Source organism: Lactococcus sp. SK2-659, from assembly GCF_020218185.2.
Classification (GTDB): Bacteria; Bacillota; Bacilli; order Lactobacillales; family Streptococcaceae; genus Lactococcus; species Lactococcus lactis.
Genome location: NZ_JAIWQZ020000001.1, coordinates 1 through 461,373, shown reverse-complemented (window position 1 = coordinate 461,373; position 461,373 = coordinate 1). Strand labels below are relative to the sequence as shown.

The following is a 461,373-nucleotide window of genomic DNA, read 5'->3' as shown; positions in this document are numbered from 1 at the left end:
TCAGTAATTTCTTGACATTGTTTGCTTGTTCTCACATCATTCCAAAGAATTGCTGGATAAACTGGTTTATTATTGTCATCTAAAACAACTAATGAATGCATTTGCCCCGAAAAACTAATGCCTGCAAGTTGCTGACCAAAATCTGAAATTTCTACTGACAAACCGGTCAGTACTGATTCAAGTGCCACAATCCAATATTCTGGACGTTGTTCAGAATAGCCTTGTTTGGGCGTATCAATTTGGTATTCAGCAGATTTTGTTGTAATTAAATTACCAACTTCATCCATCAAAATTCCTTTAAGACTTGATGTTCCTAAGTCAATTCCTAACACGTAAGTCATTATTATTCCTCATAATAAAAGAGAAGGACGAGGAGGAATTCCTCGCCCTCTTTTAAGTTCTAAATTTTAAACAAGATAGTCATTCAATACTGATTTGATGTATTCCAAGTGATTAGAATCAAGTTCAATATCGTCACCATGTTCAAGTGCAAATGCGGCAAGACTTTCAAAAGTTGCTGTTCCATTTTCAATAGATTGTCCAACTTCTGTATTTTTGTATGAACTATAACGTTCGTCAACAATATCAGACAAGAATTTATCTTCAATGATTGCTGCTGCACCTTTCAAAGCACGCGCATAAGTATCCATCCCTGCAATATGAGCAAGAATTAAATCTTCTGCTTTGAAACTTGTACGACGTACTTTCGCATCAAAGTTAATTCCACCTTTGCCAAGTCCACCGTTCAAAAGAATTTGGTGCATCGCAAGTGTGATATCAATAACAAGTGTTGGGAATTCATCTGTATCCCAACCAAGCAAGTAATTTCCTTGATTGGCATCAATAGAACCCAAAGCATTGAAAGTACGAGCAGTATTTAATTCGTGTTCAAAAGTGTGTCCAGCCAACCAAGCATGATTTGTTTCAAGATTGAGTTTGAAATATTTGTCCAAATCATATTTTTGCAAGAAAGCAAGAGCTGTTGCTGAGTCAAAATCATATTGGTGAGTCATTGGTTCTTTTGGTTTTGGTTCAATCAAGAAAATGGGCAAGTGGTTGATTGATTTTGCATAATCAATTGCCAAATGGAAGAATTTTGCCATATGATCCATTTCAAGACCCATATCTGTATTCAAAAGTGATTCATAACCTTCACGACCACCCCAGAAGACGTAATTTTCACCACCGAGTTTTTTAGAAAGTTCAAGACCTTTTTTAACTTGTGCAGCACCATAAGCAAAGACTTCAGCACGATTAGAAGTTGAAACACCATTCATATAGCGGGGATTTGAAAACATGTTTGCTGTATTCCAAAGTAATTTAATCCCTGTTGCTTTTTGTTTTTCAAGAAGGTGGTCAGTAATTTCGTCCAAATTAGCATAAAATTCTTTCAAAGAATTTCCAGTAGGTGCAATATCAATATCATGGAAACAATAATATTTAACACCTAATTTTTCAGCAATTTCAAAGAAAGCATCTACTCGACGGTGAGCACGGTCAAGTTCAGAACCACCTTCCAAATCCCAAGGGCGTTCCATTGTTGCTCCCCCAAAGGGATCTGACCCATCCATTGTAATTGTATGCCAAAATGCAAGGGCAAAATGAAGTTGTTCTTCCATTGTTTTACCAGCAACTACTTCTTCTGGATTATAATGGCGAAAGGCAAACATATTTTTAGTTTTTGTACCTTCGTATTTGATAGGTGCGATGTCGTTAAAGTAAGCCATTTTTATAGCTCCTCCTCTTTATGATATTAATATTATTTTCAAACTCGTAATTACTACTATACATTTCTTGTAATATATGTCATAATAATAGTGATTAGGAGAGAATGAACATGAAAAACGAATTAGAGAATATTTATCATTCAAAAATAAATAATCTTAATTTTTTACTTGTCGATATTACTTACAGAAAACCTCACCTTCATTTTGACATTGAATTAGCTTTTGTCTTAGAAGGGGCTGGTCAGGTAATAACGCAAGAGCAATGCTTTGAAATCAAAGCTGGACAGGCAATTATCTTTAATAGTTGCCAAGTTCACGAACTATCTTCAAGCGACTCTATGAAACTTTTGATTCTACAGTTTTCATCAGAAATTTTTAAAATTATCTTCCCTCAGCTGGATAAAATTTATTTTGAAAATCATCCTTTCAATCTAAAAAATCAACCTGAAACTTTAAAATTACTCTTACAAGCGGCTTTAAGTTATTTTGCTGATGATAAGAATAATTCCTTGCGTACTCACGGATATACTTCCCTTTTATTAGATCGCTTATTAAGTATTTCTGAATACAGTATTTTAAGCAGTTCTGAACAAAATAAATTAATGGATCTCCAAGAGCGAATGGAGAGAATTTCTTCTTACATTCATGAAAACTACGACCATAAAATTTCTTTAGAAATGATTGCTTCGCATGAAGGACTTTCCAGAACGTATTTTTCCCATTTCTTTAAAAGTAATTTTGGGATTAATTTCAACGAGTATTTAAATAAGATTCGTTCTGAAAAAGCAAGAACATTACTTTCTTCTTCTAAAGATAATTTATTAAATATTGCTTACATGTGTGGTTTCTCAGATATCAGAACGCTCAACACCGCTTTTCTTAAATCTTATGGTGTTCTACCGAAGGAATTTAGAAAAAATAGTGTACTCTTCCCAAATCTCAACTATATGACTTTCAATCAAGATAAAATTGATAATCAAGTTTTTTATTCTGATAGAGGCTCTTTTGATATTTTGCAATATTATTTAGAAAAAAACTTTGAAAAAACAAGTAGTCATTTTTAGACTCTTTATTTTTAACAAGTTAATGATATCGCTTTCTAAGAATCTTATCTTACTGTTTTGTTCTATTTTTCAGGGGAAATGTTGTCATTTTATCATACCTAAATCAAATAAAAAAAATACTTGGCTTTTACCAAGTATTTTTTATTAATCCCAAATTTTAGTTGCTTTAATTTCATTAATCGTTTGGTCAAAATCATTTGTTAAGATTGTCACATGTCCCATTTTTCGATTATGTTTAGCATCTGCTTTTCCATAATCATGTTGATGCCAATCGGCATGCTCATGATTAAGATTCTTAACTGCCTCAACGTGTTGCCCTAAAACGTTCAACATAATGGCAGGTTTCAAAAGTTTAGGTTCTGGTAGGTCTTCTCCTAAAATCCCTTTAATATGTAAATCAAATTGATTGAAATCACAAGCTTCAATGGTAAAGTGGCCACTATTATGTGGTCTTGGTGCTAGTTCATTGACATAGATTTGACCATCTGCTGTTAAAAACATTTCCACACATAAGGTGCCAGATAGCTCTAATTTTTCCGCAATTGAGGTCGCAATTTTATAAGCATTCTCTGTAATTTCAGCAGATATACGAGCCGGAGAAATCGTCTGATGTAAGATGTTTTCTCTATGTTCGTTTTCAGCTAGAGGAAAAACCACATATTCGTGACCATTTCCACTAATAATAACAGAAATTTCACGTTCAAAAGAAATAAAATCTTCTAAAACACATTCTGAAAGTTCTGTCAGTGATTTAGCTGCTGACAAGTCTTTATCAGCATTTAAAACCACTTGTCCATGACCGTCATAGCCTCCAGTTGTTGTTTTTAAAACTTGTTTTCTAGTTACTGTTTCTGGGAGTTTTTCCGCTGAATCTACGAGTTGCCAAGGTGCAACATTAACTTTAGCTTCGTTGGTCAAAAATTCTTTTTCAAAGCGACGATTTTGCGTAATCTCTAACAGACGTATTCCTTGAGGAATCCTTACACAGTCTTCAATTTCGTGCAAAGCTTTTGCTGATACATTTTCAAACTCATAAGTAATGACGTCACAAGCATAGGCGAGTCTTAATAAGTTTTCAACGTCATCATAAGGTGCAACAATCAGTTCATCAGATACTTTTGCCGCAGAACAGTTTGGATTTGGGTCAAGTGTAATGACTTTATGTCCCATGTATTGAGCAGCAATTGCCATCATCTGTCCAAGCTGACCTCCACCAATAATACCAATTGTTTGCTTTGTATTCTTTATCACAAGTCTTCCTACCCTTCATTATTTGAAATCCTACAACTTTTGAACTCTTATTAAAGTAATGCTTTGTTTGATTCCTCAACCATTTCTTGTGCAGCAGCCCGATAGACCAACAATTTTTGGTATAAATTCTCGTCTGTATTCGCCAAAAGTTGCAAAGCAAATAAAGCAGCATTTTTTGCTCCAGCCTCTCCAATTGCCATTGTCGCTACAGGAACCCCTGCCGGCATTTGAACAATCGAATAAAGTGAATCCAAACCAGACAAAGCTCGCGATTTTATTGGAACGCCAATGACTGGGACGAGGGTCTGAGCAGCTACCATTCCTGGCAAATGAGCGGCTCCACCAGCACCCGCGATGATAACTTTATAACCTGCCTCACGAGCTTGGCTCGAAAATTCAGCCATTAAAGCTGGTGTTCGGTGTGCGGATACGACCTTTTTTTCATAAGCTAAACCAAAGTCATCTAAAATTTTTGCTGTTTCTTTCATTGTCGCCCAATCTGAGCTCGAACCCATGATAATTGCTACTTCTGCCATTTTATTTTCTCCAAATATCCTAAAATTTCTTTTTCGTCTAAATGAACATCAGCAAAATCTAATGTTCGATTATTCCCAATAGCAATGGAAAGTTCCGCATGAGCTAATAATTGGATATCATTTGCATCATTTCCAAAAGCAATATATTTTTCTTCGGGAAAATATTTACGAAAACTTGTATATTTATTAACAGCTTTTGCCGTTAAATCAATATTTTCACTTTCCTCGTGACTGACAATTTCAAGCTCTAATTTTGTCAATTCATTTAAAATATTCTCCTCTTGATGATTGAGTAAACAACATTTGATAGCTTTATCAATTTCGGAAAGCCCAATATTTTGTGCTAAATGAAGTTGGTCAAGCTTGTCATTAATTTTAGCTTTTGTATCATCTCTATTCAAAAGAGCATAATTCCAATCTGAATCAACTAAATAATCCAAATCATTGTCAGCAATTATTTTTTTTATTACCAAAAAATCTGACTCTAAGATTGGTTGAACAATCTCAATTTCTTGATTATTTCGCACAATAGAACCATTTCCACCAATTAAAAAATGCTCTGGAAATGCTGACAGTAATGGCAACATATCCCGAATAGGACGGGCGGATGCAAAAACCAGTTGATTTTTTACTGACAGTTCTGTCAGTAATTTTATAAGTTCTGACGAAATCATTTTTCCGTCAAAACAAATCGTCCCATCAAGGTCAAAAACGAAAATCATCTTTCCCCATTTCTAAACAAATTTCTCCAGCCGAAAAATTTATGTCAGTAACTTTGAACCCTTACTATTCAAATTATTTTACGGCTTTTGAACCAATATCATGACGATAAAAGAAACCATCATTTTCCAATTTATCAAGTTTTTCATAAAGCAATTTCTGTGTACTTTTTACATCTTCTCCCGTTTCAGAAACAAGATAAACTCGGCCTCCACTAGAGATTAATTGATTATTTTCATTTTTGGAAACTCCTGCATAATAAACATTTAAACCTTCAGGAATTTCTGGAAGAATAAGTCCCAGTTTTGCTTGACTAGGATAGCCTTCTGCAGCAACAACCACACCCAAAGTCACACCAGACTCAAGCCATTCTAATGTTGGCTCATTTCCAGCTAAAATATCAATAATTACTTGAGCTAAGTCACTTTTTAAACGGGGGAGAACAACTTGGGTTTCAGGATCCCCAAAGCGTGCATTAAATTCAATTGTTTTGACTCCGTCTTCTGTCAAAATTAAACCTGCATAAAGAACACCTGTAAATGATTTTCCTTCTTTTATCATTCCAGCTACTGTTGGTTTAACAACTTTTTCCAGAGCCTCATTTACAACCTCCTTAGAAATATGTAGGACCGGTGAGTAAGCCCCCATTCCCCCTGTGTTAGGGCCTTTATCTCCATCAAAAGCTCGTTTGTGGTCTTGAGCAATCGGCATCGGATATATTTTCCCGTCATGGACAAAACTAAATAAAGAAAATTCTTCACCATCAAGAAATTCCTCAATCACAACTTTTCCTTGACTACCAGAAAAAATATCGACCAGAGCTGACTTAGCGGTCTCAATATCAAAGGCAACCGTCACACCCTTTCCAGCAGCAAGCCCATCAGCTTTAATAACAAGAGGAACTCCTTTTTCATCTAGATATGCAAGAGCAGGCTCTAAGCTATCAAAAGTAGCATAATCAGCCGTTGGAACCCCATATTTTTTCATAATTGATTTTGCAAAATCTTTAGAACCTTCTAGCTCTGCGGCCATTTTATTTGGCCCAAAAATTGGTAATTCTGCTTTTATAAAAGCATCGACGACGCCATTCATCAAAGCAGTTTCTGGGCCAACAAACGTTAGTCCAATGTTTTGATTTTGAGCAAATTCAACTAATTTATCATTAGATAGTTCGGAAATATCAACTATTTGAATTCCATCTTTTTCCATTCCTGAATTGCCTGGAGCTACAAAGACTTCTTCAACTTGAGGACTTTCCATAAATTTTTTTGCTAAGGCATGTTCGCGGCCGCCAGAACCAATTACCAAAATTTTCATCATTTCTCCGATATTCCCAAACGCTTTTTATATACACAAACTTGTGTATTCAGCTATTTTATTTATTATTCAACAAATCTTGAACGAATAATAAAAGTCAAAGTGACGATAGCTCATCTATCTTTTCTTGCTTTATAAATCTTATAATTCTATCTTAAAAGATTTGTGATAAAAGAAAAAGCCTGAACAAAAGTTTCAACAAATAAGAAGAGAGATTGTTCGGTATTTACTCAATTCTAGCCAGAGTTTTCCTCTTGAAATTTTTAAATGACAAATTTGTTTATCAGCTTTTCTATCGCAATTTTCATTAAAAACATGTAAAATAAATCTAAGTAGAAAAAGAAAGCGAAAACTTATGGCGACTCAACCAACCAAAGATAAAATTATTAGTAGCAGCTGGGAACTTTTAGAAGAACTTCCTCTCACAGAATTTTCAATGCGTAAATTAGCTAGTCGGCTAGGAATGACAGTGTCTTCTCTTTACTACCATTTTTCAAGTAAAGAAGCACTTTTTGCAGAACTTATTGATAAAGCAAGCCTTGAAATTATTTTTCCAGCAAATGAGAAAACGTGGCAAGACCGCCTTTTCGTCTATGGTAAAAATATTTATGCTGTTTTAGAATCTTATCCAAACCTCGCACAATTGATGATGGATTATCCACCAGAATCTGAGAACTATCTTCGGCTCTTTGATAAACTTTTAATGATTGTAGATGATCTCAAGCTTTCTGATGATCATAAATTTTACACCATTAACCTTTTTCTAAATTTTATTTACACCAGTAAAATAGATAGTGATCGTTTAGTAGAGCAACCCGAAAAACCTCTTTCTACTGTCAAAATTCCTCTGGTACAACTGGCTCCTTTTCTCGATAAATATTGGCGAACTGAAAGCCTCACCAGTCTTAGCTCTTCTGAAAGTTTTGAGTTTGGTTTACAGCTTATTATTTCAGGAATTGAAAAAATGCTTAAAATTAATTAATTTATAAAAAACTTCCTGAGGAAGTTTTTTTCTTGACTTTATTTCAGAACAATGGTATCATTTTTACCGAACGGTGTTCTAAAAATATAAAAGAAGGTTCTTTATGAATAATACTAATGATTTTAATTTAAAAAAAGTCTTACCTGCGGTTCTAACAATTGCAATTGGAATGCTTTTAGTAATGATGGATACAACCATTATGAATGTCACTCTTCCGCATATCCAGTCTGCTTTCCATCAAAATCTCTCAAATAGTCAGTGGGTCATTACTTCTTATACTTTAGCTATGGCCACAGTTATTCCATTTGCTGGATTTTTGGGAGACCGCTTTTCAGATAAAAAAGTTTTTGCTTTAGCAATCATTTTTTTCACTATCGCTTCATTTCTTGCAGCTAACGCTCACTCACTGCAAAGTCTTATTATTTGGCGAATTGCTCAAGGCTTAACTGGTGGCGTTGTTGCTCCAATCGGAATTGGGATGTCTTTTAAAATTATCCCAATGGAAAAACGAGGTTCAATGATGGGCCTTCTAGGGTTACCAATGTTGCTCGCTCCAACAATAGGACCTGCACTTTCAGGTTTCTTAGTTAAACACTTCAATTGGTCAACTGTCTTTTTGATTAATCTTCCGGTTGGAGTTCTAGCTCTAATCTTTGTTCTCCTCTTTCTCCCAAATTTTCCGGCAAATAAAGCAAGTAAAATTGATTTAAAAGGGGCTCTTCTTTCTCCATTTGCCTTTCCAATTTTAATTTATGGTGTACACGTTGGGACAGATAAAGGCTGGTCAAATCCTACTGTCTTCTCTTTTGTAGGCCTTGGTATAATCATGTTGCTTTTATTCATTATTGTTGAACTACGTGTTGAGAATCCTCTTTTACACCTTCGAGTTTTTGCAATTCCTGAATTTACAAAAGGAATTTCGCTCATGTGGCTCAATCAAATCGTTGTTTTCGGGGCCATGCTTCTTGTCCCACTTTACTTACAAAATGTCGTTGGACTTTCTTCTGAAAATACAGGGCTAATCATGGTTCCGCAGGCAATTGCTAGTTTTTTAGGAATGACAATCGGTGGGCGTATTTTTGATAAATTTGGGACAAAAGCTGCAGTTCTGCCGGGTTTTACTCTGGGAGCTATAAGTCTTAGTCTTTTTAGTCAAATTAAACCTAGTTCTTCTTTACCTTTCACACTTTGTGCTATTATTTTACTTGGTTTAAGTCAAGGTCTGGTCAATATGCAAGTTAATAACCACGCCCTTCAATCTGTTCCAATGAAAAATATCAGTCGAGTTACTCCACTAACAAATGAAATGATGCAAGTAGTCAACTCATTTGCCATTGCCTTTTTGACAGCATTTTTAAGTGGTCAAATCAAAAAACAGACTGGACTTTCTCCTTTACAAGCAAATCTAACTGCCTTCCACCATACTTTCTGGTTACTCCTCCTTTTCGTTATTGTAGGTTTCATTTTAACGCTATTCTTACGAAAAAAAGCAAAAGCATAATTAAAAAACACTGTTTATCAAAACAGTGTTTTTTAAATCTGATTTAAGATTTCATTGACTTCATATTTTTCAGCAAAAAGTAATCGTAAGGCTAAAACCATGCGAGCTGCAAGAATCTCAGATGATAATAAAGAAAAAGTGTTTTCCTCATTAAGAAATTTGGTCAACTCTTGTTCGTAAGTATGCCACATCTCAAGTAGACGGCGTCTTAAAATATCACTTTCTTCAATAATCGCTGGCAGATTTAAAAAAACTTCTTTTTCATTATTCGCCGAAGTATTCAAGAGCCAATTTTTGTAAGTTTCCCAGATTTTATCAGCTGGAATTTCTTTTAAAACTTTAATAATCAATTCTAAAAGTTCACCCTCATTATCAAAAACAAGCTCTTCTTTAGATGAAATGTATTGAAAAAGTGTTTTTTTGGCGATTCCACATTCATTAGCAATCTCCTGCACAGTTACGTTATCAAAGCCTTTTTCTTCAAAAAGATGCATTGATTTTGTGAGAATTTCCAATCTTTTAGCCATCTTTTTATCTTCTCTTTTACTCATAATTCTAGTATAACACATTTTTAGTAACTCGGTAACTTTTTCTCTTGACAAGCAAAAAGTAACCGAGTATAATCATTTTCATAAAGATAAAAAGTAACTCAGTTACTTAATTTCTTGGAAAGGAACTGTGTTCGTCTTCTCTAAAGCTAGATGAATCACATCTTAATATGAAAAATAAAAAACTTTGGATTCTTATGATTCCGCTCATGCTCGTTTTATTTATTGCTACCCTTGACCAAACGATTGTGGCTGCAAGCCTTCCGACCATTGCTCGGGCGATTGGAAATAGCGACCAAATCACCTGGGTGACGACTGCTTATCTCTTGACTTCGGCAGTAACTACCTTAATTTTTGGAAAACTCGGCGATTTATTTGGTCGTAAAGCCATATTGCAAATCGCACTCGGCATTTTTCTTATCGGTTCACTTTTTTCGGGAATTTCTGATAATATCTGGTTTCTCATCATTGCTCGCGCCTTTCAAGGAATTGGCGGAGGTGGTTTAAATACACTTTGTATGGTGGTCATTGCTGATTTAGTTCCTGCTCGCGAACGTTCTCGTTATTTAGGAATTGCTGGGCTTGTTCCTGCTGTGGCTCTGATTGCTGGACCATTTCTTGGGGGATTTATCACGGATATCTTTAGTTGGCACTGGATTTTCTTTATCAACTTGCCTATTGGTATTCTTTCTTTAATTCTAATCGCAAGTTATTTGAAATTAGCTAATCCTAACCATGATTCAGGAGTAAAAATTGATATTTCAGGAAGTCTTTTGATTACAGTTGGGACTACAACGCTTTTGCTCACCTTATCGCTTGCTGGTTCTACTTTTGCTTGGGCTTCTTTGCAAATCATCTCCTTATTCCTTGTTGCTTTATTATCTCTTATTGCCTTTGTTTTTGTTGAAAATCATACTAAAGAACCAATCACACCCATTTCTTTCTTCAAATCTAGTATATTTTCTATCTCAAGTCTGCAATTTTTCTTGGCAACAGCAGCACTCTTTGTGGGCATGGTTTTTACGCCCATGTATTTTTCCGAAATTCGTGGCTATTCAGCAACGGCGGCTGGTTCTAGTATCATTCCCATGCTGAATGGTTTAATGATTGCTTCCAGTCTTTTTGGAGAAGTCATTGCTCGCACGGGACATTACAAATATTTAGCTGTACTCGGTAGTTTATTGATTGGTCTAGCAAGTCTTTTATTAATTGGACTAGCTGCTCATACAGCGCTCTGGCTGATTTTGTTGGCTTTATTTATCATGGGCTTTGGGCAAGGTGCTATGATTCAAGTAGCTCTTGTGGCTGGACAAAATGCAGTTCCTTATCAACAAATTGGTGCAGCAACTGGCGCCCTCAATTTTTTCAAGAGTCTTGGTGGGTCTTTTGCTTCGGCAATCTTTGCCATTATCCTGACCAATAGCCATTCTTTTGGGAGAACTTTTTTCTGGATTGTTCCCTTAATGATTCTTTCATTGATTCTCGGTCTATTTATGCCCGAAAAACCACTTTCTAAAGAAATGATTGATGTTGCTGCTGGCAAGGAAGAAGTTCCTGAATATTGAAGAATTTGCTTTAATTATCCTAATTGAAAATGCAAAAAAAACTGTCAATATTTTGACAGTTTTTTGTATTAATTACCAGCTTTTATTAATGTTGGAATTTCTAGCAAATCTTGGATTTGCACATCTGGTTGTGCTTCTCCACTAACTTCCAATTGTTTTGGATTATACCAAATTGTCTTTATTCCAGCTCTATTCCCTCCTAAAATATCAGTTGCTAGGGAGTCGCCAACGATTGTAAATTCTTTTTGATTGGCCGCTTCAATGTGGTCAAAGACGTAATCGAAGAAAGCAAGAGAAGGCTTATGATGACCCACTTCTTCACTAATAAAGATTTCTCTAAAGTGGTCAGAGATTCCAGACTCAAAAATTCGTGGGCGAGAAACACGTGATGTTCCATTACTAACCACATACATTTCTGCTCCTTTTGCTGACAGCTCTATCAGTAATTCTTTGGCATGTTTAATCAGCTCATGACCTTGTGATAAGTAAAGTTGATATTCATCATCAACAGCAACTGGATTATAATTTACTGACACATTTAAAGCTCTAAAAGCATGGTCAAATCGAGTAGATAGAAGTTCTTCTCGTGAAAGTTTTTCTGATTCGTGTAAACGCCAAAGCGCTTTGTTTTCACGAGAGTAAGTCGCACGATTTTCCTGATTATCTTCAATTTGATAGTGGGTAAAAATTTTTCCCAAAGCATCATATTCTGCTTTATCAAAATCAAGTAAGGTGTTATCAATATCAAAAAGTAGTACAGTCATTTCTTTTCCTTTGCTTAATGTATTCTTTGCATTCCCTACATTATATCAGAAAAGGAGATAAAGATGAATGTTCTGAAACTTTAAAATTTTTTCAATGACAATAGACAGATGATTTACAATAGAAATTTTAATATTAAATTAGAGAAAAAAATCTACCCTAAAGGTAGACTTTTTATTAATGTCTAAAATGACGAAGTCCTGTGAAGACCATCGCAATTCCATATTTATCACAGGCATCAATCACTTCTTGGTCGCGTACAGAGCCACCTGGTTGAACGATTGCTTTAATTCCTGCCTTAGCAATTTCATCGATATTGTCAGCAAATGGGAAAAAGGCATCCGAACCAAGAACCGCATTTTCTTGAAGTTCTACTGATTTATCTGCGGTTGCCTCTAAGGCAATTTTTACAGAGCCCACACGGTTAGTTTGGCCAGGACCAACACCAAGCGTCTGGTGGTCATTGGTCACAATAATCCCATTTGATTTGACAAACTTAACTGCTTTCCAAGCAAACTTCATGGCCTCCATTTGTCTATCAGTTGGTTGAACTTTAGTCGCCACTGTCCATTCTTTTGGATTTTCAACAATGACATCTTGATTTTGAACAAGTAGTCCTCCAAGAACCCCTGTTACAAGCGCTTCTTTTTCTGAGGCTTCTTTTTTAGAAAAATCAACGGTTAAAAGTCGAATATTTTTCTTTTTACTTAATACCTCCAAGGCTTCTTTGCTATAAGTGGGTGCGATAATAATTTCAAGGAAAATCTTACTCATTTTTTGCGCAGTTGCCAAAGTTACTTCTCGATTTAAAACAATAATTCCACCGAAAATTGAAACTGGGTCTGCTTCATAGGCATAATCCCAAGCTTTTTCGATATCCGTTGCTGTTCCAATCCCACATGGATTCATATGTTTGAGGGCTACAACTGTGGGTTCTTCAAAATCTCTTGCAATTTGTAAAGCAGCATCTGCATCACGAACATTGTTATAGCTTAGTTCTTTACCATGAATTTGCTTACTTTGGGCAATTGAATAAGTCGTAGGTATTCCTGACTCATAAAAATCTGCATTTTGTTGCGGATTTTCACCATAACGCATTCCTTGTTTAAGGTCGTAAGTCAAGGTTAATTTTTCTGGTTTTACATTTTCTACTGGAAATTCTTCTGTCAAATATTGTGCAATTAAAGCATCATAACTTGCAGTGTGGCGAAATACTTTTGCTGCAAGTTGCTGACGAAAACTTAAACTTGTTTCACCTTTTACTGACAGCTCTGTCAGTACTTTTTCATAATCATTTGGGTCACAAACGACTGTGACTGACGCATGGTTTTTAGCTGCTGAACGCAACATTGAAGGGCCACCAATATCAATCTTCTCAATCATTTCTGCTTGACTGCCCCCAGCAAGCAAAGTTTCTTTGAAGGGATATAAGTTCACAACAACCAAATCAATTGGAGAAATATGATGTTCTGTCATTGATTTCATGTGACTTTCCAAGTCTCTACGTCCAAGAAGGGCTCCATGAATTAGTGGATGCAATGTTTTAAGGCGCCCATCCATCATTTCTGGAAATCCTGTTACTTCATCGATTGCAATATTCGGAATTTCTTCTTGGTCCAAAACGGCTTTCGTTCCACCCGTTGAGATAATTTCCCAACCTAATTCTCGAATTTCCTTAGCAAATTCTACAATACCTTCTTTGTCTGAAACACTGATAAGTGCACGTTTTGACATGATTTCCTCCAAGTTTTCTGCTGACAATTCTGTCAGTAATATTTTTTCTTATAAAATAACTGACAGAACTGTCAGTAAATATTTATCATGTCTTTATTTTACATTTATCGTTTGGAAATAAAAAGCACCAGTTTTAAAACTGGGCTTTTTTTATTATAATTGTTCGGAAATTACTTTTAGTCTTTAATTAAAAACTCTTCATTGAAAATTCCAATATATGGCAACTGACGGTAACGTTCGGCATAATCAATTCCATAGCCCACAATAAAGGCATCCGGTACTTCAAAGCCAACATAATCAGCGTCAATATCAACTTTACGACCACTTGGTTTATCTAATAAAGAGATAATTTTTACTGAATGTGCTTGACGTCCTGTCAGCAATTTTTTAAGATAGAGCAAAGTATTTCCAGTGTCAATGATATCTTCAACAATCAAAATATCACGTCCATGAGCCACGGTTGATAAATCTTTCAAAATTCTAACTTCTCCAGAAGATGAAATCCCATAACCATAACTGGTAACATCCATAAAATCAACTTCAGCATCAATTGATAATTCTTTAAGCAAATCAACCGTAAACATGATTGACCCTTTTAATATTCCAACAACAAGTGGATTTTTTCCTTCATAATCGCGTGAAACAACTTCCGCAAGCTCTTTGACACGTTCGGCAATTTGTTCTCTGGTAAATAAAACTTCTTTTAAATGTGGATGCATTTTTCTCTCCAATTTTTTTCACAATATGTTTCTATTTTAGACTTTTTTAGAGAGAAGAAAAAGACCAGAAGTCTGACTTTGGTCTTTTTTAGCTTACAACGTTCGGAAATAGAAAATTTTCAAAACCATAATTTTCTTAATCAACTTTAATAACTCCCAAATCCAACATCGTTTGTGCCGTTTGAATAATCGCTGCTTCACCTGAACGTGGTTTCCAGCCTAAAAGTTTAACTGATTTTTCATTTGAACAAGCTGTGTTTTGCCCCAAAAATGTAGCTGGCATCGCCAAACTTTTATCAAATCGAGCTAAAATTTTAACTAAAAAGTCGGGAATTACCTGAGTGGATACTTTTTTAGCTTTTGTACCAAATTCCTTTTTCAAAAACTCGGCTTGCTTTTTGTAAGTAATATTTTGGCCTGAAGTTGCAATGAAACGCTGACCAATCGCTTCATCTTTTTCAAGAGCTAGCAAATGTAAATCAGCAACATCACGAACGTCAACATAATCAAATGCTAAATTTAAAAGTCTGGACATTTTACCTTCAAACATATTTTTTATAGCCGCACTAGAATGTGAAAAATCATTTCCAAGAATTGGACCCATAACAGCTGTAGGTAAAACCGATGCTCCTTCAATACCATAAGCTTCTGCAAGTTTCCAAAACTCCATTTCCGCCATCGTTTTAGAACGTTGATATGCATTAATTGGAGCATCAAGATTTGTCCAATCTTTCTCTGTGAAGATTTCTGGATGATGCTTATGCCCCGCTAAAACTGCTCCCGATGCTGAGGTCAAGACCACTCGTTTAACTCCTGCTTGCTTGGCTGCTTTCATCACAAACTTCACTCCATCTACCGCCATTTTCACCATTAAATCATCAGCGTCAGGACGTTGCAAAGGTGTTGGTGAAGCCACATGAATCACAGAATCAACACCAGTCATGGCCTGACTCCATCCTTCTTCTTTTGTCAAATCAGTTTGGACAAAACCTAAATCTGTAAAATCTGATATTCCGCCTTGTGCCATCATTTTTTTCACTTCTTCTTGTCGAGACATCGTCCGCAATGTCGCCCGTACTCGATAGCCTTTTTTCAATAAAGCAATCATGATAAACATAGCAATATATCCAGAACCACCTGTTACAAGAATTGTTTTTTTATTTGTATTTGTCATTTAATTTTTTCCTCTATTTTTCTTAATTCACATCCGTTACACTTGAAACTTATGTAAAATTATTGTACGATAGAAGTGTAAAAAATACAAGTCTTTGAAAAGCTTGTGTGACACAATCAGGAGAAGTGTAATGGCAGCGACAAACTATTCCCAAACTATCAAAAACGATACAAAAGATTTTATTACTACAGCTACTTTGCAACTATTAGGAATTCAAAAAACATCCGAAAAACCGAAAAATCTTGCTCAACTCACCGTTTCAAACGTTTGTAAAAGAGCCGGAGTTAGCAGAATGGCTTTTTATCGTAACTTTGAGTCCATTGACCAGGTCATTTATCAATACTATCAGCCTCAAATTTCTCAAAGTTTTGAAATCATTCGTCAGAATGTTTCTGCCAGTTCAAAAATTGAAAACCAATTAAAATTCTTTGAAGAATTCAAAAATGACCTCTTTCTTTCTGAAAGTCAAGGTTACGAACCAATTATTCGTCAGATTTATATTGAAGAAATTGAGAAATTTTATGAAAAAACAAATGACGAATATTTCATTACTTTTGTCGCAAATGGAGTTTATGCTCTTTGGCGTAAATGGTTAATGAACGGTCAAGATAAGCCAATTGAAGAAATACATGAACTCATTAGAAAAATTGTTACAATTTAAGTGAAAATAAAAAGACACTTGCACGTGTCTTTTTAATATCCATTTATCTTTTAAGCAATTTCCTGTCCTAAATGAATCACCTCATCCAAATAACTTTGAGTTTCATCATATAGATGGTGTGTAATCATAATCACCGTCAAATCAGGATTTTCTAAAATATTTTTTTCTACAGCTAGAGCTGTTTTTTTGTCAACACTCGCCGTACTTTCATCCATCACTAAAATTGGCTTACTGCCCATTAATTCTCTAGCAACAGATAATCTTTCTTGCTGACCTCCTGATAAATTTTTATCATAAACCGTATCAAGTTTATTAAATACAAAGTCATCAGCACAAGCAATTCTAATCGACTTATCAAAGATATCTGGCGAAATTTTACGCCCTAAAGTCAAATTTTCTTCTACTGTTTCCTTAAAAAGATAGGGAAATTGCATAATCACACTCATCACATGAGGTAAAGATTTTCGATTAATTCCTTTGTAATCTTTCCCGTCTAATAAAATTTCTCCCTCATAGTCTTGCTTATTCCCAACCAACAAATTAATCAAGGTTGATTTTCCACTTCCACTATCGCCAATAATCGCGTATTTTTTTCCTCTTTCAATGACAATTTCTGGATACTCAATTTTTTGCCCATCAGGAAATGCAACAGCCAGATTTTTTAATTCTAATTTACTTTCAAAAGCTGTCACTTCTTCTCCGTCAGTAACTTTTGATTCGTCAGTAATTTTTCCATATTTCTCTAACAGCTTTCCCGTTGCATTGAGCAATATTAAACTATTCGCTACACTTTTTGAGTAATTAGTTACTGTTCCTGACAAATTTCCGACACTCATGACAACACCAATGTCAATTTGCCCATTCATGATAAGAAAACCGGCGACAGCTAAAATCAAAAACTGCCCTAACATACTAGTTCCTAATAAAGAATACTGCATCCAAGCACGGGTAAAAATTAATTTCACATTCGCCGTAGCTAATTGATTAAATTTTCCCATGGTTCGCTCTTGCATAAGACCCAATTGTTTATTATGATAAAGCACTTCATAACCACGCAAGTAATCCGTAGATGTTGCTAAGGCATCATTTGCAAGTTCCGACACTTGTTCCGTATCTCGTTCCACTGATTGTTTAAACATTTTTGGAAAATAGAACAAAAGTGCTCCAACCAAAAGGGTTGTCAAAAGCAATATCCAGTGGAAAAAGATAATAGCAATTCCTGAGAATAGCATCGCAACAATTCCCGTATAAACAAAATAAATCTGGTGGAAACCATTATCATAAAGTAGTTTTGTATCATTATTTAACCACGAATTATAATCTTCCTTACTATTTTTTTCAAAATCAGAATAAGAAATTTCCGTCAGAGGCTCAATGATATCCCGGCGTACAGCATTAAGCTGTTTTTGTATGGCAATTTCTTTCCAAACATCACGCGCTCCTTGAACAAAACTATCGACTATCCAAAGGATAATATCAATAGCTAACCATAAGAAAAATTGATTCATCTCTTTTGCAATCAAAGAATTGAGCACATTTGCTAAAAAGACCGAACTCAAGACCGCGAGAGCAATATCAATCGTGATAAGTAAGAAAACCATAAAATTTTCAAATTTGAATTCTTTAAGATACTTTACCATTTTTCCTTCTCTTATTTTACTTAAGATTATGTTACCACTACATTTTAGCATTTAAATTCCAAAAGTAAATAGCGCTTACAAAAGTATTTTAGATGTTTTATTTTCTTAAAAGAACTGAAAATTTTCTCTTATTTTTATTAAGCTAAAACGTAAGAAAAAAACTTCATCATTGCTGATGAAGTATAATTTGGCGAACGACTTCTGCATAGAGCTTGTGCTCTGCTTCATGAACAGAACGCTCATAAACTTCTAAATCTTCGTGATAAGCGAGCGAGATTTGAGCAATCAATTCCCCAGTATCAACACCCTCATCAACATAATGAATACTGATTCCCAACCCCTTTTTTGCCTCATGTGATTCTTCAATCGCATGAGGTGAACCGGCAAAATCTGGAAGATAAGAAGGGTGAACATTGATTATCTTTCCTTTATATTTTGATAACACCGTCGCACCAATAATTTTCATGTAGCCCGCCAAGAGAATTAAATCAATTTCTTGATCTTTTAAAATTTCCACCAAAGCCTTTTCATAATCCACTTTTGAAGAAAATTCTTTTAATTCCAAACTTGCCTTTGCCACCCCTAATTGCTTAGCACGTTCAAGTACATAAGCATCATGATGATCTGAAAAAACAAATTTCACTTGGTCTGGAAATTGTTCAGCTAGTGTTTGAAAGTTTGAGCCATTTCCTGATGCAAATACTGCAATTTTCATGCTATCCCCTATTCTCAATGAAAAAAGATTATTTTTTAATCACTACTGCTGCATCTTGTCTTTTGACCATTTTACCAATTTCAAATACATTCAACTCTTTTTTGAGAGCTTCAGCATTTTCAGGAGCAACAGCGATTACCATTCCAATTCCCATATTGAAAATTTCATACATTTCTTCATGTTTGATATTCCCATATTTTTCAAGAGCTTTGAAAATTGGTAAAATATTCCAAGAACCTTCAACAATTTCAGCTGACAAGCTATTTCCGAACATTCTTGGTAAATTCTCATGGAATCCTCCGCCTGTAATATGAGCAATCCCTTTTATTTTATTTTGTTTAATCAAGGGTAAAAGCTCTTTGACATAGATTTTTGTCGGAGTTAAAAGAGTATCAATCAAAGATTGGTCAAGTTCAGGCAACGATTCATTCAAATCAAAGTCAGCAAAAACTTTCCGAACCAAAGAGTATCCGTTAGAATGAATCCCAGATGAGGCAAGACCAAGCAAAACATCGCCCACTTCCACATCTTTTTCACCATCAATTAATTGTGATTTTTCAGCCACACCCACAGAAAAACCAGCTAAATCGTAATCTTCTTCATCATACATTCCGGGCATTTCAGCTGTTTCTCCACCAATCAGCGCTGCTCCTGCTTGCAAGCAACCTTCAGCCACACCAGCCACAACTTGCTCCAATTTTTCAGGAATATTTTTTCCTGTGGCAATATAATCCAAAAAATACAGTGGTTCAGCCCCAGCAGCAATAATATCATTGACGCACATGGCCACGCAATCAATCCCAATCGTGTCATGTTTGTCTGCTTGAATGGCTAACATCAATTTAGTTCCCACACCATCTGTCCCCGAAATCAATACAGGCTCTTTCACATCAAGCACAGATAAATCAAAACTTCCACCAAAACCACCCAGTGCCCCAAGCACACCTAAACGTTCGGTTTTAGCAACATACTTCTTAATACGAGAAACCACCTCATATCCTGCTTCTACATCTACCCCAGATTTTGCATACGCATTCTCAGACACTGTCATTCTCCATTTTCTGATTTATTTTATTCTACTTCCATGTTAAATGATTTTCAAACATAAAAAAAGTTCCAGCGGGTAGTACTGAAACTTTTTGATTGGATTGTTCGGAAATAGAATTTATATGTTACCGCCAATTCCTTTAAATTTTTCAACAAAAGCACTTATCTTTTCAAAAACTGTTTGTTTTTTCGTATGATATGCTGGATTGAGTGGACTCATTTTAGGGAGGCTTTCATTAAGAGCATTGCCATTTTCACTCGCATATTCTTGTTTAAGAGATGCACGAATATACCTTTTAGCACTCTCAGGATTTAACCCCTCCTCTTGAATCAAATCATGTACTTCTTTTTGTTGCTCTTTTTGCGCAAAAGTATAAAACTTCTCAAGAATCTCCGGACGATTTTTGATTGCATTGATATTCGTATTCCTGATGAAATCTACAATTAAGCTTTCTTTCGCTCGATTTCCAACGCTTGCGCGGATCGTTCGAATAATTTCATCAATCAGTTGATCTTTATCCGAAACTTTCTTATTTGTTTCAAAAATCAATTCTAAAATATAATCTAAATTGATTTCTTGCGATTTCAAAAGTTCCACTTCAAAAGTAACAGAATCCCAATCTACAGTTGATTCCTCTTGTTTTTGGTTTCGTCGTTCATTCGTGAACCATTCTCGAATATCGTTATAGGTCGAGCGATAGTCCTGAATCTCTCGAACATTTGGAATTTCTAACTGTTCAAGTTCCTGAATCTTTTCATCATCTAAATAAAATTTTGTTTTGAGCTCCTCAACCGCCTGCTCATCTGATAAATCAATTTCTTGTAAAGCTTGCAATCCTGCAAATTCATCATAGTTTTGCAAGATATTATCCAGTTTTAAAAATTCGCCAAAGAGTTTAACAAATTGCTTTTTATCTGCTTCCTTAACAATTTTATCCGGCTCTGGAAATTTCTCTTTTAATTCCTGAACAACCTCTAAATAGCCCCGCCTAGCTTCATCTGTCTCATCATCTTTAAAGCCATTCATATATTCGTTATATGGACGTTCAAGGAGCACTTCTGCTGTTTGAGATTTTCCAAATAAAGTAATTGCTGCTTTGGTTTTACTTTCCAAATCACGGAAGGTCACAATATTTCCAAAAGATTTTGTCGCATCATAAATTCGGTTAGTCCGTGAAAATGCTTGAATCAAACCATGATATTGCAAATTTTTGTCCACAAATAAGGTATTTAATGTCGGCGCATCAAAGCCTGTCAAAAACATCCCGACGACAAGAAGCAAATCCACTTCTTTATTTTTAACACGTTTGGCTAAATCCTTATAATAATTTTGGAAACTCTTCCCCTCCACAGAAAAAGAACCATTAAATTTTTTATTATAGTCGTTAATTGCATGAGTTAAAAACTCCTTAGCGCTATAATCTAAGGCTGTTGGTTCAAAAGTTTCATCTTCAATATCACCAATCGCATTTTGATTTTCATTCGCGGCAAAAGAAAAAATAGTAGCAATTGTCAGTTTCTTCTCAGATTGTTCTTGCAATTTTTGGAGTTCTTCATAGTAAAGTTTTGCCGCTTCAACACTTGACACAGCAAACATCGCATTAAAACCTTTTCCTGCTGTTCGGTGCGTTTTCTGCGCAAAATGATTTAAGATATAGTCTGAAATTTCATGGATCCGTGTGGGATGAAGTAAGGCTTGCCGATTTTCCGCCGCTGATAATTTTTGTTCATCTGTTTCAGCTTCTAGCCTTGCAAACTGTGGCCGAACATCATTATAATCCACCATAAATTTGAGGACTTTTTGGTCGCGAATGGCATCCGTAATCACATATGAATGTAATTCTCGTCCAAAGACAGAAGCTGTTGTTTCACTCCCCAAAGCATTCTCAGGAAAAATTGGTGTCCCTGTGAAGCCAAATTGGTAATAATGCTTAAACTTCTTTTTCAGATTCTTTTGTGCTTCACCAAATTGACTACGGTGGCATTCATCAAAGATAAAGACCACTTGCTTATCATAAATCTCATGTGTCTCTGTCGTTTTCATAAGATTATTGAGTTTTTGAATGGTTGTGACAATGATTTTATTGTCTTCTTTTTCAATATTTCGCTTCAAACCAGCTGTACTATCGGAACCATTCACACTGTCCGGTGAAAAACGCTGATATTCTTTCATGGTCTGATAGTCGAGGTCTTTACGATCCACCACAAAGAAGACTTTATCAATAAAGTCAAGTTCTGTTGCAAGGCGGGCAGCTTTAAACGAGGTCAACGTTTTACCAGAACCTGTGGTGTGCCAGATGTACCCCCCTGTTTCAATCCCTGCTTTTAATTTTGAATCATGAGCGGACTTGATTTTCCAAAGAATACGCTCCGTCGCTGCAATCTGATAAGGACGCATGATTAAAAGCGTATTACTTGAATCAAATACCGAATAATTCATTAAAACATTGAGCAGCGTCCGTTTACTTAAAAAAGTCGCCGTAAAATCTTTCAAATCTCTAATCGGCTCATTATCTTTACGTGCCCAATTCATGGTAAAATCAAAGGAATTTTTATCCCGTTTGGTGGTATTGGCAAAATAACGGGTGTCTGTTCCGTTTGAAATCACAAAAATTTGGAGGTACTTGAAAAGGGAATTTTCACCGTTAAAACTCTCTTTACTGTAACGATGAATCTGATTAAAGGCTTCCCGAATGGACACCCCACGCTTTTTTAACTCAATCTGTACCAAAGGTAAGCCATTCACTAAAATCGTCACATCATAACGATTGGCATGACTACCTTTTTGCTTCATCTGATTGATGACTTGCACTTTATTACGCACAATATTTCTCTTATCCAAGAGATAAATATTTTGAATGTGACCATCATCAAAAATAAAGTCATAGACATGGTCATCATGAATTTTACGCGTACATTCGATAATGCCATCACTTGATTTATTGAGATACTCTGATAAAAGGCGCTCCCACTCATTATCAGAAAAGTGAACCGCATTCAAGTCTTCCAATTGAAGTCGCAAATTTCCTAATAATGCTTCTGGTGTCGTTAGATAATTAGCATAATCATAGCCTTGCTGCTGTAAATCTGAAATCATCTCACGTTCAAGGTCTGACTCAGATTGGAAGTTTCCTTTTTGTTCTAGTTTTGTCCATTTGTCTAGGACGATGAAATTGTTGGATTCGATGATAGGGGAATTTTGGTTGATTTGATTCATGATTGCTCCTTATGAAACTTGTAATCTGTCTCAAAATGTTCTACCAAGTATTGTAACATTTGTTTTTCTGGTTCATTTGGCTCGGACATTTCATCTGCTGAATACTTTGAATGACTTGAAATATTAATCATTCTAGCCTCATAGGCTTTTCTATTATCCTCTGGTAATAAGTCAGACCACGTTTTATAACCCAAAAAAGTAGATGTTTTTTCAAGTAAATTTCTCAAAAAATTGAAATGATACTTGTGTACATCTCCTACTTTTATCGCACGATGGAGTTCCTCCAGTAAAGTAAGATGATAAGAAAAAGGAGAATCATCTTGCTGGTTCTTTAATTCATAGCTCCCATCTTCACTTTTTTTCAAAAAGTATTTCTTTGCTGACTTTAATTCATTATGAATTACATTATAAAATAAAGGATTATGTGTCGTAATAATAAACTTTATATTTGATTCACTTGATTTGATTAGTCTTCCTAAATCTACTGCAAGTTCTATCAGATGGTTTTCATCAAGTGAAGACACTGGATCATCAATAAAGATGTATTTCAAATCATCAAAATCATCAGTCTCCCTGTCTTCAACAATATTTAAGATACCAATAACATTCTCTATCAGGGAATAGAATACGCTCCAAATAAAATTACTTTCTTCCCCTTTAGAAATTTTAATCTTCTCAGGAACTTCATCATTCCCTCTCTGGTAAGAGAAATTTACTGCTTTTACATGGTTCCTTTTTTGCTCTATGCCATTTTTGCCTACGAAATGATATTCTTCAAGTTCAAAAGTAGGAATTAATTTTTCATTTGTATAATATTGAAAATGGGAAATAATATTTTGGTCTTGTCCTTGTTCATCAACAATCCATTCAATAAAACTATTCGGTTGAATAACTAATTTCCTATCACTATCATTTTCTAAATCATTATTCCAATAAAATAAATCTTCGGTAAAAGCATTATAGTAGAGAATTGTATCACGTGATAATCTATCACTTTCTTCTTCATAATCAGCAGGTTGAACCACGTCTTTAAATTCTCTAGAAAGTCTTGTTTTCCCCGTGCCATTGAAAGCATAAATAATTTGAGCTTTCTTATCACAATCCTTCAATTCTTGAGCAATTTCATTTAGTGTCTTTCCCATATTTCCTTATTCCTTATTTTTCAATTAAAATTTAGCAACTGCTCCCGCCAATACTCATATTGCTTTTGACGAAGTTCGATTTCGCGTGGTAGGCCTTCTGACAAATCTGACATGAGTTTATCAAACTTATCAAGGATTTCAACAATACGCCTTTGCTCTATCAAATTTGGCACAGGGATTTTTACTTTGTCAAGAATTGCTTGTGTCAAACTTGGGCGTGTAGGATTTATTGACAAAGCTTCCAGATTTATCATTTTAAGATAATAATAGAAAAATTTGGGAACAATTTTCTCTTCGTCAATTTTTGTGTAATAAATGGTATCAACATTCCAAAATGGTGTTGTCAGATAAAATAAATTTGAAATTGAACCTTTCCTAGGTATCAGAACTGTCGGCTTGTCGTATGCAGCCTTGCCAACTGTTACTCCCATTTCACCACCAGAACCATAAACCGGTACACTACCACCCGTCAGATTTTTCCAGTCTGAGCCATTTTTTAGCCGAGCAACCTCGCCCAGCGTCATCCACTCAACACTCAGAGAGTTCTCCTCTACACCAAAGCTCAGGAGCTGGTCGCGATAGTAAGCATATTGCTTTTGACGTAACGTCAGCTCCGTCGTCAGCTCCGTCGTCAGCTCTGTAACATAATCTGTCATTTTGTCAAGTATTTCAACCACTTTTTGCTGGATTTCGAGTGGAATAATCGGAACTTCAATTCGCTTAAACCGTTCTTTTGAAATATTAAAACGCGTCACCCCACTTGCTGTTTTAGAGATTTCTTTTCTCATAAAGTTAGAACGGAAAAGATACTTTGAAAACTCTGGGTTCATCTTAATATGTTCTTTAAATCTAACCCCAAAACTAAAGCTGTTGAGATATATTTTTTCATCTGTTTTCAAAGTTAGTACAGAGGACATTCCAGCTTCGTTTGCTGTTTCAGATGAGCCAGTGAAAAGAACATCTCCATACTTAACTTCGTGCTGATTTTCATCTTTACCGACTTTTACATTCTCAAGAATCTCATAATTTATCGAGATATTATCAAAAATATTTTTATAACTGATAAATTTAGCATTGCCGTCAGAAAAATCATCTTTTGTTTTTCCTTTCAACCCCCCGTAGATTGAGGAAATTTCACTTAGGGATTTCCATTTCACATCTACACCTTGAATCAGGTCTAAAAGACTTCCGTCAAATTCGACAGACTTTTTGTCAGTGCTGACAGAACTATCAACTGTTTTATTTTCTTGATTTTCAGTCATTTACCATCCCTCTATTTTTACCATGGCACTTTTTATACTTTAGTCCGCTTCCGCAAGGGCACGGTTTATTGCGACCTATTTTCTTATTCTTAGCTGGTTCATTTTTTAAAATAGCTTGAGTACTTTTTACATTCACATTTTCTTCACTTAAAATTATTCCTTCTGATTTATATGAAATCTTCCTCAAATTATAAATTAGTTCCAGAATATAGATAACAAAGTAAAAATTTTCGAGACAAAGCGAAGCAAAATCAATTAAAAATATTCTTTCTGTACTTTCTTTACCACGGTGGCTATCTATGAAAGTAATTTTTTGAGTTGAATAATCTATTTCTCTACTAAAATGTTGAATTGCGTTACGAATCCTATTTTTCAGATTTTCAGCGGGTTTACTGAAAGCTTCTTCTGATTTTAGATAGTCTAGTTTATTATATTTCGTTGATAATAATTTAAGATCATCAAGACTTTTTTTATTGAAACAAAGTTGAGAATCACCTCTCTCTACAGCATTGTTCAATCCAATTACTATGTCAATATTATCTAATATCCATTCGTAGCTTTGCGCATAAAAACTAGAGAGTTCTTCAAAATTTGTAGTCATAATACCAAACTCATCTTTATCAATCGTATCTAATACAGAAGAGTTTTTTAGAGCAACTACAGGAATTAATTGATTATATATCTTAGAAAAAGAACTAACTACATCAAGGGCGTTCTTCTCGATATTATTGAAATCATTTTTCAGGAAATTGGAATATTCAAGAATTGATGAATCTGGTATTTGTGTGTCTTTACCAATGACTTTTGCAATTTCCATATACTCCGTAAGAGAACTTTCTGGTAAGACAGAGCCCAGTCCCGTAGCAGTCACCAATATTTGATGGAGAGACATAGCTGCATCCATTTTATTATTTACTTTGTTAATAGGAGAAGTTTCTATCTTACTAATTAATTTTTCTAACTTTGGAAACAGAATATCATACTTTTCATTCCAAAAAAGATTAAAATATGCATAAAGAAAGTCCCAGTCTTCTTTAAAGAAATCAGCAAATCTCATTGAATTTTGTACAGATTTTGTAGCCAATTCATGACTTGGGTAGAATGTTAAGTTTCTTAGAAAGGGAGTAAAACCAGATGCTTCAAGCATTTTACCAGGACTACTTAAGTCCCTGTAAAACATTTTCTTAGTCGGGAACTCCGCCGACAATTCAACGCAATAACCTTTAAAACTCTCTCCAATTTCTTCGACTTTATGAGCGTTTGTCAAAAATAATCTCTCAGAGGAGTCATTTTCCAAATTATACATTCCTTTAATTTTTGTAGAGCAATTAGGGCAAACAATATTAAAGGGTATATTATAGTTTCCCATCTGTATTCTTAGGTTAAAAATTTCGTTACATATATCACACGAAATAAATTCATTGTTTGTCATTTTTTCTTCTCCTAGTAATATAATCACTGTCCAACATTGATGACTCAACACCTTCATTCAAAATATTATCTTTCAACTTTTCAGAGGTCTGGCTTTCAAAATAAAGAAAGTCAAATTGATATATGGTCGGTAATCCTTCTAAACTCCCACCTCAATCTCTGGATAAAAATACCTTACCCACTCTTTATAAACATCTTGCGCAGCCAAGCAGGTTTCAAGCAAATAACCCGGCTGAGTCGCAAACTCACGCAACCCACGATAATAAAATAACTTTTTCTCATTATCAATCACAAAAGGTACAAAGTCCTGCTTCAAACACTCCCGAAAAAGAATCAGCCGTCCAACACGACCATTCCCGTCTTGGAAAGGATGGATTCGCTCGAAATGCTCATGAAAAGCAATCAAATCATTGAAAGTAACTGCTGATTTTGCCAGATAATCCTCAAGAAGGTTTGAAATAACTTTATCAACATTTTCTGGCAGACTAGTTTTAATATCGCCAACTTCATTAGGAATTTTCTTCCAATCGCCAACATTAAAATACGATTTGTGACTGTCGCTCGTGCCCTCTTTTAGGATTTTATGAAAAGCCTTGATGATTTCCTTGCTCAAATCTTCGCCAATCGTGTCGAGCAGATAATCAAAAGCTCGAAAATGATTGCTGGTTTCGATAATATCATCAACTGGCAGACCGTCCGCATCAAAACCAACCGTCTTTGTCTCAAAGACATAACGCGTCTGCTCTTCGGTCAGCTTACTGCCTTCAATTCGGTTGGAATTGTAAGTCAAGCTGACTTGCGTTTTGTGATAGAGTCCACCTTTAAGCCCGTTTTTTCGTTCTTCTAGTAATTTCTCTAAAATCTGATTTCTCATATTTTCACAATTCCTCTATCCGATACTCATTATAGCCTTCATAATAATAGCTGGCATCAATCCCTTTGAAGAAGGCTTCTTTGCTCAAGTCATCTGTGAGAGCACTTTTCAATAAAACTTTGATTTCCAAATCTTTGATAGGTGAACGTCGCATCGCAGACAGATATTCTTCCTTATCTACTGCATTCCAGTCTATTGTCGTCTTAAGTTTATTGCGTAAAATTAGGTCTAGCCAAATTCGTGTGGCTCTGCCATTGCCTTCACGAAAAGGATGAGCAATATTCATCTCTACGTATTTCTCAATGATTTCATCAAATGTTTCTTGCGGCATTTTTGAAATATTTTCAAGCGCTACTTCTAAAAATGCGACTGCAGCAAAACGAAAATCATTTTTTGAAATATTCACTTCTCGAACTTTGCCCGCAAATGCATAAATTTCTTCAAACAAATAGTGATGAATCTCAACTAAGCCTTTGAAAGTTCCAATTTCAATTTCATCAATCTTGCCGCTTTCAAAAAGTGCTTTTGCTTTAAGCTTTGAGAGACGCTCTTCTTCACGGTTGAGTGTTGCTTGCTCGGTAATGCCTAATTTATTGTCTAAAACCATCAATTTCCTCCTTTTGTAGTTAGCTCAGCTACAATCTCATCAATCTCAGCTCGCAATTTATCAATTTTCTCAACGGTTGTCTTGATATCTTTATTAAGCACGTCAATATCAATCTTCTCCGTCAAATCCTCTGCTTCCACATAGCTAGAAACAGAGAGGTTATAGTTATTTTCAACAATCGCATCAAATTTAACAGCTTTTGAAAAATAGTCTAACTCTTCTTTTTTATCAAAATGAGAAAGAATTTTATTGATATTATCAGTCGTTAAAATGTTATTATTGGTTTCTTTTTTGAACTCTTTGCTGGCATCAATAAAAAATGTATCAGTGTTAGGCTTATTTTTTGCCAAAATCAAGATACAAGTGGCGATACTTGTCCCAAAGAAAAGATTAGCGGGCAATTGGATAACAGCTTCCACAAAGTTATTATCAATCAGATATTTACGAATCTTTTGCTCAGCACCCCCACGATAAAAAATCCCTGGGAAAGTAACAATAGCCGCACGTCCTTTGGCCGACAAATAACTTAAAGCGTGCAAGATAAATGCGAAATCTGCTTTTGATTTCGGTGCCAAAACACCTGCTGGACTAAAGCGGTCATCATTAATTAAAGTTGGATCATCTGAACCAATCCATTTGATAGAATAAGGCGGATTAGAGACAATGGCATCAAAGGGCTTATCGTCATTGTGTAATGGATTGATAAGTGTATCCCCACGTTTAATATCAAATTTATCATAGTTGATATTATGTAAAAACATATTCATACGGGCAAGGTTATAGGTGGTCATATTGATTTCTTGCCCGAAGAAACCTTCTTCAATGATATGTTCTGAAAATTGCTTTCTCGCTTGGAGCAAAAGAGAGCCTGAACCACAGGCAGGGTCATAGATTTTGTTGATTTTATTATGCTCATCTTTACCAAGCATGACAATTTTAGCTAGTAGCGCTGAGACAGATTGAGGTGTGAAAAATTCACCACCTGATTTACCTGCATTTGAGGCATAGTTTGAAATCAAGAATTCATAAGCATCACCAAAAAGATCGATTTGATTATCTTCAAAACGACCAAAGTTCAGTTGATTGATTCCTTCAAGGACATCGGCTAAGCGTTTATTCTTTTCTGCAACCGTGTTCCCTAAGCGATTACTGGTTGTATCAAGGTCATCAAACAAACCTTTGATGTCATTTTCCGAAGCATAGCCAATCGCACTTGATTCGATGGCGGTAAAAATTGCTTTGAGGTCTGTATTCAAATCAGCATTTTCACGCGCAGTCTTCACAACATTTGAGAAAAGTTGACTGGGTGCAATGTAGTAACCCTTCGTTTTTACTGCGTCATCAATAATCTCAGAGCTAATCGCTTCATCTGGGTAATTCGCATAGTAAACTTCTGGGTCACCTGCTTCTATATAATTTTGAAAGTTTTCACTGATAAAACGGTAAAACAAAATCCCTAGAATGTACTGTTTAAAGTCCCACCCGTCCACAGCACCACGAACTTGGTCAGCAATAGACCAGATATTTCGTTGTAGTTCTTGTCTTTGATTTTGTGCGGTCATATTTTTCTCCAGATTTCTTATATTACCTTTTATTTTACCATTTTATCAAATAATAATCAGCTTGAAAACGAACCCAAAAAACCGCCAGCATCAGCTAACGGCTTTTTTCTATTTATTCAGCAATTTTTTGAATATCAAAGTCAATCTTGTTATCTATAAGCCTTACAATAACTTTTGATTTTGGCGGAATTTTTCCTCCGATAATCAGCTTAGCTAATGGATTTTCGATGACTTTTGTCAAATAACGTTTGAGTGGACGTGCACCATAAGCTGGTTCGTAAGCATTTTCGGCAATCCAAACTTTTACTTCTTCACTCAACTCAAGTTGAACGTCCATTTCTTCAAGACGATGTGAAAGTTGGCTAGTCATTTTAACGATAATATTCTTAATATCCTCAAGTGCCAATGGTTTGAAAAGAATGGTATCATCAATCCGATTTAGAAATTCTGGTTTGAAATGTGCCCGAAGTTGAGCCATCACGTTTTCAGTTGTTTCTTCCGAAATTTCACCATTTTCTCCAACATTATCAAGCAAATATTGAGAACCGACATTTGAAGTCATAATCAACACTGTGTTCTTAAAGTCAACGAGAACACCTTTAGAATCAGTCAAACGGCCGTCATCCAAAACTTGCAACAAGATATTGAAGACATCTGGATGTGCTTTTTCGATTTCATCAAGCAAGATGATTGTATAAGGATTACGACGAACGGATTCAGTCAATTGGCCTCCTTCATCGTAGCCGACATATCCTGGAGGGGCTCCGACTAACCGAGAAACTGAGTGTTTTTCCATATATTCACTCATGTCAATCCGAACCATATGTTCTTCTGAATCAAAGAGATTTTCAGCCAAAGCTTTCGCAAGCTCCGTCTTACCTACCCCAGTTGGTCCAAGGAAGAGGAATGAGCCAAGTGGACGGTTAGGGTCTTGAATTCCTGCACGCGCACGGATAATGGCATCAGATACGGCTTCAACAGCTTCATCTTGTCCGACAACCCTTTGATGCAGTGTTTCTGGTAAGTGAAGCAATTTTTCACGTTCACCTTCAACCAATTTGGTAATTGGAATACCTGTCATGCGTCCAACCACTTCAGCGATTTGTTCTTCAGTGACTGATTCTTGAACTAAGGATAAATCATCTGATTTTGCTTTTTCTTCAATAGCTTTGAGTTCTTTTTCAATTTCAGGAATTTTACCATAACGAAGGGCTGCTGCTTTTTCTAAGTTTCCTTCATTTTGAGCTTCTTCCAATTCGTGGCGAGCATGTTCTAATTCATTTCGTTTTTCAGAAATATTGCCCACTTCTTTTTTCTCAGCTTCCCATTGAGCTTTGAGTTGATTATTTTCTTCTCGAAGTTCAGCAATTTCACCACGTATAATTTCAAGACGTTTCTTAGAAGCATCATCTCGTTCTTTTTTGAGGGCCGCTTCTTCAATTTCTAATTGCATCAAGCGACGATTGGCTTGGTCAAGTTCAGTTGGGAGTGAATTCATTTCTACACGAATTGTTGCACTGGCTTCATCAACCAAGTCAATGGCTTTATCTGGTAAAAATCGGTCAGTAATATAACGATTTGAAAGGGTTGCTGCTGCGACTAAAGCATTATCATGAATGGTCACTCCATGGTGAATTTCAAAACGTTCTTTTAGACCACGCAAGATTGAAATTGTATCTTCAACAGTAGGTTCAGTAACCAATACCTTTTGGAAACGACGTTCAAGTGCTTTATCTGTTTCCATGTATTTACGATATTCATCCAAGGTAGTTGCCCCAATCAAATGGAGTTCACCACGTGCAAGCATTGGTTTTAAAAGGTTCCCAGCGTCCATTGAACCTTCTGTTTTACCTGCACCAACAATCGTATGAAGTTCATCAATAAAGAGGATAATTTGTCCATCTGATTTTTTCACTTCATTAAGGACTGCTTTCAAACGTTCTTCAAATTCACCACGATATTTCGCGCCTGCAATCAGGGCACCCATATCCAGTGAAAAGATGGTTTTATCTTTCAGATTTTCAGGAACGTCTTTTCTGACAATCCTTTGTGCCAATCCTTCAACAATGGCTGTTTTACCAACCCCAGGTTCACCAATAAGAACGGGGTTATTTTTTGTTTTACGAGAAAGCACTCGAATGACATCACGAATTTCTTCATCACGTCCAATGACAGGATCTTGTTTACCTGATTTAACTTGAGCAACGAGATCTACCCCATATTTTTCAAGTGCTTTGTATGTTTCTTCTGCATTTTGACTGGTCACTTTATCACCTCCGCGTAATTTTTCAATCGCAGCTTGCACTTTTGCTTTTGTTAGTCCATGGCTGACCAAATAACTGGTCAATGGATTTTGTTTTAATTCAAAGAGGGCAAGGAGAATAATCTCAGTTGATAGGTACTCATCGCCCATTTTTTGCGCAATTTTGTCTGCTTCAGTAAATACTTGGAACAAATCTGGACTTAGGTTTTGACCATAAGTAATATTTGAACCTTCTACTGAATTAATTTTGTCAATTTCTTTTTCAATTAAATTTGTAAAGTCATCTAGGTCAATCCCTAAATCTTTATAAAAGTTCGCCCCAAAACTATTAGGTTGAACAAAAATTCGCCATAAATGTGGAACTTCAATCACTTGGTGATGACGAACTTGCGCAATTTGTTGCGCTGAACCAAGTGCTTCTTGCATCGTTGTTGTCATTTTTTCGATGTCCATAAAAACACCTCATTTCGATTTCATAGTTAGTAGTGATTATTATCTTTTTCTCACTACATTCTAATTATAATACTTTGGTCAGTAATGGTCAAACTTTTTGATTCGTTTTTTTGACTTTTATTATAGACAAAAACTACTGACAGATTTTTTGTCAGTAGTTTTAATATTTATAAGTAAAATCAATTATTTCATGGATAAGCAATACTTGCTGCTAAGCTTCCGTCAGGATTTTTAAAATTATATCTAACTGAAAGGTTGGCAATACCTATACTTTTAAAAATAGATTCGTTTTCATTAAATAGGGATGTTAAATTATTTTTCAATTCTGCTATTTTATCAGAACTGACCACTCCCATATTTTGAGAAAGTGTAAAAGTAATAACGAGTGTATTATCACTGACAGTAACGTTTGCCTTAGTAAAAATTCCTCCACTTTCAGAAATAATATTTGAACTTTCTGCATTCATCCCATCAGCGAGTTCTTGCAAAGAATTATTCGAAGGATTTACTGACAGACTGACAGCATTCCAAGCGACTGCTTTATATTTCCAACCAATATTAATCAAGTTATTTTCTTCATTTGAATTACCGGTGTAGTTATGGGCACCAGATTGGGCATTGGGATTATAAGCAACGTATATCGGCAAATTTCCGCCTGAATAAAAAACTGCTTTTCCTTGATTATCCCACTTCCAGCCTTTATTTACCAAAGACTGCGCTTCATACTTACTTTTTGTGTAATAATGATCTCCACCCACAGCATTGGGAATATAAAGCCGATAAACCGTTGTCCCTTTATCTGGTGCTACCCAACCTAATCCTTCATCAGTCCAACCAACCTTAATATCAAAATCTCGTTCAGTTGCACTTGTAGTATAAAAATGCTCTCCGGTATTATGATTATAGAGACGATAAACCAGGCTATCGGCACTCACTCGAAATCCCACAGCAATGGTGGTTCCAACTATTAATAAAGCCAATAATATTTTTTTCATAATTTACTTCCTCCTTTGAAAGCGTTATTATTATGTTGCTAATATTATATTCTTTTGTTAATTTTTTGTCAATTTAATATTTTGGTTTTACAAAAAAAACGGAAGAAGTCTCTTATTAGATTTTTATCAAAAAAAGTGAAGCTGTCTTTTTAATACACTTTGCCTTATAATGGATTTAGATGTCAAAATAAAAAGATAGGAGAAAAATGACTCAACAACTAAATTCTTTGGGAAAGTCTGCCCTCTTAATATTAAGTAATACAATTATTGTCCTTCCATTCATGATTTTCATTCAAATTGCAAAAGGAACCTCGCTTCTTGCCCTCCTTCCTTTTTTGCTCTTTTATACTTTCAGAATGACTGGCGTATTCTTTATAAGAGGAATAAAAACAAGAATCAACAGCTATAGTCTTTTAAAAATTTCATTGTATGCCGGTTTACTTGGTTGCTTGCTTGGATTTATGGGTTCTTTCTACTTTCCTTTCTATACTTTATCCGGAATTCTTTTAGGAGTGAGTGCAGCTTGGTTGCCGATGTCAAACACTTCGGTAAATTATTATCTAAAAAATACTAACCAGCTTATCAAAGGAAAAACCTTAGTTAGCTTACTTTTATTTTTAGCCCTTGGCTTTTCTTTTGTCTTATCCCCTTCTCTAAAATATCCCCTGTTCTTTGTCTTCTATGGAATAGTTTATCTTCTCTCCTTCCAATTAGTTGGAAATTTGGACAATTACAAAGTTGATCCAAATGATTTAGAAAAAGCTTCATATAAATATCTTATTTTATTTGCTTTATTTTTTGTTTGCCTCTTTCTATTACGCTCAAGTCGACTACTTGCCAATAGTTTAGAATTTGATTATTTCATTTTCGGATTTTTCTTTTTGGTCACCCTCTATATTGTCGCTACGAATTTTTTCAAAAATAAAATTCAAAGAAATATCCCTCGTAAATTATCATATTTGACAGCTATTAATGGGGCAGTGGGAAATTATTTATTTCTTTTTTGTTCTTTGTATGTCGCTGGCTTTTATGGTCATCAGCATTTATTTTTACAGTTTTATCTTCCTTATGTTTTAGGAATTGTCTTTGCCTCTAAGGTCAAAAATTTACTTGGAAAAAATGTCAAAACCTATTCTTTAATCGGAATTTTTCTAGGTTTACTTTTGATTGTTTTTAGTCCTCTATTTGCTCTAGGTTTATTCCTTACTAGTTTATTTAAAGGAAGTTTAAATTCAAGCTTAACTCAAGACTATGAAAATACTGTTAATATCGTTGAAGATAAACGGATCTGGGTAAAATATACCATTCAAAATATCGGAAGTATTCTTCACCAATTTTTGTTGATGCTTTTAGGTTCACTCATCATCATAAAAAACGGCTTATCTATCAAGACCCTGTTCGTTATTACTTCAACTCCTATTCCTACAGCTCGAAGTATTGAACTAATGAAATCATGGAATCTTATTGCTACGTCATTGATTATCTTAATTATCATCGCCTATCTTATTTATCCAAAAATAGTTCCACTTCTTAAAAAAATCAAAGTAAATTAGAAAAACTCATGTCTAAACATGAGTTTTTTATTTAATACGAGTGGTCAGTGAACTTTCTTTCCCTTCGATAATTTTATGAATCTCCTTAGCAAATTGGCTTCGTTTAATTGGACGATAACTTTTTAAGAAAGAAAAAATCGGAATTTTTATGAGTGGCTCCAATAGGCGTGCTGGAAAATAACTGCTTTTTCGTGAAGCATCATAGACAATTCCTGGAAAAACAGAAACAAATCTTGATTTCAAACGTTTTTGACCATAAGCCTCCACTTCTTTTTTAGCTTTCATATAGTCATTCATAAAAAAAGGACCATCATTTGCCGAAATAAAAAGACATTGATTTTTTGAGTTAACTATTGTATCAATAATTATTTTTGCTGGTTGAATACTATTTTTTTCATAAGTTGTTCCCTTTGATTTACTTGGAAATAGAATTCCTACCGCATCAATCACCCAATCTGATTTTTGTAAAAGTTCTTGCCAATCCCCAGCTTCATTTAGATTGGCAGCATGATAAATGACTGGCTCAACTAGATTATCTTTAGATTTACCATTTCTTGATAAACTGTGTAATTCATAATCCGCAACTTGAGCAAGTTCTTTGAAAATTCCTTGGCCAACTAGTCCTGTTCCTCCAACTATTGTAATAATCATTTGCTCACCTCACTTGCTTTTATTCTTATCCTAACATATTAAAAGGAGTAATCTAAAATAATCGCTTTATGAATTTAGCTAAAAAAACTAGAGTGAGTACTCTAGTTTTTCATTTCACGCTATTTTTCGCTAAAGTTTCCAAATAGTCAGCTTCATAATCATAAAGCGGTGTTGGATATTCACCATCAAAATATGATAAGCAAAGTTTATCATGACCAATCGCCTCGACAAGTCCTGTCTGGCTAAGATAGGTCAGACTATCCGCTCCGATAGCTTCTCTGATTTCATCAGTCGTATGTGTGGCTGCGATGAGTTCGTCACGGTCTTGAATGTCAATACCATAAAAACAAGGATATTTGAGAGCGGGACTGGCGATTGCCACATGAACTTCAGCGGCGCCTGCGTCTTTGAGGAGTTTGACGATGCGACGGCTGGTTGTCCCACGCACAATACTATCATCAACCATAATGACGCGTTTTCCTTCTACAACACCTCGAACAGCACTCAATTTCATGCGAACGCCTTGTTCACGAAGTTCTTGAGTCGGTTGAATAAATGTTCTTGCCACGTATTGATTTTTAATCAGCCCCATTTCGTAAGGCAAACCAGATTCTTCAGCGTAGCCTGAAGCAGCACTGAGTGATGAATTAGGCACACCGATGACAATGTCAGCATCAATTTGGGCTTCTTGGGCTAAAATTTTTCCTGAACGTTTTCTGGCAGTATGAACATTAACTCCAGCGATATTACTGTCAGGACGGGCAAAATAGATGTATTCCATTGAACAAATGGTCATGTTGGTGCTGTCAGTAAATTGGTCCACATGAATGCCGTCATCATTAATTTCAATGATTTCACCGGGTTGAACATCTTGAATCCAAGTGGCACCAACGACATCAAAAGCACAAGTTTCTGAGGCCACAACAAGTGCACCGTTGCTCATTTTACCGATTGAGAGTGGTCGAAATCCATTAGGATCAAGGGCTGCGACAATTGAATTTTCAGTCATAATGAGATAGGCAAAGCCACCTTTGACCGTATTGAGCGCTTCTTTGACTCTGCCCATAAATTCTGGATGATGACTACGGCGAATCAAGTGCATGAGGATTTCTGTGTCTGAATTACTGGAGAAGATTGCCCCAGATTTTTCAAGTTCACAGCGCAATGATTGGGCGTTGGTTAAATTTCCATTGTGGGCAAGTCCAAGTGATCCGTCATGAAATTCAAACTGGAAAGGCTGAATATTATTGATATTTGCTGAACCAGCCGTGGCATAACGGACGTGTCCAATGGCTGCTGAGCCTGTCAGCTCTTCCAAATCTTTTTCGTCACGGAAAACTTCTGTGACCAGACCCAGACCACGATGACGATTGAGTTTGCCATTATTATTGACCAAAATCCCTGCACCTTCTTGCCCGCGATGTTGGAGAGCATGAAGTCCAAAATAGGTCAGGCGAGCGGCATCAGGATGCCCCCAAACACCGAAAAGTCCACACTCTTCATTTAATGTCTTCGCTTCAAAGTGCGACCACTCTTGCTCAGTAAATGTTGCGCTTGTCATTTCATCAGACATGGGAGGGCTCCTTCATAAATGCTGACAGCTTCGTCAGTAGAAATAGAAAGTTCATTCATTTCCAAAATTCCGCTGTCAGTAACTTTTCCGATTATTTCGCCACTGACCGAACGTTCTGTCAGTAATTTTTCAAAAGCAACTTGATTTTCTGGTGAAATTGAGAGTACAAAGCGACCTTGCGTTTCTGAGAATAATTGGGCATTGGTTAAGTCAACTTTCACATCAACGCCTAAGCCATTTGCAAAAGCAGATTCAGCTAGAGCAATCGCCAATCCTCCTTCTGCCAAGTCATGTGCTGAGCTGACCAATCCGTCAGTAATTGCTTTTAAAACAAAGTCTTGATTGGATTTTTCAGTTTCTAAATCAAAATCAATTCTTCCAGAAATTTCGCCTGTCAGCATTTTTTGAAGTTCAGAACCTGAAAAATCATCAAAGGTTTGACCGACTAGTACAATCAAATCACCCGCTTTTTTAAATTCTTGAGTCGTAATATTTTTTACATCCTCAATCAAACCAACCATTCCAATCATCGGCGTAGGTAAAATAGCTGAACCGTTTGTTTCATTGTAAAGACTAACATTTCCTGAAATAACTGGTGTATCAAGGGCCAAACAAGAACGTGAAATTCCATCAGCCGCTGTTGTTAATTCCCAAAATTGTTCTGGTTTTTCCGGATTTCCAAAGTTCAAACAGTCAGTAATCGCGAGAGGTTTTCCACCAGAGGCCACGATATTACGAGCCGCTTCAGCAACTGCGATTGCTCCTCCTTTTTCTGGATCAAGATAGAGATAGCGAGCGTTACAGTCCGTTGTCATCGCAAGTGCCTTGTTAGTGCCACGCACTCGTAAAACTGCGCTATCTGAGCCTGGTGCAACAACAGTGTTGGTCATCACGCGCGAATCATAAGTTTCATAAATTGATTTCTTGCTAGCAATTGTCGGTTGAGCCAAAAGTTTTTTGAAAATTTCACTGACAGAGCTGTCAGTAATTTCTGGAAGGTATTTTTTGCTGTCAGTAAATTTTTGAATTCGCTCAGGGACTTGTGCCTCACGGTAATAAGTTGGAGCATCTTCCGCCAATGAATCAACTGGAACATGAGCAACCATTTGCCCTTTATGATAAAGCGTATAAAAGCCATCATCAGTCACTTGCCCAATATTGACCGCATCAAGGTCGTATTTTTTAAATAAATCAATAATTTCTTGTTCATGTCCTTTTTTGACACAAAGCACCATACGCTCTTGAGACTCAGACAACATCATTTCATAAGGAATCATTTCTGTTTCACGCTGAGGCACATTATCCAAGTTAAGACGCAGGCCTGACCCAGCTTTTGAAGCCATTTCTGATGTAGATGAAACCAATCCAGCTGCTCCCATATCTTGAATTCCGACTAAAATATCGCCATGATTTTGGATGACTTCAATACAAGCTTCAAGCAATAATTTTTCCATAAATGGATCACCGACTTGAACCGCTGAACGTTGTGTTTCTGAACCAGAACCAAATTCTTTAGAAGCAAAAGACGCCCCATGAATGCCGTCACGTCCTGTTTTCGCTCCGACATAAAAAATAGAATTCCCCACACCTTTAGCTTGTCCTTTTTGAATATGTTTATGTTCAATCAAGCCCACACACATGACATTCACCAAAGGATTTCCAGCGTATGATTCATCAAAGGCTACTTCGCCACCAACCGTCGGAATTCCAATACAGTTTCCATATCCCGCAATCCCAGCGGTTACTTGGTCCACAATATGACGAGTTTTACCATTGTCAATTGGCCCAAAACGCAAACTATCCAAAATTGCAATTGGACGAGCTCCCATTGAAAAAATATCACGAATAATCCCACCAGAACCAGTTGCTGCACCTTCATAAGGTTCAACGTAAGATGGATGATTATGAGATTCAGCTTTGAAAACAACCGCCAAATCATCACCAATATCCACAACCCCAGCTCCTTCACCAGGCCCCATCAAGACCTGTGGCCCAGTCGTCGGAAATTTTTTTAAGACAGGTTTTGAATTTTTGTAGCAGCAATGTTCTGACCACATCACGGCATACATCCCCGTTTCCGTAAAGTTTGGCAAACGGCCCTCAAGAATCTCATCCTTGATTTTCAAATATTCTTCATCCGTCAGTCCCCACTCACGGTAAATTTTGCTTTCTTGAATCTGTTCTGGTGACATCTCCAAAGTCATGTTATTCTCCTATAAGATATGAGAAACGCTTGCTTAAAAACGTAGAAAACTACAGCCCAATTTACTGCATTAGTAGTCTAAAGAATATACGTTCCAATAGAAATGCAACTTGTATATTCTCTACTTTAAAAGCTTTCAGCGCTCTGAATTCAATTATTTCAAATTACAAATTTACTGACAGATTCGTTTTTTAAAATCTAAATTCTGTCAGTAATTTTTTTATTTTCCAACAAAGTTTTTCAAGACAGAAGCAAACAAATGTACTCCATCAGCGCCACCAAGCAGTTCTTCCATGGCCCGCTCAGGGTGAGGCATCATCCCAAGCACATTTCCTTCTTTATTGACAATTCCAGCAATATTTTCAACTGACCCATTAGGATTTTCGTCAGCATAAGTGAAAATAATTTGCCCATTTGCTTTAAGTTCAGCAAGCTGAGCTTCGTCAGCAACATATTGCCCCTCACCGTGAGCAATTGGTAAATTAATCAAAGCGTCCTTGGCATATTCAGTCGTAAAATTACTTTGATTATTTTCAACTTTAAGAGCTTGCCATTTGGAAACAAATTTCAAACCCTCATTGCGAATCAATACACCCGGTAAAAGCCCAGATTCAACCAAAATTTGAAATCCATTGCAAGTGCCAAAAACAGGTTTCCCTTCTTTAGCCAAACGTTTGATTTCCGGCATAATATTGGCAAATGACGCAATCGCACCACAGCGTAAATAATCACCATAAGAAAAACCCCCTGGAATCAACACTCCGTCAAAACCTGCAAGCGACTTCTCATCATGCCAGACAAATTCTACCTCAGCTCCCATAACATCACGAATTGCCCAAAGTAAATCAAAATCACAATTTGACCCTGGAAATTGAATGACTGCAAATTTCATTAATTAGCTCCTTCGCTTTGTTCATTCAAAATTTCAACTTTATAAGTTTCCATATTTGGATTTGCCAACAATTCATTGGCAATTTCAATTGCTTTTGCGCGAGCAATCTCAGCTTCTGCATCAAATTCAAAATCGAAAAATTTTCCAACATTTAATTCTGTAACTTCTTGATAACCCATTTTATGAGTTGCCGCTTTAATCGCTTGGGCTTGAGGGTCGAGAATTGAGGCTTTGTAAGCCACGTAAACACGTACTTTAGTCATTTTAAAATTCTTTCTATATAAGATGTGAGGAACTGTCCTAAAAACTAGAACTCATTTATTTCGCATTTTCTAACAAATTCAAAACTTCAGTATAAGTTTCAACTAAATCGCCAATATTACGTCTGAAAACATCTTTATCCATATGCTGACCATTCGCATCCCAGAGACGTGAAGTATCAGGTGAAATTTCATCAGCAAGAATAATTCTTCCGTCAGCAAGACGGCCAAATTCAAGTTTGAAATCAACCAAAGTTAAGCCGATTTCAGCCCAGATTTTTTTCAGAATCTCGTTGATTTTACGCGTTTCACTCTTTAAAAATTCAATCTCTGAATAAGTTGCAATGTTCAGGAATCTAACATGTTCATCATTAATAAATGGGTCATCTAAAGCATCATCCTTATAGTAAAACTCAACAATTGGTTCTTGTAAAACAATTCCTTCTTCAAGACCAAATCGTTTGGCAAAAGAACCAGCAACAACATTTCTTAAAACAACTTCTAAAGGAATTATTGAAACCTTTCTATTCAATTGTTCGGTTTTTGATATCTTTTCTATGAAATGTGTTTCTAAACCTTCAGCATTTAATTTTTCAAAAATTAATGACGTAATTTGATTATTTAGAGCACCTTTTCCCGTAATCTGTTCTTTACGAGCACCATTTAATGCAGTCGCTTGATCACAATATTCCACCCAGAGCACCTCTGAATCATCAGTAAAATACAGTTTCTTAGCTTTTCCTTCATAGAGCAACTTTTCTTTTCCCACAATATCCTCCATCCATTTAAGGAATTCTTTATGCTTCTTATTCTATTCTAATGAGCCAAATAAAAAAAGCTCTAGCGGATAAAACTAGAACTTTTTCAATTTATTGTTCGGTTTTGCTGAATGTTCGGAAATACTCTTTTATTTTATAAGTTTTCATATTGTTCATCAGAAACTTCTTCTAACCAAACTGCTTCTCCCGCGGTAATGGCCACATGACTGAACCAGCTATCTTTTGTCGCTCCATGCCAATGTTTAACTCCTGCATGAGTAACAATCGTATCACCCGCATGTAAAAGTTGGGCCTCCTTCCCCTCTTCTTGATACCATCCCTCACCGGCTGTAACCAATAAAACTTGATAACCCTCTTTATGAATATGCCAATGATTACGACAGCCAGGCTCAAAAGTCACATTTCCAACACCAAAGGGCAAGTCCTTATCTGCAATCATTCCTTCTAAATAAGATTGACCAGTAAAATAAGCACCATAAGGATTTTTTTCTCCCTGAGGAAAAATAAGTGCATTGTCTAATTCTTTTTTATCCATTTCGTTCTCTCTTTTCTAATCAATCTGCTGATAACAAGTTACCTTTAGGCGCAGTTGATATTTTTCTCTCAATTCAGCAATTTTTGCCATCATCGGACTTTTATGATGAAAATCAATTGCTTCTTGGTTTTCCCATTCATCAATCAATAGAATTGCGTGTTGATTATCCAAAGGGACAAAATATTCATAACGTAAATTTCCACTTTGTTGACGGATTTTATCGACGAGTCCAGAACTGACCATTTCGTCAGCAAAAAGACGGGCATTCTCACCCTTACCTTGGTACAAAATGTTGACCGTAATTCTCATAGCTTTCCCCTCTTATCCCCAAATTTTTTTAGCCATATTAAAAGCCGACCAAGCCTTTGGCCACCCCACATAAAAGCTCAGATGCGTAATTATTTCTGAAATTTCTTCCTGACTTATTCCATTTTCTTTTCCTTTTGCCATATGAAAATTTAATTGTTCAAAATTTCCACCAGCAATCAAAGCTGTAATCGTAATGACACTACGTTCATGTGCTGAAAGTTCTTTTTCACGACTCCAGACTTCTCCAAAAAGAATATCGTCATTTAATTCAGCAAATTTTGGGGCAAATTCTCCAAGTTGTTCATGTCCTGCGGTTTGTTTTTCCATTTTAACCTCCAATTTTCTTCAATTATTAAGACATTTTATCTTGTGCTTTTTCCAAGTTCCTTCAAAAATTTTAGGCGCATCACTGTCGGTCTAAAATTTTTCTCCCAAGCAGGGTCCCAGCTATGACCCGCACGTTGTCGATAAGAAGCAATAAACTTATCAATATTTTCTTTATCTGTTACAGGTTCAAATTCCACTTGATAGACTTTCCCGTCAATGTGAATTTGCCCCTTACGTGAAAGCATTGCCGAATGCCACCAACTTGATGCCGTTCCACGACCTGCTGCTACCGCTAAATCATCATCAATATAAGCAAACCAAATCCAAGCAGGACGATGTTCTTGCGGGTCTGGGCTAATATAAATATCTTGTATCTTAGAAAACTTTTTGACATCAATTTTCATTTTTTCTCCTTTTCTTACCAAGGTTGTGTTGTAGGTCCAACAGTAAACTCGCTGACGTTAACGTCTTCAGGTTGTTCAAGAGCAAAAGCAACAATGCGAGCAATTGCCTCTGGACTAATCCCATATTGTTCATAAAGAGCTGTCATTCCTTCTGCTGCTTCTTTGTCAGTGATTGTATTCAGTAACTCAGTATTTATAGCAGCCGGATAAATAGTAGCTGTCCGAATATGAGTTCCTTCTTGAGCAGATTCCATTCGGAGTACCTCCATTAATTCACGAACCGCCCATTTTGTTGCCCCATAAACACCACCATTGGGATATGCTTTTAGGCCAGCAACTGAACTCGTTGTGATCACATGTCCTGATTTTTGAGCTGTAAATTCAGGCAGTACAGCAGCGAGCCCATTAAGTACACCTTTTAAATTAATATCAACCATATTTTCCCATTCTTCAACATGAAGAGCTGATAAAGGGGAACTTGGCATGATTCCTGCATTCAAAAAAATCGCATCAATTTTGCCAAAATTTTCTTTCGCATATTGTACCAACTTTTTACTATCTTCTGGATTAGTTACATCTGTCACTTGATAGATTGCTTGTCCACCAGCCTTTTTAATTTTATCAGCCAGCTCCTGCAAACGATTTTCACGCCTTGCTGCTAGTACAATTTTGGCTCCTTTTTTAGCAAGTAATTCAGCAGTTGCTTGGCCAATACCGCTTGAGGCTCCTGTGATTAAGACGACTTTGTTTTCAATATTGTTTGACATTTTTTCTCCATTCATTTTTAACTTCTGTTTTCATTATATTCCTTGAAGTTCACTTCAAGTCAACTCAAAAGCTTCACATTGCTTTATCTTTTTGATGATTTTATTATAAAATATTTTTTAGCTGACGTGAAATGCTTTTTATATCAATAATTATGCTTTTTAAGCATACTGTATTAAATTATAAAAAAAGCTTCGTATCATTACGAAACTTTTTTAATCAGATTTATTTTATCTTCTTGTTCAAAATCAAAGTATAGAAGACAAAATTAAGCAAAGCAAGACAAAGGAAAAACATAAATACATGTTGAGTTCCTGTTGTTAAATTACTTGATTTTGTTGCAATAAGACTAGCTGTAGCCGTTCCTGCTGACGCTGCAAATTGAGAAGTTGTAGTAAACCAAGCATTACCAGAGGCAGCTTTATCATGAGGAAGTTGAGCTAAACTATTGGTCATGGTTGTTGCAAAACTTGAAGAACGACCGATTGTGAATACAACATAAAGTCCCATCACACCCAGTAAAGTCAGATTCTTAGTAAAAATCGTTAATAAAACAAGAGCGATAAAGAATACAGTATTTCCACTATATAAAATTCCCTTGGCCCCTTTGCGGTCATAGAGCGCACCAATTGGACCTTGAGCTGCTGAACCAATTAATGAACCAGGCAATAAAGCAAAACCTGCTAATGTACTTGTAGCTCCTAACGATACTTGTAAGAAATTAGGAATGATAAAGTTAATTCCCAAATTGACAAATTGTAAAATACAATAAACTAGGACAGACAAAGTAAAAGTTGGGCTCTTGAAAACATTGATATCAATAAAATTCAATGTACTTGTTTTTGAACGCCAAATAAAAGCAATCAACCCCAAGATAAAGACCACTAACCAGATCCATGAAAAATGAGCACTTGAAAGTGAATCTAAAGCTAAAAGAGCGCTGGTCATTACTAATGACAAAAATATAAAAGCAATAAAATCAAATTTGCCTGGACGTATTTTTTCACTTTTCTCAATAGCCCAAGCTCCTAAAGGAAAGAGACAGATTGGGATAATCAAAATAATTGCAAAAATCATTCGCCAACCTAAAGTCCCTGTTAAAAGTCCACCATAAGTTGGTCCAAGTGCTGGGGCAATACTCAAAATCATCCCAGCAAATCCCATCCAAAGTCCTACTCTCTCACGCGGAATTTTAGTTAAGACAAGATTAAACATCAATGGAATGGCAATACCAGTCCCGATTCCTTGAATTAAGCGTCCCGCCATTAAAATAGTAAAATTCGGAGAAATTAAACTCAGTAAATCCCCAAGGGTAAAAAAGATTAATCCTGAAAAAAATAATGTCCTATTTTGAAAACGTTGACTAATATATGAACTTGTTGGCATTACAATCGTAACAACTAATAAATAAGCAGTTGTTACCCACTGAACCGTACTCAGTGGAAGTCCGAAGGTATTTTCAAGCGTTGGAAACGTGACATTCAAACTTGTTTCCGCTAATATCCCCATAAAAGCCACAAGGGCCACGGCGACAATTGAAAAGCGCGTTTTCGCGCTAATTTTATGATTGGCTGTATTTGTTTCTAATTCTGTGTTCATTCTTTTCCTTTCTGCATGCTAAAATTATTAAGAAATTTTTCAACTGCAGCAATCTCCTCTGCTGACAAACCCGCCAAAGCTTTTTGATTATGTCCTTGGATATATGTTCTAATTTCGGGTAAATATTGTTTGCCTTCTTCAGTCAATTCAACTGATTTTTGACGAGCATCTGTTGGACTCGCTTTTCTCTTAATCAACTGCCGTTTTTCCATACGTTGCAAAATTTCCGTTGTTGTAGAACGTCGGATATTAAATTCTAATTCAATCATCGTCTGACTGATTTCTTTTTCTGAGTCTTCTTCACTCTGGTTTCCAAGAAAATCTAATATTGACATTTGCTGACCCGTCAAATCAAGCTGAGCTGCAAAATTATCAAACTCTCGTGACATTTGATTACTGGCAACTTTTAAAAGTCGTCCAATTGCTTCTTTTTTAGTTCGCATACGAATCATTATAACACAATCTTTTTTGTTCGTCAACGAACAATATTTAAATTTTATCAATAAAAAAGTTACTGACAGAGTTCTGTCAGTAACTTTTTAGTTAATCTAAATTGCCAAATCAAATTTTAATTGAGGTTTTACCGGTTCATAGTCCACAAGCTCAAAATCTTCTGGTTTAATATCGAAAAAGTTTGTTCCGTCAGGAACATTAAGCACCAAACGGGGCTCCTTGTCAGAAGCTGTTCGCTTAACTAACTCATTTGCTTGTTCAAACTGATTATCATAAATATGCAAATTATTTACGAAATAGAAAAATTTTCCAACTTTCCAAGAAAAATGTTTTGCAATCATCATTTGTAAAGCGACATATTGCATGGCATTAATATGATGCGCAACAAGCATATCATTTGAACGTTGAATAAGAGTCGCATCCAAGTAAATCTGACCATCTTGTTCACGGCGAACATCAAACATTGTTTGGAAAGCACAAGGCAAAAGTCCTTCAGTTTCCTCAAAATCTTCATATTGCCAAAGATTAATGATATTACGGCGATTCCAAGGATTTTTAGCTAAACCATCCAATAATTTTCCGATAATATTATATTTTTTAACTGTTGCCCCATAGCGTTGTCCAATCGTACCGTCGCCAATTCCCCATTCGCCCCAGTATTTGACTCCATATTTTTCTTCAAGAACAGCAAGTTCACTTGTCTGATCTTGATAAATCCACATCAATTCTTTAATTGCCGATTTAATTGGAATTGGACGCAAAGTGGTAATTGGAAACTCACCTTTTTGCAAATCATAAGTAACGAAAGAACCTGTTACATACTTACTATTTGCGGTTTGACCATCCTTATACTTGGGACGTGCATTTTCTGAAAAAACACCATTATCAAGGATATTTTGGATATTTTGTTTAAAAATCTTGTCTGCGTAAGTCATGAATTTTTCCTTTATCTAGATATATTCATTATATTATAACATAACAAATCTTGGAAAGAAATTAGCTATTTATCGTATTTCTACAAAAAGCTCTACCAGCTTTGGTAGAGCTTTTATTTTCCTTATTTATCCCTCTGAAATTCTCAAAAGAGATTTAATTGCTGTACGTTGATCCATTGCTTCGTATGCTTCTTGAATTTCATCTAAGATAAATTCTGCTGTAAAGACACGGCCTGGATTAATCTCTCCACTTAAAACTGCTTCGAGTAAGATTTCCTTATCCCAGCGTGCGACAGAGGCTACTCCACCTCCAAGTTGAATATTTTTCCAAAAGAGAGAATCAATCCATTCATTATAATTAACATCATGAGGAACTCCCACACGACCTACTCGCCCGCCTGCTCTTACCGCTTGAAAAGCAGATTCAATTGCTTGTTTTGTTCCGACACATTCTAAGGCAGCGTCAGCACCATAACCATCGGTTAAGTCCATAATTTTTTGAATCGCTACTTCACCACGTTCAGCAATAATATCTGTTGCACCAAAGTCACGCGCAAGTGCTGCACGGTCTTCATGGCGACTCATTGCAATAATCCGTTTTGCTCCTAAAAGTTTAGCTGAAATCACTGCACAAAGTCCAACTGCTCCATCACCAAAGACAACCACTGTATCACCTTCATGAACATCTGCTGCTTTAGCTGCATGAAAACCTGTAGGCATGACATCAGCTAAAGCCGTCAATGAAGCCAACTGGTCATCAGAATAATCACTTGGTTGGCCCGGGATTTTGACAAGTGCACCATCAGCATTAATCGCCCGATAGAATTCTCCTTGATAGCCGCCATTCACACCGTCTTTTGCATTTGGACAATTGGCTTCAAAGCCAGCCAAACAAATTGGACAGTGTCCACAACCGTGCGTAAAGGGAACAATGACAAAATCTCCTACTTTAAAATTTTTAACTCCGGTGCCTACTTCTTCAATCAGGCCAATAGCTTCATGACCTACTGGTCCAGGTTGACGTTCAGAAATCCCACGAAACCACCATAAATCGGAACCACATACGCAGGCACGAACAATTTTTATGATAGCATCTGTTTCTTTTACAAGTTGCGCTTTGGGAAATTCTCTAACTTCCATTTTATTTTTTTCGACAAAATAAGCTGATTTCATTTTTTTACTTCCTTTTCTTTTATTGAATTCATTATAAAATGAATTTTACTTTTTTAAAAATACTTTTTTAAAAACTCCTTATGCTTTTAAAGCATAAGGAGAACTAAGGGCTTATATAATGCCACCAACTCCTCGACCAAAGAGTTTGCTGTTGGAAATTTTTTGATAAAATCCAGCGACCTTTGGTGTAAGATTATAGCGTAATGCCAACGGTCTTAAGGTCACTTCTAATTTTGCTAATTCATCCACAAGTTGGCCTTGATTCTCTAATTGAACTTTCGTATGAAGTAAACACTGGCGTTCCCAGTCACGAATATTTCGGTCTAGTATAAGATTATAGAGTTCATTTAAAATTTCTTCTTTTTCAAATGTTTTATTCATGACCTCATTATGCCACGAATTTATTTCTAAGGCTACTAAAAACGCTTACGATTTTTAAATTATCGTTTTTTGGTCAAATTCATATTTGGATAGTTTTTGAGAATTCTGCGCAAATTATAATGTTTTAATTTTAGAGGTTTATTTTTAAGTAATTCTAATACTTTTATCCGATTTGCTGCTGTTTCATGGTTTGTAAAGAGATGTTTAAGACGAAATTCTTTGATTGCTGCATTTTCTTTGTCAGAATCATCAATCATAGCCAAGACTTCTTTTTTGGTTGAAATCGTAAAAATAAATGTTGAAACAAGGTCAGCCAGAAAGATAATTAATATCAAAATCACACCCCAACTGTGGGTTAATTCATTAAAATCATGAATCCAATTTTGAACAGGTGGATTAACTAATTTAATTAAGATAATACAACCTACACCCCAAAATAATGAAACGGGAACAGCTACTCTTCCTTCAATATTGAAAGGGAGGGTTGAGTAGTCCCATAACTTCATATTAAAGAATTTCTCTAAAATCCAACTTCCAATGAATTCAACGACTGTCACAATCACAATCGTATTAAGATAAAGACTGAATAAATTTCCGGTATCTGGAACTAAAAGTAAGACGGCAGAGACGCCAAAACCATAAACAGGGCAATAAGGGCCTAATAAAAAACCTCTAAAAACAAAATGCCGGTCTTTAAATGAGCAATAAAAGGTCTCCCATATCCAACCAATAAAAGAATAAACGATAAAAGTCATAAAAATTTCCATATATTTCTCCTTGTTTGTTTAATCTTTTACATTATATCATCTCTTTTAGTAATTTTTAAATTTCATTTATAAGATAAGAAAAAAGCTGTTTAAATTCAGCTTTTTATGATAATTTTTTATAATGATTTTAATTTTCCATGGAAATCAGCAATTGATTGATAGCCTTTTTTATCCATAATTTCTTCTAATTCTTTAATAATTCTATCAAAGATTGCAGGGCCTTCTTTGTGTAAAGCTGTACCAATTTGAAGCATTGTAGCTCCACATAAGAGGTGTTCAAAGGCATCTTGTCCTGTTTCAATACCACCTGTTCCAATGATTTGAATTTCAGGTTTGAGTCGAGTATAGAAAGCACGAACATTTGCAAGCGCTGTTGGTTTGATGTATGCTCCACCAATTCCACCAAAACCGTCTTTAGGCTTAATAACTACGCTTTCTGCTTCTGAATCAATAAAAAGTCCATTCCCAATACTATTGACTGAGTTAACATAAGTCAACGGAAATTGATTGAGGATTTCTGCCATGATATCAAAATGAACGAGGTCAAAATAAGGAGGAAGTTTTACACCTAAAGGCTTTGTGAAGAAGGTAAAAACTTCTTTTAGGAGTTTTTCAGTGGCTTCAAAATCATAAGCAAGCTGTGGTTTCCCAGGGACATTTGGACAAGAAAGGTTCAATTCTGTAATTCCTGAAAAATTACTTTCTTGAATTTTCTTAAGCATAGCGATATTTTCGGCTGCGCTCATACCAGCAATGGAAAAGAAGATTGGCGCTTCTTGAACCTTTTCTTTTTGATTTTTTAAAACATAATCTAAGTAGTAATCAAAACCTAGGTTAGGCAGACCCATAGAATTAATTGAGCCTAATTCTAAGTCAACATAACGTGGGAGTGGATTACCTTCTCTTTTTTCTAATGTAGAACTTTTGGTGATATAGGCCCCTGCTTGAGAGGCTTTTAATTCTTCTAAATCCTCAGTTGTCATACAATGGACTCCTGAAGCGTTCATGAATGGATTAGCGAATTCCGCATTTGCAAAAGTTGTTTTTAGCATTAAAAAATCGTTCCCCTTTTCTATTTTTAACTATTCTATCACAAAAAAGGCAAATTCAAAATTTTTAAAGTTCGAGTCAAATGATGAGGTGGCATTTTTTTCACATGATATAATTAAATTAGAGCAAATGGAGGTGTAAAATGAGTACAGAACGAGCTATTTTTGCTGGTGGTTGTTTTTGGTGTATGGTTGAACCTTTTGAAGAACGTCCAGGTATTTTGGCTGTAACTAGTGGTTATACTGGTGGACATATCGAATACCCTACTTATGACCAAGTCCTCTCAAAAGCTTCTGGCCATACGGAAGCAGTTGAAATTTTATTTGATAATGATTTGATTTCTTATGATGAACTATTAGATATTTATTGGTCATTGATTGACCCCACTGATGCTGACGGACAAATTTATGACCGAGGTGCAAATTATCGTCCAGTGATTTTTGTTGAAAGTGAAGAACAAAAAATTGCTGCTCAAAAAAGTAAAATTGCCTTAGAGAAATCTGGAATTTGGGATAAACCAATTGTTGTTCCGATTGAAGAGGCAAAAACTTTTTGGCCAGCCGAAGAATATCATCAACAATATTATAAAAAAGATCCTAAACGTTACCAAGCGATGCACAAAGCACGTGAACGTTATTTAGCCTTACAACGTTTTAAAGGGAAATTTAAATTTTTAAGAAAAAACACTAGATAACTAGTGTTTTTATTTTATATTTGGCCAATCTTTACCAAACCATTCTTGGTATAGGTCTTCCACAATTTCGACTGTCGTCATCGTCATTTCTGGGGAAAGTTTTTCACTTTTTTTCTTGCCCTTATTGATTAGTTCAGCAATTTCATCAATCTCATAGCTGAATTCACTTGGCATTGGATGAGAAAATTCTTCAACCGTTCCATCATTTTTAATAAGACTGGCTTGGTTTGATTTCCAATAATTTGGAACTGAAATTTCTCCTTTTTCACCGTAAATGATAAATGTATTTGGTTTATCTAAGCGCGTGCTAAGTGAAATATTAATCATAATTTCTGCTTTTTTTAAGAGAATTTCGTAATCTAAATCTGCTTTATTTTCTTCAGAAGACCAATAAATTCCTTTTGCTGCATCAAAACCTGTTCCAAATAAGAATTGTAAGACAGAGAGTGGATAGCTGGCATGCATGATAAAAGCGCCGCCGCCTTCTTTTAAGTCTAAGGCCCAGCTCTCCCGGTTGGTATGGGGTCTGAAATCATTTATTGCAAGACGAGATATTTTACCAATTTCATTGTTATCAAGCCATTTTTTGATTTGGGCCATCACAGGTAGGAAAACAGATTTTTGAGCTTCCATCAAAAAAAGATTTTTTTCATTTGCTATCTTGAATAATTCCTGACTTTCTTCAAGAGTCAAGGTAAATGGTTTTTCAAGAAGTACATTTTTACCTGCTTCTAAAGCCATTTTTGCTTGAGGATAATGTTGTTTATTGATGAGTGGAATATAGATTAAATCAATTTCTGCTGCATTTACTAAGCTTGCATAATCATCATAAACTTGTGGAATTTCTAATTCCAAAGCGGCTTTTTGTGCTTTTTCTTTATCTCTGGCGGCAATCCCAATAACTTCAGCTTGACCACTCTCTTTTACACCTGCTACAAATCTTGGAACAATTTTAGCGGCACCCATAATTCCGATTTTTAACATTTGACTTCCTCTTTCGTCTCTGGGTTTAAATACCAATAATCACGGTATCTACGGTTTCAACTCCTTCAGTGGTAACACGGACTCTGGCCAGATTTTCTACTGTATTAACATCAAAAAAGCGGTCACCACTGATATCGTTTTGAATGATTTTTACAGTTGCTTCTGCCGGAAATTTTTGTAAGGTTTCAATAAGTTCTTGCGTTGTCATAATGTTTTAGTCGGCCCTTTCTGATAGATATTCCCAACGTTCATATTTTTCTTCAAGTTCTTTTGTTTTGTTGTCTAATTCTTTTTGTAAGTTCAGTAGGAGTTCTGTATTTGAACCATTTTCATTCATTTCTGTGTCAATCTCAGAAATTCGCTCTTCGATTTCAGCAATTTGACTTTCAATGGTTTCCCATTCTTTCTTTTCCATATAGGTCAGTTTCGTTTTGTCAGTATTTTCAGTTTTGTCAGTACTTATTGGACTTTCAATTTTACTGACAGCTTTGTCAGCAGATTTTTCTTCCGTTTTGACAGCTAAATAGTCACTGTAAGCACCAAAATAATGATTAATTTGCCCATCTTCAAATGCAAGTAATTCGTTGCTCACTTTATCTTGGAAATAGCGGTCATGAGAAACTGTCAAAACAGCACCCGGAAAAGAGCCTAGGAAATTTTCAAGTACAGTTAAGGTTGCAATATCCAAGTCATTGGTTGGTTCGTCAAGCAAAAGCACATTGGGTTGTAATAATAAAATTTTAAGTAAATAGAGTCGTTTTTTCTCACCACCTGAAAGTTTAGAAATCAGCGTTCCATGACTACTTCTTGGGAATAGAAACTGCTCTAATAAATTAACAATTGAGATATTTTCACCACTGCTGTTATGTGCAGCAGATGCAACTTCTTCAAGAAAGTTAATCATGCGTTTATTTTCATCAAGTCCTCGAATTTCTTGACTGAAATAACCAATTTTTACTGTTTCACCAATTTCCAAAATCCCGTCAGTTAATGCTAGCTCACCATCAATGATATTGAGTAAGGTCGATTTTCCGACACCATTATCACCAACAATCCCCAAGCGCGAATGCCCTTGAACGATTAATTCAAAATCTTTAAAAATTGGTCGGTCAGGATAAGAAAAAGCGGCATTTTTAAAATTAATTACTTTTTTCCCTAAGCGACTGCTCGCAATGTTGAGTTCTAAATCTCCTAGATTTTTACTAGTTTTCATAGAATCTTTAAGGTCTTCAAAGCGGTCAATCCGTGCTTGTTGTTTTGTAGCACGCGCTTGAGGTGATTTACGAATCCAAGTTAATTCAGATTGATAAAGTTGTTTTGCCTTGTGACTTGCTGCGGCTTCTCTTTCTTCATCTTCAGCTTTTTTTGCAAGATAATCTTGATAATTTCCTTGGTATTCTTTAAGACCCGCATCTTCAAGTTCAAAAATTCGTGTTGCAACACTATCTAAGAAATAGCGGTCGTGCGTGACAAAAAGAACGGTTCTTCGAGAATTTTTTAGATAATTTTGCAACCAAGCGATGGTTTCAACATCGAGGTGGTTGGTTGGTTCATCAAGTAATAATAAATCGGAATCATTGACTAAAGCTTGAGCCAATTGAACCCGTCTTTTTTGTCCACCTGAAAGGCTTTCGATTAGAGTGGCGGGGTCAGGAAGTTGAAGTTTAGTCAAAATTGTTTTGACATCTGCTTCTACTTGCCAAGCATTCAGAGCATCCATTTCTGATTGGGCACGTTCTAACTTAGCTAAATTTTCATAATCTAAAAGGGCTGCTTCGTAATTTTTAATTGCTCGCATTTGCGGAAGCGAATCATCTAAGACGGTGTCTAAAATTGTAGCTTTTGGATTAAAATCAGGTTCCTGAGTAAGGTATGTAATTTTATAATTTTGTGGATGATCAAAGGGCGTGCGGTCTCCATCAAATCCTGAAAGTCCTGAAATAACATTTAGGAGCGTTGTTTTACCCGTACCATTAACTCCCAAAAGACCAATTCGGTCAAGATCATGAATGATAAAATTGATTTTGTTGAAAACCGTTTTTTCTCCAACTGATTTACTTAAATTTTGTGCGATGAAGTCTGCCATTTTTCGTCCTAATTTCTCTTATATTACCTTTGATTATACCACAAAAAAGCCTGTCAGTAATGACGGCTTTAATTTTTTACTGATAAAAAAGCTGGATAGTAAACTACTTATTTCTGTCAGTATTTTTTTTACCTTCACGAACATCAAAAGGATGTACAATTTTTTCCAATTCTTTTAAATAAAGTTCAGCCTGATTGGTCAATTGAAGTTCACTTAGTGAGATCCAACCAATCTCAATATTATCTTCCACTGCTAAGGGAATGGCTACAATATTGTCACCATTCAAGTCTTGACTGACAATTCCAGTTGAAATTGTATATCCATTTAATCCAATCATCAAATTGAAAATGGTGGCTCGGTCTCCTACTTTAATGTCTTTTTTAGCATAAACCGTAGATAAAATTTCTTCTGAAAAATAGAAAGAATTGTGTTCTCCTTGTTCATAGGATAGGCGGGGAAATTCTTCTAAATCTTCTAATGTTACAAATTTTTTATGAGCTAAAGGATTTGTTGAACTGACAAAGATATGCGGCTCCGCCAAGAAAAGCGGATGAAAAGTTAATCGATTTTCTTTTAAAATCTTATCCATAACATTTGCATTGTATGAATTTTTATAAAGAATTCCTAACTCACTGCGCAGTGACTTTACATCTTCAATAATTTCATAAGTTCTAGCTTCTCGCAGAGTATATTCGTATTCTCCAATCCCCTGACTTTCTGTTTTTTTGACCATATTGACAAAGGCATTCACCGCAAAAGCATAATGCTGGGTCGAAATCGCACAAAGTTTTCGAGAGGGCTTTCGGTCCAACCACCGTGTTTCCAATAAATCAGATTGTTCTACAACTTGTCGTGCATATCCCAAAAACTCTGCACCATCTGCTGTCAGCGAAATTCCTTTACTTGACCGTTGAAAAAGCGACAAATCAACTTCCGCTTCAATATCTTTAATCGCCTTCGACAAAGAAGGTTGTGTAATAAAAAGAATTTCAGCAGCTTGATTAATTGAACCCACTCTGGCTACTTCAATAAAATATTTGAGTTGTTGTAAACTTATCGTCATTCCTTTTTCCTTATTTCATTTTTGACCTTGAAACTTTGATTCTATTTTTCAAAATTTCTGTCAGTAACTTTTAGATTCAATGACAGAATGTCAAACCTTATTTTTTGCTGACAAGAGCTTCTAAGGCTTTGATGGCACTTATGATTTTTTCGTCAGTAACTTTTGAATCAATCAAACGATAAGATTCTACAGGACTGGCTGCAAATTTTGCTACTGCTTGCAATTTTTCCAAATCAAATGGCAAATTAATTTCTGCTAGAGAAGCAGGTAAATGATTTTCCTTATAAAATGGCAAGAGTTTTTCAATTTCTGAAGTGTCTCCCGTATAAGCCAATTGTACCAAGACTCCATAAGCGACTTTTGAGCCATGTAAAATAGGATGTGTCTCTGAGCAAAGTGATAGACCATTATGAAGCGCATGAGCTCCTGACATCCGTCCATAAGTCCCAGCAAAACCTCCAACTGTTCCTGAAAGTTCAATGATTGTATCAACAATTCGCCCAAAAGCTGGCGTCACTTTCTGTTCAGCCAAATCATTAAGTGCTGCTTTAGAATCAGCAAATAATATTTTAAAAATTTCCTTTGCACTCGCAAATCCCAAACGAACTGAGGCTGAAAGTTCTTCCTGTGAAACCTGACGAACGATTCCTTCCATTTCATACCATTTGGCGAGTGTATCTCCGATTCCAGCAACAAAATAATCATGAGGTGTTGCCAATAAAAAATCATAATCAACTAAAGTTAAATAGCTCACTTTATTTAAATAACCCACTTTATCAAAAGTATGGTCAGGGTGGTAAAGAGCTGCAACCGGTGTGTAAGGAGCACAATTAGAAACCAAGGTCGGAATAATAATTAACTCACAGTTTAGCTCCTGGGCTACAACTTTACAAGTATCAATTAAACGCCCTCCGCCAATTGCAAGAAGGCCATCGGATTGACCAATTTCTTTGGCCAGTTTTTTCCCATTTTCGACAGAGGCCGAGCCATCATAATGAAAAACAGGATAACTTAAGTCTTTAGGATAAAAATCTTGAAAAACCTGAAAAGATTTTTCCCCAGTAATTATCGCAAGTTTATTAAAAGGCGCAAGATAGCTTTCTAAATCTTGCAAAATTCCTTGACCACTCACATATCTATTGGCTCCGGGACGTACTTCTTCTGAGATATTCATAATTTTCCTCCTAATTAAGTAATTATTAGAATATTCTATCACTTAAGATTCAAAAAAACAACATTTAACTGAATAAATGTTGTTTTTATTGTAAAATCCAATTTTAAGCACTATAATTCAACGTTTTGATGACATTCCCCTTATCATCAGTCAAATCAACTTGCAATTTAGGTTGAGCAACCCCAGCTTTTTTCATTGAATCTAACACCTTATCCGCTACTTCTTCAACTTGGTCACCACTTGCTAATAAAAGGGCGCCAACGGTTGCTTTATTGAGTTTAGAGGATTCCAAGGTGTAAGTCACTTTAGAGCCAGTGCTCGTTGCTTTTGCTGAACTTATCATTCCTTGCGATTGACTCTTAATTACATCTGCATTTTCATTTAATTTTGTGGCAATAGCTGATGGTGTTGCCGATCCCATTTGACTCACTGCATCAGTCACACTATCTGAGCCTTCTGAGCTTCCTGAGCTTGGTAAAAATTTAGCAGCAATATTATCCGTTTGACTTGAAATGACTTGCCGACCAATCATGACTACTCCAAAAATAATTAAAGCAAAAAATATAACAATGGATAATAAAATCACAAAAATTTTACCTCCTCGGTCTTTTCTCACTTTTTTACTTTTTCTAGAATTCATTTCTTTCCCTTTTCTATTTTTGAGACTTATTTAGTATTATACCATTTTGTACTTTAAAGAAAACTAAAAAAAGTAGCTTTTCAACTACTTTTTTACAATTATTTTTAAACTAAATTAGTCATTAAAATCAAAACGCAATTTCATATTAGCTGAACCAAGAACGACCATACGTCCCAAAAGTTCCGTTTGTGCTTTAAACGCCGCCTCTGCTAATTTTTCATTTGCCTGAGTCAAATAAGCAATTTTATCTTCAGCTGTTTCAAAATTCTTATCTGTTTCATTTTGAATTTCATGGAATTTTGCCATGGTATTTAATTCAAAAGTATTTCGTAAATCAACAAATAAATCATAATTAGAATCACCAAGAACAGCTGTTGTTGCGCTCAACCAGTACATATTTGTTGGGTCATATTCTCCCTTAGCATCACGATAAGAAGCTGGCGTATCATTAATTGCAGTGTAGAATGGTACAACATGATTGAAAGTGTTTGCTCCAAAAGCAAGCCATTGAACTCCTGCTAATTCATCAGGAACATTATTTCTAACTTGCAAAATATGAACACTATGATTACGATTTATTCCGATTGGACGGAAAAGTTTTCTTTCTTCTGGACTATTTGTGCTACCGTAAGGATCATATTTTGTATTTTCAAAATGACTTGATAAAACAAATTTAACATCTTCAACAGTAATTTTTCGACTAGCTTCACAAATGAATGGAAGTTCTTGATTTTGTGGATCTTCAGATGGATTTCCTAAGAAGTTTTGACCATACCAAGTTCGTGGATTATTATAAACAGAATCTTTGATTGAAGATGAACCAAAGATATGACGCAAATTATAATGACTTTCATAGCCTTCAAAATCAGGATTTAAATGATTTGCATCAATTAATTGTTTCAAATCACTTGAACACATATAATCATCATTATCAAATTTGAATTCATCAATATTCATTCGATTTGGCGCTACAACATAAGAATCATCAGGAATACGAACTGCTGCCCAATGATGACCACCGATTGTTTCTAACCACCAAACTTCTTCTTTGTCAGCAAAAGCAATCCCGTTTGGCTCATAAGTTCCATAAGTCTTAAGTAATTGACCCAGACGCTCAACTCCCTCGCGAGCACTTTTAATGTATGGCAAAACAAGTGTTACAAGGTCTTCTTCACCCATCCCATTTTCCACATAAGGGTCAAGACCCAAGATTCTTGGATTAGTAGTAATTGTTTCTGTTGCAGACATCGCAACATTAGCACTATTAATCCCAGCCGCTGGCCAAATCCCTTCTTTTAAAACTGCATTTGGCGTTGAAGTATAACGTAATGGGTTTTCAGGTAAATCTAATTCTAAATCAGATAAAACAGCTTTATAATGACGAGGTTGTTCTTCAGGTTGAATCACAATAAAGCGTTGTGGATCCAAAGCTTCGTGTCCATCATCATTACGAGCAATCATGGTTGAACCATCAATTGATGCTTTTCTTCCCACAAGAACTGTTGTACATGAGCCTTTACGGCGATTTTCAATTTTCATTTATTTCTCCTTTATAATCTATAGAATACATTACTTAGAAACCAAGAAATTGTATTTATAATAAATACTAAATTTCAATTGGTTATTTGCCAAAATTTCTGTCAGTAAAATTTAATCAGAGCATTTTTTTAACTTCTGCAAAAATAGCAGCCTGCTCATTTTTCAATTCATTTTTGACAATTTTTTCTTCAATAATTTTTAAAATTTTACCAAGTTCTGGACCAGGTTCAAGCGAAAATTCTTCCATTAAATCTTTTCCAGCAATGACAATCTCTGATTTATCATGAATTTGAAGTTGGTTATTAATAGTGACAGCTTGTTCTCTATCAATCTTCAAACCATAAGCCACTTTCAATTCATCAACCAAAAGCACTTTTTCTAAACCAAAATGATAAAGACTCATCAAATCCCAAGAGTCAAGTTCATAAGCTGATACAAGGTCTGCTACAAATTTTGCAAATTCATTGGACACTTTCCATTTTCGCAAAAATGTTTTCACATCAACATTGGAAAATCTAGTCAGTAAAGCTGCCCATGCTTGCTCAGAATTCTGAAAATGGAAATCTACTGACAAGTCTGTCAGTACTTTTTTCAAGGCCGAATCTTGCAAATCTGGTAAATATTTATAAGCCCCTGATTTAAGCAGTAAGGTCAAACCATTTCGCCAATCCTGACCTAACAACAACTTATCAAATTCAATAAAAATTCGTTCAACTGAGATTTTTTCCAGTAAGTGAGCCGACTCACACATGGCTAAGAAAGTATTATTTTCAATTTGAAAGTCTAAAGTTGCTGCGAATCGCATGGCCCGCATAATCCGTAAAGCATCTTCATTAAAACGTTCCAAAGCGCTACCAACCGCTGTTAGCCTGCGTTCCTTCAAATCCGTCAGTCCAGCAAACAAATCAATAATTTGCCCGTTAACATCACAAGCAAAAGCATTGACCGTGAAGTCACGACGTTTTAAATCCTCTCGTAAATCTCTGACAAAATCCACATGATCTGGCCGTCTGTAATCTGTATATTTTGATTCTGTCCGAAAAGTAGTAATTTCATAATGTTCAGCTTCTGATTTTCCCGCTAAAACAAGTACTGTTCCATGTTCGATTCCCACATCAATGGTATAAGGAAAAATATCTTTAATTTCCTCTGGATATGCACTTGTTGCAATATCCACATCGTGAATCTCTCGCCCAAGCAATATATCACGTACAGAACCTCCCACAAAATAAGCTTCAAACCCATGCTCGATTATTTTTTCTAAAACCGGCTTGGCCTGTACAAACTCCTCGGGTAATTTTTCTAATTTCATATCTATTATTTTATCATTTTTTAAACAAAAACGGGGCATAGCCCCATTGTACACCTTAAAATTTTACTGACAGAAAGTTTATACAGACCTGTCAGCACTTTTAGCTCTCATCAATTTCTGTTTCTTAAGCTTTGCCCTGTATCATTCACCTGTGAATTTGTCTTGACGCTCTGCCAGATTAACCCTAGCAATCCATCAGTAATTTTATCCTATTGTTCTTCTAAATTAATCCAGTAACGACAAATTTCATCACCATCAATATCTACAATATTTTCCAAAATACCCGCATTTGCTTCAATACTTTTACGACTCGCCAAATTCTCTTTGTCAGCAGAAATCATTACCTGAGAAATCTTACGTTTCCGATATTTAGGAAGAACAAATCTAACCATTTCTTCAGCAAAATGATGCCCTCTAAAATCAGGAGCCACACCATAACCAATATGACCACCCCATTCTAACAAAATTCCTTTTTCGATTTGCCAACGACAAGAAATTTCACCAACGATTTGCCCATTAATAAAAGCAAAATATTTAGTTGCTGTTGACCAATCGGGATTTTCAGCAAAAGTTTCTTCTCTATGAGTTTTTTCCACATAGTCCGAAAAATTTTCCAAAGAAAGCTCGGCATAAGCTTTAACAGCATCGATTTTAAAAGGACTTGTATCTGTTGCCCAATTGGCAATATAAACCATAAAAGCTTCTGCATCACTTAATTCTAATCTACGAATCTCTAATTCACTCATAAAATCCCCCTCTAATCATCCGGTCACAGTCTATTTCGTCAGTAAATATTATAAATCCAAAAAATGTTCCAAACCATATTTTAACTCAGACACCGTCATTACCTTACGAATTCCCAAAGCAATACCAGTCATGAAACTTGAACGATCATAAGAATCATGACGTAAAGTCAGCCCTTCACCTTTTGAACCAAAAATAACCTCTTGATGAGCCACCAAACCAGGTAAACGAACCGAATGGATTCTCATTCCTTCAAGATCGGCACCACGAGCACCAGCTAAAGTTTCCTTTTCATCCACTGCCCCTTGATGATGAGCCAGACGTTCCTCAGACATCAATTCTGCTGTCTTCACAGCAGTTCCAGAAGGAGCATCTTTTTTCCCATCATGGTGCAATTCAATAATTTCTACATCTGGGAAATATTTGACAGCCTGCTTAGAAAATTGCATCAATAAAACCGCACCCAAGGCAAAATTTGGTGCAATAAGACCACCCAATTCTTTTTCTCTAGAAACCTTAATTAAATCTGCCACTTCATCATCGGTAAAACCAGTCGTTCCAACCACTGGTCTAAAGCCATTTTCTAAAGCAAAACGAGTGTTCTCATAAGCCGCTTCAGGAGCCGTTAAATCTAGCCAAGTATCAGCATCAAATCCAATCAAATCCTCTTTTCGACCAAAAACAGGAACTCCAAACGCTTCTGAGACTTCTTCTTTCTTTCCTAATAAAGCCACAAGTTCAAAATTTTGAGCATTAAGAATCATTTGTACCGCAGTAGCTCCCATTTTCCCACGAAATCCAGCAACAATCACTTTAATTTTATTCAATTTCATCCCCCATTCATTTATAAAGAAATTAGTATTTTATAGAAGTAGCTATTATTTTTATTATTCAGAATATTTATTTTTAGATAAAAACACGTAAAAACGTGCTTTATTTTTTTGGTGAAATACCGTAAGCCACTGTATTCAAGCCCAAATGAGTTGCGATAACAGGCCCAAAAGTGACGATTTCCACATCATCAAAACCTTGAGATAATGCATAATCATATAATTCTTGTGCCCGATCTTCAGCTCTAGTATGAATAACATAAACTTTGTATGCCAAAGGATCTTTGGCATCTTTTAACAAAAGTTCCTTCATCCGGCTCATCGTTTTTTTCACAGTCCGAACTTTTTCAAAAACTTCAACCTTACCTTCAGTACTAAAAGTTAGCACAGGCTTAATATTCAATAAAGTCCCAAGCACAGCCGCACCATTAGACAGACGTCCACCTTTTGCTAACCAATGCAAATCATCGACAAGCATATAGGCACGGTCACCGTCTCTTTGTTCTTCAAACTTTGCGATAATTTCTTCAAATTCGACATCAGCTTCTGCCAAATCCAATACTGTTTCCACCATATAGCCCAACGGACTTGAGGTAATAAAAGTTTCAGGAAATACTACTTTCATTTGCTCATATTCACTTTGTAAGTAAAAAATATTTTGGTAAAATCCAGAAATTGCTGCTGGCAAAAACAGACCTAAAACATGAGTATACCCTTGTTTTTCTAAGTCTTTTAAAAGTCTATCAAGTTCAGCAACTCTAGGTTGCGAAGTTTTAGGTACTTCTTGGGCCTCCGCCATAAGATCGTACCATTCTTCATGAGAAATTTTTTGCAAATCATAATCCACTCCATCAATGGAAATTGGAATATCTAAGACAAAAAGATTTTCGTAAGTTTTATATTTTTCAGCAAAATCTGCCGAAGAGTCAGTAATAACAGCTAATTTCATAAATTCTATTCTATTAATTAAAATTCCAAGTTTATTCCAGGCTGGTCTAAGGCAACCTCTGTTGTTTCATAGACCAAGCGTTTAAGAAGTTCAAACAAAGGCGCCGCAAGTTGGGCTAATTCCTCTTGTTCAAGTTCTTCTTGTTCCTTAATAATTTGTCCACGTACATAGTTCAATTGACTCACAAAACCAGAAAGTACAATATTATCTAGTACAATCAAGTAAGTCAAAACAGCGTGAATACCAGTGTCACCTTCACCAAGTTTTTCAAGTTGTTCTTTGGGAACAAGTTGAAATTGAACATTTAGATTAGTCTCAGGTGTTCCATTTTCTTTTTCCCATTCATAATTACGAGCATCATAATGAAATTGGTTAACAAATTCTTGTTCTCGTTCGATCGTTAAAGCCATTTTAAAATCCCCTATTTTTTTATTATAAATTTAGTTATATCCAGATATGAACAATAAGAACAAAGATTTCATCATCCAAATTTAAAGGATATTCCCCAATATTCAACTAAAATCTTAACACTACTTCATTCTACCACATCTTGAACATTTTCACGCAATAATTGTAGCATTTTTAACTCTTCTTCATTAGCTTGATATTTATCCAATAAATCTGGACGGCGTTCTAAGGTTTTTCTCAAAGATTCTTTTAACCGCCATTTACGAATATTTTCATGATGACCACTCATTAATACCTCAGGAACCTTCATCCCTCTAAAATCTTCTGGGCGAGTATATTGCGGATATTCTAAAAGTCCACTAGAAAAAGAATCATCTTCATGGCTAGCCACTTTTCCTAAAACACCCGGAATTAAACGCACAACCGCATCAACCATCACCGTTGCTGCAACTTCTCCACCAGTTAAAACAAAATCTCCCAATGAAATTTCATCCGTCACCAATGTTTTAATACGTTCGTCGTAGCCTTCATAATGTCCACAAATAAAAATTAATTGCTCTTCTTGAGATAATTCTTCGGCCATTTTTTGGTCAAATTTTTTCCCAGCTGGGTCTAAAAGAATAACACGCGCAGGTTTTTCAGACTTCTGAGGTATTTTATCCATTGTGTCAAAGATTGGCTGTGGCATTAATAACATCCCTTGACCACCACCATAAGGCATATCATCAACATGACGTTGTTTATTCGTTGCATTTTCTCGAAAATCATGTGTATGTAGCTCCAAAATACCTTTATCTTGAGCTTTACCTACGATTGACTGATTAAGTGGGCCAAACATTTCCGGAAAGATACTTAAAATATCAATTCTCATATTTCTAGTCATCCAATCCTTCCATAATAGATACGTCCACTCGGTGTTGACTCACATCTACATTTAAGATAACTGGCGGAATATAAGGCAATAATAAATCACGTTTTCCTTTACGTTTAACAACCCAAACATCATTAGCCCCTGGTTGAAGTATTTCAGAAATTTGACCAATTAGGACATCATTTTCATAAACATCACTGCCAATGATTTCATGATAGTAAAATTCGCCATCATCTAAATCCTCTTGGTTTTCTTCTGCAATTTTGACAATATATCCTTTATACTTTTCAACGTCATTAATATGATAAAATCCTTCAAATTTAACGACATAAAAATTCTTTTGTGGGCGACCAGACTTCACCTTTAAATCTTGAATATAATTATCCTTATCATCGAAAAGTGCCAAAACTGAACCTTTTGAGAAGCGTTCTTGAGCAAAATCTGTCGATGGCATCACGCGAACCTCTCCTTGAAGTCCTTGTGTGTTAACAATTGTTCCTACCTTGTAAAATTTTTCCATTCTACAATTATACCATACCTAATAAGTCCTGATTTAAATAAAACTATTTTTTAAGTCTATTATTCAAGGAAAGCTATCTTTTCCTTGAATGAAAAAAATTCCCCCTTAGTTTAATTAATAAAAGAGCCAATCAAATTGAATGACTCTTTTTTTATATTTATTTTGATACTAATTAAAAATTTTCTTTTAGAAAAAAATCTTTAGTTCTTTCAATAAAATTCTCTGCCTCTGTATCTAAATGGAGTGCATGGTAACCATCTGCAATCTCTATTAATTCTAAGTTTTTCCCAGCATTGTTTGCAAATGAACGAATGGCCACGGGCGAACAAATCTGATCTGACTCACCACAGAATAATAAAGTTGGTATTTTCAAATTTCCAGCCTGACTTTGTGCAAAACGCCCCGCTTCCATAATCTGTGAAAAGAGTCGCAAAGAAAGAAGTTCGTGGTAGATTCCATCTTTAGTTACTAAATCTACTAAATCATTTCGGTGAGAAATTGCTTCAACTTTTAAACCTGTACGAACTCGAATTTTTGGACTTATTTTTCCTAAAAAACCTGCCAGTCTTTGAAGCGGCACGGCTGGTGGATTTGTCAGCGCTAGCCAAGGAGATTCAATTACTGCTTTTTGGTAAAGTTTTTGATTTTCAATATTTCTCAGAAGAACATTGAGTGAAATATTTCCACCCATGCTATGTCCAAACAGATAAACCGGAAGTTTTGGATACTTTTTACCAATTATCTTCCTCACTTCTAAGGCATCACTAATTAGGCTCTCGTAAGCTCTAGCTCGTCCTTGAAGTTTTGGGTTAGCAGCTGCTAAAACGCCATGTCCTCTCTGATCGTGCATTAGGCAAATAAAACCAGCATTGACTAATTCATTAATTAAATAGAGATAATGACCAGTATATTCACCAAATCCATGAACTAATTGTACTACCGCTTTTGCTTTTTGGTCTGGCTCAAAAATTCCAAGGCGAATTCGGTAATGGTCTTTCATTGAAACAATTTCATACTGTTTTTTCATTGGATTTCCTTACTATTTTTAGCATATTATGAACCATTATAACAAATACTATTTCTCTTTAGTAATGTTATAAAATTTAAAGGCCAAAACTAATAAAATAATGATTATATTTCTCAGATTCTATTTTGGTCAACTACTTCACTTAATACTCTAGTAAAGTCTAAAGAGTCATTAAAAGGATGAACAAAATCAAATGTTTCTCCGCCATTTTCAACAAATACTTCTTTATTTTCAATTTCTAATTCAAATAAAGTTTCTAAACAATCTGCAACGAATGCTGGTGAACAGATCAATACTTTTTTAGCATTTTCTTTAGGAAGTTCAGCAACTCTATCAATAGTCGCAGGTTCTAACCATTTTTCAGGACCAAATTTTGATTGATAAGTATGCTCGTATTCTTCTTCCCTCAAGCCAAGTTTACTTACTACCAAACGTGTTGTTTCTTTACATTGCTCTTCATAAGCATCTTTTTTCTTGGTCACGTAGGACAAGGGAATTCCATGATAGCTAAGGACCAGTTTATCATAGTCATTTGCTTGCCACTTTTCTCTAATAGACTCTGCCAGTAAATCGCTATAAGATTCTACTTTGTGGAAATCTCTAATTACTTTTATCTTATCATCAATTTTTTTAACTTGTTGAATTACAGGTTCAACTGTTGTTAAAGAATATTGAGGGTAAAGTGGAAGAACAGTAATTTCGTCAACACCAGATTCTTTCATCTCAGCGATTACTTTATCAATGCGTGGCTCTCCGTAAGTCATGGCAAAACGAACATCAAAATCTTCGCGCATATCCTGTAGTTGTTTTGCTTGCGCTACTGTGTAAATCATCAAAGGGGAACCTTCATCTGTCCAGATTTGTTTATACATCTCTGCTGATTTTTGCGGTCTAACTTTTAAAATAATTCCATTTAAAATTGGCAACCAAAGCCATCTTGGTTTTTGTATAACAAGAGGGTCACCCAAAAATTCTTTTAAATAATCCCTCACATCATCTGCTTCACATGAGCGCGGAGTTCCCAAAGCTACTAATAAGATTCCTTTTTTCTTATCCATTATTCCACCTATATAAAAAATCAGTTTATTTATATTTATAACCGATTGTATCTACAATTGTTAATCAATATTTTTCATTCTAACATAATTTTTCATACAATTAAAGTGAATCTTAAAGAAGTCTTTGATTATTATTAGAAATATTCGTTTAATCTAAAAAACCTCACTCTTCCAACTCTTTTAATATTTAATTTACTTTAAAATAATTAAAAGCCGAATCAGTAACAAAAATAAAAGACCCACTAAGTGAGCCTCTAATTCTTATTGATCAACAAGAAGTCGAACTTTTTTCCCTTCTACAGGAACAAAGTAAACCACTGTGCGAATTGCTTGAATAATCCGACCTTGACGTCCGATAATTCGACCGATATCACCCTCTGCAACCTTAAGGTGATATTCCATAAATTCCTCACCCTCAATGAGTTCCAAAGAGACTTCATCTGGTTGAGTAACCAATGGTTTAACAATTGTTAAAACTAATTCTTTCACATCTTTTTGCATTTCTTACCTCTACTCTAACTTGAAAAATCTTCAAGTTCAATATATGTGATTTCTTTATTCACGAAAAGCTGCTAAAAAGCAGCTTATCTCAAAAATTATTTAGAAAGTTTTGATTCGTGGAATTTTTTCATAACGCCAGCTTTTGAAAGAAGGTTACGAACTGTATCTGAAGGTTGTGCTCCTTTGCTCAACCATTCCAATACGCGTTCTTCTTTAAGAGTTACTTGTTCTTCAGTTACAAGTGGGTTATAAGTCCCAACTGTTTCGATGAATTTACCATCACGTGGAGCACGTGAATCAGCAACATTGATACGGTAGAAAGGTTTTTTCTTAGAACCCATACGAGTCAAACGAATTTTTACAGACATTTTATATTTCCTATTTCTATTTTTATTATATTTAATATTATAGCAGACTAATTTCGGCCTGTCAAGAAAAAATCTTGACAGTTCTTTTTTAGTTTCTGAGACTATTTAATAAACGGCGAGCTACTTCTTGATTCATCACTTTTTCCTGCCGAAGTTGCTGACTTATGACTGCTATCTCATCTGCTTTTGCACCCACGGATAATGCCAAAGAGCGAGCCTGTAAGCTCATATGTCCTTTTTGAATTCCTTCTGAAACAAGTGCGCGCAAAGCTGCTAAATTTTGTGCTAAACCAACTGCGGCGATAACTTTGGCCAGTTCTCTAGCATCTGTGATTCCTAAAATTTCCATTGCCGCTTGTGCTTTAGGTAAGACTTTCACCCCACCACCAACGGTCGCCACAGGTAAAGGAATTTCTAACTCTCCAAATAACTTTTCGGCATGAACTTCCCATTTAGCCAAACCTTGATATGTCCCTTCTTCTGCTGCATAAGCATGAATTGCTGCTGAAATAGCTCGCGTATCATTTCCTGTCGCAAGAATTACAGCATTAATCCCATTCATAATTCCTTTATTGTGTGTGCTAGCACGGTAAGGGTCAATTTTTGAGTATTGTGAAGCAACTGCAATTTTTTGAGCAATTTCTAAACCATTTGATTTTTTTGAAAGAGCATCAACTGGAATTTCACAGCTCACCTTTACTAAAGATTCAGTTGCATAGTTTGAAAGGATGCTAAACAGAATTTTTTCCTCAGAAAACCAGCCACGAAAAAGTGCTGCTACACCTTCCAATATAGAATTAATAATATTGGCACCCATTGCATCTTTGACATCCACTTTGAAATCAACTGAAATAAATTTCTCACTTGAAAAAAGTCTGCTCGAAATTTCTCTCAAACCGCCCCCACGCTTAATAATTGAAGGATACGCAAGCTTAGCTTGTTCAAATATTTCATTTTTGCATTCAGATATTTTCTTAATAATTTCTTCTGGTTTCTTTACGTCATAAAATACAATTTGCCCACGCATTAACCGTTCATCTATTTTAGCCGTAAAACTTTCCGCTATTTTTGCTCCATTACTCGCAGCAGCTATAACTGATGGTTCTTCTGTAACCATCGGAACGATGTATTCTTTTCCATTAATGACAAAATTTTGAGCAAGTCCCATTGGCAATTCAAATTCGGAAATTTGATTTTCAATTAGATTGTTTAAAATATTTGTATCTAAAGCCATTTCACTCAAAACTTCCTGAGTATCTTCTGACAGATTCAATGAATCTAATCGCTCTTTGGGCGACATTTGATAAAATTTTTTTCTCATATTTTCCAAAAATGCCCAGATAAGCTGGGCAATTCCTCCATTAATTTCTTAAAAATTACTTGTTTAAACCACAATAATTTTTAAAGGTTAGGATTTTTTAAAAGAACAGCCAAACCTAGGCCTCCACCGATACAAAGACTAGCAATTCCATAGCGTTTTTGCTCACGTTTTAAGGCATAAGACAAAGTCGTGAGAATTTTAGAACCACTTGAACCGATAGCATGACCTAGTGCAATTGCACCACCATAAATGTTAACTTGTGATTCATTTAAACCAAGTTCACGATTGACAGCAAGGCTTGATGCTGCAAATGCTTCATTAATTTCAAACAGGTCAATATCTGAAAGTTCAAGCTCTGAACGATTAATTAATTTTTTGATAGCTTCAATTGGTGAAACTCCCATAATAGCAGGGTCAATTCCAACTTCTGTACTATCAACTAATTCTGCTAGGTACGGAATCCCATGTTTTTCAGCATAGTCTTTTGTTGCAAGAATGACAGCTGAAGCTCCATCATTAACAGGAGAAGAATTACCTGCTGTCACAGTTCCATTTTCTTTGAAAGCTGTCCTTAAAGTGGCTAATTTTTCTAAACTAGAAGAAGGACGTGGTGTTTCGTCGACTCCGACTTCTCCAATCGCAACAATCTCTTCTTTAAAAATTCCAGCTTGACTTGCAGCGACCGCTTTTTCTTGAGAGTTTTGTGCAAAAGCGTCTTGGTCTGCTCGACTTATATCAAATTGCTCAGCAATAGTTTCACCAATAATTCCCATAGAAATTCCTGAGAAGGCATCAACTAAGCCATCATTTAACATACTTAATGTTTCTTCTTGAGTTTTTCGATTCTTTATAATTGGGGCATTAGACATAGATTCTGTCCCACCAGCGATTACAACTTCTGCTTCACCAAGCTGTAAAAGTTGTTTGGCTAAAATCACTGCTTTCATTCCTGAACCACAAACTTCGTTGATTGTTGAAGCCGGCACTGTATTAGATAAACCACTATGAATCGCAATTTGACGTGCTATATTTTGACCATTACCAGCTTGAAGAACATTTCCAAAAATAACTTGTTCAACATCTGATTTTATATTTTCATGTTTTGACAATAAGTTTGAAACAACATGTGTTCCAAGTTCTGCTGCTGAATATTCAGCAAGAGCACCGTCGTATCTTCCAACTGGTGTTCTTAAGGCGTCAATGATTACAATTTCTTTCACGAATGAACCTCCGAAAGCCATTATAGCATATTTTAAACTACTTTTGTCAAAGTCTCTTTACATTAAATTAATAAACAATATCTAATCAATGACTCTATTCAAGCATTTTTTGTACTATTTAAAATACATACCATTTACTTAATTCCTTTTTTTATTAATTAAACAAAAAATTAAATGTGTGTATTTTATAGAAAGAAAACATCTTAGCAAAGAATTTAACGTATTTTTATGATAAAATTAAAGCATTCCAAAGACATTGAAAGGAGTTCCTTTCTTTTATAATAATAAGTGAGGAAATTTTTAAAATATGAGAGTCGGTATAGATAAACTTGGATTTTTTGTCCCAAATACTTTTGTTGATATGAGGGATTTAGCAAATGCTCGTAATGTTGACCCTGCAAAATTCCAAATTGGTATTGGGCAAGATGAAATGGCAGTCAATCCTGCTACTCAAGATATTATTACTTTTGCTGCTAACGCGGCAGCAAGTATTTTGACTGAGGAAGATAAAAAAGCCATTGACATGGTCATCGTTGGTACTGAATCAAGTCTTGATGAATCAAAGGCCTCAGCCGTTGTTGTTCACGATTTGCTTGGCATTCAACCTTTTGCTCGAAGCATTGAAATGAAAGAGGCTTGTTATGCAACTACTGCTGGCCTTGCTCTTGCTCGCGACCATGTTCTTTTGAATCCTGATACTAAAGTTTTAGTTATTGCTTCTGATATTGCCAAATATGGGCTAAATACTGGTGGAGAACCTACTCAGGGAGCTGGAAGTGTTGCAATGCTTATCACGGCCAATCCTAAAATTTTGGCCTTAAATAATGATAACGTTGCTTTAACTCAAGACATCTATGATTTTTGGCGTCCTTTTGGTCAGGCTTATCCTTCTGTTGATGGTAAGTTTTCAAACGAAACATATATCGATGCTTTTGCTAAAATCTGGAAAGAGTATAGCCATAGAACAAATTTAAAGTTTGAAGACTTTACAGCTATCGCTTTTCATACCCCTTATACTAAAATGGGTAAAAAAGCCTTATTGCCAATGCTTGAATCAGAAAAGCCAGCCAATGCTGAAGAATTAATGGAACAATTTGAACATGGTATCGTTTATAATCGTCGTGTGGGTAATCTATATACCGGTTCTCTCTATTTGAGTTTGATTTCACTTTTGGAAAACTCTGATAAATTGAGTGCTGGTCAGCGTATTGGACTTTTTAGTTATGGTTCTGGTACTGTTGCTGAATTTTTCTCTGGTGAACTTATTGAAGGTTACGAAAATCATTTACTTAAAATCGAGCATCAATCAATGTTGGATGCAAGAACACGTCTATCAATTCCTGAATACGAAAACATGTTCAATCAATATTTAGATTTGAATCATAATATTTCTTTCAATGATGAGACGGATTACTCCGTTTCAGAAGTCGTTGATAATCACCGTAAGTATAAAAAAAGATAAAAAAATACTGACAGAATTTCTGTCAGTAAATAAAAAGTCCTGTCAGGACTTTTTTTATTTTATTTGCTCAACAATGAAACAGCTGCTTCATCAGCAATAACAGTAACATTATCGTGGTTTTGAAGAATTGATGCTGGAAGCTCTGTTGTCACTTCTCCTTCAACCATTCCTTTGATTGCTTCAGCTTTTTCTTTACCATAAGCCATCAAAACAATATTTTTTGATTTCATAATTGAAGCAAGTCCCATTGAAATTGCTTTACGTGGTACATCTGCTTCTGATTCAAAGAAACGTGCGTTGGCTTTGATTGTGCTTTCTTGAAGGTCAACAACATGAGTTGTAATTTCAGCAGGTGTTCCTGGTTCATTGAAACCAATGTGTCCATTTTGACCAATTCCAAGAATTTGCCAGTCAATTGGATTTTCTTCAATAATTTGGTCATAATGCTTTGCTTCAGCTTCGAGATCAGCTGCTTTACCATTTGGTAAGAAGTTTTCTTTAAATGGTTTTTCTCCAAACAAATGTTTAGTCATAAAGTAACGGTAAGATTGATCATTTGAACCGTCAAGTCCAACATATTCATCCAAGTTTACTGAAACCATGTCTGTAAAATCAAGGTCTGAGTTAACAATTTGGTTGTAAAATTCTACTGGTGTTGAGCCTGTTGCAAGTCCCAATGTTTTAGCGCCATTAGCCATTGATTCTTTAAGAAGGTCAAGTCCGATTTTTGCACCTTCAAGTTGATTTTTTACTACGATAACTTTCATTTTATATGCTCCATTTCTAAATTGGTATATATCAATTTTTCTACACTTTCATTATATCATAAATTATCTCCATGTCAACTAAAAATTGTCTTCAAAAAATACATTAACAAAAATAAAAAGTCCTTTTAAAAAAGGACTTTCTTGTAATCAATTAAGACATATATTTTCCAACAAAATTCCAAACATGGCTCCAATATAAGTCTGGATTAACTTTTTCTGATTCTCCATGACCCGCTCCATGAACAATCAGCTTTTCTTTCTCAACTTTTGCTGCATCATAGAGAGGATTTAACATTTTAAATGGAACGAAAGTATCTTTATCACCATGAATGAACAAAATTGGCATTTTGCTTTTGGCTACTTGTTTAATTGCCGAAGATTTAAAGATATCATAACCAGCTCTCATTTTGACAACGGTATTTGCCGCATAAAGAACTGGAAATTTTGGTAATCCATATAATTGTTTTAATTGATAGGCAAAAACATCGCCTGTTGATGTGAAACCACAATCTTCCACAATTGCTTTGACATTAGAGGGAAGTTTTTCGCCTGAAGTGTTCATCACCGTTGCTCCTCCCATAGAAACGCCCAATAGGACAATTTCTGCCTGTGGATCTTTTTGAATAATTTTGGCAATCCAAAGCAACATATCTTTACGGTCATCCCATCCCAGCCCATACCGATATAATCCCCTTGACTTTTACCATGCCCTCTTAAATCTGGTGTAACAACATTATAACCCTTATTGTAAAAATGACGTGTCCAACTTGCCATATCGGTCGATTGTCCACCATACCCATGAACAACAATAGCCCATTTATTTGTTTTAGTTGGTTGCTTATAATCTGCAGCATAGAGTTTCAACTTCAACTTATCAGAGGAGGTAACATACCAAGCGTCGGATTTTACATCCGCTAAAAATATTTTATTTTCCTTTTTTCTTTCTTCTTCTTTTTTAGAAAGAGGTTTCTGTTTGCTCCCGGCAGTTAAAAAAGATTTATTGGTACGCGCGTTAACAGCTAAGTCATAAAAATAGTTTCCTATTGCAAAATAGCCACCGACCAAAACAACGGATAAAACTACTAAAATCCAAGCAATCATTTTTTTCCTTTTTTTCATAGAATTCCTTTTAATTTTTATTTTACCATTGTAATATTAAAATTTCTTTTTGCAACTTCTTATATTATTTAGTAATAATCTTACAAAAACGGTGTTTTGGGCATACAATAAATCTCGTTCTTCCTAAAGCTAGTCTATCCAAAAAATGATATAATAAAACAATATGCATTGCTTTTTTTATCAACCAATTGATTTAGTGATTTGAGAGAAAAATTACCTATAAATCAACTAAACTAATTTGAAATAAATGTATTTTAGAATCCTTTTACGGAATGGAGTAAAATAAAAACAACTTATGAATATAAATGATTTTGATTTTGATTTGCCAGAAGAATTGATCGCCCAAACGCCTTTGGAAAAACGTTCTGAATCACGTTTGTTGATTCTTGATCCTAAAACTGAAGAGCTTGAAGATAGACATTTCTATAATATTATTGATGAACTTGAAGCTGGCGATGCTCTTGTCCTAAATAACACAAGGGTACTCCCAGCCCGTCTCCACGGTGAACGCGCTGAAACAGGTGGACATATTGAACTCCTCTTGCTTAAAGATATGGGGCAAAATCGTTGGGAAACATTGGCAAAACCAGCTCGCAAAATGAAAGTTGGTGAGGAAGTCGTTTTTGGTGATGGTCGTTTGAAAGCTGTCGTTGTAGAAGTTCTTGATCATGGTGGACGAATTGTCGAATTCAAATACGATGGAATTTTCCTTGAAATCTTGGAAAGCTTAGGCGAAATGCCACTTCCTCCTTATATCCACGAACAACTCGAGGATCAAGAACGTTATCAAACAGTTTTTGCAAAAGAGAATGGTTCTGCTGCTGCTCCAACTGCTGGCCTACATTATACACCTGAATTGTTAGAAAAAATTGCTGACAAAGGAGTCAAAATTGTTGAATTAACACTTCATGTTGGTTTGGGAACATTTCGTCCTGTAAGTGTGGATAATGTTGATGAGCATCAAATGCACAGCGAATTTTATCGTCTAACTGAAGAGGCGGCGGCTCAATTGAGAGCTGTTAAGGCTAGTGGACACAAAATTGTTGCTTCTGGAACAACATCAATCCGTACTTTGGAAACCATCGGTAGTAAATTTGATGGGGATATCCAAGCCGATTCTGGCTGGACTGACATTTTCATTAAACCTGGCTATGAATGGAAAGTTGTTGATGCTTTTAACACCAATTTCCATTTACCAAAATCAACTTTGGTCATGTTAGTCGCTGCTTTTGCTGGCCGTGATTTTGTTCTTGACGCTTACCAACATGCGATTGATGAAAAATATCGTTTCTTCAGTTTTGGGGATGCAATGTTCGTTCGCCCCAAAAAATAATTAAATTCTAATTAATTTTTATAAATAAAAAAGCCTTATAAGGCTTTTTTTATTTATAGTTTATACTTTCTTTACTCTATTTTGAAGACAACAACCATTCTTGACAAATAATGCATAAATCTTTTTTCTGATAATCATTAAGACTTTCAAAAATAATTCTGGTTCCGTTATTTTTTGGGTCATTGTTTATTCCTAGCAAATACTCAGGTGTTACTCCGAAATAATGTGCCAATTCAATCAATCGAATTCCCGAAGGTTCCACACCGTTTTTATAATTATGAAGCGCATTTCTAGGATATCCTAGATCTCTTTCAACTTGATTAAAAGATTTTTTTGATATTCTTATTAATTCTTCTAACCGTGGGTAGAATAGCTGATTCTCGGCCATAAAAAACCTCCTGCAATTTGTTTTACTTTTACTTAACTTTAATAAATGTAAATAATCATGATTCAAAAATCTAAGTAGAACCTAAACGTCTATCTCATCAGAATTATCTTCTTTACTTATTTGCTCTCTCATTTCTTCAAGTTGAGCTTTTAATTTTTCTTTTTCTAAATCTTGCTCCTCTTCTTCTTTTTTACGTCTCTTCCATAAAATAAAGAACAAGAAGAAAAGAGCTAAAAGAATTAATAATAAACCTAACCAGATAAGCCAATTTTCATACCAAGGAGTCTTTTTAACAGTTACATCTTTTGAATTTAATTTACTTGCTGTTTTACCTAATATTGTAAAGTCTTTTGTAAATTTCCATTGATAATCAAATTTTTGTTCTTTTCCTTTTGAATCAACATAAGTGAACTTTCCGTCATTATTTTTTTGTCCATATACTGTCATCGATAGACGATACTTACCCGCTTCAAGCTTATTTCCATCACCAATAGAAACAGGATAATCAAAATTACTATTTGGTGCCATTTGCAGCATCTCTTTGTTTGCCTTATAAGATAATTTAGAATTACTTAAACCTTTGACCTCTGCTTGAACATACATTTGATTTAGATATCCAGCCATTGGATTTTGTAAATTGGCATTGATTACATTTCTATAATTAACCTAACTAGGCTCTACACTATTTAATTTCAAGTCAGGCGCAACAGTATTTTTATTCTGTTGCATCAGTAAAGCAACAACGTAAGCATATTTATTTTGAATACTTAATCCCTTAGAATTTGAATTTGTTTTCTCCGAGTCCTTCGCTTTAAAAGTAATTCCACCAGCAATTACACCATTAAAATTTTCCTTTGGCATAGTAACACTCACTTTTACTTGCTGTGAAGAGTTTGGTTGTAGTGATACTTCTTTTGGAATTGAGGCATAGTCTACTAGATTATACTTTAGTGTTGAATCTGCTTTAATTTTATTTGGTGAGTATTCAACCACACCGTTAATATTTGTTGTCGCACTAGCTATTTCTTCTTCAACCACTACTGTTTTGTCAGTAGTATTTTTTAGACTAATCGTCAAAGTTTGCGATTGTCCTGGACTCATTTGTAAATTAAAGTATCCGCTCTCGCCAATTTGGTTTTCTGGAAGAACCGGGTTCACAGAAAAATTAAATTCATTTGCATGAACTTCTTTACTGACAGTCCCTAAAGTAAATATAGTGGCAATGATCAGTAAAACTTTTTGATAAATTTTCATTATGTTCTCTTTCTAGAACTACATCTCTGTAGTATTTTGATTAAAATCTTATAATAAAATTAAAATAAGTCCGTTATACAAAGTAGGACTAATCCTACTTTGTATATAATTGCTATACGCAACTAATTAGAAGGTACATTATTTAAAGACCAAGTTAATTGTCCCTCATAGGTTCCCTTCTCTTGATGATCAACCGGAATATTCAATTGGATTCCTTCACCAGAGGTTGAATTCCAGTTTTGATTTAACTTAAAAATACCAGTAGTTGGTGAAGTATTGGCATAAATCTGTAAGGCATCACTTGTAATTACTTTACTTCCTGTACTATCTTTGAAGAAAAGATATGAAGCCAAATTATTATTATTTGTCAAACCTTTTAAATCTTGAGTTTGTGCGACACTCACATACCATGGCTTTAAGGCAGAACCTGTCCGTGTGTCCGTAACAACCACATCACTGGCAGGACTTGTGGCCCATGAAATTAATGGTTTGGGACTTACGTCTAATGTACCAAAGTCGTAAGAATTTGGTGTAGAAAGACTTATAGAGCCAAAAGTTAAATTAAGTGTAATATCTTTTGATAATCCATTATAAGTATAAGTAACAGGACGAATATTACCATCTCCATCAATGATTGGATTATTGGCTTGTATAGTTTGCAAGGTTGTAACCAAATTTGACGGACTGCTAATCACTGGTTCTTCTATCGTTCCATCCGCTTTAAAAGCTAAAGCATAGGTCCAATTAACATCCAGATCTTTTTGATCTTTTAAATCGTGTGCATCATCACTTGTCATACTTGCATCATAAACATTAAGAGCTGTCTGACTATCTGATGAAATAACTGCTGCCTGTGGTACAACAACAATGTTACTATTAGTAGAACTTTTTCCCAAAGTCCAGCTCACAGGTATTTCTGCATATGATTTATCTTTTACATTAGTATCACTAGTTGTAGGATCTTGAATCGTATTACCTGCATTATTTATTGAACTTAATGGATCACCACTCGTCGTAATATCTGTCATTACACCCACTCCTTTTAAACCAACAATTTTTTGGAGTTGTGCTTGAGTCAATTATGATGCATTTATTGCCGAACCTTTATTCGGTAGGATATAGTTTCCAGCACTTAGACTAGTGGTGTTATCAGTAACCACATTTTGTACAATATAACTTCCATATATTGCTTGATCGTTTGTGCCATCTTGTTGATTTCCTACAAAATAGTCTCTCGTACCAAAGTTACGTGTAGCACCAGTAGTTCCAGCATAGACATCAAAATTAGGATTAGTTGATGGATAATTATTTAAAATCTTTCCATCAAATGCCGTGGCTGTTCTAGATTTTATGTAATATGGTGCTTTAGCGGTGAAGCTAAAGGGAGCTGTTGTGCTATCACTATATCCCATCACATACATTACTTTGATCGAACTTGCATCAGTATCAGATGCTACCGAGGCCCATGCTTGCATCGTTTGACCAGCAACGGGATTCCCTGTTGTAACATTAGATTTTAAATGATGTTGCCAATTTCCTGAATCTGCTTCACCAGTTGTATTATATACACGTACCTGCCCTGGAACAACATAACCAATCCAAGTTGGATTACTTGGGGTGGAGAGGGAAGACATTGTATAATCCCCTAAAAATGCATAATTTTTGGCTGAATCTACACCAGAAAAATTATTAGGACTAATATTTACTGCACCAGATTTTGTAGAAGTATCTCCACCATTAAACGTCAAAATTGGGAATGCCGCTTGTGTTCCCCAATAGGCTCCATTATAGGTATTACTAATACTTGTTGGTGGATTACCGATCGGCTTCCAAAATAGATTACCCTTATTGGTTGAAAGATCTAAATCGGATAAATTAATCAATCCAGATGTTTGGACATAGGGTGTAGAAAGTATTGCATTTGGATAGGCAACTAATTGGCTTGCTGATACAACGGATGATGTTGAAGTAATTCCAAGAGTAGAATCAGTATCCATTTGAATCGAACCATGTTTGGAGTAAGTTGCAGCGTGGTTTGCTGCTGTAGCTCCACCTCCATTTTTAAAAGAACCTGCTACATTCACTACTGCTTTTTCAGTAATTTCTGCACTGTTAAAATTGATAAGTGAACCATTTATGGTAATTGGGTTATGTGAAGTACTATTTCCTAATGTAATAGCCGATTTATTGTTATTAGCTGCGGCAATCGCATCAGTTAGATTATCACTACTTCCTCCGGATGTTATCGTACCGGAAATGGTAGTACCATCCCCAATTTTTATATTCGTATTGTATCTTTGACCTGAAGCTGGCATGGCTACATAATTAGTTGCATAAACCGAACCTACAGTGTTGCCATCTGCGTTAATGGTCATGTTGATTGTACCAACATTTGTATATGTACTATTTGAACCAGTTGACTGCCCGTCGCCGTAAATAACAGCACCATTTAAGACATTTCCGGATGCAGCATTTGCTGATATATTGACACTAATACTGTTATTTACTCCAGAACCAACGTGAGTCACAGTATTGTTATAACCTGCTCCTCCTGATAAATATGTACCAGAAGGAAGTTGGAAGCTTGAGCCAGTTGAACCTGTCAAATCAACATTTAAAGCTGTATTTCCTAAAATCGAGGATGCCCCATTAAAGAACGGACCTCCGCAAAGTTGTTTTGTTCCTGTTCTTGGCGAACCTGAGAAATCACCTCCATAAACATTGACTGTAGAATCACCAGCAATTGTCTCTACTCCAGCTTGGCCATAGTTTCCACCGGTAATAGCGTTGATATATCCGTTGTAAACATTTACTGTTGCACTTCCAGTATTATACAAATCTCCCCAAGAACCGCCTGACAAGAACCAATTAACTTGCCCTTGATTGACTTGTGCTGTAGTATTTCCCCATTTTGTAGTTGCGGTATAACCACCACCTTCAAGAGTATCAACAATAGCCCCATTCAAAATATTGTATGAATTTCCGACCTGACTACCATTAGATTGACCTCCATAGGTCCAACGGGCAATATCATTATTGTGAATAAGATAGGAATTACCGTTTTGTAAAAAGGCTTGACGATAGGTCCATACCGTTCCTCCGCCTCCCCATAAATCCCAGCCGGAATTAATGGCAGAACTTGTATCAGTTTTACCATAAGCAACTGTTCCTTGGGCTGCAAGAGTTGTTTCTGCGGTACCTCCCATTGCACTACAATATACTACTCCGGCACCTCCAACAGAATTATCAGCATTTGCCGTTCCAGCTTCTAAAACTGATTGTCCTTGTAGATACCCATTTGAACTTGCACCATATGAATAACCTGTCCAATCGTTTGCTCCACCACCCGATGTTGTTGACATAACACCTGATTGTAACCAAGTATAAACATCGCCATAAATTGCATTACTAGTAATTTTTTGGGCATTTGAAACTACAGTAGTAGATGGAATCTGTCCATAAGCTTTAGCATCTGTTACACCAACTGCACTATCAAGACCAGTCTGACTTCCAAGTCCCCATTGTGATGGAGAAATTTTTAGAGAATCATGACCATTACCACCAACTATTCCATAAACTGCCCCAGCTGTTCCAGTTGTAAAAGCAGATTTAATATAGTTAGTAATATTAGCATATAATATCCCTTGAGCCGCGGTAGTGGCGTTGGTTGCCTGAGCATATGAAGCGCCTGTTCCAGCATTACCACCTGTAAATAAAGCTTGACCTGTTGTGAAGGATGATGTATTGTAACTATTTGAGATAACATTTCCGGCACCAGATGTCCCTATATTCCCTTGGAATGAACCTCCGTTAAAAGTTGATGCTGGACCACCAGCACCATTTATATTACTAGTTGCGCCAGTCCATCCTCCTGCCCCACTTAAAGTATTATAGATTGAACCACTTATATTTCCATAAACTGTTCCACCTTGATAAAGTTGGTATCTTGCACTTCCATTTGTTGAGTTAACATAAGTTGTAACATTCCCATTCACATTAACAGGAGAATTAGAAGTACCAATTCCAGCACCGTAGATATTTGTTATCTGAGAAGCAATAGCTCCACTTATATCAAGGTTTGTATTTCCTGAAATTGTTGCTCCTGATGCACTTCCACCAGTTACACTATTTATAGTAGATGATGACTGGGCAATCGTAACATGGGTATTACCAGATATTGTTCCAGCCGATGCATTACCACCATAGATATTCCAGCCCGCAGTACTTCCTGTTGCTCCAATATATAGGTTTGTATTTCCAGATATATCACTATTGTCCGTTCCACCATAAATGTTAGGAGCACCAGTTATCCATGAGCCATTTGTCGTTGCAAATGCGTTCCCTTGGGCATAAATATTATCCCCACTTGCAGCCACAGTTACATTGCGAAAAATAGTTGGAACTCCAAAATAGACATTTGAAGGTAAGGTTACAGTATAATTTGTTCCTGAGGGCTGAGAACTATTTGAGCTCGTAAGTAGATCGGCTGGATTTGAAATCCAGGTTAAACTTTTAGCATGCCCTTTTAGTGTGCTAAATGTCATATTAGTCGCACTTGGATTAGAAACTACTGCTTTTAGGACTGAATTACTGAGTGTTGTATTAGCTCCATAGTATAAGACAAAATCCGAAGTGCTAGCATTAGTTGCACTATACATTGCATAAAGCGCTTGTTGAACACCAGCATCTGTAGTTGGATAACTTCCTATAATTGTTCCATTTTGTACAGCAGTAACTTGATTGGTTGGTAACGTTAGATTAGCGATAGTTTGTTGCCATCCAAAGCTATTAGGCATTATTGCATCTTCAACTGAATTTTGTGGAAGTGGAGTACGACTTGGTTGTGAAACTGAATTTCCATTGAAAGTAGTGCCACTGGGACTCACGCTTTGACGATTTATAAGTGTCTGAGTTGCTGCTGACACCCCTTGAGAAGAAAGTATCTTTTCAAGAGAATTAATCTTAACATTTTCTTTATTACTCTCTGAAGAAAATCCATTAAAATTTATAGTCGGTAACAGTGATAGCAACATTATAAAAGTCACAAGTTTAAATTTATATTTTCTTTGCATGAAATCTCCCTTGCTTGTTTCTCACCACTAAAAATATTAATTAGATGGTGTATCGTCAAGTGTCCAGGTTAAATCTGCTGTATACTTGGCTGCACCTGCCACACCTGCTGGAACAGAAAGTTTGATGGCTGTGTCCTTTGTAGCTCCATCTTTCCCCCCAAAGTCAAGCAAACTATTACCAGAGCCGTGACCAGCCGTTGCTCCCAATATTGTTGCCGATTGTACTCCAGGCGTCAAAACTGTAGTAGCTGAAGAAATATCTGCTGGGTTTGCTGTACCAGCTCCTTGAATCTCAGCATCACCTAGAGTCACTGTTGCTCCTGTTAATGTACCATGACCATTCGCTACTAAATTGCTATCTGCTGTTGTGAAGTCGGTCATTTGAACTTTTAAATTCCAACCTGAGAAAGTCCCACGATTATCTGCAACTTGAACATAGTTGGTACGTGTCGTATTATCGTCTAATTTTTGTGCAGCAGCGTTGTAAACTTCTGCTTTATTGCTTACAGGATGATTTCCAAAATCAAAACTTGAAGCATAGACAATAGTTAAACCACTATCTGGCATTGTCGGTCCTACTGGATTAACGCCATCTGGCTCCGTTGGTTTTACTGGAACAGTTGGGTCTTGCGGGTCAACTGGACCTGTGGTATCTGTTCCGGCGGTAAAAGTTACCTCTCCTTGCGTGCCATATGATTGTGTTGTAGCTGCACTGGCAAGTTGTGGAGTTACTGATGTTGCTAATATCCCTAAAGTTGCTAGAGAGAGATATTTTGTTACTGATTTAGACATATAATGTCCTCTTTTCTATAATAATGTGTGTTACAAATTAATTTGGCACGTTTGTCGGTAAATCAGACAATATCCAATTTAAAGTTGTAGTGTAAGCAGTCGCATCCTTGGGGGTATCTCCAGGAACAAATAATGAAACTGCTGTTGTTAAGCCATCTTCAGTGACCTTTGAATCGTTTCCCCAGCGAATTACCCAAGTTCCAGCTCCTTCGCCAGTTGATGCAAGAGCTACTTGAGTTTCAACACCGGGAATAAGTCCCGAAATTGTTTGTGTTTTGGGAGATTTTTCATTAGTAAAAGAAGCTGTTTCTGAACTTTTTAAATTAATCGTTGCTCCTTTAAGTACTTTGTACTTCTGAGGGCCTGAGTCAATTTGAGTAAATTGTGTTTTCTCGACTACTTTTAAGTTCCAACCGGCAAATGTTCCTCGACGATCGGTTACTTGAACATAATTCGGTGTTAAAACTTCAGAATCAAAATACTTTTGGGCTTTAGCTAGATATGTTTGATCTTTATTAGAAATTTTATGATTTCCAAAGTCAAAACTTGAAGCAAAATCAATTGTCAGTGAGCCATTTCCCCCTGGATTAGGCTTTGAACCATCTGGATTTTGTGGAAATACAGGTAAAGTTGGATCAGGTTTGTTAGGATTAACAGGGGGTTGAACTCCGCTTCCTGGACCAAAACCAACTATTCCTTGCGAATTATAGCTTTGAACTTCTGCTGCATTAACTCGAATTTCCAATCCTAATGTCATTAAGATGAGAGGTATACTTAACCATCTTATTTTTTTCACAGTACCCTCCTTTTCATAGTTTAGAAATTATAAACATTTAATTTCCTGGGGTATTCGTTAAGGACCAAATTAATTGTGTCGTATATGACGTCGCTTTATTTGTACCAGCAATAACTTTAAGACTGATTGGTGATGCTGTAGAAACTGCTTCATTACCCAGATGCGCTCCACCATTTTCTTGGTAATCTGCATTAGCTCCTAGACCATATACCCAAGTTCCCATCCCTTGATTTGGACCTGCTCCTAAAATTTTGCTAGCAGCTGTACTAACAACAAAATTAGTGTTATTGATATAACCGGGTTTTGCAGCAGTGGTTCCATCGGTATAACCTTTACTAAAAGATAGTTCTGCTCCGGTTAGCTTTTCTCCTGAAGTATTTTGAAATTGATCGGATTCTGCAACAGTCAAGGTCCATCCATCCCAGGTTCCGCGTGTATCAGTAACTTGAACATAATTAGGACGTGTCATATCAACTGCACTTCCATCTTTATCTTTGCTAATCCACTGTGCATGAGCAAAGTATGTGGCATCCTTTGAAGAAATTTTTTGTGTTCCAAAACTTAGACTTGAAGCAAAATCGATTGAAAGTGCTCCTCCTGTTCCGGGTGTTGGGTCGGTACCATCAGGATTTGTTGGTCCTACAGGGACAGAGGGGTCTAAAGGATCAACGGGGTTAATTCCAGTATTATCCCCTTCAGCAAAGTTAACATAACCATTTGATGTATAATCTCCACCGGTGCTTGCGGCATCAGCTTCACTGGCAATTATTGGTCCCACGATTAATGCAGCAGTTAGTAGTACCGTTGATTTTAATAAAATTTTATTCATTTATTCTCTCCTTTTATCAAAATCAGACTTATGGTGCTGGTGTAACCGCAGATGTATTTCCATCCCAATCATTTCCTGGAACGGCTTGCAAGCTCCAATACAAATCTGTAGTATATGGTGCCGCTTTCTCAATCAAACCTGCAGGAACAGCCAAACTAATTGCTGATTTTGTCGCCACTTTAGTATGATCTGTGGTATTGGCTGTATCAACTGAACTTGCATCATAGGCATCTACATCACCAAAATTATATAACCAAGTTCCTGCTCCTTCATTTTTTGCAGCTGAAACTAGTTTTGTTGCTACTCCTGGTGTGAGCGTTCCTGAAGCGACAACATCACTTGGCTTCCCAGCGGTAATACCATTTCCCCCAAGGAGAGTGCCTCCGGTAAAGCTAATTTGTGCACCACTAAGTGCATATCCAGGATCTGTTGATGTTCCAGTAGTCATATGAAGATCTGAAGCTTGTGTTAAACTTAATGTCCAACCTGATAGCTCACCTGATTGGTCTGTTACTTGAGCATAGTTAGGCACTACTTTTACAACGTTAGATTGATCTTTTACCATATCAGGATGTGCATAATAAGTTTTAGATTGAGTGGAAATTGATTGGGTTCCGAAGTAAAGTGTTGATCCATAATCGACAGTAAGATTTCCAGAAGCACCTGGAGTACCTGGGTCTACTGGTGTTACAGGATTAGTTGGGTCTGTTGGATCAAGAGGGTCGACTGGACCAGTTCCTGCTTGTAAAGTCAAATTTGCACTTGAAGTGTAATCCCCTCCTGTAGTCGCCGCACTAGCGGTTGTGATTATCATAGGGGCAGAAATCAATATGCCGGCAAGAAGTGTTGTTGATTTTAAAATTAGTTTATCCATTAAGTTTCTCCATTTGTTTTATCCTTAAAAAAGGTGCAGTAATCGACTATTATTTATTTTCTATAAAGTTAACCTCCCTCTTTCTTTTTTATAAACTATTATGCTTGCCAAAATTAATAAGCCAACATAACTAGTTACCATTGATGAGAATTCCATATCTCCTGTTTTTGGGAGTATGGTCTGAGTAATTGGAAGGTCTTTTTTAGGATTTTCTTTACTACTTGAACTTGATTCTGGTCTTACCCAATTTCCCGTAAATCCTACTTGACCTTTTGTATCATAACTTGTTGTATCTGCTGAACCCATGGTCGTCAATAAATTTGACGATGAGAATAGCAATAAAATAATTAATACTAATTTTTTCAATATTCTTTCCTTTCTTAATCTTTACATTTACAAATTTTTATCTTTGTAATCAATAAAAGACCTCTCTTTCTCTATAAATTCTAATGTAATTTTCAGAAAAACTTCAATTTTTCGGAAATTTTTTCATTATATTGCAATGTTTTTGCTCAATTTTAGGTCTTGATTTGTTTAGGTAATTGAGTAATGTGTAATTTTACAGATATATTTATTAATAATTGTGTAGTTAATCTTGTACAAAATAATTTATTATTATATAATATAGTTGTATGTATCTAATTTTTTTAGTGACAAAGTAATTCTACAGTGAAAATTTGATTAGTTAAGCGGTGTTCTTTCCATAAATCTTTATGTTTACTAAAAAAACAATTTATTACTTTATAAATTGTTTTTTTAGTATGAGAAAATATAGTACAAAATTTACCAAAAGTGATACAATGATAAGAAACATTTGAAAATCAAGACCTCTTCTGTCAGTAAAATTTACTGAACACTTTGCTGACAGAATTTTTTAAGGATTTTATGCCATGAGTTTTATAAATATTGTTATGTTGCCTGATTTCATCAGTATTATCTCAGATGGACAAATTACAACCAATGAAGTTCTTACCCAAAGTCATTTTAAAAAATTTGAAAGTAATCCAAATGGGTTCGTTGTTGGAATTACCGGATTTGAATTGATTACCAATAATATTCGCAAGAAATTTTATTATCAACCTAATTTAAATTTTGAGGAAGCTGAACTTTTGCTTAGGACTGAGCTTGAAAAATATAAAAGTAAGCAAGTTAATTTTGGTCAACATATTTCTTTTAATGCTGTCATTGCGGGATTTCCTATTGAAACCCCCAAAGTCCCTAAAGCTTTAAGTTTTCATGTTGCAAATCAAAACATTTCGGAACGCTACTATGAAAAATCGGCAATTCTTTCTTTGATTCCCGATGATATTTCTTTTAACCCCAATCAAATTATTACTGATAATCTGAATAAATCTTTGAATATCACTCCAACTTTTCAAGTTCAAACCCTTCAACGTAATGCACTTTATAAAGTTGCTGACCAATCCAAAACGGTCAATAAAGTTATTTTTCAAGAAATAATTGAACCTAAAATTACTGACAGAAGTCACTATTCTAGCTGTCAGTAAAAAAAGACTGAATTAATCAGTCTTTTTTTCATCGTTTTTCTTTTGATTAGCCTTTGATAAAGTCAATTTACCATGAGGATTGTATTTCTTTAACAAGTCATCAATCCGTTCATCGGTCCAATAATCGGCTGAGGCAATAAAATTTCCGTCTTTGTCACGGTCACCAATAATTTTAAATCCCATTTTTAATCTCCGAAAATATTGAAATTTTTAATCTACAAATTCAAATTCAAATTTTTGAATTCTAACATAGTCGCCATCCTTGGCTCCCATTGAACGCAGTGTTTCGTCAACACCCATCGCGCGCATTTGGCGAGCAAATTTCATAACTGATTCATCATGATCAAAATTAGTCATAATAAAGAGTCTTTCAATCTTATCACCAGATAAGCGCCATCCACCATCATCATCACGAGAAACTTTAAATGGTTTTTCTTCTTCTTCAAAGCCGTAATAAGCTGTTTCATCCGCTAATTCAGCTTCATCATAAAGTAAGAATTCTGGTGTTTGTGCAAGTAATTCACTTGTGCGTGCAAGCAAACCTTGAAGTCCTGTTTTAGTCAGGCCAGAAACTTCAAAAATTTCAGGCATTTCTTTATCAGGACCTAAATCAGCAGCTAATTTTTCTTTAAATTCAGCTAAACGTTCGGCAGCTTCTGGCATATCCATTTTGTTGGCAACAATAATTTGTGGACGTTCCATCAAACGTAAATTGTAAGATTCTAATTCATCATTGATTGTTTTGTAATCTTCGTATGGATCTCGTCCTTCAAGTTCTGACATATCGAGAACATGAAGAAGGACACGTGTACGTTCAATATGACGCAAGAATTGAATTCCCAGTCCTGCACCAGAGTGCGCTCCTTCAATCAATCCTGGCATATCTGCCATAACAAAACTATCTCCATAACCTACTTGAACCATTCCAATATTAGGAGTGATTGTTGTGAAATGGTAAGCGCCAATTTTAGGACGCGCATTTGAAACAACTGACAATAATGTTGATTTACCAACAGATGGAAAACCAACTAAACCAACATCTGCTAAAACACGAAGTTCCAAAAGTAGAATTTTATCTTCTCCTGGTTCTCCATTTTCTGCTACCTCAGGTGCTGGATTACGTGGTGTGGCAAAACGAATATTTCCACGACCGCCGCGACCGCCTTTAGCAACCGCAAATTCTTGGTCTTTTTCGATTAAGTCAACTAAAACATCACCAGTTTCGTTATCTTTAACAGTCGTTCCTTGAGGAACATGAACAATCAAATCTTCGGCTCCACGACCGTGCATTCCTTTGTTCATCCCTTTTTCACCTGGTTTACCACGGAAAATACGGTTATAACGGAAATCCATTAAAGTTGACATTCCTTCATCAACTTTAAAGATTACAGAACCGCCTTTTCCCCCGTCACCACCGGCAGGTCCACCATCTGGAACATATTTTTCACGGCGAAAAGCAACTGCACCATCGCCACCTTTACCAGCTTTTACTTCAATTCGTGCTGTATCTAAAAACAAAGACATACAGTTTCTCCTCTAAATTTTCTTTATATAGTTTATTTATTATTTTTCCACAAAAATGCGTGCTATCTATTATAGCATTTTATCAGCTTTTTTTATAGCTTACTCTGTGCTAAAAAAGTGACAATCCTAAATTATCACTTTTTTTATTTTTAATTTGAACTTGTTGTTGTACTTTGAGCAGTATTTTCACTACTTGCATCAGTCTTTTTCGCATTTTGAGCAGAAATAGATGCTGATTTTGAGGTAGATAATTGTGAAAGATAAGCATCATAAGCAGCTTTTGGCTTCGTATAAATACCAGCTTCCATATCTACAACTTGTGGTGCTTGAACTTGCTTAGCAACACTTGGATAATATGGCAGACGATCAGCTAATTGACTCAATGAAACTCGAACCTGATTCCCGTCACTCATATCAATGGCAATGAAATCTTTCGTCGCATCTGTAGGAGTTTTAGTAACATTAGTCATCAGTGATTTTATTGCTGGTTTAAGCGTTTCATAAGCATTTACAAAAGTTTTAACTTCTTCATCATTAAAATTTTGTAAAACTGGCAATTTCTCAAGCTTAGTTGCATCAACTGGTGTTGTAATCACGTAACCGTTATTTAAGACAAGGTAAGTTTGATCATTACGTTTGACATAGACACTGTTTGTATGTTCTTTTACAATGGCCTCAAAGCGATTAGGAAAATGGTAATTGATTGTAACGGCAGAAATTCTAGGGAATTTTTGTTCAATTGTCGCTTCAATTTTTTCCTTATTATTTAGGATATTAAAAATACTATCACTTGTTTGAATTCCAGAAGCTAATGCAACTTGTTCGCTACTTTCATTCGCATTTCCAGAAACACTAAAAGTTGATATTTTACTTAAAGGTGAAATCAAATAAAGAGAGCCAACGAATACCAGAACAACAATTGCTAAGGCTGGCCACATTTTCTTTAAAAGTGGAGCTGAACCTTTAAATAAAGAAGAAAATCTCGAAGGTCTTTTGATTTGCTCTTCTTCATACTCATATTCATTCTCTTGAGAAAGTTGTTCTAACTGAGCAATAATTTTTTCATTTTCAATCGGAGCTTCGCTTGATTGAGTTTCTTCGTTATTAGTCTCAAAGCCTTCTTCTAACAACTCAGCTGACTCAGCTTCGTCTCTAGTGTCATCAAAGTTTTTTTCAGTTTTTGGGAGACTTTTAAGAAAAGGTGAAGAAAAATGAACCTTTTTAGGTTGATTTGCTTTCTTTTCTTTTTTGGCTTCTTCTGCTTTTCTTTTCTGATATTCAAGATGTTTTTGCTGCCAAGGGGTTAAGTTAATATCTTTTTCACTCATTTATTTACTAATTTCTTTCACTAGATTGTAAAGGCGTTGGCTAGCATCTGGAACGCCCGCTTTTAGACTAGCTGCTTGCATTTCTTGATACTTCTCATTATTTTCGAGTATATTTGAAATAGCTTCAACCAAAGTTTGACCCGTTAGGTCTTCGTCTTTGATGATAATAGCTGCACCTTGGTCAACGTATTCTTGAGCATTTTTAGTCTGTTGGTCAGCTGTCACATTTGGACTTGGGACATAAACGGCTGGTAAGCCTAAAGCGGTAACTTCAGCAATAGTTGTTGAACCAGACCGTCCTAAAAAGAGCTGACTTTTTGCCAAAAGTTCTGTCATATTATTAATATAAGGACGAATATCTAAATTAGAATTTTCTTTATATTGATTAAAAGTTTCCTTGTAATCATCATAATAAATCTCTCCTGAAGCATAAACGGTTTTAAATGAACGTTGTGCTAATTCAGGAAGGGCTTCAATAAAAGCATTGTTAAGTTTTAAAGCGCCACGTGAGCCACCAAAAATGACAACCGTTGGCTCTTCAAATTTTTCTACTTGAGCCGCTGCATCTGCAACTTCTTGTGCCCTTGGATTTCCAGTAAAAGTCGTTTTGCTCGCTGGAAAATATTGTTCTGCTGCGTGAAAACCTACTGCAATTCGGTCAACTTTTTTAGCAAGAAAACGATTAGTTATTCCTGGGAAAGAATTTCCTTCATGTATAATTGTTGGAATTTTTAATTGCGCAGCAGCATAAACAACTGGCCCTGCCACATATCCACCAGTTCCCAAAACAACATCCGGTTTAAATTCTTTCATAATTTTTTTAGCATCTGAGACAGATTTAAAAAACTTATAAGCTGTTTTTAAATTTTGCGGACTTAGTGAACGACGTAATCCTTGGATATCAACTGTTTTTAATTTAATTCCTGCTTGAGGGACAATTTTTGCCTCCAAGCCTTTTTTCGTTCCAATATAAAGCACTTCTGTATCTGGTTCTACTTTTTCCAAATACTTAAGGAAAGCTAGCGCTGGATAAATATGACCGCCTGTGCCGCCACCTGTAATGATAATTCGCATGTTTGTTTTTCTCCAATAGTTTGGGGATTCTCTGACAAATATTTTTGTACCCAAGTTTCATTAAATCCTGTTCTCTAATAAACAAGAAAATAATGATAGAAATAAAGTACAAATTAAATCTGATAGCTGTCAGCAAGATGAATCGTAATTATTCTTTCTGTCAGTAAAATTAATTTTAACATAAATTAATTCAATAATTGTCAGTACTTTTATTTTTTCAAATTTTCAAAGGCTTTGATGAATAAATCACCGCGTTCTTCAAAAGTTTTATATTGGTCCCAACTTGCACAAGCTGGACTAAGTAAAATTGTATCTCCTGCTTGCGTTTGAGGTAGAATTTCTTCGAGGGCTTTTGCAACATTTTCACTATCAAAAACGGGAATATTCAATTTTTCTGCAGTCAAACGTAATTTATTTGCTGTTTGACCAAAAACAACCATTCCTTTCAAATCTTGCAAATCTTTTTCTAACTCTTCAAAACCATTTCCACGATCAAGTCCGCCAGCTAAAAGCCAAAGTTTACTATTATCAAAACCAGAAAGTGCTTTTTGAGTAGCCAAAATATTGGTTGCCTTGCTGTCGTTATAGATTTTACGACCATCAATTTCACCAAGATATTGCAGACGATGTTTTACACCAGCAAAACTTGTCAGCACTTCTACAATCGCTTCATTTTTTGTCCCTTGTAATTTTGAAGCTACAATGGCTGCTAAAGCATTTTCTAGATTGTGCTCACCAGGAAGTGAAAGTTCAGAAACTTCCATGATATATTCATCATTAAAATAAATTTTTCCATCTTTAGAATAAGCACCATTAACTTTTTCTTTTGTTGAAAAAGCAAGAACAGTCGCTTTCGTTTTGTCAGCCAAATTACGACATTTTTCTTGATTAAAATTGAGAATCAAGAAATCATCTGAGGTCATATTTTCTTGAATTCGCCATTTTGCAGATTCATATGCCTTTTGCGAACCATGATAGTCTAAGTGAGCTGAAAATAAATTTGTAATTAAGGCAATTTTAGGGCGGAAGCTATCAATGCCCATCAATTGAAAACTTGAAAGTTCCATCACTAATGTATCAGAAGCACTCGCTTTTTCGGCTACTTCTGACGCTGGAAAACCAATATTTCCTGACAATTTTGCTGACTGGCCATCGGCATTTAAAATATCAGCAATCAATGTTGTCGTCGTTGTTTTCCCATTGGTTCCGGTAATTCCAATAATTGGAGCTTCACTGATAAGATAAGCAAGTTCAACCTCAGTAATTACAGGAATCTTCAATGCTTCAGCTCGTTCAACCATTGGGTTATCATAACGAATTCCTGGATTTTTAACCATTAGTGCAAAATCTTCATCCAATAAATCAATAGGATGACTCCCTGTGATGACTTTAATTCCTTCTTCTAAAAGTAGTTGCGTTTCTTTATTTTCTTCAAAAGGTTTGCCATCATTGACCGTAACAATCGCACCCAACTCATTGAGCACAAGGGCAGCAGCCATTCCAGAACGGGCAAGTCCAAGAACTAAGATTTTTTGATCTTTAAATTTCGTTATTTTTTTCATTTTCTATTCCTTTTTAAGTTGTCAGTAAAATATTTCACTGACGACTTTATCTAATCTATTTTACCCCTAATCGGGCTTTTTTTCAACAGTCTTATTTACTGACAAGTCTGTCAGTAATTTTTTCAAAAAAACACAAAAAGCTGACCTATTTGTCAGCTTAATTTTTAATAATATAGAACTCATCAAGAAGAATCATTTCCAACCTAGAAAAGTCATTGTTAGCTTTGCTGACTTACAAATATACTATTTGTTACACCGAGAGTCAGCAGTAGTGAATCTGGAAAGGTAGTCTCCAAGCATCTACACTTTATCCTGTTATAAAGTATGAGACTTAGAGCGCTTGAGCATCTTCTTCTGAGGTTCTAATTCGAATTACACGCTCAACTGGTTGAATGAAGATTTTACCATCTCCCACTTCGCCCGTTTGAACTGCTTTAATAATCACATTAACAATATCATCAACTTTTTCATCGATTGATACAATTTCTATCTTTAACTTTGAAAGTAAAGTAGTTTCAATTCGTTGACCACGAACATATTCTGTAAATCCTTTTTGTTCACCATAACCCAAAACTTGAGAAACTGTCATCCCATGCACCAAGCCATTATCTGATAGGGCTGCTTTCAAATCTTCTAATTTATCTGTCCGAATAATCGCTTCAATTTTTTTCATATTTTTTCTCTCTTTGTATCTTACATTTTTACTGACAGACTTGTCAGCATACTTCAAAGACATCATTCAAAATTGATTTTACTGACAAACTCACAATTTTATATAAGAAATATCTGTCAGTAAAATTAAACTTAAGAATCCAAACCTAAGAAGGTTGGATAAGCAGTTTCTTCGTGCTCACTGTCGTCAAGTCCAATAGCTTCAGCACGGTCAGATACACGAATTGGCATAAACAAGGCAATCACTTTAATAATGATCCAACTCACAAGAGCAGTGAAAATAACTGTGAAGACAACCGCAGATACATTAGCCAAAAGTAATTTCCCAGAGCCATAGATTAAACCAGCGTATCCTTTTTCTGGTGCCAAAGCCGGTGTTGCAAAAATTCCTGTCATAATTCCGCCAAACATCCCGCCAATACCGTGACAACCAAAAGCATCTAAAGCATCATCATATCCCAATTTCTTTTTAACTACAGAAATCATAAAGTATGACAAAGGACTGACCAAAAGACCAATAATCAATGACGACCATAAAGAAACAAAACCAGCGCCTGGAGTGATAGCCACCAAGCCAACTACCGCACCAGAACAAGCACCAACAATTGAAGGTTTACCAATCAATATTTTTTCAACAATCATCCACGAAAACATTGCTGCTGCAGCTGCTGTATTAGTCGTCATAAAAGCATTAATTGCCACACCATTGGCAGCAAGTGCTGACCCAGCATTAAAGCCAAACCAACCAAACCATAGGAGACCAGCGCCCAAAACAACAAAAGGAATATTATGTGGACGATAATCTAAACGCTCATAATCTCGACGCTTTCCAAGCACTAACGCAAGTACAAGTCCTGTCACCCCACTTGAAATGTGAACAACATCTCCACCTGCAAAGTCAATCGCATGAATTTGAGCCAAAAATCCACCGCCCCAAACCATATGAGCCAAAGGATAATAAACTAAAATTAACCAAGCAGTCATAAAAATCAAAATTGGTGTAAATCTCATTCTTCCAACAACAGATCCCGTAATTAGAGCTACTGTGATAATCGAGAACATCATTTGAAAACCAGAAAAAAGTCCATCTGGAATATGATTAGCAGGGAAAAGTGAATTTTTAGCCATATCCACACCATTCATAAACAAATGGTTGAAATCACCAATCCAACTATTGCTTCCTGAAAATGAAAATGAGAAGCCAATAATTATCCATAAAATAGAAGCCAGAGCCATTGGTGCGAGAGACATCATCATTGTGTTTAACACATTTTTTCGGCGTCCAAGTCCCCCATAAAAAAATGCTAATGCAGGCGTCATCAAAAATACCAATGCCGCACAAATTAAAATAAATGCAATTGAGCCTGTGTCCATAAAATTTCTCCTTTAAAAGTTCGAGATTAAAACAGAATATTTATCAATATTTTCTGATAATTTAATCATGTAATAAAATATAACACAACTTTCTAAACAAGTCAATTATTTTTATATTTGATGTTATAAAATATAACATATGCCACAAAAAAAGAACTGCCTTTTAGCAATTCTCTTATTCTTTATTTTATTTTCGGGAATTTTAGTGTAAAAGTTGAACCAAGACCCAGTTCTGAATTTACCTCAATTTCCCCTTGATAATTTTCTGCCAATCGAGCTAAAATTGGTAAACCTAAACCAGTTCCACCAATTTCTCGATTGCGAGCCTTGTCCGCTCTAAAGAAACGTTCAAAAAGATGATCAATATCTTCTTCTGAAATTCCAATTCCTTTGTCAGATACACTCGTAATCACAAACTGTTCATCCTCATAAACAGTAATCACGATTTCTTTACGATCATCAGGAGAGTATTTAGCAGCATTATCTAACAGAATTCTCAAGCCTTGTTCAAAATGATTTTCTGAAATTCGCGCATGAGTGGGATAAATAAGCCGGTTATCAAGCACTATTTCAAAATCATCATGCAAAAGCTGAAAATTCTTAAGGGCCTGATTACAAACTTTTCCAACATCACAATCCAGTTCTTCACTTGATAAATCAACATTTTCAAGACGAGCAAGAGCCAACATCTCCTCAAACATTTTCTTCATTCGATCAACTTCATCTAAACTTGCCTGCAAAGATTCATCTAATACTTCTGGATCATTTTTCCCCCATCGATTCAGCAAGTTAATATGTCCATCCAAGACAGCTAAGGGTGTTCTTAACTCGTGAGAAACATCAGAAACAAACCGATTTTGCTGTTCAAGATATGCCTTCATCTTCAACATCATATCATTGTAAACGTGAGCCAACTCTTCGATTTCATCTCCGCTTTGAATTTCAATCGGTTCAAAATCATTTGTTGGATCATTTGCCATTTCTTGCATGCCCTGATAAAGTTTTTCCAATGGTTTCATAAAGTAATTAGCCATGAAATAACCAATCAACTGAGCGATAATCAAGGCAACAATTTCTAAAATTAACAAGACAATCAAAAGAAGATTAGAAATTCGATGATAAGTCGTCGTATCATAAAAAGCCTGTAAGTATCCTACAACTTGTCCTGTTGACTTAGAAATAATTTTTCTCTGAACTAAATAACCTGGATTCTCTCCCCGAATCTCTTTCATTTCATTATTAGCCTGATTCTGAAAACCAAAAGTATGTCGATTCGTTGAATACAATAATTTATGATTTAAATCATAAATATAAAATGCTTTCCGTGTGCCAATGATACTACCCAAACTCATTCCTTCAGACTCCCCATTTTGAATCTTTGATGTCGCTTCAATATATGTGTTCAAATTCGATGAATTCAAAGGAGCATCTGCTTTTTCTAAGACTTCCTCAACACTATCCATAGAGCGAGTTAATAATTGTTGTTCTTCTTTAATAAAAGAACTGATTGTCAATTGATAAGTCAAAGTAGCAAACAAAGTAAAAGTAATAAAACAAAAAACGGTGTTAGCAAAAGCCCACCTAAGCATGATAGACCGCTTAGCCGAACTTTCCTCTACCGTCTCTTTTTTCTTATTGAAAGTAAATAATTTTTTCATCTTATTTTTTATTTGCGTTCACGCATTACATAACCTAAGCCACGAACAGTTTGAATATAGCTATCTTGACCTTCAACATCAATTTTATTTCTAAGATAACGAATATAAACATCCACAACATTTGTTTCTGTTCCTTCTTCATATCCCCAAACTTGTGAAACTAAATGTTCACGAGTCACAACATCGCCAACATTTTGCATCAATGTCAAAAGTAGGTCATACTCACGACGTGTTAAATCAATTACTTTTTTACCACGATGAACTGTGCGATTCGTTTTATCAATCACAAGATCACGGAAAGAAGTATTTTCAGCACGTTCAACGGCATGACCATGCTCTTCACGACGGAAGAAAGCACGAACACGCGCCAAAAGTTCCTCAATCGCAAAAGGTTTAGTGATATAATCATCAGCCCCAATATCAAGACCAGCAACACGGTCCATCGTTGAATCACGTGCCGTCATCATAATGATTGGTGTATCTTTTTCTTTTCGTAAACGACGGGCTACCTCAAAACCGTCAAGTTCAGGAAGCATCAAATCAAGCAAGATTAAATCATAATCTTTTGAAGTTGCTTCTTCAAGACCGGAACGACCATTATCTTTAATCTCAGTCGCATAGCCTTCATGTTCTAATTCTAATGAGACGAATCGCGCTAAATTCTTTTCATCCTCAATAATCAAAATTTTCTTTGAAGTCATATCATTCTCCTTTGTTAAAAAAACTGTATAATTCGATTTCTTATAATACTATTATAAGATAAATTTAATTTATGTACAAACTATTTGACGCTTTTTTTAAATTGTTTTCGCTTTCTTATGCTTTAAGGCTGAAATCCTTTGAAAATGAGAGCTGTCTAATCAAATAATCCATTCAAACCATCAAAAGGGGATTTCTTTTCTTCCAATTTTTCTTCTTGTTGTTTGGCATAATCTTCTTCACTCAAAACAGACCAGAATTTACCAGCCGGCAACTCTTCTGCCTCTTCATCTTCAGCAAAAATTTGCAAAGGAATTTCCAATAAAAGATTATCAGTGATTGATTCATCTAAACTGATTAAATCTTTATCCAAAACAATAATCAAATCATTGTCTAATAATTCTTGATTCCCTCTCAAACTCTCTTCAGTCGCAAAAATTTCATTGACAAGAAGATCAATTGGATACTCGACTGGTTTTAAACTTCTTGACGAAGGCAATGTCAATACTGTTTTAATTTGATAATCTAAATAGAATAAATCATCATCATAAGCAATTTCACCTTTAACCTCAATTGGTTGACAATCCAAAATTTCTTGTGAACGTTTGAGCAACTCTTCGCGTAGATCTAATTCTTCATTGAAATTAATCTGTTTTTTTTTCGTTAATTCATTTAAAGACCATTTCATCTTTTAATATTCTCCCACAATTTAATTATTTTTCTTTATTTTATCTTATTTCTATATTTTTTCATAATAAAAAGCTGTCAAATGACAACTTTTACAGGTAAAAATAAAAATGGTCGAATGACCATTTCTATTATTGTTTGCCGTATTTCTTTTCGAAACGAGCGATACGTCCGTCCGCTGCTTGGAATTTTTGACGACCTGTATAGAATGGATGTGAATCTGAAGAGATTTCAACACGGATCAATGGATAAGTGTTTCCGTCTTCCCATTCAACAGTTTCTTTAGAACCTTTAGTTGAACCAGTCAAAAATTTGAATCCAGTTGTAGTGTCCATGAAGACTACTGGTTGGTAATTTGGATGGATATTTTGTTTCATCGTTAGAATTTCCTTTCTGCCTTGGACTGTTTGCCAGACCAAAGTTGTACGAATACTTAAATATTCTATCAAATTTATAGATAAATTTCAAGTTAAAATTTTCTTTTGTCAAGAAAAAAACTTTACAAACTTTTCAATTCTTAAAAAAAGTAAATTTACTCCAATAAAAATTTTCTATAATAATATGTTCCGGTAGTATCTCTAGCATAAAGTCCAATCTTACGTTGATTAATTCCGAGTTCTTTTATTTTAGTTATCCACTCATTTTTAGCTATGAAATAAGTTGCATCTTCTTGCGGATTAAGTAAAATTGGTAGTTTGGCACTTTCGTACTCGAAATCTCTAGGCATCATAAATATTATTTTTTTCCGCCTTTTTCTTAACCAACTTTTTTGATAAAGACCGACTTCATAAATCTTTACGGGAACGGATCCAATATTTACAAGATCAATAGACCACAAAGATATTTTTTCTCCAGAGAATATTTTATAAGAAATCCAATAATCAACTTCTAATTTTTTTCGATAGTCTCTTCTTGCCAAATAAAGCGAAACAATAACTACAGCTATAGTTCCAAACGCACTCAAGGCATCCCAGACATTTCCTAAATCGATAATCATGAGTCACTCGCTTTCTCATTTTATACTCATGATTTTATCATATCATTTTAGCCTTTTCAAAGGAAATCCTCTTTTTATTTTCTAGATTATTATTCCCTTTTCTCTCAAATTTTCTTTACAGTCTTCAAGATAATCATTATTATGTTCAGGATAGATCGGGAAGGTTTGAACCACTTCTTCTAGTTCTAAATATACTTTAGAAGTTTGTCCCCGATATAAAGGATTTAGCCATTTTTCATCCGGATGATAGCCTCTTTTTCTCATTTCAGTCATGACTTGTAAATGATATTGAAAAAGTTTATAGGGCGAATAATTAAAAACATAATTTACTGTTGAATGTGGTTTCCCCCAGCCTTTTCCTCGAAGGGCACAACATTCACGATGCTGTCCCAAAAGTTGCTGTCTTGGAAGCTTTTTGATTAAGGCTTCATGCCAAAGTCTCATATTCTCCCCTTTCATACTTAGAATGCAAAAAATTTCTTTATTAAAAAATCCTCCCGAAGGAGAATTCTCTTTTCCCTATTTGAATCAGATATTAATTGTTGATTTCCGATTGTTCAACCGATGAGTTCTAGAATTAACAATTAATATCTGAAATAAAGATATATCTATTATACCTTGATAAAAGGATGCCCTCAAGTAATTTGATTAGTTGATTTTTTAAAGAAACCTATTTTCCAATTACATAACGTAAGCGACTAGCTTGATCTTTGCTTAAAACTTGATAAGAAAATAAAGTACTATAACCTGTTCCTGATTGCGAAATTAATATTGAACCATCAGAACGAATTTTTTCTACAAAGGCAACATGACCATAAGTGGCATCAGCTCCGTCTTGCCCTGCCTTAAAACTTACGGCACTATGAAGTTGAGGAGTTGATGTAACTTGATAACCTGCTTGATTTTGCCAATCCTTACCATTCCCCATATATTGGCCATAGTTAATCCCAAACTCTTTCGCTCGATTATAGACCCACCAAGTACATTGTTTATAAGCATAAGTTTGGGTTGAATAATTATCAATATTCATTGGTCTATCAATCGTCCAACCCGCTGGAGTTCCAGGCAAACTGTCAGAAGGCATTGTTTTCCAAGCAATAGCTCCATATTTCCAACCTACAGATAATAAACTATTCTGCTCAAATATATTCGTTGTATAATTATGTGCACCTGACTGAGCATTAGGATTATAAGAAACATAAAGATTGACTGTTCCAGCTGAATAAAAGACAGGATTTGCATTATTGTCCCAACGCCAACCTAGATTGACCAAAGTTTGCGCTTCATATTTACTCAAGGTATAATAATGATCCCCACCTTTAACATTGGGATTATAAAGCCGATAAACTGGTTCACCAGAATTTGCTGCTTGCCAACCAATCCCCTCGTCACGCCAACCCAAATTTTTAAGAGAATTTCCTTCATAAAAATTTGTGGTATAAAAATGTTCCCCACTATTAGGGTTATAAAGTCGATAAACTGGGCTTTTCGAACTTGCTTTCACCTGAGTTCCATTAGCGATATTCCAAGCACCCACTGCTGTTATAATACCAAGCAGCAAAAAAACCTTTTTTCCTTGCATCCAAATCCTCCATTTTAGCCTAGCCTTATGCTATCTAAACTAATGTATTCTATTTAAACTCTATAATAGGTCACCTAAAATGTCAAGCGATTTCATTTAGTAATCTAGATATCTAAAAAGTTAAAACGGCAATTTCAGGAGCTACACCAAATCTGGCTGATAAATGAGTCGTTCCTATCCCGGTATTAACATAAAGTTTTTCATTTGCTCCTAACTGATAAAGTCCACCAGTATAGTTATTCGCATGGCTCATCAATGCCGTAGCTTTCTTTTGAATTTGAGGAATAAGTGGGATGTTTATTTGACCGCCATGACTATGACCAGAAAGAATTAATTCATAACCCTTATTTTGATATTGGCTAACTTCATCCGGCTCATGAGTCAATAATATATCATAACTCGTTTCAGCCATTTGATTTGGCGAGGGAAATTGCGGATTTCCTAACAAAGCATCATCCAAACCTGTGAATAAAATTTTCTTACCATTATCCAAAGTAAAAACTTGATTTTCATTTCTTAAAAGAGAGAAATCAGATTCAGCCATAATATTTGCATATTCCCTGACAGCTCCCCCACCATAATCTCGATTGCCCCAAATTGCAATTTTTCCATATTTTGCTTTCAGACTTTTTAACTTAGAAATAACGGCTTCATTTTCATTGTATTGTGAATAATTATCATATAAATCTCCCGAGAAAATAATAAAATCAGGATTTTGTTCATTTGTTTTTTGAATCACTTTATCTAATCGATCAGCATTAAAATCTTTTTTTATATGTAAATCAGACAACTGAACAATTTTCAAATTTTCTTTAGAATTTGTATTATTCACTTGATGCTCATTGACTACTAAACGATAAGGTTCAACTTTAAAAACGTAGTAAAAGACTCCTATAAAAGTACATATTATAAGAATAATAAGTGAAAATACTATTTTTTTAATTTTCATATCTCTAGATTATAACATATTGCGTATTTTTTAAACTTACAAAAAGAATTCACTTTTTATAAGTGCATGCTACATATAATTATAGAAACGCGTAATCAATAGATGGTTGAAATTTAAAGTTTATAAACAAAAATTCATGAGGAAATTTGATTATTTTACCAGTAAATAAGTGAGGAACATCTTCTTCTCGATAAAAACTAACTTAGAAAAAACCTATCATTATGCTTTTTTATTGTTAATATTTTGAGTATAACTTTGAACCTCAACTTCTAAAATTACTTTGTATGCTTGATAATGCCTCTAAAAATATTTTATTCACTTTCTGAAGTAATAAAACTTGTAAACGAGACGATGAAAAAACGCCTAGATTAGTAGGCGCTTTAGAAGTATTTATGAAAAAGTTTATTTTTTTGAAATAGATTTATTATAGAACTTATTTCTTAAATGAATAATAAAAAATATTTAATAACTTATACTTTGTTTGAATCTTCGGCTTCGGAGAAAATAAGAATCATTAACAACTAATCCAAGTTCCCTATAACTGAACTTCTCTAATTTAAGACTATATTTTCAATAACCTCAAAGTATTTTTAGTAAAATAATAGACAATTTTGTAAAAGTGTCTTTTTAATTATTGAAATAATGTGTTAAAATGTATTTTATATCTTACAGGAGTTTTAAAAATGAAAAAATTAATTGTTGCATTATCTACATGTACTCTTTTAACATGTATACTATTCACTACTTCACCTTCAATGGCGGACCAACTTGATACTCCATCATCGGATATTTCTGCAAAAGCCGAACAAGAATGGTATGGTATTTCAACGATTGAATTTTTCAATATGGGACTTGACTCTGGAATTGTTGATGTAACACAAGGTGACATTATCACTGGGAGGGCTACCTTCGGTTATTATGGTGGTGACTCCCTTACAACTCAAGACATAATTGTGAACTCTAACCTTGACTATGTAGTTATTTCAAATATCACTATTGATAATAATTCCCATACGGGTACCTTTGATATTATCATAGATACTTCTAATATTAGTTCTGGAAACCAGACATTTCAACTTAACGTTACAGATGCACTTCCTGAAAATGATCGGCATGTAACTCCCTATTCAATAACAAATATGATTCAGATTAATGAGGCACCTAAGCCCGATCCAGATCCAGATCCAGACCCTACTCCAGATCCAGACCCTACTCCAGACCCTACTCCAGACCCTGAACCCACTCCAGATCCTGATCCTACTCCAGACCCTGATCCTACTCCAGACCCTGAACCCACTCCAGACCCTGAACCCACTCCAGATCCTGATCCTACTCCAGACCCTGAACCCACTCCAAATCCCGAACCTATCCAAATCTTGAACCTGCTCCAAATCCTGAACCTGCTCCAAATCCTGAACCTGCTCACTCTATAAATAAAAATACATTAAATGTTTCAAAAGATTCTATTGTCTTGGATAACAAGATCACAAAAGCTTCAGAAGAAGGAATTATAAAAATATTACCAGAAACTGGTGTTAATAGCAATACTGATCTTAGTTTTGTACTAATCGGAATCATAATAATAAGTTCAGCAGTAACAATCTTATACAAAAATAGATAATAAAAAAACTCAGTAGTTCTGAGTTTTTTTATTATCCAATGAGCAGTATACTGTCACACACTCAAAATCAGTTATATCAACACTTTATTTTTTGAAGTTATCCATGAGATCCATGAAATCATCAAAAAGATAGCTGGCATCGTGAGGTCCAGGAGCTGCGTCTGGGTGAAATTGGACTGAAAAAGCTGGGAAGTGTTTGTGACGCACTCCTTCAACTGAGTCGTCATTGATTTCAACATGGGTAATCATTAGGTCTTCAGGTAAGTTTTCTGATGAAACGGCATATCCATGATTTTGTGAGGTGAAGTCAATTCGTCCTGTTGCAATTTCACGAACGGCATGGTTAAATCCACGGTGTCCAAATTTCATTTTGTAGGTTTTTGCTCCATTTGCAAGACTAAATAATTGATGACCTAAGCAAATACCGAAAATTGGAATTTTACCTTGAATTTCTTTAATCATTTCAATTGCTTCTGGTACATCTGTTGGGTCCCCAGGACCATTAGTCAACATAACACCATCAGGTTCCATTTCCAAAATTTCTTTAGCACTGGTGTTGTATGGGACAACGGTGAGATTACATTCCCGTTTTGAAAGTTCCCGTAGGATACTATGTTTCAAGCCAAAGTCAACAACGACAACTTTTCTGCCTGTATTTGGTGATGGATAAGCGGTCGTTGTACTACTTGTTTCAACTTGATTTGTTGGTAATACTGTCGCTTGAAGTTGGCTCATTTGATGCTCTACTTCATCTCTTGCTTGTACAAGTGAGGCCTTCATAGTGCCGTGTTCTCGAACAATTTTAGTAATCGCTCGAGTATCCACACCTGTAATTCCAGGAATATTTTTTGCTTTTAAAAATTCATCAAAAGACATTTGCATCCGCCAGTTTGAAGGTCGGCGCGCTGCTTCATGAACAACTACGGCTTTACAGGTTGGATGAATTGATTCATAATCATCTCGGTTGACCCCATAATTTCCAACAATTGGATAAGTGAAGGTCAAAATTTGTCCGTTATACGATTGGTCAGTGATTGATTCTTGATAGCCTGTCATTCCTGTATTAAAGACAAGTTCACCTGTAACATCCAAGTTTGCACCAAGAGATTCTCCCTCAAAAATGGTTCCGTCTTCTAAAATTAAAAGTCTTTTGCTCATAATAAATATTTCCTTTGAATTTTGCTTTAGCAATTATTTTTTCTTGTTGTCAGCGCTTTGAATTATTTAGCTTTTTTTCCAGCAAGAATTGCTTCAAGAATTGCCATTCGAGTATAAACACCATTGCTCATTTGTTGAACAATCCGACTTTGTGGGCTTTCCACAAGGCTGTCAGCAATTTCAACATCCCGATTGACTGGAGCTGGGTGCATGATAATGGCTGTTGGTTTCAACATTTTTGCTCGTTCTTCTGTCAGTCCAAAATGATTATGGTAACCTTCTTTAGAAAAGCTTTCGCCACTATCATGACGTTCGTGTTGAACGCGTAAGAGCATATGAACGTCAAGTTCTGGCAAAATTCGGTCTAGGTTGGCATAATGACCGTAATCATCAAATTCTTCACTATACCATGCTGCTGGGCCTGTAAAGTAAAGTCTAGCTCCTAATTTTTGGAGCATCATCATATTAGATTTGGCGACACGTGAATGGGTTAAATCTCCGGAAATTGCGATTTTTAAACCTTCAAATTTGCCAAATTCTTCATAAATGGTCATCAAGTCAAGTAAACATTGACTTGGATGTTGCCCTGAACCATCTCCACCGTTAACAATCGCACAATGAATATTATCTGAATTCACTAATTCTTCATAGTAATGTTCTACTCCTGAACGTATAACACAGATATCAACGCCAAGTGCATCAAGTGTTAAGACGGTATCGTAGAGAGTTTCTCCTTTACTAATTGAGCTTGCTTGCGCATCAAATTCAAGAACATCCAAGCCTAATTTACGCTCAGCAATATGGAAACTATGGTGTGTTCTTGTAGAATTTTCAAAGAAAAGATTTGAAGCAAAAGTTTGTTTTTCTAAATCAAACTCTGCTGTTCCTGCTTTGAAAGCTGAGGCTCTTTTGATAAGTCCCATGACTTCATCAACACTCAATTTTTCCATACTTGTGAGGTTTTCGAGTTGAACTAATCCATTTTTTACTGACATGAGGTCTCCTTTACCCTGACTGTGTGCTCTCTGTCACAACAGTTTTATTGACAATATATTTGATTGTTTTGTCAGTAAACTGACAAAATTTTTATCTACTGATGGAAATCTCGATAGGATTTCTATCAGTTATAAGTTCACTTTTTTTAATTACTGACGATTCTGTCAGTAATTTTGAATCTTTTAAATTTCGCTAGGATCTTTTGGCAAGACAAGATTTAAAACAATTCCGAGAATTGTTGCAATGGCTACTGATGAAATTTGTAAATTTTGAGTGATATTAATAATCATTCCACCAATCCCGATAACAAGAACAACTGAGCTGATTAGTAAGTTTCGTTTGATATCAAAATTAACTTTATTTTCAACTAAAATTTTCAAACCAGAAGCTGCAATTACTCCAAAAAGGGCAATTGATGCTCCCCCGATGACGGGTGCTGGAATTGATTGCAAGAGTGCTGTAATTTTCCCAATGAATGAGACAATGATAGCAAGAACGGCAGCTCCAGCAATAACATAAATCGAATGAATTTTTGTAATTGCCATAACTCCAATATTTTCACCATAAGAGGTCACCGGCGGTGCACCAATAAATCCGGCGATGATTTGAGCTAGACCATCACCAGTTAATGTTTTTTCTAATCCTGGTTCTTTAAAGTAATCTTTTTTAGTTAATGAATTCAAAACCATAATGTGGCCAAAATGCTCAGTCATTGTGACAAAAGCAATCGGTGCCATTGTCAAAATTGCTGACGGATAGAAGGCCCACTTGTAATTGGCAAATGGAATTTCCATTGGCGGAATGGTTAGCCATTTAGCATGTGAGATTCCAGTGAATGAAACAATGTTCATCCCTGTAATCTTACCAATAATCATTGCTGCAACATATCCTGTGATGATTCCAAGTAAAATGGGAACAACTGACAGAAATCCTTTGCCATAGATACTGTAAATGACAATAGATAACACAGTGATGAGGGCAATAATGATATAAGCTAAACTGTATCCTTTTAAATTTGCAACGTCCGTGTACATGGCATCATTAATTGCTGTTGGAGCAAGTGATAATCCAATGACCATAACGATTGGCCCAACGACGATTGGCGGTAAAACTTTGTCAATCCAGCCTTTACCTGCAAATTTTACAATTAAAGCGACAATCAGATAAACCAATCCACCGGTCATTGCCCCTTGAGCAATGGCTGGCATTCCACCATTTTTCATCAGTAAAGTCATCGCACCAATATAGGCAAAGCTTGAACCCATGTATGCTGGCACTTTAAATTTTGTAACACTCATGTGTGCAAGTGTACCAAGTCCAGAACTCAAGAGGGCAATGGCTGGGTTAATCCCAACTAAAATTGGCACCAAAACCGTTGAGCCAAACATGGCAAACAAATGTTGAAATGAGAGACCAAACCACTGACTTGCAGCTGGTTTCTCATCAACTTTTAAGATAATATCATTATCGTGCACTTTTTTCTCCTAAAACTCTAAGTTGAATATTTGTTAATTCTTTCGTCAGTAACTGACAGCATATTTTTTACTTTAAATTACTGACAGAAATTTTTTAATCTTCACGTTTAATTAAAATACTGTCATTGCCATCGTGTTCAGACATTTGAACAATGATTTCTTCATCACGACCCGTTGGAATATTTTTCCCAACGTAGTCTGCACGAATTGGCAATTCACGATGTCCACGGTCAACTAATACAGCCAATTGAACACGAGCTGGACGACCGAGTTTTACAATTCCATCAATTGCCGCACGGATTGTCCGACCTGTGTAGAGCACATCATCGACAAGAATGACATCTTTTCCTGTAATATCGATGTCAATTTCTGTCGTGTCTTCTTGAGCTTGTTTGTCATCACGGAATGGACGTGTATCCAACTCACCAAAAGGAATTTCCAAACCTTCTAATTGTTGCAAACGTTCTTGGATTCTTTTTGCTAAATAAACACCACGTGTTTTAATCCCAATCAAAACCAATTTGTCCAGCTCTTTATTACGTTCAATAATCTCGTAAGTGATACGTGTAATTGCACGTTTCATTGTGATTTCGTCAATAATTTCTTTTCTAGCCATTGTGGCTCCTTTCATTCTTGATGATCAATTGGTCAGTAAACTAACAAATCTTTCATTTAGCGATTTAGCTTCCATTTCTAAGTTGTCCATTAACATACAAAAAACCTGCACTCAAAAGAGAATGCAGGTAGGTATCAGAAAATGGACAGTATCCATCATATTATTACATTATTAATTTCTGACCTTGCCTGCCTCTCTGGACAATCTTAAAGGTTAGATAGATTATAGCAAAGTTCTCGCCACTTGTCAAAAATTATTTTTTATTTAGAGAATAAAGTCTTGAAAGTGATTATAATCAAAAATAGACAAGATGACATCATTAAAAGAAAAATTAATTTCCAAACAAAAGCAGGGATTATTTGAAATTTCTCATGGAGTAAATCTGCATCAGAAAGTTCTTCATTTTTATGAAAAATTACTTTAAGGTCAATGAATGCCCCTAAAATCAGAAAACCAATTAAAGCTCCACCCATAAAATTAAAAATCTGAATTTGACCAAAATAAAGCAAAGCCCCTGTAATTAAAATTCCTAGCAAACAAATCAAAAAGCCATACCAATTTTTAACGACGATTAGAACAGAAAGGCTGACTATCAACAGACTTATAAGAATGAATTCTGGATGATTAATAATCAAAAACCAGCTAAAGAGACAGCCAAAAAGTAAAGGCATTGGATAGCCCATCAATAAAACAAAGAAGCTTCTCCCACCACCACTTGTTTGGGTGAGGCCGGAACTATCATGATTAAGATGAATTCTATAAACTTTACCAAAAGTAATTTTCGCCGCCAGAGCATGACCAAATTCATGTAAAAGCGTCACTAAAATTCTTAATAAGGGATAAAGAAAGATAGCTATTAAAAGCCCACAAATCAAACCTAATAAAATTATTTTTTGCTGGTCACTAAAGTCTGCGATTCTTTCAAAGGCAGAATAAATATATTGGATAAAATCTTGCAAAACTTCTCCTTTCAGTTTATCATAACAAAAATAACTTAAAATAAAATATTTAAAGAAAGCTTGACAAATATATTATAAAATTATAATATAATAATATGATTAACGAAAAAGATATTGCTGAATTTTTTAAACTTTTCTCTAACGACGGACGTTTAAAAATTATTTCCAGCCTAGCCACTGATAACCTAACCGTAAATGAGATTGTTGAAAAAACACAACTTTCTCAATCTCTTGTCAGTCAACAACTAAAACTTTTAAAAAATGCACGAATTTTAACGAATGAAAAAATTGGAAAAACGGTCACTTACAGTATCTATGACCGCCATATTTTACATCTTTTGAAAGATGTTGCAGAACATTTGGATGAACAAGAGGGAGGAAATCATGAGCCTTAAAAATAAACAAATAAAAAGCGAGCATGACCATAATCATCTGGATAAACTTGTCTCACAAAACGTCACAATCGTTTTTGCTTTAAACCTCTTCTTTGCGATTTTAGAATTTATTTTTGGGGTGCTCTTTAATTCTACGGCTATTTTATCTGATGCCGTCCACGACACAGGTGATGCCGTTGCTATCGGTTTAGCCTGGTTTTTCCAAAAATTCTCTAAAAAACAAGAAGACAAACACTTCTCTTTTGGTTATCAACGTTTTAGTTTACTCGGCGCCTCACTCACAAGTGTCATTTTAATTACGGGGAGTTTCATTGTGCTTTTCGAAGCCGTTCCTAGATTTTTCAACCCTCAACCTGTAGAAGCAACAGGTATGCTTGGTTTGGCTATTTTTGCAATTGTCGCCAATGGTTTTGGTGCATGGCTTTTGGCTCGTGGTTCCTCACGAAATGAAAGTATTTTAAATCTTCACGCGCTCGAAGACGTTTTAGGTTGGCTGGGAGTTCTCATTGTTTCAATCGTCCTTCATTTTGTAAAATGGTACTGGCTCGACCCACTTCTTTCTATTCTAATTGCTTTGTTCATCTTATCCAAAGCCATTCCAAAATTCTGGGGAACTTTACGTATTCTTCTTGAATCAGTCCCCGAAGATATTGATTACAAAAATCTTCTAAGAGCCCTTGAAAAACTTCCTGAAGTACTTGCTGTCACACAACTTATCATTTGGTCAATTGACGGTGAGCAAAATGCAGCAATGATTCATATTGTGATTCCCGAAAATCAAGATTTCTCAGATGCAAAAATCGCTGTTCGTAAGCTTTTAGAAAGTGAGAAAGTTTGTCGCTCAGCCATTGAACTTGATGAAACTACTGACGAACATAAAAAACATGTTCAATATGAAATTTAATTACTGACAGAACTTGTCAATTTATAAAATTACTGATGAATTAAAAGACCCGACTTTTTATAAGCCGAGTCTTTTATTATTTTTAACGAATTTGTCCTGTGCCATCAATCAGATATTTTGTTGAGGTTAGAGCCTCTAAGCCCATTGGTCCTCTGGCATGAAGTTTTTGAGTTGAAATGCCAATTTCAGCACCTAAGCCAAATACAAAACCGTCAGTAAATCTTGTAGACGCATTAACATAAACGGCTGCCGCATCAATTTCATCTTGAAATTTTTGCGCATTGAAATAATCATGAGTGACAATACTTTCTGAATGACGACTTGAATAAGTATTAATGTGCTCAATTGCTTCATCCAAATTATCAACCGTTTTTACTGACAGAATATAATCTAAAAATTCTGTCCCAAAATCATCGTCAGTTGCAGGAATTCCAGCTGACAGAATATTCAGCGCACGCTCATCAGCACGAAATTCAATTTCATGAACTTTATTGATTTCATTTTCCAACTTTGGTAAAAATTCGTCAGCAATTTTTGCATGAACTACTAAACTTTCGGCTGCATTGCAAACACTAGGACGCTGCGTTTTGGCATTTATCACAATTTTTGTCGCCATTTCTAAATCAGCAGATTCATCAACAAAAATTGTACAATTACCCACCCCAGTTTCAATGACAGGAACCGTTGCTTTTTCTTTGACACGGTTAATCAATCGCGCTGACCCTCGCGGAATCAAAACATCTAAAAATTTATCTGCCTGCATCATTTTTTCTGCTTCAGCATGACTTGTGTCAGATAACAATTCAACTGCTCCGTCAGTAATTTTTGCTGACAACAAATTTTCCTTAATAATTTCAACTAAAACCATATTAGAATAAATCGCATCAGACCCACCGCGTAGCAAAACAGAATTTCCTGTTTTAAAACAAAGAGAAAAAGCATCGATAGTCACATTTGGACGACTTTCAAAAATCATTCCAACAGTGCCAAGTGGCACTCTTTTTTGCAAAATCTTAAGTCCATCAAGATTAGTGAAACCTTGCAATACTTGCCCAATTGGGTCAGGAAGTTCCGCAACTTGTCTCAACCCTGTTGCCATATCAGAAATTCTTTGCGCATTTAAACGCAAACGGTCAACCATAATCTCAGAAATTCCATGTTCCAGAGCGTTAGCCAAATCTTTTTCATTCTCAGAAATAATTCTGTCAGTATTTTCGATAAGGCTGTCAGCTAATTTTTGCAAAAAAACATTTTTGTCAGCAGTTGATAGCTTTGCTACTTCTTTGCTCGCCTTTTTAACCTTTAATCCAAGTTCTTCAATCATCGTTTTATCCTTCTTTCTCAAGATTTTTGATGAAAATAAGTCCCAATCTCACGTCCTTCGATAATTTCTTTAATCTCTCGAATCCGTTGGCCATTGGTCAGAACCATTTCTTGACCATTTTCAAATAAAATCTGTGCAGCCGCCAATTTTGAAGTCATCCCGCCAGTTCCAAAACGCGAACCGGCACCACCAGCCATTTGACGTAATTCATCAGTAATTTCATGAATTTCATTAAAAATTTTCGCATCATCATAAATCGTTGGATTTTTATCAAAAAGTCCATCAATATCTGACAGCATAATCAATAAATCAGCATTCACCAATTTAGAAACAATCGCTCCCAATTTATCATTATCACCAAATTTTGTTTGATGATCCATTTCATCAACCGCAATAGCATCATTTTCATTAATAATTGGAATAATTCCAAGCCCAAGTAATGCATTTAGTGCATTTTCAGCATTATCACGACTCGTTGGAAAATCAGTCACATCACGTGTCAAAAGTAACTGAGAAACTTTTTGCGAATAACGACGAAACATTTGCGTATAAAGACTCATTAATTCAACCTGACCGATTGAAGCCAAAGCCTGCTGGTCAGCAATTCCTTTGGGACGTTTATCCATACCAAGCACATTCAAACCGACACCAATCGCTCCAGAAGTCACCAAAATCACTTCATAACCTTTGTTATTCAAATCAGATAAAACAAAAGCCAGCTCGTCAATATTTGATAAATTTATTTTTCCATTTGGCAAAATCAACGAACTCGTTCCAATCTTAACTACAATTCGTTGAACTTTCAAAATATTTTTTCTTATCATAATCATTTATTATAGCAAGATATGTCGACAAATACGAGAGGGAATTACAAATAATTGATAAATTTTTATTAATAAAATCAAATTCCTAAAAATATAAATAATCAATTCTTATCTTTATATTTCTTTTCTGTGATATAATGAATTGAAAAAGAAACTTAAAATACGTAATTTTAATAATACACTATTTTCTACGTTTTTTAAAAAGCATCCACACTAATAAATTTAATTCTATGCCTAAAAAAATTATAAAATCAAAATTAATTCTCAATTTTCTTCTTTTAATATTTTTAATTCTAACTCCAGCAAATTTTTTATTGGAGCTTTTTTCGCCACTTGAAAAAATCACCAATAATTTCCTTCCTAATCAATTCAAACCTGCAATTTCCAATTTATCAAATTTAAACAAAGTCTATGCTGCCACAGACATTCCCGGACTAATTTTAGCCAATAATAGTTTTGGTTACAGTAAATCAATTTCAGGACAAGTTTCTGGAACGAGCATTTCCATTGTCAGCAATAATGGCACCAAAACTAATTATTCAAGCCTTGCTTCTGCTCTCGATGATACTATTCTTAATCAAGCAAACCCAATTGACTATGTTATTTATTTTGGATCTGCATATAGCTTAACCAGTACTGACCAAGAAGAATTATCAAAAGTGACCACTGTAAATGCGAAAAGCCTCACTTTTATTTCGGATTCAACCGATAACCTTAATACTTCTACTGCCAATCTTGATCCAAATGCTAATCAAATTACACTTCCATCAATTCTAAATCTATCCGTTCCAACCGTTTTTCGTAATATTACTCTCGCTGGTTCAAGTAGCATTTATGCTAATGGAAATAATCTTGCCATTCGTTCAGGCGCGTTTTTCACTGGTGCAATCAATCTTTATGGCGGGGCAAAACAAGCAAGCGTAGCAAATACAAATATTTGGATAGGAGCCACTGGCTCGAGTACTTTTAATATCTATGGCGGTTCTGATGGAGGAACTGTCACTGGAAATACATCCCTGACGGTCACAAACACTTCTGGAAACAATCTCAATGTCTACGGTGGTGGAAATAATACAAGCACAGTCAACGGAAATACAAACGTCGCCTTCAATACAAACAGCACAAACGGTATTTTTCAAGTTTATGGTGGTGGACAAACAAGCACAGATAAAATTACAGGAACTGTCAACGTTGATGTTACCGGAACAAATGGCGGCATTTTAACACTAATGGGGAATTCAGCAACAGGTGGAGCAATAACAGGAGATATCAATGTTGGAATCTCAGGAATTTCAGGAAATACAAACGTGAACACCATTTATGGAGACGGTCAAGCAAGTCCACCTCCTCTCTCAACAACCCGCATCATCAAAGTGACCGTTAACAGCCCAGATTATACTTTCAGTAATGATATTAACGCCACAGCATATAACTTGGCAACGACCAACGGCTTATTAGCCACAACAATCATGAATATCAATGCTGCAGGAGTGAAACAAATTTCAGCTGGTGCAGACGGAAACGATAATTTCACAAACGCAACAACCACCCAAAATACAGCAACGATAAACCTTGGCTCCAGCTCTGCTTCAAGTTCCAATCAAGTGATACTAGCAACCAACCTTGTTCACAATTTTACCAACTTAAATATTTTACCCTACAACGAACTTGATTTAAGTGCCACAGGCTACATTTATAATGGTGGCGGAATTCAAACGAATGCAAGCAATTATCAAAATAACTATGCTAATTTTGGAAGCTTAAACATGTATGAAGGTTCAGGGATTGTTGATAAAAGTCAAGGAGGTATTTCAACTACTCCAACTGCTGGCTTACAACCCACAAATATCTTAATTCAAGTCGGTGCATGGAATGTCGCTCCAAATACCTATCTCAAAGACTATTATTTCAGTAACAATTGGTCTTGGGCAAATAATTACGCTCCAATCATTTCATCGAATTTTTCTCAATTAACAAAAGCTACCTATTTCCAAGAAACACAAAACGCTAGTGGAAATTACACTAGCCAATCCATTCTAACTTGGCAACCACTTATTAGTCGCGGGCTAAATATCAATGAGAACAATCTTAAATCAACAACGGCAATTTGGGGTTCAACTGGTTCAAATTTTCAACATATGATGCTGATTATTCCAGTTTCAGGTCAAACAGCAACAAAGATTAACCCCGTTGAAATCAATGGTTATGACCAACAAACAGATCTCTCCTATATCGGAGATTATTCTCCAACCACAATAAACGGTATTTCCGCCAATCAAGTTGTTTGTATTCTTGGTAATATCCGTCAATTCCAAATCAATGGAACAAATACCTCAACAGGTGCCGGACAATGGAATATTAACCCTAGTTTGTCATCAAGCAGTGGCACAAATGGATTTATTGGTTCTAGCTTAGACAAAAATTATGCCTATGCCTCTTATTTTAGCAATAGTGTCAACGGCACAACTTATAATAATCTTGCAGAGTTAATTTATCCTGCAAGTTCAACATTTGGTTGGACAGTAAATGCTCAAATTTCTCCCGCTTCTTTTCTTACCATTGGCACAGGGAATTATATCCGCCATGCAGAAGTCCGCACACCAACCGTTGGAGCTACACCTTCTTATATTGATTGGGAATGGCCAAATCATACAGCAACCAGTCCAAGCACCAATGCTGTTCTAGCAAGTAATGATTCTCCCATTTATAACAGCAATACGCTCTATACGTCTTATGTTCCTGGCGGAAGTGATGGACCAGCAAGCCAAATTTCAGACTCTAGTCTTTCCTTAAATTATCCGGTTACCTCTTCCATTTCAAGTTGGATGTTTACAAATCAAGCTGGACATAACTGGGGATTTTTCCCAGGAAGTTGGTTTGATGGGTCAGATGGAACAAGTCAATCTGGCAATTTCCTTAATCCAACAAATTGGAACAATCTGATTAGTAATAGTGGACAAACAGGGACTAATTTTCTAATTTATAATGTTAAACCTAATGATTCTGTAACCGATAATGGTAATACTACACCACCCCCACTTGAAACTTCAACAACAAACATTTCAAATCCAAACATATCAGTCAGCCAACTTACTGCAATTGCTAGTACAAGCGACGTCTACTCGGCTTTAGCTGCTTATCTAAAACCTTCTGCCCAATATTATGATGGTTCAAACAATATTGTAAAAGCAACTGAAGCAGATATAACTAATGGTACAAGCTCAATCACACCAATCGTTTACAACTCACAAAGTCAGTTTGCTGCCGATCTTTCAAACGCCCTTTCCACCACAAGCAATACAATCAATAATGGCATTAACTATCAAAAACTTGGTACTAAAATCACTATCAAATATATTACCGCCGACGGAATTCTTTTCTCAGGCACAATAACGGTCGTTGCTGGAAGTCTTTCTGCCAATAATGTAACTACAGTTACTCAAGTTGTAAATAGTATTGCTAAGGACATGAATACTATCAAAGGACAAAATGCTGCTGACAGTAATTTTGATAATGAAATCGCTAAAGATTTGCTTCAATTAACAGGAGCTACTGCAACCGATGCAACTAATACTGATATTTCAAGTAATATAAAAATTAGTGGGTGGGCTGATGCAGGAGCAAGCTACATGCTCTCTGATAACTACACTAACACTCAACTCTACAATCAAATCATTTCAGATTTATCCGCGACAGTCATCCCTTCAGGAACCACCTTTAATCTTACTTTTTCGGCTCCTGATGGTATGGGAGGAACAAATAGTCAAACAGTACAAATATTAATTATCCCAGGAACAATTTCAGCACAAAATGTCACTTTAACTATGTCTCAAGTTAAAATGTTACTAACTAATAATTCTACAGCAGCGGCCCTAAGTACTGACCTAATGAACCCTATCACCTCAACAGGAGCAGCTGGTGCTAATGTTTCAGCAACAATCGCTTCTTCTTCCGCAACAACTTCTCTCTCAAATGCAACCAGTGTTTTTAATTGGCTGAAATCCTTGGATGGTTCCGCAACAACAACCCAAACAATCGACCTGACATTCACAACGCTTCAATATGGTATCTCAACAACGGTCTCACTCTCCGTTTTACCAGCAGGACTTTTGACAATAAAATCAGTGCCCGACCTTAACTTTGGAATTTATAGCACAGCAAATCAGCCACCTGACTGGACAAATATTCCAATGCTAAATTCAAATGGGACAGCAGTTACAAGAGAAGACCCCAATATCTACGCACAAATATATGATACCCGCTCAACTCCTGCAACTTGGTCTTTATCACTATCAGATAGCGGAAATTTATTTGGTGGAAACATTACTTTGATAAAAAGTTCTGCAACTTCATCAGCAGGTATTTCAAGTGGGCAGGAAAATACCAATCAAGAACAATTATCAACTACTCCATCAATTATATTTACCAATACTAATCCGCAAGGTGGAAATACAAATACAGGTTATGAGACCGTTAATATCATGCCCGTCTTCAAACTCTCGTTTGCAAGCCCTCTTTTGACAACTACTAATGGCTGGGCAATAGATAAATTAACTTGGACATTAACATCAGCCCCATAAGAAAGGAAAGATGTACTTCGTGAAAAAAATATTTTTCCTAACTCTCGCTATGAGTGTTCTGATTACTGGATATTTGAAAATAGAAACTGTAATCGCTGATACAACTTCAAAAGCCAGTTTTATGTATACCCTACAATCTCCAGCTCCACTTTTCAATACCGTCAAAGCTACTGATACTGTCGTCTCTGGAACTGGTGTAGCTGGGGCAAGCGTTTCGGTAACTTTTCCGAATGGCAGTATCCAAACAATTACCGTAGAAAATGACGGTACTTGGTCTATAGCCCTCCCAATTAATCTTATATTAAGTGTTGGCAATCAACTATCTGCAACACAAATTGTTGGAACAGGAGCAAGTGCCGAATCAGTCAGTACAATTTCAACAATAACTGTTATTCCAAATAATTCTGGTACTGCTCAAAGTCCAACTTTCGATACGATTTCACCTAATGCAACAACTATTAAAGGAACTGTCCCCTCTTATGTTTCTGGAAGCAGTGTGATTGTCACATTTCCAAATGGAAATAATGTAGGAGGATCAGTTAATCCTGATTCAACTTGGTCAGTAACGGTACCTGGAAATATAAACTTGGTCGCAGGTAACCAGCTCACAGCTATTCAAATTTCTCCTAATTTGGAAAATAGTGCACAAGTAACAACTCTTGTAAATAGCTCACAACTTCAATCTGCCCTACCAACACTCGATACTGTACGTGTTGCTGACTCAACTATTTCTGGAACAGGTATTACTGGAAGTACAATTATTGTCACTTTCCCAAATGGAACAACTTCTCAAACAAGCGTTGATACTAATGGTAAATTTAGTCTATCAATTCCATCAGAAATAAGTCTAAATCCCAAGGATATTATCAGTGCAACTCAAATTGAACCCGATAAAACGATTAGTCAAGCAGTAACTACAAGCGTTCTTTCAAATACAAATTGGAGCCTTCCATTTACGGGAAGTGACGGTTATAAACCTCTCCTTCTAATCATCATAGGATTACTTTTGACGATTATATTGCTCAAATTTTCAGATTCAAAAAAACAAAAATAACCAAAGTTCAAAAAGCTCTGGTTATTTTTATTTTTAAAAAATATTATTTAAAGATTGATTTTTTACATTAATACTTGAATAAACGCTAGGGAGAGAACTCCTACAATAACAATGATTAATAAGTTTTTCGTCAAAATTGCGGCAAGAATTGTCGGAAGTGAAGCGAATAAATTATTCCAATTGATTGAAGGCAAGTGCCCCAAATGTTGAACAAAAAGATTGGAAACCCACAAAGCTGACATAATAACGACTGGAACAAAACTCAAATATTCGACAAGCGGTTGAGGGAGGTTAACTTTTTTGAGTAAAATAAAGGGTAAAATTCGTGAAAGTAAAGTTACCAAACCACAAATAATTATTGTCAATAAGATAAAATTAAAAGAATACATGTTTTACCCCCACCCCTATTGCACAAACTACCAAAGTAACAAACAAAACTAGCAAATTACTAGGAATAATGGTTAAACCAAAATAAAATAAAACCATAGTAATTCCAACGATGATTAATTGTAATTTAAATCCTAAAGTTTTATCACCAATAAGTTGTAAATAAAGCAATCCGATAAACATCGCAATAATTGCAAAACCTAAGCCAAGCTTTTGTGGATCAGTTAATAAATTACCTAAAAGTCCTCCCAAAAGACTAGAAAAAGCCCAAACCGAATAGGCCAGTAAATTTGACGCATTAAACCAAGAAAAGCTTAATTTTCCATCCGTATAATTTTGCTTATTCATGCCCAAAGCAAAAGTTTCGTCAGTTAACAAAGTTCCAATAAAAATATTCTTTAGTAAACTTTCATTTTTAAAATAGGTTGCTGTTGTCATTGACATCAGAATAATTCGAGAATTCACTAAAAATACACTTAGAACAATAGATAAAAGTGGGCTATGAACCGTTAACATGGTGATAATTATAAACTGTGCTGATCCTGCATAAACAATTAATGATAGTAATAATATCGTCCAAAGATTGAAACCAGCACTATGAGCAATCATTCCAAATGCTACTCCAATTCCAATATAGCCAAAAACTGTTGGTAATGTATCTTTTAAACCTTGTTTAAAGGTCAATTCTGAATTCATAACCTTAGCTCCCTTTCTAAAAGAGTGTATCTAACCATTATCACATAAATATTAACTAACTGTCAATAAAAATTTATTAATCACTTAATTTTTGCAAGGTATATTGCTATAGATTTCATTTTTTCAATGATATAATCAAATTAATAACAATATCAATCTTAGAGGAGGAAGACTATGGCAACAATTAGTATTTTTGGTAAAGGAAAAATGGGAAAAGCAATCGGTGATAATTTTAGTTCATCTGGTAATAAAGTCAACTATATCTTATCAAACTCAGCTAAAACAGAATTGGGTGAAATTGTTGTTTTAGCTGTTCCTTATGTCGCAATTGCCGGAATCATCCAAGAATATTCGACTGATTTACAAGGAAAAATAATTATCGATATTACAAATCCCGTTGATTTCACAACATTTGATAGTCTATTAGTGCCTTCGGATACTTCTGCTGCGGCTCTCATTGCTAAACAACTCCCAAATTCAATGATTGTTAAGGCTTTTAATACGACTTTTTCCGATACATTGGCAACAAAAAAAGTGGCAAATGAACATCAAACAACCGTTTTACTCGCTAGTGATAGTCAGGAAGCAAAAGAGACCATTATTAAATCTCTTGAAAATAGTGGTTTGAGTCTATTAGACGCTGGTTCACTAAAAAGGGCTCGCGAACTAGAAGCTATTGGTTTTCTGCAAATTACTTTAGCTGCTTCTGAAAAAATTTCTTGGGACGGCGGTTTTGGGATTTTCAAATAGTCGCTTAAAAATTTAAGTCTTGTTATAATTAAATAACAAGGCTTTTTATTTTATAAAGAAATATCATCAAGGAGTAGAATAATGACTACATTAACAAATGAACCAACAATGAAAATCAGAGCATTGGAACGAACAGATTTAAAAAATATCCATATCATCAATAATAAAGCTGAAACAATGCGGCTATGGTTTGAAGAACCTTATGAATCACTAGACGAGTTAAGCAGTCTTTATGATAAACATATCCATGATAATACTGAACGTCGCTTTGTAATTGAAGCCAATGATACTTTTATTGGAATTGTGGAACTTATGTCTATTGATTACATTCATCGTACCTGCGAAATTCAAATCATTATCATTTCAGGTTTTTCTGGAAAAGGCTACGCTCAAAAAGCGTTAAAAACAGGTGTTGACTATGCTTTCAATACTCTAAATATGCATAAAGTTTATTTATGGGTAGATATTGATAATGCTCCTGCTGTTCATATCTATAAAAAATTAGGTTTCAAAATTGAAGGAACGATTAAGGAACAATTCTTTGCTGGCGGTAGATATCATGATAGCTACTTTATGGGGATTCTTAAATCTGAATACACTCAAAGAGAAAAAGCGGTTAAGTAAAAAAACAGGAGTTCTCCTGTTTTTTTACTTAGCGTTTTTTCTTACCTTTTTTCATTTTCTTTTGAGCACGTTTCATGGCTTGTTTCATAGCAAACTCAGTTGCTTTACCTTTTAAACCACCGCCAAACATAGAACTCATATCGGGCATCCCATTTGCTGAACCATTACCCATCATCCCTTGTAAATCACCCAAAGATGACATATCGGGCATTCCAGAACCCGCAGGCATATTCGGCATTTGTCCACCGGCTCCACCCATCATTTTTTGCATCATAGCATTCATATCACCATTCATGATTCCTTGCATCATTTCTTTGGACTGATTAAATTGCTTAATGAATTTATTTACTTCAATAAATGAATTTCCAGAACCTGCGGCAATCCGACGACGACGGGCTGGTGACAGTTCAGCCTCTAAATGACGTTCTGCCGGTGTCATTGACAAGACCATTGCTCGTTTTCTAGCAACATCCTTAGGATCAACTTTAACCTTATCTAAACCAGGCATTTGTGACATTCCTGGAATCATTTTCATAATATCTTCCATTGGTCCCATATTTGTCACTTGATCAAGTTGTTCAACAAAGTCCTCATAATCAAAACGATTTTCAGCCATTTTTTCAGCGAGTTTTGCTGATTGTTCTTCGTCATAATTTGCTTGAGCCTTCTCAATCAAGGTGAGCATATCACCCATTCCAAGAATTCGTGAACTCATTCGATCAGGATAGAAAACTTCAAGATCTGTTAATTTTTCACCAGTCCCTGTAAATTTAATTGGTTTTCCTGTAATTTCACGGATTGATAATGCCGCACCACCACGTGTATCACCATCAAGTTTAGTGATAATCACACCTGTAATGTCCAATTTTTCATCAAAAGTTTTAGCAACTTGTGCTGCAACTTGACCAGTCATTGCATCAACAACAAGCAAAATTTCAGTTGGTTCAGCAAGTGCTTTAATCTCTTGCAATTCGTTCATTAGAGTGTCGTCAATTTCAAGACGACCTGCAGTATCAATCAAAACATAGTCTTTACGTTCTTCTTGAGCTTTTAAAAGACCATTACGAACAATATTAACTGGTTTTTCAGCAGTTCCTTCATCATAGACAGGAATTTCAAGCTGTTCACCTAAGGTTTTTAATTGGTCAATCGCTGCTGGACGATAAACGTCGGCTGCAATCATCAAAGGACGAGCATTTTGCTCCTCTTTGAGTTTTTTAGCAAGTTTACCAGCAAAGGTTGTTTTCCCTGCCCCTTGCAACCCAACCATCATGATAATTGTTGGAATTTTAGGAGATTTAAGTAATTCAGCTTCCCCACCACCCAAAATAGCTGTTAATTCTTCATCAACAATTTTAATTACTTGTTGAGCTGGGTTTAATGCTTCTGATACTTCAACACCGACAGCTCGTTCACGGATTGCCTTAATAAACTTCTTGACAACTGGGAGAGCAACGTCGGCTTCAAGGAGAGCAACTCGGATTTCTTTTGTAATTTCTGTGACGTCTGTCTCAGTAATTTTTTTCTTTCCACGTAGATTTTTAAAAACGTTTTGTAAGCGTTCGGTTAAGTTTTCAAATGCCATATTTTATAATCCAATTCTATTTTTTACAATTACTTCATTATAACATTTCTTTAGCTAAAATTGAATACATCAAAAGTTCTAGTCGGTATCTTTTTTCACTCTTTTTTTCTTTTTAAATAATATAAATATGAAAATAATACAAGCTCCTAAAATTGTTATTAGACCAATGAAAAAATTGTCACTTATAAGACCATGTTTTTTTAAAAGAACATTTTCCTTTAAAATATGATTGTCGCTATCAAGTAATTTAGAATTAAATTCAGACCTTTTGAAAAAACCTTTACCTTTATCAATACTATTCGTTTTATTATTTTGACTACGATCACCATTTTCATTATCAGGAACTTTAGTCGCAACTGTTTTAAAATCTTTCATAGTCTCTGCTTCTTTGTTAAAAGATAAGTCAAGAGCAGTTATTTGTCCTAAATTTTGACTTTCATCATTTTTTTGAGGAGTTCTGATGAGTTTTTCTTCGCTTATTGTATTTGAATTTTTATTTTTTTCATTCATCACTTTCGATTTGCTTGGTAAGGTGTAAATTACTGATAGTTTTTGGCTAGTCAAAGAATTCACATGAGTTTTGTTACTTATGGAATTTAATTGACCTATAATTGACTCTATATTATTATTTGATTTTACTTCATCAGAAGAATTTGCCTGATTATCTTCTTTTTGTGGGTGAGAAGTTGAGTTTATAATTGATAATGATGAACTTCTCTTATTTGTTGAGCTTTTAGAGCTTTCTAAAATTGCTTGTGATTGTATTGAAGACACGTTGTTTTCATTTGAATTTGAAGTTGTCAAACTATGAGAAACTTCTGAATGATTGTCTCTTTGTGCCTTATTAGATATATTTAAATATCCTGTTTCTGATGATTCTGAGTTATTATTTGAATAACTAGTTAGAATAGAGGCAGCAGAATTTTCTGATGAAGAATTATTAAAAGTTATTGGATTGTTGATTCCTTCTGTTGTATTAAGTAGATTCGATTGACTCTCTTTTGGTTGTGAGCTAGAAGTTGTGCTGAAAGGTGAACTTATGCTACTTTTTGGGTTAGTAGACATCTCATGGTCTGTTGAGTTTTCTTGAACTGAATTTGAAGAAGAAACTTTCTTAGGGTTTTCTGATATATTATTTACTTCACTTGGTCTGGACGAAATAGTTTGATTCGTTTCCAAATTAGGGATACTACTAAGGTTTGAAGAATCTGAACCTAAACTATCATTTGAATCACTATTTAAAACATCTGAAGAATGAGTTGATGAATTATTAGCTAATTCTGCTACATTAGAGAAATTAGACGAACTAGTTGTTGATTCCAAAACAGAAGTCGAACTTATGTTTGAGGGGGATAAACTGATACTACTATTTGAATTGGTTGAAGCTTCAGAACTTGTTTGATTTGAAGACAAAAAGGCTTCTGAAGTAGATATTTCCGTGCTATCCTTTGTAAGATTATCAGAACTAGATTGATTGATTTCTAAATTATCAGTTGTGCTTGTACTGGATAAAACTGAACTTGAACTATTGTTTACGGAAGCTAAGGAATTATTAGCTACTTCTGCTACATTAGAAAAATCTGACGAATTAGTTGCTGATTCTGAATCAGAAGTTGAACTTATGTTTGAGGGGGAATTTGAATTGGTTGAAGCTTCAGAACTTGTTTGATTTGAAGACAAAAAGGCTCCTGAAGTAGATATTTCTGTGCTATCCTTTGTAAGATTATCAGAACCAGATTGATTGATTTCTAAATTATCAGCTGTGCTTGTACTGGATAAAACTGAACTTGAACTATTGTTTACGGAAGCTAAGGAATTATTAGTTACTTCTGCTACATTAGAAAAATCTGACGAATTAGTTGCTGATTCTGAATCAGAAGTTGAACTTATGTTTGAGGGGGATAAACTGATACTGCTATTTGAATTGGTTGAAGCTTCAGAACTTGTTTGATCTGATACTGAACTACTTTCTGTCGGATTTGACGATGGTAAAATATTGGTTATTTCTGAACTATTATTCGTTTCGTTGATATTAGAAGAATTAGAATGCTCACTTTCTTCGTTAGAGGACATACTCGAACCTAATGAGGATTGGTTTGAATCATTTTCACTATTTGAATTGGAATTGATTTGGTTTGAAGAAGACAAACTATTTGAGTTTTCTGAATCATAACTGATTTCTGCTGTACTGGAAGCTTCTGACTGACTATTCTCTGTTTGTGAGCTAGAAATACTACTGTCTAAAGAAGAGATTGAATTTAAAATATTATCTGTAACACTATTCGCTTCAGATATTGGATAGAGTGAAGCCGAATTTGCCTCTTGTGTTGATTCTGAACTGGCAACATCAACTTGCTCTACTGAATTGGAAGAAGAGACAGGGGTTGTATCTGCATTTTCTGTACTCACAGAAGTCGATTGTGAACTGTCAGAATTTATCCAACTTTTATCAAAAAGACCACTAGAATTGACAGAAATTGTCCGAATTCCATCTGTCGGTAAATCTGATAACTGACCAAATAAAGGACTCGTTTTATTGAATACGTCATCAGCCAAAGTCACTCCAATTCCCAAAGTCAAGCTTTGAACGGGACTCCCAGAAAAGGCCGCTGAATCTACTATTGTCAATGCTTCATCAGCAAATTCTATTGTAGTGATTTGGTTACTTTGAAAGGCTTTGGCCATAATTTCTGTGATATTTGAACCCAATGAAAGTTCTGTTAAATTATTATTTGCAAAAGCTCTTGTCGCAATCTTTAGGACAGAATTTGGAAATTCTATACTACTTATGGCGTTTCCAGCAAAAGCATCTGTTTTTATATTTTGGACTTTTGCTCCTAAAACTACTTCTGTCAGTGATTTCTTATAATAGTCAGGAAAAGCTGTTGTTGTTTGAAAGGCACTAGTATTAATATCTACAACATTATTTCCGATAATAACCGAACGAATTCCACTATTTGAAAATGCATAAGTTCCAATTGATGTTATTGCATAGGTTTGACCGTTATTTACAATAATATCTGGAATTACAATATCAGCTCCCGCTAAGCCAGCATAGGAGGCAACTTCAGCTGTCAGTGAAACTTTATCAAGGTTGTAAGTAATTTTTTGCTCATCAGTATATGTAATTTTACTTGTCGTGGCCTCCACCGGTAATTCTGTCACCAACTGATGATTCAAAAATGTGGGATTAAGAGTGGCTGTCAGTAATCCTACTCCAACAGTCATCGTTATTTTCTTTATTGATTTTTGAGACATAAAAAACCTCCTAACTTTCTATACGAAAAAATGGAGGTTTTGTAACTTTTATTTTTTATTATGATTTTTTTTAGTGTAACGTTTATTTAAATCTTGAGGTTGACGTGCTTCCATAACTACTGGAAGAATCACTGGTTTACGTTTTGTTTGCTCGTATAAAAATTTTCCAAGAGCATCACGGATAGAACCTTTGATTTCTGCCCAATCAAATTCTTTTCCAGAAAGATATTTATCAACAGTTTCGTTGACCAACTCACCAGCTTCACGCATCAGATCACGTGAAGTTTTAACATAAACAAAACCACGAGTGTGAACACGAGATTTGCTGACGATTTTACGCTCAGTCTTAGAAATTGTGATAACGGCAATGAAAATACCATCTTCTGATAGCACTTTACGGTCACGTAAAACAACTGAACCGATATCTCCAACTCCTGAACCGTCAATCATAACATTTTCAGCTTGAATAACACCAGATGGAATCATGTCTCCATTTTCTAAACTGACTGTTTCACCACGTTTAGCGATAAAGATATGTTCTGGTAAAATGTCCATTTCCATTGCTAAATCAGCATGGGCACTAAGTTCACGATACTCACCTTGGATTGGAATCAAATTTTTTGGACGGAAGATATCAAGTAAGAATTGCAAATCACGAGCATTCGCGTGACCAGATATTTTCAAATCTGAAGCCAACATTTTCATGACTCCGCCAGCTTTATAGATTTCATTTTCAATACGAGCAATTGTTGTTTCATAAGAGACAGATGGACTTGTAACAGCAAGTACTAAATCTCCATCTTTAATTTTAACGTATTTATGACGACGATGAGCCATGTCTCCAAGAGATTTAAGTGGTTCACCCATTCGTCCTGTTTCCAAAATAACTAATTCATTGTCAGCATATTTTTTAATTTCTGCTGGTTTAATAATTGATTTTTTATCAACAATTTGTAATTTGTTAAGACGAGTTGCTGTTTCGATGATTTGGTCCATATCTTCGCCTGTAAAAGCAACACGACGACCAAGTTTAATGGCAGCATCAATCGTTTGTTGAATTCGACCTAAATTACCTGCGTTACAAGCAATAATGACCCGTCCTTCGTTGTCATCAATATAGTCATAAATTTTTTCATAAATTTCATGCTCGCTAGCAGATTGCATTGTTGACAAAGCATTTGGTGATGACGAAAGTAAAGCAAGGACTCCGCTATTTCCAATTTCAGCCAATCGGCGCATATTGGTACGATAGCCTTTTGCAACAGCTGGATCAAAACGGAAATCGCCTGTATAAACAATGTTTCCGTCATTTGTAGAAATAACAATTCCTAAACTTTCAGGAATTGTATGTGTTGTTGAGAAGAATGAAATGACGGCTTTACCAAAATCAATTTCTGTATCTTCAGTTACAACATGAAAATCGTTGAATTTGCGACTGTCAGCATAATTTTTGACATTAATTTTTGCAAGTTCGATTGTTAATTCTGAACCAAAAACAGGAACTTTTAATTCAGAAACGATATAAGGCAAAGCCCCAATTGAATCAGCATGTCCGTGAGTCAAGAAAATTCCTGCGACACGATCCGCATTTTCTAAAAGATATGTAATATCAGGAATAACAAAGTCAACACCAAGTTGATCCATTTCAGCATATTTAAGTCCTGCATCAAGCACAAAAATTTGCTCTTCAACCTCAACTAAATACATGTTCTTACCAAATTCACGCACACCACCTAATGGAGTGATTTTAATATTAGACATAAAAACCTTTCTTGTCAGTGTAATTTATAATTTTTTCGATATAAAAAGAATCTGTAAGTTATTGACAAATTCTGTCAGTAAATTTACAGTCCTGTTTTTAGCAATTTCCTTGCCATATTCACTCTCGAAATCGGTCGAGTGGGACAAGCGATATTGAAAAGATAATTCTACTTAGAATTAAAATAAAAGAGATTGGCATTCCAATCTCTACCGAGAATACACTAATATAAGTTTAACCCAAAGCAAGTAAAAAAGCAAGTCAGTTTCATTTTTTATGGGTCTTACTTTTTTTCTAATCAAAATAGCGATATAATGGAAGGTAAGTTTTAAATGACAAGGAGGAAATTTTATGCAGATTACTTTCTTAACACAACTTGATTGGTTAATTCGATTAATATTAGCTGGGGTATGTGGATATGCCATTGGTTATGAAAGAAATAGCCGTTCCAAAAATGCTGGTACACGTACTCATTTAATTGTTGCTTTGAGTGCTGCTTTAATGATTATTGTCTCAAAATATGGTTTTATGGACATCATCAGTACCCATGGAGTCAATCTTGATCCTTCCAGAATTGCGGCTCAAATTGTAAGTGGTATTGGCTTTTTAGGAGCTGGAATGATTTTTGTTCACAATCAATCCGTTAATGGATTGACTACTGCGGCTGGAATTTGGGCAACTTCTGGTATTGGGATGGCTATCGGTTCTGGATTATATTTTATAGGTATTGTAGCTACTTTACTTATTTTACTTTTTCAAATTATTTTACACCAAAATTATCGATGGATAAAATCAGCGACAAGCGATCATCTTATTCTTCAATTAGAAGATTTTGAAGGCCTTCAACTGTTGCAACAACAGCTGAAAGAGGAAGATGTCAAAATTCTTAGTATAAAAGTTGAAAAAAAATCAAATAATTCTTTAAAAACTGAGCTATATTTGAACTTACCAAAAGCTTTTGAAATCGCTTCGTTAATGAGTCTTTTGGAATCGAATGATAAGATTAAATCAATTGAATATTGACCAACTTTTATAAAGAAAAATACCCTAAAAGGGTATTTTTTAATTTCCAATTTTTTCAAGAATTATTTTACTTTCCTCAGTAGTACAAGCTACAAGTGGTAAACGTAAGCCACCAACTTCATATCCTTTTGCATTCAAAACCGTTTTGATTGGAGCCGGACTTGTGACACTAAAAAGTGCATTTATTTTGGGTAATATTTTTCTTTGGATAGCCGCTGCTTTTTGAATAGAGCCCTGGTCTATTTCTGCAAACATTTCAAAAAATTCTTGACCTAGGATATGACTAGCAACCGAGATTACACCCTGACCTCCCAAAGCTTTAGTGTGAAAAGCTAGCCCATCTTCTCCAGTATAAACTAAAAAGTCTTTGGGTAGCTTTTCAATGAGATAAGCCAGATTATCAGTATTTGTACATTCTTTGATGGCAATTACATTTTCCAGTTCTGCTAAACGTAAGATGGTCTCTACCTGAATTTCAGTGACCACCCTTCCTGGAATATTATACAAAATAATTGGCAAATCACTCGCAGTAGCAATGGCTTTAAAATGTTGATAAATTCCTTCTTGGGAAGGTTTGTTGTAATAAGGAGTCACTGCAAGTCCCGCATCGATATAACCAAGTTCAGCAACTTCTTTGACAAATTCAACCGAATCACGTGTGTCATTAGTCCCAACACCCGCAATTAATGGAATACGTCCGGCCACTATTTTATTAACCGCAGCAAAAATTGCCAATTCTTCATCATGAGTAAGAGTAGGCGATTCAGCCGTTGTTCCAGCTAAGATAAGGCCTTCCGTATGATTAGCAAGTAAATCCTCAATGAGCTTAGGAAATGCTTCAAAATTAATTTGGCCATTTTCTTTAAAAGGGGTCACTAGGGCCGTGATGATACGTGCATTTTGTAATTTTTCAATTGTTTCTTTTGCTGACATAATTTCTCCTTATGTGTGAGCATACTGACAAGCTCTTGTCAAGAGGTCAAAAAGAACCTCTTTTTATGCAAAAGAGGTTCTCAAAAGTTCGTCAAAAATGATTTTGATTAGCTCTCCTTTCTGTCAGTACTGACAGAAAGACAGTCTGTAGGATTTAACCACACAGCCCAAGAAAAATTTTGTGACAATTTTTCTTTCGGCAAAGAACGCCGCCATCAGCTTCATTGCGTTCACCGCTCCACTAACTTCTTCGTCTTCGCAACCTCTAATTTTGTTTGACCCATTATAGCATACTTTAGTAAACGAGGTCAAAAATTTTATTTTTATACAGTCTAATTTATTATTATTCTTTCGCAATTAATTGGATGAAATCTTTGATAACACGGCGATTTAGCTCATGAATATTTTTTGGAATTTCTTTAAATTTAAACCATTTCAGCTCTTCAACTTCACTCATTTGTGGTCTTAAACTCCCTGTGAAATCTCGACAAATATAATAAATGCCTGGCATATAAACTTGGTCCATATTGGGATAAGTCATAAAACGGTCTTGTCCTGAATAAATTCCTAAAAGCTCAAGTTTACCTGCTTTTAGTCCCGTTTCTTCAAATAATTCTCGGCGAGCAGTCTCCTCAAGTTCTTCACCAACTTCTATGCCACCCGCATGTAGAGCCCAAGTTCCGTTATCTTTACGTTTTTGTAAGAGAATTTTTTCATCAGAATAGACAATAACGCCAGCTCCCAGATAAATCAAAAGCTCATGACCAATTTTTTCACGAATTTTACTGATATAACTCATTTAACAGACCTTATTTCAGTTCAAATTTTAACTCATGAGTTAGTCTAACTAAGCCACGCTCATGTAGTGTTTCAGCAATTTGAACAGAATTCCAAGCTGCTCCTTTGAGTAAATTGTCAGAAACCACCCAAAGATGAATCCCATTTGCTGCATCCAAATCACGGCGAATACGACCCACAAAAGTTTCACGACGACCAACTGAATTAATGGCTTGTGGATAAATTTGATGAGCAACATCATCTTCTAAAACAGCTCCTGGGAATTCAGAAATCAAACGTTTAACCTCATCAATGTCTGCTATTTTTTTCGTTTCAACATAAACTGACTCAGAATGACCGTAAAGAACTGGAATTCTGACACAAGTTGCCGAAACCGCAATTGAATCATCTTCCATGATTTTCTTGGTTTCATTTGTCATTTTCATTTCTTCATAAGTATAATCGTTGTCAGTAAATACATCAATTTGTGCAAGCGCATTGTAAGCAATTGGATAATGTTTTTTATCTCCAGCAGACGGTAAAATTTCTGCTGACAATTCTGTCAGTGCTTTTCCATCAAGTGCTTCTTGGAGTTCACGATTTGTTTCATTAATTGCTGATTGACCCGCACCAGAGACCGCTTGATAAGTGCTGACAATTACTCGCTCAAGCCCATAAGCTTGACGAATCGGCTCTAAAGCAACCATCATTTGAATCGTTGAGCAATTAGGACAGGCAATTATTCCATTGTGTTTTTCCAAAGCATGTGCATTAACTTCTGGAACAACCAAGGGGACATTAGGGTTTTGACGGAAAAACGAGGTGTTATCTACGACAACAGCTCCAGCTTTTACAGCATAAGGGGCATATTTTTCTGATACTGAGCCTCCGGCTGAAAAAAGAGCAATATCAATACCTTCAAAACTCTCCTCAGTCAATTCTTCTACAACAAGCTCTTGCCCCTTAAATTCAACAATTTTTCCTGCCGAACGTTTACTTGCAAGCGCACGTACGGTTTCTATAGGAAGTGTAGATTCTTCTAATTGTTCAAGCATACGTGTACCCACGGCACCAGTAACACCAACAACGGCGATATTATATTGTGTCATAATTGTCTGTCCTTTTCAGTAAATTATAATTATTATAGCGCTTTTAAGTTATAAGGGCAAGAAAAAATCTGCCTTTCGACAGAAATTTTTGTTTTTATTTAAACATAAGTTTAAAGACTGTAGCTGCAATTACTGCACCAACGATTGTGGCAACAACTGGAACCCAAGCGTACCACCATTTAGCGTCTTTATTTTCACCAACAACTGATTGTGGTAAGAAACTATAAACGATACGAGGACCAAGGTCACGTGCTGGATTCAATGCTGCACCAGTTGGTCCACCAAATGCTGTAACCAAACCAACAAACATCAAACCGATAGCAAGCGCACCAATCATTTTAGATGATGAAGCACCTGAAACAGAAGCCCAAATTTGGCTTACTGTTGCATTTGCTGTAACATCAGCTCCTTGTTGTTGAGCGTAGCTTGTCATCCATTTGATTGATTCTGCACCAAAGAAGTTCGTTGTAAAACTGAGAATTCCGAAAACAAATACAAACATTCCGATTACTTCATTGATAAATCCGTTGAAAATTGCTTTTCCACGATTTGAACCATTATCCAAAGCGTTAGTTGTTGAAAAAGCACCTAAAGAAATTGCTCCGTCATTAGTTTTAGCGAAGTATTCTTTATAAATCGCTACAACAAGTAATTGACCAATAATTGCACCGATAAGTTGTGCCAAAATATATTGTGCAACATGTGCCCAAGGGAAATAGCCAGCTGAAGCGAGTCCAATTGTAATTGCTGGGTTAATATGTGCACCTGAAACATTTGCAAAAGCAAGTACAGGAACTAAAATCGCAATTCCATATCCCCATGCAATTGCAAGACCACCCATGCCCTCATTTTTAGAGCCTTTGAGGGTTACCCCAGCAATTGTACCATTACCAAGCAAGACGAGAAGCATAGTTCCCAATCCCTCAGCAATATATTTTGTCATCCATGAAACATCCATGATAATTTCCTTTCTATTTTAAAAAATATATAAAGATGTTGACACTTCAATTTTATCATATTTTTCTTAACTCTTGCTAATAATAACATCGAAAATATGATTAACTCCTACAATAGATTGTTTATATATTTTTTCAGCATTGTATTCATCTGATTATAACAAGATTTTTTTATTAATTATTTTAATCGTTACGTAAAAAAAGCCCTCTTTCGAGGGCTTTTAAAGGCACTAAAAGTGTGTCAAAAAGGTTCACACAATTTGACAAATACTCACGCTTCCTGCGCGGAAAACCCAATTTCCCAGTATTCCTTAGCTTCGAAATTCTACAAAGTAGAATTATTCGACTCATCGCATAGTTAAATTTTAACATATTATGCTAAATGAAACAAGAAGCCAATCAAAATTCCTACCGTTCCCACAAAACTAAGGATACAAATAGTAAATCCTATCGTAAAATAATTCTGACCATATCCATTATAATGAACCCTTTTAGTTCTTTTCCCACGATAAATGATTAAAGATATTACTGACAGAACCGTCAGTAAATATTGGATTGGCTGATTTTGTCCATACATTAAGTTCAAAATTGAAGCTACTCCCACAATAATTGCAAGTAAAATCCCCATCTTATTTCCTTTCTATTTTTTAATTAAAATTTACTGACAGACTTGTTTGTAATCAAAAGAGCTCTGACAAAAAATCAGAACTCCTTTTTCAATATTAGTCAAGCTCTTTGTATGCTTTAACTACATTTTCAGCAGTAAATCCGTAAGCCGGAAGAACGATATTTGCTGGTGCCGAAGCGCCCCAAGTATCTACTGTAACTGTTGCACCATCAAGTCCAACATATTTACCCCATCCGTAACTTGTACCAGCTTCAATCGCTAAACGACGTCTTACAGCTTTTGGTAAAATTTCTTCGCGATAAGCTGCGTCTTGTTCGTCAAAAATATTCATTGAAGGCATTGAAACGACACGAATGCCAGAACCTAAAGTTTTCTTAGCTTCAAGAGCTAATGCTACTTCTGAACCAGTCGCAATGATGATTCCTTCAAGTTTTCCTTCTTCTTTTGAAAGAATATAAGCCCCACGATTCAGACCTTCTTCAGCCAATTCATAAGTATCAGGTAAAACTGGAAGATTTTGACGAGTCAAAATAAGTGCGGTTGGGCGGCTTTTACTTGATGCAGCACGACGCCATGCAGCCACTACTTCATTTCCATCAGCTGGACGAATTACATCCAAATTAGGAATTGAGCGAACAGAAGCTAATTGTTCAACAGGTTCGTGAGTTGGACCATCTTCACCAACAGCAATGGAATCATGTGTCCAAACATAAGTGACTGGCAAGCTTTGTAGAGCAGCCATCCGAACAGAAGGAAGCATGTAGTTTGAGAAGACGAAGAATGTTCCGCCATAGACACGAGTTCCACCATGCAAAGCAATCCCATTCATAATGGCTCCCATTGCAAATTCACGTACACCAAACCAAATATTACGTCCAGCATAGTTATCTGGCATGAAGTCTTCTTCAACTTTAACCATTGTATTATTTGAAGCCGAAAGGTCAGCAGACCCACCCCAAAGATTTGGCATTTGAGCTGATAATTCTTGGATAGCTTCTTGTGAAGTTACACGGCTGGCCTTGCTTGTTTCCATTTCATGCTTGGTCAAAGTAAGCTCTGGTGTTTCATTTTCAAAAGCTTTTGCATACTGCTCAGCAAGCTCAGGGTATTTTTCAGAATAATCATCAAAAGTACTGCGCCATACTTGCTCCATCGCTTCACCACGCGCAACTGTCGTTTCTAAAAAGCGTTTTGATACTTCTTCAGGAACTGTAAATTCAGGGTAATCCCAACCATATGCTTTCTTGGCAAATGCAACACCTTCAGCTCCAAGAGGAGCTCCGTGAACTGCTGAAGTTCCTTGTTTTTCGGCACCAAAACCAATGACTGTTTTAACTTCAATGATTGTTGGTTTAGATTTTTCAGCTTTAGCCACTTCAACAGCTGCTGCGATTTCTTCTAAATCATTTCCATCTTTTACCAATAAATGTTGCCAGCCATATGATTCAAAACGTTTTTGAATATCATCAATAAATGACATTGATAAGTCACCATCTAGAGAAATATTATTTGAATCATAGAAAAGAATCAATTTACCAAGTTTCAATTTACCTGCAAGTGAAGCTGCTTCTTGTGAAACACCTTCCATCAAATCACCATCACCATTTAAGGCGTAAGTGTAATGGTCAACAATATCAAAACCAGGTTTATTGTATTGTGCTGCTAAATGTGCTTCAGCCATTGCCATTCCGACAGCATTGGCAATTCCTTGTCCTAAAGGACCTGTTGTTGCTTCAACACCATCTGTATGATTAACTTCTGGATGTCCCGGTGTTTTTGATTGCCATTGACGGAAACCTTTTAAATCATCAGTCGTTACATTATAACCTGCCAAATGTAATAAACTATATAACATTGCAGAACCATGACCAGCAGACAAGACAAAACGGTCACGATTTGACCATTTACGACTTGTCTTAGGGTTCACATTAAGAAATTTGCTCCAAAGTACATAAGCCATTGGTGCAGAGCCCATTGGAAGTCCAGGATGTCCTGAATTTGCTTTTTGAATCGCATCTAATGATAGAGTACGAATCGTATTTACAGCCAATTGATCAGTAGTATCAAACATAAGATTTCTCCATATTTTTTATTTATACTCACATTATAACACAAGTTAGAAACGGTTTTCATTCTCTGAAATTAAAAATTTTTTTCTTTTTTTATGTTTTTATATGAAAATCTTTTTAATTTTGGTGGGAAAGGTTGCGGTTGACCTGTTTTATAAATCTTCAAAAAATTTATTTTTTCAATTATAATTCTTTGCTTTTTGAATTAATTTTATCTCTTCTATTCAAAATCAAACTCGTCATTAATACAATCAAGAGAAAAATTATTATAAAGGAAATTAATGCTATTGATCCAGCTTTGCCAATTCCCCCAAGCAATCCTCCTGAAACAATATAATCTGAATCTGCAAAGGTCGATGCAGAATTCGCTCCAAACGAACCTAAAGCAGGCAGAATTAAAAGTGGACCCCAAGCTAACAGTAATCCATTCGCTGTTGAGCCGATAATCGCCCCACGCAAACCTCCAAAAGCATTGCCATAAACTCCTGCTGCTCCTCCACAAAAGAAGATACCAACAACACCAGGAATAATCACAGTTGTTCCTAAGCCAAGCATTATTAGCATAGAAATAACTCCAACAATAAATGAGACAAAAAATCCAATTAAAACAGCATTGGGCGCATAAGGAAATACTATTGGAACATCTAATGCTGGTTTGGAGTTAGGAACAAGCTTTTTAGCTATCCCTTGAAATGCTGGAATAATTTCTGACAAAATCATACGAACACCTTGAAGAACAACCACAAATCCTGCTGCAAAAGTCCCTGCTTGAATGACCGCATAGACAATATAATTAGTTCCAGCAGACAAAGCTGGACTTTCAACAAAATGAGGACCTGCAATTAAAGCTAAAATAATATAGACAACCATCATTACTAGAGAAATAGAAACAGTAGAATCTCTCAAAAACCCAAGGTTTTTAGGGATATTTAATTTTTCAGTTGATTTTTCTGGATCCTTATTTCCAAATTTTTCTCCAAGCCAACCGGATAGAGCATAGCCTATATTGCCAGTATGGCCCATTGCAACTCCATCATTACTAGTGATCTTCCGCATATAGCGTTGAGTTAGAGCGGGTGTGATTGTCAGCAATGTTCCTTCAAATATTCCTCCTAACAAGATTGTCAACCAACCATTTCCTAGTCCAGCAGAAATAAGTACAACAGCTGACATTGTTGATACATAGAGCATTGCTTGCCCAGTCAAGAAAATATATTTAAATCTTGTAAAACGTGCAAGTATTACATTAACAATAAATCCCACAATCATAATTAAGGCTGCGGGTGTTCCATACTTCACTAATGCTAAAGCAACCACCGCTTCATTGGAGGGCACAACTCCCTTAGCATTAAAGACATGTTGAAACATCGTTGCAAAGGGATTCAATGAGGTAACTAATATCCCCGCACCTCCGGTCAAAACCAAAAAACCTGCAAATGTTTTAATTGAACCTTGGATAACTGTACTTGCTGTTTTTTTCTGCAAAATCAATCCCAACATTGCAATTAATCCAACTAAAAGCGCTGGAGTAGTTGCGACTGATACAATAAAGTTTAAAATACCATTCATTTTATTTTTCTCCTCTAGTCTAGAAAAATTTTGTACTTTATAGATTCGATTTATTTTTTCTTATTGATGACTTATGTTATTTTCATCAAGCACTTTATAAAGTGCTTCACGCGCAACTTCTTTATCAATAATTGACTGAAGTGGCATAATTTTTTCTGTGGGAATATTAGGAAGAGCAGATACTAATGTTGCCTCAACAAAAAAATAATCCGCTGCATCTGGTGTTGCTGACCCAACATCCATATGCTCCAATTCGAAATTATCAATATTTACTCCTGATTCTTCTAATAATGACTGAATGTTCATTTGAACCATAAAACTCGTTCCTAACCCAGATTGACATACACATGCAAATTTCATATTATTTTTCTCCTTCTTCTTCTAAAAGTATTTGTTCAACTTCTGTTACATTTGTTGCTGCAAGTAACTGACCCAAGCGTTCTTTATTTGATAATATCTTAGTAAGTGTTGACAAAGCTCTAAGATGGGTCTCATTATCAATAGCTGCTAAAACAATAAAAAGTTTAATTTCATGCTTATCATCATTCATTAACTTTACTGGGTGTTCACATCTTAAAAATGACATTCCTAATTTTTTGACCCCTTCCTCTGGACGAGCATGAGGAAGGGCAATTCCCAATCCTAAGTCAATATAAGGGCCAAAAGCTTCTACTTTATCAATAATAGCTTTGATATAACGCTCTTCAATTTCATGCTTATCAAGAAGGGGTTGTGCAGCTAATTCAATTGCTTCTTGCCAGGTCAATTCTCTATTGGTAAAATTTATTTTTTCTTTTGTAAGTAAATCTGTTAGCATAACTCCTGATAGTTTCCCTTCTTTTCTAGTACGATTTAATTTTTTTTCAATAATTTTTATTAAATCCAGTTTACTTGCTGGTTTTTTTATAATAATGTAAGGTTCTATTGAATCTAAAATAGTTTGAGCAGATGGTTTTATAAAACCTGGGAGCTGAAAATCTTGCAAAACTTGATTATAAAGCTTATTTTCTTCACGCTGTTCTGGAAAAGCTGACATAAGATAAACTTTTTTGTCTGACTTTACAGGAACCGTTGAAAAAATAATATCATATGAATTTATAGGTAATTTTTCGAAATGAGAGACTCGAGCACTCAGAATAAATTCCATTGTCGGGAATAAACTCTCTAGTCTTTTTTGCATAATTAAACTCGAACTGATTCCATTTACACAGAGTACAATTGCTTTTAATGATTTACCTGAGTACTTATTTTTATAAATCTCTCCACCAAATAAAATGACAAAATAAGCTTTCTCAGATTCTGAAATTTCACCGACCTCTTCTTTTAATGGTTGAAGGACGTTATCCATCAGTAAAAACAAGGAGTGGTACTCTTTTTTTATCCGTTCAAGCAGGACATTTTTTAATTCAAAATGATTTTTTAATCGATAGTATGCAGGAGTTAGGTGAGCTAATAGTGCCATAAAGGTCTTTGTGAAATCATCGAATTCAATTGCTGCTAATTTCATAACATTTTCCATAATGCTAAAGGCCATTCGGTATAAACCATTGTCTTGCTCAATTGTATTTTTTCCATCCGACATCCCAATAATTAATGATTTGAGTAGCTCATTAATATTTTCACTCCCCTTTTCAAAACCTCTACACTTGAGCAGACTTGCAAACAGTAATGTCGAAAGATATCGACTATAAACAACCTCAATCTGTAGTTCTTGCATTATCTTTTTCAATAGCTGATTATTCTTAAAAATAGTTAATGGATCTTTATCATTTAAAACTTTTGATAAGGTATAAAATCCTGCGTCCTCAGATAAATTTTGCAAATAATACCAAGCCTTCTCCTGTAAAATTTTCTCCTCAAAATTAAGGTAAAATCCTTTTTTTCTTGAATATTCAATCTGAATATTTTTGCTCATAAGCTCCTCTCTAAGTTTTTTTAAATCACTTAAAACCGTATTTTTACTTACTTGAAGATATTTTTGAAAAAGAGCTATTGAGAGGGAAGATTCATTTGTAAAAATAAGTAGATATATAAGGGAACGTCTTTCAACTTCTGATAAAATAAATGTCTTTTGATTGATAGAATAACGAGTTTCTTCAAAATTTTCTATTTTATCAAAAATTGCTAAGCATTCATTTTTATAATCTAATTTTTTTAAACCTTGATTTTCTAATTTTTGATTAAATTCCTCCAATATTCGATAAAATTTTTCTTTATCTAGATTAGTGACCTCCAATATTCGCTCTAATTTCCATAATTTATGTTTTGAAAAAAAGAGAATGTCTAAATCATAATTAATCATAAAAACGCTCCCTTGTATTTTTTATTATAACTCAATTATTTTACCAAAATATAGCGCTTACAGTCCAAATTACTTTTACTTAATAAAAATAATTGGACTGAACTTTAGAAAATAAAAAAACTCCAAAAAATGAAGTTTTTTATTATTCAAGAGGGAAAATTAATAGCTAATTTTTATTTCTTAGCTGCCTTAAATGCTGCCATAAATTTCTTGGCATTTTCAGTGACCGCACTATAATTGTTGTTGGCTGCTGGAGCTGTAACCCCACCTCCAGCACTTACAGCTACTGCTCCTGCTGCAAACCATTCAGCAACATTATCAACATTTACTCCTCCCGATGGAAGGATATTAATATAAGGAAATGGTCCTTTTAAGTCTTTTATCATTTTGGGACCTGTAATATCACCTGGGAAGAGTTTGATTAACTCTGACCCGTATTCTAAAGCTTTTTGAGCTTCGAGTGGAGTTAAAATTCCTGGAACATAGGGAATCTGATAAAGATTACATATCTTGGCGACCTCTTTGTTAAAACTTGGACTGACAATAAATTGAGCCCCTGCAACAATGGCCAAACGAGCAGAGGTCGGATCTAAAACTGTCCCTGCTCCGATCACTATATCTGTTCCTAGATACTTGGCTACCAAATCAGAAATAACTTCGTTAGCTCGCGGGACTGAATAGGTCAATTCGATAGAAGTGATTCCTCCTGAGACGACAGCTTCTACGATTTTTAATGCTTTTTCGCCACTCTCAGCTCGGACGACCGAGACGACTCCTGATTGAATCACTTTATTTAATAATTCTGCTCTTTGCATGACTACATCTCCTTGTAAAATGTTTTTAGTTCTTCTTTTGTGGGATAACCTTCACTATCTCCTGAGCTTTGAACTGCTAATGCTCCAACGGCACAGGCGCGCTTGACAGCTTCTTTTAAGGTTTTTCCTTCAAGTAAGGCAGACTCAAGACCAACGGCGAATCCGTCTCCTGCTCCAACCGTATCAACAACTTTTGCTACTTTAAATCCAGAAACAAAATATTGTTCACCATTTTTTAATTTTACAAAAGCACCGTCAGCGCCTAATTTGACAACTACAATCTTTGTGAGAGGGCTCTGCTCAAGGTAAAAATCAGCAATTTTTTCTGGTTCAGATGAACCGGTCAAGATTTCACCTTCATTTATTCCTGGCAGAATGATTTGACTTTGCTTTGCTAAATCATTAATTATTCTTATCATTTTTTCTTGATTGTCCCAAAGTACAGGTCGTAAATTAGGGTCAAAAATGGTTAAAATATCTGCTTCATTTAATTTTTGATTGAATGCTTGAAAAGTTTTTAAACTAGTTTCTGAAAGGGCTGGAAAAATTCCTGAGAGATGCGCAATTTTTATCCCTGATAAATCTAGAGCTTTTAGTTCAGCAATGGATAAATTGGCCGCTGCAGAATTTTTGCGATAATAATCAACTTTTGGGTCGCCCTCACTTACTTTTTGTTTTAAATAAAAGCCTGTTGAATAGTTTTTATCTTTGGTGAGATAGGTCGTTTCAATCTCCGCTTTTTTGACTGACTCAATAATAAAATTCCCAAATGAATCATCTCCGACTTTAGAAATATAAATTCCTTTATGTCCTAGACGACTCAAACCAATCGCAACATTTAGCTCCGCACCAGCTAAATATTTGCTGAAATGCTCAGCTGCATCTAAACTTATATCTTGATTTTCCGAGGCAAGAACGACTAAAGGTTCGCCAAGTGTTATAAATTCAGTCATTGCTTAGAGTCCTCATCTTTGAAAAATCCAAAATAATCATGCACATTATTATAACTAATATCTTCAATCATTTTTCCAACAAGTCCTTCATTATCAGGGATTCTACCATTTTCAATCAATTGTCCAACAAAATTACAGAGGACGCGACGGAAATATTCATGACGTGGATAACTTAAAAAGCTCCGTGAATCTGTCAACATTCCGACAAAATTGGACAATAAACTTTGTGAAGCAAAAATCTCTAATTGGTTTTCCATTCCTTTTTTGGTGTCATTGAACCACCAACCAGCTCCAAGTTGTAATTGTTGCACTCCTTCACCTTGAAAACAGCCAATCAATGTGGCTAATTCAAGCCAATCATTTTGATTAAGGGAGTAGAGAATGGTTTTTGGTATGGTTTCAAGTTCTGCTGCTTTGCTAAAGAGTTTGGTTAATTCCTCAGAAATATTAGCTTGAGTACCCATACTATCAAATCCAGTATTTTCACCAATTTTACTTAAGGCTGGGCCATTGATAGAACGGTTGACGTTAACATGGAGTTGCATTGTCCATTCAAATTTTTTATTTAATTTCATAATTTCAAGGATTAATGCCGTAATGTATTGATTATATTCTAGGTCTGTTAAAGTTTGATTTTCTTTGGCTTTCTGAAGGATAGAATCTAAATCCACGTTTTTAGTTTCTGCAAAAGTATAGGTAGATAAGGAGTGGTCAGACAAACGTCCACCAAGGCTTGTGAAAAATTCAAATCTTTGTTCAAGTGCCTTAATCATCGTCTTAAAACCTTTTATTTCAATTCCAGAAACTGCTGACAGCTCTGTCAAATAGTCTGCAAAATGTCCGTCAGTAATCGAAATTAAATGGTCTGGTCTTAAAGCTGGCAAAACTTTGAAATCTTTTTCCTCTTTGGCTAATAATTTATGATAAGAAAGCGTTGAAACAGGGTCATCTGTTGTACAAACAACTTTTACCTGTGAATTTTTAATCAATGCGCGTGGTCTGAAATCATCTGTGGCAAGCATTTGGTTCGCTTCATCCCAAATTTCTTTGGCTGTCTCGCTTGAAATCAACTTATTAATATGGAAAAATCGTTTTAATTCCAGATGAGTCCATTCATAAATTGGATTACCAAATGATTTTTCAAGTGTTTTAGCAAATGCTAAAAACTTTTCATAATCCTCTCCATCTCCAGTAATCAATTTTTCAGGAATGCCATTCGCACGGAGCAAACGCCATTTATAATGATCTCCACCTAGCCAAATTTGTGTTAAATTTTCATATTTTTTATTTTCATAAATTTCTGCGGGTTCAAGATGGCAATGATAATCAATAATTGGCATTTTTTCTGCATGTTTGTGAAAGAGCATTTTGGCACTTTCATTCGTTAGTAAAAAATCTTTTGATAAAAATTTCATGATTCTCCTTTATTACTATTAAAAGTTAATTCAACTTCATAAGTTTTTGATTCATTTGATTTTAAGCTGATATTTCCTTCTTTTTGCAAGAGTTCTTGTTTTTGATTGAGAATATCAGGCAGTCCTTGGAAGGGTTCAATACAGAGGTAAGAAAGATTTTCGTCTTCTTTTGTCCACAAGCAAAGATAAGGAAAACCCGTCATTTTCATGGTCATTTGATAATCTGTCTCTTGTGAAAAAAGTTTCACCTCCTCAATTTTATTGTCAAAAATGACGAGCCCTTTTTCAAAGAATTCTCTTTCAAGTGGAAAATTACTGACAGCTTTATTAATTTCTATGATTTTTCCCGAACGATAAGGAAATGGATTTTTGACAATTTCAAATTGTTTTAAAGTCCTATCTTTAGTTTCAAAGGAAATCTGGTAATCTTCAAAATTTGCTGATAGGTTAAAAGCTGGATGAAATCCTAAGGCAAATGTCAATTTTTTTACTGACAGATTTTTTATTTCAAATTGAATCTTCAATTTTTTACTGACCAGTTGATAAGTGACTTTTAATTCAAATTGAAAAGGGTAGGATTGATAAGTTTCCTCGTTATCTTTTAATGACAAACTTATCTGGTCTTCTTTCTGGTCAATAATTTCAAAGAAATAATCTGAAGCAAAACCATGTTGTTGCATCGAATAAATCTTCTGGTTCAGCAAATATTCATCATCAGTTGAACGTCCAATAGCCGGAAATAAAATTGGGGCATGTTTTGGCCACTCAGAGCCATTCCAAATAAAATCAAATTTATTTTTATTCTCAATTACATGAGTTAATTCGGCTCCTTTTGGATTAATTTGAACAGTAAGCTCATTATTTTTTAGTGTTAACAATTGATTTTCCATCGTTTTTCTCCGATAAATTTACTGACAGCGCCTGTCACTAAATTTTTAAGCTTTTGTCATTAAATGTCTGCTTGGTCAGGCCAACATTTTTCATAAGAGTGACCTGTCAGTAATTCAACGACCTGACGTGTTTCAAGAGTTACATCAGCTTTTGAGCCTCCTTTTTCAAGACGTTGTAATTCTGCTTTTAAAATATCATGATTGGCTCGATTAAGTTTAAAGGTGCGAGCTGCAATCAATGCGGCTGCTAACAAGCCAATTGGAACAAAGATGAAAATCAACATAATTCCGTGTTGAATACCTAATGGTGTATTTGCATGAGTCGTCATTGTTGTGGAATTAAATCCAATTTCTTCAAGAGCCCAACCAGCAATATATGTTGCAAGTGCCCCTGTTGATTTACGAAAGAAAGTCATGACAGAAGCATATACGCCTGCTTTATCACCATGTGTAAAAATTCGGTCAACATCGGGTATAAAAGGGAAAACATTCCAAGGAGTAAATTCTAAAATTCCTCGTCCAAGTTGATAAATAATGGAAACAATCACAAGCATCCACATTGGATTATTAATCCCTGTCAAATAGATAACAAAATAACCTAACATGGCCACTATAATCGCCAAATAACTCAAAGTAAATAAATATTTCGGACCACGAGTGACCATTAATTTTACTGCGGCAATGGTTGATAGAATACCAAATGCTGAGAGTGCTTGGAGAACCCACGGAGCATTTGCCGATGTTCCGGACAATCCAATCACGATAAAAGTTGGGAGCAGTGTAGAATAGAAATCTTTTCCTGTAAATGAGAGGAGATAAACCAATAAATGTTTTCTGAATGATTTATTTTTGAAAGTGCCAAAGTAATCTGTCACTGTTTTTTTCATAAATCCACTAAATCCAAGTCGTGGTTGAGCATCTAATTCTGCTAGAAATTCTGGAGTTAAAGGACGCTCCCAGCTTGCTCGCCATGAAGTGAAAATGGCAATGACAAAAATGACCGTCCAAGTAATTCCCGTATAAAGATAAGCATTAGGATTATTAAATGACTTAAGTACAGCTAAGGTAAAGAAGACAATAGCCGTTCCAGTTGCTGAAATAAACATTCGACTCCCTGAAAGAGTGGTTCGTTTTTTATAATCAGGCGTCATTTCCGTAGGCAAGGTTTCCCAAGGAATTAAAATCATGGAAATCGCTACCTCAATAGCAACATAAACCCAAAGATAATATTGCCAACTGCTAGTTGAAATCCAAAACATTGGAAATAAAATCGCAAATAATATTCCGCCAAGTGCAATAAAGAAATGACGTCGGCCATATTTTCGTCCTAATCTTGTTCGATAAAAACGGTCAGTAATTGCCCCAAAAAAGAGGGACCAGATGGCATCAATAATCCGGCCAATTCCCAAAACTGCTCCTGTAAAAAGAGGACTAATTCCTTGTGAAAGAACAAAGACAAAGATAACTCCTGAAACAATGTTATTCCAGCCTCCGCCCATTAAATCAGTCAAACCGTAAAGAAGACCACGCCTTGTATTGATTGCTTTTGGGGTATAAACCCATGAAGTTTTTTGTTTTTCTGCCATTTTAAACAGATTCTCCTATTTTTATATTTTTGTCAGTGAAAATTGACAAATTTTTCCATAAACTTTGTTAATTTGTGAACTTTGTGAAACGCTTACTCCAACGTTTTAATTTTAGCGGAGAGTATTCTCCGCACATTTTTTTCACAAAAAGTTCTTTAAAATAGATTTCTTCATATCATTTTTATTTACTGATTCGTTTTCTCAAGCGCCTCCCAAAGTCCATTAAGATAACTTGCTCCAAGTGCTCGGTCATATAAACCGTAGCCTGGGCGTCCTGTTTCTCCCCAAATCATTCGACCATGGTCTGGACGAATATAGCCATCAAAACCATTATCATACATGGCTTTCATTATTTTATACATATCAAGCGAACCATACTCCGACAGATGAGGAGCTTCATAAAAATCTTTTTCACCACTTGGCAAAAATTTAATATTCCGCACATGTGCAAAAGGAATTCGGTCTCTTTTGACAAATTCAGCCATAATTTCATAGACATTATTAGCTGGATCTTCAGCAATCGACCCCGTACAAAGCGTAATCGCGTTTGACGGACTATCTACAACATTACATATCCAATCTAAATCTTCCCGATTTTTCACCACCCGAGGAAGCCCAAACATCGGATAAGGAGGGTCATCAGGGTGAACCGCCATTTTAATCCCAACTTCTTCACATGTAGGAATGATTGCTTTTAGAAAATAAGCAAAATTTTCACGCAATTTATGCTCATCGACATTTTTGTATGCCTCAAAGAGTCCTCTGACTTCTGATAATCTTTCAGGTTCCCAACCTGGGAGTGAAAAGCCACCATCCGCTGCTTGAACGCGATCAATTATCTCCTGAGGGTTTGCTGGAATATCCCTAGCAATAAAAGCCATTGTTTGTGAATTATCAGCTAAACGATAATCCAAATCTGATTTCAACCAGTCAAATACAGGCATAAAATTATAGCAAATCACTTCAATCCCAAACTCAGCAAGATTTCTAATCGTTTCTTTATAATTCTCAATATATTTATCACGAGTTGGCAAACCAATTTTGATATCATCATGAATATTGACAGATTCAATTACTTTTAAACTTAAACCTGCGGCTTCAATTTCTTCTTTAAGTGCTTTGATTCTCTCCTTTGGCCAAATTTCTCCCGCTGGAATGTCCATAATCATTCCAACGACTCCTTTAACACCTGGAACTTGGGCAATTTCAGAAAGTTTTATCTTATCTGCATTTGAACCAAACCAACGCATTGTCATTTCCATTTTTTTATTCCTTTATCTTATTTATATAAAATCAAATAGCGTGCTATAGCTTCCCACCAAGCGGTAAGACCTGCTGAAAGTTTTACGTCAATGATTTCGTAATTTTGATTTTGCAAATCTGCCAAAACTTTATTTAAAGCTTGATTAAAAAGTTGGTCAGTTTTTTCTTTTCACAATTTGGCAGAAATGGAAAACTGATAGCAGTATTTTTACTGACAGCTCAAAATTAAACATTCTGTCAGTAAATTTTCAGATATTTTTTACTGACAGTTCTAAATAAGTAGTCTGTCAGTAATTTTTTCCGTGTTCCTTTAGGACATTTTGTAGCGTCTTAAGCACTGATCCTTTGCCTTGAAGCATTTGCTCAAAGTAATTTTCAATCTTTTGAGCTAGTCCTGTTTGGTACATCTCATTTGGAAAAATTTGGTGATTAGATAAGATAGGTTTTAGAATTTCATGAATTTCTTGCTGACTACCATCTAATTTTACCTCGGCAACAAAAGCTTGCAACTCTTCAAGAAGAGGGTCAGGACTTGGAGAAAAACTTTCTAACTCATCATTAATTCCGATTAAATAACGGCACCAAGCAGCAATGACTAATGGAATAAATTCCAATTCTTTAACAGAAAATCTTGGATTGGCAATATAGTGTCCAATTGTTACGCCATAGCGAACAGGAATTTTTTGTGACGTATCTGCCGCAATTCTCTGTGGTGTATCTGGAATATTTTTATTTGGTAAACGTTTAGTCAATAACTGGTCAATAAAATCTTTCGGATTGATAATTTTCGGATTCTTAATCACAGGCAAAGCCTCGCCATACCCCAAATTCTTAACAAGTGCTAACAAATCTGGATTGGCAACTTCTTCCCAAATTGAATGATAATCTAATAAACTTCCAAAAATAGCTAAAGCGGTATGCAAAGGGTTCAAACAAGCTGTAACTTTCATCTGGTCAGCATCATTGACTGTTTCACGATCAGTCAAGATAACTCCAGCTTTTTCTAATGCCGGCCTGCCATTTGGAAAAGCATCTTCAATCACTAAATAATGAACTTCTTCCGTATTACCAAAAGGAGCAATATTTGTATGTTTTTGACTATGTAAAATTTCTGTATCCTCAAAACCATCAGCTGTCAGTAATTTTGCAACTTTTTCAGACGGATTGGGTGTAATTCGGTCAATCATTGACCAGGGGAAACTAACTTTTTTAGGATTGATAAGGTAATCATAAAAATCTTGTTCTACGATTTCATTTTCCACCCAAGCTTTAGCAATGGTCAAAATCGCTTCTTGCAATTTCAAACCATTTTCTGAAAAATTATCTGTACTGACCATGGCAATCGGAAATTTACCAGCTTTAAATCTTGCATAAAGGAGATAAGTAACGGCCCCCATATTGGTTTTAGGCTTGCTTCTTCCTTGCATATCTTCAAGTGCCAAAGGCGTCAATTGGTCTTTTGAATCCCGTAGTGAATAACCTTTTTCTGTAATCGAAAAAGTTGTCAATTGCAAAGATGGATTTTCAAAGACTTTTGTTAAATGAGCCCAACCCTCGGTATTTTCTGCATTAAAATAAAAACTTTCAGCAACACTCGCAATCAATTCTTTGTCAAAAGTTCCATCTGATTTCATTGTCACTGACAGAAAACGATTATTATATGCCCGATAGCTTTTATCAATTACCTCATCATCATAAGTTTCAGCCACAATAAGACCTGAGTTGAGTTCTCCTTGATTGAGTAAGTCTTGGGCGACAACCGCATGGAAACATCTAAAAAGATTTCCTCCACCAAAGTGGACCCAGACTGGATTATCAGCTGTTGACTCTATAACTTTGTCTTGATTAAAGTTAGGAATTTTAATTTTTGCTTTTTTAAATTCCTCACCCTTTATCAAATAATCATCAAGCAATTTCACCATGATTTCTCCTTTAAATCTCAAAAAGTGATATATCAGTTTTTCTTCTACGAAAACTAGTATATCACTTTTAAGAAACCGTTGTCAAGAATATATTAAAAAAAAGACATTATTTTAAAAGAATACCTTTATTATTTGACTTTACCGCCCCTCTGCTCTATAATTACAGAATGAATGAATTGAATTTTAATCTACAGAATCAGGCCTATAAACAAATTACAGGCAAAATTCTCAGGAATGAATATCGTCCTGGACAAAAAATTTCACAAAAAAATATCGAAATTGATTTGCAATTAGGCCGAACTCCTGTCAGAGAGGCACTTCTTCGTTTACGTCGTGATGGACTCATTTATAGCATCCCTCAATCAGGGACCTTCGTCACAAAAATTGATTTAGATGCTGCCATCAATGCTCGATTCATTCGAGAAAATTTAGAAGCCAAAATTGTTTCCGAAGCTGCGGCTTTAGAGAATAATAATCTTTTACTCAACCAAGCACGAGATGCAATTGAACTTCAAGAACAATATGCTGCTAAAGCTGAATATCACAATTTTTTTAACGCTGATGAAGAATTTCATAAAACTTTTTATTTAATGACTAACCATGCCCAAGTCTGGGACTGGCTTCAAACCATTAATATTCAGTTCAATCGTTTCCGTTGGTTACGTCTTGCGATTTCTGATTTACCATGGAATACCTTGATTGAGCAACACAAGGAAATACTCTCCGCTGTTGAAAATCATGATGGAGAAAAAGCTGTCACAGCAGCTGCCAAGCATTTGCACTTGATGTTTGACGAAGAAATGGCAGTTTTACAAGCTTTCCCTGAATACTTTGATAATTTACCCGAATAAAAAACTCTGACGGAATTCCGACAGAGTTTTTTATAAGTAACTCATTTATTTTACATTTTTAGAATCTGGAATTAAAAATGAAGTAAAGAAAGCAATAATAACAAGAATCAATCCTGTGACAATTCCAGAAATATAACCAGAACTACTTCCACCAACACTGGTATGTAAAAGCGTTGGCACTGCGTACAAAATAATGAAACTGATACCAGCTCCTAAATTAAACATTCCTGCATTTAAGCCCGGAAGATAACCTGGATTATCCTCTGGTGAAAGCACGATTCCCAGACCATTTAACATAATATTTGTTATTCCAGCATAGGTAATCCCAATGAAGGTAGATACCAACAATAAAAGCCAGATTGAAGGTTGTAGCACTCCAACAACGGCTAAACCAATACCGATAATCGTCGTTAAAAGTCCAACCCGAAGGACTTTTGTAAAGCCAAAGCGAGCAGCTAAGAATCCTGAAACAGGTCCAAAGAATAAGCCAGCAAGCGCATAAGGAGTAAGGGTAACAAGAGAAACCATATCTGCCCCAAGTCCCAAACCAAACTTACCATCTTGACCCAAAGCTGGAATAATACCATTCATAATTGCAAAGACACCAGTCATCGTTAGGAGAGTTGTAATTAATAATCCCCAAGTTCTTCTTTGTTTCAAATAATGAATAGGAACCATTGGATGATTCACTCGTTTTTCAACTTGCCAAAATCCAACAAAACAAATCAAACCTAAAAGAGCCAAGACTGAAGCTAAAAGCCAATTAGGAAGTCCAAGATTTCCAAAACTTCCTTGCAAGGCATTCACCGCACTCAAGAGCGCACCCATTGCCACAACTAAAAGAATGACTCCGCTCCAATCCATTTTTGGTGTATCTTTTGCAGTTGACGCTTGCGTTCCAAAACTTACTAAAAGAATAGCAAGTGCCGCAGTAATTCCCATAACAAAAAATACAGAACGAAATCCACCATGACTTACTAGCCAACCACCTGCTAATGCATCAACCCCAGCAATTCCACCATTGATTGAAGTGAGTATGGCCATTAATTTTGCATATCTCTTCTCATCACGCACTTTCACATGCAGAATAATTAAACAAAGCGGAACCACAGGGCCAGCAGCACCTTGTAAAATACGACCAATCATCAAAATCCCCACATTTGTAGCAAATCCTGAGATAAGACAACCAATCATTGTCAAAGTAAGCATTCCAATTAGAACTTTTTTTCGTCCAATCAAATCCGCCAAACGAGGCAAAAATAGAGCAAATAAGGCCGCAGCTGTAAAAAAGATGGTTTGTGTTAGTGCTATAGACGAAGCTGTCGTGTGTAATTGGGTCTGCATGGTAACCAAAGCAGGCGAGAGCATTGAAGCATTGAGCTGAAAAGCAAAGATTGCTACCAATAGGGCCACCATTAAAGCCACTATTGAACCCGCATTATCACTAGATTTTTGAGGAACAGTATTTTCTCCCATTTTTTCTCCTTTTTTTAGAGGATAAACTCTTTTTAGTTTTACAAACCTAAAAGAGCCCCAGCTATCTATTATATTATAAATTTTACTTTTTGCGAAGTTTAAAAATGTCACTTGGACAAATTTATATTTTTATTCATTATTCATCTTTATTTTTAAAAATAAAAAAACTCTGTCCTAGCGACAGAATTTTTGTTTTTATACTACCATTGGTGCTCATCAACATTATCTTTATCCACAAGATAGATTGGCGAATTTATCATATGTGCTATTTTTTTACCTTGATAATAATCATAGGTAGCTTGCAAAGCCATTTCACCAATTTTAGCCGGTTGTTGAGCAATCGTTGCAGTCATTGTCCCTGCTTTTATAGCATCATGTGTTTCAGACTCACCATCAATTCCAAAAATGGCTATTTTTTGTCCGGTGGCTTGCACAGCTTTAGCTGCTCCCAGTGCCATTTCATCATTTTGCGCAAAGATTGCTTGGACGTCTTTATGAGATTGGAGCATATTTTGAGTCGTATTTAAGCCAGTTGTTCTGTCAAAATTAGCTGATTGACTGGATAATATATTTAAACCTAAGGTCTTAGCTTCACTATTAAATCCTTTACCACGGTCTATTGTTGCCGAAGCTCCTGGTGTTCCAGAAAGTTCCAGAACTTTTACGTTTTTCCCAACCAATTTTTCAACGGCTTGAGCTGCCATTTTTCCAGCGGCCACATTATCAGAGGCAACGGTTGTTAAAACTGTTCCACCATTTGAACCTCTATCCATTGCAATCACTGGGATATGCGCATTGTTGGCTGCTTTAATGGCTGGAACAATGGCATCAGAATCTACAGGATTAATTAAAATCGCATCCACATTTTGGCTGATGAAATTTTGAACATTATTTAATTGTGTTGCAGAATCATTTTGGGCATCAGAAACCGTTAATTTTGTATTTTTTTCTTTGGCCATTGATTTAATCGCATTGTTCATTGAAACAAAATAAGGATTGTTTGTTGTCGAAATAGAAACACCAATATTTAATTCATTTGGTTTCTTATGCGTTACCTCTTCTACTTTTTCTTTTCCATCACGGCCTGGAATGCCGGTATAAAGACTACATGCGGTCAAAGTTGAGACTGCTAAAGTAGCTACAAAAGCAAAAGTTAATTTTTTTACTAATTTCATGTTCAACTCTCCTATTTCCGTTTGCTACGAATGACATCGATAAGAACTGCAACGAGAATAACTAATCCTTGGATGACTTGTTGCCAAAAGGCTGACACACCAATTATATTTAAGCCATTATTTAGAACACCAATGATTAATACCCCAATCATTGTTCCAAACATTCGCCCTTTCCCTCCCATTAGAGAGGTTCCCCCAAGGACAACGGCAGCGATTGCATACATTTCATAGCCAGATCCTGCTTGTGGCGTTGCTGATGACAAACGAGAACTGATGATTAAACCAGAAATTGCGGACATTGCCCCAGATAAAGTGTAAATGGCAATTTTTACTTTATTTAGTTTAATTCCTGAAATATAAGCAGCTTTTTCATTACCACCCAAAGCATAAACTGATTTACCAAAGGCTGTTTTATGAAGTAAAATCCATAAAATAATGAAAACAAGAATCATTAAAATAACAGGGAAAGGAATACCCAGTAAGTAACCTTGTCCAATATAGGCTAAGAAATAGCCATCCATGTGTTTAGTAATTGGATTACCATCAGTAAAAACAAGGGTTGCTCCGCGGTAAACCATTTGAGTAGCTAAAGTTACAATGAAAGGGGCCAATTTCCCATAGGCAATAAGTGCACCATTGATCGCTCCAAGAAAAGCACCAATGATTAACGCACAGACTACTGCTAGCGGTAAAGGCATTCCTTGGGCTATAAAACCTGCGGACACTGCACTTGAAAGGGCTAAAATTGCGCCAACTGACAGGTCAATTCCTGAAGTTAGAATTACGAAGGTCATCCCAAAGGCAATAAATCCATTAGCCGTGACTTGTAAGAGTAAATTTAGCAAATTATTTGCCGTCATAAAGTTGGGATTGATACATGTAATGATAATCATCAAAACAATCAGAGCAATCATTGTCGTTAAAGAACTGAATTTTTGAGATAGAGCTTTCACACTTATTGTCCTCCTGTTGCGAGCTGCATCACATTTTCTTGTGTTGCTTCATTTTTGGCTAAAATTCCTGCTATTTCTCCTTCATGCATCACTGCAATTCGGTCTGCAACACCAAGAATTTCGGGTAAATCACTTGAAATCATAATAATTGGAACACCACGTTCAGCAAGTTCATTCATTAATTGATAAATTTCACGCTTGGCTCCCACGTCGACTCCTCGTGTTGGTTCATCTAAGATTAAAACTTTTGGCGCAATGCCAATCCATTTGGCAAGGACAACTTTTTGTTGATTTCCTCCAGATAGAGAACCAACTATTTGTTCTTCATCTGTCGCTTTAACATTAAGACGCTCAGAGAGTTGCTTAACAAAAGTTGTTGCTGTTTTATCATCAAAGAGGCCATGATGAATAAAATCCTTTGTACTCGGAAGAGTAATATTATCTTTTATTGAGAAATCAAGAACAAGTCCTTCATCTTTTCGGTCTTCTGTTAAAAAGCCAATTCCTTCTTTGATTGCTTTTGCCGGGTTATTGATAGTTAGACTCTTTCCATTAATTTTTATCGTGCCTGATTTTAGCTTATCAATTCCAAAAATTGCTCGCATGACCTCAGTTCTACCCGCTCCCATGAGTCCTGCAAATCCGAGAATTTCACCTGAACGAACTGAAAATGAAATGTCTTTAAAAGATTCTGCCGATAAATGGTCGGCTTCAAATACAATTTCTCGAATTTCAGCATTTTTTTGGGGATAGTAATCTGTAATTGACCGACCAACCATTTTTCTAACTAATTCATCAACATTGGTTTCTTTCGTCTTTTGCGTATCAATGACTAGACCATCACGCATGACAGTTACACAATCTGTGATTTTAAAAATTTCTTCCATTCGATGAGAAATATAAATAATTCCAACCCCTTGATTTTTAAGACCAGCAATAACTGAAAACAATCTTTCTGTTTCTCTTTCGGTCAATGCTGCTGTTGGTTCATCCATAATCAAAATTTTTAAATCAGACAAAAAACTTTTAGCTATTTCAACCATTTGTTGCTGACCAACTGATAAATTACCAATTTCTTTGTCTAAATCAATTTTTACTCCCAACTGTTCAAAAGCAAAATTTGCTTTTTTTCGCATGGCCTTCGTATCTAAAATACCAAATTTATTTTTTATCTCTCGTCCTAAAAAAAGATTCTCTAAGACTGTTAAATCAGGCCAAGTATTCATTTCCTGATGAATAAAACTAATTCCAAATCCTTCTGCTTCCTGAGGATTTTTAAAAATTTTCTTTTCACTGTCAATCTCAATTTCCCCACCAGAAGCTGGAAATAGACCAGTTAGAATATTCATCAAAGTAGATTTTCCAGCCCCATTTTCTCCCATTAAGGCATGAACTTCTCCTGAATTAATCGTTAAATCAATTGCTTCAAGAACTTTATTCGTTCCAAATGATTTAGAAATGTTCTTCATTTCTATTTTCAAAATTGACCTCCTCCTTTTTCACAAAGCGACACCTGATTGTAAAATAATATTTGAATAAGGTGTATTTTCTCCTGTTCTCACCACTGCTTTGACCTCATGATTCATTAATTTTAAGGTCTCATGACTGACAAAAACTATTTCAACATCTGCTGATAATTTTGTCAGTAAAATCGCTAACTGTTCAGGATTATTTTCTTTTATTTCCTCAGCAAGATAGACTTTTTCAACTAAAATATTTTCCAAATAGATGTCCAGCACTTCTTGAAAACTGGGTTTTCCTCTGGTCAGGGCTAAATCAATTTTGGGGGTACCTATTGGTACTGGTAGTCCTAAATCTCCTATACAAACTTGGTCAGTATGGCCCAAATCGTCAGCAATTTTTGCTAATTCACTATTAAGTATTCCTTCTTTTTTCATAAATTTAACTCTCTTTCTTTTTTAGTAGAGATTAATTTCAAGTTCTTTTAATTTTGCTTTAACTTCTGATAGCTTTGGCATCCCGCCTTGTGCACCAAATTTTTGAATAGATAAATGAGAAGCAACGACAGCTAATCTGATAGAATCACTAATTGATAAGTTTTCAGTCAAACCAAAGGCAAAGGCTCCGTTGAATGTATCTCCTGCACCAGTTGTATCTACAACCTTAGCTTTTATGGCTGGAATTTTTTGAAGAGTCTCTCCATCGTGGAAAATGACTCCTTCACTTCCTAAGGTGACAATCAGACGATTTGAATATTTTTTGAGAATTTCTTCAAGTGCTAAATTCGGAAAAAGTTCCTTACATTCGTGTTCATTCGGTGTGATATAATCAACAAAATCAATCATTTCCAAATCTGTTTTTCTTGCTGGAGCTGGATTATAAAGAACTTTTATCGCATTTTCTTTACAGAATTTAGCAATCGCTAGATTTGTTTCATGTGGAATTTCATTTTGTAGAATAACAAGTTGGCTTTCTTTAACTTTCTCCCAAAGGTCTGCTAGATAACTTGGTAAAACTTCATTATTAGCACCTGGAATAATAATAATACGATTATCGTCATCATAGAGAGTAATTTGAGCAATCCCTGTTGTTTGTGGTACCGTTCCCACATTTTCAAAAAGAACTGCATTTTCTTTGAAGTTTTGCAAAATACTCTCACCAAAAGCATCCTTGCCTACTGCTCCAATCATGCTTACTTCATTAGGAGAAAGTCTAGCAAAAGCAACGGCTTGGTTTGCTCCTTTTCCACCGGGAACCATAGCGAAATCTTCACCAAATACGGTTTCTCCAGCATTCGGCACTCGGTTAGTCCTTGTGACTAAATCCATTGAAATACTTCCTATAACACTTACTTTTGTCATTAATTTTTCCTCATTCTTTTCTCTTTTGTCGAATTGTTTCACGCGCTACATAATAAACAGGGAGTTCAATTTTAGACTTCTCAATTGCTTGGTCAGTCTCGATTTTATAAATAAGTTGAGCAGCTTCAAGCCCCATCTGATAAGCAGATTGATGAATGGTTGAGAGTGCTGGATAAATGAATTGGCTCATTTGAATATCGTCATAACCAATAATTTGAATTTCCTCAGGAATTTTCTTATTTAACCGATGAATTTCGTGGATATAAGCCATGGCATGAATATCCGATGGTGCAATGATACTATCAAAGTTTTCTTCATTGGCAAGCACTTCTCTCGCCTCTTTCTGAATTTCTTCAAAATCATAACTTTGACTGTAAAAAGCTTTAAAATCAACTTGCTTTTCTTTTAAATAAGCAATACTTGCTTTAAAACGATTATTGATATTTGTGGCATTCAAAGGACCGCTGACTACAGCAACTTTTTTTGCTCCTGCTGTTACAATCACTTTTGCTGCTAATCGTCCACCTGACTCATTGTCCGAAAAAACACCATAGTTACTTTTATGGCCTACTCGGTCCACGATTACAGTTGGAATATCCAAATCAGGAAAGTCTTCTTTAAAATCATGGGTTGAAATGATGCCAGCAGCATTACTTTGAATCAAAACTTTTAAATAATCTTGCTCAGATTGATTCTTTTCACCAATATTTCCGAGCATCACACGATAACCTTTTTCCTTTAAAAATTCCTCTGCTCCTTTGGCAAGCATTGGGAAAAAAGGATTGGAGATATCTGGCAATAATAGTCCAACAAGCTGGCTCTTTTTCGTTTTTAAAGATTGGGCAGAAAGATTAGGTCTGTAATTTAGTTTTTTTATTGCTCGTTCAATTTTTTCTCTGGCTTCATCACTTACATAACCATTCTGAGCAATAAAACGTGAAACAGTGGACTTTGAAACTCCTGCTTCAAGCGCAACTTGTTTGATGGTTGTCATTACTTCCTCCTTTCACATGTGGGAACGTTCTCATATTTACATTTATAATTGTATCCGTTTTCATTAAATTTGTCAATCCTTTTTATATTTCGTTTTAATAACAAAAAAACCTACTTTTTAGTAGGCTTTCTTATTAATCAAAGACACGGTCAAAAATTTCATCGACTCTTGTTAAATGATAATTGTAATCAAAAGCTTTATCAATATCTTCATCATTCAAATACTGACGAATTTGTTCATTTTCTTCAAGCAATGGTCTAAACATCACTTGTTCATCCCAAGATTGTGCAGTCAAAGGCTGAACTAAATCGTAAGCTGCTTCACGCGTCATTCCTTTTTCAATCAACATTAACATGACATGTTGGCTGTAAATCAAGCCAAAAGTCGCATCCATATTTCGTTTCATATTTTCTGGGAAAACAGTCAAGTTTTTAACGATATTCCCAAAGCGGTTCAACATATAATCCAATAATTCTGTTGTATCAGGTGCAATGATACGTTCAGCAGAACTGTGTGAAATGTCACGTTCATGCCAAAGACTAACATCTTCAAGAGCTGTAATTGCATGTCCACGAATGACGCGGGCTAAACCTGTCATATTTTCAGAACCAATTGGGTTACGTTTGTGTGGCATTGCTGACGATCCTTTTTGACCTTTAGCAAAGAATTCTTCAACTTCACGTTGTTCAGATTTTTGTAATCCACGAATTTCTGTTGCCATGCGTTCAATTGATGTCGCAATGAGCGCCAACGTTTGGAAGTATTCTGCATGTAAATCACGTGGTAAGACTTGTGTTGAAATCTCTTGTGGACGAGTCCCTAATTTTTCACAAACATAGGCTTCAACAAATGGAGGAATATTCGCAAATGTTCCAACAGCACCAGAAATTTTCCCAGCTTCAACAGCTTTCGCAGCATGTTCAAAACGTTCAATATTTCGTTTCATTTCGCTGTACCAAGTCGCTAATTTCAAGCCAAAAGTTGTTGGTTCAGCGTGAACGCCGTGAGTTCGACCCATCATTACTGTGTATTTATGCTCTAAAGCTTTATTTTTAACAATTTCTGCAAAGTTTTTTAGGTCATTGCGCAAAATATCATTAGCTTGTTTATAAAGATAACCATAAGCTGTATCAACGACATCTGTTGATGTCAGACCATAATGAACCCATTTGCGTTCTTCACCCAATGATTCACTGACAGAGCGTGTGAAAGCTACCACGTCATGACGTGTTTCTTTTTCAATTTCAAGAATGCGTTCAACATTAAAAGTTGCATTTTCGCGAATTTTTTTCACATCTGCTGCTGGGATTTCCCCAAGCTCTGCCCAAGCTTCATCTGCAAGAATTTCGACTTCAAGCCATGCTTTATACTTGTTTTCTTCTGACCAAATCTCTGCCATTTCTGGACGTGAATAACGGCTAATAACCACTTTTTTCTCCTTTTTTACTGACAGAATAGCTGTCAGTAAATTAATCCTATTTTTAATTTCTAATGAACAAAGCGTCCTTTTTCATTATCTATTATAACATTTTCACTGACAAAGCATTTGGTCCATTCTACTGGTCCAAATAAAAGTAAAAAAATTATCTGTCATAACCGAACAATATCTCTGACCAGATCATTTTTCTATTTTTCTAAGATATCCAAAATATACTCTGTTTCTTTGAGAGAAATTTGCCCAGGCGCACTAGAATTGTCTAAACTTGCAAAAGTCCAGCAAGAACCAGTCAAATAACCAGAAATTCTTGAAAGTCGCCCTAAGTCACCCATTGCCATGCTGATAAAATGTTCACCGTATTCTAAAGTCATATCACGAGTGATTTGTAATAAATCAAGAACATCACATTCACGTTCTGGCATCACAGCAACTTTAACAAAGGCAGTTCCTTCTTCGTGCATTTTAATCAACCGATTGGTTAAATCGGACGGAACTTCATCAAAATTATGATAAGAGAGTACCATTTTATCCCGAAAATCTTTCAAAGCGGCAAATGAAGGGCCGTGCGTAAAGAATTCGACATCGATATATGCGGGATTGTAAGTCAAAATTTCTTGTAAAATCTGTAAATATTTTTTTTCAGAAACTTGAATATTTCCGCCTTCTCTGACTGTTCTTAAAGTAAATAAAATCTTACTTTCTTTAAATTTTTCAAAGAATTTAGGAGCCATCTCTAAAATTTCATCTGCTGACAAAAAATCGGCACGCCATTCAACAATATCTGCTGTTCGATAATCACTGACAGAAACTTTCTCAAGCTCTGCTAACTCTGTCAGCATGATTGGAACAACAATTTTTGTTTTTCTCATAAACTTCTCCTTACATTTTCATAAATGTTTTACCTTATTCTAGCATATTTTCGCAAAAAGAAAAAAGGAAACAGCGTTTCCTTTTACGTTTTTTTACTGGGGTAGCTGGATTCGAACCAACGCATGAGGGAGTCAAAGTCCCTTGCCTTACCGCTTGGCTATACCCCAAGATTGCTTTATGACGACAAGAAATATTTTAACAAATTATCTTATTAATTTCAAGTTATAACTTAGAAATTTCAAATCAATCACAAATAAATCTTTAAATCGAAAGATTATAGGCCATAATTGCTTCCTCAAGAGCTGCTTCAAAAGAAGTCACTGTAGCAATTTCTTTACCTGAAAAAACAATGACAAAATTTCCTGATTTTTCTTTAATTTCGGCGATTGTTTTTTTTCCACTTTTAATGACAGCTCCGTCAGCTGTATCAATAATTTCAAGTTCAGTATCTTTTTTCTTTGACATATTAAACTCCTCAAAATTTGAAAAGTCTTTTTGACCTTCCAAATCCCTATTTTCTTTGAAATTTTTCTTTCTCAATCATATCATTTTAAAAGCTTTTTGTCACGCTCATTTTACTGACAGACTTGTCAGTATGTACCATACTTCCACTCTCTTTTACTGACAGAACTTTTTACTAGAATTGAATATAAAAAAATACTGACAGACTTTATTTCAAGAAGAAAAAAGTTCTGTCAGTAATTTTTATTATGATAATTCAGCAATAACGGCTTTAAGTTGTGCTTTTGTTTGAACACCAACAATGCGTTTTACTTCTTCACCATCTTTTTTGAACATCAATGTTGGGATAGACATAATGCCAAATCCTTGAGCTGTTGCTGGGTTTTCATCAACATCCATTTTGCAAATCTTAAGTTCTGATTCGTCAAGTTCTTCTGAAAGTTGTTCCAAAATTGGCGCTTGCATGCGACATGGACCACACCAAGTTGCCCAAAAGTCAATTAAAACAAGCCCTTCTTTTGTTTCTTCATCAAACGTTGCATCAGTAATATTATATTCCATTTTATCTCCTTCATTGAAATAATTTTCTTCAGTAAGACTATTCTAGTGTAATTCACTTAAAATTTCAAGAAAATAGATTTTGAGAAATTTATTATTTTACTTCAAAATAGCAATCGTTGCTCCAGAGCCACCAGCATTAATTGGTGCATATTCATAAGATTTAATATGACGGTGTTTTTGAAGTTTTTTCTGTACCATTTCTCGAATAACACCCGTTCCAATCCCATGAACAATCGTAATTTGAATCAAATTTGCAAGTAGAGCTTGATCAATATAATTATCCAATTCCAGTTCTGCTTCTTCATAACGCATCCCGCGTAAATCAAGTTGAGCTTTGACTTTAGAAGTCACCTTCTTGCTGACATTTTTAGTTTTGGCTTGAATTTGTTCTGGACTTTCAATCACTTCAAATTCATCTTCATTTAAACGAGTCGTGATTGAACCCATTTGAACCGTCCAACGTCCATCTTTTTCTAAACGAATCAATTTACCACGCTGACCATAAGAAGTGACATTAACTTCAGCCCCTTGCTTAAGTCCTCTTTGTGCTTTCGCTTTTTTCAAAACCTTATTTTTAGAAAAATCAATGGTTGGAGCCAAACCTTCAAGTTCTTTTCTAGCAGCAATAATTTCATGTGGTTTCAATGCTGCTTTATCATTGAGATTCTTCAAAATTTCTTGCGCTTCAAGGCTCGCTTTTTTAACGACTTCTTGAGCTTCTTTTTGTGCTTTTTCTAATTCAAACTCGCGCTCACGATTAATTTGATTATAGACTTTTGTCAAATCTTTATGTAAACTTTGATTTTCTCGTTCAATTTTTTTAATATTTCTTGAACTTTCAATCACTTCACGTGTTTTTTCTTCCAACTTTTCAATCATCTGATTGACATCATGCTCACTGTCTGAAATTTGTTGACTGGCTACTGAAATAATAGTTTCTGGCAAACCTAATCTTCTAGAAATCTCCAAGGCATTTGAACGTCCAGGCACTCCCAATTGCAAATGATAAGTGGGTTGCATTTTATCAATGTTAAATTCCATACTTGCATTGATTACTTGTTGCGTTTCGACCCCATAAGCTTTTAACTCAGGATAATGAGTACTTGCCATGGTTTTCACATTTCGTTCACGTAAATTTTCCAGTATGGCAATAGCAAGAGCCGCTCCTTCTTTCGGATCAGTTCCGGCCCCAAGTTCATCAAATAAGACCAAACTATTTTCATCTGCTTGAGCTAAAATATGAACAATATTAGTCATATGACTTGAGAAAGTTGATAAACTTTGCTCAATGGATTGCTCATCACCGATATCGGCAAAAATATCATCAAAAAGATGAATTCGACTGCCATCAGCTGCTAAAATTGGCAGACCTGATTGAGCCAATATTGTCAACAAACCAACTGTTTTCAAAGTAATGGTCTTCCCACCCGTATTAGGACCGGTAATAACAATCGTATTGAGCCCTGCATCAAATTTGATATCATTTGCCACAACAGTTTTTGCCTCAATCAAAGGATGACGAGCTGCAAAAAGGGTAATATCTTTATCGGTTGTTAATTCTGGAAGTGTCGCTTTATTCGCTGCTAAATAAAGATACTTGGCACGAACAAAATCAATATGACCAATCAGCCAAGCATTTTGTCTTATATCAAAGCTATAAGGTTTTAATTGACTAGCAAGCTCACGATAAATTCTTGTGATTTCTTGGCGTTCTTCAATTCTCTTTTGATTAAGTTTATTATTTAATGAAACAACCGCATTTGGTTCAATATAAAGCGTTTGACCTGAAGCAGACATATCATGAACTACACCAGCAATTTTATTTTTGTTTTCTGCTTTTACAGGAAGCACTTGTCGGTCATTTCGGATAGTGATGACATTTTCACTCAAAGATGAGAGATTTTTGGTCAGCATTTCCTGCATGATTTTCCGAATTTCTGATTGATGACTCTTGATTGAAGCACGGATATGCATCAATTCGAGACTGGCATTATCATAAAGACTTCCCGCATTATCAAAAATTTCTAATTTTTTGACTAATGCTGATAAATCAACCAATTTTTCCAAAGTAATAGCTAGTGAAGGTGTTTCAACATTTTCAGCTTCATCAAAAAAGCGTTGAATATTAATTCCTAATTGAATCACTTTTTTTATTTCAACGAATTCCTTGCCTGAAAGACTGGCTTCAAGCTCTAGACGTCTGAGTATTTCTGTTAAATCATTTGTTTTTCCTAAATTTAATAGGCCATTTTCTTGGGTCAATAAGCGAAAATCAGCAACTTCATCAAAAAGGAGCTGAATTTTTTCCTTATCTGTCAAAGGTTTTAAATCTTTTAATTCTTGTTGACCCTGCGCTGTCGTCAAAGCATTCATGAACTGTTCTTTGACTTTATCATATTCCAATATTTGGAGAATTTTTTTATTCATTCTATTTAAATTTCAAGTTGTATCTGTAGATTTCTCCCCTAGCACTATCCTAGAGGATTAATGTGGACAATGTTTTCAATAAAAAGGTTTTGCAAGATTCCTGATGAAATCGGTGTATGTAAAACCATAAAACGAGCTAGAAAACTAGCATCAAGTTGACTTTGAACCGCTGCAATAGGAACCAAACTCAAGACCATCAAGACCATTTGTAAACCAAAATAAGTCGCCGCAAATCCTAAAATTCCAGCAATGATTTTTCCATTTCTTCCCAGAGGACTAAGTGCAAAATGTAAAAATAAACCGATAAGACGGATAATAGCATAAACGACAATAAAAATTGCTAAAAACGAAATGCTCGCATAAAAAGCATCATCGAGTTGAAAAAGAAGTTTATCACTAAAAAGTAAGAGATGTGAGTTTTCTGTGGCATTTGAAAAAGGAACCCAAATACTCAATTTTTGTGCTAATTCTTTATAATTACTGGCTGCAATGAAGGCCGCAATAATCGTACCAAAACTGTAGATGACTTGCAAAATCAAGCCTCGTGAGTAACCAACCATGAAAGCCCAAACCAAGGCTACTAAAATAATCAAATTTAATATCATCAAACATTCCCAATTTACTTTTATTTTGCTTTTTAAACAAAGCACTCATAAAACTTGGCTCATTTTTATTAATGAAGCTAAGTTCAAGTCATTTTTCTTTCTCTATTATACCGTATTTCATAAAAAAAACGTACCCCTATTTAGAATACGCTTTTTATTTTAAAAAATGGATGAAGAATGTCCCCCTCTAAGTGGGTGGTCAAATTCAAGTTTTTCCGTCATGGCATTAATCGCATGGACTGCTTCACCAAAACCAACGGACATCAAGGGCATTTTCCCCGGATAATCACTTGCGTCTCCTGCGACATAAAGTCCATCAATATTGGATTGCATCATTGAATCGGCCTTAACACGACCATTACGACTGACTTCTAAGTTTTCAGCTAAAGTCACTTGATTTGTTAAAAAACCATAATTAACCAAAATTTTATCAATCGAAAAGTTCAAGCTTTCTTCTGATTTTACTTTTTTTAATTCTAATTCATTTTCAATCAAATTTGAAAAAGTATAAGGCGTATGAACTTGAACATTAGAATTCATCACTCGGTCAACTGTAATTTCATGACCACGAAAAGCAGTTCTTCTATGAACCAAATGAACATTTTTAGCTACTTTTTCAAGCATTAATGACCAATCTAAAGCCGAATCTCCTCCACCAAAAACCGCAACATTTTTTCCCTCAAACTCTTTTAGAGAAGTGATAAAGTAAGATATTTTTCCTTCATTGGCTAAAGTTTCTTCGTTATCAATTCCTAACTTTCGAGGTTTCAAAAGGCCGGCACCAGTCGTCAGCAAAACGCCTTTGGCTCTTCTGGTTGATTTATCAGTAGTTACAGAAAAAATCCCCTCTTCTTTTTCAATTTTTTGAACGCTCTCCCCAAGAAATAATCGATGAGAGATTTGTGCTAGTTGTTCTAAAAGATTTTTTGTCAAATCTGCCCCTGTCACTGCTGGTAGGCCAGCAATATCGTAGATTAATTTTTCAGGGTAGAGATTTTGGGGTTGACCACCTGGAACTTGCGCTGATTCAATTATTGCAACTGATAAACCGCGCATTCCTGCGTAAAAAGCCGCATATAGACCAACAGGACCTGCTCCAACAATAATTAAATCTAATTCTTGCATATCAAACTCCTTAACAATTTATTCATTTAATCTATTGAATAAATTCTTTTTATCATCTCTCTATTATTGCGACTTTTCTCTCAAATGTCAAATACTTTTTACTTTAAATAAAAAAAGCCCTCAAAAGGGCTTGATTTTTTATTTGGTAGAACGACGAGAAAAGATTTCATGATCCAAAACTAATTGATTTTGTTCAACATCTTCTTTAAGCATTAATTTTGTCAAAAGACGCATTGCTACTGCTCCCAAATCGTAAAGGGGTTGGTTAACAGAAGTCAAAGTTGGATATGTATATTGAGTAATTGGTGAATTTGCACCTGAGATAATTTCGAAATCTTCAGGAACTTTCACTCCTTTATCCATCATTGCAGACAAGAGTCCAACGGCTACTGTATCATGTGATACTACTGCAGAAGTTGCTCCTCGCTCAAGTAAACGTTCAGCAAGTGATTTTCCTTGTTCATAGCTATAATTACCTTCAAAAACGAGGTTTTCATCAAATTCAATATTTGCTTCAAGCAAAGCTTCTTGATAACCAACCATGCGTTCTGTATTTTCAACGTCTTTCAATGAACCCATGATATAAGCGATTTTTTTATTTCCGCTATCAATCAATTTTTTAGTTGATTGATAAGCAGCCAAATGGTAATCAATATTAACAGATGGAATTTCTTTATCTCCATCGATTGTTCCAACTAAAACAACAGGTGTTCTTGAATTTTTGAGGGAAGTTCTAATTTTTTCATCTAAAGATGAACCCATATAGACGATTCCATCAACTTGTTTTGATAAGAAAGTTTCTAAAACTTTTTCTTCTTTTTCAACATCATTATCACTATTAGCTAAAATCATGTTGTATTTATACATGGAAGCGATATCATCGACCCCGCGAGTAATCGCTGCGAAGTAAGTTGAAGTGATGGTTGGCAAGATAACACCAACTGTTGTTGTACGTTTACTTGCGAGTCCGCGCGCAACTGCATTAGGACGATAGTCAAGCTCAGCAATAGCTTCTAAGACCTTCTGGCGCGTCTTTTCCTTTACATTTGCATTTCCATTTACAACACGACTAACGGTTGCCATTGACACTCCGGCGACACGTGCCACATCATAAATTGTTGTTGTTGATTCTACCATAATTGGCTATCCTCTTTCTTTTCTTTTTATTCATAGTATTTATGAAAACCATTTTCATTTACAAATTATATCATTAACTGTAAACCTTTTCAACCTTCAGCTATGTTTTTTTACGTGATTTTTTAATAAAAATAGCGTAGAATAGGGGATATAGTGTTTTTTATTTTCATGAGAATTTAAGAAACTCATTTTCATAAATATTGGAGGAACCATTTTGAGCAAAATTGAACGTATTTCAGCTTTTCTGAATGACAAGGAAGTCGATATGACTTTCATCACTAATCCGACAACTCTAAATTATCTAACAGGGCTAGCAATTGATCCCCATGAACGAATTGCTGGGCTGATGATTTTTAGAGATTCAACTCCGATGTTATTTACTCCTGCTTTGGAAGTGGAAAAAGCTAAAGAACACACAAGTGGTCTGGATATTTTCGGATATGAAGATTCTCAAAACCCTTGGGAAGTTGTTAAAAATCATGTGAAATCCGAAGTTAAATCAATTGCGGTTGAATTTTCAGATATTCCTTTAGCTAAAACTGAAGGCTTAAAATCACAATTTGGTAATGTTAATTTTGTGAATTTGACTCCTTTGATTGAACGGATGCGTTTGATTAAGTCAGCAGATGAAATTGAAAAAATGAAAGTTGCTGGTGATTTTGCTGACAAGTGTTTTGAAATTGGTTTTGCCACTGCTGCTGAACGTCATGGTGTGACTGAATCTGATATCGTTGCAAAAATTGAATACGAAATGAAACGTATGGGTGTTCCACAGATGTCATTTGACACGCTTGTTTTATCAGGAGCTCGCGCTGCTAATCCACATGGTGCACCTGAAAATGTTGAAATTCAAGAAAATAAACTTTTGCTCTTTGACTTGGGTGTGATGAGTGGCGGATATGCTTCTGATGCGACACGTACAATCGCTATTGGTCAACCTAATGACTTTGATGCTGAGATCCATAAAATCGTTAAGGAAGCTCAACAAGCAGCCATGGACTTCATTAAACCTGGTGTAACTGCACATGAAATTGATGCTGTTGCCCGTGACTTAATTACTAAAGCAGGATATGGTGAATATTTCAATCACCGCCTTGGACATGGTATCGGAATGGACGTTCACGAATATCCATCTATTGTTGCCGGTAACGACCTCGTAATTCAAGAAGGAATGTGCTTCTCTAACGAACCTGGAATTTATATTCCTGGTAAAGTAGGTGTGCGTATTGAAGACTGTCTTTACGTAACAGAAAATGGTTGTGAAAGCTTCACTCATACTGACCATGACTTATTAATTTTCTAATCGATTAATTGATAAAAGTAAAAAACTTTCGCTGATTTTGGCGAAAGTTTTTTTGTCAGTAAATTTTTGTCAGTAAATTTTTGTCAGTAAATTTTTGTCAGTAAATTTTTGTCAGTAAATTTTTGTCAGTAAGTTTCTGTCAGTAAGTTTCTGTCAGTAAGTTTCTGTCAGTAAGTTTCTGTCAGTAAGTTTCTGTCAGTAAGTTTCTGTCAGTAAGTTTCTGTCAGTAAGTTTCTGTCAGTAAGTTTCTGTCAGTAAGTTTCTGTCAGTAAGTTTCTGTCAGTAAGTTTCTGTCAGTAAAAAAAATAATCATCTGAATGATGATTATTTTTTATTTTCTAAGCGTCATAATCTAAGTTATCAGCATGACCAGAACCATTACCAACAAAGAAACCTGTTTTAGCATTAATTGATACTAAATACCGACCATCTGGTGCATAAAGATTGTAATAACCACTAACAATTCCGGCTGGGAAACCTTGGGAACCATTGGTTGTATGAATCGCTGTTGGAACTAAAATATAATTATCTCCTGTAATATAGCCGCGTTCACGGGCTTTATTCAGAACCATTTCTTTAATTCCAGCTCCCCATGTGAAAGCAGGATCATTCGTGTTGACTCCAGCTTGAGGTTGGACACGTGCTGCTGATACTTCTAAATTAACTCCGTTGCTACTCAAACCATTAGTATTACTACTTGTGCTGGCATTTGTACTTGAACCTGCTGAAGCTGCTGACGAAGGAGTCGTCGTAGAATTGCTTTGACTAGCTGTACTTGATGTAGAACTTTGGCTAGTAGCTCCTTGATTCGCTTTAGCTTCTGCTGCACTTGCAGACGCTTTAGCTGAACTTTCCTTGGCAACTTGGCTCTTAGCTAAATCAATGGCTTGTGTCAGTAATTTATTCAGGGTTTCATTGGTTGTTTTAGGAGTTTCTGGAACTTTTACATTTGCCACTACTTTAGCTGCTGAATCAATTTTTCCGTCAGTAATTGCTGCGCTAGTAAAGAGAGCATTCACTTTCTTAATCGCATTAATTTGGTCTTTTAGGCTTTCTGTATCAGAAACTGCATTTGACCATGCCATGGAATTTTTGTGAGCATCAACTAAAGTTTCAAGAGCTGATAACTTGCTAAATTGACTATTTCTCAAAATAGTATGTGATTTGTCAGTGAAAAAAGCATCGTATTGTTTCTGATATTTATCTAAATCACTCTGACTGCTTTGAGAAGTTTGAACCGTTTTCCCTTTTTGATGACTATTATATTGGGCAAATCCAATCGCTCCAGCTGCAATTAAGACAATTGCACATAGACCAATAATGATTGGTTTTTTACGATTTTTTGACTTTTCGTCAGTAATTTTTGCCGCATTTTCTTCTACTTTATCTGCTTTAAAGGATGTTGTTTCAGCTAGTAAGTGAGGTGAAACTGATTCAGCAGTAATAACTTTATCAGGAATATCACTTTTTGTCTCTTTTGGTGACTCTGTCACTTTTTCCTCAGCTCCCGCTTCAAGGGATTGATTATTTTCAGTAGAATCTTCTTTTGAATCAGATTTAATTTCTTCTGCTGGTTCTTCTGTTACTTTTGGTTCAACTTCTGATTTTTCGTCAATTATTGAATCAGTTTTAGTGTCAGTTTCAGAAATTTCTGGTTCACTTGGCTCGTCCATTGGAACTTCGTTTGCTGACATCATAACTGGTGCAGCAACTACCTTCTCATCTTGTGGACTTTCGGCTTCTTCTTCGTCAGTTGGTTCAGTTTTCTTGACTTCTTCAACTTGTGGAGCTTCTTTTTGCTCTGGCAAAGTACTGACAGGAGCGTCGACCATCACAACAGGATCTAAAACTAAATCATTTTTTGATTTTTTAGTTCCTTCGCTTTCCTTGTCAGCAACTTCTAAGTCTTTATTTTCTGCTGACAAATCAGAATCAGAACTGTCAGTAACTTTCTCAGAATCTATTTTTGAAGCTGCTAATTCATCATTCTCGTCGATTTCCTCTTTGGAAACTTCTTGAAGTTTTTCTGACTTAGCTTCTTTTTCTTCTTCAACCGGAACTTCTATATTTGTACGTTCTGCCTGAATGAATTCATCCAAATTTTTACTTTTGGCTTCTTCAATTTCTCCACGGTGCTGACGAATATATTTATCTAAAATAGACTCATTTTCTTCATTTTCTTTATCAACACGTTTTGATTCTTCAACAATTTGCCCTACGGTAAAATCTTGTAAATCTTGAAGTTTCAAAGTTTTTTCACCAATTTGTTGCTCATTTTTTGGCTTATTATTGTTATTTTTATTTTTATTTTTGTTTCTATTTTTTTTATTTTTGTTTGACATTTTTCCTCCGAATAAGATTCCCACAATTCCAATAAAATGGTGAATCAGACAACGAGAGTTGCTCAAACTCGTCTGAATTTTTACTGACAGCCGTCATCACTAAATTTTTTTTGTTTTAGTAATAGCTTTTTGTTCTGTCAGTTAAATTTATTTCATACGTTTTCCGAAATACATATACAAATCTGTTCTAAGTGTTCCGTTATATAGTTTGCGTTTTTTAGTTGCTTTTGCCCCATAATGCTTTTCAAAAGCGACATCACTCGTCAAAATGTATTTACCCCAAGTTTCTAGTGGCGCAAAAGTTTTACCCATTTCACCATAAAGAGCTGCAACAGCTTCTTCATCTTCCAAACGCACTCCATAAGGCGGGTTAGAAACTAAGACACCGTCAAGCTTATCAGTTCTAAAATCTTGAAGTCGCATTTGCTTATATTTTATCACATCTGAAAGGCCTGCCGCAAGTGCATTATGTTTTGCAATTTCAATCATTTTTCCATCAATGTCAAAACCTTGAATATCCAATTCTAAATCTGTACGAATTTGTTTTTTGGCCAAAGCTTTTTCTTGTTTCAAAATTTCTTCATCAAACCAAGGCCATGCAGTAAAAGCAAATGGACGATTCATTCCTGGTGCCATATTTAAAGCCAGCATTGCTGCTTCAATTGTAAATGTTCCAGAACCACAAGTAGGATCAACAAAAGCACGACGAGGATTTGCTAACCAATTGGTTAATAAAATAATCGAAGCTGCCATATTTTCTTTCAAAGGAGCTTCTCCTTTTTCTGAACGATAGCCTCGTTTAAATAAAGAATCGCCAGTCGTATCAATCAATACAGTTGCCATATCTTTGTGTAAAGCAATCTCAATTGAAAATTTAGCTCCATTTTCAGGAATTGGAACACCTTCAGGACGATGATAAGTCGTCTGTAATTTTTTGACAATCGCTTTTTTAGTGATACTTTGAATTGACGGCTCATTATGTAAAGTTGATTTCACTGCTTTAGCTTTGCTGACAGGAAATTGGCTTCCAAAAGGAATAAGCTCCGCCCAGGGAAGCGCATAAACATTTTCAAACAATTCATCAAATGTTCTAGCTTTAAATTCCCCAACTACAATTTTTACACGGTCAGCCGTTCTTAACCAAAGATTCGCCTTAGCAATTGTTGCCAAATTTCCCTCAAAGAAGACACGTGAACGGTCGTCAATTGAAACATTTTCAATTTCCAGATTACGAAGTTCGCGAGCAACTAAACTCTCTAAACCACTTGAAGAAGTTGCTAATAACTTGAATTTCTTTTGCATTTTTTAACTTTCCATTCTCTGCATAAAATGAGCAGAGATAATTCTATCTATTTCAATTAAACATTATTTATCAAAAAAAGCCGAGGCTAAAAGCCCCAGCCTGTGTCATACAGTTTTCTATAAGCCATGTTTTGTTCCAGTTCAATTCACATTCGTGAATCTCCCCTTCGATAATCATCTGTCTGCCAAAATTCTTAATTTCAGCCTCGACCACGCCTTCATTTTGGCTAGTCAAGTGCCCCGACCATAAGTTTGGGTTGCTCGCTTGAGGGGTTTACCACGTTCCATTCTTAGAGTTTCCTCTAAGACTCGTCTCTATGGCACTTTTACAGGCTACTCACGCATATCAAAAGACTTAGCGTTTTGGCCAGCCGTTAGGCATGACGCTCCTACCTAGGTTTATTGTTTGACCTAGCACAATCACTGCGTGCATCTCAGCAACGCGCGAGCATGGACTTTCCTCACGATTTACAAAAAAATCGCGCGATTATCCGAAAACTGTTTTTATCAAAAATTAAGCAGAACAATAAAGTTCATTTACCAAAATCTTTGCCTTCACATCTTGTGAAGTTTGCAAATAGGCTCATTGCTAAACCTAATGCAGAACATAAAACATTTCAATTTTATATTTTCTTAGTTGTTTTCACTAGCAATGCCGTTAGGTCCAAATACAGCTTGTTCTAAACGATTAATTCGTTTGAGTAAATCAAAATTACTTGGATTACGCATTTCCACTTTTGGTTTACTTGAACGTGCTTGAAGAATTTGGTTAGGGTCAAAGCGTTGTGTATCATCAAGATTTGCTTGATTTGGTTTAGAAACTTGCATTTCTAATTCAGCAATCTTTTTCTTCAAAAACTCATTTTCCTCTTGAAGACGCAAGTTTTCAGTCTGATAAGTTTCATAATCAGCAATAACATCATCAAGGAGTTCATCGACTTCTTCTTTATCGTAACCACGCATCTTTGTAGAGAAGTCTGCTTCATAGATATCTTTAGGCGTAAATTTAAATGTCGGCATTTTTACCTCTTCATCATCATTATAAAATGTCCATTATTTATGATAACAGATTTTCAGTTTTTTTTCAAGGTCAACCTGATTAAAGTGATATCAAAAAGATAGGATTTATCAGCTGCACTTGTTTTTATATCAAAATCAAGTTTAATTAAATCAGAAAGTCCATTTTTTAAGGATTTAACGTTTAATTTTCTAACCAATTGATTGGCCAATTTTACAGGATAAGGGTGCATTTTTAAAAAGGCGACTTGTTGATTTTCTTGCCAACCTTTGGATTGGAAAAGTTTGACTTGTAAATACAAACGATAAGAATTTGTCAAAATAGCTAATATTTTAATTAAATCTTCCCCTTGCAAGGTCAAATCATGTACTAAATCACGCGCCTCATCAATTTTTCCTTTAAAAATTAAATCAGTTAAGGCAAAAATATTATCTTGTAGCGATTTTGGGACGACTTTTTCCACATCATCAAGTGTCACTTCTCGCCCTAGTGCATAAGTTTGAACGAGGTCAATATTTTGCTTCATTACTGAAAAATTATCATTTGATTTAGCGGCAATTAAACTCAAAACTGCCTTTGGTAAAGGGCTTATTCGACTAAAATATTGAGTTAATTCTTGACTCTTTAATTCTTGTGCTTCAAGCAAAGCTGCTTTAGCTTTTAATTTTTTAACAACTTTAAGACGACTGTCCAATTTTCCATAAAGGATTAAAACAAGTTGCGTAGTTTCCGGCGGATCATCTAAAAAATTTTCAAAGCGCTTCAACTGTTTTTCATCTAAAACACTTTTTTTAGCCGTTGTTAAATTAACCAAGTTTTCTAGGATTACCAACCGAGAATCTGAGAAAAAAGGGAGAGATTCCAAATCTTCAAGGGCTAAATCACTATTACTAGGAGTTAAGTCATAATAAGCCTGACTCAAATCCGTTGGCTCGAAATTAACCTCTGTTAAGAGCTGATTTTTCAATTCTCCAACTAGTTCCCTTGACTCACCAAAAATTACTAAAATTTGAGGGAGTCCTTTTCTTTTGATTTCATTAAATTCATCAAATACTGTCATTTTTAACTACCTCGTTACCATTTTTAAAGCAAACCCCAAGAGAACAAGGAGCAGGATGAGCAAAGCAAAACCTAAACAACCAACTTGAAAGAGTTTAGCAAAACTTGATTTTGCATTTCTAACAATTTCATTATCAGGTACAGCTATTCTCTCTTCCATTGATTTATATTTTTCATTAGAGTCAAAAGTGACATAGCCCCCACCGATAAAGCCATCATCTTCCGTCATTTTATTTCCATACAAAGCATCATTCCATGTAATCGGTCGATACGCTTCAACTCCTGGAATAAATTTTTGTGAAGAAGTGATATTTTTATCTGCCTTTAATTCTTCATAAAGTGTTCTGACTGGGGCTTTCATGCCGCCTTTTAAAATCTCATCATCAGCAGGCCGATTCCAAAATTCTAAGCGCATATAAAGCTGACCTAATATTTGTAAAACTGGTTCTTTGCGTTCATTTAAAACCAAAGCATCAGCTAAAACATTTTTTTCCTTGATTGAAAGTTCTTTATTTTGCTCATCTTCTCGTAAGATTTCATAGATTTGTAGAAAATAGTGACGATAATATAGTTCCTCACTCACTCTTCTACTCCTCCAATAAATTCTCCATCTGGACTAACAAGGACTTTACGAGGAGTCGTTCCTTTAGCAGGACCAACAATTCCCTGCGCTTCCAACTCATTCATCAAGTCAGAGGCGCGATTGAATCCAACTTTTAAAGCTCGTTGCAATTGAGCCGTTGATGCTTTTTGAGCCATAATAACCATATTTCGTGCTTCTTCAAATAAGGGGTCACCAGAACCTGTATTTGAAGCGCCCGTACCAACTTGACTCTCATCTACCTCACCAGGGTCAAAGCTTTCGTCATACTGAGCTTCTGATTGGTCTTTAATAAAGGTCACAACAGATTCGACATCATCGTCAGATAAGAAAGCCCCTTGCAAACGAATCGGATGATTTTCATCAATAGGTTTAAAGAGCATATCCCCACGACCTAGTAATTTTTCAGCCCCATTAGTATCTAAAATTGTTCGTGAATCTGTTCCAGATGAAACAGCAAAGGCAATTCTTGAAGGAACATTTGCTTTAATTAGTCCAGAAATGACATCAACAGATGGACGTTGTGTCGCAAGAATCATATGAATCCCTGCTGCTCGAGCTTTTTGTCCCAAACGAATAATTGCATCTTCCACTTCTTTACTGGCAACCATCATTAAATCGGCTAATTCATCAACAATGACTACAATCAGAGGAAGTTCAAGCATTTTTTCATCTGATTCTGCATTATATCTTTGTACTTTTTCATTATATCCAGCAATGTTACGGACGCCATAACGACTAAAGAGTTCATAGCGTTCTTCCATTTGGTCAACAACTTTTTGAAGGGCACGTGAAGCTTTACGTGGATTTGTTACGACTGGAATCAATAGATGAGGAATATCATTGTAAACAGAAAGTTCGACCATTTTAGGGTCAACCATCAGAAACTTCACTTGACTAGGCAAAGCTTTCATCAAAATTGAAGTAATAATACCATTTACCGCCACTGATTTACCTGAACCAGTTGATCCTGCAACCAATAAGTGAGGCATTCTTGTTAAATCAAATGTGCGAATTCCACCATCTAATGATTTACCAAGAGGGATTTCTAACAATTTGCTTGGATTAGTTTTGCCAGCCTCCCACATTTCGCGGAAACCAACCATTGCAACTTCGGCATTAGGAATTTCGACGCCGACTAAAGATTTCCCAGGAATTGGTGCTTCAATTCGGATATCTTTGGCAGCTAAGGCTAAGGCCAAATCATCTGATAAATTAACAACGCGTGAAACTTTTGTTCCAGTCGCTAATTTGATTTCATATTTTGTAATTGATGGACCGACGACAGCCGATTCAACATTGGCACCAATCCCAAAAGATTTGAAAGTTTCTTCTAAAATACCAATATTTTTACGAACATTCTCACGTTCGCCTGATTGATTTTTGACAGGAACTTCTGCCAGTAAATCAATGGTTGGTAATTTATAGTTACCGTTGTAGTTATTAGTATTTGAAAAATTGACAGGTTCATCATCAAGAGGAACTTCTGCTAAAACTGGACTTTCAGTTTCATTTTCATTTTCTTCAAAAGGCGCTTCCGGAATATTAATTGGAATTTCAGTAGGTGCTGAGGTAAATAATGAATTTTCTGCTGCCTCTGGAAGCTCTTCTCTTTCGGCTACTGCTTGTTTTTTTTCTAGCTCAGCAAGTGCTTTCGCTGCTTTTTTAGCTTCTGCTTTTTCGGCATGCTTTTCTTTCCATTTCGCTAAACGTTGATGTAAATCTTCACGCATTTTAGGGAAAAGTCCTGGAATCATGAGATAAATAGCAACTAACCAAAGTACTGCAGCAATAATATAGACACCAATGACTGAAAACAAGGCTTTAGCAGGCTCGGTGATTAATGCTCCAATGACACCTGAGCCGACAAAATGAATGACACGGCCAGCCATTAAATCAGACCAGATAAGATGAAAAGTTTCATTAAATCCTTGATGAAGTCGAATTTGAAAGACAAACATTAGGCCGATAAAAGTTAAAATAATGGCTGGAATAATTCTTTTATTTTCTTTTAAAACTTGCTTACGAAAGACGGAAATAATCATTAGTCCAGCAAGCAAGAGAAGAAAAATAATCGCAAGAGAACCAACAAATAAGCGGACAATGTTGTAAAGTAAGACTCCGACAATTCCTAGGCGAGCAAGCGCAAATAAGATTAAAAGAAGCCCAACAAAAAAAGCAATCATTTTGCGTGTTGCGGCCTTTTTAAGTTGTTCTTTTTTAGTATTTCTTCTGGTTGTTTTTTTCTTTGCAGGCATTTTTTTACTTTCACTCATTTTTAATAATATTGACAGGTTTGTCAGTAAAACAATATTAATTATATTTATTTATTTTTATAGTTAACACAAACTGACAGTTCTGTCAGTCATTTAAATTCTTTATAAAAGAATGGATAATTCCACTTACAATTATATCATAAATTTGATACAATAAAATTATGGAAAATATCAATGATTATAAGGCTTTAGCCTTCTTCGATTTAGACGGAACGTTGCTTAACAGTCAAAGTAAACTTGACCAAGAAGTTATTGAAGGAATTCATCGGATTCGCGAAAATGGTGTTTTACCTTTCATTGCTACTGGCCGTGGACATTTTGAACTTGATGAAATCATGAGTTTAACTGGGATTAGTGGAGCGGTTGCCATGAACGGACAGTATATTGTTTTAGATGGTGAAACAATATATAAAGAAGAAATTCCGACAAGTAGTGTTGAAAAATTACTTGAGGCAGCAAGTCCTCACTCAGAAGCTCTTTCTTTTTATGACAGTCAAGGTTATTGGGTGAGTGAATTAACTGACTTAGCTAAAACCGCTTATGCTTACACTCATATGCCAATGCCTCAGGCAGATGCTAGACGTTACCTCTCTCAGGAAGTCAATATGCTCTTGGTTTTGACCAATCAACTCAGCCAAGTTGATTATTATAAAGAACGCGTTCCTGAACTTAACTTTTTCATGAACTCTCCAAGTTCGATTGATGTTACAAACAGCACAACTAACAAAGGGACAGGAATTAATCATGTCAAAGAAGTGCTAAATTTCACTGGTCAAACTTTCGCCTTTGGTGATGGTCGCAATGATTTAGATTTATTCAAAGCAGCTGACCACAGAACGGCAATGGGAAATGCTGTTCCTGAATTAAAAGAGTTAGCCGATTTTATCTCTACAGAAAATACTAACCACGGAATCATCAATGCTTTTAATCATTGGGGCATCATGTAAAGTCTAATCAAAAAATTACTGACAGAAAGTTTGTCAGTAATTTTTTTTATTTATTTTCAAGGACTTCTCGTCTTCGATAGACGTAAGCAAGAATGAAACAGAGGGCAACTGGTAAGGTCAAAATTAAGCCAACACCGTTAAAAACAGATGCTACACAATAAAAGATACCAACAACTAAGAAATAAATTCCCCAACCTTTTTCTTTTGTCAATCTTGCAAAAGCCACCCAATTTAAAGCCAGTAAAGCGATTAAAATCAGACCTGCAATCATCGCCGCGGTAGATAATAATTGCTTATCAAATCCTGAATCTTGAAGTTCTGTCATAATTTCTGAATTCTCTGGCATATAAATAATGGCCCAAAAACTAATTAGCCCAACAAGTGCCAAAATTGAAAAAATAATCGACCCTACTAGAGCAAAAATTTTTGATTTTCTCATTTTTTCTCATTTCCTTTTTGATTCTTTAATTATAACATTTTTAGACCAACAAAAAAATCCGCCTCAAATGGCGGATTAATGACAGACTTGTCAGTAATTATTCATTTACAAATTTACTGACAGAATATCATTATTTATTTTAAAGCTTGGGCAGCTGTGATAATTGCAAGTTTATAGACATCTTCTTCGTTACTTCCACGAGAAAGGTCAGAAACAGGTGCGTTCAAACCTTGCAAAATTGGCCCAATCGCTTCAAAATTACCCAATCGTTGAGCAATTTTATATCCAATATTTCCTGATTGAATATCAGGGAAGATAAAGACATTGGCACGACCAGCAACAGTTGAATCTGGTGCTTTTTGACGAGCCACCGCTGGAACAAAAGCAGCGTCAAATTGAAGTTCACCATCAATTTCAATTTCTGGGTAATCTTCTTTAACAAGTTTTGTCGCTTCTACTACTTTATCAACATCTTCTGATTTCCCAGAACCTTTAGTTGAGAATGAAAGCATGGCAACTTTGGGGTCAATATCAAAGAGTGCTGCTGTTTCAGATGAAGCTACAGCAATATCGGCAAGAGTTGGTGCATCTGGTTTGATGTTAATCGCACAGTCACCAAAAATATATTTTTCATTGTCATCACGACCACGAACCATAATAAAAGCACCAGAAACAGATTTTACTCCTGGTTTCGTTTTAATGATTTGAAGGGCCGGACGAACAGTATCAGCAGTTGAATGAATTGCGCCAGAAACCATTCCGTCAGCAATTTTCATATAAACAAGCATCGTCCCAAAATAATTTGGGTCTTTCAAGAGCTCTTTTGCTTGTTCTTCTGTAACTTTACCTTTACGACGTTCCACAAAAGTTTCCGTCATCGTTTCAAAACGTCCACAATTTTCTGGGTCATAAATCTCAAAGCCTTCAGGATTAATTCCACGTGAAATCAATGTTTCAGTGACTTCTTTTACATTTCCAATAAAGACAGGTGTAATTAGTCCATCAGCGTTAAGACGATTTGCAGCACCTAAAATACGTGCATCAGTTCCTTCAGGAAAGACAATTTTTAAGCCTTTTCCACTAATTTTTTGTTTCAGTGATTCAAAAAGTTCCATTTTGACAAAATCCCTTGGTTACAAATTTCTCATAACCCACCGCTTTAAGTTGCGGATTTCCTTTCTGCAATTGTTACGAATTAAGTATATCATACTTTCACAAAAAAAGTAAGCATTACCATTATTGCTATTTAAGGACAATTAGCCTTTTTATTTTTCCAATTTTTCACGAGATTCACTATCCAAAAACAAAAAAACTGTCATAGACAGCTTTTTTTAGTCGTTTAAAATGCTAGCGATTTTCGTCGTAATAATATCAACACCAACAGTATTTGATACCCCTTCAGGAATAATCACATCTGCATATCTCTTTGTGGGTTCAATAAATTGATGATACATTGGCTTAACAGCATCTAAATACTGTGTAATTACTGAATCAAGAGTTCTTCCTCTTTCTTCAATATCTCTGCGAATTCGACGGATAATCCGCACATCGTCATCTGTATCAACAAATATTTTGATATCCATTAAATCACGCAAACGTTCATCTTCTAAAACCAAAATTCCCTCAACGATTAAAACATCAACAGGTTCTTGACGGTAAGTTTCTTGTGAACGCGTATGTTTTGCATAATCATAAATCGGAATATCAACCGCTCGTCCATATTGAAGCTCTTTTAATTGAGCAATTAAATAATCTGTATCAAAGGCTAATGGATGGTCGTAGTTCGTTTTTGTCCGTTCTTCAAAAGTCAAATGCGATTGATCTTTATAGTAACTATCATGTTCAATCATTGCAATTCGTTCATTTGAAAAAGTTTCTAAAATAGCATGTGAAACACTTGTCTTTCCACTTGCTGACCCACCAGTGACACCAATAATCAACGTTTTCTTCAAAATTAATTCTCCAAATTTTCTTCTATATATTCTACCACAATTTTTGAGCTTTTTGTCATCAACTGACAATTTTTTTACTTTTTAAGCGTTCACATCAAAAACTCTTAATTTTACTGACAAAAGCTCTTAATAAGTGACATGGAATCTTTGGAATTCTTATTTTTATAATTTATTTACTGAAAATTCAATAGTAGAGCAATGACCTTTAAGAAAAAATTTGATATAATAGAACAAGCTTTTAACAGAATTTTAGAATCTTCTAACGAATGATTCTGTCCACCTATAAAGGAGAATTTGATGCTAAAACTTGGAGTAATTGGTACGAGCTGGATTGCTCGCTCATTTATTGATGCTGCCCATATGACTGAAAAATTTCAGTTTTCTGCGGTCTATTCCCGTCGGATCGAATCTGCTGATCAGTTTTCTGCTGATTTTAAAGACATCCAAAAATTCGATAATCTTGACGTTTTTTTTAAAGCTTCACTTGATATTATCTATATTGCCAGTCCAAATGCCCTCCACTTTGAGCAAGCTAAAGCCGCAATTTTAGCCGGACATAATGTCATTGTTGAAAAACCTGCCTTTTCAAATCCTAAAGAACTGACAGAAATTATTAAGCTTGCTAAAGAAAATGAGGTCTTCTTCTTTGAAGCAGCCAGAAATATTCATGAACATTCATTTTCGATTATTAAAGACTTTCTTGCTGACAAAACAGTCAAAGGGGCAGACTTTACTTATTCAAAATATTCATCAAAAATGCCTGCTCTTTTAAACGGTGAAATCCCTAATAAATTTAATGCAAAATTCTCTGGTGGACTTTTAGCCGATCTTGGTGTATATCTTTTGTATGCTGCAATCTTTTGGTTTGGCAAACCACAAAAAGCAACTTATGATGCAGTTTTACTTCCGTCAGGCGTTGATTTAGCTGGTGTTGGAATTCTTGACTATCAAGATTACAAAGTTTCGATTAAATGCGCAGGAAATGTGAATTCATATCTTCCTAGTGAAATCTATACTACTGATGGAACTTTAATTTTGGATGGTGTTAATGCGATTACTTCTGCCAAATTCATTGCTATGGATGGTTCAGAAACTATAATCGACATTGAAGCTCCAAAACACTCTCTTTATGATGAAGCTGTTGACTTTGCCCAAATCTTAGAAAATAATGATTTTGCTGCAAGTTATGACCTACATCAATTTGCCCAAGAAGTTTCAGAAACTTCATATAAAATGCGTCAAAGTGCTGGCATTGTTTTTGATGCTGATAATAAATAAAGCTTATTAAAAGTTACTGACAGAAATATTTTGTAAGTCTGTCAGTAATTTATCTCTGGTCTCTTAGTTAAATTGGATATAACTACTGCCTCCTAAGCAGTGATTGCCAGTTCGATTCTGGCAGGGGCCATCTAATAAAAAAGAACACCGAATTCGGTGTTCTTTTTTATACTCAATCAATCCCAAACGAACTTGAGAGTTGATTGCTATGAGCCACTAAGTTTGATTTATTTATCAAAGATTTTAAGACGAGTTTTAATCAATGCTTAGTTATAAACAACCCAGCTACCAGCAGGAAGTTTACTTGCCATCGCAATTTGTTCTGCCAAAGTCATTCCAGCATATTCGCCATGGCCTAGCAATTGGAAAGCACCATAAGCACCTGAACTTGAATTCACACTATCAATCCCACCATTTGATTCGTGAGTAATGATATAAGCCCATTCGCTAGCAGAATAGCCCGCTGCATTAGCTGTATTCGATGCCATATAATTAGCAAGAGCTTGGATGTCAACTTGTCCAGAAGTTTGGCTCATATTAAGCCCACCAGAAACACTTTGTGTTGCTTGAGTTGGTGCAACTGATGTAACTTTAGTAGGTTGTTCTTCAGCAGTTTTAGTTGTTGCAGAAACTTGAGTTGTTGTTCCTGTAAGAATGTTATTAACTTCTGTTTGGATTGCTTTCACATCAAAACCTTTACTTTGAAGGTTAGTGACACGAGTATCTCCATTTCCGTAGTTTCCGTTAATTACTTCTATAGCAACTTCATGAGTTGATTTAGGTGTATCCGCATGAGCGATTCCGCCCCCAATAAACATGAATGATGCAACTAATCCCGTTGAAATAGCAACTTTACTTAATTTCATTTAGACCTTTCGATTTCGCCACTAAGAACATTCCATAGGATTCAAACTGAATCCAGTCTATCTTCTATTAACATGGTTACTTCCCATACACATCATAAAGTCCGAACGCTTGTGTAGGATTACCGTAAGCAGTTTAACGTCATTGCACGCTATGGACGTTTAAAAATTCATTTCTCACAACTTATTGTGAGTTAAAAAACAATTTAACATCAGTAGTAAATTTTCTCCACCACTCATGAGAGATGATTATATTATCCATTACTTAACCGAACCTTAAAATAAATGCTAAGAATCCCTCACAAAACTGATTATAAAGCCTTTTCCTTCAAATCTTATTCTCATATTGTAGTATCTTTAGTACGAACTATTGGAGGCTTAAACCGTTCACAAATCAATTAAAATTAGCATATTTTATATTTATCTTAACAAAGATTACTAAATATAATCTTCAAGTATATGTTGATTCTTAACCTATAATCAGTTATAATTACAATAGAAATGAAAGCACTTCAGTAAAATGAGTAACATTTGTTAACATTTTTGCTTAAATATTTTTAATATGATTAAAAAATAGAGAATTATTTTCTCAAAAAATAAATAAGTAAAAGCCGTAAAATAACGGCTGTTTTTATTCAAATTATATTTTCAGGAGTAGTTATGTCCCTCAAAAATTTTTTAGAACTCGTCGAAATTAAAACTAAAATCGCCAGTATTTTCCCTTACATTATTGGTTTACTTTTTAGTTTAAGCTATTTTAAAATGATAAATATTGGCCTATCTCTCGTATTTTTAATAGCTATGCTCCTTTTTGATATGACCGTAACTGCTATTAACAATTATCAAGATTTCAAAAAAGCCAAAGATGAAGAATACAAAAAGCAAGAAAACATCATTGGTCAAGCCAATCTTTCCACCCGATTGATAGCTTCTATTATCTTGTTTATGCTTATTTTGAGCCTTTTTTTAGGATTTCTCCTCGCTTATTTTATTGGCTGGCTTTTCTTTATTCTTGGTGGAATCGTCTTCTTTATTGGCGTTTTCTATACCTATGGTCCTATTCCACTTTCACGTATGCCTTTAGGAGAAATTTTTTCTGGTGGGACAATGGGCTTTGGAATTTTTGCAATGATCATCTTAATCAACAGCGCTCAATCACCTATTTTTAACCTAAATCTTGATTTTACAAACGACTCTTTTAGCTTTACTGGTAGTATTTTTGCAGCCATCGCCATGATAATTGCAAGTTTACCACTCATTTTTACCATTGCAAACATCATGCTGGCCAATAATTTACGTGATTTAGATAGCGATATAAAAAATCATCGTTACACATTAGTTTATTATATCGGTCGTTCAAACGGAATCAAACTTTTTCAACTTTTGATGTATTCTTCCTATTTAGCTATTATTCTTGGATTTATCTTTAGAATATTTGAATGGCCAACTTTACTTAGTTTACTCACTTTTCCAATTATCAGAAAGAATCTAAAATCTCATGCTAGTCAAGTTCCAAGTCCTCGCAGCTTTGTTTATTCACTGAGAAATATGGTTCTATTTAACAGCGCTTATGCTGTGAGTCTGTTTTTATCAATCCTTTGGCAATATTTAAGCAACTAAAAAAAGTGATAGAATATCACTTTTTTATTTTTCATTTAAAACCTGACGAAGCTGTTCTCTAGCAATCACTTCATCTTCTCGTCTAATCAAAAAGGTCAAATAATCTCCTGCTTGTAATTCGGTATTCCCGTGTGGAATAATATCCTTACCTGAACGATGAACCGAAACAAGCAAACATCCTTCTGGTAAATGTATCTCTGACAACTTCTTACGATCCGCAACTGAATCAAATTGAACAATTGTTTCAAACATCATCTGCTTATCCGAATCATCAACATCAATTTCTTTTTCTTTCAACATGTTCTCTAATAAAGAATCATAAATTGGCTCAGATTGTAATAAATCAGCAACGACATAGGCAATTAAAGAGACAAGAGCCAGAGGAAGTAAATGGTCAAATGAACCAGTCATTTCCACCAAAAGAAGGATTCCAGTCATCGGTGCTCGAACAATTGCTGTAAAAGTCCCAGCCATCGCTAAAATTACTAGATTGGCAAACAAATGGCTTGGAAGATGAAAAAGTGAAATGACAATTGTCGCAAAAACAGCTCCAAGACTAGCACCCAAAACTAACAGGGGAAAGAAAATTCCTCCTGGCACCCCCGAAGCATAAGATACCATTGAAATCAGATATTTCCCAATGAGAATCAAACATAGAAAGGCTAATCCCATTCCTAAACTAAAGGAATCCATTAAACGATGGCCACTCCCAATTATATTAGGAAACAATAAACCAGTTGCCCCAACCACTAAAAAAGTAAGTAAAACACGAAGAAATGGACTTTTTATTTTCTTCATCAAATTTTGACTTGTGAGGAGTGTCCAGTTATAAAAAGCACCGAAAAATCCTAAAATAATTCCTAAAATAATAAGTAGCCAATAATTTGAGAGTTCAATTGAACCAACAATTTGGAAATGAAAAACTGGACCACTCCCAAACATTATTCGTGCAACCATATCAGCAACCATTGCTGAGGTCATACAAGTTAATAAAATCAATGGAGAAAAGTATTTAAATACTTCTTCCAAAGTAAACATGACACCTGACAAAGGGGCATTGAAAGCAGCAGATAAACCAGCAGATGCCCCAGAAGCAATTAGAATTCTTTTATGACGTTCAGTTTCAGCCAACCGGCTAGAAACCATCTGACCCATTGAAGCCCCAAGTTGAACTGAGGGACCCTCACGCCCCAGTGATAGACCTGCAAACATTGCTAAAGTCCCAGCGATAAATTTAGCAAAAGCCGTCGTGAACCAATTATTTTTAAAATAACCCTGTAATTGCCCTTTAACTTGTGGTATCCCAGAACCTGAACTCATCGGGTATTTCTTCATAAAGTAAGTAACCACAAACGCTAAGAAAGCCAAACCCAAAATAAGGAGGGGAATAAAAATAAGGTGTGAGCTAACGAAGCGATAAATACTCAAGCCCCAAGTTTCAGCTTTTTCCAGTGCCAACCGATAAAGACTGGCCAAAAAACCCGCAGTCAATCCCACGAGTACACTTAGAAAAAGCAGATAAAGATTTTTATTTGTTGATTTCTCTATATCTTTTAATTTCATTACTACTTCCCTACTAACGCTTATTTTAATAAATTTTTAAGCAAGATTATTATACCATAAAATAGATTCCTTATGTTTTGTACTTTTAATAATATACACATCACCTGTATAAATTTACTCAAAAAGGCACTCAATCGAGTACCTTTAATTTTTTAACTACAGATTTACTTAAAGTTTTCTATCTTTCCAAAAAAGAAAGAGCCCGAAAAACATCATCAAATAAAATGGAAGTGTCAATGCAGTAATTTCTAGTGGTATTCTTACAACAAAAATAAGAATAATGAGAGAGATAGATAAGACTAAACCTCTATACTTAAAAATTGATTTTGGAATTCGTGGCCAAACATAGATTTGTAAAAGAAATGAGATGACGATAATCGCCAGCCATAAAACTAAAACCATCACTCTACCTCCTTGTTAAGTTTAATTCTCTTTTTTTCCCTCAGAATCTCGTTTACTATCATGTATTAAATAATAGATACCTAAGCCAATTAAAAGAATAGAGAATAAAACTACTGGGAACAAGCCATCATTTTTTACAAAAACAAAGAAACTAAGAAGTAATACCGACGAAGACATGATAATCATTCCTCTTTTCCTTCGGCCATAGCTGATTAAAAAAGAATCTTTATATTTTTTTCCTATTAAGTAAGCCCCCCAGATTATCAATAGTATAGCGATACTAAGTAACATTTTAATACCTCTTTTCTAAAATAATCAGATTATACAGCGTAAATAGAATTATTCATCTGAGTTTTACTCTAATAATCTACATCACTTTCTTTTTTGTGGAAATTGAGAAATTCCTGTCAACAAAGAACTTCCTTCTCCCCAAGCTACTTTTCTTTCAGCTCGAAGTTCCTTATAAAAACTCAAGACTTCTTGAGAAAGTTGAGAACTAATAACCAAGGGAAGTAAGGCATTTCTAAAATGAACTAATTCGAATTCAAGGTTTTTACTTTTTTCAATTCGTTCGCGATAATTCAATAATATTTCTTTCTCACGTGATTTAAGTTCTGACTTATTTTTCAGAAGTTCATCAATTCGTTTTAGGATTTTTTCTTTATTTTCTTTCTCCTTTTTAAACATGTTATATTTTCTCCTTTCTACCAGTTTACTCCTTGAGCATTAAATACGTAAATTGCGGCTCCCATTGGACCTCTCGTTTGAGCAAAAACATACTTATGATTTACTTGATCATAATAAAGTGCTCCAGAAGCAGTGTTTTGAATAAATGTTAGATTAGAAGTATTGGTCCAATATCCACTATCTGAACTACCACCTTCAAATTCCATATTCATCCGTGGTAGTATTCTTAAAGGAGCTATTACTTCTTGAGAATTCGAAACAACTGAATCGGCAGACACTGATATTGAGTAAAATTCTGAAAAAACTGCTAAAGCTATTAGGATTACATAAATTTGTTTTGGTTTCATAAGAATTTCCTTCTTTCTATTATATTTTTGTACAATTTTTTTATTTTTAAATATATTTCCCTTTCTATTTAATTTTCGAGCGCGCTTTCTTTTATCTTTAATTTTATTTTAGCAGAAAAAAAGCCTCATTTTTAAATCATTGCGGAAATGCAACGAAGTAATCTGGAGACTTTTTTATGTTAATAATTTTCCTAAAAGCTTTTGATAGCGTTTTTGATAATAATCTGCTAAATCTTTATACCCAACTTGTCGAAAAATTTCAATGGCATTTTTGATTTGCTTTTCACCGCTTATCTTGTCTTTGAAACAATAGCTATAAAAACCATGTGCCAGATTTCTTAGATTTTCAACATAGAGGTCGTAGAAATCATCTTTAGGGTAACTTTTTTGCAAGATACTTTTAGCTGAGTCACGAGCTCCTTTTGAGGAAAGCAAAACGACCGCTCGATACGAAGATTGAAGAACTCTTCTGCGATATTTAAAAACACCATATAAGTGTTTACTCTTCCCCCAGAGTTCTTTCATCAAATACATAATTTCTCGTTCACTGAAACTATCCAAAGTCAGATAAAAAATCGAAAGTTCAAAATAGCCCCATTCTCCAACATCATAGAGATATTCAACCACATCGTCAGCTTCCGTTTGTGTCAGGATTTCATAACGACTTTTCGCACAATAAGCTAGCATTTTTGAATCATATTCCATAGCTTCTAGATAGAGATTGTGAAGTTTATCAACGTCATCTACAATATCCGCAAGAATTATATCTTCTAAAAATTCTTCTTTATAATCCATTGAAAAATTATTGATAAAATGTTCATACTCAGCTAAAGTCACATTCATCTCTTGCAGCGCACTATCCAAGCGTTCAAAGCTTATCATGGTTTGACCTAATTCAAATCTTGATAAACTCGCTTTTGAAATTCCTATTTCTGAAAAATGAGAAAGCGAAAAATTCTTTTGTTCTCGTAGTTTTTTAAAAATTTCCCCATAACGTTTATAAGGCATATTTTTTCCTCGAAATTTTTATTTTTTATTGACCGATTACTTTTTACCAATACGAATATTTGATTTAGGTTTTTTGGATTTAGTGGCAAAATGACTTGCGATTGCTCCACCGCCATGTTTTTGATATTCTACGGCAACAAAGCCAGCTTTTCTAAAAAGTTCCTCAAGTGTCTTGGCATCTGGAAAATCTTCTGCTGATTTTTGAAGCCATTGATATTCTTTTAAAGATTTGGCAAAAACTTTACCAAAAAAGGGCATGACATTTTTAAAATAAAGTTCAAAAGCTTGTTTATAAATTGGCAATGTGGGGTGCGAAGTTTCGATACAAACTACTCTGCCCCCTGGTTTTAATACACGAAAAATTTCTTTTAATACAGTAAGATAGTCAGGTGTGTTTCTTAAACCATAACCAATCGTAACTACATCAAAACTTTCATTTTCAAAAGGTAATGCCATTGCATTTCCTTGGAGAAATTCAATATTTTTCTTCGCTTCTTCTTTGAGTTTAGCCTTAGCAATTTCGAGCATATTTTCTGAAAAATCAAGACCAATTACTTTACCAGAAGGGCCGACACTTTCAGATAAATCAAAAGTCCAGTCTCCAGTTCCACAACACAAATCAAGAATAGACAGACCAGTTAAATCTCCCATTCTTTTCATTGTTTTAGCACGCCATAAATCATGTTGTTTAAAACTGATAATGGCGTTCATTTTATCATAATCTGATGAAATACTATTAAAAATTTCTTGTACACGTTCTTCGTTTACTTTTGTCATAGACATATTATAGCACAAGTTCTCCCTTACTATTTGCTCATTATGATTATAAATAACAGAAAAACTACTGACCAGTCTGTCAGTAGTTTTCTTAACATTAATGGAAGAAATGACTCTTGCTTCCGATTTCGGAAATCTTCTTCGTTTTATCTTCAAAGTGTGGGAAGAGGAAGGCACCTATTGCAACAAACACAATTGATACTGCTACAAGGATAATTATCGCAAACCAAGCATTTGGCCAGTAAATTCCTCCCGCTGATTCTCGTAAAAGGTTGACAGCGTGAGTAAATGGTAAATAAGGATTAATGGCTTGGAAGAATTTTCCAGAAACTTGGATTGGATAGTTCCCACCACCACCAGAAATGGAAAGAACCAGGATGATAATCGCTATTCCTTTACCTACATTGCCAAACAGTGCGACCAGAACATAAACCATTATCATAAAGGCTATGGATATTAGTAAGGCAAAGAGAACACTGTAGAATGGATCTCTTACATCTACTCCTAAACCAAAATAATTTCCAAGCGTTACGATCAAAGCTTGAGCAAGTCCAATGGCTACGAAACTTCCCATTCGAGCAAAGAATTGTTCACGTTTAGAATAACGTTTTTTATCTTTATCTGATAAGTGAACCTCCGTTGTTGCCAAACTTGAAAGTAAGACTGCACCGACCCACAGACAAAGCGCAGTATAGAAAGGTGTACTTGCTGAACCATTGTTGGCAATCGGGTAGATTTGATTTTCTTGGACTTCAACTGGTTGTGTCAGGAAGTCACTTTCTTTGGTTGCATCTAATTTTAGGAGTTTGACGATTTCACCTAAGTCAACTTCTTTTTCACCTTTTTGAATGGCTGCGGCTGCTTTTTGAATTCCTGATTTGATTTCAGGCCAATCATTTTGGATTAAATCATTGGCTTGATTCAAAGCAGACTCAACATCAGGCATTTTATCATTTGCCATTGTTAAGGTATCTGTCAAATCTTTACGAACACCAGCATAATCATTTTTAAAGAAATCAGAAGCTGTCCCTAACTTAGTTTTAAGAGTAGGAAACTCATTTTTATAGAGATTAGCTCCTTCATTAATTGCATTAACAATCGTTGTCATATTGCCATTTAACATTACATTCGCATCATGAATTTCTTGTTTAATGGCTGGCATTTCGCCTTGATATTTTTCTAAAATGGTAATAGCATTAGAAACTGTTTGACTTGTTGAATTTAGTAAGGCATCAAAGTCGATTTGTTGAGCTTGATTTAATAAACCTTTAGCGTCTGTTATGGTATTAATTAAGGTTGTTAGAGCATTATTAATTGTACTACTAATCTCACTGACATCAATTTTACTAATTAAATCAGAAATATTATTTACTACATCATTGATTTGTGATAGATAAGCTCGAATTTTAGAGACATCACCCTCTTGCACTAAGTCATTTAGGTGACTCATTCTGGTACTAAGTTCTGACAAGAGCGAATCTAGATTAGTTAATTGCTCAATAGTAGAATCTAAATCGTGATTTCCATTGCTTTCTTGCACCTGCTTCATATATTCAACAATATTTTGAATGGCTTCTCTTTGCTTAGCAATGTTATTAGTAAAATTGGTAATTAAGCTATTTATTTGTTCCTTTTCATCATCAGTTAATTGATTATCGGCAATCGCTTGATCAATAACAGAAATAACGGATGAAGTATTTTTTGAGAACTCTTGAATTGATTGAAGTGTTATTTGAACGCTATTTGTAATGCTAGGCAATGCACTCTGCATTTTTTTCGCCGCATCCAAGGTTATAGTCCCCAAACTATCAGCATCTTGTCCCAATTTTTTAATGTCTGGCATTGATTTTTGGACTTGATTGATAATTTGTAAACCTTGTTTGGCTTCTTGAATACCTTGAGTCATGGTACTTTCTACTGACGCAAAGTCATCATCAATCATCGAGATTTGTTTTCCAGCATTTTGAATCTCAGGTATTTTCTCTTGAAGGGTCAAAACGAGTGAAAAACTTTTATCAATTTCTGGCATTTTATCATTTAATTTAATGACCTTTTGACCTAAAGCATCTACTTCTGGTAAATAAGTGATAAATTCATTAGCTTTTGCCAGTTTTTCTTTAATTTCTGGCATTTTTCCATGAAGGTCAACAACTTGTTGAGTGTATTTATCAATGGTTCCTAAATTATCATTAGTTGATAAAATCGCTGATTTAACCTTCTGAATACTTATCATGTTTTTATCAATATCGTAACCAATTGTATTGAAGGTTTTTAAAAGGGTACTACTTGCCGTTTTGATAAACTCTTCAGAAATTTGCGATTGTAGAGAAGAGGCTCCTTTTGATGTTATTTTGGGAGCGATGGCATTGATTTTTTCGTTAATTGAATAAACAATTTGTGGTTTTTTAATATCTCCCGTGGTGAAACTTAAGAGGTCTTTTGAAAAATCCTTTGGTAAATAGATCCCAGCATAGTATTTCCCAGATTTCACACCTTTATCTAAATCTGCTTTGGAATCAACAAATTTCCAGCCTAATTGGTGATTTTTCTTTAAATTTTTCAGTACTTCATCACCAATATTGATGGTTTTATCTTGAAAACTTGCCGATTTATCTGCACTATAGACCGCAATTGGCAGTTGCGAAGTATTGGCATAGGGGTCCCACAGGGCTTTAATATTAAACCAAGCATATAAAGAGGGAATTATCATTAGGGCGACAATTAAAAAAGTCGCCACGGGATTTTTAAATATTCGCTTCCAGTCTAGGGCAAACAACTTCCATGTATTTTTAATACTTTTCACTTCTTATCCTCATCATTCTTATCTCACTTGTAACTTTTTAAATTTCTTAAATATCATCGAGGCTTTTTCATACTTCATGACTGCGGATTTAAAAATTACGCAATACACGATTTTATCATATTTCATAAAAAAGTTCTAGCACTGCTTCCTTTTAATGGACACTTGCTTAACTATTGTAAATTTTTCTTGCTAGATAAAAATCTTAAATCAAAGAAATGTTTTGTTTGATAAAAAAAGGAGGAAAGCCCCCCCTTTTTAATTATTCATTTGTTAAATCTTCACCGTTGCTTGCAATAACTTTCTTGTACCAGTTAAATGATTTCTTAGGCGTCCGTTTCAAACTTCCTTTACCATAATCATCTCGGTCGACATAGATGAATCCATAACGTTTGCTCATCTCACCCGTTCCTGCTGATACTAAGTCAATACATCCCCAAGAAGTATAACCTAATAGTTCAACGCCATCAAGTTCAACTGCTTTCTTCATTTCTTTGATGTGTGCAGCCATGTAATCAATTCGGTAATCATCAGCTACAAATCCATTTTCATCAGGTTTATCTACTGCTCCTAAACCATTTTCTACAATAAATAATGGTTTTTGATAGCGGTCATAAATAGAATTCATTGTGATTCTTAAACCAAGTGGGTCAATTTGCCAACCCCATTCACTGGCCTCTAAATAAGGATTTTTTACAGATTCAAAGATATTTCCAGCTGATTTATCTGCATCCTCATCCTTGACTTTAGCGACTCGACTTGCATAGTAACTAAATGAAATAAAGTCAACTGTGTTTTCAGCAAGGATTTCTAAGTCGCCTTTTTCAATCGGAAGTGTAATTTCTTCACGCTCTAATCTCTTTAAAAGGTAGTTTGGATATTTTCCACGTGATTGAACATCAATGAAAAAGAGATTATCATGATTTTGTTTTTGAGCTTCAAAAACATTTTCTGGATTACAATCAAATGGATAGTAATCTCCAGCAGCTAACATACAACCTATCTTATTTTCTGGGTCAACTTCATGTCCAATTTTTGTTGCTAAAGCCGATGCTAATAGTTCATGATGAGCGGCTAAGTATTTGGCTTGTTCTTTATTTTCTCCTTCTTCAAAAACAAGTCCTGCTCCCATAAATGGAGCATGTAGGAGCATATTAATTTCATTAAATGTCAACCAATAGCGAACCAATCCTTTATAACGAGTAAAAATTGCTCTGGCTAAATTTTCATAGAAACCAACCATTTTTCGATTACGCCAGCCACCGTATTCTTTAATTAAGTGGACAGGGCAATCAAAGTGAGTAATGGTTACTAAGGGTTCAATTCCTAAACGTTGGCATTCTCTAAAAATATCTTCATAAAATTGCAAGCCTTCTTCATTTGGCTCTTGTTCATCACCTTTTGGAAAAATTCTTGTCCAAGCAATAGACATTCGATAGGTTTTAAATCCCATTTCAGCAAAAAGTGCGAGGTCTTCTTTCCAATGATGATACATATCAATCGCTTCTTTTGCTGGATAAAAATGGTCTTCATCGAATTCAAGGTGCTTCATTTCCCCTGTAATAATTGGAAAACGGTCTTTTCCGTGTGGAACAAGGTCGACATTGGCAAGCCCACGTCCTCCCTGATTATAGCCGCCTTCACATTGATTAGCTGCAGTTGCTCCGCCCCAGAGAAAATCTTTACTAAATGGCATAATAGATGACACTCCTTTTTTATTCTTTTTTTCATTTTAACATTTTTTTATGACATTTGATAGCGATTTCATCTATTTTTTGAAGCGTTTTCTATAATTTTATAAATAGAAAAGACTCAAATTAATTTGAGTCTTTTTCTTTTTCTGGTTCTGCCCAATTTCTTCGCAAACTAAAATGGTCTGGAACTAAATCATATCCTGGCTGGCAAAATGGGTGACAACGTAAAATACGTGCTGTTCCCATTGCCAAACCTTTGGCTGGTCCATGTTTTTCAATGGCCTGAATCATGTAATTGGAGCAGGTAGGATAATAGCGACAGGCTGGTGGCAAGGCTGGAGAAATCCAGCGTTGGTAGCCATGTACTGCTTTTACTAATACTTTTTTCATCTATTTCACTTTATTAAGTAAGAACTTATCATCATTCTTGCTAGTTTTACTGACAGACATTATCAGTTCTTTACTTTTACTGACAGAAATATTTTGGAACATCTGTCAGTAAATTTTTATTTCAAAAGACTAAGAATATCAGCAACCATAAGTTCTGGTGTCAAATGATAACGATTGTAAAGTTCTGTCACTGGAACAGAATCATTAAATTCACGTTTCGCACCAAAGTTCAAAACTTTAACATCATACTTACCAAGGAAGGAAGCAACTTTTTGACCAAATCCTCCGTCAAGAATTCCATCTTCGATCGTTGCAATAACTTGATGATTTTCAACTAAGTTTTCAAGGAAAGCTTGGTCCAAATCGTTGATGAAAAGTGGATTTATTAAAGTTGCATTAATTCCATTTTCAGCCAAAACTTTAGCTACTTTTTCACCATGTGAATAAAGACCACCAAGTGCCAAGAGGGCAACTTTTTCGCCTGATTTTGTCATTTGATATGAAGGGGTTGAATAATCTGTGAGAACAGTCGGACGTGATTCTAAGCCGTGTTCTGGCATTTGAATCACAACTGGTTCTTCATGTTGCTCAAGTGCCCAATCAAGAATTGAAATAAATTCTTCTTCAGAAGTTGGAGCAAGATATTTGATATTTGGAATGTTTGAAATCCAAGTCATGGCTGATGAGCCTTGGTGTGTTTCATCTGAACCTGAAATAACTCCACCTTTAACAATAACAATTGCTGGTTCTTCATTAATTGCTAAGTCATGCCAAAATTGATCATAAGCACGTTGAACAAAAGTAGAATTGTGGAAAATAATTGGACGAGCACCAGCCGCAGCCATTGCACCTCCAAAAGTAATGGTAAATTGCTCAGCAATTCCTGCATCAATATAACGGTCAGGATATTTAGCTGCAAATTGTTTCAGTCCAAAGATTCCTGGAATTGCTGCATTGATGGCAACAAGAGGAAGGCCTTCTGAAACCTTTTTATCCATGTAATCCAACATAACTGAACTATAAGATTTACCAGAATCAAACACTTTTGATTGACCAGTTTCTAAATCGAAAGGCATGTGCCAGTGAAAAGCTTCTTTATTTTCAAGAGCTGGTTGATAACCACGTCCTTTTTCAGTATGAATATGAAGGACAATTGGATGATCGATATCTTTTACTTCTTCAAATAGGTGAATTAAAGATTCAATATCATTTCCATTTTCAAGATATTTATAATCTAAACCAAAAGTTTTAAAGAAGTTATTTTCGGCTTGACCATTTGTCGCCCGAAGTTCGGCAAGGTTACGGTAAAGTCCTCCATGATTTTCAGCAATTGACATTTGATTATCATTAACTAAAATAATGAGGTTTCCTTTGAAATCTCCGGCATTATTGAGGGCTTCCATAGCAAGTCCCCCAGAAAGTGAACCGTCACCAATGACCGCAACAATGTTGCCTTTGTCATTTGTCAAATCACGCGCTTTGGCATAACCTAAGGCGTTAGCAATTGAAGTTGAGGTATGGCCAACTGTGAAAAAGTCGTGTTCTGATTCTCTTTGACTGGTGTAAGGTGTGATGTCATGGAAATGTCCATCAGTAAATCCATTTTTACGTCCAGTTAAAATTTTATGTGGATAAGTTTGGTGAGAAACATCCCAAATAAACTTATCAATCGGTGAATTGAAAACTTTATGAAGGGCAATTGTTAATTCAGTCACACCCAAGTTTGGACCAACGTGTCCACCGATGTTTGATACTTTATGAAGAACTGCTGTTCTAATTTCTGAAGCTAATTCTTCTAGTTCTTGATTTGATACTTTTTTTAAATCCGCTGGGCTGTCTATTTTTTCTAACACTGACATCTCTGATTTTCTCCTTTTTAGATTTACTTAGTTATTTACTAACAGAAATTGTCTTTAAAAACTAGTAAATCGACTGACAAAATTGTCATAATTTGAATGTTACTATTATCTTATCATAATTTGTCAGTAATTTTTTCCTATCATATTTTACAACTTTTGGAAAATTTTTGCAGGATTTGAAATTGTGCTATCCACACGAATTCTAACAATGAATTTTGTACCTTTAGGTTTATTATCTTCAACTGTAATCTTCCCATTGTAAGCTTCAACAATTTGTTTGGCCAGAGAAAGACCCAAACCTAAGCCACCTTTTTGACGCGTTCTTGCTTTATCTACTCGGAAAAAGCGGTCAAAGATTTTTTTCTTATCTTCATCAGAAATTCCTTCACCATTATCGGCGACAGCAAAAACTAAGAATCCCCCATTTTTTTGAACATCTACAGAGATTTCACCCTCATCACCCGTGTATTTAAGAGCATTATCAAATAAGATGGTCAGCAATTGTTTAATCAGGGCTTGGTCCAAATTAATCGTTCCATCTAATTTCAAATGGCCTGAAAACTTTTTACCTGCGTTTTCAGCAAGCATTTCATAGCTATTAAAAATATTCTCAAAATAAGTTGCCGTAGTCGCCTCTGGCTCAATTCTGATTCCAGAATCTCGACGAGCTAAGTTCAGTAAGTTACTTGTTAATAAACGCATATTACGAACTTCTGATAAACTTTCAGAAATATTTTCTGATTCATCAATAATTGTTGCGGTTGGCTTTTGGAAAAGTAATTCTAGACGATTTTGCAAGATTGCCAGAGGTGTTCTCAATTCATGTGAAGCATTTTCAACAAATTCTTTTTGTTTTTCATAAGCAGCCAGAATAGGTCTTAAAGTCCAGTTTGCAAGATATAGACTAATAATTATTGATAGTAGCCAGAAAGTAATCATTGTTGTCACAATGACCCACATGGCCCGGCTCATGGCATCTTGAATTTGGTCAACGTTTGAAAAAATTTGCATATAAACTGGCGTCACAGTACCATCTGAATTTGTAATGATAAATTGCGATGTTGTGTAATAACGATAGTGCAAATTATCTCCATAAGGATTTTTTACAGATACTGTCTGAATTGTATTTATATGTTTTTCATTAAATTTCATTGCTTTTTGCAAAAGACTCATGCCAAAGTTTGTACTTATATTTGCATTTGAGCCCGTTGATGGCATAAAGTTTTTTCCTTCTGAATCATAAAAAATTACACTATTATTTGGTCCATAAAAGCCACTATCTTGTGAATTATTTGTTCCTAATTGATTATTCGCTGCTTCTTCCAAAAACACTCGGTTTTGAGCCAAATTGTGTAAATTTTGGTCAGTCGCTCGATACATTCCTAATTGCATGACTTGAATAATAATCACGGCTAAAGCAACAAAAATGACTGTAAAAGCTAGAAAAAAATGAAGGAAATTTTTCCCATCATTTTTTACAATAGCTGAAGATTTAATTTTTTTAATTATTTTCTTCAAAGAGGTCTCATTTCTAGATAGATTTACTGACAGAACTTTTTGTTAATTTAATAGATGAATTTCACCTCTATACAATAAGCTGTCAGTAAAATTTTATCTCAGGATATAGCCAACATTTCGCAAGGTTGAAAGATTATTGACAAATTCTGTATCTTTCAATTTTTTCCGAATTTTACTCATATAAACTTCAACAACAGTTACTGTTGTATCACTGTCATAGCCCCAAATCCGGTCAAAAATTTGCTCTTTTGGCAAAATAACATTTTGATTTTGCATTAAATAAACGACTAAATCAAATTCTTTTCCGATTAAATCAACAGGTTGATCATCAACTAAAGTTGATTTATTTGATAAATTCAAACGAATATTTCCATAAGTTAAACCGTTTGAATCTTCTAATTTACCTGTCCGTTTCAAAAGTGCTTGAATACGTGCTTTTAGTTCATCTAAATAGAAAGGTTTTGTTAAATAATCATCTGCTCCAATGTCGAATCCGTGCATTTTATCATCCAAAGATTCCTTAGCAGTCATGATTAAGACTGGCGTATCTACATTTTGCTCACGTAATTCCTTTAAGACTTCAAAACCATTCTTTTCTGGAAGCATTAAATCAAGCAAAATTAAATCATAAATTCCCAATTCTGCCTCATAGAGTCCTTCAACTCCATCATAAACCTGTTTGACTTGCGCAAATGATTTTAAGAAATCGTAAACAGATTTTGAGAGTGATAAATCATCCTCCACTAATAAAATTTTAATCATTGAATCCATCCCTTTTCACATTTTTTAGGGCTCATAATTTATAAATTATTTTTAGTTAAATTGCTTGGAAAGTCAATAAAACTGCGCCCATCCCTTTCTATTATTTTACACTATTATCATATTTTTGTCTTGTACTAGGCTTAACCTTATCTTAAACAAAACTAAAAAAGCTAGAACTTAAATTCTAGCTTTTGTTGATTCTCTAATAATTAATTCAAAAGGAATAATTGATTTTTCTGGCAAATTTTCTTTCTTATCTCGTAAGTCCAAGATTTTCTTAATTGCACTTGCCCCTAATTGCTCAATATGAATGTCAAAAGTTGTTAAATAAGGATGAATCATTGCTCCAAAGATAGAGTTGTTGTAAGTAATTAAACTCACATCTTCTGGAACATTTAAACCTTGACTTCTTAGACATTCCACAACTTTTAAAGACAAGACATCATCCATAACTACAAGAGCTGTTTCATTTCGCAAGGAAAAATTAGCATCCATAAACAAAAGGTCATGATTGAGTCCAAGCTTCTCGGCCTCATCTTTAAAACCTTGATAACGTTCTTCAAAAACTTCGGTTTCTTTCGTATCGGTCACAAATGAAATATTTTGATGTTTTAATTGTGCTAAATGACGAACAGCCTCGCGTCCAAGCAGCATATTATCATTATCCACATGGGTAATTTCATTTTTTCCTTCAGCCGGAGTTCCAACTAAAACAAAAGGAACCTTATTTTCTAATAAATAATCGCGAACTTCATCATTTTTTCCAGCGTAAAGCACGATAAATCCGTCAACACGCTTTTCTGAATATTGAAGTTCAATCTGTTTTTTCAACTCTTTAGCTGAATGCCCAGTCGCAATAGCGATTGAAACATCGTAATCACGAGCTGTTTCATTGATTGAGGTCAATATTTTCATAAAGAAAGGTTGGCTCGCTTTGTCAGCCACTGGCGGGAAAACAACACCAATTGTATTTGTTTTTCCCGAAGCTAGAATCTGAGCCGCTGCATTCCTTCGATAACCTAATTCATGCATGGCTTTGCGAACTTTTACTTTTGTTTTGTCCGAAATCTCTGAACTATCTTTAATGACCCGACTGACCGTTGAGGCATTAACACCAGCTTTTTTTGCAACATCTTTAATTGTAACTGCCATATTTTCACTTGAGACTAGCTAAACCCAACCCAGCTCAACTCAGCGCTCCTTTCTCTTTCTTTTATTTAACACTCTGAAATTTTATTTTGCCAAATTTTCGATTAATTTTCAACTATTTTTTAGATTTTTGATAAAAAAGTCATTTAAAGACATCAAATTACTTTGTTTTTGTAATATAAAAATCTCTTAACTCAATTTTTTCACCATAAATTTCAAGATTTAAGGCTTGACCACGTAATAATTCAAGTTTCACTTCTTGACCAACAGAAATTTTTAATAAACGTCCGCGATAGTTAATGTGAAAGGCATAACCCGTCCATGCTTGTGGTAAAAATGGGGCAAAACTCAATTGACCATCCCAGGTTTTCATTTGGGCAAAACCATGAACAATCGCCAACCATGAGCCAGTCATTGATGTGATGTGAAGTCCATCTTCTGTGTCGTTATTATAATTATCTAAGTCAAGACGAGCTGTTCTTTCATACATTTCAACAGCCTTGTCTTCCATGCCAAGCTCTGCTGCTAAAATCGCATGAATGGATGGAGAAAGTGAGCTTTCATGAACAGTTAATGGTTCATAAAAATCAAAATTTCGTTGTTTTTCGGCTAATGAAAATTGATTGCCGAAGAAATAAATTCCTTGAAGCACATCTGCTTGCTTAATATATGGACTACGTAACACTCGATCCCAAGACCAATTTTGGTTCAATGGAAGATTTTTAGGGTCAAGTTGAGCCACTGGAGTCAAATCTTTATCTAAATAGCCATCATGTTGAACAAAGATACCCAATTCTTCATCTTCTGGATAATACATTTTATCCACAATTTCTGCCCAGTGAGCAATTTCAGCTCCTTCAATTAAATCTGGGCGTGGATATTTCGCTAAACTTTCAGCAGTATAAGTCAAAACCCAAGCTGCCAATTTATTAGTGTACCAGTTGTTATTGATATTATTTTCATACTCATTTGGGCCTGTGACTCCATGAATCATGTATTTATCATTTCGTTTACTATAATGCACACGGTCTGCCCAAAAACGAGCAATTTCAATCAAAACTTCTAAACCTTCATGAGCAAGATAAGTTTCATCTCCTGTGTAGTTGCTGTAGTTATAAATCGCATAAGCCATTGCTCCATTACGGTGAATTTCTTCAAATGTAATTTCCCACTCATTATGACATTCAACACCTGTAAAAGTAACCATTGGATACAAAGCACCTTTAAGTCCTTGTTGCCGGGCATTATGTTGTGCTTGCGGCAATTGATTATGACGATATTTTAAAAGATTTTTAGCAACTTTTTCATCAGAAAGCGCCAAGTATAATGGAACGGCATAGGCTTCTGTATCCCAATAAGTTGCTCCGCCATATTTTTCTCCAGTAAATCCTTTAGGGCCAATATTTAAACGTTCATCTTCGCCGTAATAGGTAGAGAAAAGTTGGAAAAGATTAAAGCGAATCCCTTGTTGAGCTTCTGCTGAACCGTCAATTTGTACATCAGCAATTTCCCAACGTTTTTTCCAAGCGATTTCTTGTTCTTTATAAAATTCATGATATGTTTTCTTAGAAATTTCAAGGGTCAAATTTGATAGCACCTTTGTTAAATTTGAGGGTTCAACATCACGACTTGTGACAACCAAAACATTTTTAATAAAGGTGAGTGGTGCATTTTCTATTAATTTTGCTTCGTAAACATCTAAAACAGAACTTTCTCTTGTTTCTTGCTTAACTCGAGTAAAATCGCCTGCAAAGCTTTGTTTAGCTGCTACCGTAAATTGTTCAACTCCAAATGGATTAGGAATTGTTTCAGTGACAATAACTGAACCTGTAGCTGTATTATCAAGGTTTTTTACTGTCCAAAATTTTTCATCGTAGTTGGAATCTTCATTACGAACATTTGCATCAATGATTGAGGCTGTACGGATTTGATGAATTTCACCATCTAAGCTTTCAAACATGAAAGCAAAAACCGCAAGTTCTTGTTGAGCAATTGAGAAAAATCTTTCGGCAGTCACACGTACTCCATAAGCTACATAAGTATAGGTGAGTACCCCTTTTTCCATATCAAGCGACAGATTAAAATCAGTCACGTGACTTGCGGCTAAATCAACTTCTTTGTCATCAATAAAAACTCTGACAGAAGCAAAATTGAGGGCATTGATTGCTTTACCAAAATATTCAGGATAACCATTTTTCCACCAACCTACACGTGTTTTATCTGGAAACCAAACCCCTGCAATGTAAGTTCCTTGGTGACTGTCGCCACTATAAGTTTCACTAAAATTTCCGCGCATTCCCATGTAGCCATTGCCAATGGAAGTAAGTGATTCTTGCAAACGACGGTCTTCTTTTTCAATCTGATTTGATGTGATTTTCCAAGGGTCAATGCCCATAATTCTTTTGATTTGTTTCATAGTGTTATCTTGTTCTCACCTTCTATTTTTTATAAACCCGATATTCCCAGGCTGACAGAACCATTTTTTCTTGAAATTTTTGATTTGAACTGCCCAAGACTCGTTGATAATTAATGACAGAACTTTCAGCAGAGCTGTCAGTAAAACTGTCAATTTTTGTAAAATCTAAATGAGCTTTTTTGTCAGCCAAATTGACAATAATTAAAAATTCAGCTCGTTCATAAACTAAAACTTGAGGATGTCTTTTAAAATGAAATTTAATTGAACCCTCTGAAATCGCTGGTTCTTGATGCCGTAATTCAATCAATTTTTTATAAAGTTCAATGAGTTCTTGATTAGTTTGACTATTAATAACAGAAAAATTTGGATTAATTTCCATCCAAGCTTGTCCACTTGTAAATCCTGCATTTTTAGAATTGTCCCACTGCATTGGTGTTCTTGAGTGTTCACGACTATTTTGGGTGACTTCTGCTAGTGCTTGATTTGCTGACAGTTCTGTCAGTTCAACGCGACCAACGGAAGATGTTGAATCGGCAGATTGAGGAACTGGCAGCTTTGCTGACAGTTCTGTCAGTAACATTTCATATTTCTTTTTAATCTCGTCAGCTCGCAATTGCTTTGCGTCAGTAAATGGAAAATTAGTCATCCCAAATTCCTGCCCTTGATATATGAAAGGCGTTCCTCTTAAGAGCATATAACTGACAGCCAACGCTTTTGCTGATTCTATTGAACCATCGCCAAAAGTATCAATACTTCTTGGTTGGTCATGATTTTCAATATACAAAGCATTCCAACCTCGTTCAAGCAAATCTTCTTGCCAACGCATAATGACTTTTTTATAGCCATAAATATCTCCTTGGCTGTTGTCAGTTGCTTTTCTAAGATTATGCTCTAATTCAAAAATCATATTGATATAGCCAGCTTCATCGGTCCAATCGGGCGCTTGCTTGGAGCGAACCCCTGAAGCTTCCCCAACAGTCAAAGCATCATATTCATCAAAAATAGCTTTCAAATCTGACATATATGTTTCAATCCCAGCAACATTCATGAAAGGCACCCACGGGCCGTCGCCTTTCCAAGATTTAATTTTATAGTTCCATGGCATTTTTTGAATGTGTGAAATCGCATCTAATCTGAAGCCATCTATTCCCAAATCTAACCACCAGCGAATCATGTCATAAATTTCTTGCCGAACTTTGGGATTTTTCCAATTTAAATCAGGCTGTTCTTTGGCAAAAACGTGAAAATAAGCTTGTTTTGTTTTTTCATCATAAGCCCAAGTTGAACCACCAAAAAAGGAAATCCAATCATTTGGCATTTGGTTAGGGCTAGCGTCTTCCCACAAATAATAATCACGGTAAGGATTATCTTTTGATTTTTGACTTTCTAAAAACCAAGGATGTTGGTCTGATGTATGATTGACTACCAAATCCATGATGACTTTCAAGCCATTTTCATGCGCTTTATCTAGTAATTTTTTAAAATCTTCAAGTGAGCCAAACATTTCATCAATGACTTGATAATCAGAAATATCATAGCCCCCGTCAACTTGTGGACTCTTGTAAATTGGATTTATCCAGATAAAATCAATCCCCAATTCACGTAGATAAGGAATTTTTTCAATGATACCATTGATGTCGCCAATGCCATCTCCATTGGTATCTTTGAATGATTTTGGATAAATCTGATAACCTACCATCTTGTGAAAATCATTTGTCTTTATTTTTTTCATAGTTTTACATTTTCATTTTTAAAGTCCCTAAACTGAACTTATTTATTTTTTCAAAATAACGGTGCTGTAAGCTGGAATTGTCAATTTTCCATCAGTTAATTTTGCTTGAGAACTACTGACAGAAAGTTGGTCAGTGATTTTTGTCCCAACAACGCTTTTTGGGAGTTTCATTGTCACATTTTCTGTATCGGAAAAATTATTGATAATAGTCAAATCCTTTCCATAATTAATGACAGACAAGCTCTCTTCACTGACAGAAATATTTTTCAATCTGTCAGTCGCAATTTCAGGATATTTTGCTTTGACCCGTAAAATTTTTTTGTACCAATTGAGCAGTGAGTTCGGATTGGCTTCTTGTTGAGCTACTGAGCCTCCGTCAGTTGTGGCAATTTCTGTCGCGCCTGGCACAGAAATGTCTGCTTTGGGAGAATCTGTCCCAGCAGCATTCCAAGGCATTGGCAAACGTTTATTTTGGTCAATGCCAGAACCTGTCAGCCCCAATTCCTCACCGTAGTAAATAAATGGATTTCCCGGCATCAAAAGATAAGTTTGAGCAGCCATTTTCTGCATGGATAAAGAACTTAAAAGGGTTGCAGATCGGTCTGTGTCATGATTACTCAAGAAAGGAGCGTCAATGGCTTTCGGGTTATCCGCATGAATTTCTTGGTCCCATGCTTCAATTTGTTGACCAAATAAAGAGCCTTCACCTAAGACTAAAGCCGAATTAATTGGACTTGAACTCGATTGCAAAGCATTCGGAAAGTCAAATAATGAATCAATACCTGATGGATAAATATCATCAATTGCCGAAGCCGTTGAAAAAACTTCGCCCACTAAATAAGCTTTTGGATTTTGCTTTTTGACCGTGTCTGTCAGCCATTTGGTAAAGGCCGTCGTTTTTTTGTCATCATTTGAGAAATAAAAACCGACAGCGTCCAAACGAAAACCAGAAACACCTTTGTCTAACCAAAATTTCGTAATTTTTGCAATTTCTTTTTTGACCTCAGGATTGGCAAGATTGAGGTCTGGCATGGATTTATCAAACTCTGACTCATAGTATTTGCCATTGCTGGCTAAACTATAACCCTCTTTTGCTGTATCCGACCAATTATAATAAGCCACATATTTTTTGTCGCCAGCTAGTGCTTTTTGAAACCAAACATTATCAGTCGCCGTGTGGTTAAATGGCATATCTAAAATCACAGCAATTCCTCGTTTTTTAGCTTGAGCAATCAGATTTTCAAAATCAGCCATTGTCCCAAATTTAGGATTAATTTCTTCGTAATTAGTGACATCATAGCCATGATAACTAGGACTAGCAAAAATCGGTGTCATCCAAAGTCCTTGCACTTTCAAATCCGTTGTAGAATTGGATTTTCCAGTATTCAAGTAGTCTAAATGTTGCGTGACCCCATTTAAATCACCTTCGCCATCATGATTTGAATCGGCAAATGAACTCGTAAATATTTCATAAAAATTACGATACAAACTCCTATCAACCTTTTGGCTGACAGCCACTTTTTTTACTGATGAATCTTTTGAATTTGCTTTTTGACAAGCACTTAAAGCACACGTCGCCAGTAAAGTTACTGACAGAAGTAAAAGCTTATTTTTCATAATATTCGTTCTCTTTTTCTTCCCAGTAAAGTCGGTCAGAATCAGTAATTTCGCGGAGAATTCGTGCTGGATTACCTACTGCAATCACATTTGCTGGCAAATTTTTCGTCACTACCGTTCCCGAACCCACAATTGTATTTTCGCCAATCGTAACGCCCGGATTAACAATTACTCCTGCACCAAGCCAAACTCGGTTACCAATCGTAATCGCTTTTCCATATTCTAGTCCACGCTGTCGAACTCCGGCATCTATTGGATGAGAAGCCGTAATCAGACTGACGCGAGGTCCAAACATCACATCATCGCCAATCGTAATCGGTGCAACATCCAGAAAAATACAGTCCATATTGGCATAAAAGCGCTGACCAATTCTTGTATTTTTACCATAGTCGATGTAAAGCGGTGGATTTACAAATAACTCATCGCCAGTTTGACCAAAAAGTTCTTTTTCAAGTGCCACAATTTTTTCTGTATCAAGTAGATTGAGTTGGTTAATTTCTTGATTTAATGCTCGATTATTATCAGGTTTGTATTCTGGTTCAACCTTACTTGCTTTATAGAGTTTGCCAGCAACCATTCTTTTAAATTCGCTCATTTTCACCTCACCCTTTTGCGCTTTAACTATTCCACTTCGCAAGCAAAGGCTTCCCAAGCTTTTAATTTAATCTGAGAAAGTTCAGGCAGGAAATTTTCATTGTGAATCAATAAGTCACGACAGACAAATCCTGTTTTAAATTGATTTTCTTCATCAGATAAATTGGCAACGACCAAATATTTCTTGCCCTTATAAGTCCGCAAATATGCAAAAACATCAGCCTCAGAATCAATCAACTTGAAGCCCCCATAAATGACCCAATCATGTTGTTTACGAAGTTCAATCAACTTTTGATAAGTATAAAAAACAGAATCAGGATCACTCATGGCTTGATCAGCATTAATTTCTTCATGATTAGGATTGACAGCGAGCCAAGGTTTTCCATCAGTAAAACCTGCATTTTCTCCAGCCGTCCATTGCATCGGTGTTCTTGCATTATCACGACCAACACGACGAATTGAATCCATGATTTCATTTTCAGAATGACCAGCAGCTAAGCGTTCAGCAAACATATTCCGTGACTCGATATCATTGACTTCTTCAATTGATTCAAAAGGATAATTCGTCATTCCAAGCTCTTCACCTTGATAAATATAAGGCGTTCCTTTCATCAAATGCAATAAAATCGCAAAAGCTTTAGCTGATTTCAAACGATATTTTCCATCATTTCCCCAATTTGAGACAATCCGTGGTAAATCATGATTATTCCAAAAAAGTGAATTCCAACCTTTTTCTAAAGCTTGCCATTTGGCTAAAATTTCTTTAAGTTTTGAAACTGAAAATTCCTTTTTATCCCATTTTTCACCCTCATCAAGATAAGCATTTGTGATGTGTTCAAATTGGAAAACCATTGATAATTCTTGACGTTTAGGGTCTGAATAAAGTTCCGCAATCTCTGGTGTTGCTCCCCAAGTTTCACCTACGGTCAGCAAATTTTTCTGACCAAAAGTTGCCTGATTCATCTCATGCAAATACTCATGTAATTTAGGCCCATTTCCTGTGATTTCTTGGTCAATTTCTTTCCCAATCAAGTCAATCACATCCATGCGAAAACCGCCGATTCCCTTATCAATCCAGAAATTCATCATGTCATAAACTTCTTGATGAACCTGAGGATTTTCCCAGTTTAAGTCTGGCTGACGCTTGCTAAAAAGATGAAGGAAATATTGGCCCGATTCCTCATCAAATTCCCAAGCAGAACCAGAAAAGGTAGATTGCAAAGCATTGGGTTCATCAGCCCAAATATAATAATCACGATAAGCATTATCTTTTGATTTTCTAGCTTCCACAAACCATTTATGTTCATCAGAAGTATGATTAACTACCAAATCCATAACAATTTGAATATTTCGCTTTTTAGCTTCCAAGAGCAATTCATCCATATCCGACATCGTTCCAAAAACATCAGCAATTGCTTGATAATCAGAAATATCATAACCATTATCATCCATTGGCGATTGATAAACTGGACTCAACCAAATTGCACCAATTCCAAGTTTTTCAAGATAATCTAATTTAGAGATAATTCCTTGCAAATCACCAACACCATCACCATTAGCATCCATAAAAGAACGCGGATAAATCTGATAAACGACTGTTTTTTGCCACCAATTTTCTTTCATATTAACTACTCCATTAAGATGTGAGTTCATTCTCCTATATCCTGGGAAAATAGGAGAATGAACTCAATTAAAATTTTACTGACTACTTTATAAGTTAATCCCGTCAGTAAAATACTCACTAAACCAATGATTCTGTCAGCAATTTTTACTGACAAAACTATCAGCAAAGCCGATAGTTTCTTTATTTACCGATTCAATGATTCCCTCGGTCGCAGTGAACTGACAGAATCCGTTTTCTATTTATAGACTACAAAACCATATTGTAGAATATTATTTTGGTCAACCAAATTAGAGAAAACCACTTCATCAGCTGAAAAATAAGCCGGTTTTTCGCCAATATTGAAAATAGCTTTCAAAGTTCCACGTTCAAATTTCACAATGCCATTTTCTGAATCTACGATTTTCCATTCTACTTCTGAATCACTTAAAATTCCTTGATATTGTTTGCGTAGAGCAATCAGATTTTTAAAGAATTCAAACATCTCTAAATCTTGATCTTTTTCTTCCCAAGGCATCACCTTACGACACTCAGGGTCCATTCCACCTGTCACCGCATACTCATCTCCATAATAAATACAAGGCACACCTGGTTGCATGAAGGTGAACGTTTCAACCAATTTCATCAAATTTTTATTATTTTTTGCAACAGTCAAAATTCTGGGTGTATCATGAGAATCTAAAACATTAAACATCATTTGATTCACTTGCTTACGGTATAATGTCAGTTGCGTATTAATATTAGAAACCATTTGTTCCAAAGAAATCTTCTTCGTAATCAAACCATCTTTAATCGCATCGGTATAAGCATAATTCATAACGGCAGAAAACTCATCGCCAACTAACCAAGGTTGCGCAGAATGCCAAACCTCACCTAAAATATAAAAATCATCTTTTGCCGCGTCACAAGTTGTGCGGAATTTTTTCCAGAAAGTGTGATCCACTTCATCCGCCACATCCAAACGCCAAGCATCAATATCAAACTCAGAAATCCAATAATCAGCTACTTTCAAAAGATAAGCTTCAACCTCTGGGTTAGCCGTATTGAGTTTTGGCATGTGTGGAGTAAAGGCAAAAGTATCATAAGTTGCATTCTCAGCATTTTCAAAATCATCAGTTGGAGTATAAGTTGCTGGCCAACTATTAACATGGAACCAATCCGCAAATTTTGATTTTTCTTGATTTTTCAATACATCTTGCCATTGAGCAGACGTATCTCCGATGTGATTAAAGACCGCATCTAACATGACTTTAATACCACGCGCATGTGCTTCTTTCACCAAAGTTTTAAACAATTCCTTATCCCCAAATTGCTTATCAATTTCCATATAATCTTCTGTATCATATTTATGATTAGAAAAAGCTTGGAAAATAGGAGTAAAGTAAATGCCATTCACACCGAGTTCAGTCAAATGTTCCAAATGATCAATCACCCCTTGCAAGTCTCCCCCATAAAAATCTTGACGGTCAGGAACATCTTGTGGATTCCAAGCTTTTGTTCCCTCAGGATCATTGCTCGTATCCCCATTGGCAAAACGTTCAGGGAAAATTTGATACCAAACCGTTTCTTTGACCCATTCAGGTGCTTTAAAACGATCACTTTCATGGAAATAAGGCAAACGGAAAGCCCCATATTTTTTAGTCACCAAACTCTCATCGTAATCAAACATTCCTTGGTCTGTGTAAACTACTTTTTCTCCATCCAAACCTGTAATGACAAATAAGTAATCTACTCGTTTCGTTGCAACAGTAATTTCGGCCTCAAAATAATCGCTAATATTAGTAGAAAGATACTTTTTCATCTCTACTTTTTGACTAGCCCAATACTGTGTTTTAGGGTTATCAAGCCCTTCCCACGAATAAGGATCGCCATAAAATAATTCGACTTTTTCCACATCAGATTTTTGTGTTTGCAGACGAACATGCATCAGATTTTTTGCATAAAGATAAGCAAATTCCGACTCAGGACGATGATAAATTGCAGCTTTGTTCATAATAGAACCTCCAAATTTTTTTGATGGCTGTACTGTCTTAAACTATTTTCAATTAATCTCAAGGACAGCGAAAAGCACCTTTTCCGTCGCTTTTCGATAGTGTCATTTCCACCACATCTGGAGAAGATAAATCTCACATTAATCATATTTTATCATAACGCTTTCATTGACGCAACCGTTTGCGACAATTTTCGTATATTATTTTTTAAAACATTTATTTTTCATTCTAAAGAATACGCTAAAAAGTCGGTATAAACCAATTTCTAAGTAATCAAAATGTAATATTTTTTTCCTTGACAAAAAGCAAACGGTTGCGTAAAATGAGGAGTGTATAAAATAAACCGTTTTCATTAGGAGGAAACACAAAATGAAATCATGGAAAAAAGTTGCTCTTGGTGGAGCATCTGTACTCGCCCTCGCAACCCTCGCAGCTTGCGGTTCATCAGCAAGTTCTAACAAATCATCTTCTTCTAGCTCAGACAGCATTAAAGGAACAGTTCGTGTTTATGTAGACACACAACAAAAAGCAACATATACAGACGTTGCTAAAGGATTGGCTTCAAAATACCCAGACCTTAAAGTTCAAATTATTGCCAATGCATCTGGTTCAGCAAATGCTAAAGTAGATATCGCTAAAGACCCTTCTAAATATGCTGACGTCTTCGCTGTACCAAATGACCAACTTGGTGATATGGCTGATAAAGGTTATATCAATCCAGTTGCTACAAAATTCGCTAACGAAATCAAAAAAGACAACTCTGATGTCACTGTTAATGGTGTAACTTACAAAGACAAGATTTATGCATTCCCTAAATCAACAGAATCTCTTGTCCTCTTCTATAACAAGTCTAAATTGTCAGCTGACGATGTCAAAACTTGGGAAGGAATGACTGCTAAAGCTGGATTTGCTGCTAACTACACCGACCCTTACTACTCTTATCCAGTATTCTTTACAGCTGGCACAACCCTTTTCGGTAAATCAGGCGAAGATGTGAAATCTACTGATGTTGCATCGGCAAATGGTGTTAAAGCACTTGAATGGATTGCTGCACAAAAATCAAATAAAAATGTAATTCAAACAACTAATGCCTTAAATCAACTCCAAGCCGGTAAAGTTGCTGCCATGTTTGACGGTCCTTGGGATACTGCTAACATTAAAAAGATTTTAGGTGATAACTTCGCAGTTGCTCCTTACCCAACAATCAACATTGATGGACAAGCTAAACAACTCCAATCATTCCAAGGTATTAAAGGATTTGCAGTCAATTCAGCTTCTAAGAGTCAAGCTGCTGCTCAAACAGTTGCTCAATATCTCTCAAGTGAATCTGCTCAGTTGAAACTCTTTAATTCTCAAGGAGATGTTCCTACAAATAACGACGCTCAAATGAATGACGCTGTGAAGAATTCAGACGTTACCAAAGCAGTTATTACAATGTCTAAAGAAGGAAATTCTGTAGTAATGCCTAAACTTCCACAAATGGCAACTTTCTGGAATAATGCTGGTCCTTTGATGAACGGTGCTTACACTGGCTCTATCAAACCAGCTGACTATCAAGCTCAATTACAAAAATTCCAAGACAGCATCTCTAAATAAGAGACAATCTAATGGTTATATGTGAATAAGAGGTTGGGCTCCTTCAGCCTAACCTCTTAATTTTTAAAGGAAATATTATGACTAAAAAGAAAAAAAGAAAACTCACTGAAAGCACGATTTCTCCTGAAGAAAAATCAATTAAATTAGGCGAAGTTTTCTCAAAAGGGGACACAGTAACAAAATTAACCTTCTTTGTTATGGGTTTGAACCAAATTAAAAATAAACAATGGGTAAAAGGCTTCACACTTTTAATTCTTGAAATTGCATTTATTGGCTGGCTTCTTTTCTCTGGAATCAGTGCCTTCTCTCTTCTTAGTAGCTTAGGCCCAAATAAAATAAAAAGAACAATTACTGATGCCTCTGGTTTTCCACAAACTTTACAGCCAGATAACTCTGTTTTAATTCTACTTTGGGGACTTATTGCCTGTCTTGTTGTGATTTTATTTATACTGCTTTATTGGTTCAACTACCGCTCAAATAAGCATCTTTATTATTTAAAACGAGAAGGTAAACATATCCCAACAAATAAAGAAGAACTCGCTTCTTTACTTGACGAAAAACTTTATGCAACTTTGATGGCTGTTCCATTGATTGGTGTATTAGCTTTTACCGTATTACCTACTGTATATATGATTTCAATGGCGTTCACAAACTATGATCGCCTTCATGCTACTGCTTTCTCATGGACTGGATTCCAAGCCTTTGGCAATGTTTTAACCGGTGATTTAGCTGGCACATTCTTCCCAGTTTTGGGATGGACCTTAGTATGGGCAATTGTTGCAACAGCTACAACATTCCTTGGAGGTGTATTACTAGCTCTTCTCATTGAATCTACTGGAATTAAATTTAAAGGATTCTGGAGAACCATTTTTGTTATCGTATTTGCCGTTCCACAATTTGTAACCTTATTGATGATGGCACAATTTTTGGACCAACAAGGAGCTTTAAATGGAATCTTGATGAATCTTCATCTTATTTCTAATCCAATAAACTTTATTGGTGCAGCTTCTGACCCAATGGTCGCACGGATTACGGTAATTTTTGTTAATATGTGGATTGGTATTCCTGTCTCAATGCTTGTGTCTACTGCAATTATCCAAAATCTCCCCCAAGATCAAATAGAAGCTGCTCGTATTGACGGAGCAAATAGTTTGAACATCTTCCGCTCTATCACTTTCCCTCAGATTCTCTTTGTTATGACTCCTGCATTGATTCAACAGTTTATTGGTAATATCAATAACTTCAACGTTATTTACCTCTTGACTAGTGGTTGGCCAATGAATCCAAACTACCAAGGAGCAGGTTCAACCGATCTTCTTGTTACTTGGCTCTATAACCTCGTATTCGGTCAAACTCAGCGTTATAACGCAGCCGCTGTTCTTGGTATCTTAATTTTCATTGTTAATGCATCAATTTCATTAGTAGCATACCGTCGTACAAATGCATTTAAGGAGGGCTAATTGAAATGAAATCTTATAAAACGCAACGCCGTATCTCATTAAGTTTGAGATATATTCTACTCGCTCTCTTAGCAATTGTTTGGATTTTCCCTATTATTTGGATTGTCTTAGCCAGTCTGACTCAAAACAATACAGGGTTTGTCTCAACAATCATCCCAAAAACATTTACCTTTGAGAATTATATCCAACTTTTCCAAAATAAAAGTGGTAGTTTCCCCTTCGTTTCATGGATTATTAACACCTTTATTGTAGCCGTTATCTCTGCTACACTTTCTACATTTATTACGATTATCATGTCGTATACACTCTCCCGTTTACGTTTTGCTTTCCGTAAACCATTCTTGCAAATCGCCCTCGTTCTCGGAATGTTCCCTGGATTCATGTCAATGATTGCTCTTTATTATATATTAAAAGCAATGAACATGTTAAACCTCGGTGGTTTGATATTGGTATATGTTGGTGGAGCTGGATTAGGTTTCTACATCGCTAAAGGGTTCTTTGACACCATCCCACGTTCAATTGATGAAGCTGCAACAATTGATGGAGCAAACAAATGGCAAGTTTTCACGCATATCACCTTGCCTCTCTCTCGCCCAATCATTGTTTATACTGCTTTAATGGCATTCATCGCCCCATGGACAGACTTCATCTTTTCTGGAATCATTTTAGGAAATAATCAAGCCCATCCAGAAACCTTTACAATTGCCTATGGTTTATATAGCATGGTTCACTCGCAAAAAGGAGCTGCCACAGCCTTCTTCACACAATTTATTGCAGGCTGTGTTATCATTGCCATCCCAATCACAATCCTATTTGTCATCATGCAAAAATTCTACGTCAATGGAATCACAGCTGGTGCAGATAAAGGATAAAAAAGTAAATATTTCATTAACAAGATAAAAAGGACGCAGATAATTATTATTATCAGCGCCCTTTTTATCTCTTCTTTATATTCTAATTATATTCATAAATAAAAATTTTATATGCTATAATTAAGCCGTAATGTCACCAAAATTGGAGTATATAAATTTATGAAAAAATTTTTTATTATCATCTTTGCTATTTTTTCTATTGGAATTTTAAGCAGCTGTAAAACTTCAAGTAAAGATAGCATTAAAACTAATACTAATCCTCACCAAGCTATTCAAGGAGAATGGATTTCGTATTCCGAAAGTAAAATCAATCTTCCGAAAACAACGAGTGCTGCAGATGCACATAAACTGTTAGATTTAACCGCATCTACCAGTGAAAAAATCAAGTTTGATAAGAAAAGAGTCACACTTGCTACTAATGAATACGACTATAAGCTAGGTCGACAAATTATTATTGGTTCATACAGTTATGATTATAAGTTAGAACATGGTCAGGATATTTTAAAATTTGATATGACGAGTTCAGATATTGGTGGAAATGTTTATTATCGAGTAGGAAGTAAGCTTGAAAAAGAAAAGACCAAAGAAATTAACGACAAAGAAGCCAAAGAGAAAAAATCAGTGACTCATTTGAATGAAGTTTGGAAAGCAAAAACAGACATCATTGAAAAATCACTCAAGGTAGCAATGATTGGAACATGGGCAGGCCACTTTAAGTCAGTAGCAACTACTGGGCAAGGTGTGGCTTGGGCGCCCGGAATGCAAACATTAACTTTCGATGGTGGAACTAATCTTTCATTTCACGCCTCTTCTGATTCTTTGACAAATTTTGACCAGAAAGTAATTCACAACGCTTATGCTTCTTATCAACCTAATGGCATTTTAGGATTAGAACCTTCAGATCATATTCCAGTAGATCCTAAGAAACTTTTAAATATCATTAAAGACCTCACCGCCGAACAAATGTTTAGCCGTATCAAATATATTGCTTTTTCCTATGATGTAACAACTGATACTGGCACGATTTCTCAAAGCTTTTCCCCTTCCGAACTTTCATATAAAAACGGAAAATTATCATTTGATACTGCCTTACTCATCACACAATGTGGTAATGAAGGGGTTCAAATTTCTGGAGATGTTTCTAAAACGGAGTAAAAAAATTGAAAAATAAAATTATCGTAGTAGCTATACTAATAACAACTTTTTTCTCTCTTTCAGCATGTAGCAAACTAACAAAGTCAGAAAGTACACTAATAAAAGGTCAGTGGGAACTCTTACAAGGACCCATACAAGTAACAAGTAATCTCAAATTATTAGATTTTCCCAATAAGAGTACTTCTATCGTTAATTTCACTAAAGAAAAAAATTATCACTTTAATGAAAAGAAACATGAATTAAGTTATCTCAACTCCTACAAATATCAAACATCTTTTGATATTTCGGGAAACATTTTGACACTAACCAATAAAAAGCAAAAGATGATCTACTATCGGAAAAATTCCGTTCAGTATAAAAAAGCAATAACTCCAATTAAAAATAATATGAATTCAGTTAATGAAGTATGGAAAGCTCAAAACCAATCTTTTTTGAAAGATTATGAAGAGGCTATTGCAGGAGACTGGTCGAATGCCAAAGGAAATGCCCAAGTTAATTTAAATCATGATTCTCCGGATCCTGATGCAACTCTAACCATCTCCACACCTAAATTTCTCTTCTTTGATATTTCCTTTACTGGAGGTGCTCGGGATAAAACGATGTCGGTCAACTTTAAAGACAAAAATATCTCTGATGCTGCAATAAAACTTTCATATTCCGATTTTGACACTCTTTTAGGTCTTGGATGGAATGCCTCAGAAAATTTAAACGAAACAAAAGAAAAAATAAAAAAAATAACTTTCAGAGATTTATTTATGGACTTGGAAGAAGTGACCTTAGCATATAGCATTCCCGACTCAACATTAAGTCAAGAGATTACTGTTTCTGCCTATAGAGCTACAGTTTCATCAAATATCACTCATTTTGATGAGTGCACTATCACAACAAAAGACAGCTCCACAGATCACGAATTTAAAGCTTATTTAACCCCCGTAGAAACCACAAATTAATATGAATCTATTTTCCCTGAAACTACTTCTAATCCCTATTCTAGTTTTATCACCACTTGTCTTATTGTTAATTGAAAAATTAACTAAAAAAAAATATATTACCGCTAAAAATATCTCAGAAGACGTAATTAAGGCTGACGAGATTGAAGCTCTTGTTTTAGCTGTTCTTAGCTCATGGAATCAGTCAAAACTATATCAAAACAGTCAATTTTACAGTAAAAATTTACTAAAAAAACAGGACAAACATATTGTTCACAATGATATGTATGGAAAAAAAGAATCCATTTTTGATATTCAGATTGAAGGAATAAACAACCTACACCAATTCAAGAATAAAATTACTGTGGAAATTTCCCTTAAAGCGAAATATTCTCTATCTTTTGATGAAAATGATAGCCTTATGTACCTTGTCACCTCAAGGTCAATGTCCAGATATAATGAAATGCTAAAAGATCCCCTGCCTGATAGACAAACATATCAAAAAGACGTACAAAAGTGGGAATTTGTTATTGAAGAAAATCTCTTTAAAGTGAATAAATTCTCATCAAATCTGAAATAAAAAAAGCCCTCTTAAGAATGGCTCTTTTTATTTTAGAAAAGTGAAAGAACATCTGAATAGTGAGTAGCAATCATATAAAAACTCACAGCAGCTATTGACCAAGCCCAGACGATGTGCCCAAAAAATTCTGAAAAGTGTTCTGAAAAAGGTTGCTTCCAAGGTTGTGGTACCGTTCTAGTAATAGGCATTAACAGAATATGCCATAAAAACCAGATAATAATACCATAAAGAGCCCCCTCGCCTAAGCTTATACCACTCCATATTTGTGATAAGACAACAAAAATAAATGAAAAAACAATTGAAAAACTGAAATGAAGAATCAAGGCAAACCAATACACTTTTTGGTCTTTAGAATACAAAAAGTAAGCATGAGTAATTTTTGGGGGAAAGCCAATTTGTTGCATAAGTTTTTGAGGAGGGTTTGTTTCATCTCGCTCTTTTGTACGAGGAGGAAGAATGGCTTCCCAACCAATTTTTACCATTCCAGAAATTAGTCCAGAAACAATACCAATCCATAAGCAAGGCAATAAAATTCCCAAAAACCAATCCAACGATATATTTTTTACCATTTTAAAATCTCCTTATAATATATAAAAAAAACTACTCTTATTTTATAAAAAATTTATTATAAAGTGTATTGAATTGTTTGCTCATTCTAAAGGAAAGATTTATTATCATTAAAGCGAAAGCCAACTTCCACGTTGACCTCTTTCAATAAATTGTTGCGACAACTGAAGATAAAACCTCACAACTTCACTAGATAATTCCTGTTTTCTAGCAAGAGGCGCTAGAGAATGTTGAAGATCGTTGATTACCTTCGGAGTATAATTTCCCTTTTCTAAATTATTCTTACTCTTCACTAAAACTTCACGTTCTTTGCTATTCAATGTTTTACTAAGAATTAAATCATAAAGTTCTTCTAAGATTTCTGCTTCACTCGCTTTTTTGACCATTTGTTCACTCCTTTAACCTTTCAGATAGCTTATTTTATAATTTTCTGATAATATAGTCAATTTCTTCCGAATCTATTTTATTTCTAAATCTTTAGCCAATACTCTCTCTAGTATTTTAGTCATTTTTAAATTAGAATAGATATATAAATAGATTTTGTGTCAAAAAAATCTATAATACTTTATCAAAAAATATTCATTAACCTCTAAATAAGAAAGATGATATCAATGGATCAAAAAACTAAAATTATAAATTTCACCGCTCGTACTTTTCGTGTTTTAGTAGCAGTTGTCTTTGGATATACCATTTATGATTTATTTTTCAGAGATATATTAACTCGTAAGATTCATATTTTTTTATATATTGTCACATGGCTAATTTTGTCCTATCTGATTATTCCGAATATCACAAAAATTTATCTACCGGAATACTTTATCGGAAGGTCCAGAACTTCTGATGGTGTATTAGGTGATTCGGTAAATTTATTAATTGACGGTTCAAAAGAGGATATAGAAGCTGCTTTTTTAAGAATGGGGTGGACAAAATCAGATAAAATTACTTTAAGCTCCTCTCTCAAAATTATAAAATCAAGCTTATTACATCAAAGCTATCCCACTGCACCCGTTAGCTCTCTCTTTTTATTTTCTAAAAAACAAGACCTCGCCTTTGAAAAAGAAATTGCTGGCAGTCCTAAACAAAGGCATCATATCAGATTATGGGAAACTCCACAAGATTATTACCTCCCTGGGGGAGTAAAGTCTGATTGGGTCTGTGCCGCTTCTTTAGATATTGGTATTAGATTTTCTTTATTTACAGGACAAATTACTCATCGTATTGATGAGAATATAGATGAAGAAAGAAATCTTATCGCAAATGAACTCATCGAGCATGGACTAGTTGAAGAAAGGAAGCTATATACTCATTTCACAAATCCTTATCGAAGTAGAAATGGTGGGGGAGATAAGATTTCTACAAATGGTTCTTTAGTTTACTTGAAATTAAGAAAAAAAACCAACAAACGATAGGTATTTAACTTACTCCCAAAATCTTTTATATTGACATATCGTATTTTTTCGATATAATAGATTTATGGAAAATGTGGAAACTTTTAAAACCCTATCAAATGAATATCGATTGAAGATTCTTACTTTACTCAAAGAACCCAAAAAACATTTCTACAACGAAACTAAAGTAGATGAAGTTGAAACGGGTGTTTGTGTAGGTGAGATTCAAAAATTACTTAACTTAACTCAGTCTACTACTTCTCATTATTTATCTATGTTAGAAAAAGACAATTTATTAATTGCTACTCGCATTGGTAAATGGACCTATTATCGTCGAAATGAGGAGATGATTTCCGATTTTAAAAATTTCATATTAGAAGAGTTATAATTAACTTTTTTTATTTCTTCATATTGATATTTCTCGAATTATAGTTTTAATAATCTACTTTCCAAATATAATAATAACAGGACAAAAATATGTCAAATCAATTAACTGATCATGTTACCTTACGTCATGGGGCTACTTTAAACAATCGTATTGTAATGTCTCCAATGCAAACTCATTCTGGTTTAAAAGGTGGTTTCGCTTCTGATGATACTATTCAATATTACTCTGCCCGTTCACAAGCGGCAGGTATGTTAATTACAGAATTCCATTATGTGAGTGAAAATGGTGGACCAGCATATGTGCCAGGATATCCTGAACAATTAGGAGCTTATTCTGACGCTCATCTTGAAGGACTACGAAAAACTGCACAGGCTCTAAAAAAAGATGGAAATAAAGCTATTCTTCAAATTCATCATGCTGGGCGAGCCGCTGTAGGACGTCATGTTAATGGATTAGATGTGGTGGCTCCTTCTGCTATCGATTTTTCTTTCTTAGATTACCCCGTTCGTGAACTCACACTAACAGAGATTGATGATATCATTCTTGATTTTGGTAAAGCCACAAAACGTGCAATTGATGCTGGTTTTGACGGTGTTGAAATTCATGGTGCCAATCATTATTTAATTCAACAATTTTTCTCAAAACTTTCTAATCTTCGCACAGATAAATGGGGTGGTTCACTGGATAATCGAATGGCCTTTCCGCTAGCTGTTGTTAAAGAAGTAAAAGCAATCGTTGATGAATATGCTCCTAAAGACTTTATCATTGGTTACCGTATTTCTCCTGAAGAACTTCATGGAAAAAATATTGGCTATGATTATAAAGAAGCTCTCTCACTTATCTCTGAAGTAATTAAATATAAACTTGATTATATTCATCTTTCATTATGGGCAGGATACAATTCTAAACCTGAAAATAGCGAAAAATCTTATGCTGAACTTTTTAAAGAAATTTTAGATGATAAAACAAAACTTCTTATTGTCGGTGGTATTTTTGGGGAGGATACAGCGACTGATGCGATTGAAAACTATGCTGATTTAATTGCTGTTGCTCGTGGAACTTTGATTGACCCTAACTTTGCTAAAAAAATTACTGAAGGAAAAGGGGACACAATTCTTCATAAGATTAGTCCGGAAACAGTTGAGTATTCTCACTTGACTCCTGGATTACTTGAAGCCTTCAGCCGTGAAGATTCTCTTGGATTACCTCCTTTACCCGGAGGCGAAACTATTAGACACTTGCATACAGGAAAGTATGATATCTAGTTTTTTGATGACTAATATATATTAAAAGCTATTGTAACTTTACAGTAGTTTTTCTTTTAAAATAAAAAAGTTCCTGACTTAACAGGAACTTTTTTTGGAACTCCAATATCCGAGAAGCTCCGTAGAATTTGCTTTTGTACCCCAACGCTAAGAGGTACTTTTATATTATATCCTAGATAGAAAGGTGATTACAAATCATACTGGCGCTTTACAAAAAAGTTTTAACAAGCTCTATTATTTAGGCCAATTTCCTTTAAAAAAGGTTGCTAGAATTCTTTCTTCCTAGTAACCTTTTTAAGATATTTTTAATCAATCAGGAACAATCCGTGTTCCTGCCCCACTTTTAACAAAGTTTTCCACATTTTCAAGTGAAGTAATCGTGGCTTGCTTACCAGTATTTTCGACAAAAGCGACAGCTGCTGCCACTTTTGGTTTCATAGAACCTGCCGCAAAATAACCTTCCTCTAGATATTGACGCATTTCGCTAACTGGTACAACTCCTAGAGCTTTTTGATCAGGTTTCCCAAAATTTAAAAAGACATCACCGACAGAGGTAAAAATAACTAGTTCATCAGCATCAACAAGTTCTGCTAATTTTGCTGCCGAAAAATCTTTATCAATTACTGCTTCGACTCCTTGATACCCCTTATTTTTTTCAATAACAGGAATTCCTCCACCACCAGATACCGTAACCAAAGCTGATGATTCTAACAATGGTTTAATTGCGTTAGCCTCAACAATTTTGAGAGGTAATGGTGAGGGGACTACTCTTCGGTAACCTCGTCCAGAATCCTCAATCAATTTCCAATCAGGATATTGAGTCTGAATATTTTTAGCCTCTTCTTGGCTATAAAAAGGTCCAATAGGTTTTGTCGGATTTTTAAAAGCCTCATCATTAGCATCAACTACTGTTCTTGTCACTACAGAAACAAATGGAACATCAGACATTCCATTATTAGCAAGAGCTTCTGTAAAAGCTTGTGCCATCCAATAACCAATTTGTCCTTGAGTCATAGCAACAGCTGTATCAAGTGGCATTGCCGGATTTTTAACTGAATTACTTTCAAGTTGTTGCAAAAGTAAATTACCAACTTGCGGTCCATTTCCATGAGTGACAACCATTTCAACATCATTGTCTTTTATTAAAGGCATTAATTGTTCGGCAGTCTTATTAAGTGCCATAGATTGTGCTTGCGCTGTAGGGTCGCTAGTTAAAATAGCATTCCCCCCTAGAGCAACTACAATACGTTTTGCCATTTTCTGTTAAATCCTCTCTACTCCTTATTTGGCTTTAGGTTGTTGTTGAGTAATACAATGGATATTTCCTCCACCATAAACTACTTCAACAGTGTTCACGCCAACTATTTCGCGGTCTGGAAACATCTCTTGAACTTGTTTTAATGCTAGAGCATCATTTTCATCACCGTATTGTGGTACGATAACTCCTTTGTTTGTAATCAAGAAATTCATATATGAAGCAATACAAATATCTCCGTCTTCACGTGGCATTGTTCCTTCAACTGTATCAATTCTAAATTGTTTTTTAATCGTTACATTTTTAGCTGGACAAGTCAATTTATGAACTTTGAGTTGACGTCCTTTAGCATCTGTCATTTGGCTCAAGCGTTTATAGGCATCTTGTGCTGCTTCATAAAAAGGTGACTTCTCATCCTCAGTATAAATGCATGCAACTTCCCCTGGTGCTACGAAGCAAGCAACGTCATCCACGTGACCGTTTGTTTCTTCTGGGTCAATTCCATCCCCAAGCCAAAGAATTTTTTCAGCATTCAAATGTTCTTTAAGTTTATTTTCAATGCCCTCTTTGCTCATGTGAGGATTGCGTCCTTCAGATAAAAGGCACATTTCAGTAGTCAAAACTGTTCCTTGACCGTCAACATGGAATGAACCTCCTTCAAGAACAAAATCATCTGTCCGATAAGAGTCAACACGTTCTAATTCACAAACTTTTTGTGCCACTAGATCATCTTGATCCCAAGGAAAATATAGACCATCAACAAGTCCACCCCAAGCGTTAAAAGTCCAGTCATTTGCTCGAAGTTCGCCCTTATCATTAATTACAAAACTTGGCCCACAGTCACGAACCCAAGAGTCGTTGTTAGAAACTTCAAGCACACGCACGTCAGCGGGTAATTGATACCGAGCATTTTGATATTGGGATTGTGAAACTAACATTGTTACTGGTGTAAATCTACTAATTGCTTTAGCAACATTAGTAAAGGCAATCTGAACAGGTTTTGCTCCATCACGCCAGTTATCTGGACGTTCGGGCCAGATCATAAAAATTTGATCTTGAGCTTCAAATTCACCAGGCATCCGAAAACCATCTTCTTTTGGTGTTGTACCAATAATACGTTTTGCCATTTTTTCTCTCCTATTTTTTTATTTTTTTAAATTTAATAATTAATTCACCAATCACAATAAAAATAATTGCGCCAATTGTAATCGGTAATTGTTCTGTCAATGATGCCTTATCATATTGCAAAGGTATGGCTGTAAAAATTAATGATATGATAATAATAATCATTGGTAAGGCCATATATACTTTCAAGATTCCGTCACTCCCACTCACTTTAAATGGACGTGGAGTCTCAGGGTCAATCTTGCGTAATTTATAAAAGGCAGGGAAGACCGGAATATAACTCAATAAAAATAGAACTAAATTTAATGAGAAGAATGACCAGAACAAATCTTGATTGGGTAATAATGGAGCAATCACAACAATAAATGTCGCTACAATCCCATTCATCAAAGCTGCACCCCAAGAAATTCCATTAGAAGCACGTCTTTTTGAGAAGAATTTAGGCATGTCGCCATTATCAGCAGCATAACTAGCAATATTATTAACCCCTTGTGACCAAGAAACCATATTACCCACTAAAGTCAGCATAAACAAGAAAGCAATTAAACTAATGAACCAACCTGTTGGTGTACCTAGCATCACTTGGAAACTATCTACTAATCCCGAACTTGTCGATAATTTATCGGTTGGAATAGCAACACCGATCCCAAAGGCCGAAAACATATAAATCGCTGCAATTACAATCCCACCAATGATGATTGATTGTGGGATTTGTTTCTTAGGATTTTCCATACTGTCAGCAAAAGTACAAATGACTTCAAACCCCAGTAAGTTAAAAATGATTACTGAGATAAATGATAGACTATGCAAATCAAAACTTGGAAATAATGATGCTAAAGTATAATGATTTGCTACTCCCTTAGTCAAAGCTGAATAAACTCCTAAGCCTCCTAATGCTAATGCTAAGAATACCTTAATTACTGCGCCGCCATTTAAAATCCAAACGCTATCACTTACTGGATATAAACTAATCAAAACAATAACCCAGATGAAAATTAATTCAATTAATAGTGAAATACCTGTATTTAATTGAAAGCCAAACATTGTATGCAATAAATCAGGACAAAGTACAGCAAGTGAAGCCATCCATAATGGGAAGTTTACCCAATAAAACCATGAAGCACGCGCTCCCCAACGATGTCCAAAGGCTTTTGTAATCCAATCATACAGTCCACCCTCACCAGTATAAGTTGTTCCAAGTTCAGATGTAATTAGACCATAAGGCAAGAGAAAAGCAACGATGAGAACAATCCACCAAAAGAACTGCGAGTTACCAATAGCAGCAACCGGTGCTGCTGCTTCGGCAACAAAAACAACACAAATGACAGAAAGAATAGCACTAAACAGACTAAATTTTTTCTTTCCATTTTCCATAAATGATACTCTTTCTTATTTTGCTAAGTAAGCCTCTAACTCAGCCTTAGCTTTAGCTTGTGCTTTCAAATCATAAGGATTTTTTTCAGCATAATCAGACATCAACCAAACAAGGAGGGCACGGATTGAAGTCAAGCGATTTTCGGCTTCGTCAAAACAAATTGAGTTTGGACCATCAATAACCGCATCAACAACTTCTTCACCTCTTGAAGCTGGAAGACAATGCATAAATTTTGTATGTGCTCCTGCTTTTGCCATCATCTCAGGTGTCACTTGATATTTAGGGAAGAAAATCGCTAGACGTTCTTCTTCTGATAGTTCTGCATCATACAAACCGTACCAAACATCTGTATAAAGGAAATCTGCACCAACAATTGATTCTTCATCGTCTGTTACTTCATAAGTACCACCAGAAACCTCACAATTTGCAGCTAATTTTGCTTGATGTTCTTCATTAAGTTGGTAGCCTTTAGGGCCAAAATGAACAAAGTGCATTCCCATTTTAGTTGCGATTAAACCTAATGAGAAACAAACTTGAGTGGCATCACCGACAAAGACAACTTTACAATCTTCTAATTTTTTACCAGCTGGTAAATGTTCAATCATTGTAGTCAAATCACCGACTTCTTGTGTTGGATGATTATAGTCTGACATCCCATTAAGAACTGGAATGGTTGTATGTTTTGCAAGGTTATTAACTGATTCATGACGATCAACACGCGCCATGATGATATCAAGCAATCTAGAAAGAACTGTGCTTGTATCTTCTATTGTTTCATGACCACCGAGTTGAATTTGACCAGGTGCTAAATACTCCGCATGTCCTCCTAATTGAGTCATAGCTGTTTCAAAGGAAACACGAGTACGAGTTGATGTTTGTTGGAAAATCATTCCTAGTGATTTGTTTTTAAGAAGTGGTGGATAGTAGCCATTTTTAATCGCTGCTTTGATTTTTAAGCCCAGTGTTACAATATCAAGAATTTCTTCTTTAGTGTAATCTTCTGTTGTGATGAAATCACGTTTGTTTGTTGTTACCATTTCTTTATTCCTCCTGAATAAAATAGTTATTTGACTTCCCTCTTGGGAACGATTTCAGTATATCAAGAGCAAAAATATAAAACAATCAACTCTAGGATTTAATCTTTTTAAAAAGCCGAAAACCCTTTGATAGCAAAGGGTTGAGTAAAAAGGTTTAGTAAGGTTTAGAACTATTTTAACCGCTTTCTTAATCAAAATAAAAATAAACTCCATTAAAAAATGGAGTTTTAGGATTATTGAGTAAGCTCTGATTTTTCAAACGCTTCCCAGACTTCGCAAACTTCTGAACGTTTTTCAACTTGGAGTTTTATAAAAATATTGTGAGTGTGGGTTTTGACTGTTCCTAGAGAAAGATATAATTGATTGGCTATTTCTTGATTGTGTTTACGTTGAAGGAGAAGTTCAAGAATTTCTCCTTCCCGTTGAGTGATTCCATATTTATCCATAAATCTTTCAAAGTAATATTCATCTTCTTCAAAATTACTTACAGAATCATTAGTCTCATTTTTTTCATTTTTGAAACCGATGACAGCAACTTCTTCGTTGCCTTTTTGATAATTGGTTAGAAAATATTTAATAGCAATAAGGCAAAGTGAGATATGAAAAATGTCTTCTGAAACATTTCTATTATGAATTTTAAGCATATTTGTATGATAAATATCTCTAAAATAAATAATAAAAGTATCTTCTACTACTATAGCTAATCCAAAAATTATCGCTAGGCTTCCAATTAATTTCACATACTTTCCTAAACTGCTTTTAGGAATCATTTTTCGATTATGGATTAATAAATAAATTCCAAAACAGACCATTAGTAGTTGGCTTGGAAAATAATAGAGCCAGACCTTTAGCGCTGAATTTGCCATAAAAGGAACAACAATAAGCCATAAAGCAAAAGCAATATAAATACCATATTGATAAGTTTTTATTTTTTCTTCAAATAATTCGGTCACTAATTTTAAGGCAATACCAAAAGTTGCCAAATAATAAATGGTTTCAATGATTGGATTAACCATAAATTGCCGATTATAGTCATTTGCAAATATTTGAAAGGTTTCGGACATGGTCACTATTAAACCGTTTAAAATAAGAAGCAAAAAATAAAGACTTACCAATAAATAATTTTTTTCTCGCTCTTTTAGATACAAGCTTAGAGAAAGTGACATCACGACTGTGTATAAAATTGTCAAAAAAGTAGTATAAATATAATTAAACATCATTGGATTAGACCTACTTATCTTATTATCATACTCATATCATATCATAAAAATACAAATTTATAATTTATTTATAAGCCATTAATCAATAACTAAAGAAAAAAAATTGTCATCATTTTTTCATATGAATATTTAAAATTAAAAATTACTAACAAAACTGTTAGTAATTTTCTCTTTATTGACCAAGAAGTTCTTGGGCTTTCGCTTTGTATTTTGTCATATCAATTGAAAGTCCTAGACCTCCATACATATCATAGGCATTCTCCCAGTCATTGTTAGCAGGAATTGTTGTTGATTTTATACCATTTTTCATATCCAGAAGAGCTGTAATTCCTTTAGTTAAGAAAAATGAATTTGGAATATTCGTCATTGTAACTGCTCTTGTTGTTCCCAACGCACTTGAAGCAGTAAACAATGAGAGTGGATTTTTCATTTTAGACATTACTGTTTCTAAAACTTGTTGTTGACGTTTTACTCGTCCATAATCTCCCTCATCATCATGACGGAATCGGGCATAATTCAAGAGCATTCGTCCATCCATTTTTTGAGTTCCTGGTTTAATCATCATAAATGTTCCACCACCATCAGGATAACCTAAAGCGGCTGCTTCTTCAGCTGTCAAGTCTTTGTCACTTGAAACTTTTCCTTCTGTTGCAGCTAAATCATCGGGAACAGGTACGGCAGAAAGATTCTCACCATTCACTGTCGAAAATTTTGCATCAATTTTTAGGCCAGTTGGGAACAAAGAATCAATAATCGTTGCAAAACTTGAAAAATCGACGACTGCGTAATATTGACAATTAATGCCAAAGTTATTTTTCAGTGTCTCACTCATCAAATTCACACCCTGTTTATTGTATTGTTCTCCAATTGTAAAGGCAGAATTTATTTTTGAGTCTGGAGTATTACTTGAGCCGACATCAGGAATATTGACAAGGGTATCACGCATAAAGCTCACGATTTGTGTTTGATGATTCTTACCATTGACATGTAAAACCATAATAGTATCGGTATGAGCAACACCTGATGATTGCCATGGTCTTTGGTCTGCTCCTAACAAAAGAATATTTACAGAACCGTCCGAATTTTTTAAACTTGTGAACTTTTCTTGTTTAGCGACGCTTCCCTCATGTTTAACGCCCCTTTGATATCCATAAACAAAGAAACCAATCATGACTGCAATAATCACAACAATAATTGTTAATATTGTTCTTAACCAGTGACGTTTTTTCTTCTTGCCAGATTTAGCTTTTTTAGAAGATTTACTTTCTTTTTTTGATGGTTTATTTCTATTGTTTTCTTGATTTGAAAAACTTTCTCGCGTATTTCTTCGACTAGCATTTCTACCATTAGAAGAGGAAGTATTTTTTTGAAAGCTTTCTGGTTCATAGTCGGAATATCCATATTCTGGCTCGACGTATTCTTCAAATTCCTCGAATTCTTCGGGTTCAGATTGATTTCCAGCTTTTTTTAGTTCATTGAGTAAGTCATAGTACTCTTGACGCTCTCGGATTGTGAGATAATTGATGTTATGTCTCAAATATTCTAAGCGTTTATACTTTTTTTCATTCATTGTCATATTATTATATCAAAGTTTGATAATTCCTGCAAAATCTTACCAATCTTTAGACTATCTAATAATTAAAAAGAACTCATTTACATGAGTTCTTTAGCTTTGTCTTCAATAAATTGAACAATTTCATTAATTGTTTTTCCAGTACTATCAAGTAATATCGCATCTTCTGCTTGTTTCAAAGGAGAAATTGCTCGTGTACTATCTTTGCGGTCTCTTTCCGAAATTTCAATTTTCAAACGCTCAAGATTGGTTGGAATTCCTTTAGACAGATTTTCTTTATAACGTCGTTCAGCTCGTTCATCAACTGAAGCAACAAGGAAAATTTTCAAATCTGCCTTCGGTAAAACAACTGTTCCAATATCACGTCCATCCATGATAATTCCACCATTTTTAGCAATTCTTTGTTGTTCTGCAACCATGAATTCACGAATTTCGGTCATAGCTGAGATTTTAGAAACAGTATTTGTAACTTCATTTGTTCTAATCACTTCTGTAACATTCTCTGAGCCCATTAAAACTTCTTGACCTTTTTGACCATTCATAAAAGAAATTGGATTTTTTTCAATAAATTCAATGATTTCTTTTGCATCATCTGTTTCCTTTTGCAAGGCAACAAAAGTAGCTACTCGATACATAGCGCCCGTGTCCAAATAAATTAAGTCAAGATTTCGTGCAATAATTTTAGCAACTGTTGATTTTCCACTTGACGCTGGACCGTCAATTGCAATTTGAATCTTTTTCATAGAATCTCTTTATTTACCTTATTTCCTATTTTAGTTCAATTTTTACTGACAGAATTATGTAAAAAGGTCTGTCAGTGATTTTTTATTTTAATTTTAAAACTTGTCCAGCATGAATAGCTGATCCATCAGCATTATATCCATCAGCTGTAATTCCATTCAAACTAGCAATCGTTGCCCAAGGAATTCCTGTCTTAGCTGCAATCGTACTTGGATAATCTCCGGTAGCAATTGTATAAGTTGTTCCAGACTCAACGCTACTGCTAGATGATGAGGCAACTGTGCTGCTGCTACTAGCAGGTGGAGTCGCTTCTGTTGAGGAAGAGGTCGCGGCTTGACTGGTTGATTCTTCGGTTTTAGCTAATGATGAAGATTGATGAAAACTTTTTGCGATACTAGCTGTATTTCGTACTTGGTTATTCCATAAAATAAAGCCAATACCTAGCCCAACAAGAATAAACATGAGGATAACGAGAAAAGTCAAAAAACGCGTCGTTAACGGACGTTTACTTTCATCTCTACCTCTATCATGTCTTTTCATTTCAGTCGATTCTTCTTTCATCGCACGATAAATTTCATTATTCCAGGGTTCTTTTGTTGACACGACCTTTTCCTTTCAATTTTACTATTTTTTTATTATCATTTCCTATATGAAGATAAAAATAATTCCCGACAAATGTATCGCATGTGGTTTATGTAATCTCCATGCGCCAGAAGTTTTTGATTATCACGATAATGGAATCGTCAAATTTTATGATACGGAGGAAGTTCAAAAAGAATTTTCCGATGATAATTCACTTCTTTTAGCTATAAAATCCTGTCCTACAGGAGCACTTAAAATCGAGAGAGATTAGTGTATTATTTTATCAACTACTATTCTACCATAAGTTTTTCGATTCCTGTTACTTTTCAAAAAGATTTATCTTACTTTGATAATCTTTTTTTATTTACGACCCAAAAAACGCTTTATAAAGCTATCTATACAAATTATTTATAAAGGGTTTCCATTCCTTAAAAAACAAGTGTAATATTTTTATGAAAACATTTGCAAATATTGATTTGAAGTAGTATAATAACTAAGTAATAATTTTTATTATAATCTTATATAGGAGGTTACTCACATTGAGTATCGGAATTGTTATTGCGAGCCATGGTGAATTCGCCGCAGGCATCAAACAATCTGGTTCTATGATTTTCGGAGAGCAAGAAAAAGTACAAGTTGTTACTTTTATGCCTAGCGAAGGACCAACTGATTTGCATGCTAAAATCGAAGCTGCCATCGCAACATTTGATGCTGAAGATGAAGTACTTGTCCTTGCTGACTTATGGAGCGGTTCTCCATTTAATCAAGCAAGTGCAGTGATGGGTGAAAATCCAGAGCGCAAGATTGCTATCATCACAGGCCTCAACCTGCCTATGCTTATCCAAGCCTACACAGAACGCATGATGGATGCGTCTGCCGGGGTGGATAAAGTCGTAGCAAATATTATGAAAGAAGCCAAAGGCGGTATTAAAGTACTACCTGAAGAACTTCAACCTGCTGAAGAAACTGCTGTTGCAGCTGCTCCGGCTGCTGTTCAAGGTGCGATTCCTGAAGGAACAGTCATCGGTGATGGTAAAATTAAAATTAACCTCGCTCGTATTGACTCACGTTTGCTTCACGGACAAGTTGCAACTGCTTGGACTCCAGACTCAAGAGCAAACCGCATCATCGTCGTTTCTGACACCGTTTCTAAAGATGAACTTCGTAAGAAACTCATTGAACAAGCGGCTCCAACTGGTGTAAAAGCTAACGTTATACCAATTAAGAAAATGATTGAAGTTGCTAAAGACCCACGTTTTGGTGACACTAAAGCCCTTCTTCTTTTCGAAACTCCACAAGACGCTCTTGCAACAATCGAAGGTGGCGTACCAATTGAAACATTGAACGTTGGTTCTATGGCTCACTCAACTGGTAAAACAATGCTCAACAAAGTTCTTTCTATGGACAAAGATGACGTTGCTACTTTTGAAAAATTGCGTGACCTCGGAGTTAAATTCGACGTACGTAAAGTTCCAGCTGACTCTAAATCTGACCTCTTTGGTTTGATTAACAAAGCTGACGTACAATAATCAGAATAAGCTCGTCTGATATTCTGATTACTAAAATTGAATATTAGGCAGCCAAATAATTAAGGAGATATAAAAAACATGGAATACGGTGTTTTATCTGTAATCTTGGTCATTGTTGTTGCCTTCCTTGCTGGTCTTGAAGGTATCCTTGACCAATGGCAATTCCACCAACCAATTATCGCCTGCTCGCTCATCGGTATTGTTACCGGTCATGCTTCTGCAGGGATTATCCTCGGTGGTTCACTTCAATTGATCGCTCTTGGTTGGGCTAACGTTGGTGCCGCTGTCGCACCCGATGCTGCCCTTGCCTCTGTCGCATCATCTATCTTGATGGTTCAATCAAATAACTTTGACTTGACTCACATCATGGGTACTATCGTTCCTGCTGCTATCTTGCTTGCAACTGCTGGTCTTGTATTGACTACTCTTGTACGTATGCTTTCAGTTGTGCTCGTTCACCAAGCTGACCGTGCTGCTGAAAATGGTTCATACTCAGGTGTTGAAATGTGGCACTTCATCGCGCTTATCTGTCAAGGTTTGCGTATTGCTATCCCTGCTGGACTTCTTTTGGTTATCTCACCAGATGCTATCCAAAAAGCTCTTGCTGCTATTCCTCCAGTTATCTCTGGCGGTCTTGCTGTCGGTGGTGGGATGGTTGTTGCCGTTGGTTATGCAATGGTTATCAACCTTATGGCTACTCGTGAAGTATGGCCATTCTTCTTCCTTGGTTTCGCTCTCGCACCAATCTCTGAATTAACATTGATTGCAACTGGTGTCCTCGGTGTTGTTATTGCTATCGTTTACCTTAACCTCCAAGCTTCTGGTGGTTCTGGAAATGGTACTGCATCTTCATCAGGTGACCCAATTGGCGACATCTTGAACGACTACTAAGAAAGGAGGATCTAAAAAATGTCTGAAAATAAAGTAACTCTTGATAAGAAAATCCGTCGTAGCGTTATGTGGCGTTCAATGTTCCTCCAAGGTTCTTGGAACTACGAACGTATGCAAAATGGTGGTTGGGCTTACTCGCTCATTCCAGCATTGAAAAAACTCTACCCTTCTGGCGAAGAAGCTAAAGAAGCTTTGAAACGTCACTTGGAATTCTTTAATACTCACCCATACGTTGCCGCTCCTATCATCGGTGTAACTCTTGCCCTTGAAGAAGAACGTGCTAACGGTGCTGATATCGATGATGCCGCTATTCAAGGGGTTAAAGTTGGTATGATGGGTCCTCTTGCCGGTATCGGTGACCCTGTCTTCTGGTTTACAGTACGTCCTATCGTTGGTGCGATTGCAGCTTCATTGGCTACTGGTGGATCAATTATCGCTCCACTCTTCTTCTTCATCGTGTGGAACGCTATCCGTATCGCTTTCTTGTGGTACACTCAAGAATTTGGTTATAAATCAGGTTCTGCAATCACTAAAGACCTTGGTGGAGGACTTCTCCAAACTGTTACTAAAGGTGCATCTATCCTTGGTATGTTCGTCCTTGGTGTATTGATTCAACGTTGGGTAACAATTAACTTTAATGGTCCTAACGCCGTTGTTTCAAAAATTCCTTTACAAAAAGGTGCTTATGTAGAATTCCCTAAAGGTTCTGTATCTGGTACACAACTTCATGATATTCTTGGTCAAGTTGGTAACAAACTTTCTCTTGATCCTACAAAAGTAACTTACCTTCAAGATAACTTGAATCAATTGATTCCTGGTCTTGCTGGTTTGCTTATCACATTCCTTTGCATGTGGTTGCTTAAGAAAAAAGTTTCTCCAATCGTTATTATCTTTGGTCTCTTCGTCGTGGGTATCCTCGGTCGTTGGGCTCAAATCATGTAATCGATTTGGTATAAAAAAATCAGTCTTTGGATTGGTTTTTTTATTTTATTTTTCTCTAATAAATTGAAGTATTTAAGGCAAGTAAAGCGTTTTTATGGTATAATGGTTTTTAGATTATTAATCTAGGAAATGGAGAGAATCTGTGGCTCAATCACTAAATACTAAGGCTGATTATTCAACAGAAGGAATTGCTTATTTAGGTTTTGCTGAATATGGAAAAATTCTGATTGGTGATGTTGCTTTTGAGTTTTATAATGACCGAAATGTTGAAAAAAATATGACTTTTCCTTGGACGGCAGTGGCTCGTGTTGAGGGTGATGTTTCAAAATCCCTCAAAGGTGAGGTAAAAGTTGGTCGACAATTTTCAATCGTTTTACAAAATGGCTCTAAGGTTCGATTCTCATCGAAAAACTCAGGAACTGTTTTAAAATGGATTCGTCATTATTTAGGAAACGATAAAGTGGTTAAATCCCCTAGTTTCCTCGGAACTTTTAAAAATGCTTTTAAGAGAAAGAAGAAAAAATAAAAATCCCAATCTGGGATTTTTTTGTTAGTTAGAGCAAGAACATTCATTAGTTGTGCAAGAACAGTTTGACTCATTTTTTATTAATCCAACTTTTTGTAAAATTTGTTGGCGGTATGAGGGTCGTCCGATGAAACGTGTGACTTTACTGAAGATGTAACAAGATAAGAGTGTGACAAAAAAATTTGGAAGGGCAAGATAAGTCACGACTGCTAATAGCATAACTACAATATCAATACCAAAGAGCGTTTTATCTATTGGCACTTTCCACTTGTTTTCAAAAAGTCTCGCAAGTAGAATAGAGCCGCCAAATGTTCCTTGTGATAGAACAACTAAACCTGCACCAATTCCTGAGAGAATTCCGTCTATAATTCCCACAGTAATCAATGAGTCCATTTGAAAACCAGTAATTCCTATTGCTTCATAAATCATCATCCATCCGCTCATGGCCAGCGCTCCAGGAATGGTCAGTAACAATTCCCGCTGCTCAAGTAGTTTCCAACTCAAAAGAAAGAGTGGAATATTGACTGCAAAAAAAGTCAAAGCTGGATTCATTCCGAAAACAAAGTGAATAAATACCGAAAAGCCTGCGATTCCATTGCTAGCCATCGCGTTAGGAACGACAAAAAGTTGAATAGAGAGAATATAAAGGCCTACACCAACTAATAGTATGAATAGATCTCTGAGAAATAGTCTATCAATTTTTACTCCGATTAAAGTCATTTTACCTCCTTTATTAGTTTTTTCTTATAATCTAATGATAACATTTTTATATTTATTCTTTAAACCATATCCCTCGTTGGGCCTATTTTTATTATCTTCTTTAGTTCTTGATATAATATAGATATGTTATAATACAGGTATAAACGAAATGAGGACGATTTTGGCAACTAATAATTCTGAAATTTTTTATGAAACAAAAGGAACAGCCTATTTAGGTGTGGTTGAAAATGGAAAAATTATCTTGGGTGATGCTGGTTTTGAATTTGAATATAAAAATCCACGCCGAGGACAAAATATTTTCTTTACTTGGTCAAGTATTAAAAGCGCCGAAGTTGATGTTTCAATCAGTGGAAAACTTGGTCAGCAGTTTTCTTTGATTTTAGACACTCAAGCTAAGGTACGATTTTCTTCTAAGGATTCCGGTTCTATTTTGAAAAAAGTTGCTGAATATGTGGGTAAAGAAAATATTGTCAGAGCACCTAGTTTGCTTGACCCTTTCCGTCGCGCTTTCAAAAAGTAATGATTGATTTTAAAATGATGATTTTAAAAATTTTTGACAAAGTAATTCACAAAATGGTAAAATAAATCTAGAAATGGGTCTTATTAAATTTTTTTAGAGAGCTTGTGGTGCTGAAAACAAGTAAAATGAAATAATGACTTTCTACTTCTGTTAATTTTCTCATGAAAATGAGAACGTCTGCTTACGTTACAAGCGACTTGAGTTCTATTTTTACTGACAGCTTGAATATCAGTTTTCGTCAGTAAATAAATAGATAATTTAGGTGGAACCGTGCGATTACCGCGCCCTAATTCTTTTTGAATTTGGGCGCTTTTTTTCTACTGACAGAACTTTTTCTAAAATATTCTTGTCAGTAAGTTTTATATAAAAATAAAGGAGAGCTTATGCTTGATATTAAAAAAATTCGTGCTGATTTTGACGGTGTTGCTGCAAAATTAGCCACTCGTGGTGTTGAAAAAGAGAAACTTGAAAAACTTCATGACTTAGACATTAAACGTCGTGAACTCATTGTAAAATCTGAGGCTTTGAAAGCTGAACGTAATAGCGTTTCTGATGAAATTTCTCAAGTAAAACGTGCAAAAGGTGATGCCAGCGCACAAATTGCTGCAATGCAAAAAGTTTCTGCTGAAATCAAAGCCATTGATACTGAACTTACTGAAATCGAAGAAAACTTGAATGAAATCATTATCATGTTGCCAAATCTTCCTCATGAAAGTACACCAATTGGTGCTGATGAAGATGATAATGTTGAGGTTCGTCGTGTTGGTCAAACTCCAACTTTCAATTTTGAACCTAAAGCTCACTGGGATTTGGGTGAAGATTTAGGAATTTTGGATTGGGAACGTGGTGGTAAAGTCACTGGTTCACGTTTCCTTTTCTACAAAGGTGCTGGCGCAAGACTTGAACGTGCACTTTATAACTTCATGCTTGATGAGCACGGTAAAGAAGGTTATACTGAAATGATTACTCCTTATATGGTTAATCAAGAATCAATGTTTGGAACGGGTCAATATCCTAAATTTAAAGAAGACACTTTTGAATTGAAAGATGACCGTGGTTTTGTTTTAATTCCAACTGCTGAAGTTCCTTTGACTAACTACTATCGTGGGGAAATTTTGGATGGCGCAGAATTGCCAATCAAATTCACAGCAATGAGTCCTTCTTTCCGTTCTGAAGCTGGTTCTGCTGGTCGTGATACGCGTGGTTTGATTCGTTTGCACCAATTCCATAAAGTTGAAATGGTTAAATTTGCTAAACCTGACCAATCTTATGATGAACTTGAAAAAATGACAGCAAACGCTGAAAATATTCTGCAAAAATTGGGGCTTGCTTACCGTGTTGTGGCTTTGTCAACTGGTGACATGGGATTCTCTGCTGCTAAAACTTATGATTTAGAAGTTTGGATTCCTGCACAAAATACTTACCGTGAAATTTCTTCATGTTCAAACTGTGAAGATTTCCAAGCCCGTCGTGCCCAAATTCGTTATCGTGACGAAGAGGGTAAAGTTCAACTTGTTCACACTTTGAATGGTTCTGGACTTGCTGTTGGACGTACTGTGGCTGCTATTCTTGAAAATTATCAAAATGAAGATGGTTCAATCACTGTTCCTGAAGTCCTTCGTCCTTATATGGGTGGACTTGAAGTGATTAAATAATTAAAAAATCTACTGACAGAAATTTTTTGGACTTGTTAGTAGATTTTTTTGTTGAAGATTACTAATGGGACTACTAGGATATTCGTAATGTACTAAAGTACAAACGAATATCCTATGACAAAATTTCTGTCAGTAATCTTGTGATTCAACTATTGCTAATAAAAATTCTTAAGTTTGAAATAATAGTATTTATCTAAAACTTTGAACCCCTGAGAGAAATATAAATTATTAGCAGAAATATTTTCACGCCAAGTTTGAATAAAGACTTGATGTGTTTGACTACTACTACCTTTATCTAATAAGGAACTAAAGAACTGCTTAGCGTACCCTTTATTTCTAAATGGAGGATAAATTTCAAAATCGTAAATTCCAATGATATCATCTAAAAATACTAGACAAATTTTCCCTATCCTATCACTTCCCCAACAAATCGTATAAGGAACAATAGTTTTTGAAAATAATCTTTCTTGTGGAAATATGACCGCCCACTTTTTTTCTGAGGATATATACAAATTATCACTTTTTTTCATTAGAAAATCTAAAGCTTCTCTATTATAATTTGCGACATAGTTAATGTCTTCAGTCCACTCTTTAATAAAATTCGTATATGATACAATCTTCTCAGCAACTTTTAAAAATTGTAAATGGTGATTTTTCATTATTTTTATTATTTTTATCTCAGGAATTATTCTTTTCAATAATAAGAAATTAAAATCCTCTGTTTTAATCAGTTTATTTTTCACGATAATATAAGAATCAGTTTCAATAATTTCACAGCCTATAGAAGTTAGCCAAATTAACTCGTTTTTTAGGAACTTTTTATTCAGATTCATTATTTGCCTCTAAATCAATATTTCGATAAATTTTTGTCTGAGCTAGTATCAGGTAGGTCAGTAAAAATACAGTCGCTATTGCAGCTCCAAGTGGAATCAAACCAAAATGGCTAACTGCATTTCCAAGAATCATTCCAATAGGGGCTGCAATATAGACGACACAATCAATGACCCCAATAATCCGCCCACGAACGGAGGAATCAATAGAACTTACAAAATAGCTAAACAAGGGTTGAGTAAAGGTATCAAAAAATCCATAAAAAAGGAGAACAAGAAAGGTAACAAATATAAATTTATTAATCATTGGCAAAAAAATAAAACAAAAAGCTGAACCTAAAAGACCAATTTTCGTCATTTGTGAGACTTTTTTACTAAAGCGAATAATGACGATAGATGCCAAACTTTCGCCTATATTAGTGGAGGACTTTAATAATGATAAAAACAAGGGAGAAAGACTTTTTGTACTTTGTAACATGAAAAAAGGTAGGACATTTGGAATATATCCATAATCTAAATTTAAGAAAAATAGAAGAATCATGAAAATAATTATTTTCTTATCTGACAATATTTTTTCTTTAATAAACGAGAGAGGAAAAGTATTTTCTTTTTTCTTTATCTCCTGCTTTTTTTCATTAGGAATAAAGAAATAAGTCACAAATAGGGACAAAATAAATAGCAAGAACACTAAAAGATAAATATAATTGAGTCCAAGAAAAGTAATAATAAGACCTGCTAAAATATTATTTAAAACTGCTGTGACCTGTGTGGATAAAACGCTGATAGAGTCATATTTTATATATTCATTCGTTGATAGAGCTGAGGCAACAAGGGTAATGATTCCACGCTGGAATAAGGTACTAATTGCCGAAAAGATGAGATAAAAAATAATTCGAGCACTATCAAATTTTATGAAATAAACTCCAATAACAACCAAAATAAAACTGACAATACTTATCAATAATAATCTCTTTTTAGGATAGGAGTCAGCAATTACACCAGCTACAAGTGAAAAAATGGATTGAAGAATAAAAGATGAGCTTAAAACAAGAACAATGGTCTGAAGTTGCTCATGATTGGTAAAAATTCTCCAAAGAATATTCATCTGAAACAAAGTGCCAGCAAATGATACTAGTAGATTTATTCCAAGAAATAAAGACATTTTTTTATACATTGGTATGCTCCACGAAGTAGGATATGACGTTTCATTGTCAATATCTTGAATTGATTCCGTTCTTTTTTGCACGATTATAGACATAAGTAAAAGTTAATGTTCCTATAACCATATAGATAATCATTTGTAGAATAAGGAGTAGAAAAGTAGTCAATTCAAAGGGATTTTGGCTTACTTTTAAGCCAAGATTAATGGGTAAAACTTTGGTTAAGACAAGTAAAGCCGCTGGCAACTTGTCCAAAGAGATTAATGTTCCTGATGCAAAAAGTAGGAGATACTGAATAATTCCGACAAAAGAAGCGATTTTAGTAAACTTTAAGGTCAGTCCTGAGAATATCATGGAAAATCCAACAATTGCAAAAAAATTAATAACTAAAGCGGCTAAAGAAACCCACCTCAAATTTATATGAATCTGATAGAAAAAACAGACAATGACTGTCGCAATCATTATTCTAATAAAATTAAAAATTCCCCAAACAATTGATTTAATAAATAAAATGTGAATCAATCGGATGGGTTTTAAAATCAACTGTTCAAAGGTTCCTACCTGTTTTTCATAAGAAATCGATTCTGACGCAACAGTCAAAACGCCACTAAGTAAAAACCAAAAAGCATAGCCAATATAGTTTGAACTTGTAAAATGCTGTCCGAGAATCATAAAAACAGATAAAAGAATAACCATCATCACTAAACTTGAGATGAAATCTGGATAAAAGACTAAAGTTTCTCTTAATTCTCGTTTGAATTCTGCTCTAAACATTTTGCTCTCCTTTATAATAATCAATTAAAATTTCTTCAATTGAGCGGTTATGTTTTTCGTAAGAGAGAATTTTTTCACCCTCTTTTATTAAATTTTTTAGCTTTTCTTCTGCCAACTTTTCATCTATAAGTTGATAGCTGTCAGTATTTGTTTTAATAAGATAATAGACAAGAGAATTTTCTTGAATAAAAGCTTCATATTTTCCTAAAAATGAAATTTCCCCTTTGTTCAATAAGAGAACTCTATCGGCAAGGGCTTTGATTACATCGGTTTGATGTGTGGTTAGGATAATTGTTTTATTATGTTCTTTTGACATTTTCTTGACCATATCCAGTAAGTCACGATTGGCTTTAAAATCCAGTCCCAAAGTCGGCTCATCTAAGAACAAAATTTTTGCATCATTGAGTAAGCTACAAATAATAGATAATTTTTGTTTCATTCCTCTTGAAAAGTTAAAAAGTCGTTTATTCGCTGCTTCTTTCAGGTCAAATTGTTCTAAAAGTTGTAAGATTTCTTGCTTTTTGATTTTTCGTTTGTAAAGTGCTGCGAAATATTCGATATTTTCAATCGCTGTTAGATAACCATAAGTATTTTCTGCATTTTCTAGGACCGCTGAGGTCATTTCATAAATTTTTTGACCATAAGTGTCGATAGATTTCCCGTAGTAATCGATTTCTCCGGAATCCTGTGCAAGAATACGGAGCAACATCTTAATCAATGTCGTTTTTCCTGCACCATTTTTTCCTAAGATAATAAAAATTTCTCCTTCATTGACAGAAAAAGAGATGTCTTTGATAATCGGATTATCTTCAAATGATTTTGAGAGATGAGTAACTTTTATGACTTCTTTCATGATTTTACCTCAAAAATTTCTTTTATTATCATTAGTCCATTATTTTTAAAATCAGTTTTTGGACACTTAAAATCATCATGACTTCTTTTATAATAACAGCCACCATCACAGTTTGGAAGAAATGTACAACTAGCACAAGTATCATAAGCATATCCTATATTCTGAGCTTGAGAACGGATAATTTCAAACATTGCAGAACCATAATCATTGATGTGAGCTTGTCTAAACTCATTCATACCAACAGCTTCTATACAAGAAAACAGAAAGCCATCAGCGCCTATAATGTAACAATTTGTCTGTTTCATCATACAAGCTAAATTTATTTCTCGACCGTAAGGTTTGAATTTATAACCTCTGTGAATGGCTAGTTTATGAGCTTGATACCAAAAAGAGTCATTATCTTCAATCGTTTTGTCAAATTTTCCACTTGCTGTACTTATAACCTTACTAAAAACCAATGGATATTTTATTTCCTTCTCCTCTAAAACATCTAGTAATTCTGTCACGTGGTTTTTATTGTCGTCATTCAAATTGGAGTTTAGTTTAATTTTAATTTCTGGAAATTTTTCTTGAATTCTTTTTAAATTTCTAATGATAGTTGAAAATGACCCCATCCCACTTTCATAGACTCTATATTTATCATGGTCTTTTTGGGCACCATCAAGAGTAATAAAATAATCATTCAAACCTAATTGTAATAACTCCTCAATTTTTTTCATGTTTCCAAAGGTTCCATTGGATACTACGCTAAAGTAAAAAGACTTATTGAGTTTATTACAAGCTGCCATAATTCTAATCATTTTGTCGGTATGTAATGTTGGTTCTCCACCAATAAAATTTAGATAAATATATTCAGGATTTTTGTCTAAAACTATTTTTCTAATGAAATCTATAACATCTTTCTCCGTTTTATCGTTCATAACAACTTTTTCTGCTATCACATTTTGGTAGCAATAACTGCATTTTAAGTTGCAATCATAATTTAAATGCACAATAATGTCTAAATTTGCTGTTGAATAAGTAAACATATTTCTCACAGGGGTTAGTAATTGACCGTTTTCATCGTAATCGTCAGCAACTATAAAATATTTCTGAATTAATTCTTTTTTTAAGTGACTTGGTAAAGAATTTTCAGCAACTGCTTTGTAAAATGTTTTCTTTGATAGAGTGTCGAAAATAATATGCTGTTTTGTAACTTGATGGTACAGCAAAAGCGATGAATCATTTAATTCAATCATATTCACGTATTTATTGACTTTCATTTATTTTTCTCCACTATATTTTCTATAATCGAATGAAATTGGGCATCAAATTGCTCCTCCGCATCATAATAAACTTTGACTTTATTATCCATTAGTGATTTCCAGTTTTTATCCTCAAGTTTATATTTCATAAAACAATAATCTGGTAAAAACAAAACTGCACTAATACTTCGCAATTCGTTTTGACTTATCACCAAATTATTATTTAGTTCAATGAACTTGTTATCTCTATTTATATAAATTGATTCTCCGACTTTTACCAAGATAATTTGTTCACTTATTTTTTGGCTTATTAGTTGAAAATCTTGAATATTACTAAGAGACAATATTAGGGCGAGAGTTTTAGGATATTGACTAATATTATCAATAACTTCATCAAGTTCTTTACTCTTAATTGTTAAAAATAACCTATTCCCATAGAGTGAAGACAAAAATAGATATTTTAGATAAATTTTTTCATCTATTTCTTCGTCAAATTTTATTCCATTAACATATAATTGATACTCCTCAGTTTTAAGAACAACTTTATGAGTTAATAAATTGATATATCTCTCTTCTTTTTCGTAGGCTAAAAGTGATAATTTTTCCATACTATTTTCCTTAACTCGAAAATATGGGGTCATGAATAACATGACCCCATTAAATCAGGCTACTTCTTCGGTACGTACAAGGCTATCTCCTGGACTTGGAGTATCTTTATTATTTTGAGTTTTCGCACAACAAGTAACATTGAATTTAACAGTATCTGTAAGTGATTCTTCAGCAGAACTGCTCTTGATAGAAAATGTTTTTTCTTCCATGATAATTTTACCTTTCAAAATGATTATATTTATCAATCAAAATTATTATTTCAACTAACAACTTCATTATAGCACTCTAAAAATTTTGTGAAAAAGTTTTGGAATATATGCCAAAAGGCTATTACTTTGCTAGAAATCCTTTAACTATAACGCATTTTCAGTTTTTTTATTTTCTTATATTATAGACAGTTCTTACCTAATTTCTTTAGTTACTGTTTTTATAAAAAATAAATTTATTTTTCTTTTGTCATATATTCCAAAAGTTAATCGAACATAAAAAAATACTGACAGAATTTCTGTCAGTAACTTTCAAAATATAATCCTAAATTAAAATCTTTAAATATTTTTGATGACAATGATGTCAGTAAATGCTATAATTAGTTCAATTTACTGACGGAGGGCTTTGATGAATGAATAAAATATTTCCTAAAAAATTACAAAAGGGGGATGAAATCCGTGTGATTTCACCTAGTTCTTCTTTGACTCGGACTGGAAAATTTGAAGATAAATTAAAAGCAAAAGCTCGTCTTGAAGCACTTGGTTATCAGGTTACTTTTGGTCAGCATATTTTAGAAAATGATTTGCTTGAATCAAGTTCGATTAATTCACGACTTTCAGATTTCCATGCAGCATTTTCAGACCCTAATGTTAAAGCTGTTTTATGTACCATTGGTGGCTTTAACTCTAATGAACTTCTTCCTTATATTGATTGGAACATTGTAAAAAATAATCCTAAAATTTTCTGTGGATTTTCTGATATCACTGTTCTTCACCAAGCTATTTTCGCTAAAACTGGCTTGGTCACTTACTATGGTCCAGGTTATATCGCCTTTTTAATGGATGAATTACAAGACTTTCAAACTGATTCTTGGCAAAATGCAGTCGCTGGTCAGTCAAATTATTCTTTAAATGCCAGCGATTTTTACACGAGTGATGCTTGGTACGACCCCACTCAAGCTCGTCATCTTCTGCCTGCTGCCTGGAAAATATATAACCATGGCAAAGCGACAGGGGAAATTATTGGCGGAAATCTAAATACCTTGATGCTTGTGACAGGAACCAGTGCTCAGGTCAAATCCAATCAACCAATTGCTTTTTTAGAAAATGCTGAAGGTGAAGATTTTTATGATTGGGACCGAGAATTAGCTCATTTTTTACAAGTTTATCCTAACATTTCTGCTTTAGTCATTGGTCGTTTTCCTAAGGAAGAGGGGATGACCGAGGAAATTTTACACTTTATTTTAGATAAATATCCTCATTTAAAAACAATTCCAGTCGTCTATGATGTCGATTTTGGACATACTCAACCGATTTTTACTTTTCCTCTGGGAGGGCAAGCAGAAATTTCCACACAGCCTTTAAAAATTGAAATCTTAGAAGGCTAGAACATCAAAAAGGAGAGTCACATGACTGAAGTTTATTTTATTCGACATTCTCTTAGAGATAATGCAGCCTATGACGATATGGATGTTCCGCTGACTGCCGAGGGTGAAAAACGCGCACTTATCTTGGCTGATGCTTTTGCAAATGTATCAATCGAGCAAATTTTTTCCAGTCCATTTCAACGTTCTATTCGTACCCTGAATCCTCTTGCTCACTCTAAAAATCTTGAAATTCAACTCATTTCTGATTTGAGAGAAAGAAATGTTGGCCATGAAATAGCTGATTTTTGGCCCTTTGCTAAGCGACAATGGAATGATTTTGATTATAAATTTTCTGACGGAGAATCCTTACGTGAAGTTCAAAATCGTAATATTTCAGCCCTTGAACAGATTTTAACAACTTCTAAAAATCAAAAAGTTGCAATCGGAACACATGGTACTTCTCTTTCTACCATTTTAAATTTTTATCAACCAGACTTTCAGTTTCAAGATTTTCAATCTTTAGCTGGAAAGATGCCCTATGTCATCAAAATGGACTTTGCTGAAAATAAATATCTGACCCACCAAGTCATTGAAATTGATTATGAGCAATAAAAAAAGTTACTGATAGAACTGCCAGGATATTCGTAATGTACTAAAGTACAAACGACTATCCTATGACAGCAATTCTTGTCAGTAACTTTTTATTTTACAGTTCAATAATGTTTCCAGAATTCAAGTAAACAATCCACTCACAGAGATTGACCGCATAACCGGTAATTCGTTCTAAGTAAACCAGTGTCAACAAGTATTCTTTACCTGTTGTTACTGTTTCAGAGTTTTCTTTCATTCCGTCAAGAATTTTTTCTTGAATTTCATGACTCATACTTTTGATGACATATTGTTGTTCAGCAATTTCATGAGCCCGTTTATCATTGCCTTGAATATAAGCATTGAGTGAAGCATCAACGATAGATTTAACTTTTTCACCGAGTAAGCTAATATCTTCTTCAACCACGTGAATTCTTTCTTCACCTTTAAGTGAAATGGTTGCCTTAGCAATAGATGCAACGTGGTCACCCATTCTCTCAAGGTCAGATGATGCTTTTAGAACGGTGATGATTGTTCTTAAATCGCTAGAAACCGGTTGTTGAAGTGCAATCATTTCTAATGATTGATTTTCAAGACTTTTTTCTTGGTCATTAATGGCATGGTCGCCTTCAATGACTTGTTCAGCCAAATCACGATCATGGCTAACAAAGGCACGAACGGCCTTATTCAATTGAGCAGAAACTTGCGTGCCCATTGAGTAAAATTGATTATGAAGTTTATTAAGATCTTCTTCAAATTGTGTACGCAACATAATTACCCCTCTTTGTTTTTATAGTAATGTTATTATGATACATTCATTTAAATCAATGCTATTTCGCTTTCTTTAATGAATGCTAATGAAATATCTCGCTTCGCCTTTTGGCTAGACGGTCCATTCCATTTTAAAGTCAGCATCAAAGGCTGTCAGTAAAATTTATCCAAATTTACCAGAAATATAATCAGAAGTTTCTTGTTTTTCTGGATTTAAGAAAATACTTTTCGTATCATTATACTCAATCAGATTTCCGTCTAACATAAAGGCGGTACGGTCTGAAATTCGTGATGCTTGTTGCATACTATGTGTAACAATCGCGATTGTATAATCTTTTTTAAGTTCAAGCATGGTTTCTTCGACACGAGCCGCTGAAATTGGGTCAAGGGCTGATGTTGGTTCGTCCATTAGGATAATTTCAGGATTGACAGCAAGGACACGTGCAATACAAACCCTTTGTTGTTGCCCACCTGAAAGTCCAAGTGCTGAACTGTGCAAAATATCCTTAACTTCATCCCAAATATTTGCTGCTTTGAGTGAATTTTCCACCACTTCATCAAGAAGTGCTTTATCTTTCACTCCTTTTAAACGCAATCCATAAACCACATTTTCATAAATTGAAAATGGAAAGGGATTGGGTTGTTGGAAAACCATGCCAATTTCTTTACGTAAATCAACAGTATCAACTTTAGGACTGTAAATATTTTTACCTTTATAATCAATGGCTCCAGTAATTGTTACTGTCGGAATCAAATCATTCATTCGATTGATTGAACGTAAAAGCGTTGATTTTCCACATCCTGAGGGACCAATGAGCGCTGTAATTTCATTCTTATAGAATGTCATGTTTATCGTATTCAACGCTTTTTTCTTGCTGTAATAAAGCGATAAGTCGCTGACGGTTAAAACTGCTTCTTTTTCCATATTTTACCTTTTTATAAGTTACTGATAGAACTACTAGCACATTCGTAATGTACTAAAGTACAAACGACTGTCCTATGACGGACAAGTTTTTCGACAAATCAAGAATCCGTCAGTAGTTTTTTTACTGACAAAAATTCCGTCAGTAATTTTAAACTTTATTTTCTCTTAACCAAAGTGACCAGAAACATAATCTTCTGTTGATTGCAAACTAGGTTGAGTAAAAATTGTGCTTGTTTTATCATACTCAATCAAATCTCCTGAATAGAAGAAAGCTGTATTGTCAGAGGCCCGAGAAGCCTGAGCCATATTGTGAGTCACAATGATAATCGTATAATTTTCTTTAAGTTCCATCATTGTTTCTTCAATTTGCATTGTTGAAATTGGGTCAAGAGCTGACGCTGGTTCATCCATCAAAATAATTTCTGGTTTTACTGACAATGCTCTTGCAATACATAAGCGCTGTGCTTGTCCACCGGACATGGCAAGTGCGGATTGATTAAGATTATCTTTTACTTGATCCCACAAAGCAGCTTGCTTCAATGAAGTTTCAACAATCTCATCCAGTTTTTTTCTGTCTCTCACGCCATCACGACGATGAATGAAGGCAATATTTTCATAAATTGATTTTGGAAATGGATTAGGTCTTTGGAAAACCATCCCAATTTGCTTACGAACTTCAAAAACATTCACTTTATTTTCGTTAATATTGACCCCTTCATAATTGATTTCGCCAGTCACCCGAGCGCCATCAATCGTGTCATTCATGCGATTCAAAGCACGTAAATAGGTTGATTTACCAGAACCTGAAGGGCCAATAAGTGCTGTGATTTCATTTTTAGGAAAAGACATTGTCACGCCATGGATTGCTTCTTTTGTTCCGTTATAGAAAACACGCAAATCATTTGTTGATAATGCAATTTCTTCTTTCTCAGGCACCATAATTTTGCGCTGAGACCAGTCATATGTTGTTGCCATAATTATTCTTTCTCTATAAAATCTTTGATTTTCTTAGTTAGAAGATGTTAACTTCTTGTGAATTCGATTTCCAAGGAAACGTGCCCCCAAGTTAAAGAGGAGAACAAAGATAATCAATACTGCTGAAGCTCCTGCAGAAATTTGTTGCGCTGTTGAAATCGTTCCTTCGGTATTAAGTGCCCAGATATGAACAGCCAAAGTTTCAGCTGGTCTGAAAAGTGAGAGTGGCGAAGTCAAGCTCATCGGATTCCAGTTTGCCCAGTTAATTGGGAGGTTCGTTTGTCCAGCAGTGTAAATCAGTGCCGCAGCTTCACCAAAGACACGTCCTGAAGATAAGATAACCCCAGTAATGATTCCGGGCACAGCAGCTGGTAAAATGACTTGTGTTGCCGTTTCCCAACGTGACATTCCGAGTGCCAAACCACCTTCACGTTGTGAAGTTGGAATTGCTCGAAGTGATTCTTCAACATTCCGAGTCATCAATGGTAAGTTGAACACAGTTAGTGCCAAGGCACCTGATAGAACTGAGAAACCAAGACCAAATTGTAATACGAAAATTAACATCCCGAAAAGTCCAACAACGATTGAAGGAAGTGAAGATAAAACTTCAATAGCTGAGCGAACAACACCAGTTAACCAATGTTTTTGATTCGCATATTCAGACAGATAAATTCCTGCGCCAAGTGATAAAGGAACAGAAATAATCAAAGTGACAATCAAAAGATAAACAGAGTTAAAAAGTTGGACTGCAATCCCACCACCTGTCAATGGATTTGATGCGGTGATGATAAATTTAGGGTCTTTAAAGAGAACTGGCAAACCTTTAATTAAAATATAAGCCAGTAAAAAAGCGAGGATAAGAACAATGATGCCAGAAAGGACGTAAAGGACACCAGTGGCAATCTTGTCAGAGCGTTTAGCGTTCATTATTTAAGACTTCCTTTCTTAGCAATAGCACGCATTGCGAGGTTGAAAAAGAGTGACATAATCAAAAGAAGTAAGGCAAGTGACCAAAGTGCATTCAATTGAATACCAGGTGTTGCATTTGGAATTCCTGATGTCAAGATTGAAGTCAAGGTTGAAGCTGGTGAAATCAAATCTTTTGGCATGGTAACGGCATTACCAACAACCATTTGAATAGCAAGAGCTTCACCAAAAGCACGCGCCATTCCAAAGATAACAGCGGTCAAAATCCCTGGTGTTGCGGCTCTTAGAAGAACACGCCAAATTGTTTGCCAACGCGTTGCACCAAGTCCGAGTGACGCTTCTTTATAATAAGAAGGGACAGCTTTCATAGCATCCACAGTCATTGAGGTTACAGTTGGTAAAATCATGACAAAGAGTACAAACACACCTGACAAGAGACCCAAACCAGTTCCACCAAAAACATTACGAATGGCTGGAACAACAACAGTCAAACCAATGAAGCCATAAACAACTGAAGGAATACCAACAAGGAGTTCAATGACAGGTTGCAAAATTTTCTTACCATATTTTGGTGAAATTTCTGTCATATAAATTCCCGCACCAATCGCAAATGGAGTGGCAACAAGGGCTGAAAGTACAGTAACAATCAATGACCCCGTAAACATCGGCAATGCGCCAACTGCGGGTTTACCGTCAGGGCCAAGATTACCCGGTGACCAATTTGTTCCAAAAAGGAAACGGAAAGGATTAACACCATCTGAATAGAAAGTTGACAGACCTTTTTGAGCAACAAAGACAAGAATTGCACCTACAACGAAGACAATAAGGGCAATACATAAGAAAGTTAAACTCTTACCAAATTTTTCAAGTCTTGAATTTTTATTGCTTGAAAGCAATTTTTCTTTGATTTTTGAATTTTCCATAGGGACCTAACTATTTTTGTTAATTTGCATCTATCTGATTAATGCAAATGAAGTTATTGATTAAACTTATTTTGACTAATTTTTTTACTGACGGAGGATAAGTTTAATTTCCATCAGTAATTATTTAATTTTTTCAACATTTCCTTTAGCATCACGGTCAACCTTCATTTCAGAAACACGGATATAACCAAGCTGCTCTAGGGTTTTCTTATCATTTTTAACGTATTCGATAAATTTATTTTCGATTGTGTTCTTACGAGATTTGTTGGTGTACATATGCTCATATGACCAAATTTTCCATGCATTAGTTTTTACATTGTCATAATTTGGCGCAACACCATCAACATTAACCGCCTTTACACCAGGTTTATTGGTGTAACTGAAAGCAACATATGAAATAGCCCCTGGCGTTTGCCCAACTAATTGAACAACAGAACCTGAAGCATCTTGGGTTGGACCATTCACTTCTGTGGCACCATTCAACGCATATTTATCAAAATTTACTCGCGTTCCTGAACCAGCAGTACGACCAATGACCGTTATTTTTTGGTCTTGACCTCCTACTTCTTTCCAGTTGGTAATTTTACCAGTGAAAATATCAATCAGTTCTTGTTGAGTCAAATTTGAAACTTTTAACTTTTTGTTGATAATTGGTGCAAAACCAATGACAGCAACTTTATGGTCAATAATTTTATCAACTGCTATTCCTGATTTTTCTTCAGCGAAAATATCAGAATTCCCAATCTGGAAAGAACCAGCCGCAACCTGAGCCAATCCGACACCAGAACCACCACCTTGAACCATAATAATTTCATCAGGATTTTGCTTCATATATGCCATAGAAGCATGTTCAACCATGGGTTGCAAGGCAGTTGAGCCACCCGCTGTGACCTGTTTATTTCCAGAACCACAAGCTGCCAATGCAAATAAACTCACACTGGCCATCAAAGCAATAAAAATTTTCTTCTTCATAGCTTAATTATACCATAATGGCCTATCAATGAGCGGTTGATGATAGCGTTCTTATGTAAATGTTTTGTAAATAATACGGGAAAATGCCCAACTCTGAAAAAGAGTGAGCAATTTCCTGTCTTTTAGGGAAAGAATTATGAAGAAAAATTTAAAGATAGTCTTTCATCAGTTCATCCTGTTTATGTTCACTGATAAAATTTTTATAAAAAAGGAGTCAAACTTTTAAATTTTAATTTATGAAGAAGAAAATTTTTATTGCTTTGAATCCTATGGTTATAAACTAATTTATTAATTGTTAAATTTACTGACAGACATAAATTATTTTGAAATTGACTTACTGTCAGTGTTATTTTTTAGTGATATTTCCGTCAGCGTCACGTTCAACTTTCATGTCACTGATTGGAATGTATCCCAATTTTTTGATGTCTTTTTTGTTTTCTGCCACATATTTAATGAAAGCTTTATCTGCTGCAGTTTCTTTCTTAGTATTGGTGTACATATGTTCGTAAGACCAAACTTTGTAGTCATTAGTTACGACATTTGCTTCTGTTGGCTCAACACCATCAATTGAAATATCTTTGATGTCTTTACTTGTATCAACATAAGAAAGTGCCACATATGAAATCGCTCCTGGTGTTTGACCAACCATTTGAACAACTGAACCTGAAGCATCTTGTGTTGGGCCTTTAACCTCTGTTGCTCCACCAAGTGCGAATTTATCAAAGTTTACGCGAGTTCCAGAACCCTCAGTCCGTCCGATAACCGTAATTTTTTGGTCTGAACCACCCACATCTTTCCAGTTTGTTACCTTACCTGTGAAGACATCTTGCAATTGTTGAGAAGTTAAGTTTTTAACATCAATTTTTGCGTTAACAATCGGTGCAAAACCAACAACTGCTACTTTATGGTCAGTAATTGCAGAAGCATCAATTCCTGATTTTTCTTCAGCAAAAATATCAGAGTTCCCAATCTGGAAAGAACCAGCTGCAACTTGTGTCAAACCAACACCAGAACCACCACCTTGCACAGTCACTTGAACACCAGTATTTTTTGCCATAAATTCTGTTGACGATTGTTGTGCTAATGGTTGAAGAGCAGTTGAGCCTCCAGCAATAATTTTTCCTGACAGAGCTTTGTCAGAAGAACTTGAGCTACTTGATGATGAGCCGTTTGATGAACCACAAGCTGCCAAAGTTAACAATGCACCAGCAGTAATAAGACCAACAAGAATTTTCTTTTTCATGAGAAGTTTCTCCAATTAATTTCTAAATAAGTTGTTAAGCGTTTTTGCTTACAAAACTATTCTATCATCGAAAGAAGGCACTGGGTGTAAACACTTAGTAAATACAAGGTAAATGGATTGTAAACGATATTTTTATCTTGAAAACTTTTTTACTGACGGTAAATCTGTCAATAAAATATGACAAAGAAGGCATATTTTAGCTGTAAATAAAAGAATTATCAGCAAGATACCAATTCTGTCAGTAAAAAAATCACTGACAGATTTATCAGTGATTTTTTTAACGGTTGTAAGCTTTAATTTGTCTTGCAATATCCCGATTTTGTTCTTTACGTTTGAGCGTTTCACGTTTATCGTAATCTTTCTTACCACGGGCAAGCCCCATCAAAACCTTAGCAAAGCCATTTTTCAAATAAACTTTTAAAGGAATAAAAGTAATTCCTGTCCCTGACAATTCCTTATCAATCTTAGCAATTTCTTTTTTATTTAGTAATAGTTTTCGCGTACGCAATTCTTCAACATTAAAAATATTGCCCTGCTCAAAAGGAGCAATATGAACATTTGATAACCAAACTTCTCCATTACGAACTCTGGCAAATCCATCTTTTAATTGAATTTTTGCCTGACGAACAGACTTAATCTCCGTTCCTGTCAGCACAATTCCTGCTTCAAAAGTTTCGTAAATTTCATAATCATGCCGAGCCTTTTTGTTCTGAGCTAAAGGCTTATCTTCTGTATTTTTTACCATGCCCTCATTTTACCACAAAATGAACATTTATTTAAGGATTTTTAATGACAGATAAAATCTCTCTGACCAACAACTCATAAGCCCTTGATGTAAAATGTAAACCATCAGCTCTCAACAAATTTTTAGGATTTTCAGAGCTCTTCATTATCTGAAAAATATCAATCACCTTAAGCGATTTTTCTTTGCCTAAATTTAATGTGACTTCTCTAAAAAGTTCAACCTCGGAAAGCTTACTATAATGTGTTGGTTCATCATCATTATAAAAAGGAGGAGTAATTAGAACCGTTCTTTCTACACCCAACTGCGAAATCATTTTTAATAAATTTTCGCGAAATTCTGCCGGTCGAATCAAATGATAAGGTGAAGCATCATTTGCCCCAAAAAAAATAAAATTTAAGTCCGCTTCTTCCTCTAGAACGTATTTTAGACGTAGAAGTCCACCATAAGTATCATCTCCATTAATTCCATGAAGTACCACTTTCAGCTTGGGCTCATTTTTCTCAATTAATCTTGCAATAATATTTGACGAACCCCCTTCATCCATTCCAAAACCATTGGTAATTGAATCTCCAAAAATTGTAATCTTCATTTTAGGCATCTCTTTCAAGTATTTTCATCATTTTACCATAAAAATTTACTGACTCATATCCAGAAAATAAAAAATATCGTAGAAAATCTACGATATTTATCTTTTTAGGCTAATTTTTCAGCAACTGCGGCCAAAAGTTCAGAAATTCCTGCTGCTTTTGAACCACCAGCCATGGCCATGTCTGGTTTTCCACCACCACGACCATCAACAAAAGGTGCTAATTCTTTAACTAAATTACCTGCTTTTACATCTGATGACTTAGAAGCTACTAAAAGACTTACTTTTTCACCAATTTTAGCAACTAAAACAAGAACATCTGAAAGTTCTTTTTGTTTCCAAATATCTGCCAAATTACGCAAACCATGAGCGTCAGGAACAGTGACTTCACTGGCGATAAAGTTGAGAGAACCAGCTGTTTGCACATTTTTGAAAATTTCATCTGATTGACTTGCTGCAAGTTTTCCAGCCAAAGCATCATTTTCTTTTTGAGCTGTTTTAAGCTCATCTTGTAAGCTAGTAACTTTTGCTAAAACTTGTGAAGTTTGCGGCGCTTTAACCATTGTTGCTACTTCATTCAAAGTATTTTCAGCATCTTTAAAGGCTTCATAAGCTTTTTGACCTGTTACAGCAATAATCCGGCGAACACCAGAACCAATTCCTTCTTCTTTAACAATCTTGAATAAACCAATTTCAGAAGTTGTTTGTGTATGTGTTCCACCACAAAGTTCGATAGAGTAGTCACCAATTTTTACAACGCGAACGTTTTTCCCATATTTCTCACCAAAGAGGGCCATCGCTCCCATTTCTTTGGCTGTAGCAATATCAGTTTCAACTGTTTCAACTTTTAATGATTGCCAAATTACTTCATTAACTTGACGTTCAATCTCAGCCAATTCTTCTTTAGTCACTTGTGCAAAGTGAGTAAAGTCAAAACGTAAGAATTCAACCTCATTAAGTGAACCAGCTTGTAGTGCATGATTCCCAACAATATTATGCAAAGCAGCATGAAGTAAGTGAGTTGCTGTATGATTTTTCACAACAGCAGCTCGGCGTTCTTGGTCAATCTCTAAAGTATAGCTTTCTCCAACTTTAAGTGGTGAAAGAGTCTCAACAGAATGAAGATTTTGGCCATGAGGCGCATGTTGTACATCTAATACATTAGCCACAACTTGACCATCAGCATCTTTAATTACTCCATGGTCAGCCACTTGACCACCCATTTCAGCATAAAAAGGAGTCACATCAAAAACAAGTTGAGCTTTCCCAGAAACTTCATCAACAATTTCATCGTCTTGAATAGCTACAAGTAATTTTCCTTGAGCAGTCTTATCTTCATAAAGGAATTCTGATTCTACTTCGATAGATGACAATGTTTCATTTTGAGCGCCCATTGAACCACCTTTGACAACAGCAGCACGTGCACGCTCTTGTTGAGCTTTCATTGCTACTTTGAATCCTTCGTGGTCAATTTTGAATCCTTCATCTTCTGCCAATTCTTCTGTCAATTCCACAGGGAAACCATAAGTATCGTAGAGGCGGAAAATATCTGCTCCTTCAAGTCTATCTTTTCCTTCAGCTTTAAGATTTACCAAAAGTTCATCAATCAATTTTTGACCCGCATCAATCGTGCGGTTGAAAGTTTCTTCTTCACGATCAATAATTTGCATGATGAAGTCTTCTTTTTCAAGCACTTCTGGATAATAGGATTGCATGATTTTCCCAACAGTCGGAACGAGTGAAGCCAAGAATTTCCCTTGAATTCCCAATTTTTTACCATGCATAACCGCACGACGAAGTAAGCGACGTAAAACATAACCACGTCCTTCATTTCCTGGCAAAGCACCATCACCAATAGCAAATGAGAGTGAGCGAATATGGTCAGCAATCACTTTGAAACTCATATTTTCGCTGTCTGGACTATATGTTTTTCCAGATAGTTTTTCAATTTCACGAATGATTGGTAAGAATAAGTCTGTATCAAAGTTTGTTTTTCCGCCTTGAATAATGCAAACCATTCGTTCAAGTCCCATTCCCGTATCAATATTTTTTTGTGGCAATTCAGGATATTCTGAACGAGGGATTGATGGATCGGCATTAAATTGTGAAAGAACAATGTTCCAGATTTCAATATAACGGTCATTTTCAATGTCTTCTGCCAACAATTTTAAGCCCACATGTTCTGGATCATAAACTTCTCCACGGTCAAAGAAAATTTCTGTATCTGGACCAGAAGGACCAGCACCAATTTCCCAGAAGTTATCTTCAATTGGCACAAGATGTGTTGGGTCTACCCCAACCTCAACCCAACGATTATAAGTATCCTTATCAGCTGGGTAATAAGTGATGTAAAGTTTTTCTGCTGGGAATTCAAACCATTCAGAACTTGTCAATAATTCCCAAGCAAAAGCAATCGCTTCTTTACGGAAATAATCACCAATTGAAAAGTTACCGAGCATTTCAAACATAGTATGGTGACGTGCTGTTTTACCAACATTCTCAATATCATTTGTCCGGATAGCCTTTTGAGCATTAGTCAATCTAGGATTTTCTGGCACTACTGAACCATCAAAATATTTTTTTAGCGTTGCTACTCCTGAATTTATCCAAAGCAAAGTTGGGTCATTTACAGGAACAAGACTTTGAGAAGGTTCCACAGTGTGACCTTTTGATTTGAAAAAGTCGAGGAACATTTGGCGAACTTCTGCGGAAGTCATGGTTTTCATTATTTTCTCCTTTTATATAAAGTTTAAAGTCTAACAATAAACTTATTTCATATACTTTGTTAATGTTTTCACAATAAAACAATAAAATTCTACCGTAAACAAAGGGGCGTATACAGTTATACCGCGGTACCACCCTTATTCACGATAGAATTTCTATCATCTTAGTTCGGTTGTTAAAGCAGTTATCGCTGCTATAAGCACTTTTTTTAACTTGCTCATTCTCACCATTTAGAGCTCTCTTTAAAGTTAATTTCTATTATCTAAATTATTTAGATGATGAAGAACTTGATGTTTGTGTAAATTGTGAGAAGAGTGATGCAAATGCAGATTCTTTCACAGTTACGTTATTCTTTTTGAGGTATTTAGCAATAACACCACTTACAAATGTTGTATCTTGTTCTTTTTCAGTTTTAATGACATTTTGAAGTTCTTTTTTGTACTTGTTCATGTCAGTTCCTTTTTCAGATGTTTTTACCATTTCGACAATATAGTAAGAAGTAGCACCTGTTGATGAACTTGTAGATTCAATGACATCTGAAAACTCGCCATTTTTCAATTTGAAAGCAGCTGTTTGAACTTCTGTTGGAACACTTGTTGAAGTTGAATTAAATGTTACTTTGCTTTCAGCATTTGTTTTTTCAAAGCTTGCTTTACCAGCATCATCTTTTTTAGCAGCTTCCAAAGCTTTTGTTGCTGCATCTTTTGATGTTTCAGAAACAACATATGCTGTTACATCTGGATGGTAAGATTCCCAAGCTTTTTTAAGGTTAGCATCTGTATATTGAGTTTCTTTGATTTCATGGTCAATCGCTGCTTGTTCAAGCATTTGTGTACGCATGTATGGTGTGAAACTTGCTTCAGTCAAGCCTTGTTGTTGCAAAGCAGATGAAAATTGGCTACCATATTGGTCCTTGATTGACTTAACTTTTTTGCTAACATCTTTATCAGTTACTTCTTTTCCAAAGTCTTTAGTAAAAATTTTGTCAAAAGTTAAATTTTGAAGTAATGTATTTGTCGGTTGTGATGGAAATTGTTTGGCTTCCTTGTATAAATCAGAAACGCGAATGGTATCACCTTTCATTGTGATGATATCCTTGCTTGCTGAATCACTACTTGAGCAACCAGATAAGGTTACCAATGCAGCTCCGGCAAAGACAGTAGTCATAACTAATCCGAGTTTTTTGAATTTCAAGATATTCTCCTTCGCATGATTCGATGTTTGTAGTTAATGTGTCCTAAAACATCCTTTTATTTTTAACTTGTTGCAATTATATCATAAAAAATTAAATAAAGCTTTAAATACACAAAACTTTATCTAAAGTAATTTGACAATCTGCCAACTCGATTTATGCCTTTTTTATCATCAACAAGCCATCTCCAAGCGGGAGAATACTTGTTAAATATTTCGGATTATCTAAGACCTCATCAAAAAGCTTGCGTAAGCCACGCTCTAGCGCCCGCTGATTTCTTTTGATTTCCATAATTGGGGTCAATATTTCTCCACCTTGAAAAATATCATCCATTAAAATCACTCCATTTTCAGACAGCAAATCTAGAGCAATTGATAGGAATTCGATATATTTTGATTTAGCTGAGTCCATAAAGATTACATCAAATGGGCCCGATAACTCTTTCAAAACATCTGCAGCATCACCCTCTTTAAGAATAATTTGGTTTCGATGGTCATACTTGTCCAGATTTTTTTTGGCTAACTCAATCATTTCAGGATTACGGTCAATTGTTACAATCTCCGCATTTGGAACCTCTTGAGCCATCACGAGAGCCGAAAAGCCAATTGCTGTTCCGATTTCGAGAATTCTTTTTGGCTGCAACAAACTCAACAACATTTGAAAATAAATAACTGTCTCATGTGGGATAACTGGAATATTATTTTCTTTAGCAAATTTCAGTACTTCTGCAAGTTCTCCGGTTATTTGTGTTTGACTTGAACGCATCCATTCTACTAATTCTGCTTTGACAACTGGTCGATTCATCATGGGGTTACTTGTACGTTTATATGTTTCAACCATTTTTAAAGATGAACTCCTTTTTCAACTAATTTTTCTAATTCACTCAATCGATTTTCAAAAAGCTCAAAGGCGGCATCTAAATAATCGGTAGATTCCATATCAACTCCAGCTTTGGCAATTACTTCTAAAGGATAAGCTGAGGAACCTGCCTTCAAATATTCAAGATATTTTTGACGATCATCATCTGAACCGTGAACAACTTTTTCAGCTAAGAAAGTTGCCGCAGCAAAACCTGTTGCGTATTGAAAAACATAGAAATTATAATAAAAATGCGGAATTCTAGCCCATTCATACTGAATTTCTGGATTTTCTTTGGCTGTTAAATTATAGTATTTTTCATTTATTTCACCATAAAGTGAGTTTAAGTATTCACTTGTTAAAACTTCTCCGGCGGCATCTGCTTCATGGATTTTTTGTTCAAATTCGGCAAATTGACTCTGACGGAAAACAGTTCCACGGAAACTATCAAGCCAGTGATTCAAAAGGGCGAAGCGCTCTTTATCATCTTTACTTTCCTTTAATAAAGTCTCAGTTAAAATATTTTCATTTGTGGTTGAGGCAATTTCAGCTAAAAAGATTGGATAATCCCCATAAACATAAGGTTGATTTTCACGCGTGAAAGCACTATGCATTGAGTGCCCCATTTCATGAACTAAAGTAAAAAGATCATCTAATGTTTCTTGCCAATTGAGAAGCATAAAAGCATTGGTATCATAAGATCCACCTGAATAAGCACCCGAACGTTTTCCGATATTTTCTTCGACATCAATCCATCTTTGTTCAAATGCTGCTTTAACTTTTTCTTTATATTCTTTACCAAATATCGCTAAAACTTCTTCTGCTTTTTTCACTCCATCTTCATAGTTAAACTTATAATCTAAATTAGATAATGGAGTATAGATATCATACATCTTGAAATCAGAAATTCCTAAAATTTTCTTGCGTAGTTCAACATAACGATGTAAAAGTGGCAAATATTGATGAATGGCCTCCATCAAAACATCATAAACTTTTTCTGGAACAAAATTATTAGCCAGAGCAGCTTGACGGGCTGAATCATAAGAGCGGATTTGGGCATTAAGATTATGGACTTTTACATTGGTCTGTAAGGTCTTTGCATAAGTATGCTGATATTGTTCATAATTACTATAAAGTGCTTTGTAAGCTGCTTTTCGTACTTCTCTATTCTTACTTTCCATTAAGGAAGAGTAATTTCCATGTGTGAGTTGGACCATCTCATCAGATTCATTTTTGACCATAGGTAACTTAATATCTGCATTATCAAAAATTTCAAAAGTTTCTGAAGGACTTTCAAAAATTTCACCAGCCGCAGCCAATAACTTTTCCTCTTTTTGACTAAGAATATGAGCTTTTTTAGCAAAAAGTCGCTCAAACATATGGTCATAGTTTTTTAATTTTTTAAGTTCCCCCAACCATTTGTTATAGACTTCTTTTGAAATTTTCAAAAACTCAGGTTCATAGAAGGCATAGACCTCTCCGAATTTCACATAGAGGGCTGTTGCTTTTGACTGATACTCCTGATACTTAGCCTCTCTGGTATCTTGGTCATTTTTCATTGAAGCATAAACATATAGTTTTTCAACTTGTTGAGAAATGGATAGCATTTTTTCGGTAATTATCAGAAGACTTTCAGCTGAATCAAGTAAATGACCAGGATCCGTCTCTTCAACGAGTGAAAGTTCGCTTTTTATTCTAGTTAGCTCTGCTTCCCATTCTTTATCTGTTTTATAAATTGTTGTCAAATCCCAAGTTAATTTTTCAGGAATTTCATTTCTGTTCTTAGCCATGAAGATCACTCCTTTTTACTCAAAATAATTTTTATTCATATTAAAAACTTATTAGCAGAATTTCATTTATTCATATCCTTCTTCTGCTTTTTCATTATAGCATAGAAACGGGGAGGATAGACTGCCTTAAAGCTATTTTGCTGAAAATTTATTAAAAAGTTTTCATAATAGAGGTTAATATTCTGCTTAATTTGAGTAAATTTATGTAAAGGAATTTTATCATCAAAAACTTCAAGTAAGTTCAATCCCAAAGGCGCAATAAAAGAACGTTCAAAAGTCAAATTCAACAAATTTTCACCTCTCTGGTAATATTTTTCCTGAAGTTTCAACCATTTTGGTGAACAATAATAAAGTTGCCGACGAATAAATTCCGCTAGTTTAAGATCAACAATAAGTGGTATTGTCAGTAACTTTTGTGATAAAAAAGGCAGTCGTAATTGCTCAATAAGTCGTCCTTCCCCAAAAGGAATTTCTTCTTGTAAATAAATAATTTTTCCACGCAAATCTTCATGAATCAGGGATTTTAATCTCATCTTCTGAGCTTTGAAATCTAACTCCCAATAATAGAAACCTCTATTTTCTGAAAAATAGACTAGATTTTTTTGAAGTTCTGTTATTTGGTCTTTTAACCATAAATCTTGCCCCATAAGCCAAAGCACCGTAAAACCGTGGACTTGATAATTCTCTGTCCTTTCTTTTAAACGTTTCATAGAAAGATGAGAACATTGAATTTCAATAGCTATTTTATCATTTACCAATAAATCTGGCCTCTGCTTAAATTCAGGAATATAAGCTTCAATTTCCACCTTATCAGTTTTTTTAAACCATTGATAGAGTGCTTTTTTTAATCCTAAATGTTGTTCAGATTCGTTTTCAAGCCATAAGTCGCAAGCTTTGAGAGATTTATGAGCAAAGTGAGGCATCTTTATTTCACCATTTTTTATAAATAACTCTGATTTACAAGAAGGACAAAAATATTTTCCTGTCAGTTCTTTTACTTCTATTTCTAATAAGTTTACTACTTGTCCATTTTCATCAATTGCTGTCAACATATCTTACTATACGAAAAAAGTATTTATTTGTAACCAAAAAAGTTACTGACAGAAAGTTGTCAGTAACTTTTTATTATCTTTGATTCCAAAAATAGCCAATTTGTGAAACAATAGCAATACTCAAAAAGATAGCCACAATGATTCCTACTCGTATCATATGTTTTTTCTTTTCATAATTTAAAACAGCAATAAATTCACGAATAAAAGCTGGAACACGATAATACATAGCTGTCTTTCCACCCTTCCCACCATGAGCTTCAAGTTTTAACATTGCTGCAAAAAGAGCTGCTCGAAAAACATGGTAATCAGAAGTGAAGAACAGAAATTTTTCCCTAATCAATTGAGAAGAAAAAACCAGGTTTTCGTAAGTTGTTCTTGATTGATCTTCAAGCATTGTCCGCTCAATCGGAAAACCAAGAACTTCAACCGCATACCGTTGCATAGCTCTAGCTTCAGAAACTTTCTCATCAGGACCTTGTCCACCTGAAAAAACTAAAATTGTTTCATTATCGCGGACAGCTTTGACCGCTGCCAAAATTCGATTTCCTAACAATTTACCCACATGTTCTCCCTGAATTAACCCTGCGCCTAGGACAACATAGTAATTTGCTCTTTGTTTTCGAACACGCCGACCATAGACCCAACTTGATAAAAAGAAAATTCCAAATTGCCAAGCAAGATAAATTGAAAGAACGGGATAAACCATTCCTAATATTTTTAACCAAATCCAACTATCCGGTAATCTCCCCATTGAAAGATGAATCCAGTCAACTACTAAAAATGTCAACACAACAATAGGCAATAAAAGATTCCCTATCGATTTTGATTCTCTGCGCCACATCTTTATTGTTAACACAACGATACTTATAGGTACAATAATACCGATTATCATTGGTATGATTAAGAACATCACAACTGCTTCAGCAATGAGTAATAATAAAAGTACATTTTGATGCAATTCGGTTAATACTAATCCTGAACCAATAATTCCATTAATAGTCCCCCACAAAAAAAGTAAAGCAAAAAAAGATAAACGCCCTAATCGTAAAGTTCTTAAATCTTTCAGTTTTCTGATTTTCCACCAAAAAATCAAGGTCAATCCTGCAAAAAATATTGTCAGGATTGCGCCAATAATAAATACACCATTTTTCATATCCATGTTGCTATTATACATTGAGTTAAAGCTAACTGTCAATCAATTGCGCCACATCTTCTTTTGAATGAATTTTATTAACTACAACAAAGATTTGTCCTAGAATATATAATAAAAAAATGACCTTTAGGAAAAGTCATTTCAATCTAAATTTTTTTACTCATAAAAGAAAACTTTTATATAATTGATTGCCTGTTTGTTAAATGGCATATCATCATGTGAAGTGTCATTTCCTTTGATAAGATAATGCACAACAGAATTACCATTCTTCATTAATAAAGGATATATTGAAAAACTGTCCGCCCATGGAACTGTACCATCAGTTTGTTTTGCACTGTCATAATCCCCTGCAAGTAACACCACTTGAATGCTTTTATCAACACGTTCATAATTTTGTAACCAATAATCATAATATTTCGTCTTAACTTTAGGACCATCCGTCAAAACTTGGGCTAGCGTTTGATCTGGTTGTGGAGTACTTGCATTAAATTGACCATCAAGTGAAACCCACTTTTTAATTGGTGGAAGACTACGGTCATAACCATATTCAGTCAAATAACGATAAACCCCTGAGCCTCCAGCAGAATAACCTAAGACATTGGCGTAAGGAATATTATAATGCTTACCAAGATAAGACATAATCGCTTTTAAAGAACCCTCGTACTTCAAAGAATTATTGGTTCCCTTGACCATTCCTACTGCTATCGTAGGATAAGAGTTATGCTTATCAATTGTACCAGTCACCTTGAGTGAATAATTATTTTCAGTATCAACAACAATGGTTAGACCTTTTCTAGCGCGAGTATCTTTATCTGAAGTCACATCATTAATCATAGTGTCCATTGTGGTAGCTTTACCACCTGAACCTGTAATATAAATAGTTGGATAGACTGGACGATTATCATCTGCTAAAGGAGGATGAGGTGCTAGAACAAACCGTCCAATAATGACACCAATAATAAATACACCAATAAAAGCCACAATAAGAGAAATAATTTTTTTCATACTTCGCTTCTCACATATTTCTTTAGATTACTCACAATTTTTACATTCAATACTCTTCTATTTGATTCTAGCATAAATTGGCCAAAGCAGGAATTTTTTTATCTTTAAATAGGCACTCTATTAGTTTCGATAGAATTTTGAACAAATCTGTCAGTAAAAAAAGACCCGTCATTTACTGACGAATCTTAATTTTTTAAAGCACTGCCAAAACAGCGAAGTTAATCAAGAATAAAAGTGCAACAACCCAAATGACAGGTTTTACTTCTTTCACTTTTCCTGTGAACAGTTTGACCAGAATGTAAGTGATGAAACCAGCTGCAATCCCATAAGAGATTGAGTAAGCAAGTCCCATAAATACTGAGGCAAAGAAAGCAGGAATTGCTTCAGTCAAATCACCCCATTTAATTTCTTTAAATGAACCAAGCATCATCATCCCAACAATAATCAAGATTGGCGCAGTTGCTTGTGTTGGAACAATTGCAAGAAGTGGCAAGAATAAACTTGAGATAGCAAACATAATTGCTGTTACAACAGATGCAAGACCAGTACGTCCTCCTGCACCAATTCCGGCAGCAGATTCCACATAAACAGTTGTATTTGATGTTCCGAAAATTGCTCCGATTGGAGTGGCAATCATGTCAGCAAACAAGGCTTTATCCATTTTAGAAGAGAAACCATGACTTGTTTCCATATCTTTCAAATCTTCATCTGTAAAGATTCCTGTTGCGCGACCTGTTCCGATAAAGGTACCAATTGGGTCAAAGATAGATGTCAATGAGAAAGCAAGGACTGTCATCAAAACTTCAATATAACGTGATGAGTCTGAGAATAAAGAGCCAAAACCTTTTGGACCAAAAGCAGCACCAAAGGTTGTTCCCATTTGATTGATAGCTGTTCCTAAGTTGTTTTCAGCAAATAAAGTATTCACATCAACTTTAACTACACCAGTCAAAAGGGCCAAGATAGTTGTTACTAAGATTGAAAGTAAAATTCCTGCACGCCATTTACGAATAACAAAGAACATTGTCACTACAATCCCAACAAGTGCGACTAATACACCTGGGTTATTAAAAGTTACAAGTTCTGGAACAATTGATGAATTTGCTGTAATAGTTCCATGGTTGTTCACATAAGTTCCTGGGTCAGCGATAAAACGCAAAATTCCTGCATTTTTAATCCCAATATAAGCAATGAAAATACCGATACCACCACCAATTGCGTGTTGTAAACTTTCAGGAATTCCAAGAATGATTGCTTTACGAATGGAAGTAAAAGTAATAATAATATTGATAATCCCACAAATGAAGACCATTGCCAAAGCTTCTTGCCAAGTATAACCAAGCGATAATACAACAGTGTAAGCAAAGAATGCATTTAGGCCCATTCCAGGTGCCAAAGCGTAGGGAACATTAGCGATTAAGGCAATTGCAAGTGTCCCAACAATAGAGGCCAAAATAGTTGCTAAGAAAACTGCTTGGACAGGCATTCCTGTTGTACCCAAAACTTGTGGGTTAACAAAGAGGATATAACTCATAGCAAAGAATGTAGTCAAACCAGCCATTATTTCACGGCCAACTGTTGTGCCGTTTTCTTCAAGTTTAAAGAACTTGTTCACGAATAATTTCTCCTTTTAGGGTCTGTGATTAAAATTTCAACCCTTTGATAAAAAGTTGTCTTTGCTTTTTAAGCAAACACGTCATAAAATAAAAAACATTATATTATTATTCTAATCAGTTTTAGTTAAGGAAACAAGAAATTTAGCATAAAAACTACTCTAAATCCATTAATTGTTCGGTAATGACGAACAAGTTTTTCAAAAAGTAATTTCTTGTTCGTAGAACATGGTAGAGTTCCGCTCCTGCTTCTAACTATGATATAATGAATGAATTGACAAATAAATTTTAGAATAAGGGGAGTTTGAATGGAGAACTACAAAGAACGTAAACTGATTGCAATTGATTTAGATGGTACTACTTTGCAGTCTGATGGACGTTCAATCAGCCGTTATACCAAATATATTTTTAAACAGGTAGAATCACTCGGACATATTATCTGTATCACAACCGGACGCCCTTTTAGAATGTCTTTAGATGTCTATCGTGAGCTTGAGTTGACAAGTCCAGTCATTAATTTTAATGGGGCTTTGATTTCAATGCCTAATGATAAAAACTGGGAACATACAAAATCTTATTATATTGATCGTTCCTTCATTTTTGACCTTTTGAGGCACCAACAAAACTTTAATCTCCATTTCTTTGCCGTTGAATATCGTCGAAAATTCTTTCTAAACACTTTCCGTAATGTCGAGCCCAAGCTCTTTGGTGTAGAAAAATTTCAACCCTATAATCGACTTCGTGCAGACCGAGTTACTGAAAATCCTCATGCAGTACTCCTTTCCACTCGCCAAAAAGATAAATTAGCATTGGCAGAGGAAATGAAACGTCATTATAATGGCAAGATAGATGTCGGCGTTTGGGGTGGACCGAACGGCATATTAGAAGTTGTTCCTAAAGGAATTTCCAAAGCCTCTGGACTTAATCATCTGCTTAAAGTTCTTGATATCCCTTTAGAGAATCTTATTGCTTTTGGAGATGAACATAATGATATTGAGATGTTTAAATTAGCTCCCAATGCTTATGCTATGAAAAATGCCTCTGCTAGACTCACACCTTACGCCAGTGAAATTCTTCCTTGGACAAATGATGAGGATGGTGTAGCTAGACAGCTTGAAAAACTTTTTTTAACCCCGAATAAATAAATACCAATCGATGATTGGTATTTTTATTTTTACAAAATAATTTTTAAACGACAGTCTGTCAAATTCTTTTGACAGCTCCTTTTTTTGAAAATGTAAATAAATCGGCTTATAATGAAAGAGCATACATCTCTAGGAGATGTCTAGTTTTTAACAAAGATTTCAAAATACTAAGGAGTGCTTATGAAAGTTTCAATATTCTCCACTTGTGTGATGGACCTGATGTTTCCACAAGTTGGAATTGCCATGGTTGAAGTCCTTGAACGTTTGGGGATTGAAATAGATTTGCCAGAAGAACAAATTTGTTGTGGACAACCTACTTATAATTCAGGGTTAGTTAAAGAATCCATGCCAACAATCAAAAATCAGATTGATGCTTTTGAATCTTCTGATTATGTCGTTGGGATTGCTGGTTCTTGCTCAGGGATGTTTACAGAATATCCCCATATGTTCGATGAAGGTGACCCTTATAAGCAAAAAGCAATTGATTTAGCGAATAAATCCTATGAATTCACCCAATTTCTTTATCGGGTTTTAGGTCTTGAAGATCTTGGTGCCACATTTAATGGCGAAAAAGCAACTTATCACCGTTCTTGCCACATGACTAGAATTCTAGGTGAACGAGAAGCTCCATTCATTTTATTGGATAAAGTCAAAGGGCTTGAAGTTCTTCCTCTTCCTCATTTGGAAAATTGTTGTGGCTTTGGCGGAACTTTTTCAGTTAAATCTCCTGAGATTTCAGAGATGATGGTCACTGAAAAAACAAACGATATTCTATCAACTGGTGCTGAAATCTTAATTTCTGCTGACTTAGGCTGCTTGATGAATATTGGTGGAAAATTGAATCGCGAAGGTAAAAAAATAAGAGTGATGCATATTGCTGAAATTTTAAACACAAATGTCGATTTAGAAAGAATAGATGCTGTGAAAAACCCAGCATTTATCAAAGCATAGGGGGAGAAAATGGGACTTTCTACAAGTACAAAAACTTTCGCTGAACGTTTAGAAGAGAGTAAAAAAGACCAGTTTGCTAAAGCTGCGGTAGCCAAAGCGCAGGATGCTCAATGGGAGAAAAGAGAATCTGCGCGTGATGAGCTTGGAAATTGGCAAGAATGGCGTGATATTGCTGAATCCATTCGCCAACATACTTTAAAATATTTACCCCATTATCTGACAGAGTTTTCAGATAATGTTGCGGCTCGTGGCGGTCATGTCTTCTTTGCGGCTGATGCTAAAGAAGCCAATGATTATGTTAAACGGATTGTTCTTGAAAAAAACGCGAAAAAGATTGTCAAATCAAAATCAATGGTGACCACGGAAGTTGACATTGACCCAATGCTCGTTTCGCTTTCTGATGATATGGATATTTTGGAAACAGACTTGGCTGAATTTATTTTGCAAGTTGCTGATTGGGATGAGCCTTCACATATTGTTTTTCCAGCTTTACACAAAAATCGTGATCAAATTCGTGAAATATTTGCTAAAAAATTAGGCTATGAAGGTGATAATGATCCAGTTAATTTGGCTCGCTGTGCTAGGGATACCATGCGTAAGCTTTTCTTAAAATCTGAAGTCGGAATTACCGGTTGTAACTTTGCCATTGCCAACACTGGTGACATTAATTTATCTACCAATGAAGGAAATGCTGATTTAACAATTTCAATTCCTAAGACACAAATTGTTCTGATGGGAATGGAACGAATTGTTCCATCAATCAAAGAAGCTGAAATTTTAGATAATATGCTCGCTCGTTCGGCCGTTGGTCAAAAACTGACAACTTATGTCACTTTTGCCGGTCAGCAGGCCGACGACGAATCCGATGGTCCTGAGGATTTTCATGTTGTCATTGTTGATAATGGACGCTCAAATGCGATTGGAACTGCTTTTGAAGCTGTTTTACAATGTATTCGTTGTGGTGCTTGTCTGAATGTTTGCCCAGTTTATCGTCAAATTGGTGGACATGCTTATGGTTCGATTTATCCTGGACCAATCGGTTCAGTTCTCTCTCCCGTTTTAGGAGGTTATGAACAATATGGTGATTTACCTTATGCTTCAACCTTATGCGGAGCATGTACTGAAACTTGTCCGGTAAAAATTCCTTTGCATGAACTTTTAATTGAACATCGCAAAGTGATGGAAGATGATCTTTCAATGCATCATGATGGCTCTTTTGTCAATTTTGAAATGAATACGATTGGGAAAGGAACAAGTAGCCCAGCACTATTTGGGATGGCAATAAATATGGCTCACACTGGTCTTAATATGTTACCCAAAGCTAAGGAAGTCAGCGTTGAGGGTTCTTTATTTAACTATGGCGCCGTTAGAAAAGCTCCTGCTCTAGCTAAAGGTTGGACAGATGTCCGAGATTTGCCAATTGCTCCGCCACATAAAGAACAATTTCGTCAGTGGTATAAAAAACATAAGGCAGGTAAATAAACATGACAGGAACTATTGAAAATCGAAGTAAATTTTTAGAAACTTTATTTGAAAAACGTGGGGGTGTAGAACTTCCTTTTGAACCTTATGTTCCAATTTCAGATTTGCCTGAGACACATTTGGCTCATTTAACTACTGAGGAATTATTGGATATTGCCAAGGAGCAAGCCAGTCGAGTTTCTGCTAATTTAATCGAAACCTCTTCTTTTGAAATGAATGAAGTGATTCGCCAATTAATTGAAAAATCTGGTGGTGGACAAGTCATGATTCCTTCAACAGATGAATTTGAAAAATTAGGAGTGAATGTTATTTCAGACCAATTGGTGAAGTGGAAAATTGGTAAAGAAAATCGTGATGAAAATATTAATGCCGCTCAAAATTCGAATGTTGTCGTGGCTGTTCCTAAATTTTTCCTCGCTGAATCAGCAACGATTGTAGTCGAATCAGAAGCTGGCCAAGGGCGTTCTCTACACTTCTTACCCACTCATTATATTTCTGTTATTCCACTAAGTCGTATGGTTCCTCGTTCTACCCAAGCTGCGGCCTGGTTTGATGAACATAAGAAGCCTGGTTCAACCCTTCATTTTATTTCTGGCCCCTCAAATTCTGGTGATATTGAAATGCAACTTGTGGTTGGACTTCATGGTCCTTTGGAAATTAATTATGTGATTGTCAAAGATTTATGAAAGGAAAAAACTCTGCTGACAGCAGAGTTTTTATTATTATTTTACTGACAGATGTGTTGTCAGTAATTTTCGCTTAATCGCGATTTCCACCTGCGATACCGAAAAGACGGAGCAGGAAGAGGAACATGTTGATGAAGTCAAGATAGAGTGAAAGTGCCATTGAAATTGCCCAACCATCACTTACTTGTCCATTGTTTGCATTATAAACCTGTGTAATTTTTTGATTATCCCAAGCGATAAGCCCTGCGAAAATCACAACACCTACTAGGCTAATAAGGATTGTAAGTCCTGAACTTGCAAAGAAGAGATTAAGAAGCATTGCAATAATCAAGCCCCAGACTGCAACACCAAATGCTTTACCCATTGCCGATAAATTACGTTTAGTAAATCGTCCATAAACAGATAGACCAAAGAACATTGCTGCTGCCGTAACAAAGGCTAAAGTAATATCAGTGGCGGTATACATCAAAAGAGTGAAGCTAATCAAGAATCCCATAAATGCCGCATAACCGATAAAAATCGGTAGTGCCATTTTTGAGTTTTTCATTGCTAACCCTTGAAGTGATACTACCATCACTAAAGGAATAATCCAGAGTACAAGGAAGAATAAACTTCCACTTTGGAGAATTGCTGTCATGTTATCTAAGAAAAATGTAATCATTATCCAAGAAACGAGTGCAGAAACTAATACTCCTGCTCCCATCAACGCATAAATTTTACTGAAAAATGCATTCAATCCATCGCTTCTTTGGTCAAAGATAACATCATTATCATTCATATTTTTCATTATATTTGGCCTCCCTTTTTAATTTAATTCTAAGACTATTTTACCAAAAATTGGGCTTTTTGTCATCAGTCTTAGGTCTGATTTTTTATTTCTATTATTTACTGACAGCCTTTTATTCACTTTTAGGAACAAGGGTTGTCAGTGCTTTTCGATAAACCTTGATGTCTAATGGAAGCGGATCACTTTTATCCCCATCAATTCTTGAATATGGATTATCTTTCTTTTTCTTTGAATGTGTGAGAATCTCTAAATGGTCAGTATCAAAATGAGTCATTTCAAGAAAATCATCAAATTTTCCTCGGCGAAGTTTATTCAAATGAAAAAGGATATTAAACAAATTGATTTCTTTTAATGAATAAACACGGATAAGTCCGTCATCAACTTTATCTTTGGGGGCCAAAGCTTGCACTCCACCAATTGTATCTGTCATTGTAATCAATAATAGTTTCGTTCTTAATGACTTGGTTTTACCATTATATTTTACTTTAATTCGATAGGTTTTATTATAGCGAATAACTTTATAAGCATCTTTTAGATAAGCTAAAGGTCCAAATTTTTTCTTCTCAGAGCCGCTGACATTTTGGGCAATATCTGCTAAAATCCCTAATGTTAAACTTGATGTCATATAATCATTATTGACTTTGGCAATATCAAATTTTTGAATTTTGCCTTGACTTAAATTATTAAGTGCTTCTTCTAATTTTTGCGGAATATGAAGTGATTTTGATAAATTATTAACCGTACCATTAGGAACAATGCCTAGAATCGGTTTTGCTCCTCCTTCAAATACTCCTCCACAAATTTTATTGATGGTTCCATCGCCACCTAAAGCAACCACAAGGTCTGTTTGGTCTTGACTGGCTTTTTTTGCAAGACGGATTGCATCCTCTGGGCTTTCTGGATTGATAAATTCAAGTTTAGAGGCTGAATTTTCTGGTCTTGCAAAAAAGTCCTTAATTGTTTTCAAAACTTTGTCTTCATCATTATTACCAGATTTTTCATTATAAAATACTTTTACATTTTTCATAAAATACCTCCTTATTTTAGTGCAATGGAATTTATTGCTTACATACTAATTTTATCATATTATGAAAAATCTCTGACAAGACTTGCTTTATTTTACTGACAGACTTATTTCTAAATAAAAAAACCTATCAATGGATAGGTTTTATTTTTTACTTTTTTAATCAATACTGAAATAAGGTAAACGTTTAAAATGCTTACGGCGATTCCATTTACACTTGAGGTTAACTGACCCTTCAAGGGTAGCTACATATTTATCAACAGCAGTAACAATCCAACTTTCTTTATAGCGTGGCGGATTGATTGTCGCACCGAACATATGTTTGATGATTATGTCTTTTTCAAGAGATGACAAGGTTGTCAGTTTGCGCGCATTACGGTAGGCGATATGAGGATGCACATAGGCATGGCTCTTAGCAAATTTTGTATTGCGCCAATCATAATAGAAAAGGTCATGCAAAAGTCCAGCTCTAGCTGTAGCTTTAGCATTGAGGCCACGTTTTTTCGCAATGAGATAGCTGACATAACTTACTCTTAAGCAATGTTGCAAGCGTGTTGAAGTATAGTGATGTGTAATCCCATCAAGCTTTTTAAGCTCATCCATTTCTAATAGATGACCGACATAACTCATATATTCTGCGTCGTTAAACCACGGCTTTTCTTCTAAATTCATGACTTGATTATAACACGATAATTCTCTTTGTCAATATGATTTACTCAGTTTTTAGATTAAATTTTTCTTTTTAAATGCTTAGAAATTTATTTTTAATGCTTGTAAAATTTTGAAAATTTGCTATTTTACTTGATTTCCATTTTTATTTATTTATTATTTTAGTAAAAAATATTTTTTCTATTTTTTCTAAAAAAGTAAGGCCGATAGTTTACAAAAACTCAAATTTCCTGTATAATTGATAGGTATTAGAAAAATCTTGGAGGGTGTAGTGTGCCCACCTGGGACATCACATCAACCGCTTTTCTATGAAAAGTAATAAAAGGAGACAAAAAATGGCAAACATTAAATCTGCAATCAAACGTGCTGAATTGAATAAAGTAGCAAACGAACGCAACGCACAACAAAAATCTGCAATGCGTACTCTTATCAAAAAATTTGAAGCTGCACCTACTGAAGAACTTTACAGAGCTGCTTCTTCATCAATTGATAAAGCTGCTTCAAAAGGCCTTATTCATGCTAACAAAGCATCACGTGATAAAGCACGTCTTGCTGCTAAACTTGGCTAATTAAAAATGTCTGTCTCTTTGGCAGATTTTTTTATATCAAAAAGTACTGATAGAAACAAAAAAATACTGACAGCAATTTCTGTCAGTATTTTTTATTTATTAAAGATTGCAAAGTCTTGTTGAGTTAAACCAATTAAAGGGTCAAAATTTCCTGACAAAATAAGTGCTTCTGTCAAGCTTCCCTGATCCAGTGTTTCAATTTCTTCATCTTCAAATAAAGAAATTTCTTCTACTTGTGCTGGCATTTTTTTACTGACAGAACGAATTTGCCCTTGTAATTCTACTGGCGCTGCAGGCTTCTTCTCTTTGTCAGATCTTTCTTTTTTGTCAGTAACTTTTTCACTCACAATTTCTACTGACAGATTTTTAGCCGCTGGATTTTCTCCCATAAATCGCTCAATCAAATAGGTCTTTCGATTCGCCCCTTCACGCGCCACCGCTTGTGCAAAAGCTCGTTCTTCACCAAGTAAAATCAGACTTTGTTTAGCCCTTGTAATTGCCGTATAAAGCAAATTTCGCTCTAACATCCGTGAATACGAAGAAACCATCGGCACAATAACTGTGGAAAACTCCGAACCTTGAGATTTATGAATGGACATCGCATAAGCCAGAGTAATTTTATACCACTCCGCTCTTGGATAAGTCAATTCTTGACCATCAAAATCCATCACCAACTCATCTTGTTTACTGTCAGTATATTTTGCTGCAATCAATTCTACGATTTGTCCCAAATCTCCGTTAAATACATTGGCCTCAGCATCATTTACTAAATGAAGAACTTTATCTCCTTCACGAAATTTCATATCACCCAAAGCGAATTCAAGTCGGTCATTAAGCGGATTAAAGAGATTTTGCAAAAGAACATTCATTGCATTAATTCCGGCCATTCCTTTATACATAGGCGCTAAGATTTGTAATTCAAAAGGATTATTCCCTCTTTTTTGCCATGCACTTGCGATTTGTTCAACCATCTGAGGAACAAAATTAGCACTGACCTCAAAATAAGAACGGTCAGGCTTTTTCGCCGTGAAATCACTTGGCAATTGCCCATCTTTGATGTGGTGAGCTAAATCGGTAATGGTAGAATCATCCCCTTGACGAAAAATCTTATCCAATTTTACTGACGGAATTTCTGGAATTTTTAGTAAATCCGCAAAAATTTGTCCTGGCCCCACAGAAGGAAGCTGGTCAGCATCTCCAACAAGGAGAACTTTCATTGAACCAGGAATCGCTTGAAAAAGTTTATTAGCTAACCAAGTATCAACCATAGAAAATTCGTCAACAATCAAAAGAGCACCAGACAATTCATTTCCAAGAGCATCTTCTGCTTCATCTTGTCCCAAACCCAAATGGCGGTGAATCGTCGCTGCTGGAAGACCAGTCAACTCATTCATCCGTCTTGAAGCTCGACCAGTCGGTGCTGCCAGTAATATAGGAAAGACGTCATCATTATAATGGTCTGGGTCCAAATCTAGCTGATGAAGACGGGCATAAGTTTCAATAAAACCATTAATAATTGTTGTTTTACCAGTTCCTGGTCCACCAGTCAAAATGAAAAATTGCTGATTCATTGCACCAATAATGGCTTGCTTTTGCAAATCATCATAAGTAATTTCTAAATCTCTTTCAACTTCAGCCAATACTGTCAGTAACTTTTCATCAGCAAAATCTTTACCCGAACGATTAGTTAATGCTGTCAGTGATTTCCGAATCCCGTCCTCAGCAAAGTACAAAGAATTCTCAAATATTTTTGTTCCTTCTTGTTGCACTTTTCCATCAACAATTAAACCATTAATTTCCTCCGCAACAGCAGACGGATTGACCTCGACATTACGAGCTTCTTCAAGTAAATCTATCGTCATCTCAAGTAAATTTTTGGCTTCAATGTAAGTATCGCCTGTTGATTGCGAATGCGTATTGACCTCATGCATCAATGCCGCTCGAAATCGATTAGGGCTATCCGCTTCAATTCCTAAACTACTTGCAATCTTATCGGCTGTTTTAAAACCAACTCCCTTAACATCTTCCACAAGCTGATAAGGATTTTCCTCAATTTTTTCAATCGTTTCTTCTTTATAAAGTTCATAAATTTGAAAAGTGATTTTGCTTGGTAAGCCATATTCTGCAAGCTTGGTTAGCACTTTTTCCATTCCATGATTCTCACGTAATCGTTTGATAAATGAATTTTTTCTGGCTAGGGTCAATAGACCATCCAATTTTTCCGGCGCTTCTAAAATTGAATCTACCGTATTTTCAGGAAAAGTTTCAACAATTTTTTCTGCCGTTTTCTTACCAATTCCAGGAAATTTATCTGAAGAAAAATATTTAACTAAACCAGCACCAGAAGTCGGCACTGCTTTTTCATATTGACTGACCTGTAATTGTTCCCCATACTTAGGATGCTGCGTCAATTGACCATAAAAAGTATAAGAATCTCCTTCAACCACATCCCCAATTGTCCCGTTAACTACAATTTCAAAATCATCATATTCAGCATTAGTTTCATCAATTTCAATGAGTAGAACTTTATAAAAATTACTGGGATTGGAGAAAAATATTGCCTCAATCGAACCAGTAAAATAAGTTTTTTCAATCATAGCTGTTTATCCCAAATTTTTAAGTCAAAATGGCCAGCATTTGATTCTAAAACAGTGACCGTATTATTAGCTAAACCACCAACTGAACGTAATTCAGCAATTGGAAAGCCAGCTAAATGACGCATTCCAGCCGTTCCAGAAGCCCCGTGACCAACCAAAAGTACATTGTCTATTTTAGAATTCAACAAATCCTGAGCCAAAGAATCAAAGCGATTCAAGACAGAACTCACAGATTCAGCTCCAAAAGCACTTCCATCAAATTGATCCAACTCAAAGCGTGAATCATGCATTTCTTTAGGATATTTAGCAATTGCATCGCTAATGAACCAACCCTCTAATTCCCCAAAATTCCATTCTGACAATCGTTTGTCAGTACTCACACTTTGATTTGTCAGTAAATCTGCCGTAATCAAAGCTCTTTTTTGTGGACTCGACAAAACTTTGTCAAATTCAATTGGTTCTAAAAACTTATGAACTCGTTCAATCGCTTCATAAGATTCTGGTAATAAAGGTGAATCTCCTTTTTGTCCTTGCAAACGTCGCGCCAAGTTCCACTCCGTCTTACCATGTCGTACAAAATAAATTCTCACCTTTACACCTCTCCCAATGAATAGACTGCATAATTTCCTAATAAACGAACCTTTACTCCCAAACCTGATAGTTCTTCAAGAGCATAAGGAATTTTTAAATTATTTTTTTCATTATTTACTAAATCAATATTAAAAAAGTACTGACCTAGCCTTGTTCTTAAAGGACGTGATTCAATTTTTGTCATATCAATATCACGCCAAGCAAAAACAGAAATCGCTTTATGAAGCGCTCCTGGCAGATTATCAGGTAGAGTCAAAGCCAAACTCACCTTCTCACCTGTTTTTAGTAAATCAAATGATTTTTTCTCTTTTCCCAATAACCAAAACCGAGTAGAATTTCCTGCTAAATCCTGAATATTTTTGGCAACGATCTCTAAATCATACATTTTAGCCGCGTAAGAATTAGCAACAGCTGCAATTGGCAAATCTGGATGATTTTTCACAAATTCAGCTGCTGCTGAAGTAGAATCAGTAATTTCAACCTTTGCCTGTGGATAATGCTCTCGTAAATAATTTCGTGTTTGTGCAAGCGCTTGAGGGTGGGAATAAATATGTTCAATTTTCCCCTCTTTTGAAAGAGCCAGCAAATTTTGTGAAATTGGCAAAACAAATTCAGCCACAACTGTCGCCTTAGAATCATGAAAAATTTTATCAATACTCATATTCACAGTTCCTTCAGTCGAATTTTCAATAGGAACAAGAGCAAAATCACATTTTCCTTCATCATAAGCTTCGATAACATCCAGAATACTATCATAAGCAAATAATTCTTCTGATACAAATGCTGTCTCAGCCACCACCGAACAAAAAGAGCCACGAGGTCCTAAATACGCAATTTTCACCTTAATTTATCCCCCATTTTTCACGAATCTCTTCTACAATTTGCTCAGGACTTTTATCAGTAACATCAATCGTTAAATCGGCCACTTTTGCATAGTCATTTTTTCTTTTTTCAAATAAAAGTTGAGCGGCCTTTTTATCCTGCGCTAGAGGACGAACATTCTGCAAATCCATCGAAATTCGTTCCCAAAGCGTTTCAAAATCAGCGGTCAAAAAGACAACTCCAGTTTCTCTATCAAGGGCCTCTAAATTCTTTGGATTTTCAATTATTCCACCGCCCGTTGCAATAATTATATTCTTTTGAAGCGCAAGCTCAAAAACCTCATTTTCAATTTTACGAAAATCAGCTTCCCCAAATAATTCAAAAAATTCAGCAATTGGCATCTCAATTTCTTCTTCAATTAATTGATCCAAATCAGTAAAATTTTCTGTTAAAAGTTTTGCTACTGTGGACTTTCCCGCACCCATAAATCCAATTAAAATGATACTCATTTTTTATTTCCAATCACTTAAGTTCAAATACTTTCCGACAATTGTTCTAAATCGTCAAAGAAACTTGGATAACTTGTTTGAATTGCTTCGGCACGTTCAAGCTCAATTTCCCCATTTTCAACCAAAAGTGCTGCAATTGCAGCCATCATTCCAATTCTATGGTCCCCTAAAGTATTAATTGAATTTTCTGGAGCATGGAGTTTCGTTCCACCTTGAATAATCATTCCATCATCTGTTGGTTGAATTTTGGCCCCCATACTATTAAGAGCATTCGCGACAACAGCAATTCGGTCAGTTTCTTTTACTTTAAGCTCAGCCGCATCTCGAATAATTGTTTTGCCTTGAGCTTGCGTGGCTAAGAGAGCAATGATTGGCAATTCATCAATTAATCTAGGAATTAAATCACCTGAAATTTCAGTTCCTTTCAATTGACTAGCTTTTACTTTTAGAGTTGCAGCCTTTGCCACATTATCTTGCTCTAAAATTTCCAACTGTCCACCCATTGCTTGAATGACTTCGATAATTCCAGTTCTTGTTTCATTAACTCCAACGTTTTCTAAAATAAGTTCTGAATTTTCAACAACCAAGGCCGCAACCAACCAAAAAGCTGCCGAACTAATATCTCCAGGAACTACTACTTTTTGACCCACAAGTTTTTGTCCACCAGGTACAAGGATTGTTTTATCAGAAACCTTTAGTTCTCCACCAAATTGAACTAACATTTCTTCCGTATGTGAGCGTGTTTTTTCCTTTTCAACAACTTTCGTCAGTCCTTCTGCCTGCAAAGCAGCAAAAATTACAGCTGATTTTACCTGAGCCGAAGCCACCGGAAGGACATATTCAATTGCCTTCAAATGCGTGCTTCCTTTAATTGTCATCGGTAATTTAACCTTATCGGTTTGACCAGTAATTTCTGCCCCCATCAATTGTAAAGGAGTTGCTACACGATCCATTGGTCTTTTTGATAAACTGTCATCACCAAACAAAGTAGTTTCAAAAGGAAGGCCTGCTAAAATTCCCGATAAAAGACGAGTTGAAGTTCCGGAATTTCCCATATCCAGTGCTTTTACAGGAGCCTTAAGTTCTGAAATTCCTTTACCGTGGACAGTAATCACCTCACCCTTATCTTCAATTTCAACTCCCATCGCACGGAAAGCTTCAATAGTAGATAAGACATCTTCTCCACGTAAAATATCATAAATAACAGTTTTTCCTTTAGCAATAGAGCCAAACATAATACTACGATGTGAGATTGATTTATCTCCTGGAACTTTTAAACGTCCTTTTAAACCTTGCGAATTTATCTTTAATTTCATTATATTATATTATCCTAAACATTTTTTAGTATTTATTATAGCATAAAAGGGCGCTCAGAGCCCTTTTATTTTCAACAATTTTTCCTAAGATTTTAAGACTAAGAAAGTCCTATCTTTAATCTTTATCAAACAACTGTAAAATCAGTTGCTTTTTCAATAATTTCTCGTGCTTCTTTTAAATCTTCCGCTCTCTTAAATGAAATTTGAAGTTGACCATGAATATCTTCGCGATTTTCTTCATTAATTTTTACATTTGTTATTGAGAAATCTTCTAGTAAGCCTAAAACCTTTAAAACAACTCCTTTTTCATCGGGAACCGAAATAAATAAATCATAAAAGTTTGGCAAAGCCCCTTTATGAATTTCCATGGCTTGACGAATTTTTTTACCTTGTTCAAAAAAGTGTTCTATAGCTGCAGAATCTTTATTAGCAATTTTTAAAGCAATTTCATCTAATTGTTTTTTGAAATTTTCTATTCTATCAATCGTAATTTCTGGATTTGATAATAAGACACTTGTCCACATCAAACTGTCAGCCTCTGCAATTCTAGTTAAATCTCTAAAACCACCAGCCGCTAAATGTTTCACTAAAGGATGTTCTTTTGAAAAATCATCTGACTGCCAAACAAGGGCCGAAGCCAAAATATGCGGGAAATGAGAAACCTGCCCAGTGACTCGGTCGTGCTCTTTTGCATCTAAAATAATAAATTTGGCATGAAGTCCTTTAAGTAAATCACGTAATTCTTGGTTTTCTTGGGTCAAAACATAATAAGCATTTTCAAATAAATTAATATCTGCCGCCATTACTCCTGATTTATGAGAGCCAGCCATCGGATGTCCACCGATAAATCGTACTTTGTCTTCATCAAAAAGTTGATTTGCCAGTTCAACAATTTCACTCTTGGTTGAACCCGTATCTGTAATCAAAAGACCTTTTTTTAAATTCAAAGTTGCTAGCTTTTTCAAAAGCTCCAAAGTGGTTATAATTGGAACAGCCAAAATAATAATATCTGCTTTTTGAGCTCCTTCAACTAAGCTAACTTTAGAATCAATAATTCCACGCTTTTGAGCAATTTCTTGAATTTCCTGACGATCAGAGCCAAGAATTTCAAAATCAGGATGAGCTCTTTTTATCCCTAAGGCAATTGAACTTCCAATGAGACCAAGTCCAATGATTAATATTTTTTTCATTTTTATTCTTTCGTTATTGTCACAGACGTCCCATTTCCAATTTCAGAGTTAATTGAAATTTCAAATTCTAATTTATCTAAAATTAATTTAGATAAATAAAGTCCAAGACCTGTTGACTTTTGTTGAATCCGACCATTATATCCAGTAAATCCATGTTCAAAAAGGCGAGGAAGGTCTTCTTTTAATATCCCAATCCCACTATCTTGAATGATTAATTCACCAGTTTTAATTTTAATTAGAATCCCACCTTCTTTGGTATACTTTACAGCATTATTCAGTAATTGCTCAACAGCCAGACTCAACCATCTTTGGTCACTATTGACTAACCATTCTCCTTCAATTTGGATTGAAAGGTTTTTCTGAATAAAAAAGCTACTATATTTTTTGACTAATTCTTTCACAAGTGAAGCCATACTCACTTTTTCAAATCTGAAATCAGTAGCTAAATTATTGATTCTTTGATATTCCAGAAGAATTTTTAGATAATTTTCTAAAGAAAAAACCTGATTCTTCAGCTCCTCACTATTAACTTGAGTTTGAGTCATTAAATCAATAGCTGCCAAAGGGACCTTCATCTGGTGCGACCAGACTCTGATAATATCTTCCATTTCACGCTCAGCAAGATTTTGTTGTTCTAACTTTTTTTGCAACTCTTCGTTGTCTTTCACTACTCTCTCAATAGCTTCACAGTTTGCTTTCCAGCGAAAATAGGATGAGATAAGGTAAATAATAAAAATAATGACAGCAAATAAAGTACTGTTAACAAATGCCATCATTGGTAGATGCCAAAGCCAAAATGTCACAATATAAATAGCTGACATAAGCAAAAAGACACCAATTTGTGGAATTTTAGACTTAAAAAATTTAAACCAGAGCATAACCACTTCCTCTTTTTGTCATAATATGCTTATCAAAGCCAATTTCACCAAGTTTTTTGCGTAAACGAGTCATTTTTACATTTAAAGTATTTGCATCAATAAATTCATCTGTTTGCCACAACTCTTGTAAAATTTTTTCCTTGGTCACCACTTCACCATTTCCACGAAAAAGAAGAGTTAAAATTTTATTTTCAGAACTTGTTAGCTCAATTTCTTCGCGTTCACCTTCTTGAGTTGAAATCAAAGTATTTTCAGATAAAACATAACCAGCAAATTCTAACTTTTCAATCCCTGAAAAAGAATAACTTCTGCGCAGTAAAGCTTTTATTTTTGCATTTAAAATTTCTAATGAAAATGGCTTGGTTACAAAATCATCAGCTCCTTGATTCATGGCGGTTACTTGATTCATGTCATCCGACGCCGAAGAAATAAAGATAATAGGAATTTGGGAAAGCTTTCTTAATTCATTTGTCCAATAAAAACCACTATAAAATGGTAGCCCAATATCCATTAATACTAAATCTGCTTCAAATTCCATAATTTCTTGTTTTACTGCTCGAAAATTGGAAACACTTCTGACTTGAAATTCTTTTTCTAAGGCAATCTTAATTGCTTTCACAATAATTTCATCATCTTCTACAATAAATATTTTAGTCATATTCACTCCTCATTTGTTTTCAATTTTGCTATTATTTCTGTATCACTCACTCTTTCATACCAAAGTTTTCTTGTTTTCGAGAGAAAAGCAATTAAAACATCTAGTAGAGGTAAAAGACTCAATCCTAAAAAGAGTAAAATAAGTAAAAAGTTTTGTCCCAATTGATCCTGAGCTATGGTAGCTGAACGTTGAAGAAAATATTCTGCTGCGATAATCAAAGCAAAGTTTCCAAAAGATAAAAATTGGCGCAAAGCAATTCTGAAACGATTTTTAGCTTTTATTTCAATTCTCAATAATAATTGCCCTGGTGTTGCTTTAAGAACTAGCGGGACAAGTCCTAAAATTATTAATTCTGAATAATAGCCTATTGGTAGAAAAAGACTTCCAATGATAAAAATAAGAACCAAATCAACTAAAAAGGCAATGAAACGTCTTGAAAGACTAACTCTTGAACTTTCAACCTTAGTTGCATCCAAATCTGGTAAAAATCGACTAAAAATAACCGCAATTCCAAATCCAATTAAACTTCCAAGTGTATTAATCATTAAATCATCAACATCAAACAAACGATAAGGTCGAGGATATAGTCCAAAAAGAGCTGACCTTTGGATAAGTTCAAATGATAAAGTTAGCAAAAAGCTTAAAACAAAAGTTTGTTTAAATGATCGTTTAAATAAATATCTTAAATAAAGGCCAAAAGGCAAGGTTAAAAGTAGATTAAAAAATGGTTGGATAAATGTTGAATCTTTTAGAGCTGCAAGCCAAGTTGAAGGTTCATTTATATTAAAAGGACTATATAAAATAAATTGACGAACAAACTCAAATGGAACTAAGTTTTGCTTTGGACCTGTCATTTTTGCTACTTCACTCACAGGAGGAAGAGGGAAAATTGTCATGGCATAAGCACAAATGAGATAAAGAATAAATGAAAAATTGACAAAAAAGCGCCAAAAATTAATCCGACCATACCGACGATATTGTACAATCAAATATGGAATTAATGATATAAATAAAAATATAAAAAAGAGAAGAACTCCAATTTGAATTGAATGAAGATAGATCGTCATATTTTCCTTTCCCTAAAGGTAACTATTTTTCTCTAACAAAAGATACATTTAGTGCCGAGAAAACCATTGTTTTTGTTCCTTTTATTATATCAAAAGTAGCTCTCTTTTGTAGCTTTTTCCTTCCCTTGTTTCTTCTATATGGATTTAAACAAAAAAAGAGGCATATTTATGCCTTCTTTTTTATCTTTCAACAATTTTGTAGTAAACACGACTCGTTGCCTTATAAATGAGATAATAAATAAGGGCAAGAATTGCAATTGTTGCTAAAGAAATAGTAAAGATAACTGAACGGTCTTTAATATCAAACAACATTACTATTTTTTCAATCATAAGATATGCACCAGCAAAATGGGCGATAGTGATAACTAATGGTAGGAAGAATATCAAACGAACTTGTGATTTGATTGTTTTTTGAACTTCTTCTTTTGAAAGTCCCACTTCCTGTAGAATTTTGAATGAGCGTTTATCTTGTGCCCCTTCCGAGAGTTGCTTGTAGTAGATAATTAATGCAGCTCCAAGAATGAAACTAATTCCTAAAACAAATCCAACAAAGACAAATCCTCCAATTTGAGCGCGTTGATCTTGCAAAGCTTCACTTCTATATGAAATCGATAAATCTTTATTATCTTTAAACTCTTCCTTGAAAGCTTTAGTAAATCGTTTTTCATCAACAGGTTTGATATCAAAGATGATTGATGTTGATGCAAGATTTGAAAATCCTTGATTACCACTAATTGTTTTATTGAAATTAGCTAGTCCTTTATCAAAAGCTTGATTGTTAGCAAACACAATCATCATAACTTTAGAAGAAATTGTTGTTACACCACTTGCTGGAAAATCTTTGACTGATTTAAGCGTGTCTGCAACTTGATAAGTTTCTCCATACCATTGAATTGATTTAATCTTACTATCAAATGAAGTTTTATTTTTCGATATATCTACAAGTAAGACTTCGTTATCTTTTAAAGAAGGAATATCTTTATTTCCTAATGATTTAAGTGTTTGAGCAGTTGTTAAGGTTGCAAAATATGAATTTTTATCAAACATTGCTCCTTGCTTATTTGCAGTAATAAATTGATCTTTAGACGACTTGACTCTATCGGCTTGTAGATCTTGAGCAAAGTACATATCAGATATATTTTTGATATCTATATTTTTGCTAGCTGCGGCACTTTTAATTCGTTCAATATCTTGTTTTGTATCTGTATTATTTGCAACAGAAAAAGTCTTTGCTTCTCTGGTATAGTAAGTTTTTACTGAGTTCTCAGTTCCAAGAAAAACTCCTAAACTGACAACTACGGTCACGATTGTCATAGATAACAAAATAGTGATATTCCCTAGACCAACAGCATTTGCTTTCATTCGATAAAGCATTGAACTTGTTGTGATGAAATTATTTGGTTTATAATAACTTGGACGTTTCTTTTTTAATTTAAGGTACCAAACGGTAAAACTAATATAGAAAAGATAAGTACCAAAGATAACAAGTAAAACGGCAATAAAGAATTTCATTATTGCTGCCATTGGATCTTCAACCGTTAAAGCGATATAGTAACCAGCTCCTAAAAGAATGACTGCGGCAATAGCGAAAAATAAATTTGATTTTGGTTCTTTTTCACCTTTTGATTCTTCTCTTAGAAGATCAAGACTTGAAGAACGCCAGATAATCCAAACTCCGATCATCATCAAAACTAAAAAGAAAACAAAGAAGAGAATGGCAAGTAATAAAATCGCTGTGGGACTAATGACTAGATTAAAATAATTTCCTCCAATCATATTTACAAACACTAAGAAGAGGAATTTTGAAAAAGCAATCCCACAAATCGTTCCAACAATAACCGTAATGATATAGCTTAAGAGTAATTCTAAAAATGCTACTCCTACGATTCTTGTTTTACCAAACCCAAGAATATCATAGAGTCCAAATTCTTTAGAACGTTGGGTTTGTAAAAAGCGATAACTGTAAACTAAGATAAGAACTGCAAAAATAGATAAAACAATTAATGCAAATCCCATCACTTGTGAAAGAGAACTCCCTCCTTTTAATTTACTAATAGAGGGAGATAAAGCGATTGACGCAGTAACGAAAATCATTACGAACATCGTAATAGAGGCCATTAAAAAAGGAGCAAAACTTTTAAAACCTTTTTTAATATTATTGGCCGCAAGCTTTAGACTAAGCATTCAAGGACACCTCCTCATCCTCTGCTGCTCCCAAAAAAGCAGTCATTGAAAGAGTGATTTCTTTTGCAAATTCAGTTGAGCTTTTTTCTCCACGATAAAGTTGGTGGTAAAGGACACCGTCTTTTATAAAAAGAACACGTTTCGCATGGCTTGCAGCTAAACTTGAGTGAGTAACCATGATAATAGTTTGACCACTATCATTAATTTCTTCAAAAAGATTGAGTAAGTCTTCTGAGTTTTTAAAGTCCAAAGCAGCTGTAGGTTCATCGGCAAGAACTAAATCAGGTTGGCTAATCAAGGCACGGGCTACAGCAACCCGCTGTTTTTGTCCTCCTGAAAGTTCAAAAGGTTGTTTTTCTAAGAGATTTTCAATGTTTAGTTTAGGTGCGAGAATTTTTAGTCTACTTTTCATTAATTCTACGCTTGATTTTGATAAAACGAGTGGAAGATAAATATTGTCTCTGACATTAAGGGTATCAAGTAAATTGAAATCTTGGAAGACAAAACCAAGATGATCACGTCTAAATGCAGAAATTTCTTTATCTTTAATAGCTGTGATGTCTTCTTTATTTAAGAGTACTTGTCCAGAAGTTGGTTTTTCAAGAGTTGATAGGATATTCAACAAGGTTGTTTTTCCTGAACCAGATTCCCCCATAATGGCAATATATTCGCCTTCTTCTACACCAAAATCAATGTCAACTAGGGCTGTGGTTTCTTCTTTTGAAAATCTTGTTTTAAAAATTTTCTTGAGATGTTTTACTTCGAGTAACATGTTTTTCTCCTATCTTATCTTTCGATTTCGTTCTTTTTATTTATTTTAGCTAAGCGTGTTCGCATTGTCTTCATGGAATAAAGGAGGCAAGCGCCCATTAGTGAAGCCAAAATAACTGTAATGGTCATTAGCATAATATTAATTTGCAAAAATGTCATGTTCTTTCCTCTTTCTTTCTGAGACTGTTTTTATGAGTTATTATTTAATTTCTTAAGAGCTTCTTTAGGAACCTCTGATTTTTTTACTTCTTCCCAAGAGGTTACGCCTTTAACGGAATTAACTGTTAATTTCAGGTAAGCTTCTTTACGGAGATTGTGGTCTGCCATAAATGTAACTCTCTTTTCTTTCCCATTTTTTTGATATGATTTTATATCATAATCATATTCTTTGAATTTTTTTCCTGAATCGTCACTGACTTCTTTTTCTTTTCCGTCTTTAGTGATTTGAACGTAGTAAGTTCCTCCACCATAAGTTACTTTGTACCATGCAAATCCCGATCCACCGATGAGGATGATAAGTGCTATTATTCCAAAAAGTATTTTTTTCATTTTGTTCTCCTTAACTTTTCTTGATAAGTTCATTGTAACAAGAAATATTCGTCTGAAAACTTACAAATTCGTAAGTTATTTATTATATAAAAAAAAGCCAGAGTCTGGCTTTTTTTTTTAGTATTCTGATAAACGTTTTTTGTAGTTATCCACAGCAATTTTCAGTTCATTCATTGTATCTGAATTAAATTTATCACAGATTTCTTGAGCGACTACCGTTGCTACTACATTTTCCATCACAACTCCTGCTGCTGGAAGAGCGGTTGGGTCAGAACGTTCTACACTTGCTTTGTAGGGTTCATGGCTTTCGGTATCAATAGACATCAAGGGTTTATACAATGTTGGAATAGGTTTCATGACTCCACGGACGATGACTTGTTCACCATTTGTCATTCCTCCCTCAAAACCGCCTAACTGATTACTTGAACGAGTGTAGCCTTTATCCTCAGACCAGATGATTTCATCCATCACTTGACTTCCTGGTCGTTTTCCTGCTTCAAATCCAAGTCCAAATTCAACTCCTTTAAAGGCATTGATAGAAACAACCGCAGCAGCAATTTTTGCATCCAACTTTCTGTCATATTGGACATAAGAACCAAGACCAGCCGGAACTCCTTCTACTCTGGTTTCAATTATTCCACCAATTGTATCTCCAGCTTTTTTTATTTGGTCGATGTAATTGCGTAATTCTTCTGCTTGACTCTCATCAAAAATAGATAAATCGCTAAGGCCAGCTGTCTGACGAATCTCTTGAACACTTAAATTTTCTGGACTTGTAATTTCTCGTCCGCCAAAATTTACGACATGATTAGCTATTTCAATCTCTAATTCGTGAAGTAGTTTTTTTGCCACAGCTCCAACCGCAACACGCATTGTTGTTTCACGCGCTGACGAACGTTCTAAAACATTTCGTAAATCTTTAAATTCATATTTCATTCCGCCAACTAAATCAGCATGTCCTGGGCGTGGTTTGGTCAAGCGACGTTGTTTTTTAATTTTATCTTCAACATCTTGGGCTGCCATAATCTGTTCCCAATTCTTGAAATCACGGTTTGTAACATTAAGTGTAATCGGGCTACCAATTGTTTTTCCGTGTCGAACGCCTGAAGTAATTTCAACTTGGTCAGACTCAATTTTCATCCGTCCGCCACGGCCATAGCCACCTTGACGACGTTTAAGTTCAATATTAATATCTTCTGCTGACAATGAGAGACCAGCTGGCACTCCTTCAATAATTGCTGTAAGTCTTGGACCGTGGGATTCTCCCGCTGTAAAATAACGCATTTTATACCTCCATTTTTAGTAACTTTTTACTTATTTCATTTCAAAAATTTGAATAATATCTGTTAATTTATTGATTTGCTGTGAATTTTTTGCTGACAGAAAATTGATTGAATGAATACCACTATTATGGGCAGCTTCAATATCAAGGATTCGGTCACCAATATAATAGGTTTCTTCAGGCTTTAATTTATACTTCTCAAGTAAATAATTGATTGCTTCAGGATGAGGTTTTCTTTTAAATCCATTTTCAGAAGTGACTATTTCTAAAAAATAGGGGGAAATTTCCAGCTGATTAAGCAAATCATAAGCATTTTTCCCTTTGTGAGTATAAATGAAATTTTGAATATTTTCTTTTTGAGTCCAATCTAAAACGGCTTTTGCACCAACCATTAATTTAATTTTGTCATTTTTAGCTGTCGAATTTGTCGTGAAATCTTCTTTTATTTCTTGAAAAGGAACGGGTTGTTCTTTTAGTAAAGCATTGACTGACTGACCCTTTATAAAATTATATACTGTTTCTCGGTTAAATGGTAGGTTAAAGTTTGCAAATGATTCGGACAAGGCTTCTAAAAACACCTCATAGCTATCAATTAGTGTTCCATCTAAATCCCAAATAAATGTTGTCATTAGATTAGGCCTCCATTAATTTTTGATAAATCGGTAGGAGTTGGTCAATTGTTTCTATCATTTCCGCTAGAATTATTGAGTCCTCTTTGCCGTTAAATCTTTCTTTAGGCCAAAGCCGTCCAATTTCCAATTCAGATTTTTTTACTTTTCCTAAGCGTTCAGCAGCTTCTCTAAATGCTGACAGGGGATAAGTTTCTGCTTTTGTATGGTCCTTTGAGATTACGTAATCTTCTGTCAGTAACTTTTCTACTGACAGATTTGTCAGTAAGTTGGCGTATTCTTTTTGCTTTTTAGGCTGATCTATCATTGATAAATAAATAAAAACGTAATCTTCCCAAATTCCTAATTGAAAATGGGCTTCCATTTTATAACCACGGGCTTTTGTGGAAATTGCTGACCAAGTATTTTCAGGCGCATTTGCTGTTCTTCTGCGATGTTGAGCGATGTGAAAGTAAAATTCTTGATTTGGAATTTTTACTGACAGCTCTGTCAGTAACTTTTGACCAATTTCAGAAAAAACAGGTTGAATTTCAGAACGAATCTTAGTCATTCTTGGTTCTAAACCTTCTATTTTAAAAATTTCAAATGATTTTTGAGTAAACATTTTAGAGTGATTATCCTCAATTTCTAAGTTCTTTTATAGGTATTACTGCTTAGTGAACGCGCAGACGGAAGGTAGTGAGCGTGAAGCCCTGTTCCATATTACTAGCTACTTTATAAAAATTTAATGAATATTATTCCGGTCAGCATAATTAGAATCCCAACAATTTGCCAAATTTGAATGCCATATTTACTTGAGCGCCACCAACCAAATTGTTGAACCAACATACTGCCTAAAATTTGTCCAATCAAGCCCATCATAATTGTCAGCCCTGCACCAATTTGCGGAACAGCAACGACTGTTGCAAAAACGAATGAGGCTCCTAAAAATCCACCAATTCCATTCCAAGGTTTTGCTTTTTTTAATTCTGAAATTTTTGGCAAACGGTGGTCAATAAAAAGAGACACGATAAAAATAGCTAAAAATCCAATGAAGAACGAAACAAAGGCTGCTTGTGCAGTATTTTCAAGTAAAACTCCCAATCGGCCATTAATTGCTTGTTGAGCAGCCGACATTGCCCCAACGATGACCGCCCAAATTCGCCAGCCTAGTAAGTTAGTTTGGTGCGTTTCTGCTTCTTTTTCTTTTAAATTAGGAAGAACAACCGCGACAATAACACCAGCTAAAGTAATAACAATTCCCAAAAAGCGCATCAGAGTCATCGGAAGTTGCATGGCATGAAACCAGCCAAATGAATCAATAAGTGTCCCCATCAATATTTGACCCAAAATAGGTAAAATCACTGTTTGGACAGCTCCTAATCTTGGAAAAAGTAAAACATTAGACGTTAGGAAAATCCCACCAAGAACCCCACCAATCCATATCCATGCTGGGTGTGAGCCAACAAATTGAAAACTAGGAAAAAGTGTTTGACTTGTCACTAAAGTGATGATTCCTAAAAAAATCGAACCAACAAAGTTGGAAATTCCAGAGGCTAAAAATGGTGAGCCAACAATTTTTCGTAAATCCGCATTGATTGGATTTTGATTAGCAAGTAAAAAACCGCCAACTAAAGCAAAAGCTAGGTAAATATACATCGTTTCTCCTTTAAATAAGTGTTTTTACAGCTTTTATAAAAGCTGGGAGTTTTTTAATGCTACCACATTTTTGTAATTTTTAGATAGGGTTCCTCTCCGAATAACTCAAGTTATTTTTTGAGATAGTCTTTCATTTCTTCAAAAGTCACTTCATTAATTTTAGCGGTGCCAATTTCAGGAACAATAACGGTTTTGATGATTCTTCCTCGTGCTTTTTTATCATGAGTTAATGCTTTAAACAAAAGCTCTTCATCCCAAGGTTGATATTCGTCAGGTAAACCAAATTTTTTGACCATTTTTCGGATTTGGTCAGTAATCCCTTTGGGCATAAGACCTTTGAGTTCGGCAATTTTACTGATTTGAACCATTCCAATAGCAACTGCTTCTCCATGCATCACTTTGCCATAGCCTGCAGTATTTTCAACAGCATGTCCAATTGTATGACCAAAGTTCAAATAGAGCCGTACACCATTGTCTAATTCATCATCAACAACCACTTTTCGTTTTACTTCACAAGACCGATAGATAATTTCTTCAATCTTATCAAGCTTTTTTACCAAATCATCCGCTGACAAGTCTGTCAGTAAATTCCAGAGGTCTTTGTCAGCAATTAGAGCGCACTTGATGACCTCCCCCAGTCCTTCACGGAATTCTCTTTGACCGAGCGTTTGCAGAACTTCTGGGTCAATTAACACGCCGTCAGGCTGTGTAAAAGTCCCAATCATATTTTTAGCCATTTTGGAATTAATTCCTGTTTTTCCACCAATAGAACTATCCACTTGGGCGGTCAAACTTGTTGGAATTTGTAAGAAATGGATGCCACGCATGTAAGTAGAAGCTACAAAACCAGCTAAATCACCTGTTACTCCACCACCGAGTGCAATAATTCCGTCAGAACGAGTCAATCCAAATTCGGCACAAAAGTTCCAAGCATTTTCGGCTGTCAGTAAATTTTTACTGGCTTCTCCTTCCGGAAATTCAAAAGTTGCCACTTCAAAACCTACTTTTTCAAGTTGGTCAACAACTTTTTGACCATAAAGTCCATTGACATGATTATCAGAAATCAAAACAATTTTTTGCTTCTTCCACAATGAAGAAACCCAAGTTCCAATATTATCCAAGGCCCCATTTTCGATGATGACATCATAGGGATGTTCTGGTAAATTCACATTTAATTTCATGCTTCTTTCTCCATTTCTAATGTAATTTCTGCAACAGGCATTTTTTTACCTGTCCATAAATAAAAGCTTTCCGCCGCCTGTCCAATGAGCATGCCAAGTCCATTTTCAGTTTGAGCTCCTTGCTCTTTTGCCCAACGTAAAAATGGTGTTTCTCTTACTTTATAAATAGCATCTACCACCAAAAGTTTTTCAGGAAGAACTAAGTTCTTTTCCAGCGGCAAAGATTCTCCATCCATTCCGACTGAGGTTGCATTTACTAATAAATCGGTCTGTTTCAACTCTTTTTGTAATCTATCAGCTTCAGATAAGTCTGTCAGTAAAATTTCAATCCCTGTTTTTACTGACAGCTTTTCCAATTTCTCTTTTAGCGGAATATATGAGGCCGATTTTCTTGCTGCGACCATAATTTTTTTAGCTCCAGACAAAGCTGCCTGAGCAATAATTGCAATTGCTGCACCACCTCCACCAAGAATAAGCATTTGTTTATTTTGGATATTGAAATGATATTTTTCTAAACTATTGAAAAATCCTATGCCATCTGTATTGTGTCCAATTAATTTCCCTGATTGATTGACTACTGTATTAACAGCTCCAATTAATTCAGCTGCCGGACTCAATTCATCCATGAATGGAATAATTTCTGTTTTATAAGGCATTGAAATATTAAGTCCATACATGTCCAAAGTACGAACATTATCCACAATAGCTGGCAATTTTTCAGCCTCAACTTCCCATGCTAAATAAACACCATTTTCATTCGTTAAATCAAAAGCCAGATTATGAATAAATGGTGACAAGCTGTGTTTAATTGGGTTTGCTACAACAGCAGCCATACGAGTGTAGCCGTTAATGTTCATAAAAATTCTCCAAAATTACTGATGAAACTACTAATATATCCATAATTGCGCAAGACGCAAAAGGCTCAACTATGCTAGTGTCTTTGTCAGTAAATTCTATTGTCATTGACATATCAATCGATAAAAAAAAGGACTGACAGTTTTGTAAGTCCTATTTTATCATAAAGTTAAGCTTCCTTGCGACTTCCAAGAACGCGTTTCAAAATGCCAATAATTGCCGGTAGTAGTGACACAAAGACAATGGCAATCATGATGATTTCAAAATGTTTTTTAACAAAAGGAATTCCACCAAATAAATAGCCTGCACCTAAGGCAACAATAACCCAAGCAAAACCACCGATGAAGTTAAAGAAAATAAACTTTTTATGTGGCATTTTACCAGCACCAGCTGTAAATGGAACAATCGTCCGAATGATTGGCATGAATCGCCCTAAGAAAATGGCCCAAGAACCCCATTTTTCAAAAAATTGATGAGCTTCTTCCATATATTCTGGTTTCAAGAAGCGAGAAAGCCATTTATGTTTTGGAATGACATCCCCAAATCTTCGACCAATTTCATAATTTAACAGATTAGCAATGAAGGCAATAATCCCCATCACCAAAATCAATAAGCCAATGGATAATTTTCCGTTTGACATTGCTGCCAAAGAACCAACAAAAAATAAAATTGAATCCCCAGGCAAGAAGGGGAAAATCACTAATCCTGTTTCAATAAATATAATCGCCCCTAAAACAACATATATCCAAATATGACCATTAGGCATCTGGGCAAAATTAGCCATCCAATCATTAAAGAAACCAAAAATCGAAAGTTGTACAAACATAATATTCCTTTTCAAAAGTTAAAAATTCTTACAATAGTTCTGTTTACTTAAATAGAATACATACATAAGGAATTCATTCAAGCACTCGTTCAATTTTACAACAAAAAGCCCTTTTTGACAATAACAACTTTCTTATAATTTATCAGAGAAATCTCAAATTCAACAGTTACACAATGTCAGAAAACCTAACATCAGCTTGCTTATAAACAAGTTTTGTGGTATAATTTTTCCAGAATAAAATAAACTGAGCTTAGCTCCTAATAAATATAGGAAACTAAAAGAATGTTATTCCAACACTTATTTAGAAGAACATTTTTTTAATTTTCATTTTTTTATATTTAAAAGAAGACAAGCTCAAATCTCATATTCGAGGAGACAAAATGAAGAAATTATTTTTCGCTCTGGCAATGATGATTGCCACTGTTACAGCTTTCCTAGTTGCACCTTCGGTTAAGGCCGAGACAACTGTAAAAATTGCATCCGATAGCTCATACGCTCCATTTGAATTTCAAAATGGTCAGAAAAAATGGGTAGGGATTGATGTTGATATCATGCAAGAAGTTGCTAAAATCAATGACTGGAAATTAGAAATGTCATATCCTGGTTTTGATGCAGCTCTCCAAAACCTTAAAGCTGGACAAGTAGATGGTGTAATTGCAGGAATGACAATCACTGACGAACGTAAAGAAACTTTTGATTTTTCAAATCCTTACTATACATCAGCATTAACCATTGCTACAACTAAAGACTCTAAACTTTCTGATTACAGTGATCTTAAAGGTAAAGCAGTTGGAGCAAAAAATGGGACTGCTGCACAAACATGGCTTCAAGAAAATCAAAAGAAATATGGTTACACAATCAAAACCTATTCTGACGGTGTTCATATGTTTGCCGCTCTAAGCTCTGGTAATATTGCTGGAGCAATGGACGAAGTTCCAGTTATTTCTTACGCTATGAAACAAGGGCAAGATTTAGCAATGAACTTCCCATCAATCTCCCTTCCAGGAGGCTATGGTTTTGCCGTAATGAAAGGCAAAAATTCAACGCTCGTCGATGGTTTCAATAAAGCACTCGCTGAAATGAAATCAAACGGAGATTATGATAAAATCCTCAAAAAGTATGGGATTACTGCCACTAAAAAAGCAACACCTAAAAAAGATGTTTACACCATTGCTTCAGATAATAGCTTCGCTCCATTTGAATTCCAAAATGATGATAAACAATTCACTGGTATCGACGTTGACTTGCTTAACGCTATTGCTAAAAATCAAGGTTTCAAACTAAAATGGAATTTCATTGGTTTCCAAGCAGCTGTTGACTCTGTTCAATCTGGACATGCTGACGGAATGATGTCAGGAATGTCAATCACTGATGCTCGTAAACAAGTTTTCGATTATGGTAGTCCTTACTATTCTTCAAACTTAACTATTGCCACATCAAGTACAGATGACTCTATCAAGTCATGGAAAGACCTTAAAGGTAAAACACTTGGTGCTAAAAACGGAACTGCTTCTTTTGATTATCTTAATGCCCATGCAAAAGAATATGGCTACACTGTAAAAACTTTCACTGATGCAACAACCATGTATTCATCATTGAATAACGGTTCTATCAATGCTCTAATGGATGACGAACCGGTCATTAAATACGCCATTAAACAAGGGCAAAAATTTGCCACACCAATTAAGCCAATTCCTGACGGACAATATGGATTCGCTGTTAAAAAAGGAAGCAATCCAGAGTTGATTGAAATGTTTAACAATGGTTTAGCAAATCTCCGTGCCAATGGTGAATATGATAAAATCATTGATAAATATTTAGCTAGTGATGCTAAAACAATCCAATCAAGTGCAAAAGAAAATACTTTCTTTGGTATTTTACAAAATAACTGGGAACAAATTGGCCGTGGTTTACTCGTTACACTTGAACTTGCCATTCTCTCATTTATCTTAGCAATGATCGTCGGAATTATCTTTGGACTCTTCTCAGTAGCTCCAAGCAAAATTCTTCGTACAATTGCACGCATTTATGTTGATCTTAATCGTTCAATTCCGCTCTTAGTATTAACAATCTTTATCTTCTACGGAATTCCTAACCTGTTACAAATCATTACTGGTCATCAATCACCACTTAATGAATTTACAGCGGGTGTTATCGCCCTTACTTTGAACTCTTCTGCTTATATTGCAGAAATCGTTCGTTCTGGTGTTCAAGCTGTACCTTCTGGACAAATGGAAGCCAGTCGTTCACTCGGTGTGACTTACCTGACATCAATGCGCAAAGTTATCTTACCTCAAGCCATTAAAATTACAATCCCTAGTTTGATTAACCAATTCATCATCACATTGAAAGATACAACATTAGTTTCAGTTATCGGACTTGTTGAATTGCTCCAAACAGGTCAAATTATTGTGGCACGTAACTTCCAAGCCTTCCGTGTTTATGGATTAATTGGTTTAGTTTACATGATTGTCCTCCTCTTCTTGATGTGGATTGGACGTCGCGTAGAAAAAAGAATGAAATAAGGAGAACATACTAATATGGGAATCAATACTCAAATCGAAGTCACTGATCTTCACAAATCTTTTGGAAAAAACGAAGTTCTAAAAGGAATTACAACAAAATTTGAAAAAGGTGATGTAGTCTGCATCATTGGCCCTTCAGGTTCTGGAAAATCAACTTTTCTTAGAGCTTTAAATGGGCTTGAAACAGCTACTTCTGGCGATATTATTATTGACGGATTTAACCTTACTGATAAAAATACAAATCTTAATCTTGTTCGTCAAAACGTTGGAATGGTTTTCCAACATTTCAATCTTTTCCCAAATATGACTGTGATGCAAAATATTACTTATGCTCCAGTTGAACTGAAAAAGATGTCAAAAGATGATGCAGATAAAAAAGCAATTCAACTTCTTGAAACAGTTGGCTTGTTAGATAAAAAAGATGCAATGCCTGAAATGCTTTCAGGAGGTCAAAAACAACGTGTTGCTATCGCCCGCGCCCTCGCAATGAATCCTGACGTTATGCTCTTTGACGAGCCAACCTCAGCACTTGACCCTGAAATGGTTGGTGACGTTCTAGCCGTTATGCAAAAATTGGCCGAAGAAGGAATGACAATGCTTATTGTTACTCACGAAATGGGCTTTGCACGTAAAGTTGCTAACCGCGTAATCTTTACGGATGGTGGAGTTATCTTGGAAGATGGTACACCAGAAGAACTCTTTGATAGCCCAAAACATCCCCGTTTACAAGACTTCTTATCAAAAGTTTTGAATGCATAAATAAAATAAAAAAGCACCTCAAGGTGCTTTTTTTATATTCAATTTAGTTTAGTAAGATGAAATTTACTCACTTATCTAAAATTTACCTAGCTTACCAAAATGTTGAATCATCATTTTTAAAGCTCGTAAAATCCCATAAGCTGAGACAGTACCAGTAGCAAGTCCAGCTGCACCTGCAATTCTCATTTTAAGAATGTGTGCTTCTTGGTTGATTTCACTTGTAACTGATGGGCTAGCTATCACTTTTTCCGCCGTAGAAAATGATGGAGTTGGTGGTGCTAAGGGAACTTTTATTTCTTTTTTAGGTATGACTTTATTTTCTGAATGAGCTTGTTCGACTTCTTTTTTCTTCTCTACTGAGCTTTCTTTTTCTTTACTTGCTGGTGGAGGAGTGGTAGTTGAAGAAACTATTTTATCTTCATTATTTTTTTCATTATCCGTTTTGTCCGCAGTTTTTTCTGAAGATTGAGTTGACGAGCTACTATTATCTCCACCATCAGAAGGAGGAATTGGTACTATTCCTTCTTCCTTATAAGAGACATCGATTGAAATGACTGAACTGTCATATTTTCCAACTAAAATATTATCTTTTAATAAAGAAGCAATTTCATCAGGACTTTGGGCAAGACTAATACTAGTGTCCATCCGCCAATCTCTTTTAGTAATTGTGATGATAGCATGATAAATTTTTCCATTAAAAATCAAGTTTTTCTCAATTGGAAACTGATAAGTTGCCCCATAAAGTCCAGAGAAATCCTCTATTTTAATTTCGCCATTTGGCTCATGAACAGTTAATTTTAAACTGCTTTTATTTGCTGAAACAATTATTCTAAAAGTTTTTGGGTTACTTCCGGATTGCTTTTCAAGTGCTTCTGTTGGGCTTGAATAAACTTTACCATTCTCATCTATAACTTCTGAAATTGAATAACCGTAGGGAAGCTTAGATGAAACTGAATCCCCTTTTTCAACTATTTGCGACGGAGGAAGCGCCTCAGATTGATCTGGTGTATCTTTTGCATATTCATAATTAAAAGTATATTTGGCAGGAAGAGGGTCAGCATTATAGTAGAGATTAACCACATTCTCTTCTGGATTTTCTTTTACTTTAATTGGTGTTCCATGGTCAAAGGAATAACCTGTAATCGGGGGAGCAACACACCAATAAATTCCCATTTTGAACTGTTTTGTACTTTTATTAGCAAAAGAAATAATCCAAACATAATCGCCAACATTGACGTCTACATTTTTAGAAGGACTAATCGATTCACCGCTATCAGAATCAAGGTAATTTATTGTTACTTGACTCTTATCCCTTTTATAATAAAGATTTATGACATTATTTGCTGGATTATCAGTGACAAGTAAGGGTGATGATTGACTACTGGACTGATAAGTATAATTAGCAATTTGGGGAATTTGGTACATATGGTAGACATTACTTAACGGCTGATTCGCCATTGCACCAAAATCAACTGCCCATACATATTCACCAACATTAACGGTCATTGTTTCTGAATCTTGAACTTTAGAGGACTGATTTTCTGAATTAAAGAAATTAATCGTTACCTGACTCTGTTGTTTATCATTCTTATAATAAAGATTTATAACATTATTTGCTGGATTATCAGTGACAAGTAAGGGTGATGATTGATTACTAGACTGATAAGTATAATTAGCAATTTGAGGAATTTGGTACATATGATAGACATTTTTTAATGATTGATCTGCCGTATCACCCAAATTAACGGGCCAAACATACTCACCAACATTAACGGTCATTGTTTCTGAACTTTGGACTTTAGAGTTGCGATTCACCGAATCATAAAAATTAATTGTTACTGTTTCTTTTTCAGCAACATCAGTTATCGTATCCGCAGCAACTCTATTTTCAATTTTTACATTTCCATGACTTAGAGAGTCAGAGTTAAATTTTATATTCGGAAAAAATCCAACAACAAAAATTACTAAAAGTAGTCCAAAAATTACATTTTTTTCTCTAATTATTAATTTAATTTTTTTCATTTAACTCCTTTCTTCTTTGTCATTTCTAATCAAGGTCCATGCTCTTGTGATAGTATTATTTTCAGTCTTAATTAAAGAATGGACATGTGAATCACGCGATTCTAATTCTAATAAATCAATGGCTTCTTTTAAGGTACTGACTTCCCCTGCTTCCAAACAATCTATAATGTAATTAAGACTTTTTGTATTCATATAATCGCTCGGCAGTTTTGAATCTTTTATCATTTCACTGTCCAAAACTCTTTGAATCTGATCAACTATCTCTTTTTGTTTTCTTAAATATTTCTTTTTAAATAACCGTGCAATATCTTTTCTTCCAGCCGGTAAAAAATTTCGTTGCCAAAGCCAAGTCAATCCTAATCTGGCACCATAACCCAAAACTAAAGAGAGAAAAGTAATTGCAGACATTCTAAAAAACAGATCAACAGGCCCTGTCGCTGGAATCAGATTACTAAAAAATACTGTCTTGTCTGGCATGAAATAAACAATCATTCCAATTGAAACTAAAATATCTAAAATCGATGCCTGACGCGCTATCTGGTCTGTTATTTTTTGCCGATAATCCTCTCTTAATTCTTCTGAACTTTTTAAAAGTCCTTCTAAATTTTCTAGGATATCAAACAGATCTCGACAATAATCAAGAATCACATTCTCCCTCACTTATTTCTTAGATTCTCAAATCATTACTGTTTATAATTTTAACATTAATGTCTTTTTTTTGCAATATTTTAATCTGAGATAAAAAAACACCCGCAGGTGCTTTTTATCTATGAGACGAAACATTCAACCGGTTAAGCGCTCGGTGGAGTGCTACTTCCGCTCTATTTATTTCATCTGATTTCTTCTCAGCTTTAGCAACTTCAAGTGCTTTTTCAGCTCGAATTTTTGCACGTTCCGCACGCGAAACATCAATATCGCGATTACGTTCAGCGGAGTCCGCAACAATTGTTACAAGACTATCTCTAATTTCGATAATTCCACCATTAACTGCAATATAATCCACGTGTGTTTCATCATCTGGACGACGAACTTTAAGTTCATCAATTTCAAGTCCAGCAATAGTTGAAATCATATTTGGCAAAATACCAATTTCACCATTCGTAGTTCGAGCAGTAATGTAATTTGCATGGTGATCGTAAATCATACCAGCAGGGGTAATTACTTGAAGTGTCATGACGTTTTCAGACATTCGATTCCTCCAATTTTTTCTATGAAAATTTAAATTACAAAGATAAAAAATACTTTTCTAAAAACAAAACTCTAACAGTCACTCAAATTTTACAATTCAATCAACTTTTACTGACAAAATTTATTGTCAGTAATTTTTTTAGGCAATAGAGTATTTTCACTTTCTCAATTCATCAGAAATCGAATTAATAACCCATTGATTTTGCTTTTTCGAGTACATCTTCAATTGGACCTACACCACGGAAAGCATCTTCAGGGATTTCGTCATATTTACCTTCCAAAATTTCTTTGAAGTCATGGACAGTTTTGTCAATTGGTACATATGAACCAGGTTGACCAGTAAATTGTTCCGCAACGTGGAAGTTTTGTGAAAGGAAGAATTGGATACGACGTGCACGTCCAACGAGAATTTTTTCATCGTCAGACAATTCATCCATACCAAGAATGGCAATAATATCTTGCAATTCTTTATAACGTTGGAGGACACGTTGAACTTCCATTGCCACTTCATAGTGTTCTTCACCAACAATTTCAGGTGTAAGCGCACGTGATGATGAAGCAAGTGGGTCAACGGCTGGATAAATACCCATTTGTGTCAAACGACGTTCCAAGTTAGTTGTTGCATCCAAGTGAGCGAAGGCTGTAGCTGGCGCTGGGTCAGTATAGTCATCGGCAGGGACATAAATCGCTTGGATAGATGTAACAGAACCCTTCTTAGTAGAAGTGATACGTTCTTGCAATTGCCCCATTTCAGTAGCAAGTGTTGGTTGGTAACCAACGGCAGAAGGCATACGTCCCAAAAGGGCAGAAACTTCTGAACCAGCTTGTGTGAAACGGAAGATGTTGTCAATGAAAAGCAATACGTCTTGACCTTGAACATCACGGAAATATTCCGCAATTGTCAAACCAGTAAGGGCAACACGCATACGTGCTCCTGGTGGTTCATTCATTTGACCAAAGACCATGGCAGTTTTTTCAATAACGCCTGATTCTTTCATTTCCCAGTAAAGGTCATTCCCTTCACGAGTACGTTCCCCAACACCAGTAAACACAGAAATACCTCCGTGTTCTTGGGCGATGTTGTGAATCAATTCTTGAATAAGGACGGTTTTACCAACTCCGGCACCACCGAAAAGTCCAACTTTACCACCTTTAAGGTAAGGTGCAAGCAAATCGACAACTTTAATCCCAGTTACAAGAACTTCATTTGCAGTTGACAATTCGTCAAATGTTGGAGCTTTTTTATGGATAGGATTACGTTCTGCATCAGCAGCAAATTCTTCCCCACCGTCAATAACATCACCAAGGACGTTAAAAACACGACCAAGTGTAGCTTCCCCAACAGGAACGCTGACTGCTTTACCTGTATCAAGGACTTCAAGTCCACGAGTCAAGCCATCAGTAGATTCCATAGCGATTGTACGAACTGCACCATCACCAAGTTCCAAAGCAACTTCAAGAGTAATTTTTGTTTTTAGGCCATTGACATCTTTGTAGACAATCAAGGCATTGTTAATCTCAGGCAATTTGGCATCAGAACCAAATTCCACGTCAACGACGGGACCGATAACCTGAGTAATTTTACCAGAACTCAATGTTTTTCCTCCTGTTTTTATTTTCTGTCAAAGAACAGAATTTCTATTCATTTTTATGTTTGTCAGTAAAAATTTTACTGACAAAAACAATTAAGATTCAAAGCCATCACTGACACAATTTCTATCAGTAAATTAAAGCGCTGAGGCTCCTGCAACGATTTCCGTAATTTCTTGCGTAATCGATGCTTGACGAGCACGGTTGTATTGAATAGTCAAATCATTGATAACAGAGTGAGCATTATCAGTTGCAGTACGCATTGCTGTCATACCTGCAGCATGTTCTGCTGTCTTAGCATCAACGATTGAACCATAAATCATACTTTCAGCGTATTGTGGCAACAATTGGTTTAAGATTGTTTCACGATCTGGTTCTAATTCAAATGTTTCAAGAGATGGTTTTTGTTGACCTGATTCTTCAAAAGAAATAGGCAACATTTTTTCCATACGTGCATCACTTACCAATGAGTTCACATGGTGATTATAGCAAACATAGAGTTCATCGAATTCTTCTGCTTGATATTCAGTTACCGCTTCTGTAACAATCGCTCTAACTTCTTCAAAAGTTGGTTGGTCTGAAAGACCACGAAGGACATAAGAAACTTTAACATTGCGTGCTTTGAAGAAATCTGCTCCAGTACCGCCAAGTGCAAGAATAGTGTATTCACTTTCGTTAGCATGACGTTTACGGATAGTATTCATGACAGATTTCAAAATATTTGAATTATAGCCACCGACAAGTCCACGATCCGAAGTAATTACAAGATAGCCAGTTTTTTTGACTTCTCTTTTTATCATCATTGGATTCTTTGCTGGCTCTTTGTCTGAGGAAACTAAATCAGTTGTAATTTTACGAACTTTCTCAGCATAAATTTGAAATGCTTTGGCATGAGATTCAGCTTTTTGAAGTTTCGCAGCGGAAACCATTTGCATGGCTCCAGTTATTTGACTTGTTTTCTTCGTTGAGGCAATCTTAGTTTTTATTTCATTAAGTGAAGCTCCCATTAGTTAGCCTCCTTATTAATAATTCGTTGTATTTTTGAATGCTTTAATTGCTTCGTCGAGTTTTGCTTCTTCTGGCAAATCTTTAGTTTCAGTAATCACGTTCAAGAGTTCTGCATAATTTGCATCGAAGAAATCGAACATTTTTGTTTCAAAATCAAGAACATCATCAACTGGAACATCATCAAGATGACCATGAGTCAATGCATAAAGAATTAAAACTTGTTTTTCAACAGCCAATGGTTTGTGCAATGGTTGTTTCAAAACTTCAACGGTACGACGACCACGATTCAATTTTGCTTGAGTCGCTTCATCAAGATCAGAACCAAATTGAGTAAAGGCTTCAAGTTCACGGAATGACGCAAGGTCAAGACGCAAAGTACCAGCAACTTTCTTCATGGCTTTGATTTGTGCAGCACCACCAACCCGAGAAACTGAAGAACCAGCATCGATGGCAGGACGTACACCTGAATAGAATAAGTCATTTTCAAGGAAAATTTGACCGTCAGTAATAGAGATAACGTTTGTTGCAATATAAGCTGAGATATCTCCGGCTTGTGTTTCAATGAATGGCAATGCAGTCATTGAACCACCACCAAGATCGTCAGATAATTTGGCAGCACGTTCCAAAAGACGTGAATGTAAGTAGAATACGTCACCTGGGTATGCTTCACGACCTGGTGGACGGCGGAGCAAGAGTGAAAGTTCACGATAAGCAACCGCTTGTTTTGATAAATCATCATAAACAACTAAGACGTGTTTACCGTTGTACATGAATTCTTCACCCATTGCAGCTCCAGCATAAGGAGCGATGTAAAGAAGTGGTGAAGGTTGAGAAGCTGACGCAGTTACGACGATTGTATAATCCATCGCACCGAGTTTGCGGAGCGTTTCAACTTGTGTACGAACAGTTGATTCTTTTTGTCCAATCGCAACATAGATACAGATCATATCTTGACCCTTTTGGTTCAAGATTGCATCAATAGCGACTGATGTTTTACCTGTTTGACGGTCTCCGATAATCAATTCACGTTGTCCGCGCCCAATTGGAACGAGGGCATCAATCGCTTTAAGACCAGTTTGCAATGGTTCAGAGACTGATTTACGTTGCATAACACCAGGAGCTTTTGCTTCAACAGGACGAGTTTTACCAGTATTAAGTTCTCCAAGTCCATCAACAGGTTGTCCAAGTGGATTTACAACACGTCCGATGAGTTCTTCACCAACTTGGATTTCCATGATTTTACCTGTACGTTTTACAGTGTCACCTTCACGAATTGAGAGGAAATCACCAAGTACGATAATACCAACGTCTGTCGCATCCAAGTTTTGCGCCATACCAAGGACACCATTTGAAAACTCAACAAGCTCACCGCTCATCGCATTTTCAAGGCCATAGGCACGGGCGATACCGTCACCAACATAGGTAACGACACCAGTTTCAGCAACTTCAAAATCTGGTGTGAAATTTTCAATTTGTTTTTTAATCAGTGAGCTGATTTCATTAGCTTTAATTGCCAAAAATATGCTCCCTTCTAGAAATTTTTACTAGTTCAAGGCTATTTAGCTTTAAACTGCAGTTATACCGTTTAAGCATGATAGGTAAGATTTGAAATCACCTTTACATGTTCTCAAAAGTTTAACAGTATGAGTTTGAAAAATTTTCCACTGAGTTTTGAGCAGAGAAAGAAAATTTTCCTATCCTGATTAGAGGATTTCAGCGGCGATTTTAGCCAATTGTGTTTTTAGTGAGGCGTCAATAATTTTTCCACGAGAATTCACAATGAATCCACCGATAATTTTTTCATTGACTGTGTTAATTACTGTTACTTCATTTAGGTCAAATTTTGCTTTCGCCATAGCTGTAAATTTTTCAATCTGAGCATTTGTCAAAGCAATGCTTGAAACCACCTCAACGTCAGCAATCTTAAACATATCATCTGCTGCATTTTTAGTTTCATCAAGTATTTCACCCAAATCTCCTAAACGACCATTTGAACGAACGGTATTAAGGAAATTTGACATTACTTCTGAAGAAGTTTGAAGTAAAGTATCAATCAATTCAGATTTTGCAGAGAATGAATAAACTTCGCTACTTAAAAAAGCAGCCAAGTTATCTTCTTTGAAAAGTTGAATCATTTCGCTAACTTCAGCAAGAATTGCTTCAAGTTGTCCTTTTTCTTGGGCAACTTCTAGTAAAGCTTTACTGTATTTTTGTGAATTTACTTTTGTCATCTTATTCTCCTAACTTAGCGAGATAAGAGTCGATTAATTCCTGTTGTGCAGAAGCATCTAATGATTGTCCAATAAGCTTTTCAGCAATTTGAACTGAGATGTCCGCAACATCGCCTTTAACTGTGTTAAGAGCTTCTTTGCGTTCTTGCTCGATATCTTCTTGCGCACGTTTTTTCAAACTAGTTGCTTCTTCATTTGCTGTTGCAAGTACTTTCGCACGGTTTTGTGAGGCAGTATCGTTTGCAACTTGAATGATGTTAGCAGCTTCTTCTTTTGAACCTGCAAGTTCTGCTTGACGTTGTTTAACCAAGTCAGCAGCTTGTTTGTTGTTCGCTTCTGCTGCATCGATATCATCAGATATTTTTTTCGCACGACTTGCAAAAACACTAGTAATTGCATTCCATGCAAAGAGGCGCAACAATACCAATAAGATAATAAATGCACCAGATACAACGATGATGTTACCGAGAACGGTATTCGGAGCAGCTTCTAATAATAATGTTGACAATTTCTACTCCTTTCTTAATGTTCTGCTATAATTTTGTGGCTAATGTACAAGTTTGTCAAAAGGACAAAGACATAAGCTTGGAGGGCTGAAATGAAAAGTGAAAAGCCAATCCATGCAACTTCAAGAATCCACGCAACTGGAAGCATCCACATGGTTGATTGAATCATACCGGCGATAAGACCAAGCATGATTTCACCCGCGAAGATATTCCCATAAAGCCGTAAACCAAGTGAAAGTGCATTTGTAAATTCTTCCAGAATATTCATTGGAAGAAGACCTTTCGGATCTTTCCAGAAGGCAACTTTGAGGTAACCTTTAAAACCGAATTTTTGTACACCCAGTGTATTTGACATTACAACAACAAGTAGTGCAAGTGTCAAATCGACTGTTGGATTTGCAGTTGGTGATTTCCAAAGGGAAACATCACCTGGCGTACTAATTTTAGTTACTAGCCCAATGCAGTTGGCAATAAGAAGGAAAGAAAAGAGGGTAAAGTTCATGAGCGCAAAGCGTGGTGCTTCATGAGGGCCGACGTTATCTTTGGAAACTCCATTGACAAAATCAACAACCCACTCAAGAACATTTTGTTTACCTTTGGGTTTGAGCTGCATATTGCGGCTCGCCCAGAATACCAGACCGAACACAATGAGGACAGTCACAAAAGTCATTACTGTGATTGTTCCATCAAATGGAATTGGCCCAATATTAAAGGTCCATGTTGATTCCATACCTGTTCTTCCTTTCTGTTTTTAAAATTTTGTTGAGAAAAATTTTAACGGAAAAGGAATGCCATAGCAAGGGCGATGAAGAATGTACCTTCGACGAAGGCGATACCCATGAACATTGAACCACGAAGTTTTCCTTCAAGTTCTGGTTGGCGTGCAACGGCTTGGAGGAAGTTTGAAACGATAAGTCCATCACCGATAGCGGCTCCGAGTGCTGCAAGACCGATAGCAATTGCTCCAAGAGCGGCAAGTGTAATTGTCATTATAGACCTCTTTCTATATTGCGATTTCGCAAATTTATTTTACTAAGAAATTCTACTACTATTCGTAGTTTTTGTCAAAGAGAAGCATGAGAATTTCATCATTTCTCTCATTTTTGTCTTTGTAAGCGTTTGATAGACAAAATTTTTAAATTTTGTACTGAATAAACAGAGAAAATTTTTTAGATTAGCTCAAGCGTTCTTCTTGTTTATAATTTATTGGGAGCCATTTTAATACAGATTCAATTTTTTTAGTCCAATAATACCATTCATGAACGCCGTCTGAGGTTTCATAAGTAATATCGAAACCTAACTTTTTCAACTCGGCTGTCGCGTATTCATTTCCCTGAAAAAGAAAATCTTGTTTACCACACCAAGCATAAAGTTTGGGTTTGTTTTCTTGTTTTCTATCTGCCAAAGATAAAATTTCATTATCTGACCCTTTAAAAGTTTCCCAATTTCCAAAAATTCCTCCCCAGTAAGCTGGATTTTCTTTGAAATTTTCTTCCATTCCATCAAAAGTTAAAACGCCAGACAAACTAGCCGCATAACTAAAATGGTCAGTTCCTAATGCGAGACGATAAGCTCCATATCCTCCCATTGATAAACCAGCGATAAAATTTTTTTCTCTTTTTGTGGATAGATTTGGGAAAAAATTGTTAATTACTTTTGGAAGTTCATGAGCAATCGCATCAAAATAATTCATACCATACGTGGTGTTCACATAAAAACCAAGATCCGTTGAGGGCATGACAATAGCCAAATTAGTATGCCGAATCAATCGTTCAATTCCTGAACGAATTATCCAAGAATTCTCGTTTCCGCTCATTCCATGCAAAAGATAAAGCACCGGAATATCTGTTTGGGTAAAATCTTCCACTTTACTTGATTCAGGATAAATAACATTAACTTTTCGATTCATCCCAAGAACTTCTGAGTAGTATTCGATATTAATTATTGCCATAAAATATCTCCTTAATAAATTTATGTTGTTATCATTTGTTGACAACTTTCTACCTATTAAAAGTGGATTTTCTTCAATCCCTTAATTTTTGAAATTTCCTTTCTCTTTTATTCTGACCTTCTTTCACTTTTTTCAAAGTGTGCGCTGTGAAGTCATTACTCCATTTTATTTTTGGGGTACATTAGAAATCAAATAATGGTAGTATTTTTACGTTTCTACAGACCTTCAACGTCTTCTTTATTGTAACATTTTATAGATGTCTTTTGCTCACTTTTTCCTTTCATTTATCTAACTGTTTGGATTCGCCACTGTTGATTGATTTGCATTAATTTAAGCGCTCCCCTTTGATCGGTTCTAAGTATTTTGATTTGGTATTTTTTTAATGTTTCTAGCGTTTCTTGATTGGGATGCCCATATCGATTTTCCTTGCCAACCGAAATGAGGGCAAGTTTGGGATTAATTTCTTTAATAAAGTCAGGGTTTGAACTTGTTTTACTGCCATGATGACCTACTTTTAAGACATCAACTTTCAATTTAGGATAATTCTTGAGCAGTTCTTTTTCTCCTTCTTGTTCTAAATCCCCTGTAAATAGAAATTTTGTATGATAAAAATTTCCATAAGTCACGATAGAATCATTATTATCCCCTTTTCCTGTATAACCATTTGATAAAACTTGTAATGCACTATCAAATATTGGAATTTTATCTCCAACTTTGCTGATGTGAATAGTAACATTTGCTTTCTTCAATTTTTCTACAAAATGATTATTTGTCAATTCACCGGGGCTAACCCAAATTTCTTTTATTTTTATTTTATCATCTAAATTCAAAAAATCTCCAACATGGTCAGCGTCCGTATGCGTCAAAATGAGCTGGTCGATTTGACTCACTCCAACAGATTCAAGATATGGAATGAGTGTTTTTTCAGCATTTGTTTGACTTTGAGGTTTTTGCCACCTTTCTTGCGGAAGGGCTAATCGTCCGCCTGTATCAATCAAAATTGTTTCTTTATTAAATTTATCTTGCAAAAAAATACTATCTCCTTGGCCAATATCAACTGCTGTGATACTGGGGTAAATTGGATTTTTACAAATAAAAAAACTACAAACAATTAGGCCAGCAAAAATTATTTGTCTTCTTTTCTTAAAGAGATTATCAATTAATAATCCGATTAGGAAAAACAAGATTAATAATTCAATTGGCCTAGGATTTCCTAAAACCAAAGGATAATGTAAGGGTAAATCAACCTCATGAATTAGCCATTCTAGAATTTGAAAAATATGATTTATATTAAAATTATAGCCAATTAGAGACAAGAGAAAAGTTCCTAATAGTAAAGGCAATAAGATTACATCAAATAAAAAGCCAAAGCCAATCGTCAGTAAAATTGAAAAAGGTTGAAAGATATGAAAATCCAAAATGAGTAAAGGTAAAACACTCAAAGAAATCACTGATGATTCTGTCAGTAATTTTCTTATTCCTTTTAGTTCTGAAAATTTATGACTAATCATTGAAATAACAAAAGCATAAAATAAAGTTAGTTGTCCTCCTGTTGTCAGTAAAAATTTAGGACTGACAATCATCATAAGAAAGGTTGTCACTGCTAGGTTATCTAAAGGATTTAGACGAATATTTTTTTGAAATAAAGCTCGTAATACTGAAACCGAAAATCCTGTCATAAATGCATAAAAAATTGAAAAGGGAATTTGCCAAATATTTAATTTTTCTCTCGTTATTCCTAGTCGAAGAATAATTCTACGAAACCAATCAATGAAAAAATTAACTTGCATTCCCGATAAGGCAAAAAGATGAATAATTCCTAATGAACTGTAAATGTCTCCCATTTGATTAAAATCTTTACTTAAAAACCCAAAAAGTAAGCCAGTCATATAATCATTCATTGGCTTTGGAAAATGAGTTTGTGACCAGACAATTGCTTTTCGTCTTAAAACATGGAGGTCAAAAGTGTCGTTTAAAACTATTTTATTAATTTTATCAATCGTAATTTGCCGATAAATATTCTGGCTCGCTAAATACTTTTGATTATCGAATCCATTAAAATTTCTTTGTTTTTCTGGAATTTGAAGGTTTCCTGTGAAACTCAGCTGACAATTTTGACTTAGATTTTGATAAAATTTTTGTTCTTTTTTACTTTTTAGAGTCTCGTAAACTTGATAATTTTGGCCTCTTTCTTTTCCTTGAAAGCTTAATAAATCACCATTAACTTGGATAGTGTCGGGGATCATTGTAATTTTGGAAAGAGTGGTTGGCTGATTTTCACTATTCTTAATCGTATCCATTTTTACTACTAAGAAAAAACTTCCCATAGCTAATAAAAGTGGGATGACTAAATAATATTTTCTATATAAGGCAAGTAAACTTGAAAAAATGAACAAAATGAGACAAAGTAAATTAAAATTGAAGATTAAAAAATACAAGATAACAGAAATATAAGCTAAAAATATCAAAGGAATTTTATTCAAAACACAACTCATCTTTCAATTTTTCTAGTGTTTTATCTCCAAAACCAGAAACTTTTCCCAAGTCTTCAAGTGATTTGAAATCACCATTTTTCGTCCGAAAATCGATGATGTCTTGAGCTTTTTTCTGACCAACACCTGTTAATTTTTGTAGTTCAGTCAAATCTGCTTGATTGATATTTATTTTTTCAGTGGTTGTTGAGACTTGACTAGTGACCGAATTAGCAGAGCTGTCAGTATTTTCTGTGCTTGAATTTTCACCAATTTTTGGGACATAAATTACTTCTTCATCTTTTAATTTTGCTGACAGATTAATTGATTTCTGGTCAGCTTGGTCAGTAAAACCACCAGCTTCTTTAATTAGATCAACTAGACGTTCATCTGACGAAATTTGATAGACATTAGGTTTTGCCACCGCACCTTTTAAATCAACCATAATTTTACTGACAGATTTTTCATTAGGTTCACTAAATTTACTGACAGAGCTTTGCCTGCTGACAGAACTTAATTTTTCTACTGACAGATTTGTAGTTGGCTTTTGACCGTTGGTTAAAACGTAAAAAATCCCACCAGCAATGAGCCCACAAACAATTAAAACAATCATTTTCCAATATTCTTTTACTTTTTCTAAAATCTTATCCATACTTTTATATACGAAAAAACTCTTGGAAAGTTTCCAAGAGTTGAATTATAAAATATTTTTTATTTAAAGATGAATCGATAAGCCAAAATTATTAGAATGATAATGATGACAAGAGACAGACGCAATGGAGAATTTCTCCGCCATGGATTTTTCTTTTCACCATTTTCACTGACCAGTCTGTCAGTTGTTTTTTTCTTTGAATTTCGACCTGTCAGTCCTTTAAAAAGTTGACTCATAATTTTTTCGTCGCTGTAAGAAAGAACATTTCGCGCATAAATTTTCTCACCCGCTTTTGCTATGGCAAGTGTTGCTAAAAGTTGTAATCCAAGAGCAATCCAGGCTTCTGTCGTTGTTGAATATTGAATAGCCAGTCGGCTAGTCATCAATGTTGGACTGATAAATGGAATAAAACTAAGAACTTTCAAAACAATATTCCCCGGAACAGTCGAGCCAGCAATTCCCCCAATATAACCAATCATCGCTAAAAAGGCAATTGGCTGAGTAGCTTGTTGCACCTGAGCTTGTTCATTAACCAGAGATGCCACAATTGACGCGAGAATTAAATAACCTAAAATCCCAATTAAAGACATGGCTACCAAATAAATTCCGAAACCGAAAGTAATCCCTGAAAGCATGGCACCAATTGCTTTAATCTGATCTAAATTTTTGATAAAAGGATAAGCAATCCCAAAACCAAGCACATAAATTCCAAGCTGAGTCGCTAATAGTAGAATTACACCAATAATTTTCCCATAATACTGTACGTTTGAGCTAGTGGCCGCGAGTAACGTCTCCATAATTCGACTAGATTTTTCATTACCAATTTCCTGTCCGATAATTCCCACATACATCATCATCAATGTGAAAATTAAAATCGAGGCAATGGAGCCAATTGCGATATTCGCGCCAGTCTGTCCATCACCTGTTGACTTTTGTCCAGAACTTGTTTGTGTTTTCATTGTAAACTTAGCTGGACTAAGAAGTTCTTTAACATCGGCGGCTGACAGATTGAGACGTTGTGCTGTTTTTGAAATATTCACTTGAGTCAGCGCAGTTTGAAAACTTGATTGGTCAAATTTGACACTCGATTTATTATCAGTGACAATGGTATAAGCTCCATTATCTTCGGTTAAAAATCCATCAATTTTTCCGGAAGAAAGGTCTTTTTTAGCGTCATCTAAAGAAGACTCGTTACGAATATCTGCTTTTAAAGTGTCATTTTGAGAAAGAATCTGAGTTAGAGCAGGATTATCGACTACAGCCATTTTTGGACTTTGATTAGCCCCGCTACTGATGACTAAACCGATAATTAAATAAATCGCTCCTAGCAAAAATGGTGAAAGGACAAGTGCCCAAAAGCCCACTCCTTTGACACGACTTCGGTAAATATTTTTTGCAACAAGCCAAGTTTGATTTTTCATTTTATTTCCTCACTTCTTGCACTTAAATTTTCTTGATTGTTCTCAGCTGCTTCCATTCGGAAAATTTCATCTAGTGACGGTGGAGACTGAACAAATGCTTGAACATAGCCATCTTTAGCCACTTTTTGGAAAATTTCACGTCCAACTTCTGCCTCAGATATTTTTATTGAACGACCACTTCCTCTTTTTTCAATTGATTCAACTCCTGTAATTACAGAGAGCTCTTCATTGGGCAGATCAGACTCCAAATAAATACGGGTACGGCCATAAGAATCTCGAATGGCTTCAACCGTTCCATTTAAAATTGTTTGACCGCCTTTTAGCATTAACAAATGGTCAGATAAAAGCTCAACATCACTCATATTATGGTTGGAGAAAATAACCGCCGCTCCCTTATCACGACTCCGTTTAATCTCATTTCGCAAGAGTTCTGTATTCACTGGGTCAAGCCCTGTAAATGGCTCATCCAAAATTAAAAATTCAGGCTCATGAATCAAAGTGGCAATGAATTGAATTTTTTGGGCATTCCCTTTAGAGAGGGTTTGAACTTTGTCAGTTGGTTTACCAACGACCTCTAAACGTTTCATCCAGTCTTGTAGCTTTATCCGGGCATCTGCTCGTTTCATTCCATGGAGTTCCGCAAAATAAAGAATTTGGTCTTCAACTGTCATCTTTTGATAAAGACCACGTTCTTCAGGTAAGAAACCAATTTTTTGCTTGATTTCTTGCGTAATCGGTCCATCTTGCCAAGTAATTTTTCCTTGGTCAGCTGATATAAAATTAAGAATCATCCGAAAAGTCGTTGTTTTCCCAGCACCATTTTGACCAATTAAGCCCATAACTTCACCTGGTTTAACAACCATATTGAGATTATCAACAGCGATTTTATCACCAAAGCTTTTTCGAACTTTGTCAATCTTTAATGTCATAATTTTCCTTACTCTTCCTTTTTTTCTAATTATATCATTTTATTTTCACTTTTAACCTCCTTTTCCCTCTTAGGTATGACAAAAAATGTCTTAATTTTGTCATTTTAATTTTCTTTCTTCATTTGACCTCTAAATCCTAAAAAACTTAGGCTCAAAAGGAGCATGCTTGCAAAAAAAGCAGGTCCAGCAGAACTAAAACTACTCATACCCCACAGCCATCCTTGCCCCTGAGCTAAATAAACTCCTGTGTTGATTAAATCAATTAGAAAAACTAAACTCAGGATGAGCCATAAAACTTTTAGAGTTTTCATTTTCCGAGATTTTATCCCCAGATGCCAAATCCAAAAAGCAGCAAAAGTAAAGATTAAACTTCCAAAAAGATAAATGAGCTCAACGGATTGAAACCAGTAAAAATGCTGACTCTCAAGGCTAAAACCAATAACTGTCAATAGTCCTGCAAAAATCAGGACGGGGATAAAAATGGACCAGATAAATTTGTTCATTTTTTCTTCCTTTCTACTTTTAATTTATTTAATTTTATTTTAATATTTTTCTTACCAAACACAAAATGTTTTACTTTTTCAATAAAATAATAAAAAATCTTGACTAATTAGCCAAGATTTTTTCTAGTTCATTCTCTGACAAATCTGTCAGTAATTTTATCGCAGTAACTTTATCAGTAGTTTGGAGAGAGCGTTCTAACCAAACAATACCATACCATTGTTCAAACTTATAACCCGCTTTTGGAAAAAGTCCAATTTGTTCAAAACCAAATTTTTTATGAAATGCAACACTTGCTGGATTTGGATAGGTAATACAAGCATAAGCACGCTGATAATTAAGTACCGATAAAGCTGTCAGTAACTTTTGATAAAGGGCACTACCAGCGCCATGTTGCCGTTCATTTTCATCTAAATAAATTGATAATTCAACCACCCAATCATAAGCCGCCCGTTCTCGATAAGCGCCAGCATAAGCATAACCAATGATTTTGTCATTTTCAATCGCCACAATATAAGGATAGCGACTTCCTATTTTTTCAATTCGCTTTTCAAATTCTGCAATCGTTGGGACTTCATACTCAAAAGTAATGGCAGTTTTTTCAACATAAGGTTTATAAATTTCTAAAAGTCTTTTAGCATCAGACTTTTTCGCTAATCTAAACTCCATTTCCTTCTCCTTTACATTTTTAACTATTATACACCATTTATTAATTACTGACAGAAATTTCTACACATTTTTATTTAACATTTTTTTATCAGAGATAAATAAAAAATTACTGACAGCCCTGTCAGTAAAAATTTTCCATAATAAAAAAGCTGGATGCTCCAACTTTTACATCTTAACCAACAATTGTCACAATAACTAAACCAATCAAAGTTAGAATCACAACAAATCCTGCATTTACAATTGTAAAATATTTTACAAATCCTCGCGTTTCACCACGCGCATTCATTCTAATAACTTTGTAAGCAATCAGCGTTGCCATTGACGAAACAATTGTACCAATTCCCCCAATATCAGCTCCAAGCACCAAAGAAGCAGCATGAGGAGTGAACGGAGAAATCAAAATTGGGGCCGCGATATTAGAGATAAATTGACTCATAATCACAGTTCCTAAAAAAGAAGCCTGCGGTCCAACTAAAGTATTACTGATAAAATCAGTCAACACACTGATATTAGCAATATTTCCTACAATCAAAAAGAAAAAGATAAATGTAAATAAAAGATGATAATCAATTCCTTTAAAAAGTCTCGGACGATAAATTAACACAACTAAAGCAACAATTGCTCCAGCAAGATAAAAATTCACATAGCCAAAAACAGAAGCTGCCATCAACAACATCAAAACAACAAAAATAGAAGTTTCAACTTTATTAAATTGCGTCACTTTAGTTTCAATCACCAAAGGCTCATTATCAATGAATTGACAAGCAATCATCAAAATCAATAAACCCAAAATCCATAAAGCGCCTGTTCCTTTAAAAAAGTCCAAATTAGTTAAAGCGACACCACCATGATGTGCTGCTACTTTATAAAAAGAATACAAATAAAGATTATGCGGATTACCTTGCGGAAGTAAGGCAGAACCAATGTGACAGGCCGGAACAATCAATGCTGCTCCAATATAAACTGACTTTCGGTTTTTAATTTCTTTAGTAATCGCTAAATAGAGCGGTAAAACCGTCAAAATTGTTAAATCATTTGTAAAAAAAACGGCTAAAAAGAAGGTAAGTAGCGTCGTAAATCGAACGAGCTGACGCGTTGTTGTACTTCTTTTGACTAAGGATTGTCCCAAATACTGTAACAAACCTGTTTCTTTAAAACCACCAATTACAAGCATCAAACCTGAAACCGTAACGATGACGTGATAATTAAAGAAACGCGTTGTCACTCCACCCAAACTAATGGCAATAATTGCAATAATAAACGAAATCAGAAAAACTTTGTCCACTAGAAACCAATTTTTAATGGCCGTCCATACTTTTTGGGATTCGCGCTGAGTAGCTGAATGTTCCACTACTTCTCCTAACTAGCATATAAAATTTTGCACCACAATAAATTATAACATCTAAAGATGACAGTGACAAGCTTTTTCTCATATAAAAGTAAATTAATTTCAAAGGGACTTTTTCAAGTAGAAAATACATTTATTATCTATAGATTCCATATAAAATTTCATCAAAAAAATCCCCCTGACTAGGAGGGATTTGAAAGAAATTAAGCTACTCGCTATAGCTTATTTACGTAACCATGACTTTTAGGTAAACGCTTTCCTATAAGGATAAATATATTTTATCATTTTGTGTATCCGTTTGCAAGAATTAACTGAAATAGATTTAATCTTTTTTTATATTAGAAGTCATATAAGACTTTTTTACTTTTACAGAAAAATTTCAACTACCATTTTTCTAAGACCAAAGCCATTTCCCAAAAATCAGCCTCCATTTTACTACTAATCAGAAAAGCCTCAATCATCTGTTCTTGCTCTTGTTCATCACTTTCTTGATAAAGCCGATTAATAATATCACACTCTTTTGCGATTTGGACGGTAGCTTCTTCACTCGCATAGGTTTCAATCCATTTTTGATACAAAGGATTGGGCGACCCCACTTCAATTAATCGTAAACCAATTTCATGATAAAGCCAAGCACAAGGCAACATTCCCGCAATTGCACTATTAACAGTGCCATCAATAAGCTGACGATACATATGAGAAACGTAATGATAAGCAGTGGGAGCAACCGGCGTTTCTAAAATTTCTTGTTCACCAATCTCTAATTCTTTAAAAAAACCCTCGCGAACAAAAATCTCTCCATTTTTTAGTTCTTCTGCATTTAATCTTAAATGTGCTTGAATCTCTTCACTAGCAGATTTCTCGGCAATAAGAAAATATAACTTACTAAAATGTTCGAGATAATAGCGGTCTTGCAACAAATAATAGCGAAAAACCTCAGGAGCTAATTCTCCACTCACTAATCCTTGAATAAAAGGATGCTCAAAACTTCTTTCCCAAAATATTGATGATTTTTCTCTTGCTAATTCAGTAAATAACATTTCATTTCTTCCTTCATAATATTAAAAGCATATGCCTATTCTTTAAAATAAACTTGCCAATGTCGATGGCAATTTGGATTAAAAGCGGAGCTGCACTTGATACACTCTCCTCGCGAATAATCATTAAAATTTAATTTTGTTCTACAATGGCCACAAAGTACTGGAAAGTCTTCTTTATCAGTAGCCCTAAATAAATGATTCTCTAATTCATCGTGACAATGATAACAAGAAAAATACTTTTCACAATCTGAACATTTTAGGGCGACAATATCATTTTCTTGGTGATAATGAGTACACCTGCCTTCTTCATCTATCACTTTCCCCCAGATTTTTTCTCGCAATAAAATTCACCTTTCATTACCAATCAACTTTCACAACTTCGCCACTTTTAAAAGTTTGTAATTCTCCTGATTTTGCTTTTAAAATCAAGCTTCCGTCATCAGAAATTCCTTCTACTTGTCCATTAACAGCTTTTGTTCCCAATTTTAAAGTCACATTTTTACCAAACAACAATGACCTCTTGCGATACTCATCAATTAAATCTGGCTGTCTATAATTTGCGAAATTATTTATCACTTCTTTAGCCATTTCTGCTAAAAGCTGATTTCTGTCTATCTTAAACTCAGGATTTATTCCCTGAGCCTTTTCGGATAAATCTGCTGGAAAATCTTTTGTTGACAGATTTAAGCCAATTCCCATAATGAAATTTCCAGCAGAGCTTGATTCTAAATCTAAAGCAGCTTCAGTGATAATTCCGCCAACTTTATAGGTTCCCAAATAAATATCATTAACCCATTTGAGTTGAAAGTTTTTATCTTTATAAAATTGTTCAAGGACCTTGACAACGGCCACTGCCGTACTTGTCGTCAATAATCCTATTTTCAAAATATCATGACTGGGGTTGGGTAAAATAAGACTAAAATATAATCCAGTATCACTTGGAGAATAGAAATTTCGGCCACGCCGACCGTGTCCCTCCGTTTGATTATTTGCAACAAAAATAAGAGGTTGTTTGACCTCATGTGAAGACAAATATTGCTTCGCTAACTCTTGCGTAGAAGTCACCTCATCAAAAACAAAAATTTTATCTTCAAATTTCATTCCACTATAAAAATTTATTGTATCTTCATCTAATGAATCATTTCCAACATACTTATAGCCCAAATTTTTACGACTTTCGATTTGATTGCCCTTGCGCTTTAAAGTATTAATTGCTTTCCAGATACTTTCACGACTAAGTTTTAGCTCCTCAGCTAATTCATCACCCGAAACCCAGTTTCCTTTTTGTTGAAGAAGTTTTAACAAGACAAATTGTTTTGTTGTTCGCATAATTATCACTTTCTAAAATACATTTCAAAGCCTCCTTCTTTTCTAAGACGTCGCACGATAAGAACAGTCAAAATGGCTTTGATACAATCACCAGGAATAAAAACTAAATTAGAAATCAACGAAGTAATTAATGGAATATTAGATTGAATAGATAGCCAGATTGCTCCGACTAGATCAACAAAAATAACTCCAAACACTAAAACAATGATTAATTCTCCAATCCAATTCTTTGAAGCTGTAATTTGCAATTTCTTAAGGAAAAAACCTATTAAAAATGGTGTAAAAAGCCAAGCCATTCGGTATCCTCCCGAAGGCCCTAAAAAGCTCGCTGCTCCGCCATTTCCACCCGTTAAAACAGGTAAGCCAATTAAAGCTAAAATAAGAAATGCTCCTACCGAAATTGTACCATATTTGGGGCCAAGAAGTCCCCCAGCCATCATTATTCCCATATTTTGCAAGATAATAGGGACAGGAATAAAACCAATTGGTATTCCTGGTAAAAATCCTAGAATAATAATAAATGCAGTCATAAAGGCTGAATACGTTAATGTTTTGACTTTTTGATTCTTAGTCATATTTGCTACTCCTGATTTTATATTTTACAATAAAAGAATTTTTTATTATACTGATATCATATCAAATAGTAACCCTAAAATCAAATTTAGGTTAACTATTAATTTTATTGTTTGCTTTTTTATTCACACAAAGGAAAATTTTAGATGGAAAAAAATAAATTTAATTTTTCAAAACTGACCGCACATTTTACTGATTATCCAGCTCTTAAAATAGACGAAACTTCCTATAGCTACCAACAAATCAATGATTTAATACAAAGAAAATTAACAGATTATAGCCACTCCTCTAAAACTGTTATTACTCTAATAAATGATAGTCCCTTGAATTTTATTATTGATTTTCTCGCAATTATCGAAAGTGGAAATTACCCACTTGTCGTGGATAAATCTTTTAAGAAAAAGTCTTTTGAATTCGGACTTATCCCTGAGGATACTTTGTTCTTAGCAAGCACATCTAGGACAACTGGACAGCCCAAAATCTATTATCGTAACTGGGAATCTTGGAAAATGGGTTTTGAAGTTTGTGATGATTTATTTCATTTGAGCAAATCACAAGCTCTTGCAACTACTAGCCCACTCACTACTTCATTAGGACTTCACACACTCATGTGTGCTTTATATTTAGGAAAAACCTTCCTAGCAATTACAAATCCTTCACAATTTATAAATATTAAGGAAAGCTATGTTCTCTTTACCGTTCCAACCTATCTCTTAAATAACCTCAATGAATTATTTGCTTTAACTTCTCCAGAGATTATTTTTTTAGGTGGAGGAACACTGAGCCCAGAGGCGATTAATAAAGTAAGAAAAAAACTTCCGCAAACTCAAATGATTGAGTTTTATGGAAGCTCTGAAACAAGTTTTATTTCATGGCAAGTAGTTAATGATGGTAAAAAAACATCATCTGTAGGAAAACTCTTTCCACACGTAGAGCTCACTTTAGGACCAAAATATCGTCTTACAGTTAAAAGTCCTTATTTATTTTCTGGCTATCTTAATCAACCTTATCCACAATCATGGACAACTGATGATTTAGGAACCTTAAAAAATAATCATCTTTATTTATTTGGACGTCGGTCTGACATTATCGAACATGGTGCAAATAAAATTTTTCCAGAAGAAATTGAGCGTATGGCAAAAGATTTATGTGAAGACTGCATCGCTTTTGGAGTTTTTGATGAAAGATATAGTCAAAAAATTGCTCTACTACTCTTAAACCCTATCGAGAAAGAGAAATTAATCAAAATACTAGCTCAAAGACTTCCTAAATACAAACTTCCTCAAATATATTTAGAAACTCCCACTCTTAATTTTACTAAAAATCAAAAAATATCCAGAAAAGAATTAGAAAAAGAATATTTTAGAGGTGTCTATCATGAGCTTTAAAAATCCCGTTGGTATCATAGCAGCAAACCGTTTACCTATAGGAAAAATCAATGGTTTTTATAAAAAAATTTCTCCTGAAACTTTATATCAAAATCTAATTAAACAACAGTTTAATAAAAATCCACTTCTCAAAAAAGCTGATATTGACTATATTATTTTGGGAAATGTGACTAATCAAGGAGGAAATTTAGCTCGACGTTGTGCCTTAAAAGCAGGATTTTCTAGCCAGGTCCCAGCTTTTACAATTGACCAGCAGTGCGGTTCTGGACTGACAGCTATGATTAGCTCTGCAAACTACATTATTTCTGGCGAAGCTTCCATTATTTGTACAGGAGGGGTAGAAAGCACATCTCAAGCCAATATTATGCTTGATTCAGAGAGTTATCAGCCGATTAAACGATTTAAAATGGCTCCTGAACCCTATGAAGATTTCGACATGGGAACACTTGCCGATATGACAGCCCTAAAATACAATATTCCTCGTAGTGTTCAAGACCTTTACGCTCTAAATAGTCATAAAAAAGCGACTCAAGCTATTGAAGGAAAACTTTTAGAAAATGAAGTTTTTCCCTATCAAGATGAAGAATTTACAATAAGTAGCGATCAAACTGTTCGTCCTAAATCCTCAATGGAAGCTTTGAGCAAATTAACCCCTGCTTTTACCACTAACGGAACAGCCACTGCTGGAAACTCTTGCCCAATAAACGATGGTGCTTCTTCAATCATATTGTCATCCACTAATAATCCTTTTGATTTTCAAGGCTATTATTTAGGACAAACAACTATTGCTTTATCTCCATCAGATTTCTTATTAGGCCCAATAAAAGCAACTGAAAAACTTTTACAGAAATTTAACCTTAAACTTAATGATATTGAGGCTATCGAATTAAATGAAGCCTTTGCCAGTCAGGCCATTTTATTCCAAAATTATTTTAAGCTTGATGATATAAAATTAAATGCTTATGGTGGTGCCCTTGCATTTGGTCATCCTTACGGTGCAACTGGTGGCATTCTAATTTCTCGACTCTTAAATCGCCTAAACCAAGTGCAAAAACCATGTCTTGGCATCGCAACTTTGTGCGTAGCTGGAGGTATGGGAATCAGTATACTGATAGGTAATCACTGGTATCAAAAATGATTTTAATCGCTCAAAAAAGTCTTCCAAGACATTTTAAATTAGAGGGCCAAAAAAATTTTCTCTCCTTACTTCCACAATTGTGGCAAGAATTAGAAGGAATTCCCCACAGTCTTAAAAATGGAGAAAATTGGTTACTATCCGAAGAAATTATTCGCTATCCATCTTCTAATTATTCATTTGATAAACTGAAACTTTATTTACTAAGTGAACACATCACTCGTCATTCAAAAAAATATATAATCAATCTAAGTCTTGAAATAACTAGCAATACAAAGTTATTGGCAAAAATTAACCTAAGTCTATTATCTGAGGATTCCTGGAATGAAATTATACAAAAAAATCAATAAGGCTGATTTAATTGATTATCTTCAATCAGTTAAAGATACCAATTCTTTACACTACGGTAAAAATCCCATTATACCTGGAAATTTTTTATTATTTATTTTAGAAGAGATGTATCAAGAGTTCTATTCTGTGCCTTTATCATACTTAAAAGCAAATTTCTGCTCACCAGCCTATTTGAATGAACGCTTTTGTTTTATATTTAATCAAAACGCTTTTCAAATTACTGACAGAAATCAAACATTAATCCTAAAAGGAGAATGGAAGCAATGAACAAACGAACAATTTTGATTACCGGTGCAACAAGGGGAATCGGCTGGGCAATTGCTCAGAAAGCTGCTCAAGCCAATCACAAAGTCATTTTAACTAGCCGTGACCCACTTAGTTTAAAAAGTAGAGCTGAAGAATTGAACAAAAAATTTCCCAAAACAGAAATCCAAGCTATTCCACTAGATGTTTCTAATCGCTCTAGCGTTGCTAATGCAGCCAAATTAATAAAGGATATTGATATTCTAATTAATAATGCTGGAATTACTGCTGATAGTACTTTTAAGAAAATGAGCCCAGAAATTTGGGATGAAGTCATTTCTGTCAATTTGACTGGTGTATTTAATAGTACTCACGCTTTGCTTGATAAAATCAATCAAGGTGGACAAATCATTACACTAACTTCAAAATCAGCTTTATTTGGTAACTTTGGGCAAGCAAACTACGCGGCGTCCAAAGCCGGCATCATTGCTTTTACGAAAACACTAGCTAAAGAATTGCAAAAAAGTATGATACGAGTAAATTCTGTTTCTCCTGCTGCCGTAACTGATATGACTCTACCAGTATTAAAAAGTTTAAAAGAAACTTATGGTCAGAATATCCCTGATGAATGGAAAATGGGTTCAAGCTCTGATGTCGCTAATTTTATTATTAATGATTTAATTGAAAGTGAAATGACAGGCAAAATTTTTTCCGTTAACGGCTCTGAGATTGGCTATTGGCAAGAACCTACATTTCATAAACTTTAATAAGGTATAGAAAGAGAATTAAATGACTTGGTATCACGAATTAGGAATAAAATATCCTCTTTTTCAAGGTGGAATGGCTTGGGCTTCTAATGCTGAATTAGTAGCTGCTGTTTCAAACAATGGAGCTTTGGGAATTATTGGTAGCGGCGGACGGACAGCAAATGAACTGAGAAGAATGATAAGAAAAACAAAAACTCTCACTTCACAGCCTTTTGGCGTTAATTTAATGTTACTCGATAAAAATATCAAGCAACTTTTAGAAGTGATTTGTGAAGAAAAAATATCAGTAGTGACAACTGGTGCAGGAAGTCCTAAAGAAATTATTGATACTATAATTGCTAATAATATCAAACTTTTCCCTGTGGTTCCCAATAAAGAAATTGCCCTAAAAATGTTAAAACTTCCTATCTTCGGAATCATTGTAGAAGGAAATGAAGCAGGAGGTCACGTGGGGAGCCAAAACTTGGCCTCACTTCTCAAAGAAATTGCTCCAATCTGTCCCTTACCGCTCATCGCTGCTGGTGGAATTTATGATCACCATACTGCTTCTTTGGCTAATATTTTAGGTGCAAATGGAGTACAAGTTGGCACCGCCTTTTTATTGGCAAAAGAATGTCAAATTTCACCAATTTACCAAGAATTAATCTGCAAAAGTGAAGAAAATGGAACAAGTTTAATCTCAGATAAGAATGGCCATCTGACCAGACTATTAAATATCTCATCAGAATATCCTTTAAATAAATCATTGAAAGCCGCAGTAGAAAAAGGTGATTTAATCAATGGTGCATTTATGGCTGGTAGCTCTTCTGCTTATCTTGAAAAAATTGAGCCTGTTGAAAATATTATTCAACGAATTATGAAAAAATAAAATTTAGATTAATCCTCTTTATTATTTAAAGTGATTCTATCAGAGTTTTCATTGTACCTATTTTCTCTAATATCACAAACTAAGTAAGATATAAATCATAAAAAAATACTCCCCAAAATCAAGGGAGCAGATTTTTTATTTTACCCAATAGAACCCTCCATTGAATAAGAAATCAAACGATTTAATTCAACAGCGTATTCCATTGGCAATTCTTTGGTGAAGGGTTCAATAAAGCCCATGACAATCATGTCAGTTGCTTCTTTTTCTGTAAGTCCACGACTCATCAAATAATAGAGTTGTTCTTCTGAAATTTTTGACACTTTCGCCTCGTGTTCCAAGGCAACTTGTGAATTATGAATTTCATTGAATGGTACGGTATCTGATTTTGATAAATCATCCATCAAAATTGTGTCACATTCAATATGAGAAGCAGATTTTTTAGAATTTTTTCCAAAAGTAACTTGTCCACGGTAATTGACTGCTCCACCATTTTTGGCAATAGACTTAGAAATGATTGAACTTGAAGTATTTGGTGCGTTATGAATCATTTTAGCACCTGTGTCTTGATTTTGGTTTGCTCCAGCAAAAGCGATTGAAAGCATTGTTCCCCGCGCTCCTGGTCCATTCAAATGAACGGCTGGGTATTTCATGGATACTTTTGAACCTAAGTTTCCGTCAATCCATTCAACCGTCGCATTTTTTTCTGCAGCAGCACGTTTGGTAACCAGATTATAGACGTTATCTGACCAGTTTTGAATAGTAGAGTAGCGCATATAACCACCCTCTTCAACAAAGATTTCAACCACTGCTGCATGAAGTGAACTTGCAGAGTAAGTTGGTGCAGTACATCCTTCAACGTACTGAATAGACGCCCCTTCTTCAACAATAATCAATGTCCGCTCAAACTGTCCTGATTTTTCGTTGTTAATACGGAAATAGGCTTGAATCGGAATCTCACATTTGACTCCTTTAGGAACATAGACAAATGACCCACCAGACCAAACGGCAGAATTTAAGGCCGCCAATTTGTTATCCGTTGGTGGCACCAGTTTACTGAAATATTTTTTGAAAATTTCTGGATAGTCACGTAATCCTGAATCAGTGTCAGTGAAAATAATTCCTAATTTTTCAAATTCATCTTTCATATTATGATAAACAACTTCTGATTCATATTGAGCAGAAGCTCCTGCCAAATATGAACGTTCAGCTTCTGGAATACCAATTTTTTCAAAAGTGTCTTTGATTTCTTGAGGAACGTCTTCCCAAGAACGCGCAGCTTTTGCTGATGGTTTTTGATAATAAACAATATCATTAAAATCAATACCAGAAAGATCTGGGCCCCATTTTGGCATGTCCAATTTTTTAAAAGCTTCAAAAGATTTCAGACGAAACTCTAACATCCACTCAGGTTCATTTTTTGTTTCAGAAATTTCGCGAATGACTTCTTCGGTCAAACCTAAACCTGTTGTGAATTCAAGTTCTGCATTATCGTGAAATCCAAATTTATATTCTTCGAGGTCTTTGACGACTTCTTGTGTACTATTTTCTGTCATTTTTCTTCCTCTTTGGCATATTTATTACTGACAGACTTGTCAGCTTTGCTGACAAATCCTTTATCCATTGATAAAAAGCTCAATTCAATCGCTTTTTACTGACAGACTTTCCAGCTTTGCTGACAAGTCCTTCATTCATTGGCAAAAAACTCTTTTCAGTCGCTACTGACAGGCTCCTCAGTTTTACTGACGAGTTTTTATTTGCTGATAAAAAATCTGTCAGTAACTTTTAGCTATTCGCCATGAATTACTGTTTCTTGTGCTTCACCAACATCAATGGCTTTTTTTAGGGCATTCCAAGCCAGAGTGGAACATTTTACTCGAGCTGGAAATTTACTAACCCCTGCAAGAAACTGAGCATCCCCAAGTTCTTCTTGTCGTTCGTCAGTTTCACCGGTCACCATTGCTGAAAAAATAGTTGCCAGCTCTTTTGCTTCTTCTTTTGTTTTTCCAAGAACAGCAACGGTCATCATTGAAGCTGAAGCTGTTGAGATTGTGCAGCCATGACCGCTAAAAGCAATGTTTGAAATGACATCATTTTCAAATTCAACAGTCAGGCGAATCACATCACCACAGGTTGGATTGTTGAGGTCAACCATACATCCTGTCTGTAATTCTCCAGCATGACGTGGATTTGATGAGTGGTCAAGAATTACTGCACGATATAGATTATCTAATTTAGATAAAGCCACATTTTCACACTTTCTTTATTTTAATATTGATAAAAATAAATTCTAAAAGTTACTGACAGCCTTCTTTAATGACTTATAAAATTTCTGTCAGTAACTTTTTGATTATTCTTGTTCTCTAATCATCCGTTTTTATTCCATTTTTACGAATATAACGAAGGACGAGATTTGCTGCAATTACCACAGCTAAAATGATGATGATAAATAGAATGAGTAAGCCAATCGAACCCTGAACGAGTGAACGAAATAGGCTTAGTCCTCCTGAGGCATAGATAAATCCCCAAGCTAAGTAACCTGGAATCGCAGCCAATGTGTATTTATACCAAGACCAATTTGTTAGACCAGCGCCAAATTGAACAGCAGTTTGAAAACCGACTGTTAAAAAAGACAGAGGAATAATTGGCCAACCCATTTTTTGAATGGCTAAAATTCCAGCGGAAGTCTCTGAATTTTTCTCAAGTTTTTTGCCCCACTTCGTTTTCAAAATTCCATGATAACTCAATTTTCCTAACCAAAAAGTACATTGAGCTCTAAAGAAAACAACAACAAATAGAAATGTGGTTGCCAACCAAAGTGGGAGGGAGGCGACCCAATTAAGCATATTAATCAAGGTTGAAAAACTCCTTTGTTTTTTTAAGTGCTTCAACTAATTTATCACAATCAGCTTTTGTATTATAAAGATAAAAGCTTGCTCTAGCAGTTGCCGGAGTTTCGAGATAATTCAATAAAGGTTGAGCACAATGGTGACCAGCTCTTACAGCTACTCCCTCCATATCAAGGGCAGTTGCGACATCATGCGGATGAAGTCCTTCAATATTAAAAGTAATTAGACCGCCTCTTTTTACATTATCTTTCGGTCCATAAATCTTTAAGCCTTCAATTTCTTGAAGTTTAGGCATGAGGTAATCAATCAATTCAATTTCATGTTGATGAATTTGGTCAATTCCAAGCTCTTGAATATAATCAATCGCAGCTCCTAAAGCAATAGCACCCGCAATATTAGGTGTGCCAGCTTCAAATTTCCAAGGAAGTTCTGTCCATGTTGAATGACTTTCATAAACAAAATCAATCATTTCTCCCCCAAATTCGACAGGTTCAAATTGATTTAGAAGTTCTTCTTTGCCGTAAAGAACGCCAATTCCGGTTGGTCCCATCATTTTATGACCTGAGAAAGCAAAGAAATCGACATCCATTTTTTGAAGGTCAATCGCCATATGTGGTGTAGATTGTGCACCATCAACCACCATGTAAGCACCGTGTTCATGAGCAATTTTGGTAATTTCTTCTACTGGATTAATTGTCCCTAATACATTAGAAACATGAGCAATCGATACAAATTTAGTTTGATTAGTGATTTTTTTACGTAAATCAGCCATATCTAGCTGACCATCTTTAAGATAGACAAACTTTAAGATTGCTCCAGTTTTCTTAGCAACTTCTTGCCAGGGAACAATATTAGAATGGTGTTCCATAATCGAAATGATAATTTCATCACCTGCTTTTAAGATTTGCCCAGCAAATTGAGCAACCCAGTTGATTGAAGTCGTTGTTCCTCTAGTAAACAAAACCTCTTTTGTTGATTTAGCATTGATAAAATGACGGACTTTTTCACGCGCCGCTTCGTATTTTTCAGTTGCTCGCTCTGCCAAAGTATGAACACCACGGTGGACATTAGCATTATCATTTTCATAATAATCTTTTATCGCAGCCAAAACCTTCAAAGGTTTTTGAGTCGTTGCCGCATTGTCCAAATAGACCAAAGGTTCATCATTAACAATTTGATTCAATACTGGAAAATCTTTTTTGATGCCTTCAAGCATTACATGCCCAGCTTTCTTTCAATAGTTTCAATAAATTCTGCTTGGACTGATTTGACAGGAATTTCACTGACAACTGAACCGAGAAATCCTCGAATAACAAGTCGTTTAGCAGTTTCTTCATCAAGTCCACGAGATTGAAGATAGAATAAATCTTCCTCATCTACCTGACCAACAGAAGCTGCGTGACCCGCAGTTACTTCATTTTCATCAATCAAGAGAATTGGATTTGCATCTCCTCGTCCTTTATCAGAAAGCATTAAAACATGAGAAGATTGTTGGGCATCCGCATTTTTCGCCCCTTTGATAATATGACCAATGGCATTAAATGTCAAAGTTCCTTTATCAAGAATTACACCATTTTGCAAGATATGACCAACCGAATTTAGACCAAAATTAGTCACTCTTGTATCAATTCCTTGCGTTTGATGACCTGTTGAAATCCCAACCACTTTAATTTGTGAATGAGAACCATTCCCTTTGAGGTCACTATCAAAGTCAGCAACAACATTTCCGTCATTCATGACACCAACAGACCAGTCAACTGTTGCATTATCACCAATCAATCCGCGACGAACAACTGAAGCTGTAACATTTTCTCCTAAACGGTCAATGGCTGCAAATTTGACTTGAGCTCCTGCTTTTGCAATTACTTCAACGACAATATTTGCTTTTGCTTTTGAGCTTTGCTCACCACTTGTTTCCAAACGTTCAAGGTAGTCAACTTTGGCATTTTTCCCAACAATAATTAATATTCGTTTATTAAAAGGAACTTCTGATGAACCCTCTTGCATCAAAATTGATTCAATGGGTTCAAGAACTTCCACACCATCTGGAACATAAAGAACTAATCCAGAATTAAATGTCGCAGTATTTGCTGCTGTTAAACGACTTTCATTAAATGGAACCACAGAACCAAAATTTTCCTCAAGTAGTTCAGGAATTTCGGTTAAAGCTGAATTGAAATCTGTGAAAATTACGCCTTGTTCAGCCAAATTTGGTGTCATTTGTTCCATAACTGTTTGACTTCCGACTTGAACAAGCAAAGGATGATTTGGAATTTCCGTAAAAGTAGGAACAGATCCAATTTCTTCGTTTTCAGAAATTGTTAAATGGTCTAAGCCCCAACGATTAATTTTTACTCGTTCAATATTAGGTAATTCTAGATTTTCAAATTCAAGTGCAGCTTTTTGACGTAAATCTGATAACCAAGCTGGTTCAGCATGCATTTGTGAAAAGTTTAAGATTTCTTGATTCATAATTAATATTAGCAAGTTTGCATTTTCTTAACTGAATTCACTAATTTGCTGACAAAACATTCTGTCAGTAAATTAATGAACTTTAGACTTACTGACAGCTCTGTCAGTAAGCAAAAATAACTTACTATCTCCTTTCCTTAAACTTCTTCTTTATATTCTAATCCAAGTTCCTCAGCGATATTGACATATCCTTCAGTTTCTAGACGTTTAGCTAGTTCTGCGCCACCTGTTTTCACCACACGACCATCCATCATAATGTGGACAACATCTGGTGTAATATAATCAAGCAAACGTTGATAGTGAGTAATAATCAATGCCCCAAATTTCTCACCACGCATTGAATTAACACCTTTAGCAACAACTTTTAAAGCATCAATATCAAGTCCTGAGTCAATTTCATCAAGAATGGCAAAAGTTGGTTCTAACATCAAAAGTTGAAGGATTTCATTACGTTTCTTTTCACCACCAGAAAAGCCTTCATTGAGATAGCGCTCAGCCATTTCTTCTTTCATGCTCAAAACTTCCATATTTTTATCCAATTTTTTGATAAATTCCATAACAGAAACTTTGTCATCCTCAGCACGTTTAGCATTCATTGCTGCTCGCAAAAATTCTGCATTCGTAATTCCTGGAATTTCAGATGGATATTGCATGGCAAGGAAAAGTCCAAGACGAGCTCTTTCATCAACGCTCATTTCTAAAACGTTTTGACCGTCAAAAAGAACTTCTCCTTGTGTCACGCTATAATTAGGATTTCCCATAATTGCAGCAGATAATGTTGATTTACCAGTCCCATTAGGTCCCATAATCGCATGGATTTCATTGGTGTTGATGACTAGATTGACTCCTTTGAGAATCTCTTTATCTTCAATCGCCACATGAAGATTTTTAATTTCAAGTGTAGCCATTTTTTCGCTCCTTTGAATTGTCAATTGTATTTGACATTTATAGTCTCTATTCTAACAAAAAATTGACAAAATTTGTTATTTTCGCATACATTATTTTTATTAATCGCAATATAAATAATAAATGACTACAGGCATTTTTAGATATCAAAAAAACCTCTAAAATTAGAGGTTTTTCTTATTTTTTATTTCGACTTCTACGATAATTTTGAATTGGGAATTCTTGTGTTGGTTCATCAATTTCCTCATTTATCATTGAATGATTTTCAATATCTTCTTCATTTTCATCTGTATCTGCATCTTCATCAGAATGGAGAACTTTATCACGATAACTAGAATTTCCAACAAATTTCAGTGCTTTTAAGACTGGCTGCCGATTTTCGCCTAAAATTCCAACAAGTTCAATAAATATTTCCAATCCAAAGAGACAAGCAATCACTAAGAGAATCCCACCGATACGACTTGAAAATTGCAAAAGAATGGATATAAATGCAAATATCGATGCAATTCCATAAATGACTAGAACAGCTCCACGATGAGTAAAACCAAGTGCCATTAGGCGATGGTGAAGATGTCGTTTATCAGCCGTTGCAATTGATTGACGATTAAGTTTACGACGAATCATTGCCATAATTGTATCCGTAATTGGTACTCCTAAAATTAATAAAGGAGTCAAAACGGCTACAGCCGTTGCATTTTTCAATCCTTGCAAAGAAGCAACCGAGATGATAAAACCAAGGAACAGAGCTCCCGTATCTCCCAGATAAATAATCGCTGGATGATAATTATAAGGAAAGAATCCCATAATTGCAGCCACCATTATAAAAATGGTAATCGGTAAAAATACATTTGGATTAGGTAAGAAAAAGTAAGAAACAATTCCCATTGTTGTCAGTGAAATAATTGATACTCCACTTGCTAGTCCGTCCAATCCGTCAATTAAATTTATTGCATTAGTAATCGCAAGTATCCAAAAAACGGTAAAAATAAAGGATAACCAAGCAGGAAAGATTAGTAAAGGCCCCCCGAAAGGAATTTTTAAATTATCAAAGCGGGCATTGGTAAAGAACCAGATAAAACTCGCCGCAACTGTCAATCCTAAAAGTTTCATTTTAGGTGAAATTTCTTTTATATCATCAATCAAACCAGTCAAAACAACAATTCCAGCACCAACAATAAAGGGCCAAATGTAGCTAAAATAGCTGACTAGCTGAATTGGCTGATGACTTGCGCCATGTACTGGAGGTTGCGAATGAATGGGAGGCTGATTATGAACAATATGTGGCAGAATAAACAAGGTCGCAATCGCAAAAGCAATGAAAATGACCAAACCTCCAGCAGAGGGCATTGGTTTTTTATTCACACGACGCTCGTTAGGCTTGTCCACCGCACCAATTGCTTTGGACACAAAAGTCATAATTGGCGTTAAAATCACAGAGATACCAAAAGTGATAATAATAACAATTAGGAACTTAAGTGCAAAGGGGATTTCTTTTAATGTATCAACCATATTTAGATTTTTCTAAGAACATCTAAAGCACGTGTCGCAATAAGACATTCACCATACTCCTGCAAAAATTCTCGACTCATTTTTGTTGCTTCCCCATATTCCATCATTCGTGAACGGGTACTTTCGACATGCATCTTGCCTTTTTCTTTTTGATTATCCAAAACAACAAGATAAAAATTGCCATCATAACGATAAAACTCTGATTCTTCATCAGCAAACTTCACATTTTTTATTCCTGTTAAGACAGACATAATATCTTCATAACGAATAGAGTAATAAATAAAATCTGGCTCTTGTTCAGCTTCGTCTTTTTTTGTTCCTGGTAAACCAAGCCCAGGTTTAAAATCAGTAATTCCTCGCTCGCGCGCCATATCTGCCCCTATTTCATTTAATTTATTATAAAAACCAGTCATCAATTCTTCAAACTCTTCTGGGTCATCTGGAATTTCTCCACCTTCACCTAGCATCGCTTCTTCATGAACAATCATATGAACACCTTGAGGAAAAGGTTGGATTTGGAAAGTTAACATTCCCACATTTCCAAAGCGATTTTCTAAACCAAGCTCATCAACCAATTCATAGAAAAATTGTTCAATGACTTCTTGATTTCCGAAAAAGTCTGATAATTTGATATCATAATCTGTCAAATCATCAAAAGACAAGGTGATTTTTATAGTATTTTCGTTTATATCCTCATATTTCATTTTGTTTTCTCTTTTCTATAATTTGTCTTCTATCACTTTACCAGTCTTATTAGTATTATACCACAGACCAGAAAAAAAACAGCAGACATGCCGTTTTTTTGATATTCTCTTTAACTATAAGCTTTTAAATTATAGGACTTTTGCTAAAAAGTCTTGTGTTCTTTTTTCTTTTGGAGAATCAAAAACTTGTGCCGGTTTTCCTTGCTCAACAATTGTCCCATCAGCCATGAACAAAACTCTGTCAGCAACTGTTTTAGCAAATCCCATTTCATGGGTTACAACAACCATTGTCATGCCTTCTTTGGCAAGTTCTTGCATCACGGCTAAAACTTCACCAACCATTTCAGGGTCAAGTGCTGATGTTGGTTCATCAAAAAGCATCACATCTGGGTTCATGGCTAAAGCACGAGCAATAGCTACCCTTTGTTGTTGCCCACCTGACAATGCTTGTGGATAAGCCTCTGCTTTATCTGAGAGTCCAACTCTTTGAAGTAAATCTTCCGCCGTTTTTTTAGCTTCTTCTTTGGTCATTTTACCCGTTTTAACTGGAGCCAAACATAGATTTTCAAGGACTGTCATATTAGGAAATAGATTAAATTGTTGAAAAACCATCCCCATTTTTTCTCGGTGTTTGAAGACATCCACTGATTTATCAGCAATATTAACTCCTTCAAAATAGACTTGACCATCTGTTGGCTTTTCTAATAAGTTCATCGTTCTTAAAAAAGTTGATTTCCCAGAGCCAGAGGGGCCAATCATCACAACAACTTCACCTTTTTTTATTTGGATATCAAGTCCTTTTAAGACTTCATTTTTTCCAAAATATTTATGCAGATTTTTTATTTCGATTAAATATTCATTCATTATTTTGCATATCCTTTCCCGAGTTTCTTTTCAAATAAAACAAGTAAGCGACTGACAACAAAAGTGACTACAAAATAGTAGAGAGCTACAAATAACATCGGGCTAATGGTTTGATAAGTCAAATTTGCTACTGTTTGTGCACCATTGAAAACTTCCATTACCCCAATTGTATAAAGAAGCGAGCTATCCTTGATAATTGTCACAAATTCATTGCCGACGGCTGGTAGAATGTTTCTCAAAGCCTGAGGTAAAATAACGGTTGCCATCGCTTGTCTTGGGCGAATTCCTAATGAATAGGCTGCTTCTTTTTGTCCAAGAGGAACAGCTTCAATTCCAGCCCGAACAATTTCCGCCATATAAGCCCCCGAATTCAATGAGATTACAATAATCCCTGGAATCAAGCGCCCCAAATCTTGTTGTAAAATCCCAACTTGAAAGGTTGGTAAAGATAGACTTCCCATTAAGCCAAAACCAAGCATAATTTGAACGAGCATTGGTGTTCCACGGAAAATTTCAATATAGATATTTGCCAACCAGCGCAATGGAGCAATTTTAGAAATCTTGGCAAGGGCTGTGACAATCCCTAAGAGTGTTCCAATCAAAACCACGAAAGCTGAAATCAAAATTGTGACAATCATCCCATCATTAAAATAGGGCAGATATTTCGGTAAAAAATCAAAGTTCATATTTTCTCTTTTCTGTTTTATAATTTCTATTTTTATAAAAAAACAATAGCATAATTATAATATAAAAAGTATAAAAATACAACAATTATTGTATAATAATTAATTGAAAATAAATAAAAACTCCATAATTGGAGTTTTTTTATTCTGTCAGTAAATAATCATTCTTCTTTCAGTACTGATTGAAAGTCTGTCAGCAGCAACTAACTCATGAATTTCTCCATCAATTTGGACTGGTTGACTTTCTGCTAATTCTACAGAAAACTGAGGACTCACTCGGTGTAAAAATAAGGGATGTTTTAAATGCATTCCACGAAGAACACTTGGAATTAATGAAAAAGTCCGTAATAAATGATGTTTATTATATTCAACAAGGTGAATATCTGCATTTTCATTGGTGGCCTCAGGAGAAATTTTTACTCCACCTCCAAAGTATGGATGTTTGGTAAAAGTCATCAGAAAGGCATTTTCTAGTGAAATTTCTTGATTTTCTACTTCAATTAAAGCTGGAAATGGTTTTTTAGTTATCAAAACGTGCAAGGCAGTCAAAATATATGAAAAACTTCCCAATTTCAATTTGTTAAGCACTTGTTTAAGCTTTCCTTCATTGGCAGATTTCACGATAGTTGCATCTAAACCAATTCCAATATTATTTAGAGCATAGCCACTCAATCCTTTAGATTGATAATTCATGATAAAAATCTCATGATTAATTCCTCTACGAGCAGCTTCAAAAGATTCAATTGGGTCAAGCTTCAACTTTAAGCTTCTGGCGAAATCATTGCCAGAACCTGAAGGAATATAAGAAAAGGCCTCTTCTTCTGGAAGTTCATTAATGACAAGTGAAATGGTACCATCCCCACCAATAATAACTAAGTGGTCATCCGGATTTTTAAGGTCTAATATTTGTCTGACCAAAGCGCCTTCTTCTCCAGCAGCTTTAGTTTTAAAAAGTCGATATTCATAATTATTTTTTTCCAAATATGGAATCAAAGTCTCCAAAGTCCGCGCACCTTTACCTGCACCAGAATTGGGATTTGCAAGGAGATAATAAGTCATAGAATTATTTTACCAAAAATGACAGAGATTTTATGTTTTTAATGATTTTGTCAGTAAATTTAATAAAAAAAGTTACTGACAAAAATAAAAAAATTACTGACAGAAATTCTGTCAGTAATTTTTATTTATTTTCTAGATTTAAAATTAGTTTTCCACAGTTTCTGTTTCAACTTCTTCTACTTCTGGAGCATTTGTTAAATCAGCTAAAGGTTCAATGTTACGGTAACGGAACATACCTGTACCAGCAGGAATAATCTTACCGATAATAACATTTTCTTTCAAACCAAGCAAGTGATCTTCTTTACCACGAATTGCGGCATCAGTAAGGACACGAGTTGTTTCTTGGAATGATGCAGCTGACAAGAATGAATTTGTTTCAAGAGAGGCTTTAGTAATACCCATCAAGACTGGACGACCAGTTGCAGGCATTTCACCATTCAAGAGTGCAGTTTCATTCAAAGCTTCAAAGTCAGAAATATCCATCAAAGTACCTGGAAGGATATCAGTTGAACCATTATCCATGACACGAACTTTACGAAGCATTTGGCGAACCATTACCTCGATGTGTTTGTCACCAATTTCAACCCCTTGTGAACGGTAAGTTTTTTGTACTTCACCGAGCAAGTAAGTTTCAACTGACAAAGCATCACGAACTTGAAGCAAGTGTTTAGGTTCGATAGAACCTTGAATCAAAGGTGCACCACGGTGAATAAATTCACCTTCTTCAACCATCAAGACATCAGCCATACCTACAGTGTAGCTACGAGTGTCTGTTTTACCTTTAACAGTAATTTCACGAGTACGTGTAGCAGGATCTTCAACGATTGATTCAACTGTACCAGTTACTTCAGTGATGATTGCTTCCCCTTTAGGGTTACGTGCTTCAAAGATTTCTTGAACACGAGGCAAACCTTGAGTGATATCTGAACTTGACGCAACACCACCCGTGTGGAATGTACGCATTGTCAACTGAGTACCAGGTTCACCGATTGATTGAGCGGCGATTGTACCAACAGCTTCACCAACTTCAACAGCATCACCTGTTGCCAAGTTGATACCATAACAATGTTTACATACACCATGTGGAGTTTTACATGTAAATACTGAACGGATAGTTACTTCTTTAACACCAGCATCGATAATTTTACGGGCAACATCTTCAGAAATCAAAGTGTCGTCAGCAATAATCATTTCACCAGTTTCTGGATGAAGCACTGATTTACGAGTATAACGACCTACCAAACGTTCAAAGAGTGGTTCAACCATTTCTTTACCAGTAGCAATATCAGAAATTACAAGTCCACGGTCAGTTCCACAGTCGTCTTCACGAATGATAACATCTTGGGCAACGTCAACCAAACGACGAGTAAGATAACCAGAGTCGGCTGTCTTAAGGGCCGTATCGGTCATCCCTTTACGAGCACCGTGAGTTGAGAAGAACATTTCCAAGACAGAAAGACCTTCACGGAAGTTTGAGATGATAGGCAATTCCATGATTTTACCATTAGGAGCGGCCATCAAACCACGCATACCAGCAAGTTGAGAGAAGTTAGAGATATTACCACGGGCTCCAGAGTCCATCATCATAACGATTGGGTTTGTCAAATCTTGTTCATCAATCAATCGTTTTTCAAGGGCTTCTTTTGCATCACGCCAAACACCTGTAACAGCGTTATAACGTTCATCATCAGTAATCAAACCACGACGGAATTGTTTAGTGATTTGTTCCACACGTTTGTGTGCAGCATCGATGATTTTATGTTTATCTTCAACAACAGGGATATCAGCGATACCCACAGTCAAACCAGCTAAGGTAGATTGGTGGTAACCAAGGTCTTTCAAGCGGTCAAGGTACTCAGATGTAGCTGTTGTACGGTAACGTTTGAAGACTTCAGCGATGATATTTCCAAGATATCCTTTTTTGAATGGACGAACAGTATCAATTCCAGCCAAAACTTCTTTGATATCTTGACCAGCATCCATAAAGAAGCGGTCATCAGTTGAAGTTGTCAAGTTAACATCAGTTGGTTCGTTCAAGTAAGGCATTCCTTCAGGAATGATTGAGTTGAAAATAACTTTACCAACAGTAGTTACCAAGATTTTATCTTTTTGGTTTTCTGTCCAAGGTTTGTTGAGTGATTTTGTTGCGATACCGATACGAGTATGTAAATGTACATAACCATTACGCATTGCAATTTCAACTTCTTCAGGAGTTGCAAAAATCATTCCTTCGCCTTCACGACCTTTTTCTTCCATCGTAAGGTAGTAGTTACCAAGGACCATATCTTGAGATGGTGTAACAACTGGTTTACCATCTTTAGGGTTCAAGATATGTTCAGCAGCAAGCATCAAAAGACGTGCTTCAGCTTGTGCTTCTTCAGACAATGGCAAGTGAATGGCCATTTGGTCACCGTCAAAGTCGGCGTTGTAGGCTTCACAAGCAAGTGGGTGAAGACGGATGGCTTTACCATCAATTAAGACTGGTTCAAAAGCTTGAATACCTAAACGGTGAAGCGTAGGTGCGCGGTTAAGAAGAACAGGGTGTTCTTTAACAACTGTTTCAAGTACATCCCAAACATCAGAATCTTGACGTTCAACTTTACGTTTAGCCGCACGAATATTAGCAGCCAATTCTTTCTTAACAAGTTGAGCCATTACGAATGGTTTGAACAACTCAATCGCCATTTCACGCGGAACACCACATTGGTACATTTTGAGTGTTGGACCTACAGCGATAACTGAACGTCCAGAATAGTCAACACGTTTACCAAGCAAGTTTTGACGGAAACGTCCTTGTTTCCCTTTCAACATGTGTGAAAGAGATTTCAATGGGCGGTTACCAGCACCAGTGATTGGACGACCACGACGACCATTGTCAATCAAAGTATCAACAGCTTCTTGAAGCATCCGTTTTTCATTTTGAACGATAATATTTGGAGCATTAAGTTCCATCAAACGTTTCAAACGGTTATTACGGTTAATAACACGACGGTATAAGTCATTCAAGTCAGATGTGGCAAAACGTCCACCATCTAATTGAACCATTGGACGCAAATCTGGTGGAATAACTGGTAATACGTTTAAGACCATCCAAGATAAAGCATTTCCTGATTTTCTGAAAGCTGACAAAACGTCCAAACGACGAATAATTTTTACACGACGTTGTCCAGTAACTGTTTTGAGCTCTTCTTTGAGTTCAGAAACTTCTTTATCAATATCAACATCGTTCAACAAATCTTGAATCGCTTCAGCACCCATTTTTGCAACGAATGAACCAAAACCATTTTTCAAAAGTTGTTCACGATATTCACGTTCAGTCAAGAGTTGTTTCTTCTCAAGATCAGTTTCTTTAGGATCAATCACAACATAACTTGCAAAGTAAATCACTTCTTCAAGTGCACGTGGACTCATATCAAGAGCAAGTCCCATACGTGATGGAATTCCTTTGAAGTACCAAATGTGTGAAATTGGAGCAGCAAGCTCAATATGTCCCATACGTTCACGACGTGATTTTGCAGTTGTTACTTGAACACCACAAAGTTCGCAGACTTGATTTTTGTAGAAAACACCTTTAAGTTTTCCACAAGCACATTCCCAGTCTTTTTGAGGACCGAAAATACGTTCATCAAAGAGTCCTTCACGTTCAGGTTTTTGTGTACGATAGTTAATTGTTTCTGGTTTTTTAACTTCACCGAATGACCAGTAACGAATTTTTTGTGGAGATGCGATACCAATACGCATACTCTCAAATTTATTTACATCAACCAATTCTTTCTCCACTTCTAATAAATTTAACGCTAGACGATTATGAGATTAGAGATTTACTGACAGAAATTTTTGTCAGTAAATCTATCTCAAAATATTAATTACAAAATCTTATTTTTCAGTATCAGCGTTAATCAAAGCTTCTTCTTCAGCTTCTGCTTGTGCAACAATAGCTTCCTGTGCTTCAAGCATTTCAGGAGTAATTTCTGTATTATCTGGACGAGTCATTACTTCATCTTCATCCAATTCACGTAAGTCAAGAACATTACGGTCAGCATCAAGGACTTTCATATCAAGACCAAGTGATTGTAACTCTTTAACCAATACGCGGAATGATTCAGGAAGACCTGGTTTAGGAATACGTTCACCTTTAACAATAGCTTCATAAGCGCGCGTACGTCCAATCACGTCATCTGATTTGTAAGTCAAGATTTCTTGAAGAACATTGGCAGCACCATAGGCTTCAAGTGCCCAAACTTCCATTTCCCCAAAACGTTGTCCACCGAACTGCGCTTTACCACCGAGCGGTTGTTGTGTAACGAGTGAGTAAGGACCAACTGAACGAGCATGGAGTTTATCATCAACCATGTGGTGAAGTTTAATCATATACATGACACCGACTGAAATTCGGTTATCAAATGGTTCACCAGTACGTCCGTCATAAAGGACCGTTTTCGCATCATCAGCCATTCCAGCTTCTTTAACGGTATCCCAGATATCTTCATCAGATGCTCCATCAAACACTGGAGTTGCAATGTGAATTCCAAGTGTACGAGCAGCCATACCTAAATGGAGCTCCATAACTTGTCCGATATTCATACGTGATGGTACCCCAAGTGGGTTCAACATGATATCAATAGGTGTTCCATCTGGTAAGTAAGGCATATCTTCCATTGGAACGATATTTGAAACAACCCCTTTATTACCATGACGTCCGGCCATTTTATCCCCAACGTGAATCTTACGTTTTTGAGCAATGAAGACACGAACAAGTTTATTCACGCCTGATGGCAATTCATCACCATTTTCGCGTGTAAATACACGAACGTCATGAACAATACCGCCACCTCCGTGAGGAACACGAAGTGATGTATCACGAACTTCACGAGCTTTTTCACCAAAGATTGCACGAAGCAAACGTTCTTCTGGTGTTGGATCAGTTTCACCTTTAGGAGTTACTTTACCAACAAGCAAGTCACCATCTTTAACTTCAGCACCAATACGGATAATTCCTGATTCATCAAGGTTTTTGAGTGCTTCATCCCCAACGTTTGGAATTTCACGAGTAATTTCTTCAGGGCCAAGTTTTGTATCGCGTGTTTCTGATTCATATTCTTCGATGGCAATTGATGTATAAACGTCGTCTTTAATCAAACGTTCTGACATGATTACCGCATCCTCGAAGTTATAACCTTCCCAAGTCATATAGGCAACAAGTGGATTTTGACCAAGGGCCATTTCTCCATTTTCCATAGAAGGTCCATCAGCAATAATGTCCCCTTTCTCAACTTTTTCTCCAAGTCGAGCCAATGGACGTTGGTTATAAGAAGTTCCTGAGTTTGAACGACGATATTTTGTAATATTGTAAATATCAAGTTCACCAGAAGTACGACGAACACGAATTTCATTGCCATCAACATACTCAACAACACCAGCATGTTTTGCGATAAGCGCAGCACCTGAGTCACGAGCAGTTTGATGTTCCATACCAGTACCAATCCAAGGTGCATGTGGGTCAATCAATGGAACTGCTTGACGTTGCATGTTGGCACCCATGAGGGCACGGTTGGAGTCATCGTTTTCCAAGAATGGAATACATGCAGCAGCAACGGCGATAACCTGTTTAGGTGAAACATCCATATAGTCTGCTGTTGAAGCTTCAACTTCAATATTGTTACCAGTATGACGAGCCATAACTGTTTCGTTAGCAAAGCGGCTATCTTCAGTCAATGGTGAGTTGGCTTGGGCAACAGTATAGTTGTCTTCTTCATCGGCAGTCAAATATTCAACTTCGTCAGTAACAATACCATTTACACGGTCAACACGACGATATGGTGACATAATGAAACCATATTCGTTTACTTTGGCGTATGATGACAAGTTATTAATCAAACCGATGTTTGGTCCTTCAGGTGTTTCAATAGGACACATACGGCCATAGTGAGTATAGTGAACGTCACGTACTTCATATGAAGCACGGTCACGTGAGATACCACCAGGTCCTAAGGCAGAAAAACGACGTTTGTGTGAAAGCTCAGATAAAGGATTGTGTTGGTCCATAAATTGTGACAATTGTGATGAACCAAAGAATTCTTTAATTGAAGCTGTTACAGGACGAATGTTAATCAAACCTTGTGGTGTGATATTTTCATTTTCTGAAGATGACATACGTTCGCGAATAACACGTTCCATACGTGAAAGTCCGATACGCACTTGGTTTTGAAGCAATTCACCTACTGAACGGATACGACGGTTACCTAAGTGGTCAATATCGTCTACTTTACCAATTCCTTCAGCAAGACCAAGCCAGTAGCTGATATTTGAAATCACATCGGCTGGTGTCAAGACACGGCATTCTGCATCAGGATTACCATTTGAGAGTAATGTAACAACACGTTCTGGATCTTTAGGTGAATAAACTTTGATACTTTGCAAAGTAATTGGTTCTGGAATTACAGCGTCGTCAGATGGTTCAACAACAAAGTTTCCAAGACCGTTATCAAGCAATGGTTCGATTAAATCAAGCACATCACGAGTAACAAGAGTATCTGTATTAACAAGAATTTCACCAGTTTCTGGGTCAACAATCGGTTCAGCCAAAGTCAAACCAAGCAAACGATTTTTAAGCGCTAATTTCTTGTTAAATTTGTAACGTCCAACAGGTGCGAAGTCATAACGTTTTGGATCGAAGAAACGAGCAACAAGCAAGCCACGTGAGCTATCTGCTGTTTTAGGTTCTCCTGGACGCAAGCGGTCATAGATGTCTTTGAGCGCTTCTTCTACACGCGTGTCAGCTGGGTTTTTATGAACATCTTTTGCAATAGTGTCTGTTAAAAGTTGAGTTTCGCCCAACAATTCAAGGATTTCTTCATCTGAACCAAATCCAAGCGCACGAAGCATAGTTGTAAAAGTTAATTTACGTGTACGGTCAATACGAACATAACCAATGCCTTTAGCATCTGTATCTAACTCAAACCAAGCTCCACGGTTAGGAATTGTTGTATGTCCAAAACTTTCAAGACCGTTTTTATCAGCTTTAAGATGGAAGTATGAACCAGGACTACGTACCAATTGGCTAACGATCAAACGTTCTGAACCGTTATTGATAAATGTCCCCATTTCAGTCATGAGTGGGAAGTCACCAAAGAAGACTTCTTGTGTTTTTAATTCACCAGTTTCTTTATTTACAAGACGGAAGGTTACATAGATAGGTGCTGAATAGTTTGCGTCATGTGCGCGAGCTTCTTCAACAGTGTATTTTGGGGTTTTCATTTCATAACCAACAAATTCGAGTTCCATTGTACCCGCAAAGTTGTCGATTGGAAACATTTCTTTGAAGACATTTGCAAGACCTTCATCGAGGAAGTTTTTATAACTTAATGTTTGAACTTCGATGAGGTTTGGCAAACCGATTACTTCTTTAATACGTGAAAAACTGCGTCTTGTACGGTGTTTACCGTATTTTACGTCATGTCCTGCCAAGTGTTTTCTCCTCTATTTTTTAGATTTGATTAAAAAAGTCTGTGTTTTTGATGAATTTTTAATTAAAAAAACCGAAAAGTCTGTAGTTTGTCTTTTTTATAACTTTTCTGGTTTATTCAATATAAAAGACGCCAAAAAAGCAACGAAAACAGTAGTGTTTCGTTGCTTACAAAGCCTATGGGGACAATATATCCCACAGATTTTGCTGACAAACCATTATTTCTATTATACTATTTTATATGAAAATTTTCAAGCTTTTTCTAGTTTAACGGTCTATTTTTTCAATGATGCTTTTAAATGCTTCTAATTCTGAACGAGATAATGATTGAACTAAAGAAACAAAGGTTTCATTTCGTCTTTGCCCTTCCAGTTCTGCCAGCATGATATAAGACATTTGATTCCCTATAAATGTTGATAAAAAATCTACCAATATTCTCTTTTCTTCTTCCAGAGGAGAATCTGTCAGTAGAAAAAGGGTTCCCAATCTCAAATGATTTCCTTCTATAGGTAGAAAGCTGAGAAATTTATTTGGAAATTTGCTCGAAATTTCTTTCACTGGTTCTAAAATTGATTGGGCCATTGGTAGGCTTGCGCTCATTTCGTAGTGATTTAATAGTTGACTAGAGATATCTTTTGATATTTTTTGATAGATAAAAAAATTTTGGAGGCTTATATCATCCTGATAAGAATTATCAGAATCAGTAAAACCATAACCTAAACAATTTCGTTTGGTATCTATGATAAAAAGGCTAGACTCTAAAACTTTGGCACTTTTCTCTACCACCTCTTGATAAGCTAGTGGTTTTCCAAGGTCAATAAATGATCTTTTCAAAATAATATTTATGTCTTGGATTTTGTCATAAATTTCTTTCAATTTTTCCCTTTCTCTTCTCAAAAAGCATATTGAGTATTCCTATGATTACTTTTATAATACCACACAACGTTATAGATGTCAATTTTGTTAAAGAATTTGCAACAATTAATTTTTTAACTTAAATATTGCTATTTTTTTAAGTTTTAGGTATTTTATATCTAATAACTATATGATATAATGTATTTGTTACAAATATTAAAAATATTTATTCAATACATGTTGAGGTGATTTTAATGTTCTATGACCGTCTAAAAACTTTAGTTATTGATTCTCAGAAATCTTTCAACCAGGTCGAAAGAGAGTTGAGATATCCCAGAAACGCCCTTGCTAATTATCGCTTGGGAAAAGAACCTTCTGCCAAAAGATTGACAGAAATTGCTGATTATTTTAATGTCACAACTGAATACCTTCTTGGTAAAGATGACAAGTACAGTTATAATAAGGCAAAGCTTTTGTTTGAATATCTTACATTAGATAATAAACAAAACTTGCTAAATTATATTCAAAATCGAATTGATGAGCTTGAGCTTCTTGAAAGAGAACCCATTTCTTTGAGTACTGAACAATTTGTATTTTGTGGTGATAATACTTGGGCGCTACAAGAAAGCCGCAAAACAATCAAACTCCTCACAAAGCAACTTCCTGATGATTACGATGCAGTTTTTGAACTCGTTGGGGGTCCTTTAGATGCGGAAGCTCCTGGTAATGGAGATTTACTTTTTGTAAAATTTACTGACGCAAATTTTGCAGAGCTGATCCATAATTTCTTGTTGCAACATGACCATTTTGCCAAGCTTTCAGTAAAAGATGAAAAGCTTACTTGTCTAAGCCGTGATGCTGGAAGCCTTGCCGAAGTCCCTGAACTTTTTGGCAAAATTGCTAAAATTTATCGTTTCAGAACTATTTAATTACGAGTTTACATTAATTTTCAAATTGCTGTTAAAAAGTGCTGATGGAATTCGTCAGCGCTTTTTTGTAAGTGTGATATAATATAAAAAATATCCATAATAGGAGGTCGATATGACAAGGATTCAAGATGATTTATTCGCTACTGTTAATGCTGAATGGTTAGAAAATGCAGAAATTCCTGCTGACAAACCAAGAATTTCAGCTTTTGATGAATTAGTACTAAAAAATGAGAAAAATTTGGCTAAAGATTTAGCTGAGTTATCACAAAACCTACCTACTGATAATCCAGAATTGCTTGAAGCAATCAAATTTTATAATAAAGCAGGAGATTGGCAAGCAAGAGAAAAAGCGGATTTTTCTGCCGTAAAAAATGAACTTGCTAAAGTTGAAACTTTAAATACTTTTGAAGATTTTAAAAATAATTTGACTCAACTCGTTTTCCATTCACAGGCTCCTCTTCCATTTTCTTTTAGTGTTGAACCTGATATGAAAGATGCTATTCACTATTCCCTTGGATTCTCAGGCCCGGGCTTGATTTTACCTGATACCACTTATTATAATGATGAACACCCTAGAAAAAAAGAATTACTTGATTTTTGGGCTAAAAATACAAGCGAAATTTTAAAGACATTTGATGTTGAAAATGCAGAAGAGATTGCAAAGTCTGCCCTTAAATTCGATGCTCTTTTAGTTCCGTCAGCAAATACTTCTGAAGAGTGGGCAAAATATGCTGAACTTTATCATCCAATTTCTACTGACAGCTTTGTCAGTAAAGTTCAAAACCTGGATTTAAAATCTTTAATTAAAGATTTAGTAAAAACTGAACCTGATAAAGTCATTGTTTATGAAGACCGTTTTTACGAATCATTTGATTCACTTATCAATGAAGAAAATTGGTCACTCATTAAAGCTTGGATGCTGACAAAAATTGCACGTGGCGCTACTTCTTTCTTCAATGAAGACCTTAGAATTCTTGGTGGAGCTTACGGACGTTTCCTTTCAAATGTTCAAGAAGCAAGAAGTCAAGAAAAACATCAACTTGATTTGACTGAGTCTTATTTTAGCCAAGTGATTGGTTTATTCTATGGTAAAAAATATTTTGGTGAAGCTGCTAAGGCCGATGTCAAACGGATGGTCACTGCGATGATTAAAGTTTACCAAGCGCGTTTGTCTAAAAATGAGTGGCTTAGTCAAGAAACAGCTGAAAAAGCCATTGAAAAATTGGATGCTATTACTCCTTTCATTGGTTTCCCAGATAAATTGCCTGAAATTTATAGTCGTTTAAAAACAACTTCTGGCTCTCTCTATGAAGATGCCCTTAAATTCGATGAAATTTTGACTGCTCGAACTTTTGAAAAATTCTCAGAAGATGTTGATAAAACAAGCTGGCATATGCCTGCTCATATGGTCAATGCTTATTATAGTCCTGATAGTAATACAATTGTTTTTCCAGCAGCAATTTTGCAAGCTCCTTTTTACTCTCTTGAACAATCTTCATCACAAAATTACGGTGGAATTGGCGCTGTCATTGCTCATGAAATTTCTCATGCTTTTGATAACAACGGTGCCCAATTCGATAAAGAAGGAAATTTGAACAAATGGTGGTTAGATGAAGATTATGAAGCTTTTGAAGAAAAGCAAAAAGAAATGATTGCACTCTTTGACGGCGTAGAAACCGAAGCTGGTCCAGCAAACGGAAAACTCATTGTGTCAGAAAATATTGCTGACCAAGGAGGAATTACAGCGGCACTGACAGCAGCTAAAGATGAGAAAGACGTTGATTTGAAGGCTTTCTTTAGTCAGTGGGCTAAGATTTGGCGCATGAAAGCAAGTAAAGAATTCCAACAAATGCTTTTGTCAATGGATGTTCATGCACCCGCTAAACTTCGTGCCAATATTCCACCAACAAATCTCGAAGAATTTTACGAAACTTTTGATGTTAAAGAAACAGATAAGATGTATCGTGCACCAGAAAATCGTCTTAAAATTTGGTAATAGTTAATTGAATACAAAAAGTACTTCTAAAATATAGAAGTACTTTTTATTTATTAGAGCAGTTCATCTTCAATAATTATTTTTCCTTGAGCTGTAAAAGAAATTCCCTCTTTTTTTAGAAGTTCCATTTGCTCACTTTTAGCAGGCTCTGGCAATCCAATTGTTCTGTCAGAACGCACTACACGCCACCATGGCAGTTCATATTTTTTAGACATCGAATGCAAAATTCTAGAAACCTGCCGTGCACCATTTGGCAATCCAGCTAAAGCTCCCACATCTCGATAACTCATGACCTGCCCCTCTTTTAAATTTAGAATAACTTCTAAAATCTTTTTTGTATTTTCGGTAATTTCTGCCATTTCTTATCCTTTTTAACTCTTATTAATAAGTCTGTCAGTAACTTTTTTACTGACAGACTTATTTTTTATTAGATATGTAATTTTCGACGAAGTGACAAACCTCTTGGACCAAACCATTTTTCTAGAAGTCCGAGTTTGGCAGCAAACCAGAGATAAGTATAAAATCCTGCCCCACCGGCAATGGCAGCAATAAATACTGAGGCAATTCGACCTGGGTTCTTACCGAAAATAAAACCTAAAATGATTTCAACAATAATAACCACAATAGCCATAAATCCTGTCAGTAAAGTTGCCCCTTGAATTCCGCGAACTGTATTCTTAATTGAAAAATGAGTTAACTCATGTAGTTTTCTAATGAATAAGAAAACACCAACTAAGAATGAAACAGTGGTCGCAAGTAAAGGTCCATAAGTATGGAAAATAAGTATCATTGGAACTTGCAAAACTAATTTAATGACAAGAGTCAAGGTAAAGATTCGCATTGCCAAACGTTTATGGTCCATTACTGTCAGTGGAGGATAGACAATCATATAAAGTCCTAACAAGAAAGTTTGTAAAATAGCAAAGACAAACAAACTACTTTGTAATCCAGAAGGAATTTGGTAGAAGATTGTATAAATCGGTTTAGTCAACAATGACATTCCAATCACGGCAGGAAGCATAAAACCAACGTATAATTGGAAATTATAACCCACTAACGTTGCAAGTTCACGCCGATTCCCTTGAACATAATGCTCTGTAATCAGAGGGTCTGAAACAGAACCAAGCGTCAATGCGACACCCAACAAGACCATCGTTAATTTATCAGTATTTGCTGAGAAATAACTCATCAGAACAAGCAATTCATTATGACTATAGTTTGTTACCCAAGGCATCATATTCATAAAGGTTGAGTTATCAATAATTTTAAAAATTTGAATAGCTGAACCAATGATAATAAATGGGATAGCTGTGTGTAATGTTGATCTAAAAATCTCTAAAGCATTAATTTTAGATTTTACAGGACCAGGATTGATTAATTTATTAAGATTTCCTGATTTCTGTAAGTAATAGAATAATACAGCATAGGAACCTAACATCCCAATAAAGGCAGCCAAAGTAGATTGTGTCACGGCATTTTGCCAATTGTGCGAACCTAACTTCATGATAGCAAAGGTTGCCGCTAGCATCCAAATGACCCGAACAATTTGTTCCAAAAGCTGACTCATAGCATAAGCTTTCACTTGATTCAAGCCTTGAAAATATCCTCGAATAACTGACATCGAAGGGAAAATCAAGACAGCCAATGCTAAACTTTTCATGACTGGAATTAAATCTGCGCTATCCTTACCGCCAACAAGGGTTGAGAGTGGACCTGCAAGAAAGAACATGAGCCCAGACGCAACAATTCCAAGAACCAGCATCACTCCGAGCATTTGCCGAACGAGCCGGTAAGCCATGTTAGGGTCATCTAATGTATTATAGCGAGCCACTTCACGCGCAATTGCCGCCGGAATCCCCACTGTTGAAATCAATAGGAAAAGAGCATAGATATTATAACCCATACTAAAGAGGGAGTTGGCCTCATTACCAAAACGCCCCATCCAAGCATACCAAGGAATAATATAAATTACACCTAGTATTTTCCCAATCATGTCCGCACCAGTCCGCCAAGCAGCACCAGAGAGCATCTGATCTTTTGATTTTGCAGCCGTTTTTGGTGACTGCTGATCTGTATTCATTATTTTTTCTGAATCTTCCATTGTTCCATTTTACCCTAAGTTCTGTATTTTGACAATAAAAGAATGGTTTTAGATCATTAATTCACGATGTCATCTATTACCATCTATAAACAAATGGGACATGCACCAGCTCTTGGCTTGTGCTATAATATAGGGTAATGGGATTTTTTCCCTTAGTTTCCTTGTTTTAGAAAGGTATCGCGAATTTAGCGATAAATAGGCATTCCTCACATGATTAGGCTTGAACAAGTTATAGAAATACTAAAAAAAGATAATAATTTCCGTGAGATTTCTTCTGCTGGCGAATATTATTTCAACTGGCCAAAGGAAGTAAACTTTGACCAACTCTCTTATGATTCACGAAAATCAACAGAAAATACCCTTTTCTTTGCCAAGGGTTTGAATTTTAAAAAAGAATATTTAACAGACTTAGAAGCTGCTTTTTATGTTTCAGAATTTGATTATGAAGTAGCTCTCCCAGCAATTATTGTCACTGATGTTAAACGAGCAATGGCTTTAATAGCTGCAAGCTTTTATGATTTTCCACAAAATAAACTCAAAACCTTAGCTTTGACTGGTACAAAAGGAAAAACCACTTCTGCTTATTTTGCTAAAGCAATACTTGACAAAATGAACGGTGGCAAAACTGCACTTTTATCTACTGCCCAAACAACTTTGGATGGAAAAAATTATTTTAAATCAGAATTGACAACTCCTGAAAGTCTTGATTTACTAGAAATGATGGCAAAAGCTCTGACAAATGGAATGACACATTTGGTCATGGAAGTTTCAAGCCAAGCTTACAAAACAGAACGGGTTTACGGTTTAACATTTGATGTTGGGGTTTTCTTAAACATTTCTCCTGACCACATTGGCCCAGTTGAACATCCAACGCTTGAAGATTATTTTTACTGCAAACGTCAACTTCTCAAAAATTCACGTTATTTTGTTGCTAATTCCGAAATGAATCACTTTGCCATCATTAAAGAGGAACTTAAGGAACGTAAAATTCCACATGCTTTCTATGGTGCTGATTCTGAAAATAAAATTATTGAATCAAAAGGACTTCATTTTGTTACTGACGGTTCTGTCAGTGGAGCATTTGACATTCGCTTATTAGGACACTTCAACCAAGAAAATGCCTTAGCTACAGCATTAGCAACTAAAGCTTTAGGCGCTTCATTAGAAAATATCCATGACGGTTTAGCTCTTGCTGTTGTTCCAGGACGCATGGAACTTCTTACTGCCAAAAATGGTGCTCACATCTATATTGATTATGCTCACAACGGTCTATCGTTAGAAAATCTTGTTGAAGTTGTTGAAGAACACCATGCTGGTCAGCTTGTTCTAGTCCTTGGTTCAACCGGAAATAAAGGCGAAAGTCGCCGGAAAGATTTCGGACAAGTGATTGAAAAACATCCGCGACTTGATGTCATTTTAACTACTGATGATTCAAATCGAGAAGACCCTAAAATAATTGCTGACGAGATTGCTTCTTTTGTCAGTCGCACACTTGATTTTGAACTTGACCGTGAATTGGCAATAAAAAAAGCTGTCAGTAAAACTAAAAGTACTGACGATGCTGTGATTATCGCCGGAAAAGGAACTGATATGTTCCAATTAAAAGACGGAAAACGTCAACCTTATATTGGAGATACAGCTGCTGCTCAAAAATATCTCTAATTTACTGACAAAAATTCTGTCAGTAAATTAACATAAAAAAACGACTCAATGGGAGTCGTTTTTTCTTTTTCTTCTGACTAGGCAAAAGAATTAACAACAGCAAGAATTCTTTGTAATTCCGCATGAGTTTCATAACTTACAGTATCAGAATAAAGTAATGCTGAAAGATTCCGTGAAGAATAGCCAGCTTTTTCACTTACCTCATCAATATGCAAATTTTTTTCTTTCATTTTGTACAAAATAGCTTCTTTAAAATTGTTTGTAATTTCTTCTTGTTGAAATTGCGAAAGATTGTTAAATTCATCACTTGAATAATTGACCAAATTTTTTGAATTTATCTGCATCGCCTCTTTTATATTTATTTAGTAAAATCAATGACCATTCGGCCTTCAATTTTTCCTGCCTTCATTTCATCAATAATATCATTGATTTCTTCCAGTTTGCGTGTCGCAACAATTGGTTTTACCTTACCTTCTGCTCCAAATTGAAATGCTTCTGCCAAGTCAAGTCTTGTTCCGACAAGTGAACCTGCAACCTCCACTCCGTCAAAAACAACTGTTGGAACTGATAAACTCATCTCAGTATTGGGAAGTGCCACAGCAACCATTTTGCCCATAGGTTTCAAAGAAGCAACCGCTTGTTCAAAAGCAATCCTTGCAACAGCACAAACTATTGCACTTTGCACCCCTAAGCCGCCAGTTATTTTTTTAATTTCATCAACTGGATTTACATCACCAGAATTGATAATCACATCAGCTCCAATTTTTTTAGCTAAATTTAATTTATCTTGATTAATATCAACAGCAATTACTTTTGCTCCAAAAACATTTTTAGCATATTGAATTGCTAAATTTCCAAGTCCTCCAGCACCAAAAATTACTTGCCAATCACCAGGTTTTACTCCTGATATTTTGATTGCTTTGTAAGTTGTTACTCCAGCACAAGTAATTGAGCTAGCTTCAATTGGGTCAAGTCCGTCAGGTACTTTGACAGCATAATCGGCAACAACAATCGCTTCTTCAGCCATTCCGCCATCAACTGAATATCCTGCATTTTTAACTTCTCGACAAAAAGTTTCATTACCAGATACACAGTATTCACAGTGACCACATCCTTCAAAGAACCAAGCCACTGAAACCCGATCACCAACTTGAAGCGAGCTTACATCAGCTCCAATTTCTTTGACAATTCCAATTCCTTCATGACCAAGAACAGTCCCTGCTTTGTTGCCATAATCACCTGCTGCAACGTGCAAATCGGTATGACAGACCCCACAATACTCCATGTCAAGCAAAGCTTCATTAGGTTTGATTGCTCGAAGTTCCTTTTCAACAAGGTCCGCATAACCATCTGGATTGTGTCTTACTACTGCTGCTTTCATAAGAAAGTCTCCTCTATATATAAAATTTTGTAAACGCATTCTTTTGTTTTATTATATCACTTTTCACTTCATTTTGTATCATTTAAAGTAACAAAAACATCTTAGTTCTTTTAATGTAATCTTTGAACCATTCGTTATCAATTTTTATGAGTCATTTGTGATTTTTCTTCTTCTTTTACGTATAATATAGTAAGAATGAATTTAGAAGCTAAATTAAAAGAAATTTTTGGTTATGACAATTTCCGAAATGGTCAGAAACAAATTATTGAACAAGTCCTAGATGGACAAGCCACTCTTGGTATTTTACCCACAGGAGCTGGAAAATCAATCTGCTATCAGTTACCAGCTCTTATTCAACCAGGGCTTACTCTCGTAATCTCCCCACTTATTAGCTTGATGAAAGATCAAGTCGACCAGCTGAATATTGCCGGAATTCCAGCAACATTTATTAACTCTACCTTAGAGGATTCCGAATCTTATCAAAGAATGCGACAGGTTGAAAATGGCGAAATCAAGCTTCTTTTTGTAGCACCAGAGCGTTTTTCATTAGACTATTTCAATGTCTTTTTACAAAAACTTCCAATTGATTTAGTTGCCATAGACGAAGCACACTGCATTTCACAATGGGGGCACGATTTCAGACCCAGTTATGTCGATTTTGCCTCTCATCTCCAATATTTACCAACAAATCCTACCGTCTTAGCCCTTACGGCCACTGCGACACCAAAAGTTGCAGATGATATTCAAAAACTTCTTTCAATTTCCTCCAGTCATACTATTAAAACCGGTTTTCTTAGAGAAAACTTACGTTTTGAAGTAGTCAAAGGGATGGATAAGAGAACTTTTCTTAAAAATTATCTTAAAAATCAAGAAAGTGAGGCTGCTGGAATTATCTATGCCAGCACTCGTAAAGAAGTTGAAGAAATTTGTGAATGGCTCAACCATAATCATTTCAAAGCCGTTCGTTACCATGCTGGACTGAGTGAACAGGAACGTCAAATGAATCAAGAACTTTTTCTCTTTGACGAAGTGCCAATAATGGTTGCCACTAATGCTTTTGGCATGGGAATCAATAAACCAAATGTTCGATTTGTGATTCATTATGCCCTTCCCGCAACAATTGAAAGTTATTATCAAGAAGCTGGACGAGCAGGACGGGATGGGCTTGAATCTGATGCTATCCTCCTTTTTTCACCAAATGATTTACGAATTCGTAATTTCTTGATTGAGCAAAGTGAAGGTGATGAAGCGCACAAGGAACATGAATACGAAAAGCTTCGACAAATGCAAGCATACACAAGTGCCGAAACCTGTTTACAACGCTATATCTTGCAATATTTTGGTGATGAAGGTGAAGATTGTAAAAAATGTAGTAATTGTCTTGATGAAAGAGAACTTCTCGATATTACAATTGATGCTCAAAAAGTTCTATCTTGTGTCGTCCGAATGGGTGAACGTTTTGGTAAGACGGCCGTAGCACAAGTTTTGATTGGTTCTAAAAATAAAAATATTGCAAAATGGAATTTTGAATCTCTATCGACTTTTGGAATTATGAAAAACCATTCCCAAAAGACCGTAGGTGAATTAATCGATTTTCTATCTGCTGAAGGTTATTTAAACATTACATCAGGTAAATTCCCACTTCTCCTTCTTTCAGCCCAAGGATTAAAAGTCCTCAAAGGACAAATCAAAGTTTATCGCAAAGCTAGCTTAATTATTGAATCGAAAACAAAAATTTCTCATCATTTTGATGAAGAATGTTTTGCAAGTATTCGTGCACTTCGACTTGAACTAGCCAAGGAAGAAGGCGTCCCTCCTTTCATGATTTTTTCTGATAGTGCCCTTAAAGAAATGGCTCAAGTTCTGCCAGATAGCCCAAGTCAATTTTTACAAATTTCTGGTGTCGGACCTGTTAAACTCGAAAAATATGGAAGGCTTTTTATCGACAAAATATCTGAATATAAAAAAAGCTGAGCAAACTCAGCTTTTATTTTTTTAAAATAATTTTATTACAAGTTATTTTTCTTTCTATAGTTGCGCATCATGAAGTAGGCAATTACACCAAAGATAAGTGGCCCACCAATCATTGAAATAAATGATGTCAACATTTCAGATAATGCTTTACCAGTTTGGTCAACAGCTGGTAATTGAACATAATTCACAATTGGTTGAATAATTGTGAAGAAGTTAGCCCCACCAACAACAACCAAGACCAAAATTGTCAAGAAATTCACAACAAAATTTGATTTAAAGAATTCAATTGGTTTAACAATATTTTTATTCTTCTTGAAGTACCAGAAAGCAATAACGATGAAGAGATAAGGCAAAGTCATAGAAACATTAGCCATATAAGTCAAAATGAGGAAGAATTGACTTGCTCCACCTTGTGAAGTCAAGAAATTCAAAACAATAATTAAGGTAACAATTGCAAATTGAATCCACATTGCAAATTTTGGCATTCCTTCTTCATCAAGTTTTCCTAATTTACCAGGCCAAAGTTTTTCTGGTGTACCAGTAATCAACTGTTTGATTGGACTATAAGTCAAGGTAAAGAAGGCACCCATGTAAGCAAGAAGCATAGAAAGACCGATATAACGGGCGAAAATACCACCAAGCATATCTGCTCCAGGAGTAGAAAGTCCAAGTGCATGACCAACTGCTTCACCAAGGTTTTGCAAAAGCATGTAAGGAACAGTCCCAAGGTTCATTGATCCATCTTTAATGGCTGGAATCCATTGTGAATAATCAACGAAGAAACCAACACTAAGAATAGCAACAGCATAACCCACAGCAATAATAAGCGCTGATGTGATGATTCCTCGTGGGAAGTTTTTCTCAGGCTCGTGAGTTTGGTCAACTAAACCAGCGATTGATTCAACTCCACCATAAGCGAAGACAGCAAATACAAGAAAGGCAATAAAGGCAACAATACTACCATCAAAAGTTGGATTAGGAGATGAAGTAAAAGCAGCAAGATTAATTGGTGTTGCTGGATGACCATTAACAATAAGTACAAGAACAGCACCAAGAATTAAAATAACATTGAGTGAAAGAACGGCAACCCCCGCAATAGAGGTGAATTTTTTAATTGTTTCCACACCTTTTGAGACCATAAAGGTAATCAATGCCATCCAAACTACAGCTGCAATTGAAATCCAAAGTAATGAAGGGGTGTGTGTTGAGTTACCAAAAATCAAATTGACCATTGGAATCAAAATTTTATTGGCAACACTTACCATCCAGATAACATAAGAAGCATACCACATGAATGTTCCAACGAAGGCGAAGGTGGGGTTAACCGCCTCACTCATCCATGAATAAATTCCTCCTTTTTCATCTTTAAATGCTGAACCCATTTCCGTTACCATAAAGGCAAAAGGGAGGAAAAAGAGCAGGGCTCCAATAATATACCAAGGAATGGCGCCGTAGCCCATTTGGTAGAAAGCGACAGGGATATTCCCAAAACCAAAGACTGTCGTAAATATCATCAACGAGAGTCCTACGAGTGAGAGTTTACCTTTTGTGTTTTGTGACATAATCTTTCCTTTTACATTAATTGACTTATAATCAGTCAATTTTATTTTTAAAGTCTTGAATAATAGCTCAATTTTACTAACAAAGTTGTCAGTAAAATATTTAGAAACAGAATAATATTTTATACAGTAGCAGAAAGTTATCGAAAAGTAGCAATTAGTCTGAAAATTATAAGATAAGCGCAAAGCAAGCCGCTCATGAAGATTTTTAATCAAAAACCTTCTTGGGCGACTTGTTCTTTTATTATCGAGCTTAAAAACTAATTACTCTCTCTTTTTCTTTTATTTTACTACTTCATTGTTCAAACGAATGATTTCAAGCAAAGTATCTACTGCTTTTTCCATTGTTTGTACAGAAACAAATTCAAAACGTCCGTGCATGTTTTCACCACCTGCAAAAAGGTTTGGTGTTGGAAGTCCCATAAATGAAATTTTAGACCCATCAGTTCCACCACGAATTGGTTCAATAATTGGGACAATATCAAGATTTTCCATTGCTTTTTTAGCAATATCAATAATTGACATATCTTTTTCAATGATTTGAGCCATGTTGTAGTATTGGTCTTTAATAACTGGTTTCACACGGTTTTGACCAAGTTCAGCATTCATTTTATCTGCAATCTCTTGCATCAAAGCTTTACGTTCGTTGAATTTACCTTCTTCATGATCACGAATGATATATTGAGCTCTTGCTTCTTCTGGTGTACCATCAAGTTTCAAAAGATGGAAGAAACCTTCACGGCCTTCAGTTTTTTCAGGACGGTCAAATTCTGGAAGTGAATTGTGGTAGTCAATTGCTAATTGTAATGCATTAACCATTGTATTTTTTGCTGTCCCTGGGTGAACATTTTTACCTTGGAACTCAATCACTGCACCAGCTGCTGAGAAAGTTTCATATTGAAGTTCTCCAAGTGGTCCACCATCTACAGTGTAAGCAAAGTCAACATCAAAGTCAGCTACGTCAAATTTATCAGCACCTACACCAATTTCTTCATCAGGACCAAATCCAACACGAATTTCACCGTGTTCAAAATCAGGATTAATATTCAAAAGATAGTCAGCCAAAGTCATGATTTCAGCTACACCAGATTTATCATCTGAACCAAGCAAAGTTGTTCCATCAGTATGAACTAAAGTTTGCCCTTTGTAGTTTTTAAGATTTGGGAAATCTTTTGGATCAAGTGTAAACTCAGTATCACCAAGTTTAATCACAGATTCACCATCATAATTTTCCAAAATTTGTGGGTTAACACCCTCTGCGTTGAAATCAGCGGTATCCAAGTGAGCTAAAAGTCCAATTTTGCGCACTTTTTTATCTGTATTTGCAGGAATTGTACCGATAACATAACCATTTGATTCAAGATAATGAACATCTTTGAGACCAAGGGCTTTCATATCTTCACCCATTTTGTGGGCAAATTCTACGAGCGCTTGAGTTGAAGGTGTTGTTGTGCTGTTTTCATCTGAACGTGTATTTACTTTAACATATTCAAGAAAACGTGGTAACAGTTTTTCGTACTTCATTTGTTCTCCTTAAATTTATTCTAATAGCCTATTTGTCTCCAAGTGAGATGAATGGCTCAATAGCTGTGGTTTGTTGAATTTGAGCAATAATGAAAGATTTAGCATCAGCATATTTCTGCTCTGGAATCACTTGTTCTGAAAATTTCAAAAGACATTTGTATTCTTTTTCCGAAATTTTTTCAATATAGTTATATTTCTCCAGCACATTGACAAAAATATCCGACTTAGATTTGACAACTTCTTTACGCATAAATTTCAAAAGAAAAGTAGTCATATACTTAAGCGCATATTCTGGGTCAACATCGCCAATCATTTGATAAACCTCTGTTTCAAGCGGAGTTAAAGGTAAATTTTTGGCCACTTTATCAAAATAATTGGCAAGTGATTGTGGAATTTCAGTATTCTGTGGATATTCTTTGTAAGAAAAAGATGTCATGAAATTCAAGATAACTTGATTCGTTTGATTAGTCAAAGATTGATAAAGCATACTTTGGGATAATAACTTTTCAATCCGTGACTCCTTTTCAATAAAAATTGGAGCTTCGTAGATGTTTTTCTGTGGTTCAGCAATTTTATCTTTTAAAGTTTCCCAATCAAACTCACTGTCATTAAAAACATGAAAGCCCAGCGAATAACGTTTATCAGAACGTAAGATTAACCCAGCAGTAATAAATGAGTCAATTTGCCGGTCAATATTTTTTACGTCAGCAAAATCTTTATGAATCTGTCTGAGCATGACTTCATCATGTTGTGCTAAATATTCTATCAAATCTTTAAAAAAGGGCTGACTTGTCAGCCGATTTTCATTATAGATTTTAATAGTCATTATTTATTGAAGCTTTCAGTCAATTGTGGAACAACTTGTTTTTTACGTGAAACAGCACCAGCAAGGAAGGCGTGGTCATCTGCAAGTGTAAAGTTGAAAGCTGCTTCTGATTTTTCTGGATGTGTACCCAAAGCAATGATTTCAGAGTTTGAGTTAACAATGTCAGTAATCATAAAGACAAAGTCATCGTATCCATTTGCTGTCATTGAAGCATTAATAGCTGCTTTAATATCTGAAAGACGTTCTAAAACTTCTGGAATATCAACTGTATTAACTTGTGCAATACGAACATTTGAACCATTCAATTCAAAAGTTTTTGCATCAATATCAATCAATTCTTCTGCTGTTTTAGTTGATAAATTTGTTCCAGCTTTGAGCATTGCAAGTCCATATTCTTCAAGGTTAACACCAGCAATTTCAGCAAGTTCTTTAGCAACTTTATGGTCTGTTACATGAGTCGTTGGTGATTTCAAAAGCAAAGTATCTGAAATCAAACCTGAAAGTAAAAGTCCAGCAACTTCTCTAGGGATCTCAACATTTGCTTCAAGGAATTTACGGTAAACAATTGATGACGCAGAACCAACAGGTTCAACAGTCATAAACAAAGGAGCTGCTGTATTAAAGTTAGCCACTCGGTGATGGTCAACTACACCATAAATTGTTAAGTCTTCAATATCAGAGATTGATTGTTGGAACTCATTGTGGTCAGTCAAAATTACTGTATCCACACCCTCTTCTTTTGCTGATTTTACTACACGTGGAGCTTTCACGCCAAAGTAATCCAATACGAATTGTGTTTCTTCATTTGGATTTCCAAGGGCAACTACTTCAGTGTTAAGGGCACCATTTGGACGGTGGTTGCTCAAATATGAAAATCCATATGATGAGCCGATAGCGTCAGTATCAGGTTTTTGATGACCAAAAACAAGTATTTTATCAGACATTTTTTTACCTCATTTTAAAAATTTTAATTTCCCACTTAAACTTCTAGTTTTAACTAAAAATTATTTGGGTTATCATCCCTTAAATTATACCAAAAAATGGCTGATTAAGCACATTTTCATTTTCATTTAGGACTGATTTTATTCGATTGTTCGTTTTGTAACAAAAAATGAATCTGAATAACTTCAAATTCATTTTTATTTTTTATCTTATACGTTCTAAGTAATCTTGATAAGATTCTGTATTCATGATTTCTTTAGCATTATGAACACGATCTTTTGTTGGAGGTTTCACACCTTCAAGCGGATATTTCCAACCTAATTCACGCCATTTAAATTCACCCATTGTATGGTAAGGTAAAATTTCAAATTTCAAGACATTTTTTAAAGTTTTTACAAATTCACCTAATTGAACTAAATCTTCATCAAAATCACTTTCACCAGGAACAAGAACGTGACGAACCCACATTGCATTACCACGGTCTGATAAATACTGTGCAAAAGCTAAAATATTATCGTTTTTATTAGCTGTCAATTCTTTGTGTCGTTCTGGATTTATTTCTTTAATGTCTAATAATACTAAGTCGGTATAATCTAGTAACTCATCAATTTTTCCGGTTACATATTTATCAGTCAAATATGGTTGAGCCGCTGTATCAAGTGTTGTATGAATACCGAGAGATTTTGCATATTTGAAAAGAGCTAATACAAAGTCAATTTGAAGGAGCGCCTCACCACCAGAAACGGTAATTCCACCTTTCTCTCCCCAAAAACCTCTAAAACGAAGTGCCTCATCCATGACATCTTCTACGGTACGCTCTGTCGCTTTATCTGACTTTAATGCCCAAGTATCAGGGTTGTGACAATACTTGCAACGCATCCGACAGCCTTGCACGAAAATAATAAAACGGACTCCAGGGCCATCAACAGAACCAAAAGATTCAGTTGAATGAATCAGTCCAGTAACTTTTTTAAGTTCATCTATATTCTCTGACATCATCTTCTCCAATTCAAAACACTATTTCACACCCCTATCATACCGCAATTCATTGATTTTATCAAATCAAATTCTGTCAGTAAAAGTTAATGACAAGGGCTCTGTCAGTAAAAAGTTTTAGTAAATTATTTCTTGTCAGCCCCTAAATGTAAGGGCTTATCTAAATAATTATCAGTTTTATTCTATAAAAAAACTGACAGAATTTCTGTCAGTAATTTTTTTAAATTTCTGTTTCTTCTGGTTCGACATCAAATTCAACACGAAGTTTAACCACACGTTTTCCAGAGACTTCTAAACTTGTCAGTGAAAAATGGTCTTCATCATTGTCCACTTTGCAGACAATTTGTTGTCCTTTGGCTGGAATTTTACCAGTTGTCGCTAAGAAATAACCTGCAATTGTATCAACGTCATTGCTTTCAAGATGTGTATCAAATTCTTCATTGAAGTCATTCAAGGTCATTTTCCCTTGGACAACATAGAGATTTTCACCGATTTTGAAGACTTCTTCTTCAGCAATATCGGTTTCGTCATCAATTTCACCAACGATTTCTTCTAGTAAATCTTCTAAGGTAACTACGCCTTCAACACCACCATATTCGTTTAATAATACAGCCATTTGATTTTGAGTTTTACGCATTTGACGCATTAAGTCATCAACAAAGATTGTTTCAGGAACAAACAAAGGTTCTTGAAGAATTTCTCGTAAGTCAATATCATCAAAACCATGGTCAAAAGAATATCTTAAAAGTTTTTTCACATGTAAAATTCCCAGAATATTATCTTTATCGTCATCATAAACTGGTACCCGTGAATAAGTTTCACTTAGAATAGCGGTAATATTTTCACGTGAATCATCATTAATATCAATCATGAAAGCATCTGTTCTTGGAACCATGATTTCACGCGCAACCAACTCGTCTAAGCTGAACACCCCAGTAATCATTTCACGCTCATTAGCGTCAAGTGCTTCATCATTTGTATTGAGTAAATACTCAATCTCATCTCGAGTCATCCCTTCATCCAAATCATCAAATTTCATTGGAGTCAATCGGCTTAAGACATTTGTTGAACTTGCCAAAAACCAAACGAAAGGTTTCATCACTTTTCCCAAAAATTGGATAGGTGGTGCGACTCTTAAGGCCAATTTTTCTTTGAGGTTTTGGGCAATTCGTTTCGGATAAAGTTCACCAAATACGAGAGAGACATAAGTTAAGACAGCTAAAACAATAATTTGAGCCAAAGTTTTAGCTAGAGCTGTTCCACCTAACAGTGGAGCTAAACGTGAAGATAAGGCTTCGGCCAAACTAGCCCCCGCTAAAATATTAATCAAAGTAATCCCAATTTGAATCGTTGAGAGGAAATTACTTGGTTGATTAAGAATATTAACAAGGTTGATATATTTCTTATCACCTTCGCTAGCCTTTTGTTCTACTTTCGTCCGGCTGAGACTGACCATGGCCATCTCACTGGCTGAAAAGAAGGCATTTAAAGCTGTTAAAAAAATAAGTAAAAGAATCTGCAAGAGTATCGATACACTCTCGGGATCAGGGTTTGACATTAGTGCTCCTTGAGAAAAATATTATAGTGTTTATTTTAACACTCAAAACTTTGCCAACTCAAATTTACTGAAAATGAGAGTTAACAATTTAGATAGAATTATTATATCATATTTTTGTTCTCATTTTGAAATAATTTTTCTTTGTTCGGCTTTATGATTATTATAAAGGCTATTGGCAAATTTAACAATCTCTTTGACTAAGCAATAAGCAGGAACAGCGATAATCATTCCTAGAATTCCATACAAACTTCCAGAAATTAACATGAGAATCATAACAGTTACTGGATGAACTTTCACAGCTGATCCCACAATTTTAGGATAAACCAGATTACCATCAAGCTGTTGCAAAACAAGGACATAGATAACGGCAATAAGTGCTGTTACTGGTCGATTAAAGGCCACCGTTACTATCATCGGTAAAACACCAATATATGGACCCGCATAAGGAATGAGATTTGTTACTCCAGCAAAGAGTGCGAAAAGAAAGGCATAAGGAATTCCAAGAACCATGTAACCAATAAAGACGACAATAAAGACAAGCAAGGCATCAAGCGCAACTCCTGAAATATAACGTGAAATCGTATGATTCATATTTTCAAGAAGTTCAAAGATATTCAATCTATCTTCGGTCAAAACATTTTCCTTCAAAAACGGAATAATCTTTTCACCATCTTTAAGCATATAGTAAAGTAAGATTGGTACCAAAATCATTACCATAACAATGCTTGTAATGATACCAACGATACTTCCAACACTAACCGTGATACTATTAAGCAAATTGTGCAAAATATCAGTATACGAAAGATTTAATTTCTCAACAAGACTATTAACATCAAGTTGGTCGTAGATTTGAGCGAATCGTGGATTATGTTGAAGCCCTTCAATCCAAGCCCTAACTTGTGGATAAGCTTTTCCGGTTGCATTAATTAGACTTGTCAACTGTGAAATTAAGCTTGGAATGACTGAGGCAATTGCAAAAATAATCATTCCTAAGATTAATAAAAGAACAATAAAAATTCCTAATACCTTTTTTATTCTTAACTTCTCTTCCATGAAAGTAACAACAGGATTAAAAACATAATATAAAAAACCTGCAATAATAAATGGGACAAATAAGAGCGTCAACAATGTTTTAATGGGTTGAAATACAAAATCAATCTGAGACAAGAGAAAGATTAACAAAGTAACGGCTAATATTTCCACTGTCCAGAAGAATAATTTACTATTTTTGAACATAAATTTCCTTTATTTAATATATTTTTGTCTTTCTTAAAATAAATGATTGAATAATTGTTATTTTAAATAACTTATTTCTGCTATTTTTAGACTATTTATATTATAATAAATCCAAGGCTTATAACCTGGACACTATCTATAATACCATAAACTGATTTACTGCGCTACAAAGGCATTCAAACAAAAATTCAAGTTATATAAATTAACCTGATTTAATATCGTAACGCTGTTAAAAACTCTGTTAAAAAAATATACAAAAATTATTCATTTCACCGCCGTGCGTAAAATTGAGAATCATGACCAGGCACTTGTTTAGTGCTTTTTTATTATGCTCAAAGAGGGACTCGAACCCTCACGGTTTAAATAACCAACGGATTTTAAGTCCGCAGCGTCTGCCAATTCCGCCATTCGAGCAAATCTCCGCCTAGACACTAAACGGAGACACTATTATTATAGCATAGTATGAACTTAATACATTATAAGTAAACGCATACAAAAAACTTGACTATGATTAATTTTTCTGATATTATTACTTTCGTAGGTAAAAGATTTGGCTTATCCATTTCTTGGAATACGTTTACATTCCGCTAGCGCTGGGTTAGCGGTCTTTTTATATTTTAAAAGCCACTCAGAAGGGTGGCTAAACTCTAGAAATAGGATGAAATCTCACAAACATCCCGAATACATTATAAGATATTATTATTGACAATTGTTCATAAAATTGATAATATTATAAAAGTTATTGCAAGTTAATCTAGTTCCGCACTATATTATTCATACCTTGCTCTAATCACTTTTCGGCACTGGCTTAATGCTAGTGCTTTTTTCAATAAAAAAGCCACTCCGAAGAATGACTTGTGGCAGGCAGGACGAGCCAACCGTAACTCGCCCAAGCAAAATCTTCAAAAATTGTTTTGAAGATTTGTAATGTTTTGTAAGCAATTACATTGTACGATATTATTCTCAGGTTGTCAACATAAAAAAGCGCCTATGGAGTAAGGCGCTTAGGAAATTATGCAATGAGAACTTCATGGATTAAAACTCTCAGAGATTATTTAGGGTAACTAATTATAGCGTTATCATTTGCCTTTGTCAAGAAAAAAATCGCTATGCGTAGGAGTGCATGGCGATTTAGCATTGAGCTTTAGAAAAAGCTTATGTTAGTACGATATCATTATACAACTATTTTAAATAAACTGCTATTAATAAATAAAGAAAAACGACCATTAATATATGGACGTTTTCCACTAAACTTATAAGATAACATTATTGTAGCATAAAATATAGCTAAATACCTTCTTAACAAGTTTATTTTTAAAAAAAGTGTCCTATTGTGGAGTAAGATGCTTAGTGCAAAAATTTATGAAGAAGTTTTTATGTTTGATTAATATATCATAAATTCTGTTTATTAAATAAATAATAAAAAACACCGTCACTTAGTCAAGAACGATGCTTTAGGAGTTATTTATAACCTTAATGTAAAAGGTAAGATTATTATACAATTTACTGCTTTCGTTGTAAAGAAAAACGCTCCAAATAAGGAGCGATAACTCTAGAAAGTCATCTGTCAGTATACCATAATCTTATTGTTTTGTAAATAAAATAGAAGCCGCAGCGCACGACTTCTATAGCTATGAATAACAAGAGACTGTGACCTCTTTAATGCAAATATACTAATAAAAAAGAGATATTACTAATTATTTGTTCCAAAATAAGAGGACGCCACTCCTAAATAAGAAATGGCGTCACAGCAGTATACAGATATTATAACGCTCTTATTGAAACTTGTCAATCCTTTAAACAGTTTTAATAAAGTATATTAAACAAGAATAACACCCTCGCCAAAAGGCGCTTCCTGAAACACTATTAAAATACTACTCGTAGAATTATTATATTACCATCACGTTATTTTGTAAAGAATATTGTTTTGATTAAAATACCTTGCATAATCATTTACATTTTGATATTCTTTTTAAAAATATACTTGGAGAACAATATGAAAAAAATATTATTTACAATTTTAGCTTTAGGTTTTAGTTTAATCGTATTGAGTGGTTGTCAAACTAGAGAAGATAGTTCGGATTGGTTACAAGGCGACTGGTATAGTAAGGACTGGGATGTAACTTACACTATCATTAAACAAGATGAAAATGACTGGGAAATTAGAGATGGAGAGCATCCTATCGCTAAATGTTCACAAGAATATATAGATGATAAAGATAGTAAAGAAATTCTACTTATTGATAAGAAGGGCATTGAATTTCATATCACTCCAATTGATAAGAGCCATATAAAATTTCAACAAGTAAGTAAAGATGGCACATTAGGGACTACTGATGCAGTGGAGTTTGTTAAAAAACAATATTAGAAGACAGGATCAATCCCTGCTTTTTGTTGTAAAGAGGAACAGTGATTTATTTATAAAATATATCAATAATTCATATATACCAACCTTTCGTTGGTATTTTTTTATTGTTAAAACGCACAAAAGAGTCAAAATAAAAAACTCCTTTTAAGGAGTTTCTACTATATATTTATGGTTCTTGCTGGACTCGAACCATCGACCGAACGGTTAGCTACCAACTGAGCTAAAGAACCGAAATATGACAATCTGCAGCACATATCTTGGTTATTATATTAGATATATGTGGATGGAACTGCAGATTATCAAAGATACTGTAAAAGAAATCAATTTCTCATCCACTAAATATATTATAACATACTACTATAAATAATTGACAATTGTCTGAAAAATTGATAATATTTAAATTGTTAGTACCTCTTATTTTTTGTATATACGAAATTTTTTCTGAATTTGTACTAACACTATCATCCTCTAGTTGGACTCCTTGAAGTCATCCGACTAGAGTTTTTTTATTTGAAAAAAGCCACTCCGAAGAGCAGCTTAACTTTAGAAATAGGATGAAATCCCGCAATCATCCCAAATATATTGTAGCACAAAAAAGCGCCTAGGGTAATTAGGCGCTTAGGAGTTTTATCTTGAGCATTTTATCAGCAAAAATTCTCAAAGATTGTTTAGGGTAACTTATTATAACTCCCTGATTAGATTTTGTCAATAATTATAGAAGATTATTTTACAACCATAACATTGCATGGTGATTTTTCAACAACATAAGAAGTTGTAGAACCAATCAAAATACGATCTACTAATTTTTTACTATTTGCCCCAATCACAATTAAATCCATTGCATTATCTTCAGCAAATTTAACAATATCTTTCTTTGGATTTCCTATAAAAGTTACCGTTTGAAATGCGACATCTTTAGGAAAATCTTTAGTTAGGTTATTGATAATTTGTTTTGACTCTTCTTCAATCTCATCTAGGCTCATTGCTAAAGCAATTGAGGTTCCTCTTAACCTTGTTTCATCTTTAACATTCAGAATAAATAATTCAGCTTCATTCCTTTTGGCAACTGCAATCGCTTCATGGAGCGCATTCATAGCTTGGTTTGAATCATCAACTGGAACCAGAATTTTCTTGTAAACATCTTTCATCTCAGGCACCTCCTGTAAATGTTATTATTTTCACAATTTTATTCTATCATTTTTTGAATGCGTTTGCAAACCTTAGAATTAAAAAGCGCCCCAGCTAGGAGAGGGACGCTTAGGAGTAAACTTTATGAAAAATTTTATATTTGGAATAATTATATTATAAAACTTGTTTCTTAAATCAAACAAAAGAAAAAATACCAATAACGCTTAGATCATTTCTTTTGACAGCGTTATCTTTTATTGGTATTCTATATATATAATCAAGAAGGAAACCCGAAATGGTTGGGAGAATATCATTATTTAGTGGGTTCAAGTCCCACCTCCTTCATTATTAACATTAACCTACTAGCCCGATGCTAGTAGGTTTTTTGTAAAAGAAAAACGCCCCGAAGGGCGAGAAGACTATGGTAAATTTAAGTATTTTCGAAGTCCTTTGTGAACAACGAAATTTGTAATTTCAGAAATAGGAACCGAGTAACCCGTTCTGTATGTAAAATCAAATATTGTTCGTTTTTTTACAGTTCCCAATATGCTATATTCTCTCATTACAGATAATACTTTGAATAATTTAACCTTATCAATACTATATTCTGGGCTACTATTGATAAATAAATCTAATTTATTAAATTTAAAAGTAGGATATCCCCTTTTAGTGATTACTTTAAAAACTTCTTCAATATCATCCTTGTGTTCTGATATAGCTAATTCGTTTAAAATTTCATTGTAAAACCATTCAGAATAACTTTGTTCTACTTTTTTTAATAGAGTTATTGTTATTTTTTCTGACTCTTGAAAATTATTTTTACATAAATTAAGATATTGTATAATATCACGAGGACGACCAAAACTTCTATCCATTAAGAAACCAAAAACACTGGGTTCAAACATTTCGTCATATATTTCTTTTAGATCCGCTTGACTGAATTTATCATCACTTTTTTTTATTTTATGAAGAACCATTTGCATAAGAGGATGTTCACTTGGTTCTGACCGAACATTATCAAACCAACTTATTTCTATACCTGAATCAGTAACTAATTTATTCAGATTATTTGCCTGATGTTGTAATGAATCAACAATATCTTTTCTTAAAACTAAACATATTTTTGATGAATTAAATTCCCAAAGGTCACTATTTAATCTATCCGCGGAATAAATCATGTTTTTCATCAAAGACTGAAAATAATCATACGAAATACTTTCTTCAAATTGATCCATATCATCATAGTATAAAGAGAGAGACTGTTTTGATTTTTTCAACAAATTAAACGTTAACTCTTTTAATCTTGGGATAATTTCATAATATTTAGAGCGAATTTTAGTTATTGTTTCTGATTCGTTCACAGAACAACTACTGTTTAGATTTACAGACGGCTTTGCACTAACTTTTATACCCCCTGAATTTTTCGTTTCATATCCATTATTTGAAACTAGGTTTTCAATCCTTAAATGTTCATTTTCAATTAAAGATTTTAATTCTATAACTTCTTTTTGTGTAAAATATTTAGTTGGTGAATAAAATCGTAGCTTTGAATAGAAATCAACTAATGATTGGCCAATATCTAGTAAAAATACGTATTCCCAAAATAATGAATTTTCTTCACGGTTTATTTCATTTTGAGAAAAACTCAATAGTTTTTTTTGGATGAAATCATTAGCAAATAGTTGTTTAGATATATGCCCCTTGGCTTTTTGTGCCTGCAAGTGAGCATATGCAGCTAGTGTGGTCTTTCCTGTGCCTTTTCGACCAATAATTAGATACTTTCTACTGTCTGTTAACTTAGTATAATGTCCACCATCTTCATAAAACATCTCAGAAAAATTTTGTTCTTTTGATTCATGTTGCCCATCAGAACTCCCAAAATTAATATCCTTTAAACTCATACTTCCCCAATTCCACAAAAAAACACTACCAAGTGTGGGCTATCTTAACTTCACTTAAACACTAAATGTTCAAGCTACTGATAACACACAATGATAGTGTTCCTTTTCATTACAAATCATATTTATGAAACCATTTTAACAACTTCAGGATCAAATGTCAATAAATATTCTCAGAAATTATTTTATATATTTGACAATTTTATAGTTTATTCGCAATCAATCGTCGTTGCAATTACCATAAAAAACAAAAAACGCCCGCCGAACCGGGGTTATGTTTTAGTTTGCTTTTGAATAAAGTTTCTAATTAAAATAGAAGCTTCGAATAGTGTAGATAATATAAAAGAAATTCCCCCTATCAAAAGAATTTGATCAGACTGCTCAAATTCGCCGAAAGCTAAAACCTCAATACTTAGTATAATAACAACAAGCCAAGTTCCTTCAAATTTCATATTACTACCACCATTTTTTAGTTTTATTAAAAAGTATACCATATTCTGAAAAATAAAAAAAGTAGTGACCGAAGTCAGAAGTTTATTTTATAATTTATCTGCATTCATTTATCATGACCGTAAGTAGTAATCCTAGATTTTATGAATAAAAGAAAGTACCTCCACGTTAGAGTATATTCTTACAACATATTTTATTTCTTTCTCCTTTTTTCCAATAATTGCCAATAAATAAGACTTAAGAGAGCATACACATAGGTCTCATCTTACGTCAAAGACCAATTTTGAAAACTTTTTTTCTGAGATAGAATGGCTCAACCATAAGGATATCGAGGATAATTGACCCCTAAAAGTTACCCACCAAAAATGAGAGAAATAACCTAAATCTATTTGTGAGACACGCTACCAACGATTATTAGTGCTAAAACGACGTAAAAAAAGGCAAGAAAGGGAAGTGTTTTTCCCTTTTTTTGCCTATAACCGTGATTATATCAATGTTTTAGTGTTTTGCCCCCCCCTATATAAAAATTTTCAAAATTGGTCTTTGACGTAAGATGAGACCTATGTGTGTGCTTTCCCTGTAAAAATATACGGGGGAGGGTTGTTAAAATTTATCGTTCATTTTTTTGAAAGTCAGGGACATCTTTTACATTTTTTATGGGGATTACGTTTTTAATTTTATTTCCATATCCAGTTCCATAATAAATTTGTTCCCACTTAGTTTTCCTTGTGTGGCATTTGCTACAACAGAAAGCCAAGTTATCCATGATGGTCTTACCATTCAAATCAAACTCAACTGGCACGATGTGGTCCACTATCTTACCAGTTCTTATTCTGTTGTGTGCTTTGCAGTACTGACAAAGGAAGTTATCTCTACGTCTTACTACATCACGTATAGACTTCCATTGCTTGCTTTGATAGAACTTATTCTGCTCTACTTTAATGTCGCTATACTCACGCTTATGTTTGTTATAGTCCTTATATCTTTTAGTATCATCATTACGATTAGTCCATCGCTCTCTGCTTGCTTGATACGCAGCTTCTTTATCAGCGTGCTTAGTACAATAGTGTAGTGGTCTAATAACCATAGCGTGGCAGTTAGGCTCACGACAGCGTCCAGTCAATGGCATTCTATTTCCTCTTTTCTATCTATCAATTCATTCTTCTTTGCTCTAGCGATAATCTCTTTCACTTGCTTAACGATTGGGTTGGTATGATTTTTAACAGTACGTTCACTTATCGAGTAACGACTTGCGACTTCTGATAGTGTTAAGCCTTTCATGTATCTAAGCCTGATCATCTCTATCTCATCCTCACTCAATGAATCAAACAGCTCTGTCATTGCATTCAATACAATGCGCTGTGGTGTAGGTTGACCTGTGTTGTCTATCCTATCCGTTAAGCGTTTCATCCCGCCCGTAAAATAAAACCTAATATTGAATTTAACTTCATTCATCATGTCATCCCTCTTAAACAAAAAAGTACCTCCACAATTAGAGATACTTTCCTGTACTATTATACCACTGCCCATCTCTGGGACTTATGATAGTTCTATTATACCATATTAAAGGCTCTATTTAAGTGCCTCCCCTACTTATCGGCGTGGGGTATAATAGCCAGGATAGTTTGTAATCAGCCCCTCCTCAAGCAAATATTCCATCAATTCATGTTGAAATGTAGAACTAATCAACTGAGCCATTCTAAAGTAATAAAAGTTTTTGGCTTCAACTAACGGATGGAGAGCATTACCAACGGATTGATCATAATTATTTTCTTTCAAATAGTTCACAATCTCAATGGCTTTATTTCGAGCTTCTTCCACTTCTTTACCATAAGCTTTTAATTTTCGTTTTAAAGAGTTATCAATTAATCCCTCAATTAATTGAGATTCTGTTGGGCTCAAGTATTCTTGTGAGCGATTAGCCTCTTTTTTAATGGCATAATTGGTTTCTTCATTATTCCAAAATTGATGAAGCGCTTCTTTTTGCTTGGTAAGATGTTCCGTCAGTTCATCAAGTAAAACACGAGCATCTCGTTCTTTAGCCATTTGTGCAAGAGTCGCATCAATATCTGGCTGTTGTTTGTCTACTTTCATATTCTCAAGTTTTGTGCTTAACTCATTGACTAAGGCTTGTATTTTTTCAACGGCCTGAACCAGAGGAAGCGATTGTGCTTTTAATTCTTTTGTTTTTTCTTCAATATGACGAATGTCCATTATTATTTCTCCTTATGATTAGTTGGTAGTTGTAGGTGTAGCTGCAGTATGAATGTTTCCCTTTTGATCTGAGATCGCTGTAAACGAACCAGACACAAAGGCTTCTGTATCCGTAAGCTGAACATCAAAGCGGTCAATCACACGAATTTTAGTCGTATCCGTTTCAAAGGCACCGCCTCCAATATTGGTTGGAAGTAGTGACATGTTTTCACGGTCAAATAAAGTCATGGCTTGTTTAAAGTCTCCATAATAGAGCGGATAAAGCGGACTGCTTGCTTCTCCACCACTTGGAAGCCAATGATCACTGATTTCAACCACTCGTTTTCCTTTGATTAAATAGCGATCAGGTTGAACGGGGTCAGGTTGTAACAAATAATTACCTAGCGCATCTTTAACTAAAGTAAGTTGATTGAGTCCGCTCGTGTTGGTAATTAAAATAGAAGTCGCTTTAATTGCTGGATCGACTGCCGTATTAATCATAGTGATAATATCATCAAAAGTAGAGAGCGCTGGTTTTTTAGGGGCTGCTTGCATGAGTGAGATGATTTCTTTATTACGAGAAACGACGACTTTCTTAGCAATCCAAGAAGACAACCAAGCCATAATGTTTTCAGCACTATCTTTAAGTAAGGAGTTAGTCGCTGTTGTGATCCCTCCGTAGCGTCCAATTTGATATTTAACAAGCTTAAGATTGGGATCGTCATTTGCCCCAATGGTTTCATCTTCGCTATCTAGTTTTGTGAGTGGGGTAATATTTGTCCATTTCTCATAAACACGAGAACCTGAGGCAGTAGTTACATTTTCAACATTGACATATTGCTCCATCACATCATACTGGCGTTTTAAGACATTAATGGAAGTTCTGAGGTCTTGGGGAATGGTTAAGCCAGCCGCTTCGCCTGATTCATCTTTAGAGGAAGTGACTAGATTTGTGATTTTAGAATCGCCTCTCATTAAGGCTTTGAAATCTGAAATAAAAGATTGATCCGTTTGGTTTTCTCCATTTCCTAAGGGAAGTTGTCCGCTTGAGCGAAGATGAGCAACTTGCGTCGCTTGTGCTTCGACGACTTGATTTCTAAGTGCATCACAACGGGCTTGAGCATGATCTCTCTTTGCGGTTAAATCTCTTAAGGTTTGAGCTGAAAAGTTTTCATTTTTGAGCATTTGATTGATTTTATCATTATAATTTTCTACTTTTTCGCCTGCTTCAATCCACAGCTCATTGAGTGTATTTAGTGTTTGATTCATTGTATTGATTCCTTATTTTCTATTGGTAAAGATACCAATTTATCGAAACTACAGATAAGGCCTGTATTTCATTACGTTAATTGCTCTTTTTATAAATGAGTTAAAACAACTGATTTTGTTGGAGATCTTGCTCGCATTTTTACTCCTTTCTTGTTGGAAAGCCTTTTTATTTAATCTTATTCATCATCATTATCAAAAGTAATGACTTCAATCCCGTTAATTTCAATCACACGAGATTTTATACCTTGCGTTTCCTCTAAGAATTGAGAAAATAAATCTTTACCTTTCTCAAGACGATTAATATGACTCATAGCTCCCATGAAATCTACCGTGAACTCTACTAAATCATCGTTGTCATAATCCCAAAGAAATTCAAAAGCTTTATCATCCACTGCATTGATGGGCTGATTCAGGTCATAAGCTGCTAAAGATTTTTGTACACTAAAGTAATCTTTTGTCTCGTATTTATGACCATCATATCTTTTGTAAATTGGGAATGTTTCAATGACTTCTTTAGGCGTAAGCATTCCAATGACTGACAAAGCCATTTCATAAAGCTGGAAATTATCCCAAACCGCTTTGATGTAGTCTGCTTCACTTTCCGCATTGATTTTCTTATTTCGTACATTCAAGCCTTTTACAAGTGCTAATGCTCCACGTTTTAAGTCTAGTCGAGTCAGATTCTTTTTTCTATTTAATTCTGCGATTGTTTGAGTCATGATTCTTGACCATAATTTGGGGTAACTGTTATTCATGTTTTTTTCTCCTATTTATTAATGTGAGTTTAGCGCTTTTTCAACCTTAATATCACTTAGATCTAGCCCCATGATGACAAGATAGCTACTGCTGGTATACCAGCCATAATCATATCCATAGACTTTAGCTTCAATCCCTTGTTCAGTCGCCCAACATTCAATAACTTGGTGATATTCATCCATCTTATCTAATGCGCCGTAAGGTTGATAGACGATAAATGCTTTTCTGTCTTTTGTCTTATACATATAACCGTGGTCGTAAAATGGCGGTCGGTTTTCTTCATTTCTCAGGTACTCACCAACATCTCTACCGTTCTCAAAATAATACTTTAACGTTGAGCGACTGGGCAAACCTCTTAGATAGCTATACAATTGATTATCTTTGATAAAATTATGCCAATTTTTAAAATCAGTATAATCATTCCATCTTTCAGAGAATGGGGCTTCTTTTAAATTGATTTTTGTAAATTTCATTTATTTCCTTAAATTATAAAATGATAAAGTTTCAACCAGTTAGACCACCAAGACCACCAAAACAAGTCCAAATCCTTACGTGACAAGGGTTTATCTACGGTGGGCTAGTCGGTGGGCTTCGATAATTATCGGTGGGGTACAACGACTAGCCCACCATATAAAATTCTAGCCCACCGACTAGCCCACCACTCATAAAGTCTTTAAAATCAAAGGGTTACAGTATTTTTGGTGGTCTTGGTGGGGTAAAACAAAAACACTTTTTATTTTTTCTTCTGAAATGTATATTTCGTTTTACCTTCATAGATTGAATCGCTCCAAGTAATCCCGATTTGTTTTAACAAAGCTTCGTCTCGTTTCAATCGTTCTTTTATCTTTTGAGGATGAGGGATCGCACCTTTGGCTATCACTTTAGGAACGAAGTCAAAATTAGAGATTTTCTCAATCAACGGTACTGCATAATAGGAGATTTTTCCTGAATGCTCATTATCCATTATTTCTTTGAGTCCAAGAATAAAGTAATTGGACTGAATCAGCGTTTCTTGCGCTGCTTCGATATTTCCAAGGTAAAGAGAGCTGAATCTATTGCTATCCCAACCAATTGCACTTGCCCCATCCTCTACAAATCTCCCCCAATCCGTAAATCTGCTTTTGTTAAAAGTTGATTTCCCTTTGTTTCTCAAAGCGGTGCTCGCTATATTTAGCAATGCTCCTAATACATAAGGGTGGTCTCGTTCAAATCCTTCTCTTAATTCATTTTCAGGTTTTCTCTCTTTCAAAGTGTCAAGTTCTATCACAAGCGAACGACTTAATAAATCTTGGCGCTTTACAAGGTCATCAATTCCATTAAAAAGTAGACTTCGGCCTAACTTTACAATGATTTGCCCATCATCCGTGTATAATGCACGCTTAGAAGTTGCTGAATTAGTAGCAATTGTGGCAAACAAATCGGAGATTTCTGCCGTAATTGTACCAGCAGAGAGATTATCGTAAACTAGTATTCTGTTTTTTGATGTATCTAGCACAATATCTTCAATCTTTGGCTTTACTCTTGAAATTGATTTCAATGTTCTCACGGGATCTAGTACCGTTCTTAAGAGTTCACTTGTAAATGACTTTCCTACCCCTGCTGTTCCCTGCAAAATTAAGATTGGGACGCTGGTATCGGTCATTAAATTACTTAACAACCAACTGACATATAAGTCGAAATTATCATCATTTGAATAATTGATATACTTTTTTAAACGCTCAACATTCAATTTATTTCGGCTATCAAATTTTGGCATTGGAAGTTCATCCATATCATCCGTTCTTTTGAACCATATCGGGGAATTGTCAATAATTTGCCAGCCTTTCCTACTTATTTCCACAACTTGCCATGCCTCATTACATAAATCAAGGTAAATTTTTTCATCATTAGGTAAATACTTAGCTCGGATTGAGATTGATTTAAAATTCTTGCTTCGTCTTGCTTTAGCACTAATGCTTTCTATTGCACTCTCAAGAGCATATTTAGCGATAACTCTTTCGAATTCATTCTCTGCAAGCTCTATCACAATATCTTTGAAAGATTGAGAAGTAACTGCATGGACTTCGTAGTGGCCGCCTATTTTCAATTTTGCAAACGGCTTTTTAACTTCATCGATTGCAAATTCAATATCCTGTCTTAAAATTAAATCTCGAAGTTCAGTGGCAAAATGACGCTCCTTTTTATCATCCTCTTCCTCTTCGACTTCTAAAGGTTGGCTTTGCTTTACCTGAGACGTTTGTCCTACAAGAACATCATTTACCTTCTTACTCTCCGCTTTTGCTTTTTCTTCCTCGTAGCTGTTAATCATGGTTTGGAAATCATCATCTACATTAGTCACTCAACACCTCCCTTTCTCTTTCATCAAAATATTCATCCGCAAGACTTATAAAATCAGCCAGTAAGCCTTGTTTCTGAGTCCCGTCACAAGTCGCTTCAATTTCTGAAACAGCCCACATCATGAGATATTTATAGTTATATCCGTGCTTCTTTCCTAAAATAATAAACTTCATCATGTTCTTACTATTCAAGAAGCCCTGATGCATCACGATTTCATCTTTGAATTTCTCAAAGGCATTTTGTCGATAAACTGTAGCAACTTTTTCAGATTCGTCACGCTGCAGCTTATTAAGAAACTTCATAAATTTATTTGATGGATGAGCTGGATGTTTATAATGCACTTTTTTATAGCCTAGTTCTTGATACTTTGAGGTTAGAAAACTAAAAATCTCCCAATGTTGGCTCACGCTGATATCAAGTACTGAATCAAAATGACCACTAAAACTCATATTATTAGGGACAAGATAAACATATTGATAGAAATCTTCTTTCTCCAAAATGAGTGTCTCTCCTGCACCTTTCATCAGTTTTTTAGCTACTATTTTATTTAGGCGAATTGTTAATAGTTCCATATCTCCCCTTACTCTGCCAATTGATCCATGAGTTGCTCAAGTTGTTTCTTTGAGACCCAAACCGTTTTATCTCCTTCTTCAAGGATAACTTCACGAAGTCCAGCAACAACCAGCTTCTTATAATAAGCTTCATTAATTGAGAGTTCACGTTTTAAATCAGCTTTTTTCTTATAGGGAAACTCACGACTTTGTTCAACTCTTGCTTCAACTAACTTATCAACATGGCTTAATACTGATTGAGTCAGTTCCTGCTCTGCTTCAAATGATAAGATGCTCATGATTTCCCTCCTCTTTTTAGACGTAAATGCCACTTTGGCGCTTTAGATTCATTGACAATTAATGTCCTCTTAAGCCCTGAACCACTAAATTTAATCCACCAATCATTAAGTTTATCGCTTCTAACAACATCCATTTTTATAAATTTCATGCTTTTACAACTCTTGCCTTTCCTTGAACGAATCCATGCTCAATGGCAATGGCGATTATATCAATGAAATCAATACTTTCATTTTCAGCAGGCTCATGACATTCTTTGAGTAATGATTCCGCTTGCTTCCTTAGTTCGTCGTAGTTCATAGCTTCATCCCCTTTATCATCTCTACTTGAATATCGTTTGCTAAAGTTGTAAATGTCACTACGCTTTGACCATCAAACAAGCGATAAACGTACTCATTAAGTTGAATAAAATGTCGTGCTTTGGCTTTTAATAAGTCCATAAGCTCAAAAGCGATAGAATCATCTAGGATATAAGTTTCCTTGTTTACTGGTTTGTTCATATTGAAAATTCCTCTCATTATGGTAAAATAGAGAGTAGAAAAGCTTTATTCAAGCTGCTCTACTCATGTTGATTAAAATCCCGCGGCTCGCCAAAGTTTTGGGATTTTTTTGTCGTCATTTTTCAATTATTTTTACTATTTCCTCGTTTTCTACTAGTTTATCGAGAATTGTGATCATTTATCTTGGTTCTCGGTTCTGCGCACGGCAAATGCTATTTTTATGTTAGGGCATGCAGTTTATAGCCATTTCTTGGGCTTTGAAGTCATTTATCAATACTTGTCTCGGGGTTAACGCGACATACCCACGTTTAGCAAAAGTTTTCCGATTGCCTACGTTCATTCTTGGTTAGTGACTAATTGTTATTAATTTCTTGTGTATCAGTAGCAAGCCATTCGAGAACTTTTATATAAACTGACTGCTTTATTTTACATTCCCCAGACTCAAGTTTTTTTAGAGTGTGAGTTCCAATTTTTAAAAGAGTACAAAGTTTTTTACGTGTAAGCTTTAAATCTGATCGCTTATATCTTAATTGTTGGCTTCGTTTAGCTGTCCATACTTTCAAAATATCCTCCTTATAATCAGCAATTTAATTGCTGTAAATTTATAATACAGAAAATATTTTTCTTTGTCAAGCGTAAACAGCATTTTTTTTGCTGTTTATGTTATAATATTTTCAAAAGGAGGTTTTTATATGAGTTCTACTGGAGAAAGAATAAAAGATGCACGAAAGAAAAAAGGGCTAACTATGGATAAGTTGGCTCATTTAATGGGTGTAAAATCTCAGCGTACGATTGTAAATTGGGAAAATGGTACAACAGAACCCAAAAGAAAAATTATAAAAAAACTCTCTGAAGTGCTAGAGGTAGATGAAGCATATTTATTAGGAACGCAAAAAGAACCTAAAATTATAAGCCTGAAAGAGCTGTCTGACTTGTTAAATCCGAGTAGTAACACCCCCAAAGCACAATATCATAGACTAATTGAAGCACAGCAGAAATCATTTACCGATGAAGATTACCTAGGAAATGTATATTTAAATATGCTTTTTAACAAAGGGATTCTAACTGATAATGACAAAAACGAAATAATAGATTATCTTGTCTTTAAAAATGGCTTAACTAAAGATGAATGGTCTTATGACACGATTGATTTCATAATTAACAATAAAAAAAATAATAAATAATTATTTTTTAGCCAGAATAGCAGTTCATACAACCACTACAGCTATCAAAATTTCAATAATTAAATATTTTCATGATTTTCCATTATGCGCACGGCAAATGCAAAGAGGAGAATCAACATGAACAAGCTAAATATAAAAGAATACAAAACAAAAAGCGGAGAGATGAGATATATTCTCCGTGGCGCTTATATCGGTACTGATGTGCTTACAGGTAAGCAAGTTAAAACAGACATCAGAGGACGTACAAAAACAGGCGTCAAGAATGAACTTGAACGCCTGAAAAATAATTTTAAAAAGAATGGTAACACCAAAGGTAAAGAATCACTCGAAACTTTTGGAGAGGTTGCTGAGAGCTTTTTTGAACTTTATAAGCTGCAACAAAAAGTTGGATCAATACGACAAATGAGATCTAACCTAGATACTTATGCTATTCCTGCTTTTGGAAATAAGCGAATCAGTAAAATTACTACTGCTCAGATTCAAAAACAAGTTATTGAATGGGCGAAGATTGCTGCAGAACCTCTTGGTGGAAAACAAAAACGGGATGTTGGGTCAGGAAAAGATTACAAATTACAACTTAACGTAATTAATCGAATTTTTCAGCATGCTTTATCAATTGGAATAATTGATAGAAATCCCTGTCATTCAGTAATCATTCCTAAAGTAAAAATTGATAAACCAAACAAAGAAGTAAATTTTTATACTAAAACAGAGCTGTCAGAGCTATTCTCACACATTGAAAGTCTGGACAATACAAAATGGTCCACTCAATACTTTAATGCTCTCCTACGCTTGCTTGTTGCTTCTGGCTTGCGTATTGGCGAAGCTATGGCCTTAGAGTGGTTTGATGTAGATTTAGATAATCAAACAGTTTCTGTCAGTAAAACAACAGTACAACGTACTGTTATACAAGATACACCGAAAACAAATAAAAGTAATCGAGTAATCAGCATTGATTCCAAAGCAGCTTCAACTTTAAAACGTTGGTACTTCTTCCAGAAAAAACATTTTATGAGCTTAGGAAATCCACATCAATCTTTAGTGTTTCCGACATGGCAAGGTAATGTTATGGACTACCACGGTCTAAACTACCGGCTAAAAAAGATAGAGGATGCTGCAAAACTTACTTCTTTATCATTTCATGGTTTTAGACATTCACACGCTAGTTTATGCCTAAATGCTGGTATGACATATAAAGTTATACAAGAGAGATTAGGACATTCAACCTTACAAATGACAATGGACCTATACTCGCATCTCGAGCCTGAAAAGAAAAATAAAGAGCTTGAACTATTTACTAAGTATGCCAACTTTTAATTGGAACTCTGTTAAAAACTCTGTTAATTACTTTTTGAACAAAAATAAAAGCATTGAAATGTAGTAATTCCAATGCTTGCAAGTGTTTATAGAAAGCTTTATAATAAATCCAAGGCTTTTAAGCAAACTAATCTTTAGGAGAAATTATGGAAATTAGAGTAACTCGTGATACTATGTCTGATATTTATTTTGATGCTTTACGAATTCGTAATCAAGTTTTTGTCAAAGAACAAGGCGTTCCTTATGAACTTGAAGTTGGAAACGCTCTTGAAGAGGCTTCTTCTGTTCATTTCGTTCTTTATGACGATGGTCTTGCCAAAGGTACCGTTCGTTTGCTTGCTGATTTGGATGAAAAAAAAGCGCTAATTCAACGAATGGCAATTTTAAAAGAAGCAAGAGGTCATGGTTATGCAAAGCTTTTAATTGACCGTCTGATTGAATTTGCTAAAGAAAGCAAATTAAATAAATTAGAACTTCATGCACAACTTTCTGCCAAAGGTTTATATAGCAAATACGGCTTTAATGAGGTAGGACAAGTTTTTGAAGAAGCCGGAATTCAACATATTCAAATGGAAAGAACAATTCATTAATTGAAGACTAAGCCATGAAAAAATTACTGACAGCCTGTCAGTAATTTATTTTATTAATTGAGCAACTCTTTTTTTTAGTTCAGGTAAAAGTTCAGGCTCAAACCAAAGATTTTTGGCTAACCAAATATTATTTCGTGGGCTGGGATGAACAAGCGGAAAATATTTTGGTAAGTAGGCTTCAAAATTACGAATCACTTCTGTTGTTTTTGCTGATGATTTTAAATTCAAATAGTATTTTATAGCATAAGAACCTACTAATATAAAAAGTTCAATCTCAGGCATTTCTTCTAAAAGTGCTTTATGCCATTTTTGAGCAAAACCTGCCCGAGGTGGCAAATCACCTGATTTTCCTTTTCCAGGAAAATAAAAATCTAAAGGTAAGATAGATATTTTATTTGACTCATAAAAAGTGGTTCGGTCAATTCCAAGCCAATCACGCAAGCGGTCACCTGACGGATCATTCCAAAAGAGTCGTGATTCTTGTGCTCGAATACCTGGCGCCTGACCAATAATACAAATCTTTGCTTCTTTATGGACAGAATAAAGCGGCTCTATCCCTTCTTTTGTATATTTTTTGTTCTGTGGGTCAGCTTTAATCGCTTCAAAAATTTCCTTAAATTTATCCATTTTCTTTCCTTAAAAGCGTAATCTAAGTTTATAGATTACGCTTTTTATTGTAAAACTTACTGACAGAAAGCTTATATGATAAATATTTCTAAGATAAATCCTGTCAGTAAAATGCGACCGAAGGAAGCATTTTATCGGTGAATCAAGGAACTGACAGTTCTCTCAAATGCGACCAAAGGCGAATATTTTCTAGGCAGTTCTGTCAATTCGATTATTGAACTAAGTATTTTAATTACAGAGGAACATGCTGACAGTTTTATCAACCCTCTACACTTACTGACAAGTCTTTTGATTACAAGTCTAAATTTCCATCAGTCTTATTTTTCCAATTTTGCTTTCAAATACTGACCAGTATAGCTGTCAGCAACTTTTGCAACTTCTTCTGGTCTTCCTTTGGCAAGAATTGTTCCACCACCAGCACCACCTTCTGGACCTAAGTCGATGATGTAATCTGCTGTTTTAATGACATCCAAATTATGCTCAATGACAACAATCGTATTTCCTTGTTCAACCAAACGGTCTAATACTTGAATCAGGGTCGCAATATCTTCACTGTGCAAACCAGTTGTTGGTTCATCCAAGATATAAAAAGCTTTACCATTTGAACGTTTTTGTAATTCAGAAGCTAATTTCATCCGTTGAGCTTCCCCACCTGATAAAGTAGTTGCCGGTTGTCCAAGCGTCACATATCCCAAACCTACATCAACAATCGTTTGGAGTTTACGTTCAATTTTTGGAATATGACGGAAGAATTCCAAGCCATCAGACACGCGCATATCGAGTACTTCCGAAATATTCTTCCCTTTATAATGAACTTCTAAAGTTTCTGAATTGTAACGTCTGCCGTGGCAAACTTCACATGGAACATAAACATCCGGCAAGAAATGCATTTCAATTTTGATGATTCCATCACCAGAACAGGCTTCACAACGTCCACCTTTAACATTAAATGAGAAACGTCCTTTTTTATAACCACGAATTTTTGCTTCATTTGTATTGGCAAATAAATCACGAATGTCATCAAAGACGCTGGTATAAGTAGCCGGATTTGAACGTGGAGTTCGACCAATTGGACTTTGGTCAATATCAATCAAACGCTCAATTCCTTCATAACCAGTAATTTTTTTATGCTTACCAGGTTTCTCTGAGTTGTGATTCAATTTTTGAGCTAATGATTTTTTTAAAATACTGTTAACTAAAGTTGATTTACCAGAACCAGAAACCCCAGTTACAGCCGTCATAACTCCCATTGGAAACTCAACGTCAAGGTTTTGCAAGTTGTTCTCACTTGCACCTGTAATCTTAACCATTTTTTTCTTATCAATGGCTCGACGTTTTTCAGGAACTGGAATGGCTCTTTTTCCTGACAAATATTGCCCTGTCAGTGATTTTTTATTTTTCATGACTTGTTTTGGTGTTCCAGAGGCAATAATTTCACCTCCTAAATCACCTGCCCCAGGCCCAACATCAATAAGCCAATCGGCTGCCATCATCGTGTCCTCATCATGTTCAACGACAATTAAGGTATTCCCCAAATCACGCATCTTTTGTAAAGACTCAATCAATCTGTCATTATCTCTTTGATGTAAACCAATGGATGGTTCATCCAAAATATACAAAACGCCTGATAAATTTGACCCAATCTGTGTCGCTAAACGAATACGTTGTGACTCTCCACCAGAAAGTGTTCCGCTTGAACGAGATAGCGTGAGATAATCCAAACCAACATTTTTCAAGAAAGTCAAACGGTCTTTAATTTCTTTCAAAATAGGTTTTGCGATAATTTCATTATTTGCAGAAAGAACTAAACTTTTCACATAATCAAGCGTATCGCCAATTGACAGAATTGAAAATTCAGCAATATTTTTCTCTCCCACTTTAACAGAAAGTGCTTGATCATTTAAACGATAACCATGACAAGTCGTACAAGTCAATTCAGTCATGTAAGAACGCGCCATTTCTCTAGCTGACTCGCTCATTCCCGAACGATATCGACGCCAAAGATTAGGAATGACCCCAACAAAGGTCATATCTTGGTCACGTAATCCAAAATCTCCTTCGTGAAGAAAATGGAAAAGTTTATCTCCATTTCCATATAAAACAATTTGTTGTTCTTTTTCTGACAGTTTTTCCCAAGGTGTATCTAAATCAATACCAAATTGCTCCATTGCTTGCTCTAAAAGAGCTGGGTAATAAGTTGAGGCTTTCCCATACCAATAGATAATTGCCCCCTCACGGAGTGTTTTGCTTGTATCAGGAATCAATAAATCGACATCGGGTTCCAATTTAACTCCTAAACCATCACAATCTGGGCATGAGCCAAAAGGAGCATTGAATGAGAAAAGACGTGGTTCAAGTTCTGGAACAGTAAAACCACAAACTGGACAGGCGTAAAATTCACTAAATAAAAGCTCTGAACCATCCATTTTATCAACAATAACATAACCCTCAGCCTGATGAAGCGCAGCCTCTACAGAGTCAAACAGACGCGAACGAATTCCTTCTTTTACAACAATACGGTCAATGACAATTTCAATGTTGTGCTTTTTATTTTTATCAAGTTCTGGAACTTCTGAAATATCATAAACTTCGCCATCAACACGAACACGAACATAACCATCTTTTTGGATACGCTCAAACATTTTGACATGAGTCCCTTTTTTGGTACGCACGATAGGAGCGAGAATTTGTAAACGTGTTTTTTCAGGAAGCTCAAGAATTTGTTCAACAATTTCTTCAACTGACTGTGCCGAAATTTTTCCATGACCATTCACACAATATGGCGTCCCAACACGGGCATATAATAGACGCAAATAGTCATTAATTTCCGTAACCGTCCCGACTGTTGAACGAGGATTTTTAGAAGTTGTTTTTTGGTCAATAGAAATTGCTGGCGACAAACCATCAATTGAATCAACATCTGGTTTATCCATATTTCCTAAAAACTGTCTGGCATAAGCTGACAAAGATTCAACATATCGACGTTGACCTTCTGCATATAAAGTTTCAAAGGCCAGAGATGATTTCCCAGACCCTGAAACCCCAGTAACAACAACTAATTTATCTCTTGGAATTTCAACATCTATATTTTTTAAATTGTGCTCACGTGCACCGTGTATTACTATTTTATCTTGTGGCATTTATGTTTCCTTTGCTTACTTTATTTTGAATGCACACTTTGGCGCATTCTCCACACACCAGGTATCCATTCGTGCTAATAGACGAAATGGCTCTCGCTACGTGGGCAAAACCCACTAGTCGAGTCGGACGTGCACCATGAACTACTCTCTAATCTTGTACATCCATGTTTCTTTATTTTTTAAAATAATGTTCTACTTCATCTTCGAGTGCTTGAATATCATGTTTGACTTGCTCACCCATTTCATGGTTAGATTTTTCGATAGCTTCCATCGTATTTCTAGCCATCTTTCGAGCTTCATTCATAATGGAACGGCAACCTGCATCATCCGTTTCTTTCATTTTTTCATCATATTCTATATGAATTCTTCTTGTAAATTCATTGATGTCATGCATCAATGTTTCAAAATTTGAGCGGACCTTGATCTGAGTATTTTCAAAATAAGGCTTACGGTCATCAATCACCAGATTTAAAAGCATCATTTGATAATTTAAATCTGCTGCATTACGATCTCTTGACATCGTATTCTCATTAATACGAATAATGCGTCGCTGATTACTAGAGTCATTTGTACTTTCAAAATGACGTTGTTCTAAGCGGTCCATGTTAAGTTGAATTGTTACTCGCATCAACACTTGTGAGATATGAAGATAATCATAAAACCATTTAATAAAATCGTCTTTTTGCTTATGAAGCATTTCGATAGATAGAGTGGTTGAATGACGTCTTTTTCCAGCTTGATATTCCGCAAAAGCAATAACTGCGGTTACAATTATTGCAAGACTTGAAAGAATCGTAAGTGAAGTAATCATACTCTTATTATACCACGAATGGCAAGCTAGCTCTTAACTTTGGCTACGTTAAATGGTATAATCTGACTATGAAATTATATTTAGTCAGACATGGTGAAACGCGAAGTATTCAGCAAAATTTGCTGACGGGTTGGTTGAACAGTCCTCTCACTGGCACAGGAATTCAACAGTCCGAAATTTTAGCTGACAAACTTTCGTCAGTAAAATTTGACTTGATTTTATCATCAGATTTACAAGGTGCTAAGGAAACTGCAATGATAATTTCTAATAAAATAGGAGCCTTACTACTCTTTGAACCTTTATTACGTGAACGAGGCCTTGGAAAATTGGAAAATCAAACAAAAGAAAATCGAGATTGGGCACAACTTAATATAGAAAATGAAGAAAATCTTACTTTAGGTATTGAATCTCTTGCTTCTATTCATGAACGTGCTAAAATATTTTTAGAAAAACTTCCTCAACTTTTTCCTTCTGCTCAAAATATTCTCATTGTTTCTCACAATGGAATGATTAATCAATTTCAAAAGATTTGGGAGCCTACTCATGAATTTACTCCTTTTGAATTTCTCACTATTTTAGAAAAAAACTTATGAACCAATATTTTACTTACATTTTACAATGCTCAGATAAGACTCTCTACTGTGGCTATACCACTGATTTAGAAAAAAGACTTGCCACTCATAACTCTGGTAAAGGGGCGAAATACACAAAAACAAGATTGCCAGTTAAGCTGCTTGCCTCTGTTGATTTTGATAATAAAAATGATGCCATGTCTTGTGAATGGTGGTTTAAACATAAACTTGTTCGCAAACAAAAATTGTCACTTATCAAAAATGATTTAATCAAAGAAAAGTTTATTGAATACCTAGAACTCAAACAAAAGAAAAACATTCATTTAAAATGAATGTTTTTTATTATTATGCTTTTTTCTTTCGGTAAGTAAAGTAAGAAAGGAGGCAAATCACTAGAGCAAAGACTGACAAAGTCCATGGATTAGTGACAATTTGCATGATGAAGATAATCGTTAAAGCGATAAGCACAACAAGTGTTGCCAACTTAACAAACCAATTCGTTACTTCTTTATGTTTAAAATATAAAACAAGAGCAGCAACTAAAAGGAGAATCCAAACGATTGTAATCGTAAATGAAATCGAACCAGCCACAAATTGCCAAAATCCATCACCCAAAATTGCTGACAAAAGTACACCAATAAACAAAACAAATGATGAAACTAAAATCGCATTCGTTGGGACTTGGTTTTTAGATAATTTGCCCAATCTTTGACCTACATAAGAATTTGAACCTTGAATGCGTGAATAGAGTGAGCGTGAAGTGGCATAAATTGCTGAGTTAACTGCTGAGAAAATTGCAATAACAATGATTACGAGAACGATTTTATCAGCGTGTGGAATTCCTACTCGAGCAAAAATTGTAGCAAATGGACTTGCTGCATCTGGATTTGAAACTTCGCTCCATGGTAATAAATGCAAGAATAAAAAGATTGGAATAACATAAAAACTAATAATCCGAATTAAAACACCTCGAATAGCTCTCGGAATCGCTACTTTTGGATTTTCCGTTTCAGCAACTGTAATTGCTGCCAATTCAGAACCACCAAATGAGAAAATAACAACCAATAATGAAGTTAAAAATCCTGAAAAGCCATTAGGAGCAAAGCTTGGTGCTGTACTTTTAGTCGATACTTTTTGAGCGGTATCAGCAACAAAACCAAGATGAGCATCATTAATAACTAATAAATAAATTCCGAGTGCAATTAAAATTAAAATAACAGCGACTTTAATAAATGCAAGCCAATATTCCGTTTCGGCAAAAGCTCTAACTGACCAGAGATTGATTGCTGTTCCAAGAACTGCTACAATCAGGGCGAAAACCCATAATGGCACTCCAGGAATTAGCATGGCAAGGAAAGTTGATACCCCTGCTTCTTCTGCAATTAGGACGGCCATCCAAGTTGCCCAGTAAACCCAGTCCGCAAAATGCGCCCAGTGGTCCCCAATAAAAGGAGCAACAACTCCGGCCATTCCAGCCTTATGTTCATCTTGATGGATGACCATTTTCCCAACACCATACATGACAACATAAAGTGTCAGTCCAGCTAAGATGTATGAGAGTAATACACTTGGCCCAGCCTGTGCAATGACTTTTCCAGAACCTAAAAATAGTCCTGAACCAATCGCTCCCCCAAGTGAGAGCATAACAATGTGGCGAGTCTTTAAAGAAGACTTCAAGCCTGTAGAATTTTCCATAAAATTCCTCTTTTCTAATGTGTGAAAGCAAAGCTTTCTTTTATAAGTTCCCTTCCATTCATCTAGCAAAACCCTGCTTGGAATCGGTCTTTACGATTAATTTTACTTTAGAGTCGAAAGAAAGGGTAAAAAAATTAAAAAAGAAAGACCAGATAGTTTTTACTATCCGGTCTTCTTTGAATCCCGGCGCAGAAACTTGAGTATACTCAAAAGTTGTATCTACGCCAACTGCATAAACACAAACTATCTGCACCAAAAATAAAAGACTGTAGATTGTTGTGTTTTCATGCGGACTCCTTTTCTTAATTTTTTTATAATTATACTTTTTTATTGACAATAATGCAAGGCTCAGCCTAAAAAAATACTGACAGAAAATTTTTTAACTCTGTCAGTATTTTTAAGATAGTCTAATATTTCTGTCAGTAACTTTTCATTTTAACATTTGGTCAATGATTTCGTGGGATTTTAGAATATTTTCTTGTCTAAGTTCTGTCAGTAATTCTTGACGATTTTGACCATCAAATTTTTCAACCGCTAGAACCATGGCAGAAATGATTTCATCAAAACCACGATTGTATGTCGCACTTTGCCAACCACTTATTCCAAATTTTTGACGGTCAATTCCTGTAAATTTTTCAAGTTCGCACAGTTCTGACAAGCGAAGGCTTTCTCTAGGACTTTCTACTGTAAATTCTTCAGTAAAGGCGCCAGCTTCTAAGTTCATTGTGGCAATTCCACTCGTTGTCGCTGTTTCTAGCATAACAATTGCTCTTGTTAATTGCCCGTCTTGATTCTTCTTTAATGAATAATTGACTTCTAAAATCTCATCATCTAGCAAATAAATCAAGGTGTCCAGAGGGTGAATAAAAATATCGTACATTGAAAATGTAATTTTTTCACTGGCAGAATTTGCTAAATTTTTACTTACTTTCACCATATTTTTATCTGGGAGAGCTTTTAATTTAGCTGTTTGTGGTGCAAATCTGCGATTAAAAGCGACGACAAATAAGGTATTATTTTGGTCAGCAATTTTTTGCAATTCTTTTACTTCAGATAATTTTTCTGAAACAGGTTTATCCATTAAAACAGGAACTCCCGCTGACAAATATCTTTTAGCTAACTCAAAATGTTGGGAAGTTGCCGCATGAATAATAACCAGATCCACAGTTTCTAGTGCTGACAAGTCCTCTGTCGCATATTCAAATTTATAATGTTTGCGAACTTCTTCAGCTTTTTCCCACTGACGAGAATACAAAATAAAACGATGGTCCGCCTGCATTTTCGCATAAACTGGTAAATAAGCCTTACTTGCAATATTTGATGTTGCCCCAATGACTCCAATAATCATACTTTTTCCGTTCTCCTTAACCTCTTATTATTTATTTTTTATGCGAATCGCCTGAATAAATTACAATGACCATTCCCTGATTGAATGAAACTTTCATTTGGTCACTGATAAATTCATTACTAGCATAGATTTGACTAAAATTATCCTCTGCTTTCAAAGGATATTTTGCTTCTTCAATGGCCAAACTATCCTTTGTTTCTACCTGAACAAATCCAACATATTGGTAAGTTGGCTTTCTCTTTAGTAAATGCTGACCAGGCAACAAGTAGGTCACCAAATTTTGTTGGTCAACTAAAGTCATTTTTGGAGCGAGGGCTTGATATTTTGGTCGTGTTGCTAAATAAGCATTGGTCAGTAAATGGTCCAAACGTCCACCTAAAGCACCAGCAATTACAATTTCCGCATCAGCAAAATGTTCTAAAATAAAATCTAAGGCTGCTTCTAAATCTGTCAGATCTTTTTCAGCAGGCAATTTAATCAATCTGTCAGTACTGACAGAAATTTTATCAAGTTCAGTTTTACTGACAGAATCAAAATCACCAATTGCCAGAGCCAATTGATAACCTTTTTCCACTAAAAATAGTGACCCTCTATCCACACCAATATATTTATCAAAACTTTCATTAGGTATAAAATCTGGCAAACCAGCCACAATCAATATTTTCATCTCTCATCCCCTGAGCCTGAAATCTTGCCACGGCTCAATCGACTCTCTAATTTTTCAATATTTTCACTCGCAATTTGTTCAAGAGAAATTCCTAGATAACGTGCACTCGTTGCTACATACCAAAGAATATCACCAAGCTCCTGACCAATGGCCTTTTTATCATTGACTGACAGCTTTCCCTCTTGGTCGCGGATAACTTTTTTTACCTTGTCAGCCACTTCACCTGCTTCACCAGATAATCCCAAAACTTTATCCACAAATGCAAAATCTACTTCATTTTGACTCTCTATTTTTTCATTCAAATCAAATTTGATAATTGCTTTTTGGTAAGCATCTAAATCCATTTTCTCCCCTTTAAGATTACAAAATTACTTTTTAAATTTTTTTCTCATTTTCACTTCCATAAAAATATCAGCTAAAATTGCCAAAACCATTTCCTGATAGTCTGCTTCGTCAATCAGAGCATGACGTAAACAACCTTGTTCATAATAAAGGTCACAAAGTTGTCTAAAAAGTCTGTGGTATTGTGCCACTTCATCTGGCAATCCTCGCATATTTTCATAAGCCATGTTGACAAATAGTAAAAGCATCACCTCTTCATCAAGATTTTCTGGTTTGATTAAATATGAACGATAAGCACTAATGACAAACTCTGCAATAAAATCGGCCACAAACTGCGAATCAAGATAATCATATTTATAAATCCCATAAGTCATCAAAGCTCTTTCAGCCATTCGCTCAGCCAACTGTCTTGTTGCCAAATCTATCATCGCTTCATATTCATCATCCGACCACTTCATCCGAGGTTCTTCTTTATTTTTCATAAGTTAATTATATCACAGTCTTGCAAAGGCTATCATTCTCCAAATTTATTAATCATTTCATACAATATTCTTTTAAAACTAGCATTAAACCTCTTAATAAAAATAAAAAACCTCTTAAAGTAGAGGTTTTTTATTTTTATTAAGGTTGGATACGGTTAATCATACGTGGGAATGGAATTGCTTCACGAATATGTTCTGTCCCAGCGACAAAAGTAACCATACGTTCAAGACCAAGTCCGAAACCAGCATGAGGAACTGAACCAAATTTACGAAGTTCTAAATACCAATCATAATCTTTAGGATCTAAACCGAAATCAGCAATTTTCTTAAGTAACAAATCATAATCAGTTTCACGTTCTGAACCACCAATGATTTCGCCATAGCCTTCTGGAGCCAAAAGGTCAGCACACAAAACGCGTTCTGGGTTACCAGGGACTGGTTTCATGTAGAAAGCTTTAAAACTTGCAGGATAGTTGACGATAAATGTTGGAACACCATAGTAATTTGAAATCCATGTTTCATGAGGCGAACCGAAGTCATCCCCATGTTCTACATGCTCATAATCTGTATCTTCATCATTTTCGTGTGCTTGCAACAAATCAATAGCCTCATCATAAGAAACACGTTTGAAAGGTGTATCAATATACTTTTGCAACATGCTTGTATCACGTTCAAGTGTTTCAAGAGCATAAGCAGCATTATCCAAAACACCTTGAATCAAAGCTTTCACATAAGCTTCTTGAATATCCAATGATTCATCATGAGTAACAAATGGATATTCTGCATCCATCATCCAAAATTCTGTCAAATGACGACGAGTTTTTGATTTTTCAGCACGGAATACTGGTCCAAAGTCGAAAACACGTCCAAGAGCCATTGCTCCAGCTTCAAGATAAAGTTGTCCTGATTGTGACAAGAAAGCAGAATTACCAAAATAATCTGTTTCAAAGAGTTCTGTTGTGTTTTCAGCAGCATTTCCTGAAAGAATTGGACTATCAAACTTAATGAAGCCATTTTTCGCAAAGAAATCATAACTTGCATAGATGATTGCATTACGCACTTGCATCATTGCCATTTGACGTTTTGAACGCAACCATAAATGGCGGTTATCAAGGAGGAATTCAACGCCGTGTTCTTTTGGTGTAATTGGATAATCATGTGATTGACCAATCACTTCCAAATCAGTCACATCAAGTTCATAACCAAATTTTGAACGTGAATCTTCTTTAACGACACCTGTCACATAAACTGAAGTTTCTTGTGAGAGATGTTTAATTTCATCAAATTTAGCTGTTCCTTCTTCTTCACCAAAGTTTTCAATCATATTTGGTTTGAAAACAACAGCTTGGAAAAATGCTGTTCCATCGCGAAGTTGAAGAAATTGAAGTTTCCCTTTACCTGATTTGTCAGCAACCCAAGCGCCGATTTTTACTGTTTCACCAACGTGGTCCTTGACGTCGATGATTGAAATTAAGTCTTTCATAAATAAGTCCTTCTATATTTTAATTTTATAATTTTTAAATAATACTTTTATAACTTTTCAAGCCAGATTTCTTTTAAAGTTTTTAAATCATCTTTGAATTCTTTAGTGGTTTGCAGCTCATCTTTTTCTAATTCTTCAAGAACTTCCAATTCAAAATCAGCTGTTTTCGCTGCTTTTTCAATGGCATAAGGTAAGCCAATTCCCGTTTTTTTGGCAAATTCAAAACGATTTTTTACACCTGCTAAATCTGGTGCTATATCAATATAGCGTTCATTCGTTTCGAGATTCTTATAAGCAATAACTGCTCCAACTTTTTTTGAAAGTTTATAGGCCGATTTTGCTTCTTTCTTATCGATCATTCATTCATCCAATCTTTTAAACGTGCCACTGCAACTTCTAAATTTTCAAGACTTGTTGCATAGCTCAAGCGAACATTTTCTGGCGAACCAAAACCTGCTCCTGTAACCAAGGCTACACCTGCTTCTTCAAGAATAGCAGTTGTAAAATCAGTCACATCGCTATAGCCCTTCATCGCCATTGCCTTAGTCACTTTCGGGAATAAATAGAAAGCACCATTTGGTTTTACAAGTTCAAATCCTGGAACCTCAGAAAGTTGACCATAAATGATATTTAAACGTTCTTCAAATGCTGCATGCATTATCTCAAAACTATTATCTCTTTCTTCAAAAGCTTCTATTGCTGCGTATTGAGCGACAGCAGTTGGATTAGAAGTCGTTTGGCTCGCAATCTTAGTCATCGTAGAAATAATTTCTGGGTCACCTACAGCTAGTCCAATCCGCCAACCAGTCATTGCAAATGTTTTAGAAACACCATTAATCACTGTCGTTCTTTTCCGAATTTCATCAGATAGACTTGAAATTGCTGTAAATTCCGCTCCATTATAAACTAAACGATGATAAATATCATCTGCCAAAATTAATAAATCATGAGCAAGAGCCCACTCTCCAATGGCTGTTAATTCTTCTTTAGAATAAATCATCCCTGTTGGATTAGAAGGTGAATTGAGTAATAAAATTTTACTTTTACTTGTTCTTGCTCCTTCTAATTGCTCAACCGTAACTTTAAAATTATTCTCTTGCTTGGCTTCTACAATTACCGGATTTCCTCCAGCCATTTTCACTTGGTCAACATAAGAAACCCAGTAAGGAGCAGGAATGATTACCTCATCGTCAGGGTCAACAGTTGCCATAAAGTAAGCATAAAGGGCAAACTTTGCTCCAGCTGTAATCAATATTTCATTTGGTTGAATTTCATAATTATAAAAACGAGTCCAATAATGTTGAACTGCATTTTTTAATTCTGGAAGTCCACCAGCTTGTGTATAAAAGCTTGCCTTGCCATTAGCGATTGCTTCAATGGCTGCTTGACCAATTATTTTTGGTGTTGGAAAGTCTGGCTGACCAAGTGTCAGGTCAATAATATCTCGCCCTTGTGCTTTTAATGCTTTTGCGCGATTTGCCGCAGCAAGAGTGACGGACTCATCCATTTTTAATACAAAATCAGAATTTTTTTTCATATCAACTCTTTCCCTGACTCAAAGTCATAAACTTTAAAACCATTGCTATTATTTACTTCCCAAGCCGGTTTCCCTTTGTAAAGCGCTAAGACAACTGATTTCGTATCTTTTGTCGTTAAGCTTGCTGGTGAAACCCCTTGCGATAATTTAACTTCTTTAATTTTACCAGATTTTTTTGGAATTAGAATTCCAATTTCTTGATTCGCTTTATTAAGGCCAACAATTGAATAAGTCACGGTGTCAGTTGCAGCAATATCAAATCCTGTCGCTTTAACTAAATCTGTTTTTTCTGTGGCAATGTCAATCGCTTGCGCTCGAACGGAATGATAAGGATTTAGACTCTTCCAAAAGAAAAGACTGATAGACAAATAAATGGCTAAAATTATCACTAAAATTCCAATTATAATTTGCGAATGTCGAGTCATTTTTCGCTTTTTCATATTTTTCTTCTTTCAAAATTTGAGAAAATCTTTTTTTCAAAGATTATTTGAAGGCTTATTAGTAAAATTTCTCATGATTAGGAAAAAATAATTTGTCCAATTTCCCATTTTAAGTTTTTGCTTAAACATGTTTTATTATATCAAAAAAATCTTGATTTCGCTGATTGTGTCTAGTAAATTCAGCATTTTTACAGGTAAAGTTTCTGAAAGATTTTTTCGCATTCTTTTGGCGTAAGATTTTCCTGCAAGTCTTTTATCTAATACGACAATACTTGAGTACTGATTTTTACGACGATTTACCCGACCAATGGCCTGACGTAATTTTAAAGTTGCCATTGGAACATTAAAATCATAGAAAGGATTTTCAAACTTTTGCGCATATTTTTTAGTTAAAATATCATCAGGCGTTGCAAAAGGAAGTCTTGGAATAACAAGAATCACTTGATTTTGCTTATCAAAATCGACTCCCTCCCAAAAAGAACCCAAACCTAATAAAATTTTTCCTTCACCTTTATCAAATTTTTTCTTGATTTGGGCTGGACTCCCATTAATATCTTGTGCTAAAATATCAAACCCTTCAGCAGATAATTTCTCAGCAACAAAAGTCAAAGCCATTTTTGAAGTAAATAAGACCACCATTGGCAAATTCAATTTTGAAAGTTCTCCAATTGAATTTGCTGTGTAATCTGCATAATCAATTAAACTTAGATTTTTGATATTAGGCGCATCTGTCACCGTCAGCAATTGCTGATTAGTGGCTTGATTTCCTTCAATTTTGAAAAAGCGATAGTCTGTAAAACCAAGCAAGTCAGGAAATGACGGTTTGTCTTTAGATAATGACAATGTCGCTCCCAACATAAAAAGTTTGGTATTTTTAGGAATCAATCGTTCAAAATTATAGAAATCTTGGTCACTCGCATAAAGCATCCCATTTTCACGCCAGACAATTTGATTATCAGCTTCTAAAAGTGCTGACAGATTTCTCAAGCCAAGTTCATCAGCATCTATCTTTATTTTATTTAAATCAAGCTCTTTTTTATTAAGCTGAAAAACAAGACTTTCTTGAAGCCTTTTGGTCAGCTGGGGATTTTCACTTGTTTCAGCATCAATTTTTATCAGTTCGTCAGTAATTTTTAAAGATTTTTGACCCGCATTTTCCATGATAGGAAATAATTGTTGAGCCTCATCAACAACAAGAACACGATTTTCCAAAAAAGTTTCAGGATAGTCAGCTAAACGTTCAATCAAATAGGCATGATTCACCACTTTAATTTCAGCCTGTTCAGCTTCTTTTTGGGCTTTCAACCAAAAATCTTGTTCATAATGAAGCTGTTTTGTATTGACATAGCCATCATGGCGAATGCCTTCAAAATAGTCATCATTAGTCATGACTTTTGAAACTTCATCCAATTCGCCTGTCCTTGTTTCTGTCAGCCAAATTAAAATTTTCATTTTAAAAATTTCAAAATTTTTGCCGTCAGTATTATTTAATAAAAGCTCAGAAAATTTTCTCAGAGAAATGTAATTTTTAGTCCCAACAATCTTGGCCATTTTTAAACCAAATGTTTTCCCAAGTTTTGGTGCCACATCATTTACTAATTGCTTCTGGAGAACTTTGGTTGCTGTTGAAACGACCAAACCTTTTCCTGAGGCCAAAATTGGCAGTAAATAACCATAAGTTTTTCCAAGTCCTGTCGGTGCCTCAATAAAACTTGCTTGTAAATGTGTAAGCTCTGTTTCCATTAAATGAGCTAATTTTTCTTGTTTTGAGCGAGAAGACAAGCCCAATCTACTGATATTTTCTGAAAAATTTGCTGACAAGGCTGTCAGGGGATTTTTTTTACTGACAGAAGCCCTAAACTTACGTGTCGCAATATTATGAACCACTTTAAAGCCAGCTGGTCGAATTTTTGTTTTATCCAACTGCTCTTGTAAAAAAGTTTTACTTTCAAAAAGTAAATTGTCCGAATGTCTAAGCAACTCTTCCAAAACGCTTCTTGGTAACTTTTGGATTTTCGCTTCTATTTTCAGCAATAATTCAGCTGTAGCATACGCATCCGAAACTGCGGCATGCGGATGGTCATGTGCCAAATCTAACTTTTCGCTCAATGATTCTAAACCATATTTTTCAAAAGTTGGATAAAAAACACGCGCCAAATCGACTGTATCGACACGCAACATTTCATTAAATTCCAAGCCAGCATTAAGAAAACTTTTTTCTAAAAGTCCATAATCAAACCTAGCATTATGAGCAACAAAAACACTGTCTGTCAGTAATTCTCGTACTTTTGCAGCAACTTCTGAAAACTCAGGAGCCGTCTTTAACTGTTTATCTGACAAACCTGTCAGTTCACTAATCCTTGGAAGCAAAGGTTCATGTGGATTGACTTCAGTGGAAAAAGTTTCAACAATTTCTCCATCTTCAACAAGAACAATCCCAATCTGTATAATTTTATTTTCACTACTATGAGCATCGGTCGCTTCCAGATCCACCACAGCATATCGAGTCATATTTTTCACCTATTTCTTACAGTTTTCTTTAAGTTCATAAGTCATCAAAATTTGCTGACAGACTTTCAATAGAGAACTTCTATTTCTGTCAGTAATTTTTTCCACTATTTTAAAGAAATTCACTTCATCAATTATACCATAAACCATTTTTTAACAGTTTTCTTTTTACAAATTGACAAAATAAGAGTAAAATTAAAATATAGATAAAAACTTATGAAGGAGTCGCCTATGTTAGATAACTATAAGAAAATCCTTGTTGGTATTGATGGTTCGGTAGAAGCTACTAAAGCTTTTGACAAAGCAGTTGCAACAGCACTTCGTAACGATGCTGAACTCGTTATCGCTAACGTCATTGACCTTCGTGCCTTCCAATCTATCTCAGCCTATGATTCAGTTGTTGCTGATGATACACACAAAGGTGCTGAAAACCTCATTAATGACTTTGCTGACGAAGCAAAAAAAGCTGGCGTTAAAAAAGTCAAAACTCGTGTTGAATTCGGTTCTCCAAAAGTCATGCTTGGCCAAACTCTTCCAAAAGAAGAAGAAATTAGCCTCATTGTTCTTGGAGCTACTGGTCTTTCTTACATTGAACGTATCTTTATCGGTTCAGTGGCGGATTACATTATCAAAAATGCACCATGCGATGTCCTCGTCGTTCGTCAATAAAATAAAAAAGCGGAGCCTCTTAAGGCTCCGTTTTTTTATACCTCAAATACAATCTACACTCGTTTAACTTCTAAAATATGAGGAGTAATTTTATCCATTTCAATAATAGTAATTTTTAAATTATCAAATTCGAAAATCTGACCCACCTCAAGTGACTCATTTTGCTCTAGTGAATAATTTGTAATAAACCCACTAATCGTTTTACTTAAATTATTTTGAGCCAAATCAATATTAAACAGTTCTTCAAATTCAGATAAAAGCAATTTACCATCTACCTGATAAGTAGTCGGAGAAAGCTTTATTACCAATTCTTTCTCATGATCTTCTTCATCCTGAATATCACCAACTAACTCTTCAAGAATATCCTCAATTGTCACAAGTCCACTTGTCCCACCATACTCGTCCAATAGAATAGCAAAATGTTTATGCTCTTTTTGCATCTCTGAGAGTAATAACTTTACGGGAATAGTATCAATAAATATAATAGGTTCTTGCATGATTTTCTTTATTTCTTGACCTGGAGCAGTTAAATACTCTTTAATCAAATTTTGGAGCGTAACATAGCCTAGAATATCATCTTTAGTTTTAGCAATAATAGGGAAACGAGTGTGCCCTTTTTTAATCGCAAATTTTAACGCTTCTTCAATCGAAACATCAACGGGAATCGTCTCCATATCTAATCTCGACACCATGATATCCTTAGCTATCAAATCATCAAATTCAAAGACATTGTTGAGATATTCGTACTCTTTTTCGTTGATTTCCCCTTTAATAAAACTTTGATTAGCAATTAAAATTAACTCTTCTTCTGAATGGATTTCATCACCTTCAGTAGCCAAACTTAAATTAAACAATTTACCAATTGAACTTGCTGAAGCATTTAATAACCACACAAAAGGATAGGTAAGTTTATAAAAATAATGGAGCGGAGCAGCAACCGTTAAGACAACTCCTTCAGTTTTTGTAATACTTAAAGATTTTGGAATAAGTTCTCCGATTACCACATGAACAAAAGTAATTAATAAAAAGGCTAAAATAATAGACAAGCTGTCTAATAACACAGAAGGTAGAGGAACATAAGACAAGAGGGGAGCTAAAATACTATGCATCGTACTTTCACCTACCCACCCAATTGCTAACGAAGTCAAAGTGATTCCAAGTTGACAGGCACTTAAATAAGAATCAAGGTGATTGACGATATTAAGTGCTAATTTTGCCCTTTTATTATTTTCTTTTTCTAATGTTTCTAAACGACTTTTACGTATTTTTACCAGCGAAAATTCAGCCGCAACAAAAAATGCCGTAAGAAAAATCATTAAAACTATTATAAATAAATTTAAAATCACTATTTTTTCCTTAATTTCTCTCTATTATTTCTCGAATTTCTTTTTAGGATTGCTATACTTAAAACTAATATTTAAAAAATACTTCTTGAATTCAAAGAACTTAATGACTATCCCTCCTATTTACTCGATTAAATATTTATCAATTTAACTCTAAAATATCTTCCTCATTGACAATAGGAAAGTTTTTAAATTCCTTCTCATTTTTCAAGGATTCTGACAAACTTATTTTCCTGATTCTTTGATTACCATAAGTTGAAAAATAATAACTTAGAGTTTCTGAGCACATATATGCCGAATAACAAGTGAAATCATTTGCTCCATGCTCAGTTATAACAATTCCTTTTGGAATACTTACAGATTCTAATATATGATGACAAAGCGTAATAGCGGCTAATTCATTACTTGGTTTCTCAGCGTAGTTTTTTAAATAAGCTGTTCTAACAAATCTTGAAGGAGGCGTAAAATCTCCTGGAAAGCCAAAAGTACCTGAACCTTGACTAAATGGTTTTAATGTCTTTCCTAATAGTTCGATACTTTCTTTTTGATTAGGTGTAAAAGAAAGATAATTTCTTAAATTAGTTTCGTGCCATTGGTAATCTGGACTATTTGTCATCACTCCAATTGAATCTTTTATAATTGAAAGTCCACCTTGCCTTGGTTCAATAATCAAACTTTGACCACTAGAATCAGAAAAAATAAAATGTAAAGGAGGCGTAAGACCTAAGGTTGGATTAGTATCATTAATAATAACAAATTTCTTATCAAATAAATCAATGATTTCTTCTAAATTACTAGCTTGAGTGAGGACCGTTGGAATAACCATATCAGGTGAAATTCCCTTTTGATTTTTTTGGATATTCTCACTATAGTCAGCATAGCCTGGGAAATACAAAGTCGCACCCATTAACCCTTTTTCGTTGATTCCATCAAAGAGTACTGGATGCCCCTCTTCCATCGCACCCATCCCTAAACAAGCATAGGATGTTTCAATTGTCTCTTCATTAGAGTGGGCAATTCCTATCTCCTTGTTTCTTGGAATAAAAAGAATTTGTTCCGCCATTCTATTTGAAAATCCATTGTACGAGAAAGAAAATGTTTATTATCTTGACTCTCTAGTGTAAAACTACTACATCCAATCATCTTTTGTACCTCCAATGTATTCTATTAACTTAATTATACATCAATTAGCAAAAGAGTTCAAAATCACTTTTTTATGATTTATAATTTAAATAGAGGCTTTGAAAATGCTCGATATAATCCTTCTCAAGTGAGAGTCCTTCACTTAAGTAGCCCTCAAAAGAACCAAAATTTTCATTCATTATTTCTCTGGCATGAAATAAATAGTTCTTATCCACAGTAAGAGCAATCTGTAATCCCTCGATTTGGTCTTCAGTGAGTTTTTCTTTCAATGAATTGATAATTTCTTGATTCACCTCTTTGCGAGCAATATTCGTTTTGAGATAATCCTTCAGAATCTCCTCATCAGAAGCTCCTGCCAGTCTTAAAAGCAAGGCAGCAGCAAATCCAGTTCTATCTTTTCCAGCAAAACAATGAAAATAAACAGCTTGTTTTTGCTCTAAAAGATCCAGTAAAAAAGCTCGATATCCTTCTAAAGCAGACTTACTGATGACGATACTTTCATAAGTTTTCATCATCGCTTCACTAATATCTGTGGCATTAATAATCATATCCTGTAAAGAGCCATTATTTCCTGAAGTTTCAGAAGCTAAAATATCTATATTTTCATATTTAATTCCTTTGAGTTCAACATCTGGTTGAGTAGTGACCTCTTCTTGCCCCCTAAAATCATAAATTTTCCCAATTTGGAATTTATTCGTAAGAATTTTTTTATCCTCAGCTGTTAAATCGGTCAACTGACCTCCTCTAAAAAATATATTCTTTTTTAGTCCGGATTCTTTTGAGTTTTGTGCCTGAATATCTCTAAAATTTACTAGCATATTGCCCCCTCGATTAATTATTAGTTAGGCTTATTATAGCATTTTTAAATTAATTAATTTTTAAATTCGTAAGTTCAAATCTTAAAAATCATCAAACAAAAGAAGCTCAAATCATAAATTTGAGCTTCTTTGACTTTAGAATTGCGAAAACTAAAGTGAGGGTATTTTTACAAAAAAAACTTGTAAACAAAAGTTAAACAAAACTATTTGGTTGCCATCTTATCAGATGAAACACCAATTTCTGACCAAGTATTCATTGCACCATAGTCAAGCGTCATCCCAACTACCCGTTTGTTAACTGGGGTATAGTTGATAGCATAAGCCGTTGGAATAACATAGGCCTTTTTATTCATATCTTCTTGATATTTAATAAAAGCAGCTTTACGATAAGTTGAATCCTCAGCTTTGGTCGAGTCAATATCATTCAAATCTTTTGTAATTTCAGGGTCATTAAAGTGACCAAAGTTATAAGGTGCTGCTGCTGAGAACAAATCTTGTTGAGAAGGCTCTCCTGAGAGTGACCATGCACCGTCAGTGATATCCCAGTCATCTGAACCTGGCGGAGTCATCATATGGTCAGCCCAAGAATTAAATTCCATCAATTTACCATGATAAAGACTAACTTTCACACCAATTTTCTTCCATTGTTGAATGTAATTTTGAGCAATCGTTTCTTGATTAGCGTCACCTACACGAGCCGCATAAACAAGCGATAATTCTTTTCCATCTTTTTCACGGTAGCCTGTAGATTTATTCAATTTCCAACCGTCTTCATCTAAAAGTTTATTCGCTTTATCAAGGTCTTGTTTTTCATAACCTTTAACTGACGGGCTAGTAAATTCTTTGAAGATTGGTGGAATCAATCCATTAGCAGGTGTGGCAAGTCCATTAGAGAATTTTGCTTGAACTGCTGCGACATTTCGAGCATAACCAAGGGCTTCACGAACATTTTGATCTTGCAAAGGTGTTTTGCGGTCTTGAACACTAATTGACTTTTTCACATCATAGTGACCAAGATTATAATACATCAAACTAATATATAATTCTTGTTGACCCAAAACTTTATAGCCTTTGACATCTTTCACCTGTTTATACTGGCTTGCGCGCATATCATTGATATAATCATATTTGTGAGCAGAAAGGGCCGCGACTGATTTAGCGGTTGATACAATTTCATAAGTAATTGAATTTAATTTTGGTTTTTCACCCCAATAGTAAGGATTTGGGACATATTTAATAGATTCACCAGCAACAACATTTTCCGGTTTAAAAGGGCCTGTAACCAAAGGTTTTGTTGTCGATTTTGGACTAGAAGCCAAATCTTTAGGGGCGACATCTTTCAAATATTGATAAGGAGCTACAGTCTCAAGAAAATAACCATTTCCTGTTTGATTCATTCCAGGCGTCATTTCTTTAAATTGAACCTTGATGACTTTTCCGTTTTCACCGTCTGGGAAAGTAATCCCTGAGATTGTTTTAGCTTTACCCGCATGATAATCACTCAAGCCAACAATATTTGCCAGAGAATCAGTCCAACGGTCGGAACCATAAGCAGGATTAGCGGTAAGCTCATAACTGAACTCATAGTCTTTAGCTGTCACTTCTGAGCCATCAGACCATTTCAAATCTTTACGCAAGGTAATCGTTGCTGTTTTTGCATCTTTGTCAAGACTTACATTAGCAGGCCCACCATTGATATATTTAAATGAACTGTTGGTAAAGAAGAGACCATCTTGCCCACCACCAGGACCAGACATAGAACCAAAGGTAGCGTCATCTGAAAGTGGAGCCAACCATTCAGCTTTCATTGGTGAGTCACTTTGATAAGCGATTTTTAAATTTCCACCTTTGATTGCCTTGTCCGGGTTTTGATAAGCAACATCAAAATTCCCCGCTTTTAATTTTTTCGTACTTGTACTTGAGCTTTGGTTAGAGCCACAAGCACTTAAGAGGGCAGCTGCTAAAACTACACCACTTGCCAATAAAGTTACTTTTAATTTTTTCATCTTAGTTTCTCCAATAATTTCTTTTTATTTCTTACTTCAATATAATATTTAATTTATCATATCCATTTTTAATAGATAAACATTTTTATCACTCTTGAATGTTGTTTATCTTGTAGCTTGTCTTTGGTCAGCCACTCGTCTTAGCGCATTTCCAATAAAGATAATGGCAAGCACCACAATTAGGATGACCACTGTTGCTGGAACCCAAGTCCAAGGCTTATCAGTCATTGTTTCTGGATTAGTCGCTTCATTTATCATTGTCCCCAAAGATGGTGTCCCTGCTGGAAGTCCAAAACCTAAGAAAGAAAGCCCTGTTTCTAAACCAATATTTCCAGCAAAAACAAGCGTTGCTTCAGCAATGACTAAGGTGGACAAGTTGGGCCATATTTCCCGAAACATAATTTTAAAATCAGAGGTTCCCGAAGTTTTTGATGCTCGAACATAATCTCGATTGACTTCTGTCATTGTTCTTGCCCGAATCAGACGCGTTGTCCCTATCCAACTAAAGATACTGATAATCCCAATCAAAGACCAAGAATTAAACCGTGGAATGATAGTTACAAAAACAATAATGATCATCAATGATGGTAAAATCATGACAAAATCAGTGAAACGCATGAAGATTAAATCAAATCTTCCGCCAAAGTAGCCCGTAATTACCCCTAAGATATTTCCTACAACTAAAGTAATAAGTGTAACTGCAAAAGCGATATTGAAAGAGTTTCGTGCAGAAATCATCAGCATCATGATGATATCTCGACCACCATTATCAGTTCCCAGTAAATGTCCATTTGTCAGTGGCGCCAGATATTGGTCCATGATATTCACATCAACATAAGTTGATTGTTTTAAAAACATCGAGTAAATATAAACGATTAGAAAGACAGCAACTAGGAAAAGTGCTGAAATCAGTGCTAATTTGTCATTCTTTAGTTCTTCTTTGATTGAGTGAACTAATGATAAAGAATTTTTGTGTTTTTTTTCTGTCATTTTCACTCCTTATTGAATCCGAATTCGTGGGTCAACCATTGCCATGATAATATCCGACAGGAGGGCTCCAAGAAGTCCCAAAAAACCATTTAATAAAATCAAAGCCGTAATCATTGAATAATCTCGCCCAGTGATTGAAGTAATAAAAAGTTGTCCTAAGCCAGGATAGCCAAAAATTGTTTCAGCAAAGATTGCTCCTCCCAAGAGTCCAGTAATCACAAATCCAAAATTAGAAGCAATTGGTAATGAGGCATTTCTCAAAATATGACGTCTAAAAATCACTTTTTCCTTAACCCCTTTGGCTCGAGCCGTTCGTACATAATCTTGTGTTTGTTCATCTAAAATTCCTGAGCGGAAGTAAGTAAAGATTCCAACTGTTCCAAAGACCGCCAAACTAAAAGCCGGAAGAATCATGTGATAAATCTTACTAAAGAAAACAGGAATGGTTCCCATCGCATTTGGACTTACCGTCCCACCTGTCGGAAACCAATTAAGACTATAACCAAAGATAAAGATAATCAAGAGATAGAATACGTAAGGTGGAATACCAAAAGTAATTGAATTATAGGTCAACCACAATTGGTCTTGCCATTTTCCTTCATTTCGAGCTGCAACTATTGACATCGGAATAGCAAATAAGTAAGTTAAAATAACTGACAAAAGTGACATCCAAAAAGTATTAACCGCTCTATGTCCAATGACAGTCATCACGGGCTCTTTGAGATTATAGGACATTCCTAAATTCCCATGTATGGCATTCCCTAGCCACCTGAGATACTGCTCCCACCAAGGGTCATATAAACCCGCTGCCCGTCTTAATGCCTCAACTTCATGTGGGTCAGTATGAGGACCAATTAAACCCGAAAATGGATCACCAGGCATCAATTTAGCAAAGAAGAAAATAAGAATACTCAAGATAAATAATTGAGGAATCATCAATAAAATACGTCTAATAATTACTTTCCACATTTTCCCCTCCTTTTGGCAAAGCAGCCCAATGACTTTCACTTAATTTTTGTAAGGGCAAAGCGTGTCCGTCTTTATCATAAAAGTTTGCTTTTTTATCCTCAAAGTCTTGTTCAACTTTTAGACGGTTTTTCCGATTTTCCGCTCTTCTTGAAACATCAATCGAAGGGATAGCAGATAAGAGTCGTTTAGTATAAATGTGCTGTGGCTCATCAAAAATATCTCTTCGTGTTCCTTTTTCGACAATTCGACCATTGTGCATGACTGCAATATTATCGGTCATATGGCGGACAACCCCTAAATCATGAGAAATAAAAAGAAATGCAATTCCCAAGTCTTTTTGAATGAGCTTCATGAAATTCAAAACCTGAGCTTGAACAGATAAGTCTAATGCCGAAACTGGTTCATCTGCCACAATTAACTTAGGATTAGTAGCAACTGCCCGTGCGATTCCAATTCTTTGTTGTTGACCTCCAGAAAATTGGAAAGGATACTGTTCTAAAGCTTGTTTAGGTAGTCCAACAATATCCAATAATTCATGAATCCGTTTATTTTCTGTCTTAGCATCTAATTTTTCAAAATTTCGAATAGGCTCCGCAATGATATCGTAAATTGTTTTCCGTGGATTCAAACTCGAAAATGCATCTTGAAAAATCATTTGAACATCTTTATTGTATTTGAGGTGGTTTCTTATCTTTTTTTTGCTGACATCTTGTCCTTTGTAAATCAATTGTCCTGATGTCATTTGTTCTAAACCAACAATTGTTTTGCCAATCGTTGATTTTCCAGAGCCAGATTCACCAACTAAACCCACAGTTTCTCCTTCATGAATCGTTAAATCTACTCCATCAACGGCTAAAACATTATCTGTCACTCGATTAAAGAAACCAGATCGAATAGGATAATAAACTTTTAAGTCCTTTAAATTAAGAATTTCGCTCACTTTTCACCCCCTTTCAATTTTTGATCTGGAAATTCAAATTTTTTCCAAGCCTGACCTCGAACAAAATGATTTAGAGAAATTTCAGTCATTTTTTCCGAAATTACTTTTTGAGCTTCTTCTTTCATCCAAGGCACTCGAGCGAGAAATAAATCTTTGTCATATTCAATTTCTGACAGAGAAGGCACAGACCCTGGAATCACATATAAATCATCCGAAACGGTTTCGGCAGATGGATTTGAACGCAAAAGTGACCGGGTGTATGGATGTTTGGGATTTTGAAAAATCTCTTCAACAGAAGCTTTTTCGACGAGTTGTCCAGCATACATCACCGCCACTGTATCGGCAACCTCAGCAACAACTCCTAAATCATGAGTAATTAGAATAACCCCAGCATTCTTCTTCTTTTGTACTTCTAAAATCAAGTCTAAAATCTGAGCTTGAATGGTAACGTCTAAAGCAGTCGTTGGCTCATCAGCAATAATCAAATCTGGGTCATTGGCAATGGCTATTGCAATCATTACTCTTTGTCTCATCCCGCCTGAAAGTTGGTGAGGAAATTGATTAACGACTCTTTTAGGATTTGGAATTCCTACTTGTTCTAAAAGTTGAAAGATTCTACTTTCATACTGATTTTCTGGATAAACATCATGCACGGCCAACATTTCCTTGATTTGCTGCCCAATTTTCATCAATGGATTAAGCGCAGTGAGTGGATTTTGAAAAATCATTCCAACTTTACTTCCTCGAATACTTGCCATGGAATCACCCGTTTTACCAATCACTTCTTCATCATCCAATAAAATGGAGCCTGTAATTTGAGTTTGATTTGGGTTATGTAATCCCATAACAGCAGTTGCAAAAGTTGACTTCCCAGAACCTGATTCCCCAACAATGGCTAAAACTTCACCACGTCTAAGCCTTAAATCAATATCATAAATTGCTTTTTGAAATTTACCAGCAATCCGAAAAGCAACACTCACTTGTTTTGCTTCCAAAATATTTTCACTTTCCACATTTGCCTCCATCCTGTATTCTTATTTATACTAAATGTCTTTTATTGAAAACAAATTACTTTTGTTTCAAAACAAGGACTTACGATATTATATTCTTTTTTATTAATTTTTGCAACAATTTAGTATATTCGGAATAAAAAAACACTCCCCTAATGTCATAATTAAGAGAGTGTCTGCTTAAAATATAAAAAATCTGCTAGAAAACCAGCAGATTTTTTAAGATAATTATTTAGCCAAAGCTTTTTTTGCTTCTTCAGCAAGTGCAGTAAATGCAGCAGCATCAGCGATTGCGATGTCAGCAAGCATTTTACGGTTTACTTCGATATCAGCTAATTTCAAACCGTGCATCAATTTGCTGTATGAAAGACCATTCATACGTGCAGCTGCGTTGATACGTGCAATCCACAATTTACGGAAGTCGCGTTTCTTTTGACGACGATCGCGGAATGCGTAGTAGTATGAATTCATGACTTGCTCTTTAGCAGTCTTGAAGAGTTTATGTTTAGCTCCGTAGTAACCTTTAGCGAGCTTTAAAATACGTTTACGGCGTTTGCGAGTTGCAACGCTACCTTTAACACGTGCCATGTGTGTTCTCCTTTAATTCTTAGTAGATTTCAATTTTGTCATAATGACAAATTTATTTTTTTATTGAGTTGGAGCAAGAAAATTAGATGACTTATTTCATTGTCCCTCTTAGTCGCTTACGCTCCTGCGAGGATTGCTCCAATGCAGCGAACAATGTCCGCTTAACGCATTGTCGCAACCATGCGACGGATACGTTTGAAGTCCCCTTTAGAAACCATAGAAGATTTACGAAGTTGACGACGTTGTTTTACAGTTTTACCGTGGAAACGGTGAGAAGTGTAAGCACGGAAGCGTTTAAGACCGCCGTTACCTGTACGTTTGAAACGTTTAGCAGATGCGCGGTGAGTTTTTTGTTTTGGCATTGTAATTCTCCTTAATTTATATCAGTTGGCAGAAAAAAATATTCTGCACCTCTATTCATTTTAAACATTCGTTTTCAATGAATAGAGAGGTGAAAGGTTAACCTTTCAGATGGTTGTCTTGTTAAGACCTATTTTTTAATAGGTGCAAGTTGCAAGAACATTTGACGACCATCCATTTTGGCTCTTTGTTCAACAACAGCAACTTCTTTTGTTGCTTGCGCGAACTTGTCCATTACTTGACGCCCCACATCTTGGTGAGTAATCATCCGACCTTTAAATCGGATTGAAACCTTAACTTTATCGCCTTTTTCAAGAAACTTGATGGCTTGACGAAGCTTTGTATCAAAGTCGTTTTGGTCAATTACTGGTGACAAACGGACTTCTTTTACAGAAACAACAGCTTGTTTTTTCTTTGCTTCTTTTTGTTTTTTCTTTTGCTCAAACATGAATTTTGTATAATCCATGATTTTTGCAACAGGTGGTTCTTGGTTTGAAATTAAAACCAAGTCCATGTTAAGATTTTCAGCTTGCATTAGCGCCTCAGACGTTGGTGTGACACCTAATTGTTCACCCTCAGCGCCAATGAGACGAACCTCACGAGCACGGATTGCACCGTTCATCATAGGTTTTCTATTGTCTTGTTTAGCTATGTTCGTTCTCCTTCTAATATGATGTGAAAGTTGACTAAGGTTTAGGCAACTTCTTTTTTAAAGAAAAACAAAAGCGGAACGACAATCTCGCCCCGCTCATGAAAACATTCGTTTTTGAATAATTCCATTCGTTTGCCCAGGGCTATAACCTCTAAGGCGAGAAGCGGGTGCTTCTGCTTTTCAACTCTATTATTCTATCAATTATTTAAAGACTTGTCAAGTCCTAATTTTTTTAATTATTTATAGTAAAATTTATCTATAATTCTGATTATAATTCTAATTTTTTGACACTTATAGAATACAATTTTAGAATATGGCTTTAATCTTGTCAATTCAGCATTTTTTCTATAATTTCAAACACCATATCATTCAATAAAATGAAAATAAAATGATAAAATGATAAAATGATTATAATAAACTAAAATTATCGAAAGGAGAATAAAATGTCAGATATTCAACTCATTACAATTTTTAATACCAGTGCTACAGAAACTCCCAATCAACTCAAAACCTATCAAGTGATGGATGACAATTCTCTACGACTTTTTCAAGTGTCATCTGCATCAAATTAAAAATAGAAAGGATTATCTATGACTCCACTAGATTTAACTCATCTTACTGAAGATATCAAAAAAACAAAAAACTGGTCAATTCATCGGAAAAGAATGTATGCCATGGGTTTAATGCATGAGCTTTATATTACTGATGGTTCAAATAACGAAAATGAACATTCAATTATTCCTGCAAGTGACCGTTTGTTAACTGCGCAATTGGTCAGTGAAGTTCTTGACCAGCTGATTGAATATGATGAAATTTCAATTTTTGAGGAAATGGTCGAAAATCATAAAACAACTTGTCCCTCTATTCAATTTTCACATATTTTATCTTTTGATGACCAAGCGGGCATCCAATATATTTTAAATTCTAATAGTTGGTTAAAGGTTTTACGTGGTTCAAATAACATAGCTCTTGTTATTACTGGTAATCTTGTTGGTGATTTTACTTTTTACCTTGAAAGTCCTAACGAAACTTTTGAAGAAAAAAAGATTACTTTTAACAAAAATGGAATTTATCGGTTGTCTAACAAGCCTATTGACAGACTTTATTTAACTGCTGACTCTTTAAAACTAGTCCAATAATAAAAAACGGTTAATCACCGTTTTTTTCTATAAATGAATCAAAAAAATCTTGAATGTTTGTAAATTCATAATCAGCAATCGTTTCTTTTTCAGGTCCAATATATGCTGTCTTCATTCCCAACTCTTGGGCGGGTTTGATGTCATGTTCGAGAAGATCTCCAACCATTAAGGTCTCAGACGCTTGGAAATTTTCTTTGGTGAGCACATTTTTAAAGGCACGCGCATCTGGTTTCAGATAGCCTGTTTCACCAGAGATGTAAGCCGAAAATAATTTTTCAACTTGAGAACGACGTAATTTTTCTCTCTGCTCCACATGACCCCCATTACTTAATAGGGCAAGTTTGTAGTTTTTGGAAAGGTTTTTTAGATTTTGGATGAGTTGTTCATCAGGCTCTATCAATTCAAACAATCTATTCAAGAATTTTTTGAAAAAGCCTGTAAGATAATTTTCATCGACTTTCAAATCAAAATATTCGATAGTCAAACTTAATCTTTCTTCTCTTAGCTCTTCAATCGTCATTTTTCTTTGATGGACTTGTGGCCAAAGCAATTCATCAAATTCATGGTATTTCTCCATGAAATGATTGAGTTCTTGGTCAGTAAATGGTCCTAATTGTTCTGAAAAAAGTTGGCGGTGAGCTAATTCCCAATATTTTTCTTTAAAAGGGAAAAGTGTATTGTCCCAATCAAAAATAATATTTTTTATTTCTGTCATCTCTTTCCTCATTCCTTGTTTAAGCCTATTTTATCAACTTTTAAAGTATTCCACAAGAAAAAAAGTTACTGACGAAAATTTTAAGTTGCTTCCTCAGTGCCAAAACACAAGGACTCTCCCCAAAATTTTCTGTCAGTAACTTTTTGTCAGTAAAATTTAAATTTTTAATTATTTTCCTTCAAGGTAAACCATGAGAATACTGATGTCAGCAGGATTTACACCTGAAATCCGACTCGCTTGTCCCAGCGTTTCTGGATTTATTTTTTTGAATTTTTGACGGGCTTCAGTAGCAATTGAGTCAAGCTTATCCCAATCCATATTTTTAGGAATTCTTTTCGCTTCCAAGCGATGCATTTTGTCCACTTGATCCATTGCTTTTTTGATGTAACCTTCATAAGTAATTTCAGTTTCAATCAATTCAATGACGGTACGGTCAATCTTTTCTGGTGCTTGTCCAATAAAATCGATGACTTCATTGTAGTGAACTTCAGGTCGTTTTAAAAATTCTGCACCGGTCAGCGCATCTTTAATTGGTCCAAAGCCCAATTTTCCTAATTTTTCTTGTGTGTCAGGCAAAGGTTTGAGTTTTTCTGAATTCAATCGTTTCATTTCACGATCAAATTGAGCCATTTTTGCTTGGTAATGTTCCCATTGTTCATCTGAAACAAGGCCCACTTGACGGCCAATTTCAGTCAAACGGCGGTCAGCATTATCATGGCGAAGAATTAAACGGTATTCTGCACGTGATGTCAAAAGACGATATGGTTCCAGCGTTCCCTTAGTTACCAAATCATCAATCATTACCCCAATATAGGCTTCACTACGTTTTAAGATAAATTCAGGCTTTCCTTGAACTTTAAGGGCTGCATTTATTCCAGCTACTAAGCCTTGCCCTGCTGCTTCTTCATAGCCTGAGGTCCCGTTGGTTTGTCCCGCAGTAAATAGTCCAGAAACCAATTTTGTTTCAAGTGTTGGACGGAGTTGATGAGGCATCACCACATCGTATTCTATAGCATAACCCGGACGCATCATTTGAGCATTTTCAAGTCCTGGAATTGATTTAACTAAATCAAATTGGACATCTTCAGGCATTGAAGTTGAAAGGCCACCGATATAGACTTCTTCTGTATTCCGTCCTTCTGGTTCAAGGAAGAGTTGATGACGAGGTTTGTCAGCAAAGCGAGTAATTTTGTCTTCTATTGAAGGACAGTAACGTGGCCCTACTCCTTTAACAATTCCTGAAAAGAGTGGTGCTCGGTGTAAATTATCACGCAAAATAGTATGACTATTCTCAGTAGTATAAGTGAGCCAGCATGGAATTTGATCTTTTAGATAATTTTCATCAGAGCTCATAAAACTAAAATGATTAGGCGCTTCATCACCTGGTTGAATTTCTGTTTTATCGTAATCAATAGAACTTGCCAAAACGCGTGGAGGAGTTCCGGTTTTAAAACGACCAATTTCAAATCCAATTTCACGTAAATTATCTGCTAGACCAATTGATGAAAGAGAGTTATTGGGTCCTGAAGAATATTTAAGTTCTCCAATAATAATTTCACCACGTAAAGCTGTTCCTGTAGTAATAATTACTGCCTTAGCACCATATTTAGTTCCTGTCGAAGTCTTGATTCCGATGACTTTTTTCTTTTCTTCATCAAGAATAAGTTCTTCAACCATTCCTTGACGGAGTGTCAAATTTTCTTGGTCAGAAACTGTATTCTTCATTGAAGCGGCATATTCATCTTTATCGGCTTGAGCACGAAGAGCTCGAACTGCTGGACCTTTTCCGGTATTAAGCATTTTCATTTGAATATAAGTCTTATCAATGTTGCGACCCATTTCACCACCGAGCGCATCAATTTCTCTGACAACAATTCCTTTAGCTGAGCCACCAATTGATGGATTACATGGCATAAAGGCAACCATATTAAGATTAATAGTCATGAGTAATGTTTTAGAGCCCATCCGTGCAGCTGCTAGTGAAGCTTCAACCCCTGCATGTCCTCCTCCAATGACAACAACATCATAATTTTCTTGAAAATTCATTTTTTACTACGAATTTTTTAAATTCGCCTTTCTTTATATTTTGATAAAAGTTCTTGCAAAAATACTGACAGAGTTATTAATCATTCTTTTACTGACAGCTTTTATAGTCCTTAATTAGCCTTGTTAAAAGCTGTCAGTAAATATTTTGCAAATAAAAAAGCCAAAGCTGTGAAAAATATGTCAAAAAATCCTCTCATCAGTTGCTGACAGAAAATAATCACAATTGATTTTTCTGTCAGTAACTTTTAAAAGTCCCTTGTCATATTTTCCCGAGCTTTGACCATCGAGTTCTTATCTAAGATAATGATATTTTAACTCATTTTAAACATTTTTTCAAGACTATTTTCTTATCATATTAAATCTTAGACTGTTTTTAAAAGATTTCTTCCAATTCACGGTATAAAACTTGCTCAATGATATCTTGAGCAGACATATAATCATTAAAAAGAATGATACGATCTTTCTTCTTGTCAGTAGGATCATATTGACCTGCGTAATCAATTTTACCATTAGCTAATCTTACTGGAATAGCACTCCCTTGTGGATAAATACCTATAAACTTCCCTGAGTTAATTCCTTCACCTATCAATTTCAAATAAGGTAGCTCATTTTCAGAACTCACGCCTTCCAAAGTTAAGTCATATTGTTGACCCTCAAAAGTTGCTGAAGGACCTGAAATAACAAGAGTTTTAGTTTTCTTAGCAATTGAGCTATTCTTCCAAAGACCTGATAGTGTCATAAAATTTTCTTTTTTGATTTCTTTGGTGTTTATTTTGATTCCTGTATTATTTGTTTCTGTTTTATTTTCAGTCGAATTTTGTGTGCTTGCTGTTGAATTCGATAGTGAATGCTCTTTAGATTGTTCCTGAACATTATGAAATAATGCCAGTCCAAGAACTGCGATAAGTAATATTAAAAATCCATCTAATATAATTAACGGTTTCTTCATAGCGCCTCCTAACATTAGATTTATATTATAAAATAATTATAATATAATTTCAAGTTTCTTACCAATGAAATGCTTACGATTATTCTATTAGAACAAAAGAAAGCTTACTCAGTCAGTAAACTTTCTCATTTTTTAATTTTCAGTTTTCATGGAACAGAAACGTTCTGGGAGTTCTCCAGATTTTTTACTATAACCTGAGCGCTTTTTCTCTAGCGGAATCGCATGCCAGTCTTCCAACAAAGCAATGCTGTGATAGCGCTGTAAATAACCTACACAGTCTTCACACCATTCTTCATCTCCGTTTTTCCAAAATGCTGTTTGCAAGCCAGACTTGCTAGTGAACTCTTTAAAATTCTCAGCCATTTCAAACCATTCTTTTTTATAACATTTTAAAGCTTTATAAAAATCATCAAACTCATCTACTGAAACTATATCTTCTTTCCAGCCGTCGAAGAACCACCATGGTTCATCGGTGCCGTACATTGTAACTACTCTATACATCTCTTCTTCTTTCCGCTGATTTTTTCTTTGTATCTTTGCATACCTATTCTAGCGGATTTTTTTCTTTTTTTAAAATAATTTGCTTAATACTTTGATCTTTGTAATTAATAAACTTTAAACCAGATCTGCTTCAATTGTTTGAAGGGAAAAGTCCCAAAATTCTTGAAGTCGCTCTTTTTGTTGCGTTAAATGGAGAATTCCAACAACAGCTTCAAAACCCGTTGATATTCTGTAAGTAACAACATCGGTATTTTTGGCCGTCGTTTTAGAATGAGCATTGCGCCCTCTTTTAAAATAAGTCAATTCATATTCAGTCAAAAAATCAACTTCATCCATTGCAGAAATAATTTTTGCTTGTGCTTTAGCTGACACAAATTTCGTTGCATTTTTTTGAAGCATGGCGGGCTTTGTCAGGCCTTTATCTAATAAGTACTCACGCACAAAGACCTCATAAATCGCATCCCCAATATAGGCCAATGCAATACCATTCAAAAGTTCTGCTTGTTGCTTATTCACGATGCCACCGTACCCCGTCTTTTGTATCTTCAAGAACAATACCTTGAGCTTTCAAAGCGTCACGAATTTCATCTGACTTCGCAAAATCACGGACTTCTCGTGCCAATTGTCTTGCTTCAATCATGGCTTCAATTTCGCTGTCCAAACTTTGCTCAAATTCAAATTTAATCCCTAAAATTTCTAAAACTTGGTCAAAAAATTCTTTGACCTCAGGCCCACCGTTTCCTTTATTAACCCAAGAAACAAAGTCATAAAAAACAGTCATTCCATTGGCAATATTGAAATCTTCATCCATGGCAGCAACAAAATCATTTCTGAAAGTCGTAAGTGCTGACAAATTAGACTCAGCTTGCTCATCCAAATGACGATAAGCATTTTCAATTTTTTTGATATTATTTTCAGCTTCTGTCAGTGCATCATCAGTAAAATTGACTGGTCTTCTATAATGAGTAGTTGCTAAAAAGAAACGTAAAATTTGTGGATTAACTACTTGAAGGAGTTCATGAACCGTTGTGAAATTGCCTAGTGATTTAGACATTTTTTCACCATCAACATTTACGAATCCATTGTGCATCCAATAATTAACAAACCTTTGTCCAGTTTTTGCTTCAGATTGTGCAATTTCATTTGTATGGTGTGGAAATTCTAAATCTGCTCCTCCACCATGAATGTCAATTGTTTCGCCTAATAGTGAAGTTGACATGACTGAACATTCAATATGCCAGCCTGGACGGCCAGATCCCCAGGGCGCTTGCCAAGAAACTTCATCAGCTTTTGCGGATTTCCAAAGAGCAAAATCGGCTGGTGATTCTTTAAGTTTTGTTTCTTCATCCGTACGTCCAGAAGCCCCTGCAAGTAAATCTGCAAGATTTTTATTCGCTAATTTAGCGTAATCTTTAGATTTAGATACACGGAAATATACGTCTCCTTGAGAAACATAAGCAAATTCTTTATCCACAAGTTCTTGAATAAACTCAATCATCGCTTCGATGAATTCTGTTGCTTTCGGATTTTGACTGGCTCTTTTAACATTTAAAGCATCAGTATCTTCATAAAAGGCAGCAATATAACGTTCAGAAAAATCTGTCGTAGTCATGTTTGCAGCTTTTGCACCGTTGATAATTTTATCATCAACATCTGTGAAATTAGAGATATATTGAACTTCAAATCCTCTAAACTCCAAATATTTTCTAACCAAATCAAAAGCAACAACAGAACGAGCATTTCCCACATGGATGTAATTATAAACGGTCGGTCCGCAGACATACATTTTTACTTTTCCAGGTTCAATCGGCTTAAAATCTTCTAGCTGTCGACTATAAGTATTATATATTTTCATTCTATTTCCTTCTTAATCTTCATCATAAACAATAGAGGTGATAAGAGAACGTATTGGTAAATAGAGCAATGGAATCCCCGTATAAGCAGGATATCCAATACTCGAAATCACAATAGCAAGTGCAGACATCACAATCAAATCCCAAGGTTTACGTGACTGATGCCTGCTGATTATTATTTCATTCAGGCGGTAAGTATATTTGATAATCAAAGAAGCAAACCGTGAGGTCACAATAATATATAAAACATAGATGATTGTGAAGTATGCGGGATGAATTCCATTATCAATTTGGGTCATAAAGGGAAAAAGTGAGACAAGCATGAGAAAAATTGTATAAGCAAAAATCTGCCAACCACTTATTTTCTTTATGCGTCCAAAGAACTTACTAAATTGAAAATAATAAGAAACAACAACCAGAAAACTCACAAAGAAAATAATAAGTGAGCTGCTTGTTTCACGAAAATCATACTGATTATTGCCAATAAGTTTTGGTAAAGGAATTTCTAAAACCATAATCGTTGCAATGATAGACATAACAGCATCCGTAAATGATTTTAAAGTTGCAAGTAAATGTCCCTCATAAATGGCTACTTTTCTCTTTTTCACTTCTCATTTCTCCTCACAAATGTGATGAATGATAGCTTGCTTCTCTTTTTTCTTCAAGGCTTGTGATGCGCTCGACATCTTTTTTACCTTTAACTCGAACAACTTTTGCAGGTATTCCAACAACAGTTACTTCTGGCGGAACATCTGTTACCACAACAGCACTCGCCCCTACTTTTGCATTTTCTCCAACTTCAATAGGGCCTAAAAGTTGAGAATGGGCAGAAATTAATGCCCCTTGTCTAATTGTTGGATGACGTTTCCCTTTATCTTTTCCTGTACCACCCAAGGTAACTCCATGATAAAGTTTAACATCCTTTTCAACAATGGCAGTTTCGCCAATAACTAATCCAGAACCATGGTCAATAAAGACGCCATGGGCAATTTCTGCTCCTGGATGAATTTCAATTTGAGTCCAAAATCGCCAAAATTGTGAGTGCATCCGAGCCAAAAGTTTCAAATGATGACGCCAAAGAAAATGTGAAATTCGGTGAGCTGCAAGAGCTTTTACTCCTGGATAGGTCAAAAAGACTTCCAGGGCAGTTCTAGCTGCCGGATCATTTTCTTTGGTCACTCGAATTGCTTCAGACCAAAAACCTTTCTTTTTTTCGTTCATTTTTTCCTACTTCGTTAAAAAATACTTATAGTAAATTATACCATAAGCATTGTGGGCCTTGTTGATTCAAAAACGTGTAATTGACTAAATCAAGCTTTCAATTGATTTAATCCCTTGTTAATTCTTCCCAAGTGACCATTGAATTTTGAACTTCTTCTTGTGAGTAGTCCAAAGGATTTACCGTAATTCCTAGGCTTTTTCCTAAGTCATTTATGACTTCATCTTCTCCATTTAATAATTCATCAATTTTTAAAAGTAGAACTTGTCCATTATTTTCCTTAAAGGCTTGACTAAAGTAGTCTTCATTGTGCCATTTAGCCAAACTATCTAAATTATCAAACAAAGGAAGATATTCTTCATTGTCCTGATTGATTAGATTAGGGAAAGTTCTCTGACCACTTGTTGTGACGAAAGCTGGAACGAAATAATATTTTTCTCTTTGTTCAGCCTCAAGATTTTCCGGACTAAAAACTTTATTCAAAATTTCAGTATAATGAACTAAAAATTGCATTAATTCTGGTGTCCCAAAGTAAACGGTGTTGCCTTTATCTTCATCTTGAGGTAATTTAGGATTGATTGCTAAAATATCAATATCCGTTTCCATTAATTGGTCTAAAATTTCAATTAATGAGTGCAATTCCCATTCCGTCTCAAAGTCTGTCAGTTCTGACAGGAAAACTTCAAGTTCTTCTTCTGTTGTAAAAACAGGTAGTGCCTTGTGGTCTTCAATCGGAACGAAGAAAACTGATTTTGGTGCCAATACTGGAAATTGATGAAAAGCATAGACCAATGAGAGGTCTTCCATAAATGAGCCTGGATTCGCTAATGAAACTCGCAAACGTTCATCTAGTTCTGGATTGAGATTATAATTTGACATATTTTTTGCTGACAGACCTGTCAGTGATTATTTACAAGCTAAATAAACAAATAATTTACTGACAGAAATCCAAGCATGAATAATCACATTTCAGTTATCATCTATCCATTAGCCCTCTAAGACTTCTGGATAGACTAGCATTTTCATCAGTAAATTTTATTTTATTTCAAGGTCTATTTTTACAGCTTTTCCATTTTATGATTGAGCTTATTCTGGTTTTTTAGTTGAGAGTTCTGGAAACTCTTCATCAATATGTGATTTACGTTCACGGAGCTCAAAACTGTGGTTTCCAACTTTATTTCCCTGGTTATTACGGTCATTGTTACGATGGTCAAAACCATTACCACGGTTATTATTTCCGTTACCTTTGCGACGGTCACCATTTTCACGGCGTTCTCTTGGTTTACGCTCAGGTTCAACATAACCTTCTGGTTTCTCAACTAAAGCACGCATTGATGCATCTACGCGACCCTTGTCATCAATTTTCATGATTTTAACTTTGACAGTGTCACCTAATTTCACAACATCTTCAACATTTTCTGTCCGAGCCCAAGCCATTTCAGAAATATGCACCATTGCATCATGCTTACCAAATAGATTTACAAAAGCACCAAAACTTTCGATACGAACCACTTTTGCATCGTAAATTTCACCAACTTTTGCTTCACGAACAAGTTCAGCAATAATTTCTTTAGCACGATCAATCGCTGCTTGGTCAGAAGAGAAAATTGAACAAAGTCCTTCGTCATCAATATCAATTTTTACGCCCGTTTCAGCAATAATTTTATCGATTTGCTCGCCACCTTTACCGATGACAACTTTAATCTTATCGACAGGAATTGTAATTGTATCAATTTTAGGTGCTGATGGTGCTAACTCTTCACGAGGTTGTGCAATTGTTGCTTCAATTACATCAAGAATTTGGAAACGTGCAGTTTTTGCTTGTGCAAGAGCTTCGGCAAGAATTTCTGGTGTAATTCCTGAAATTTTAATATCCATTTGTAGCGCAGTAATCCCGTCACGAGTTCCCGCAACCTTGAAGTCCATATCACCAAAATGGTCTTCAAGCCCTTGAATATCTGTCAAAACAGTATAATTTGTTCCGTCAGAAATCAAGCCCATCGCAATCCCAGCAACTGGTGCTTTGATTGGCACACCACCAGCCATCAGTGCAAGTGTTCCTGCACAGATTGAAGCTTGTGATGACGAACCATTTGATTCTAAAACTTCAGCGACCAAACGAATGGCATAAGGGAATTCCTCTAAAGAAGGCAATACTTGTTCTAAAGCACGTTCACCGAGCGCTCCGTGACCAATTTCACGACGTCCAGGTGCCCCGTAACGTCCTGTTTCCCCAACAGAATACTGTGGGAAATTATAATGATGCATAAAACGTTTTTTATATTCATCATTCAAACCATCAATGATTTGTGCTTCATTCATTGGTGCCAAAGTCAATGTTGATAAAGCTTGGGTTTGACCACGAGTAAATAAACCTGTCCCATGTGTAATATTACGTGGGGTAAAGTCAATTTCAGCATCAAGCGGGCGAATTTCATCAATCTTACGTCCATCAGGACGGATTTTATCTTCAGTAATCAAGCGACGAACTTCCGCATGTTCCATTCCTTCAAGAATTTCAGCAAGATCACGCAAAATGATTGATAGATTTTCATCGTTCTCATATTTTGCACTGTAAACAGAAATTATCGCCTCTTTAACTGCTTTTGTCGCAGATTCACGCGCCAATTTTTCTTCAATTTGAACTGCTTTTTGCAAATCTGAATTGTAAGCTGCAATCACTTCGGCTTTTAAATCTTCATCAACATGCAAAAGTTCAACTTCAGCTTTTTCTTTTCCAACTTTTGCAACAATTTCATTTTGAAATTCAATTAATTCTTTAACAGCATTATGTCCTGCCAAAAGTGCACCAAGCATCACTTCTTCTGAAAGTTCCTTGGCTCCAGATTCAACCATATTGATTGCGTTGATATTTCCCGCAACAGAGAGCTCCAAACTTGATGCCTCTTTTTCCGCAACAGTTGGATTGATGATATATTCTCCATCAATATAAGCAACTTCAACACCTGCAATTGGTCCATCAAATGGAATATCAGAAATTGCAAGCGCTAAAGAAGAGCCAAACATTGCTGCCACACGACCAGAAGCATTTTCATCATAAGAAAGAACAGTATTAATGACTTGAACTTCATTACGAAAACCTTCAGCAAACATAGGACGAATTGGGCGGTCAATTAAACGAGCAGTCAATGTCGCATCAGTCGACGGACGAGCCTCACGTTTGTTGAAACCTCCTGGGAATTTACCAGCAGCATACATTTTTTCTTCATAGTTCACTTGAAGTGGGAAGAAATCACCCGTAGCCATTTTACCCATTGTAGCGGCTGTTAAAACAGTTGTATCTCCATAACGTACAACAACAGCACCATTTGCTTGTTTTGCAACTTGACCTGTTTCAACAGTTAATGTCCGACCTGCAAATTCGATTGAAAATGTTTCTTTTGCCAATGTTTTTCTCCTTGACTTGAAATGCTATGAACTTTCTCTAACAGTCCAGTCTCCTGCTTTTGTAATATATTTTAGCTTTATGTTTTTCTAAACAAAAATCAATCTGTCATTACTGAACCTCTTGTCAGTAATTTTTCACTGACAAAAACTTTTTTATTTTCTGTCAGTAACATTTTTACTGACAGATTCACTTTTGTATAGAACTACACGTATGTCCCATTATACTATATTTTAAGTAAGAAAAAAAGGCTCATAGAGAGCCTTTTAGACAATTTTTAGTTCATTAGTTAGCGGCTTTTACAGCAACTTCGCCAGAGACTTTAAATTGGTTTGCAGCTGGAAGAGCTTTGTAAGTATCAAGTTGTTCTTGAGTTGCAAAGTAAAGATTCCCAGTGATTTCAGATTGGATTGATTGACCATCAGTCCCTTTCATGTCGCGTGCCATAATTGAAGCATCTTTACCGACATAAACGTCACCTTTGATATTACCACCTTCAAGATCGAAAGCAGGTGAGTTAACAATCAAGCGTTTAACTGTCAAAGTATAAGATTTAGTGACTTGGTGTTGATCATTTTGTTTAATCATTGCAAGTGTACGTTGAACAGCTGATTTTTCATTGAGGAAAGTACCATCAATTGTAAGGTCTTTACCTGAAGCATCAACATCAGCGTTAGTAGCTACAAGCCAAGCACCATTTTTACCGAGTGCTTTTTTCAATACTGAAACATCAGCAGTACCAGTTGTTGCCCCAGTTTCTGTATCTGTACCATTTCCTTCAAATGAATAAGTTACATTTCCGTGAGCGCCAGCTGTAATTCCACCTGGTTTGAATGAAACAACATCGCCTTTAACAACTGAAGTTGTACCAGTTACTTTAACTTTTTGAGCATCTGGTAATTTATTATAAGCATCAAGAAGGTCTTGGCTAGCAAAAGTCAAGTTACCATCAATTGTTGCTTGTCCTTCAACACCTGTACCGGTTTGTCCGTGGAAGCCAGTTGCAAATACATCAACATTCCCTTTAACAGTACCATTTGAAATATAGAAACCAGGAGATTTCACTTCAATTTTATCAACTGTCAAAGTATAACGGTCAGTAATTTTGTGACTGCTATCTTGATTGTAGATTGCCAATTTACGAGCTACTTGTCCGTCACCTAAGAAAAGACCTTCAACAGTCAAAGTTTTCCCAGAAGCATCCATATCACCTTTAGTTGCATTCAACCAAGCTCCGTTTTTAGCAAAGCCTTTTTGCAAATCAGAGAAGTTGTTTGTTCCTTGAGTTGCACCAGCAAAAACTTCTGCTTTTGATGATTGTTCTGTTTTTTTATCAGAGCTACTTGAAGAGTTATTACTTCCACAAGCGGCAAGTAAAGAAACTGAGAGTACTGAAACTGCAAGAAGTGAGATCACTTTTGTTTTTTTCATTTTTAATTCCCCTAAAAATAAATAATTTGTTCGTAACACTTAGCTTTCACGAACCTTACAGAACCATTGTAACACTTCGCTTTTGCAAACGCAAGACTTTGCATGAACTTTCACAAACTTTGTATTCTCGTTTTTTTGAAAATGTTTTCAATTACATACACATCAACCTTTAAAGCGCTTTTGTAATTTATTAGAATTTTAAGTTTGTGAAAAATTTTTTGCTTGAAAAAATTATTCAAAATACTCTCAAATTTTATTTTCAAATTAATTCACAAAGATATTTACAGATATAGACTAGGAAAATCACTATTATTTTGCTAAAATAGAACTATATTATTTCATAAAAGAAAATGGAGAGAAATCGTGGTTTACTCTGATTCACACTTAAAGCTTTTTGCCTTAAACTCAAACCCTGGTCTTGCTGAGAAAATTAGCCAGTTTACAGGAGTTCCTCTAGGAAAACTTTCTTCAAAACAGTTTTCCGACGGTGAAATTATGATTAACATGGAAGAAAGTGTCCGTAGTCAAGACATCTTTATTGTTCAATCAACAAGCTGCCCTGTTAACGATCACCTTTGGGAATTACTAATCATGATTGACGCATGTAAACGTGCTTCTGCTCGTACAATTAATGTTGTTATCCCATACTTTGGATATGCTCGTCAAGACCGTACTGCGACTTCTCGTGAACCAATCACAGCTAAATTAGTTGCTGATATGATTGTTAAAGCTGGAGCTGACCGCTTATTAACCCTCGATATTCACGCTGTCCAAGTACAAGGTTTCTTTGATATCCCTGTAGACAACTTGTTTACTGTCCCACTTTTTGCTGACTACTACCGTAAGAGTGGATTATTTGGTGATGACGTGATTGTTGTTGCACCAAAAAACTCTGGGATTAAACGTGCACGCTCACTTGCTGAATACTTAGAGTCAGCAATTGCCATTGTTGACTATGAAGATGATGACAAAAACCGTGAAAACGGATATGTTATCGGTAATGTTTCAGGTAAAAAAGTTATTCTTATCGATGATATTTTGAACACTGGGGTCACTTTTGCCAACGCTGCAAATGTTGTACGCGAAGCGGGAGCAAGTGAAATTTATGCAGTTGCCAGCCACGGATTATTTACTAGCGGAGCCGCTGATGTTCTTGAAAAAGCAGATATCAAAGAAATTTTGGTCACAGATTCTGTTGTAACAAACCATCGCAAACCTTTAAACGTAAAATATTTGAGTGCAGCTGAATACTTAGCCAGTGCTATTCTTCGTATCCACGAAGGACGCCCAGTTTCTCCACTTTTTGAACATGAAAAACCTCAAGATTAAAGTAATTCTTATAGAAACACTTTAAGCAATTAAAAAATACCAACACTAAGTTGGTATTTTTATTTTTGATATATTAATTTATAAAATAAAAGTCATCTCAATTGACGACTTTTTCTTTTCTTTATTTAATAACCATTACGTTGCAAGAGGCATGGTTAACAATATACTGTGTTGTTGAACCAATGATAAAACGATCAATCGCATCAAGACCAGTTGACCCAATTACAACTAAATCGATATTATTTTCGTTTGCATAATTAATAATTTCTCTTTTAGGGCTGCCAGTTAAACGTACAATCTCAAAATCAACTTCTGTGCCTTTAAGATATTCTTGAACTTGCTCTACAACATAATCAGAATGCTCCTGTACACTTTTATACAAGGTCATTGTGTCTAAATGTACTGGAATATTTGCTAACTTATCATTTAAAACATACAATATTTTCAGATGTGAATGATTTAATTTTGCTGTGTCAACCGCTTCACGAAGGGCATCGTAAGCTTGTTCTGAACCATCTACTGCAACTAAGATATTTTTATATTCTTCAACCATAATAAAACCTCCCTAAGAATATTATATAATTATTATTAGAAATATACCATCAATAAATCACATTAATTGATCTGAATAAGATTATAAGATATTTAAAGAATAATCTCATTGCTTTTCATATAAAAAGAATAAAAAAATGGTAAAATAGAGCTTACAGATAAGGGGACTTTTAATCCTGATGGAATTAAATGATTTTCTTATAAAATATCCAGCAATTACTATGAAAGGTAGGAAAATCAAATTATATATTTAGATAACGCTGCTACAACACCTCTACTTCCTGATGTTATCACCGCAATCTCAGAAAGTTTATCCGCTAATTTTGGAAACCCCTCTAGTATTCACAGTCTCGGACGTGCTTCAAGTCAGATTGTTCGTAAAGCCCGTGAAACTGTGGCAAATGCTCTAGAAGTTCCAAGTCGCAATATCATTTTTACTTCTGGTGCTAGCGAAGCTAATAACCAAGCCTTAATTGGTTATGCACTGGCTAATAAAGATAAAGGAAACCATATCATCACAACAGCTATTGAACATCCTTCTGTTCTAAATACTGTTCAATATCTTCATGACCGTTATGGATTTGATGTTAGCTTTGTAAAACCAAAAGCAGACGGAACATTCCCAGCTTCACTTATAGAAGAAAACTTGCGTCCTGATACAATTTTAGTCAGCATGATGTGGGCTAATAATGAAACAGGCCAACTTCTTCCAGTAAAGGAAGTCGGAGAGCTCTTGAAGCAACATCAAGCCGGTTTTCATGTTGATGCTACTCAAGTAATGGGAAAAATTTCAGTGCATCCTCTGGATGTTTCGGCCGATTTCCTCTCAGCATCAGCGCACAAATTTCATGGACCAAAAGGGGTCGGCTTCTTGTACTATAACGAAAAGCTACATTTTGATGCTTTGATTCATGGAGGAGAACAAGAAGAAAAAAGACGGGCTGGTACAGAAAATCTCCATTCTCTTGTTGGTTTAGCTAAAGCCTTAGAACTTGCCCTTGAAAATATTGAATCAAATTATCAAGCAGTTGAAAAACTTAATGAAACTTTACTAACTAAACTAGAAGAACAAAAGATTTCATTTTATAAAAATAATTTTGGTCCAAGTATGCCTCACGTTCTAAATCTTGCTTTTCCGAATGAAAATCATGATTTACTCTTGACCAAACTTGATTTAGCTGGTTTCGCAATCTCAACCGGTTCTGCTTGTACAGCCGGTACAATCGAACCTTCCCATGTTCTTGAAGCTGTTTACGGGAAAAATTCTGAAAAACTAAAAGAAAACATACGTATTTCTTTTTCAGAAATGAATACAATTGATGAAGTTAATCTCTTCGTTGAGAAACTTAGTTCTATTTTAAAAAAATAAACAATTTATTTAGGAGACTCACAATGGCATTTATCACCGAAAAACATTTGGAAGGTAGCAAATATGTTTATCAACTTGCGCCTACTGTTAAAAAATTCACTTTAAAAGATACAACTTTTATTCAAACTAAAATTGGTAATTTTGAATTTAAAAGACTTCTTGAAGAAGTTCCAAATTCAAACGAAGGATTTTTATTAAAAATTATTGTTAATCCAGATTTAAGTGGTTTTAAACTTTCAGTTACTGACAAATCCGGTTTACGAAATGTTGATATTTTTAAAAATGCGAGTGAAATGATTCAAAATAAATTTTACTTCCAAATGGATGCACTTGTTGACCGCGGTGTATTTACAAAATCAGAAATTTAAAAAAACTCCCCAAGGGGAGTTTTTATTTTAAGAAAAATTTTAAATAAAAAAAGAACTGTCATAAATGACAGCTCCAATTTGCTTAGATTTATAATTAAGCTTTGATTTCAGCAACGATACCTGAACCAACAGTACGTCCACCTTCACGGATAGAGAAAGTAGTACCTTGTTCGATCGCAACTGGGTGGATCAATTCAACGTCGATATGCACGTTGTCACCAGGCATTACCATTTCAGTTCCTTCTGGAAGTTTAACTGAACCAGTAACGTCAGTTGTGTGGAAGTAGAATTGAGGACGGTAGTTGTCGAAGAATGGAGTGTGACGTCCGCCTTCTTCTTTGCTCAATACGTAAACTTCACCTTCGAAAAGTTTGTGTGGAGTGATTGAACCTGGTTTAGCAATAACTTGACCACGTTCGATTTCGTCACGTTGAATACCACGGAGAAGTGCACCGACGTTATCACCAGCAAGACCTTCAGTAAGTGTTTTACGGAACATTTCGATACCAGTAACAACAGCTTTTTTAGTTTCTTCTTTGATACCAACGATTTCAACTTCGTCACCAACTTTAACAGTACCACGTTCGATACGTCCTGAAGCAACTGTACCACGACCAGTGATAGAGAATACGTCTTCGACTGGAAGAAGGAGTGGTTTGTCAGTGTCGCGTTCTGGAGTTGGGATGTATTCATCAACGATGTCCATCAATTCTTCAACTTTAGCAACCCATTGTGGTTCACCGTTCAAAGCACCAAGTGCTGAACCAGCGATTACAGGAATATCGTCACCTGGGAAGTCGTATTCGCTCAAGAGGTCACGAACTTCCATTTCAACGAGTTCCATCAATTCTTCATCATCAACAAGGTCAGCCTTGTTAAGGAAGACGATAAGGTATTTAACACCAACTTGACGTGAAAGCAAGATGTGTTCACGAGTTTGTGGCATTGGTCCATCAGTTGCAGCAACAACGAGGATTGCACCGTCCATTTGGGCAGCACCAGTGATCATATTTTTAACGTAGTCCGCGTGACCTGGAGCGTCGATGTGGGCATAGTGACGTTTTTCAGTTTCGTACTCGATGTGAGCAGTGTTGATTGTGATACCACGTTCGCGTTCTTCTGGAGCAGCATCGATAGATGCGAAGTCAGTCGCTTTAGAGTAACCTTTGTCAGACAATACTTTAGAGATTGCAGCTGAGAGGGTAGTTTTACCATGGTCAACGTGTCCGATAGTACCAATATTAACGTGTGGTTTGCTACGGTCGTATACTTCTTTAGCCATTTTAAAAATGTCTCCTTTGGGGAATTTGTTTTATTATAGGTAGTCTGCATAAAGCAAACTACCGTTCTTTATCATTATACTTAAAATAGTTTTGAAATGCAAGTCTTATCAGCTTTTAATCGCATTTTTTCAAGAAGTTTTTTCATATATCTAGCTTTTTTATCTATGAAGTAGTAAAATAGTTCTAGTATTGCTCTTCTCTTTTTGAGCACTGTAAAATATTTTATTTCAAGGAGACCACAATGGGCTTAACTTTTAGAAAACGTGATGATTTTGATAAAATGATGGACGATTTAGGCGTCTCAACTGTTGATTTAGTGACTGATGATGACAAAAAAAGCGTTCCTTCTCCTGAAAAAAAGGAAGATCCATTTGCTAAATTTTTGACTCCAAAAGAAAGTAACAAGGAGAAAGACCCAAACTAATTGAAAACTCTTCTTTTTCTTGTTACAATTAGTTAAAAATATTTTTATTGAGGAACTTATGGCATATAAAAAACCACAAAAAAGTACTTTCCAAAAAGTAACCATGGTTGTTGTGATTATCATGGTTGTTCTTACGCTTTTCAGCGTACTTGCATCAATGCTTGCGGTATTGTAATTATTAATTTTAAAATAAAAAGTTACTGACAGTTTTGTCAGTAACTTTTTTTATTTATTAATCTTCAAAACCTTCTTCAAGAATTTCAGGGAATTCTGTTTCAACGATATGTGCACAATGTTCACAAAGCATTTTGAGATGTTCATTAGCATTGTGTCCAACTGTTTCATCTGTTCTACGGCAACGATCACAAACTTCTCCAGCCGCATGTTCAACAAGAACTGCAAGATCATCAAATTTCATTGCAGACTCTGGGGCATTATTTACTGGTTCGTTGGCAACTACAAAGTTTGATACAATCAAAAGTTGAGCAACATTTTCATCAATTGCCGTCAATAAAGTACGCACAACTTCATTTGGATAAATAGTTACTGTTGCTTCCAATGATTTACCAATCAATTTTGCTTCACGAGCACTTTCCAAAGCTTTCAAAATCTTATCACGGAAATCAAGAAATTCTTGCCAGTTACCTAACAATTCTTCACTTCCAGGAATTTCTGCTGCTTCTGGCATTTCTGCAAGATAAGCAAAATTTTCTGGTTCATGTTCCAAGTAAGTCCATGTTTCTTCTGCCGTGTGTGGCAAAATTGGTACAAGAATTTTCACTAAATCTTTCAAAATAACATACATAACTGTTTGCATTGAGCGGCGTTCTGGTGAATTTGCTGCTTCAATATAAACAACATCTTTAGCAAAATCAAGATAGAAAGATGACAAATCATTTGTGATGAAATTAATGATTGATTTGTAAACAGTCATAAAGCTATAGTTATCATAAGCTGTACGAATTTGTTTTACAAGTTCATTAAATTTCACAAGCATATATTTGTCTACTGGACGAAGTTCTGCAAAATCAATTGCATCTTCTTTTGGATTAAAATCAGATGTATTAGCGATTAAGAAACGCAATGTATTCCGGATTTTACGGTAAACTTCAGAAACTTGACTGAGAATATCCATTGACACACGAACATCTGATTCAGTATCAATTGATGCCACCCAAAGACGGAGAATGTCAGCACCAAATTTCTTAGTGACATCTTTTGGCACAATTGTATTTCCAATTGATTTAGACATCTTACGTCCTTTACCGTCTAAAACAAATCCTTGTGAAAGAACTGCTTTATATGGTGCAACGCCATTTACCGCAACTGAGGTTGTAATTGATGAATTAAACCAACCACGGTATTGGTCTGAACCTTCAAGGTAAAGGTCTGCAGGGAAGCTAAGGTAGTCACGTTCGTTAAGGACACCATTCCAAGAAGAACCTGAGTCAAACCAAACGTCCATGATATCTTTTTCTTTTGTAAATTCACCATTTGGTGAAGCTGGATGAGTGAATCCTTCTGGTAAAAGGTCTTTTGCTTCACGTTCAAACCAAACTTTTGAACCAAATTCAGCAAAAAGTTTGGCTACATGTTCAGTTGTTTCTGGTGTGATAATTGGTTCTCCATTTTCACCATAGAAAATTGGTAATGGAACTCCCCAAGCACGTTGACGTGAGATGACCCAATCGCCACGGTCACGAACCATATTGAATAAACGAGTTTTACCCCATGGAATTACCCAATCTACTCTTTCAACTTCATCTAAAATATTTTGACGGAAGTCATCGATTGAAGCAAACCATTGTGGTGTTGCACGGAAAATTACTGGTTTTTTAGTACGCCAGTCATGTGGATATGAGTGAGTGAAGAATTCGAGTTTCAATAAAGCATCTTTTTCTTCTAGCCATTTACTGACAACTTTATTTCCTTCATCGTAGAAAAGTCCTTCAAGTCCAGGAGCTTCATCAGTATAATAACCACGGTTATCAATTGGTGAAAGAACAGGCAATTTATACTTACGACTTGCAAAGTAGTCATCTTCACCATGTCCTGGGGCAACGTGGACAAGGCCAGTCCCAGAATCAAGAGTAACATAATCTGCATTCATGATTAAAGTTTCACGGTCATAGAATGGATGTTTTGCAACCATATATTCTAATTCAGAACCTTTAATCGTTTGAAGGACTTCTGGATTTTCCCATTCTAATTTTTCAGCAACAGCTTCAAGCATTTCTGAGGCAATCACAAATTTACGACCATTAACTGCTACAACTGAATAATCATAGTCAGGATGAGCAAAGATTCCCAAATTTGATGGAATTGTCCATGGTGTTGTTGTCCAGATTACAAATTCTACATCTTCTGGTAATTTACCTTTAGTATCTTTAGCTTTAAATGCCACAAAAATTGATGCTGAACGAACATCTTGATATTCGATTTCAGCTTCAGCCAGTGAACTTTCTGATGAAGGAGACCAATAAATTGGTTTTTGTCCTTTATAGATATATCCTTTTTCAGCCATTTTACCAAAAACGCGAATTTGAGCTGCCTCATATTCTGGCAATAGTGTCAAATATGGACGGTCCCAATCAGCAAGAACACCAAGGGATTTGAAATCTGAACGTTGCATATCTACTTGTTTCATCGCGTATTTACGACATTCCTCAAGATAATCAAGCAAATCCATTTCTTTACGCTTCATGCCTGCTTTAGCAAGTTGTTGCTCAATTGGCAAACCATGAGTATCCCAACCTGGAACATAAGGAGCACGGAAACCTGCCATTGATTTATAACGAACAATAATATCTTTTGAAATTTTGTTCAAAGAGTGTCCGAGGTGAATATTTCCGTTCGCATAAGGAGGCCCATCATGAAGCATAAATGAGGGTTTTCCTTCATTTAATTCTTGACGTTTCTCATAAAGTGTCGCATCTGCCCAGTCTTTTTGCCAGTTTGGTTCTTTATTTGGCAAGCCTGCACGCATTGGGAAAGCTGTTTTCCCCAAATTCAAAGTATCTTTGATTTTCATATTTTCTTCTTTCTTTCGATTTTGTTTTTATTGAATAAAAAAAACGATTTTTCGCAAAGGACGAAAAACCGTGGTACCACCTTCATTTTTTCTGTCAGTAAAATTTACTGACAGAAACTCTTTTGCGTAACGTGCAAGACGCTTGAACTTACTTTTAGTTCAGTCCAAGATTTTTCTAAAAATTCCTTGAGAAAATAAATTCTGTCAGTAACTTTAGAAGTTCAATCAGCTGATAATAAGAAAAATAGGGAATACGAGTCTTCCATCATCACTCGCTTGCTTGAATTATATTTTTTCTTATCTTGGTCTGATTTTTAATTTTTTAATTCGCTTAAATCAATTGTTTCTTGATTATCTTTTTCAACAACCTCAGCTGTTTCAGCTGGTGCTTTTGAATCTAATTCTGGGAAAATTTCTGAATCATCTGCTTTTGGAGCTTCAACTTCTGACTCTTCGTTAGAATCATCAGTAGTATTAGCTTCGTCAGTAATTTCTACTTCTTCTTTTACTTCGTCAGGTACTTCGGTTTCAACAACAATTTCCTCTGAAACAATTGTTTCTGTTTCAGGTTCATCAGATGTTTCATTTGCTTGTGCAATATCTTCATCTGTTAAAGGTTTAATTGCTTGGGTTTTTGCCAAAGTAGTTTCAGCATTTTCCAAATGTTCTTCAATGATTGATTGCAATTTTTCTTCAGGATTGATTGCATAATCTTGAGTAGGTCTAAAGATTTCAGCCCAGTCATCCGATTGAATAGACGCAAGTTGATTTTCAATAATTGAAGTCATTCGTTGATGATAGAGACGCATTTTACGTTTCAAATCATCAGTATCACGTACTAATTTACGAGCATCATCAGAAGCAGCATTCAAAATAAATCCAGCTTCTTTTTTAGCCGCTTCAATAATTAAAGAACTCTTTTGTCCTGCATTTGCAATAATATCAGCAGATTCTTTTTCAGAATTAATTCTAAGCGTATCAGCTTCACTTTTGGCTTGTTCACGAAGATTATCAGCAGCATCTTGAGCAACAACAATTGACTTGTTCAGTGAATCTTTCATGTCATCAAAATATTTCACGCGTTCGCGTAATGCCTTTAATTCTCGTTCTTGATCTTTGATTGTTTGAGCGAATTCATCATAATCTCGAACAACGATATCCAAAAATTCATCAACTTCATGTTTACTGAAGCCGCGAAATTGTGGATTAAAAGTTTTGTTTTGAACATCTAAACTATTTAATGTCATCAATCACTCCTCTTTATCCTTAGAAAATCTTATAAATCTGATTTTCATCTTAGAATCTATTTTTTTCGATTTCTTATAAGTTCTATTTCAACTCTCTGTTTTCCTTTTTTAGTAAAATTTAAAATCCTTAATATTTTGATACGCCCAAAACCTCGAACGCTAATCAAATCATCAAGACCAACAGAGAAATCTTTTTTATCAATTTCTAGGTAATTAACCTTAACCTTCTTTGATTCTAACATATTTGTAGCAATATTGCGAGAAATTTTGAAAGCGACTGCAATCATTTTATCAACTCTTAAGTTATCCACAAGAACAACTTCTCTGACAGCTTTATCTGTTTCTTCAACTAAGCTTTCCAAAGAAATTTCTTGAATTTTGACCGCTGCTCGCCCAATTTTTTCTATTGCTTTAAAACTCTCAACAAGATGTTTACTGACAAAAACTTGAATTTTATTGTCACTAACAATAATATCACCCAATTCTTGCCGTTTAACACCAGCCTGTCCCAAAAAAGTTCCAAGGACTTGGGCATGTGAAAGTTCTACAAATTTTGAAGCATAATTAATTTCAAGCAAAGAAATATCAAAGTCTTCTCTGTCAAGAACATAAAAATCTGGCGCCAAAATTATTTTGACTAATTCCGTTCTTGCTAGTTCCTCACTAGAAAAAATCTGAACATTTCTCTTATTTGCCAGTGTTTTTAAAATATCCACTTCTCGGGGATTAAGAAAAAATGTACTTATCACCGAATAAGATTCTTCTACTCGATTTATCCATTCTAAACAACGATCAATAAAATGCCTTTCCTTTTCTTGAAAGTGTTGATAGACATTTTCAGTAATCAATAGAATACTCCGTTAAATACAATAACAATAAATCTTTGAATAAATTTCAAAACAATAAAAGCAATAACGATTGAAAAATCTAATCCCCAAAATTGTAGAGGTAAATTTTCAAATAAACTTAAGTAGGGACGAGAAACTTTAACAATTATACGTCCAAACCAAGTTCCATAAAGAGTTGGTATCCAACTCATTAAGGCGTAAATAACTAGAATAATTGAATAAACATCAAGTAAGCGTAAAAGCCAATTTATTATTGTAAGTGTAATAAGCATTAGTAAATATCGTAACTTTCAAAATTTTGACCAGCTAAGATAGACATTTCTTTCGCTGCATCGACTGTGATATTTGCTGGAGTCATCAAGAAAATTTGACCACCAACATTTTGAATATCACCATCAAGAGTAAAGACCACCCCAGTCATGAAGTCAATTGAACGACGCGCTTGGGCGTCACCCATAAATTTAAAATTGACAAGGACACATTCACCGTTTTTCACGATGCGTGCTGATTCCATGATGTCTGCATAGGCACGTGGTTCTTTAATTGCAATAGTAGAAACCGTTGCAGCCACTGATTGAGATTGTGAAACGGTTTGTTGTTGTACGATTTTTTCAGGCATAGGTTTTGTGAATGTTGAACCAGCGCGTTTTGGCGCTGCTGTTTGTGTTTGTGCTTTTGAAGTTGATTGTGCAGGACGACGAGTCTGATATTCCGGCTGTGCTTTGCGTTCCTCAACCTTTGGTTTTGGCGTAGATGCCACCGTTGGCCTAGATTCTTGCACAGGACGTGCAGGTTCATTGAACTCTTCATCATCCTCTACAAAATAATCACGTAGATTATTCATCCAATCTTTAAATGCCATATTTTCCTCCGTTGTTTACGTTAATCTTAAGACTTATAGATTTTTAAAAAATTCTGTACCGATTCGAACAAAAGTTGCACCATTTTTAATGGCAATCTCATAATCTCTACTCATTCCCATACTTAATTCAGTACAAGGAATTCTTGAAAGATTCATTTCGGATATTTCAACTTGTAATTTTTTCATTCGTCCAAAAATGTCATTACATTCACTTTCAGTCGCATCAAACGGAGCCATTGTCATCAAACCAACAATCTCAATATTTTCCAATTCAGAAAACTCATGTAATATTTCCATAAGTTCATTGACAGAAAATCCATGTTTACTTTCCTCACCAGAAATGTTAAGTTCAATAAAACATTTAATGGTGTGTTCAGCACGTTTATTTATTTCCTGTGCTAATTTCAGAGAATCTAAAGCATGGAAATAATCAACATAATTAATAACTTGTTTAACCTTACGTCTTTGTAAATTACCAATTAAATGCCAAGTAATTTCTAAATCCTTAAGAGCTTCGTATTTTTCCAAAAAAAGTTCTGTTCGATTTTCCGCTAAATGTGAAACTCCATTTTCAAAAACTTCACGTGCAAGATTAGCATCAACAGATTTGGTCACAGCGACGACTGAAACTGACTGATTAGAATAAGAAGACGCAGCCTTTGCCGCATCTACATTACTCAGTATTCTTTTAACATTCTCTTTAATCGTCATTGGTTAGTTTTTACGGAAGAATGGTGGTGTGTCAAGATCTTCATCTGTTGTTGGAACTCCGCCGAAACTTGTTACTGAAGAAGTATCACGTGTGTTACTTACGTTTTGACGTGTTGAAGTTTCACGACGAATATCCCAATCTCCAAATGCAGAAGATTGATTTTGCCCTTGTGGAGCCACTTGCGTTTGTTGTTGACTTTGCATTGGACGGCTTGTTTGAGCATGTTGCATATTAGAATTGTGAGTCAAGTTAGGTTGACGACGTGGTTCAGGTTGCAAACCCAAAGCTTCGTCAGCATCTTCCTTAGCAACACCAGTTGCAACAACTGTTACACGGATTTCGTCTTTAAGGTTAGGGTCAATCGCTGTACCCAACATAATATTAACATCATTACCAGCTGCTTGGATAACAATTTCTGAAGCATCTTGTGCTTCAATCAAACTCATATCCATACCACCAGTAACATTCAAAAGAACATTTTCTGCGCCTTCGATTGTAGTTTCAAGAAGTGGTGAGTAAATTGCTTTACGAGTTGCTTCAATAACGCGTTCTTCACCAGTCGCAACACCGATACCCATAAGGGCATCACCTTTGTTTTCCATTACTGTTTTAACATCGGCAAAGTCAAGGTTAATCATTCCTGGGTTAGTAATCAAGTCAGTTACCCCTTGAACACCTTGACGTAAAACATTATCAGCTTCACGCAAAGCTTCAGTTAAAGGAGTTTTCTTATCAACAATTTCAAGCAAGTTATTGTTTGAAATAATGAGAAGTGTATCAACATTTGCACGAAGAGCTTCAATTCCTTCAGTTGCAAAGTATGAACGTTTTGATCCTTCAAAACCAAATGGACGAGTAACAACACCCACAGTCAAAGCGCCAAGTTCTTTAGCAATTTGTGCGATAACTGGTGCAGCACCTGTACCAGTTCCACCACCCATACCGGCAGTGATGAAAATCATATCTGAGCCTTCAAGGGCTTGTGATACTGTTTCAGCTGATTCTTCAGCTGCGCGTTTACCAACTTCAGGTTGTGCACCAGCACCCAAACCACGAGTCAATTTTGGCCCAAGTTGAATAACTGTATCTGCTTTTGAGCTACGCAATGCTTGTACGTCAGTATTAGCGGCGATAAATTCAACGCCAGAAACACCTTCTTCAATCATACGATTGATGGCATTACCACCACCGCCACCAACACCGATAACTTTAATTACAGCACCAGAAGTTAAGTCTGTATCAAATGAAAATTCCATGTTTTTATTTCTCCGTTTTTTACTTTCAGATTAATCAAAGAGATTGCCAAAGAAATTCTTGGCACGGTCAACGAGACCTTCTTTTTCTTCTTCAGGCTCAGAAGCTTTTTGAGCTACTACTGGACGTGCCTGAGGTTCAACGTAGAAATCATTTTCTACGTCAGCAACTGTTGTTGCTTGTGGTGTAATTGTTGGAACAGGAGCAACATAAGTTTCTTCTGTCGTCGTATAAGCATAATCACCAGAAAATGCTTGAGATACTAAAATATCAATATCACTACGATTTCCAATGTAATTAACAACACTAATCACTTGAGCAAATGCTGGATTACGTAATCCCATTTCGCCTGGAACAAAAAGTCGAGCATTTATTCCTAAGATTTTTGTTGCTAAATCAACAACACCAGGCATTGCAGCCGTTCCACCGACCAAAATCAAACCTCCAGGAGTTTCTGAAGTATGTCCGTGTTCCAAATCTTGACGTACACGATTAAAAACTTGAGTCATACGTGCTTCAATAATTTGTGAAAGATAATATTCTGTAATTTGTTCTGGTTCTTCTTTACCTACAACATCAACAAGGAAGTACTCATCTTGGCTAGCACGTTCTGTACTTGCTTCACCATAGTTGACTTTCAAATCTTCCGCTGCAGAAACAGAGGTGTTAAGAACTGTTGAAATATCTTTAGTTACATAATCGCCACCTTCGGGGCTAGTATGTGTAAATCTTAATGATTGTTCTTTAACGATGCTAACTGTTGTTTGTCCAGCACCCAAATCAACCATGATTGTTCCAAACTCACGTTCACCTTCTGTAAGCACGTATTGTGCCATTGCCAAAGGAGCAATTACAATATTGTCAACGAGCAATCCTGCGCGTTCAACAACTTTGCGAACATTATGAACAAGAGTTTTAGGTCCAGTGTAAACGACCCCACGAATCTCAAGACGTACACCAAACATTCCACGAGGGTCTGAAATACCTGTAAATCCATCAACTGTAAACTCTTTCGTTTCAACAGCGATAATTTCTCTTTCAGGAACAATCCCACGCATCAAAGCATTTTGAACAACTTGAATAACATCGTTATCCGTGATTTCTTTAGTATCACTGACAATAGGAACCATTCCTTGGCAAGGTTCCATTTCGAGGGAATTCGCTGGGATGCTCACGTTAATTCTGTCAATCGTGATTCCTGCGCGTTCTTCGGCAGCATTTACAGCTTTACGCAATGCTTGTGCCACCTTCTCAATATCTACAATAATTCCATTTTTAAGGCCATCGGATTTTGCATTTCCGACACCGATTATATTCATTTCACCTGAGACGTATTCAGCAACAAGCACCTTTATTGTGTTTGTCCCGATATCTACGCCTGTATAAAGTCCACTTTTGGCCATAAAAGCGACTCCTTTCCCTCACACATCACGATTCATATTTTTTTAATAAATTAGGTAAGTGTACAGATAATTTTGTATACAATTACACTCATTAATTATTTTAACATAAAATCACAGTAAAACAAGAGTTTAGCTGTGATTTTTTTCGTTTTTTATTGAATTATTCTCTACTTTTTCTACTTATTGAAAAAATTGCGATTGTCCCGTCACCTGTATGAGTTACAATTGTTGGACTAAGTGGACGAACATCGACATCACTAATCCCCTTTTTTTGCATGGCTTGTTTTTTAATTTCTTGTGCTATTTCATCTGTTCCAGAATAAGAGATAAGTAGGCGGGGATAGGCTGTATCCATCTCATCAAGACTCTTTTCAAGGAGTTGATTAATTGCTTTTTTCTTTCCTCGAACTTTGGTCACTTGCCGAAGTCTTCCCTCAGGGTCAACATCAAGAAGAGGTTTGATATTTGCCATTGTTCCAACGAGAGCAACAGCTTTAGGAATTCTTCCACCTCTTGCCAAATGGTTTAAGTCGTCAACCATGAAGCGACTTTGTAAACGTGGAATAATATCTGACAAAACTTCAAGCGTTTCTGTCAGTGTTTTTCCAGAGTCACGCAACTTTACAGTCTCTTCAACAAGAAAACCTTCTCCAGAAGCTGCTGCCAGTGTATCAACAACAGTGATTTTTGCAGAAGGGAATTCTTCTAAAACCATATCTTGAGCAATCAGAGCTGATTGATAAGTCCCAGAAAGTCCTGACGAAAAAGCAAGGTAAAGGAGTTCTTCATCTGCAGATGCAAATTTTTTAAAAACTTCTAAAAATTGTCCAGAATTAATTTGGGACGTGTGGACAGTAGCTCCTTTTTTTATTGCTGCAAGAAGCGTGGAATTATCTAATGCGGCTTCACCTATAGTTTCATAAGTTTCTTCTCCAACAGTTACAGTCATTCCCAAAACTGTAAGATGATGTTTTTTAATATAATACGGACTCAGGTCTGCTGTTGAGTCTGTCATGATTTGAAAAGTCATAATAATCCTTTCTGCTGTTTCAACTTGCTGATAATTTCTTGAATTTACTGACAGATTAGTCATACGTTTGGGCTTTAATGATTCCAAGCGCTAAAGCTTTCATCAGTAATTTTTATAGTCGATTTCTATAAATTTCGTACATCAAAATACTTGCGGCTACTGATGCATTTAAACTTTGAACGTGTCCTGTCATTGGAATTGTAATCATTTCGTCAACTTGTTTTTTAAGATTTTGGCCAATTCCATGCCCTTCGTTTCCGATAATCAAGGCAACTTTACCTTTGGTATTCCACTTACTGTAAACTGTGCCGTCCATGTCCGTTCCAAAAACCCAGAAATTAGCAGCTTTAAGTTTATCCAAGGTCTGAGAAAGATTAGTAACACGGACAATAGGGACATGTTGTAAAGCACCCGTTGAAGCTTTGACAGCCGTTGGAGTAATTCCAACGGCTCGGTGTTTAGGAATAATAATTGCATCGACTCCTGTAGCATCAGCTGTCCGAGCAATTGACCCTAAATTATGAGGATCTGTTAACTCATCTAAAATTAAAATTGTGGCATCTGATTTCTCGGCTAATGCTGGGAGAATCTTTTCTAAATCTGCATAAGCAAATTCGGACACTCTTGCCATAAAGCCTTGGTGAACACCGTTTTCTGTTAATTTATTTAATTCTGTTTTGGGTGTCCATGAAATATTAACTTTTTTAAGTCGTGCTAATTCTTTTATTTTTTCAACATTTTTACCACGTAAATCTTCTTGAACGTAAAGTTTGTTGACAAGGTCTCCATTTAAAGCTTCCGTGACCGCATGTAGTCCGTAAATCAAATCTGTATTTTCCATGAAATCATTATATCATTTTTAGACAAAAAAACCTGACTCAATTCGTTACTTTAGCTCATTATGTATCTGACAAAAAAATTATGTAAAACACCAAAAGTTCCTCTTCTAATGATTTACATAATTTTTTTGTGTGATAATAAGCCTTTTAATTGCTCGTTTTTTCTATATTAATATAATTTTTTATGTCTTTTTGATAATTTGAACTATCCCAAGAAATTTCTGGATGATTAAAATAATGGGCAAGTAAATAGGCGATATAAGGACCAGTAGTTAATCCAGATGACCCCAAAGCGCTGGCAAAAGCTAATGAAGAAAAGTCAGGGTGCGGACCAAAAAAAGGCGAAAAATCTGAAGAATAAGCACGTGTTCCCACACGATAATGATATGGAAAGTCAATTAGTTTTGTATCTGATAAGTAAGATTTGACCCCCTCTGTCAAGCTTTCAAAAGCTTCCTGACTCTCTGACAAATCCCAACCCTCTTCATTTTCATGGGTTGCTCCCAAAAGAACTTGACCATGTTGAAAGGGAATGATATCTGCAGCCCCTTCTAAAAATAAAACTGGCCATTTTTTTGTGTCAAAATCCGTTTGAAACGAAAGTAATTGTCCTTTTTGTGGCTTGACATCCACTTGTGTGCCAATTGATTCCAAAAGTTCTTTTAAAGCTGGCCCCGGGCATAAAACTAAATCATCTACCACTTCCGTCACACCTTCATGAATGACTTGCCATTTATCTAACGCTCGAGCAATCGTTGCCCGCTCTGAATAAAATTTGACCCCTCTTTTTTGAGCTCGCTTTTTTAATGACGATAAGTAAGCTTTCCCATCTAATCTTGCACCTCCTGAAAGATACAAACTTTCTCTTGGTTTTAATAATGGAAATAAAGCAACAGTTTCTTCCTCCGAGAGTCTCTTAATCTCACCCATCTCGGGAGCTTCTTTTTTTCTTTCAATTGCCAATTTTTCTAACTCAATTAAGTCTGATTTTTGTCGCAAAAAAAGAGTGCCACATTTTTCATAAACATCCTCAGTTAACTCAAAATCATTTTTCATTTTTTCAAAAAAAGCTGCACCATCTTTTGCTAATTGATACCATTTTTTATTTCTTCTTTTAGAAAGCCAAGGAGAAATAATCCCAGCACTTGCTTTAGTTGCCTGATTTTTTTCATCATCAAAAAGACTAATATCAAATTTATCAGTATCTAAATAATTGGCTAAGGTCATACCGATTATTCCGCCACCAATAATTGCAATTTTTTTCATCACATTCTCCTTTTTTTCAATGAAATATAGAAAAAATCAAGACCATCTAAGCTTGATTTTATTTTTTGTTTTAAAAGTTCTAACTCTCTAAAGTATATCACTTTTGCATAAAAGCGTGAGAATCTGTGCTTTAGTCTTCTAGTTTCCATGACAAAAAGTTTTTTTCTTGCTCCTCATAGGTCATCGTAAAATAAGGTTGTTTTTTATTTAATTTACGAATTTCTTTTATTTCGGAGCAGGATAATTCAAAATCAAAAATATTTATATTTTCTGCTAAATGTTCTTTTTGCGTTGAGCGTGGAAAAACAATAATTCCCTCTTGAATATGCCAACGCAAAATGATTTGTGCGACTGTTTTATTATATTTTTTAGCCATTTTTTTAAATATTTTTTCTTCAAGTAAGTTTTTATCGCCATGTCCCAGAGGATACCAACTTTCAATTTTTGTACCATAAGGTTTCAAAAATTCCCGTAATTCCACTTGTTGATGATAAGGATGAGTTTCTACTTGAATGACACTCGGTTTGATATCAGCAAAATTAAATAAATCAATTAATCTTTCTCCATCAAAATTTGAAATTCCAATTGATTTCACCTGTCCCTCTTTTACAGCATTTTCTAAAGCAATCCATGCTTTTCGATAATTTCCAACCTGTTGATGCAATAAGAGTAAATCAATTTGTTCAACTTTTAGGCGTTTTAGCATTCGCTCAATTGCTTCTTGTGCTTGCTCATAATCAGAAGGCCAAAGCTTGCTTGTAATCCAGATTTCAGAATTTGAAATTTCTGAGTCTTGAATTGCTTGACCGACAGAAGTTTCATTTTGATAAGCGTGCGCCGTATCCAGATGACGATAACCTAATTCCAAGGCAGTTTTTACAATATTTTGCGTTTCTGTTCCTTCTGGAAGCTGATAAAGTCCCAAACCGAATTGGGGAATGACATTGCCATCATTTAATGTTAATTTTGTTTGCATTTTTTCTCCTTTTATTTTTTATTATTGTCTGGTCTAGTAAAAATTAAGACAAGAAGGCCTACTGACAGAAAAGCGGTGATGAATCCCATGACCAAATGATAATAAGCACTTAAGTCAACAATATTTGAGCTAAATAACACAACAATAGATAAACCAACAGGTCCTCCAAGTTGATGCATCATATTTGTCAAACCTGATGCAGCTCCTGATAATTCTGGACTGACCTCTTCTACTCCCGCTGCCGTCAGCGGAGCAAGAAGCCAACCTTGCCCTAATCCAATAATCATCATTTGAAAAATCATCGCATAGAAATATCCCCATTCTGGTTGCGAAACTAATGACAAAATCATTCCAGTCAGTAAAATCACTTGTCCTAAGATCATTACTTTACTATTTCCTAATGCTCTAGTTAATCTAGGAAGAAAAAGAGCCGCAATAAAATTTACGATTGTTAAAGGAAGAAAAGCAAGTCCGGATTGCAATGGTGAAAAATGATACATTTTTTGCATAATCTGTGGCAGAATAAACCAGTAAGTCAACATTGCCATCATAAAGGCAAAGCGTGCAACATACGAACCCGACCGTACTTTATTTTTAAATAATTCTAAAGGAATTAATGCATAAGTTAACTTTTTTTCCCAAAGTATAAATAAGATAATTAAAATGAATGAGAGGATAATGATGAACAAATTACTTACCGTAATTCCGAAAACAAATAGGACTGAGATAAGGACTGACAGAAAACTTCCCAAAAAGTCAATTTTGCTAACTTTGATATCGCTTTGATGAACATTAACAAGAGTTAGGATAATTAATAATAAACTAAAAGGAACATTTAATAAAAAGCCAACACGCCATGAAAGAGCCGAAGTGAGCCAGCCACCTAGAATAAGTCCAAAACTTGAGCCAATTCCCGCAGTTGCTCCATAATATGAGATAGCTCTAACTCTTAAATCCCCTTTATATGTATCCATTAATAAAGCTAAACTTGTTGGAGCAAGAATAGCCGAACCAATCCCTTGAACTGCTCTGGCAATAATCATCATTTCTGAAGAAGTTGACAAACCGACAACTAAACTAGAAAATCCAAAAATGAAAAGTCCAAGAAGGAAAATTATTTTTCGCCCTAATAAATCACCCAGACGTCCTGCTAATAAAAGAAAACCACCAAACGTAATCGTATAAGCATTAGAAACCCAAGATAAAGTTGATTCATTCATTTTTAAATCTTGAGAAATTTTTAAGCTACTTGTAAATATTATTGAGTTATCCATTAAAATAAGGAAATAGGAAAACAAAATAATAAAAAGGATAAGACCAAATGTTTTTTTATTTTTCATAGATTTATTTTAAAATAAAAATTCACTGATTAGAAATGCTTATTTTAGTTCTTATTATGCTTTGTAAGCATAATACTGACAAAAAAGTTACTGACAGAGCTGTCTGAGAATAGCTGTTGACACTTTAGTCTTTACAAATATTCTCTAATTTCTGTCAGTAACTTTTTATTCATTATCTTGAAGATATTGCTTAATAAATGCTCTTGTAAGAGGAGTCAGTGGAATATTTTTTTTCCAAGCAAGCACACTTAAAGTTTTCACTTCCGGACTCAATGGAATAGCTTTTAAATCAGGATAATCTCGAATAAGCGCCCCTTCTGTAACAACTGCTTCGCCAATTCCTGCACGAGCAATTTCAAAAAGATGAAAACCGAGATTAAAGCCGCCAATAATTTCTAAATCACTCACTTGGCAGTCTGCCCAATCGGCTATAAATTGACGAACTTCTGGTCGTTCTGAAATTAATATTCTTTGCTTTTTAAATATTTCTGGACTTACTTCATCTAACTCTGCAAGTTCTGAATCGGATTGAGTGAGCATCATCCAACGTTCAGGAAAGCCAATTTTTTCAACATTATATTTTTCAGTTGATGTTGGCTCTAACAAAAAACCAACATCAACTAGTCCGTTGTCAATCTTCCATTTGATATCATCAGCATTCCCTGACAAAATTGTAAAAGTAATTGATGGATATTTATTTGTCAGTCTTTGGAGCGTTTTAGCGATACTGGAAGTTGTCCAACCTTCTAAAGCACCAATCGTCAGATGACCAGATAATTCTGCATTTTTTCGGTCTTCAAAAACTTGTACTGTTTTACTGGTCAGCTGTAAAATTTCTTCAGCCTTAATTTTAAGAAATTGTCCATCTTCAGTTAAGATCAGTTTTTTCCCATCACGCATAAAAAGTTGTGTATCTAGTTCGCGTTCAAGTTCTTTAATTTGTCTAGATAATGTTGGCTGCGTAATATATAACTGTTCAGCAGCTTTGGATACTGTTCCAGCAGTTGCAACTGTCCAAAAATATTTTAATAATCGAAGTTCCATTTATTCTTTTCCTATTTAAATCTTGATTGTTTCTTTTGAACTTTGGTTCAAATTAATTTCATTTGGCAACATCACTTCATCATAATTTTCAATTTTGAATGTCAAATAATCCAAGGCAGATTGCTTTTCAATAATTTCTGTTCTCAATTGTTCAACCTGGTTCTTCAAAATTTCAATTCTTTCTTCTTTCGTTTCGGGATTTCCCTCATTCACTAATGCCATATAACGGGTCAAAGGTTCAACTTGCACACCTGCATCTCGCATGTGTTTGACAAATTTCAAAGTTCTAATATTAGCTTCTGTAAAATTTCTTATTCCAGATTCTGTCCGTGTAATTTTAGGAATCAGCCCAATTCTTTCATAATACCTTATATTATCTGTTTTTATCCCCGATAATTCAGCAGCTTTTTTTATATTCATTCTTTTATTTTAACACTTGAAGTGAACTTTAAGTCAATAAAAAAACATTTAACCTAAAGTTAAATGTTCTTTGTTTGCAAATTAAGCTAAAGCACCCATTGGGTCCCATGGTAGAAGTACTTGAGGTTTCTCTTCGTAAGCAGCCAATTCTTCTTCAGTTAAAAGGTCTTTACGGACAACAATTTGATAAGTATATTCATCCATCCATTCATCAGAGGCAACAAAATATCCTTTTTGACCGGCATCTTTACCCCATGAATTTTCAACTTTCCATTTAGTTGAATTTCCGTCAGCATCTAAATCAACACCCGCTAAAACCATGGCATGCGTCATCAACGACTCACCATAATCAAGACGTCCTGCTTTGCTTTGAGTAAATTCAATATCCAATGAAGATTTGAAATCATAAGAATCCATTGTCAAAAGTCCTGCTGAACGATTTGATTCTTGATCCACGTCACAACCAAACCAAACTGTTTCACCAGCTTGCATTTGGGCAATGGCCAATTTTTTAAAGCGGTCCATTTCAACATTCAAATGTTTCACTTCTTTACCACCGACAACATTTCCCAAAAATTCAACTGTGTAGCTCTTATTATAAGGTTTGTCAGCAGTTGGAGCATTGATTACTGACACATAATTATTCAAATCAATTCCAACATATTCATTGTAAAATTCTTTTGGACTACCAACAAATTTTTTGTATTCATTATCTTTATTACGAAAAGCAAATTCAAAATTTTGTGGTGGCAAACCTAAAGTTACCGCAAGGAAATTAAAGACTTCTTGTAAAAGTTCTTCTTTAACTGCTTTAACATCTCCACCTTGCTCAATTGTATAACGCAAAATTTCAGCATCTTGACGGAGTAGTTTATTCAAGTATTGATTCAATTCACGTGAGCTACTTGAAGCTTGTGATTCAGGATAAACAGCTTTGGGAACAATTCCATATTTTTCAAAAATTGCAACCATCATATCCCATTGGCCGCCATCTTGTTGTGGTGTTTGTAAAAGGAATTTCAAACGACGATCGTCCATTTCAATATCACCAATAATTTGTTCCATGAACCAGTTTGATTTTTCATATTTATCCCAGAAGAAAGTATAAGCTTGTGAAAACTCAAAATCCTCTGTTTTAAATTCATTGATAAATTTATGACGGAAAGTGTTCAAAGCAGCAAACATCCAGCAACGTCCAGATTGTTTTTGATTCGTTACAGGGTCTTTTGTCAAGTCAATTGAAAACTCAGGCAAATTTGCAGCATGCGAACCACGGACTTCGAGTGATGAAAGCAAACCATTTTTAGTCACGGCATTTTCTACCGCACGCAATTTTGTATTTTCTGCAAAATTTTCGTAGAGTTTTTGTGTGAAATCTGATGTTACTGTCATAATACCTCCCAATAAATCGAAACTTCTGACAAAAGTTTCGATAAAAATAATCATTATCAATTTTTAATAATGATATTCTATTATTTTTTATATTCTTCTATTATAATCTAAATTATCAAAAAAATCAGCTAGTAAAGCTGATTTTCTAAATCTTTCTTTGCTTCTAAAAGCCATGGGTGGGCAACTTTCAATCCATCATCAATAATGAAATTAATATAATAAAGTGCCGCACTTTGCAAATTTACTGACAGAGCTGTCAGTAATCCCTGCCTAAATGGCGCATTATCTCCACCATCCCAGCTAATTTTGTCAGCAAGAAAAACAATCAAGTCCAATTCTGTAAAATTTTTTCTTAGGGTAGTATGACATTCAATTGCTGACAGAACTTGTTCATCAGTAATTTTAAAATGTTGGCTCGCCAAATACTTAGAAAGTTTCTGATGAATAATTAATGGAAATTCACGCTCTTCTGTCAGTAATTCGATATTAAAAATTTCTGCTTTTTCTACTCTTTGATCATTTGGATAAATTCCACCAATATCATGTAAAAGTCCTGCAATAAAAGCTTGCGAACGTCTTTCATTAGAATCAGTTAATTTTTCTGTCAGTGCCTCAGCCGTCTTTGCCACTGCCAAACAGTGCTCAAACAATTGGTCATTATTCAAAAAAATATTAACTTCCTCAATTAAGAGTTCTAACCTTTTATCCTTGATTTCTCCCATTTCACTTCCTCTTAGTTCTCATAAAAAGAAAAATCTATCAAAAGATAGATTCCAATTTTATACCATTTCTTCGAGTAAACGAATCAAGCCCTCAGCTGATTTTTTCCCTGCTTCAATAATAAATTTATCAAAATTAATATTAGCATCATGGTCAGCAGTATCAGACATCGCACGAATAATTACAAATGGTTTTCCAAGTGCTGTTGCAGCTTGAGCAATAGAAGCCCCTTCCATTTCAACGGCTAAAACATCTGGAAAATGCTCTTTAATCTCAGCTATTTTACTAGAGCTACTGATAAAACTATCCGAACTAGTAATCAATCCAACATGCACATTTTCTAAAACTTTTTTCAATTCAGAAACAAAATACTTACTTGATTCAAAGTATAAAGGTTGTTGAGCCATTTGCCCATAAGCATAACCAAAAGCAGTAACATCAACATCATGATAAGCAAGTTTATCAGCAACCACAACATCACCAATTGCTAAACCTTGAGCAACTGCTCCCGCTGAGCCGGTATTGATAATGGCGTCGACATCAAAAATGTCAACCAAAAATCCAACTGCCAAAGCAGACATCACTTTACCAATTCCAGATTGGACAAGGACCACTTCATGCCGGCCAATTGAACCTGTATGAAAAACTAAACCATGACGAGTATGTTTTTCTGCATTTTCTAAGTTTTCAACAAGTATGCGAATTTCTTCATCCATCGCACAAATAATTCCTATTTTCATTTTTTTACCTTTTTTCTAATCTTTTTACTCTCTAAAAGTAGTACAAAAAGAAAGCTACTGCCAATAGAACAACAATTAATGTAACGATGAAAAGCCATTTATTAATTACTTTCCCACGTTTTTGAGCCTTGGCATTTTCAATTCTTCGACTTTTATAAACAGCATTTTTGCTTAAATTTTTCTCAATACTATCGTATTTTTCAGCGATTTCAGTATCTTCTTCAAGCTCTCTTTGCAATCTGCGTTCAAGATTTTTCTTATCCTGTTTTGCTTGTTCAATTACTTCGTCTGTTAAAAGAGGTTTAGGCATTATTTTCAAGCTCCTTTTTCAAATATTGCATTTCCCAATACCAAATAGCCATAATTGTTTTTGCATCCGCAATTTGTTCAAGTTCAATCATTTTTTTTGCTTCGCTTAAAGTGACTTCAATTTGTTCCAAAAATTCACCATCATCAGCGGGTTTTGGATGTTCCACTTTTGTTAAATTTGATGAGAAATAGACAAATGTTTTCTCTGATGAAAAACCGGGTGTCCCATAAAAAACTGTAATTTCTGTCAAATCTTGCGCCAGATATCCAGTCTCTTCTTCGAGCTCTCTTAAGGCCGCAGCTTTGGGATCTTTTTCTTCACCTTTTTCAAGTTTTCCTGCCGGAATTTCAAAAATAAATTTTTCCAATGCTTTACGATATTGACCAACTAAAATCATCTTATTGTTGTGAACAGGTGCAATCGCTGTTCCTCCATTATGAAAAACAAGTTCTCTAAAACTCTCTTGCCCATCATACAAAGAAACTACATCTTTTACAACATGAAAAATCTTCCCACTAAAAATTTCTTCTCTAGCTAAAGTTTTTTCTTCAAATTTTTTATCATCAAAATTTAACATTGTGTCCTTTCTTCCGAAAACTTCTTTAAAGAATTTAAAGAATAGTTTTCTCATCAAAATCGAAGGAAAGAGCTTCAGGAGAAACTCTTTCTTTTATTTGTTAATTATTGACCACGATAATGTGGCATTTTTTTAGCACGTCCAAGTTTATTCACTTGTTTTCCACGTCCAATTTCAACTGCTTCATCTGGTACATCTTCTGTTACAACAGAGCCTGCTGCTGTTAAGGCATTTTTACCGATATGCAATGGAGCAATAATTGTTGAATTCGAACCAATAAAGGCAAAGTCATCAATTTCAGTATTGAATTTATTTTTACCATCAAAGTTTGCTGTAATTGTTCCAGCACCAAAGTTCACTTTCTCACCAACCGTTGCATTTCCAATATAAGTTAAGTGACCAGCTTTTGTACCTTTACCAAGCGTTGAACCTTTAATTTCGACAAAGTTTCCAACATGAACTTCTTCGCTCAAAACAGTTCCGGGACGCAAGTGAGCATAAGGCCCTACATTACTTCCAACACTCATTCTGCTTTCTTCAACCGTTGAATTACGAATCTCACAATTTGAATGAATTTCTGAATTTTCAATACGGCTACCATTTGTAATCAAAACATTTTTACCAATAAAGGTATTTCCTTTTATTGTTACATTTGCTTCAATCACAGTTTCTTCACCAATCTTAACTTCACTGTCAATATAAGTTGTCGCAGGGTCAATAAGCGTTACACCATTGACCATATGTTGATGATTGATTCGTTTGCGCATCGTCAACTCAGCTTGTGAAAGGGCAACACGGTCATTAACTCCTAAACTTTCGTCAAAATCATCAAGAATATGAGCCGCTACCGTTTGACCAGCTTTTTTGAAAATTTCAATGACATCTGTTAAATAATACTCTCCTTGGGCATTATCAGTTGTGATTTCATTCAAGGCTTTGAAAAGTGACTTATTATCAAAAATGTAAGTTCCAGTATTAATTTCGGTAATTGATTTTTCAAAATCATTCGCATCTTTTTGCTCAACAATCTTTTCTACTGAGCCATTTTCATCACGAATAATTCGTCCATATCCTGTTGGATTTGGTGCAATTGCTGTCAAGATAGTTGCTGTTGCATTTTGTGCAAAGTGATAATCAAAAAGTGCTTCTAACGTTTGTCCAGTAATTAATGGTGTATCACCAGCAATAACAAGAGTTGCTCCATCTTCATTTGCTAATAAATCCGCAGCAATCCGAACGGCATGACCCGTTCCCAATTGCTCAACTTGTTTCACAAATTGAGTCCCTTTAGGTAAAGTTGCAATCACACGATCCGCTTCATGACCAACAATCACTACATTTTTAGCAATTTCTACTTCAGAAACACTTGTAAGAACATGAGCAAGCATTGATTTTCCAGCCACTTGATGTAAGACCTTCGGAAGTGCTGATTTCATACGAGTTCCTTTACCAGCCGCTAGGACAATTGCGAATTTATTCATAGATTTCTCCTTTATTATTACAAATAAAATAAAATGTTTACCTAATTATACCATAATCAAGGGGCATTTTCGTTATCTTTTTAATTCAAATCCTCTCAATATGCGCTAAATATACAAGCTAGTACTAAGATTTAGAAAAAATCTGATTTATTTTACGATGCTACTAAAGTGATTTATTATTACTTTTTATGATAAAATGGACGAAAAGAAAAGAAGGGATTTTATTTATGAAAACAATAGGTTTTATTGGAGTTGGAAAAATGGCAACAGCTATTATTTCTGGACTTGACAAAAATAAATTCAAAATCATTATTTCCGGACACAATTTAACAAAAACTCGAAATCAAGCGGAAACTCTTAATGTTACGGCTGCAAGTAATCATGAAGAACTCGTTCAAGAATCTGATTTTATCATTCTATCAGTTAAACCTCAAGTACTTCCCTCTGTTTTAAGTAAATTAATCAATCATTTAACTAAAGATAAAACATTAATTTCAATTGCTGCGGGACTCACTTTATCTGACTTGAAACATCTGGCTGATTCAGAAAATCAACCGATCATCCGAGTGATGCCAAATATCAATGCACAAATCGGTCAGTCAACATCAGCCATTGTCAAAAATGAATTTGTTGATGATTCTGCTTATGCTACAGTTCAAGAAATTTTTAAATCAACTGGTTCTGTCCATGAAATTGCTGAAAAAGATTTTTCAACATTTGCAGCAATTGCCGGTTCAAGCCCTGCTTTTATTTATATGTTCATTGATGCCATGGCACGTGCCGGTGTATTGCATGGTATTCCTAAAGATCAAGCCACAGCAATTGTTGCCGAAACGGTTCGCGCTTCAGCTGAAATGATTCTCCAAAGTGGTGAAAATCCTTGGTCATTAGTCGATAAAGTCTCAAGTCCTGGTGGAACTACTGTCGCTGGTGTGGTAAGTTTAGAACAAAATCATTTTATCGGAACAGTTATTGATGCTATTAGCGCTACTATCGAAAAAGAAAAAAATCTTTAAAAATAAAAAAACTAGAAGGAAAATGCTCCTTTTAGTTTTTATTTTATAAAATAAAAAATGCCATATGGCATTTTTTATTAACGACGAAGTCCCAATGAAGCGATAAGTTCACGGTAACGTTGAACGTCTTTTTCACGAAGGTATCCAAGAAGGTTACGACGGTGACCGATTTTTTTCATCAAACCACGTTGAGTTGCGTGGTCTTTTTTATGAGATTTGATGTGGTCGTTAAGGTGGTTAATTTCCCAAGTCAATACAGCGATTTGTACTTCAGGTGAACCAGTATCGCCTTCTTTACGAGCGTATTGAGCGATGATTTCTTGTTTTTTTTCTTTTGAAATTGCCATGAGTTTTTTCTCCTTTATTTGTATTGCCCAGTCCGAGTGACAGCTTGGCAAGCATGAAACCAAGAACGGGTTGTAAAAAACTACTCTACCATGATACACTTTTTTGCCTAATTTTACAAGCTTCTTGTAAATTAACTTATTTATCAAAAAACTAGGAACACGAGATTCCTAGTCTATTTTTCTCAACTACTTGATGACGTTGTTGAAGATTCTTTGTTGCTATTGTTGTTATCTGTTGACGGCTGACTTGTTGTAGAGCTTGAAGTACTTGAAGTTGTGCTTGACGAAGTTTCAGGCGTCGTTGTTGATTCAGAAGTTGTTGAACTTGAACTTGGAGCAGTATAGACGCTATAAGTGACTACAATTTCTTGAGTTGGATCAACAGACGCTCCAACAGTCGGATAAACAGAATATACATAACCGTCAGCTTGTTGACTCGTTGTTGCTTGAGGGTCTAGTGTAATATTAGTGAATCCTGCAGCTTTTAAAGCAGCTTGATACTGTGAATAAGTCATATATTGACCGTTCGGTTTATAATCCGGAACTTCAACTTGTTTTCCACTTGAAACTTCAAAGGTAATTTTTTCACTCCCTTTGGTATCAAAACTAGAACCTTTTTTAGGGCTTTGTTTAATGATTGTACCTGCTGGGTAAGAATCACTAGGAACGGAAGTTTGAGTGACTTGGCTTTCATCAATACCATAATCCTTAAGTAATGTTGCCATCGCCTCATCAATCTTTTCACCGACAAAGTCCTTCATTTTGATGATATCTTCATTTCCCGTAGAAACATAAATATCAACGGAGCTATTAGATCTCACGGTTGTTCCACTAGTTGGATCAGTCTTGATAACATTTCCTTCAGCAATCGTTGAACTTTGTTGTTTATGAACTGTTCCTACTTTAAGTTTTGCATCTTTAATTTTGCTTTTTGCTTGGCTAAGTGTCGAGTTTGTCACATTAGGTATCTTAACATTAGTTGGTGTTGAGACAACCCAAGCCAAAGTAGCACCGCCAACAACTAAAAGAAGGATAACAAGACCAATAATCAAGCCTTTTTTAGATTTTTTGTTTTTATTTCCTACTTCTGAGCTTGCAGCCTTTTCATCTGTTTGTGAATCATTATCTTCTTTTTTATCAATCAGAGGCTTGGTGTCATAAGGATTAATTAGATTGGCAGGCATAATTTTTGTTTCATCATGATCCTTATTGAAAACTAATTTTTCTTCCCCACGACGGTCAAGACTCGTTGAAGTTGCCACATCAGTCATCATTTCTTCTACATCAGTATAGCGATTTTTAATATCTTTCGCTGTAGCTTTAATGACGACATTTTCCAAAGCTTGCGGAACTTCTGGATTGAGATTAATGATGCTTGGAATACTCTCTTGGAAATGTTTTAGAGCGATAGCAACTGCAGAATCTCCATCAAATGGAATTTGACCTGTTAAAAGCTCAAATAAAATAATTCCAATCGCATAAATATCTGATTGAACAGTTGCATTTGAGCCACGCGCTTGCTCTGGTGATAAATAATGAACTGAACCAAACATTGTATTTGTTTGAGTAAGTGAAGTTTCAGAGAGTGCCTTCGCAATTCCAAAATCCGTTACTTTTACAGTTCCACTACTGGAAACTAAAACATTTTGTGGTTTTAAATCCCGGTGAATAATACCATGTGAATGGGCCATGTCCATTGCTGATAAAATTTCCGTAATAATTTCAATAGCTTCATCATTGGCTAAAGGTGCATTTTGATTGATGTATTGTTTAAGTGTCATGCCGTCAACAAATTCCATAACAATGTATTGTTGACTTTCAAATTCACCAACATCAGAAATACCTACGATATTTGGATGTGAAAGTTCTGCCATGGCGAATGCTTCTCGCTGAAAACGAGCAATCGCGATGTCATCATTTTCAAAATTTGAACGTAGCACTTTTATTGCAACCAAGCGGTCACCAAGAAAAGTATCCTCACCTTGATAAACATTCGCCATTCCGCCGCGTCCGATTTCTTTGATAATCCGATAACGATCGGCAAAGATTTTACCGATTTGAATCATCAACTAACCTCCTGCGTTGGTGTTTCGCTTTCTGACGTTTCATCATACTTAATCAAAACGACGGTAATATTATCCAAACCTCCATGTTCATTGGCTAAACGAACTAAAGCTTCAGATTTATTATCTAAGGTTAAATCTTCCCGCTCTAAAACTTCCATAATTTCGGTAGTTGAAACCATGTTTGTTAACCCATCGGAGTTCATCAAAATAATGTCCCCAACTTGAAGTTCTAAAACTTGAATATCTGCTTGAACTTCACTAGTTTGCCCAAGTGAACGAGTAATGATATTTTTATTCGGATGAACTTCAGCTTCCTCTTCGGTAATTTGTCCTGCATCTACAAGCTCTTGAACTAAAGAATGGTCTGTGGTTATTTTATTTAATTCACCATCGCGCATTAAATAAGTTCGGCTATCACCTACATGGGCAGAAATGAGCATTCCTGCTTTAATAACCAAGGCTTCAAGAGTTGTTCCCATTCCTTGGTATTCATCAAGTTTTCCAAGGCTGGCAATATTTTCATTTTCATTACGAACTTGATTTTTTAGCCAAATCTCAAGAGTTGCTTCTGGTGTTCCCGCATCAAAAAATGTCTCTGACCAAAGTTTGCCGAGATCTTCTACGGTAAGTTTACTTGCGACATTACCTGCTTTGTGTCCTCCCATGCCATCAGCTAATAAAAAGAGCTGATAACCTGCACGGTTGAAATAAGTACCGGCATAGTCTTGATTAGTACTACGTTTTGAACCGATATCTGATAAAATACTGTATTCCACTTTTTCTCCTTAACAAGAATAAAGTTTTATTTTTAGGTCTAAAAATTACTGACAGAATTTAAAAAAATATTTGTCAGCAGTTATTCGCCTATTTTCTTAAATTTCGCGATGAAAAAACCATCTGTATGATACATTTCTGGAGTAATAAAAATACATCCTTCTTTAATCATATCTGCCTTATCGCTAGAAATTTCAACTTGTTCAAAATTAGGATGACTTTCTAGAAATTGACGAACAACGTCAAAGTTCTCTTCATCAAAAATTGTACAAGTACTGTATACCATTATACCACTTTTTTTCAGGCTTTTCGAGGCGCTGTTCAGAATTTCTAGCTGAATTTTTTGTAAATCGACAAAATCCGAACTTTCTTTTCTATAGCGAATATCTGGTTTGCGTCGAATTAATCCAATACCTGAACACGGAGCGTCCACAAGAATTCGGTCAAATTTATCTGAACCAAATTCTTCAAAAATCATTGTCGCATCGGCTTTTTGAGTAGTAATTTTATCCGCAACATGTTGACGCTCTGCATTTTGATTAATTAAATCAAGTTTATGATCATATAAATCTAGTGCTGTGATATGGCCACTTGTTAAATATTGAGCCATATGAGTACTTTTACCACCAGGAGCTGCACAAGCGTCAAGAACTTCTTCTGTTCCTTCTAAATCAAGTTGAGGGGCAACTAATTGACTTGTTTCATCTTGAATCGTAATTCTGCCAGATTGAAATTCTTCTGTCATTGCAAAATTTCCACTGTCAGCAATTAGAGCACTTTCTGTCAGTAGAGAAGCACGAGTTCCTGAAATTTCTACGGTTGGGTCAATTTTTCGTAAGCTAACGTGACTTGGCTTTTCAAGACTTTCTAGAATTTCTCCTGTTCTTTTTCCACCAAATTGACGAACCATTTTATCCAATAAAAGTTTGGGCATTGAATATTTTGTTTCCCAATCCTTTGGTTCTTCATTTCGATGTTCAGAACGCATGAAATTACGTAACACAGCATTGATAAAGTTAGCCGTTGCTTGGCCATCACGACGTTTAGCGATTTTGACTGCTTCATCTACTGCTGCCGAAGTTGGGACCTTATCCATAAATAAGATTTGATAAACTGTAAGTAATAGGAGCATTTTTGCCCAAGGTTTTGGTTCTTTTTTCAAGAAGGGAGTAATATGCCACTCCAATAAATCTTTTTTAGAAACCACTCCATATACAAGGGCAGTCCCAAAAGCTTTATCAACTGTGGATAGTTCAGAATCTCGCAAATTTCGATCCAATGAAATATTGGCATAAGCATCATTGCCAAAAATGTCATTCAATACATCGAGTGCGGTTTGTCTTGCATTTTTTGTCATAGAGCTATTATACCCTTAGTAGTCAATGACTGTCAATGACTTTCGTCAGATGATTTTCCTTAAATTTCTTAAAAACACTCTCTTTTCATGATTCGTTTGTACTATATATAATACTTAACCGTTTTCTATTTAAAGTAAAATTTTCTTGAAAGTAACAAAAAAACTGACATCTTGTCAGTTTTTTTGTTAAATTGATTCTTATTTTACACGGGCATCATCACCCATGTCATCAACTTTTTCTTTGACTTTATCTACTTGATCAGATGTAAATTTCCCTGTTGTTTGAGCTGCGCCAACCACACGATCTTGTAAACTTTTTTCATCATCTTTTTGTTGTTCTTTTGTTTTAATATCAACAACTGTAACATTAACTTCAACAACTTCTAAATCAGTCATATCAGAAACTTCTTTACGAATGACATCCTTAATTTTTTGATAAATATCAGGAACATTCTTCTTGTATTCTGTGACTACTTTTAGGTCCACTGCAACTTGTTTTTTACCAACTTCTACACCGACACCTGCTGTAACATCATCTGTATTTACTAGTTTTCCTGTCAGATTTGAGAAAAATCCTCCATCGACAGACAATAGTCCATTGACAGATTCAAGGGCAAGTCCAACAATTTTTTGAATCACTTTATCTTCGTAAGTCAAGCTACCTTTAACTTCAGTTACTTCTGTTTTTGTGTTTTCTTGTACCATAATTTCCTCCTAGTATTTTCTTATTTTTTCTTTAACAGTTGTTCAATGATTCCCGTACGTTGAAGATAAAGGCCAACGAAAATTCCTAAGCCAATTAGTAAGAAGAGAAGAATCATTTTCCAAAATCCGATTGTGAAGATACAAATAGCTATAATTAAACCTACTATTCCTCCAATTATCGGATAGCGATATCTTTCTAAAAGATTCATTTCCACCTCCTTACTCTACACGACGACTTGTCGAACTTTTATTTTCAGCAAGTGAGCTAACTTTTATTTTTAATTTTAAGTCATAGTTTATACCAAAGAAATTTTGGATACTTTCTTTAATTTCTTGCTCAATTTCTTTTGTTTTTTCGACAATCTCAACTCTGGGAATAATTTCTCCTTTAACATCAATTTTTATTTTGGCTTGATATAAAGTCACATTGATTTTTGGATTTCTGATATAACCGTTGTTACTAACAATTTCTCTGACCAATCCTTCGATTGCTGAAACTTTTAAAGTTAGATTTCCTGTTTTATCATCTAGTAGAACTTCCTGATAAGTTTTTGGATAAAAAATAAGAATCAGCAAACAAATTAACAATAATGCTCCTAAAATTGAAGAGCTGATAAATATATATTGGGAAAGATGATTCCCAATGTAAGGAATTTCTGATGAGGGCATAAGCTCCCAACGAAAATTCATATAATTAAAGTAATCCCATAATATGGGGATAAGAATGGTGAGAAAGAATAAATCAGCCAAAATAAAAATAAATTTTTTTCCTTTTGACACGATACCTCCTCTCTTTTGCTGCTCTATCTAGTTGTTAGCTCTACCTAAGAAGAATGAAACAACAGCAACAACGATGACAGCACCAACAATAGAAGGGATAAGTGCCATACCAGCTAAACTTGGACCCCAAGAGCCTAAAAGCGCTTGCCCTACAAAAGACCCAACAAGACCAGCTAAAATATTAGCAATCCATCCCATTGATTTGCCCTTATTTGTAATTGCTCCTGCAATTACACCAATAATAGCTCCGACGATTAATGACCAAATCATAAATACCTCTTTCTAGTACAGTTCCTGTACATTTTTAATATATCAAAGTTCAAGCAACTTTTAAAGTAATTCGCTTTCTTTTTATTACACCCTAACTTGCTTGCTAAATTTTGAAGTAAAAAAAGTTCTATCATTAAAATCGATAGAACTTTTAATTTATTATTGTGGACAAATTTATTCGCCAAACTTATCCCCAACTTGTATTTTTTGACCTAGGCCATTAAGAAAGCTAACGATATCCATCTTGGGTTTACCGGCTGGTTGAACGAAAAGAAGTTCAAGAAGTCCCTCGCCTGTGGCAACTTTTAATGATTTTTTCGTTTTTTCCACAATTTCACCAGCTTGTAAGTTACTGACAGAATCATCAGCGACTTTTGTTTCATAAATCTTGAAACGCTCGCCATTCCATGTGGTATGAGCAACTGGGAATGGATTCATTCCACGAACTTTATTGAAAATTTCACGTGCAGATTTATTCCAGTCGATTTTTTCTTCTTCTGGCGAAATATTAGGACTAAAAGTCACTTCATCTTCGTTTTGAGCTTGAGCTTTTAATTGGCCAGTCAGATATTTTGGCAATGTTTCAAGTAACAAATCACGTCCAACAAGAGCTAACTTTTCAAACATAGTGCCAACATTATCATCCTCAAGAATTGGAGTAGAATCTTGAGCAATCATGTCACCGGCATCCATTTTACGAATCATTTCCATGATGGTTACACCAGCTTCTTTTTCGCCATTCATAATAGCATAATGAATAGGTGCCCCACCGCGATATTTTGGTAGTAAAGAAGCATGAGTATTGACTGCAAATTGAGCAACATCTAATAATTTACCTGGCAAAAATTGTCCAAAGGCGGCAGTCACAATTCCAACTTCTCCTGATTCAAGGAGCGTCATGATTTGAGTCATTTCTACTGAGCCAGAAAGTTTTTCTGGTTGAAGAACAGGCAAGTTAACCGTTAAGGCAAGTTCTTTAACTGGTGTCATTCTTAATTCCTGTTTCCGACCAACCTTACGGTCTGGTTGAGTCACTACTGCTAAAATTTCATATTGATTAGAATCAATCAAACCTTTTAAAACGGTCGCAGCAAATTGTGGTGTCCCCATAAAGATAATTTTTGTTTTTGTCATAAGTTTTCAAACTCCTCGATAATAATTTTCTTTTGTTTCATTAATACTTGAACAGCCTTATCGCCTTTTGCCATTAACTGTCCAAGATTTTCTGGAATAATTTGCCAAGAAATACCAAATTTATCTTTGCACCAACCGCATTGTTCGGCTTCTTTAACATGAGAAAGTTTTGACCAATAATCATCAATTTCGGCTTGATTTTTACAAGTCACAGTAAAACTCACTGCTTCATTAAATTTGAAAATTGGACCGCCATCAAGGCAGATAAAGTCAAGGCCATTCAGACTAAATTCACCATTTAATACTTTTCCAGACATGCCTACGAAATGCTCATCTAGCTTTTCATCCGGATAATATTCGATGTTTTTGATTTTTGAATTTGGAAAGACTGAGACATAATAGTTCATTGCTTCTTTGGCATTGTTATCAAACCAAAGGCTTGGGATAATTTTTGCTTCCATAGTTGACCTTCCAATCTCTGTAAATTTCAGCTTTATCCACATGGGGATAATTATTGATTTCGGCAATTACTTTTAGGACAAGTGGAGATGAATTTTCTACTGACAAGTTTTTAATCGATTTCCAGACTGCTCTGTCAGAATCATTTTTTCCGTCAGCAACAAATTGTGGTAATTTTTTGGCTACACTATTTAATTTTACATCAAAAAGGTTAAAAACGTGGTGTGTGACGACTCGACGGTCATTTTCATAAATCCAAGCGGAATACAGGCGATTATTAGTACTTGAAAGAACCGTAAAGCCAGTTTCTTCAAGAATTTCTCGCTCTAATGTGTCAACCATTGATTCACCAACTTCTTGCGAACCGCCAGGTAAATCATAGCGATTTTGATAGGGACCTGAATTTTTTTCAATGACAAGTAATTTATCATTATCAATTGCCACACCATAGACTCCAAAATGCTTCAATAAATCAAATTTCTCAACCATATTTACCTCATTTCATTTCAAAACGACCGAAATTTTTCATGTTTTTGTTCAAATTCCTGAATTTCACAAATTTTATTTCCAGAAAATTTAACAAGAGAAAGACCGTCAAAAATATTTTCTTCCCCTTTATAAACATAGTGGAAAGTCCATGTGAAAAACCCAGTTTCCTTATCTACATAAGACTTATCCACAGTCCATGACTTCACTTTGTTTTCCACAGGATGATTCCATTGACGAAACCATTTTTCAATTTCCGCTTTTCCTTCGTATTGCGCCCCATAGCATTCGGTGTAGCTAATGTCTTCTGACAAGGCTGTCAGTAACTTTTTGATGTCTTTGGTCAGCCATGCGTCAATTGTTTGTTGAAAAAGTTCTATTTTCTGCATTTTCCACACCAACTTTCGTTTGTTTTCAAATTCTCAACTTTTCCACCTGTGGAAATTTTTATACAAAATTTTGTGGCTCACTATCAATCAATACGCGTAAATTTTTGTTATCCCGAAGTTGGGTTAATTCAAGCACTTGATTTAAAGCTGATTCTAATTCTTCTTCAAAACGATATTTAACTAAAATTTGATAATGATAAAGGTTATGTGTTCTGGCAATTGGTCTGGCGGTTGGCCCTAAAATTTTAGCCTTTTCTGTCAAATTTTGCTTGAGTAATTGAGCGATCTCATAAGATTTTTGAATGGCAACTTCTTCATCTTGATGAGAAACAAGCACTTGAACGGTGAAATAATAAGGTGGATAGGAAAGTTCACGACGAAATCTCATTTCCATTTCATAAAATTTTTCGTAATCTTGAGCCTTGGTCATTTCAATGGCGTAATGATGTGGATTGAAAGTTTGAATGAAGACTTCACCTTTTTTATCTGCTCGTCCAGCTCGTCCAGCCACCTGCATTAACAATTCAAAGGAACGCTCACTCGCTCTAAAATCAGGTAGATTTAGGCCAGTATCTGCGTTAATGACACCCACTAAGGTTACGTTTGGAAAATCTAAACCTTTGGCAATCATCTGAGTTCCTAAGAGGATATCAGCTTCATGATTACCAAATTTTTCAAGAATTTTTTCATGAGCATTTTTTGTCCGAGTTGTATCTACATCCATTCGCAAAACTCGTGCTTCAGGCATAATTTCTCGAAGTTCTTCTTCGACTTTTTGCGTTCCTGAACCGTAATAACGAATTTTTCGTGAATGACAATTAGGACAAGTTTGCGGAATTCCTTCGACATGACCACAATAATGACAATTCAAAGTTCGGGTATCCATGTGAAGGGTCAAGGAAATATCGCAATTAGGACAATCAACAACAAAACCACATTCGCGGCACATGACAAATGAAGAATAACCCCTTCGATTCAACATCAAAATGACTTGTTCATCTTTGTCAATTTTTTCTTTTATTTTTGTCAGTAAAGAGTGTGAGAAATTAGCAGATTGGTCAGAAATTTCACTGCGCATATCAATGATTTTTATTTCTGGCAGGATTGCTGCTTCATTTGCCCTTTTTGTCAGTAATAAAAGTTCATAAACTCCGCGCATGGCACGTGCTCGCGTTTCTAAACTTGGCGTTGCAGAACCTAAAACAAGTCTTGCACCATGCCATTTTGCACGCAAAAGCGCAATATCTCTTGCATGATAACGGGGACTTGAATCTTGCTTATATGAAGTTTCATGTTCTTCATCAATGATGATAATTCCCAAATTTTCAACAGGTGCAAAAATAGCTGAACGTGCACCGACAACTACCTGAGCTTTGCCAGATTTAATTTTTCGCCATTCATCATATTTTTCACCATCAGATAAACCAGAATGCATAATCGCCACTTTATCTCCAAAACGAGCAATAAATCGATTCGTAATCTGTGGCGTCAAAGAAATTTCTGGCACAAGCATAATTGCTGTTTTACCGAGTTTGAGAAAATGGTCAATGGTCTGTAAGTAAACTTCTGTTTTACCGGAACCAGTAATTCCTTCCAACAAAAATGGTTTGTCAGAAGATGCAATTATTTTTTCGTAAGCTGCATTTTGTTCGGAGTTGAGAATTTTGGCACTGTCATTTTCCACACCTTCAAATTTTTCTTTCGTCCTAGAAATTTCAACCTCTTCAATTTTGACTAGGTCATGCTCAACGAAAAATTTAATGATTTGTGAAGAAAAATTTAATGATTTGACAGCAATTTTTTCTTCTTGAAGTCGTAATAGAAAATATTTCAACTCTAAGCGTTTTTTAGCTCTCTTTTCAATTTCAAATTCAGCTAGTTTTTCGATATCTGGAATAGATAAGAATTTTTCTGTTTTTCTATTTTCTTTAGATTTTGCTAAATATTCTACTGACAGCTGACCCAAACGTACAGCCTTTGCTGACGAGATTTTTTCTGCTTCTGTCAGTTGTGACCATTTGACAGAAGTTCCGTCAGTCGATTTTAGGAGCTTGTCATAATTAGAATTCAAAAGATTAGGTAACATGGCTTTTAGACATGAAATTTTATAAGAAAATACTGAATGACGCATTTCATCTGCCAACCAAAGCTGTTCATCCGTTAGGACTGGCTCAACGTCGAGTAGTTCAGAAATTCCTTTCAAATTTACTGACGGCTCAAGTTCTTCATCTTCAAATCCAATGACAATTCCTTGAACAAGCCGGTTTCCACTTCCAAAAGGAACATGGACCCGCATGCCCACTTCAAGCAAATTTTCAAATTCAGCTGAAAGGCTGTAAGAAAAGGGTTTATCCGTCTGCATCAGAGGCACATCAACGATGACTTTAGCAATTTTCATTTATTTTTGACCTCCGTTTTCTTATCTTTAATTATAACAGAAAAGCATTTTTCCTGCTTTTGACTTATCCGCTTCTTACTGACAAAGCTGTCAGTAACTTTTAGAAATAAAAAAAGCGCCAATTGACGCTTAAAAAATTTATTCTGCGGCAGCTGCTTTAGCGGCGCGGCTATTTTTTTGTTTTGCTTCTTCTTCAGCTTCTTCTTTAGCAATTTGCTCTTTGATGAGTTGTTCTTTCATCTTAGCTTGCAAACGTTCCAATTCGCGTTTTTCAACTAAAGTTTCACGTTTCAATTCAGGTGATGGGTGAATTTTAACTGTTCCATCAGCAATTTCTTCCAATGCACGCAAAGTATTTTTTACAGCTTTAAATTCTTTTGTTGGACGTTCTTTATCACGCAATTCATGCGCACGTTTTGCTTCCAAAACTACTAAAGAATATTTTGAATCAACTTGGTCCAATAACTTGTCAATTGAAGGTTCTAACATCATAATTCATTACCTCATTTTCTAAACTTTTCATTCTATTTTTACTGACAGACTTGTTATCGTCAAAATAAAATTCTGTCAGTAAAATTTATCAACTTAATCATTTCTGGCAGGACTATCAGTAGAACTGATAACCCCTTCACATTAAACTGACAAATCTGTCAGTAATTTTTCCAATTAAATCAAACTTTCACATCATCAATCATATGAACGTAGCGTTCAATCACGCGGTCCACACGGTAATGTTCAGCTTCAATAATTTTCTTAACACGTTCGGCAGCAAGTTCAACTTTGTCATTAACGACGGCATAATCATATTCACTCATCAAGCGAATTTCTTCTTTTGCTTTTTCAAGTCGTGAAGCAATGACTTCAGCCGAATCTGTCCCACGTCCAACTAAACGTCCACGTAATTCTTCCAAATCTGGTGGAGTCAAGAAGACAAAAACACCATCTGGAACTTTTTCCTTCACTTGAAGCGCACCTTGCACTTCAATTTCTAGAAAAACATCTTTTCCTTCGTCCAATGTCTGATTGACATAAGTTAAAGGTGTGCCATAATAATTTCCAACATATTCAGCATATTCCAGCATCTGACCATTGCGAATCATTTCTTCAAATTCATCACGTGTCCGGAAATAATAATCTTTTCCATCTACTTCGCCAGGACGTTGCTTACGCGTTGTCATTGACACTGAATATTCAAAGTTGTTTTCACTCTCAAAAATTTTAGCACGAACTGTTCCTTTTCCAACACCAGAAGGCCCAGAAAAAACAATTAATAAACCACGCTCACGCATTTTTTCCTCCGATATATCTCTAATTCCATCTCTTAATCAACGATTAATCTCATTCTATCAAAAGCTAGCTCTTAAAACTAGTTTTTGTAACAAAAAAGAAATATAATTTCGTAATAAGAAATAAAAAAACTGCCAAAAGACAGTTTTTTATTTTGCATAGTCAATCGCTCGAGTTTCACGGATAACAGTAATCTTGATATTACCAGGATAATCCATTTCATCCTCAATTCGATTTTTCACATCACGCGCCAAAATCACAATTTGGTCATCCGTTAATTTTTCTGGTTTAACCATTACACGAATTTCGCGTCCAGCTTGCAAGGCAAATGCTGTTTCCACACCTTCAAAGCTTGTTGAAATTGCTTCAAGGTCTTTCAAACGTTTGATGTAATTTTCAATTGATTCACGACGAGCTCCAGGACGTGCTGCTGACAAAGCATCAGCCGCCGCAACAAGTACCGCAATGTTACTCAAAGGTTCTGTATCACCGTGGTGACTCGCAATTGTATTGATGACAATTGGATTTTCCTTGTACTTACGCGCAAGTTCTGTTCCAATTTCAACGTGGCTTCCCTCAACTTCATGGTCAAGTGCTTTACCAATATCATGCAAGAAACCTGCACGTTTAGCAAGTGCCACATTTTCTCCCATTTCACCAGCCAAATTACCAGCAATATGAGCAACTTCTACTGAGTGATCAAGTACGTTTTGTCCATATGAAGTACGGAAATGCAAACGTCCCATAATCTTCATCAAGTCAGGATGCAAGTTATGCGCCCCAACTTCAAAGGCTGCTTGTTCACCATATTCACGCATTTTATGATCAAGTGCTTTGCGGTTTTTCTCAACCAACTCTTCAATTCGCGCTGGATGAATTCGACCGTCTTGAACTAATTGTTCAAGAGTCATACGAGCAATTTCACGACGAATTGGGTCAAATCCTGAAAGTACAACAGCTTCTGGCGTATCATCAATGATGACATCAATCCCAGTCAACGCTTCAAAAGTACGAATATTACGACCTTCACGACCGATAATCCGACCTTTCATACCATCGTCTGGTAAATTGACAACCGAAACAGTTTGTTCAGCTACAGAATCAGATGAAACGCGTTGAATAGCAAGTGAGATAATATTTTTAGCTCGCTTATCTGCTTCAACTTGAGCTTTTTCTTCGCTTTGACGAATAATTTGAGCCATTTCTTTTGTCAAACCATCTCGAGTTTCACTCAAAATAATTTCACGAGCATCATCTGTGCTCAAATTTGAAATACGCTCCAATTCTAGTCGTTTCTTTTCTTCAATATGCGCTAATTGTTCTTCTCGCTTACTGAGCGTATCAGTTTTTCTAACGAGGCTCTCCTCTTTAGAATCTAAGTTTTCTTCTTTTTTCGTTAGGGTATCATCCTTACGGTCTAAGATTTCTTCACGTTGTTTTAGGCGCTTTTCAGTCTCCTTTAACTCCTGACGTTCTTGCTTAAATTCATCTTCGATTTCACGACGTTGCTTTTGTTCTTCTTCACGAAGGGTGTAGCGGGCTTCTTTTTTGAAGGCTTCAGCCTCCATTTTCAAAGACTCCGCCTCACGTTTAGCATTCGCCATCACCTCATTTGCTTTATTTTCAGCTTCATTAAAAAGAGATTCAGCATCCTGCTTATTTTTCTTTATATTTTGAGCGTAAAAAATAAATGCGACAACTAATACAACCAATAAGACCAAGAGAACGATAGAAATAATGTCCATTAGTCTCCTCTAAAGTCAGTAGTAATTCCAATAAATTCTACTCACAGTTTGATTATAAATTAATGTATTTTACATAGTAAAACACTCATTTATTATATCATTTTAAGGCTCATTATTCAATGAAAGATAGTGTAACGCTTTCAGAATAATTTAGAGTCAATTATGTCATCATAAATTGACATCCTTCACGAATAAATAAAAACAGTTATTTTACTAACTGTCTTCATCAACTAATTTTCAAGTAAAGCAGCTGCTTCTTCATCCAAAATAAAAGTAATATTTGGATGCGTCCGTAAAATAGAAGCTGGAATTTCTTCTGTGATTGGACCCTCAAGAACTTTTTTCATAATCTCTGCTTTCTTTTTTCCGTCAGCAAAAACTAAAAGTTGCTTGCTAGCTAGAACTGTTCGTGGACCAAAAGTGACATAAGGAGAAGCCGGTTCTTTATCTGTCAAATTTTTGATTGACTGATAAATCTCATCCCCTTCTTCAAATGGAACAGCAAAAATTTCTCGCTCAAAGCTTGTATGTCCTGGCATATTTGCACAAAAATGACCATCTTCTCCTATCCCCATAACAATCAAATCAATCCCACCGTCCTGTAAGATTTTTTGGTCAAAAACTTGATTATTTTGAGCATTTAATTCATGAAGATTACCATCATCAATATGTACTCGATCATAGAAAGCTGTCTTTAAAGCACTCATTGTTAATCCATAGCGTTCACCAGCAAGTGGTACTTCATCAAAATTGTAATAATGGATATTTGAGCGATCAAAATTCATTTTTTGGAGTTTATCAATAAGAATTTCATACATTCCAAGAGGGGTATTTCCCGCTGTAAGCGAAAGATTTACCCTTTTTGAAAGCATCATCTTATCAAGAACAATCGCTGCAGCAAGTTCACTCATTGTGGCGTAATCTTTAGTGATTATTTTTTTCATAAAAGCTCCTTTTTTCTTGTTACTTCTATTTTACAGGATTAAGTATTCTATTTAAAGCAATTCTACTCGTTGAAAATAAAAAAAGCGGAAATCCGCTTTTTTTATTATTTTTTAAGAGCTATTTTAAGTTCTTCAACCTTATCTGCTTGTTCCCATGGCAATTCTACATCTGTACGGCCGAAGTGCCTTTCGACTTTGGGCTTTAGCCCATTAGCGAGAAAGGACAGCGGAGGAGACAATGGCGACGTAGACCGAACGAAGGTCGGCGAGGCCGATTATTTACCTAAAACGGATTTAAGTTCTTCAACTTTATCTGTTTGTTCCCATGGTAATTCTACATCTGTACGGCCGAAGTGCCTTTCGACTTTGGGCTTTAGCCCATTAGCGAGAAAGGACAGCGGAGGAGACAATGGCGACGTAGACCGAACGAAGGTCGGCGAGACCGATTATTTACCTAAAACGGATTTAAGTTCTTCAACTTTATCTGTTTGTTCCCATGGTAATTCTACATCTGTACGGCCGAAGTGCCCGTAAGCTGCTGTTTGTCCGTAAATAGGACGGAGTAAGTCAAGCATTTGAATAATTCCTGCTGGGCGAAGATCAAATACTTTACGAATTGCTGCTAAAAGTTCATCATCTGAGACTTTACCTGTACCAAAAGTATCAACATTGATTGATGTTGGTGTCGCAACACCAATAGCGTATGAAAGTTGAATTTGCGCTTTTTCTGCAAGTCCAGCTGCCACAATATTTTTGGCTACATAACGTGCTGCGTAAGAAGCTGAACGGTCAACTTTTGTTGCATCCTTACCAGAGAAAGCTCCACCACCGTGGGGAGCATACCCACCATAAGTATCAACAATAATTTTACGTCCGGTCAAGCCTGAATCCCCTTGAGGACCACCAATAACAAAACGTCCTGTTGGATTGATGAAGTATTTAGTTTCATCATCTAAAAGTTCAGCTGGAATAACAGACTTGATGACTTTGTTAATCACATCATCGTGAATTTCTTCGTTTGTTGCTGACGCAGCATGTTGAGTAGAAATAACGACTGTGTCAATGCGTTTTGCTTTGCCATTATCATCATATTCTACAGTGACTTGTGATTTTGCATCAGGACGCAAGTATGAAATTTCACCTGATTTACGTAAATCAGCTAATTTTTTAACTAATTTATGTGAAAGTGAGATGGCGAGTGGCATATATTCGGCAGTTTCGTTAGTCGCGAAACCGAACATCATCCCTTGGTCACCAGCACCAATCAAATCAAGCGGGTCAACTAATTGACCATTTTTATCGCGAACTTCTTCGGCTTCATTTACCCCTTGTGCAATATCGCTTGATTGCTCAACAAGTGAGACGTGAACGCCCACTGATTTATAATCAAATCCATTTTCGCTATCTGTATAGCCAATTTTTTTGATTGTTTCACGAACGACATGAGCAATATCAACATAAGCTGATGTTGAGATTTCACCAAAGACATTGACCGTCCCTGTATATACGACCGTTTCACAAGCGACGTGTGCATGTGGGTCTTGTGCGAGAATGGCATCAAGAATGGCATCTGAGATTTGGTCTGCAACCTTATCTGGATGGCCTTCTGATACTGATTCTGATGTAAATAAATGTTTTTCTGACATTAAAAATGTCCCCCAATCTAAATTTTGGTTACAAGGCGTCTTTAAACTTATCTAATATTTACTGACGAAAAACCTTCATAGGATAACCGTTGGTGCTTCAGCGCTTACGGATATGCTAGTATTTTCATCAGTAATTTTTAAAATAAATCAAATCCTTTCGGGACTCGTAACTCTCTTATTTTACCTCTTTTTCGGAAAAAATGCACTCTTTCCTTTACATGATTCTAAAATAAATCTACTGATAAATTTTAAATAAGTTGTCCTTATGATAATTCAAACCCGAAATGCTGAATGGTCTTGTTTTTCAACTTATCAATTGTCAAACTTAATGTTTTTTAAACATGTATTCGCGGGTCATTGGCAAACCTTGACCTGAAGCACCTTTAGTCAAAAGATATTGAACAACATCAATATTTCCAGCTTCAAAACTTGCAGCGCAGGCTTGAAGATAAAGTGTCCACATCCTTGCAAATGGTTTACCCATTTCTTTTTCTACTTCATCAAAAACTTCGAGATAATTTTCATTCCAAATTTCAAGCGTTTTTTGATAATGACGACGAAGAGGTTCAAGATCATCCATTTGCAAACCAGCAGTCATAATATGTTCAACATTTTCAGCGATATTTGGAATATAACCTCCAGGGAAAATGTATTTTTCAATAAATGGATCCACACCAGCACCGCGATGTTGTCCAGTAATACCATGAATCAATGCACGACCATTTGGTTTGAGATAATCAGAAACTTTTTGGAAATACATTTCCAAATTTTCTTTCCCAACATGTTCAAACATTCCGACAGATGTAATGTAATCAAAAGGTTCTTCTTTGAGGTCACGATAATCAACCAAATAAACTTTCACTTTATCAGAAAGTCCCAAATCATCCGCTTTTTTGCGAACATAATAATACTGTTCTTCTGAGAGTGTCACTCCGACTGCTGAAAGGCCATATTCTTGAACAGCCTTAAACATCAAAGTTCCCCAGCCACAACCAATATCAAGCAAACGTCCCCCAGGTTTACTATCGAGTTTGTCCAAAATATGATGAACTTTAGCAATTTGTGCTTCTTCCAAAGTCATATCTTCATGTTCAAAATAAGCACATGAATAAGTCATCGTTGGGTCAAGCCATTTGTTATAAAAGTCATTCCCAATATCATAATGACTATGAATATCTTCACGAGATTGTTTTTGAGAATGATTTCCCAAAAGTTTTATCATTGATTTCCCAAAACCAGATTGGTCTGTTAAAAAGCTACCAGCCTTACGATATGCTGATGTAACAAGCTCTTGAATGCTCCCCTCAATTTCAATTTCTTCATTCATGTAAGCTTCAGCCAATACTAAGGTTGGCATTGAGCTCAATTCACTAAATGAGAATTTTTTATTAAAAGTAATGTGAACTTGCGTTTCTCCCTCACCATACTTTTCTGTTTTTCCATCCCAATAAGTTACTGCAATGGGGATATCGAAAGCAACTGCAAGTGCTTTGTTCAAAACTGTTTTTTCAAATACCAAGTTATTCTTCCCTTTCCTAACATTGTTCTAATAAAACTATACTCCGTAGATTATTGAAAGTCAAATACTTACTATCGTTAGATTTTTCTGAAAATTTTCATTGTCAGTAAATTGCTAAAGATTTTGCCTATAAGTGAGGTCAGCCTCCTAGACTCTAGAAAATAGATAACTTTGAACTTGCGCAAGTGCAGAAACGTAATTTCCTAATTTTCTCTCTCGCTTACAGTCGACTTCACATGGTATAATAAAAAAATGAACGACAAACTTGAAAAATCTATTATTTTACAAAAAAATCCTTGGCTGACTGATGTAAAAATTGTCGCTGAATCTGAATCAACTCAAAAAGATGCTAAATTAGACGGACAAGAAAATTGTCTTTATTTAACTGAAAGACAAAATAAAACTTATGGTCGTTTTGGCCGTCAGTATTTTGCTGCGCCGTCTGGCGGAATTTATATGAGTTTGTCACTCAAGCCCAAAGTTGAACTAGAAAAACTTCCAGAGTTCACTCTGCTGACAGGAGCTGCCATTGTGTCAGCAATCGAAAAATTAACTGACAAAAACCCTCAAATTAAATGGGTTAACGATATTTATCTAGACGATAAAAAATTTGTTGGTATTCTTGCCGAAACATCACTTAATCCAACTCAAGAAGCACAAGTTATCATTGGTGTCGGAATTAATTTTTCTATTTCCCAATTTCCAACTGAAATCGAAGAAAGAGCCACTTCTTTATTTTATAATGAACAAGCAAGCATCAGTCGTTCGGAATTAATTGCCGAAATCTGGTCTGAATTTCATCGTTTATCAGAGGGTTCATTTTTCCAAATTTATAAATCTCACTCATTTATTCTTGGCAAACAAGTTGAATTTGTTCAATCTGGACAAACTTTTTCCGGAAGAGCCACAGATTTAACCTCTAAAGGTGAGCTTATCGTAAATTTAGATAATGGTCAGCAAAAAATACTTTCCAGTGGCGAAATCTCACTAAAAAAATGGACTTAATCAGTCCATTTTTTCAGTTATTATTATTATATTATATAGGAGGCCAGTTTTAGGTCATGGTGGACCAGAATTATTTTACTGACAGAACTTTCTGTCAGTAACTTTTTTAGAAATCTGACCAGTCATCTTCTTTTTCTTTTTCAACTGGTTGTGCTTCCTTAGTCTTACGACTTTTTGGTTCATCCCATGGATTTCCCCATTGGTTTGAATCTTGTTGATTTTGACGTCCTTTATCTTCATAACGACGTGCCCAATTATTCATTTTATCTGAATAACGTTCTGACCAACGGTCCATTTTTTCATCAAAATGTTGCGCTTTACGATTCCATTTTTCTTGATAATCATCTTCTGAATCATCATAGTAATTTCGTGGTCTAGCACTTGGAATAATCCAACTTGCTACGAAATACAATGGAATCAATCCGCCCCAGCTTCCAAAAGCCAGAACAACAAATAGGATACGTAGAATCGTCACAACATCACGACCCAGACCAAAATATTCTGCAATCCCTGCAATGACACCACTGACTCTACGATTTGTCACTGATTTTGTTAATTGTCTTTGAGACATATTTTATCCTTTCTTCATAAATCGTTGAATTAACCTTGTGATGGTGTCATCAATAGACTCGCAATCACATAAACAATGAGTAATGTTCCCCAACTTCCGAAAGTACCAAGCACAATCAGAACACGAATTACATTAATTACTGTACGGCTCAAGCCAAAGTATTCACCAAGTCCCCCGACGGTTCCTGCGATGACTCGATTGCTACTTGATCTTTTCAGAGTTTTCTTAGCCATTTCTCACCTTTCTTTTCAAATTTACTGACAGAACTCTTATAAAATTTCTGTCAGTAAAATTTTATTCAGTTTCTTCTTTGTCAGTAGTTTCAGTATCTTTAAGCCAAATCGTTCCTGATTTTGTTTCAAATTCAAAGGTTAATGACTCAGCACCTTGACGGACAATCGCTGCTCCATTACGGCCAGCTTCAAAAGGACTATCAAGATTTAAACGTGTCTTATATCCGCCAAAGATTGTGCGAACATGACCAACCAAGCCCAAACTTTCTGGTACAGAAACTTTGATATCGCCATTCACATTTTTAAGATTTAATTTGTGAGCCGTTCCTGTTTTTTCGGTCAGCAAAATATTTCCGTTTACGAGTGAGACATCACCAGATTCAAAAGCAGTTGTAATTCTGATATTACCATTAACTCCAGTTAATTCTAAATCTGAATTCGTGCCATCAATTACTTTGATTTCACCATTCTTATTGTTAATCTTCAACTCATCGCTGTTTACTTCAAGCACTTCAGCATTTCCGTTCATAAGATTAATATTCATTTTTTGACTGGAAATTTTTTCAACTTTAAGTTCTGCATGAGGTGTATTAATCTCAATATTTTCATATTCTTTTACTGGTAAGTAAAGTTCAATATCCGCAGAAATTCGACCATTTGCTTCGATTTCAAGCACATCATCTTCAACTTCAAGTTTAGTTTTTTCAGCAATGTAAGCTTCTACATTACCATCTTCAACTGCCCCGTAAATTTTATATTCTACTTTTACATGGGCATTTTCACCCGGTAAAATATTTACTTTACCACTCTTAAGATTAAGATTAACATTTTTGAAATCTTCGTTGATATCTTTTTCTACAGTGTGAGAAATTGATTTAACCTTAGGAAATCCTTTTGAAAAATCAATATTATCATCAACAGATTTTGCAACCCCTTGGAAAATTTCTTTACCTCTAGCAAACAAACTTTCTGCAACATTTTTCATTGCATCAGGAAAATCTACATCGTGATTCACATATCCTTCTTTATCTGTATATGTGAATTCTTTGTTCTCAGTTTTATCATCAGAAGCTTCTCCATTCACTGAACCATTTTTTTCAAGTAATTCTAAAGCTTCATCTTCCGTGATAATTCCACGACGCATCAAATCCATAATTCTATCTTTTTTATTAGCCATTTTTTTAGATCCTTTCTCTGCTCATTCAAGCATTCAATATCTTAAAAACTTTTTTTATTGAGATTATCTTTATCTCGTACATTTATTATCTCAAACTTTTACCAAATAAATATCAGCCTTTGGGCTGATTTTTAACATCTTCTTTTTTTTAACTAAATAAAAGATTCAATACTCCTATTTTACTGACAGAACTACTAATTAATTTTGTCAGTAATTATTTAGGTTGAATATAAGTTGCCAAAGCAGCTACACCAGCAGAAATATGGCGTTCGCTAACAATATTATTACCTTTAACATTCATCTCTGAAACGAGAATAGAGTTATCTGAATAAACCTTTTCAACAAAAGCTACGTGACCATATTCAGAACTTGAACCAGCTACTCCTGGTGGGAAGCTAACAGCATAACCCTCAGTTGGAACTGTTGTTGTGAAATAACCTTGAGCTTGGGCATTAATTCCCCATTCTCCACCATTTCCCATATGTGTTCCAACGAGCCCACCTAATTGAATGATACGGTTATAAACATACTGTGTACAATTACCAAAAGCATAACTATCAGCACCTGGATATTCTACCCCATTATATTCTGGATAAGCTGAATTATCTAATTTTGATGCCACCAATGGACTTTCAGGAACTTTATCATCTACAACTTTTGTCGTACTATCTACATTGTCATAAAAATTTAAGTTATATTCTTGAATAATTTCAATCAATTTTTGAGCATATGACGGGTCAGTAGCAAAAATACCTTGCAAAGCTTGAGCTGCTTCTTGATAAGTCTTAGCGTGTGACTTCCATGCGCCAGCATAAATTTCTGAGTTCCAAGTTGTCCCTTTAATCATTAAATTAATATAATCATCCAAGGCTTGGTCATAGTTACTATAAACTCTAAAACTTTGTTCAATATAATAAGGATTATTTCCCGAAAATTCTTCCGTCTTAAATGAAATTGATTTTCCTAATAAGCACCTGTAATATTGAAAATATTAAAATACTGCTGACTCATATTACTTTGACCAGAACCAGATTCTAAAATCGCCTGTGCCAAGATAATTGATGCATACAAATTATTCTTACCAGCTAAAATTCTCACGCGGTCCGCAATACTTTTAATAAAGGCTTCTGTACTAGAAGTATCAATTTTATCAATTGACTTAGCTGCTTCAATTGTTTTCAAAACAGGACCAGCGTAAATAGAAGGAGCTGAATCTGCTGATGAATTAGGAATTTGTGCCGCAGTTGATGTTTGATAGTAGGCATTATCTTGTGAATAATTAGAGGGTGCAGCTGTAGAAGTTGATGCTGAAGGAGCTGTGATAGAAACTGAAGTTGATGGTGCTTGAGTTGTTGTAGAGGAATTACTAGTTGAATTATTATTTGTTGATGAACTTGGATTACTTGGTTTTGATGTCGAACCTGAAGTACTTGGTTTTGATGATGAACTTGAATTACCTGTACTTGATGATGAACTTGAACCATCTGAATTTGATGATGAGCTTGAACTACCCGTACTTGATGATGAACTTGAGCTACCTGTGTCTGATGATGAACTTGAACTACCTGTGCTTGATGATGCATCTGAACTGCCTACGTTTGATGATAATGTTGCAACTGAGCTACTCACAACTGTTGATGCTTCTGAGCTTATCCTTGATGCATCTGAACTACTTCCAACAGTTACTCCATCAGCATGGCCAGCCACGCCAAAAGTCGTCATTCCTAAAATCAGCGCTGTTCCCGCAATAAATTTTTCCTTTTTTAAGCGCTTAGTTTTATCATTATTAGTCAATTCTAGTTAATCCTCCATGGTATGTATTATAATTTCAACATCATTTCTTTCAAGACATCTACTTTTACACAATTGTAACATTTAAAAACAAGCAAGTCAAATTAATCACTTTTATTTATTGAACAGATTTCCATTTTTTTTTGAAAAAATTATTATACGATATAGCTAGTAGCAAAATCATATAAAAAAATGTCCATCATAAGTGACAAAGCCATATTTAATCATATTTTATAATAAGTTGCTTATGACTTAGTTGAAATAACCAATACTCTCTCTAAAACAAATGATTACTATCGTCCCTAAAAAATATTCTGTTCTCTTTATCTTATATTTCTAAGTGAAATTACTAAAAAATAATATATTTATTACAAATTTAATAATGTAGAAAATCAAATTCAGTCAAAAACCTTATACATCGTCCGCTCATATTTCACAACTCTTCTTAGCCTCAGCTAGGTAATCTTTTAAAAAGGTAGCATTCGAATAAAATAGATTCTTATATTCATTTTTTATTCCCTCTCAAATGCCTTCTAATGTAGAAATTTCAAATATCCTAAGAACAATTAATGAAGGAATTACTAGAGTACACTCTTTAGCTGTATAATTGGTCAATCAATAAAGCTTATACCAGATTCTTCGTAAAGTAGACAAAATTTTGCTAAAAAATATCATAAAAGTATGATATTTATATATATTCATAAATTATCTTCCTTATAATTATCTGAATCGATAAAATTTTTTAATTGCAAGGCAAGCATTCTTCTGGCGCAATCAGGAATTCAATGTGCCAATTTGTTAAAGTCAAATTTTCTTTCATCATTCTGTAAGCAATGATAGATTTCCAACAACCAGATAAACTTTTTAAATAGCACATAATCGATAAAATTGAAAATACTTATTAAACTTATATACTAAGATAGAACCTTATGCTATATCAAAGCAAATTGAAAAATAAAAAAACGTCCATCATAAATGACAAACGTTTATTTAATCATGTTTAAAAAGTTGATTAAGCTTTATTTGCTGAACCGAATACGTCGATACGTTCTTCAACAGACGCTGTAATTGCATCGAAACCAGGTTTCAAGAATTTACGTGGGTCGAAAAGTTTTTTCTTCATGTATTCTGCTTCATTAGCATCAAATTCATTAACGAATTTACGAGTAGCAGCTGCGAAAGCAAGTTGGCATTCAGTATTAACGTTAACTTTAGCTACACCATTAGCGATAGCTTCTCTGATTTGATCATCAGGGATACCAGAACCACCGTGAAGTACGATTGGCACATTGTGTCCCATAGCTTCAACGAGTGCTTTGTTCAATTTTTCAAGGTGATCGATGTGAAGACCTTTCCAGTTTTCTGGGTAAGGACCGTGAATGTTACCGATACCTGCTGCAAGGAAGTCAACACCAAGTTTAGCCATTGCAACTGCATCATCGATAGGAGCAAGTTCACCTTCACCAACGATACCGTCTTCTTCACCACCAATTGAACCAACTTCACATTCAACTGAGATGCCTTTAGCATGAGCTTTAGCGATTACTTCTTCAGCAAGTTTAAGGTTTTCTTCGATTGGAAGATGTGAACCGTCAAACATCAATGATGAGTAACCAACTTCGATACATTCCAAAGCATCATCAAAATGACCGTGGTCAAGGTGAATAGCAACTGGAACTGTGATTCCCATTGATTCTACAAGAGTTTCAATGAGGAGTTTACACATTTTGTAACCACCCATGTATTTAGCCGCACCCATAGAAGTTTGGATCAATACTGGAGTCTTTTTAGCTTCTGCTGCACGCAAGATAGCTTGAGTCCATTCAAGGTTGTTTGTGTTGAAACCACCGATAGCGTATCCGTTATCACGAGCGGCTTGTACGAATTTTTCTGCTGAAACGATTGCCATTTCAAAATTCCTCCGAATATTTTATTACTTACCTAGTATAGCATTTTGTGAAGTATTTTTCTAGTCCAAGCTCGCAAAAAACCAAAGTAACCGCTTTATTAAGCCATTCTTAAAGAAAGATAAAAAAAGATTAATAGTTTAATAACTATTAATCTTAGCATATCCCGAGGACCGGTTTCGAACCGGTACGAAGGTTACCCCTCGCAGGATTTTAAGTCCTGTGCGTCTGCCAGTTCCGCCACCCCGGGTATTATACAAAAACTCCCACTTGGGAGAATTATC

The 461,373-nt window shown here is 35.3% G+C and carries 434 protein-coding genes, 5 tRNA genes, 1 other RNA gene, 3 pseudogenes, 1 riboswitch and 1 other annotated feature (1 of these 445 only partly in view); of the genes and pseudogenes, 75 read left to right on the top strand and 368 right to left on the bottom strand.

The features are described from left to right. Together xylB and xylA are read right to left on the bottom strand one after the other, a co-directional pair. Window positions 1-341, bottom strand: partial view of a xylulokinase gene (gene xylB, locus LDP15_RS02215; protein ID WP_015426670.1) — the start only. 1,165 nt of this gene lie to the left of the window's left edge; 341 of the gene's 1,506 nt are visible here — the first part of the coding sequence; the start codon lies at window positions 339-341; its stop codon lies off the left edge, out of view. Window positions 342-407: 66 nt separating this feature from the next. After that, window positions 408-1,727, bottom strand: coding sequence for a xylose isomerase (xylA, locus tag LDP15_RS02210; protein ID WP_012898127.1), 1,320 nt, complete (start codon window positions 1,725-1,727; stop codon window positions 408-410). Window positions 1,728-1,837: 110 nt separating this feature from the next. Here xylA and LDP15_RS02205 point away from each other — a divergent pair, with 110 nt between their 5' ends. Next, window positions 1,838-2,791, top strand: coding sequence for an AraC family transcriptional regulator (locus tag LDP15_RS02205; protein ID WP_042230458.1), 954 nt, complete (start codon window positions 1,838-1,840; stop codon window positions 2,789-2,791). 144 nt (window positions 2,792-2,935) lie between these two features. On the opposite strand, the gene purK is transcribed toward LDP15_RS02205, so the two are convergent. The 4 genes from purK to purD all read right to left on the bottom strand — a co-directional run bounded on the left by purK (window position 2,936) and on the right by purD (window position 6,615). Next, window positions 2,936-4,042 (bottom strand): 5-(carboxyamino)imidazole ribonucleotide synthase, encoded by a 1,107-nt coding sequence (purK, locus tag LDP15_RS02200; protein ID WP_136122572.1) that lies wholly within the window; start codon window positions 4,040-4,042, stop codon window positions 2,936-2,938. Between the two features lie 50 nt (window positions 4,043-4,092). Further along, the gene (gene purE / locus LDP15_RS02195) at window positions 4,093-4,578 is read right to left on the bottom strand and encodes a 5-(carboxyamino)imidazole ribonucleotide mutase (RefSeq protein WP_015426674.1); all 486 of its coding nucleotides are present in this window, start codon (window positions 4,576-4,578) and stop codon (window positions 4,093-4,095) included. Beyond that, window positions 4,566-5,300, bottom strand: coding sequence for an HAD-IIB family hydrolase (locus LDP15_RS02190; RefSeq protein ID WP_136122573.1), 735 nt, complete (start codon window positions 5,298-5,300; stop codon window positions 4,566-4,568). Before LDP15_RS02190 ends, purE begins: the two co-directional genes overlap by 13 nt. Before the next feature lie 73 nt (window positions 5,301-5,373). Beyond that, window positions 5,374-6,615: a phosphoribosylamine--glycine ligase gene (gene purD, locus LDP15_RS02185; RefSeq protein ID WP_042230460.1), complete on the bottom strand. Its 1,242-nt coding sequence runs from the start codon at window positions 6,613-6,615 to the stop codon at window positions 5,374-5,376. Between the two features lie 355 nt (window positions 6,616-6,970). Between purD and LDP15_RS02180 the strand changes: the two genes are divergently transcribed. Continuing rightward, window positions 6,971-7,597 carry a TetR/AcrR family transcriptional regulator gene (locus LDP15_RS02180; protein WP_015426676.1) on the top strand — a complete coding sequence of 209 codons (627 nt, stop codon included), beginning with the start codon at window positions 6,971-6,973 and terminating at the stop codon, window positions 7,595-7,597. Window positions 7,598-7,700: 103 nt separating this feature from the next. Further along, a complete protein-coding gene (locus LDP15_RS02175) occupies window positions 7,701-9,098 on the top strand; it encodes an MDR family MFS transporter (RefSeq protein WP_015426677.1) in 1,398 nt (465 codons plus the stop codon). Between the two features lie 32 nt (window positions 9,099-9,130). Here the strand turns inward: LDP15_RS02175 and LDP15_RS02170 are convergent, their stop codons facing one another. Continuing rightward, window positions 9,131-9,649 carry a TetR/AcrR family transcriptional regulator gene (locus LDP15_RS02170; RefSeq protein WP_158414573.1) on the bottom strand — a complete coding sequence of 173 codons (519 nt, stop codon included), beginning with the start codon at window positions 9,647-9,649 and terminating at the stop codon, window positions 9,131-9,133. Between the two features lie 167 nt (window positions 9,650-9,816). Between LDP15_RS02170 and LDP15_RS02165 the strand changes: the two genes are divergently transcribed. Next, the gene (locus tag LDP15_RS02165; protein ID WP_225513432.1) at window positions 9,817-11,211 is read left to right on the top strand and encodes an MDR family MFS transporter; all 1,395 of its coding nucleotides are present in this window, start codon (window positions 9,817-9,819) and stop codon (window positions 11,209-11,211) included. A 68-nt stretch (window positions 11,212-11,279) separates the two neighbouring features. On the opposite strand, the gene LDP15_RS02160 is transcribed toward LDP15_RS02165, so the two are convergent. The 4 genes from LDP15_RS02160 to LDP15_RS02145 form a co-directional block, all read right to left on the bottom strand. Continuing rightward, entirely contained in the window at window positions 11,280-11,975 is a 696-nt protein-coding gene (locus LDP15_RS02160) for a YjjG family noncanonical pyrimidine nucleotidase (protein WP_225513433.1), read from the bottom strand. Between the two features lie 175 nt (window positions 11,976-12,150). Next, window positions 12,151-13,707 (bottom strand): bifunctional phosphoribosylaminoimidazolecarboxamide formyltransferase/IMP cyclohydrolase, encoded by a 1,557-nt coding sequence (purH, locus tag LDP15_RS02155; protein ID WP_136122574.1) that lies wholly within the window; start codon window positions 13,705-13,707, stop codon window positions 12,151-12,153. A 176-nt stretch (window positions 13,708-13,883) separates the two neighbouring features. Continuing rightward, window positions 13,884-14,426, bottom strand: coding sequence for a hypoxanthine phosphoribosyltransferase (hpt, locus tag LDP15_RS02150; protein ID WP_003130055.1), 543 nt, complete (start codon window positions 14,424-14,426; stop codon window positions 13,884-13,886). Window positions 14,427-14,562: 136 nt separating this feature from the next. Then, window positions 14,563-15,600, bottom strand: a complete 1,038-nt coding sequence (locus LDP15_RS02145) for an NAD-dependent epimerase/dehydratase family protein (protein ID WP_015426682.1) — start codon at window positions 15,598-15,600, stop codon at window positions 14,563-14,565. A 130-nt stretch (window positions 15,601-15,730) separates the two neighbouring features. On the opposite strand from LDP15_RS02145, the gene LDP15_RS02140 reads away from it, so the two are divergent. After that, window positions 15,731-16,261: a TetR/AcrR family transcriptional regulator gene (locus LDP15_RS02140; protein WP_225513434.1), complete on the top strand. Its 531-nt coding sequence runs from the start codon at window positions 15,731-15,733 to the stop codon at window positions 16,259-16,261. 50 nt (window positions 16,262-16,311) lie between these two features. On the opposite strand, the gene LDP15_RS02135 is transcribed toward LDP15_RS02140, so the two are convergent. The 12 genes from LDP15_RS02135 to LDP15_RS02080 all read right to left on the bottom strand — a co-directional run bounded on the left by LDP15_RS02135 (window position 16,312) and on the right by LDP15_RS02080 (window position 33,469). Beyond that, window positions 16,312-17,901, bottom strand: coding sequence for an ABC transporter ATP-binding protein (locus tag LDP15_RS02135; RefSeq protein ID WP_042230462.1), 1,590 nt, complete (start codon window positions 17,899-17,901; stop codon window positions 16,312-16,314). A 166-nt stretch (window positions 17,902-18,067) separates the two neighbouring features. After that, complete coding sequence (gene purN / locus LDP15_RS02130) at window positions 18,068-18,616, bottom strand: phosphoribosylglycinamide formyltransferase (RefSeq protein WP_015426685.1); 549 nt, start codon at window positions 18,614-18,616, stop codon at window positions 18,068-18,070. A 28-nt stretch (window positions 18,617-18,644) separates the two neighbouring features. Further along, window positions 18,645-19,667 (bottom strand): phosphoribosylformylglycinamidine cyclo-ligase, encoded by a 1,023-nt coding sequence (purM, locus tag LDP15_RS02125; RefSeq protein ID WP_225513435.1) that lies wholly within the window; start codon window positions 19,665-19,667, stop codon window positions 18,645-18,647. 114 nt (window positions 19,668-19,781) lie between these two features. Then, window positions 19,782-22,880: a type I restriction endonuclease subunit R gene (locus LDP15_RS02120; protein ID WP_015426687.1), complete on the bottom strand. Its 3,099-nt coding sequence runs from the start codon at window positions 22,878-22,880 to the stop codon at window positions 19,782-19,784. Next, complete coding sequence (locus LDP15_RS02115; protein WP_042230466.1) at window positions 22,877-24,022, bottom strand: AAA family ATPase; 1,146 nt, start codon at window positions 24,020-24,022, stop codon at window positions 22,877-22,879. Before LDP15_RS02115 ends, LDP15_RS02120 begins: the two co-directional genes overlap by 4 nt. A 20-nt stretch (window positions 24,023-24,042) precedes the next feature. Continuing rightward, window positions 24,043-25,284: a restriction endonuclease subunit S gene (locus LDP15_RS02110; protein ID WP_225513436.1), complete on the bottom strand. Its 1,242-nt coding sequence runs from the start codon at window positions 25,282-25,284 to the stop codon at window positions 24,043-24,045. Beyond that, entirely contained in the window at window positions 25,277-26,716 is a 1,440-nt protein-coding gene (locus LDP15_RS02105; RefSeq protein ID WP_042230468.1) for a YecA family protein, read from the bottom strand. The genes LDP15_RS02110 and LDP15_RS02105 overlap by 8 nt, the downstream gene beginning before the upstream one ends. A 138-nt stretch (window positions 26,717-26,854) precedes the next feature. Continuing rightward, entirely contained in the window at window positions 26,855-27,589 is a 735-nt protein-coding gene (locus tag LDP15_RS02100; protein ID WP_015426691.1) for a Fic family protein, read from the bottom strand. Window positions 27,590-27,593: 4 nt separating this feature from the next. Further along, window positions 27,594-28,196 (bottom strand): protein adenylyltransferase Fic, encoded by a 603-nt coding sequence (gene fic / locus LDP15_RS02095; RefSeq protein ID WP_042230471.1) that lies wholly within the window; start codon window positions 28,194-28,196, stop codon window positions 27,594-27,596. Beyond that, entirely contained in the window at window positions 28,196-29,758 is a 1,563-nt protein-coding gene (locus tag LDP15_RS02090) for a type I restriction-modification system subunit M (protein ID WP_015426694.1), read from the bottom strand. Before LDP15_RS02090 ends, fic begins: the two co-directional genes overlap by 1 nt. A 112-nt stretch (window positions 29,759-29,870) precedes the next feature. Continuing rightward, entirely contained in the window at window positions 29,871-32,474 is a 2,604-nt protein-coding gene (gene clpB / locus LDP15_RS02085; RefSeq protein ID WP_015426695.1) for an ATP-dependent chaperone ClpB, read from the bottom strand. Window positions 32,475-32,662: 188 nt separating this feature from the next. Next, the gene (locus LDP15_RS02080; RefSeq protein ID WP_015426696.1) at window positions 32,663-33,469 is read right to left on the bottom strand and encodes a hypothetical protein; all 807 of its coding nucleotides are present in this window, start codon (window positions 33,467-33,469) and stop codon (window positions 32,663-32,665) included. Between the two features lie 206 nt (window positions 33,470-33,675). On the opposite strand from LDP15_RS02080, the gene LDP15_RS02075 reads away from it, so the two are divergent. Next, window positions 33,676-35,022 (top strand): hypothetical protein, encoded by a 1,347-nt coding sequence (locus LDP15_RS02075; protein WP_015426697.1) that lies wholly within the window; start codon window positions 33,676-33,678, stop codon window positions 35,020-35,022. Between the two features lie 27 nt (window positions 35,023-35,049). On the opposite strand, the gene LDP15_RS02070 is transcribed toward LDP15_RS02075, so the two are convergent. The 18 genes from LDP15_RS02070 to LDP15_RS01985 all read right to left on the bottom strand — a co-directional run bounded on the left by LDP15_RS02070 (window position 35,050) and on the right by LDP15_RS01985 (window position 50,080). Further along, complete coding sequence (locus LDP15_RS02070; RefSeq protein WP_015426698.1) at window positions 35,050-35,673, bottom strand: NAD-dependent epimerase/dehydratase family protein; 624 nt, start codon at window positions 35,671-35,673, stop codon at window positions 35,050-35,052. Between the two features lie 109 nt (window positions 35,674-35,782). After that, the gene (gene purF / locus LDP15_RS02065) at window positions 35,783-37,246 is read right to left on the bottom strand and encodes an amidophosphoribosyltransferase (RefSeq protein WP_225513437.1); all 1,464 of its coding nucleotides are present in this window, start codon (window positions 37,244-37,246) and stop codon (window positions 35,783-35,785) included. Continuing rightward, window positions 37,231-39,450: a phosphoribosylformylglycinamidine synthase subunit PurL gene (gene purL / locus LDP15_RS02060; protein ID WP_015426700.1), complete on the bottom strand. Its 2,220-nt coding sequence runs from the start codon at window positions 39,448-39,450 to the stop codon at window positions 37,231-37,233. Before purL ends, purF begins: the two co-directional genes overlap by 16 nt. 219 nt (window positions 39,451-39,669) lie before the next feature. Further along, window positions 39,670-40,341 (bottom strand): phosphoribosylformylglycinamidine synthase subunit PurQ, encoded by a 672-nt coding sequence (gene purQ, locus LDP15_RS02055; RefSeq protein ID WP_015426701.1) that lies wholly within the window; start codon window positions 40,339-40,341, stop codon window positions 39,670-39,672. After that, complete coding sequence (gene purS, locus LDP15_RS02050) at window positions 40,341-40,604, bottom strand: phosphoribosylformylglycinamidine synthase subunit PurS (RefSeq protein ID WP_010906021.1); 264 nt, start codon at window positions 40,602-40,604, stop codon at window positions 40,341-40,343. Before purS ends, purQ begins: the two co-directional genes overlap by 1 nt. A 55-nt stretch (window positions 40,605-40,659) precedes the next feature. Further along, on the bottom strand, window positions 40,660-41,370 hold the full coding sequence (purC, locus tag LDP15_RS02045) for a phosphoribosylaminoimidazolesuccinocarboxamide synthase (protein ID WP_015426702.1): 711 nt from the start codon (window positions 41,368-41,370) through the stop codon (window positions 40,660-40,662). Window positions 41,371-41,513: 143 nt separating this feature from the next. Next, window positions 41,514-41,915, bottom strand: a complete 402-nt coding sequence (locus tag LDP15_RS02040) for a cupin domain-containing protein (RefSeq protein ID WP_015426703.1) — start codon at window positions 41,913-41,915, stop codon at window positions 41,514-41,516. Between the two features lie 15 nt (window positions 41,916-41,930). After that, window positions 41,931-42,224, bottom strand: a complete 294-nt coding sequence (locus LDP15_RS02035) for an antibiotic biosynthesis monooxygenase family protein (protein WP_015426704.1) — start codon at window positions 42,222-42,224, stop codon at window positions 41,931-41,933. Between the two features lie 12 nt (window positions 42,225-42,236). After that, a complete protein-coding gene (locus tag LDP15_RS02030; protein ID WP_015426705.1) occupies window positions 42,237-42,551 on the bottom strand; it encodes a carboxymuconolactone decarboxylase family protein in 315 nt (104 codons plus the stop codon). A 35-nt stretch (window positions 42,552-42,586) separates the two neighbouring features. Beyond that, the gene (locus LDP15_RS02025) at window positions 42,587-42,955 is read right to left on the bottom strand and encodes a DUF2255 family protein (protein WP_015426706.1); all 369 of its coding nucleotides are present in this window, start codon (window positions 42,953-42,955) and stop codon (window positions 42,587-42,589) included. Between the two features lie 14 nt (window positions 42,956-42,969). Then, entirely contained in the window at window positions 42,970-43,722 is a 753-nt protein-coding gene (locus LDP15_RS02020) for an SDR family oxidoreductase (RefSeq protein ID WP_015426707.1), read from the bottom strand. A 223-nt stretch (window positions 43,723-43,945) separates the two neighbouring features. Further along, a complete protein-coding gene (locus LDP15_RS02015; protein WP_225513438.1) occupies window positions 43,946-45,319 on the bottom strand; it encodes an MFS transporter in 1,374 nt (457 codons plus the stop codon). Further along, a complete protein-coding gene (locus tag LDP15_RS02010) occupies window positions 45,316-45,762 on the bottom strand; it encodes a MarR family winged helix-turn-helix transcriptional regulator (protein ID WP_015426709.1) in 447 nt (148 codons plus the stop codon). Before LDP15_RS02010 ends, LDP15_RS02015 begins: the two co-directional genes overlap by 4 nt. Window positions 45,763-45,867: 105 nt before the next feature. Beyond that, window positions 45,868-46,707 carry a thymidylate synthase gene (locus LDP15_RS02005; RefSeq protein WP_015426710.1) on the bottom strand — a complete coding sequence of 280 codons (840 nt, stop codon included), beginning with the start codon at window positions 46,705-46,707 and terminating at the stop codon, window positions 45,868-45,870. 126 nt (window positions 46,708-46,833) lie between these two features. Next, the gene (locus tag LDP15_RS02000) at window positions 46,834-47,880 is read right to left on the bottom strand and encodes a zinc-dependent alcohol dehydrogenase family protein (RefSeq protein ID WP_015426711.1); all 1,047 of its coding nucleotides are present in this window, start codon (window positions 47,878-47,880) and stop codon (window positions 46,834-46,836) included. 111 nt (window positions 47,881-47,991) lie between these two features. Then, window positions 47,992-48,261: a bacteriocin immunity protein gene (locus LDP15_RS01995; RefSeq protein WP_225513439.1), complete on the bottom strand. Its 270-nt coding sequence runs from the start codon at window positions 48,259-48,261 to the stop codon at window positions 47,992-47,994. Between the two features lie 59 nt (window positions 48,262-48,320). Next, window positions 48,321-49,028, bottom strand: coding sequence for a hypothetical protein (locus LDP15_RS01990; RefSeq protein ID WP_015426713.1), 708 nt, complete (start codon window positions 49,026-49,028; stop codon window positions 48,321-48,323). Between the two features lie 116 nt (window positions 49,029-49,144). Then, complete coding sequence (locus LDP15_RS01985; protein ID WP_015426714.1) at window positions 49,145-50,080, bottom strand: dihydroorotate oxidase; 936 nt, start codon at window positions 50,078-50,080, stop codon at window positions 49,145-49,147. Window positions 50,081-50,220: 140 nt separating this feature from the next. Here LDP15_RS01985 and msrA point away from each other — a divergent pair, with 140 nt between their 5' ends. Beyond that, window positions 50,221-50,772 carry a peptide-methionine (S)-S-oxide reductase MsrA gene (msrA, locus tag LDP15_RS01980; RefSeq protein WP_015426715.1) on the top strand — a complete coding sequence of 184 codons (552 nt, stop codon included), beginning with the start codon at window positions 50,221-50,223 and terminating at the stop codon, window positions 50,770-50,772. A gap of 9 nt (window positions 50,773-50,781) precedes the next feature. Here msrA and LDP15_RS01975 read toward each other — a convergent pair whose 3' ends face one another. The 20 genes from LDP15_RS01975 to LDP15_RS01880 all read right to left on the bottom strand — a co-directional run bounded on the left by LDP15_RS01975 (window position 50,782) and on the right by LDP15_RS01880 (window position 69,387). After that, complete coding sequence (locus LDP15_RS01975; protein WP_015426716.1) at window positions 50,782-51,756, bottom strand: Gfo/Idh/MocA family protein; 975 nt, start codon at window positions 51,754-51,756, stop codon at window positions 50,782-50,784. Between the two features lie 25 nt (window positions 51,757-51,781). Further along, entirely contained in the window at window positions 51,782-51,964 is a 183-nt protein-coding gene (locus LDP15_RS01970; protein ID WP_015426717.1) for a hypothetical protein, read from the bottom strand. A 6-nt stretch (window positions 51,965-51,970) separates the two neighbouring features. Then, entirely contained in the window at window positions 51,971-53,842 is a 1,872-nt protein-coding gene (locus tag LDP15_RS01965; RefSeq protein ID WP_015426718.1) for an ABC-F family ATP-binding cassette domain-containing protein, read from the bottom strand. A gap of 103 nt (window positions 53,843-53,945) precedes the next feature. Beyond that, entirely contained in the window at window positions 53,946-54,905 is a 960-nt protein-coding gene (locus tag LDP15_RS01960; RefSeq protein ID WP_015426719.1) for a LysR family transcriptional regulator, read from the bottom strand. A gap of 97 nt (window positions 54,906-55,002) precedes the next feature. Further along, window positions 55,003-56,079, bottom strand: a complete 1,077-nt coding sequence (locus tag LDP15_RS01955) for an iron-containing alcohol dehydrogenase family protein (RefSeq protein WP_015426720.1) — start codon at window positions 56,077-56,079, stop codon at window positions 55,003-55,005. A 103-nt stretch (window positions 56,080-56,182) separates the two neighbouring features. Continuing rightward, window positions 56,183-56,719, bottom strand: coding sequence for a hypothetical protein (locus LDP15_RS01950; RefSeq protein ID WP_015426721.1), 537 nt, complete (start codon window positions 56,717-56,719; stop codon window positions 56,183-56,185). A gap of 114 nt (window positions 56,720-56,833) precedes the next feature. Then, entirely contained in the window at window positions 56,834-58,258 is a 1,425-nt protein-coding gene (locus LDP15_RS01945; RefSeq protein ID WP_003130696.1) for a C69 family dipeptidase, read from the bottom strand. Between the two features lie 115 nt (window positions 58,259-58,373). Continuing rightward, window positions 58,374-59,570 carry a CCA tRNA nucleotidyltransferase gene (locus LDP15_RS01940; RefSeq protein WP_015426722.1) on the bottom strand — a complete coding sequence of 399 codons (1,197 nt, stop codon included), beginning with the start codon at window positions 59,568-59,570 and terminating at the stop codon, window positions 58,374-58,376. Between the two features lie 209 nt (window positions 59,571-59,779). Further along, the gene (locus tag LDP15_RS01935; protein ID WP_015426723.1) at window positions 59,780-60,316 is read right to left on the bottom strand and encodes a GNAT family N-acetyltransferase; all 537 of its coding nucleotides are present in this window, start codon (window positions 60,314-60,316) and stop codon (window positions 59,780-59,782) included. A gap of 48 nt (window positions 60,317-60,364) precedes the next feature. Then, the gene (dapB, locus tag LDP15_RS01930; RefSeq protein WP_015426724.1) at window positions 60,365-61,147 is read right to left on the bottom strand and encodes a 4-hydroxy-tetrahydrodipicolinate reductase; all 783 of its coding nucleotides are present in this window, start codon (window positions 61,145-61,147) and stop codon (window positions 60,365-60,367) included. Window positions 61,148-61,247: 100 nt separating this feature from the next. After that, window positions 61,248-62,093: a DegV family protein gene (locus tag LDP15_RS01925; protein ID WP_015426725.1), complete on the bottom strand. Its 846-nt coding sequence runs from the start codon at window positions 62,091-62,093 to the stop codon at window positions 61,248-61,250. Window positions 62,094-62,110: 17 nt separating this feature from the next. After that, window positions 62,111-62,503, bottom strand: a complete 393-nt coding sequence (locus tag LDP15_RS01920; RefSeq protein WP_015426726.1) for a DUF1149 family protein — start codon at window positions 62,501-62,503, stop codon at window positions 62,111-62,113. Window positions 62,504-62,628: 125 nt separating this feature from the next. Beyond that, the gene (gene trmD / locus LDP15_RS01915; RefSeq protein WP_015426727.1) at window positions 62,629-63,372 is read right to left on the bottom strand and encodes a tRNA (guanosine(37)-N1)-methyltransferase TrmD; all 744 of its coding nucleotides are present in this window, start codon (window positions 63,370-63,372) and stop codon (window positions 62,629-62,631) included. A 4-nt stretch (window positions 63,373-63,376) separates the two neighbouring features. Beyond that, window positions 63,377-63,892, bottom strand: coding sequence for a ribosome maturation factor RimM (gene rimM, locus LDP15_RS01910; RefSeq protein WP_012898171.1), 516 nt, complete (start codon window positions 63,890-63,892; stop codon window positions 63,377-63,379). A 172-nt stretch (window positions 63,893-64,064) separates the two neighbouring features. Then, window positions 64,065-64,919, bottom strand: a complete 855-nt coding sequence (locus tag LDP15_RS01905) for an alpha/beta hydrolase (protein WP_042230474.1) — start codon at window positions 64,917-64,919, stop codon at window positions 64,065-64,067. 113 nt (window positions 64,920-65,032) lie between these two features. Beyond that, window positions 65,033-65,977: a ferrochelatase gene (hemH, locus tag LDP15_RS01900; RefSeq protein ID WP_015426729.1), complete on the bottom strand. Its 945-nt coding sequence runs from the start codon at window positions 65,975-65,977 to the stop codon at window positions 65,033-65,035. Window positions 65,978-66,238: 261 nt separating this feature from the next. Beyond that, window positions 66,239-66,478, bottom strand: a complete 240-nt coding sequence (locus tag LDP15_RS01895) for a KH domain-containing protein (RefSeq protein ID WP_003130710.1) — start codon at window positions 66,476-66,478, stop codon at window positions 66,239-66,241. A 95-nt stretch (window positions 66,479-66,573) separates the two neighbouring features. After that, complete coding sequence (gene rpsP, locus LDP15_RS01890; RefSeq protein WP_003130711.1) at window positions 66,574-66,846, bottom strand: 30S ribosomal protein S16; 273 nt, start codon at window positions 66,844-66,846, stop codon at window positions 66,574-66,576. Between the two features lie 88 nt (window positions 66,847-66,934). Next, window positions 66,935-68,167, bottom strand: coding sequence for a hydroxymethylglutaryl-CoA reductase, degradative (locus tag LDP15_RS01885; RefSeq protein ID WP_015426730.1), 1,233 nt, complete (start codon window positions 68,165-68,167; stop codon window positions 66,935-66,937). 80 nt (window positions 68,168-68,247) lie between these two features. Beyond that, entirely contained in the window at window positions 68,248-69,387 is a 1,140-nt protein-coding gene (locus LDP15_RS01880) for a thiolase family protein (protein ID WP_010906036.1), read from the bottom strand. Between the two features lie 307 nt (window positions 69,388-69,694). Between LDP15_RS01880 and LDP15_RS01875 the strand changes: the two genes are divergently transcribed. Beyond that, window positions 69,695-70,849 (top strand): hydroxymethylglutaryl-CoA synthase, encoded by a 1,155-nt coding sequence (locus tag LDP15_RS01875; protein WP_015426731.1) that lies wholly within the window; start codon window positions 69,695-69,697, stop codon window positions 70,847-70,849. A gap of 59 nt (window positions 70,850-70,908) precedes the next feature. Here LDP15_RS01875 and LDP15_RS01870 read toward each other — a convergent pair whose 3' ends face one another. Then, window positions 70,909-71,616: a glucosamine-6-phosphate deaminase gene (locus LDP15_RS01870; RefSeq protein WP_015426732.1), complete on the bottom strand. Its 708-nt coding sequence runs from the start codon at window positions 71,614-71,616 to the stop codon at window positions 70,909-70,911. Window positions 71,617-71,767: 151 nt separating this feature from the next. Then, a pseudogene (locus LDP15_RS01865) lies at window positions 71,768-72,735 on the bottom strand (alpha/beta hydrolase). 295 nt (window positions 72,736-73,030) lie between these two features. Here LDP15_RS01865 and queA point away from each other — a divergent pair. Beyond that, a complete protein-coding gene (gene queA, locus LDP15_RS01860; RefSeq protein WP_015426735.1) occupies window positions 73,031-74,068 on the top strand; it encodes a tRNA preQ1(34) S-adenosylmethionine ribosyltransferase-isomerase QueA in 1,038 nt (345 codons plus the stop codon). A gap of 76 nt (window positions 74,069-74,144) precedes the next feature. Here the strand turns inward: queA and LDP15_RS01855 are convergent, their stop codons facing one another. From LDP15_RS01855 to LDP15_RS01815, 9 genes and pseudogenes are all read right to left on the bottom strand, one after another. Next, window positions 74,145-74,456, bottom strand: coding sequence for a helix-turn-helix transcriptional regulator (locus LDP15_RS01855; protein WP_003130721.1), 312 nt, complete (start codon window positions 74,454-74,456; stop codon window positions 74,145-74,147). 81 nt (window positions 74,457-74,537) lie between these two features. Beyond that, a pseudogene (locus LDP15_RS01850) lies at window positions 74,538-75,710 on the bottom strand (DUF916 and DUF3324 domain-containing protein). Window positions 75,711-75,832: 122 nt separating this feature from the next. Continuing rightward, the gene (locus tag LDP15_RS01845; RefSeq protein WP_225513440.1) at window positions 75,833-76,789 is read right to left on the bottom strand and encodes a WxL domain-containing protein; all 957 of its coding nucleotides are present in this window, start codon (window positions 76,787-76,789) and stop codon (window positions 75,833-75,835) included. Then, window positions 76,790-80,782 (bottom strand): hypothetical protein, encoded by a 3,993-nt coding sequence (locus LDP15_RS01840; RefSeq protein WP_225513441.1) that lies wholly within the window; start codon window positions 80,780-80,782, stop codon window positions 76,790-76,792. A gap of 36 nt (window positions 80,783-80,818) precedes the next feature. Further along, a complete protein-coding gene (locus LDP15_RS01835; protein WP_015426738.1) occupies window positions 80,819-81,574 on the bottom strand; it encodes a WxL domain-containing protein in 756 nt (251 codons plus the stop codon). A 37-nt stretch (window positions 81,575-81,611) separates the two neighbouring features. Further along, window positions 81,612-82,370: a WxL domain-containing protein gene (locus LDP15_RS01830; RefSeq protein ID WP_015426739.1), complete on the bottom strand. Its 759-nt coding sequence runs from the start codon at window positions 82,368-82,370 to the stop codon at window positions 81,612-81,614. A 37-nt stretch (window positions 82,371-82,407) separates the two neighbouring features. Then, the gene (locus LDP15_RS01825; protein ID WP_012898201.1) at window positions 82,408-83,199 is read right to left on the bottom strand and encodes a WxL domain-containing protein; all 792 of its coding nucleotides are present in this window, start codon (window positions 83,197-83,199) and stop codon (window positions 82,408-82,410) included. A 28-nt stretch (window positions 83,200-83,227) separates the two neighbouring features. Next, complete coding sequence (locus LDP15_RS01820; RefSeq protein ID WP_015426740.1) at window positions 83,228-84,073, bottom strand: WxL domain-containing protein; 846 nt, start codon at window positions 84,071-84,073, stop codon at window positions 83,228-83,230. 60 nt (window positions 84,074-84,133) lie between these two features. Further along, on the bottom strand, window positions 84,134-84,439 hold the full coding sequence (locus LDP15_RS01815) for a hypothetical protein (RefSeq protein WP_042230477.1): 306 nt from the start codon (window positions 84,437-84,439) through the stop codon (window positions 84,134-84,136). Between the two features lie 524 nt (window positions 84,440-84,963). Between LDP15_RS01815 and LDP15_RS01810 the strand changes: the two genes are divergently transcribed. Beyond that, window positions 84,964-85,581: a hypothetical protein gene (locus LDP15_RS01810; protein WP_015426742.1), complete on the top strand. Its 618-nt coding sequence runs from the start codon at window positions 84,964-84,966 to the stop codon at window positions 85,579-85,581. A 12-nt stretch (window positions 85,582-85,593) separates the two neighbouring features. On the opposite strand, the gene LDP15_RS01805 is transcribed toward LDP15_RS01810, so the two are convergent. The 15 genes from LDP15_RS01805 to LDP15_RS01735 all read right to left on the bottom strand — a co-directional run bounded on the left by LDP15_RS01805 (window position 85,594) and on the right by LDP15_RS01735 (window position 99,687). Further along, window positions 85,594-85,764, bottom strand: a complete 171-nt coding sequence (locus LDP15_RS01805) for a hypothetical protein (RefSeq protein ID WP_012898204.1) — start codon at window positions 85,762-85,764, stop codon at window positions 85,594-85,596. A 27-nt stretch (window positions 85,765-85,791) separates the two neighbouring features. After that, window positions 85,792-87,105 carry a GTPase ObgE gene (obgE, locus tag LDP15_RS01800; protein WP_015426743.1) on the bottom strand — a complete coding sequence of 438 codons (1,314 nt, stop codon included), beginning with the start codon at window positions 87,103-87,105 and terminating at the stop codon, window positions 85,792-85,794. Between the two features lie 149 nt (window positions 87,106-87,254). Further along, window positions 87,255-88,433, bottom strand: coding sequence for a cell division protein FtsQ/DivIB (locus tag LDP15_RS01795; RefSeq protein ID WP_015426744.1), 1,179 nt, complete (start codon window positions 88,431-88,433; stop codon window positions 87,255-87,257). Beyond that, complete coding sequence (murG, locus tag LDP15_RS01790) at window positions 88,434-89,507, bottom strand: undecaprenyldiphospho-muramoylpentapeptide beta-N-acetylglucosaminyltransferase (protein ID WP_003130746.1); 1,074 nt, start codon at window positions 89,505-89,507, stop codon at window positions 88,434-88,436. A 209-nt stretch (window positions 89,508-89,716) separates the two neighbouring features. Further along, window positions 89,717-91,069, bottom strand: a complete 1,353-nt coding sequence (gene murD / locus LDP15_RS01785; protein ID WP_225513442.1) for a UDP-N-acetylmuramoyl-L-alanine--D-glutamate ligase — start codon at window positions 91,067-91,069, stop codon at window positions 89,717-89,719. 331 nt (window positions 91,070-91,400) lie between these two features. Further along, on the bottom strand, window positions 91,401-91,742 hold the full coding sequence (locus tag LDP15_RS01780; RefSeq protein ID WP_010906046.1) for a P-II family nitrogen regulator: 342 nt from the start codon (window positions 91,740-91,742) through the stop codon (window positions 91,401-91,403). Window positions 91,743-91,873: 131 nt separating this feature from the next. Then, entirely contained in the window at window positions 91,874-93,115 is a 1,242-nt protein-coding gene (locus LDP15_RS01775; protein ID WP_015426746.1) for an ammonium transporter, read from the bottom strand. A 182-nt stretch (window positions 93,116-93,297) separates the two neighbouring features. Further along, window positions 93,298-94,773, bottom strand: a complete 1,476-nt coding sequence (locus tag LDP15_RS01770) for a HAMP domain-containing histidine kinase (RefSeq protein WP_225513443.1) — start codon at window positions 94,771-94,773, stop codon at window positions 93,298-93,300. Window positions 94,774-94,781: 8 nt separating this feature from the next. Then, a complete protein-coding gene (locus LDP15_RS01765) occupies window positions 94,782-95,474 on the bottom strand; it encodes a response regulator transcription factor (RefSeq protein WP_003130756.1) in 693 nt (230 codons plus the stop codon). A gap of 155 nt (window positions 95,475-95,629) precedes the next feature. Continuing rightward, window positions 95,630-96,160 (bottom strand): DUF177 domain-containing protein, encoded by a 531-nt coding sequence (locus tag LDP15_RS01760; RefSeq protein WP_015426748.1) that lies wholly within the window; start codon window positions 96,158-96,160, stop codon window positions 95,630-95,632. A 130-nt stretch (window positions 96,161-96,290) separates the two neighbouring features. Further along, window positions 96,291-96,536, bottom strand: coding sequence for a type B 50S ribosomal protein L31 (locus LDP15_RS01755; protein ID WP_003130760.1), 246 nt, complete (start codon window positions 96,534-96,536; stop codon window positions 96,291-96,293). A gap of 155 nt (window positions 96,537-96,691) precedes the next feature. Beyond that, a complete protein-coding gene (locus LDP15_RS01750) occupies window positions 96,692-97,156 on the bottom strand; it encodes a hypothetical protein (RefSeq protein ID WP_015426749.1) in 465 nt (154 codons plus the stop codon). A gap of 81 nt (window positions 97,157-97,237) precedes the next feature. Further along, window positions 97,238-97,600, bottom strand: coding sequence for a TIGR02328 family protein (locus LDP15_RS01745; protein WP_042230481.1), 363 nt, complete (start codon window positions 97,598-97,600; stop codon window positions 97,238-97,240). A 226-nt stretch (window positions 97,601-97,826) separates the two neighbouring features. Then, on the bottom strand, window positions 97,827-98,738 hold the full coding sequence (locus LDP15_RS01740) for a CHAP domain-containing protein (RefSeq protein WP_015426751.1): 912 nt from the start codon (window positions 98,736-98,738) through the stop codon (window positions 97,827-97,829). Between the two features lie 112 nt (window positions 98,739-98,850). Further along, entirely contained in the window at window positions 98,851-99,687 is an 837-nt protein-coding gene (locus tag LDP15_RS01735) for a metallophosphoesterase (protein ID WP_015426752.1), read from the bottom strand. Between the two features lie 683 nt (window positions 99,688-100,370). Between LDP15_RS01735 and LDP15_RS01730 the strand changes: the two genes are divergently transcribed. Further along, window positions 100,371-101,120: an LPXTG cell wall anchor domain-containing protein gene (locus LDP15_RS01730; RefSeq protein ID WP_225513444.1), complete on the top strand. Its 750-nt coding sequence runs from the start codon at window positions 100,371-100,373 to the stop codon at window positions 101,118-101,120. 272 nt (window positions 101,121-101,392) lie between these two features. On the opposite strand, the gene LDP15_RS01725 is transcribed toward LDP15_RS01730, so the two are convergent. The 5 genes from LDP15_RS01725 to LDP15_RS01705 form a co-directional block, all read right to left on the bottom strand. Next, window positions 101,393-102,466, bottom strand: coding sequence for a carbamoyl phosphate synthase small subunit (locus LDP15_RS01725; protein ID WP_015426754.1), 1,074 nt, complete (start codon window positions 102,464-102,466; stop codon window positions 101,393-101,395). Window positions 102,467-102,528: 62 nt separating this feature from the next. Continuing rightward, a complete protein-coding gene (locus tag LDP15_RS01720; RefSeq protein WP_015426755.1) occupies window positions 102,529-103,461 on the bottom strand; it encodes an aspartate carbamoyltransferase catalytic subunit in 933 nt (310 codons plus the stop codon). A 183-nt stretch (window positions 103,462-103,644) separates the two neighbouring features. After that, window positions 103,645-104,937 (bottom strand): uracil-xanthine permease family protein, encoded by a 1,293-nt coding sequence (locus LDP15_RS01715; RefSeq protein ID WP_015426756.1) that lies wholly within the window; start codon window positions 104,935-104,937, stop codon window positions 103,645-103,647. Window positions 104,938-105,031: 94 nt separating this feature from the next. Further along, window positions 105,032-105,553, bottom strand: a complete 522-nt coding sequence (gene pyrR, locus LDP15_RS01710) for a bifunctional pyr operon transcriptional regulator/uracil phosphoribosyltransferase PyrR (RefSeq protein ID WP_010906054.1) — start codon at window positions 105,551-105,553, stop codon at window positions 105,032-105,034. Between the two features lie 260 nt (window positions 105,554-105,813). After that, a complete protein-coding gene (locus LDP15_RS01705; RefSeq protein ID WP_042230483.1) occupies window positions 105,814-106,512 on the bottom strand; it encodes a M50 family metallopeptidase in 699 nt (232 codons plus the stop codon). A gap of 95 nt (window positions 106,513-106,607) precedes the next feature. Here LDP15_RS01705 and LDP15_RS01700 point away from each other — a divergent pair, with 95 nt between their 5' ends. After that, on the top strand, window positions 106,608-106,907 hold the full coding sequence (locus LDP15_RS01700) for a helix-turn-helix transcriptional regulator (RefSeq protein ID WP_003129394.1): 300 nt from the start codon (window positions 106,608-106,610) through the stop codon (window positions 106,905-106,907). Further along, window positions 106,897-107,811, top strand: a complete 915-nt coding sequence (locus LDP15_RS01695; protein WP_015426758.1) for a cation diffusion facilitator family transporter — start codon at window positions 106,897-106,899, stop codon at window positions 107,809-107,811. The genes LDP15_RS01700 and LDP15_RS01695 overlap by 11 nt, the downstream gene beginning before the upstream one ends. A gap of 82 nt (window positions 107,812-107,893) precedes the next feature. On the opposite strand, the gene LDP15_RS01690 is transcribed toward LDP15_RS01695, so the two are convergent. Together LDP15_RS01690 and proB are read right to left on the bottom strand one after the other, a co-directional pair. Next, a complete protein-coding gene (locus LDP15_RS01690; protein WP_015426759.1) occupies window positions 107,894-109,135 on the bottom strand; it encodes a glutamate-5-semialdehyde dehydrogenase in 1,242 nt (413 codons plus the stop codon). A 17-nt stretch (window positions 109,136-109,152) separates the two neighbouring features. Beyond that, the gene (gene proB / locus LDP15_RS01685; RefSeq protein WP_042230485.1) at window positions 109,153-109,959 is read right to left on the bottom strand and encodes a glutamate 5-kinase; all 807 of its coding nucleotides are present in this window, start codon (window positions 109,957-109,959) and stop codon (window positions 109,153-109,155) included. A gap of 230 nt (window positions 109,960-110,189) precedes the next feature. Here proB and LDP15_RS01680 point away from each other — a divergent pair, with 230 nt between their 5' ends. Then, window positions 110,190-114,539 (top strand): hypothetical protein, encoded by a 4,350-nt coding sequence (locus LDP15_RS01680; RefSeq protein WP_225513445.1) that lies wholly within the window; start codon window positions 110,190-110,192, stop codon window positions 114,537-114,539. Between the two features lie 19 nt (window positions 114,540-114,558). After that, complete coding sequence (locus LDP15_RS01675; RefSeq protein ID WP_225513446.1) at window positions 114,559-115,593, top strand: Ig-like domain-containing protein; 1,035 nt, start codon at window positions 114,559-114,561, stop codon at window positions 115,591-115,593. Window positions 115,594-115,655: 62 nt separating this feature from the next. Here the strand turns inward: LDP15_RS01675 and LDP15_RS01670 are convergent, their stop codons facing one another. Both LDP15_RS01670 and LDP15_RS01665 read right to left on the bottom strand, forming a co-directional pair. Further along, entirely contained in the window at window positions 115,656-115,982 is a 327-nt protein-coding gene (locus LDP15_RS01670; RefSeq protein ID WP_042230490.1) for an AzlD domain-containing protein, read from the bottom strand. After that, window positions 115,969-116,676 carry an AzlC family ABC transporter permease gene (locus tag LDP15_RS01665; protein WP_015426763.1) on the bottom strand — a complete coding sequence of 236 codons (708 nt, stop codon included), beginning with the start codon at window positions 116,674-116,676 and terminating at the stop codon, window positions 115,969-115,971. The genes LDP15_RS01670 and LDP15_RS01665 overlap by 14 nt, the downstream gene beginning before the upstream one ends. Window positions 116,677-116,850: 174 nt before the next feature. Here LDP15_RS01665 and LDP15_RS01660 point away from each other — a divergent pair, with 174 nt between their 5' ends. Next, complete coding sequence (locus tag LDP15_RS01660) at window positions 116,851-117,426, top strand: NADPH-dependent F420 reductase (RefSeq protein ID WP_015426764.1); 576 nt, start codon at window positions 116,851-116,853, stop codon at window positions 117,424-117,426. Between the two features lie 81 nt (window positions 117,427-117,507). Continuing rightward, a complete protein-coding gene (locus LDP15_RS01655) occupies window positions 117,508-118,050 on the top strand; it encodes a GNAT family N-acetyltransferase (protein ID WP_015426765.1) in 543 nt (180 codons plus the stop codon). A 28-nt stretch (window positions 118,051-118,078) separates the two neighbouring features. On the opposite strand, the gene ffh is transcribed toward LDP15_RS01655, so the two are convergent. The 3 genes from ffh to LDP15_RS01640 form a co-directional block, all read right to left on the bottom strand. Then, window positions 118,079-119,635: a signal recognition particle protein gene (gene ffh / locus LDP15_RS01650; protein WP_003129408.1), complete on the bottom strand. Its 1,557-nt coding sequence runs from the start codon at window positions 119,633-119,635 to the stop codon at window positions 118,079-118,081. A 78-nt stretch (window positions 119,636-119,713) separates the two neighbouring features. Beyond that, on the bottom strand, window positions 119,714-122,893 hold the full coding sequence (locus tag LDP15_RS01645; protein ID WP_015426766.1) for a leucine-rich repeat domain-containing protein: 3,180 nt from the start codon (window positions 122,891-122,893) through the stop codon (window positions 119,714-119,716). A gap of 48 nt (window positions 122,894-122,941) precedes the next feature. Then, entirely contained in the window at window positions 122,942-124,654 is a 1,713-nt protein-coding gene (locus LDP15_RS01640) for a ribonuclease J (RefSeq protein WP_003129410.1), read from the bottom strand. 349 nt (window positions 124,655-125,003) lie between these two features. Between LDP15_RS01640 and LDP15_RS01635 the strand changes: the two genes are divergently transcribed. Continuing rightward, a complete protein-coding gene (locus LDP15_RS01635) occupies window positions 125,004-125,675 on the top strand; it encodes an MgtC/SapB family protein (protein WP_015426767.1) in 672 nt (223 codons plus the stop codon). 39 nt (window positions 125,676-125,714) lie between these two features. On the opposite strand, the gene dapA is transcribed toward LDP15_RS01635, so the two are convergent. From dapA to LDP15_RS01555, 16 genes are all read right to left on the bottom strand, one after another. Beyond that, on the bottom strand, window positions 125,715-126,608 hold the full coding sequence (dapA, locus tag LDP15_RS01630; protein ID WP_012898222.1) for a 4-hydroxy-tetrahydrodipicolinate synthase: 894 nt from the start codon (window positions 126,606-126,608) through the stop codon (window positions 125,715-125,717). A gap of 100 nt (window positions 126,609-126,708) precedes the next feature. Then, window positions 126,709-126,884, bottom strand: a riboswitch (Lysine riboswitch). 67 nt (window positions 126,885-126,951) lie between these two features. After that, window positions 126,952-127,407, bottom strand: a complete 456-nt coding sequence (locus tag LDP15_RS01625) for an NUDIX hydrolase (RefSeq protein WP_015426768.1) — start codon at window positions 127,405-127,407, stop codon at window positions 126,952-126,954. Between the two features lie 10 nt (window positions 127,408-127,417). Beyond that, window positions 127,418-128,494 carry an aspartate-semialdehyde dehydrogenase gene (locus LDP15_RS01620; protein WP_015426769.1) on the bottom strand — a complete coding sequence of 359 codons (1,077 nt, stop codon included), beginning with the start codon at window positions 128,492-128,494 and terminating at the stop codon, window positions 127,418-127,420. 94 nt (window positions 128,495-128,588) lie between these two features. Beyond that, on the bottom strand, window positions 128,589-129,452 hold the full coding sequence (locus LDP15_RS01615; RefSeq protein WP_003129417.1) for an MIP/aquaporin family protein: 864 nt from the start codon (window positions 129,450-129,452) through the stop codon (window positions 128,589-128,591). Between the two features lie 371 nt (window positions 129,453-129,823). Further along, on the bottom strand, window positions 129,824-130,078 hold the full coding sequence (locus LDP15_RS01610) for a hypothetical protein (RefSeq protein ID WP_003129418.1): 255 nt from the start codon (window positions 130,076-130,078) through the stop codon (window positions 129,824-129,826). 94 nt (window positions 130,079-130,172) lie between these two features. Next, window positions 130,173-132,149: a transketolase gene (gene tkt / locus LDP15_RS01605; protein ID WP_015426770.1), complete on the bottom strand. Its 1,977-nt coding sequence runs from the start codon at window positions 132,147-132,149 to the stop codon at window positions 130,173-130,175. 181 nt (window positions 132,150-132,330) lie between these two features. After that, window positions 132,331-133,716, bottom strand: a complete 1,386-nt coding sequence (locus tag LDP15_RS01600; protein ID WP_015426771.1) for a PTS ascorbate transporter subunit IIC — start codon at window positions 133,714-133,716, stop codon at window positions 132,331-132,333. Window positions 133,717-133,776: 60 nt separating this feature from the next. Continuing rightward, window positions 133,777-134,076 carry a PTS sugar transporter subunit IIB gene (locus LDP15_RS01595; protein ID WP_012898229.1) on the bottom strand — a complete coding sequence of 100 codons (300 nt, stop codon included), beginning with the start codon at window positions 134,074-134,076 and terminating at the stop codon, window positions 133,777-133,779. 1 nt (window position 134,077) lies between these two features. Continuing rightward, window positions 134,078-136,018 (bottom strand): PTS sugar transporter subunit IIA, encoded by a 1,941-nt coding sequence (locus LDP15_RS01590; protein WP_136122488.1) that lies wholly within the window; start codon window positions 136,016-136,018, stop codon window positions 134,078-134,080. 173 nt (window positions 136,019-136,191) lie between these two features. Continuing rightward, window positions 136,192-136,833 (bottom strand): bifunctional 4-hydroxy-2-oxoglutarate aldolase/2-dehydro-3-deoxy-phosphogluconate aldolase, encoded by a 642-nt coding sequence (locus LDP15_RS01585; RefSeq protein ID WP_015426773.1) that lies wholly within the window; start codon window positions 136,831-136,833, stop codon window positions 136,192-136,194. A 2-nt stretch (window positions 136,834-136,835) separates the two neighbouring features. Beyond that, on the bottom strand, window positions 136,836-137,786 hold the full coding sequence (locus tag LDP15_RS01580) for a sugar kinase (RefSeq protein WP_015426774.1): 951 nt from the start codon (window positions 137,784-137,786) through the stop codon (window positions 136,836-136,838). Beyond that, a complete protein-coding gene (gene uxaC, locus LDP15_RS01575) occupies window positions 137,783-139,201 on the bottom strand; it encodes a glucuronate isomerase (RefSeq protein WP_225513447.1) in 1,419 nt (472 codons plus the stop codon). The genes LDP15_RS01580 and uxaC overlap by 4 nt, the downstream gene beginning before the upstream one ends. Further along, a complete protein-coding gene (locus LDP15_RS01570) occupies window positions 139,198-140,091 on the bottom strand; it encodes an aldose 1-epimerase family protein (protein WP_015426776.1) in 894 nt (297 codons plus the stop codon). Before LDP15_RS01570 ends, uxaC begins: the two co-directional genes overlap by 4 nt. 59 nt (window positions 140,092-140,150) lie before the next feature. Further along, window positions 140,151-141,677: an MFS transporter gene (locus LDP15_RS01565; RefSeq protein WP_015426777.1), complete on the bottom strand. Its 1,527-nt coding sequence runs from the start codon at window positions 141,675-141,677 to the stop codon at window positions 140,151-140,153. A 185-nt stretch (window positions 141,678-141,862) separates the two neighbouring features. Further along, window positions 141,863-142,939 (bottom strand): mannonate dehydratase, encoded by a 1,077-nt coding sequence (gene uxuA / locus LDP15_RS01560; RefSeq protein WP_015426778.1) that lies wholly within the window; start codon window positions 142,937-142,939, stop codon window positions 141,863-141,865. A gap of 288 nt (window positions 142,940-143,227) precedes the next feature. After that, window positions 143,228-144,862: a mannitol dehydrogenase family protein gene (locus LDP15_RS01555; RefSeq protein WP_015426779.1), complete on the bottom strand. Its 1,635-nt coding sequence runs from the start codon at window positions 144,860-144,862 to the stop codon at window positions 143,228-143,230. 167 nt (window positions 144,863-145,029) lie between these two features. On the opposite strand from LDP15_RS01555, the gene LDP15_RS01550 reads away from it, so the two are divergent. Then, window positions 145,030-145,713 (top strand): GntR family transcriptional regulator, encoded by a 684-nt coding sequence (locus LDP15_RS01550; RefSeq protein ID WP_015426780.1) that lies wholly within the window; start codon window positions 145,030-145,032, stop codon window positions 145,711-145,713. A 45-nt stretch (window positions 145,714-145,758) separates the two neighbouring features. On the opposite strand, the gene LDP15_RS01545 is transcribed toward LDP15_RS01550, so the two are convergent. The 16 genes from LDP15_RS01545 to ccpA form a co-directional block, all read right to left on the bottom strand. Continuing rightward, the gene (locus LDP15_RS01545) at window positions 145,759-147,189 is read right to left on the bottom strand and encodes an MFS transporter (RefSeq protein WP_225513448.1); all 1,431 of its coding nucleotides are present in this window, start codon (window positions 147,187-147,189) and stop codon (window positions 145,759-145,761) included. A gap of 200 nt (window positions 147,190-147,389) precedes the next feature. Next, window positions 147,390-148,364: a substrate-binding domain-containing protein gene (locus LDP15_RS01540; protein ID WP_057720056.1), complete on the bottom strand. Its 975-nt coding sequence runs from the start codon at window positions 148,362-148,364 to the stop codon at window positions 147,390-147,392. Window positions 148,365-148,375: 11 nt separating this feature from the next. After that, a complete protein-coding gene (locus LDP15_RS01535) occupies window positions 148,376-149,278 on the bottom strand; it encodes an ABC transporter permease (protein WP_225513451.1) in 903 nt (300 codons plus the stop codon). A 41-nt stretch (window positions 149,279-149,319) separates the two neighbouring features. Then, window positions 149,320-150,798, bottom strand: coding sequence for a sugar ABC transporter ATP-binding protein (locus LDP15_RS01530; protein WP_042230532.1), 1,479 nt, complete (start codon window positions 150,796-150,798; stop codon window positions 149,320-149,322). 18 nt (window positions 150,799-150,816) lie between these two features. Further along, complete coding sequence (gene rbsD, locus LDP15_RS01525) at window positions 150,817-151,215, bottom strand: D-ribose pyranase (RefSeq protein ID WP_015426834.1); 399 nt, start codon at window positions 151,213-151,215, stop codon at window positions 150,817-150,819. Between the two features lie 21 nt (window positions 151,216-151,236). Next, window positions 151,237-152,139, bottom strand: coding sequence for a ribokinase (gene rbsK, locus LDP15_RS01520; protein WP_042230533.1), 903 nt, complete (start codon window positions 152,137-152,139; stop codon window positions 151,237-151,239). Window positions 152,140-152,149: 10 nt separating this feature from the next. After that, a complete protein-coding gene (locus tag LDP15_RS01515; protein ID WP_015426836.1) occupies window positions 152,150-153,133 on the bottom strand; it encodes a LacI family DNA-binding transcriptional regulator in 984 nt (327 codons plus the stop codon). A gap of 133 nt (window positions 153,134-153,266) precedes the next feature. Next, window positions 153,267-154,562 (bottom strand): adenylosuccinate lyase, encoded by a 1,296-nt coding sequence (gene purB / locus LDP15_RS01510; RefSeq protein WP_015426837.1) that lies wholly within the window; start codon window positions 154,560-154,562, stop codon window positions 153,267-153,269. 197 nt (window positions 154,563-154,759) lie between these two features. Continuing rightward, window positions 154,760-155,440: a type I 3-dehydroquinate dehydratase gene (gene aroD / locus LDP15_RS01505; protein ID WP_015426838.1), complete on the bottom strand. Its 681-nt coding sequence runs from the start codon at window positions 155,438-155,440 to the stop codon at window positions 154,760-154,762. A gap of 96 nt (window positions 155,441-155,536) precedes the next feature. Continuing rightward, window positions 155,537-155,608, bottom strand: a tRNA-Gln gene (locus LDP15_RS01500). Between the two features lie 94 nt (window positions 155,609-155,702). Further along, window positions 155,703-155,906 (bottom strand): DUF2969 domain-containing protein, encoded by a 204-nt coding sequence (locus tag LDP15_RS01495; protein WP_010906074.1) that lies wholly within the window; start codon window positions 155,904-155,906, stop codon window positions 155,703-155,705. Between the two features lie 243 nt (window positions 155,907-156,149). Continuing rightward, the gene (gene trxA, locus LDP15_RS01490; protein WP_003129442.1) at window positions 156,150-156,464 is read right to left on the bottom strand and encodes a thioredoxin; all 315 of its coding nucleotides are present in this window, start codon (window positions 156,462-156,464) and stop codon (window positions 156,150-156,152) included. A 96-nt stretch (window positions 156,465-156,560) separates the two neighbouring features. Beyond that, on the bottom strand, window positions 156,561-158,891 hold the full coding sequence (locus LDP15_RS01485) for an endonuclease MutS2 (RefSeq protein ID WP_015426839.1): 2,331 nt from the start codon (window positions 158,889-158,891) through the stop codon (window positions 156,561-156,563). Between the two features lie 44 nt (window positions 158,892-158,935). After that, window positions 158,936-159,496 carry a CvpA family protein gene (locus LDP15_RS01480; RefSeq protein WP_003129445.1) on the bottom strand — a complete coding sequence of 187 codons (561 nt, stop codon included), beginning with the start codon at window positions 159,494-159,496 and terminating at the stop codon, window positions 158,936-158,938. Between the two features lie 159 nt (window positions 159,497-159,655). After that, on the bottom strand, window positions 159,656-160,621 hold the full coding sequence (locus tag LDP15_RS01475) for an NAD(P)/FAD-dependent oxidoreductase (RefSeq protein ID WP_225513449.1): 966 nt from the start codon (window positions 160,619-160,621) through the stop codon (window positions 159,656-159,658). Between the two features lie 138 nt (window positions 160,622-160,759). Continuing rightward, window positions 160,760-161,758 (bottom strand): catabolite control protein A, encoded by a 999-nt coding sequence (gene ccpA / locus LDP15_RS01470; protein ID WP_225513450.1) that lies wholly within the window; start codon window positions 161,756-161,758, stop codon window positions 160,760-160,762. A gap of 214 nt (window positions 161,759-161,972) precedes the next feature. Between ccpA and LDP15_RS01465 the strand changes: the two genes are divergently transcribed. After that, window positions 161,973-163,061, top strand: a complete 1,089-nt coding sequence (locus LDP15_RS01465; RefSeq protein ID WP_042230537.1) for a Xaa-Pro peptidase family protein — start codon at window positions 161,973-161,975, stop codon at window positions 163,059-163,061. 338 nt (window positions 163,062-163,399) lie between these two features. Here the strand turns inward: LDP15_RS01465 and LDP15_RS01460 are convergent, their stop codons facing one another. From LDP15_RS01460 to LDP15_RS01430, 7 genes are all read right to left on the bottom strand, one after another. Then, on the bottom strand, window positions 163,400-165,403 hold the full coding sequence (locus LDP15_RS01460) for a cell division site-positioning protein MapZ family protein (protein WP_015426842.1): 2,004 nt from the start codon (window positions 165,401-165,403) through the stop codon (window positions 163,400-163,402). A 147-nt stretch (window positions 165,404-165,550) separates the two neighbouring features. Beyond that, window positions 165,551-166,705, bottom strand: a complete 1,155-nt coding sequence (locus LDP15_RS01455) for a class I SAM-dependent RNA methyltransferase (RefSeq protein ID WP_015426843.1) — start codon at window positions 166,703-166,705, stop codon at window positions 165,551-165,553. Window positions 166,706-166,820: 115 nt separating this feature from the next. Further along, window positions 166,821-167,204: RNase P RNA component class B (gene rnpB / locus LDP15_RS01450), an RNA gene on the bottom strand. A 134-nt stretch (window positions 167,205-167,338) separates the two neighbouring features. Beyond that, window positions 167,339-167,725 (bottom strand): cell division regulator GpsB, encoded by a 387-nt coding sequence (gene gpsB / locus LDP15_RS01445; RefSeq protein ID WP_003129453.1) that lies wholly within the window; start codon window positions 167,723-167,725, stop codon window positions 167,339-167,341. A 53-nt stretch (window positions 167,726-167,778) separates the two neighbouring features. Then, complete coding sequence (gene holA / locus LDP15_RS01440; protein ID WP_015426844.1) at window positions 167,779-168,783, bottom strand: DNA polymerase III subunit delta; 1,005 nt, start codon at window positions 168,781-168,783, stop codon at window positions 167,779-167,781. A gap of 6 nt (window positions 168,784-168,789) precedes the next feature. Next, window positions 168,790-169,365: a hypothetical protein gene (locus LDP15_RS01435; protein ID WP_017864841.1), complete on the bottom strand. Its 576-nt coding sequence runs from the start codon at window positions 169,363-169,365 to the stop codon at window positions 168,790-168,792. Continuing rightward, the gene (locus LDP15_RS01430; protein ID WP_225513421.1) at window positions 169,362-171,659 is read right to left on the bottom strand and encodes a DNA translocase FtsK; all 2,298 of its coding nucleotides are present in this window, start codon (window positions 171,657-171,659) and stop codon (window positions 169,362-169,364) included. Before LDP15_RS01430 ends, LDP15_RS01435 begins: the two co-directional genes overlap by 4 nt. 161 nt (window positions 171,660-171,820) lie before the next feature. Here LDP15_RS01430 and LDP15_RS01425 point away from each other — a divergent pair, with 161 nt between their 5' ends. After that, the gene (locus LDP15_RS01425; RefSeq protein WP_003129459.1) at window positions 171,821-172,606 is read left to right on the top strand and encodes a Cof-type HAD-IIB family hydrolase; all 786 of its coding nucleotides are present in this window, start codon (window positions 171,821-171,823) and stop codon (window positions 172,604-172,606) included. A 46-nt stretch (window positions 172,607-172,652) separates the two neighbouring features. Here LDP15_RS01425 and LDP15_RS01420 read toward each other — a convergent pair whose 3' ends face one another. From LDP15_RS01420 to udk, 3 genes are all read right to left on the bottom strand, one after another. Then, window positions 172,653-173,045 carry a hypothetical protein gene (locus LDP15_RS01420; RefSeq protein ID WP_015426846.1) on the bottom strand — a complete coding sequence of 131 codons (393 nt, stop codon included), beginning with the start codon at window positions 173,043-173,045 and terminating at the stop codon, window positions 172,653-172,655. Between the two features lie 134 nt (window positions 173,046-173,179). Further along, complete coding sequence (gene pta, locus LDP15_RS01415; protein ID WP_015426847.1) at window positions 173,180-174,160, bottom strand: phosphate acetyltransferase; 981 nt, start codon at window positions 174,158-174,160, stop codon at window positions 173,180-173,182. A 216-nt stretch (window positions 174,161-174,376) separates the two neighbouring features. Next, on the bottom strand, window positions 174,377-174,997 hold the full coding sequence (udk, locus tag LDP15_RS01410; protein ID WP_010906081.1) for a uridine kinase: 621 nt from the start codon (window positions 174,995-174,997) through the stop codon (window positions 174,377-174,379). Between the two features lie 297 nt (window positions 174,998-175,294). Here udk and LDP15_RS01405 point away from each other — a divergent pair, with 297 nt between their 5' ends. Both LDP15_RS01405 and LDP15_RS01400 read left to right on the top strand, forming a co-directional pair. Further along, the gene (locus tag LDP15_RS01405; protein WP_015426849.1) at window positions 175,295-176,275 is read left to right on the top strand and encodes a Gfo/Idh/MocA family protein; all 981 of its coding nucleotides are present in this window, start codon (window positions 175,295-175,297) and stop codon (window positions 176,273-176,275) included. A gap of 57 nt (window positions 176,276-176,332) precedes the next feature. Next, window positions 176,333-176,405 (top strand) — tRNA-Arg (locus LDP15_RS01400). Between the two features lie 136 nt (window positions 176,406-176,541). Here the strand turns inward: LDP15_RS01400 and LDP15_RS01395 are convergent. Further along, complete coding sequence (locus LDP15_RS01395; protein ID WP_003130347.1) at window positions 176,542-177,141, bottom strand: transglycosylase; 600 nt, start codon at window positions 177,139-177,141, stop codon at window positions 176,542-176,544. Between the two features lie 657 nt (window positions 177,142-177,798). Between LDP15_RS01395 and menA the strand changes: the two genes are divergently transcribed. Next, a complete protein-coding gene (gene menA, locus LDP15_RS01390) occupies window positions 177,799-178,758 on the top strand; it encodes a 1,4-dihydroxy-2-naphthoate polyprenyltransferase (protein WP_015426850.1) in 960 nt (319 codons plus the stop codon). Between the two features lie 24 nt (window positions 178,759-178,782). Here menA and LDP15_RS01385 read toward each other — a convergent pair whose 3' ends face one another. The 20 genes from LDP15_RS01385 to LDP15_RS01290 all read right to left on the bottom strand — a co-directional run bounded on the left by LDP15_RS01385 (window position 178,783) and on the right by LDP15_RS01290 (window position 203,687). Then, window positions 178,783-180,321 (bottom strand): ClC family H(+)/Cl(-) exchange transporter, encoded by a 1,539-nt coding sequence (locus LDP15_RS01385; RefSeq protein WP_015426851.1) that lies wholly within the window; start codon window positions 180,319-180,321, stop codon window positions 178,783-178,785. A 168-nt stretch (window positions 180,322-180,489) separates the two neighbouring features. Next, window positions 180,490-180,723: a hypothetical protein gene (locus LDP15_RS01380; RefSeq protein WP_042230541.1), complete on the bottom strand. Its 234-nt coding sequence runs from the start codon at window positions 180,721-180,723 to the stop codon at window positions 180,490-180,492. Window positions 180,724-180,744: 21 nt separating this feature from the next. Beyond that, the gene (locus LDP15_RS01375) at window positions 180,745-181,014 is read right to left on the bottom strand and encodes a hypothetical protein (RefSeq protein WP_015426853.1); all 270 of its coding nucleotides are present in this window, start codon (window positions 181,012-181,014) and stop codon (window positions 180,745-180,747) included. 81 nt (window positions 181,015-181,095) lie between these two features. Next, window positions 181,096-181,410 (bottom strand): bacteriocin immunity protein, encoded by a 315-nt coding sequence (locus tag LDP15_RS01370; protein ID WP_225513420.1) that lies wholly within the window; start codon window positions 181,408-181,410, stop codon window positions 181,096-181,098. Window positions 181,411-181,427: 17 nt separating this feature from the next. Continuing rightward, window positions 181,428-181,757 (bottom strand): lactococcin family bacteriocin, encoded by a 330-nt coding sequence (locus LDP15_RS01365; RefSeq protein ID WP_015426854.1) that lies wholly within the window; start codon window positions 181,755-181,757, stop codon window positions 181,428-181,430. 174 nt (window positions 181,758-181,931) lie between these two features. Further along, window positions 181,932-182,765 carry an Rgg/GadR/MutR family transcriptional regulator gene (locus LDP15_RS01360; protein ID WP_136122486.1) on the bottom strand — a complete coding sequence of 278 codons (834 nt, stop codon included), beginning with the start codon at window positions 182,763-182,765 and terminating at the stop codon, window positions 181,932-181,934. 36 nt (window positions 182,766-182,801) lie between these two features. Then, on the bottom strand, window positions 182,802-183,542 hold the full coding sequence (locus tag LDP15_RS01355; protein WP_015426856.1) for a demethylmenaquinone methyltransferase: 741 nt from the start codon (window positions 183,540-183,542) through the stop codon (window positions 182,802-182,804). Between the two features lie 97 nt (window positions 183,543-183,639). Beyond that, a complete protein-coding gene (locus tag LDP15_RS01350) occupies window positions 183,640-186,345 on the bottom strand; it encodes a YhgE/Pip domain-containing protein (RefSeq protein WP_015426857.1) in 2,706 nt (901 codons plus the stop codon). A gap of 259 nt (window positions 186,346-186,604) precedes the next feature. Continuing rightward, window positions 186,605-188,038 carry a 6-phospho-beta-glucosidase gene (locus LDP15_RS01345; RefSeq protein WP_021722126.1) on the bottom strand — a complete coding sequence of 478 codons (1,434 nt, stop codon included), beginning with the start codon at window positions 188,036-188,038 and terminating at the stop codon, window positions 186,605-186,607. A gap of 121 nt (window positions 188,039-188,159) precedes the next feature. Then, window positions 188,160-188,426, bottom strand: coding sequence for a membrane protein insertion efficiency factor YidD (yidD, locus tag LDP15_RS01340; protein WP_015426859.1), 267 nt, complete (start codon window positions 188,424-188,426; stop codon window positions 188,160-188,162). A 116-nt stretch (window positions 188,427-188,542) separates the two neighbouring features. Beyond that, complete coding sequence (locus LDP15_RS01335) at window positions 188,543-190,285, bottom strand: 1-deoxy-D-xylulose-5-phosphate synthase (protein WP_015426860.1); 1,743 nt, start codon at window positions 190,283-190,285, stop codon at window positions 188,543-188,545. Between the two features lie 147 nt (window positions 190,286-190,432). Beyond that, window positions 190,433-191,803, bottom strand: coding sequence for a cell wall metabolism sensor histidine kinase WalK (locus tag LDP15_RS01330; protein WP_042230545.1), 1,371 nt, complete (start codon window positions 191,801-191,803; stop codon window positions 190,433-190,435). Between the two features lie 93 nt (window positions 191,804-191,896). Beyond that, window positions 191,897-192,565, bottom strand: a complete 669-nt coding sequence (locus tag LDP15_RS01325) for a response regulator transcription factor (protein ID WP_021722129.1) — start codon at window positions 192,563-192,565, stop codon at window positions 191,897-191,899. Window positions 192,566-192,742: 177 nt separating this feature from the next. Continuing rightward, the gene (locus tag LDP15_RS01320; protein WP_015426862.1) at window positions 192,743-193,717 is read right to left on the bottom strand and encodes a LacI family DNA-binding transcriptional regulator; all 975 of its coding nucleotides are present in this window, start codon (window positions 193,715-193,717) and stop codon (window positions 192,743-192,745) included. 157 nt (window positions 193,718-193,874) lie between these two features. Beyond that, window positions 193,875-196,130, bottom strand: coding sequence for a glycoside hydrolase family 65 protein (locus LDP15_RS01315; RefSeq protein ID WP_015426863.1), 2,256 nt, complete (start codon window positions 196,128-196,130; stop codon window positions 193,875-193,877). Between the two features lie 22 nt (window positions 196,131-196,152). Continuing rightward, window positions 196,153-197,862 (bottom strand): alpha-glucosidase, encoded by a 1,710-nt coding sequence (locus LDP15_RS01310; RefSeq protein ID WP_015426864.1) that lies wholly within the window; start codon window positions 197,860-197,862, stop codon window positions 196,153-196,155. 42 nt (window positions 197,863-197,904) lie between these two features. After that, complete coding sequence (locus LDP15_RS01305; RefSeq protein ID WP_015426865.1) at window positions 197,905-199,479, bottom strand: alpha-amylase family glycosyl hydrolase; 1,575 nt, start codon at window positions 199,477-199,479, stop codon at window positions 197,905-197,907. Further along, window positions 199,469-200,074 carry a sugar O-acetyltransferase gene (locus tag LDP15_RS01300; RefSeq protein ID WP_021470128.1) on the bottom strand — a complete coding sequence of 202 codons (606 nt, stop codon included), beginning with the start codon at window positions 200,072-200,074 and terminating at the stop codon, window positions 199,469-199,471. The genes LDP15_RS01305 and LDP15_RS01300 overlap by 11 nt, the downstream gene beginning before the upstream one ends. Window positions 200,075-200,100: 26 nt before the next feature. Further along, complete coding sequence (locus LDP15_RS01295) at window positions 200,101-201,696, bottom strand: alpha-glucosidase (RefSeq protein ID WP_042230778.1); 1,596 nt, start codon at window positions 201,694-201,696, stop codon at window positions 200,101-200,103. Window positions 201,697-201,932: 236 nt separating this feature from the next. Beyond that, window positions 201,933-203,687, bottom strand: coding sequence for a glycoside hydrolase family 13 protein (locus tag LDP15_RS01290; RefSeq protein WP_136122484.1), 1,755 nt, complete (start codon window positions 203,685-203,687; stop codon window positions 201,933-201,935). Window positions 203,688-204,054: 367 nt separating this feature from the next. Here LDP15_RS01290 and LDP15_RS01285 point away from each other — a divergent pair, with 367 nt between their 5' ends. The 6 genes from LDP15_RS01285 to LDP15_RS01260 all read left to right on the top strand — a co-directional run bounded on the left by LDP15_RS01285 (window position 204,055) and on the right by LDP15_RS01260 (window position 210,277). After that, window positions 204,055-205,281 (top strand): extracellular solute-binding protein, encoded by a 1,227-nt coding sequence (locus tag LDP15_RS01285; RefSeq protein WP_015426869.1) that lies wholly within the window; start codon window positions 204,055-204,057, stop codon window positions 205,279-205,281. Window positions 205,282-205,358: 77 nt separating this feature from the next. Further along, window positions 205,359-206,741, top strand: a complete 1,383-nt coding sequence (locus tag LDP15_RS01280) for a carbohydrate ABC transporter permease (RefSeq protein ID WP_015426870.1) — start codon at window positions 205,359-205,361, stop codon at window positions 206,739-206,741. Window positions 206,742-206,746: 5 nt separating this feature from the next. After that, window positions 206,747-207,613, top strand: a complete 867-nt coding sequence (locus LDP15_RS01275) for a sugar ABC transporter permease (protein WP_015426871.1) — start codon at window positions 206,747-206,749, stop codon at window positions 207,611-207,613. A gap of 159 nt (window positions 207,614-207,772) precedes the next feature. After that, on the top strand, window positions 207,773-208,768 hold the full coding sequence (locus tag LDP15_RS01270; RefSeq protein ID WP_015426872.1) for a hypothetical protein: 996 nt from the start codon (window positions 207,773-207,775) through the stop codon (window positions 208,766-208,768). Window positions 208,769-208,773: 5 nt separating this feature from the next. Beyond that, a complete protein-coding gene (locus LDP15_RS01265) occupies window positions 208,774-209,718 on the top strand; it encodes a hypothetical protein (protein WP_039115764.1) in 945 nt (314 codons plus the stop codon). 1 nt (window position 209,719) lies between these two features. Further along, complete coding sequence (locus LDP15_RS01260) at window positions 209,720-210,277, top strand: hypothetical protein (RefSeq protein ID WP_015426874.1); 558 nt, start codon at window positions 209,720-209,722, stop codon at window positions 210,275-210,277. Between the two features lie 32 nt (window positions 210,278-210,309). Here LDP15_RS01260 and LDP15_RS01255 read toward each other — a convergent pair whose 3' ends face one another. Together LDP15_RS01255 and LDP15_RS01250 are read right to left on the bottom strand one after the other, a co-directional pair. Continuing rightward, on the bottom strand, window positions 210,310-210,846 hold the full coding sequence (locus LDP15_RS01255) for a YagU family protein (RefSeq protein ID WP_015426875.1): 537 nt from the start codon (window positions 210,844-210,846) through the stop codon (window positions 210,310-210,312). 108 nt (window positions 210,847-210,954) lie between these two features. Further along, window positions 210,955-211,230: a bacteriocin immunity protein gene (locus LDP15_RS01250; RefSeq protein ID WP_003130384.1), complete on the bottom strand. Its 276-nt coding sequence runs from the start codon at window positions 211,228-211,230 to the stop codon at window positions 210,955-210,957. A 216-nt stretch (window positions 211,231-211,446) separates the two neighbouring features. Between LDP15_RS01250 and LDP15_RS01245 the strand changes: the two genes are divergently transcribed. The 3 genes from LDP15_RS01245 to LDP15_RS01235 all read left to right on the top strand — a co-directional run bounded on the left by LDP15_RS01245 (window position 211,447) and on the right by LDP15_RS01235 (window position 213,885). Further along, window positions 211,447-212,253, top strand: a complete 807-nt coding sequence (locus LDP15_RS01245; RefSeq protein ID WP_015426876.1) for an LssY C-terminal domain-containing protein — start codon at window positions 211,447-211,449, stop codon at window positions 212,251-212,253. Between the two features lie 64 nt (window positions 212,254-212,317). After that, the gene (locus LDP15_RS01240; protein WP_003130388.1) at window positions 212,318-212,620 is read left to right on the top strand and encodes a helix-turn-helix transcriptional regulator; all 303 of its coding nucleotides are present in this window, start codon (window positions 212,318-212,320) and stop codon (window positions 212,618-212,620) included. Between the two features lie 89 nt (window positions 212,621-212,709). After that, window positions 212,710-213,885, top strand: coding sequence for an NADH-dependent flavin oxidoreductase (locus tag LDP15_RS01235; RefSeq protein ID WP_015426877.1), 1,176 nt, complete (start codon window positions 212,710-212,712; stop codon window positions 213,883-213,885). A gap of 309 nt (window positions 213,886-214,194) precedes the next feature. Here LDP15_RS01235 and arcC read toward each other — a convergent pair whose 3' ends face one another. From arcC to LDP15_RS01195, 8 genes are all read right to left on the bottom strand, one after another. Continuing rightward, on the bottom strand, window positions 214,195-215,142 hold the full coding sequence (gene arcC, locus LDP15_RS01230) for a carbamate kinase (RefSeq protein ID WP_015426878.1): 948 nt from the start codon (window positions 215,140-215,142) through the stop codon (window positions 214,195-214,197). Between the two features lie 24 nt (window positions 215,143-215,166). Next, entirely contained in the window at window positions 215,167-216,267 is a 1,101-nt protein-coding gene (aguA, locus tag LDP15_RS01225) for an agmatine deiminase (RefSeq protein WP_015426879.1), read from the bottom strand. Between the two features lie 10 nt (window positions 216,268-216,277). Continuing rightward, complete coding sequence (locus LDP15_RS01220) at window positions 216,278-217,639, bottom strand: APC family permease (RefSeq protein ID WP_015426880.1); 1,362 nt, start codon at window positions 217,637-217,639, stop codon at window positions 216,278-216,280. A gap of 15 nt (window positions 217,640-217,654) precedes the next feature. Continuing rightward, a complete protein-coding gene (ptcA, locus tag LDP15_RS01215) occupies window positions 217,655-218,677 on the bottom strand; it encodes a putrescine carbamoyltransferase (RefSeq protein ID WP_003130905.1) in 1,023 nt (340 codons plus the stop codon). 233 nt (window positions 218,678-218,910) lie between these two features. Then, window positions 218,911-219,741, bottom strand: coding sequence for a LuxR C-terminal-related transcriptional regulator (locus tag LDP15_RS01210; protein ID WP_225513417.1), 831 nt, complete (start codon window positions 219,739-219,741; stop codon window positions 218,911-218,913). 328 nt (window positions 219,742-220,069) lie between these two features. Next, window positions 220,070-221,473: an LCP family protein gene (locus LDP15_RS01205; protein ID WP_015426882.1), complete on the bottom strand. Its 1,404-nt coding sequence runs from the start codon at window positions 221,471-221,473 to the stop codon at window positions 220,070-220,072. A gap of 77 nt (window positions 221,474-221,550) precedes the next feature. Then, window positions 221,551-222,213 (bottom strand): (d)CMP kinase, encoded by a 663-nt coding sequence (gene cmk / locus LDP15_RS01200; RefSeq protein ID WP_015426883.1) that lies wholly within the window; start codon window positions 222,211-222,213, stop codon window positions 221,551-221,553. A gap of 82 nt (window positions 222,214-222,295) precedes the next feature. Next, window positions 222,296-222,814 (bottom strand): SAG1386/EF1546 family surface-associated protein, encoded by a 519-nt coding sequence (locus tag LDP15_RS01195; RefSeq protein WP_015426884.1) that lies wholly within the window; start codon window positions 222,812-222,814, stop codon window positions 222,296-222,298. Between the two features lie 46 nt (window positions 222,815-222,860). On the opposite strand from LDP15_RS01195, the gene LDP15_RS01190 reads away from it, so the two are divergent. The 5 genes from LDP15_RS01190 (at window position 222,861) to LDP15_RS01170 (ending at window position 226,681) form a co-directional block, all read left to right on the top strand. Continuing rightward, window positions 222,861-223,064 (top strand): ferredoxin, encoded by a 204-nt coding sequence (locus LDP15_RS01190; RefSeq protein ID WP_010906103.1) that lies wholly within the window; start codon window positions 222,861-222,863, stop codon window positions 223,062-223,064. 268 nt (window positions 223,065-223,332) lie between these two features. Beyond that, window positions 223,333-224,322 (top strand): PTS sugar transporter subunit IIB, encoded by a 990-nt coding sequence (locus LDP15_RS01185; RefSeq protein ID WP_003130898.1) that lies wholly within the window; start codon window positions 223,333-223,335, stop codon window positions 224,320-224,322. A 78-nt stretch (window positions 224,323-224,400) separates the two neighbouring features. Next, window positions 224,401-225,213 carry a PTS mannose/fructose/sorbose transporter subunit IIC gene (locus LDP15_RS01180; protein ID WP_015426886.1) on the top strand — a complete coding sequence of 271 codons (813 nt, stop codon included), beginning with the start codon at window positions 224,401-224,403 and terminating at the stop codon, window positions 225,211-225,213. 18 nt (window positions 225,214-225,231) lie between these two features. Beyond that, complete coding sequence (locus LDP15_RS01175) at window positions 225,232-226,155, top strand: PTS system mannose/fructose/sorbose family transporter subunit IID (RefSeq protein ID WP_015426887.1); 924 nt, start codon at window positions 225,232-225,234, stop codon at window positions 226,153-226,155. 142 nt (window positions 226,156-226,297) lie between these two features. Continuing rightward, window positions 226,298-226,681 (top strand): DUF956 family protein, encoded by a 384-nt coding sequence (locus tag LDP15_RS01170; protein ID WP_003130895.1) that lies wholly within the window; start codon window positions 226,298-226,300, stop codon window positions 226,679-226,681. A gap of 24 nt (window positions 226,682-226,705) precedes the next feature. Here the strand turns inward: LDP15_RS01170 and LDP15_RS01165 are convergent, their stop codons facing one another. Next, entirely contained in the window at window positions 226,706-227,401 is a 696-nt protein-coding gene (locus tag LDP15_RS01165) for a YitT family protein (protein WP_225513416.1), read from the bottom strand. 160 nt (window positions 227,402-227,561) lie between these two features. Here LDP15_RS01165 and LDP15_RS01160 point away from each other — a divergent pair, with 160 nt between their 5' ends. Both LDP15_RS01160 and serS read left to right on the top strand, forming a co-directional pair. Beyond that, window positions 227,562-227,921, top strand: a complete 360-nt coding sequence (locus LDP15_RS01160; RefSeq protein ID WP_021722151.1) for a DUF956 family protein — start codon at window positions 227,562-227,564, stop codon at window positions 227,919-227,921. Between the two features lie 383 nt (window positions 227,922-228,304). Beyond that, the gene (gene serS / locus LDP15_RS01155; protein ID WP_015426889.1) at window positions 228,305-229,576 is read left to right on the top strand and encodes a serine--tRNA ligase; all 1,272 of its coding nucleotides are present in this window, start codon (window positions 228,305-228,307) and stop codon (window positions 229,574-229,576) included. Window positions 229,577-229,731: 155 nt separating this feature from the next. Here serS and LDP15_RS01150 read toward each other — a convergent pair whose 3' ends face one another. Genes LDP15_RS01150 through LDP15_RS01120 form a run of 7 tightly spaced genes read right to left on the bottom strand, consistent with a single transcriptional unit; the run spans window position 229,732 to window position 235,291 of the window. After that, window positions 229,732-230,409, bottom strand: coding sequence for an N-acetyltransferase (locus LDP15_RS01150; protein WP_015426890.1), 678 nt, complete (start codon window positions 230,407-230,409; stop codon window positions 229,732-229,734). Next, window positions 230,396-231,580, bottom strand: coding sequence for an MFS transporter (locus tag LDP15_RS01145; protein WP_136122482.1), 1,185 nt, complete (start codon window positions 231,578-231,580; stop codon window positions 230,396-230,398). Before LDP15_RS01145 ends, LDP15_RS01150 begins: the two co-directional genes overlap by 14 nt. Before the next feature lie 37 nt (window positions 231,581-231,617). Next, the gene (locus LDP15_RS01140; protein ID WP_015426892.1) at window positions 231,618-232,340 is read right to left on the bottom strand and encodes an ABC transporter permease; all 723 of its coding nucleotides are present in this window, start codon (window positions 232,338-232,340) and stop codon (window positions 231,618-231,620) included. Continuing rightward, the gene (locus LDP15_RS01135) at window positions 232,333-233,193 is read right to left on the bottom strand and encodes an ABC transporter ATP-binding protein (RefSeq protein WP_015426893.1); all 861 of its coding nucleotides are present in this window, start codon (window positions 233,191-233,193) and stop codon (window positions 232,333-232,335) included. Before LDP15_RS01135 ends, LDP15_RS01140 begins: the two co-directional genes overlap by 8 nt. Beyond that, window positions 233,190-234,455: a radical SAM/SPASM domain-containing protein gene (locus tag LDP15_RS01130; RefSeq protein WP_042230553.1), complete on the bottom strand. Its 1,266-nt coding sequence runs from the start codon at window positions 234,453-234,455 to the stop codon at window positions 233,190-233,192. Before LDP15_RS01130 ends, LDP15_RS01135 begins: the two co-directional genes overlap by 4 nt. Then, window positions 234,452-235,045 carry a hypothetical protein gene (locus tag LDP15_RS01125; protein WP_042230555.1) on the bottom strand — a complete coding sequence of 198 codons (594 nt, stop codon included), beginning with the start codon at window positions 235,043-235,045 and terminating at the stop codon, window positions 234,452-234,454. Before LDP15_RS01125 ends, LDP15_RS01130 begins: the two co-directional genes overlap by 4 nt. A 54-nt stretch (window positions 235,046-235,099) precedes the next feature. Further along, window positions 235,100-235,291: a hypothetical protein gene (locus tag LDP15_RS01120; protein ID WP_136122481.1), complete on the bottom strand. Its 192-nt coding sequence runs from the start codon at window positions 235,289-235,291 to the stop codon at window positions 235,100-235,102. Between the two features lie 374 nt (window positions 235,292-235,665). Between LDP15_RS01120 and LDP15_RS01115 the strand changes: the two genes are divergently transcribed. Then, entirely contained in the window at window positions 235,666-236,640 is a 975-nt protein-coding gene (locus LDP15_RS01115) for a S66 peptidase family protein (protein WP_015426895.1), read from the top strand. A gap of 21 nt (window positions 236,641-236,661) precedes the next feature. Further along, complete coding sequence (locus LDP15_RS01110; RefSeq protein WP_015426896.1) at window positions 236,662-237,231, top strand: histidine phosphatase family protein; 570 nt, start codon at window positions 236,662-236,664, stop codon at window positions 237,229-237,231. A 94-nt stretch (window positions 237,232-237,325) separates the two neighbouring features. On the opposite strand, the gene phoU is transcribed toward LDP15_RS01110, so the two are convergent. The 17 genes from phoU to LDP15_RS01025 all read right to left on the bottom strand — a co-directional run bounded on the left by phoU (window position 237,326) and on the right by LDP15_RS01025 (window position 256,663). Further along, window positions 237,326-237,979: a phosphate signaling complex protein PhoU gene (gene phoU, locus LDP15_RS01105; protein ID WP_003130887.1), complete on the bottom strand. Its 654-nt coding sequence runs from the start codon at window positions 237,977-237,979 to the stop codon at window positions 237,326-237,328. A gap of 162 nt (window positions 237,980-238,141) precedes the next feature. After that, the gene (gene pstB, locus LDP15_RS01100) at window positions 238,142-238,903 is read right to left on the bottom strand and encodes a phosphate ABC transporter ATP-binding protein PstB (protein ID WP_003130886.1); all 762 of its coding nucleotides are present in this window, start codon (window positions 238,901-238,903) and stop codon (window positions 238,142-238,144) included. Window positions 238,904-239,068: 165 nt separating this feature from the next. Then, complete coding sequence (gene pstB / locus LDP15_RS01095; protein ID WP_003130885.1) at window positions 239,069-239,878, bottom strand: phosphate ABC transporter ATP-binding protein PstB; 810 nt, start codon at window positions 239,876-239,878, stop codon at window positions 239,069-239,071. A gap of 33 nt (window positions 239,879-239,911) precedes the next feature. Beyond that, the gene (gene pstA / locus LDP15_RS01090; protein ID WP_015426897.1) at window positions 239,912-240,805 is read right to left on the bottom strand and encodes a phosphate ABC transporter permease PstA; all 894 of its coding nucleotides are present in this window, start codon (window positions 240,803-240,805) and stop codon (window positions 239,912-239,914) included. Further along, window positions 240,805-241,728, bottom strand: a complete 924-nt coding sequence (gene pstC, locus LDP15_RS01085) for a phosphate ABC transporter permease subunit PstC (protein WP_015426898.1) — start codon at window positions 241,726-241,728, stop codon at window positions 240,805-240,807. The genes pstA and pstC overlap by 1 nt, the downstream gene beginning before the upstream one ends. A gap of 120 nt (window positions 241,729-241,848) precedes the next feature. After that, on the bottom strand, window positions 241,849-242,700 hold the full coding sequence (locus LDP15_RS01080; protein ID WP_015426899.1) for a phosphate ABC transporter substrate-binding protein: 852 nt from the start codon (window positions 242,698-242,700) through the stop codon (window positions 241,849-241,851). Between the two features lie 346 nt (window positions 242,701-243,046). Beyond that, a complete protein-coding gene (locus LDP15_RS01075) occupies window positions 243,047-243,943 on the bottom strand; it encodes a phosphate ABC transporter substrate-binding protein (RefSeq protein WP_015426900.1) in 897 nt (298 codons plus the stop codon). A 277-nt stretch (window positions 243,944-244,220) separates the two neighbouring features. Continuing rightward, window positions 244,221-244,688: an SsrA-binding protein SmpB gene (gene smpB, locus LDP15_RS01070; protein ID WP_003130878.1), complete on the bottom strand. Its 468-nt coding sequence runs from the start codon at window positions 244,686-244,688 to the stop codon at window positions 244,221-244,223. A 31-nt stretch (window positions 244,689-244,719) separates the two neighbouring features. Continuing rightward, complete coding sequence (locus tag LDP15_RS01065; RefSeq protein ID WP_042230561.1) at window positions 244,720-245,277, bottom strand: SGNH/GDSL hydrolase family protein; 558 nt, start codon at window positions 245,275-245,277, stop codon at window positions 244,720-244,722. Between the two features lie 104 nt (window positions 245,278-245,381). Then, on the bottom strand, window positions 245,382-248,000 hold the full coding sequence (alaS, locus tag LDP15_RS01060; RefSeq protein ID WP_015426902.1) for an alanine--tRNA ligase: 2,619 nt from the start codon (window positions 247,998-248,000) through the stop codon (window positions 245,382-245,384). 265 nt (window positions 248,001-248,265) lie between these two features. Then, window positions 248,266-249,192 (bottom strand): peptidyl-prolyl cis-trans isomerase, encoded by a 927-nt coding sequence (locus tag LDP15_RS01055; RefSeq protein ID WP_042230563.1) that lies wholly within the window; start codon window positions 249,190-249,192, stop codon window positions 248,266-248,268. Between the two features lie 154 nt (window positions 249,193-249,346). Then, entirely contained in the window at window positions 249,347-250,030 is a 684-nt protein-coding gene (locus LDP15_RS01050; RefSeq protein WP_015426904.1) for an O-methyltransferase, read from the bottom strand. Between the two features lie 2 nt (window positions 250,031-250,032). Then, window positions 250,033-251,838: an oligoendopeptidase F gene (gene pepF, locus LDP15_RS01045; protein WP_042230565.1), complete on the bottom strand. Its 1,806-nt coding sequence runs from the start codon at window positions 251,836-251,838 to the stop codon at window positions 250,033-250,035. A 62-nt stretch (window positions 251,839-251,900) separates the two neighbouring features. Then, window positions 251,901-252,890 (bottom strand): competence protein CoiA, encoded by a 990-nt coding sequence (locus LDP15_RS01040; protein WP_015426906.1) that lies wholly within the window; start codon window positions 252,888-252,890, stop codon window positions 251,901-251,903. 73 nt (window positions 252,891-252,963) lie between these two features. Next, on the bottom strand, window positions 252,964-254,049 hold the full coding sequence (locus LDP15_RS01035) for a YdcF family protein (RefSeq protein ID WP_225513423.1): 1,086 nt from the start codon (window positions 254,047-254,049) through the stop codon (window positions 252,964-252,966). Between the two features lie 150 nt (window positions 254,050-254,199). Then, window positions 254,200-255,048 (bottom strand): alpha/beta hydrolase, encoded by an 849-nt coding sequence (locus tag LDP15_RS01030; protein ID WP_015426908.1) that lies wholly within the window; start codon window positions 255,046-255,048, stop codon window positions 254,200-254,202. 193 nt (window positions 255,049-255,241) lie between these two features. Further along, window positions 255,242-256,663: an NCS2 family permease gene (locus LDP15_RS01025; RefSeq protein ID WP_012898314.1), complete on the bottom strand. Its 1,422-nt coding sequence runs from the start codon at window positions 256,661-256,663 to the stop codon at window positions 255,242-255,244. 306 nt (window positions 256,664-256,969) lie between these two features. Between LDP15_RS01025 and LDP15_RS01020 the strand changes: the two genes are divergently transcribed. The 4 genes from LDP15_RS01020 to LDP15_RS01005 all read left to right on the top strand — a co-directional run bounded on the left by LDP15_RS01020 (window position 256,970) and on the right by LDP15_RS01005 (window position 260,925). Beyond that, entirely contained in the window at window positions 256,970-257,806 is an 837-nt protein-coding gene (locus tag LDP15_RS01020; RefSeq protein ID WP_003130402.1) for a Cof-type HAD-IIB family hydrolase, read from the top strand. Between the two features lie 180 nt (window positions 257,807-257,986). Next, window positions 257,987-258,757 (top strand): (Fe-S)-binding protein, encoded by a 771-nt coding sequence (locus LDP15_RS01015; RefSeq protein WP_225513415.1) that lies wholly within the window; start codon window positions 257,987-257,989, stop codon window positions 258,755-258,757. A gap of 9 nt (window positions 258,758-258,766) precedes the next feature. Then, window positions 258,767-260,239, top strand: a complete 1,473-nt coding sequence (locus tag LDP15_RS01010) for a LutB/LldF family L-lactate oxidation iron-sulfur protein (protein ID WP_015426910.1) — start codon at window positions 258,767-258,769, stop codon at window positions 260,237-260,239. Window positions 260,240-260,241: 2 nt separating this feature from the next. Next, a complete protein-coding gene (locus LDP15_RS01005) occupies window positions 260,242-260,925 on the top strand; it encodes a lactate utilization protein C (RefSeq protein ID WP_003130398.1) in 684 nt (227 codons plus the stop codon). A 73-nt stretch (window positions 260,926-260,998) separates the two neighbouring features. Here the strand turns inward: LDP15_RS01005 and LDP15_RS01000 are convergent, their stop codons facing one another. The 3 genes from LDP15_RS01000 to LDP15_RS00990 all read right to left on the bottom strand — a co-directional run bounded on the left by LDP15_RS01000 (window position 260,999) and on the right by LDP15_RS00990 (window position 263,408). Further along, window positions 260,999-261,712 (bottom strand): Bax inhibitor-1/YccA family protein, encoded by a 714-nt coding sequence (locus tag LDP15_RS01000; RefSeq protein WP_015426911.1) that lies wholly within the window; start codon window positions 261,710-261,712, stop codon window positions 260,999-261,001. Between the two features lie 112 nt (window positions 261,713-261,824). Next, window positions 261,825-262,739 (bottom strand): diacylglycerol kinase family protein, encoded by a 915-nt coding sequence (locus LDP15_RS00995; protein ID WP_225513414.1) that lies wholly within the window; start codon window positions 262,737-262,739, stop codon window positions 261,825-261,827. A gap of 156 nt (window positions 262,740-262,895) precedes the next feature. Further along, window positions 262,896-263,408: an HD domain-containing protein gene (locus LDP15_RS00990; protein WP_225513413.1), complete on the bottom strand. Its 513-nt coding sequence runs from the start codon at window positions 263,406-263,408 to the stop codon at window positions 262,896-262,898. Window positions 263,409-263,740: 332 nt separating this feature from the next. On the opposite strand from LDP15_RS00990, the gene rpsT reads away from it, so the two are divergent. Beyond that, window positions 263,741-263,974, top strand: a complete 234-nt coding sequence (gene rpsT, locus LDP15_RS00985) for a 30S ribosomal protein S20 (RefSeq protein WP_010906113.1) — start codon at window positions 263,741-263,743, stop codon at window positions 263,972-263,974. Between the two features lie 92 nt (window positions 263,975-264,066). Here the strand turns inward: rpsT and LDP15_RS00980 are convergent, their stop codons facing one another. The 20 genes from LDP15_RS00980 to LDP15_RS00885 form a co-directional block, all read right to left on the bottom strand. Next, complete coding sequence (locus LDP15_RS00980; protein ID WP_015426913.1) at window positions 264,067-266,571, bottom strand: ATP-dependent RecD-like DNA helicase; 2,505 nt, start codon at window positions 266,569-266,571, stop codon at window positions 264,067-264,069. Further along, on the bottom strand, window positions 266,568-267,161 hold the full coding sequence (locus tag LDP15_RS00975) for a histidine phosphatase family protein (RefSeq protein WP_015426914.1): 594 nt from the start codon (window positions 267,159-267,161) through the stop codon (window positions 266,568-266,570). Before LDP15_RS00975 ends, LDP15_RS00980 begins: the two co-directional genes overlap by 4 nt. Window positions 267,162-267,163: 2 nt before the next feature. Then, window positions 267,164-268,003 (bottom strand): prephenate dehydratase, encoded by an 840-nt coding sequence (pheA, locus tag LDP15_RS00970; RefSeq protein WP_014570689.1) that lies wholly within the window; start codon window positions 268,001-268,003, stop codon window positions 267,164-267,166. Between the two features lies 1 nt (window position 268,004). Continuing rightward, the gene (locus LDP15_RS00965) at window positions 268,005-268,493 is read right to left on the bottom strand and encodes a shikimate kinase (RefSeq protein ID WP_015426915.1); all 489 of its coding nucleotides are present in this window, start codon (window positions 268,491-268,493) and stop codon (window positions 268,005-268,007) included. 23 nt (window positions 268,494-268,516) lie between these two features. Next, entirely contained in the window at window positions 268,517-269,809 is a 1,293-nt protein-coding gene (gene aroA / locus LDP15_RS00960) for a 3-phosphoshikimate 1-carboxyvinyltransferase (RefSeq protein ID WP_015426916.1), read from the bottom strand. A 125-nt stretch (window positions 269,810-269,934) separates the two neighbouring features. Next, window positions 269,935-270,999: a prephenate dehydrogenase gene (locus tag LDP15_RS00955; protein WP_015426917.1), complete on the bottom strand. Its 1,065-nt coding sequence runs from the start codon at window positions 270,997-270,999 to the stop codon at window positions 269,935-269,937. A gap of 2 nt (window positions 271,000-271,001) precedes the next feature. After that, a complete protein-coding gene (locus tag LDP15_RS00950; protein WP_003132784.1) occupies window positions 271,002-271,877 on the bottom strand; it encodes a HAMP domain-containing sensor histidine kinase in 876 nt (291 codons plus the stop codon). Then, entirely contained in the window at window positions 271,864-272,535 is a 672-nt protein-coding gene (locus tag LDP15_RS00945) for a response regulator transcription factor (protein ID WP_003132782.1), read from the bottom strand. The genes LDP15_RS00950 and LDP15_RS00945 overlap by 14 nt, the downstream gene beginning before the upstream one ends. A 2-nt stretch (window positions 272,536-272,537) precedes the next feature. After that, entirely contained in the window at window positions 272,538-273,602 is a 1,065-nt protein-coding gene (locus LDP15_RS00940; protein ID WP_015426919.1) for a VanZ family protein, read from the bottom strand. Between the two features lie 180 nt (window positions 273,603-273,782). After that, window positions 273,783-275,786 (bottom strand): FtsX-like permease family protein, encoded by a 2,004-nt coding sequence (locus tag LDP15_RS00935; protein WP_015426920.1) that lies wholly within the window; start codon window positions 275,784-275,786, stop codon window positions 273,783-273,785. After that, complete coding sequence (locus LDP15_RS00930; protein ID WP_015426921.1) at window positions 275,779-276,558, bottom strand: ABC transporter ATP-binding protein; 780 nt, start codon at window positions 276,556-276,558, stop codon at window positions 275,779-275,781. The genes LDP15_RS00935 and LDP15_RS00930 overlap by 8 nt, the downstream gene beginning before the upstream one ends. Before the next feature lie 14 nt (window positions 276,559-276,572). After that, window positions 276,573-276,716, bottom strand: coding sequence for a hypothetical protein (locus LDP15_RS00925; RefSeq protein WP_163690351.1), 144 nt, complete (start codon window positions 276,714-276,716; stop codon window positions 276,573-276,575). Window positions 276,717-276,746: 30 nt separating this feature from the next. Next, a complete protein-coding gene (locus LDP15_RS00920) occupies window positions 276,747-277,106 on the bottom strand; it encodes a YxeA family protein (protein WP_042230570.1) in 360 nt (119 codons plus the stop codon). Between the two features lie 117 nt (window positions 277,107-277,223). Further along, window positions 277,224-278,390, bottom strand: a complete 1,167-nt coding sequence (gene aroC / locus LDP15_RS00915) for a chorismate synthase (protein ID WP_015426923.1) — start codon at window positions 278,388-278,390, stop codon at window positions 277,224-277,226. 30 nt (window positions 278,391-278,420) lie between these two features. Next, window positions 278,421-279,017 (bottom strand): HAD family hydrolase, encoded by a 597-nt coding sequence (locus tag LDP15_RS00910; RefSeq protein WP_015426924.1) that lies wholly within the window; start codon window positions 279,015-279,017, stop codon window positions 278,421-278,423. Window positions 279,018-279,021: 4 nt separating this feature from the next. Then, the gene (locus tag LDP15_RS00905) at window positions 279,022-279,621 is read right to left on the bottom strand and encodes a DUF1054 family protein (protein WP_015426925.1); all 600 of its coding nucleotides are present in this window, start codon (window positions 279,619-279,621) and stop codon (window positions 279,022-279,024) included. Window positions 279,622-279,731: 110 nt separating this feature from the next. Further along, window positions 279,732-280,655, bottom strand: coding sequence for a DMT family transporter (locus LDP15_RS00900; RefSeq protein ID WP_015426926.1), 924 nt, complete (start codon window positions 280,653-280,655; stop codon window positions 279,732-279,734). A 110-nt stretch (window positions 280,656-280,765) separates the two neighbouring features. Beyond that, window positions 280,766-281,836 carry a 3-dehydroquinate synthase gene (aroB, locus tag LDP15_RS00895; protein WP_015426927.1) on the bottom strand — a complete coding sequence of 357 codons (1,071 nt, stop codon included), beginning with the start codon at window positions 281,834-281,836 and terminating at the stop codon, window positions 280,766-280,768. Next, a complete protein-coding gene (locus LDP15_RS00890; RefSeq protein ID WP_136122477.1) occupies window positions 281,833-282,693 on the bottom strand; it encodes a shikimate dehydrogenase in 861 nt (286 codons plus the stop codon). The genes aroB and LDP15_RS00890 overlap by 4 nt, the downstream gene beginning before the upstream one ends. A gap of 167 nt (window positions 282,694-282,860) precedes the next feature. Then, window positions 282,861-283,517, bottom strand: a complete 657-nt coding sequence (locus LDP15_RS00885; RefSeq protein ID WP_003132768.1) for a VTT domain-containing protein — start codon at window positions 283,515-283,517, stop codon at window positions 282,861-282,863. A 380-nt stretch (window positions 283,518-283,897) separates the two neighbouring features. On the opposite strand from LDP15_RS00885, the gene LDP15_RS00880 reads away from it, so the two are divergent. After that, complete coding sequence (locus tag LDP15_RS00880) at window positions 283,898-286,042, top strand: amino acid ABC transporter substrate-binding protein/permease (RefSeq protein WP_015426929.1); 2,145 nt, start codon at window positions 283,898-283,900, stop codon at window positions 286,040-286,042. A 15-nt stretch (window positions 286,043-286,057) separates the two neighbouring features. After that, window positions 286,058-286,801, top strand: a complete 744-nt coding sequence (locus LDP15_RS00875; protein ID WP_003132766.1) for an amino acid ABC transporter ATP-binding protein — start codon at window positions 286,058-286,060, stop codon at window positions 286,799-286,801. Window positions 286,802-286,876: 75 nt separating this feature from the next. Here LDP15_RS00875 and LDP15_RS00870 read toward each other — a convergent pair whose 3' ends face one another. The 22 genes from LDP15_RS00870 to LDP15_RS00765 all read right to left on the bottom strand — a co-directional run bounded on the left by LDP15_RS00870 (window position 286,877) and on the right by LDP15_RS00765 (window position 308,232). Then, a complete protein-coding gene (locus tag LDP15_RS00870; protein WP_225513412.1) occupies window positions 286,877-288,823 on the bottom strand; it encodes a hypothetical protein in 1,947 nt (648 codons plus the stop codon). After that, the gene (locus tag LDP15_RS00865) at window positions 288,824-289,471 is read right to left on the bottom strand and encodes a hypothetical protein (protein WP_042230572.1); all 648 of its coding nucleotides are present in this window, start codon (window positions 289,469-289,471) and stop codon (window positions 288,824-288,826) included. Between the two features lie 115 nt (window positions 289,472-289,586). After that, window positions 289,587-290,012 carry a F0F1 ATP synthase subunit epsilon gene (locus LDP15_RS00860; protein WP_015426932.1) on the bottom strand — a complete coding sequence of 142 codons (426 nt, stop codon included), beginning with the start codon at window positions 290,010-290,012 and terminating at the stop codon, window positions 289,587-289,589. Between the two features lie 184 nt (window positions 290,013-290,196). After that, a complete protein-coding gene (atpD, locus tag LDP15_RS00855; protein WP_021469102.1) occupies window positions 290,197-291,606 on the bottom strand; it encodes a F0F1 ATP synthase subunit beta in 1,410 nt (469 codons plus the stop codon). Between the two features lie 132 nt (window positions 291,607-291,738). Next, entirely contained in the window at window positions 291,739-292,608 is an 870-nt protein-coding gene (locus LDP15_RS00850; protein WP_004255268.1) for a F0F1 ATP synthase subunit gamma, read from the bottom strand. 15 nt (window positions 292,609-292,623) lie between these two features. Continuing rightward, window positions 292,624-294,126: a F0F1 ATP synthase subunit alpha gene (gene atpA / locus LDP15_RS00845; RefSeq protein WP_004255265.1), complete on the bottom strand. Its 1,503-nt coding sequence runs from the start codon at window positions 294,124-294,126 to the stop codon at window positions 292,624-292,626. 186 nt (window positions 294,127-294,312) lie between these two features. After that, the gene (locus LDP15_RS00840) at window positions 294,313-294,840 is read right to left on the bottom strand and encodes a F0F1 ATP synthase subunit delta (RefSeq protein WP_015426935.1); all 528 of its coding nucleotides are present in this window, start codon (window positions 294,838-294,840) and stop codon (window positions 294,313-294,315) included. A gap of 1 nt (window position 294,841) precedes the next feature. Further along, the gene (gene atpF, locus LDP15_RS00835; RefSeq protein WP_010906128.1) at window positions 294,842-295,348 is read right to left on the bottom strand and encodes a F0F1 ATP synthase subunit B; all 507 of its coding nucleotides are present in this window, start codon (window positions 295,346-295,348) and stop codon (window positions 294,842-294,844) included. A 14-nt stretch (window positions 295,349-295,362) separates the two neighbouring features. Further along, a complete protein-coding gene (gene atpB, locus LDP15_RS00830; RefSeq protein WP_004255255.1) occupies window positions 295,363-296,076 on the bottom strand; it encodes a F0F1 ATP synthase subunit A in 714 nt (237 codons plus the stop codon). A gap of 44 nt (window positions 296,077-296,120) precedes the next feature. Beyond that, window positions 296,121-296,336 carry a F0F1 ATP synthase subunit C gene (locus LDP15_RS00825; protein WP_004255250.1) on the bottom strand — a complete coding sequence of 72 codons (216 nt, stop codon included), beginning with the start codon at window positions 296,334-296,336 and terminating at the stop codon, window positions 296,121-296,123. 184 nt (window positions 296,337-296,520) lie between these two features. Then, window positions 296,521-297,297 (bottom strand): alpha/beta hydrolase family protein, encoded by a 777-nt coding sequence (locus LDP15_RS00820; RefSeq protein ID WP_015426937.1) that lies wholly within the window; start codon window positions 297,295-297,297, stop codon window positions 296,521-296,523. A 284-nt stretch (window positions 297,298-297,581) separates the two neighbouring features. Then, the gene (locus LDP15_RS00815; protein WP_015426938.1) at window positions 297,582-299,792 is read right to left on the bottom strand and encodes a DNA internalization-related competence protein ComEC/Rec2; all 2,211 of its coding nucleotides are present in this window, start codon (window positions 299,790-299,792) and stop codon (window positions 297,582-297,584) included. Next, window positions 299,773-300,420, bottom strand: coding sequence for a ComEA family DNA-binding protein (locus tag LDP15_RS00810; protein WP_015426939.1), 648 nt, complete (start codon window positions 300,418-300,420; stop codon window positions 299,773-299,775). Before LDP15_RS00810 ends, LDP15_RS00815 begins: the two co-directional genes overlap by 20 nt. A 59-nt stretch (window positions 300,421-300,479) precedes the next feature. After that, window positions 300,480-301,841 (bottom strand): ABC transporter permease, encoded by a 1,362-nt coding sequence (locus LDP15_RS00805; protein WP_015426940.1) that lies wholly within the window; start codon window positions 301,839-301,841, stop codon window positions 300,480-300,482. Then, window positions 301,838-302,770 carry an ABC transporter ATP-binding protein gene (locus LDP15_RS00800; protein ID WP_015426941.1) on the bottom strand — a complete coding sequence of 311 codons (933 nt, stop codon included), beginning with the start codon at window positions 302,768-302,770 and terminating at the stop codon, window positions 301,838-301,840. Before LDP15_RS00800 ends, LDP15_RS00805 begins: the two co-directional genes overlap by 4 nt. Before the next feature lie 104 nt (window positions 302,771-302,874). Continuing rightward, complete coding sequence (locus LDP15_RS00795) at window positions 302,875-303,273, bottom strand: hypothetical protein (protein WP_015426942.1); 399 nt, start codon at window positions 303,271-303,273, stop codon at window positions 302,875-302,877. 103 nt (window positions 303,274-303,376) lie between these two features. Continuing rightward, the gene (locus tag LDP15_RS00790) at window positions 303,377-303,940 is read right to left on the bottom strand and encodes a GNAT family N-acetyltransferase (RefSeq protein ID WP_004255233.1); all 564 of its coding nucleotides are present in this window, start codon (window positions 303,938-303,940) and stop codon (window positions 303,377-303,379) included. Between the two features lie 172 nt (window positions 303,941-304,112). After that, window positions 304,113-305,291, bottom strand: a complete 1,179-nt coding sequence (locus LDP15_RS00785; protein ID WP_015426943.1) for an SLC13 family permease — start codon at window positions 305,289-305,291, stop codon at window positions 304,113-304,115. 380 nt (window positions 305,292-305,671) lie between these two features. After that, window positions 305,672-306,328, bottom strand: coding sequence for a thiaminase II (gene tenA, locus LDP15_RS00780; RefSeq protein WP_015426944.1), 657 nt, complete (start codon window positions 306,326-306,328; stop codon window positions 305,672-305,674). A 35-nt stretch (window positions 306,329-306,363) separates the two neighbouring features. Then, complete coding sequence (locus LDP15_RS00775) at window positions 306,364-306,669, bottom strand: CHY zinc finger protein (RefSeq protein WP_042230574.1); 306 nt, start codon at window positions 306,667-306,669, stop codon at window positions 306,364-306,366. A 16-nt stretch (window positions 306,670-306,685) separates the two neighbouring features. Then, a complete protein-coding gene (locus LDP15_RS00770) occupies window positions 306,686-307,657 on the bottom strand; it encodes a biotin--[acetyl-CoA-carboxylase] ligase (protein WP_017864915.1) in 972 nt (323 codons plus the stop codon). A gap of 5 nt (window positions 307,658-307,662) precedes the next feature. Continuing rightward, the gene (locus LDP15_RS00765) at window positions 307,663-308,232 is read right to left on the bottom strand and encodes a biotin transporter BioY (RefSeq protein WP_015426947.1); all 570 of its coding nucleotides are present in this window, start codon (window positions 308,230-308,232) and stop codon (window positions 307,663-307,665) included. Between the two features lie 144 nt (window positions 308,233-308,376). Here LDP15_RS00765 and LDP15_RS00760 point away from each other — a divergent pair, with 144 nt between their 5' ends. The 6 genes from LDP15_RS00760 to LDP15_RS00735 are packed head-to-tail and all read left to right on the top strand — an operon-like array spanning window position 308,377 to window position 312,982. Further along, window positions 308,377-309,618 (top strand): AMP-binding protein, encoded by a 1,242-nt coding sequence (locus tag LDP15_RS00760; RefSeq protein ID WP_225513411.1) that lies wholly within the window; start codon window positions 308,377-308,379, stop codon window positions 309,616-309,618. Beyond that, window positions 309,608-310,756 (top strand): acetyl-CoA C-acyltransferase, encoded by a 1,149-nt coding sequence (locus LDP15_RS00755; protein WP_015426949.1) that lies wholly within the window; start codon window positions 309,608-309,610, stop codon window positions 310,754-310,756. Before LDP15_RS00760 ends, LDP15_RS00755 begins: the two co-directional genes overlap by 11 nt. Continuing rightward, window positions 310,753-311,103 (top strand): hypothetical protein, encoded by a 351-nt coding sequence (locus LDP15_RS00750; RefSeq protein WP_012898351.1) that lies wholly within the window; start codon window positions 310,753-310,755, stop codon window positions 311,101-311,103. The genes LDP15_RS00755 and LDP15_RS00750 overlap by 4 nt, the downstream gene beginning before the upstream one ends. Beyond that, window positions 311,078-311,371 carry a hypothetical protein gene (locus LDP15_RS00745; protein ID WP_015426950.1) on the top strand — a complete coding sequence of 98 codons (294 nt, stop codon included), beginning with the start codon at window positions 311,078-311,080 and terminating at the stop codon, window positions 311,369-311,371. The genes LDP15_RS00750 and LDP15_RS00745 overlap by 26 nt, the downstream gene beginning before the upstream one ends. Continuing rightward, a complete protein-coding gene (locus LDP15_RS00740) occupies window positions 311,368-312,114 on the top strand; it encodes an SDR family NAD(P)-dependent oxidoreductase (RefSeq protein ID WP_080619330.1) in 747 nt (248 codons plus the stop codon). Before LDP15_RS00745 ends, LDP15_RS00740 begins: the two co-directional genes overlap by 4 nt. A gap of 22 nt (window positions 312,115-312,136) precedes the next feature. Then, window positions 312,137-312,982, top strand: coding sequence for a nitronate monooxygenase family protein (locus tag LDP15_RS00735; protein ID WP_015426952.1), 846 nt, complete (start codon window positions 312,137-312,139; stop codon window positions 312,980-312,982). A gap of 140 nt (window positions 312,983-313,122) precedes the next feature. On the opposite strand, the gene sufB is transcribed toward LDP15_RS00735, so the two are convergent. The 14 genes from sufB to LDP15_RS00665 form a co-directional block, all read right to left on the bottom strand. After that, complete coding sequence (sufB, locus tag LDP15_RS00730; RefSeq protein WP_004255207.1) at window positions 313,123-314,535, bottom strand: Fe-S cluster assembly protein SufB; 1,413 nt, start codon at window positions 314,533-314,535, stop codon at window positions 313,123-313,125. A gap of 233 nt (window positions 314,536-314,768) precedes the next feature. After that, complete coding sequence (gene sufU / locus LDP15_RS00725) at window positions 314,769-315,227, bottom strand: Fe-S cluster assembly sulfur transfer protein SufU (protein ID WP_012898355.1); 459 nt, start codon at window positions 315,225-315,227, stop codon at window positions 314,769-314,771. 115 nt (window positions 315,228-315,342) lie between these two features. Continuing rightward, window positions 315,343-315,825 (bottom strand): hypothetical protein, encoded by a 483-nt coding sequence (locus LDP15_RS00720; protein WP_010906139.1) that lies wholly within the window; start codon window positions 315,823-315,825, stop codon window positions 315,343-315,345. Between the two features lies 1 nt (window position 315,826). Beyond that, window positions 315,827-317,044: a cysteine desulfurase gene (locus LDP15_RS00715; RefSeq protein ID WP_015426953.1), complete on the bottom strand. Its 1,218-nt coding sequence runs from the start codon at window positions 317,042-317,044 to the stop codon at window positions 315,827-315,829. Then, window positions 317,044-318,300 (bottom strand): Fe-S cluster assembly protein SufD, encoded by a 1,257-nt coding sequence (sufD, locus tag LDP15_RS00710; protein WP_015426954.1) that lies wholly within the window; start codon window positions 318,298-318,300, stop codon window positions 317,044-317,046. Before sufD ends, LDP15_RS00715 begins: the two co-directional genes overlap by 1 nt. 137 nt (window positions 318,301-318,437) lie before the next feature. Continuing rightward, entirely contained in the window at window positions 318,438-319,208 is a 771-nt protein-coding gene (sufC, locus tag LDP15_RS00705) for a Fe-S cluster assembly ATPase SufC (protein WP_004255181.1), read from the bottom strand. A gap of 175 nt (window positions 319,209-319,383) precedes the next feature. Then, complete coding sequence (locus LDP15_RS00700) at window positions 319,384-320,715, bottom strand: glycosyltransferase family 4 protein (protein WP_015426955.1); 1,332 nt, start codon at window positions 320,713-320,715, stop codon at window positions 319,384-319,386. Window positions 320,716-320,717: 2 nt separating this feature from the next. Further along, the gene (locus LDP15_RS00695; RefSeq protein WP_004255173.1) at window positions 320,718-321,419 is read right to left on the bottom strand and encodes an adaptor protein MecA; all 702 of its coding nucleotides are present in this window, start codon (window positions 321,417-321,419) and stop codon (window positions 320,718-320,720) included. 129 nt (window positions 321,420-321,548) lie between these two features. Further along, window positions 321,549-322,283 carry an amino acid ABC transporter ATP-binding protein gene (locus LDP15_RS00690; RefSeq protein ID WP_004255171.1) on the bottom strand — a complete coding sequence of 245 codons (735 nt, stop codon included), beginning with the start codon at window positions 322,281-322,283 and terminating at the stop codon, window positions 321,549-321,551. Next, window positions 322,283-322,969 (bottom strand): amino acid ABC transporter permease, encoded by a 687-nt coding sequence (locus LDP15_RS00685; protein ID WP_004255158.1) that lies wholly within the window; start codon window positions 322,967-322,969, stop codon window positions 322,283-322,285. Before LDP15_RS00685 ends, LDP15_RS00690 begins: the two co-directional genes overlap by 1 nt. 147 nt (window positions 322,970-323,116) lie before the next feature. Then, window positions 323,117-324,025: a diacylglycerol kinase family protein gene (locus LDP15_RS00680; protein ID WP_003130548.1), complete on the bottom strand. Its 909-nt coding sequence runs from the start codon at window positions 324,023-324,025 to the stop codon at window positions 323,117-323,119. A gap of 144 nt (window positions 324,026-324,169) precedes the next feature. Further along, window positions 324,170-327,793 carry a DNA-directed RNA polymerase subunit beta' gene (rpoC, locus tag LDP15_RS00675; protein ID WP_017864926.1) on the bottom strand — a complete coding sequence of 1,208 codons (3,624 nt, stop codon included), beginning with the start codon at window positions 327,791-327,793 and terminating at the stop codon, window positions 324,170-324,172. Window positions 327,794-327,901: 108 nt separating this feature from the next. After that, window positions 327,902-331,492, bottom strand: a complete 3,591-nt coding sequence (gene rpoB, locus LDP15_RS00670; RefSeq protein ID WP_042230576.1) for a DNA-directed RNA polymerase subunit beta — start codon at window positions 331,490-331,492, stop codon at window positions 327,902-327,904. Between the two features lie 265 nt (window positions 331,493-331,757). Further along, entirely contained in the window at window positions 331,758-332,366 is a 609-nt protein-coding gene (locus LDP15_RS00665) for a transcriptional regulator (protein ID WP_042230578.1), read from the bottom strand. A gap of 233 nt (window positions 332,367-332,599) precedes the next feature. Between LDP15_RS00665 and LDP15_RS00660 the strand changes: the two genes are divergently transcribed. Together LDP15_RS00660 and pepO are read left to right on the top strand one after the other, a co-directional pair. Next, window positions 332,600-333,274 (top strand): helix-turn-helix transcriptional regulator, encoded by a 675-nt coding sequence (locus tag LDP15_RS00660; RefSeq protein WP_017864929.1) that lies wholly within the window; start codon window positions 332,600-332,602, stop codon window positions 333,272-333,274. 112 nt (window positions 333,275-333,386) lie between these two features. Further along, the gene (pepO, locus tag LDP15_RS00655; RefSeq protein ID WP_225513410.1) at window positions 333,387-335,270 is read left to right on the top strand and encodes a M13-type metalloendopeptidase; all 1,884 of its coding nucleotides are present in this window, start codon (window positions 333,387-333,389) and stop codon (window positions 335,268-335,270) included. A 53-nt stretch (window positions 335,271-335,323) separates the two neighbouring features. Here pepO and LDP15_RS00650 read toward each other — a convergent pair whose 3' ends face one another. Then, complete coding sequence (locus LDP15_RS00650) at window positions 335,324-335,629, bottom strand: MGMT family protein (RefSeq protein WP_003130332.1); 306 nt, start codon at window positions 335,627-335,629, stop codon at window positions 335,324-335,326. A 68-nt stretch (window positions 335,630-335,697) separates the two neighbouring features. Continuing rightward, entirely contained in the window at window positions 335,698-337,371 is a 1,674-nt protein-coding gene (locus LDP15_RS00645; RefSeq protein WP_225513409.1) for a polysaccharide biosynthesis protein, read from the bottom strand. A 210-nt stretch (window positions 337,372-337,581) separates the two neighbouring features. On the opposite strand from LDP15_RS00645, the gene LDP15_RS00640 reads away from it, so the two are divergent. Next, entirely contained in the window at window positions 337,582-339,033 is a 1,452-nt protein-coding gene (locus LDP15_RS00640; RefSeq protein ID WP_015426962.1) for a UDP-N-acetylmuramoyl-L-alanyl-D-glutamate--2,6-diaminopimelate ligase, read from the top strand. Between the two features lie 77 nt (window positions 339,034-339,110). Here LDP15_RS00640 and LDP15_RS00635 read toward each other — a convergent pair whose 3' ends face one another. Continuing rightward, window positions 339,111-339,377, bottom strand: a complete 267-nt coding sequence (locus tag LDP15_RS00635) for a hypothetical protein (protein WP_225513408.1) — start codon at window positions 339,375-339,377, stop codon at window positions 339,111-339,113. Window positions 339,378-339,391: 14 nt separating this feature from the next. Next, window positions 339,392-340,414 carry an alcohol dehydrogenase AdhP gene (gene adhP, locus LDP15_RS00630; protein WP_042230580.1) on the bottom strand — a complete coding sequence of 341 codons (1,023 nt, stop codon included), beginning with the start codon at window positions 340,412-340,414 and terminating at the stop codon, window positions 339,392-339,394. Window positions 340,415-340,609: 195 nt separating this feature from the next. Between adhP and recQ the strand changes: the two genes are divergently transcribed. Further along, window positions 340,610-342,388 carry a DNA helicase RecQ gene (gene recQ, locus LDP15_RS00625; protein WP_225513407.1) on the top strand — a complete coding sequence of 593 codons (1,779 nt, stop codon included), beginning with the start codon at window positions 340,610-340,612 and terminating at the stop codon, window positions 342,386-342,388. Between the two features lie 35 nt (window positions 342,389-342,423). On the opposite strand, the gene yjeM is transcribed toward recQ, so the two are convergent. The 8 genes from yjeM to LDP15_RS00585 form a co-directional block, all read right to left on the bottom strand. Next, on the bottom strand, window positions 342,424-343,950 hold the full coding sequence (gene yjeM / locus LDP15_RS00620; protein WP_136122610.1) for a glutamate/gamma-aminobutyrate family transporter YjeM: 1,527 nt from the start codon (window positions 343,948-343,950) through the stop codon (window positions 342,424-342,426). Between the two features lie 279 nt (window positions 343,951-344,229). Next, window positions 344,230-345,471 carry a peptidase T gene (pepT, locus tag LDP15_RS00615; RefSeq protein WP_015426966.1) on the bottom strand — a complete coding sequence of 414 codons (1,242 nt, stop codon included), beginning with the start codon at window positions 345,469-345,471 and terminating at the stop codon, window positions 344,230-344,232. A gap of 28 nt (window positions 345,472-345,499) precedes the next feature. After that, a complete protein-coding gene (locus LDP15_RS00610) occupies window positions 345,500-346,297 on the bottom strand; it encodes a DUF1803 domain-containing protein (RefSeq protein WP_015426967.1) in 798 nt (265 codons plus the stop codon). Beyond that, window positions 346,297-347,241 carry a manganese-dependent inorganic pyrophosphatase gene (locus LDP15_RS00605; RefSeq protein ID WP_015426968.1) on the bottom strand — a complete coding sequence of 315 codons (945 nt, stop codon included), beginning with the start codon at window positions 347,239-347,241 and terminating at the stop codon, window positions 346,297-346,299. The genes LDP15_RS00610 and LDP15_RS00605 overlap by 1 nt, the downstream gene beginning before the upstream one ends. A gap of 202 nt (window positions 347,242-347,443) precedes the next feature. Beyond that, on the bottom strand, window positions 347,444-348,238 hold the full coding sequence (gene pflA, locus LDP15_RS00600) for a pyruvate formate-lyase-activating protein (RefSeq protein ID WP_015426969.1): 795 nt from the start codon (window positions 348,236-348,238) through the stop codon (window positions 347,444-347,446). Between the two features lie 217 nt (window positions 348,239-348,455). After that, window positions 348,456-349,793, bottom strand: a complete 1,338-nt coding sequence (locus LDP15_RS00595; protein WP_015426970.1) for a hemolysin family protein — start codon at window positions 349,791-349,793, stop codon at window positions 348,456-348,458. A 120-nt stretch (window positions 349,794-349,913) separates the two neighbouring features. Then, complete coding sequence (locus LDP15_RS00590; protein WP_010906150.1) at window positions 349,914-351,029, bottom strand: AI-2E family transporter; 1,116 nt, start codon at window positions 351,027-351,029, stop codon at window positions 349,914-349,916. A gap of 329 nt (window positions 351,030-351,358) precedes the next feature. Further along, window positions 351,359-351,443, bottom strand: a tRNA-Leu gene (locus tag LDP15_RS00585). Between the two features lie 1,582 nt (window positions 351,444-353,025). Here LDP15_RS00585 and LDP15_RS00580 point away from each other — a divergent pair. Next, window positions 353,026-353,397 carry a membrane lipoprotein lipid attachment site-containing protein gene (locus LDP15_RS00580; RefSeq protein ID WP_015426971.1) on the top strand — a complete coding sequence of 124 codons (372 nt, stop codon included), beginning with the start codon at window positions 353,026-353,028 and terminating at the stop codon, window positions 353,395-353,397. 169 nt (window positions 353,398-353,566) lie between these two features. On the opposite strand, the gene LDP15_RS00575 is transcribed toward LDP15_RS00580, so the two are convergent. From LDP15_RS00575 to LDP15_RS00495, 17 genes are all read right to left on the bottom strand, one after another. Continuing rightward, a tRNA-Ser gene (locus tag LDP15_RS00575) sits at window positions 353,567-353,627 on the bottom strand. A gap of 492 nt (window positions 353,628-354,119) precedes the next feature. Next, the gene (locus tag LDP15_RS00570) at window positions 354,120-354,545 is read right to left on the bottom strand and encodes a universal stress protein (protein WP_017864806.1); all 426 of its coding nucleotides are present in this window, start codon (window positions 354,543-354,545) and stop codon (window positions 354,120-354,122) included. A 399-nt stretch (window positions 354,546-354,944) separates the two neighbouring features. Further along, window positions 354,945-356,426, bottom strand: a complete 1,482-nt coding sequence (locus LDP15_RS00565; RefSeq protein ID WP_015426973.1) for a P-loop ATPase, Sll1717 family — start codon at window positions 356,424-356,426, stop codon at window positions 354,945-354,947. Window positions 356,427-356,695: 269 nt separating this feature from the next. Further along, window positions 356,696-356,917, bottom strand: coding sequence for a hypothetical protein (locus LDP15_RS00560; RefSeq protein WP_015426974.1), 222 nt, complete (start codon window positions 356,915-356,917; stop codon window positions 356,696-356,698). A gap of 566 nt (window positions 356,918-357,483) precedes the next feature. Then, a complete protein-coding gene (locus LDP15_RS00555) occupies window positions 357,484-358,002 on the bottom strand; it encodes an HNH endonuclease (protein WP_015426976.1) in 519 nt (172 codons plus the stop codon). Further along, a complete protein-coding gene (locus LDP15_RS00550) occupies window positions 357,993-358,328 on the bottom strand; it encodes a sigma factor-like helix-turn-helix DNA-binding protein (RefSeq protein ID WP_225513422.1) in 336 nt (111 codons plus the stop codon). Before LDP15_RS00550 ends, LDP15_RS00555 begins: the two co-directional genes overlap by 10 nt. A gap of 138 nt (window positions 358,329-358,466) precedes the next feature. After that, the gene (locus tag LDP15_RS00545) at window positions 358,467-359,087 is read right to left on the bottom strand and encodes a hypothetical protein (protein ID WP_015426978.1); all 621 of its coding nucleotides are present in this window, start codon (window positions 359,085-359,087) and stop codon (window positions 358,467-358,469) included. A gap of 18 nt (window positions 359,088-359,105) precedes the next feature. Beyond that, window positions 359,106-360,335, bottom strand: a complete 1,230-nt coding sequence (locus LDP15_RS00540) for a phage major capsid protein (protein ID WP_015426979.1) — start codon at window positions 360,333-360,335, stop codon at window positions 359,106-359,108. Window positions 360,336-360,511: 176 nt separating this feature from the next. Further along, window positions 360,512-361,090 (bottom strand): hypothetical protein, encoded by a 579-nt coding sequence (locus LDP15_RS00535; protein WP_015426980.1) that lies wholly within the window; start codon window positions 361,088-361,090, stop codon window positions 360,512-360,514. Window positions 361,091-361,108: 18 nt separating this feature from the next. After that, window positions 361,109-361,564, bottom strand: coding sequence for a hypothetical protein (locus LDP15_RS00530; RefSeq protein ID WP_136122609.1), 456 nt, complete (start codon window positions 361,562-361,564; stop codon window positions 361,109-361,111). A 260-nt stretch (window positions 361,565-361,824) separates the two neighbouring features. Further along, window positions 361,825-363,429, bottom strand: a complete 1,605-nt coding sequence (locus LDP15_RS00525) for a hypothetical protein (protein WP_015426982.1) — start codon at window positions 363,427-363,429, stop codon at window positions 361,825-361,827. Beyond that, window positions 363,422-364,000, bottom strand: coding sequence for a hypothetical protein (locus LDP15_RS00520; RefSeq protein ID WP_015426983.1), 579 nt, complete (start codon window positions 363,998-364,000; stop codon window positions 363,422-363,424). The genes LDP15_RS00525 and LDP15_RS00520 overlap by 8 nt, the downstream gene beginning before the upstream one ends. A gap of 8 nt (window positions 364,001-364,008) precedes the next feature. Further along, window positions 364,009-364,278 carry a hypothetical protein gene (locus LDP15_RS00515; RefSeq protein WP_015426984.1) on the bottom strand — a complete coding sequence of 90 codons (270 nt, stop codon included), beginning with the start codon at window positions 364,276-364,278 and terminating at the stop codon, window positions 364,009-364,011. Continuing rightward, window positions 364,275-364,427 carry a hypothetical protein gene (locus LDP15_RS00510; RefSeq protein ID WP_015426985.1) on the bottom strand — a complete coding sequence of 51 codons (153 nt, stop codon included), beginning with the start codon at window positions 364,425-364,427 and terminating at the stop codon, window positions 364,275-364,277. The genes LDP15_RS00515 and LDP15_RS00510 overlap by 4 nt, the downstream gene beginning before the upstream one ends. Then, window positions 364,424-364,576, bottom strand: a complete 153-nt coding sequence (locus tag LDP15_RS00505) for a hypothetical protein (protein WP_015426986.1) — start codon at window positions 364,574-364,576, stop codon at window positions 364,424-364,426. The genes LDP15_RS00510 and LDP15_RS00505 overlap by 4 nt, the downstream gene beginning before the upstream one ends. After that, window positions 364,573-364,776, bottom strand: coding sequence for a DUF1655 domain-containing protein (locus LDP15_RS00500; RefSeq protein WP_042230587.1), 204 nt, complete (start codon window positions 364,774-364,776; stop codon window positions 364,573-364,575). The genes LDP15_RS00505 and LDP15_RS00500 overlap by 4 nt, the downstream gene beginning before the upstream one ends. Window positions 364,777-365,129: 353 nt before the next feature. Beyond that, window positions 365,130-365,339, bottom strand: a complete 210-nt coding sequence (locus LDP15_RS00495; RefSeq protein WP_042230588.1) for a helix-turn-helix transcriptional regulator — start codon at window positions 365,337-365,339, stop codon at window positions 365,130-365,132. 129 nt (window positions 365,340-365,468) lie between these two features. Here LDP15_RS00495 and LDP15_RS00490 point away from each other — a divergent pair, with 129 nt between their 5' ends. From LDP15_RS00490 to LDP15_RS00480, 3 genes are all read left to right on the top strand, one after another. Then, window positions 365,469-365,960, top strand: coding sequence for a helix-turn-helix domain-containing protein (locus LDP15_RS00490; RefSeq protein WP_015426989.1), 492 nt, complete (start codon window positions 365,469-365,471; stop codon window positions 365,958-365,960). 117 nt (window positions 365,961-366,077) lie between these two features. Beyond that, a complete protein-coding gene (locus tag LDP15_RS00485; RefSeq protein WP_042230589.1) occupies window positions 366,078-367,277 on the top strand; it encodes a site-specific integrase in 1,200 nt (399 codons plus the stop codon). Between the two features lie 146 nt (window positions 367,278-367,423). Next, complete coding sequence (locus LDP15_RS00480) at window positions 367,424-367,867, top strand: GNAT family N-acetyltransferase (protein WP_015426991.1); 444 nt, start codon at window positions 367,424-367,426, stop codon at window positions 367,865-367,867. Window positions 367,868-367,912: 45 nt separating this feature from the next. Here the strand turns inward: LDP15_RS00480 and LDP15_RS00475 are convergent, their stop codons facing one another. The 3 genes from LDP15_RS00475 to LDP15_RS00465 form a co-directional block, all read right to left on the bottom strand. Continuing rightward, window positions 367,913-368,494, bottom strand: a complete 582-nt coding sequence (locus LDP15_RS00475) for a uracil-DNA glycosylase family protein (protein WP_015426992.1) — start codon at window positions 368,492-368,494, stop codon at window positions 367,913-367,915. Window positions 368,495-368,811: 317 nt separating this feature from the next. Beyond that, window positions 368,812-371,634 carry an excinuclease ABC subunit UvrA gene (uvrA, locus tag LDP15_RS00470; protein WP_015426993.1) on the bottom strand — a complete coding sequence of 941 codons (2,823 nt, stop codon included), beginning with the start codon at window positions 371,632-371,634 and terminating at the stop codon, window positions 368,812-368,814. Window positions 371,635-371,806: 172 nt separating this feature from the next. Then, complete coding sequence (locus tag LDP15_RS00465) at window positions 371,807-372,445, bottom strand: hypothetical protein (protein WP_057720487.1); 639 nt, start codon at window positions 372,443-372,445, stop codon at window positions 371,807-371,809. Between the two features lie 68 nt (window positions 372,446-372,513). Here LDP15_RS00465 and LDP15_RS00460 point away from each other — a divergent pair, with 68 nt between their 5' ends. Both LDP15_RS00460 and LDP15_RS00455 read left to right on the top strand, forming a co-directional pair. After that, window positions 372,514-373,038, top strand: coding sequence for a histidine phosphatase family protein (locus LDP15_RS00460; protein WP_015426995.1), 525 nt, complete (start codon window positions 372,514-372,516; stop codon window positions 373,036-373,038). After that, entirely contained in the window at window positions 373,035-373,349 is a 315-nt protein-coding gene (locus LDP15_RS00455; protein WP_010906152.1) for a GIY-YIG nuclease family protein, read from the top strand. Before LDP15_RS00460 ends, LDP15_RS00455 begins: the two co-directional genes overlap by 4 nt. Before the next feature lie 13 nt (window positions 373,350-373,362). On the opposite strand, the gene LDP15_RS00450 is transcribed toward LDP15_RS00455, so the two are convergent. From LDP15_RS00450 to LDP15_RS00405, 10 genes are all read right to left on the bottom strand, one after another. Further along, complete coding sequence (locus tag LDP15_RS00450) at window positions 373,363-374,712, bottom strand: amino acid permease (RefSeq protein WP_015426996.1); 1,350 nt, start codon at window positions 374,710-374,712, stop codon at window positions 373,363-373,365. A 430-nt stretch (window positions 374,713-375,142) separates the two neighbouring features. Next, entirely contained in the window at window positions 375,143-376,060 is a 918-nt protein-coding gene (locus tag LDP15_RS00445) for a Gfo/Idh/MocA family protein (RefSeq protein WP_015426997.1), read from the bottom strand. Between the two features lie 31 nt (window positions 376,061-376,091). Further along, entirely contained in the window at window positions 376,092-376,727 is a 636-nt protein-coding gene (locus LDP15_RS00440; protein ID WP_015426998.1) for a thiamine diphosphokinase, read from the bottom strand. Then, window positions 376,724-377,071 carry a nucleoside triphosphate pyrophosphohydrolase family protein gene (locus LDP15_RS00435; RefSeq protein WP_012898400.1) on the bottom strand — a complete coding sequence of 116 codons (348 nt, stop codon included), beginning with the start codon at window positions 377,069-377,071 and terminating at the stop codon, window positions 376,724-376,726. The genes LDP15_RS00440 and LDP15_RS00435 overlap by 4 nt, the downstream gene beginning before the upstream one ends. A 24-nt stretch (window positions 377,072-377,095) precedes the next feature. Next, window positions 377,096-377,551, bottom strand: coding sequence for a hypothetical protein (locus tag LDP15_RS00430; RefSeq protein ID WP_015426999.1), 456 nt, complete (start codon window positions 377,549-377,551; stop codon window positions 377,096-377,098). A 139-nt stretch (window positions 377,552-377,690) separates the two neighbouring features. Then, window positions 377,691-379,034 carry an asparagine--tRNA ligase gene (asnS, locus tag LDP15_RS00425; protein ID WP_015427000.1) on the bottom strand — a complete coding sequence of 448 codons (1,344 nt, stop codon included), beginning with the start codon at window positions 379,032-379,034 and terminating at the stop codon, window positions 377,691-377,693. Between the two features lie 47 nt (window positions 379,035-379,081). Then, complete coding sequence (locus LDP15_RS00420) at window positions 379,082-379,393, bottom strand: GIY-YIG nuclease family protein (RefSeq protein ID WP_015427001.1); 312 nt, start codon at window positions 379,391-379,393, stop codon at window positions 379,082-379,084. Continuing rightward, window positions 379,390-380,571: a pyridoxal phosphate-dependent aminotransferase gene (locus LDP15_RS00415; RefSeq protein ID WP_225513406.1), complete on the bottom strand. Its 1,182-nt coding sequence runs from the start codon at window positions 380,569-380,571 to the stop codon at window positions 379,390-379,392. Before LDP15_RS00415 ends, LDP15_RS00420 begins: the two co-directional genes overlap by 4 nt. Then, the gene (locus LDP15_RS00410) at window positions 380,568-381,011 is read right to left on the bottom strand and encodes a DUF5590 domain-containing protein (protein WP_003130291.1); all 444 of its coding nucleotides are present in this window, start codon (window positions 381,009-381,011) and stop codon (window positions 380,568-380,570) included. The genes LDP15_RS00415 and LDP15_RS00410 overlap by 4 nt, the downstream gene beginning before the upstream one ends. Window positions 381,012-381,146: 135 nt before the next feature. Then, window positions 381,147-383,522, bottom strand: coding sequence for an ATP-dependent DNA helicase DinG (locus LDP15_RS00405; protein ID WP_168694151.1), 2,376 nt, complete (start codon window positions 383,520-383,522; stop codon window positions 381,147-381,149). Between the two features lie 228 nt (window positions 383,523-383,750). Here LDP15_RS00405 and LDP15_RS00400 point away from each other — a divergent pair, with 228 nt between their 5' ends. Then, on the top strand, window positions 383,751-384,188 hold the full coding sequence (locus tag LDP15_RS00400; protein ID WP_010906159.1) for a universal stress protein: 438 nt from the start codon (window positions 383,751-383,753) through the stop codon (window positions 384,186-384,188). A gap of 53 nt (window positions 384,189-384,241) precedes the next feature. Here the strand turns inward: LDP15_RS00400 and LDP15_RS00395 are convergent, their stop codons facing one another. The 11 genes from LDP15_RS00395 to infC form a co-directional block, all read right to left on the bottom strand. After that, window positions 384,242-385,534, bottom strand: coding sequence for a hemolysin family protein (locus LDP15_RS00395; protein ID WP_015427005.1), 1,293 nt, complete (start codon window positions 385,532-385,534; stop codon window positions 384,242-384,244). Between the two features lie 139 nt (window positions 385,535-385,673). After that, entirely contained in the window at window positions 385,674-386,594 is a 921-nt protein-coding gene (locus LDP15_RS00390; RefSeq protein WP_225513405.1) for a choloylglycine hydrolase family protein, read from the bottom strand. A gap of 151 nt (window positions 386,595-386,745) precedes the next feature. Next, complete coding sequence (locus LDP15_RS00385; protein ID WP_015427007.1) at window positions 386,746-387,492, bottom strand: tyrosine-protein phosphatase; 747 nt, start codon at window positions 387,490-387,492, stop codon at window positions 386,746-386,748. Window positions 387,493-387,695: 203 nt separating this feature from the next. Next, window positions 387,696-389,498 (bottom strand): oligopeptide ABC transporter substrate-binding protein, encoded by a 1,803-nt coding sequence (locus LDP15_RS00380; protein ID WP_225513404.1) that lies wholly within the window; start codon window positions 389,496-389,498, stop codon window positions 387,696-387,698. 105 nt (window positions 389,499-389,603) lie between these two features. Continuing rightward, window positions 389,604-390,488 carry a murein tripeptide/oligopeptide ABC transporter permease OppC gene (gene oppC / locus LDP15_RS00375; RefSeq protein ID WP_042230593.1) on the bottom strand — a complete coding sequence of 295 codons (885 nt, stop codon included), beginning with the start codon at window positions 390,486-390,488 and terminating at the stop codon, window positions 389,604-389,606. 9 nt (window positions 390,489-390,497) lie between these two features. Beyond that, window positions 390,498-391,457 (bottom strand): murein tripeptide/oligopeptide ABC transporter permease OppB, encoded by a 960-nt coding sequence (gene oppB / locus LDP15_RS00370; protein ID WP_021722649.1) that lies wholly within the window; start codon window positions 391,455-391,457, stop codon window positions 390,498-390,500. After that, window positions 391,438-392,397: a murein tripeptide/oligopeptide ABC transporter ATP-binding protein OppF gene (gene oppF, locus LDP15_RS00365; protein ID WP_047206810.1), complete on the bottom strand. Its 960-nt coding sequence runs from the start codon at window positions 392,395-392,397 to the stop codon at window positions 391,438-391,440. Before oppF ends, oppB begins: the two co-directional genes overlap by 20 nt. Then, the gene (oppD, locus tag LDP15_RS00360) at window positions 392,394-393,410 is read right to left on the bottom strand and encodes a murein tripeptide/oligopeptide ABC transporter ATP-binding protein OppD (RefSeq protein ID WP_225513403.1); all 1,017 of its coding nucleotides are present in this window, start codon (window positions 393,408-393,410) and stop codon (window positions 392,394-392,396) included. The genes oppF and oppD overlap by 4 nt, the downstream gene beginning before the upstream one ends. Window positions 393,411-393,635: 225 nt before the next feature. Beyond that, on the bottom strand, window positions 393,636-393,995 hold the full coding sequence (gene rplT / locus LDP15_RS00355; RefSeq protein ID WP_003132352.1) for a 50S ribosomal protein L20: 360 nt from the start codon (window positions 393,993-393,995) through the stop codon (window positions 393,636-393,638). A gap of 161 nt (window positions 393,996-394,156) precedes the next feature. After that, the gene (rpmI, locus tag LDP15_RS00350; RefSeq protein WP_003132353.1) at window positions 394,157-394,357 is read right to left on the bottom strand and encodes a 50S ribosomal protein L35; all 201 of its coding nucleotides are present in this window, start codon (window positions 394,355-394,357) and stop codon (window positions 394,157-394,159) included. A gap of 128 nt (window positions 394,358-394,485) precedes the next feature. Then, window positions 394,486-394,980 (bottom strand): translation initiation factor IF-3, encoded by a 495-nt coding sequence (infC, locus tag LDP15_RS00345; protein WP_003132354.1) that lies wholly within the window; start codon window positions 394,978-394,980, stop codon window positions 394,486-394,488. Window positions 394,981-395,066: 86 nt separating this feature from the next. Next, window positions 395,067-395,192, bottom strand: a sequence feature (ribosomal protein L20 leader region). A 258-nt stretch (window positions 395,193-395,450) separates the two neighbouring features. Between infC and LDP15_RS00340 the strand changes: the two genes are divergently transcribed. Both LDP15_RS00340 and LDP15_RS00335 read left to right on the top strand, forming a co-directional pair. After that, on the top strand, window positions 395,451-395,579 hold the full coding sequence (locus tag LDP15_RS00340; protein WP_003132356.1) for a hypothetical protein: 129 nt from the start codon (window positions 395,451-395,453) through the stop codon (window positions 395,577-395,579). Between the two features lie 18 nt (window positions 395,580-395,597). Then, complete coding sequence (locus tag LDP15_RS00335) at window positions 395,598-396,146, top strand: hypothetical protein (protein WP_015427013.1); 549 nt, start codon at window positions 395,598-395,600, stop codon at window positions 396,144-396,146. A gap of 10 nt (window positions 396,147-396,156) precedes the next feature. Here LDP15_RS00335 and LDP15_RS00330 read toward each other — a convergent pair whose 3' ends face one another. The 11 genes from LDP15_RS00330 to LDP15_RS00280 all read right to left on the bottom strand — a co-directional run bounded on the left by LDP15_RS00330 (window position 396,157) and on the right by LDP15_RS00280 (window position 408,266). Beyond that, window positions 396,157-396,861: an HAD family hydrolase gene (locus LDP15_RS00330; RefSeq protein WP_136122603.1), complete on the bottom strand. Its 705-nt coding sequence runs from the start codon at window positions 396,859-396,861 to the stop codon at window positions 396,157-396,159. 168 nt (window positions 396,862-397,029) lie between these two features. Beyond that, window positions 397,030-398,907: a tRNA uridine-5-carboxymethylaminomethyl(34) synthesis enzyme MnmG gene (gene mnmG, locus LDP15_RS00325; protein WP_015427015.1), complete on the bottom strand. Its 1,878-nt coding sequence runs from the start codon at window positions 398,905-398,907 to the stop codon at window positions 397,030-397,032. Window positions 398,908-399,280: 373 nt separating this feature from the next. Continuing rightward, complete coding sequence (locus tag LDP15_RS00320) at window positions 399,281-399,856, bottom strand: hypothetical protein (RefSeq protein WP_042230594.1); 576 nt, start codon at window positions 399,854-399,856, stop codon at window positions 399,281-399,283. A 132-nt stretch (window positions 399,857-399,988) separates the two neighbouring features. After that, window positions 399,989-400,357 carry a DUF1033 family protein gene (locus tag LDP15_RS00315; protein ID WP_012898417.1) on the bottom strand — a complete coding sequence of 123 codons (369 nt, stop codon included), beginning with the start codon at window positions 400,355-400,357 and terminating at the stop codon, window positions 399,989-399,991. A 114-nt stretch (window positions 400,358-400,471) separates the two neighbouring features. Beyond that, window positions 400,472-400,873: a Mini-ribonuclease 3 gene (locus LDP15_RS00310; RefSeq protein WP_015427017.1), complete on the bottom strand. Its 402-nt coding sequence runs from the start codon at window positions 400,871-400,873 to the stop codon at window positions 400,472-400,474. Further along, complete coding sequence (cysS, locus tag LDP15_RS00305) at window positions 400,866-402,212, bottom strand: cysteine--tRNA ligase (RefSeq protein WP_015427018.1); 1,347 nt, start codon at window positions 402,210-402,212, stop codon at window positions 400,866-400,868. The genes LDP15_RS00310 and cysS overlap by 8 nt, the downstream gene beginning before the upstream one ends. Before the next feature lie 12 nt (window positions 402,213-402,224). Further along, window positions 402,225-402,818: a TMEM175 family protein gene (locus tag LDP15_RS00300; protein WP_012898419.1), complete on the bottom strand. Its 594-nt coding sequence runs from the start codon at window positions 402,816-402,818 to the stop codon at window positions 402,225-402,227. A 13-nt stretch (window positions 402,819-402,831) separates the two neighbouring features. Continuing rightward, the gene (cysE, locus tag LDP15_RS00295; protein WP_003132365.1) at window positions 402,832-403,431 is read right to left on the bottom strand and encodes a serine O-acetyltransferase; all 600 of its coding nucleotides are present in this window, start codon (window positions 403,429-403,431) and stop codon (window positions 402,832-402,834) included. Window positions 403,432-403,537: 106 nt separating this feature from the next. Then, window positions 403,538-404,308 carry a hypothetical protein gene (locus LDP15_RS00290; protein WP_015427019.1) on the bottom strand — a complete coding sequence of 257 codons (771 nt, stop codon included), beginning with the start codon at window positions 404,306-404,308 and terminating at the stop codon, window positions 403,538-403,540. Window positions 404,309-404,515: 207 nt separating this feature from the next. Continuing rightward, window positions 404,516-406,837, bottom strand: coding sequence for a polyribonucleotide nucleotidyltransferase (gene pnp, locus LDP15_RS00285; protein ID WP_042230596.1), 2,322 nt, complete (start codon window positions 406,835-406,837; stop codon window positions 404,516-404,518). 283 nt (window positions 406,838-407,120) lie between these two features. Next, a complete protein-coding gene (locus tag LDP15_RS00280; RefSeq protein WP_010906169.1) occupies window positions 407,121-408,266 on the bottom strand; it encodes a hypothetical protein in 1,146 nt (381 codons plus the stop codon). 363 nt (window positions 408,267-408,629) lie between these two features. Between LDP15_RS00280 and LDP15_RS00275 the strand changes: the two genes are divergently transcribed. After that, window positions 408,630-409,595, top strand: coding sequence for a ribose-phosphate diphosphokinase (locus LDP15_RS00275; RefSeq protein WP_012898422.1), 966 nt, complete (start codon window positions 408,630-408,632; stop codon window positions 409,593-409,595). Between the two features lie 121 nt (window positions 409,596-409,716). Here the strand turns inward: LDP15_RS00275 and LDP15_RS00270 are convergent, their stop codons facing one another. Beyond that, window positions 409,717-410,148, bottom strand: coding sequence for a universal stress protein (locus tag LDP15_RS00270; protein WP_010906170.1), 432 nt, complete (start codon window positions 410,146-410,148; stop codon window positions 409,717-409,719). Window positions 410,149-410,388: 240 nt separating this feature from the next. Here LDP15_RS00270 and LDP15_RS00265 point away from each other — a divergent pair, with 240 nt between their 5' ends. Together LDP15_RS00265 and LDP15_RS00260 are read left to right on the top strand one after the other, a co-directional pair. Continuing rightward, window positions 410,389-411,516, top strand: a complete 1,128-nt coding sequence (locus LDP15_RS00265; RefSeq protein ID WP_042230598.1) for a cysteine desulfurase family protein — start codon at window positions 410,389-410,391, stop codon at window positions 411,514-411,516. A 23-nt stretch (window positions 411,517-411,539) separates the two neighbouring features. Next, window positions 411,540-411,884 carry a DUF1831 domain-containing protein gene (locus tag LDP15_RS00260; protein WP_015427022.1) on the top strand — a complete coding sequence of 115 codons (345 nt, stop codon included), beginning with the start codon at window positions 411,540-411,542 and terminating at the stop codon, window positions 411,882-411,884. Between the two features lie 94 nt (window positions 411,885-411,978). Here the strand turns inward: LDP15_RS00260 and tuf are convergent, their stop codons facing one another. Further along, on the bottom strand, window positions 411,979-413,166 hold the full coding sequence (gene tuf, locus LDP15_RS00255; protein WP_003132374.1) for an elongation factor Tu: 1,188 nt from the start codon (window positions 413,164-413,166) through the stop codon (window positions 411,979-411,981). A gap of 242 nt (window positions 413,167-413,408) precedes the next feature. Between tuf and LDP15_RS00250 the strand changes: the two genes are divergently transcribed. Together LDP15_RS00250 and LDP15_RS00245 are read left to right on the top strand one after the other, a co-directional pair. Next, the gene (locus LDP15_RS00250) at window positions 413,409-413,591 is read left to right on the top strand and encodes an SPJ_0845 family protein (RefSeq protein ID WP_225513402.1); all 183 of its coding nucleotides are present in this window, start codon (window positions 413,409-413,411) and stop codon (window positions 413,589-413,591) included. 58 nt (window positions 413,592-413,649) lie between these two features. Continuing rightward, on the top strand, window positions 413,650-413,766 hold the full coding sequence (locus tag LDP15_RS00245; RefSeq protein WP_014570713.1) for a DUF4044 domain-containing protein: 117 nt from the start codon (window positions 413,650-413,652) through the stop codon (window positions 413,764-413,766). A gap of 57 nt (window positions 413,767-413,823) precedes the next feature. Here the strand turns inward: LDP15_RS00245 and ileS are convergent, their stop codons facing one another. From ileS to glmU, 21 genes are all read right to left on the bottom strand, one after another. Beyond that, on the bottom strand, window positions 413,824-416,622 hold the full coding sequence (gene ileS, locus LDP15_RS00240; protein ID WP_003132382.1) for an isoleucine--tRNA ligase: 2,799 nt from the start codon (window positions 416,620-416,622) through the stop codon (window positions 413,824-413,826). Between the two features lie 314 nt (window positions 416,623-416,936). Next, window positions 416,937-417,869 carry a DivIVA domain-containing protein gene (locus LDP15_RS00235; RefSeq protein ID WP_015427023.1) on the bottom strand — a complete coding sequence of 311 codons (933 nt, stop codon included), beginning with the start codon at window positions 417,867-417,869 and terminating at the stop codon, window positions 416,937-416,939. Window positions 417,870-417,925: 56 nt separating this feature from the next. Next, window positions 417,926-418,717: an RNA-binding protein gene (locus LDP15_RS00230; RefSeq protein WP_042230600.1), complete on the bottom strand. Its 792-nt coding sequence runs from the start codon at window positions 418,715-418,717 to the stop codon at window positions 417,926-417,928. Continuing rightward, window positions 418,714-418,989 carry a YggT family protein gene (locus LDP15_RS00225; protein ID WP_010906174.1) on the bottom strand — a complete coding sequence of 92 codons (276 nt, stop codon included), beginning with the start codon at window positions 418,987-418,989 and terminating at the stop codon, window positions 418,714-418,716. The genes LDP15_RS00230 and LDP15_RS00225 overlap by 4 nt, the downstream gene beginning before the upstream one ends. Continuing rightward, window positions 418,989-419,579 carry a cell division protein SepF gene (locus LDP15_RS00220; RefSeq protein ID WP_003132390.1) on the bottom strand — a complete coding sequence of 197 codons (591 nt, stop codon included), beginning with the start codon at window positions 419,577-419,579 and terminating at the stop codon, window positions 418,989-418,991. Before LDP15_RS00220 ends, LDP15_RS00225 begins: the two co-directional genes overlap by 1 nt. Before the next feature lie 33 nt (window positions 419,580-419,612). Then, window positions 419,613-420,290: a YggS family pyridoxal phosphate-dependent enzyme gene (locus tag LDP15_RS00215; protein WP_015427025.1), complete on the bottom strand. Its 678-nt coding sequence runs from the start codon at window positions 420,288-420,290 to the stop codon at window positions 419,613-419,615. Window positions 420,291-420,293: 3 nt separating this feature from the next. Next, complete coding sequence (gene ftsZ / locus LDP15_RS00210) at window positions 420,294-421,547, bottom strand: cell division protein FtsZ (RefSeq protein WP_015427026.1); 1,254 nt, start codon at window positions 421,545-421,547, stop codon at window positions 420,294-420,296. Between the two features lie 30 nt (window positions 421,548-421,577). Continuing rightward, a complete protein-coding gene (gene ftsA / locus LDP15_RS00205; RefSeq protein WP_003132393.1) occupies window positions 421,578-422,948 on the bottom strand; it encodes a cell division protein FtsA in 1,371 nt (456 codons plus the stop codon). Window positions 422,949-423,108: 160 nt separating this feature from the next. Continuing rightward, the gene (locus tag LDP15_RS00200) at window positions 423,109-423,978 is read right to left on the bottom strand and encodes a DegV family protein (protein ID WP_042230783.1); all 870 of its coding nucleotides are present in this window, start codon (window positions 423,976-423,978) and stop codon (window positions 423,109-423,111) included. Window positions 423,979-424,090: 112 nt separating this feature from the next. Continuing rightward, window positions 424,091-424,819 carry a 23S rRNA (guanosine(2251)-2'-O)-methyltransferase RlmB gene (gene rlmB, locus LDP15_RS00195; RefSeq protein ID WP_015427028.1) on the bottom strand — a complete coding sequence of 243 codons (729 nt, stop codon included), beginning with the start codon at window positions 424,817-424,819 and terminating at the stop codon, window positions 424,091-424,093. A 145-nt stretch (window positions 424,820-424,964) separates the two neighbouring features. Next, on the bottom strand, window positions 424,965-426,083 hold the full coding sequence (locus tag LDP15_RS00190) for an FAD-binding oxidoreductase (protein ID WP_225513401.1): 1,119 nt from the start codon (window positions 426,081-426,083) through the stop codon (window positions 424,965-424,967). Between the two features lie 130 nt (window positions 426,084-426,213). Further along, entirely contained in the window at window positions 426,214-427,059 is an 846-nt protein-coding gene (locus LDP15_RS00185) for an aldo/keto reductase (RefSeq protein WP_015427030.1), read from the bottom strand. 11 nt (window positions 427,060-427,070) lie between these two features. Then, entirely contained in the window at window positions 427,071-428,399 is a 1,329-nt protein-coding gene (locus tag LDP15_RS00180) for an MFS transporter (RefSeq protein ID WP_015427031.1), read from the bottom strand. A 165-nt stretch (window positions 428,400-428,564) separates the two neighbouring features. Continuing rightward, a complete protein-coding gene (locus LDP15_RS00175) occupies window positions 428,565-429,443 on the bottom strand; it encodes a LysR family transcriptional regulator (protein WP_057720511.1) in 879 nt (292 codons plus the stop codon). Window positions 429,444-429,458: 15 nt separating this feature from the next. Beyond that, on the bottom strand, window positions 429,459-429,863 hold the full coding sequence (locus LDP15_RS00170) for a MerR family transcriptional regulator (RefSeq protein ID WP_003130788.1): 405 nt from the start codon (window positions 429,861-429,863) through the stop codon (window positions 429,459-429,461). Window positions 429,864-429,944: 81 nt separating this feature from the next. Next, on the bottom strand, window positions 429,945-431,255 hold the full coding sequence (gene pepC / locus LDP15_RS00165) for a C1 family peptidase (protein WP_225513400.1): 1,311 nt from the start codon (window positions 431,253-431,255) through the stop codon (window positions 429,945-429,947). A gap of 128 nt (window positions 431,256-431,383) precedes the next feature. After that, window positions 431,384-431,977 carry a bis(5'-nucleosyl)-tetraphosphatase (symmetrical) YqeK gene (gene yqeK / locus LDP15_RS00160; protein WP_015427033.1) on the bottom strand — a complete coding sequence of 198 codons (594 nt, stop codon included), beginning with the start codon at window positions 431,975-431,977 and terminating at the stop codon, window positions 431,384-431,386. 57 nt (window positions 431,978-432,034) lie between these two features. Next, the gene (locus LDP15_RS00155) at window positions 432,035-432,715 is read right to left on the bottom strand and encodes a 5'-methylthioadenosine/adenosylhomocysteine nucleosidase (RefSeq protein WP_015427034.1); all 681 of its coding nucleotides are present in this window, start codon (window positions 432,713-432,715) and stop codon (window positions 432,035-432,037) included. Window positions 432,716-432,746: 31 nt separating this feature from the next. Continuing rightward, window positions 432,747-433,025: a cell wall synthase accessory phosphoprotein MacP gene (macP, locus tag LDP15_RS00150; protein WP_015427035.1), complete on the bottom strand. Its 279-nt coding sequence runs from the start codon at window positions 433,023-433,025 to the stop codon at window positions 432,747-432,749. Next, complete coding sequence (locus LDP15_RS00145; protein WP_015427036.1) at window positions 433,018-433,602, bottom strand: NUDIX hydrolase; 585 nt, start codon at window positions 433,600-433,602, stop codon at window positions 433,018-433,020. Before LDP15_RS00145 ends, macP begins: the two co-directional genes overlap by 8 nt. A gap of 104 nt (window positions 433,603-433,706) precedes the next feature. Continuing rightward, the gene (glmU, locus tag LDP15_RS00140) at window positions 433,707-435,083 is read right to left on the bottom strand and encodes a bifunctional UDP-N-acetylglucosamine diphosphorylase/glucosamine-1-phosphate N-acetyltransferase GlmU (RefSeq protein WP_015427037.1); all 1,377 of its coding nucleotides are present in this window, start codon (window positions 435,081-435,083) and stop codon (window positions 433,707-433,709) included. A 227-nt stretch (window positions 435,084-435,310) separates the two neighbouring features. Between glmU and proC the strand changes: the two genes are divergently transcribed. After that, window positions 435,311-436,099, top strand: coding sequence for a pyrroline-5-carboxylate reductase (gene proC, locus LDP15_RS00135; protein WP_015427038.1), 789 nt, complete (start codon window positions 435,311-435,313; stop codon window positions 436,097-436,099). Window positions 436,100-436,176: 77 nt separating this feature from the next. On the opposite strand, the gene rpsO is transcribed toward proC, so the two are convergent. From rpsO to LDP15_RS00040, 19 genes are all read right to left on the bottom strand, one after another. Further along, window positions 436,177-436,446 (bottom strand): 30S ribosomal protein S15, encoded by a 270-nt coding sequence (gene rpsO, locus LDP15_RS00130; RefSeq protein ID WP_015427039.1) that lies wholly within the window; start codon window positions 436,444-436,446, stop codon window positions 436,177-436,179. A 182-nt stretch (window positions 436,447-436,628) separates the two neighbouring features. Next, entirely contained in the window at window positions 436,629-438,512 is a 1,884-nt protein-coding gene (pknB, locus tag LDP15_RS00125) for a Stk1 family PASTA domain-containing Ser/Thr kinase (RefSeq protein WP_015427040.1), read from the bottom strand. Next, on the bottom strand, window positions 438,512-439,288 hold the full coding sequence (locus LDP15_RS00120) for a Stp1/IreP family PP2C-type Ser/Thr phosphatase (RefSeq protein WP_015427041.1): 777 nt from the start codon (window positions 439,286-439,288) through the stop codon (window positions 438,512-438,514). The genes pknB and LDP15_RS00120 overlap by 1 nt, the downstream gene beginning before the upstream one ends. An 80-nt stretch (window positions 439,289-439,368) precedes the next feature. Next, window positions 439,369-440,643: a 16S rRNA (cytosine(967)-C(5))-methyltransferase RsmB gene (rsmB, locus tag LDP15_RS00115; protein WP_015427042.1), complete on the bottom strand. Its 1,275-nt coding sequence runs from the start codon at window positions 440,641-440,643 to the stop codon at window positions 439,369-439,371. 198 nt (window positions 440,644-440,841) lie between these two features. Further along, window positions 440,842-441,348, bottom strand: a complete 507-nt coding sequence (locus LDP15_RS00110; protein ID WP_012898444.1) for an Asp23/Gls24 family envelope stress response protein — start codon at window positions 441,346-441,348, stop codon at window positions 440,842-440,844. 20 nt (window positions 441,349-441,368) lie between these two features. Next, the gene (locus LDP15_RS00105) at window positions 441,369-441,557 is read right to left on the bottom strand and encodes a DUF2273 domain-containing protein (protein WP_012898445.1); all 189 of its coding nucleotides are present in this window, start codon (window positions 441,555-441,557) and stop codon (window positions 441,369-441,371) included. 10 nt (window positions 441,558-441,567) lie between these two features. After that, window positions 441,568-442,128: an alkaline shock response membrane anchor protein AmaP gene (gene amaP / locus LDP15_RS00100; RefSeq protein WP_010906186.1), complete on the bottom strand. Its 561-nt coding sequence runs from the start codon at window positions 442,126-442,128 to the stop codon at window positions 441,568-441,570. A 27-nt stretch (window positions 442,129-442,155) separates the two neighbouring features. Further along, window positions 442,156-442,398 carry a GlsB/YeaQ/YmgE family stress response membrane protein gene (locus LDP15_RS00095; protein ID WP_003131476.1) on the bottom strand — a complete coding sequence of 81 codons (243 nt, stop codon included), beginning with the start codon at window positions 442,396-442,398 and terminating at the stop codon, window positions 442,156-442,158. Window positions 442,399-442,572: 174 nt separating this feature from the next. Next, window positions 442,573-443,532, bottom strand: coding sequence for a methionyl-tRNA formyltransferase (gene fmt / locus LDP15_RS00090; RefSeq protein ID WP_015427044.1), 960 nt, complete (start codon window positions 443,530-443,532; stop codon window positions 442,573-442,575). Next, window positions 443,529-443,993 (bottom strand): VOC family protein, encoded by a 465-nt coding sequence (locus LDP15_RS00085; protein WP_003131474.1) that lies wholly within the window; start codon window positions 443,991-443,993, stop codon window positions 443,529-443,531. The genes fmt and LDP15_RS00085 overlap by 4 nt, the downstream gene beginning before the upstream one ends. Beyond that, window positions 443,959-444,480, bottom strand: a complete 522-nt coding sequence (locus tag LDP15_RS00080; RefSeq protein ID WP_015427045.1) for an NUDIX hydrolase — start codon at window positions 444,478-444,480, stop codon at window positions 443,959-443,961. The genes LDP15_RS00085 and LDP15_RS00080 overlap by 35 nt, the downstream gene beginning before the upstream one ends. A 17-nt stretch (window positions 444,481-444,497) precedes the next feature. Then, window positions 444,498-444,866 carry a nuclear transport factor 2 family protein gene (locus LDP15_RS00075; RefSeq protein WP_225513399.1) on the bottom strand — a complete coding sequence of 123 codons (369 nt, stop codon included), beginning with the start codon at window positions 444,864-444,866 and terminating at the stop codon, window positions 444,498-444,500. Window positions 444,867-444,924: 58 nt separating this feature from the next. Further along, window positions 444,925-447,264 (bottom strand): primosomal protein N', encoded by a 2,340-nt coding sequence (locus LDP15_RS00070; protein ID WP_015427047.1) that lies wholly within the window; start codon window positions 447,262-447,264, stop codon window positions 444,925-444,927. 138 nt (window positions 447,265-447,402) lie between these two features. After that, entirely contained in the window at window positions 447,403-447,756 is a 354-nt protein-coding gene (gene rpoZ / locus LDP15_RS00065; protein WP_010906189.1) for a DNA-directed RNA polymerase subunit omega, read from the bottom strand. Window positions 447,757-447,935: 179 nt separating this feature from the next. Next, the gene (gene gmk, locus LDP15_RS00060) at window positions 447,936-448,553 is read right to left on the bottom strand and encodes a guanylate kinase (protein WP_003131468.1); all 618 of its coding nucleotides are present in this window, start codon (window positions 448,551-448,553) and stop codon (window positions 447,936-447,938) included. A gap of 147 nt (window positions 448,554-448,700) precedes the next feature. Further along, on the bottom strand, window positions 448,701-450,296 hold the full coding sequence (gene rny / locus LDP15_RS00055; RefSeq protein ID WP_015427048.1) for a ribonuclease Y: 1,596 nt from the start codon (window positions 450,294-450,296) through the stop codon (window positions 448,701-448,703). Window positions 450,297-450,526: 230 nt separating this feature from the next. Further along, window positions 450,527-451,240 (bottom strand): glucosamine-6-phosphate deaminase, encoded by a 714-nt coding sequence (locus LDP15_RS00050; protein ID WP_015427049.1) that lies wholly within the window; start codon window positions 451,238-451,240, stop codon window positions 450,527-450,529. 446 nt (window positions 451,241-451,686) lie between these two features. Beyond that, window positions 451,687-452,886: a methionine adenosyltransferase gene (metK, locus tag LDP15_RS00045; RefSeq protein ID WP_015427051.1), complete on the bottom strand. Its 1,200-nt coding sequence runs from the start codon at window positions 452,884-452,886 to the stop codon at window positions 451,687-451,689. Between the two features lie 325 nt (window positions 452,887-453,211). Further along, window positions 453,212-454,405: a cyclopropane-fatty-acyl-phospholipid synthase family protein gene (locus LDP15_RS00040; RefSeq protein ID WP_042230608.1), complete on the bottom strand. Its 1,194-nt coding sequence runs from the start codon at window positions 454,403-454,405 to the stop codon at window positions 453,212-453,214. A 252-nt stretch (window positions 454,406-454,657) separates the two neighbouring features. On the opposite strand from LDP15_RS00040, the gene LDP15_RS00035 reads away from it, so the two are divergent. Continuing rightward, the gene (locus LDP15_RS00035) at window positions 454,658-455,410 is read left to right on the top strand and encodes a biotin--[acetyl-CoA-carboxylase] ligase (RefSeq protein WP_015427053.1); all 753 of its coding nucleotides are present in this window, start codon (window positions 454,658-454,660) and stop codon (window positions 455,408-455,410) included. Between the two features lie 106 nt (window positions 455,411-455,516). On the opposite strand, the gene LDP15_RS00030 is transcribed toward LDP15_RS00035, so the two are convergent. From LDP15_RS00030 to LDP15_RS00005, 6 genes and pseudogenes are all read right to left on the bottom strand, one after another. Next, complete coding sequence (locus LDP15_RS00030; protein WP_003131461.1) at window positions 455,517-455,981, bottom strand: PspC domain-containing protein; 465 nt, start codon at window positions 455,979-455,981, stop codon at window positions 455,517-455,519. A gap of 29 nt (window positions 455,982-456,010) precedes the next feature. Then, window positions 456,011-456,214, bottom strand: coding sequence for a PspC domain-containing protein (locus LDP15_RS00025; protein WP_003131460.1), 204 nt, complete (start codon window positions 456,212-456,214; stop codon window positions 456,011-456,013). Window positions 456,215-456,275: 61 nt separating this feature from the next. Further along, window positions 456,276-457,391 carry a DUF4097 domain-containing protein gene (locus LDP15_RS00020; RefSeq protein WP_003131459.1) on the bottom strand — a complete coding sequence of 372 codons (1,116 nt, stop codon included), beginning with the start codon at window positions 457,389-457,391 and terminating at the stop codon, window positions 456,276-456,278. Between the two features lie 214 nt (window positions 457,392-457,605). Further along, window positions 457,606-459,185 (bottom strand): annotated as a pseudogene (locus LDP15_RS00015) (amidase domain-containing protein). Window positions 459,186-460,194: 1,009 nt separating this feature from the next. Beyond that, window positions 460,195-461,091 carry a class II fructose-bisphosphate aldolase gene (locus LDP15_RS00010; RefSeq protein WP_003131457.1) on the bottom strand — a complete coding sequence of 299 codons (897 nt, stop codon included), beginning with the start codon at window positions 461,089-461,091 and terminating at the stop codon, window positions 460,195-460,197. A 162-nt stretch (window positions 461,092-461,253) separates the two neighbouring features. Continuing rightward, window positions 461,254-461,339, bottom strand: a tRNA-Leu gene (locus LDP15_RS00005). Window positions 461,340-461,373 lie beyond the last annotated feature (34 nt).

Bases quoted from the DNA above. Each gene is read 5' to 3' on its own strand.
- aroB (WP_015426927.1), bottom strand. From the start codon at position 281,836: ATGAAATTAAATGTGAATTTACCAGAACATCCCTATGATGTCATCATC.
- glmU (WP_015427037.1), bottom strand. From the start codon at position 435,083: ATGAATAAATTCGCAATTGTCCTAGCGGCTGGTAAAGGAACTCGTATG.
- murD (WP_225513442.1), bottom strand. From the start codon at position 91,069: ATGAAAAAAATAACGAAATTTAAAGATCAAAAAATCTTAGTTCTTGGA.
- LDP15_RS01680 (WP_225513445.1), top strand. From the start codon at position 110,190: ATGCCTAAAAAAATTATAAAATCAAAATTAATTCTCAATTTTCTTCTT.
- purD (WP_042230460.1), bottom strand. From the start codon at position 6,615: ATGAAAATTTTGGTAATTGGTTCTGGCGGCCGCGAACATGCCTTAGCA.
- LDP15_RS01640 (WP_003129410.1), bottom strand. From the start codon at position 124,654: ATGTCTAATATTAAAATCACTCCATTAGGTGGTGTGCGTGAATTTGGT.
- fic (WP_042230471.1), bottom strand. From the start codon at position 28,196: ATGGTTTTAGACAATAAATTAGGCATTACCGAGCAAGCAACACTCAAC.
- LDP15_RS01870 (WP_015426732.1), bottom strand. From the start codon at position 71,616: ATGAAAGTTATCGTAGTAAAAAATCAACTTGAAGGTGCAAAAATCGGA.
- LDP15_RS00320 (WP_042230594.1), bottom strand. From the start codon at position 399,856: ATGAAGAAACCGTTAATTATATTAGATGGATTTTTAATATTACTTATC.
- LDP15_RS01825 (WP_012898201.1), bottom strand. From the start codon at position 83,199: ATGAATAAAATTTTATTAAAATCAACGGTACTACTAACTGCTGCATTA.
- LDP15_RS01320 (WP_015426862.1), bottom strand. From the start codon at position 193,717: ATGGCAGTTACAATTAAAGATGTTGCAAAAAAAGCTGGTGTTAATGCC.
- LDP15_RS00070 (WP_015427047.1), bottom strand. From the start codon at position 447,264: ATGAAAATTGCTAAAGTCATCGTTGATGTGCCTCTGATGCAGACGGAT.
- LDP15_RS01380 (WP_042230541.1), bottom strand. From the start codon at position 180,723: ATGGTTTTAGTTTTATGGCTGGCGATTATCGTCATCTCATTTCTTTTA.
- rpmI (WP_003132353.1), bottom strand. From the start codon at position 394,357: ATGCCAAAACAAAAAACTCACCGCGCATCTGCTAAACGTTTCAAACGT.
- aguA (WP_015426879.1), bottom strand. From the start codon at position 216,267: ATGGCAAAACGTATTATTGGTACAACACCAAAAGAAGATGGTTTTCGG.
- LDP15_RS01065 (WP_042230561.1), bottom strand. From the start codon at position 245,277: ATGAAGATTACAATTTTTGGAGATTCAATTACCAATGGTTTTGGAATG.
- LDP15_RS02040 (WP_015426703.1), bottom strand. From the start codon at position 41,915: ATGGATAAAAAAGAATTAGACAATGCACTTATTTTTCCTCAGGGAGAA.
- LDP15_RS02140 (WP_225513434.1), top strand. From the start codon at position 15,731: ATGGCAGCGACAAACTATTCCCAAACTATCAAAAACGATACAAAAGAT.
- LDP15_RS02170 (WP_158414573.1), bottom strand. From the start codon at position 9,649: ATGAGTAAAAGAGAAGATAAAAAGATGGCTAAAAGATTGGAAATTCTC.
- LDP15_RS00700 (WP_015426955.1), bottom strand. From the start codon at position 320,715: ATGGTTGATACATTAAAAGAAATCCCCTTTGCACTTAAGTTCCTAATT.
- atpB (WP_004255255.1), bottom strand. From the start codon at position 296,076: ATGGAATCAACATGGACCTTTAATATTGGGCCAATTCCATTTGATGGA.
- LDP15_RS00545 (WP_015426978.1), bottom strand. From the start codon at position 359,087: ATGGACATTCGTCATATTGAAGAAAAAACAAAAGAATTAAAAGCACAA.
- LDP15_RS01425 (WP_003129459.1), top strand. From the start codon at position 171,821: ATGGAAAATATCAATGATTATAAGGCTTTAGCCTTCTTCGATTTAGAC.
- ptcA (WP_003130905.1), bottom strand. From the start codon at position 218,677: ATGGTAACAACAAACAAACGTGATTTCATCACAACAGAAGATTACACT.
- LDP15_RS01240 (WP_003130388.1), top strand. From the start codon at position 212,318: ATGGAAAATGTGGAAACTTTTAAAACCCTATCAAATGAATATCGATTG.
- recQ (WP_225513407.1), top strand. From the start codon at position 340,610: ATGAATTTAGAAGCTAAATTAAAAGAAATTTTTGGTTATGACAATTTC.
- oppC (WP_042230593.1), bottom strand. From the start codon at position 390,488: ATGACAGAAAAAAAACACAAAAATTCTTTATCATTAGTTCACTCAATC.
- LDP15_RS00765 (WP_015426947.1), bottom strand. From the start codon at position 308,232: ATGACTAAGAATCAAAAAGTCAAAACATTAACGTATTCAGCCTTTATG.
- LDP15_RS00800 (WP_015426941.1), bottom strand. From the start codon at position 302,770: ATGACATTAAAGATTGACAAAGTTCGAAAAAGCTTTGGTGATAAAATC.
- arcC (WP_015426878.1), bottom strand. From the start codon at position 215,142: ATGGCAAAACGTATTGTAGTTGCTCTAGGGGGGAATGCTATTTTAACT.
- LDP15_RS00645 (WP_225513409.1), bottom strand. From the start codon at position 337,371: ATGGAAGATTCAGAAAAAATAATGAATACAGATCAGCAGTCACCAAAA.
- cysS (WP_015427018.1), bottom strand. From the start codon at position 402,212: ATGAAAATATATAATACTTATAGTCGACAGCTAGAAGATTTTAAGCCG.
- LDP15_RS01990 (WP_015426713.1), bottom strand. From the start codon at position 49,028: ATGGAAATTTTTATGACTTTTATCGTTTATTCTTTTATTGGTTGGATA.
- LDP15_RS01610 (WP_003129418.1), bottom strand. From the start codon at position 130,078: ATGGGGATTTTACTTGCAATTATTGTGGGAGTAGCTTCAATTTTGAAC.
- LDP15_RS00925 (WP_163690351.1), bottom strand. From the start codon at position 276,716: ATGACATTTTTGCAAATTAATATTATGCTAATGACCATTACAGTTATT.
- LDP15_RS01635 (WP_015426767.1), top strand. From the start codon at position 125,004: ATGCAGATTACTTTCTTAACACAACTTGATTGGTTAATTCGATTAATA.
- LDP15_RS00885 (WP_003132768.1), bottom strand. From the start codon at position 283,517: ATGTTTGTACAACTTTCGATTTTTGGTTTCTTTAATGATTGGATGGCT.
- purQ (WP_015426701.1), bottom strand. From the start codon at position 40,341: ATGAAATTTGCAGTCATTCAATTTCCAGGGTCAAATTGTGATTTTGAT.
- LDP15_RS01565 (WP_015426777.1), bottom strand. From the start codon at position 141,677: ATGGCAGAAAAACAAAAAACTTCATGGGTTTATACCCCAAAAGCAATC.
- LDP15_RS01295 (WP_042230778.1), bottom strand. From the start codon at position 201,696: ATGAAAGAAAATTGGTGGCAAAAAACAGTCGTTTATCAGATTTATCCG.
- LDP15_RS01985 (WP_015426714.1), bottom strand. From the start codon at position 50,080: ATGCTAAAAACAACTTTTGCAAATGCGGAATTCGCTAATCCATTCATG.
- LDP15_RS01175 (WP_015426887.1), top strand. From the start codon at position 225,232: ATGTCTGAAAATAAAGTAACTCTTGATAAGAAAATCCGTCGTAGCGTT.
- LDP15_RS01550 (WP_015426780.1), top strand. From the start codon at position 145,030: ATGAATGAATTGAATTTTAATCTACAGAATCAGGCCTATAAACAAATT.
- LDP15_RS01180 (WP_015426886.1), top strand. From the start codon at position 224,401: ATGGAATACGGTGTTTTATCTGTAATCTTGGTCATTGTTGTTGCCTTC.
- LDP15_RS00145 (WP_015427036.1), bottom strand. From the start codon at position 433,602: ATGTTAAATTTTGATGATAAAAAATTTGAAGAAAAAACTTTAGCTAGA.
- LDP15_RS00225 (WP_010906174.1), bottom strand. From the start codon at position 418,989: ATGCTTATTACACTTACAATAATAAATTGGCTTTTACGCTTACTTGAT.
- rbsD (WP_015426834.1), bottom strand. From the start codon at position 151,215: ATGAAAAAAGAAGGAATACTTAATAGTGAATTAGCAAAAATTGCTGAC.
- LDP15_RS00890 (WP_136122477.1), bottom strand. From the start codon at position 282,693: ATGAACATTAACGGCTACACTCGTATGGCTGCTGTTGTAGCAAACCCA.
- LDP15_RS02145 (WP_015426682.1), bottom strand. From the start codon at position 15,600: ATGACAAATACAAATAAAAAAACAATTCTTGTAACAGGTGGTTCTGGA.
- pepT (WP_015426966.1), bottom strand. From the start codon at position 345,471: ATGAAGTACGAAAAACTGTTACCACGTTTTCTTGAATATGTTAAAGTA.
- LDP15_RS01135 (WP_015426893.1), bottom strand. From the start codon at position 233,193: ATGAAAGAAGTCATAAAAGTTACTCATCTCTCAAAATCATTTGAAGAT.
- LDP15_RS01245 (WP_015426876.1), top strand. From the start codon at position 211,447: ATGATATCAATGGATCAAAAAACTAAAATTATAAATTTCACCGCTCGT.
- LDP15_RS02020 (WP_015426707.1), bottom strand. From the start codon at position 43,722: ATGTCAAACAATATTGAAAACAAAGTCGTCTTAATCACAGGAGCCTCA.
- LDP15_RS00850 (WP_004255268.1), bottom strand. From the start codon at position 292,608: ATGGGAGCTTCACTTAATGAAATAAAAACTAAGATTGCCTCAACGAAG.
- LDP15_RS00415 (WP_225513406.1), bottom strand. From the start codon at position 380,571: ATGAAAAAAAATTCTGATTTTGTATTAAAAATGGATGAGTCCGTCACT.
- LDP15_RS01355 (WP_015426856.1), bottom strand. From the start codon at position 183,542: ATGACAAAAGTAAACGAAGAACGTGTACAAGAAATTTTTAATAGTATT.
- LDP15_RS00450 (WP_015426996.1), bottom strand. From the start codon at position 374,712: ATGGAAAATTCTACAGGCTTGAAGTCTTCTTTAAAGACTCGCCACATT.
- pepF (WP_042230565.1), bottom strand. From the start codon at position 251,838: ATGGCTAAGAACAGAAATGAAATTCCTGAAAAATTAACTTGGGATTTG.
- LDP15_RS00280 (WP_010906169.1), bottom strand. From the start codon at position 408,266: ATGAAAAAAACAAAAGTGATCTCACTTCTTGCAGTTTCAGTACTCTCA.
- LDP15_RS01000 (WP_015426911.1), bottom strand. From the start codon at position 261,712: ATGAAAAATATGAATGATAATGATGTTATCTTTGACCAAAGAAGCGAT.
- LDP15_RS00910 (WP_015426924.1), bottom strand. From the start codon at position 279,017: ATGACAACATTTATTTGGGATTTAGATGGAACACTAATTGATAGCTAT.
- LDP15_RS00540 (WP_015426979.1), bottom strand. From the start codon at position 360,335: ATGAATCAAACACTAAATACACTCAATGAGCTGTGGATTGAAGCAGGC.
- LDP15_RS01275 (WP_015426871.1), top strand. From the start codon at position 206,747: ATGAAATCTTATAAAACGCAACGCCGTATCTCATTAAGTTTGAGATAT.
- LDP15_RS02000 (WP_015426711.1), bottom strand. From the start codon at position 47,880: ATGAAATCAGCTTATTTTGTCGAAAAAAATAAAATGGAAGTTAGAGAA.
- LDP15_RS00315 (WP_012898417.1), bottom strand. From the start codon at position 400,357: ATGTATAGAGTAGTTACAATGTACGGCACCGATGAACCATGGTGGTTC.
- LDP15_RS01460 (WP_015426842.1), bottom strand. From the start codon at position 165,403: ATGTCAAACAAAAATAAAAAAAATAGAAACAAAAATAAAAATAAAAAT.
- aroD (WP_015426838.1), bottom strand. From the start codon at position 155,440: ATGAGAAAAACAAAAATTGTTGTTCCAATCATGCTGACAGAGTTAGCA.
- LDP15_RS02175 (WP_015426677.1), top strand. From the start codon at position 7,701: ATGAATAATACTAATGATTTTAATTTAAAAAAAGTCTTACCTGCGGTT.
- LDP15_RS00635 (WP_225513408.1), bottom strand. From the start codon at position 339,377: ATGCAGATAAATTCAAAAAATTTGGTCAATTATTCAAGTGATGAATTT.
- LDP15_RS00570 (WP_017864806.1), bottom strand. From the start codon at position 354,545: ATGAAAGATGTTTACAAGAAAATTCTGGTTCCAGTTGATGATTCAAAC.
- LDP15_RS01720 (WP_015426755.1), bottom strand. From the start codon at position 103,461: ATGTCAGTAAAAAATGGATTAGTTCAACTCGAAAACCTCACAAGTATG.
- LDP15_RS00085 (WP_003131474.1), bottom strand. From the start codon at position 443,993: ATGGAAGCAAAAATTATCCCAAGCCTTTGGTTTGATAACAATGCCAAA.
- tuf (WP_003132374.1), bottom strand. From the start codon at position 413,166: ATGGCTAAAGAAGTATACGACCGTAGCAAACCACACGTTAATATTGGT.
- LDP15_RS00500 (WP_042230587.1), bottom strand. From the start codon at position 364,776: ATGAACAAACCAGTAAACAAGGAAACTTATATCCTAGATGATTCTATC.
- LDP15_RS01205 (WP_015426882.1), bottom strand. From the start codon at position 221,473: ATGACAATGAATGAAAAAAAGTATAAACGCTTAGAATATTTGAGACAT.
- LDP15_RS01595 (WP_012898229.1), bottom strand. From the start codon at position 134,076: ATGAAATTTGCATGTGTATGTCAATCTGGGTTAGGAACGAGTTTTATG.
- LDP15_RS01620 (WP_015426769.1), bottom strand. From the start codon at position 128,494: ATGACACAATATAATATCGCCGTTGTTGGTGTTACTGGTGCCGTGGGT.
- LDP15_RS00555 (WP_015426976.1), bottom strand. From the start codon at position 358,002: ATGCCATTGACTGGACGCTGTCGTGAGCCTAACTGCCACGCTATGGTT.
- LDP15_RS00990 (WP_225513413.1), bottom strand. From the start codon at position 263,408: ATGAATTTAGAAGAAAAGCCGTGGTTTAACGACGCAGAATATATGAGT.
- LDP15_RS01495 (WP_010906074.1), bottom strand. From the start codon at position 155,906: ATGTCAAAGAAAAAAGATACTGAACTTGAAATTATTGATACAGCTGAC.
- msrA (WP_015426715.1), top strand. From the start codon at position 50,221: ATGAGTACAGAACGAGCTATTTTTGCTGGTGGTTGTTTTTGGTGTATG.
- LDP15_RS01015 (WP_225513415.1), top strand. From the start codon at position 257,987: ATGAAAGTTTCAATATTCTCCACTTGTGTGATGGACCTGATGTTTCCA.
- metK (WP_015427051.1), bottom strand. From the start codon at position 452,886: ATGTCAGAAAAACATTTATTTACATCAGAATCAGTATCAGAAGGCCAT.
- LDP15_RS02190 (WP_136122573.1), bottom strand. From the start codon at position 5,300: ATGATTTTCGTTTTTGACCTTGATGGGACGATTTGTTTTGACGGAAAA.
- LDP15_RS01740 (WP_015426751.1), bottom strand. From the start codon at position 98,738: ATGCAAGGAAAAAAGGTTTTTTTGCTGCTTGGTATTATAACAGCAGTG.
- LDP15_RS00560 (WP_015426974.1), bottom strand. From the start codon at position 356,917: ATGGTATACTTTTTAATAAAACTAAAAAATGGTGGTAGTAATATGAAA.
- LDP15_RS00505 (WP_015426986.1), bottom strand. From the start codon at position 364,576: ATGAACTACGACGAACTAAGGAAGCAAGCGGAATCATTACTCAAAGAA.
- LDP15_RS01750 (WP_015426749.1), bottom strand. From the start codon at position 97,156: ATGATTATCGATTTAGGAAATGTCTGGGATGCCTTGAGTGCGTTTGGA.
- tkt (WP_015426770.1), bottom strand. From the start codon at position 132,149: ATGTTTGATACTACTGATCAATTGGCTGTAAATACGATTCGTACTCTA.
- LDP15_RS00025 (WP_003131460.1), bottom strand. From the start codon at position 456,214: ATGGCTAAGAAAACTCTGAAAAGATCAAGTAGCAATCGAGTCATCGCA.
- LDP15_RS00535 (WP_015426980.1), bottom strand. From the start codon at position 361,090: ATGAATAACAGTTACCCCAAATTATGGTCAAGAATCATGACTCAAACA.
- LDP15_RS00475 (WP_015426992.1), bottom strand. From the start codon at position 368,494: ATGGATAAATTTAAGGAAATTTTTGAAGCGATTAAAGCTGACCCACAG.
- LDP15_RS01905 (WP_042230474.1), bottom strand. From the start codon at position 64,919: ATGAAAAAACAGTATGAAATTGTTTCAATGAAAGACCATTACCGAATT.
- LDP15_RS01395 (WP_003130347.1), bottom strand. From the start codon at position 177,141: ATGAAATTAAGTAAAGTTGCTATTTCAACGGGATTAGTTGCATCATTC.
- LDP15_RS00510 (WP_015426985.1), bottom strand. From the start codon at position 364,427: ATGAAATTTATAAAAATGGATGTTGTTAGAAGCGATAAACTTAATGAT.
- LDP15_RS02025 (WP_015426706.1), bottom strand. From the start codon at position 42,955: ATGAAAATTGATGTCAAAAAGTTTTCTAAGATACAAGATATTTATATT.
- LDP15_RS01485 (WP_015426839.1), bottom strand. From the start codon at position 158,891: ATGAATAAAAAAATTCTCCAAATATTGGAATATGATAAAGTCAAAGAA.
- LDP15_RS00595 (WP_015426970.1), bottom strand. From the start codon at position 349,793: ATGTCAAACCCTGATCCCGAGAGTGTATCGATACTCTTGCAGATTCTT.
- LDP15_RS01375 (WP_015426853.1), bottom strand. From the start codon at position 181,014: ATGTTACTTAGTATCGCTATACTATTGATAATCTGGGGGGCTTACTTA.
- aroA (WP_015426916.1), bottom strand. From the start codon at position 269,809: ATGAAATTAAAGATAAATTCGCAAGGTTTAAAAGGACGTTTAAAAGTT.
- LDP15_RS00755 (WP_015426949.1), top strand. From the start codon at position 309,608: ATGAGCTTTAAAAATCCCGTTGGTATCATAGCAGCAAACCGTTTACCT.
- LDP15_RS01535 (WP_225513451.1), bottom strand. From the start codon at position 149,278: ATGATTGCTCTGATTGTTTTGATGATTATCATTACATGTATCAATCCC.
- LDP15_RS00820 (WP_015426937.1), bottom strand. From the start codon at position 297,297: ATGGCAATAATTAATATCGAATACTACTCAGAAGTTCTTGGGATGAAT.
- LDP15_RS00650 (WP_003130332.1), bottom strand. From the start codon at position 335,629: ATGGCAGAAATTACCGAAAATACAAAAAAGATTTTAGAAGTTATTCTA.
- LDP15_RS00180 (WP_015427031.1), bottom strand. From the start codon at position 428,399: ATGAAAAATAAAAAAACATTTGGTCTTATCCTTTTTATTATTTTGTTT.
- LDP15_RS01920 (WP_015426726.1), bottom strand. From the start codon at position 62,503: ATGGCTTTAACGATCGAACGAGAACAAGAATTTGTTAACCAATTTCAT.
- LDP15_RS01805 (WP_012898204.1), bottom strand. From the start codon at position 85,764: ATGGGATTTAAAATTATTGGTGACCGTGACAAAGACGGAAATTTTATT.
- LDP15_RS01625 (WP_015426768.1), bottom strand. From the start codon at position 127,407: ATGAGTTATATCAGTAAAATTCGTGAAAAAATTGGTCATGAGCTTTTG.
- rbsK (WP_042230533.1), bottom strand. From the start codon at position 152,139: ATGACAAAAGTAAGTGTTATAGGAAGTATTTCAATGGATTTAGTCACA.
- sufD (WP_015426954.1), bottom strand. From the start codon at position 318,300: ATGAATCAAGAAATCTTAAACTTTTCACAAATGCATGCTGAACCAGCT.
- LDP15_RS02005 (WP_015426710.1), bottom strand. From the start codon at position 46,707: ATGACTTACGCAGACAAGATTTTTAAACAAAATATCCAAAATATCCTT.
- LDP15_RS01775 (WP_015426746.1), bottom strand. From the start codon at position 93,115: ATGGACACAGGCTCAATTGCATTTATTTTAATTTGTGCGGCATTGGTA.
- LDP15_RS00745 (WP_015426950.1), top strand. From the start codon at position 311,078: ATGAAATTATACAAAAAAATCAATAAGGCTGATTTAATTGATTATCTT.
- LDP15_RS01730 (WP_225513444.1), top strand. From the start codon at position 100,371: ATGAAAAAATTAATTGTTGCATTATCTACATGTACTCTTTTAACATGT.
- rny (WP_015427048.1), bottom strand. From the start codon at position 450,296: ATGGACATTATTTCTATCGTTCTCTTGGTCTTATTGGTTGTATTAGTT.
- LDP15_RS01220 (WP_015426880.1), bottom strand. From the start codon at position 217,639: ATGGAAAATGGAAAGAAAAAATTTAGTCTGTTTAGTGCTATTCTTTCT.
- LDP15_RS00590 (WP_010906150.1), bottom strand. From the start codon at position 351,029: ATGTTCAAAAATAGTAAATTATTCTTCTGGACAGTGGAAATATTAGCC.
- LDP15_RS02180 (WP_015426676.1), top strand. From the start codon at position 6,971: ATGGCGACTCAACCAACCAAAGATAAAATTATTAGTAGCAGCTGGGAA.
- menA (WP_015426850.1), top strand. From the start codon at position 177,799: ATGTCCCTCAAAAATTTTTTAGAACTCGTCGAAATTAAAACTAAAATC.
- LDP15_RS01125 (WP_042230555.1), bottom strand. From the start codon at position 235,045: ATGGAAAAATTATCACTTTTAGCCTACGAAAAAGAAGAGAGATATATC.
- LDP15_RS00610 (WP_015426967.1), bottom strand. From the start codon at position 346,297: ATGACTATTAAAATCTATAATGAAAATCGGCTGACAAGTCAGCCCTTT.
- LDP15_RS00715 (WP_015426953.1), bottom strand. From the start codon at position 317,044: ATGCTTGAAGGCATCAAAAAAGATTTTCCAGTATTGAATCAAATTGTT.
- LDP15_RS02105 (WP_042230468.1), bottom strand. From the start codon at position 26,716: ATGACAAACAATGAATTTATTTCGTGTGATATATGTAACGAAATTTTT.
- LDP15_RS01050 (WP_015426904.1), bottom strand. From the start codon at position 250,030: ATGGTTGAAACATATAAACGTACAAGTAACCCCATGATGAATCGACCA.
- LDP15_RS02160 (WP_225513433.1), bottom strand. From the start codon at position 11,975: ATGACTGTACTACTTTTTGATATTGATAACACCTTACTTGATTTTGAT.
- LDP15_RS02070 (WP_015426698.1), bottom strand. From the start codon at position 35,673: ATGATTATTACAATAGTTGGAGGAACAGGACTAGTTGGCCAAGGAATT.
- LDP15_RS00035 (WP_015427053.1), top strand. From the start codon at position 454,658: ATGAACGACAAACTTGAAAAATCTATTATTTTACAAAAAAATCCTTGG.
- LDP15_RS00840 (WP_015426935.1), bottom strand. From the start codon at position 294,840: ATGACAAAAGTAAATTCACAAAAATACAGTAAAGCTTTACTAGAAGTT.
- purS (WP_010906021.1), bottom strand. From the start codon at position 40,604: ATGACTAAAGTACGTGTTTACGTGGCTTACAAAGCCTCAATTCTCGAC.
- LDP15_RS01335 (WP_015426860.1), bottom strand. From the start codon at position 190,285: ATGTCAGTGTTAGAAAAAATAGACAGCCCAGCGGATTTAAAAAAAGTA.
- LDP15_RS00520 (WP_015426983.1), bottom strand. From the start codon at position 364,000: ATGGAACTATTAACAATTCGCCTAAATAAAATAGTAGCTAAAAAACTG.
- LDP15_RS01300 (WP_021470128.1), bottom strand. From the start codon at position 200,074: ATGAGCGAATTTAAAAGAATGGTTGCTGGCAAACTCTATAAAGCAAGT.
- gpsB (WP_003129453.1), bottom strand. From the start codon at position 167,725: ATGCCGACATTTAAATTTACGCCTAAAGATATCTATGAAGCAGACTTC.
- LDP15_RS00480 (WP_015426991.1), top strand. From the start codon at position 367,424: ATGGAAATTAGAGTAACTCGTGATACTATGTCTGATATTTATTTTGAT.
- LDP15_RS00955 (WP_015426917.1), bottom strand. From the start codon at position 270,999: ATGAAAAAAATATTAATCATTGGACTTGGTCTCATTGGAAGTTCAATT.
- LDP15_RS00340 (WP_003132356.1), top strand. From the start codon at position 395,451: ATGTCAGATATTCAACTCATTACAATTTTTAATACCAGTGCTACAGAA.
- LDP15_RS02015 (WP_225513438.1), bottom strand. From the start codon at position 45,319: ATGAACACAGAATTAGAAACAAATACAGCCAATCATAAAATTAGCGCG.
- LDP15_RS00810 (WP_015426939.1), bottom strand. From the start codon at position 300,420: ATGGATAAGATTTTAGAAAAAGTAAAAGAATATTGGAAAATGATTGTT.
- LDP15_RS00010 (WP_003131457.1), bottom strand. From the start codon at position 461,091: ATGGCAATCGTTTCAGCAGAAAAATTCGTACAAGCCGCTCGTGATAAC.
- fmt (WP_015427044.1), bottom strand. From the start codon at position 443,532: ATGACAAAAACAAAAATTATCTTTATGGGGACACCACAATTTGCTGCG.
- LDP15_RS01855 (WP_003130721.1), bottom strand. From the start codon at position 74,456: ATGGCCGAGAATCAGCTATTCTACCCACGGTTAGAAGAATTAATAAGA.
- LDP15_RS01140 (WP_015426892.1), bottom strand. From the start codon at position 232,340: ATGTTTAGAGCAGAATTCAAACGAGAATTAAGAGAAACTTTAGTCTTT.
- LDP15_RS01405 (WP_015426849.1), top strand. From the start codon at position 175,295: ATGCTAAAACTTGGAGTAATTGGTACGAGCTGGATTGCTCGCTCATTT.
- LDP15_RS01515 (WP_015426836.1), bottom strand. From the start codon at position 153,133: ATGACAACCATCAAACAAGTTGCGCTTGAAGCAGGAGTTTCAAAGTCC.
- LDP15_RS00935 (WP_015426920.1), bottom strand. From the start codon at position 275,786: ATGCTTAGTCTAAAGCTTGCGGCCAATAATATTAAAAAAGGTTTTAAA.
- LDP15_RS00580 (WP_015426971.1), top strand. From the start codon at position 353,026: ATGAAAAAAATATTATTTACAATTTTAGCTTTAGGTTTTAGTTTAATC.
- LDP15_RS00750 (WP_012898351.1), top strand. From the start codon at position 310,753: ATGATTTTAATCGCTCAAAAAAGTCTTCCAAGACATTTTAAATTAGAG.
- LDP15_RS00380 (WP_225513404.1), bottom strand. From the start codon at position 389,498: ATGAAAAAATTAAAAGTAACTTTATTGGCAAGTGGTGTAGTTTTAGCA.
- LDP15_RS00390 (WP_225513405.1), bottom strand. From the start codon at position 386,594: ATGGCGGAACAAATTCTTTTTATTCCAAGAAACAAGGAGATAGGAATT.
- LDP15_RS01895 (WP_003130710.1), bottom strand. From the start codon at position 66,478: ATGCAAAAAGATGTGAAAGAATTAGTTTTAACAATTGTTAAACCATTG.
- cmk (WP_015426883.1), bottom strand. From the start codon at position 222,213: ATGAAAAAGATTCAAATTGCAATTGACGGTCCAGCGTCAAGTGGAAAA.
- LDP15_RS01315 (WP_015426863.1), bottom strand. From the start codon at position 196,130: ATGAAACAAATCAAAAGAATTATGGGCATTGACCCTTGGAAAATCACA.
- LDP15_RS00435 (WP_012898400.1), bottom strand. From the start codon at position 377,071: ATGGATTTAGATGCTTACCAAAAAGCAATTATCAAATTTGATTTGAAT.
- obgE (WP_015426743.1), bottom strand. From the start codon at position 87,105: ATGTCTTTGTTTTTAGATACAGCACGAATTGAAGTAAAAGCTGGTAAA.
- LDP15_RS00170 (WP_003130788.1), bottom strand. From the start codon at position 429,863: ATGAATATAAAAAAAGCTGCTGAATTATCGGGGATAAAAACAGATAAT.
- LDP15_RS01585 (WP_015426773.1), bottom strand. From the start codon at position 136,833: ATGCAAAGAGCAGAATTATTAAATAAAGTGATTCAATCAGGAGTCGTC.
- LDP15_RS02120 (WP_015426687.1), bottom strand. From the start codon at position 22,880: ATGAATCAAATCAACCAAAATTCCCCTATCATCGAATCCAACAATTTC.
- purH (WP_136122574.1), bottom strand. From the start codon at position 13,707: ATGTCAAAACGTGCACTTATCAGTGTTTCAGACAAAGAAGGTATTGTA.
- LDP15_RS01130 (WP_042230553.1), bottom strand. From the start codon at position 234,455: ATGAAAGTCAATAAATACGTGAATATGATTGAATTAAATGATTCATCG.
- LDP15_RS00950 (WP_003132784.1), bottom strand. From the start codon at position 271,877: ATGCTCTGGTTTAAATTTTTTAAGTCTAAAATTCCACAAATTGGTGTC.
- LDP15_RS00420 (WP_015427001.1), bottom strand. From the start codon at position 379,393: ATGATCGATAAGAAAGAAGCAAAATCGGCCTATAAACTTTCAAAAAAA.
- macP (WP_015427035.1), bottom strand. From the start codon at position 433,025: ATGCCTAAACCTCTTTTAACAGACGAAGTAATTGAACAAGCAAAACAG.
- LDP15_RS01110 (WP_015426896.1), top strand. From the start codon at position 236,662: ATGACTGAAGTTTATTTTATTCGACATTCTCTTAGAGATAATGCAGCC.
- alaS (WP_015426902.1), bottom strand. From the start codon at position 248,000: ATGAAAACCATGACTTCCGCAGAAGTTCGCCAAATGTTCCTCGACTTT.
- LDP15_RS01695 (WP_015426758.1), top strand. From the start codon at position 106,897: ATGAGCCTTAAAAATAAACAAATAAAAAGCGAGCATGACCATAATCAT.
- LDP15_RS01770 (WP_225513443.1), bottom strand. From the start codon at position 94,773: ATGAAAAAATTATTTACTTTCAATAAGAAAAAAGAGACGGTAGAGGAA.
- LDP15_RS01345 (WP_021722126.1), bottom strand. From the start codon at position 188,038: ATGCCATTTAGTAAAGATTTTCTCTGGGGCGGAGCAACTGCAGCTAAT.
- LDP15_RS00335 (WP_015427013.1), top strand. From the start codon at position 395,598: ATGACTCCACTAGATTTAACTCATCTTACTGAAGATATCAAAAAAACA.
- LDP15_RS00930 (WP_015426921.1), bottom strand. From the start codon at position 276,558: ATGTTACTCGAAGTAAAACATCTCAAGAAAATTTTTAAAACAAGATTT.
- LDP15_RS00920 (WP_042230570.1), bottom strand. From the start codon at position 277,106: ATGAAAAAAATACTTTTTGGAATAATAGCACTTATCATCCTCATCGGT.
- LDP15_RS01255 (WP_015426875.1), bottom strand. From the start codon at position 210,846: ATGGTAAAAAATATATCGTTGGATTGGTTTTTGGGAATTTTATTGCCT.
- LDP15_RS00405 (WP_168694151.1), bottom strand. From the start codon at position 383,522: ATGACTCGATATGCTGTGGTGGATCTGGAAGCGACCGATGCTCATAGT.
- ffh (WP_003129408.1), bottom strand. From the start codon at position 119,635: ATGGCATTTGAAAACTTAACCGAACGCTTACAAAACGTTTTTAAAAAT.
- LDP15_RS02035 (WP_015426704.1), bottom strand. From the start codon at position 42,224: ATGAGAATTACGGTCAACATTTTGTACCAAGGTAAGGGTGAGAATGCC.
- serS (WP_015426889.1), top strand. From the start codon at position 228,305: ATGCTTGATATTAAAAAAATTCGTGCTGATTTTGACGGTGTTGCTGCA.
- LDP15_RS00660 (WP_017864929.1), top strand. From the start codon at position 332,600: ATGTTCTATGACCGTCTAAAAACTTTAGTTATTGATTCTCAGAAATCT.
- LDP15_RS01190 (WP_010906103.1), top strand. From the start codon at position 222,861: ATGAAGATAAAAATAATTCCCGACAAATGTATCGCATGTGGTTTATGT.
- mnmG (WP_015427015.1), bottom strand. From the start codon at position 398,907: ATGAATTTTCAAGAAAATTATGATGTTGTTGTCATTGGAGGAGGACAT.
- LDP15_RS01645 (WP_015426766.1), bottom strand. From the start codon at position 122,893: ATGTCTCAAAAATCAATAAAGAAAATAACGATGACTGTTGGAGTAGGA.
- LDP15_RS00110 (WP_012898444.1), bottom strand. From the start codon at position 441,348: ATGGTACAAGAAAACACAAAAACAGAAGTAACTGAAGTTAAAGGTAGC.
- clpB (WP_015426695.1), bottom strand. From the start codon at position 32,474: ATGGACATCGAAAAAATGACAACAACGATGCAAGAAGCACTTGGTTCA.
- LDP15_RS02030 (WP_015426705.1), bottom strand. From the start codon at position 42,551: ATGGAAAAACAAACCGCAGGACATGAACAACTTGGAGAATTTGCCCCA.
- LDP15_RS00445 (WP_015426997.1), bottom strand. From the start codon at position 376,060: ATGATTATTGGAGTCATTGGGGCAACATCAAATATTGCAAGTAAGGCT.
- LDP15_RS02135 (WP_042230462.1), bottom strand. From the start codon at position 17,901: ATGGTAAAGTATCTTAAAGAATTCAAATTTGAAAATTTTATGGTTTTC.
- LDP15_RS01765 (WP_003130756.1), bottom strand. From the start codon at position 95,474: ATGACTTCAAAGAAAATTTTGATTATTGAGGATGAAAAGAATTTAGCG.
- LDP15_RS01690 (WP_015426759.1), bottom strand. From the start codon at position 109,135: ATGATTGAAGAACTTGGATTAAAGGTTAAAAAGGCGAGCAAAGAAGTA.
- LDP15_RS01165 (WP_225513416.1), bottom strand. From the start codon at position 227,401: ATGACTTTAATCGGAGTAAAAATTGATAGACTATTTCTCAGAGATCTA.
- queA (WP_015426735.1), top strand. From the start codon at position 73,031: ATGAATATAAATGATTTTGATTTTGATTTGCCAGAAGAATTGATCGCC.
- LDP15_RS01365 (WP_015426854.1), bottom strand. From the start codon at position 181,757: ATGAAACCAAAACAAATTTATGTAATCCTAATAGCTTTAGCAGTTTTT.
- LDP15_RS01925 (WP_015426725.1), bottom strand. From the start codon at position 62,093: ATGAAATTAGCTGTTATTACTGACTCTTCGGCAGATTTTGCTGAAAAA.
- LDP15_RS00815 (WP_015426938.1), bottom strand. From the start codon at position 299,792: ATGAGTTGTGTTTTGAATAAAATTCCTTTGATATTTTTAGCTTATATT.
- LDP15_RS01795 (WP_015426744.1), bottom strand. From the start codon at position 88,433: ATGAGTGAAAAAGATATTAACTTAACCCCTTGGCAGCAAAAACATCTT.
- LDP15_RS00155 (WP_015427034.1), bottom strand. From the start codon at position 432,715: ATGAAAATAGGAATTATTTGTGCGATGGATGAAGAAATTCGCATACTT.
- LDP15_RS00250 (WP_225513402.1), top strand. From the start codon at position 413,409: ATGGGCTTAACTTTTAGAAAACGTGATGATTTTGATAAAATGATGGAC.
- LDP15_RS01540 (WP_057720056.1), bottom strand. From the start codon at position 148,364: ATGAAATTAGTAAAAAAATTAACTTTTGCTTTTGTAGCTACTTTAGCA.
- LDP15_RS01820 (WP_015426740.1), bottom strand. From the start codon at position 84,073: ATGGATAAACTAATTTTAAAATCAACAACACTTCTTGCCGGCATATTG.
- LDP15_RS01700 (WP_003129394.1), top strand. From the start codon at position 106,608: ATGATTAACGAAAAAGATATTGCTGAATTTTTTAAACTTTTCTCTAAC.
- purM (WP_225513435.1), bottom strand. From the start codon at position 19,667: ATGACAGTGTCTGAGAATGCGTATGCAAAATCTGGGGTAGATGTAGAA.
- LDP15_RS01285 (WP_015426869.1), top strand. From the start codon at position 204,055: ATGAAATCATGGAAAAAAGTTGCTCTTGGTGGAGCATCTGTACTCGCC.
- LDP15_RS01305 (WP_015426865.1), bottom strand. From the start codon at position 199,479: ATGAAAAATAAGCTTTTACTTCTGTCAGTAACTTTACTGGCGACGTGT.
- trxA (WP_003129442.1), bottom strand. From the start codon at position 156,464: ATGGAATATAATATTACTGATGCAACGTTTGATGAAGAAACAAAAGAA.
- pknB (WP_015427040.1), bottom strand. From the start codon at position 438,512: ATGATTCAAATCGGTAAAATCTTTGCCGATCGTTATCGGATTATCAAA.
- LDP15_RS00440 (WP_015426998.1), bottom strand. From the start codon at position 376,727: ATGAAAATATTGATTGTGGCTGGTTTGCCAGATTTTATACCTAATGAA.
- LDP15_RS02205 (WP_042230458.1), top strand. From the start codon at position 1,838: ATGAAAAACGAATTAGAGAATATTTATCATTCAAAAATAAATAATCTT.
- LDP15_RS01950 (WP_015426721.1), bottom strand. From the start codon at position 56,719: ATGAATTCTAGAAAAAGTAAAAAAGTGAGAAAAGACCGAGGAGGTAAA.
- LDP15_RS01840 (WP_225513441.1), bottom strand. From the start codon at position 80,782: ATGCAAAGAAAATATAAATTTAAACTTGTGACTTTTATAATGTTGCTA.
- LDP15_RS01430 (WP_225513421.1), bottom strand. From the start codon at position 171,659: ATGAGTGAAAGTAAAAAAATGCCTGCAAAGAAAAAAACAACCAGAAGA.
- adhP (WP_042230580.1), bottom strand. From the start codon at position 340,414: ATGAAAGCAGCAGTAGTAAGACACAATCCAGATGGTTATGCGGACCTT.
- rplT (WP_003132352.1), bottom strand. From the start codon at position 393,995: ATGGCACGTGTTAAAGGTAGCGTTGCAACTCGCAAACGCCGTAAACGT.
- LDP15_RS01580 (WP_015426774.1), bottom strand. From the start codon at position 137,786: ATGACTGAATTTATAACACTTGGCGAACCTTTAGTCGTTCTTGCCTCG.
- LDP15_RS01005 (WP_003130398.1), top strand. From the start codon at position 260,242: ATGACAGGAACTATTGAAAATCGAAGTAAATTTTTAGAAACTTTATTT.
- LDP15_RS01670 (WP_042230490.1), bottom strand. From the start codon at position 115,982: ATGTATTCTTTTAATTTTATCTTATTGACAATAATTATTTGTGGTTTG.
- LDP15_RS02075 (WP_015426697.1), top strand. From the start codon at position 33,676: ATGACTCAACAACTAAATTCTTTGGGAAAGTCTGCCCTCTTAATATTA.
- LDP15_RS00095 (WP_003131476.1), bottom strand. From the start codon at position 442,398: ATGATTTGGTCATTAATCGTCGGAGCTATTATTGGTGTAATTGCAGGA.
- LDP15_RS00260 (WP_015427022.1), top strand. From the start codon at position 411,540: ATGGCATTTATCACCGAAAAACATTTGGAAGGTAGCAAATATGTTTAT.
- LDP15_RS01665 (WP_015426763.1), bottom strand. From the start codon at position 116,676: ATGAATTCAGAATTGACCTTTAAACAAGGTTTAAAAGATACATTACCA.
- LDP15_RS01325 (WP_021722129.1), bottom strand. From the start codon at position 192,565: ATGATTAAAATTTTATTAGTGGAGGATGATTTATCACTCTCAAAATCT.
- LDP15_RS01995 (WP_225513439.1), bottom strand. From the start codon at position 48,261: ATGAATAAAACATTTGAAAAAGAAGAAATTTTAAATGAACTCTATAAT.
- asnS (WP_015427000.1), bottom strand. From the start codon at position 379,034: ATGAAAGACTTAATTTCAATCATCGACGTCAAGGACCACGTTGGTGAA.
- rpoZ (WP_010906189.1), bottom strand. From the start codon at position 447,756: ATGATGTTAGAACCTTCAATTGACAAGTTATTGGACCAAGTTGATTCA.
- LDP15_RS00075 (WP_225513399.1), bottom strand. From the start codon at position 444,866: ATGCAGAAAATAGAACTTTTTCAACAAACAATTGACGCATGGCTGACC.
- purF (WP_225513437.1), bottom strand. From the start codon at position 37,246: ATGTCTGATGAAATGACAAGCGCAACATTTACTGAGCAAGAGTGGTCG.
- LDP15_RS01455 (WP_015426843.1), bottom strand. From the start codon at position 166,705: ATGCAAAAGAAATTCAAGTTATTAGCAACTTCTTCAAGTGGTTTAGAG.
- LDP15_RS00270 (WP_010906170.1), bottom strand. From the start codon at position 410,148: ATGGTTGAAGAATATAAAAATATCTTAGTTGCAGTAGATGGTTCAGAA.
- LDP15_RS01810 (WP_015426742.1), top strand. From the start codon at position 84,964: ATGAGTTTTATAAATATTGTTATGTTGCCTGATTTCATCAGTATTATC.
- yidD (WP_015426859.1), bottom strand. From the start codon at position 188,426: ATGAAAAAAGTATTAGTAAAAGCAGTACATGGCTACCAACGCTGGATT.
- LDP15_RS00945 (WP_003132782.1), bottom strand. From the start codon at position 272,535: ATGACTAAAATATTTATTGTAGAAGATGATGAAATTATTGTGAAAGCA.
- LDP15_RS02165 (WP_225513432.1), top strand. From the start codon at position 9,817: ATGAAAAATAAAAAACTTTGGATTCTTATGATTCCGCTCATGCTCGTT.
- LDP15_RS01115 (WP_015426895.1), top strand. From the start codon at position 235,666: ATGAATAAAATATTTCCTAAAAAATTACAAAAGGGGGATGAAATCCGT.
- trmD (WP_015426727.1), bottom strand. From the start codon at position 63,372: ATGAGAATTGATATTTTAAGTATCTTTCCGGAAATGTTTGGCCCACTT.
- pepO (WP_225513410.1), top strand. From the start codon at position 333,387: ATGACAAGGATTCAAGATGATTTATTCGCTACTGTTAATGCTGAATGG.
- purE (WP_015426674.1), bottom strand. From the start codon at position 4,578: ATGGCAGAAGTAGCAATTATCATGGGTTCGAGCTCAGATTGGGCGACA.
- uxaC (WP_225513447.1), bottom strand. From the start codon at position 139,201: ATGAAATTTTTATCAAAAGATTTTTTACTAACGAATGAAAGTGCCAAA.
- LDP15_RS01725 (WP_015426754.1), bottom strand. From the start codon at position 102,466: ATGAGCAAAAGACTTTTAATTTTAGAAGACGGAACCATTTTTGAGGGA.
- LDP15_RS01615 (WP_003129417.1), bottom strand. From the start codon at position 129,452: ATGGATGTTTCATGGATGACAAAATATATTGCTGAGGGATTGGGAACT.
- LDP15_RS01075 (WP_015426900.1), bottom strand. From the start codon at position 243,943: ATGAAAAAGAAAATTCTTGTTGGTCTTATTACTGCTGGTGCATTGTTA.
- LDP15_RS01975 (WP_015426716.1), bottom strand. From the start codon at position 51,756: ATGTTAAAAATCGGAATTATGGGTGCCGCTAAAATTGTTCCAAGATTT.
- LDP15_RS00400 (WP_010906159.1), top strand. From the start codon at position 383,751: ATGTTAGATAACTATAAGAAAATCCTTGTTGGTATTGATGGTTCGGTA.
- LDP15_RS00215 (WP_015427025.1), bottom strand. From the start codon at position 420,290: ATGACGATTAAAGAGAATGTTAAAAGAATACTGAGTAATGTAGATGCG.
- LDP15_RS01600 (WP_015426771.1), bottom strand. From the start codon at position 133,716: ATGAATGGTATTTTAAACTTTATTGTATCAGTCGCAACTACTCCAGCG.
- sufB (WP_004255207.1), bottom strand. From the start codon at position 314,535: ATGACAGAAAATAGTACACAAGAAGTCGTCAAAGACCTCGAAGAATAT.
- LDP15_RS01935 (WP_015426723.1), bottom strand. From the start codon at position 60,316: ATGAGTGAATTAGAGATTCGTAGATTAGAATTAAGTGATGCAGAAGCT.
- LDP15_RS01475 (WP_225513449.1), bottom strand. From the start codon at position 160,621: ATGCAAGAATTAGATTTAATTATTGTTGGAGCAGGTCCTGTTGGTCTA.
- LDP15_RS01755 (WP_003130760.1), bottom strand. From the start codon at position 96,536: ATGAAACAAAATATCCATCCAAATTACCAACCAGTAGTCTTCATGGAC.
- LDP15_RS01360 (WP_136122486.1), bottom strand. From the start codon at position 182,765: ATGCCTTATAAACGTTATGGGGAAATTTTTAAAAAACTACGAGAACAA.
- ftsA (WP_003132393.1), bottom strand. From the start codon at position 422,948: ATGGCCAAAAGTGGACTTTATACAGGCGTAGATATCGGGACAAACACA.
- LDP15_RS00245 (WP_014570713.1), top strand. From the start codon at position 413,650: ATGGCATATAAAAAACCACAAAAAAGTACTTTCCAAAAAGTAACCATG.
- LDP15_RS00565 (WP_015426973.1), bottom strand. From the start codon at position 356,426: ATGAGTTTAAAGGATATTAATTTTGGGAGTTCTGATGGGCAACATGAA.
- LDP15_RS01570 (WP_015426776.1), bottom strand. From the start codon at position 140,091: ATGGAAAATCAATTGTTAACACTAAAAAATAATGAGCTTACTGTTCAA.
- LDP15_RS01310 (WP_015426864.1), bottom strand. From the start codon at position 197,862: ATGAAAAAAATAAAGACAAATGATTTTCACAAGATGGTAGGTTATCAG.
- murG (WP_003130746.1), bottom strand. From the start codon at position 89,507: ATGCGAATTATCATTACAGGTGGCGGCACAGGCGGTCATATTTATCCA.
- LDP15_RS02010 (WP_015426709.1), bottom strand. From the start codon at position 45,762: ATGCGAACTAAAAAAGAAGCAATTGGACGACTTTTAAAAGTTGCCAGT.
- LDP15_RS02090 (WP_015426694.1), bottom strand. From the start codon at position 29,758: ATGACCGCACAAAATCAAAGACAAGAACTACAACGAAATATCTGGTCT.
- LDP15_RS00430 (WP_015426999.1), bottom strand. From the start codon at position 377,551: ATGAAAAATAAAGAAGAACCTCGGATGAAGTGGTCGGATGATGAATAT.
- LDP15_RS02100 (WP_015426691.1), bottom strand. From the start codon at position 27,589: ATGAGAAATCAGATTTTAGAGAAATTACTAGAAGAACGAAAAAACGGG.
- LDP15_RS01965 (WP_015426718.1), bottom strand. From the start codon at position 53,842: ATGGCAGACTTCATCGCACAAAATTTAAGTAAATCAGTTGGAGAAAAA.
- LDP15_RS01945 (WP_003130696.1), bottom strand. From the start codon at position 58,258: ATGAAAATTGAAAATCGCCGTAAAGGCTCATGTACAACAGTTCTTGTG.
- LDP15_RS00770 (WP_017864915.1), bottom strand. From the start codon at position 307,657: ATGCGAACAACAAAACAATTTGTCTTGTTAAAACTTCTTCAACAAAAA.
- smpB (WP_003130878.1), bottom strand. From the start codon at position 244,688: ATGGTAAAAAATACAGAAGATAAGCCTTTAGCTCAGAACAAAAAGGCT.
- oppB (WP_021722649.1), bottom strand. From the start codon at position 391,457: ATGTGGAAAGTAATTATTAGACGTATTTTATTGATGATTCCTCAATTA.
- LDP15_RS00640 (WP_015426962.1), top strand. From the start codon at position 337,582: ATGATTAGGCTTGAACAAGTTATAGAAATACTAAAAAAAGATAATAAT.
- LDP15_RS00805 (WP_015426940.1), bottom strand. From the start codon at position 301,841: ATGAAAAATCAAACTTGGCTTGTTGCAAAAAATATTTACCGAAGTCGT.
- LDP15_RS01290 (WP_136122484.1), bottom strand. From the start codon at position 203,687: ATGAACAAAGCTGCAATTTATCATCGTCCTGAGTCGGAATTTGCTTAT.
- LDP15_RS01760 (WP_015426748.1), bottom strand. From the start codon at position 96,160: ATGAAATGGTCTTTAAATGAATTAACGAAAAAAAAACAGATTAATTTC.
- LDP15_RS01590 (WP_136122488.1), bottom strand. From the start codon at position 136,018: ATGATTAATTATGATTTAGACATTCTCTTTTTTTCAAAACATAAATTA.
- LDP15_RS00235 (WP_015427023.1), bottom strand. From the start codon at position 417,869: ATGACATTAAATAGTTTAGATGTTCAAAACAAAACTTTTAATCCACAA.
- hpt (WP_003130055.1), bottom strand. From the start codon at position 14,426: ATGCATCCACATTTAAAAGAAGTTTTATTTACCAGAGAACAAATTGCC.
- LDP15_RS01745 (WP_042230481.1), bottom strand. From the start codon at position 97,600: ATGAGACTTTGGCATGAAGCCTTAATCAAAAAGCTTCCAAGACAGCAA.
- LDP15_RS00220 (WP_003132390.1), bottom strand. From the start codon at position 419,579: ATGGCATTTAAAGATTGGATGAATAATCTACGTGATTATTTTGTAGAG.
- LDP15_RS01940 (WP_015426722.1), bottom strand. From the start codon at position 59,570: ATGAAATTAGAAAAATTACCCGAGGAGTTTGTACAGGCCAAGCCGGTT.
- pstB (WP_003130885.1), bottom strand. From the start codon at position 239,878: ATGGCAACAACATATGACTGGTCTCAGCGCAAAATTATGGTGCCTGAG.
- LDP15_RS01555 (WP_015426779.1), bottom strand. From the start codon at position 144,862: ATGGTGAAATTGCTTGATGATTATTTGATAAAGGGTGAGGAATTTAAA.
- LDP15_RS01010 (WP_015426910.1), top strand. From the start codon at position 258,767: ATGGGACTTTCTACAAGTACAAAAACTTTCGCTGAACGTTTAGAAGAG.
- LDP15_RS01780 (WP_010906046.1), bottom strand. From the start codon at position 91,742: ATGAAAAAAATTGAAGCGATTATTCGGACAGATAAATTAGAAGATTTG.
- LDP15_RS00330 (WP_136122603.1), bottom strand. From the start codon at position 396,861: ATGACAGAAATAAAAAATATTATTTTTGATTGGGACAATACACTTTTC.
- LDP15_RS00740 (WP_080619330.1), top strand. From the start codon at position 311,368: ATGAACAAACGAACAATTTTGATTACCGGTGCAACAAGGGGAATCGGC.
- LDP15_RS00050 (WP_015427049.1), bottom strand. From the start codon at position 451,240: ATGAAAAAAATAATCACTAAAGATTACGCCACAATGAGTGAACTTGCT.
- LDP15_RS01250 (WP_003130384.1), bottom strand. From the start codon at position 211,230: ATGGTCAAAAAAGCGAGTGAAGCAGAAATCTTAGAAGAACTTTATGAT.
- LDP15_RS00515 (WP_015426984.1), bottom strand. From the start codon at position 364,278: ATGAGCATCTTATCATTTGAAGCAGAGCAGGAACTGACTCAATCAGTA.
- LDP15_RS00685 (WP_004255158.1), bottom strand. From the start codon at position 322,969: ATGAACTTTGATTTTTTACCGAAATATCTGCCCTATTTTAATGATGGG.
- LDP15_RS00175 (WP_057720511.1), bottom strand. From the start codon at position 429,443: ATGGAACTTCGATTATTAAAATATTTTTGGACAGTTGCAACTGCTGGA.
- rpsT (WP_010906113.1), top strand. From the start codon at position 263,741: ATGGCAAACATTAAATCTGCAATCAAACGTGCTGAATTGAATAAAGTA.
- LDP15_RS00460 (WP_015426995.1), top strand. From the start codon at position 372,514: ATGAAATTATATTTAGTCAGACATGGTGAAACGCGAAGTATTCAGCAA.
- LDP15_RS02115 (WP_042230466.1), bottom strand. From the start codon at position 24,022: ATGGGAAAGACACTAAATGAAATTGCTCAAGAATTGAAGGATTGTGAT.
- phoU (WP_003130887.1), bottom strand. From the start codon at position 237,979: ATGTTGCGTACACAATTTGAAGAAGATCTTAATAAACTTCATAATCAA.
- LDP15_RS00185 (WP_015427030.1), bottom strand. From the start codon at position 427,059: ATGCAAACAAAATTAACATTAAATGATGGCAATGTCATTCCCCAATTC.
- LDP15_RS00490 (WP_015426989.1), top strand. From the start codon at position 365,469: ATGAGTTCTACTGGAGAAAGAATAAAAGATGCACGAAAGAAAAAAGGG.
- tenA (WP_015426944.1), bottom strand. From the start codon at position 306,328: ATGTTATTTACTGAATTAGCAAGAGAAAAATCATCAATATTTTGGGAA.
- LDP15_RS00905 (WP_015426925.1), bottom strand. From the start codon at position 279,621: ATGTTTACTCAAAAATCATTTGAAATTTTTAAAATAGAAGGTTTAGAA.
- proB (WP_042230485.1), bottom strand. From the start codon at position 109,959: ATGATAAGAAAAAATATTTTGAAAGTTCAACGAATTGTAGTTAAGATT.
- uxuA (WP_015426778.1), bottom strand. From the start codon at position 142,939: ATGGAAATGACAATGCGTTGGTTTGGTTCAAATGCAGATAAGATAAAA.
- LDP15_RS00680 (WP_003130548.1), bottom strand. From the start codon at position 324,025: ATGACTTATTATCTCCTTGCAAATCCCAATTCTGGTGCAGGTAAAGGT.
- LDP15_RS01545 (WP_225513448.1), bottom strand. From the start codon at position 147,189: ATGGGAGAAAATACTGTTCCTCAAAAATCTAGTGATAATGCGGGTTCA.
- LDP15_RS00720 (WP_010906139.1), bottom strand. From the start codon at position 315,825: ATGCTTAATTGGGTCGCCTCCCTCCCACTTTGGTTGGCAACCACATTT.
- LDP15_RS01040 (WP_015426906.1), bottom strand. From the start codon at position 252,890: ATGTTGACAGCAATTGATGAAAATGGACAAGTAGTAAACTTATTAGAA.
- LDP15_RS00735 (WP_015426952.1), top strand. From the start codon at position 312,137: ATGACTTGGTATCACGAATTAGGAATAAAATATCCTCTTTTTCAAGGT.
- pstC (WP_015426898.1), bottom strand. From the start codon at position 241,728: ATGGAAAATTCAAAAATCAAAGAAAAATTGCTTTCAAGCAATAAAAAT.
- LDP15_RS01875 (WP_015426731.1), top strand. From the start codon at position 69,695: ATGAGAGTCGGTATAGATAAACTTGGATTTTTTGTCCCAAATACTTTT.
- holA (WP_015426844.1), bottom strand. From the start codon at position 168,783: ATGACAGTATTTGATGAATTTAATGAAATCAAAAGAAAAGGACTCCCT.
- LDP15_RS01035 (WP_225513423.1), bottom strand. From the start codon at position 254,049: ATGGATATGAAAAATGGTGTATTTATTATTGGCGCAATCCTGACAATA.
- LDP15_RS02110 (WP_225513436.1), bottom strand. From the start codon at position 25,284: ATGACTGAAAATCAAGAAAATAAAACAGTTGATAGTTCTGTCAGCACT.
- LDP15_RS00530 (WP_136122609.1), bottom strand. From the start codon at position 361,564: ATGAAATTTACAAAAATCAATTTAAAAGAAGCCCCATTCTCTGAAAGA.
- LDP15_RS00995 (WP_225513414.1), bottom strand. From the start codon at position 262,739: ATGAAAAATGTAAAAGTATTTTATAATGAAAAATCTGGTAATAATGAT.
- pflA (WP_015426969.1), bottom strand. From the start codon at position 348,238: ATGATGTCAGAGAATATAGATGAACTTAAAAAAGTTACTGGACTGATT.
- LDP15_RS00290 (WP_015427019.1), bottom strand. From the start codon at position 404,308: ATGTCAAATTATAATCTCAATCCAGAACTAGATGAACGTTTGCGAGTT.
- pepC (WP_225513400.1), bottom strand. From the start codon at position 431,255: ATGACAGTAACATCAGATTTCACACAAAAACTCTACGAAAATTTTGCA.
- pyrR (WP_010906054.1), bottom strand. From the start codon at position 105,553: ATGGCTAGAAAAGAAATTATTGACGAAATCACAATGAAACGTGCAATT.
- LDP15_RS00385 (WP_015427007.1), bottom strand. From the start codon at position 387,492: ATGCTAGTAAATTTTAGAGATATTCAGGCACAAAACTCAAAAGAATCC.
- LDP15_RS00980 (WP_015426913.1), bottom strand. From the start codon at position 266,571: ATGATTGAAAAAACTTATTTTACTGGTTCGATTGAGGCAATATTTTTC.
- LDP15_RS00455 (WP_010906152.1), top strand. From the start codon at position 373,035: ATGAACCAATATTTTACTTACATTTTACAATGCTCAGATAAGACTCTC.
- LDP15_RS01970 (WP_015426717.1), bottom strand. From the start codon at position 51,964: ATGACAACGCAAGAACTTATTGAAACCTTACAAAAATTTCCGGCAGAA.
- LDP15_RS01960 (WP_015426719.1), bottom strand. From the start codon at position 54,905: ATGACGATAAGTTTACAACAACTCAAATATTTTATTGAAGTAGCCAGA.
- LDP15_RS01955 (WP_015426720.1), bottom strand. From the start codon at position 56,079: ATGAATATCTCAGAAGAAGTACGTCCCGGAGCCAATAGATATGTGAGT.
- purL (WP_015426700.1), bottom strand. From the start codon at position 39,450: ATGACTTTGGAGATGTCACCAGAACAGATTCAAGAAAGCAAAATTTAC.
- LDP15_RS01270 (WP_015426872.1), top strand. From the start codon at position 207,773: ATGAAAAAATTTTTTATTATCATCTTTGCTATTTTTTCTATTGGAATT.
- LDP15_RS00605 (WP_015426968.1), bottom strand. From the start codon at position 347,241: ATGTCTGATAAAATACTTGTTTTTGGTCATCAAAAACCTGATACTGAC.
- LDP15_RS00550 (WP_225513422.1), bottom strand. From the start codon at position 358,328: ATGAATGAAGTTAAATTCAATATTAGGTTTTATTTTACGGGCGGGATG.
- LDP15_RS01655 (WP_015426765.1), top strand. From the start codon at position 117,508: ATGACTACATTAACAAATGAACCAACAATGAAAATCAGAGCATTGGAA.
- LDP15_RS01235 (WP_015426877.1), top strand. From the start codon at position 212,710: ATGTCAAATCAATTAACTGATCATGTTACCTTACGTCATGGGGCTACT.
- LDP15_RS01260 (WP_015426874.1), top strand. From the start codon at position 209,720: ATGAATCTATTTTCCCTGAAACTACTTCTAATCCCTATTCTAGTTTTA.
- rsmB (WP_015427042.1), bottom strand. From the start codon at position 440,643: ATGACAAAAAATGCAAGACAAACCGCACTCGATGTATTGAATGACATT.
- LDP15_RS00900 (WP_015426926.1), bottom strand. From the start codon at position 280,655: ATGTATATTTACCTAGCTTTTGCTTTAGTTGGCGGTTTTTTACTTGCT.
- LDP15_RS01660 (WP_015426764.1), top strand. From the start codon at position 116,851: ATGGCAACAATTAGTATTTTTGGTAAAGGAAAAATGGGAAAAGCAATC.
- LDP15_RS01020 (WP_003130402.1), top strand. From the start codon at position 256,970: ATGGAGAACTACAAAGAACGTAAACTGATTGCAATTGATTTAGATGGT.
- aroC (WP_015426923.1), bottom strand. From the start codon at position 278,390: ATGCGTTATTTTACAGCGGGAGAATCCCACGGTCCAAGACTTACAGCA.
- LDP15_RS01885 (WP_015426730.1), bottom strand. From the start codon at position 68,167: ATGAGAAAAAAATTTTATCAAATGTCGCCCAAAGAGCGATTAGATTCA.
- LDP15_RS00875 (WP_003132766.1), top strand. From the start codon at position 286,058: ATGGGAATCAATACTCAAATCGAAGTCACTGATCTTCACAAATCTTTT.
- rlmB (WP_015427028.1), bottom strand. From the start codon at position 424,819: ATGGAAAATACAGATTTGATTTACGGACTACATGCGGTCACGGAAGCT.
- LDP15_RS00940 (WP_015426919.1), bottom strand. From the start codon at position 273,602: ATGACGATCTATCTTCATTCAATTCAAATTGGAGTTCTTCTCTTTTTT.
- LDP15_RS01835 (WP_015426738.1), bottom strand. From the start codon at position 81,574: ATGTCTAAATCAGTAACAAAATATCTCTCTCTAGCAACTTTAGGGATA.
- LDP15_RS00030 (WP_003131461.1), bottom strand. From the start codon at position 455,981: ATGTCTCAAAGACAATTAACAAAATCAGTGACAAATCGTAGAGTCAGT.
- dapB (WP_015426724.1), bottom strand. From the start codon at position 61,147: ATGAAATTGAATAAAATTAAAGTGATTGTTGCTGGATTTCGTGGGAAA.
- LDP15_RS00695 (WP_004255173.1), bottom strand. From the start codon at position 321,419: ATGAAATATGAGGATATAAACGAAAATACTATAAAAATCACCTTGTCT.
- sufC (WP_004255181.1), bottom strand. From the start codon at position 319,208: ATGGCTACACTTGAAATTAAAAATCTTCATGTGGCGATTGAAGATAAA.
- uvrA (WP_015426993.1), bottom strand. From the start codon at position 371,634: ATGCCACAAGATAAAATAGTAATACACGGTGCACGTGAGCACAATTTA.
- gmk (WP_003131468.1), bottom strand. From the start codon at position 448,553: ATGCGTGAGCGTGGTTTATTAATTGTTTTTTCTGGGCCTTCTGGTGTT.
- pstB (WP_003130886.1), bottom strand. From the start codon at position 238,903: ATGGAAAAAGAAGCAGTTTTAACCGTCAGCGACTTATCGCTTTATTAC.
- LDP15_RS01370 (WP_225513420.1), bottom strand. From the start codon at position 181,410: ATGTTTAAAAAGGAGAAAGAAAATAAAGAAAAAATCCTAAAACGAATT.
- LDP15_RS00880 (WP_015426929.1), top strand. From the start codon at position 283,898: ATGAAGAAATTATTTTTCGCTCTGGCAATGATGATTGCCACTGTTACA.
- LDP15_RS01080 (WP_015426899.1), bottom strand. From the start codon at position 242,700: ATGAAGAAGAAAATTTTTATTGCTTTGATGGCCAGTGTGAGTTTATTT.
- LDP15_RS01420 (WP_015426846.1), bottom strand. From the start codon at position 173,045: ATGAGAAAATCAAAAATTTTTGCTCTAGTAGGGTCGATTATTTTTTCA.
- ileS (WP_003132382.1), bottom strand. From the start codon at position 416,622: ATGAAAATCAAAGATACTTTGAATTTGGGGAAAACAGCTTTCCCAATG.
- LDP15_RS00860 (WP_015426932.1), bottom strand. From the start codon at position 290,012: ATGTCTGAAAACGTCATGACACTTCAAGTAATTACCCCTGCTGGTATG.
- LDP15_RS01480 (WP_003129445.1), bottom strand. From the start codon at position 159,496: ATGATATTAAATTTGATTATTTTAGTAGCCTTGGTTTGGGCTTTCATG.
- rimM (WP_012898171.1), bottom strand. From the start codon at position 63,892: ATGGAAAAATTTTACAAGGTAGGAACAATTGTTAACACACAAGGACTT.
- LDP15_RS01210 (WP_225513417.1), bottom strand. From the start codon at position 219,741: ATGTCCGAAACCTTTCAAATATTTGCAAATGACTATAATCGGCAATTT.
- LDP15_RS01280 (WP_015426870.1), top strand. From the start codon at position 205,359: ATGACTAAAAAGAAAAAAAGAAAACTCACTGAAAGCACGATTTCTCCT.
- rpsP (WP_003130711.1), bottom strand. From the start codon at position 66,846: ATGTCTGTAAAAATTCGTTTGACTCGTATGGGTTCTAAGAAAAAACCT.
- yqeK (WP_015427033.1), bottom strand. From the start codon at position 431,977: ATGGGAGAAATCAAGGATAAAAGGTTAGAACTCTTAATTGAGGAAGTT.
- LDP15_RS01735 (WP_015426752.1), bottom strand. From the start codon at position 99,687: ATGAAAATTAAAAAAATAGTATTTTCACTTATTATTCTTATAATATGT.
- LDP15_RS01145 (WP_136122482.1), bottom strand. From the start codon at position 231,580: ATGTATAAAAAAATGTCTTTATTTCTTGGAATAAATCTACTAGTATCA.
- xylA (WP_012898127.1), bottom strand. From the start codon at position 1,727: ATGGCTTACTTTAACGACATCGCACCTATCAAATACGAAGGTACAAAA.
- LDP15_RS00200 (WP_042230783.1), bottom strand. From the start codon at position 423,978: ATGACTTTTCAAATCATGACAGACTCAACAGCAGACCTGAGTCCGTAT.
- LDP15_RS00790 (WP_004255233.1), bottom strand. From the start codon at position 303,940: ATGGAGTTTAGATTAGCGAAAAAGTCTGATGCTAAAAGACTTTTAGAA.
- LDP15_RS02080 (WP_015426696.1), bottom strand. From the start codon at position 33,469: ATGAAAAAAATATTATTGGCTTTATTAATAGTTGGAACCACCATTGCT.
- LDP15_RS00485 (WP_042230589.1), top strand. From the start codon at position 366,078: ATGAACAAGCTAAATATAAAAGAATACAAAACAAAAAGCGGAGAGATG.
- purN (WP_015426685.1), bottom strand. From the start codon at position 18,616: ATGAAAATTGCAGTATTTGCATCAGGAAATGGCTCAAACTTTCAAACA.
- LDP15_RS00825 (WP_004255250.1), bottom strand. From the start codon at position 296,336: ATGACAATTACACTTGCCGCTCTTGGAGCAATTGCTATCGGTCTTGCA.
- proC (WP_015427038.1), top strand. From the start codon at position 435,311: ATGAAAACAATAGGTTTTATTGGAGTTGGAAAAATGGCAACAGCTATT.
- LDP15_RS00795 (WP_015426942.1), bottom strand. From the start codon at position 303,273: ATGAACAAATTTATCTGGTCCATTTTTATCCCCGTCCTGATTTTTGCA.
- yjeM (WP_136122610.1), bottom strand. From the start codon at position 343,950: ATGTCACAAAACACAAAAGGTAAACTCTCACTCGTAGGACTCTCGTTG.
- pta (WP_015426847.1), bottom strand. From the start codon at position 174,160: ATGGAACTTTTTGAATCACTGAAACAAAAAATTAGTGGAAAAGGCTTA.
- LDP15_RS00190 (WP_225513401.1), bottom strand. From the start codon at position 426,083: ATGAAAAAAATTGCAATTATTGGTGGCGGAATAATCGGTATGACCTTA.
- LDP15_RS00465 (WP_057720487.1), bottom strand. From the start codon at position 372,445: ATGATTACTTCACTTACGATTCTTTCAAGTCTTGCAATAATTGTAACC.
- pstA (WP_015426897.1), bottom strand. From the start codon at position 240,805: ATGAACGCTAAACGCTCTGACAAGATTGCCACTGGTGTCCTTTACGTC.
- infC (WP_003132354.1), bottom strand. From the start codon at position 394,980: ATGATGAACGGTGCAATCCGTGCTCGTGAGGTTCGTCTCATTGGCGCT.
- LDP15_RS01385 (WP_015426851.1), bottom strand. From the start codon at position 180,321: ATGAAATTAAAAGATATAGAGAAATCAACAAATAAAAATCTTTATCTG.
- LDP15_RS00965 (WP_015426915.1), bottom strand. From the start codon at position 268,493: ATGAGTATCATTTTAATTGGATTTATGGGTGCGGGAAAGTCCACAGTA.
- LDP15_RS00410 (WP_003130291.1), bottom strand. From the start codon at position 381,011: ATGAAAAAGCGAAAAATGACTCGACATTCGCAAATTATAATTGGAATT.
- LDP15_RS00105 (WP_012898445.1), bottom strand. From the start codon at position 441,557: ATGAATCTTTTAGAAAGATATCGCTATCCGATAATTGGAGGAATAGTA.
- cysE (WP_003132365.1), bottom strand. From the start codon at position 403,431: ATGAACGAAAAAAAGAAAGGTTTTTGGTCTGAAGCAATTCGAGTGACC.
- LDP15_RS01030 (WP_015426908.1), bottom strand. From the start codon at position 255,048: ATGAAAAAAATTATTTCTCTTATTGTGGCTTTTATTGGTGTATTTATT.
- LDP15_RS00080 (WP_015427045.1), bottom strand. From the start codon at position 444,480: ATGGTTGAGAAATTTGATTTATTGAAGCATTTTGGAGTCTATGGTGTG.
- ftsZ (WP_015427026.1), bottom strand. From the start codon at position 421,547: ATGGAATTTTCATTTGATACAGACTTAACTTCTGGTGCTGTAATTAAA.
- ccpA (WP_225513450.1), bottom strand. From the start codon at position 161,758: ATGGTAGAATCAACAACAACAATTTATGATGTGGCACGTGTCGCCGGA.
- LDP15_RS00760 (WP_225513411.1), top strand. From the start codon at position 308,377: ATGGAAAAAAATAAATTTAATTTTTCAAAACTGACCGCACATTTTACT.
- hemH (WP_015426729.1), bottom strand. From the start codon at position 65,977: ATGGATAAGAAAAAAGGAATCTTATTAGTAGCTTTGGGAACTCCGCGC.
- LDP15_RS01150 (WP_015426890.1), bottom strand. From the start codon at position 230,409: ATGAATCTGAATAAAAAGTTCCTAAAAAACGAGTTAATTTGGCTAACT.
- rpsO (WP_015427039.1), bottom strand. From the start codon at position 436,446: ATGGCAATTTCAAAAGAAAAAAAACAAGAAATCATCGCTCAATACGCT.
- LDP15_RS00690 (WP_004255171.1), bottom strand. From the start codon at position 322,283: ATGAATGAATATTTAATCGAAATAAAAAATCTGCATAAATATTTTGGA.
- LDP15_RS00020 (WP_003131459.1), bottom strand. From the start codon at position 457,391: ATGGCTAATAAAAAAGATAGAATTATGGATTTGATGCGTCGTGGAATT.
- LDP15_RS00870 (WP_225513412.1), bottom strand. From the start codon at position 288,823: ATGAAAAAAATTAAATTAATAATTAGAGAAAAAAATGTAATTTTTGGA.
- dapA (WP_012898222.1), bottom strand. From the start codon at position 126,608: ATGTCAGCAAAAGAAACAATTGAAAAATTACAAAATGCACGTATCATC.